This window comes from Xanthomonas sp. NCPPB 3570, from assembly GCF_056725115.1.
Window position 1 is genome coordinate 3,299,544 of record NZ_CM161513.1, and the last position, 461,373, is coordinate 3,760,916.

Annotated in this window: 360 protein-coding genes, 2 tRNA genes, 1 other RNA gene, 3 pseudogenes and 1 riboswitch (2 of these 367 running past the window's edge); of the genes and pseudogenes, 170 read left to right on the top strand and 196 right to left on the bottom strand. The window is 69.3% G+C overall.

The window, feature by feature from the left end:
• On the bottom strand, window positions 1–524 hold the 5' portion of the coding sequence (mtgA, locus tag AC1PLR_RS14390) for a monofunctional biosynthetic peptidoglycan transglycosylase (RefSeq protein WP_481101417.1). The gene continues 220 nt to the left of window position 1, outside the view; 524 of the gene's 744 nt are visible here — the first part of the coding sequence; it begins with the start codon at window positions 522–524; its stop codon lies beyond the left edge, outside the window.
• Between the two features lie 81 nt (window positions 525–605).
• Here mtgA and hslO point away from each other — a divergent pair, with 81 nt between their 5' ends.
• The 3 genes from hslO to AC1PLR_RS14405 all read left to right on the top strand — a co-directional run bounded on the left by hslO (window position 606) and on the right by AC1PLR_RS14405 (window position 5,577).
• Window positions 606–1,499, top strand: coding sequence for an Hsp33 family molecular chaperone HslO (gene hslO, locus AC1PLR_RS14395; protein ID WP_420009339.1), 894 nt, complete (start codon window positions 606–608; stop codon window positions 1,497–1,499).
• Between the two features lie 115 nt (window positions 1,500–1,614).
• Entirely contained in the window at window positions 1,615–2,475 is an 861-nt protein-coding gene (locus AC1PLR_RS14400) for an XOO1806 family protein (RefSeq protein ID WP_371182839.1), read from the top strand.
• A gap of 222 nt (window positions 2,476–2,697) precedes the next feature.
• Window positions 2,698–5,577, top strand: coding sequence for a TonB-dependent receptor domain-containing protein (locus AC1PLR_RS14405; RefSeq protein ID WP_019801554.1), 2,880 nt, complete (start codon window positions 2,698–2,700; stop codon window positions 5,575–5,577).
• Between the two features lie 127 nt (window positions 5,578–5,704).
• Here AC1PLR_RS14405 and AC1PLR_RS14410 read toward each other — a convergent pair whose 3' ends face one another.
• Window positions 5,705–6,316 (bottom strand): TetR/AcrR family transcriptional regulator, encoded by a 612-nt coding sequence (locus tag AC1PLR_RS14410; protein WP_209029670.1) that lies wholly within the window; start codon window positions 6,314–6,316, stop codon window positions 5,705–5,707.
• Between the two features lie 139 nt (window positions 6,317–6,455).
• Between AC1PLR_RS14410 and AC1PLR_RS14415 the strand changes: the two genes are divergently transcribed.
• From AC1PLR_RS14415 to AC1PLR_RS14425, 3 genes are all read left to right on the top strand, one after another.
• A complete protein-coding gene (locus AC1PLR_RS14415) occupies window positions 6,456–7,376 on the top strand; it encodes an alpha/beta fold hydrolase (protein WP_481101418.1) in 921 nt (306 codons plus the stop codon).
• Window positions 7,373–9,859, top strand: coding sequence for an acyl-CoA dehydrogenase (locus AC1PLR_RS14420; protein ID WP_481101419.1), 2,487 nt, complete (start codon window positions 7,373–7,375; stop codon window positions 9,857–9,859). Before AC1PLR_RS14415 ends, AC1PLR_RS14420 begins: the two co-directional genes overlap by 4 nt.
• 68 nt (window positions 9,860–9,927) lie before the next feature.
• On the top strand, window positions 9,928–10,404 hold the full coding sequence (locus AC1PLR_RS14425) for a hotdog fold domain-containing protein (RefSeq protein WP_481101420.1): 477 nt from the start codon (window positions 9,928–9,930) through the stop codon (window positions 10,402–10,404).
• Window positions 10,405–10,437: 33 nt separating this feature from the next.
• Here AC1PLR_RS14425 and AC1PLR_RS14430 read toward each other — a convergent pair whose 3' ends face one another.
• Window positions 10,438–10,791: a DUF1304 domain-containing protein gene (locus AC1PLR_RS14430; RefSeq protein WP_010344196.1), complete on the bottom strand. Its 354-nt coding sequence runs from the start codon at window positions 10,789–10,791 to the stop codon at window positions 10,438–10,440.
• A gap of 82 nt (window positions 10,792–10,873) precedes the next feature.
• The gene (locus AC1PLR_RS14435; protein ID WP_420009330.1) at window positions 10,874–12,220 is read right to left on the bottom strand and encodes an NTP/NDP exchange transporter; all 1,347 of its coding nucleotides are present in this window, start codon (window positions 12,218–12,220) and stop codon (window positions 10,874–10,876) included.
• A 208-nt stretch (window positions 12,221–12,428) separates the two neighbouring features.
• On the opposite strand from AC1PLR_RS14435, the gene AC1PLR_RS14440 reads away from it, so the two are divergent.
• On the top strand, window positions 12,429–14,027 hold the full coding sequence (locus AC1PLR_RS14440; RefSeq protein ID WP_481101421.1) for a GMC family oxidoreductase: 1,599 nt from the start codon (window positions 12,429–12,431) through the stop codon (window positions 14,025–14,027).
• 336 nt (window positions 14,028–14,363) lie between these two features.
• On the top strand, window positions 14,364–15,752 hold the full coding sequence (locus AC1PLR_RS14445; protein ID WP_010344199.1) for a serine hydrolase domain-containing protein: 1,389 nt from the start codon (window positions 14,364–14,366) through the stop codon (window positions 15,750–15,752).
• 1,089 nt (window positions 15,753–16,841) lie between these two features.
• Here the strand turns inward: AC1PLR_RS14445 and AC1PLR_RS14450 are convergent.
• The 11 genes from AC1PLR_RS14450 to nudE form a co-directional block, all read right to left on the bottom strand.
• Complete coding sequence (locus AC1PLR_RS14450; RefSeq protein WP_010344200.1) at window positions 16,842–17,297, bottom strand: hypothetical protein; 456 nt, start codon at window positions 17,295–17,297, stop codon at window positions 16,842–16,844.
• 314 nt (window positions 17,298–17,611) lie between these two features.
• A complete protein-coding gene (locus tag AC1PLR_RS14455; RefSeq protein WP_481101422.1) occupies window positions 17,612–17,995 on the bottom strand; it encodes a hypothetical protein in 384 nt (127 codons plus the stop codon).
• A 510-nt stretch (window positions 17,996–18,505) separates the two neighbouring features.
• Complete coding sequence (gcvH, locus tag AC1PLR_RS14460; protein WP_010344201.1) at window positions 18,506–18,901, bottom strand: glycine cleavage system protein GcvH; 396 nt, start codon at window positions 18,899–18,901, stop codon at window positions 18,506–18,508.
• Between the two features lie 94 nt (window positions 18,902–18,995).
• A complete protein-coding gene (gene gcvT / locus AC1PLR_RS14465) occupies window positions 18,996–20,102 on the bottom strand; it encodes a glycine cleavage system aminomethyltransferase GcvT (protein WP_481100263.1) in 1,107 nt (368 codons plus the stop codon).
• 286 nt (window positions 20,103–20,388) lie between these two features.
• The gene (locus tag AC1PLR_RS14470; protein ID WP_481101423.1) at window positions 20,389–20,820 is read right to left on the bottom strand and encodes an NfeD family protein; all 432 of its coding nucleotides are present in this window, start codon (window positions 20,818–20,820) and stop codon (window positions 20,389–20,391) included.
• Between the two features lie 3 nt (window positions 20,821–20,823).
• Window positions 20,824–21,786 (bottom strand): SPFH domain-containing protein, encoded by a 963-nt coding sequence (locus tag AC1PLR_RS14475; RefSeq protein WP_010343188.1) that lies wholly within the window; start codon window positions 21,784–21,786, stop codon window positions 20,824–20,826.
• A gap of 66 nt (window positions 21,787–21,852) precedes the next feature.
• Window positions 21,853–22,155: an Mpo1-like protein gene (locus AC1PLR_RS14480; protein WP_481101424.1), complete on the bottom strand. Its 303-nt coding sequence runs from the start codon at window positions 22,153–22,155 to the stop codon at window positions 21,853–21,855.
• A gap of 202 nt (window positions 22,156–22,357) precedes the next feature.
• Window positions 22,358–22,681, bottom strand: a complete 324-nt coding sequence (locus AC1PLR_RS14485; RefSeq protein ID WP_481101425.1) for a YnfA family protein — start codon at window positions 22,679–22,681, stop codon at window positions 22,358–22,360.
• Complete coding sequence (gene mazG / locus AC1PLR_RS14490; RefSeq protein ID WP_481103605.1) at window positions 22,678–23,454, bottom strand: nucleoside triphosphate pyrophosphohydrolase; 777 nt, start codon at window positions 23,452–23,454, stop codon at window positions 22,678–22,680. Before mazG ends, AC1PLR_RS14485 begins: the two co-directional genes overlap by 4 nt.
• Window positions 23,455–23,582: 128 nt before the next feature.
• Window positions 23,583–24,383, bottom strand: coding sequence for a 3'(2'),5'-bisphosphate nucleotidase CysQ (gene cysQ / locus AC1PLR_RS14495; RefSeq protein WP_010343192.1), 801 nt, complete (start codon window positions 24,381–24,383; stop codon window positions 23,583–23,585).
• Window positions 24,380–24,934: an ADP compounds hydrolase NudE gene (gene nudE, locus AC1PLR_RS14500; protein ID WP_481101426.1), complete on the bottom strand. Its 555-nt coding sequence runs from the start codon at window positions 24,932–24,934 to the stop codon at window positions 24,380–24,382. The genes cysQ and nudE overlap by 4 nt, the downstream gene beginning before the upstream one ends.
• Before the next feature lie 74 nt (window positions 24,935–25,008).
• Between nudE and bioA the strand changes: the two genes are divergently transcribed.
• Window positions 25,009–26,400, top strand: a complete 1,392-nt coding sequence (bioA, locus tag AC1PLR_RS14505) for an adenosylmethionine--8-amino-7-oxononanoate transaminase (protein WP_481101427.1) — start codon at window positions 25,009–25,011, stop codon at window positions 26,398–26,400.
• Window positions 26,391–27,122 carry a 16S rRNA (uracil(1498)-N(3))-methyltransferase gene (locus AC1PLR_RS14510; RefSeq protein ID WP_481101428.1) on the top strand — a complete coding sequence of 244 codons (732 nt, stop codon included), beginning with the start codon at window positions 26,391–26,393 and terminating at the stop codon, window positions 27,120–27,122. Before bioA ends, AC1PLR_RS14510 begins: the two co-directional genes overlap by 10 nt.
• 158 nt (window positions 27,123–27,280) lie before the next feature.
• Here AC1PLR_RS14510 and AC1PLR_RS14515 read toward each other — a convergent pair whose 3' ends face one another.
• Window positions 27,281–28,303, bottom strand: coding sequence for a glucokinase family protein (locus AC1PLR_RS14515; RefSeq protein WP_481103606.1), 1,023 nt, complete (start codon window positions 28,301–28,303; stop codon window positions 27,281–27,283).
• An 876-nt stretch (window positions 28,304–29,179) separates the two neighbouring features.
• Between AC1PLR_RS14515 and AC1PLR_RS14520 the strand changes: the two genes are divergently transcribed.
• The 19 genes from AC1PLR_RS14520 (at window position 29,180) to AC1PLR_RS14610 (ending at window position 64,017) form a co-directional block, all read left to right on the top strand.
• The gene (locus AC1PLR_RS14520; RefSeq protein WP_481101429.1) at window positions 29,180–31,840 is read left to right on the top strand and encodes a TonB-dependent receptor; all 2,661 of its coding nucleotides are present in this window, start codon (window positions 29,180–29,182) and stop codon (window positions 31,838–31,840) included.
• Between the two features lie 100 nt (window positions 31,841–31,940).
• Window positions 31,941–33,635, top strand: a complete 1,695-nt coding sequence (locus AC1PLR_RS14525) for an alpha-L-fucosidase (protein ID WP_481101430.1) — start codon at window positions 31,941–31,943, stop codon at window positions 33,633–33,635.
• A complete protein-coding gene (locus tag AC1PLR_RS14530) occupies window positions 33,632–34,687 on the top strand; it encodes a glycosyl hydrolase family 18 protein (RefSeq protein ID WP_481101431.1) in 1,056 nt (351 codons plus the stop codon). The genes AC1PLR_RS14525 and AC1PLR_RS14530 overlap by 4 nt, the downstream gene beginning before the upstream one ends.
• Before the next feature lie 119 nt (window positions 34,688–34,806).
• Window positions 34,807–37,299 carry a family 20 glycosylhydrolase gene (locus AC1PLR_RS14535; protein WP_481101432.1) on the top strand — a complete coding sequence of 831 codons (2,493 nt, stop codon included), beginning with the start codon at window positions 34,807–34,809 and terminating at the stop codon, window positions 37,297–37,299.
• A 16-nt stretch (window positions 37,300–37,315) separates the two neighbouring features.
• Window positions 37,316–40,021 carry a beta-mannosidase gene (locus tag AC1PLR_RS14540; protein WP_481101433.1) on the top strand — a complete coding sequence of 902 codons (2,706 nt, stop codon included), beginning with the start codon at window positions 37,316–37,318 and terminating at the stop codon, window positions 40,019–40,021.
• The gene (locus tag AC1PLR_RS14545; RefSeq protein WP_481101434.1) at window positions 40,021–42,750 is read left to right on the top strand and encodes a glycoside hydrolase family 3 C-terminal domain-containing protein; all 2,730 of its coding nucleotides are present in this window, start codon (window positions 40,021–40,023) and stop codon (window positions 42,748–42,750) included. Before AC1PLR_RS14540 ends, AC1PLR_RS14545 begins: the two co-directional genes overlap by 1 nt.
• A gap of 637 nt (window positions 42,751–43,387) precedes the next feature.
• Window positions 43,388–46,360 (top strand): TonB-dependent receptor, encoded by a 2,973-nt coding sequence (locus AC1PLR_RS14550; RefSeq protein ID WP_481101435.1) that lies wholly within the window; start codon window positions 43,388–43,390, stop codon window positions 46,358–46,360.
• Between the two features lie 897 nt (window positions 46,361–47,257).
• On the top strand, window positions 47,258–49,177 hold the full coding sequence (locus AC1PLR_RS14555; protein WP_481101436.1) for a beta-galactosidase: 1,920 nt from the start codon (window positions 47,258–47,260) through the stop codon (window positions 49,175–49,177).
• Complete coding sequence (locus tag AC1PLR_RS14560) at window positions 49,174–50,550, top strand: APC family permease (RefSeq protein ID WP_481103607.1); 1,377 nt, start codon at window positions 49,174–49,176, stop codon at window positions 50,548–50,550. The genes AC1PLR_RS14555 and AC1PLR_RS14560 overlap by 4 nt, the downstream gene beginning before the upstream one ends.
• On the top strand, window positions 50,547–51,482 hold the full coding sequence (locus AC1PLR_RS14565) for a carbohydrate kinase family protein (RefSeq protein WP_481101437.1): 936 nt from the start codon (window positions 50,547–50,549) through the stop codon (window positions 51,480–51,482). Before AC1PLR_RS14560 ends, AC1PLR_RS14565 begins: the two co-directional genes overlap by 4 nt.
• On the top strand, window positions 51,457–52,899 hold the full coding sequence (locus AC1PLR_RS14570; protein ID WP_481101438.1) for a 6-phospho-beta-glucosidase: 1,443 nt from the start codon (window positions 51,457–51,459) through the stop codon (window positions 52,897–52,899). Before AC1PLR_RS14565 ends, AC1PLR_RS14570 begins: the two co-directional genes overlap by 26 nt.
• A 170-nt stretch (window positions 52,900–53,069) precedes the next feature.
• Complete coding sequence (locus AC1PLR_RS14575; protein WP_481101439.1) at window positions 53,070–54,512, top strand: glycoside hydrolase family 125 protein; 1,443 nt, start codon at window positions 53,070–53,072, stop codon at window positions 54,510–54,512.
• A 130-nt stretch (window positions 54,513–54,642) separates the two neighbouring features.
• The gene (locus AC1PLR_RS14580) at window positions 54,643–56,985 is read left to right on the top strand and encodes a GH92 family glycosyl hydrolase (RefSeq protein ID WP_481101440.1); all 2,343 of its coding nucleotides are present in this window, start codon (window positions 54,643–54,645) and stop codon (window positions 56,983–56,985) included.
• A 117-nt stretch (window positions 56,986–57,102) separates the two neighbouring features.
• On the top strand, window positions 57,103–58,947 hold the full coding sequence (locus tag AC1PLR_RS14585; protein ID WP_481101441.1) for a glycoside hydrolase family 35 protein: 1,845 nt from the start codon (window positions 57,103–57,105) through the stop codon (window positions 58,945–58,947).
• 961 nt (window positions 58,948–59,908) lie between these two features.
• Window positions 59,909–61,561 carry a DUF6119 family protein gene (locus AC1PLR_RS14590; protein ID WP_481101442.1) on the top strand — a complete coding sequence of 551 codons (1,653 nt, stop codon included), beginning with the start codon at window positions 59,909–59,911 and terminating at the stop codon, window positions 61,559–61,561.
• A 321-nt stretch (window positions 61,562–61,882) separates the two neighbouring features.
• Window positions 61,883–62,233, top strand: a complete 351-nt coding sequence (locus tag AC1PLR_RS14595) for a SymE family type I addiction module toxin (RefSeq protein ID WP_481101443.1) — start codon at window positions 61,883–61,885, stop codon at window positions 62,231–62,233.
• Between the two features lie 361 nt (window positions 62,234–62,594).
• The gene (locus AC1PLR_RS14600; RefSeq protein ID WP_481101444.1) at window positions 62,595–63,125 is read left to right on the top strand and encodes a hypothetical protein; all 531 of its coding nucleotides are present in this window, start codon (window positions 62,595–62,597) and stop codon (window positions 63,123–63,125) included.
• Window positions 63,126–63,244: 119 nt separating this feature from the next.
• Entirely contained in the window at window positions 63,245–63,601 is a 357-nt protein-coding gene (locus AC1PLR_RS14605; RefSeq protein ID WP_481101445.1) for a hypothetical protein, read from the top strand.
• A 20-nt stretch (window positions 63,602–63,621) separates the two neighbouring features.
• Window positions 63,622–64,017, top strand: a complete 396-nt coding sequence (locus AC1PLR_RS14610; RefSeq protein WP_481101446.1) for a hypothetical protein — start codon at window positions 63,622–63,624, stop codon at window positions 64,015–64,017.
• A gap of 114 nt (window positions 64,018–64,131) precedes the next feature.
• On the opposite strand, the gene AC1PLR_RS14615 is transcribed toward AC1PLR_RS14610, so the two are convergent.
• Entirely contained in the window at window positions 64,132–65,007 is an 876-nt protein-coding gene (locus tag AC1PLR_RS14615; protein ID WP_481101447.1) for a hypothetical protein, read from the bottom strand.
• A 1,010-nt stretch (window positions 65,008–66,017) separates the two neighbouring features.
• Between AC1PLR_RS14615 and AC1PLR_RS14620 the strand changes: the two genes are divergently transcribed.
• A complete protein-coding gene (locus AC1PLR_RS14620) occupies window positions 66,018–66,674 on the top strand; it encodes a tetratricopeptide repeat protein (RefSeq protein WP_481101448.1) in 657 nt (218 codons plus the stop codon).
• A 73-nt stretch (window positions 66,675–66,747) separates the two neighbouring features.
• Here the strand turns inward: AC1PLR_RS14620 and AC1PLR_RS14625 are convergent, their stop codons facing one another.
• Window positions 66,748–67,755, bottom strand: coding sequence for a zinc-dependent alcohol dehydrogenase family protein (locus AC1PLR_RS14625; RefSeq protein ID WP_481101449.1), 1,008 nt, complete (start codon window positions 67,753–67,755; stop codon window positions 66,748–66,750).
• Between the two features lie 149 nt (window positions 67,756–67,904).
• On the opposite strand from AC1PLR_RS14625, the gene AC1PLR_RS14630 reads away from it, so the two are divergent.
• Window positions 67,905–68,291, top strand: a complete 387-nt coding sequence (locus tag AC1PLR_RS14630) for a winged helix-turn-helix transcriptional regulator (RefSeq protein ID WP_481101450.1) — start codon at window positions 67,905–67,907, stop codon at window positions 68,289–68,291.
• A 164-nt stretch (window positions 68,292–68,455) separates the two neighbouring features.
• Here AC1PLR_RS14630 and AC1PLR_RS14635 read toward each other — a convergent pair whose 3' ends face one another.
• The 5 genes from AC1PLR_RS14635 to AC1PLR_RS14655 form a co-directional block, all read right to left on the bottom strand.
• Window positions 68,456–69,313 carry a Crp/Fnr family transcriptional regulator gene (locus AC1PLR_RS14635; protein ID WP_481101451.1) on the bottom strand — a complete coding sequence of 286 codons (858 nt, stop codon included), beginning with the start codon at window positions 69,311–69,313 and terminating at the stop codon, window positions 68,456–68,458.
• A gap of 216 nt (window positions 69,314–69,529) precedes the next feature.
• Entirely contained in the window at window positions 69,530–69,871 is a 342-nt protein-coding gene (locus AC1PLR_RS14640) for a RebB family R body protein (RefSeq protein WP_010343221.1), read from the bottom strand.
• Between the two features lie 69 nt (window positions 69,872–69,940).
• Entirely contained in the window at window positions 69,941–70,267 is a 327-nt protein-coding gene (locus AC1PLR_RS14645; RefSeq protein ID WP_010343222.1) for a RebB family R body protein, read from the bottom strand.
• Between the two features lie 463 nt (window positions 70,268–70,730).
• Window positions 70,731–71,303 (bottom strand): hypothetical protein, encoded by a 573-nt coding sequence (locus AC1PLR_RS14650; protein ID WP_481101452.1) that lies wholly within the window; start codon window positions 71,301–71,303, stop codon window positions 70,731–70,733.
• A gap of 43 nt (window positions 71,304–71,346) precedes the next feature.
• Window positions 71,347–71,796 carry a hypothetical protein gene (locus AC1PLR_RS14655; RefSeq protein ID WP_244663461.1) on the bottom strand — a complete coding sequence of 150 codons (450 nt, stop codon included), beginning with the start codon at window positions 71,794–71,796 and terminating at the stop codon, window positions 71,347–71,349.
• 7 nt (window positions 71,797–71,803) lie between these two features.
• Between AC1PLR_RS14655 and AC1PLR_RS14660 the strand changes: the two genes are divergently transcribed.
• Entirely contained in the window at window positions 71,804–72,226 is a 423-nt protein-coding gene (locus AC1PLR_RS14660) for a hypothetical protein (RefSeq protein WP_481101453.1), read from the top strand.
• Window positions 72,227–72,278: 52 nt separating this feature from the next.
• On the opposite strand, the gene AC1PLR_RS14665 is transcribed toward AC1PLR_RS14660, so the two are convergent.
• The 5 genes from AC1PLR_RS14665 to AC1PLR_RS14685 all read right to left on the bottom strand — a co-directional run bounded on the left by AC1PLR_RS14665 (window position 72,279) and on the right by AC1PLR_RS14685 (window position 75,401).
• Window positions 72,279–72,512, bottom strand: a complete 234-nt coding sequence (locus AC1PLR_RS14665) for a RebB family R body protein (RefSeq protein WP_010343225.1) — start codon at window positions 72,510–72,512, stop codon at window positions 72,279–72,281.
• Between the two features lie 159 nt (window positions 72,513–72,671).
• The gene (locus tag AC1PLR_RS14670) at window positions 72,672–73,211 is read right to left on the bottom strand and encodes a sigma-70 family RNA polymerase sigma factor (protein ID WP_420009293.1); all 540 of its coding nucleotides are present in this window, start codon (window positions 73,209–73,211) and stop codon (window positions 72,672–72,674) included.
• Between the two features lie 756 nt (window positions 73,212–73,967).
• Window positions 73,968–74,339: a hypothetical protein gene (locus tag AC1PLR_RS14675; RefSeq protein WP_010343227.1), complete on the bottom strand. Its 372-nt coding sequence runs from the start codon at window positions 74,337–74,339 to the stop codon at window positions 73,968–73,970.
• Between the two features lie 46 nt (window positions 74,340–74,385).
• Entirely contained in the window at window positions 74,386–74,709 is a 324-nt protein-coding gene (locus AC1PLR_RS14680) for a hypothetical protein (protein ID WP_420009291.1), read from the bottom strand.
• A gap of 233 nt (window positions 74,710–74,942) precedes the next feature.
• Window positions 74,943–75,401 (bottom strand): hypothetical protein, encoded by a 459-nt coding sequence (locus tag AC1PLR_RS14685; protein ID WP_481101454.1) that lies wholly within the window; start codon window positions 75,399–75,401, stop codon window positions 74,943–74,945.
• Window positions 75,402–75,636: 235 nt separating this feature from the next.
• Between AC1PLR_RS14685 and AC1PLR_RS14690 the strand changes: the two genes are divergently transcribed.
• Entirely contained in the window at window positions 75,637–76,725 is a 1,089-nt protein-coding gene (locus AC1PLR_RS14690; protein ID WP_481101455.1) for a sialidase family protein, read from the top strand.
• A gap of 167 nt (window positions 76,726–76,892) precedes the next feature.
• On the opposite strand, the gene AC1PLR_RS14695 is transcribed toward AC1PLR_RS14690, so the two are convergent.
• From AC1PLR_RS14695 to AC1PLR_RS14730, 8 genes and pseudogenes are all read right to left on the bottom strand, one after another.
• On the bottom strand, window positions 76,893–77,612 hold the full coding sequence (locus AC1PLR_RS14695) for a copper homeostasis protein CutC (protein WP_481103608.1): 720 nt from the start codon (window positions 77,610–77,612) through the stop codon (window positions 76,893–76,895).
• Between the two features lie 14 nt (window positions 77,613–77,626).
• Window positions 77,627–78,691, bottom strand: coding sequence for a glycosylasparaginase (locus tag AC1PLR_RS14700; protein WP_481101456.1), 1,065 nt, complete (start codon window positions 78,689–78,691; stop codon window positions 77,627–77,629).
• A gap of 92 nt (window positions 78,692–78,783) precedes the next feature.
• A complete protein-coding gene (locus AC1PLR_RS14705; protein WP_481101457.1) occupies window positions 78,784–79,167 on the bottom strand; it encodes an ankyrin repeat domain-containing protein in 384 nt (127 codons plus the stop codon).
• A gap of 58 nt (window positions 79,168–79,225) precedes the next feature.
• On the bottom strand, window positions 79,226–79,594 hold the full coding sequence (locus AC1PLR_RS14710) for a hypothetical protein (protein ID WP_481101458.1): 369 nt from the start codon (window positions 79,592–79,594) through the stop codon (window positions 79,226–79,228).
• 78 nt (window positions 79,595–79,672) lie between these two features.
• Window positions 79,673–80,209 (bottom strand): tetratricopeptide repeat protein, encoded by a 537-nt coding sequence (locus AC1PLR_RS14715; protein ID WP_481101459.1) that lies wholly within the window; start codon window positions 80,207–80,209, stop codon window positions 79,673–79,675.
• Window positions 80,210–80,265: 56 nt separating this feature from the next.
• Window positions 80,266–80,517, bottom strand: a pseudogene (locus tag AC1PLR_RS14720) (N(4)-(beta-N-acetylglucosaminyl)-L-asparaginase); the annotation flags it as partial.
• A 157-nt stretch (window positions 80,518–80,674) separates the two neighbouring features.
• Window positions 80,675–81,253 carry a HEAT repeat domain-containing protein gene (locus tag AC1PLR_RS14725; RefSeq protein ID WP_481101460.1) on the bottom strand — a complete coding sequence of 193 codons (579 nt, stop codon included), beginning with the start codon at window positions 81,251–81,253 and terminating at the stop codon, window positions 80,675–80,677.
• Complete coding sequence (locus AC1PLR_RS14730; protein WP_481101461.1) at window positions 81,250–85,512, bottom strand: RHS repeat-associated core domain-containing protein; 4,263 nt, start codon at window positions 85,510–85,512, stop codon at window positions 81,250–81,252. Before AC1PLR_RS14730 ends, AC1PLR_RS14725 begins: the two co-directional genes overlap by 4 nt.
• 226 nt (window positions 85,513–85,738) lie before the next feature.
• On the opposite strand from AC1PLR_RS14730, the gene AC1PLR_RS14735 reads away from it, so the two are divergent.
• Window positions 85,739–85,948 carry a hypothetical protein gene (locus AC1PLR_RS14735; RefSeq protein WP_420009283.1) on the top strand — a complete coding sequence of 70 codons (210 nt, stop codon included), beginning with the start codon at window positions 85,739–85,741 and terminating at the stop codon, window positions 85,946–85,948.
• Window positions 85,949–86,031: 83 nt separating this feature from the next.
• Here AC1PLR_RS14735 and AC1PLR_RS14740 read toward each other — a convergent pair whose 3' ends face one another.
• From AC1PLR_RS14740 to pilG, 7 genes are all read right to left on the bottom strand, one after another.
• Complete coding sequence (locus tag AC1PLR_RS14740; protein WP_420009282.1) at window positions 86,032–86,511, bottom strand: chemotaxis protein CheW; 480 nt, start codon at window positions 86,509–86,511, stop codon at window positions 86,032–86,034.
• A gap of 73 nt (window positions 86,512–86,584) precedes the next feature.
• Window positions 86,585–87,922, bottom strand: a complete 1,338-nt coding sequence (locus tag AC1PLR_RS14745; protein ID WP_481101462.1) for a chemotaxis protein CheB — start codon at window positions 87,920–87,922, stop codon at window positions 86,585–86,587.
• Window positions 87,909–95,114 (bottom strand): Hpt domain-containing protein, encoded by a 7,206-nt coding sequence (locus tag AC1PLR_RS14750; protein ID WP_481101463.1) that lies wholly within the window; start codon window positions 95,112–95,114, stop codon window positions 87,909–87,911. Before AC1PLR_RS14750 ends, AC1PLR_RS14745 begins: the two co-directional genes overlap by 14 nt.
• 111 nt (window positions 95,115–95,225) lie before the next feature.
• Complete coding sequence (locus AC1PLR_RS14755) at window positions 95,226–97,262, bottom strand: methyl-accepting chemotaxis protein (protein ID WP_481101464.1); 2,037 nt, start codon at window positions 97,260–97,262, stop codon at window positions 95,226–95,228.
• Between the two features lie 40 nt (window positions 97,263–97,302).
• Entirely contained in the window at window positions 97,303–97,833 is a 531-nt protein-coding gene (locus AC1PLR_RS14760) for a chemotaxis protein CheW (RefSeq protein ID WP_010343241.1), read from the bottom strand.
• Between the two features lies 1 nt (window position 97,834).
• Window positions 97,835–98,197 (bottom strand): response regulator, encoded by a 363-nt coding sequence (locus AC1PLR_RS14765; RefSeq protein ID WP_010343242.1) that lies wholly within the window; start codon window positions 98,195–98,197, stop codon window positions 97,835–97,837.
• A 17-nt stretch (window positions 98,198–98,214) separates the two neighbouring features.
• The gene (gene pilG / locus AC1PLR_RS14770) at window positions 98,215–98,616 is read right to left on the bottom strand and encodes a twitching motility response regulator PilG (protein ID WP_003472648.1); all 402 of its coding nucleotides are present in this window, start codon (window positions 98,614–98,616) and stop codon (window positions 98,215–98,217) included.
• Between the two features lie 242 nt (window positions 98,617–98,858).
• Between pilG and gshB the strand changes: the two genes are divergently transcribed.
• From gshB to AC1PLR_RS14785, 3 genes are all read left to right on the top strand, one after another.
• Window positions 98,859–99,809: a glutathione synthase gene (gene gshB / locus AC1PLR_RS14775; RefSeq protein WP_267114500.1), complete on the top strand. Its 951-nt coding sequence runs from the start codon at window positions 98,859–98,861 to the stop codon at window positions 99,807–99,809.
• Window positions 99,806–100,687: an energy transducer TonB family protein gene (locus tag AC1PLR_RS14780; RefSeq protein WP_481101465.1), complete on the top strand. Its 882-nt coding sequence runs from the start codon at window positions 99,806–99,808 to the stop codon at window positions 100,685–100,687. The genes gshB and AC1PLR_RS14780 overlap by 4 nt, the downstream gene beginning before the upstream one ends.
• A gap of 389 nt (window positions 100,688–101,076) precedes the next feature.
• On the top strand, window positions 101,077–104,079 hold the full coding sequence (locus AC1PLR_RS14785; protein WP_420009277.1) for a TonB-dependent receptor: 3,003 nt from the start codon (window positions 101,077–101,079) through the stop codon (window positions 104,077–104,079).
• A gap of 58 nt (window positions 104,080–104,137) precedes the next feature.
• On the opposite strand, the gene AC1PLR_RS14790 is transcribed toward AC1PLR_RS14785, so the two are convergent.
• The 5 genes from AC1PLR_RS14790 to mrcB form a co-directional block, all read right to left on the bottom strand.
• On the bottom strand, window positions 104,138–105,058 hold the full coding sequence (locus tag AC1PLR_RS14790) for an ADP-ribosylglycohydrolase family protein (RefSeq protein ID WP_420009276.1): 921 nt from the start codon (window positions 105,056–105,058) through the stop codon (window positions 104,138–104,140).
• On the bottom strand, window positions 105,055–105,759 hold the full coding sequence (gene tsaB / locus AC1PLR_RS14795) for a tRNA (adenosine(37)-N6)-threonylcarbamoyltransferase complex dimerization subunit type 1 TsaB (protein ID WP_420009275.1): 705 nt from the start codon (window positions 105,757–105,759) through the stop codon (window positions 105,055–105,057). The genes AC1PLR_RS14790 and tsaB overlap by 4 nt, the downstream gene beginning before the upstream one ends.
• A 61-nt stretch (window positions 105,760–105,820) precedes the next feature.
• Window positions 105,821–107,824 carry a DNA repair helicase YoaA gene (gene yoaA / locus AC1PLR_RS14800; protein ID WP_420009274.1) on the bottom strand — a complete coding sequence of 668 codons (2,004 nt, stop codon included), beginning with the start codon at window positions 107,822–107,824 and terminating at the stop codon, window positions 105,821–105,823.
• Between the two features lie 179 nt (window positions 107,825–108,003).
• Entirely contained in the window at window positions 108,004–108,525 is a 522-nt protein-coding gene (locus tag AC1PLR_RS14805) for a tetratricopeptide repeat protein (RefSeq protein WP_481101466.1), read from the bottom strand.
• 23 nt (window positions 108,526–108,548) lie between these two features.
• Window positions 108,549–110,981 (bottom strand): penicillin-binding protein 1B, encoded by a 2,433-nt coding sequence (gene mrcB / locus AC1PLR_RS14810; protein WP_481101467.1) that lies wholly within the window; start codon window positions 110,979–110,981, stop codon window positions 108,549–108,551.
• A 93-nt stretch (window positions 110,982–111,074) separates the two neighbouring features.
• Here mrcB and AC1PLR_RS14815 point away from each other — a divergent pair, with 93 nt between their 5' ends.
• The gene (locus tag AC1PLR_RS14815) at window positions 111,075–113,171 is read left to right on the top strand and encodes a glycosyltransferase (protein ID WP_481101468.1); all 2,097 of its coding nucleotides are present in this window, start codon (window positions 111,075–111,077) and stop codon (window positions 113,169–113,171) included.
• A gap of 219 nt (window positions 113,172–113,390) precedes the next feature.
• Here AC1PLR_RS14815 and AC1PLR_RS14820 read toward each other — a convergent pair whose 3' ends face one another.
• Window positions 113,391–114,803 (bottom strand): hypothetical protein, encoded by a 1,413-nt coding sequence (locus AC1PLR_RS14820; RefSeq protein WP_481103609.1) that lies wholly within the window; start codon window positions 114,801–114,803, stop codon window positions 113,391–113,393.
• 203 nt (window positions 114,804–115,006) lie between these two features.
• A complete protein-coding gene (locus tag AC1PLR_RS14825) occupies window positions 115,007–117,169 on the bottom strand; it encodes a RelA/SpoT family protein (protein ID WP_481101469.1) in 2,163 nt (720 codons plus the stop codon).
• 180 nt (window positions 117,170–117,349) lie between these two features.
• Between AC1PLR_RS14825 and pqqA the strand changes: the two genes are divergently transcribed.
• The 7 genes from pqqA (at window position 117,350) to AC1PLR_RS14860 (ending at window position 123,045) form a co-directional block, all read left to right on the top strand.
• A complete protein-coding gene (pqqA, locus tag AC1PLR_RS14830) occupies window positions 117,350–117,511 on the top strand; it encodes a pyrroloquinoline quinone precursor peptide PqqA (RefSeq protein ID WP_481101470.1) in 162 nt (53 codons plus the stop codon).
• 64 nt (window positions 117,512–117,575) lie between these two features.
• Window positions 117,576–118,475, top strand: a complete 900-nt coding sequence (pqqB, locus tag AC1PLR_RS14835; protein WP_481101471.1) for a pyrroloquinoline quinone biosynthesis protein PqqB — start codon at window positions 117,576–117,578, stop codon at window positions 118,473–118,475.
• A 34-nt stretch (window positions 118,476–118,509) separates the two neighbouring features.
• Window positions 118,510–119,256, top strand: coding sequence for a pyrroloquinoline-quinone synthase PqqC (gene pqqC / locus AC1PLR_RS14840; RefSeq protein ID WP_481101472.1), 747 nt, complete (start codon window positions 118,510–118,512; stop codon window positions 119,254–119,256).
• Window positions 119,253–119,531: a pyrroloquinoline quinone biosynthesis peptide chaperone PqqD gene (gene pqqD / locus AC1PLR_RS14845; protein WP_481101473.1), complete on the top strand. Its 279-nt coding sequence runs from the start codon at window positions 119,253–119,255 to the stop codon at window positions 119,529–119,531. Before pqqC ends, pqqD begins: the two co-directional genes overlap by 4 nt.
• Window positions 119,528–120,649, top strand: a complete 1,122-nt coding sequence (gene pqqE, locus AC1PLR_RS14850; RefSeq protein ID WP_481101474.1) for a pyrroloquinoline quinone biosynthesis protein PqqE — start codon at window positions 119,528–119,530, stop codon at window positions 120,647–120,649. Before pqqD ends, pqqE begins: the two co-directional genes overlap by 4 nt.
• Before the next feature lie 96 nt (window positions 120,650–120,745).
• Window positions 120,746–121,258 carry a hypothetical protein gene (locus AC1PLR_RS14855; protein ID WP_481101475.1) on the top strand — a complete coding sequence of 171 codons (513 nt, stop codon included), beginning with the start codon at window positions 120,746–120,748 and terminating at the stop codon, window positions 121,256–121,258.
• 17 nt (window positions 121,259–121,275) lie between these two features.
• The gene (locus AC1PLR_RS14860; protein ID WP_481071042.1) at window positions 121,276–123,045 is read left to right on the top strand and encodes a chloride channel protein; all 1,770 of its coding nucleotides are present in this window, start codon (window positions 121,276–121,278) and stop codon (window positions 123,043–123,045) included.
• A gap of 646 nt (window positions 123,046–123,691) precedes the next feature.
• Here the strand turns inward: AC1PLR_RS14860 and hrpA are convergent.
• A complete protein-coding gene (hrpA, locus tag AC1PLR_RS14865) occupies window positions 123,692–127,828 on the bottom strand; it encodes an ATP-dependent RNA helicase HrpA (RefSeq protein WP_481101476.1) in 4,137 nt (1,378 codons plus the stop codon).
• Between the two features lie 93 nt (window positions 127,829–127,921).
• On the opposite strand from hrpA, the gene AC1PLR_RS14870 reads away from it, so the two are divergent.
• The 4 genes from AC1PLR_RS14870 to AC1PLR_RS14885 all read left to right on the top strand — a co-directional run bounded on the left by AC1PLR_RS14870 (window position 127,922) and on the right by AC1PLR_RS14885 (window position 132,490).
• Window positions 127,922–128,488, top strand: a complete 567-nt coding sequence (locus AC1PLR_RS14870) for a Dps family protein (protein WP_019799906.1) — start codon at window positions 127,922–127,924, stop codon at window positions 128,486–128,488.
• 304 nt (window positions 128,489–128,792) lie between these two features.
• Window positions 128,793–130,601, top strand: coding sequence for a DNA helicase RecQ (recQ, locus tag AC1PLR_RS14875; RefSeq protein WP_481101477.1), 1,809 nt, complete (start codon window positions 128,793–128,795; stop codon window positions 130,599–130,601).
• A 173-nt stretch (window positions 130,602–130,774) separates the two neighbouring features.
• The gene (locus tag AC1PLR_RS14880) at window positions 130,775–131,269 is read left to right on the top strand and encodes a hypothetical protein (protein WP_019799904.1); all 495 of its coding nucleotides are present in this window, start codon (window positions 130,775–130,777) and stop codon (window positions 131,267–131,269) included.
• A gap of 594 nt (window positions 131,270–131,863) precedes the next feature.
• Window positions 131,864–132,490 carry a TetR/AcrR family transcriptional regulator gene (locus AC1PLR_RS14885; protein WP_209245948.1) on the top strand — a complete coding sequence of 209 codons (627 nt, stop codon included), beginning with the start codon at window positions 131,864–131,866 and terminating at the stop codon, window positions 132,488–132,490.
• Window positions 132,491–132,682: 192 nt separating this feature from the next.
• On the opposite strand, the gene AC1PLR_RS14890 is transcribed toward AC1PLR_RS14885, so the two are convergent.
• A complete protein-coding gene (locus AC1PLR_RS14890; RefSeq protein WP_481101478.1) occupies window positions 132,683–133,591 on the bottom strand; it encodes a LysR family transcriptional regulator ArgP in 909 nt (302 codons plus the stop codon).
• Between the two features lie 104 nt (window positions 133,592–133,695).
• Between AC1PLR_RS14890 and AC1PLR_RS14895 the strand changes: the two genes are divergently transcribed.
• The gene (locus AC1PLR_RS14895; RefSeq protein WP_481101479.1) at window positions 133,696–134,313 is read left to right on the top strand and encodes a LysE/ArgO family amino acid transporter; all 618 of its coding nucleotides are present in this window, start codon (window positions 133,696–133,698) and stop codon (window positions 134,311–134,313) included.
• 257 nt (window positions 134,314–134,570) lie between these two features.
• On the opposite strand, the gene AC1PLR_RS14900 is transcribed toward AC1PLR_RS14895, so the two are convergent.
• The 16 genes from AC1PLR_RS14900 to AC1PLR_RS14975 form a co-directional block, all read right to left on the bottom strand.
• Entirely contained in the window at window positions 134,571–134,951 is a 381-nt protein-coding gene (locus tag AC1PLR_RS14900; protein WP_481101480.1) for a hypothetical protein, read from the bottom strand.
• Window positions 134,952–135,270: 319 nt separating this feature from the next.
• Window positions 135,271–135,346, bottom strand: a tRNA-Lys gene (locus AC1PLR_RS14905).
• A 64-nt stretch (window positions 135,347–135,410) separates the two neighbouring features.
• Window positions 135,411–136,076, bottom strand: coding sequence for a 7-cyano-7-deazaguanine synthase QueC (gene queC / locus AC1PLR_RS14910; protein WP_481101481.1), 666 nt, complete (start codon window positions 136,074–136,076; stop codon window positions 135,411–135,413).
• Window positions 136,077–136,262: 186 nt separating this feature from the next.
• Window positions 136,263–136,940, bottom strand: coding sequence for a 7-carboxy-7-deazaguanine synthase QueE (gene queE / locus AC1PLR_RS14915; RefSeq protein WP_481101482.1), 678 nt, complete (start codon window positions 136,938–136,940; stop codon window positions 136,263–136,265).
• A 46-nt stretch (window positions 136,941–136,986) separates the two neighbouring features.
• Complete coding sequence (gene ybgF / locus AC1PLR_RS14920; protein ID WP_481101483.1) at window positions 136,987–137,814, bottom strand: tol-pal system protein YbgF; 828 nt, start codon at window positions 137,812–137,814, stop codon at window positions 136,987–136,989.
• Between the two features lie 6 nt (window positions 137,815–137,820).
• The gene (gene pal, locus AC1PLR_RS14925; RefSeq protein WP_010344309.1) at window positions 137,821–138,339 is read right to left on the bottom strand and encodes a peptidoglycan-associated lipoprotein Pal; all 519 of its coding nucleotides are present in this window, start codon (window positions 138,337–138,339) and stop codon (window positions 137,821–137,823) included.
• Between the two features lie 68 nt (window positions 138,340–138,407).
• On the bottom strand, window positions 138,408–139,727 hold the full coding sequence (gene tolB / locus AC1PLR_RS14930; protein ID WP_010344310.1) for a Tol-Pal system beta propeller repeat protein TolB: 1,320 nt from the start codon (window positions 139,725–139,727) through the stop codon (window positions 138,408–138,410).
• Window positions 139,728–139,898: 171 nt separating this feature from the next.
• Window positions 139,899–140,900 (bottom strand): cell envelope integrity protein TolA, encoded by a 1,002-nt coding sequence (gene tolA / locus AC1PLR_RS14935; protein ID WP_019800775.1) that lies wholly within the window; start codon window positions 140,898–140,900, stop codon window positions 139,899–139,901.
• A complete protein-coding gene (gene tolR, locus AC1PLR_RS14940) occupies window positions 140,890–141,327 on the bottom strand; it encodes a protein TolR (RefSeq protein WP_010344312.1) in 438 nt (145 codons plus the stop codon). The genes tolA and tolR overlap by 11 nt, the downstream gene beginning before the upstream one ends.
• A 37-nt stretch (window positions 141,328–141,364) precedes the next feature.
• The gene (gene tolQ, locus AC1PLR_RS14945) at window positions 141,365–142,141 is read right to left on the bottom strand and encodes a protein TolQ (protein ID WP_010344313.1); all 777 of its coding nucleotides are present in this window, start codon (window positions 142,139–142,141) and stop codon (window positions 141,365–141,367) included.
• The gene (ybgC, locus tag AC1PLR_RS14950) at window positions 142,138–142,611 is read right to left on the bottom strand and encodes a tol-pal system-associated acyl-CoA thioesterase (RefSeq protein WP_209029588.1); all 474 of its coding nucleotides are present in this window, start codon (window positions 142,609–142,611) and stop codon (window positions 142,138–142,140) included. Before ybgC ends, tolQ begins: the two co-directional genes overlap by 4 nt.
• 39 nt (window positions 142,612–142,650) lie before the next feature.
• Window positions 142,651–143,685, bottom strand: a complete 1,035-nt coding sequence (gene ruvB / locus AC1PLR_RS14955) for a Holliday junction branch migration DNA helicase RuvB (RefSeq protein ID WP_481101484.1) — start codon at window positions 143,683–143,685, stop codon at window positions 142,651–142,653.
• Window positions 143,686–143,867: 182 nt separating this feature from the next.
• On the bottom strand, window positions 143,868–145,781 hold the full coding sequence (locus tag AC1PLR_RS14960; RefSeq protein ID WP_481101485.1) for a potassium transporter Kup: 1,914 nt from the start codon (window positions 145,779–145,781) through the stop codon (window positions 143,868–143,870).
• Between the two features lie 62 nt (window positions 145,782–145,843).
• Window positions 145,844–146,428, bottom strand: coding sequence for a Holliday junction branch migration protein RuvA (ruvA, locus tag AC1PLR_RS14965; protein ID WP_017907444.1), 585 nt, complete (start codon window positions 146,426–146,428; stop codon window positions 145,844–145,846).
• Between the two features lie 235 nt (window positions 146,429–146,663).
• Entirely contained in the window at window positions 146,664–147,266 is a 603-nt protein-coding gene (gene ruvC, locus AC1PLR_RS14970) for a crossover junction endodeoxyribonuclease RuvC (RefSeq protein ID WP_481101486.1), read from the bottom strand.
• A gap of 82 nt (window positions 147,267–147,348) precedes the next feature.
• A complete protein-coding gene (locus AC1PLR_RS14975) occupies window positions 147,349–148,083 on the bottom strand; it encodes a YebC/PmpR family DNA-binding transcriptional regulator (protein ID WP_010344319.1) in 735 nt (244 codons plus the stop codon).
• Between the two features lie 282 nt (window positions 148,084–148,365).
• Between AC1PLR_RS14975 and AC1PLR_RS14980 the strand changes: the two genes are divergently transcribed.
• The gene (locus AC1PLR_RS14980) at window positions 148,366–149,268 is read left to right on the top strand and encodes a hypothetical protein (RefSeq protein ID WP_481101487.1); all 903 of its coding nucleotides are present in this window, start codon (window positions 148,366–148,368) and stop codon (window positions 149,266–149,268) included.
• A gap of 97 nt (window positions 149,269–149,365) precedes the next feature.
• Here the strand turns inward: AC1PLR_RS14980 and AC1PLR_RS14985 are convergent, their stop codons facing one another.
• The 5 genes from AC1PLR_RS14985 to aspS form a co-directional block, all read right to left on the bottom strand.
• Window positions 149,366–149,992: an esterase/lipase family protein gene (locus tag AC1PLR_RS14985; protein ID WP_481101488.1), complete on the bottom strand. Its 627-nt coding sequence runs from the start codon at window positions 149,990–149,992 to the stop codon at window positions 149,366–149,368.
• A gap of 7 nt (window positions 149,993–149,999) precedes the next feature.
• Window positions 150,000–150,311, bottom strand: coding sequence for an I78 family peptidase inhibitor (locus tag AC1PLR_RS14990; protein WP_481101489.1), 312 nt, complete (start codon window positions 150,309–150,311; stop codon window positions 150,000–150,002).
• A 97-nt stretch (window positions 150,312–150,408) separates the two neighbouring features.
• A complete protein-coding gene (locus tag AC1PLR_RS14995; protein WP_481101490.1) occupies window positions 150,409–150,927 on the bottom strand; it encodes an N-acetyltransferase family protein in 519 nt (172 codons plus the stop codon).
• Window positions 150,928–150,930: 3 nt separating this feature from the next.
• Window positions 150,931–151,233: a DNA primase gene (locus AC1PLR_RS15000; RefSeq protein ID WP_481101491.1), complete on the bottom strand. Its 303-nt coding sequence runs from the start codon at window positions 151,231–151,233 to the stop codon at window positions 150,931–150,933.
• Between the two features lie 33 nt (window positions 151,234–151,266).
• A complete protein-coding gene (gene aspS / locus AC1PLR_RS15005) occupies window positions 151,267–153,018 on the bottom strand; it encodes an aspartate--tRNA ligase (protein WP_481101492.1) in 1,752 nt (583 codons plus the stop codon).
• Window positions 153,019–153,175: 157 nt separating this feature from the next.
• Here aspS and AC1PLR_RS15010 point away from each other — a divergent pair, with 157 nt between their 5' ends.
• Window positions 153,176–154,123 carry a DUF3011 domain-containing protein gene (locus tag AC1PLR_RS15010; RefSeq protein WP_481101493.1) on the top strand — a complete coding sequence of 316 codons (948 nt, stop codon included), beginning with the start codon at window positions 153,176–153,178 and terminating at the stop codon, window positions 154,121–154,123.
• Window positions 154,124–154,298: 175 nt separating this feature from the next.
• Here AC1PLR_RS15010 and AC1PLR_RS15015 read toward each other — a convergent pair whose 3' ends face one another.
• Both AC1PLR_RS15015 and AC1PLR_RS15020 read right to left on the bottom strand, forming a co-directional pair.
• Complete coding sequence (locus AC1PLR_RS15015) at window positions 154,299–154,637, bottom strand: FmdB family zinc ribbon protein (protein WP_481101494.1); 339 nt, start codon at window positions 154,635–154,637, stop codon at window positions 154,299–154,301.
• Between the two features lie 71 nt (window positions 154,638–154,708).
• Window positions 154,709–155,983 carry a cation:proton antiporter gene (locus AC1PLR_RS15020; RefSeq protein ID WP_481101495.1) on the bottom strand — a complete coding sequence of 425 codons (1,275 nt, stop codon included), beginning with the start codon at window positions 155,981–155,983 and terminating at the stop codon, window positions 154,709–154,711.
• Window positions 155,984–156,415: 432 nt separating this feature from the next.
• Between AC1PLR_RS15020 and AC1PLR_RS15025 the strand changes: the two genes are divergently transcribed.
• Both AC1PLR_RS15025 and AC1PLR_RS15030 read left to right on the top strand, forming a co-directional pair.
• The gene (locus AC1PLR_RS15025; RefSeq protein WP_481103610.1) at window positions 156,416–158,818 is read left to right on the top strand and encodes a TonB-dependent receptor; all 2,403 of its coding nucleotides are present in this window, start codon (window positions 156,416–156,418) and stop codon (window positions 158,816–158,818) included.
• Window positions 158,819–158,888: 70 nt separating this feature from the next.
• Window positions 158,889–161,058, top strand: a pseudogene (locus AC1PLR_RS15030) (phosphocholine-specific phospholipase C); the annotation flags it as partial.
• A 131-nt stretch (window positions 161,059–161,189) separates the two neighbouring features.
• On the opposite strand, the gene AC1PLR_RS15035 reads toward AC1PLR_RS15030, so the two are convergent.
• Entirely contained in the window at window positions 161,190–162,113 is a 924-nt protein-coding gene (locus AC1PLR_RS15035; protein ID WP_481103611.1) for an alpha/beta hydrolase, read from the bottom strand.
• A 306-nt stretch (window positions 162,114–162,419) separates the two neighbouring features.
• The gene (gene bla / locus AC1PLR_RS15040; protein WP_481101496.1) at window positions 162,420–163,328 is read right to left on the bottom strand and encodes a class A beta-lactamase; all 909 of its coding nucleotides are present in this window, start codon (window positions 163,326–163,328) and stop codon (window positions 162,420–162,422) included.
• A 98-nt stretch (window positions 163,329–163,426) separates the two neighbouring features.
• On the opposite strand from bla, the gene AC1PLR_RS15045 reads away from it, so the two are divergent.
• Together AC1PLR_RS15045 and AC1PLR_RS15050 are read left to right on the top strand one after the other, a co-directional pair.
• The gene (locus AC1PLR_RS15045) at window positions 163,427–164,305 is read left to right on the top strand and encodes a LysR substrate-binding domain-containing protein (protein ID WP_481101497.1); all 879 of its coding nucleotides are present in this window, start codon (window positions 163,427–163,429) and stop codon (window positions 164,303–164,305) included.
• A gap of 225 nt (window positions 164,306–164,530) precedes the next feature.
• Window positions 164,531–164,821 (top strand): hypothetical protein, encoded by a 291-nt coding sequence (locus AC1PLR_RS15050; protein WP_019799624.1) that lies wholly within the window; start codon window positions 164,531–164,533, stop codon window positions 164,819–164,821.
• A 279-nt stretch (window positions 164,822–165,100) separates the two neighbouring features.
• On the opposite strand, the gene AC1PLR_RS15055 is transcribed toward AC1PLR_RS15050, so the two are convergent.
• Window positions 165,101–165,622 (bottom strand): YcxB family protein, encoded by a 522-nt coding sequence (locus AC1PLR_RS15055; protein ID WP_481101498.1) that lies wholly within the window; start codon window positions 165,620–165,622, stop codon window positions 165,101–165,103.
• Between the two features lie 145 nt (window positions 165,623–165,767).
• Entirely contained in the window at window positions 165,768–167,624 is a 1,857-nt protein-coding gene (locus AC1PLR_RS15060) for an ABC-F family ATP-binding cassette domain-containing protein (protein ID WP_481101499.1), read from the bottom strand.
• A 254-nt stretch (window positions 167,625–167,878) separates the two neighbouring features.
• Between AC1PLR_RS15060 and AC1PLR_RS15065 the strand changes: the two genes are divergently transcribed.
• From AC1PLR_RS15065 to AC1PLR_RS15080, 4 genes are all read left to right on the top strand, one after another.
• Entirely contained in the window at window positions 167,879–170,269 is a 2,391-nt protein-coding gene (locus tag AC1PLR_RS15065) for a TonB-dependent receptor plug domain-containing protein (RefSeq protein ID WP_481101500.1), read from the top strand.
• A gap of 206 nt (window positions 170,270–170,475) precedes the next feature.
• The gene (locus AC1PLR_RS15070; RefSeq protein ID WP_481101501.1) at window positions 170,476–172,866 is read left to right on the top strand and encodes a TonB-dependent receptor plug domain-containing protein; all 2,391 of its coding nucleotides are present in this window, start codon (window positions 170,476–170,478) and stop codon (window positions 172,864–172,866) included.
• 729 nt (window positions 172,867–173,595) lie between these two features.
• Window positions 173,596–175,980, top strand: a complete 2,385-nt coding sequence (locus AC1PLR_RS15075) for a TonB-dependent receptor plug domain-containing protein (RefSeq protein WP_481101502.1) — start codon at window positions 173,596–173,598, stop codon at window positions 175,978–175,980.
• A gap of 720 nt (window positions 175,981–176,700) precedes the next feature.
• Entirely contained in the window at window positions 176,701–177,132 is a 432-nt protein-coding gene (locus tag AC1PLR_RS15080) for a hypothetical protein (RefSeq protein WP_420009236.1), read from the top strand.
• Here the strand turns inward: AC1PLR_RS15080 and AC1PLR_RS15085 are convergent.
• On the bottom strand, window positions 177,122–178,636 hold the full coding sequence (locus AC1PLR_RS15085) for an MASE1 domain-containing protein (protein WP_481101503.1): 1,515 nt from the start codon (window positions 178,634–178,636) through the stop codon (window positions 177,122–177,124). The genes AC1PLR_RS15080 and AC1PLR_RS15085 overlap by 11 nt on opposite strands.
• Before the next feature lie 400 nt (window positions 178,637–179,036).
• Between AC1PLR_RS15085 and ybaL the strand changes: the two genes are divergently transcribed.
• The 9 genes from ybaL to AC1PLR_RS15130 all read left to right on the top strand — a co-directional run bounded on the left by ybaL (window position 179,037) and on the right by AC1PLR_RS15130 (window position 191,600).
• Window positions 179,037–180,716 carry a YbaL family putative K(+) efflux transporter gene (ybaL, locus tag AC1PLR_RS15090; RefSeq protein WP_481101504.1) on the top strand — a complete coding sequence of 560 codons (1,680 nt, stop codon included), beginning with the start codon at window positions 179,037–179,039 and terminating at the stop codon, window positions 180,714–180,716.
• Between the two features lie 203 nt (window positions 180,717–180,919).
• On the top strand, window positions 180,920–181,651 hold the full coding sequence (locus AC1PLR_RS15095) for an HpcH/HpaI aldolase family protein (RefSeq protein WP_481101505.1): 732 nt from the start codon (window positions 180,920–180,922) through the stop codon (window positions 181,649–181,651).
• Between the two features lie 79 nt (window positions 181,652–181,730).
• Entirely contained in the window at window positions 181,731–183,809 is a 2,079-nt protein-coding gene (locus tag AC1PLR_RS15100) for a TonB-dependent receptor family protein (RefSeq protein ID WP_481103612.1), read from the top strand.
• A 249-nt stretch (window positions 183,810–184,058) separates the two neighbouring features.
• The gene (locus AC1PLR_RS15105) at window positions 184,059–185,285 is read left to right on the top strand and encodes an ATP-grasp domain-containing protein (protein ID WP_481101506.1); all 1,227 of its coding nucleotides are present in this window, start codon (window positions 184,059–184,061) and stop codon (window positions 185,283–185,285) included.
• Complete coding sequence (locus AC1PLR_RS15110) at window positions 185,282–187,078, top strand: IucA/IucC family protein (RefSeq protein WP_481101507.1); 1,797 nt, start codon at window positions 185,282–185,284, stop codon at window positions 187,076–187,078. The genes AC1PLR_RS15105 and AC1PLR_RS15110 overlap by 4 nt, the downstream gene beginning before the upstream one ends.
• Window positions 187,075–188,247 carry an MFS transporter gene (locus AC1PLR_RS15115; protein ID WP_481101508.1) on the top strand — a complete coding sequence of 391 codons (1,173 nt, stop codon included), beginning with the start codon at window positions 187,075–187,077 and terminating at the stop codon, window positions 188,245–188,247. Before AC1PLR_RS15110 ends, AC1PLR_RS15115 begins: the two co-directional genes overlap by 4 nt.
• The gene (locus AC1PLR_RS15120) at window positions 188,225–189,982 is read left to right on the top strand and encodes an IucA/IucC family protein (RefSeq protein WP_481101509.1); all 1,758 of its coding nucleotides are present in this window, start codon (window positions 188,225–188,227) and stop codon (window positions 189,980–189,982) included. Before AC1PLR_RS15115 ends, AC1PLR_RS15120 begins: the two co-directional genes overlap by 23 nt.
• Entirely contained in the window at window positions 189,979–191,232 is a 1,254-nt protein-coding gene (locus tag AC1PLR_RS15125) for a type III PLP-dependent enzyme (protein WP_371181356.1), read from the top strand. Before AC1PLR_RS15120 ends, AC1PLR_RS15125 begins: the two co-directional genes overlap by 4 nt.
• Before the next feature lie 53 nt (window positions 191,233–191,285).
• Window positions 191,286–191,600, top strand: a complete 315-nt coding sequence (locus tag AC1PLR_RS15130; protein ID WP_371181355.1) for a PsiF family protein — start codon at window positions 191,286–191,288, stop codon at window positions 191,598–191,600.
• 274 nt (window positions 191,601–191,874) lie between these two features.
• On the opposite strand, the gene AC1PLR_RS15135 is transcribed toward AC1PLR_RS15130, so the two are convergent.
• The 3 genes from AC1PLR_RS15135 to AC1PLR_RS15145 form a co-directional block, all read right to left on the bottom strand.
• Entirely contained in the window at window positions 191,875–192,972 is a 1,098-nt protein-coding gene (locus AC1PLR_RS15135) for a sterol desaturase family protein (protein ID WP_481101510.1), read from the bottom strand.
• A 128-nt stretch (window positions 192,973–193,100) separates the two neighbouring features.
• Window positions 193,101–193,985 carry an AraC family transcriptional regulator gene (locus AC1PLR_RS15140; protein ID WP_481101511.1) on the bottom strand — a complete coding sequence of 295 codons (885 nt, stop codon included), beginning with the start codon at window positions 193,983–193,985 and terminating at the stop codon, window positions 193,101–193,103.
• A gap of 73 nt (window positions 193,986–194,058) precedes the next feature.
• A complete protein-coding gene (locus AC1PLR_RS15145; protein WP_481101512.1) occupies window positions 194,059–195,285 on the bottom strand; it encodes an MFS transporter in 1,227 nt (408 codons plus the stop codon).
• A gap of 30 nt (window positions 195,286–195,315) precedes the next feature.
• On the opposite strand from AC1PLR_RS15145, the gene AC1PLR_RS15150 reads away from it, so the two are divergent.
• Window positions 195,316–196,146: an AraC family transcriptional regulator gene (locus AC1PLR_RS15150; RefSeq protein WP_371181352.1), complete on the top strand. Its 831-nt coding sequence runs from the start codon at window positions 195,316–195,318 to the stop codon at window positions 196,144–196,146.
• A 278-nt stretch (window positions 196,147–196,424) separates the two neighbouring features.
• On the opposite strand, the gene AC1PLR_RS15155 is transcribed toward AC1PLR_RS15150, so the two are convergent.
• Window positions 196,425–196,814 (bottom strand): winged helix-turn-helix transcriptional regulator, encoded by a 390-nt coding sequence (locus AC1PLR_RS15155; RefSeq protein WP_481101513.1) that lies wholly within the window; start codon window positions 196,812–196,814, stop codon window positions 196,425–196,427.
• 97 nt (window positions 196,815–196,911) lie between these two features.
• Between AC1PLR_RS15155 and AC1PLR_RS15160 the strand changes: the two genes are divergently transcribed.
• Window positions 196,912–197,661, top strand: a complete 750-nt coding sequence (locus AC1PLR_RS15160) for an SDR family NAD(P)-dependent oxidoreductase (protein ID WP_481101514.1) — start codon at window positions 196,912–196,914, stop codon at window positions 197,659–197,661.
• 63 nt (window positions 197,662–197,724) lie between these two features.
• On the opposite strand, the gene AC1PLR_RS15165 is transcribed toward AC1PLR_RS15160, so the two are convergent.
• Entirely contained in the window at window positions 197,725–199,761 is a 2,037-nt protein-coding gene (locus tag AC1PLR_RS15165) for an FUSC family protein (RefSeq protein ID WP_481101515.1), read from the bottom strand.
• A gap of 59 nt (window positions 199,762–199,820) precedes the next feature.
• Between AC1PLR_RS15165 and AC1PLR_RS15170 the strand changes: the two genes are divergently transcribed.
• The gene (locus tag AC1PLR_RS15170; protein WP_481101516.1) at window positions 199,821–200,759 is read left to right on the top strand and encodes a LysR family transcriptional regulator; all 939 of its coding nucleotides are present in this window, start codon (window positions 199,821–199,823) and stop codon (window positions 200,757–200,759) included.
• Between the two features lie 192 nt (window positions 200,760–200,951).
• On the opposite strand, the gene AC1PLR_RS15175 is transcribed toward AC1PLR_RS15170, so the two are convergent.
• Together AC1PLR_RS15175 and clpB are read right to left on the bottom strand one after the other, a co-directional pair.
• Entirely contained in the window at window positions 200,952–202,238 is a 1,287-nt protein-coding gene (locus tag AC1PLR_RS15175; RefSeq protein ID WP_481101517.1) for an O-acetylhomoserine aminocarboxypropyltransferase/cysteine synthase family protein, read from the bottom strand.
• Window positions 202,239–202,558: 320 nt separating this feature from the next.
• Entirely contained in the window at window positions 202,559–205,144 is a 2,586-nt protein-coding gene (gene clpB, locus AC1PLR_RS15180; protein WP_481101518.1) for an ATP-dependent chaperone ClpB, read from the bottom strand.
• Window positions 205,145–205,360: 216 nt separating this feature from the next.
• On the opposite strand from clpB, the gene AC1PLR_RS15185 reads away from it, so the two are divergent.
• Window positions 205,361–206,065: a glutathione S-transferase gene (locus tag AC1PLR_RS15185; protein WP_481101519.1), complete on the top strand. Its 705-nt coding sequence runs from the start codon at window positions 205,361–205,363 to the stop codon at window positions 206,063–206,065.
• Window positions 206,066–206,256: 191 nt separating this feature from the next.
• Here the strand turns inward: AC1PLR_RS15185 and AC1PLR_RS15190 are convergent, their stop codons facing one another.
• The 5 genes from AC1PLR_RS15190 to AC1PLR_RS15210 all read right to left on the bottom strand — a co-directional run bounded on the left by AC1PLR_RS15190 (window position 206,257) and on the right by AC1PLR_RS15210 (window position 211,197).
• Window positions 206,257–207,090 carry a DUF3014 domain-containing protein gene (locus AC1PLR_RS15190; RefSeq protein WP_481101520.1) on the bottom strand — a complete coding sequence of 278 codons (834 nt, stop codon included), beginning with the start codon at window positions 207,088–207,090 and terminating at the stop codon, window positions 206,257–206,259.
• A gap of 139 nt (window positions 207,091–207,229) precedes the next feature.
• Window positions 207,230–208,411, bottom strand: a complete 1,182-nt coding sequence (locus tag AC1PLR_RS15195; protein ID WP_481103613.1) for a lysozyme inhibitor LprI family protein — start codon at window positions 208,409–208,411, stop codon at window positions 207,230–207,232.
• A 78-nt stretch (window positions 208,412–208,489) separates the two neighbouring features.
• Complete coding sequence (locus AC1PLR_RS15200; RefSeq protein WP_481101521.1) at window positions 208,490–210,088, bottom strand: hypothetical protein; 1,599 nt, start codon at window positions 210,086–210,088, stop codon at window positions 208,490–208,492.
• Window positions 210,089–210,188: 100 nt separating this feature from the next.
• Entirely contained in the window at window positions 210,189–210,647 is a 459-nt protein-coding gene (locus AC1PLR_RS15205) for a GNAT family N-acetyltransferase (RefSeq protein WP_481101522.1), read from the bottom strand.
• Between the two features lie 70 nt (window positions 210,648–210,717).
• The gene (locus AC1PLR_RS15210; protein ID WP_481100161.1) at window positions 210,718–211,197 is read right to left on the bottom strand and encodes a DUF3574 domain-containing protein; all 480 of its coding nucleotides are present in this window, start codon (window positions 211,195–211,197) and stop codon (window positions 210,718–210,720) included.
• A 243-nt stretch (window positions 211,198–211,440) separates the two neighbouring features.
• Between AC1PLR_RS15210 and AC1PLR_RS15215 the strand changes: the two genes are divergently transcribed.
• From AC1PLR_RS15215 to AC1PLR_RS15240, 6 genes are all read left to right on the top strand, one after another.
• Window positions 211,441–213,879, top strand: coding sequence for a TonB-dependent receptor plug domain-containing protein (locus AC1PLR_RS15215; RefSeq protein WP_481101523.1), 2,439 nt, complete (start codon window positions 211,441–211,443; stop codon window positions 213,877–213,879).
• Window positions 213,880–214,422: 543 nt separating this feature from the next.
• On the top strand, window positions 214,423–215,175 hold the full coding sequence (gene otsB, locus AC1PLR_RS15220; RefSeq protein WP_481101524.1) for a trehalose-phosphatase: 753 nt from the start codon (window positions 214,423–214,425) through the stop codon (window positions 215,173–215,175).
• Window positions 215,176–215,251: 76 nt separating this feature from the next.
• A complete protein-coding gene (locus AC1PLR_RS15225; protein WP_481101525.1) occupies window positions 215,252–217,033 on the top strand; it encodes a glycoside hydrolase family 15 protein in 1,782 nt (593 codons plus the stop codon).
• Window positions 217,030–218,400: an alpha,alpha-trehalose-phosphate synthase (UDP-forming) gene (otsA, locus tag AC1PLR_RS15230; RefSeq protein ID WP_019802024.1), complete on the top strand. Its 1,371-nt coding sequence runs from the start codon at window positions 217,030–217,032 to the stop codon at window positions 218,398–218,400. The genes AC1PLR_RS15225 and otsA overlap by 4 nt, the downstream gene beginning before the upstream one ends.
• Before the next feature lie 360 nt (window positions 218,401–218,760).
• A complete protein-coding gene (locus AC1PLR_RS15235; RefSeq protein ID WP_481103614.1) occupies window positions 218,761–221,190 on the top strand; it encodes a membrane-bound PQQ-dependent dehydrogenase, glucose/quinate/shikimate family in 2,430 nt (809 codons plus the stop codon).
• A 288-nt stretch (window positions 221,191–221,478) separates the two neighbouring features.
• The gene (locus tag AC1PLR_RS15240) at window positions 221,479–223,365 is read left to right on the top strand and encodes a methyl-accepting chemotaxis protein (RefSeq protein WP_481101526.1); all 1,887 of its coding nucleotides are present in this window, start codon (window positions 221,479–221,481) and stop codon (window positions 223,363–223,365) included.
• A gap of 19 nt (window positions 223,366–223,384) precedes the next feature.
• Here the strand turns inward: AC1PLR_RS15240 and AC1PLR_RS15245 are convergent, their stop codons facing one another.
• The 4 genes from AC1PLR_RS15245 to rluD all read right to left on the bottom strand — a co-directional run bounded on the left by AC1PLR_RS15245 (window position 223,385) and on the right by rluD (window position 226,235).
• On the bottom strand, window positions 223,385–223,828 hold the full coding sequence (locus AC1PLR_RS15245; RefSeq protein WP_481101527.1) for a thiol-disulfide oxidoreductase DCC family protein: 444 nt from the start codon (window positions 223,826–223,828) through the stop codon (window positions 223,385–223,387).
• Window positions 223,815–224,357: a DUF4166 domain-containing protein gene (locus tag AC1PLR_RS15250; RefSeq protein WP_481101528.1), complete on the bottom strand. Its 543-nt coding sequence runs from the start codon at window positions 224,355–224,357 to the stop codon at window positions 223,815–223,817. Before AC1PLR_RS15250 ends, AC1PLR_RS15245 begins: the two co-directional genes overlap by 14 nt.
• On the bottom strand, window positions 224,342–225,115 hold the full coding sequence (gene pgeF, locus AC1PLR_RS15255; protein WP_481101529.1) for a peptidoglycan editing factor PgeF: 774 nt from the start codon (window positions 225,113–225,115) through the stop codon (window positions 224,342–224,344). The genes AC1PLR_RS15250 and pgeF overlap by 16 nt, the downstream gene beginning before the upstream one ends.
• A gap of 112 nt (window positions 225,116–225,227) precedes the next feature.
• Window positions 225,228–226,235: a 23S rRNA pseudouridine(1911/1915/1917) synthase RluD gene (gene rluD / locus AC1PLR_RS15260; protein WP_481101530.1), complete on the bottom strand. Its 1,008-nt coding sequence runs from the start codon at window positions 226,233–226,235 to the stop codon at window positions 225,228–225,230.
• Window positions 226,236–226,351: 116 nt separating this feature from the next.
• Between rluD and AC1PLR_RS15265 the strand changes: the two genes are divergently transcribed.
• From AC1PLR_RS15265 to AC1PLR_RS15280, 4 genes are all read left to right on the top strand, one after another.
• Window positions 226,352–227,227, top strand: a complete 876-nt coding sequence (locus AC1PLR_RS15265) for an outer membrane protein assembly factor BamD (protein ID WP_010344377.1) — start codon at window positions 226,352–226,354, stop codon at window positions 227,225–227,227.
• Between the two features lie 269 nt (window positions 227,228–227,496).
• The gene (locus AC1PLR_RS15270) at window positions 227,497–228,441 is read left to right on the top strand and encodes a hypothetical protein (protein WP_481101531.1); all 945 of its coding nucleotides are present in this window, start codon (window positions 227,497–227,499) and stop codon (window positions 228,439–228,441) included.
• A gap of 52 nt (window positions 228,442–228,493) precedes the next feature.
• A complete protein-coding gene (locus AC1PLR_RS15275; protein WP_481101532.1) occupies window positions 228,494–229,231 on the top strand; it encodes an ATP-binding cassette domain-containing protein in 738 nt (245 codons plus the stop codon).
• A 41-nt stretch (window positions 229,232–229,272) separates the two neighbouring features.
• Window positions 229,273–230,730 (top strand): ABC transporter permease/substrate-binding protein, encoded by a 1,458-nt coding sequence (locus tag AC1PLR_RS15280; RefSeq protein WP_481103615.1) that lies wholly within the window; start codon window positions 229,273–229,275, stop codon window positions 230,728–230,730.
• A gap of 224 nt (window positions 230,731–230,954) precedes the next feature.
• Here AC1PLR_RS15280 and AC1PLR_RS15285 read toward each other — a convergent pair whose 3' ends face one another.
• Window positions 230,955–232,163 carry an aminotransferase class V-fold PLP-dependent enzyme gene (locus AC1PLR_RS15285; RefSeq protein WP_481101533.1) on the bottom strand — a complete coding sequence of 403 codons (1,209 nt, stop codon included), beginning with the start codon at window positions 232,161–232,163 and terminating at the stop codon, window positions 230,955–230,957.
• 70 nt (window positions 232,164–232,233) lie between these two features.
• On the opposite strand from AC1PLR_RS15285, the gene egtB reads away from it, so the two are divergent.
• Together egtB and egtD are read left to right on the top strand one after the other, a co-directional pair.
• A complete protein-coding gene (gene egtB / locus AC1PLR_RS15290; protein ID WP_481101534.1) occupies window positions 232,234–233,523 on the top strand; it encodes an ergothioneine biosynthesis protein EgtB in 1,290 nt (429 codons plus the stop codon).
• Window positions 233,520–234,503, top strand: coding sequence for an L-histidine N(alpha)-methyltransferase (gene egtD, locus AC1PLR_RS15295; RefSeq protein WP_481101535.1), 984 nt, complete (start codon window positions 233,520–233,522; stop codon window positions 234,501–234,503). The genes egtB and egtD overlap by 4 nt, the downstream gene beginning before the upstream one ends.
• Window positions 234,504–234,699: 196 nt before the next feature.
• Here egtD and AC1PLR_RS15300 read toward each other — a convergent pair whose 3' ends face one another.
• The 4 genes from AC1PLR_RS15300 to sucC all read right to left on the bottom strand — a co-directional run bounded on the left by AC1PLR_RS15300 (window position 234,700) and on the right by sucC (window position 241,297).
• Entirely contained in the window at window positions 234,700–236,337 is a 1,638-nt protein-coding gene (locus tag AC1PLR_RS15300; protein WP_481101536.1) for an NAD+ synthase, read from the bottom strand.
• A 456-nt stretch (window positions 236,338–236,793) separates the two neighbouring features.
• A complete protein-coding gene (locus AC1PLR_RS15305; RefSeq protein WP_481101537.1) occupies window positions 236,794–238,851 on the bottom strand; it encodes a pyrroloquinoline quinone-dependent dehydrogenase in 2,058 nt (685 codons plus the stop codon).
• Between the two features lie 378 nt (window positions 238,852–239,229).
• Complete coding sequence (gene sucD, locus AC1PLR_RS15310) at window positions 239,230–240,105, bottom strand: succinate--CoA ligase subunit alpha (protein WP_010342226.1); 876 nt, start codon at window positions 240,103–240,105, stop codon at window positions 239,230–239,232.
• Window positions 240,106–240,127: 22 nt separating this feature from the next.
• Entirely contained in the window at window positions 240,128–241,297 is a 1,170-nt protein-coding gene (sucC, locus tag AC1PLR_RS15315) for an ADP-forming succinate--CoA ligase subunit beta (RefSeq protein ID WP_010342227.1), read from the bottom strand.
• Window positions 241,298–241,630: 333 nt separating this feature from the next.
• On the opposite strand from sucC, the gene AC1PLR_RS15320 reads away from it, so the two are divergent.
• Together AC1PLR_RS15320 and AC1PLR_RS15325 are read left to right on the top strand one after the other, a co-directional pair.
• Entirely contained in the window at window positions 241,631–243,244 is a 1,614-nt protein-coding gene (locus AC1PLR_RS15320) for a sensor histidine kinase (RefSeq protein WP_010342228.1), read from the top strand.
• An 82-nt stretch (window positions 243,245–243,326) separates the two neighbouring features.
• Window positions 243,327–244,715: a sigma-54-dependent transcriptional regulator gene (locus AC1PLR_RS15325; protein WP_209245885.1), complete on the top strand. Its 1,389-nt coding sequence runs from the start codon at window positions 243,327–243,329 to the stop codon at window positions 244,713–244,715.
• A gap of 164 nt (window positions 244,716–244,879) precedes the next feature.
• Here the strand turns inward: AC1PLR_RS15325 and pilB are convergent, their stop codons facing one another.
• Both pilB and AC1PLR_RS15335 read right to left on the bottom strand, forming a co-directional pair.
• On the bottom strand, window positions 244,880–246,610 hold the full coding sequence (gene pilB / locus AC1PLR_RS15330) for a type IV-A pilus assembly ATPase PilB (protein WP_481101538.1): 1,731 nt from the start codon (window positions 246,608–246,610) through the stop codon (window positions 244,880–244,882).
• A 200-nt stretch (window positions 246,611–246,810) separates the two neighbouring features.
• On the bottom strand, window positions 246,811–247,218 hold the full coding sequence (locus tag AC1PLR_RS15335) for a pilin (RefSeq protein WP_481101539.1): 408 nt from the start codon (window positions 247,216–247,218) through the stop codon (window positions 246,811–246,813).
• A 356-nt stretch (window positions 247,219–247,574) separates the two neighbouring features.
• Between AC1PLR_RS15335 and AC1PLR_RS15340 the strand changes: the two genes are divergently transcribed.
• Genes AC1PLR_RS15340 through coaE form a run of 3 tightly spaced genes read left to right on the top strand, consistent with a single transcriptional unit; the run spans window position 247,575 to window position 250,341 of the window.
• Window positions 247,575–248,834 (top strand): type II secretion system F family protein, encoded by a 1,260-nt coding sequence (locus tag AC1PLR_RS15340; RefSeq protein ID WP_010342232.1) that lies wholly within the window; start codon window positions 247,575–247,577, stop codon window positions 248,832–248,834.
• A 6-nt stretch (window positions 248,835–248,840) separates the two neighbouring features.
• Window positions 248,841–249,704: a prepilin peptidase gene (locus tag AC1PLR_RS15345; RefSeq protein ID WP_010342233.1), complete on the top strand. Its 864-nt coding sequence runs from the start codon at window positions 248,841–248,843 to the stop codon at window positions 249,702–249,704.
• Window positions 249,705–249,717: 13 nt separating this feature from the next.
• Window positions 249,718–250,341 (top strand): dephospho-CoA kinase, encoded by a 624-nt coding sequence (coaE, locus tag AC1PLR_RS15350; protein WP_481101540.1) that lies wholly within the window; start codon window positions 249,718–249,720, stop codon window positions 250,339–250,341.
• An 89-nt stretch (window positions 250,342–250,430) separates the two neighbouring features.
• Here coaE and AC1PLR_RS15355 read toward each other — a convergent pair whose 3' ends face one another.
• The 3 genes from AC1PLR_RS15355 to rimK all read right to left on the bottom strand — a co-directional run bounded on the left by AC1PLR_RS15355 (window position 250,431) and on the right by rimK (window position 254,023).
• The gene (locus AC1PLR_RS15355) at window positions 250,431–251,765 is read right to left on the bottom strand and encodes a sensor histidine kinase (protein WP_029561762.1); all 1,335 of its coding nucleotides are present in this window, start codon (window positions 251,763–251,765) and stop codon (window positions 250,431–250,433) included.
• Window positions 251,758–252,435: a response regulator transcription factor gene (locus AC1PLR_RS15360; RefSeq protein WP_010340533.1), complete on the bottom strand. Its 678-nt coding sequence runs from the start codon at window positions 252,433–252,435 to the stop codon at window positions 251,758–251,760. The genes AC1PLR_RS15355 and AC1PLR_RS15360 overlap by 8 nt, the downstream gene beginning before the upstream one ends.
• Window positions 252,436–253,129: 694 nt before the next feature.
• Window positions 253,130–254,023 (bottom strand): 30S ribosomal protein S6--L-glutamate ligase, encoded by an 894-nt coding sequence (gene rimK, locus AC1PLR_RS15365; RefSeq protein WP_481101541.1) that lies wholly within the window; start codon window positions 254,021–254,023, stop codon window positions 253,130–253,132.
• A 280-nt stretch (window positions 254,024–254,303) separates the two neighbouring features.
• Here rimK and AC1PLR_RS15370 point away from each other — a divergent pair, with 280 nt between their 5' ends.
• On the top strand, window positions 254,304–256,613 hold the full coding sequence (locus AC1PLR_RS15370; protein ID WP_481101542.1) for a TonB-dependent receptor family protein: 2,310 nt from the start codon (window positions 254,304–254,306) through the stop codon (window positions 256,611–256,613).
• A gap of 257 nt (window positions 256,614–256,870) precedes the next feature.
• On the opposite strand, the gene AC1PLR_RS15375 is transcribed toward AC1PLR_RS15370, so the two are convergent.
• A complete protein-coding gene (locus tag AC1PLR_RS15375; protein WP_481101543.1) occupies window positions 256,871–258,961 on the bottom strand; it encodes a phosphocholine-specific phospholipase C in 2,091 nt (696 codons plus the stop codon).
• Between the two features lie 589 nt (window positions 258,962–259,550).
• On the opposite strand from AC1PLR_RS15375, the gene AC1PLR_RS15380 reads away from it, so the two are divergent.
• Window positions 259,551–261,440, top strand: a complete 1,890-nt coding sequence (locus AC1PLR_RS15380; protein ID WP_481101544.1) for a putative bifunctional diguanylate cyclase/phosphodiesterase — start codon at window positions 259,551–259,553, stop codon at window positions 261,438–261,440.
• A gap of 493 nt (window positions 261,441–261,933) precedes the next feature.
• Here the strand turns inward: AC1PLR_RS15380 and AC1PLR_RS15385 are convergent.
• Both AC1PLR_RS15385 and AC1PLR_RS15390 read right to left on the bottom strand, forming a co-directional pair.
• A tRNA-Gly gene (locus AC1PLR_RS15385) sits at window positions 261,934–262,007 on the bottom strand.
• Window positions 262,008–262,265: 258 nt separating this feature from the next.
• Window positions 262,266–264,089 carry an autotransporter outer membrane beta-barrel domain-containing protein gene (locus AC1PLR_RS15390; RefSeq protein ID WP_481101545.1) on the bottom strand — a complete coding sequence of 608 codons (1,824 nt, stop codon included), beginning with the start codon at window positions 264,087–264,089 and terminating at the stop codon, window positions 262,266–262,268.
• Between the two features lie 171 nt (window positions 264,090–264,260).
• Between AC1PLR_RS15390 and thiS the strand changes: the two genes are divergently transcribed.
• The 4 genes from thiS (at window position 264,261) to AC1PLR_RS15410 (ending at window position 268,075) form a co-directional block, all read left to right on the top strand.
• Complete coding sequence (gene thiS / locus AC1PLR_RS15395) at window positions 264,261–264,461, top strand: sulfur carrier protein ThiS (protein WP_010341814.1); 201 nt, start codon at window positions 264,261–264,263, stop codon at window positions 264,459–264,461.
• Window positions 264,462–264,525: 64 nt separating this feature from the next.
• Window positions 264,526–265,320, top strand: coding sequence for a thiazole synthase (locus tag AC1PLR_RS15400; RefSeq protein WP_481101546.1), 795 nt, complete (start codon window positions 264,526–264,528; stop codon window positions 265,318–265,320).
• 10 nt (window positions 265,321–265,330) lie between these two features.
• A complete protein-coding gene (trmB, locus tag AC1PLR_RS15405; protein WP_481101547.1) occupies window positions 265,331–266,083 on the top strand; it encodes a tRNA (guanosine(46)-N7)-methyltransferase TrmB in 753 nt (250 codons plus the stop codon).
• 123 nt (window positions 266,084–266,206) lie between these two features.
• A complete protein-coding gene (locus AC1PLR_RS15410; protein ID WP_010341810.1) occupies window positions 266,207–268,075 on the top strand; it encodes an SLC13 family permease in 1,869 nt (622 codons plus the stop codon).
• 31 nt (window positions 268,076–268,106) lie between these two features.
• Here AC1PLR_RS15410 and AC1PLR_RS15415 read toward each other — a convergent pair whose 3' ends face one another.
• Window positions 268,107–268,445 carry a Rieske (2Fe-2S) protein gene (locus AC1PLR_RS15415; protein WP_481101548.1) on the bottom strand — a complete coding sequence of 113 codons (339 nt, stop codon included), beginning with the start codon at window positions 268,443–268,445 and terminating at the stop codon, window positions 268,107–268,109.
• 203 nt (window positions 268,446–268,648) lie between these two features.
• Between AC1PLR_RS15415 and AC1PLR_RS15420 the strand changes: the two genes are divergently transcribed.
• The 5 genes from AC1PLR_RS15420 (at window position 268,649) to AC1PLR_RS15440 (ending at window position 272,919) form a co-directional block, all read left to right on the top strand.
• A complete protein-coding gene (locus tag AC1PLR_RS15420) occupies window positions 268,649–268,921 on the top strand; it encodes a hypothetical protein (RefSeq protein WP_481101549.1) in 273 nt (90 codons plus the stop codon).
• A 119-nt stretch (window positions 268,922–269,040) separates the two neighbouring features.
• The gene (locus tag AC1PLR_RS15425; RefSeq protein WP_481101550.1) at window positions 269,041–269,748 is read left to right on the top strand and encodes a fumarylacetoacetate hydrolase family protein; all 708 of its coding nucleotides are present in this window, start codon (window positions 269,041–269,043) and stop codon (window positions 269,746–269,748) included.
• Between the two features lie 124 nt (window positions 269,749–269,872).
• Complete coding sequence (gene mscL / locus AC1PLR_RS15430; protein WP_019802352.1) at window positions 269,873–270,292, top strand: large-conductance mechanosensitive channel protein MscL; 420 nt, start codon at window positions 269,873–269,875, stop codon at window positions 270,290–270,292.
• A gap of 96 nt (window positions 270,293–270,388) precedes the next feature.
• Window positions 270,389–271,804, top strand: coding sequence for a M28 family peptidase (locus AC1PLR_RS15435; protein WP_481101551.1), 1,416 nt, complete (start codon window positions 270,389–270,391; stop codon window positions 271,802–271,804).
• A 65-nt stretch (window positions 271,805–271,869) separates the two neighbouring features.
• The gene (locus tag AC1PLR_RS15440; protein WP_481101552.1) at window positions 271,870–272,919 is read left to right on the top strand and encodes a LacI family DNA-binding transcriptional regulator; all 1,050 of its coding nucleotides are present in this window, start codon (window positions 271,870–271,872) and stop codon (window positions 272,917–272,919) included.
• Window positions 272,920–273,157: 238 nt separating this feature from the next.
• On the opposite strand, the pseudogene AC1PLR_RS15445 reads toward AC1PLR_RS15440, so the two are convergent.
• From AC1PLR_RS15445 to AC1PLR_RS15455, 3 genes and pseudogenes are all read right to left on the bottom strand, one after another.
• Window positions 273,158–274,003 (bottom strand): annotated as a pseudogene (locus AC1PLR_RS15445) (cytochrome P450); the annotation flags it as partial.
• A gap of 91 nt (window positions 274,004–274,094) precedes the next feature.
• Entirely contained in the window at window positions 274,095–274,175 is an 81-nt protein-coding gene (locus AC1PLR_RS15450; protein ID WP_234006660.1) for a tryptorubin family RiPP precursor, read from the bottom strand.
• A 207-nt stretch (window positions 274,176–274,382) separates the two neighbouring features.
• Window positions 274,383–275,222, bottom strand: a complete 840-nt coding sequence (locus AC1PLR_RS15455; protein ID WP_481101553.1) for a TrmH family RNA methyltransferase — start codon at window positions 275,220–275,222, stop codon at window positions 274,383–274,385.
• Window positions 275,223–275,693: 471 nt separating this feature from the next.
• On the opposite strand from AC1PLR_RS15455, the gene AC1PLR_RS15460 reads away from it, so the two are divergent.
• On the top strand, window positions 275,694–276,755 hold the full coding sequence (locus AC1PLR_RS15460; RefSeq protein ID WP_481101554.1) for a hypothetical protein: 1,062 nt from the start codon (window positions 275,694–275,696) through the stop codon (window positions 276,753–276,755).
• Window positions 276,756–276,810: 55 nt separating this feature from the next.
• On the opposite strand, the gene AC1PLR_RS15465 is transcribed toward AC1PLR_RS15460, so the two are convergent.
• Window positions 276,811–277,371 (bottom strand): GNAT family N-acetyltransferase, encoded by a 561-nt coding sequence (locus tag AC1PLR_RS15465; protein ID WP_481101555.1) that lies wholly within the window; start codon window positions 277,369–277,371, stop codon window positions 276,811–276,813.
• A gap of 166 nt (window positions 277,372–277,537) precedes the next feature.
• On the opposite strand from AC1PLR_RS15465, the gene AC1PLR_RS15470 reads away from it, so the two are divergent.
• Window positions 277,538–278,281 carry a polysaccharide deacetylase family protein gene (locus AC1PLR_RS15470; protein ID WP_148828492.1) on the top strand — a complete coding sequence of 248 codons (744 nt, stop codon included), beginning with the start codon at window positions 277,538–277,540 and terminating at the stop codon, window positions 278,279–278,281.
• Complete coding sequence (locus AC1PLR_RS15475) at window positions 278,278–279,399, top strand: glycosyltransferase family 4 protein (protein ID WP_481101556.1); 1,122 nt, start codon at window positions 278,278–278,280, stop codon at window positions 279,397–279,399. Before AC1PLR_RS15470 ends, AC1PLR_RS15475 begins: the two co-directional genes overlap by 4 nt.
• Window positions 279,400–279,424: 25 nt before the next feature.
• Here the strand turns inward: AC1PLR_RS15475 and AC1PLR_RS15480 are convergent, their stop codons facing one another.
• The 6 genes from AC1PLR_RS15480 to cysD all read right to left on the bottom strand — a co-directional run bounded on the left by AC1PLR_RS15480 (window position 279,425) and on the right by cysD (window position 290,705).
• Window positions 279,425–282,550, bottom strand: a complete 3,126-nt coding sequence (locus AC1PLR_RS15480) for an efflux RND transporter permease subunit (RefSeq protein WP_481101557.1) — start codon at window positions 282,548–282,550, stop codon at window positions 279,425–279,427.
• Window positions 282,547–283,644, bottom strand: a complete 1,098-nt coding sequence (locus AC1PLR_RS15485) for an efflux RND transporter periplasmic adaptor subunit (protein ID WP_481101558.1) — start codon at window positions 283,642–283,644, stop codon at window positions 282,547–282,549. Before AC1PLR_RS15485 ends, AC1PLR_RS15480 begins: the two co-directional genes overlap by 4 nt.
• Before the next feature lie 152 nt (window positions 283,645–283,796).
• Entirely contained in the window at window positions 283,797–284,219 is a 423-nt protein-coding gene (locus AC1PLR_RS15490; RefSeq protein ID WP_481101559.1) for a hypothetical protein, read from the bottom strand.
• A 119-nt stretch (window positions 284,220–284,338) separates the two neighbouring features.
• The gene (locus AC1PLR_RS15495) at window positions 284,339–287,017 is read right to left on the bottom strand and encodes a M1 family metallopeptidase (protein WP_481101560.1); all 2,679 of its coding nucleotides are present in this window, start codon (window positions 287,015–287,017) and stop codon (window positions 284,339–284,341) included.
• A 791-nt stretch (window positions 287,018–287,808) separates the two neighbouring features.
• A complete protein-coding gene (gene cysN / locus AC1PLR_RS15500; RefSeq protein ID WP_481101561.1) occupies window positions 287,809–289,797 on the bottom strand; it encodes a sulfate adenylyltransferase subunit CysN in 1,989 nt (662 codons plus the stop codon).
• Window positions 289,797–290,705 carry a sulfate adenylyltransferase subunit CysD gene (cysD, locus tag AC1PLR_RS15505; protein WP_019799632.1) on the bottom strand — a complete coding sequence of 303 codons (909 nt, stop codon included), beginning with the start codon at window positions 290,703–290,705 and terminating at the stop codon, window positions 289,797–289,799. Before cysD ends, cysN begins: the two co-directional genes overlap by 1 nt.
• Before the next feature lie 195 nt (window positions 290,706–290,900).
• Between cysD and AC1PLR_RS15510 the strand changes: the two genes are divergently transcribed.
• The 3 genes from AC1PLR_RS15510 (at window position 290,901) to AC1PLR_RS15520 (ending at window position 295,371) form a co-directional block, all read left to right on the top strand.
• Entirely contained in the window at window positions 290,901–292,775 is a 1,875-nt protein-coding gene (locus AC1PLR_RS15510) for an assimilatory sulfite reductase (NADPH) flavoprotein subunit (RefSeq protein ID WP_481101562.1), read from the top strand.
• Window positions 292,776–292,909: 134 nt separating this feature from the next.
• Window positions 292,910–294,634 carry an assimilatory sulfite reductase (NADPH) hemoprotein subunit gene (cysI, locus tag AC1PLR_RS15515; protein ID WP_481101563.1) on the top strand — a complete coding sequence of 575 codons (1,725 nt, stop codon included), beginning with the start codon at window positions 292,910–292,912 and terminating at the stop codon, window positions 294,632–294,634.
• A complete protein-coding gene (locus AC1PLR_RS15520) occupies window positions 294,631–295,371 on the top strand; it encodes a phosphoadenylyl-sulfate reductase (RefSeq protein WP_010341781.1) in 741 nt (246 codons plus the stop codon). The genes cysI and AC1PLR_RS15520 overlap by 4 nt, the downstream gene beginning before the upstream one ends.
• A gap of 303 nt (window positions 295,372–295,674) precedes the next feature.
• On the opposite strand, the gene AC1PLR_RS15525 is transcribed toward AC1PLR_RS15520, so the two are convergent.
• The 3 genes from AC1PLR_RS15525 to AC1PLR_RS15535 form a co-directional block, all read right to left on the bottom strand.
• Window positions 295,675–297,126 (bottom strand): PepSY-associated TM helix domain-containing protein, encoded by a 1,452-nt coding sequence (locus AC1PLR_RS15525; protein WP_481101564.1) that lies wholly within the window; start codon window positions 297,124–297,126, stop codon window positions 295,675–295,677.
• A complete protein-coding gene (locus AC1PLR_RS15530; RefSeq protein WP_481101565.1) occupies window positions 297,126–299,114 on the bottom strand; it encodes a TonB-dependent receptor in 1,989 nt (662 codons plus the stop codon). The genes AC1PLR_RS15525 and AC1PLR_RS15530 overlap by 1 nt, the downstream gene beginning before the upstream one ends.
• Before the next feature lie 130 nt (window positions 299,115–299,244).
• Window positions 299,245–299,649 carry a DUF2946 family protein gene (locus AC1PLR_RS15535; RefSeq protein WP_481101566.1) on the bottom strand — a complete coding sequence of 135 codons (405 nt, stop codon included), beginning with the start codon at window positions 299,647–299,649 and terminating at the stop codon, window positions 299,245–299,247.
• 368 nt (window positions 299,650–300,017) lie between these two features.
• On the opposite strand from AC1PLR_RS15535, the gene arsC reads away from it, so the two are divergent.
• Window positions 300,018–300,443: an arsenate reductase (glutaredoxin) gene (arsC, locus tag AC1PLR_RS15540; RefSeq protein ID WP_481101567.1), complete on the top strand. Its 426-nt coding sequence runs from the start codon at window positions 300,018–300,020 to the stop codon at window positions 300,441–300,443.
• 134 nt (window positions 300,444–300,577) lie between these two features.
• Window positions 300,578–301,777, top strand: a complete 1,200-nt coding sequence (locus AC1PLR_RS15545) for a GAF domain-containing sensor histidine kinase (RefSeq protein ID WP_481101568.1) — start codon at window positions 300,578–300,580, stop codon at window positions 301,775–301,777.
• A 298-nt stretch (window positions 301,778–302,075) separates the two neighbouring features.
• Here AC1PLR_RS15545 and AC1PLR_RS15550 read toward each other — a convergent pair whose 3' ends face one another.
• Both AC1PLR_RS15550 and AC1PLR_RS15555 read right to left on the bottom strand, forming a co-directional pair.
• A complete protein-coding gene (locus AC1PLR_RS15550) occupies window positions 302,076–302,663 on the bottom strand; it encodes an LURP-one-related family protein (protein WP_481101569.1) in 588 nt (195 codons plus the stop codon).
• A 315-nt stretch (window positions 302,664–302,978) separates the two neighbouring features.
• Window positions 302,979–303,962, bottom strand: a complete 984-nt coding sequence (locus tag AC1PLR_RS15555; RefSeq protein WP_209030980.1) for a LysR family transcriptional regulator — start codon at window positions 303,960–303,962, stop codon at window positions 302,979–302,981.
• A gap of 166 nt (window positions 303,963–304,128) precedes the next feature.
• Here AC1PLR_RS15555 and cobA point away from each other — a divergent pair, with 166 nt between their 5' ends.
• Both cobA and cysK read left to right on the top strand, forming a co-directional pair.
• Complete coding sequence (gene cobA, locus AC1PLR_RS15560) at window positions 304,129–305,322, top strand: uroporphyrinogen-III C-methyltransferase (RefSeq protein WP_481101570.1); 1,194 nt, start codon at window positions 304,129–304,131, stop codon at window positions 305,320–305,322.
• Window positions 305,323–305,347: 25 nt separating this feature from the next.
• Complete coding sequence (gene cysK, locus AC1PLR_RS15565; protein ID WP_019801348.1) at window positions 305,348–306,307, top strand: cysteine synthase A; 960 nt, start codon at window positions 305,348–305,350, stop codon at window positions 306,305–306,307.
• Window positions 306,308–306,699: 392 nt separating this feature from the next.
• Here cysK and xdhC read toward each other — a convergent pair whose 3' ends face one another.
• From xdhC to AC1PLR_RS15640, 15 genes are all read right to left on the bottom strand, one after another.
• A complete protein-coding gene (gene xdhC / locus AC1PLR_RS15570) occupies window positions 306,700–307,764 on the bottom strand; it encodes a xanthine dehydrogenase accessory protein XdhC (RefSeq protein WP_481101571.1) in 1,065 nt (354 codons plus the stop codon).
• Entirely contained in the window at window positions 307,754–310,084 is a 2,331-nt protein-coding gene (gene xdhB, locus AC1PLR_RS15575; RefSeq protein WP_481101572.1) for a xanthine dehydrogenase molybdopterin binding subunit, read from the bottom strand. Before xdhB ends, xdhC begins: the two co-directional genes overlap by 11 nt.
• Complete coding sequence (gene xdhA / locus AC1PLR_RS15580; protein WP_481101573.1) at window positions 310,077–311,549, bottom strand: xanthine dehydrogenase small subunit; 1,473 nt, start codon at window positions 311,547–311,549, stop codon at window positions 310,077–310,079. Before xdhA ends, xdhB begins: the two co-directional genes overlap by 8 nt.
• A 1-nt stretch (window position 311,550) precedes the next feature.
• Window positions 311,551–311,916: a hydroxyisourate hydrolase gene (gene uraH / locus AC1PLR_RS15585; protein ID WP_481101574.1), complete on the bottom strand. Its 366-nt coding sequence runs from the start codon at window positions 311,914–311,916 to the stop codon at window positions 311,551–311,553.
• Window positions 311,880–313,301, bottom strand: a complete 1,422-nt coding sequence (locus AC1PLR_RS15590) for an FAD-dependent oxidoreductase (RefSeq protein ID WP_481103616.1) — start codon at window positions 313,299–313,301, stop codon at window positions 311,880–311,882. The genes uraH and AC1PLR_RS15590 overlap by 37 nt, the downstream gene beginning before the upstream one ends.
• Before the next feature lie 17 nt (window positions 313,302–313,318).
• Entirely contained in the window at window positions 313,319–313,810 is a 492-nt protein-coding gene (gene uraD / locus AC1PLR_RS15595) for a 2-oxo-4-hydroxy-4-carboxy-5-ureidoimidazoline decarboxylase (protein WP_481101575.1), read from the bottom strand.
• Window positions 313,807–314,187: an oxalurate catabolism protein HpxZ gene (hpxZ, locus tag AC1PLR_RS15600; RefSeq protein ID WP_010341517.1), complete on the bottom strand. Its 381-nt coding sequence runs from the start codon at window positions 314,185–314,187 to the stop codon at window positions 313,807–313,809. The genes uraD and hpxZ overlap by 4 nt, the downstream gene beginning before the upstream one ends.
• Entirely contained in the window at window positions 314,184–315,074 is an 891-nt protein-coding gene (gene puuE / locus AC1PLR_RS15605; RefSeq protein WP_481101576.1) for an allantoinase PuuE, read from the bottom strand. Before puuE ends, hpxZ begins: the two co-directional genes overlap by 4 nt.
• Window positions 315,071–316,267 carry a pyridoxal-phosphate-dependent aminotransferase family protein gene (locus AC1PLR_RS15610; protein WP_481103617.1) on the bottom strand — a complete coding sequence of 399 codons (1,197 nt, stop codon included), beginning with the start codon at window positions 316,265–316,267 and terminating at the stop codon, window positions 315,071–315,073. The genes puuE and AC1PLR_RS15610 overlap by 4 nt, the downstream gene beginning before the upstream one ends.
• 52 nt (window positions 316,268–316,319) lie before the next feature.
• Complete coding sequence (locus tag AC1PLR_RS15615; RefSeq protein WP_481103618.1) at window positions 316,320–317,564, bottom strand: allantoate amidohydrolase; 1,245 nt, start codon at window positions 317,562–317,564, stop codon at window positions 316,320–316,322.
• Window positions 317,565–318,318: 754 nt separating this feature from the next.
• On the bottom strand, window positions 318,319–319,242 hold the full coding sequence (locus tag AC1PLR_RS15620) for a LysR family transcriptional regulator (protein WP_481101577.1): 924 nt from the start codon (window positions 319,240–319,242) through the stop codon (window positions 318,319–318,321).
• Window positions 319,243–319,387: 145 nt separating this feature from the next.
• Window positions 319,388–319,789, bottom strand: a complete 402-nt coding sequence (locus tag AC1PLR_RS15625; protein ID WP_481101578.1) for a tetratricopeptide repeat protein — start codon at window positions 319,787–319,789, stop codon at window positions 319,388–319,390.
• A gap of 5 nt (window positions 319,790–319,794) precedes the next feature.
• Window positions 319,795–321,375, bottom strand: coding sequence for a gamma-glutamyltransferase family protein (locus tag AC1PLR_RS15630; RefSeq protein ID WP_481101579.1), 1,581 nt, complete (start codon window positions 321,373–321,375; stop codon window positions 319,795–319,797).
• Entirely contained in the window at window positions 321,375–322,832 is a 1,458-nt protein-coding gene (locus tag AC1PLR_RS15635) for an AtzE family amidohydrolase (protein ID WP_481101580.1), read from the bottom strand. The genes AC1PLR_RS15630 and AC1PLR_RS15635 overlap by 1 nt, the downstream gene beginning before the upstream one ends.
• A 197-nt stretch (window positions 322,833–323,029) precedes the next feature.
• Window positions 323,030–324,130, bottom strand: a complete 1,101-nt coding sequence (locus tag AC1PLR_RS15640) for a nucleoside hydrolase (protein ID WP_481101581.1) — start codon at window positions 324,128–324,130, stop codon at window positions 323,030–323,032.
• A gap of 263 nt (window positions 324,131–324,393) precedes the next feature.
• Between AC1PLR_RS15640 and AC1PLR_RS15645 the strand changes: the two genes are divergently transcribed.
• Window positions 324,394–324,909 (top strand): methyltransferase family protein, encoded by a 516-nt coding sequence (locus AC1PLR_RS15645; protein WP_481101582.1) that lies wholly within the window; start codon window positions 324,394–324,396, stop codon window positions 324,907–324,909.
• 22 nt (window positions 324,910–324,931) lie between these two features.
• Here AC1PLR_RS15645 and AC1PLR_RS15650 read toward each other — a convergent pair whose 3' ends face one another.
• Window positions 324,932–325,429, bottom strand: coding sequence for a hypothetical protein (locus AC1PLR_RS15650; protein ID WP_481101583.1), 498 nt, complete (start codon window positions 325,427–325,429; stop codon window positions 324,932–324,934).
• A 125-nt stretch (window positions 325,430–325,554) separates the two neighbouring features.
• On the opposite strand from AC1PLR_RS15650, the gene AC1PLR_RS15655 reads away from it, so the two are divergent.
• From AC1PLR_RS15655 to AC1PLR_RS15665, 3 genes are all read left to right on the top strand, one after another.
• Window positions 325,555–326,097, top strand: a complete 543-nt coding sequence (locus tag AC1PLR_RS15655; protein ID WP_481101584.1) for an O-acetyl-ADP-ribose deacetylase — start codon at window positions 325,555–325,557, stop codon at window positions 326,095–326,097.
• Between the two features lie 245 nt (window positions 326,098–326,342).
• Entirely contained in the window at window positions 326,343–328,040 is a 1,698-nt protein-coding gene (locus AC1PLR_RS15660) for a ShlB/FhaC/HecB family hemolysin secretion/activation protein (protein WP_481101585.1), read from the top strand.
• A 13-nt stretch (window positions 328,041–328,053) separates the two neighbouring features.
• Complete coding sequence (locus AC1PLR_RS15665; protein ID WP_481101586.1) at window positions 328,054–334,053, top strand: MBG domain-containing protein; 6,000 nt, start codon at window positions 328,054–328,056, stop codon at window positions 334,051–334,053.
• Window positions 334,054–334,228: 175 nt separating this feature from the next.
• Here AC1PLR_RS15665 and AC1PLR_RS15670 read toward each other — a convergent pair whose 3' ends face one another.
• Window positions 334,229–336,274, bottom strand: coding sequence for a sensor histidine kinase (locus tag AC1PLR_RS15670; RefSeq protein WP_420007635.1), 2,046 nt, complete (start codon window positions 336,272–336,274; stop codon window positions 334,229–334,231).
• Window positions 336,275–336,368: 94 nt separating this feature from the next.
• Here AC1PLR_RS15670 and AC1PLR_RS15675 point away from each other — a divergent pair, with 94 nt between their 5' ends.
• Window positions 336,369–337,052, top strand: a complete 684-nt coding sequence (locus tag AC1PLR_RS15675) for a response regulator transcription factor (protein WP_420007636.1) — start codon at window positions 336,369–336,371, stop codon at window positions 337,050–337,052.
• Window positions 337,053–337,208: 156 nt separating this feature from the next.
• Here the strand turns inward: AC1PLR_RS15675 and AC1PLR_RS15680 are convergent, their stop codons facing one another.
• The 7 genes from AC1PLR_RS15680 to AC1PLR_RS15710 all read right to left on the bottom strand — a co-directional run bounded on the left by AC1PLR_RS15680 (window position 337,209) and on the right by AC1PLR_RS15710 (window position 347,700).
• Window positions 337,209–338,213, bottom strand: coding sequence for a class I fructose-bisphosphate aldolase (locus AC1PLR_RS15680; RefSeq protein WP_010341500.1), 1,005 nt, complete (start codon window positions 338,211–338,213; stop codon window positions 337,209–337,211).
• A gap of 118 nt (window positions 338,214–338,331) precedes the next feature.
• Window positions 338,332–339,741 carry an HD-GYP domain-containing protein gene (locus tag AC1PLR_RS15685; RefSeq protein WP_481101587.1) on the bottom strand — a complete coding sequence of 470 codons (1,410 nt, stop codon included), beginning with the start codon at window positions 339,739–339,741 and terminating at the stop codon, window positions 338,332–338,334.
• A 103-nt stretch (window positions 339,742–339,844) separates the two neighbouring features.
• Window positions 339,845–341,311: a pyruvate kinase gene (pyk, locus tag AC1PLR_RS15690; RefSeq protein WP_010341498.1), complete on the bottom strand. Its 1,467-nt coding sequence runs from the start codon at window positions 341,309–341,311 to the stop codon at window positions 339,845–339,847.
• Window positions 341,312–341,555: 244 nt separating this feature from the next.
• A complete protein-coding gene (locus tag AC1PLR_RS15695) occupies window positions 341,556–342,206 on the bottom strand; it encodes an HAD-IA family hydrolase (RefSeq protein ID WP_481101588.1) in 651 nt (216 codons plus the stop codon).
• Window positions 342,203–343,378 (bottom strand): phosphoglycerate kinase, encoded by a 1,176-nt coding sequence (locus tag AC1PLR_RS15700; RefSeq protein WP_481101589.1) that lies wholly within the window; start codon window positions 343,376–343,378, stop codon window positions 342,203–342,205. The genes AC1PLR_RS15695 and AC1PLR_RS15700 overlap by 4 nt, the downstream gene beginning before the upstream one ends.
• Window positions 343,379–343,582: 204 nt before the next feature.
• Window positions 343,583–344,947, bottom strand: a complete 1,365-nt coding sequence (locus AC1PLR_RS15705) for a DUF3999 domain-containing protein (RefSeq protein ID WP_481101590.1) — start codon at window positions 344,945–344,947, stop codon at window positions 343,583–343,585.
• Window positions 344,944–347,700, bottom strand: a complete 2,757-nt coding sequence (locus AC1PLR_RS15710) for a DUF2339 domain-containing protein (protein WP_481101591.1) — start codon at window positions 347,698–347,700, stop codon at window positions 344,944–344,946. Before AC1PLR_RS15710 ends, AC1PLR_RS15705 begins: the two co-directional genes overlap by 4 nt.
• Window positions 347,701–347,956: 256 nt before the next feature.
• Between AC1PLR_RS15710 and AC1PLR_RS15715 the strand changes: the two genes are divergently transcribed.
• Together AC1PLR_RS15715 and AC1PLR_RS15720 are read left to right on the top strand one after the other, a co-directional pair.
• On the top strand, window positions 347,957–349,033 hold the full coding sequence (locus tag AC1PLR_RS15715; protein ID WP_481070472.1) for a methyl-accepting chemotaxis protein: 1,077 nt from the start codon (window positions 347,957–347,959) through the stop codon (window positions 349,031–349,033).
• A gap of 295 nt (window positions 349,034–349,328) precedes the next feature.
• Window positions 349,329–349,784, top strand: a complete 456-nt coding sequence (locus AC1PLR_RS15720) for a hypothetical protein (protein WP_481101592.1) — start codon at window positions 349,329–349,331, stop codon at window positions 349,782–349,784.
• Between the two features lie 235 nt (window positions 349,785–350,019).
• Here AC1PLR_RS15720 and gap read toward each other — a convergent pair whose 3' ends face one another.
• Entirely contained in the window at window positions 350,020–351,021 is a 1,002-nt protein-coding gene (gap, locus tag AC1PLR_RS15725) for a type I glyceraldehyde-3-phosphate dehydrogenase (protein ID WP_371184736.1), read from the bottom strand.
• Window positions 351,022–351,180: 159 nt separating this feature from the next.
• Here gap and AC1PLR_RS15730 point away from each other — a divergent pair, with 159 nt between their 5' ends.
• The 3 genes from AC1PLR_RS15730 to AC1PLR_RS15740 all read left to right on the top strand — a co-directional run bounded on the left by AC1PLR_RS15730 (window position 351,181) and on the right by AC1PLR_RS15740 (window position 353,630).
• Window positions 351,181–351,810: an OmpW/AlkL family protein gene (locus AC1PLR_RS15730; protein ID WP_481098773.1), complete on the top strand. Its 630-nt coding sequence runs from the start codon at window positions 351,181–351,183 to the stop codon at window positions 351,808–351,810.
• 243 nt (window positions 351,811–352,053) lie between these two features.
• Window positions 352,054–352,674, top strand: a complete 621-nt coding sequence (locus tag AC1PLR_RS15735; RefSeq protein ID WP_481101593.1) for an OmpW/AlkL family protein — start codon at window positions 352,054–352,056, stop codon at window positions 352,672–352,674.
• 143 nt (window positions 352,675–352,817) lie between these two features.
• Window positions 352,818–353,630 (top strand): S1/P1 nuclease, encoded by an 813-nt coding sequence (locus tag AC1PLR_RS15740; protein WP_481101594.1) that lies wholly within the window; start codon window positions 352,818–352,820, stop codon window positions 353,628–353,630.
• Window positions 353,631–353,717: 87 nt separating this feature from the next.
• Here AC1PLR_RS15740 and trxC read toward each other — a convergent pair whose 3' ends face one another.
• From trxC to AC1PLR_RS15760, 4 genes are all read right to left on the bottom strand, one after another.
• Complete coding sequence (gene trxC / locus AC1PLR_RS15745) at window positions 353,718–354,161, bottom strand: thioredoxin TrxC (protein WP_481101595.1); 444 nt, start codon at window positions 354,159–354,161, stop codon at window positions 353,718–353,720.
• The gene (locus AC1PLR_RS15750) at window positions 354,158–354,637 is read right to left on the bottom strand and encodes an OsmC family protein (protein WP_019801935.1); all 480 of its coding nucleotides are present in this window, start codon (window positions 354,635–354,637) and stop codon (window positions 354,158–354,160) included. Before AC1PLR_RS15750 ends, trxC begins: the two co-directional genes overlap by 4 nt.
• Before the next feature lie 78 nt (window positions 354,638–354,715).
• On the bottom strand, window positions 354,716–357,931 hold the full coding sequence (locus AC1PLR_RS15755) for an efflux RND transporter permease subunit (RefSeq protein ID WP_481101596.1): 3,216 nt from the start codon (window positions 357,929–357,931) through the stop codon (window positions 354,716–354,718).
• A 1-nt stretch (window position 357,932) separates the two neighbouring features.
• Window positions 357,933–359,108 (bottom strand): efflux RND transporter periplasmic adaptor subunit, encoded by a 1,176-nt coding sequence (locus AC1PLR_RS15760; RefSeq protein WP_481101597.1) that lies wholly within the window; start codon window positions 359,106–359,108, stop codon window positions 357,933–357,935.
• Window positions 359,109–359,268: 160 nt separating this feature from the next.
• On the opposite strand from AC1PLR_RS15760, the gene AC1PLR_RS15765 reads away from it, so the two are divergent.
• From AC1PLR_RS15765 to AC1PLR_RS15835, 15 genes are all read left to right on the top strand, one after another.
• A complete protein-coding gene (locus AC1PLR_RS15765; RefSeq protein ID WP_019800082.1) occupies window positions 359,269–359,637 on the top strand; it encodes a rhodanese-like domain-containing protein in 369 nt (122 codons plus the stop codon).
• 4 nt (window positions 359,638–359,641) lie between these two features.
• A complete protein-coding gene (locus AC1PLR_RS15770; RefSeq protein ID WP_481101598.1) occupies window positions 359,642–359,992 on the top strand; it encodes an ArsR/SmtB family transcription factor in 351 nt (116 codons plus the stop codon).
• Window positions 359,989–360,819, top strand: a complete 831-nt coding sequence (locus AC1PLR_RS15775) for an MBL fold metallo-hydrolase (RefSeq protein ID WP_481101599.1) — start codon at window positions 359,989–359,991, stop codon at window positions 360,817–360,819. Before AC1PLR_RS15770 ends, AC1PLR_RS15775 begins: the two co-directional genes overlap by 4 nt.
• A gap of 118 nt (window positions 360,820–360,937) precedes the next feature.
• On the top strand, window positions 360,938–361,717 hold the full coding sequence (gene modA, locus AC1PLR_RS15780) for a molybdate ABC transporter substrate-binding protein (RefSeq protein ID WP_481101600.1): 780 nt from the start codon (window positions 360,938–360,940) through the stop codon (window positions 361,715–361,717).
• A gap of 9 nt (window positions 361,718–361,726) precedes the next feature.
• Window positions 361,727–362,422: a molybdate ABC transporter permease subunit gene (modB, locus tag AC1PLR_RS15785; RefSeq protein ID WP_267105593.1), complete on the top strand. Its 696-nt coding sequence runs from the start codon at window positions 361,727–361,729 to the stop codon at window positions 362,420–362,422.
• 28 nt (window positions 362,423–362,450) lie between these two features.
• On the top strand, window positions 362,451–363,068 hold the full coding sequence (locus AC1PLR_RS15790) for a molybdenum ABC transporter ATP-binding protein (RefSeq protein WP_152236143.1): 618 nt from the start codon (window positions 362,451–362,453) through the stop codon (window positions 363,066–363,068).
• A gap of 60 nt (window positions 363,069–363,128) precedes the next feature.
• Entirely contained in the window at window positions 363,129–363,686 is a 558-nt protein-coding gene (locus AC1PLR_RS15795) for a flavin reductase family protein (protein ID WP_481101601.1), read from the top strand.
• 129 nt (window positions 363,687–363,815) lie between these two features.
• Window positions 363,816–365,771, top strand: a complete 1,956-nt coding sequence (locus AC1PLR_RS15800; RefSeq protein ID WP_481101602.1) for an acetyl-CoA hydrolase/transferase C-terminal domain-containing protein — start codon at window positions 363,816–363,818, stop codon at window positions 365,769–365,771.
• 229 nt (window positions 365,772–366,000) lie between these two features.
• The gene (locus AC1PLR_RS15805; protein ID WP_481101603.1) at window positions 366,001–367,119 is read left to right on the top strand and encodes a phosphatidylinositol-specific phospholipase C1-like protein; all 1,119 of its coding nucleotides are present in this window, start codon (window positions 366,001–366,003) and stop codon (window positions 367,117–367,119) included.
• A gap of 131 nt (window positions 367,120–367,250) precedes the next feature.
• Complete coding sequence (locus AC1PLR_RS15810) at window positions 367,251–369,998, top strand: TonB-dependent receptor (RefSeq protein ID WP_481101604.1); 2,748 nt, start codon at window positions 367,251–367,253, stop codon at window positions 369,996–369,998.
• 274 nt (window positions 369,999–370,272) lie between these two features.
• On the top strand, window positions 370,273–371,004 hold the full coding sequence (locus tag AC1PLR_RS15815) for a DUF3348 domain-containing protein (RefSeq protein ID WP_481101605.1): 732 nt from the start codon (window positions 370,273–370,275) through the stop codon (window positions 371,002–371,004).
• 10 nt (window positions 371,005–371,014) lie between these two features.
• Window positions 371,015–373,471 (top strand): DUF802 domain-containing protein, encoded by a 2,457-nt coding sequence (locus tag AC1PLR_RS15820; protein WP_481101606.1) that lies wholly within the window; start codon window positions 371,015–371,017, stop codon window positions 373,469–373,471.
• Window positions 373,468–374,118: an OmpA family protein gene (locus tag AC1PLR_RS15825; protein ID WP_481101607.1), complete on the top strand. Its 651-nt coding sequence runs from the start codon at window positions 373,468–373,470 to the stop codon at window positions 374,116–374,118. The genes AC1PLR_RS15820 and AC1PLR_RS15825 overlap by 4 nt, the downstream gene beginning before the upstream one ends.
• Entirely contained in the window at window positions 374,108–374,857 is a 750-nt protein-coding gene (locus AC1PLR_RS15830; protein WP_481101608.1) for a DUF2894 domain-containing protein, read from the top strand. The genes AC1PLR_RS15825 and AC1PLR_RS15830 overlap by 11 nt, the downstream gene beginning before the upstream one ends.
• Window positions 374,858–375,188: 331 nt before the next feature.
• Entirely contained in the window at window positions 375,189–376,112 is a 924-nt protein-coding gene (locus tag AC1PLR_RS15835; RefSeq protein WP_481101609.1) for an IS110 family transposase, read from the top strand.
• Window positions 376,113–376,218: 106 nt separating this feature from the next.
• Here the strand turns inward: AC1PLR_RS15835 and tkt are convergent, their stop codons facing one another.
• From tkt to AC1PLR_RS15900, 13 genes are all read right to left on the bottom strand, one after another.
• Window positions 376,219–378,219 carry a transketolase gene (tkt, locus tag AC1PLR_RS15840; RefSeq protein WP_481101610.1) on the bottom strand — a complete coding sequence of 667 codons (2,001 nt, stop codon included), beginning with the start codon at window positions 378,217–378,219 and terminating at the stop codon, window positions 376,219–376,221.
• A 237-nt stretch (window positions 378,220–378,456) separates the two neighbouring features.
• Window positions 378,457–379,746 carry a dicarboxylate/amino acid:cation symporter gene (locus tag AC1PLR_RS15845; protein ID WP_481101611.1) on the bottom strand — a complete coding sequence of 430 codons (1,290 nt, stop codon included), beginning with the start codon at window positions 379,744–379,746 and terminating at the stop codon, window positions 378,457–378,459.
• Window positions 379,747–379,952: 206 nt separating this feature from the next.
• Window positions 379,953–381,713 carry a BatD family protein gene (locus tag AC1PLR_RS15850; RefSeq protein ID WP_481101612.1) on the bottom strand — a complete coding sequence of 587 codons (1,761 nt, stop codon included), beginning with the start codon at window positions 381,711–381,713 and terminating at the stop codon, window positions 379,953–379,955.
• Window positions 381,710–383,575 carry a VWA domain-containing protein gene (locus tag AC1PLR_RS15855; RefSeq protein ID WP_481101613.1) on the bottom strand — a complete coding sequence of 622 codons (1,866 nt, stop codon included), beginning with the start codon at window positions 383,573–383,575 and terminating at the stop codon, window positions 381,710–381,712. The genes AC1PLR_RS15850 and AC1PLR_RS15855 overlap by 4 nt, the downstream gene beginning before the upstream one ends.
• Window positions 383,572–384,594: a vWA domain-containing protein gene (locus AC1PLR_RS15860; RefSeq protein WP_209248813.1), complete on the bottom strand. Its 1,023-nt coding sequence runs from the start codon at window positions 384,592–384,594 to the stop codon at window positions 383,572–383,574. Before AC1PLR_RS15860 ends, AC1PLR_RS15855 begins: the two co-directional genes overlap by 4 nt.
• Complete coding sequence (locus tag AC1PLR_RS15865; protein ID WP_481101614.1) at window positions 384,591–385,061, bottom strand: DUF4381 domain-containing protein; 471 nt, start codon at window positions 385,059–385,061, stop codon at window positions 384,591–384,593. The genes AC1PLR_RS15860 and AC1PLR_RS15865 overlap by 4 nt, the downstream gene beginning before the upstream one ends.
• Window positions 385,058–385,996 (bottom strand): DUF58 domain-containing protein, encoded by a 939-nt coding sequence (locus AC1PLR_RS15870; protein WP_481101615.1) that lies wholly within the window; start codon window positions 385,994–385,996, stop codon window positions 385,058–385,060. Before AC1PLR_RS15870 ends, AC1PLR_RS15865 begins: the two co-directional genes overlap by 4 nt.
• Before the next feature lie 58 nt (window positions 385,997–386,054).
• Window positions 386,055–387,074 carry an AAA family ATPase gene (locus AC1PLR_RS15875; RefSeq protein ID WP_209248807.1) on the bottom strand — a complete coding sequence of 340 codons (1,020 nt, stop codon included), beginning with the start codon at window positions 387,072–387,074 and terminating at the stop codon, window positions 386,055–386,057.
• Between the two features lie 151 nt (window positions 387,075–387,225).
• Entirely contained in the window at window positions 387,226–389,124 is a 1,899-nt protein-coding gene (locus tag AC1PLR_RS15880; protein WP_481101616.1) for a type IV pilus secretin PilQ, read from the bottom strand.
• A 20-nt stretch (window positions 389,125–389,144) separates the two neighbouring features.
• Window positions 389,145–389,666, bottom strand: coding sequence for a pilus assembly protein PilP (locus AC1PLR_RS15885; protein WP_481103619.1), 522 nt, complete (start codon window positions 389,664–389,666; stop codon window positions 389,145–389,147).
• A 14-nt stretch (window positions 389,667–389,680) separates the two neighbouring features.
• On the bottom strand, window positions 389,681–390,355 hold the full coding sequence (locus AC1PLR_RS15890) for a type IV pilus inner membrane component PilO (protein ID WP_010340866.1): 675 nt from the start codon (window positions 390,353–390,355) through the stop codon (window positions 389,681–389,683).
• Complete coding sequence (locus tag AC1PLR_RS15895) at window positions 390,352–391,125, bottom strand: PilN domain-containing protein (RefSeq protein ID WP_481101617.1); 774 nt, start codon at window positions 391,123–391,125, stop codon at window positions 390,352–390,354. The genes AC1PLR_RS15890 and AC1PLR_RS15895 overlap by 4 nt, the downstream gene beginning before the upstream one ends.
• A complete protein-coding gene (locus tag AC1PLR_RS15900; RefSeq protein ID WP_010341533.1) occupies window positions 391,125–392,183 on the bottom strand; it encodes a pilus assembly protein PilM in 1,059 nt (352 codons plus the stop codon). Before AC1PLR_RS15900 ends, AC1PLR_RS15895 begins: the two co-directional genes overlap by 1 nt.
• Before the next feature lie 218 nt (window positions 392,184–392,401).
• On the opposite strand from AC1PLR_RS15900, the gene AC1PLR_RS15905 reads away from it, so the two are divergent.
• Window positions 392,402–394,828, top strand: coding sequence for a penicillin-binding protein 1A (locus AC1PLR_RS15905; protein WP_010341534.1), 2,427 nt, complete (start codon window positions 392,402–392,404; stop codon window positions 394,826–394,828).
• Window positions 394,829–394,981: 153 nt separating this feature from the next.
• Window positions 394,982–395,626, top strand: coding sequence for a hypothetical protein (locus tag AC1PLR_RS15910; protein ID WP_010341535.1), 645 nt, complete (start codon window positions 394,982–394,984; stop codon window positions 395,624–395,626).
• 157 nt (window positions 395,627–395,783) lie between these two features.
• On the opposite strand, the gene AC1PLR_RS15915 is transcribed toward AC1PLR_RS15910, so the two are convergent.
• The 9 genes from AC1PLR_RS15915 to AC1PLR_RS15955 all read right to left on the bottom strand — a co-directional run bounded on the left by AC1PLR_RS15915 (window position 395,784) and on the right by AC1PLR_RS15955 (window position 406,146).
• Window positions 395,784–397,073, bottom strand: a complete 1,290-nt coding sequence (locus AC1PLR_RS15915; RefSeq protein WP_152236123.1) for a citrate synthase — start codon at window positions 397,071–397,073, stop codon at window positions 395,784–395,786.
• Window positions 397,074–397,363: 290 nt separating this feature from the next.
• The gene (locus tag AC1PLR_RS15920; RefSeq protein ID WP_010341537.1) at window positions 397,364–397,606 is read right to left on the bottom strand and encodes a type B 50S ribosomal protein L31; all 243 of its coding nucleotides are present in this window, start codon (window positions 397,604–397,606) and stop codon (window positions 397,364–397,366) included.
• A gap of 153 nt (window positions 397,607–397,759) precedes the next feature.
• A complete protein-coding gene (locus tag AC1PLR_RS15925) occupies window positions 397,760–398,698 on the bottom strand; it encodes a nucleoside hydrolase (protein ID WP_481101618.1) in 939 nt (312 codons plus the stop codon).
• 253 nt (window positions 398,699–398,951) lie between these two features.
• Complete coding sequence (gene recG / locus AC1PLR_RS15930) at window positions 398,952–401,102, bottom strand: ATP-dependent DNA helicase RecG (RefSeq protein ID WP_481101619.1); 2,151 nt, start codon at window positions 401,100–401,102, stop codon at window positions 398,952–398,954.
• Between the two features lie 9 nt (window positions 401,103–401,111).
• Window positions 401,112–401,495 (bottom strand): RidA family protein, encoded by a 384-nt coding sequence (locus AC1PLR_RS15935; protein WP_010341827.1) that lies wholly within the window; start codon window positions 401,493–401,495, stop codon window positions 401,112–401,114.
• A gap of 326 nt (window positions 401,496–401,821) precedes the next feature.
• Window positions 401,822–403,993 carry a RelA/SpoT family protein gene (locus tag AC1PLR_RS15940; protein WP_017909851.1) on the bottom strand — a complete coding sequence of 724 codons (2,172 nt, stop codon included), beginning with the start codon at window positions 403,991–403,993 and terminating at the stop codon, window positions 401,822–401,824.
• Window positions 403,994–404,093: 100 nt separating this feature from the next.
• Window positions 404,094–404,393: a DNA-directed RNA polymerase subunit omega gene (gene rpoZ / locus AC1PLR_RS15945; protein WP_010343101.1), complete on the bottom strand. Its 300-nt coding sequence runs from the start codon at window positions 404,391–404,393 to the stop codon at window positions 404,094–404,096.
• A 112-nt stretch (window positions 404,394–404,505) separates the two neighbouring features.
• Complete coding sequence (gene gmk, locus AC1PLR_RS15950) at window positions 404,506–405,132, bottom strand: guanylate kinase (protein WP_481101620.1); 627 nt, start codon at window positions 405,130–405,132, stop codon at window positions 404,506–404,508.
• Between the two features lie 153 nt (window positions 405,133–405,285).
• On the bottom strand, window positions 405,286–406,146 hold the full coding sequence (locus AC1PLR_RS15955) for a YicC/YloC family endoribonuclease (protein WP_267082940.1): 861 nt from the start codon (window positions 406,144–406,146) through the stop codon (window positions 405,286–405,288).
• A 107-nt stretch (window positions 406,147–406,253) separates the two neighbouring features.
• On the opposite strand from AC1PLR_RS15955, the gene rph reads away from it, so the two are divergent.
• From rph to pepQ, 7 genes are all read left to right on the top strand, one after another.
• Entirely contained in the window at window positions 406,254–406,979 is a 726-nt protein-coding gene (gene rph / locus AC1PLR_RS15960) for a ribonuclease PH (protein WP_010343098.1), read from the top strand.
• Window positions 406,976–407,365: a VOC family protein gene (locus tag AC1PLR_RS15965; RefSeq protein WP_481101621.1), complete on the top strand. Its 390-nt coding sequence runs from the start codon at window positions 406,976–406,978 to the stop codon at window positions 407,363–407,365. Before rph ends, AC1PLR_RS15965 begins: the two co-directional genes overlap by 4 nt.
• A complete protein-coding gene (gene rdgB / locus AC1PLR_RS15970; protein WP_481101622.1) occupies window positions 407,362–407,973 on the top strand; it encodes an RdgB/HAM1 family non-canonical purine NTP pyrophosphatase in 612 nt (203 codons plus the stop codon). The genes AC1PLR_RS15965 and rdgB overlap by 4 nt, the downstream gene beginning before the upstream one ends.
• 125 nt (window positions 407,974–408,098) lie before the next feature.
• Window positions 408,099–409,328 (top strand): radical SAM family heme chaperone HemW, encoded by a 1,230-nt coding sequence (gene hemW, locus AC1PLR_RS15975; RefSeq protein ID WP_481101623.1) that lies wholly within the window; start codon window positions 408,099–408,101, stop codon window positions 409,326–409,328.
• Between the two features lie 75 nt (window positions 409,329–409,403).
• Entirely contained in the window at window positions 409,404–411,782 is a 2,379-nt protein-coding gene (locus tag AC1PLR_RS15980; RefSeq protein WP_481101624.1) for a DUF1631 domain-containing protein, read from the top strand.
• On the top strand, window positions 411,779–412,120 hold the full coding sequence (locus AC1PLR_RS15985; protein ID WP_481101625.1) for a PilZ domain-containing protein: 342 nt from the start codon (window positions 411,779–411,781) through the stop codon (window positions 412,118–412,120). Before AC1PLR_RS15980 ends, AC1PLR_RS15985 begins: the two co-directional genes overlap by 4 nt.
• A gap of 271 nt (window positions 412,121–412,391) precedes the next feature.
• Window positions 412,392–413,717, top strand: coding sequence for a Xaa-Pro dipeptidase (gene pepQ, locus AC1PLR_RS15990; protein ID WP_481101626.1), 1,326 nt, complete (start codon window positions 412,392–412,394; stop codon window positions 413,715–413,717).
• Window positions 413,718–413,853: 136 nt separating this feature from the next.
• On the opposite strand, the gene AC1PLR_RS15995 is transcribed toward pepQ, so the two are convergent.
• On the bottom strand, window positions 413,854–415,206 hold the full coding sequence (locus AC1PLR_RS15995; RefSeq protein ID WP_481101627.1) for an aminopeptidase P N-terminal domain-containing protein: 1,353 nt from the start codon (window positions 415,204–415,206) through the stop codon (window positions 413,854–413,856).
• On the bottom strand, window positions 415,206–415,751 hold the full coding sequence (locus AC1PLR_RS16000; protein WP_371184800.1) for a YecA/YgfB family protein: 546 nt from the start codon (window positions 415,749–415,751) through the stop codon (window positions 415,206–415,208). Before AC1PLR_RS16000 ends, AC1PLR_RS15995 begins: the two co-directional genes overlap by 1 nt.
• Before the next feature lie 210 nt (window positions 415,752–415,961).
• Here AC1PLR_RS16000 and AC1PLR_RS16005 point away from each other — a divergent pair, with 210 nt between their 5' ends.
• From AC1PLR_RS16005 to AC1PLR_RS16050, 10 genes are all read left to right on the top strand, one after another.
• A complete protein-coding gene (locus tag AC1PLR_RS16005; protein WP_010342808.1) occupies window positions 415,962–418,145 on the top strand; it encodes a putative bifunctional diguanylate cyclase/phosphodiesterase in 2,184 nt (727 codons plus the stop codon).
• Between the two features lie 67 nt (window positions 418,146–418,212).
• The gene (locus tag AC1PLR_RS16010; protein WP_019800452.1) at window positions 418,213–418,434 is read left to right on the top strand and encodes a TIGR02449 family protein; all 222 of its coding nucleotides are present in this window, start codon (window positions 418,213–418,215) and stop codon (window positions 418,432–418,434) included.
• Window positions 418,431–418,724 carry a cell division protein ZapA gene (locus AC1PLR_RS16015; RefSeq protein ID WP_010342806.1) on the top strand — a complete coding sequence of 98 codons (294 nt, stop codon included), beginning with the start codon at window positions 418,431–418,433 and terminating at the stop codon, window positions 418,722–418,724. Before AC1PLR_RS16010 ends, AC1PLR_RS16015 begins: the two co-directional genes overlap by 4 nt.
• 98 nt (window positions 418,725–418,822) lie before the next feature.
• Window positions 418,823–419,007: non-coding RNA, 6S RNA (gene ssrS / locus AC1PLR_RS16020), on the top strand.
• Window positions 419,008–419,167: 160 nt separating this feature from the next.
• On the top strand, window positions 419,168–419,947 hold the full coding sequence (locus AC1PLR_RS16025; RefSeq protein WP_481101628.1) for an acyl-CoA thioesterase: 780 nt from the start codon (window positions 419,168–419,170) through the stop codon (window positions 419,945–419,947).
• A 73-nt stretch (window positions 419,948–420,020) separates the two neighbouring features.
• A complete protein-coding gene (locus AC1PLR_RS16030; protein ID WP_152240004.1) occupies window positions 420,021–420,614 on the top strand; it encodes a 5-formyltetrahydrofolate cyclo-ligase in 594 nt (197 codons plus the stop codon).
• Window positions 420,611–421,081 (top strand): EVE domain-containing protein, encoded by a 471-nt coding sequence (locus AC1PLR_RS16035; RefSeq protein WP_019800670.1) that lies wholly within the window; start codon window positions 420,611–420,613, stop codon window positions 421,079–421,081. Before AC1PLR_RS16030 ends, AC1PLR_RS16035 begins: the two co-directional genes overlap by 4 nt.
• Before the next feature lie 99 nt (window positions 421,082–421,180).
• Entirely contained in the window at window positions 421,181–421,828 is a 648-nt protein-coding gene (rpiA, locus tag AC1PLR_RS16040; RefSeq protein WP_481101629.1) for a ribose-5-phosphate isomerase RpiA, read from the top strand.
• Window positions 421,829–421,996: 168 nt separating this feature from the next.
• Complete coding sequence (locus tag AC1PLR_RS16045) at window positions 421,997–422,449, top strand: DUF192 domain-containing protein (protein ID WP_019800669.1); 453 nt, start codon at window positions 421,997–421,999, stop codon at window positions 422,447–422,449.
• A gap of 49 nt (window positions 422,450–422,498) precedes the next feature.
• Complete coding sequence (locus AC1PLR_RS16050; protein ID WP_371184883.1) at window positions 422,499–423,413, top strand: SirB1 family protein; 915 nt, start codon at window positions 422,499–422,501, stop codon at window positions 423,411–423,413.
• A gap of 188 nt (window positions 423,414–423,601) precedes the next feature.
• Here AC1PLR_RS16050 and AC1PLR_RS16055 read toward each other — a convergent pair whose 3' ends face one another.
• Window positions 423,602–423,793, bottom strand: a complete 192-nt coding sequence (locus AC1PLR_RS16055; RefSeq protein WP_048491769.1) for a rubredoxin — start codon at window positions 423,791–423,793, stop codon at window positions 423,602–423,604.
• A 72-nt stretch (window positions 423,794–423,865) separates the two neighbouring features.
• Here AC1PLR_RS16055 and thiE point away from each other — a divergent pair, with 72 nt between their 5' ends.
• Together thiE and hemL are read left to right on the top strand one after the other, a co-directional pair.
• Window positions 423,866–424,489 (top strand): thiamine phosphate synthase, encoded by a 624-nt coding sequence (gene thiE, locus AC1PLR_RS16060; RefSeq protein ID WP_481101630.1) that lies wholly within the window; start codon window positions 423,866–423,868, stop codon window positions 424,487–424,489.
• Between the two features lie 489 nt (window positions 424,490–424,978).
• Window positions 424,979–426,271, top strand: coding sequence for a glutamate-1-semialdehyde 2,1-aminomutase (gene hemL, locus AC1PLR_RS16065; protein WP_420007686.1), 1,293 nt, complete (start codon window positions 424,979–424,981; stop codon window positions 426,269–426,271).
• A gap of 52 nt (window positions 426,272–426,323) precedes the next feature.
• Here hemL and azu read toward each other — a convergent pair whose 3' ends face one another.
• The gene (gene azu / locus AC1PLR_RS16070; RefSeq protein WP_420010243.1) at window positions 426,324–426,755 is read right to left on the bottom strand and encodes an azurin; all 432 of its coding nucleotides are present in this window, start codon (window positions 426,753–426,755) and stop codon (window positions 426,324–426,326) included.
• A gap of 248 nt (window positions 426,756–427,003) precedes the next feature.
• Between azu and AC1PLR_RS16075 the strand changes: the two genes are divergently transcribed.
• The gene (locus AC1PLR_RS16075) at window positions 427,004–427,621 is read left to right on the top strand and encodes an HAD-IA family hydrolase (protein ID WP_481100913.1); all 618 of its coding nucleotides are present in this window, start codon (window positions 427,004–427,006) and stop codon (window positions 427,619–427,621) included.
• A 387-nt stretch (window positions 427,622–428,008) separates the two neighbouring features.
• Here the strand turns inward: AC1PLR_RS16075 and AC1PLR_RS16080 are convergent, their stop codons facing one another.
• Entirely contained in the window at window positions 428,009–429,241 is a 1,233-nt protein-coding gene (locus AC1PLR_RS16080; RefSeq protein ID WP_481101631.1) for an acetylornithine transaminase, read from the bottom strand.
• Between the two features lie 151 nt (window positions 429,242–429,392).
• On the opposite strand from AC1PLR_RS16080, the gene AC1PLR_RS16085 reads away from it, so the two are divergent.
• Window positions 429,393–430,262, top strand: coding sequence for an ion transporter (locus AC1PLR_RS16085; RefSeq protein WP_481101632.1), 870 nt, complete (start codon window positions 429,393–429,395; stop codon window positions 430,260–430,262).
• Window positions 430,263–430,266: 4 nt separating this feature from the next.
• On the opposite strand, the gene AC1PLR_RS16090 is transcribed toward AC1PLR_RS16085, so the two are convergent.
• From AC1PLR_RS16090 to AC1PLR_RS16105, 4 genes are all read right to left on the bottom strand, one after another.
• Entirely contained in the window at window positions 430,267–430,689 is a 423-nt protein-coding gene (locus AC1PLR_RS16090; protein WP_010343362.1) for a VOC family protein, read from the bottom strand.
• A 114-nt stretch (window positions 430,690–430,803) separates the two neighbouring features.
• Entirely contained in the window at window positions 430,804–431,964 is a 1,161-nt protein-coding gene (locus tag AC1PLR_RS16095; RefSeq protein ID WP_209246032.1) for an ROK family transcriptional regulator, read from the bottom strand.
• A gap of 187 nt (window positions 431,965–432,151) precedes the next feature.
• Window positions 432,152–432,967 carry an SDR family oxidoreductase gene (locus AC1PLR_RS16100; protein WP_481101633.1) on the bottom strand — a complete coding sequence of 272 codons (816 nt, stop codon included), beginning with the start codon at window positions 432,965–432,967 and terminating at the stop codon, window positions 432,152–432,154.
• A gap of 132 nt (window positions 432,968–433,099) precedes the next feature.
• Complete coding sequence (locus tag AC1PLR_RS16105; protein ID WP_481101634.1) at window positions 433,100–433,762, bottom strand: serine/threonine-protein kinase; 663 nt, start codon at window positions 433,760–433,762, stop codon at window positions 433,100–433,102.
• A 332-nt stretch (window positions 433,763–434,094) separates the two neighbouring features.
• On the opposite strand from AC1PLR_RS16105, the gene AC1PLR_RS16110 reads away from it, so the two are divergent.
• Complete coding sequence (locus AC1PLR_RS16110; protein ID WP_481101635.1) at window positions 434,095–436,107, top strand: bifunctional DedA family/phosphatase PAP2 family protein; 2,013 nt, start codon at window positions 434,095–434,097, stop codon at window positions 436,105–436,107.
• A gap of 59 nt (window positions 436,108–436,166) precedes the next feature.
• Here the strand turns inward: AC1PLR_RS16110 and AC1PLR_RS16115 are convergent, their stop codons facing one another.
• The 4 genes from AC1PLR_RS16115 to AC1PLR_RS16130 all read right to left on the bottom strand — a co-directional run bounded on the left by AC1PLR_RS16115 (window position 436,167) and on the right by AC1PLR_RS16130 (window position 440,071).
• A complete protein-coding gene (locus AC1PLR_RS16115) occupies window positions 436,167–436,643 on the bottom strand; it encodes a protease inhibitor I42 family protein (protein WP_481101636.1) in 477 nt (158 codons plus the stop codon).
• Between the two features lie 275 nt (window positions 436,644–436,918).
• A complete protein-coding gene (locus AC1PLR_RS16120; protein ID WP_481101637.1) occupies window positions 436,919–437,500 on the bottom strand; it encodes an LON peptidase substrate-binding domain-containing protein in 582 nt (193 codons plus the stop codon).
• A 28-nt stretch (window positions 437,501–437,528) separates the two neighbouring features.
• Window positions 437,529–438,968, bottom strand: coding sequence for a UDP-N-acetylmuramate:L-alanyl-gamma-D-glutamyl-meso-diaminopimelate ligase (mpl, locus tag AC1PLR_RS16125; RefSeq protein ID WP_481101638.1), 1,440 nt, complete (start codon window positions 438,966–438,968; stop codon window positions 437,529–437,531).
• Window positions 438,969–439,507: 539 nt separating this feature from the next.
• Window positions 439,508–440,071 carry an adenylate kinase gene (locus AC1PLR_RS16130; RefSeq protein ID WP_209230549.1) on the bottom strand — a complete coding sequence of 188 codons (564 nt, stop codon included), beginning with the start codon at window positions 440,069–440,071 and terminating at the stop codon, window positions 439,508–439,510.
• 145 nt (window positions 440,072–440,216) lie between these two features.
• Here AC1PLR_RS16130 and AC1PLR_RS16135 point away from each other — a divergent pair, with 145 nt between their 5' ends.
• Window positions 440,217–441,473: a 6-phosphofructokinase gene (locus tag AC1PLR_RS16135; RefSeq protein ID WP_481101639.1), complete on the top strand. Its 1,257-nt coding sequence runs from the start codon at window positions 440,217–440,219 to the stop codon at window positions 441,471–441,473.
• A gap of 190 nt (window positions 441,474–441,663) precedes the next feature.
• Entirely contained in the window at window positions 441,664–441,981 is a 318-nt protein-coding gene (locus tag AC1PLR_RS16140) for a DUF6434 domain-containing protein (RefSeq protein WP_481101640.1), read from the top strand.
• Window positions 441,982–442,148: 167 nt separating this feature from the next.
• Here the strand turns inward: AC1PLR_RS16140 and AC1PLR_RS16145 are convergent, their stop codons facing one another.
• On the bottom strand, window positions 442,149–442,688 hold the full coding sequence (locus AC1PLR_RS16145) for a hypothetical protein (RefSeq protein ID WP_481101641.1): 540 nt from the start codon (window positions 442,686–442,688) through the stop codon (window positions 442,149–442,151).
• 258 nt (window positions 442,689–442,946) lie between these two features.
• On the opposite strand from AC1PLR_RS16145, the gene AC1PLR_RS16150 reads away from it, so the two are divergent.
• On the top strand, window positions 442,947–444,974 hold the full coding sequence (locus AC1PLR_RS16150; RefSeq protein WP_017910504.1) for a sodium-translocating pyrophosphatase: 2,028 nt from the start codon (window positions 442,947–442,949) through the stop codon (window positions 444,972–444,974).
• Window positions 444,975–445,032: 58 nt separating this feature from the next.
• Here the strand turns inward: AC1PLR_RS16150 and AC1PLR_RS16155 are convergent, their stop codons facing one another.
• Window positions 445,033–445,521, bottom strand: a complete 489-nt coding sequence (locus tag AC1PLR_RS16155; RefSeq protein WP_481101642.1) for a hypothetical protein — start codon at window positions 445,519–445,521, stop codon at window positions 445,033–445,035.
• Window positions 445,522–445,719: 198 nt separating this feature from the next.
• On the opposite strand from AC1PLR_RS16155, the gene ppa reads away from it, so the two are divergent.
• Complete coding sequence (gene ppa / locus AC1PLR_RS16160) at window positions 445,720–446,253, top strand: inorganic diphosphatase (protein ID WP_010343376.1); 534 nt, start codon at window positions 445,720–445,722, stop codon at window positions 446,251–446,253.
• Window positions 446,254–446,411: 158 nt separating this feature from the next.
• A complete protein-coding gene (locus AC1PLR_RS16165) occupies window positions 446,412–447,527 on the top strand; it encodes an HDOD domain-containing protein (protein WP_010343377.1) in 1,116 nt (371 codons plus the stop codon).
• 345 nt (window positions 447,528–447,872) lie between these two features.
• On the opposite strand, the gene AC1PLR_RS16170 is transcribed toward AC1PLR_RS16165, so the two are convergent.
• The 5 genes from AC1PLR_RS16170 to ggt all read right to left on the bottom strand — a co-directional run bounded on the left by AC1PLR_RS16170 (window position 447,873) and on the right by ggt (window position 455,277).
• Window positions 447,873–448,121, bottom strand: a complete 249-nt coding sequence (locus AC1PLR_RS16170; RefSeq protein WP_481101643.1) for a hypothetical protein — start codon at window positions 448,119–448,121, stop codon at window positions 447,873–447,875.
• Window positions 448,122–448,367: 246 nt separating this feature from the next.
• Complete coding sequence (locus AC1PLR_RS16175; RefSeq protein WP_481101644.1) at window positions 448,368–449,027, bottom strand: ion channel; 660 nt, start codon at window positions 449,025–449,027, stop codon at window positions 448,368–448,370.
• 112 nt (window positions 449,028–449,139) lie between these two features.
• Window positions 449,140–451,017 carry a phosphomethylpyrimidine synthase ThiC gene (gene thiC, locus AC1PLR_RS16180; RefSeq protein WP_481101645.1) on the bottom strand — a complete coding sequence of 626 codons (1,878 nt, stop codon included), beginning with the start codon at window positions 451,015–451,017 and terminating at the stop codon, window positions 449,140–449,142.
• Window positions 451,018–451,128: 111 nt separating this feature from the next.
• Window positions 451,129–451,228, bottom strand: a riboswitch (TPP riboswitch).
• A gap of 217 nt (window positions 451,229–451,445) precedes the next feature.
• Window positions 451,446–453,302 carry a methyl-accepting chemotaxis protein gene (locus AC1PLR_RS16185; protein ID WP_481101646.1) on the bottom strand — a complete coding sequence of 619 codons (1,857 nt, stop codon included), beginning with the start codon at window positions 453,300–453,302 and terminating at the stop codon, window positions 451,446–451,448.
• Between the two features lie 253 nt (window positions 453,303–453,555).
• Window positions 453,556–455,277: a gamma-glutamyltransferase gene (ggt, locus tag AC1PLR_RS16190; protein ID WP_481101647.1), complete on the bottom strand. Its 1,722-nt coding sequence runs from the start codon at window positions 455,275–455,277 to the stop codon at window positions 453,556–453,558.
• 489 nt (window positions 455,278–455,766) lie between these two features.
• On the opposite strand from ggt, the gene ilvC reads away from it, so the two are divergent.
• The 5 genes from ilvC to AC1PLR_RS16215 all read left to right on the top strand — a co-directional run.
• Complete coding sequence (gene ilvC / locus AC1PLR_RS16195) at window positions 455,767–456,774, top strand: ketol-acid reductoisomerase (protein WP_010343386.1); 1,008 nt, start codon at window positions 455,767–455,769, stop codon at window positions 456,772–456,774.
• Between the two features lie 43 nt (window positions 456,775–456,817).
• On the top strand, window positions 456,818–458,539 hold the full coding sequence (gene ilvG / locus AC1PLR_RS16200; RefSeq protein ID WP_010343387.1) for an acetolactate synthase 2 catalytic subunit: 1,722 nt from the start codon (window positions 456,818–456,820) through the stop codon (window positions 458,537–458,539).
• Window positions 458,523–458,771, top strand: coding sequence for an ACT domain-containing protein (locus AC1PLR_RS16205; protein ID WP_010343388.1), 249 nt, complete (start codon window positions 458,523–458,525; stop codon window positions 458,769–458,771). The genes ilvG and AC1PLR_RS16205 overlap by 17 nt, the downstream gene beginning before the upstream one ends.
• A 195-nt stretch (window positions 458,772–458,966) precedes the next feature.
• Entirely contained in the window at window positions 458,967–460,070 is a 1,104-nt protein-coding gene (locus AC1PLR_RS16210; RefSeq protein WP_041499993.1) for a threonine dehydratase, read from the top strand.
• Window positions 460,067–461,373 carry the 5' portion of a 2-isopropylmalate synthase gene (locus AC1PLR_RS16215; protein WP_481101648.1) on the top strand. 250 nt of this gene lie beyond the right edge of the window, so 1,307 of the gene's 1,557 nt are visible here — the first part of the coding sequence; the start codon lies at window positions 460,067–460,069; its stop codon lies off the right edge, out of view. The genes AC1PLR_RS16210 and AC1PLR_RS16215 overlap by 4 nt, the downstream gene beginning before the upstream one ends.

Genomic DNA, 461,373 nt, shown 5'->3' on the forward strand with positions numbered 1-461,373 from the left:
AACTCGGCGACGTTGGCGTACACCTCGAGAATGCGCTGCTTCGACCACAGCGCCTCGATCAACACCGTGTACCAGGCCTCCAGCCCCTTGCGCAGCCAGCTGCGGCCCTGCCACAGGAACAGATTCTTGGCGACCTGCTGGCTGATCGTGCTGGCGCCGCGCAGGCGTCCGCCGCGGGCGTTATGGTCGCGCGCCTTCTCGATCGCATCCAGGTCGAAGCCATGGTGGCTGGGGAAGCGCTGGTCTTCCGCAGCGACCAGCGAGATCGGCAGGCTCGGCGCGATCTGCGCGGCATCGCGCCAGTCGTAGGCGATGCGGTAGGACCAGTCGCCGCCGGCCCAGGCACCGAGCTGGCGCTCCAGCATCATCGCCGAGAACGGCGGATCGACGAAGCGCAGCAGCAGCACCTGCGACACGCTCGCCAGCACGAACAGCAACGGCACCAGCAGCAGCCAGCGGCGCCAGCGCCTGGTCCGTGGACGCGGCGACGCCGCACCACTTGCATCGCGGCGCCCCGCCCCCATTCCTATGCTTTCTTCGATCTGGTCCACCATGACGATCCACGTTCGTGCGGTCGCCATCTTCCCATGCGCAGCGAGGCCGCAATGCATTCTTCCGACGATCGTCTGACCCGCTTCCTGCTCCCCGGCGCCGGGGTGCGCGGCGTGCACGTGCGCCTGCACGACACCTGGCGCGAGATCCTGGCGCCGGCCAGCTACCCCGCCGCGGCCACCGAACTGCTGGGCGAGGCCTGCGTCGCCGCGGCCCTGTTCACCGGCCACACCAAGGTCGACGGGCGCCTGTCGGTGCAGTTGCGCAGCCATGGCGCGCTGCGCACCCTGTTCGCCGAATGCACCGCCGCCGGCACGCTGCGCGGCATCGTCCAGCTGAGCGAAGGCCAGGACGCGCCGCGCGACCTGCGCGCGCTCGGCGACGACGCCCTGCTGGCGATCACCATCGAGAACCCCGGTCTGGATCCGCGCGAACCGCAGCGCTACCAGAGCCTGGTGGCGATGTCTTCGGCCGAACTGGACGAGGCCTTCGAGGACTACTTCCGCCAGTCCGAGCAGTTGCCGACGCGGCTGATCCTGGCCGCCGACGGCAGTCACGCCGCCGGCCTGCTGCTGCAGAAGCTGCCCGGCGACGCCGGCGACGAGGATGGCTGGAACCGCGCCGGGGCGCTGTTCGAGACCGTCGGCGAGGCCGAATTGCTGGCCACGCCGGCCGAAACCCTGCTGCACCGGCTGTTCCACGAGGAGACCCCGGAGTTGCTCGGCGACCGCCCGCTGCGCTTCGGCTGCTCGTGCTCGCGCGAGCGGGTGGCGGCGATGCTGCGCTCGCTCGGCGAGGAAGAAGCGCGGGCCGCCGCCGAGGCCACCGGCCAAGTTGAGATCCGTTGCGAGTTCTGCGGCCGGCACTATGACTTCCCCTTGACGGAATTCGGAGTATTGTTTGCCGTAACGCAGGCTGAACCGACATCCTCGGAGCGCTTGCACTAGCTGAAATGCGCGTCGCGACCGGGGAGTCCGACTTGTTAAAGAAACATAAACCCACTAGCATCGACCACCCTGTCCGGCGGGAACTTTCGTGCCCGCCCCAAGTCTCAGACTGCTGATGCGACCCTTCCTGCGCCTACCGCTCGCCCTGCTGATCGCCCTTGCGGCGAGCACGGGCGCGCACGCGCAGAGCAAGCCGGCCAGCGGCCAGGACCGCACCGTGCTGCCGGTCTGGAACAAGGGCAGCGGCAAGGTCGAGGCGCTGCTGTACCTGGAGCCCACCGGCGAACAGGCGGTCGGCGCGCGCTGGCATTTCGGCCGCAACTCGCTGGATGCCGCGTTCGGCCTGTCCTCCGGCGACTCGCTGGGCCTGCTGTGCAACAGCGCCAGCGGCAGCAGCATCAGCGGGCTGGCCAGCCACTGCATGTTGGCCAGCCTGGGCGACGACGACGGCACCACCGGCCACCACGTCGCCGCCACCACCACCTTCAACCGCCCCGGCGGGCGCCTGTCGCTGTCGGCCGGCACCGGCCGCGAGAACCTCCCCGCCTGGCTGGCCGGCGCCAACAAGACGCCGTCGATGCGGATGGAGCAGAACGACCTGACCGTCTTCGCGCAGCAGAACATCGGCCGCGAAGGCTTCGTCTCGATCGGCGGCACCTACGCCAAGGCGCGTCTGGTGCCGATCGCCGATGCCACCCCGGCCATGCTCGACCGTTGGGACAGCAAGAGCCTGAGCATCGGCGGCGGCTACGGCTCGTTCAGCGCCAACGTCATCGGCCGCGTCGTCGACGCCCCCGGCCAGCCCGGCAAGTGGACCGGCCTGGGCGTAGGCCTGACCTGGCGCACGCCGTGGAGCGGCCAGCTGACCGTAGGCGCCGAGAACGTCATCACCCGTGGCAAGAACCCGTTTTCGCCGAACAACATCAGCACCGAAGAGGGGACCATCCCTTACGTGCGGTACGAGCAGGACCTGTAGCGAGCAGCCGGCGGCGCATGCCGCCCCATCACAATGCATTTTGTGATGGATACGTGATTTTTAATCGAATTCACGTCAAAACACTCCCTTGTTAACGGGACTTTAATTCTTCCTCCGACCGGGCTAACATCCAGGCACCCTGAAGGGATTTGGAATCGCGCTTTCGATTCCGCCCACAGGCAAACCTTGGGCTTTACCCAATCTCATTCGGAGAGATAGCTAATGAATTGCAAGACCAACAAACTGCGCGACGCAGTGGTGCTCGCGCTGGTCGTGGGCGCTGGCGGCAGCACTGGCGCAGCCTTCGCTCAGGACGCGAGCACCAGTGGCGCCACCAACCTGGATCGCATCGAAGTCACCGGTTCGCGCATCCGTTCGGTGGACGTCGAGACCGCCCAGCCGGTCTTCACCGTATCCTCTGAGGAGATCAAGAAGTCCGGCCTGGTGAGCGTCGGCGACATCCTGCAGAACCTCACCGTCTCCGGCACCCAGACGTTCAGCAAGGCAGCGGTGCTGACCTCGAACGCGGAACAGGGCGGCCAGTACGTCAACCTGTACAACCTGGGCGAGCAGCGCACCCTGGTGCTGGTGAACGGCAAGCGCTGGACCTCCAGCCTGGCCGGCTACACCGACCTGTCGACCATCCCCAGCGCCCTGATCGATCGCATCGAAGTGCTGAAGGACGGCGCCTCGGCGATCTACGGCTCCGACGCCGTTGCCGGCGTGGTCAACATCATCCTGCGCAAGAATTTCGAAGGTGCCGAAGCCTCGGCGCTGTTCGGCCAGAACGGCCGCGGCGACGGCCAGAAGCAGTCGTACTCGATCACCCTGGGCGCCAGCGGCGACCACTCCTCGCTCGTGTTCGGCGCCAGCTACACCAAGGAAGATCCGGTGTTCGCCAAGGACCGCGAATTGACCCGCACCACCTTTGGGCCGAACCACCCGCTGGACGGCCTGAGCGCCACCGGCCCGTGGGGCCGCTTCAACTACAACGGCAGCACCTACGTCCTCAACCACACCGGTTCGTGGGACGGCAACGGCGTTGGCGCCGATTCGCGCAACCTCGCCAACTACCACAACGGCCTGACCACCGACGATCGCTTCAACGTCACCCAGCAGATGATGCTGGCGCAAGGCAATGAGACCAAGTCGGTATTCACCTCGGGCAGCTTCGATCTCAACGAGAACATCACCTTCAAGTCGACGGCGATGTACTCCGAGCGCGATTCCACGCGCCAGGTCGGCGGCTATCCGCTGAGCGCGACCTCGCAGCGCACGTTCCCGGTCTCCATCAGCGGCCAGAGCTACTACAACCCGGTCGGCCAGGACATCACCTCCTGGTTCCGTCGCATCACGGAAGTTCCGCGCGTGTCGGAAAACGACGTCAAGAGCTTCCACTTCGACGCCGCTCTGGAAGGCGCGTTCAATGTCGGCACCCATGGCTGGAACTGGGACGTCGGCATGAACTACAACAAGTACGACGTCACCCAGATCAGCACCGGCAACGTCAACTTGCTGGCGCTGCAGAAGGCCCTGGGGCCGTCCTTCCTGAATGCACAGGGCGTGGTCCAGTGCGGTACCGCGGCCAACCCGATCGCGCTGGGCACCAACCTGGCTGCCGGACAGTGCACGCCGTTCAACATCCTCGGCGGCCCGTCCGCGTCCACCGCCGACGCGTTGAAGTACATCAGCACCCTGGGCCAGGCCACCCAGCAGAGCGTAAGCAAGCAGTACTTCGCCAACATCACCGGCGGCCTGTTCGACATGCCGGGTTCGGCAGGCGAATTCGCGTTCGCGGCAGGTGTCGAGCACCGCGAAGTCAGCGGCTACGACTACCCGGACCAGCTCTCCAGCGCCGGTTACACCACCGACCTGGCCGCCGCGCCGACCACGGGCAAGTACAAGACCAACGAAGCGTACCTGGAACTGATGATTCCGGTCCTGAAGGACGTGCCGTTCGCCAAGGAACTCTCGTTCGACGTGGCGAGCCGCTACTCGGACTACGACCGGTTCGGCAACACCACCAACAGCAAGTTCAGCCTGACCTGGAAGCCGGTCGAGGATCTGCTGGTGCGTGGCACGTACGGCAAGGGCTTCCGCGCCCCGACCCTGGACGACACCTTCGGCGGCGGCTCGCAGTCCTTCGATCCGTTCACCGATCCGTGCGATGCACGCTTTGGCCAGCTGTCCACGCCGGCCGTGGCAGCGCGCTGCGCGTCGGAAGGCCTCTCGACGAACTTCCGCCAGACCGACAACGCCGGCCAGCCGGTCAGCGCCCGCGAAACGCAGAGCAACACCGCGTTCCAGGCCGGCGTGGGCAACGCCGAGCTGCAGCCGGAGTACAGCAAGACCCGCACGGTCGGCTTGGTCTTCAGCCCGCACTGGGTGCAGGGCCTGGACTTCTCGCTCGACTGGTACAAGATCAGCATCTCCAACGTGATCACCGCGGTCAGCGCGACCTATGTGCTGAACCAGTGCTACAACGGCGTCACCTCGTTCTGTAACTACACCCGCGATGCGGCCACCGGCCAGGTGGTCAGCCTGAGCCGCGGCAACACCAACCTGGGTGCGCTGGAAACCGAAGGCTACAACTTCGTCGCGAACTATCGCCTGCCGGAATTCGCGGTCGGCCAGTTCTCGCTGCGACTGGACAGCAACTACCTGGTTGCGTTCCGGCAGCAGAGCGACAACGGCAGCCCGTGGAACGACTACGCGGGCTACTGGAACTACCCGCGCGTTCGGGCCACGCTCGGCGTGAACTGGGTCAAGGGCGACCTGTCGGCCAGCTGGAACCTGCGCTACTACGGCGGCTACCGCGATTACTGCCAGTACGCCGAAGAGTGCAACGAGCCCGACTACCAGACGCCCAACGCCGGCTGGGGCGGTGGCGTGGGCGCCAACAAGAAGGGCGCCATCACCTATCAGGACGTCTCGATGACCTGGTCGGCCCCTTGGAACGGCGCGGTCACCGTGGGTGCTCGCAACGTGTGGAACAAGCAACCGCCGATCACCTACTCGCTGACCAACAACAGCTCCTCGTCCATCGATCCGATGCTGGACTACGACCGTTACCTGTTCATGCAATACACCCAGCGGTTCTGATACAGCAGATGTAGCGACAACAAAAACGGCCCCGAAAGGGGCCGTTTTCTTATGCAGCCAGCTTTTTCAATACAAACAAATCGGCCAGCTAGCGTCGCATTCAATACGAATGCAAATGCTGCAGGAATCAGCCGGGAATCAAGGTCACGATGACGTGTTCGACGTAGGCCTCGAAGTCCTCGCGCGCCTGCTTGGGCTGGTGCAGTTGCAACGACAGCTGCAGGAAGCCGACGTAGGCGGCATAGGCCAGGCGTGCGCGATGTTGGGCGTCGGTGCGACTGAGCCCGGCCTGGCGGAACGAGGCGATCAGGTACTCCATGCGCCGCTGCGAGACCCGGTCGATCACCGGGCGCACCGCGGGATGGTCGAGCGCCTTCAGCAGCTCGCTGTAGATGACGTGCGGCTTGACCTCATGCGCGACCAGTTGAAACAGCGCGCGCAGCCGCGTGCGCGGATCCGGCACTTCTTCCAGGCTGCCGAACACCTGTTGCTGCTCGACCAGTTCCCAGCGTTCCAGCGCAGCCTGCAGCAGCGCATCACGCGAGGGGAAATGCCAATAGAAGCTGCCCTTGGTGACGCCCAGGCGCCGCGCCAGCGGCTCCACCGCCACCGCGCTCACGCCCTGTTCGGCGATCAGGTCGAGGGCGGCCTGCGCCCAGTCTTCGGCACTGAGCCGGTTGTTGCGGCCACCGCCGGAAGCGGCGCCGTCGTCGGAGGAAGGAGCGGGCGCGGTATTCATCCGTGGATTTAACCATACGGGGACGTCGGTTGCAGTATGTGGCCTTCGCGCGGTGAGCGCAAACGCCCGACAGCATTGGCTTTTCGCACCCATACTGCATCGTATTGACATGCCGCTTCGAGCGACCATACTATCTCGTATGGTTTCTGCTTCCGCCACTGTCGCGCAGTCCGTCCCGGCCACCCTCTCGGGTGCCGGCGAGCTGGCGCTGGCTGCGACCGTCACCGGTCCCGGTGAGGCCGGCTCGGTGCTGTTCGCGCATGGCTTCGGCCAGACCCGGCACGCGTGGTCGGCAACCGCCGCGGCGCTGCAGGCGCACGGCTACCGCAGCGTCGCCTATGACGCGCGCGGCCATGGCGACTCCGCACGCAACCCGGCGGACCTGCCCTATCGCGGCGAGCAGTTCACCGACGACCTGATCGTGGTCGCCGGCGAGATGTCGCCACCGCCGGTGCTGGTCGCCGCGTCGATGGGCGGACTGTTCGGGCTGATCGCCGAGTCGCGCTGGCCGGGCCTGTTCCGCGCGATGGTGCTGGTGGACATCACCCCGCGCTGGCAGCCGGCCGGGGTCGAGCGCATCCTCGTCTTCATGACCGCCCACCCGCAGGGCTTCGCCAGCCTGGACGACGCCGGCGACGCGATCGCCGCGTATCTGCCGCAGCGTGCGCGCAAGTCGCCCGAGGCCTTGCGCAGCGTCCTGCGCCAGCACGCCGATGGCCGCTGGTACTGGCACTGGGATCCGCGCCTGGTCGAAGAGCTGGCGCGCGACAGCGACCAGCACCAGGGCGCGATCGCGCAGGCCGCCGCGCACGTGCAGTGTCCGCTGCTGCTGATCAGCGGCGGCCGCAGCGACCTGGTCACGCCGCAGACCATCGCAGAATTCCTGTCGCTGGTGCCGCATGCGCAGCACGCGCATCTGCCCGAGGCCACGCATATGCTGGCCGGCGACGACAACGCCGCATTTACCGCCACTGTGTTGCACTACCTGGACGCCCTGCCACCGGCCTGCGCCGGCGCATCGTCCGCCGTCACCGAGTACCTCCCCGGAGCACGCCCATGAGCATCATTGCCCCCTTCCTCGTGTTGTTGCTGGCCGGCGCGTTCGCCGCCTATCACCGCATGCGGCTCGCCGTCTGGGCCGCGTTGAGCGCCACGCTGCTGGTCGCGTGCTGGCTGCTCGGCGCCAACCACGTCGCCACCATCGTCGCGGCCGTTGTGCTGGCGGTGGTCGCGGTGCCGCTGCTGTTGCCGTTCGTGCGCAAGCCGCTGCTCACCGCGCCGATGCTGAAGGTGTTCCGCAAGGTGCTGCCGCCGCTGTCGCAGACCGAGCGCATCGCCCTGGAAACCGGCTCGGTCGGCTTCGAAGGCGAACTGTTCACCGGCGATCCGGACTGGCAGAAGCTGCTGAACTATCCCAAGCCGCAGCTGACAGCCGAAGAGCAGGCCTTCCTCGATGGCCCGGTGGAAGAACTGTGCCGGATGACCAACGACTGGGACATCACCCACGTCCACGCCGACCTGCCGCCGGAACTGTGGAGCTTCATCAAGAAGAACAAGTTCTTCGGCATGATCATTCCGAAGGAATACGGCGGCCTCGGCTTCTCCGCGCTGGCCCACCACAAGGTGATCCAGAAGATCGCTTCGGTGTCGAGCGTGGTCAGCTCCACCGTCGGCGTGCCCAACTCGCTGGGCCCGGGCGAACTGCTGCTGCACTACGGCTCCAAGGAGCAGAAGGACTACTACCTGCCGCGCCTGGCGGTGGGCCAGGAAGTGCCCTGCTTCGGCCTGACCGGTCCGTTCGCCGGCTCCGATGCCACCTCGATCCCCGACTACGGCATCGTCTGCAAGGGCGAGTGGAACGGCGCCAACGTGCTCGGCGTCAAGCTGACCTTCGACAAGCGCTACATCACCCTGGCCCCGGTGGCGACCCTGGTCGGCCTGGCGTTCCGCATGTACGACCCGGACGGCCTGATCGGCGACACCAAGGACATCGGCATCACCCTGGCGCTGTTGCCGCGCGAGACCCCGGGGGTCGAGATCGGTCGCCGCCACTTCCCGCTGAACTCGCCGTTCCAGAACGGCCCGATCCATGGCCGCGAGGTGTTCATCCCGCTGAGCCAGCTGATCGGCGGCGTGGAGATGGTCGGCAAGGGCTGGAACATGCTCAACGAGTGCCTGGCCGTGGGCCGTTCGATCACCCTGCCCTCCACCGCCAGCGGCGGCGCCAAGTTCGGCGCGGTCGTCACCGGCGCGTATGCGCGCATCCGCAAGCAGTTCGGCCTGTCGGTCGGCCGCTTCGAAGGCGTGGAAGAGGCGCTAGCGCGCATCGGCGGCAAGGCCTATGCGATCAGTGCGCTGTCGCAGGCCACCGCTGCGGCGGTGGACCGTGGCGACGTGCCGTCGGTGCCGTCGGCGATCGCCAAGTACCACTGCACCACGATGAGCCGCGAGGTCATCAGCGACGTGATGGACGTGGTCGGCGGCAAGGGCATCATCCTCGGCCCGCGCAACTTCGCCGGCCGCAGCTGGCAGGCCGCGCCGATCGCGATCACCGTGGAAGGCGCCAACATCATGACCCGCAGCCTGCTGATCTTCGGCCAGGGCGCGATCCTGTGCCATCCGTGGGTGATGAAGGAGATGAAGGCCGCCGGCAATCCGGACCACAAGGCCGGCGTCGACGAGTTCGACCGCAACCTGTTCGGCCATATCGGCTTCGCCATCTCCAACGCGGTGCGTTCGCTGTGGTTCGGCCTGACCGCCGCACGCATCGGCGCCGCGCCGGGCGATGCCTACACCCGCCGCTACTTCCGCAAGCTGGATCGCTACTCGGCGAACCTAGCGCTGATGGCCGACGTGTCGATGCTGATGCTCGGCGGCAAGCTGAAGTTCAAGGAGTCGCTGTCCGGGCGCCTGGGCGACGTGCTGAGCCACATCTACATGACCAGCGCGATGCTCAAGCGCTACCACGACGACGGCGCGCCGGCCACCGATCAGCCGCTGCTGGCCTGGGCCTTCCACGACAGCGTGCACAAGATCGAGCTGGCGCTGTCGGCGGCGCTGCGCAACTTCCCGATCCGTCCGGTCGGCTGGTTGATGTGGGCACTGATCTTCCCGTGGGGCCGCCGTGCCGAGGCGCCGGGCGACCGCCTGGGCCATCGCGTCGCCGCACTGCTGATGACCCCCAACGAAGCCCGTGATCGCCTGGGCCAGGGCGTGTTCCTGACCCCGTGCGAAAACAACCCCGGCGGCCGCATCGCCAGCTATCTGACCAAGGCGGTGCTCGCCGAGCCGGTGGAGCGCAAGTTCCTGAAGGCGCTCAAGAGCAAGGGCATCGAGGCGCTGGACTTCGCCTCGCAGCTGGACGAGGCGGTGCGCCAAGGCGTGCTGTCGGCCGACGAGCGCCGTCAGCTGGAGGAGCTGCGCGAGATCACCATGGACACGATCAGCGTCGACGACTTCGATACCGACGAACTGCGTTCGGCGAGCTATTACCAGCGCGCCGCTGCAGCGGCCGATGACGGGCATTCGCGCGAAGCGGCCTGATCCTTCTGGTCATGCGACACCCACGACGGCGGACTTCGGTCCGCCGTCGTGCGTTTGAGGAGACAGCCATGAGCCACCTGCTTTCGCTCTATCGCCGCATGCAACGCTGGCCGGCTGGCTCATGGCTGTTCGCGCGCGCGGTGTGTTTCAAGGCGCCCTACTTCGCCAGCATCGCCCCGCGCATCACCGTCCTGGAACCGGGCCGTTGCGAGGCGCGCATCGCGCACCGGCGGCGCGTCAGCAACCACATCGGCACCGTGCATGCGATCGCCCTGTGCAACCTGGCGGAACTGGCCGGCGGTCTCATGGTCGACGCCAGCCTGCCGCCATCGATGCGCTGGATTCCCAAGGGCATGCAGGTGGAATACCGCAGCAAGGCGGTGGGTCCGATGCATGCGGTGGCCACGCCGGACGTGGCGATCGTCGCCGCCGAGCGCGGCTACGACCTGCCGGTCAGCGTGGAGATCCGCGATACGCGCGAGCAGGTGGTGTGCGTCGCGCGCATCGCCATGTGGGTGTCGCCACGCACGCCGAGCACCGCCTGATCGCCGCGCTGCGTGTCTGCAGCGCGGGCGCGGTCAGTACGCCAGCAGCACCGCCGCGATCGCCAGCGCCGCCGGCAGCGCCTGCACGAACACGATGCGGCGGCTGACGCTCCAGCCGCCATACAGGCCGGCCACGACCACGCAGCCGAGGAAGAACAGCATCACGTCGACCCGCTGCGCGACCAGGCCCCAGGCCAGGCCGGCGGCGAGGAAGCCGTTGTACAGCCCCTGGTTGGCCGCCAGCACGCGCGTGGCCTGGGCCTTCTCCGGGCTGTTGCGGAACACCTTCATGCCCAGCGGACGCGTCCACAGGACCATTTCCAGCACCAGGATGTACAGGTGCAGCAGCGCGACCGCGCCGACCAGGATCGAAGCCAACAGGATCATCGTGCTATCCGGCACAGGAGACAGGGCGCCAGCATAGCCAGCGTCCCGATGGGCGGCCAGTGCTCGGCCGCGCGGCGACGGCTCAGCGCGGCGGCGGCGTGCGTTCCGGCGGCAGCTTGGCCGCCTCGCGCAGCAGCCGCCACGCGCCCAGGGTCATGCCGGAGGCGGCCAACAGGCCCGCGACGAACACCACCTGCGAGCCGAACCCCGACAGCAGCTTGTACAGCCAGGCGAAGCTGAGGTCGCTGCCACGGTAGATCACCGTATCGATCGCCGCGCCGGCCTTGTAGCGCCATTCGCGGCCGACCCGGGTGTACAGGGTCTCGCGCGCCGGCTTGGCCAGGGAGAACTCGCCGGCGCGGGTCACCACCTGCACCACGGCCACCAGCATCGGCAGCGGCGACACCGCCAGCACCGAATAGCCGAGCAGGATCGCGCAGCCGGGGATCAGCAGCGCCGGTCCGATGCCGAAGCGCGACAGCAGCGCGCGGGTGACCAGCAACTGCATCACCAGGGTCACCGCGTTCACCGCCAGGTCGATGTTGGCGTAGAAGGCGGTACTGGCCGCCGCATCGGTGTACAGGCGGCGCACGATCGCCGCCTGTTCGTTGTACAGCAGGGTGCCCACGCCCACGCCGAACACCGACATCAGCGCCAGCCAGCGCAACAGCGGTTCGCGCGCGATCAGCTTCAGCCCGGCCAGCACGTCGCCGCCCATCGGCGCCTCGCCGCCGACCACGCCGCGCTCGCGTTCGCGGGCGACCGCCCACAGCCGCAGGCGCAGCAGGCACACCACGCTGACCACCAGGAAGCCGGCCGACACCAGCATCAGGTTGGCGATGCCGACGCGCTCGACCAGGCTGCCGGCGATCACCGGCCCCAGGAACGCGCCGAGCGTGCCGGCGGCGCCGATGTAGCCGTAGCAGGCGCGCGCTTCGGCATTGCTGAAGACATCGGCCATGAAGCTCCAGAACACCGCCACCGCGAACAGGTTGAACACCGAGATCCACAGGAAGAAGGCCATGCCGCGCCCGGGCACGCCGCTGTCGAACAGCACGTAGAACAGCAACAGCGTGGCGATGAAGAAGCCGTACACCACCGGCAGGAACACCCGCCGCGGATAGCGGCTGACCAGCGCGCCGTAGATCGGCTGCAGCAACAGCATGATCAGGAAGGTGCAGGTGAACAGCACCTGCAGCGCGAACTCCTTCAGCGGCATGCCGTGCGCCGCGAAGAACGCGATCATCGCTGGCGGGAACACCGCGGCCACGTCGGCGGAGGCGCCCATCGCCTCGCGCACCGGCCGCAGCACGTAGTAGCCGCTGAGCAGCGAGAAGAAGTACAGGAACGCCCACGCCAGCGGCGGCGAATCGCGCAGGGCGCCGCGCAGCCGCGCCAGCGCGCCGGGGGCATGCGGGGTGGCGCTCATTGGCGGCGGACCCTGGCGCAAAAACGGGACATGGCGATTTTCGGGGGGCGGAAAACGCGCACGGTAGCTGATGCACCGCAACACCGCCAGCGCGTGCGCGATCCGCAGCCCGCGCCATACGCGCCTCGTGTCCGGCGGCGGCCGCGCCGAGCATATGCTCTATCCTCGGCGACTAGCGTCGGCGCCAGGAACTCAGGGGACACCGCGGGTGTACGACTACATCATCATCGGCGCAGGCTCGGCCGGCTGCGTGCTCGCCAACCGCCTGAGCGAGGACCGCGACTGCAAGGTGCTGCTGATCGAGGCCGGGCCACGCGACCGCAATCCCTTCATCCACATGCCCGCGGGCCTGGCGCGCCTGGCCACCAACCGCCGCATCAACTGGAACTACCTGACCGAGGCCGAGCCGGCCTTGAACGACCGCCGCCTATGGTGGCCGCGCGGCAAGGTGCTGGGCGGCTCCAGCTCGATCAACGCGATGTGCTACGTGCGCGGCGTGCCCGCCGACTACGACGATTGGTCGGCCGATGGCGCCGACGGCTGGGACTGGCGCGGCGTGCTGCCCTACTTCCGCCGCAGCGAATGCAACAGCCGCGGCGGCGATGCGCTGCACGGCGGCGACGGCCCGCTGCACGTCTCCGACCTGCGCTACCACAACCCGCTCTCGGACGTGTTCGTCGCGGCCGCGCAGGAAGCGGGCTTCCCGCACAACCCCGATTTCAACGGCCCGCAGCAACAAGGCGTGGGGCTGTACCAGGTCACCCAGAAGGACGGTGCACGCTGTTCGGCCGCAGTCGCCTACCTGGCGCCGGCGCGCGCGCGGGAGAACCTGCAGGTGGTCACCGACGCGCTGGTGCTGCGCCTGTTGATCGAGGGCGGACGCGTGGTCGGCGTCGCCTATGCGCAGGACGGCCGCGAGGTAAAGGCGCGCGCCGCGCGCGAGGTGCTGCTCAGCGCCGGCGCGGTGAACTCGCCGCAGCTGCTGATGCTCTCGGGCATCGGCCCGGCCGATGCGCTGCGCCGCCACGGCATCGCGGTGCAGCTCGACCAGCCGCAGGTCGGCGCCAACCTGCAGGATCACCTGGACGTGTGCACGCTGTACCGCACCCGCCCCGGCATCAGCTACGACCGCCGCAACCAGGCCAAGATCGCCTTCGATTATTTCCTGCGCGGGCACCGCGGCGCCGGCAGCAGCAACATCGCCGAGGCCGGCGGCTTCATCCGCTCGCCGCTGGCACCGGACGCGCGTGCCGACATCCAGTTGCACTTCGTACCGGCCATGCTCGACGACCACGGCCGCAATCGCCTGCCCGGCGACGGTTTCACCCTGCACGCCTGCCACCTGCAGCCGCGCAGCCGTGGCCGCATCGCGCTCAACGACGCCGACCCGCGCACGCCGGCGCGGATCCAGGCCAACTACCTCAGCGATCCCGACGGCTTCGACCTGCGCATGCTGGTGGAATGCGCGCGACTGGCGCGGCACATCCTGCGGCAGCCGGCGTTCGATGCATGGCGCGGCGCGCCGCTGCTGCCGGCACGCGAGGACCTGGACGAGGCCGGGCTGATCGCCTTCATCCGCGCCAAGGCCGAAACCATCTATCACCCGATCGGCACCTGCCGGATGGGCAGCGACGCGCAGGCGGTGGTCGACCCGCAACTGCGCCTGCGCGGCCTCGACGGCCTGCGCGTGGTCGACGCTTCGGTGATGCCGCGCCTGGTCAGCGGCAATACCAACGGGCCGACGATGATGATCGCCGAGCGTGCTGCGGATCTGATCCGTGGGCGGGCTGTGCTGCGGGAGGGGTGAGGCGGCGGTTGCGGGGATGCGCGACGCTGCGCGGTGGGGGCGAGCGCCCGGGTATCGCGAAGGGGCGATGCGCTGCTGGGCGACCGACCCTCACCCCAACCCCTCTCCCGGGGGGAGAGGGGCTGAGCGGGCCGTGCGCGGCACGGCGATTGCATGTCCGTGGGCATCCGCCGCAGTCCCCGCCACCGCTCCGCCGGCAGGCCTGCACACCCCCGCTCGACGCGGGAAATCCCCAGCAGGATCAAGGCGATGCCTATTCATCTTCTCCCAGTTTGTGCATTCGAGAAATCCGGCGCTAGAATCGTTGCCGGCAGCACCTCACAGGCCTCAGGCGCAATGACACAGAACAGCAGGCACCGGCTCCTTCGACCGGTGGCAACCGGGTTGCTCGGGGCATTGTTGCCCTTTGCGATGTCCTCCACCGCACAGACGCCGGCGCCCGCACAACCGCTGCCGCCGCCGCTGCACACCGAAGCCACGCGCTACACCTCGCCGACCCAGCCGCTGCCCTACCGCGCCTCGCTGACCCAGAGCCAGGTGCTGCCGCTGGCCAGGGACTTCGACGTGGCCGCGCTGGAATCGGCCGCCGAACAGCTGACCTACGGCGAGCGCGTGCCGGGCCTGGCCATGGCCATCGTGCACAACGGCCAGGTGCTCAGCGCGCGCGGCTACGGCGTCACCGACGTCAACCGCCCCGAGCCGGTCGATGCGCACACCGTGTTCCGCCTGGCCTCGCTGTCCAAGGCCTTCGCCGGCACCATGGCCGGCCTGCTGGTCACCGACGGCACCCTGCGCTGGGACAGCAAGGTCGTCGACTACGTGCCGGGCTTCCAGCTCAGCGATCCGGTGGCCACCCGCCAGTTGAATGTCGCCGACCTGCTCAGCCACCGCGTCGGCCTGACCTACAACGCCTACGACCGCGACGTCGAATCCAACCTCGACTACTACACGCTCAGCCACAAGCTGGCCTATGCGCCGCTGAAGTGCGCGCCGGGCGAGTGCTACGCCTACCAGAACGTCGCCTTCAGCCTGATCGGCGATGTGGTGTTCGCCGCGTCCGGCAGCTTCTACGAGCAGTCGGTGGAACGGCGCATCTTCAAGCCGCTGGGCATGAACGACGCCAGCATGGGCCTGGCCGGCATCCAGGCCAGCCCGCGCTGGGCGCGCCCGCACGTGCGCAGCCGCAACGGCTGGGTCTCGCTGACGCCCAAGCCGACCTACTACCGCCTGGCGCCCGCCGCCGGCGTCAATGCCAGCATCAGCGACATGGCGCAGTGGCTGATCGCGCAGACCGGGCATCGCCCGGACGTGCTGCCGGAGCCGTTGCTGGCGACCCTGCACGCGCCGCTGATCCTCACCCCGGGCGAGATGCGCTCGGGCTGGCGCCGCGCCCGCGTCAACTCGGCCAGCTACGCGCTGGGCTGGCGCGTGTTCGACTACTCCGGCCACCAGGTGATCTTCCACGCCGGCGCGGTGCAGGGCTACCGCGGCCTGATTGCGCTGGTGCCGGAACGCGACTTCGCCGTGGCGATCCTGTGGAACGGCGAAAGCGGCCTGCCCTCTGGCCTGCTGCCGACCGTGCTCGACCGCGCCATCGGCCTGCCGGCGCAGCGCTGGCTGGACGTGGACACCGACTTCGGCAGCGACAACCTGATGGCCGAACGTCCGGACCCGAAGGACAAGAAGGGCGCGTCCTCGTCCAAGTCGGTGGCCTCGCCGCACTGAGCGCGGTCTCCGAGCAGCACCCTCGCAGAAGGCGGCGCAAGCCGCCTTTCTGCTGTCTGCGGCGCTGACTTGCGTTGCGTGTGCGGTCCCGCTACCCCGTCGCGGCGATGCAGCCTTGTCGCGGTTGTGACCGCGTAGCGATGCGACGACGCGATTGCCTCGCCCGAGTGCCGCCGCAACGGCCGAGTTGACGCCACAAGGAAATTCAGCGCCCACCTCGCCCCGACGGCAGCGCGCGCTCGGAGCGCCCGCTGATGGCGCTCACCGTCGCGTCCATGGATCGCGCACAAGGCACGCAGCGCACGCTCTCGCCGCCGTCCACGATCTCCCCGTGGACATGTCACGCCACATCGCCACATCACCGCACGCCGCACGCCGGGGCCGGCATGCTGGCGATTCGACGCGCTGTCGCACAAGAGCGCTGGGCGGCGCGCAGCCGCACCCGCAGGGCAAGACACATCCTGTAGGAGCGGCTCTTGTCCCCTTTTCGGGGATCAGCCGCGACGGGCGGTCCGGGTAAAGCCCGTCGCGGCTGAAGCCGCTCCTACGGCGCATGCGGCATTCGGCCTGAGCGGGGCCAAGCAGGTGATCCGATATTCCCTACGGCCCACGCAATGCGCGGAAACAGCGATGCGCTGTGGATCGTCGGGCAAGGCGTGCTGCGCGCGTGATCGGCAGGGCGACAAACGCAGTCGGGAAGACCGGATGGATGCGCAGCCATCGCCGCAGGTAGCCGATCGCAGAGCGGTGGTCCCGCCATGCAAGCTGCTCCAATGCGAGACACACAGGCAGATCCCTGGGTGCCGGCCTGACGGCCGGGGCAAAGAGGATAGTCGACGTGGGTTGGAAACAGGCGAGCGCGGCGGGCGGCCGCGAGTCAGTGGGGCGAGACGCACCGGCACGATGTGCACGTCGCGGCCTGGCACGCTGGGCGCAGAGTGCAGTCTTCGATGGTCGAGAAGACGAACGCCACCGGCATCGTCAGGCAGAGAGGCGCGCTGCGTTCGCGCGCGGCAGGATGCCGCACATAAAAAACTCCCTCCCCGCTGGGCACCGGGGAGAGAGTCTAGGAACAGCGATCGGGATGGATCAGATCAGCGGCGCGGGCGTGGCCGGCAGCGCGACCGGAGCGGCCTTCTTCTTGCGAGCGGCCGGCTTCTTCTTCGCCACGGTCTTCTTGGCGGTGGCCTTCTTCGCAGTTGCCTTCTTCGCGGCCGGCTTCTTGGCAGCCGACTTCTTCACCGTCTTCTTGGCAGCGGTCTTCTTGGTCGCAGCCTTCTTCGCGGTCTTCTTTACGGCCTTCTTGGCGACGGCCTTCTTCGCGGTCTTCTTGGTGGCGGCCTTCTTCGCCGTCTTCTTCACTGCCTTCTTGGCAACGGCCTTCTTGACCGCCTTCTTCACCTTGGCGACCTTCTTGGCCACCTTCTTGGCGACCTTCTTGACCGCCTTCTTTACCGAAACCTTCTTCGCTGCCGGCTTCTTGGCGGCAGTCTTCTTGACCGCCTTCTTAGCGGCCGGCTTTTTCGCAGCTTTTTTCGTGGCCATGGGATGGCTCCTCGTCAGTGAACTATGGATTGAAAATGCCCAGTTAAAGCAACCTCGCGGCGATGCTCCGCCTGCGGGAACCGCCGGCGCGCGCTGCGGGCCGGATCGGATACAGAAACACCCGTACCGGATAGCGATACGGGTGCGATGCCAGGGGAGACGTTGCATTTCTCGGAGGGAAGCGACTCCAACTCCACCATCTTCGGGTTCCTGGCGGATGTCCAAGTTGTGCTTCGCGTTTTGATGTCGATCCGATTCACTCGCTTGCGCAGCAACGTCTGCTGGGCGAAACCTAATCACGGTTTTTTTTACTGTCAACACTTCCGCGCAATTTTTTTTTCGCTGGCGCGCACTCCACGACCGCCGCATGCCGCGCCAGCCGCCTTGCCGACGCCACCGATCGCCGATGCCGGCACCACAAGGAAAACGGCGCGCGCAAAAAAAGCAGGGAAATTTCCGTGTTTTCTGTAACGACACGACGCGGCCATCGCGTTGCGGACGGGCAGCGACGACGCGTCGGCAGCAATCGCGGGAGCACACGCCAGGCTGTCCGCTAGCTGAAAAAAAGTTTCGCGACCGCGTGCGGTTCCGGCATCGCACAAGTGCAAATGCGCAAAAGTGCGCAAACTTTTTTGCGTCGTGCGCCGGTCGCGACGCACGCGATGCATCGCGCTGGGCGTCGCCGAGACGAGCCGCATCGCGCCACTGCGACGCGACCTGCACTCACGTCGTCGCCACGCTACAACGCAGGCGACCACCTCGCCCACCTCCACGCCATGCCGCTACCGACAGCTTCGCGCGGGTGCGTCGACCGACACGGATCGCACAGGTCGCCGGCTGGCGCCGGCACGCACCGCTCCGGCGCGCTGCGATGACGTGCGCGACGCACGTCGCGTCGCCGCTGCCTGTTCCTCGCGCCCCACTCCGCACCGCGCCTGCGCCGCGTCGGAAAACCGGCGCCGCCCGGCGTGCGGGCGCATCGGATACCGCCACGCACGGCAACCACGCTGCGCTCGCGGTGCAGCCCGACGACAACCTCACGCCGTCTTCGCATCGACGCGTGCCACGACGCTCGCGACACGAGTTGCCGCAACGGCCATGCCGAGGACCGCGACGCCGATGCGGACGAAGGTGGCCGCTACGTGGCGCCCAAAAAGAAACCGGCCGCACGAGGCGGCCGGTTCGGGTGTCGCGACGGGGCGGTCGGCTCAGTGGCCGTCTTCCTCGAGCAGTTCGGCGTACTCGTCCGGCGAGAGCAGTTCGTTCAACTGCTCGGCGTCGTCCGCTTCCAGCACCAGGATCCAGCCTTCGCCGTAGGCATCTTCGTTGATCGTTTCCGGCTTGTCGCTCAGCGCGGTGTTGACCTCGACCACCTTGCCGCTGAGCGGGCTGTACACGTCGGAGGCGGCCTTGACCGACTCGACCACCGCCACGCCGTTGCCGGCCTCGACGTGATCGCCGACGTTCGGCAGTTCGACGTAGACCAGGTCGCCGAGCAGGCCCTGGGCATGATCGGAGATGCCGATGGTCACGCGACCGTTGCCCTCGACGCGGGCCCACTCGTGGGACTTGAGGAATTTGAGGTCGCCAGGGATCTCGCTCATGGGGCTGCTCCGGAAGAAGACGGTATCGAGGATGGGAGGCTAGTGTAGCGAACCGCGCGCGTGGGGAAGAAGTCGCGCGCGCGGCGAATGGAACTCAGCCGAGCACGCCGGGCTGGACCTGGCCTTCGCGCACGAACGGGAACTTGACCACGCGCACCGGCACTTCCTTGCCGCGGATGTCCACGCGCACCGCGCCCGGTTCGCCGGCCGGCACCCGCGCGAAGGCGATCGCCTTGCCCAGCGTCGGCGAGAAGGTACCGGACAGGATCTCGCCATCGCCGTTCGCGGTCAGCACCTTCTGCCCGTGGCGCAGCACGCCCTTCTCGTCCATGACCAGGCCGATCATCTGCCGCGGCGCGCCGCCGGATTTCTGCGCTTCCAGCACGGCGCGGCCGATGAAGTCGCGGCCCTCGTCGAGGGTGACGGTCCAGGCCAGCGCGGCCTCGTAGGGCGAGACGCTGTCGTCCATGTCCTGGCCATACAGGTTCATGCCCGCCTCCAGGCGCAGCGTGTCGCGCGCGCCCAGGCCGGCCGGCTTGACTCCGGCGCCGATCAACGCCTCCCAGAACGCCGGCGCCTGCTGCTGCGGCAGCACGATCTCGAAGCCGTCCTCGCCGGTGTAGCCGGTGCGCGCGACGAACAGCGGCACGCCGTCGATCGAGGTCGCCTCGATCGCGGCGAAGCGGCCGAGCTTCTGGGCGGCGGCGCGGTCTTCCTCGCGCAGCAGGCCGATCGCCTTGGTGCGCGCGTTCGGTCCCTGCACCGCGATCATCGCGAAGTCGTCGCGCTCGCGCACCTGCACGCCGAAGGCCTGCGCCTGCTCGCCGATCCAGGCCAGGTCCTTGGCGCGGGTGGCGGCGTTGACCACCAGGCGGAAGAAGGTCTCGGACATGTAATAGACGATGAGATCGTCGATCACCCCACCCTGCGGGTTGAGCATGCAGGTGTACAGCGCCTTGCCCGGCGCCTTCAGCTTGTCCACCGAATTGGCCAGCAGGTGGCGCAGGAACGCGCGGACCTGCTCGCCGTGCAGATCGACCACGGTCATGTGGCTGACGTCGAACATGCCGGCGTCGCGACGCACCTGGTGGTGCTCATCGATCTGCGAGCCGTAGTGGATCGGCATGTCCCAGCCGCCGAAGTCGACCATCTTGGCGCCGAGGGCGCGGTGGCTGTCGTTGAGGATGGTCTTCTGGGTCATGGCGCGGGTCCGTGAGAAAAGTCCCCCATTATCGCTGGCTGGGGGCCGGGATTGGGGAGTCGGGATTGAGGAGCCGGGATTAGGAAATCGGGATTGGGGATTCGCAGGAGCGGCCGTCCTGAGCCGAAGGGCACCGCTTGATCACGCGGTGTCGTAGGAGCGGCTTCAGCCGCGACCCGTCATCGGTCCCAGGTCGCGGCTGAAGCCGCTCCTACGCGGGGAGATCGGGAAAGTCGAGGTGCTGCGCACTCGCGACACCAATCCCCAATCCCCAATCCCGGCTCTTTCAAGCCGCCTGGACCAGCAGCGTCATCCCGTCCACGCCAACGATGCGCACCGTGCTGCCGACCGGCAGGTCGGGGCCGCCGACCACCCAGAAGGCGTCGTCGACCTTGGCGCGGCCGCGGCCGCCGTGGATCGGCTGGTCGAGCGTCACCACGCGGCCGATCAGTTGCTCGGCGCGACGGTTCAACAGCGGCTGGTCGCTGGCGCGGCCGCGGTTGCGGAACCAGGTGCGGTACACCTGGATCGAGACGAAGCTCAACACCACGAACGCGCCGACCTGCAACAGCAATGGCATGCCCGGAACCACCAGCACGGCCAGGAAGACCACCGCGGCAGCGAAGCCCATCCACAGCATGAAGGCGCCCGGCGCCAGCGCTTCGGCCGCGAACAGCAACAAGGTCAGGGCACCCCAGGCCATCACCTCGATGCGCATGGCTCAGACTCCGCTGCGCGGCGGGACGCGCGGCACTGCCGGCGGCGTGCCCTGCTTGTTCAGCGCCTCGCGCGCCAGTTCGGCGATGCCGGCGATCGAGCCGATGATGCCGCTGGACTCCATCGGCATCAGCACGAACTTCTGGTTCGGCGCCGTGGCCAGTTCCTTGAACGCCTCCACGTACTTCTGCGCAATGAAGTAGTTGATCGCCTGCACGTCGCCTTCGGCGATGGCCTTGGACACCATCGCCGTCGCCCGCGCTTCGGCCTCGGCCAGGCGCTCGCGCGCCTCGGCGTCGCGGAACGCGGCCTCCTTGCGGCCTTCGGCCTCCAGCACCGCGGCCTGCTTCTCGCCATCGGCGCGCAGGATCTCCGACTGTCGCGAGCCCTCCGCCTCGAGGATCTGCGCGCGCTTCTCGCGCTCGGCCTTCATCTGCCGGGCCATCGCATCGACCAGGTCGCGCGGCGGCTGGATGTCGCGGATCTCGATGCGGGTGACCTTGATGCCCCACGGATTGGTGGCATGGTCGACCACGTTCAGCAGCTGCGCATTGATGGTCTCGCGTTGGCTCAGCGACTCGTCCAGGTCCATCGAGCCGATCACGGTACGGATGTTGGTCTGCACCAAGGCGATGGTGGCGATCTCCAGATTCGACACCTCGTACGCCGCCTTGGCGGCGTCCAGGACCTGGAAGAACACGACACCGTCCACGCGCACCACCGCGTTGTCCTTGGTAATGACGTCCTGGCTGGGCACGTCCAGCACCTGCTCCATCATGTTGACCTTGCGGCCTACCCCGTACACCACTGGAATCAGGAAATGCAGGCCGGGCGACAGGGTGTGGGTGTAGCGGCCGAAGCGCTCCACCGTCCACTGGAATCCCTGCGGCACCATGCGCACAGTCTTGAACAGAATGATCACGCCGGCGGCCAGCAGCACCACCGCGAAGAAGAACGTGGACGGCATCAGGTTGCTCCATTAACCAGAAAGAAATCGAATCCGCAGTATAGCCAGCGCACACGCACGTGCCGGTTACCAGCGGATGCGTCCGAGCAGCATGTCCTTGAACATCACCCAGTCGCCGGCAAGCGAGTACAGCGGGTGCTTGAAGGTGGCGGGACGGTTCTTCTCGAACACGAGATGGCCGATCCAGGCGCAGCCGTAGCCGCAGACCGGCGCGGCCCACAGCCAACGCGGCTGGCCGGTGCCCAGCGCCAGCAGCAGGCTCGCCAGCACGCCGAGGCTGCCGACGAAATGCAGCCGCCGCGACAGCGGATGGCGGTGCTCGCTCAGATAGAACGGATAGAACTCGCGGAAATTGGCGAAGCGGCGCATGCGATGGCCCTCCCGAGGCGACGCAGGCGTCCAGCATACGCCGGGAGCGCGGGCATGGCGCGCTGCGCACGGACGCGACACGCAGGGGGCATGCGGCCAAAACACACAACGTGGCGCGGCTCCGATGGTGCAATGCGTCGGGACTGAAGTCCCTCCCACAGTACACCTGCCGAGTTCGCCGCAAGCGCCTGTGGGAGCGGCATCAGCTCTGCCGCGGCGCGAACATGATCACCGCCATGCCGGCCAGGCACAGGCCGGCGCCGAGCAGGTCCCAGCGCGTGGGGCGCATGCCCTGCACCGTCCACAGCCACAGCAACGCGACCGCGACATAGACGCCGCCGTAGGCGGCATAGACGCGGCCGCTCGCGGCGGGATGCACGGTCAGCAGCCAGACGAAGGCCGCCAGGCTGCCCGCGGCGGGCACCAGCAACCAAGCGCTGCGCTGTTCGCGCAGCCACAGATAAGGCAGGTAGCAGCCGACGATTTCCGCGACGGCGGTCAGCACGAACAGCAGCAGGGTCTTCATCCGGCTGCGGCGCGCTCTTCGTCCTTGGCGCGCTGCCAGTACGCCTCCTGCTGCACCAGCGACAGGCCGTCGAACGCGCCGCCGTCCTGCTGCGCCAGCCGTTCCATCGCGCGGAAGCGACGCTCGAACTTGAGGTTGGCGTGGCGCAGCGCCGCACCGACATCGACCTTGGCATGCCGCGCCAGGTTGGCGCAGACGAACAGCAGGTCGCCGATCTCGTCCTGCAGGCGTGCCGGATCGACTGCGGCGCCATGCGCCAGTTCCGCGCGCACTTCCTCGAGCTCTTCCTGCACCTTGTCCAGCACCGGCGCAGGGCCGGGCCAGTCGAAGCCGACCCGCGCCGCGCGCGACTGCAGCTTCAGCGCGCGCTGCCATTCCGGCAGCCCGCGGGCGATGCCGGCCAGCGCCGAGGCATCGCGCTCGCCGGCGGCGGCACGCTCGGCGCGCTTGATCTCTTCCCACTTCAGCGTCTGCTGCTCGGCATCGGCGACCTGGCTGTCGCCGAACACGTGCGGATGGCGGCGCACCATCTTGTCGCAGATCGCCGCGACCACGTCGTCGAAGCCGAACGCGCCCTGCTCGCGGGCCATCTGCGCATGGAACACCACCTGCAGCAGCAGATCGCCGAGCTCGTCCTTCAACCCGGCCAGGTCCTGGCGGTCGATCGCATCGGCCACTTCGTAGGCCTCCTCGATCGTGTACGCGGCGATGCTGGCGAAATCCTGCTCCAGGTCCCAGGGACACCCCTGCGCGGGATCGCGCAGGCGCGCCATGATGTCGAGCAGGGCGGGAAGATCGTAGCGAGTGGGGGTCACGGGCGGGTTCCGGTGCGACGGCACCGCTGCCGCCACCGCCTAGTGTGGCAGAGCGCGCGCCGCGCGGCGCGCGCGCGCGGCGCGGCTCAGCCCAGCCAGTCGCGCCAGGGCAGCGCCGGATCGCCCAGCGCCACGAAGTCGCCGTTGAGCAGCGATTCGCGGCGGTTGTAGCGGAACGGTTTGCCGGTCGCGGCGGCCAGCAGCGCGCCGCCGGCGGCCTGCAGCACGCACTGCCCGGCGGCGGTGTCCCACTCGGAGGTCGGGCCGAAGCGCGGGTAGACGTCCAGGTCGCCGTCGGCGATGCGGCAGAACTTCAGCGAGGAGCCCTGCGCGACCAGCTCGATCTCGCCCATGCGTTGCAGCAGCGCGTCGGTGCGCGCATCGCGGTGCGAGCGGCTCGCCGCCACCCGCAACGGCGCGGTGGCCGGCCGCCGGGTGTTCAACGCGGTATCGCGAAAGCCTTCGCGGCGGTATGCCTGCTCGCCACGCACCGCGTGCCAGACGCGGCCGTCCACCGGCGCCTGGACCACGCCGAACACCGGCGCGCCCTGATGGATCAGCGCGATGTTGACGCTGAATTCGCCGTTGCGCTTGACGAACTCGCGGGTGCCGTCGAGCGGGTCGACCAGCCAATAGGTGGTCCAGTGCTCGCGCACCTCCCACGGAATCTGCGCCGATTCCTCGGACAGCACCGGCAGGTCCGGGGTCAGCCGTTCCAGGCCTTCGACGATGATCTGGTGCGCCGCCAGGTCGGCCTGGGTCAACGGACTGGTATCGGCCTTGTGCTCCACCTCGAAGCCGGTGGCGTAGACGGACATGATCGCCGCGGCGGCATCGATGGCGATGGCGATCACGGTTTCGCGCAAATCACTGGTGAGACGGATCATTCGGCGCGACCCAGCCACTCGCGGGCGATGAACAGCGCCGCCAGCGAACGCCCCTCGGAAAAATCTTCACGCAACATCAGTTGATCCAGTTCAGCCAGTTTCCAGGGCACCACTTCCAATTCCTCCGGCTCGTCGCCGGCTAGTCGTTCGGGATAGAGATCTTGCGCCAGCACCAGCCACGACTGGTGGCTCATGTAGGTCGGCGCCAGGGTCATCGCGCGCAGCACGCGCAATTGCCGCGCACCGTAACCGGCCTCTTCCTTGAGTTCGCGATCGGCCGCCTGCAGCGGGGTCTCGCCGGCATCGATGCGGCCCTTGACCAGGCCCAGCTCGTAGCGGTGCACGCCGGCGGCGTATTCGCGCACCAGCAGCACGGTCTGCGCATCCAGCATCGGCACCACCACCACCGCGCCGTGGCCGGGGGCCTTGAGCCGGTGGAACACGCGGCGTTCGCCGTTGCTGAACTCCAGGTCCAGTTCCTCGACCCGGCGCTCGGCGGCCGATTCGCTGCGCTCGCGCACGGCGTGGATGATCGGCAACGGACGGTTCACGCCGGCACCCTGCGGCGCCGGGCGGCGTCGGTCGATAGAATGCGCGGAGCGAAGAACCTGTTCATGAGCGCGAAATGCTATCAGACCTGACCGCAGCACAGATGGCCGACGCGTGGCGCCAGCGCGACCTCGCCGTGCTCTGGCACCCGTGCACGCAGATGCGCGAGCACCCCGACACCCTGCCCCTGGTCCCGATCGCCCGCGGCGAAGGCGCCTGGCTGATCGACCACGGCGGCCGCCGCTACCTGGATGCGGTGAGCAGTTGGTGGACCAACCTGTTCGGCCACGGCGAACCGCGCATCGCCGCGGCCATCGCCGCCCAGGCCACGCAACTGGAGCAGGTGATGCTGGCCGGCTTCAGCCACGAACCGGCGGTGCTGCTGGCCGAGCAGTTGCTGGCGCTGGCGCCGCGCCAGGACGGCCGCGCGCCGCTGGCCAAGGTGTTCTATGCCGACAACGGATCGGCCGGCGTGGAAGTGGCGCTGAAAATGGCCTTCCATTATTTCCAGAACCGCGGCGAACCCGGGCGCACCCGTTTCGTCGCGCTGGAGAACGGCTACCACGGCGAGACCATCGGCGCGCTGGCGGTCGGCGACATTCCGCTGTATCGACGGGTGTACGCGCCGCTGCTGGCCGAGGCGCTGTTCGCACCTTCGCCCGACGCCTACCAGGCCGCGCCGGGACAAAGCGCGCGCGAACGTGCCGATGCCGCCGCCGATGCGCTGGCCGACCTGTTCGACCGCCATCCCGGCGAGATCTGCGCGGTGATCCTGGAGCCGCGCCTGCAATGCGCCGGCGGCATGCGCATGCACGATCCGGCCTATCTGCGCCGGGCGCGCGAACTGTGCGACGCCAACGGCGCGTTCCTGATCGCCGACGAGATCGCCACCGGCTTCGGCCGCACCGGCACGCTGTTCGCCTGCGAACAGGCCGGGGTGATGCCGGACCTGCTGTGCCTGTCCAAGGGCCTGACCGGCGGCTTCCTGCCGCTGTCGGCGGTGCTGGCCACCCAGCATCTGTACGACGCCTTCCTCGACGACAGCCGCGAGCGCGCCTTCCTGCATTCGCACAGCTACACCGGCAACCCGCTGGCCTGCGCGGCGGCACTGGCGTCGCTGCGGATCCTGCAGGAGGACGACGTGATCGCGCGCAACCGCAGCACCGCCGAAACCATGCGCGCGCTGTCGGCGCCGTTCGCCGAGCATGCGCACGTGGCCGACGTGCGCCAGGCCGGCATGGTGGTCGCGTTCGAATTGACCCGCAACGGCGACAAGCGCACACCCTTCCCTGCGTCCGCGCGCGTCGGCCTGCATGCCTATCGTGCCGCGCTGCAACGCGGGGTGGTGCTGCGTCCGCTGGGCGACGTGCTGTACTGGATGCCGCCGTACTGCGTGGACGCCGCGCAGTTGGCGCTGCTGGCCGAGACCACGCTGGCGGCGATCGACGAGGCCGTGGCATGCGCCTGACCCGCTGCCACGTGGAGCTGCCGCTGCATGCCGGTGCCGAAGTGGCGCTACCGGACGATGTGGCCAACCACCTGCTGCGCGTGCTGCGGCTGCGCGAAGGCGACCCGTGCGTGCTGTTCAACGGCGACGGCTGCGATTACGACGCCGAACTGCTGCAGGCCGGCAAGCGCAACGCCAGCGTGCGCATCGGTGCGGCGCGGCCAGCGGCCAACGAATCGCCGCTGGCGATCACCCTGCTGCAGGGCGTGGCGCGCGGCGAGAAGATGGACCTGATCCTGCAGAAGGCCACCGAGCTCGGCGTCGCCGCGATCGTGCCGGTGTGGGCCGAGCGCACCGAAGTGAAGCTGGATGCGGCGCGGGTGGACAAACGCGTGGCGCATTGGCGCAGCGTGGTGATCGCGGCCTGCGAACAGTCCGGTCGCGCGCGCGTGCCGCAACTGAGCGCGCCGCTGGCGCTGGCCGATGCGGCAGGCGCCGCGGCGGACAACCCCTGCCGGCTGATCCTCGATCCGCAGGGCGAACAGCGCCTGCGTTCGCTGGCCATCGGCGGCGATGCGGCGACGATCGCGATCGGCCCGGAAGGCGGCTGGTCGCCGCGCGACCGCGCCACGCTGGAGGCGGCCGGCTTCGTCGGCCTGCGCCTGGGGCCGCGCATCCTGCGCACCGAAACCGCCGGCCTGGCCGCGATCGCGGCGCTGCAGGCGCATCACGGCGACCTGTGAGCTCTCGCGCACGCGATGACGCTGCAGACAGCGGCGTCACCACGCAGGCGCTGATGGCATAGACATATATATGTATCGACGCGTTCGGCACGCCAGGCGCGCGGCGTCCGCGTCGCAGGACGCCGCCCATCGGCGCGGCCATCGCCGCGCCGTGCCGCTCAGTGGCGCTGCTGCAGGAACCAGTTCGCCGCGCCGATCACCCCGAGCTGGCCGTGCTCGACCAGCTTCACCGGGATCTGCTCCAGCGCCGGACGCATCGCGCCTTTGTTCAAGTAGCGCTCGACGAAACTGCTGGCGGACAGGAACGCGCCGATCTGCGGCAGGAAGCCGCCGGCCAGATAGACGCCGCCCTGCACGCCGTACAACAGCGCCATGTCGCCAATCACGCTGCCGAGCAGGCCGCAGAAGGCGGACAGCGCCTCGTGCGCCAGCGGATCGCTGCCGGCCAGCGCGGCCGCGGTGATGTCGCTCGGCGCGGCGAGCGCGGGCGTGGCGCCGCGCAGGTCGCACAACGCGCGATAGAGATTGAGCAGCCCCGGGCCGGACAGGAAATGCTCCATCGGCACATACGGACGGTCGCGCAACAGGCGCTGCGCCAGCGCCAGCTCCAGGTCGTTGCCGACTGGCAAGGCGGCATGGCCGGCTTCGGTCGCCAACACCACCGCGCCGCCATGGGTCGGAATCCACACCGCCGCACCCAGGCCGGTGCCGGGACCGATCACCAGCGCCGGCCCGCGCTGCGCCTTGCGCGGCCCGGTCAGATGCAGCACTTCGCTGGCGTCCATCGACGCGGCCGCATATGCCACCGCTTCGAAATCGTTGACCAGATGCAGCGCCTTCAGACCCAGACGCTCGCGAATCTCCGGCGGCGACAGCGTCCACGGCAGATTGGTGGTGATGACGCGGCCATCCTCGAGCGCGTAACCGGCGCTGGCGATCACCCCGCGGGTCGGCTTCGGCCCCTGCACCTGCTCAAGGAATTCGCCAATGATCTCGGCCAGGCCGGGATAGTCGGCGCAGCGATACTTGCGATAGTCCAGCACGTCGACCGACAGCGCCGGGCCGACATCGGCAGCGCGCGCGACCAGGCCGATCCGGACATGGGTTCCGCCGACATCGGCAGCAATGAAGGGCTCGGCGCGCGGCACGGCCGCTGCCACTGATGAACTGCTTGCGGACACATCTTCTCCCGTTGCGCCAGAGCAGGCGCACGCCGATTCGGCAGATTGATCGATCGAGTGTCGGACCACCTTGACAACGTTGTCAAGATGAATTTCATCCGTTTGTCGTTTTGGCTTCACCACCCTGACCTCATCGAGCCGATCGCAGAGCGGGACGTAGGCCGGGCCGCACGAGGTGGTTGCACAGGTGAACATCCGTCGCAAAATTTCGCCGCAGCGCACAAATTTTTCTCGCTCGCGCCTCCCCCTGGCAGCGCCTGCCGCACCGGGGCTTGCCGGCCAACTCGCCCGTGCCGTCGCCAACCTGGGCCATGTTTTCTTTTGTAGACAAGCACCTAGCGCAGGCCTCCGGCGGGCCGGGGAAGGCTCCGGAAAGATGCCCAGGCAAGGCTTGACGGCAATCGTCAAAAGTGTGTGAAACGGGTGTTGACAACGCTGTCAGCGCTACGACAGACTCGGCTCACACAAGTTTTACAACTTCAAGACATGCCACGTTCAGGGGATTCAGACACAGCGACGCATTGCCGCTCCTCCCGCGCCAAGTGGCAGGACGCACGCTGACGCTGCGACCGGCATCCCCGAACCGACGAGACCACGCCCCAAGCCGGGCCCGAACGCAGCGGCGTGCGGATCAGGCCACAAGGCGCACTGCTGTATTGCTGGACTTGGTTGTTACCTGCAGGAACACAGGAAGGACCGGCGCCCTCGATGCCGCCGGTTGGCTAACTTCCGCGTCAGCGACCGGACGACGCGCATCGAGATGCGATCCGCGCAGCGCCACCAGGCGCGGCGCCATCCACAAGGCCGGGCAGCGGCCAGCACACCGGAACATCGGTTGGCACCTCATGCCCAAGTACTCACCCAGAGGTTTAGCCAATGAATAGCCGCACCACTACCCTAGCCATCAGCATCATGGCCGCGCTGTACCTGTCCGGTAACGCCGCAGCGCAGGAAGCGCCCGCTTCCGCCAGCGCGGATTCCAAGAACGTCCAGCAGCTGGATGCCATCACCGTCACCGGCTACCGCGCCTCGCTGGAGAAGAGCCAGTCGGTGAAGCGCTCGGCCAACTCCATCGTCGATGCGATCAGCGCCGAGGACATCGGCAAGTTCCCGGACACCAACGCCGCCGAGTCGCTGGCGCACCTGCCGGGCATCAGCGTGGACCGCCAGTTCGGCGAGGGCGAGAAGGTCAGCATCAACGGCACCGACCCGGCGCTGAACCGCGTGCTGCTCAATGGCCAGACCATCGCCTCGGGCGACTGGGGCGGCAACCCGACCGACACCAGCGGCCGCACCTTCAACTACACCCTGCTGTCGCCGGAAATCATCGGCCTGATGGAGGTCTACAAGACTCCGGAAGCGCGCATCGACGAAGGCTCGATCGGCGGCACCGTGATCGTGCACACCCGCAAGCCGCTGGACCTGCCGAAGAACACCATCCGCGGCTCGATCGGCTACAACTACAACGACCGTTCGGAAGAAGGCAATCCGCGCGGCTCGGCGCTGTGGAGCTGGAAGAACGACGACGAGACCTTCGGTGCGTTGATCTCCGCTACCCACGACAAGCAGGACCTGTCGCGCGCCGGCATCGAGTTCTTCGGCTACAACACCGGCTCGGGCATCTCGCCGACCGCCAACATCTCCGGCGACGGTGGTAACGTCGCGACCGCCAAGATCCCGGTGGGCATCAACAGTTCCTTCTTCCAGCAGACCCGCGAGCGCAACGGCCTGCAGGGCGCGCTGCAGTGGAAGCCGAACGATCAGAACGAGTTCAACCTGACCGGCATCTACATCAAGGGCAAGTACAACAACTTCAGCGAATCGCGCTACGTCTGCCCGGGCTGCGGCGACCAGGACAAGATCACCAGCGCCACGGTGCAGAACGGCTACATCACCCAGGCCACGGTCACCGACGGCGCCGGCAACGGCAAGCAGCCGTATGCGCAGCTGGACACCAACTACCGCGAGAGCACCGTCACCACCAAGAGCCTGAACCTGCGCCACGACTTCTATGGCGACAAGTGGGTGTTCACCACCCAGGCCGGCACCACCGAGGCCACCGGCGGCAAGAACCCCGAGTACCTGATGAAGTTCCTGCTGAAGGACGGCGGCTACAACTTCGGTTACGACGGCAGCCACACCGACGTCAACTACGACAATGGCAGCGCCGCCAACTGGGGCCTGGTCGGTTCGCCGGCCGGCCTGGCCGCCGGCTCCACCGATGCGTCGGCGATGCAGGCCGGCGGCATCTACTACGCCAAGAGCACGGACAAGGAGAAGTACTTCCAGTTCGATGCCGCGCGCGATCTGGACTGGGGTCCGCTGAACAAGCTGCAGGTCGGCTACAAGTACATCAACCACGACAACGGCGTCGACGCCCGCGGCAACCGCATCAACACCACCGATGCGATCTCGCTGACCGACTTCAGCCCCGGCACCACCCCGAGCGGCCTGTACGACGGCCTGGGCGCCAGCGGCGACCTGACCAACTGGTCGACCGCCAACCTCAACTCGGTGATCAGCTACCTGCGCGGCCAGCCGCAGGGTCCGTACAAGATCGACTACGGCTCCTCGTTCGACGTCAAGGAAATCACCAGCGACCTGTACGCGCAGTTGAACTTCGAGTCCGGCCCGTGGCGCGGCAACCTGGGTGTGCGCTACGTGGACACCAAGGACAAGTCGCTGTACTGGCAGAGCAATGACGGCGGCGCCACCTACAACCAGACCCAGGTGACCAAGCAGTACTACAAGCCGCTGCCGAGCTTCAACCTGGCCTACGATCTGGACACCGACAAGGTGCTGCGCTTCTCTGTGGCCAAGGTGATGGCACGTCCGCGCTACGGCGACCTGGCCGGTTCGTTCACCATCAACAGCAGCAACGGCAACCTGACCGCCAGCGGCGGCAACCCGGACCTGAAGCCCTACGAGTCGACCAACTACGATCTGGCCGCCGAGTGGTACTTCGCGCCGTCCAGCATGCTGTCGGCGGAACTGTTCTACCGCGACATCAGCTCGTACATCGTCACCACCACCACGCAGCAGCAGCTGACCGACGCGGTGTCCGGGGTGAGCGGCCTGTACTCGGTGAGCTCGCCGATCAACGCTTCCGACGCCAAGGTCAAGGGCGCCTCGCTGAACTACCAGCAGGCCTTCGGCTACGGCTTCGGTCTGCAGGCGAACTACACCTACGCCACCGCCGACGCCAGCACCGGCCTGAACCTGCCGTACCTGTCGAAGAACACCTACAACGTGATCCCCTACTGGGAAAACGGCCCGTGGATGGTGCGCCTGAACTACAGCTACCGTTCCAAGTACTTCACCCAGGTCGGCCGCCTGAACTCGCAGGTGTTCACCGACGAGTACAAGCAGTTGGACCTGACCGCCTCGTACGAGGTCAACGACTGGATGAGCGTGAGCTTCAGCGCGACCAACCTGCTCGACTCGACCTACTACTGGTACAACGAGGTCAAGTACGCGCCGATCGGCATGTACAAGAACGGCCGCGGCTACCAGGCGCAGCTGAACTTCAAGTTCTGATGTAGCACCGGCGCGCCACCGTCCCTCCACGGTGGCGCGCTTTTTCGTGTCCGGCGCGGCGGCGCCGGCATCGTTTCCTGCAACAAAGGAGTGCCGTTCCATGACGACCGAGACCCGCCCCCGTGCGGACCGATCCCGCCACGCCGGAGCCGCACGCCAGACCCTGGCCAGCGCGCTGGCCCTCATGCTCGCGCTGACGGCCCTGCCCGCCGGCGCCGCGGATGCGCCGTCGCCGACCGCGCCCACCGCCACCACCCTCAGTCCGGAACAGATCGACCAGCAGTGGCTGCAGGCCACCGCCAAGTACGCGCCCGAACGCGCGCGGCTGGTGCGCGAAGCCAACGACGGCGCGCGCGGCGGTCCGTTCCGACCCGACTGGACCTCGCTCAAGCAATACCGCTCGCCGTCCTGGTACGACAACGCCAAGTTCGGCATCTTCATCCATTGGGGCGTGTTCTCGGTGCCGGCCTTCGGCAACGAGTGGTATTCGCGCAACATGTACCAGCAGGGCAGCAAGGATTACCTGCACCACCGCGAGACCTACGGCCCGCAGTCGCGCTTCGGCTACAAGGACCTGATCCCGCTGTTCACCGCGCCCAAGTTCGATCCGCAGGCCTGGGCCGCGCTGTTCCGCGACGCCGGCGCCCGCTACGTGGTGCCGGTGGCCGAGCACCACGACGGCTTCGCGATGTACGACTCGCAGCTGTCGGACTGGACCGCGGTGAAGATGGGTCCCAGGCGCGACGTGATCGGCGAGCTGTCCAAGGCCATCCGCGCGCAGGGCCTGCATTTCGGCCTGTCCTCGCACCGCGCCGAGCACGACTGGTTCTTCGACGGCGGCCGCCAGTTCGACTCGGACGTCAACGACCCGCGCTACGCCGGCCTGTACGGCCCGGCGCAGGTGCGCCTGCCGGGCAAGGACGACGCCGACGTCACCAACGACTGGACCCCCGTGTCGCAGGCCTGGCTGGACGACTGGCTGGCGCGCACCACCGAACTGATCGACCGCTACGACCCGGACCTGATCTATTTCGACTGGTGGATCGCGCACCCGACCTTCCGCGGCACGCTGCCGACCATGCTCTCGTACTACTACAACCACGGCGCGGCCAAGGGCGGCGTGGTGGTGAACTACAAGCTCGGCGCCTTCCCCGAAGGTGCCGGCACGCTCGATATCGAGCGTGGCCAGCTCACCGGCATCCATCCCACGCACTGGCAGACCGACACCTCGGTCAGCAACGCCTCGTGGGGCTATGTCGAGAACGACACCTACAAGACCCCGACCTTCATCATCCACATGCTGGTGGACGTGGTCAGCAAGAACGGCAACCTGATGCTCAACATCGGCCCGCGCGCCGACGGTTCGATCCCGGACACCGAACGCGCGATCCTGCTGTCGATCGGCAAGTGGCTCAAGACCAACGGCGAGGCGATCTACGACAGCACGCCGTGGCGCACCTACGGCGAAGGCCCGACCGAAGTGGTCGGCGGCACCTTCCAGGACACCAAGACCAAGCCGTACACGCCCGAGGATTTCCGCTTCACCACCGGCCACGGCGCGCTGTATGCGATCGAGCTGGGCTGGCCGGCCGATGGCCAGGCGCTGATCCGCTCGCTGAAACCGGCCGATGGCGTGCGCGGCGTCACCCTGCTCGCCAACGGCAAGCCGGTGCCGTTCGAGCAGCGCGCTGACGGCCTGCACCTGCGCTTGCCGGCCAAGCCGGCAGGCGATCACGCCTACGTGTTCCGCATCGACCTGACCTCCCCCACTCCGCCAACGGATCCCTCCCGATGATGAAGCGTTTCGCAGGGCTGCTGTTCGCCCTCGCCCTGGCCTGCGGGCCGGCCATGGCCAAGAACCCGACCGCGCTGTTCTATCTGATGAACACGCAGAAATCGACCAATTCGTTCCTGGCGCACGTCGACAAGATCGACGTGGTGGTGCCGACCTGGTACGGCGTGGACCAGAGCGGCCTGGTCAACGGCACCCCGAACCTGTATCTGTACGAGATCGCCAAGCAGCACAAGCTGCGGGTGATGCCGATCCTGTCGATGACCGCCGGGCGCGAAGGCTTCCACAAGCTGCTGCACGACGAGGACGCCAAGCAGCGCATGATCCAGGCGCTGCTGATCCACGGCCGCAAGCACGGCTACTACGGCTTCCAGTTCGATTTCGAGAGCATCGCCTGGACCGACCGCGACGCCTACTCGCTGATGGTCAAGCAGACCGCCGAGGCGCTGCACAAGGCCGGCTTCAAGCTGTCGGTGGCGGTGGTGCCGAACGCGCCCGGCTATGCCGAAGGCGGCGCGTTCGCCAAGTGGATGTGGGAGTATTGGCGCGGCGCCTACGACCTCAAGGCGCTGAGCGCCTCGGCCGACCTGATCAGCCTGATGACCTACGACCAGCACACCCGCTGGACCACGCCCGGCCCGGTGGACGGCATGGTGTGGATGAAGAAGCACCTGGACTACGCGCTGACCCAGGTGCCGAAGGACAAGCTGTCGCTGGGCATCGCCACCTACGGCTACCGCTGGTACACCGGCAATCCGGTCAAGCCCGACGGCACCGAAGCCTCCAACATCACCGCCGACTACATCGACGCCGACGAGTCGTTCCCGCTGGCAGTGGAGCAGAACGCCACCGTGCAATGGGACCCGGTGGAGCAGGAATCGTGGTTCTACTTCTATCGCGACGACATGCGCGAATGGGTGTTCCGTCCGGATGCGCGCAGCTTCCGCGCCCGCTACGACCTGACCAAGCAGTACGGCCTGGAAGGCTTCAGCTGCTGGGTGCTGGGCGCCGAAGATCCCAAGGTCTGGGACGAACTGCCGACCGCGACGCGCTGAGCGGTCGCACGATCGCGATGCGATACAGGAGGCGCGCGGCGCGCAGCGAACGCGCCGCGCTCACCCCAGGCTACCTCACAGCCTCTACGATATGCATCTCGATCGCTTGAGGTAGACCGATGACTGCAGTGGGTGCACACCCCCGATTGCCGCACCGCCCGATGCCCGCCGCCGCGCGCATCGCGGCGGCCTCCCGCAACGCCTGGCTGGGGTTGTCCCTGCTCGCCTGTGGCAGCCTGCTCGGCGGCTGCGACCGCGCTCCGCCGCCGGCACCGACGCCCGCGGCCAAGCCTGCCGCAGCGCCGCCGCCGGCCCCGAAACACGATGACGACGACGACAAGACGCCGCTGCCGCTGATCCCGGCGCCAGCCAAGGCCGAGCGCGACGGCGGCACCCTGACCATCGGCACCGGCGCCGTGCTGTCGGTGCCTCTCGACGACGCCGGCGCGCAGCGCGTGGCGCAGCAACTGTCGCAATTGCTGAGCAAGACCCGCGGCCTGTCGCTGGAGGTGCGAGCGGAGACCATCCCCGCCGACGGCAGCATCCGCCTGCAGCTCAATCCCAATACCGAGGTCGCGCAGGCCGAGGGCTACACGCTGGACGTGGACCCGCGCACCATGCTGATCCAGGCGCGCGAGGAGCGCGGCCTGTTCTACGGCGCGATCAGCGCCTGGCAGTTGATGACCCCCGACGCCGGCAAGGGCGAGGTGGACGTGCCGCAGGTGCACATCCGCGACTGGCCGCGCTTCGGCTGGCGCGGCGTGCTGCTCGACGTGGCGCGGCACTTCCATGGCCCGGACACGGTCAAGCGCCTGCTCGACGCGATGGCCCAGCACAAGCTCAACGTGCTGCATCTGCACCTGACCGACGATCAGGGCTGGCGCATCGAGATCAAGCGCTATCCCAAGCTCACCGAGATCGGCGCCTGGCGCACCCCGCCCGGCGCGGGCACCCACGGCCTGCCCGATCGCTACGGCGGCTTCTACACCCAGGACCAGATCCGCGACCTGGTGGCCTACGCCGCCGAACGCCACATCACCATCGTGCCGGAACTGGACATGCCCGGGCACGCGCAGGCGGCGGTGGCGGCGTATCCGGAGCTGGTCGGGGTGACCCGGCAGCGGCCCAAGGTGTCGGTGGACTGGGGCGTCAATCCCTACCTGTTCAACACCAACGACAAGAGCATGACCTTCATCCGCGGCGTGCTGGATGAAGTGCTGCAGTTGTTCCCCTCGCCGTACATCCACATCGGCGGCGACGAAGCGGTCAAGGACCAGTGGGAACGCTCGCCGGCGGTGCGCGCGCAGATGCGCAAGCTCGGCATCAAGGATGCGCACGCGCTGCAGGGCTGGTTCAACCAGCAGCTGGCCGACTACCTGACCCAGCACCAGCGGCGCCTGATCGGCTGGGACGAGATCCTGGAAGGCGGACTGCCCGCGAGTGCCTCGGTGATGTCCTGGCGGGGCGTGGACGGCGCGGTCGCCGCCGCCAAGCAAGGCCACGACGTGGTGCTGGCACCGGCCGGCTGGATGTACCTGGACAACCTGCAGAGTGCGCGCAACGACGAGCCCAACGGCCGCCTGGCGACGCTGCCGCTGCAGAAGGTCTACGGCTTCGACCCGGTGCCGGCCGCACTCAGCCCCGAGGAGAGCAAGCACGTGCTCGGCGTGCAGGCAGCGCTGTGGAGCGAGTACATCCCCTCCGCCTGGCATATCGACCATGCGCTGTTCCCGCGGCTGAGCGCGGTGGCCGAGGCCGGCTGGTCGCCGATGGCCGCGCGCGACTGGAACGGCTTCCTGCAGCGCATGCCGGCGCAGCTGGACCGCTACCGCCTGCAGGGCATCGCCTACGGCGACGGCGCCTTCGCCCCGGACATCGCCGTGCAGGGCGGCGACAACGCCGCGCTGGACAGCGGCCAGGCCACGGTGGTGCTGGGCAACCAGGCCAAGTTCGGCAGCTTCCGCTACACCACCGACGGCAGCGAGCCCAAGGCCGATTCGCCGCGCTACACCGCGCCGTTCGCGGTGACCCTGCCGGTGACCGTGCGCGCGGCCACCTACGCCGACGACGGCCGCCTGCTGGCCGCGCCGCGCAGCCGCATCCTCGACCGCGCCAACCTGCTCAGCCGCGACACCCAGGGCCTGGCCTCGTGCGAAGGCGGCGAGCTGGGCCTGCGCGTGCCGCTGCTGCCGGACCTGGCCGACCAGGACACGCCGGTGTTCAACATCGACCTGTTCACTAGTTGCTGGCGCTACGCCGACGCGCGCCTGGACGGCATCGACCGCATCCGCATCGACGCCGCCCGCCTGGCGCGCAACTACGGGCTGGCGCACGACCAGGCCAAGGTCAAGCGCTACCCGGCGCACAGCCCGCGCGGCGAGTTCGAAGTGCGGCTGGGCGACTGCAAGGGCAAGTTGCTGGCGCGGCTGCCGCTGCCGGCCGGCAAGACCCTGGGCGACCAGTTCGCGCTGGAAGCGCGGCTGCCCAAGCAGACCGGCGTGCACGACCTGTGCCTACGCTCCACCGCGCCCATCGCCGGGCCGTACTACGCCATCGGCGCCGTCCATCTGATCGACACCGCAGCGCAGGCGCCCCCCGCCGCCGCGCACTGACCACGGAGACCCTCGCATGACCCAGCCGCCCCGCCGCCCCCGTTCCGCGTCGCGCACGCGCCTTCCTGCCCGCCTCGGGCTGCTGCTGGCGCTGGCCTTGCCGGCGCTGGGCCAGGCGGCGGCGCCGACGACGCTGTCGCTGCAACAGGGCTGGCAGGTGCGGCTGGCGCCGGGCGATGCCAGTGCCAAGGCGCATCCGAAGGCGGCGCAGTGGCTGCCGGCGCAGGTGCCGGGCACGGTGCAGACCGACCTGATCGCCGCCGGGGTGGTGCCCGATCCGTTCTATCGCGACAACGAAGCGCAGATCCAGTGGGCGGGTCTGAGCGACTGGCAGTACCAGACCCGATTCCAGGTCGACGCGGCCCTGCTGGCGCGCCCGCACCTGGAACTGGTGTTCGACGGGCTGGACACCTTCGCCGAGGTCTACCTCAACGGCAAGAAGCTGCTCGCCGCCGACAACATGTTCCGGCAGTGGCGGGTCGACGCCAAACCGCTGCTCAAGCGCGGCGACAACGTGCTGGAAGTGCGCATCGCCTCGCCGATCAAGAAGATCCAGCCGTGGCTGGCCAAGCAGCCATACGCGCTGCCCGGCGCCTACGACTCGGCGTTCGGCGACGAACCGGAGGCGCGGCACAGCTCCACCTACGTGCGCAAGGCGCCTTACAACTTCGGCTGGGATTGGGGCCCGCGCATCGTCACCGCCGGCATCTGGCAGGGCGTGCGCCTGGAAGCCTGGGACGACCTGCGCGTGGACGGCCTGCGCATCGCCCAGCAGCGCGTCGACGCCGACGCGGCGCAGTTGCTGGCGCAACTGCAGGTGCAGGTGCAGGCCGGCCGCAGCGGCGAAGTCCAGCTGGACCTGGACGTGCTCGGTCCCGACGGCCAGCGCGTGGGCCAGTTCAGCCAGCGCGCGGTCGTCGACCCGGGTGCCAACACCCTGACCGTGCCGGTGCGCATCGCCAAGCCGCAGCGCTGGTTCCCGGCCGGCTACGGCCGCCAGGATCTGTACACGTTCAAGGCGCACCTGCGCGATGCCGCGGGCGAGCGCTTCGAGGCGCAGCGCGTCACCGGCCTGCGCAGCGTCGAGCTACGCCGCGAGAAGGACCAGTGGGGCAAGAGCTTCGCCCTGGTGGTCAACGGCATCCCGGTGTTCGCCAAGGGCGCCAACCTGATTCCGTTCGACAGTTTCCCCACCCGCGTCGACGCCGCGCGCATGCGCGGCTTCCTGCAGTCCGCGCGCGAGGCCAACATGAACATGCTGCGCATGTGGGGCGGCGGCCACTACCAGCCGGACAGCTTCTACGAGGACGCCGACCGCCTGGGCATCATGATCTGGCAGGACTTCATGTTCGGCGGCGCGATCCCGCCCTACGACGTCGCCTTCCGCGAGAACACCCGCGCCGAGGCCGAGGAGCAGGTGCGGCGCCTGGGCGATCACCCCAGCATCGTCATCTGGTGCGGCAACAACGAAGTGCAGACCGGCTGGGAGAACTGGGGCGACCGGGTCAAGTTCAAGCAGTCGATCGACCCGGAAGAGCGCGAGCGCATCGTCCGCGGCATGACCACGCTGTTCGGCACGGTGCTGCGCGAGGCGGTGCAGAAGTACGACAGCGACACCCCGTACTGGGCGACCTCGCCGGGCACCGATTTCGACGGCGCCGCCGACCAGCCCGACGACGGCGACATGCACTACTGGAAGGTCTGGGGCGGCCCGGCGCTGCCGGTCACCGAGTACCTCAACGTGACCCCTCGCTTCATGTCCGAATACGGCCTGCAGTCGTTCCCCGAGATGCGCACCATCCGCGCCTTCGCCGAACCCGGCGACCTGAAGCCGGAATCGCCGGTGATGCGCGCGCACCAGAAGTTCGACAAGGGCAACGGCAACAAGCGCCTGCTGCTGTACATCCGCCGTGCGTTCGGCGAGCCCAAGGACTTCGCCAGCTTCGTCTACCTGAGCCAGATCATGCAGGCCGAGGGCATCACCCTGGCCGCCGAACACCTGCGCGCGTCGCGGCCGCAGGCGATGGGCTCGCTGTACTGGCAGCTCAACGACGTGTGGCCCGGCGCCTCGTGGTCGAGCGTGGACTACTTCGGCCGCTGGAAGGCGCTGCAGTACCACGCGCGCCGCTTTTATGCGCCGGAACTGATCGCCGCACTGCGCGACGACAAGGGCCAGACCACGGTGTCGCTGGTTTCCGACCGCACCACGCCGCTGGCCGCGCGCTGGCGCATGCGGGTGATGGACCTGTCCGGCAAGGTGCTGAGCAAGACCGAGAAGCCGGTGACCCTGGCGCCGCTGTCCAGCGTGCGCGTGGGCAGCTTCAGCGATGCGCAGTTGCTGCGCCGCGCCGATCCGCGCCGCAGCGTGGCGGTGTTCGAGCTGCTCGACGGCGAGCGCGTGCTGTCGCGCACCCTGGTGTACTTCGACGCGGCCAAGCGCCTGCAGTGGCCGCAGGCCGACATCCGCAGCGACCTGCGCGCCGACGGCGACGGCTACGCGCTGACCCTGAGCAGCACCACCCTCGCCGCGCAGGTGTGGCTGAGCTTCGGCGACCTCGACGTGACCCTGTCCGACAACGCCTTCGACCTGCTGCCGGGCGAGCCGCTGACCGTGCGCGTGCACAGCAGCGCCACCCTGGAGCAGTTGCGCGCGGCGCTGCAGGTGCGCGACCTGGGCGGGACCCTGGCCGGTGCGCCGGCCGAGCCGGCGGAGGCGAAGTGATGGGCGTGCCGATGTCGCGGGCGGGCGTCACCTTGTGGGAGGGACTTCAGTCCCGACGGGGCGTTACCGGTAAAGCGTCGGGACTAAAGTCCCTCCCACAAAGGCGCATCTACCTGGTGCTGTGCGCGATCGGCCTGCTCGCCGCCCCGCTCGCCCATGCCGACGACGCGGAAGACCGCGCCGCCGCGCTGGTGGCGAAGATGACCCGCGCCGAGAAGATCGCGCAGGCGATGAACGCTGCGCCGGCGATCCCACGCCTGGGCGTGCCCGCCTACGAATGGTGGAGCGAGGGCCTGCACGGCATCGCCCGCAACGGCGAAGCCACGGTGTTCCCACAGGCGATCGGCCTGGCCGCGACCTGGAACACCGAACTACTGCACGACGTCGGCACCGTCACCTCCACCGAGGCGCGGGCCAAGTTCAACCTCGCCGGCGGCCCCGGCAAGGATCACCCGCGCTACGCCGGGCTGACCATCTGGTCGCCCAACATCAATATCTTCCGCGACCCGCGCTGGGGCCGTGGCATGGAAACCTACGGCGAGGATCCCTACCTCACCGGGCGGCTCGCGGTCGGCTTCATCCGCGGCCTGCAGGGCGACGATTTGGCGCATCCGCGCACCATCGCCACGCCCAAGCACCTGGCCGTGCACAGCGGGCCGGAACCGGGCCGCCACGGTTTCGACGTGGACGTGTCGCCGCACGATTTCGAGGCGACCTACTCGCCGGCGTTCCGCGCCGCCATCGTCGACGGCCAAGCCGGCTCGGTGATGTGCGCGTATAACTCGCTACACGGCACACCCGCCTGCGCCGCCGACTGGCTGATCAACGGCCGCGTGCGCGGCGACTGGGGCTTCAAGGGCTTCGTCGTGTCCGATTGCGATGCGATCGACGACATGACCCAGTTCCACTACTACCGCCCCGACAACGCCGGCTCGTCTGCGGCCGCGCTCAAGGCCGGGCACGATCTGAACTGCGGCACCGCCTACCGCGACCTCGGCATCGCCTTCGACCGCGGCGAAGCCGACGAAGCCTTGCTCGACCGCTCGCTGGTGCGCCTGTTCGCCGCGCGCTACCGGCTCGGCGAACTGCAGCCGCGGCGCAACGATCCGTATGCGCGGCTGAGCGCCAAGGACATCGACAGCGCCGCGCACCGCGCGCTGGCGCTGCAGGCCGCGCAGCAATCGCTGGTGCTGCTGAAGAACGCCAACGCCACCCTGCCGCTGCGCCCGGGCCTGCGCCTGGCGGTGCTCGGCCCCAACGCCGATGCGCTGGCCGCGCTGGAAGCCAACTACCAGGGCACCTCGGTGCAACCGGTGACGCCGTTGCAGGGCCTGCGCACGCGCTTCGGAGTCGCCCAGGTCGCCTATGCGCAGGGCGCGCCGCTGGCCGCCGGCGTGCCCGGCATGATCCCCGAGACCGCGCTGCGCAGCGACGGCAAGCCCGGGCTGCGCGGCGAGTACTTCGACAACCTGGACCTGGCCGGCACGCCGCGCGTGCAGCGCCAGGACCGCGTGGTCGGCTTCAACTGGGACCACGTGGCCCCGGCCAAGGGCGTGGACAAGGACCGCTACTCGGTGCGCTGGAGCGGCGAACTGCTGCCGCCCGGCCCTGGCGACTACACCCTGGCGGTGCGGGTGGCGCGCTGCTTCGACTGCACCGGCCACGACCCGGTGCGCCTGTACGTCGACGACCAGTTGGTGATCGCCGGCAACGCCGAGGACAAGCACCTGCCGGCCGGCATGCACAACGCCGACGGCCGCAACGTCGAGGCGGTGCTGCATTTCGACGACGCGCAACCGCGCCGCATCCGCCTGGAGCTGGAACACCGCGGCCAGGACCAGGGCCTGCGCCTGGAGTGGCTGGCGCCGCCGGCGCTGCAGCTGGCCGAGGCCGAACGCGCGGTGGCGCAGGCCGACGCGGTGGTGGCCTTCGTCGGCCTGTCGCCGGACGTGGAAGGCGAGGAACTGCGCATCGACGTGCCCGGCTTCGACGGCGGCGACCGCAACGACCTGGCCCTGCCGGCGGCGCAGCAGGCGTTGCTGGAACGGGCCAAGGCCAGCGGCAAGCCGTTGGTCGTGGTGCTGATGAGCGGCAGCGCGGTGGCGTTGAACTGGGCCAAGCAGCATGCCGACGCGATCATCGCCGCGTGGTATCCGGGCCAGTCCGGCGGTACCGCCATCGCCCAGGCGCTGGCCGGCGACATCAACCCCGGCGGCCGCCTGCCGGTGACCTTCTACCGCTCGACCAAGGACCTGCCGCCCTACGTCAGCTACGACATGAAGGGCCGCACCTACCGCTACTTCAAGGGCGAGCCGCTGTTCCCGTTCGGCTACGGGCTGAGCTACACCCAGTTCGCCTACGACGCCCCGCAGCTGTCGGCAACGACGCTGCAGGCCGGCCAGCCGCTGCAGGTGAGCACCACCGTGCGCAACACCGGCGCGCGCGCCGGCGACGAGGTGGTGCAGGTCTACCTGCAGTACCCGCAACGTGCGCAATCGCCGCTGCGCAGCCTGGTCGGCTTCCAGCGCGTGCACCTGCAACCGGGCGAGGCGCGCACGCTGACCTTCGCGCTGGACGCGCGCCAGCTCAGCGACGTCGACCGCAGCGGCCAGCGCGCGGTCGAGGCTGGCGACTACCGCCTGTTCGTCGGCGGCGGCCAGCCCGGCACCGGTGCGCCCGGCGAGGACGCCGCGTTCTCGATCAGCGGACGCATGGCCCTGCCGAAGTGAGCGACGGGGGCTGCCGCCCGCGGCCCCTGTCTACGAAATGCGCCAGCGCATGCGGCGGTGCAGCGTAACGGCCCGGCGCGCTCCCACCGCCGGGCTCCAACTCCCTGCGTTTCAGCGCCCAGCTAATTTATTTTTCACGACCTATTGACAGTCTTCCGGGACAGCGGTATCGATAACACGTCGGTGCCACGCGCCGACGATGCCAGACGCGCCGAACGCCGCAGCACTTGCGGCGTTTTCCAGGGCAGTTCCAGGGGTGATGTGCCATGTCATGCAGTCGTCGCAGCCAGGATCGATGCCTCGCCGGAGTTCCGGCGCCCTGCCTGTCGTCCGCGTTCCGCGCGGGCACGCACGGGGGCCGCTGCGCATGACCCGTCGCTACAAGCTGAGCGCGCTGCGTTCGCGCTCCAAGTGCATCGCCGGCTACTCGCCGCCACGCCACTGATCGCCATCTAACGGTCCGCCCCAGCCGGCAGACGCCTCGCGTCGGTCGCCGTTCGCTCTGTCCTGTTCGCACGCCGTCCGGCGTGCGGTTCGAGCGCGCGCGCCTTCCGTCCATCGTGTCTGCCATCCAGGAACGCAGCGGCGCGTCGCCTTCGGCGCGTGCCCGCACCGATCACGATCAGCGAGGTGTCACGTGGCAACCCATCCCCATTGCAAGCGCAAGGCGCTGTGCGCCGCCATTCTGGCCATCACCGGCCTCGCCGCCACCGCACCTGCGCTGGCCGGCACCGTGCAGGGCGAACTCAAGGAGCGCAGCAGCGGCAAGCCCGCCGCGCACGCCAAGGTCGCCATCGCCGGTACCGCACTCAGCGCCGTCACCGACGCGCAGGGCCGCTTCGTCATCGCCGACGTGCCGGCCGGGCAGTACGCGCTGCAACTGGACTACCCCGGCTTCAGCGCACCGGAAACCACCGTGCAGGTCGCCGACAGCGGCGCCGCCACGGTGTCGATCGCGCTGGACGAGGCCAAGCAGTTGCAGACGATCAGCGTGGCGGCCAACCGCTACGACGCCAGCACGCTGAAGATGAACTCCTCGAACACGGTGGACGTGCTCTCGGCCAACGACCTCGAACACACCGCCGTGCACAATGTCGCCGAGGCGCTGGGCCTGATCGCCGGCATCAACATCACCTACAGCGGCTCGGGCTACTTCGGCGGCGTCGACGGCGCCGCGCGCGGCGAAGGCATGTTCGCCTCGGTGCGCGGCCTGCCCTCCGAATACAACGTCAACCTGATCGACGGCGTCACCGTCGCCCAGGGCATGCCGTACAGCCGCAGCGTGCAGTTGAGCCTGCTGCCGCCCTCGGGCCTGCAGACCATCGTCGCCAACAAGACCTCCACCGCCGACATGGACGGTGACGCGATCGGCGGCACCCTGGATTTCCGCACGCCCACCGCCTACGACTACAAGGACACCACCAGCGGCAGCGTCACCGTCAGCGGCCGCGTCGAGAGCCGCGCCCGCGACTACGGCGGCGACGGCCTGGGCGGCGGCCTGGCCGGCGAGTTCCAGCACAAGTTCGGCGACGAGCAGCAGTTCGGCTTCTACGCCAGCGCCTACTACGACTACCGCACCTCCACCAACAGCGAGGTGGCCGCGGCCACCAGCGCGCTCAACGACGGCTCCTGGAAATTCCTGCAAGCCAACGCCGACGGCAGCAACGCCGCCGGCTACGCGCCGCAGGACAACCTGACCAGCACCGGCATGAACGTCGGCGTGGTCGCCGGCTGGGAGCGCCGCTACGGCGGCAATGCCGCCTTCGACTGGAACGTGGACGAGACCCTGTCGCTGTACGCGCGCGCCACCTACGCCTACGCCAAGACCGACCAGGGCACCACCTTCGTGCAGTTGCTGCCGCAGGACGTCAGCTTCGTGCCGACCGCCACGCCCGGCGTGTATTCGCCCAACATCAACCGCATCGCCGCACGTTTCTGGTACGAGACCAACCCGGAAATCGCCGACCTGGCCACCTTCCAGGTGGGCGCACGCAAGACCGCCGGCAACTGGACGCTGTCGCCGAACCTGTTCTACAGCTTCGGCGACAACGACCGCCCCGACCACATCGAGATCGACGGGCGCGAGGACAAGTTCAGCCAGGCCAACTTCGCCTACTCCGGCAGCAGCCTGATGCAATACGGCAGCGGCGCCTTCCCCTATCCGCAGCTGACCCCGGCGCTGCTGGCGCAGGTCAACAACATCCCCTCGCTGTACGCCAGCAGCTACGGCGAGTCGACCAAGATCTACTCCGGGCAGAAGAAGGGCGGCGCCAAGTTCGACGCGCGCTACGACTTCGCCGACGGCGCGCTGACCGCGCTGCAGTTCGGCGTGAAGTACAGCAAGAGCAGCCGCCACTACAGCAACCGCGACTGGTGGACCGGCCCGGTGCCCGACACCAGCACCCTGGGCGACCTGGGCATCTTCAACGGCGGCTATGCGGCGATCTTCCCCGGCAAGTACCACTGGGCCACGCCGCGGGTCAGCGAAGGCGCGGTGGCGCAGGTCATCGCCAACCACCTCACCGACGACGACCTGGACACCTGCGGCAGCGCGTTCTACGTCAACAACTACAACTGCAACACGATGCGTGGCACCGAGGCGGTCAGCGCCGCCTACGCGATGGCGACCTTCTCCTTCGGCAGCCTGGAAGTGGTGCCGGGCGTGCGCTTCGAGCACACCAGCATCCACAACACCTTCTGGACCACGCCGACCGACAGCGACGGCAACCAGCAGGTCGGTTACTTCGCCGCCAACAGCACGCACTATGACCAGCCGCTGCCGAGCGTGTTCCTGACCTGGCGCCCGGACAGCGCCACCACCTACCGCGCGGCGCTGTGGACCAGCTATACGCGGCCGGCGTTCGTGCAGTTGGGCGGCGGCAGCCAGATCAACATCTCCAACGGCATCACCACCATCACCCAGGGCAATCCGGACCTGAAGGCGATCACCTCGACCAACCTGGATCTGTCCGGCGAGTGGGCGACCGACCACGGTGGGTTCTTCTCGGTGGCCGGCTTCTACAAGCGGCTGCATCACTACATCTACGACGCCGGTTCCGGCCAGGCCAATTCGGGCACCAGCGGCAGCGGCACGGTGTTCTACCAGATGCCGACCAACGGCGGCGACGGCCGCGTCTACGGCGTGGAAGTCAGCGCGCGGCAGCGCTTCCAGGATCTGCCGGCGCCGTTCGACGGGCTGGGCGTGAGCGCCAACGCCACGCGCCAGCATGCGCACGCCGATCTGGGCATGGTCGGCTTCGAAGACGAGCAGATGCAGTCGGCGCCGAATGCGATGGCCAATCTGGAGCTGTTCTACGAGCGCTCGAAGTTCTCGGTGAACCTGAGCTATCACTTCAGCAGTTCGTACCTGCTGAACTACGACTTCCTGCACCAGAACGCGCCGTGGGACGACCTGTGGGCGCGGCCGACGCGGCGGGTGGATCTGCATGCGGGCTATCGTTTCGACAACGGGGTGAATGTGGATCTGTCGATCTCCAATCTCACCAAGGAATACAGTTACTGGGGGCATGTGGGCCGGCACAATCTGGCGGTGTCGGACATCGTGGATGCCGGCATGATGACGCTGTTGACCGTCAAGTACGCGTTCTAGGCCGCGCGGCGTGCGCACTGGGATGCCATCGCGGAGCGTTGCCACGCTTTGTGTGGGAGGGACTTCGGTCCCGGCGGACCTTACCGACTCCGCGTGGACAAGTCCTTTTGTGGGAGGGACTTCAGTCCCGACGGGCGTTACCGATGCGGCCTGGATCAGGCTGCATCGGCAGCCCGATCGCGCAGCGCGCGCCCCGCTTGTCGTAGGAGCGGCTTCAGCCGCGACAGGCTTTCCGGACTCGCCTGGAACAACGCTTTTTGTGGGAGGGACTTCAGTCCCGACGGGCTTTCCCGATGCGGCATGGATCAGGCTGCATCGGGAGTCCACTCAAGCAGCGCGTGCTTCGGTTGTCGTAGGAGCGGCTTCAGCCGCGACAGGCTTTCCCGACAAAGCCTGGACTATGGCTCTTGTGGGAGAAACTTCAGTCCCGACGGGCTTGACCGACGCTGCTTGGATCATGCGATCTCAGCAGCTCACACTAGCGGCACACACCGCCGCTCTTGTAGGAGCGGCTTCAGCCGCGACAGGCTTTCCCGAATCGGCTGGAACAACGCTTTTTGTGGGAGGGACTTCAGTCCCGACGGGCTTTACCGGTATCGCCTGGGTTAGCCATCAAAAGCAAAAGCTTTCGCCTGGCGGCGAGTCACTTTTCTTTGCTTGTGCAAAGAAAAGTAACCAAAAGAAAGCACACCCCGCCTTCGCGCCCGCTACGCGGGTCCGCTCCGCTGACGGGATTTTCGGACGGGGCATCCTGCCCCGGCCGAAAACGGCGCACGTCCCTGTGCGCCGCCCCCCTGCGGGGGGTTTAACCCGCCAGCTCCGCCGCTACGGAGGGGACCCGGGAAAAGCAAAAGCTGAAGAGCAACAGCAACAGCAACGCTCCGGCTGGAGCCCGCAATGAAGCGCCGGGCGTTCTGCCGGTTCGGTTTGCTGGCGCCGTTGGGGTTGGCGGCAGTGCCGGTGTTGCGGGCGGCTGCTCCAACACCAGCACCAGTGCCAGACGGGCGAACGCACGCGTTCGGCTTCGCGCAGGGGCGCTTCACGCTGGATGGGCAGCCATGGCAGATCCGCAGCGGGGAACTGCATCCGCTGCGGATCGCGAAGGCGGATTGGTTGCATCGGATTCGCATGGCCAAGGCGATGGGGTTGAACACCATCGCGCTGTACCTGATGTGGAATGCGCTGGAAACGGCACCGGGGCAGTTCGATCTGGACAGCGGCGAGCGCGATTTCGTCGGGTTCATCCGGCTGTGCCAGCAGGAGGGGCTGTGGGTGTATCTGCGCCCGGGTCCGTACGTGTGCGCGGAGTGGACGCTGGGCGGGTTGCCGCCGTATCTGCTGCGCGACGCGAACATCCGTCTGCGCGATCGCCACGATGCGCGCTACATGGCGGCAGTGGAGCGCTACATCGGGGCGATCGCGCCACGCATCGCGCCGTTGATGGCCAGTGCCGGTGGGCCGGTGCTGATGCTGCAGATCGAGAACGAATACTCGATGCACGGCAGCGACGTCGGCTATCTGCAGGCGCTGGCCGCGCTGTGGCGGTCCCATGGGGTCGACGGGCCGTTCTCGCTGGCCGAAGGGCTCAAAGATCTGCGTCGGCGCCAGGCGATGCTGCCCGGCGCTGCGCTGGGGCTCGATGGTCCCGATCTGCACGATCTGCAGGCGGCCACCGCCTTCGCCGGGCAGGCGCCGGTGTGGGTGTCCGAGGGCTATCCGGGCTGGCTCACGCATTGGGGCGAGCCGCAGTTCGCGCGCCGCGACTATGCGCCGCTGCTGCGCCGTATCGCCGCCGCCGGCTATTCGTTCAATCTGTACGTGGTGCACGGCGGCACCAACTTCGGCCTCAGCGCCGGGGCCAATGCCGAGGACGACGGCTCGCAGTTCCAGCCGGCGTTGACCAGCTACGACTACGGCGCGCCGATCGACGAAGCCGGCCGTGCCACACCGGCGTACTTCGCGCTGCGCAAGATCATCGCCACGCAGGCCGACACGCCCGCGCCACCGGTGCCCGCCGCACCGCGCCGCGCACACTTCGACGCGATCGAGGCCAAGCCCGTGGCCGCGCTGTGGGACAACCTCGGCCCCGCGCTGCAGACCGACACCCCGATCGACAACCAGCGCCTGCTCGGCCAGGACCAGGGCCTGGTGCTGTATCGGCGGCGGATCGCAGCGGGCCGGGCGTTGCACCTGGGACAGGTTCACGACTACGCGGTGGTGCATCTGGACGGGCGCGAACTCGACCACGTGTCGCGGGTGCGGCATCCGCGCCTGCGCAGCGCGCTGCACCTGCGCCTGCCCGATGCAGCGCAGGACACGCGCGATCTGGACGTGCTGGTCGACAGCTTCGGCCACATCAACTTCGGCCCGGCGCTGGGCGATCGCAAGGGCCTGCTCGGCCCGGTGCGGCTCGATGGGCAGGAGCTGCATGGCTGGGAGGTGCGCGGGCTGGCGCTGGACGCGGACCCCACACCGTCGCTGCGCCCGCTGCAGGCGCCGCCGCAGCGCCCGGGCCTGTTTTTCGCCACCGAATTCACCCTCGACCAGCCCGGCGACGTGCACCTGGACATGCGCGACTGGCGCAAGGGCTATCTGTGGGTCAACGGGCGCCTGCTTGGGCGCTATTGGGACATCGGCCCGCAGCAATGCCTGTACTGCCCTGGCGCCTGGCTGCGCGCCGGTGCCAACCAGGTGCTGATCCTCGATCTGCACCGCCTGCAGCCGGGCCTGGTGCGTTGCGCCGACGGTCTCGTCCCCACGCCTGCCACGCAGCCCGTCGCATCCCTCCCCTCCCCACAGGATCGCGCATGCACATGACGTCGCTCGCCGCACCCGTCGCGTCCTCCCCGTCCACCGCGGACCAGGGCGCGCCGCCGCGCACGCTGGGGTTCTGGAGTGCGCTGTCGGCCAACCTGCTCAACATGATCGGGATCGGCCCGTTCATCACCATCCCGCTGGCGCTGTCGGCGCTGGCCGGGCCGGCGGTGCTGCTGGGCTGGGTGGTCGGCGCGCTGCTGTGCCTGTGCGATGGCCTGGTGTGGGCCGAACTCGGCTCGGCGATCCCGCGCTCGGGCGGGCCGTATCACTACCTGCGCGAGGCCTATGGCCGCGACCGCGCCGGCCGCCTGTTCGGCTTCCTGTACCTGTGGCAGACGCTGCTGACCGCGCCGCTGTCGGTGGCCGCGGCCGCGGTCGGCTGCGCGCAATACCTGGCCTACCTGATGCCCGGGCTGAGCCACACCGCGCTCACCGGCATCGCCATGGCGCTGTGCCTGTTCAACACCGCGCTGCTGTACCGCCAGGTACGCTCGGTGCAACTGCTGTCGCTGCTGGTCAGTGCGGTGGTGATCGCCGCCTGCGTGTGGATCGTGCTCAGCGGCGCGCTGCATTTCGACATGGCGCTGGCGCGCGAGTTCCTGCAGGCGCGGCCGACGTCGCCGCACGGCTTCTGGCTGGGCTTCGGCGCGGTGGCGCTGATCGCGGTGTACGACTACGGCGGCTACAACAACGTGTGCATGCTCGGCGGCGAGATCCGCAAGCCGCGCCGCACGATTCCGCGCGCGGTGCTGTGGTCGATCCCGATCGTGGCGGTGCTGTACCTGGGCTTGAACGTGACCCTGCTCGGCGTGCTGCCGTGGCGGCAGGCCGCGCAGTCCAAGGCGGTGGTGGCCGACTTCATGCAGGCCATCTATGGCCCGGTGGGCAGCACCGTGGCGGTGGCGCTGATCGTGCTCGCCAGTTGGGGCTCGGCGCTGGTGGTGCTGCTGGGGTATTCGCGGGTGCCGTATGCCGCGGCCGCGTCCGGCCAGTTCTTCGGCGTGTTCGCGCGGCTGCACCCGCGCGGGCGTTTTCCTACCGTGTCGCTGCTGTTCGTCGGCATCACTTCGGCGCTGGCCTGCCCGCTGTCGCTGGACGACCTGATCGCCACGCTGATGATCATCCAGATCCTGTTCCAGTTCCTGGCGCAATGCCTGGCGGTGGTGCTGCTGCGGCGGCAACCGCGGCGCCGCGCGCGTTTCGCCATGCCGCTGTACCCGTGGCCGCTGCTGATCAGCGTCTGCGGCTGGCTGGCGCTGCTGGCCACCAGTCCGCTGCCGCGGTTGCTGGCGGCAGTGCTGGCGCTGTGCGCGGGCACCGCGCTCTATCTCATCCAGGCCAAACGCGAGGCAGCATGGCCCTTCCAGCAATGAAAACCCACGACGTCGCGGTGGTCGGCGAGGTCTACCTCGACCACATCTTCAGCGGCTTCACTGCCTGGCCCGGGCCGGGCGAGGAAGCGATGGCGCGGCACTACCACCGCGACCTCGGCGGCGGCACCGTCAACACCGCCTGCGGGCTGGCGCGGCTCGGACGCACGGTCACGCTGATCGGCGCGATCGGCGCCGGCGACCGCGACTGGTTCGCGCAGCGCCTTGGCGCGTTCGGCGTCGGCACAGAAGGCCTGGTCGACCATCCCGCCGGCACCGGCGTCACCGCCAGCGTGTCGCTGCACGACGACCGTTCGTTCTTCACCTATCCCGGCGCCAACGCCGCGCTGGAGCCGCTGTTGGGCAGCGCGGCCGTGCTGCAGGCGATGTGCGCCGCGCGCCATGTGCACTTCGCCCTGCCGCTGCCGGCGGCGCTGGCGCGCACGCTGCTGCCGGCGTTGCGCGCGGCCGGTTGCAGCACCTCGCTGGACGTGGGCTTCAACCCGGCCTGGCTGGCCGATCCGGACAACCACGCCACCTGCCGCACGGTCGATCACTTCCTGCCCAACCAGAAGGAGGCGGCGCTGGCCGGTTGCGTCGGCGACGATGCCGCGTCCTGCGCCGCCTGGGCGCAGGCGCTGGGGCTGGCGCAGGTGACGATCAAGCTCGGCGGCGCCGGCGCCTGCGTGGTGGATGCGGCCGGCGCGCGGCGGGTCGCCGCGCCCACGGTCGCCGTGCAGGACACCACCGGCGCCGGCGACGCCTTCGATGCCGGCTTCATCGACGCGCTGCTGGACCACCTTTCCCTCGATGCCTGCGCGCAGCGCGGCTGCCTGTGCGGCGCCGCCTGCTGTACCGCGCTCGGCGCGCTCGACGGCCTTCCCGATCCCCCACGTCTCAGGAGTCTCCATGAGCAGTTCCTTTCCCAACCGTAAGCTCGCCCTGATCGGCGGCGGCGGCGTGCGCGCGCCGCTGGTGGTGTACGGCGTCAACGATGCCGCCGAAGCGCTCGGCGCGCGCGAGATCGTGCTCTACGATCCGGACCAGGAGCGGCTGGCGCTGATGGTCGCGCTGGGCCGCGCCGTGGTCGCCGAGTTCGGCGGCGACCTGCAGGTCAACGCGGCCAGTTCGGCGGAAGCGGCGATCGACGGCGCGCACTTCGTGCTCAACAGCATCCGCATCGGCGGCATCCGCCAGCGCGCCACCGACGAGCACACCATCATCCGCCACGGCTACGCCGGGCAGGAGACCACCGGCCCCGGCGGCGTCGCCAAGGCACTGCGCACGGTGCCGGTGGCGATCGAGCAGGCGCGGATGGTGGAGCGGCTCAGCCCCGACGCCTGGCTGGTCAGCTTCACCAACCCGGCCGGGCTGATCACCCAGGCCATCAGCCGCCACACCCGCGCGCGCGTGGTCGGCATCTGCGACACGCCCGTGGAGCTGTTCCACAACATCGCCCGCGCGCTCGGCGAGCCGCCGGCGGACGTGGACTGCGAGTACGTCGGCCTCAACCACCTGGGCTGGATCCGCGCGGTGCACGTGCGCGGCGAGGACGTGCTCGACCGCATCCTGGCCGACGACGCGATCCTGCGCCAGCTGTACTTGGCGCCGCTGTTCGACTTCGACATGCTGCGCACGCTGCGGCTGATCCCCACCGAATACCTGTACTTCTACTACGAGCGCAGCCGCGCCCTGGAGAATCAGCGCGCCAGCGGCGCCAGCCGCGGCAGCGAGATCGAACGGCTCAACCACACCCTGATCGCCGACCTGCGCAGCCGCCTCAACGCCGGCGACGGCAGCGGCGCGGTGCAGACCTACGCCGCCTACCTGCAGCAGCGCTCCGGCTCGTACATGCGGCTGGAGGCCGAAGCCGGCTCGGCCTTCGCCGACGACCTCGCGCCGCAGCCGGACCCGTTCCGCGCCAGCACCGGCTACCACCGCATCGCCGTGGACGTGATGAGCGCGCTGACCGGCGCGCTGCCGGGGCGGCACGTGGTCAACGTGCGCAACCAGGGCTGCATGCCGGAACTGGCCGACGACGACATCGTGGAGATCTCCTCCACCATCGAGCGCGACCGCATCACCCCGCTGCCGGCGCGGCCCATGCCCGAGGCGATCCAGGGCCTGGTGCGCACGGTCAAGGCCTACGAGCACGCCGCCATCGACGCCGCGCTCAGCGGCAGCCACCTGGACGCCTGCAAGGCGATGCTGATCCACCCGGCCATCGGCGAGTGGAGTCCGTCGCGGCGGCTGCTGGAGGCCTTGTTCGGGCATGCCGGCAACGGCGACGACGACGGCGAGTGCGTGTGCTCGGGACCGATGCACTGGCACGGCGCGCATCACCATCCGTGAGCGGGCCGGTTGTGCAGTCGCAGGATGCATCGGACCGCCACACGTTGTAAGGTCGTCGCAAATTGGTCCGTTATAGGTACCATCAACCTGCCCTCCCGGCCGCGGCCGGCACCTCCCCGGTGCCAGCCCGCGCCGGGAGTGTTCGTCGATTCCACGGAGCGTTCCAGGCCATGCCCACCCGCCGCGACATCCTCCACTTCCTCGGCGCCAGCGCCGGCGCCGCGCTGCTGAGCGGGGCACTGCCGGCCGCCGCCGCGGCCTCGGCGTCCGCCGCGCTGCCCAGCAAGCGGCCGCCGCCGGGCAAGCGCCGCTTCGTCAGCGCCGCGGTCGAGCGCCAGTTGCGCACGGTCAAGGCCGGCATCGCCGATCCGCGCCTGGCTTGGCTGTTCGAGAACTGCTACCCCAACACCCTCGACACCACCGTCGAAACCGGCACCCGCAACGGCAAGCCGGACACCTTCGTCATCACCGGCGATATCGAGGCGATGTGGCTGCGCGACTCCTCCGCGCAGGTGCATCCCTACGTGCCGCTGGCCAAGCGCGACCCGGCGCTGCGGCGCATGTTCCATGGGCTGATCCAGCGCCAGGCCGCCTGCATCCGCCTGGATCCCTACGCCAACGCCTTCCTGCCCGACGGCACCAGCCAGCGCCTGAAGTGGTCGGTGGCCGACATCACCGAGATGAAGCCCGGCGTCGGCGAGCGCAAATGGGAAGTGGATTCGCTGTGCTACCCGATCCGCCTGGCGCACGAATACTGGCGCGCCAGCGGCGATGCCGCGCCGTTCGACGACGACTGGCGCGCCGCCATGCACGTGGTGGTGCGCACCTTCCGCGAACAGCAGCGCCTGCACGGCCGCGGCCCGTACAGTTTCCAGCGGCCCTCGCCGCTGGCCACCGAGACCCTGGTGCTGGACGGCTACGGGCAGCCGACCCGGCCCAACGGCATGATCCACTCGATGTTCCGCCCGTCCGACGACGCCTGCCTGTACCCGCTGTTCGTCCCCGCCAACCTGTTCGCGGTGACCTCGCTGCGGCAACTGGCGACGATGAGCGAGGCGCTGCATCACGACGCCGCGTTCGCCGGCGAGTGCCGCGCCCTGGCCGACCAGGTCGAGACCGCTACTCGTCAGTTCGGGCAGATGCGCGACGCCGACGGCCAGCCGTTCTGGGCCTACGAGGTGGACGGCTACGGCAACCAGTTGTTCATCGACGACGCCAACGCGCCCGGCCTGCTGAGCCTGGCCTACCTGGGCTGCTGCGATCGCCGCGATCCCGTGTTCCTGCGCACCCGGCAACTGGCCTGGAGCGAGCGCAACCCCTACTTCTATCGCGGCCGCGCGGCCGACGGCGTGGGCAGCCCGCACAGCGGCCTGGGCACGATCTGGCCGATGTCGCTGATGCAGTACGCCCTGGCCAGCGACGACGACGCGCAGATCCGCCAGTGCCTGCAGTGGCTCAAGACCACCGACGCCGACAGCGGCTTCATGCACGAAGCCTTCGACAAGGACAACCCGAGCACCTTCACCCGCGACTGGTTCGCCTGGGCCAACACCTTGTTCGGCGAGCTGATCATCGATCTGCATCAGCGCAAGCCGCAGTTGCTGAAGGCCTGACGCGATCACTGCATCTGTGGGAGGGACTTCAGTCCCGACGGGCCTGACCGACAACGCGTCGGGACGGAAGTGCCTCCCACAACAGCAAACACACCCCCACCGCACCGCCGCACACCCCGAGGACAGCACCATGGCCACACGACGCGGTTTCCTGCAGGGCGCCATCGCCCTGGCCCTGTTCGGCAGCAGCGGCATCGCGCGCCTGGCGCAGGCACGCGCCGGCAGCTACGCGCTGCCGGCCGATGCGCGCGCCAAGGCCGAGCTCACCCGCAACGTCGACGTGTTCATCGGCACCGGCGGCCACGGCCACACCTTCCCCGGCGCCACGCTGCCGTTCGGCATGGTGCAACTGAGCCCGGACACCTACAACGCCGACTGGGACGCCTGCTCCGGCTACCACGCCGACGACGGCTCGATCATGGGCTTCTCGCACACCCACCTGTCCGGCACCGGCATCGGCGACATGCTCGATTTCCTGGTGGTGCCGGCCACGGGCCCGGTGAAGCTGCAGCCCGGCACGCGCGAACATCCCGAGGCCGGCTACCGCTCGCGCTACGACCACGCAGACGAAGCCGCCTCGCCCGGCTATTACCGCGTGCGCCTGAAGGACAGCGGCGTGCATGCCGAACTCACCGCCACCGCGCGCGCCGGCCTGCACCGCTACCACTTCCCCAAGGGCAAGCCGGCACATCTGCTGCTGGACCTGTGCCACGGCATGCAGGACAAGCCGGAGATTCCCGCCCGCGTCGAAGACGCCAGCCTGCGCCTGGTCGATGCGCAGACCGTCACCGGCGGCCGCCGCGTCTACCAGTGGGCCAAGGGCCGCTACATCTATTTCGCCATGCGCCTGTCGCGGCCGTTCGCCAGCGCGCAGTTGTACGCCGACGACCAGCCGCTGGCCGCGAGCGCGCGCAGAGCCGACGGCAACCGCCTGAAACTGGCCCTGCACTACCCCGATGCCGCCGACGCGCCGCTGCTGGTCAAGGTCGGCATCTCCGCGGTCAGCGCCGAGAACGCCCTGGCCAACCTCGACGCGGAACTGCCCGACTTCGACTTCGCCCGCGTGCACGCCGCCGCCGTGGCCGAATGGGAGAAGGAACTGGGGCGGGTGCGCATCGACAGCGACGACGAAGCGCAGCGCCGCATCTTCTACACCGCGCTGTACCACAGCCTGATCGCGCCGACCCTGTTCAGCGACACCGACGGCCGCTACCGCGGCATGGACCTGCAGGTGCACCAGGCACCGACCGGCTACCACAACTACAGCACCTACTCGCTGTGGGACACCTACCGCGCCCTGCATCCCTTGCTGACCCTGGTGCAGCCCGAGCGCGTGCCCGACCTGGTGCAGTGCCTGGTGCGCGGCGCCCACGAATCCCCGCAAGGCGTCGCCATCTGGCCGCTGCAGGGCGTGGAGACCGACTGCATGATCGGCTACCACTCCGCCGTGGTGCTGGCCGAGGCGCACGCCAAGGGCTTCACCGGCATCGACTGGAAAGCCGCCTACCCGGCCTGGCGCAAGCGCGCGATGGACGACGACGTGCACGGCCTGGCGCTGTACCGGACGATGGGCTACATCCCCTGCGACAAGGTCGACGAATCGGTCAGCCGCACACTGGAGTTCGCCTACGACGACTGGGCGGTGGCGCACCTGGCGCAGGCGGTCGGCGCCGACGACGATGCCAAGCACCTGCGCGAACGCTCGCGCCAGTACCGCAACGTGTTCAACCGCGAAAGCCGCTTTGTGCAGCCGCGGCTGAGCGATGGCCAGTGGGCCACCCCGTTCGATCCGCGCGCGATGGGCCACAGCGCGCAGTGGCGCGACTTCACCGAGTCCAATGCCTGGCAGGCCACCTTCCTCAACCAGCACAACCTGTACGGCTACATGGACCTGTTCGGCGGCCGCGACCACTTCGTCGCCAAGCTCGACGAACTGTTCACCACCAGCTCGGAACTGCCGGCGGATGCGCCGCCGGACATCGACGGCATGGTCGGCCAGTACGCGCACGGCAACGAACCCAGCCACCACGTCGCCTATCTCTACGCCTACGCCGGGCAGCCGTACAAGACCCAGGCGATGGTGCGCCGGCTGCTGCGCGAGCAGTACCACGACGCGCGCAACGGCCTGTCCGGCAACGAGGACTGCGGGCAGATGAGCGCCTGGTTCGTGCTCAGCGCGCTGGGCCTGTACGCGGTGGACCCGGTCAGCGCCAACTACGTGCTGGGCAGCCCGCTGTTCAAGCGCGCCGAACTGGACGTGGGCAACGGCCGCACCCTGCGCATCGTCGCCCACGGCAACAGCCCGGCCAACGTCTACATCCAGAGCGCCCGCTGGAACGGCAAGCCCTACACCCGCAGCTGGCTGCGCCACGCCGACCTCGCCGCCGGCGGCACGCTGGAACTGGAGATGGGGCCCAAGCCCAACACCGCGTTCGGTGCGGGCAAGGACGATCTGCCGCCATCGTTTAGCTGATCCTCGCGTCTCGTAAGAGCGGCTTCAGCCGCGACCGGGCCTTCCCCGGAACGCCCGGTCGCGGCTGAAGCCGCTCCTACAGGTAAAGCCCGAACTCGCTACCGGAAGAAACCCCACATGCTGCGCCGCTCCCTGTCCGCCCTTGCCCTGTCGCTCCTGCTGTCGCTCCCGGCAGCCGCGCAGCCGACTCCAACCACCGCCTGGCCCGCCTTCGCCACCCAGGGCGATCACTTCATCCGCGACGGCAAGCCGTACCAGGTCATTTCCGGCGCCATCCACTTCCAGCGCATCCCGCGCGCCTACTGGAAGGACCGCCTGCAGAAAGCGCGTGCGATGGGCCTGAACACGGTGGAGACCTACGTGTTCTGGAACCTGGTGGAACCGCACCAGGGCCAGTTCGACTTCAGCGGCAACAACGACATCGCCGCCTTCGTCGACGAAGCCGCCGCGCAAGGTCTCAACGTGATCCTGCGCCCCGGCCCGTACGTGTGCGCCGAGTGGGAAGCCGGCGGCTACCCCGCGTGGCTGTTCGCCGAACCCGGCATGCGCGTACGCAGCCAGGACCCGCGCTTCCTCGCCGCCAGCCAGGCCTACCTCGACGCGCTCGCCGCCCAGGTCAAGCCGCGGCTCAACGGCAACGGCGGCCCGATCGTCGCCGTGCAGGTGGAAAACGAATACGGCTCCTACGGCGACGACCACGCCTACATGCGCCGCAACCGCGCCATGTTCGTCCAGGCCGGCTTCGACAAGGCCCTGCTGTTCACCGCCGACGGCCCCGACGTGCTCGCCAACGGCACCCTGCCCGACACCCTGGCCGTGGTGAACTTCGCCCCCGGCGATGCCAAGAACGCCTTCGAGACCCTGGCCAAGTTCCGCCCCGGGCAACCGCAGATGGTCGGCGAATACTGGGCCGGCTGGTTCGACCAATGGGGCGAGAAGCACGCGGCCACCGATGCCACCAAGCAGGCCAGCGAATTCGAATGGATCCTGCGCCAGGGCCACTCCGCCAACCTCTACATGTTCGTCGGCGGCACCAGTTTCGGCTTCATGAATGGCGCCAACTTCCAGAAGAACCCCAGCGACCACTACGCCCCGCAGACCACCAGCTACGACTACGACGCCGTGCTCGACGAAGCCGGCCGCCCCACGCCCAAGTTCACCCTGTTCCGCGACGCCATCCAGCGCGTCACCGGCGTCGCCCCGCCGGCGCTACCCACGCCGATCCGCTTCGCCGAACTGCCCGCGACGCCGCTACGCGAATCCGCCTCGCTGTGGGACAACCTGCCCGCCCCGGCCGCCACCACCGACACCCCGCAGCCGATGGAGCGCTACGGCCAGGCCTACGGCTACATCCTCTACCGCACCACCGTCACCGGCCCGCGCAAGGGCAGCCTGTACCTGGGCGAGGTACGCGACTACGCCCGCGTCTACGTCGACCGCACACTGGCCGGCAGCGCCGAGCGCCGCCTGCAGCAAGTGGCCGTGGACGTGGACATCCCCGCCGGCCCCCACACCCTCGACGTGCTGGTGGAGAACACCGGCCGCATCAACTACGGCGCCCACCTCCCTGACGGCCACGCCGGCCTGGTCGACCCCGTGCTGCTCGACGGCAAGCAACTCACCGGCTGGCAGACCTTCCCCCTGCCGATGGACGACCCGAGCAAGCTCACCGGCTGGACCACCGCCAAGGTCGACGGCCCCGCTTTCCACCGCGGCACGGTGAAGATCGGCACGCCTGCCGATACCTTCCTGGACATGCGTGCCTTCGGCAAAGGGTTTGCCTGGGCCAATGGCCACAACTTGGGAAGGCACTGGAAGATTGGGCCGCAGCGGGCGTTGTATTTTCCGGCGCCTTGGCAGCGGAAGGGCGGGAATAGTGTGATTGTGTTTGATCTGGATAGCTCGGCGGATGCCAGCGTGCGCGGGGTTAAGGGGCAGGTTTGGAGTACGCCCAGTAACTGACTTCTCCACGAAGCGCGCCTTCCGGTAAATCCGGATGGCGCGGGATCAAACGACTTGTCTACAAATTGAGGCCGCCGGCGGTTACGCCGAGCGGCCTTTAACTTGTGACGGTCGTCAACAAGTGATAGCGTCGGTCTGGTGCGGGGATGCACTGGGAATGGCCGTGGGGTTAGACACGGGGATCAAGCGGCTTGGGGACTGGCGAAAGATCGAATTTGGCATGCATGCTACTTCGAGAGGTAGCGGTATTGGCTCGCCACACGTAGGTTTTACACGCTACTTTGTAGCCAAATGGTGCTGGACCAGAGGAGAGTGTGCATGGCAATTAAAAAGATCCATCCACCCAAGCCCCCGAAGCCGCCCGATCGGCTACAGAACATGAAAACGCTCAAGCCTCTGGGCAAGAACAAGTGGGTTCGTGCTCACTGGCGCTGGGACTACTCGACCTACAAGTGGGAATGGGTCCTTGGCCACTGGAGCAAATAAGACGAGCGACCCATCATGATACGAGAGCATACGGTTCAAGTGTGGAATCAACCGCAGCTTGTCACTGTGCATCAAAAAACAAAGTCCGTCTGGATTGCCGTCGGCAAATACATGGGCGGTCAGGTAGAAGTAAAAGGTCGCACCGAAAGTCAGGCCATTAGCAACTGGCGTGAAGCGGCTAAGTACAGAGGCGGCTAGCTCAAACTGAGACATCAGCGGCAGCAGGAAAGGGGTTACGCATCAGGTCCGCATATTGCCCGCGCAAGGCACCCAAATCGACTGATAAGTGAACCTGACCCCGATAGTCATGGACCCTGATAGTCATGTCGATGACATAAAGTAGTTTGCGCACTCGGCAACTGGGGCAATCGCTATATGACTCCTATACGCAGGAATGGCTCGACCAACGATGGTTCGCCGGATCGGCAACCATTCCAATCTGCGCCTAGTTGAAAGCAGTTTCCAAAGGAAGGATATGAACAACTATACGGCATACTTGTTACGCGAGAACATAAAAAACGACAAGGACGCAATCGCCGCCGATGTTGCCGGCATTCCGGTGGTCGATGGTGAATCTCATTACGGAACCCTCTTCGTTAAGCCCACTGCACCCCGAGAACCGAAGTGGTCGCACCTTTTTATACCTTTTGTCGATAGAAAAAAACTCGGGCATGTACAGTCATCGGCGGCGGTGCTCATTGTACCGGTAGACAAACGCCTTTTTGCCGTAACGTTTGGACAAGGAAGGCACCTACTTAAACCTGAGGCCTTCGAAGAGCGCTTCGGCTTGCTCGTTACGTTGAATTCTGTAAAGCAAGATGCTCTTCGGAGCGTAGATAAGCGCACCTTCGTCGATGACCAGAACAGCCGTGTTCAAACCAGCCAGGCCTCTGCCGCACTGGAGTTTGGCATTGACATTGAACGGGACCTAATCCGGGGCATCGTGGGATATCCCGATGTACCTGAACTTGGGCGCCGTCTATCCGGGTCAGATGCCCTTAACTTCACCTGCAAGGCGGAAGTTCCAGAGTTGAGAAAGCAGCTGCGCCGCTATTTCCGGGCTTATTCCTCTACCGACTATAAAGAAAAGTTCCCTTGGGTCGATCAGGTCCGCCAGCTTAGATCCAAAGGGCAGCGCGCAGTCGAGTTGGATGGACTCTTGGTAGACAAGCTCAGGCTTGCCTGGAAGCAAGGTGGGCTGGTGGATGGCTGCTGGCTCGCTATTCCCGATGTAGTGGACTGGGGGCGCATTGCAGGATTCAAATTCACCCGTAAGAAGAACGAGGGCATGTCCTCGGATCTTAACTTGCCTAGTCTTGTGCATGCATTCCCCAACGAGGAGCCAAGCATTGATTTTCTGCGAGCCCATCAAGCCTTCGCGGTGGATGAAGAGCAGTGGCCTTTGGAGAACTGGCAGATCTACCGATGCATCCACTGCGAACTGGAGTATGACGGGAAATGCTATGTGCTCTCGGCAGGTAACTGGTTCGAGGTCCATGACGATTTTGCTACCAGCATTGAAGAGTTCTATAAGGACATCGCCCAGTTTCCCATCGCACTGCCCGTCTACAATCATGATAACGAGGGGGCTTACAACCAAGCCTTGGTAGCTGAAAGCAATGGAGCGTGGTGTTTGATGGATCGCAAGCTCCTAAATGTTGGCGGAGTGCACGACAAGGTCGAATTTTGCGATGTATATGGGAACAACACGCTCTTGCATATCAAGCATTATGGCAGCTCCAGTGTGCTAGGACATCTGTTCAACCAGGGGCTGGTGTCTGCGGAGCTGCTCAAATCAGAAAAAGCCTTTGTGCAACTGGCCAATGAGAAGCTGGAGCCGGCGCATGCGTTGGATCTTTCGGATGAGGTTCCACGTAACGTGGCCGCCTACAGGGTGGTATTTGGCGTGATAAGCCAATCGAAGGCACCAGGGTTGCACCTGCCTTTCTTTGCCAAGGTCGTGCTCAAAACCGTATGCACACGCATTCTGGAGCGGGGATTTGGCGAAGTCATGCTCGCCAAAATCGACGTAGATCAGGACAAGGTGAAGGTTAAGAAGTTGCCGCCTGCCAAGAAGCCAGTCAAGCGTGGGCAAAGGATGTTTCAGACTAGACCTCGATCACTCTAGTTAACGATCGATACGGGATCAGATTCACTTACAAAGCGCATCTTCGCGCCACAGTCCATATCAGTTGACATCCCCAAAAACCAGTAGCACCATCCCCTCTAAGGAGCGTAGAAACTCCTCTCATAGCGGCACCCACCTCCGTCAAACCGGTGGGTTTTTTGTGCCTGTTCGCAGGCACACTCCGACGCGCTGTCTGCGTCGGGAGGGCGGCGAATACAACACCCTTCGGGGAAATAAGCCCGCCGTCTATGAGCGGTTTCTAACCTCCCGACATCCCGTCGCCGTTCGGCGCGGGTTCCTGTCTGCCAAGGAGGCTGTGCCATGCGTCAACCGTCACCCCGCCCCGCCGCTCCCTGCAAGCGCAAGTCGCACAAGCATCGCCACTGCCCGCAGTGGACGATCGTCGAGTCGTCGCCCATCCCCATGCTGACGCCCGAACAGGTCGCTGCCGCCAACGCCGCCGATCTTGCCCGCGCCTCGCGCCCGCCTCGCCGCCCACGCCCGCCACAGCAGTGCACCGTCGGCTGCGGCCACTCCGCCAACGGCAAGCGCACGCCCGCGCTGCGCCTGGGCGGCCGCTGGATGGAAGAACTGGGCTTCACCATCGGCAGTACGCTGCGCGTGCAGGTGCGCGACGGCGAACTGGTGGTGAGCGTGGCAGGCAAGGACTGACACGGCGGTCGCCCACGGAAAACGGGGGCAGAGTGCACCTGCCCTCTTCTACTTCGATCTGACTTTCCATGGCCGGCCCATGCGTGCAGCGCCAGCTCGACGGCCAAGCTAGCGTTCAATCGCCTCTCGAAAACGGTCGTTGCCCAGCGCGTGTTGCCGCTGCAAGTTGAGGCGGATGGCCGCTGTCTCGTCCGGGTCGATCGCATCCAGCACGAAGCGCCAATGGTCTGCGCGCTGGCCGGTCGGCGACGGCAGGGTTCAAGCTGGACCTCCCTCTGTAAACTTGTGGACAGCCCGGCCATTCACGTGACCGTCCTAGGGCCGCCGCCCTAAAGCACCACACTCACATCGCAGCCACCACATGATCGCGCTCCTGCTTCCCCTGATGGTGCTCGCCGCCCTCGGCTTCGTCCTCAGCCTCATCGTCCACGTGATGGCGCTTGCCGGGTATGTGCCGCCAGGCGGCGAGGCCGTGTTCGCCATGCACTTCGGCGTCTTCATCGTCTGGTTGCCGACCGTGCTGCTTTCCCTGCGGCTCAACCACACCCTGAAATCCCGTCATAGCTGGAAGCGCTCGCTGGCGGGATCTCCACGCTGGATGCGCTACGCCACCTACGGCCTGTTCGCCTACGCCGTCGTGAACTTCTTGATCGTCGCCCACCTCACGGGCAACCAACCGAAAGCGCCAGGCGTGACACCCACCCTGCTGCGCGGGTTCTCCGGGCACTGGATGTTTTTCTATGGCATGGCCTTCTCGATGCTGTATTCCGTGCACCGCAAGCCGTGGCTGCTCAGCGTCGCCAAGTGCCCGTCGGGCCACCACGTGAACCACGCGGATCGCTTCTGCTCGTCCTGCGGTGCCACACTTCCACAGCGCGATGCAGGGGTCTGATTGCGCGCCCGGGCCAGCAGCCTCCACGCGATGACACCAGGGCATTGCAGGCTGTCGCGCGCCTGATGTCGCCAGGCCCTAGACTTCGACCAGCACATCTGCATCCGGACAGGACATCCATGCACCTCACGCCCCAACAGTTGAACGAACTCTATCCCTATCTCTTCGGCTTCTGGGCCGCGATCGGGCTTGTGGCGCTGGCGTTCTTCACCTTCAACAAGAATGCGCCGCTGAAGCGACGTGTGTTCATTGTTGGCAGCATCGCCACCGATGTGATGCTGCTGGTCTTCTTCTGGGTGGCTGACGCGCCGCCTCTTTTCCTCGCCGCTGCCGTCTGCTTCATGGCATACGGGCTCTGGCAGACCATTCACTTGATACGCTTCTGCGACGCCTGTGCCGCGCTCAACGCCCCACAAGGCCATCGGCAGGCGCGCACGGAATGCCGGAAGTGTGGCGCCGCACTGGCGAAACCATGACGACACACGGCGCGACTCCCATGACGATCCTGAAAGCCGTCATCTGCTTCGCCCTGCTGTCGCCGATCGGCGCTCAGGCCGGCACGCCGCATCCCAAGCTCCCGAAGAACGCGAGCGCGGCCATCGCCGCCGTCCATCGGGCAGCGGCGCACCGCGATCTGCAGTCCCTTCGCGAGCTGATGGTGCAGGAGTTCGTCTGGAGCTTCGGTGGGGACGGCGATGCCGACCAGGCCATCCAGAGCTGGCGCACATTGCCATCCGAGTTGCGCACGCTTGCCCGGCTCACGGCGCACGCATGCGGGTATGTCGACAAGAACCTGATTCAATGCCCGACGCACTCCGGTATCGACTACCGCGCAGGCTTCTCCAAGACGGACCAGGGCTGGCGCATGGTCTACTTCGTGGCGGGCGACTAGCCCGTCAGGCCGCGCCGGCGCGGCTCCGTGGCGGAACTTACGCAACCACCAGGTACGCACAATACCGCCATCCCCGCTTTGCGAAGGCGGAATCCCATCACTTGGATGGGGCGGTCATTTCCGACCAAGCAGAGAATCTATGCGCGCTATGTTCCTATCCAAGCGCTCCCCCTCTCCCTTGGGCAACAGGTCATTGCGAACCAACTGCTCGTAGTTCGAGGCACAGGCACCATTCAAGCAAGCCCCTTCAATGACCGCCGATCCAGCACCACACTCCGCGCCCATCCGACACGCGACGATTCCCCAGGCATATGCGGATGTCTCATCCCCAGCGAGGGCCTCAAACGGACCCAGTTCTGCGTCGGACGACTGAGTCGACAGCAGATCCGCAAGTTCGAACATCGCTTCGGCATCTCGCCTCTCGACCGTCGCCTGCACCAGATCCGCGACACTCTCCCTTGCCTCGCCCGCATATCTCACATGAAATCTTATTTTTGCAGCCAGATTTCCTGAAGCCGCAGATGCCTTCAACCATTCCTTTTGCGCATCAAGCGGAATGGGAGAACCACCTTCAACCAACGCGCAGTCGTCTGCAATGCGCCTGGCAGTTGCCTTCATGGCGGCTGCAGCCTTGGCTGCCTGAAGTGCCATGGCATCCACGCTGGAGAGATACTGCTGCCGAGACATGCTGACGGAGAAGCAGCGATCGTACATCCGGGACAGCTCCAATTGAGCCGCTGCATCCCCACGCAACGCCTTATCCTTTACTGCTTCAAACCTGGACAGATATTCCGCCGATCGCGATCTTGCGACACCGGATTCGACATGGACACTGTCGCTTGGCGTTCCCCTGGGTTGGACTTCAGAGGGAATTGGCACCTCATCACCGCTGAGATCGCCAACCCGTTTCTCGCCTCCGACAACACCACGCACCATCAGCCCTGCGATGAGGGCGACAATGACCAGAGAAACGGGAAGGTACTTTTTCACGCCACCCCCAGATATAGCGCGTAACGGCAGGAACACTGAGGATGGCGCTAAGCGCTGCCGTCACCAGACATCCGTGACGCCCAAGCCCCGTTGCGCGTGAAGCCTACCCCCCCCGAGCAGCGTTCTCGGCACCCACGGGATCGGCTCCGGCCTGCAGTCCTCACCGCTGCCGGTATCGGATAGGCCGCCAGGCCGCCGTCCAGAACCTTCCAGCGCTGCGCTCCCTGGCCCGGGCTTGGATGCCATGCCGCCGCCGAGCATGCCGGCGCAAGTTTCGTTCTGCGAACTGTGGCAAACTCGGCGCAGGTGGCAGTGCTGGGGAGCACGGTCGCATCATCCACCAACGGTTCGTCCGCTCACGGCCAACAATTCATTCAAACCGACGTCGCTTTGCAACGCGGCTTCATTCAAGCCTTAGCCAACAAGGGGGAATTATGGCTACTTGCGGTACGTGTCGCGCAACAATCCTGTTTGGCGGCCAGGAACACGCCGGCATGCGCTTTTGCAATGCAAAGTGTGCATCGCAAGGCCGTGTGGCCATGGTGGCAAAGCACGTTCCGAGCGAAGCAGCGCACAGCTTGGCGTCCGAGATCCACAAGGGTTCCTGCCCCAAGTGTTCCGGCGCCGGGCCAGTGGATATCCGTGCGGCGCACAGCATCTGGTCCGCTGTATATCTAACCCAATGGCGCAGTACCAATCACATCGTGTGCCGCCGCTGCGGAGTGAAGCAGCAAGCGCTCGCCGCTTTGACGAGCGCTGTGTTTGGCTGGTGGGGTTTCCCATGGGGCCTGATAATGACCCCTGTCCAGATCGGCAAGAACATCGCTGGCATGGCGGGCTCCCATGATCCGTCCAGGCCATCGCTTGAGCTGATCCATCACGCGCGCTTGATGCTTGCAAGCCGGGCGCTCGCGACCGGCGAGTTAGTCGGCTAACACTTCCTCCAAGCCGACGCCGCGTCGCGGCGCGGCCTCACTCCGGTGCTGGGCCGAACTCGGATACGAGCCTATATGATCAAGAAATCTCAAATCCATAGCGCAATTCTCACCTTTGCGCTTCTTCTGGCATTCCCTATCCAAGCTATAGCAAGCGACCTCCTGGATGGAATTCGCGCCTATGACAGTGGAAGCTACAAAGCTGCTCTAGGGATACTCAAGCCCCTCGCAGATGCTGGCGACCCATCGGCGCAATACACGCTGGGGCTGATTTATCACCATGGCATCGAAGTCGAACAAGATTACCCTCAATCCTTCAGATGGCTTTTACTTGCCGCAAAAAAGGATGTCCCTCAAGCGGCGTACTTAATTGCGGTCATGTACGCACATGGCCAAGGCGTTGGTTCAGACCCAAAAACCGCGATACAATGGTATGAGCGCGCAGGAAAGCATGGCTATGCGGCCGCTTTCCATAACCTTGGCGTTCAATATGCTCAAGGCCGTGGGACCGGTGTCGATTACGTCACGTCACTCGCCTACCTGATCGTTGCCGCAGAGTTAGGGTCATCTTCAGCCGTCCCAAAACGAGACACACTTCTCGATGCACTGAGTTCTGGTGAAATTGCCGCTGCAAAAGCCAAAGCACAGTTGATTTCTTCATCGATAGTGCCTGCCGTGGCGATACCACTCCCGAGAGAACGGCAGCTTTCAACAATCAAAGCAGGGGACTGAACGGTTCGTCCTAACACCTCGTTCAAGCCCCGGCCGTTTCGCAGCCACGACTGACCGCCCAAGCAACTACGTTCTAGATCGACAAGCACAGCTTCCCAAAATGCTTCCCCGCCGCCTGGTGCGCAAACGCATCGGCGATGTCTTTCAGCGCGAAGGTCTGGTCGACCACCGGCTTGATGCCGGTTACGTCGAGGGCGCGGACCATGTCGCGCTGATGGCTGCGGCTGCCGACGATCAGGCCCTGCAGGGTCTGGTGGCGTTGCATCAGCGCCACGGTCGGCACCTGGCCGGCAATGCCGGTCAGCACGCCGATCAGGGCGATATGGCCGCCGATGCGGCAGGCGCGGATGGACTGGCCCAGCGTGTCCGGTCCGCCCACTTCGATCACCACATCGACGCCGCGGCCGTTGGTGTAGTCGAGCACCTTGGCCGCCCAGTCGGTGTCGCGGCGATAGTTGATGGTGAAATCGGCACCCAACGCCTGCGCACGTGCGAGCTTTTCGTCGGAGGACGAGGTGGCGATCACGCTGGCGCCCATGTGCTTGGCGAACTGCAGGGCGAAGATCGACACGCCGCCGGTGCCGAGCACCAGCACGGTGTCGCCGGCCTTCAGGTGCGTGTCCACCACCAGTGCGCGCCAGGCGGTGAGCCCCGCGGTCGTCAACGTTGCCGCTTCGGCGTGGCTGTAGCCGCGCGGGGCGTGCGTGAACCAGTGCGCAGGACGAACAACGTATTCGCGTGCATAGCCGTCGACGCCATCGCCGGGCACGGTGGCGAAATCGGCGATGGTCGGGCCGCCATCCAGCCAGGTCGGGAAGAAGGTCGAGACGACCGCGTCGCCCACGGCGAACTCGTCCACGCCCTCGCCCACCGCCTCGACCACGCCGGCGCCATCGGACATCGGGATGCGGCCGTCGGCGCTGGGCATGCGCCCGGTCACCACGCCCAGGTCGTGGAAGTTGAGCGAGCTGGCATGCACGCGCACGCGGAGTTCGCCGGCGCCCGGCTGGCCGGGATCGGGCAGATCGACGAGGCGGAGGTTCTCGAGGCCAGCGGGCTGGCGCAGGGTGATGGCTTTCATGGGCACGACATCCTTGGGGGAAAGTGGCGAGAGGCAGCGCCGCATCGGTTGCAGCGAAGCCCCGTTGCAGGCATTGTCGGGACGCACTTCCTGCATCGCAAGAACGTACAATTTTCGCAGGTACTATCAATTTTGTAGGTACAACGACCATGCGTCTGAAACGTCTGGATGGCAAGAGCGGCTGCGCGGTCGAAGTCACGCTTTCGGTGATTGGCGGGGTGTGGAAGCCGGTGATCCTGTTCCACCTGCTCTCCGGCAAGAAGCGCTTCATGGAACTGACGCGCCTGATTCCCAATGCCACGCAGCGCATGCTGACCCTGCAGTTGCGCGAACTCGAGGAGGACGGCGTCATCGTGCGCCACGTCTATCCGCAGGTGCCGCCCAAGGTCGAATATGCGCTGACGCCACTGGGCCACTCCCTCGCGCCGGTGCTGATCAGCCTGCGCGAATGGGGCGAGGCGTATCGCAGCAGCGAACTGTCGCGCGCACCGGCCGCAGCACCGGACTGCGTTGGTCGCGAGACAGTGGCGAGTTGATGGTCGCGTAAGCGCTTCCCTGGAACGGGTCGAGCACTGGTGTCGGTGCCTTTGGTATCGCATCACCCGACGCCGCTCGGGTCTGCACCGCATTGCGATCTCAGGCGTCGCGTACGGCGAACGCGCGGCAGGCATTCGATCCCGCCATCGGTTGAGTGGTGGCCTCAGTCGGCGCGGCGATCGGTCCACGGCGGACAGGCGGCACGCGCCGGCGTGTCCTCGCCGTCCGACACCGACATCGCTGCCGCGCCCTGCAGGCTGGCCTTGGCATACAGCGCGCCGAGGTCGTGGACGCGCAACAGGTGGCGGCGTCGGCTGACCAGGCCGCTGCGGACCCAGCGCTGCAGTTGCGCATTGAGTTTGGAGCGGCTGGCGTTGAGCATCGCCGCCAGGATGCTCTGGTTCGGCGGGAGCGCGACCGTGTCGCCGCCGCCCGCATGCGGCGCCTGCAGTTCGAGTTGATGCAGCACGTAGCGCGCCAGGCGCACTTCCAGGCGGTGCAGGCAGATGCTTTCCAGGCTGTCCAGGGTCTGCCGCAGGCGCAGACGCAGCAGCGCATCGATCCGCTGCTGGAACAGCGGCACCGTCATCAGCGCGGCGAAATGGCGGCGCGCGAGTTTCAGCACGCAACTCGGGCCGAAGGCGATGGCGGTGAAGCTTCGCCCATGCTGTTCCAGCAAGGCCTGCTCGTCGACCAGCCCGCCCGGCTCGATGGTGCCGACGATCAACTCCTGCCCATCGGGTCCGTACAGCACCTTGTACAGGCGCCCCTGCACCACCACCGCGATGAAACTGCTGGGATCGTGCTTGAAGAACAGCACGCTTCCCGCGTCCAGGGCGCATTCGCTGGCGTGCGCGAGCAGGTAATCGAGCGCCGACGCGGGCATGCCCTGGAACACGGCCGAGCGCTCCAGCAACGGGCGATGGCGGGCACCGGCCGCATCCGCGGGCGGGGCGTCGCTGGCGTCGGCCGGCAGGATGCGGTCGGCGCGCTGCAAATCGGCGATTGCAGGAAGGTCCATAGTTCCCCTTCCCTGGGCGCAGGGGGCGTGGCGCCAGGGCCTCGAACGCACCCTGTCGCGGCAGGCAGCCAAGGCGCGTGCCGTTCGAGTGCAGTGGGTCATCAAAGGGCGGCAATGGCCGCGTGGTGATGGCGTCGCTCCGGCCCGTGTCGGGACCGGAGCGACGCGTCCAGCCGGACGGCGCCGCGCAGCCGCGTGACGTCGTGCCTTGCGGGCTTAGCCCTTGCTGTAGGGAGAACCCTGGAACGCCTGCAGCACGGTCAGCAGGCTGGTCAGGTTGTCCGACACGCCGGTCTGGGCGATCTTCTCCGACGCGCCCGCGGCCGCGGTGGTGTCCAGGCTGTACACCTGCATGACGCCCTGGTTGTTCGCCGCCTGCGCCAGCGTGTTCTGCTGCTGCTGCGCGGCGACCGCGTTCTCGTACAGGATGCCGCTGGAGTGCGCCAGGCTCTGGTAGATCGAGCCCATCGCGAAGGCCGGCGCTTCGCCGATGACCTTGACGTTGGACTGGGTGACGGCGTCGGTGATCTGGTTGTTGACTGCGGTGGGATAGGCCATGGAACGGTCCTCGTTAGGAAGGGAGTTGCATGGCTAGCGCCGCCTCGCGGCGGCGTTAGCGCGCGTGGCTTACGACTGCTTGAACGCGTTGAGCACGGTCAGCAGGCTGGTGAGGTTGTCGGACACGCCGGTCTGCGCGACCTTCTCGGTGGCGCCGGCGGCGGCGGTGGAGTCGAGGCTGTAGATCTGCATGACGCCCTGGTTGGCCGCAGCCTGCGCCAGGGTGTTCTGCTGCTGCTGCGCGGAGACGGCGTTCTCGAACAGGATGCCGGTCGAGTGCGCCATGCTCTGGTAGATCGACGCCATCGCAAAGGCCGGCGCCTCGCCGATGACCTTCACGTTGGACTGGGTGACCGCATCGGTGATCTGGTCGTTGACCGCGGTGGGAAATGCCATGTGTTCGCTCCTGGTTGGGGTACGGCCCACGCCGTACGATCTCTGAAAACGGGACAGTGCAGAACCTGTGAAACCCGGTGCGGCGTTTGTCTCGCCGGCGTCGTCGCGATGTGCGCGCGACGCAGGAACATCGACCGCGATACGCCGCGACCTCGACCGATGCGTGTTGCAATCACTGCGGTGCAGGCCACCTTGCTGCCTCCGCCACCGTGCAGTGCGATTCACCCGTACCGCAGTCGAACGGACGATGGCCGAGCGACCTGACACCGACTGCGTCACCGATGGTGCGCAGCTGCGTGCGCTGCCGGGACGTGGCGCCAGGGCCTGGCGAAGCCCGCACGGTGCAGCCGACGCCTGCCACACGCGCCACACGCCATGCCTACGTTCGTGCGCAGCAGACACGCGCACACGGCGCACGCCTCCGCGTGGAATACGCGAAGGCGCCGCCGTGCAGCGGAACGGCTCAGCCAGCCGGCGGCGGCGATGGCGCGTGCGGCTCCGCAGCCGGCGCGGCCGGCGTGGCCGCGATGAGCCCCTGCGCACGCGCCGCCTCCACCACCGCCTGCATCTGCTGGGCCAGGCTGCCGAACTCACGCTCGAAGCACGCGCGCACTTCGGCCTGCACGAGATTGGCCAGGCGATCGGCGATCTGCGACATCACCAATTGATTGCTGCCGCCCTCGCCGCTCTGCGGCGGCCGCAACTGGCCCGGCCGCAGCTGATCCAGCGAATTGGCCGACTGGACCGCCCTGAGCACCGCCGCTTCGCTGGCTGCGGTGGCGCCGTTCAGGTCGCCGCGGGTGTTCTGCATCTTCTGCATCATCTGCTGGATCAGGCCCTGCACCCGCTGGCGCTCGGCATCGATCAGCGACGGCGAAGTGCCGACTGTTTCGGCGGCAGGCACTGCCGGCGGTGCGGACGTTTCCGACGCGAAGCGCCGCAGTTGCTCTTCCTCGGCGCCGACCAGTGGACGGCCCAGCCATTTCTCGGCGAACTGGCGCAGCGTGGCGAAATCGGATGCTTGGTTGTCTTGCATGGTGCTCCCCTGTGCGTGTGGTGAAACCGGTGGTGCGAACGCCCTAGGTAGACGCGGACTTGCGGCCGCGCATCAGGTCCGCGTACTTGGCGATGCTCTGGTCGATCTTGTCGATGGCGAAGCCGGCGGACTCGGCCTCCAACGCGCCGGCAGCGGCCGCCACCGCTGCGGCGGCCCCGACCAGCACATCGGTGGCCAGCACGCCCAGCGCATCCTCGGCGGCCTGCTCCATCTTGTTCTCGGCCAGGTTCTCGGTCATCTGCTTGAGCAGCACGCCCTGGCTGGCCAAGGCCATCTTGCTGACGCCGTCGAAGTACACCGCCGCCGATTGCGCGATCAGGCCCGAGGCCTGGCTGATCAGCATGTTCGAGCCGACCACGATCTGCGACGGCGCGTAGGCCATGGTCTCGGCATTGCTGAGCTGCACGGCCTGCACGATCTTGCTGTTGAGCGCATCGCTGGCCGGGCTGGCCGCCGAGGCCTGCGCGAGCATGTGCGTATTGAGCGTCCTCAACATGGACGGCGCTGGTGGTGGCGGTGGCGGCGGCGAGACCGCGGCCGCAGGCGATGCCGTGGGCGGCGCGGCGCCATCGCCACCTGCCGCTGGTGCGGCGTCGGCGCTGGACTCGGCTGTGCTGCTGGGCGCGGCGGCGTCTGCGCCAGCAGCGGCCGGCGCGCTGTCGCTCGCCGGCGCTGTGGCGGACGGGTCGCTCGCCGCGGTCGCAGTGGGTGCTGCCGTGTCACGCACCGCAGCCGAGGGCGCTGCCGATGCGTCGGTCGTCGCCGGTACCGCCGCAGGCGCGTCCGGCGTCTGCGCCGCAGCCGCGGCCGATGCCGGCGCCGTTGCCGCGCTGGCCGGCGCCGCGGCCGTCGGGGATCCCGGGGGTTTCTTGCTTGCGAAAGGCCACATGCCACTCTCCTGATGGATGGATCGGTGCCCGCCTCAGCCGCCGCGGCGCGGGCCACGGCGCTGCATCACTTCTCGCCGATCGCCATGATCAGCGCCACCGCCTTGGACACCACGGCGTTGGAGACCTGGTTCAGCGCCTGCTGGCTGTGCACCGCGTTCTGCAACGCCAGCCCGGTGGAGTGGCTGGAGACCTGGTACAGCGAGGCGATCGCCTGGGCGGGCGCCTCGGCCACCACCTTGACGTTGGTCTGGGTGACCGCGTCGGTGATCTGCGAATTGACGAGCGTGTTGTCTGCCATGAGCCTGGTTCCTTGGTGAGTCGCCTGCCGGGGAGGCGCCGCGACGGGGATGGCCGGTGCCACGCCCCGCCGCGGCGCCCGCGATGCCGCGGCCCTGGACGGCCCGGCGTGGAGGGAAAACGCCGCCGTGGGCGGCTTGTGAAACAGCAGCCGACGCGCTCATTCGGCCACCATCGCCAGCCGCAGCCGCTTGCGCAGCAGTTCCACGCGCTTGCGCGCCAGCGGCTGGTTGATGCTCAACAGGTTGGCGATGGCCGGATACGGCAGTTCCTCGACGAAGCGATAGGCGAACAGGCGGCGCTGCTCCCGACTCAGCGCCGCCACCGCCGCCACCACGCGCTCCATCTGCTCCTCCAGCTCGGCGCGTTGCAGGGCGGTCATTGCTTGATCGGCCACGGCGTCCACTTCCTTAGCCTCGGATGGGCGGTCCAGCGGTTCGCCGCCGCCGCGGCGCCGCCGCACCAGGTCCAGGAACACGTGGCGCAGCACCACGAACAGGAATCCCTGCGGGTCGGTCATCGCCTCCGGCGAGCGGCGCATGAACAGCAGCGCCTTCACCGCGGTATCCGACAGCAGATCCTCGGCCGCGTCCGCACGCCCGTTGGCCAGCCGCAGCGCGCGCCGCCGCAGGTCCGGCAGCGTCGCGCGCCAGGCGCGGGTGAACATCTCGTCGGCCTCCACGAATCGCTTGGCGGTCACGCCTGCCTTTTCCTTTTCCTTTGCCATCTCCATCGCATGCTCCGAAATCCGGTTGTGCGACGAGTCTCTGTGGCGGTCGGCGGCAATAGCTGTTCCCTGGGTGACAACCGCGGGCGCGATGTACGCGCAGCCGCACGGCGTGTGGCGTGCGCACGCGCTTTGTCTACGCCTGCATACGGCTGAAGCGACGGCGCTGCGGTTATGTGGGCCAGTCGCGCAAAAAAATGGGCCCGCTTCACGGACAGCGGGCCCAAATCGTGTCTTGCGAGCGGCTCAGCGCAGCAGCTTGATCAGCGCCTCCAGCACCTTCTGGTCGCTCAGCCCAGCCGAGCGTGCAGGCGCGCCTGCGACTGCGGCGGCGCGGCGCGTGCGTCCCACGACGGCGCCAAGGCCACCGCGACGCAGGCCAGGGTCACGCACACACCCTGGCGCAGGCGCGCCCGCCACCGCAGTCGCCTGCGCAGCCCGATCGATGCAGAACGCAATCTCGATCCAACCTCACCGTTAGACATGGCGTTACTCCACGATGGATGAAGCCCTGGTTCCGCACCGCCACAGTGGCGCAGCGGGCAGATCGCGATGCCTGGCGGTCTTCGCGAGCGCCGACACGGCACGCAATGAACAGCACAAGGGAAACCGAGTTGGGCGCGGCGAAGACCAGCTCTCCGCCGATACGCGGCCTAGCGCGGACCTGGCGAATGCGACAAACGTGACATCCCAGCAGGCACCGACGCATTCGCTCAACGCGCCGAGGCGCTATTTCGGCTTCCGATCCGGGAATCTGGCGATCGCGGCGGCCAATGCGTCCATCGCCGGATCGCCTTCGTGCACCTGGATAAACGGATTCCGGCTTCTGTGGCGAATATCGCCCTGATAGAACTCGGCCGCATACTCCTGGTTATCCGACTGGAGATTGTAGATGGCGTAATCGCGCGCATAGCGGACCTTGTTGCGCCCGATATTGTCGCGGTGCGGATGATCCTGGGTGATCCGCCCGAACTCGAACATCTTCTTCCCCAACAGCGCGTCGGAAAATACCTTGGCGAAATACACAGTCGGCGCATTGTTCAGCGCGCCGGTGTAGCCGATGATGTTGCCGCGGATGTAGAAATCGTCTTCGTAAGCCATGGTCATGCTCCCGTGAATGGAACGGAGTGGATACAACCCGCCGACCTCATCTGCCGCGGGGCAGCCGCGATAGCCAGATCAACGCCAGCAGGCGTGGGTCGTTCAGTACGCCGCGCAGCGCAGCGTCGCTATCGCCCCGGCGTGGCGACAGCATTTCCATCGTGAGTCCTTCTTCATTCCGCAGACCCCCGTTGCCACTCGGCGTCGTCTGCGTCCGAAACAGCGTGATGACGCATGGGCCGCTGCCGTCGGCCACGGGTTCATCGCTCCAGCCATTGCCATCGTCCCAAAGCGGATCGCCTTCGCCCGTCCCGAAACGGCCGCCCTCCTGGCAGGCGGTGCCTGCCGAAAACATCCCATCGCCGTTCATTTGCTTACGCTCCTGTTAGATGACAGCGCCCGCACTGCACGGGCACCGCTGCTGCGCCGTCAATGCGCCGGCAGCCTTCACGCCCGGACAGCGGCATCCGCTACGTCGCCGCTGCCGGTTGCCGATGGCGATGTTGCGTACGCCAGAAACGCCATCGGCCGCTCCCGTCAAGAACGGTGCAGCCGATGGCGTGTGAACTGCGATGGGCGCCGCCGTGGGCAGCGGCGTGCGGATCAAGGCGTCACGGAAGCGCCCACGTTGAACAACTGGAACGCGCGGATATGCGCCGCATCCACGCTGGACAGGATGTTCAGGCGCACGCGCGAGGCGGTGACCGCGGGGAAGTGATCGATCTTCATATGGCCGCTCGCCTGCGCCTGCGCTCGGCGCCGTAGCGCGCCAGCGCCTGGCCCATTCCTCCGGCCACTTCTCATCGGCCTCAGGCAGCAGGCCGCGCTTGTCCGGGACGACGCCCAGCCAGCTGGCCTCCGCGGCCGACGCTGTCTTCCCAGATCTGCACCAGGCTCGTCGACGCTCTTCAGCGTCTGATCGCTGTTCGGGTGCCAGAACCACTGCAGCCTGCGCAGCGGCGTGTCCACCTCGACCGAGCGCCAGCGCAGGTCGCCGTGGCGATCGATGGTGTTCCAGTTCTCGCCCTCGATCACCCCCGCCGCGTTGCCGACCCAGCGCACGTCGCCGTACTCGAACAGCGTGGTGTCGGCGAAGACTCGGCGAGCAGCGGCGGTGCGGCCAGCACGGTCAGGCCGAATGCGGCCAGCGGGCGGAGCGGAGAGAGTGGAGTGTCCGGAATTGCGATTCCGCGCAATCGTCGGTCGGGCAGACAGGCGGCGCTACCGGTGGTGTCAGCACATGGTATTTAATTGATGATAAATAGGTATCCTCATTTGCAGGCCAGGACCGTACCACATGATGTCGCCTTCGCTGTTCCCGTTGCTGTCGCTGTTCGCGGTGCGCGCCATCGCTGGTCCGGCCGCCGTCGCCCCACCGCAGGTGCCGCCCTCGCCCATCGTCTACAGCGAATTCGTCAACGCGCAGGCGCCGACCGCGCAGTGCCACGCCTCCACCCTGGTGGAAACCCGCGACGGCCTGCTCGCGGCCTGGTTCGGCGGCCGCCACGAGGGTGCCGACGACGTCGCCATCTGGGTCGCGCGTCGCGACGCGCGCGGCTGGCAACCGGCGCAGCGGGTGGCCGACGGCGCGCAGCCGCAGGGCAAGCCGTTGCCGACCTGGAATCCGGTGCTGTTCCAGCCTGCGCAAGGGCCGCTGCGGCTGTTCTACAAGGTGGGTCCGGACCCGAAGCGCTGGTGGGGCATGCAGACCACGTCCAGCGACGGCGGCAACCACTGGTCCACCCCCGAGCGCCTGCCCGACGGCATCCTCGGCCCGATCAAGAACAAGCCGGTGCAGCTCCCCGACGGCCGCATCCTCAGCCCCAGCAGCAGCGAAGACGCCGGCTGGGTGGCGCACATGGAATGGTCCGACGACAACGGCGCGCACTGGACCCGCGGCCCGGCGATGAACGACCCGGCCAGGATCGGCGCGATCCAGCCCAGCGTGCTGCTGCACAAGGACGGCCGCCTGCAGGCGGTGGGCCGCAGCCAGCAGAACCACGTGTTCAGCACCTGGTCGCGCGACAACGGCCGCACCTGGGAACCGATGACCCTGCTCGACCTGGCCAATCCCAATTCCGGCACCGACGCCGTGGTGCTGGCCGACGGCCGCTCGCTGCTGGTCTACAACCCGACCGAGGCCGGCAAGGACTGGTGGGACGGCCGCGGCGTGCTCGCCGTTGCGCTGTCCGACGACGGTCAGCACTGGACCCGCGTGCTGACCCTGGAAGACAGCCCCAAGGACGAGTTCTCCTATCCCGCGGTGATCCAGACCCGCGACGGCCAGGTGCACATCAGCTACACCTGGAAGCGCACGCGCATCAAGCACGTGGTGCTGGATCCGAAGCGCTTGACCAGCAAGCTCGCAGCGGGCGCGTCACGTTGACCGCGCTACGGTCGCGCGCCGCGCACCACCCATCAGCGGTGGTCTGCGCGGTGGAGCCTCCCCCAAACCGCCGCCCCGCGTAGGAGCGGCTTCAGCCGCGACACGCGAATCTCGTCACCATCCGCCGCACCGCTGCGATCCGATGCTCGCCACGCATCGGCGACGCCCTACTCCGCCAGCAAGGCCACCATCCGCCGCACCCGCGCCACATCGGTCTGCATGCGGTCGCCGCCGAGGCTGCGCACATGCGGATGCGGCGACGTCGCCCGCGACGCCAGCGGCCCACGCGCCGAGCCATGGAACTCGCGCGCCCCGGTGCGCGCACGCAGCTGCGCCAGGTTGGCTTCGGTGACGCCAGATCCCGGCATCACGCTCAGGCGCGCACCGGCCTGCTGCACCAGCTCGGCGATCAGGTCGGCACCCTCTTCCGCGGTCTCGCGCGCACCGGAGGTCAGCACCCGCTCGCAGCCCAGCGCGATCACGTCTTCCAACGCGCGCCGGGGATCGGCACTGACATCGAAGGCGCGATGGAAGGTGACGCCGAGCGGCCCGGCCGCGGCGATCAGCTCGCGCATCGTCGCCGTGTCCACCTCGCCGTCCGCGGTCAGCGCGCCGAGCACCACGCCGTCGCAGCCCAGGCGCACGCACTGCTCCACGTCGCGACGCATCGCCTCCACTTCCGCCAGGTCGAACACGAAATCGCCGACCCGCGGACGGATCAACACATACAGCGGGATGCGCAACCGATCGCGCACCGCCGCCAGCGTGCCGAATGACGGCGTCAGCCCACCGCCATCCAGGCCGCCGCACAATTCCACCCGCATCGCCCCGCCATCCTGCGCGGCCAGCGCCGAGCCGATCGCATCGGCCGCCACTTCCAGGCCCATCGGCACGCTCGCGCTCATGCCGCCGGCGCCGCGAAATGGCTCTGCCCGGGCAGCAGCAGATCCTGCCGCTGCGCATCGCAGACCGCATAGCTGAAACCGGGCTGGATCGCGAACGCACCGACCTCGCCGCGCTTGTTCATCGCCAGGAACCCCACCTGCAGATCGCGGGTGAGTTCCGGCTTGCGTCGCACGATGCGCATCACCACCTCGCGGCAGGCCTCGGCCGGACTCTTGCCCTGCCGCATCATCTCCACCACCGCGAAACTGCCGACGTTGCGGATCACCTCCTCGCCGACGCCGGTGGAGGTCGCCCCGCCCACCTCGTTGTCGACGTAAAGACCGGCACCGATGATCGGACTGTCGCCGACCCGCCCGTGCATCTTCCAGGCCATGCCGCTGGTGGTGCAGGCCCCGGACAGATTGCCGTGCGCATCCAGCGCCAGCATGCCGATGGTGTCGTGATTGTCCTTGCCGCCGGGCAGCGTGCCGCGGCGATAGGCACGGTTCTCGATATTGGCCTCGGGCGCGTAGTGGGAGGTCTTCAGCCACTCCTTCCACGCCTGTTCCGACTCAGGGGTGAGCAGCTTGGTGCGCTCGAACCCCTGCGCCAGCGCGAACTGCAGCGCGCCATCGCCGACCAGCATCACATGTGGCGTCTTCTCCATCACCCTCCGCGCCACCGAGATCGCATGCACGATGTCCTCCAGCGCCGCGACCGACCCGCAGCCGCCGGTGTGATCCATGATGCAGGCATCCAGCGTGACCCGCCCATCGCGGTCGGGATAGCCGCCCAACCCCACCGTGTGATTGTCCGGATCCGCCTCCGGCACCCGCACCCCGGCCTCCACCGCATCCAGCGCCGCGCCTCCGCGCGACAGCACCTGCCATGCCGCCTGGTTCGCGGCGACGCCGAAGTCCCAGGTGGAGATCACCCGTGCTGCGCCGTGTGGCAAGGGGCCGACGCCGGCCTTGGCTTGCGCCTTGGCCACGGCGGCGTGTGCGCCAGGAAGCACACCGCCCAACCCGGCGGCCAGGGCGCCGAAGGCGGCGGTTTTCAGGAAGTGGCGGCGTTGCGGCATGGGAGGCTCCGGTGTTGGGAGGGCGAGCGTGAGGGGGCGCGTGGCCTTACATCATGCGGCAGAGCGGGATGGGATTGAATGGGCTGCTGGTGTCAGGGAGTAGCTTGGCCCGCTCGCTCCTGCAGGATTGCGTGGAAGCAGGCTTGGCCTTTCATCAGACGCAAGGGCGTGTCCCCATAGTCGTCCTGTAAGTTGATATCGGCGCCATGCCTCAAAAGAAGCTTCGCAACCTCAGGATGGCCCCATCTGACAGCATAGTGAAGAGGCGAAGAACCAATACCGCCTTTGATGTCGATGTTTTTTACGAACGGGATAAAAAGCTCTACCACCTTAAGATCACCATCCATTGCCGCGATGTGCAACGGCGTATCGCCATCCATCCCGGGACTCTCAGGCCCGCTTACCTCGCAATCCTCGAACATTGCCAGTTGCCTGAAAGCGGAAAGCGCAGCCTCCAAATCATACGAGCCATTCATTTACTACACCCACATTCATAACTAAAAGGTTTCCATTGCTCAATGTAGCGCCCGATGATCAGTACTCATCCATCGAAACGATGATGGTCCGCGCATAGCCCTCAAAATCAAGATAGAGATGCGCTGGCCGTGGATGCCTGGAGAGTTGGCCGATGAGGCCGGCAAGCTGACGGGCAGCATCCTCGCCGATGCGCCAGATGACCCCAGCAGGAGAATCGCTCGCTGTTGACGCGCACGATGAGTCGTGTGCCTGCAACGTAATCTTGACCCCCTCACATTCGGGCACCATTGAGGACACAAGCGTATCGTCTGGACATGCGCCCCATGCGTCCACGGCTTCACTCAGCGCCTGCATATCACCGGATTTCCCCGTGATAATCAGCACATCTTCACCCCTAAAATCGTCACGAAATTCAATACGCAGCACAAGGATTCCCGCGAGCCATTCGCATCAAAATATTCAGCATGAAACTAGAAAAAACACTCTGGCGCCACCCCACCAAAATCACTGAATTTCCCGAGATGCCGCACCACCCAAGCTCCTTCTTATTAGCAACCCAGGAAAACGATCGCTAATTTCAGGAAAAATTCCTTCTGCCTCTACATTTCCAGCATCTAGAAGCTCCTGCATTAACCTCAAGCCAGCAGCAGTATCCTTAGCCACACCGACACCACCCAAGAGGGCAATTGCATAATGAAGCCTCGCAGAGTCACTACCGTTCTCGGCAGCCGCCTTATACCAATATGCAGCCTGGCTATCGGACTGACCAACCAAATCACCATTGGCATAACACACAGCAAAAGCATACATGGCAGGAGCGAAGCCCAGTTCTGCCGACCTCGCCAAAAATTTTAGACTTCTTACTTCAAAATCATTATCGCTTTCATCAGCAGAGGAGCTAAAGGTTGAACATAAAAATAGAGCCTCTGGACTCTCCTTTACCTCGAGCTTAGCGAGCTTTTCATAAGCGCCAGCATAGTCGCCACGCTCAATAAGGCACTTGGCGTCCGCCAGCAGTAATTGTTCAGAATCCTTATCCATGCGAAATAATCCTAGCCCCTTTGGGTACAGTACAACGACATTGAGGATTCCAAGCTTACGCACACCCCAGACTCCACCGCATCCAGCGCCTCGCCGCCGCGCGACAGCACCTGCCATGCCGCCTAGTTCGCGGCGACGCCGAAGTCCCAAGTCGAGATCACCCTTGCCGCGCACTTTGGCAGGGGGCCGACGCCGGCCTTGGCTTGCGCCTTGGCCACGGCGGCGCACGCGCCCGGCAACACACCGCCCAACCCGGCGGCCAGGGCGCCGAAGGCGGCGGTTTTCAGGAAGTGGCGGCGTTGCGGCATGGGAGGCTCCGGCGTTGGGAAGAAGCGCGGGACGGTGCGCGCTAGCCTTACATCATGCGGCAGAGTGGGATGGGGATTGAATGGCCTTCTTGGCGTTAAAGAAAGCTTCGTCCGCTTAATTGGATACGCTGTATCCGATGCACATCAGGCAACCCACCTAATGAAAAGAGTCCAACAATGCTTTAGCAGCAAGCCTTACGTTGGCATCTGAATCATCGAGATAAGGCTCTATCAAGTGAGCTTCATCAACCGAGATAATCCCATCCATTTCATCGATTGCGCCCTCTCTAACAATCGAATCCTTGTCATGCAGGAACGACATCAAAATCGGTAATGCTTCCTTACCTAGTGCCGCCTTCGCATAGCGGAGAGCGGCCCCCCGAACATAGGGCGACGCATGCCGCGACTGCAAAGAAATGACTGGCCATTCAACTGGACTAATTCGCCTTAACGCATCAATCGCAGCAGCAACAATTAGATCATCCTCGTGATTAAGGAACTGCTTAATTGTCGACTGACTCTCGATCGAAGATACCATCCCCAAGCCACAGATACCTGCTCTCAGCCGTTTATTAGAAAGGCATGGCAGCATGACCTCTAATGCGCATCGATGATCCCTCGCTAACTCACCAGCAATAACATCATAAAAATCATCATCCTCAATAACTTCGCAAAAAAAAAGCCCCATCAATTCATCAAATGACTTGCCCGCTAAATTTATCACAGAAATCATCATCGCCCCCCACAAATACGGCGAATTTCATTCAAACTTTTCCCGCGAAACGCAGGCGGAAATTCACGTTGAATATCACCCGGCAGATCGTTACTAGTAATCGTACCGTCATTTATTTTTCGCCGCAGCTCTTCCATTCTCTTCGGAGGGAGCTTCTTGCCCAGCTTCTGCGCCAACCTGTCGACCTGAGCCAACAACTTCATCGCTTTAGAACAATCAGCCTTACTAGCCTCACAATCAGAATTGACAGAGTTAACGAGGATCACATTTGAAATAACCATACCTCTAATCAAGGTATGAGGGCTAGTCAAAATTATGGAATAAGCAGCGATTTTAAACATCGAATCGACGCCTTCCAAATCAACTTTGGGACCTATTTCAAATCTTTCATCATAGTCACCGCCATAAGCACCTGCAGCACCTGCAGCACCTGCAGCACCTGATCCATAGATAGCCGACGACTGTAGACCCATAGGGTCTATAGCACTACCTGGATCGCCAGATGCATAAGCATACGTACTGACTGCGGCCTCCAACCCAATCGGATCACTCTGCACATACCGTCCCGTGCCCGGCTCGTAGTCACGGAAGTAGTTTTGGTTGAGTCCGCTCAGCGCGTCATAGCGCTGCCCCGGGAAACGCATGTCGAACACGAAGGCGGTGCCATCCTTGTCCGGGTCCTGATCCGGCGCGGTGGCGCCAAAGGCTTCGCCCTTCAGATCCCAACGCCAGATCGCCACGTCGCGGACCGGGTCGATCACCGCGCGCGGCGTACCCAGGTGGTCCGGCTGCACGTAGCGCAGCGTGGTCTTGGCCAGCACGCCGACCGGTAAGTCGTCCAGCCAGATCGCCTGCTGCACGACCGCACCGTTGTTGTCGTAGTCGCCCAGCCAGTGGCCGCTCTCGTCGTACAGCGTGTAGGTATTGGTCTTGCCCACCCGCCGCACCTGCTCGCCACGGCCGTTGTAGGCGTAGTTCGCCACGGTGGTGCCGCTGCGCTTGACCTGTGTCAGTCGGCCGTTGGCGCCATACACAAACTGCAGCGCCGTACCGCCGATGGCCGTGGTGTTACCAGCCGCATCGTAGCTGCGTGACGTACCAGCCACGCTGCTCAGGCGATGGCTGGTGGTCGGATAGCTGTAGGTCTGGGTAGTGGTATTGACCTTGGCACTGAGGCGGTTGCCGGTGGCGTCGTAGGTATAGCCGTCGATCACCGTGTCGGTCGGGCCGTCCTTGAACGCGGTCAGCCGGCCCAGCGGGTCGTAGTCCAGTTTGATGACCGGTGCGGTGTTGCCTGGTGCGGTCAGCGCACTGAGGTTGCCGACCGGGTCGAAGGCAAAGCCCACCGCCAGGCCATCGCTGCGGGTGTCATTGACCGCCAGCGGGCGGTAGTCCTGATCCAGCACACGCTGCATCGGACGGCCGTTGCCGTAGGTCCAGCCGGCCACCGGGCCGAACGGATAGTAGGTGGCCTGGTTCAGCAGCACCTGCCGGGTGCCGCCGGGTGTGGTCACCCCGACCTCAGTCGTCTGGCCCTGCGCGTTGCGCACGTAGTCCACCACCGCCCCATCCGGGTAGGTCAGCCGGCTCAGCTGCCCGGCCTTGGTGTAGGCATAGCGGACCACGAACACCTTGCCGTTGGCGGTCTGCACCTTGCGCACCAGATCGCCGAAGCGGTCGTAGCAGTAGTCGGTGTTGCCGCTGCCGTCCTGCATCCGGGTCAGGCGGCCGATGCCGTAGGTCTCGCCACTGGCGCAGGTGCTCTGGCTGACGTCGTAGGTGTAGCTGACGTTGAGGCTGGTGGTCGGATAGGTGACCTGGGTCAGCCGGTTCAGCGCGTCGTAACCGTAGCTGGTCTTGATGTTGCGCGCATCGGTCTGGGTGGCGCGGTTGCCGGCGCTGTCGTAGGTATAGGTCGTGCTGCCGGTGTCCGGGCTGGTGAGCTTGGTCAGGTCGCCCAGGCCGTTGTACGCATAGGTGGTGTCCAGCCCCTTGGGATCGGCGACCTTGGTCAGGTTGTCCAATGCGTCGTAGCTGAACTTGGTTTCGGCGGCGATGCCGCCCACGTCCTGCAGCGTGCGCGCCAGGCGGTTGAGCGGGTCGTAGTCGTTCTGGGTGGCATGACCGAGCGCGTCGGTGACGGTCTTGGTGTTGCCGTTGCCGTCGTAGCCGAAGTCGGTCGGATCGCCCTGCGCGGTGGCCTGGGTGGCCAGTTGGCCGAGCTGGTTGTAGATCCGAGAAAGCGTGCGCTTGAGCGTGCCCGAGGCGTCTTTGGTGTCTTCCTTGAGGCGGTTGCCGGCATTGTCCAGGGTGTAGTGAATGGTATTGCCGGCGTTGTCGGCGATATCGGTCAGCCGATGCGCCGCATCGTAGGTGAAGCGGGTGAACGCGCCATCGGGCTGGGTCACCTGCTTGACCAGGCCGGTCGGCCAGTAGTCGATCGCGGTGATACGGTCATCGCTTTCGCTGCTGTCGTCGGACCCCCGCACCTTGCTGGCGGTCAGCCAGCCGCGCGGGTGGTACGTGTAGTCGGTGACCACGCCGTTGGCGTCTTTCACCGACAGCACGCGACCGGCGCCGTCATAGGCCAGGTACTCGGTGATCTGGCCGAGCGCATTGGTCACCTTCCACAGGTCGCCCTTGCGGTGTGGGCAGGTGGTCGGGGAGCTGGCGCAGGTGCTGTCGTCGGTGGGGTAATAGGTAAAGCTGGTGGTGTCGCTGACGTCGGTGCGCGCGCCATCAACCGAGGTCACTAGCCCCAACAACGGGCAATCACCCGCGTCGATATCAGACTGTTCGCAATAGCTTGAAGTAGAGGTTCGTGTAGCACCAGTGGTCGGATCAGTGCCCGACGCCGTGATCACTTGACCGCGTGCGTTGTAAGTCCAATTTTTTGTCAGAAGCAGCTTTCCGCGCTCCATGAGTTGATAGGTGAACGGCAAACCAAGATTGGCATCGATCTGGTAGATCGAGGTTCGCAATTCTTCGCCAGTGGTGGCCGAGCCTTCAGTCTTGTTAGTCAAAACTCCGCGGGAGTCGTAATCATAATCGATAAAATTTCCACCAACACGCGAGACCTTGTCAAGGTTACCGAGATCATCGTACGTATATGTCTCACTACGCTGTGAACAGCCCGTGCAATCCACAGTCAAAGACGTTACTTTTTTCACGCCATTTAGAGAGGCAACACTTCTTTTCTCCGAGGCGCCCAGCACTGTTTGTACCGATACAACCCCATCACTTCCATATTGGACAGAGAATTTATCGGCGCCAGCGGCGTGCTGAGTAGAAACAGCCCTACCCGCCCCATCGTAGGAGTAAGTAGCAAACCTGGCTCCAGACGCGTCAAAGATGCCAGTCAATGCACCTGGAAGATCGACTCCGCCGGTATAGTCAGGATTATTGTATTCGTAGCCGATCACACCTTCAGATCTGGCAACGGACGCAAGAAAATTTGAACTGTCATAAGAGTAAAGGGCAGATTCCCCGGATGCGTCGCTGATGCTCAGGATCAACCCACGCGTATCGTACTGAAACGAAAGCTGCCTTCCATTGTCAGACCTAACTTGCAATATCCTCTTTCCAAGTTGATCGCCACCTGGAAATGCGTAATCAACCGCCAAATGACGGCCACTTTTTTTGGAAATCTCGACCAATCTACCGAATTCGTCGTATTTCTCGACATCAGCATTCACCGACGCCGCATATGTCCAACCAGTTATGCTCCCGGCTGAATCGACATTAGAAACGAGCGTACTCAAAACACCCGGAACAGGCAGCCACTTCTCCGCAGAAAGAGAAAATTCTTCAACTTTGCCGTCAGGCCGATAAACCCTAGCCTTGGACAGACCATCCTCATTGAAAGTTTCAATGCTCCGGCTATAAGTATGCGTCCAGAAAGCGCCCAGGTCGCTATTTGCCGAACCGGCCCGGTCACTGTTGTAGTAACGCACGAACTCTGGCTGATTGCCTCCGAACCAATCAGTCTCCACCTGATATTTATTTCCGGTACTCACATTGATCGGGTTACCACAGCTCACTTTAGGGGATTGACATGATGGTGGCCCCTGATTCAACAAAGGATCATAATCCGAATCAATTTTTGAAAAAAAGGCAAGATAAAAGCACCCACTTGGATTACTCCATTGCGAGCAATACCCTACAACTTCGCCATTCTCCTTGTATTCCTTAAAGTACGCACCTACCTGAGGCATTCTCTGTTGATGATAGTCAACTGCCCTTCTGGCAAACGCCATAGCCATTGCGCGAGTGCACTTTGCCGCAGGACTAGTGCAAACATCACCAGGATATGGAGGAAACGTCCTAGCCCTGTAATAAGAAATCCACCAGCAACTATCTCCGTAATTTTTCCATCGCACGCATTGCGAGGCGAATTCATCGCCGGGAGGCGCAGGAATTTCCACAACATAAGGTTGGTTGCTAGCCGGATAGCGGTCCGGATCACTATAATATTTCACCCAACCGTCCGTGACCGCACTCGCTCGAGCATATGAACAGTCATCCGTTCTGCTGGCGCAGCTTGCATCAGGGCCATCAGCCTTTGCGATGCCGCTGAATGCAAATACAGCAAAGAGGGAAAAAGCAAATTTCACCACCCAGCTGTTCTTGCGTTCGAGACAACGAAATCGCTCAATAAAAACCAAAAAGCTCGACATGAAGCACCCTGGCATAAAATAAATAAATATTAACTTCACCAAATTTAAGCATTCAATTTTTTTCTTTCAAAACTTGACTGCTTTTCGAGGCAAAGCGGAATCTTCTTACACGCCCGCAACAGCAAACCGCTCCACCACCATCCCCTCGATCGCCTCCAGATCCGGCAGCAAGGCGCTCTGCTCGCCCAGCAGCACGCGCATGTGCACGCCGGGCGGGAGGGTTTCTTCGGAGGCGTCGGCGAGCAGGCCGTCGCGGGGGACGGAGATCAGTTGCGGGAAGGATTGGGTGAGCAGCGCCACGTACGGCAAGCCGGGGTTGCCGCCGAGGGCCTTGAGCACGACGATCTTGTTGTTGGCGGCCACGATCTCGGCGCCCAGGCCGGTCAGGCGGGCGAAGGAGACCAGCGGCACTTTCCAGCCGTACCAGGCGATCTGGCCGAGCAGCCAGTGCGGGGCGTCGGGCAGCGGTTCGACCGGCACGCGCGACATCACTTCGGCGATGGTGGCGTTGGGCAGCAGCACGCGCTCGCTGCCGGCCAGGATGAGGACACCACGGATTTCGTCGTTGCTGGCGTAGCTGCTCATGGAGTGACTTCGTCCTGAAAGCGGAAAAAACGCGCGATGCGGGCGCAGCGGCGAATGGCGTGTGCCGCCTCGCTCAGCCGCTCCACCGCGCGGTCAAGGCCTGGGCCAGTTGCGCCGGATCGCCGCCGGGATGACCCTGCAGGATCAGGTGCGCGCCGGCGGCGGGGTCGTAGCAGCCATCGCCAGACTGCCCGGCCACCCAGGCGCCCTGCGCGGCCAGCGCCAGCACGGCCTCCACCTGTTGTGGGTCGCTGCCGCTGAGCAGCAGCACCGCGCTGTGCGCGGCCGGCAGGCCGGCGACCACGGAGGCGCCGGCGTCCTGGGCGACGAAGCGCAGGCCGGCGGTGCCGTGCACGCCGACGTCGTCGGGCAAGATGTAGACGTTGCCGGGAACGACCGGCTCGCCGGCCTCGGCCAACAGCACCGGCAGCGCGGACACGCGCGCAATCTGCTTGACCAGGTTGCCGTAGCGGCCGCCGTCCAGGCGCAACTGCACCAGCAGCGGCAGCGGGAAACTCTCCGGCAGCGCGGCGAGCAGGCGGCGGATCGCGTCGGGGCCGCCGATGCCGGCCATCACCAGCACCGCACCGCGCGCGGCGGCGCCTGCACCGGCGCCGCTCGTGGCCGCGGGTTCTTCGGACTCCAGCGCGACCAGCGACAGGCCCTCGGTGGAGAACTGCGGGATGTGCTGCGGCGCGCGCGGCGCGGCGGCGAGCAAGGGCGCGTCGTCGTCGACCAGCGACCAGGCACTGGCCGGCAGCGCGGCGGGTATGGCGGCGGGCGCAGCCGGTGTCGCATCGACGTGCGGCGCAGCCGGCTGCGCAGACGCTTCGCTGGCGGCGGCTTCGGCGCGTGCGAACTGCAGCTCCTCGAAGCCGGGCGCGACGTCCGCCGGCGGCTGCCAGGCATACATGCCGTCTTCCGGCGCGGCCTCGGCGAAGTCGGCGGCTTCGTCGACGTGCAGGCCGATCGGCGCGTCGTCGTGCAGTTGCGCCGGTGTCGCCGGCAGGCCCGGCTCCGGCTGCAGGCCGGTCTCGGTCTCGCGGCCGGGAGGCAGCACGTCCTGGTGTCCTTGCAGCTTGGCCGCCAGGTGCCGCGCCCAGCGTTGCGCCTCCCAGCCTTCGCGGCGCGCGGCCAGTTCGGCCTCGTCGAAGATCACGGTGACGCCGGGCAGCGCCAGCGCCGTATCCAGCCGCTCCAGCGCGTCCTCGATGGCCGGCTCCAGCGCGATCAGCACCGCCGTGGGCGCAGCGTCGGACAGCGTCTGTGCGTCGATCGCACCCGGGTCGTCCTCCAGCACGATCGCCGCGCCGACCAGGTGCAGCGCTTCGCGCAGGCGCTCGCGCGCCTTGCCGGGACGGGCCAGCAACGCGACCGGCGTGGAGGTGGCGTCGCCGTCATTCGCGAACACGGGCGATCCCCAGCAGGTCGTAGACGTTGCGCATCAGATCCAACTCTTGGTAAGGCTTGCCGAGATAGCGCTGCACGCCCAGTTCGAAGGCGCGCTGGCGGTGCTTTTCGCCGCTGCGCGAGGTGATCATCACGATCGGCACGGCGGCGTAGCGCGGATCGGCGCGCATCGCCGTCGCCAGTTCGTAGCCATCCATGCGCGGCATCTCGATGTCCAGCAGCATCAGGTCGGGCACGCGCTCTTCCAGGCGCTCCAGCGCCTCGACGCCGTCGCGCGCGGACACCACGTCGAAGTTGTGCCGTTCCAGCACGCGGCCGGTGACCTTGCGCATGGTCAGCGAGTCGTCGACCACCATCACCAGCGGCACGCGCCGCTGCTCGGTCGGCGCGGCCTCCACCACCGGCCGCTGCGGCTGCGCCAGGAAGCGACGCACCAGCGGGGCGATGTCGAGGATCACCACCACGCGGCCGTCGCCGGTGATGGTGGCGCCGTAGATGCCAGGCACCGAGGCGATCTGCAGGCCGACCGGCTTGACCACGATTTCGCGGTTGCCGAGCACCTGGTCGATCGCCACCGCCGCACGCAGATCGCCCGCGCGCACCAGCAGCAGCGGCACCTGCGCCTGGCCTTCGGCGCGCGCCGGCGCCTGCCCGACCAGCGAACCGAGGTCGTGCAGCGCGTATTCCTCGCCGCTGTAGCGGTAGCCGCCGGTGCCGGCCTCGAAGCGCTCGCGGCCGATGCGGCCGATGCCGCTGACCGAGGCCACCGGCACCGCGAAGGTGGTGTCGCCGATCTGCACGAACACCGCCTGGGTCACCGCCAGGGTCTGCGGCAGGCGCAGGGTGAAGGTGACGCCCTGGCCGCGCACCGAGTGGATGTCCACCGAGCCGCCGAGCTGGCGCACTTCGTTGCGCACCACGTCCATGCCGACGCCGCGGCCGGCCAGCTGGCTGACCTGGTCGTAGGTGCTGAACCCGGGCGCGAAGATCAGCGCATCCAGCTCGTCGTCGGACAGCACCGCGTCGGCGGCGACCAGCCCGCGCTGCTCGGCGCGGCGGCGGATCGCCTCGCGGTCGAGCCCGGCGCCGTCGTCGGCCACTTCCAGCACGATTTCCGAGCCTTCGCGGCGCAGGCGGATGGCGATGTTGCCCTCCTCCGCCTTGCCTGCGGCGCGGCGCTGTTCGGGCGTTTCCAGGCCGTGCGCGACCGAGTTGCGCAGCATGTGCTCCAGCGGCGCGACCATGCGGTCGAGCACGTTGCGGTCGAGTTCGCCGTGGGTGCCTTCCAGGCTCAGGTGCACCTGCTTGCCGGTCTCGCTGGCGGCCTGGCGCACCACGCGCCGCAGCCGCGGCACCAGGCCATCGAACGGCACCATGCGCGCGCGCATCAGCCCGTCCTGCAACTCGGAACTGACGCGCGACTGCTGCTGCAGCAGGCCGTCGTACTGCCGCGCCAGGTCGTCGAGCACGCCCTGCAGGCCGCCGAGGTCGGCCGCGGACTCGTTGAGCGCGCGGCTGAGCTGCTGCAGCGTGGAGAAGCGGTCCAGTTCCAGCGGGTCGAAGCTCTGCTCGGCCTGATCCTGTTCGCGCTGGTAGCGGGCGACGATCTGCGCCTCGGTTTCCAGGTCCAGGCGCCGCAACTGGTCGCGCAGACGCGCATTGGTGCGGTCCAGTTCGGCCATCGCACCGCGGAACGCACCCAGCTGCTGCTCCAGCCGCGAGCGGTAGATCGCCACTTCGCCGGCATGGTTGACCAGGCGGTCGAGCAGGTCGGCGCGCACGCGTACCTGTTCCTGCATCGGCCGGGCGATCGTCGACTCTTCGTCGAGCGTGCCCTCCACCGGCAGCGGTGCCGACAACGGCGCCGCCACGGCCGCCAGGGCGGCGGCAGCCTGCGTGTCCTCGGTCGCCGCGACCGGCGCCGCGGCGGCGGTGTCGGCATCGCCGATGGCGGCAGGTGCCTGCCCATGTGTGCGCGCGTCGAACGCGCCGATCAGGTCCTGCGGCATCGCCACCGCGCGGTGGTTGCCGGTCAGGGTCAGCAACTGGTGCAGGCGGTCGAAGCCACGCTCCAGCAACTGCACGTCCTGGCGGTCGAGTTCGGTGCGATGCGCGGCCACCACCTCCAGCAAGGACTCGATGCCATGGCCGAGATCGCCGATGGCGTTGATGCCGGCCATGCGCGCGCCGCCCTTGAGCGTGTGCAGATCGCGCTGCAGGCCGCCGAGCACTTCGCGGTCCTGCGGCGCGGCGCGCAACTCGGCGATCAGGCGGTCGCAGTGGTCGAGCAGGTCCTTGCCTTCGTCGACGAAGATATCGACCAGTTCGCGATCGAGGTCGGCGAAGTCCAGCGGGCCGAGATCGACGGCCGACAGATCGGTCCGCGCGGGATCGGCCGCGGCCTGCGCTGTGTCGGTGTCGTCCGGCGCGGATGCGGTGGCCTCCGGCGCGTGCTGGTGGTGTTCTTCGTGGATATCGCCAACGGACGCCGTGTCGGTATCGGCCGCCGTGGCCGTGTCGTTCTGCTCGACGGCGTCCTCGGGCGCGTGGTGCGCTTCGTCGGATGGATGTGCGTCCGACGCCGCTTCGCCGTCGGACGGCGTCGCGTGTGCGGCGTGCTCCGCTTCGGCGGCGGCGTCGTGCGGCGCGCCATCCCCCGCACCACCGGTCGGCGCGACGTGTTCCGCATCCGCTTCGGCGTCGGTGTGTTCGCCCACCGTTTCCGTGGCGAGAGACGCCGCATCGCCCTCGTGCGTTGCGTCCTCCGGATGCGCTGCGGCATCCGGTGTCGCGTCGCCGTGCTCGGCGGCGGACTCGGTATCGTCGTTGGCCGAGGCCACGCCGTCGTGGCGCCAGCCGCTCGACGGCGCCAACGGCTGCTGGTGCAAGCCGATCGCAGGGGCGTCCTCGTTGAGCTGTTGCTCGTGCGCTTCAGAGGCATCGTCGGCGGGCGCGTCTGCGGCGTCGTGCGCGACCTCGTCATCCGCTGCCTGCGGTTCCTGCGCATGTGCATCGTGGATATCGTCGGCCGGCGTTTCGGTCGCCTGGTCCGCGGCATCGCCGTCGACTGCCATGTGATCTGGCGCCTGCGCATCGTGCGCATGCTCGGCGTCATCCTGGGTGTCGTCCGCGTGCGCGCCGGCCGCGTGGCCTTCGGCAGCGCCGTCGGCTGCCGCATGATCGGATGCCTGGACATCCTGCGCATGGACGGACACGTCCTGCGTCGCGTCGGCGTGTCCCTCGACCTGGCGATCCTCGGAATCGTGCGCTTCGCTCTCGTGCGACGGTGCCTGGACGTCCTGCGCGTCCGCCGTCGTGTCGGCCGCGGCATCGACGGCGATCGCGTCGCCGATTGCGTCCTGATGCGTCTCCGTCTCCAACGCAGCCGGTGCCGGATCGTCCGACAGCTGCTCGGCGCTCAGCGGCGCATCCACGGTCAGCTCGTCGAGCTGGCCGTCCTGCGCCAAGGCCGCTTGTTCCTCGACATGGCTTGCATCCTGCGATGCGGCCAACGCTTCGACCGCGGTCGCGTCCTGCGCCGACGCCAAGGCCTCTTCCGAAGACGGCGCAGATGCCGCGTCCGCGTGGACGTCGGCGGCCTGCCGATCGACGTCGCCCTCGCCTGCCTGGCCAGTCGCCTCGTCCGCTGGCAGCGTCTCGTGCAGATGCGCGGCATCGCCGAGGAACGCCGACAGATCGTCGGCCGCGGTGAGTTCCACCGCCTGCACGGCCTGCTCATCCAGGCCAGCCTCGGCCGGTGCCGACGCGGACAGGTCTTCGTCGTCCTCGTCGTGCGCGATCGGCGGCCACTGCACTTCCGGCAGGGTCTCCACCAGCGCGCGCAGGCGCTGCGACAGCTCGGTGAACGGCGGGATCACCGGCGACGGCGCCTGCAGTTCCGCGATGGTGTCGGCAACGGCGCGCGCCGACTCCTCGAGCGCACGCACGCCTTCAGCGGTCGGAACGCTGCCGGACGCCAAGGCGCGCTTGACGTAGCTCTCGGCCGGGCCGGTGACCGCGGTGATCTCCGGCACGTCGGTCATCGCGAACGCGCCGCTCATGGTGTGCACCGCGCGCAGCAGCGCTTCGGTCGCCGGCTGCGGTGCGTCCTGCAGCCAGGCGTGCACGGTCTCCAGATGGGTGGCGACTTCGGCTTCGAGGATCTCGCGCAGCACGCTGTCCACCGACGCCGGCGTCCCCGCGCGCGGTGCGGCGCTCGCCTGCGGCGTGGCGAAATAGAACGCGTCCTCGCCGGCGGCGATGCGCTCGGCCACGGCCTGGATCGCGTCCAGGTCGGCCTGCACCGTGCCGTTGCCGCGCAGCGCGGCATTGAGTTGCGGCAGCACCGCGTAGGCCTGCTCGACCATCGCCACCACCGCCGGACTGGCCGGGCGCGAGCCGTCGAGCACGCGGTTGAGCATGCTCTCGATCTTCCAGCTGAACTCGCCCAGCACGCGCGCGCCGACCAGGCGGCCGCTGCCCTTCAAGGTGTGGAACACGCGGCGGATCGGCCGCAGGCTTTCGGTATGGGCAGGCGCGGCGCGCCAGGCCGGCAGCAGCGTGCCGAGATTGACCAGTTCCTCGTCGAATTCCTCGAGGAACACGGCGCGGATCTCGTCGTCGATCTCGCCATCGCCGTCGATGAAACCGGCCTCGGCGGCGGGCGGCGCGGCGGCAGGCGCGGCGCTCGCCTCCGGGCTGGCGGGCGTTGCGGCCGCGGGCTCGCCGCTGCGCGCGGCCGAGGTGACATCGAACTGCGCGGCGGCAGCCTCCAGGTCGGCGAGGAACGCGGCTTCGGCATCCGACACCGGCGCAGCGGTGGCCGCGTGTTCCGGCGCCGGTTCGGGCGTCGCAGGTTCCTCGGACTCCAGCGCGGCATGCTCCGGCGCCGATGGCGCGTTGGCCACAACATCGATGTGCGTGTCCTCGCCGATGGCGGCAAGGTCGGCATCGACATGCGCCTGGTCATCGAGGGAAGCGTGAGGCGCGGTCTCGTGTTCGGCGTCGCTGGCGGCAACCTCCGCGGTCTCGGTCGGACTCGCGTGCGCGGCGTCTTCGGCGTCGGCAGCGGAGTCCTCGAAAGGCTCAGCCTCTCCTGCCGCGTCGAGGCGCTCGCCGTGCGCGATGTGGGCGCCCGCGTCGGCCAGCGCATCCGCATCCCACGGCAGCGCGGACGCGGCTTCCTCGTCATGCGCGGCGGTGGTGGCGTGCCAGTCGAGCGTGTGTACCTCGTCGGCCGCCGTGTTCGGCGCGTCGGCGAATGCCGGCGCGTCTTCCAGTTCGATGACCAGCGGCGGCGTGGCGGCGGCGGTGTCTTCTGCAGCGGCGGGCGTGTCGACGATGATCAGGTTGGGATCGTCGTGTTCGCCAAGCTCGGCGAACGCAGCCGGGCCATCGGCCTGCGCCTCGTCGTGGTACTCGGCGGCCACCGGATCGAAGCCGGTGACCTCGGCGGCGGGCGCGGCTGCCGCATCGTCGTCCCGCGCGAACGTCGGAGGCGTCTCCGGCCGCAGCGCGTCCTGTTCCAGCACCAGGGAATCGAGGCTGATGTGCAGCGGCTCGGCGGTGCCGGTCCAGCTGTCCTGTTCGGCCGCGACCGGATCGAAGCTGAGCGCCTGCGATGGGGCGACACGTTCCTGCTCGTGCTCGTGCTCGTGCTCGTGGCCAGCGTCGGCGGGCGCGGAGGCGTGTTCGGCGGCGGTGTCGGGCTCGTCCGTCGCCAGGCTCCACTGCGGCGCCTGCGGTGCGGACGGCGTGTCCTCCGTGCGCGACGTCGTCTCCGGCGCGGTCTCGGCCGGCGCCAGATCCCAGGCCGGCACGGCCGGCGGGGCGATGGACGGTGGCGACGCAGGTTCGGCCATGCGATCGGCAACCACCGGCGGCACGGCCTCGGCCGACTCGGCAGAGTCGCTTGCGCTCGGCAACACGCCCGGCGCCGCCGGCGCGGTGTCGGGCAGCGGCCAGTAACGCAGCGCTTCCAGGCTGCTGCGGGTGATGTCGAGGATCTCCTCGCGCCCGGGGCGGCGCTCGCGCAAGGCTTCCAGGTAGTACTCGAGGCTGGCCATCGCGTCGGCCAGGGTGTCGAGCTGGCGGCCGCTGGGCACGCGGCGCTTGCCGATCAGTTCGGTGGCGACGTAGCGGCGCACGCCCTCCAGGTAGTCGGCCGGCTGCGGCAGTTCCAGCATGCGCAGGGCACCGGCGACCTCGCCGAGCAGGCGCGGCACTTCGTCCAGGCGCGCGTGGTCCCAGTTGGTCTCGATGAAGGCGACGAAGTGCTCGCGGGCGCTGCCGAAGTTGGCGATGGCCTCGTGCGCCAGCACTTCCACCGTGCGCCGCGCCTCGGCGGCGCTGGCATCGTCGTGCACGTCGCCGCCGGCGCCCAGGTAGGCGACTTGGTCGTCGAGCGAGGCGTCCACGTACAGCAGCGCGCCGGCGATATCCAGCAGCAGGCCTTCGTCGGCCGCACGCGCGCCGTCGACGATGCTGCGCAGCGCATCGCGCTGCTGCACCACCACGCTGCGCGCCACGCCCAGGCCCATCACGCCCAGGGTGTCGGCGACGCTGCCCAGCTCGTCGACCTGGGTCTGCAGCGCGGCGACGTCGCCGCCGGTGCGCAGGTGCAGGTCCAGCGCGTCCTTGACCCGCAGCAGTTCCTCCTTGATCGCGGTGCCGACGGTGTCGAGCAGTTCGCGGTTGCGCCCGGCGAGACTGCCGCGCGCATGGTCCAGTTCGGCTTCGGTGGCAGCGGCGGTGTCCGGGGCCAGCGCGAACAGCGCGCCCTCGCTGAGGCCGGCTTCGCCGCGCGCGGCGCGGATCTCGTTGAGCAAGGGCAGCAGCACGATCGGAATGTCGCGGTGGCCGTCCTGCAGGCGCTCCAGGTAGTCCGGCAGCAGCACGGTGCCGCGCATCAGCGTGGCGCAGGCCTCGTCGCGGTCGGCCGCCTGGCCGTTCTGCACCGCCGTGGCCAGCAGTTCCAGTTCCTCGGCTACCATCGCCGGCGCGTACAGCTCGACCATGCGCAAGGTGCCCTGCACCTGGTGCAGGTAGCCGGCGCAGAAGCGCATGCGGCCGGTGTCGGCCGGTTCCTCGACGAAGGCTTCGATCTCGCCGCGGACCTGGCGCAGGGTCTCGTCCAGTTCCGGCTTGACCCAGCCCAGCGCGGCATGGCTCATCGCATCGCGCAACGCGCTCATCGCCGCGTCCCCGCGGCCGGGCACGCGCCGTGTCGCGCGAGCGCGGCGACGGAGTGCGGGAATTGTTCACGGTACGTCATGTGCGCTTCCTTCCACCCGGTTCCGGCCTGCTTACGCCGGCAGCTTGAAGTCGGCGACCGAGCGCCGCAGGTCCGCCGCCAGTTGCGCCAGGCGGCCGATCGATTCGGCGGTCTGTCCCGCGCCTTGCGAGGTCTGTCCGGTGATCTGCCGGATCACGTCCATCGTCTGGGTGATGTCGATCGCCGCCGCCGACTGCTGGTGCGCGGCGATGGAGATGTTCTTGATGAGGGTGTTGAGCGCGTTGGACACGCGCTCGATTTCGGTCAGCGCGGTGCCGGCGTCCTCGGCCAGGCGCGCGCCGGACACCACTTCGGAGGTGGTCTGCTCCATCGAGCTGACCGCTTCGTTGGTGTCGGCCTGAATGGTCTGCACCAGGCCTTCGATGCGGCGGGTGGCGCCGGAGGTGCGTTCGGCCAGGCGCTGCACTTCGTCGGCGACCAGGGCGAAACCGCGACCGGCCTCGCCGGCCGAGGCGGCCTGCACCGCGGCGTTGAGCGCCAGGATGTTGGTCTGCTCGGAAATGTCGTTGATCAGTTCCACGATCGAGCCGATTTCCTGGGTCGACTCGCCCAGGCGCTTGATGCGCTTGGAGGTCTCCTGGATCTGGTCGCGGATCTGGTCCATGCCCTGGATGGTCTCGCGGACCACGCCGGCACCCTCGGCCGCGATCACCACCGAGCGCTGCGCCACTTCCGCCGATTCGGTGGAGTTGCGCGAGACCTGCTCGATGCTGGCGGCGATTTCGTTGATGCGCACCGAGGCCGAACCGATCTGCTCGGCCTGGTGGCCGGCCGCCTCGGCCAGTTGCCGCGCGGTGGCCTGGGTTTCCTCGGTGGACACGGCGACCTTGGCCGAGGTGTCGTTGATGGTGGTCACCAGGTGGCGCAGTTCGTCGACGGCGTAGTTGATCGCGTCGGCGATCGCGCCGGTCATGTCCTCGGTGACCGATGCCTTGACCGTCAGGTCGCCTTCGCCGAGCGAGCTGATTTCGTCGAGCAGGCGCATGATCGCCTGCTGGTTGCGGCTGTTGTATTCCACCTGGGTCTGCAGGCGGATTTCCTGCTCACGGCTGCGGCTGCGCACCGTGGTCCAGACGAAACCGACGATCGACAGCAGCGACAGCAGGCCGGACACCACGCCCAGCCAGAAGTTCGGGAACGGGCGGGTGTCGCGGGCGGAGCCGAACGCGGAGAACGCATCGAACAGCCTCTTGCTGTCCTCCAGCATCTTGCCCGAGCCGGCGGTCAGCGCCGCGGCGGCGGACTGGGCGGCGAACAGGCTGCGCGAGCTGGCCTGCAGCGCGTCCAGGTCCTTCTTCATTTCCGCCCACTGCGCCTGCGACTGCTCCAGCGCGGCCAGCGCGGCGGCGTTGCGCACCGGGACGATGCCCAGTTCCTCGTTGCCGTTGCGCAGGCCCTCGAGCATCTGCCCGAACACCACCGCGTCGCGCGCCAGCGCGTCGCCGGCGCTGGCCGCGCCGCGGCCGCCGGCACGCATTTCGGTGACGCGGCGGGCCATCGTGCCCGCCACCACCACCTGCTGCAGGGTGTTGTAGATCTGCGCGGCGGGGGCGCCGCCGACGGTCATCGCGCGCACCACCTCGTTCAACTGCGCCTGCAGCTGCGGCACGCCGCCGACGAAGCGGTCGGCGTTGCCGGCCAGCGCCAGCACCGCCGGTTCGCTGTCCACCACCTGCTGCGCGTTCTTGGCCAGCGGCGCCCAGGTGGCGTCGAGGGCCTGCAGGGGGCCGGACACGTTGGTCTCGTTGGCATAGCGCGCGTTGAGCTCGGCGACGGTGCTCTCCACCTTCGCCTTGGTCTGCTTGAACTGCTTGAAGGTCTCGGCGTTGCCGGACACCGCGTCGCGGGCCTGGTTGGCCAGCTGTTGCGACAGCACCTGCAGGTCGGCCGCGCCGGTGCTGGCGCCGGCCAGGCGGTTGCCCTGCCAGGTGGCCACGCCGGTGTTGGCGCCGAACACGACCAGCGACAATGCCAGCAGGCCCAGCCAGAAACTCGTGCCCACGCTGCCGAGCTTGCTGGCCTTGCGGGCGTCCGGAGCAGTACTCATGATGCGACCTCGGTCTTCGATGCGGAGGCAGCGCGCGCGCTCAGGCGGCGGCTTGCCGGAATTCGGGAGTGCGCGACAGCAGCGACAGCGAGAACACGCCCCAGTCCTGGGCGTCGCCGCGGAAGGCGCGGTCGATGAAGTGCGCGTAGCGGCCCTGGGCCAGATCGCCCGGCTCCACCGCCTGCGCCTCGGTGAAGCTGCGCTGGCCGAACAGTTCGTCGATGGTCAGGGCCACGTCGCCGCCGCTCTGGCGCATGATCAGCACGCGCTGGCCTTCCTGCAGCGCGGTGCGCTCGCCTTCCAGGAATTGCTTCAGGTCGACCACCGGGAACAGGTTGCCGCGCAGGTTGCCCACGCCCAGCAGCCACGGCTGCGCGCCCGGCACCGGGGTGACCGGCGGCATGCGCACGATCTCCACCACTTCGCGGAAGTCCGAGACCAGGTGGCGCGTGCCGACGCGGTAGCCGACGCCGCGCCAGACGTCGTCGTCGAAGGCGCGTTCGGGCATCTGCACGGCGTGCGCCAGGCTGCGCCGCTCGTAGGCCTCGAGAATGTCGAAGGGCGAACGCATGTCAGCCCACCAGCTGGTTGATGCGGGCGATCAGCTCGTCCTCGCGCGGCGGCTTGACGATGTAGTCGGTGGCGCCCTGGCGCATGCCCCAGACCTTGTCGGTCTCCATGCTCTTGGTGCTGATGATCAGCACCGGGATGTGGCGGGTGGCCTCGTCGCGCGACAGCGCGCGGGTGGCCTGGAAGCCGCTCATGCCCGGCAGCACCACGTCCATCAGCACCAGGCTCGGCGCCTGCTCGCGCACCAGCTTGATCCCGTCCTCCGCATTGTCGGTGGACAGGACCTGGTGCCCGGCTTTTTCCAGCCATTGCGTGAACACCGCCCGGTCGGTCGGTGAGTCCTCGATCAACAAGATACGGGCCATGCTGCCTTTCCCCCTGGTCAGGCGTTGACGTATGTACGGATCGCGCCCAGCAGCTCTTCGCGTGTAAAGGGTTTGGTGAGGTACTGCTCGGACCCGACGATGCGCCCGCGCGCCTTGTCGAACAGGCCGTCCTTGGAGGACAGCATGATCACCGGCGTGGCCTTGAACAGCTGGTTGCCCTTGATCAGCGCGCAGGTCTGATAGCCGTCCAGCCGCGGCATCATGATGTCCACGAAAATGATCTGCGGCTGCTGATCGGCGATCTTGGCCAGGGCCTCGAAGCCGTCGGTCGCCGTCACCACTTCGCACCCTTCGCGCTTCAGCAACGTTTCGGCGGTACGACGGATTGTTTTCGAATCGTCGATCACCATCACCCGCAAGCCTGCGAGTTCCCCACCCGCAGTCGTGTTTTCACTCATCACTTGCCCCCAAGCGCGCGACGCTTCATCGGATCCGGCTTCGCTGCGAAACGACATGTATCCCAAGACCCGCTGCGACTGTCAAGGCCGCCGCGACGGGTCCGCGTTGAACCGCGTAACAGCACAAACTATGTCACAGTTTGGCCGATCACGTGCGACACCGTGCGACCGCGCCGGACGCCCGGTGCGCGGCGCCCCCGCCGACCCGCTACCATCTTCCGCTCAGCCCCACAGGTGCCCCCATGCCGTTCGATGTCATCGTGGTGATGGATCCCATCGCCAGCATCAAGATCGCCAAAGACACGACCTTCGCGATGCTGCTGGAAGCGCAGCGCCGCGGGCATCGCCTGCACTACGTGCGCCCCGGCGGGCTGACCCTGCGCGACGGCCGCGCGCTGGCCCAGGCCGCGCCGCTGCGGGTGCGCGACGACAAGGCCGGCTGGTTCGAGCTGGACGCCTTCGCCGAACTGACCTTCGGCCCCGGGCAGGTGGTGCTGATGCGCAAGGATCCGCCGTTCGATTCGGAATTCCTGTACGACACCCACGTGCTCAGCGTGGCCCAGCGCGCCGGCGCGCAGGTGGTCAACGACCCGCAGGGCCTGCGCGACTTCAACGAGAAGCTGGCCGCCCTGCTGTTCCCGCAATGCTGCCCGCCGACCCTGGTCAGCCGCGACGCCGCCACGCTCAAGGCTTTCGTGCTGGAACACGGCCAGGCGGTGCTGAAGCCGCTGGACGGCATGGGCGGGCGCTCGATCTTCCGCAGCGGCACCGGCGACCCCAACCTCAACGTGATCCTGGAGACGCTGACCGACGGCGGCCGCAAGCTGGCCCTGGCGCAGCGCTTCATCCCGGACATCAGCGCCGGCGACAAGCGCATCCTGCTGGTCGACGGGGTGGCGGTGGACTACTGCCTGGCGCGGATTCCGCAGGGCGACGAGTTCCGCGGCAACCTGGCCGCCGGCGGCCGCGGCGAAGGCCGCCCGCTGAGCGAGCGCGACCGCTGGATCGCTTCCCAGGTCGGCCCGGAGATGAAGCGGCGCGGCATGCGCTTCGTCGGCCTGGACGTGATCGGCGACTACCTCACCGAGGTCAATGTCACCAGCCCCACCTGCGTGCGCGAACTGGACGCGCAGTTCGGGCTCAACATCGCCGGGCTGCTGTTCGACGCCATCGAGGCCTACCCGGCGCGATGAGCGCGGCCGCCGCGACGCCCGCGCCGCGCATCGGCGAGCGCGAACGGCTCAGCGCCACCCTGGTGCTGTCGCTGATCGTGCACGGGCTGCTGATCCTCGGCGTGGGCTTTGCGATCGACGACGACGCACCGCTGGTGCCGACCCTGGACGTGATCTTCAGCCAGACCAGCACGCCGCTGACGCCGAAGCAGGCCGACTTCCTGGCCCAGGCCAACCAGCAGGGCGGCGGCGACCACGACAAGCCCCAGCGCCCGCGCGACAGCCAGCCGGGCGTGGTACCGCAGCGCCAGGACGGCCTGGCCCCGCAGGCGCTGCGCGCGCAGACCGCGGCCGCCGCGCCGGAACCGACCCCGCGCGTGGTCAGCAGCGCGCGCGGCGAGCAACCGCTGCCGGTGGCGCAGACCCAGCCGCGCACCGACGATCCGCAGCGGCCGGTGGACGCGCAGCGCGAACAGCGCGATGCCGAGATGGCGCGGCTGGCCGCGGAAGTGCACCTGCGCTCGGAGCAGTACGCCAAGCGCCCCAACCGCAAGTTTGTCTCCGCCAGCACCCGCGAGTACGCCTACGCCAACTACCTGCGCGCCTGGGTCGACCGCGCCGAGCGCGTCGGCAACCTCAACTATCCCGACGAAGCGCGGCGGCGCCGGCTCGGCGGCCAGGTGGTGATCAGCGTCGGCGTGCGCCGCGACGGCAGCCTGGAAAGCAGCCGCATCCTGCGCTCCAGCGGCGTGCCGATGCTCGACGCCGCCGCGCTGCGGATCGTGCAACTGGCGCAGCCGTTCCCGCCGCTGCCGCGCACCGACGACAACGTCGATATCCTGCAGGTGACCCGCACCTGGGTGTTCCTGCCCGGCGGTAGCCTGGTCGACGATCGCTGAGCGGCGAGCAGATCGCCCCTCTCCCCCCGGGAGAGGGGTTGGGGTGAGGGTCGGCGCGCAGCGTCTCGCGATGTTTGTGGGGTACGAGGCTTCGCCCGGACCCTCATCCGCCCCTGCGGGGCACCTTCTCCCGAGGGGAGAAGGAAGCGCACTAGCCCCTCTCCCACCGGGAGAGGGGTTGGGGTGAGGGTACGGCCGCCATGAAGCCCGACAGCGAACGACATAACCATTGGTGCCGCCGACATGACGACGCGGCATTTCTGTGATGGCGGCCCATTAAGGTTAATGGAGCGGGGGAACGTTACCGCGCACACCGCATCATCCAGGACGGGCGGATTCGAGTCGGCGCGGCGTGCCCCCGCCCCACCACCACCCGAGCCGCCCCCTACATGCACAACCATCGTTCTCTTCGCAGGCCCGCCCTGCTCGCCCTGGCACTGAGTGCCGCACTCGCCCTGCCGCCGGCCCAGGCCCAGTCCACCACCGGTGCCGTCGCCGGCCAGGCGCCGGCCGATGCCCAGCGCATCCTGGTCCGCAGCGACAGCGGCCTCAGCCGCGAGGTCACTGTCGACGCGCGCGGCCGCTACAGCGTCGGCCAGTTGCCGCTGGGTACCTACACCATCATCGCCAAGGGCGCCGACGGCAGCGTGCTGGGCAGCCGCGACGGCGTCGGCCTCACCGTCGGCGGCGTCACCGAAGTCTCCTTCAGCCCCGCCACCACCAGCCTGGCCGGTGTCCAGGTCAGCGCCGACCGCGCCGCCGCCGCGATCGACGTGAGCAGCGTGGACTCGCGCACCGTGATCAATGCCGAACAGCTGCAACGGCTGCCACTGGGCCGCTCGGCCGAGGCGATCGCGCAACTGGCGCCCGGCGTGGCCGGCAACAGCGGCAGCGGTACCTACATCGGCCCGACCGGCGCGCAGCTGCTCAGCTTCGGCGGCTCTTCGGCCGCGGAGAACGCCTATTACATCAACGGCTTCAATACCACCGATCCGCTGCGCGGACTGGGCGGACTGACCCTGCCCTACGGCAGCATCGACCAGTTGGAGGTCTACACCGGCGGCTACAGCGCCAAGTACGGGCGTTCCGACGGCGGCGTGATCAACGCGGTCGGCAAGCGCGGCAGCAACGAATGGCATTTCGGTGGCCAGGCGACCTGGGAGCCGGACGGGCTGCGCTCCTCGCAGAAGGACGTATACGCGCCCGGCAACGGCGCGCTGTACCGCCCGGACAGCAAGAGCGGCTACACGCTCAGCACCCAGAGCATCTACGCGGGCGGCCCGCTGATCCAGGACAAGCTGTTCTTCTTCGGCGCCTACGAATTGCAGCGCCAGGACGGCGACAGGTTCTACGGCACCCGCGAAACCACCCCTGGCAACTACTATTACGACTACCAGTACCGCCGGCCGAGCTGGTACGCCAAGCTCGACTGGAACATCAGCGACAGCCAGTTGCTGGAAATCACCGGCGCCTCCAGCCGCTACATCACTCGCGGTAAGTACTATCTTTACAGCGGGCGCGAGATCGGCATCCTGCGCGGCGATGCCGACACCACCAAGACCGGCGGCGACCTGTGGAGCGCCAAGTACACCGGCTACCTCACCGACCGCCTGACCTTCAGCGCGCTGTACGGCCAGCAACGCACCGACGACTACAGCCGCAATCCCAGCTACAACGGCGCGCTGACCTATCTTTCCAGCACCAACTTCCAGAACCCGGCCTACACCGGCGGCACCCCGATCACCAACGCGCAGACCACCTCGCTGCTGGTCGATCCCGCGCGCGGCAACCGCACCGACAACCTGCGCCTGGATCTCAACTACGCCATCGGCGCGCACAGCATCACCATCGGCATCGACAACCAGAACGCGCGCGCGCTCAACCGCGGTTCGGTGGCCTCGGGCGACGGCTACTACTGGATCTATGGCCAGGCCAAGCCCAACGTACCGATCAATGCCGACCTCGTACCGGCCACCGGCAACTACCCCAATGGCCAGGACGGCTACTACGTGCGCAAGTACATCTACAGCGCGCTGGCCTCGGTGCGCTCGGCGCAGCGTGCGCAGTACGTGGAGGACAACTGGCAGGTCACCGACCGGTTGCTGCTCAACCTCGGCCTGCGCCTGGACCAGTTCACCAACTACAACCGCGACGGCGCGCCGTACATCAAGCAGACCAGCGGGCAATGGGCGCCGCGGCTGGGTTTCAGCTGGGACGTGGACGGCGATGCGCGCTTCAAGGTCTACGGCAACGCCGGCCGCTACTACCTGGCGCTGCCGCTGAACCCGGCGTTCAACGCCGCCGGTGCCACCCTGGCCACTTCCACCTACTACACCTACGGCGGCATCGACGCCAACGGCTATCCCACCGGCCTGACCCAGATCTCCGGCGCGGTCTCGGCCAACAACAACTACGGCATCCTGCCCGATCCCAAGACCGTCGCCACGCAGGGCATCAAGCCCTCGTTCCAGGACGAGTTCATCCTCGGCTTCACCAAGGCCTGGGGCGACAGCTGGGTCTATGGCGCCAAGGGCACCTACCGCGTCCTGCGCAGCGGCGTGGACGACTACTGCGACAGCGATACCGTGTTCGCTGCCGCAGCGGCGCAAGGGCATACGGTGACCCTGGCCAGCAACCCGGTCAGTTGCTGGCTGATCAACCCGGGCCGGGCCAACACCTTCACCTTGGTCGACACCTCGGGCAACTACGTCAAGGTGCCGCTGAGCAACGCGCAGTTCGGCTTCCCGGAATTCAAGCGCAATTACTACGGGCTCAACCTGTCGCTGGAGCATCCGTTCGACCAGCGCTGGTACGGCCGCCTCGACTACACCTGGTCGCGCAGCTACGGCACCACCGAGGGCCAGTTGCTGTCGGGCATCGGCCAGACCGCGGTGTCCACCACCCAGGCCTGGGACTTCGCGCAGTTGATGGAGCACACCAACGGCCCGCAGAGCAACGACCACACTCATCAGTTCAAGTTCTACGGCTACTACCAGATCAACCCCGCATGGCTGGTGTCGGCGAACTTCAAGCTGATCTCCGGGTCTCCGTTCAGTGCGCTGGGTTCCTACGGCCCAGACCACAGCGACCCTACCTTGTACGGCATCGCCTACCACTACTACCAGGGCCAGCCGGCGCCTCCCGGCAGCCAGGGGCGCCTGCCGTGGCTGCAGCAGCTCGATCTCGGGGTCACGTGGCGCCCGTCCTATGCAGACCGCAAACTGGCTTTCAGCCTGGACGTGTTCAACGTCTTCAACGGCCAAGCCACGCTATGGAAGTATCCGTATTCAGAGATAGGCCCGGGTAACTCGAACCTGGACCCGGTGTACGGCGCGGCACTCTTGCGCCAGGCGCCGCGCTCGCTGCGGTTGAGCGTCAGCTACGACTACTGATCCGCTGCACGGCACCCCAAGGACGCCGGCCACGCACGGCCGGCGTCCGCGGCGGCCTTCAGCCGGCGCCGCTGGCGGCGTACAGCCGATCGGCCAGCGCCACGATCTCCGCGGCATCCTGCACCCGCGCGCGCCAGGCCGCGGGAATGCCTTCGACGCCATAGAAAGCACCGGCTAACTGCCCGCAGATCGCGGCCGTGGTGTCGGCGTCGTCGCCGAGATTGGCTGCGCGCAGCACCGCATCGGCGAAATTGTCGGTGGTCGCGAAACACCACAACGCCGCCGACAGCGCATCGACCACGTAACCGGTGCCGCGGATCTGCGCCGCCGGCACCGCCGCATGGTCGCGGTCGACCAGCGCACACAGGGCCGGGGTCTGCATCGGCGGCGCACCGGTCGGCTGCAGCACCTGCGCACGGTCCTCGCCCAGCAAGGCGGCACGCAGTTGGAACGCGAACAGCCGGCTGGCGTCCAGCACCTCGGCCGCGGCATGGGTGGTGCGCGAACTGTCGGCGGCACGCGCGGCCAGTTCGTTAGGGTGCTGCGCGTAGAACATCGCCACCGGCGCCAGCCGCATCAGCGCGCCGTTGCCGGCCGCGCGCGGATCGTCGCTGCCGCTGAACGCCGGCCCGCCCTGCAGGTAGCGCTCCAGCGCCGCGCGCACGGTGTTGCCGATGTCGAAGCACGTGCCAGTGCTGCTCAAGTAACCGTGCTGGTACCAGTTGCAGTAGCGGTTCATCTGGTCGGCGGCGTCGAAGCCCTGCCGGTACAGCAGGCTGTGCGCCAGGCACAGCGCCATCGAGGTGTCGTCGGTCCACTGCCCCGGCTGCAGCTCGAACGGGCCGCCGCCGACCATGTCGTCGATCGGCGCGAAGCTGCCGGGCCCCTTGAATTCCAGCGTCGTCCCCAGCGCGTCGCCTACCGCCAACCCGAGCAGACAACCGCGGAAGCGGTCGCCGGGCGTCACCGCGACGCTCATCGTGCGGCCCGCTGCGCCTGCTGTTCGGCCAGGGTCAGGGCGACGTTGTCGCGCAAATAGGCAGGTTCGGCGCGCTCCGGCGCGACGCCTTCGCCGCGCGCGTACGCGGCCGCGGCCAGGGTCAGCACGTCGGCGGCATGCGGCAGCGCCTGCGCGTCGGCGCTGCGCCAGTGCGCGCCGAAACGGCGCTGCAGGGTGCCATCGACCGCCGCCAAGCCGGTGCCCACCGCGGCCCATGCCGCCTCCGGCTCCGGCAACGCAAAGGCCTCCGGACTCAGCACCTGCTCCGCAGTCAGCGCCTGCAGGCCGCCATCGGCCTGGCGCGCGTAGGCCGCGGTGTAGACCTCGCCCATGCGCGCGTCGATCGCCGCCAGCACCCGCGGCGCATCGGCCGGCGCGCGCAGCGCCAGCACCTGCAGCGTGGACACCGGCAGCACCGGCAGGTCCAGGGCCAGGGCGATGCCCTGGGCCACGGCGATCGCGAGGCGTACGCCGGTGAACGCGCCGGGGCCACGGCTGAAGGCCACCGCATCGAGCTGGCGGCGGCCGATGCCGGCCTCGGCGAGCAATTGCTCGGCCCAGGGCAGCGCCAGTTCGGCATGCCGCCGCGGCGCCAGATCGAAGCGCTCCAGCACGCGGTCGCCGACCATGACGGCGACGGAGCAGGCTTCGGTGGAGGTTTCGAAGGCGAGCAGATTCATTGGGGAGCCGGGATTGGGGATTCGGGATTGGGGATTCGCAAAAGCAGGAGCGGCGCGGCGGCTAGTCGGGTGGCGACATGCCGGCCTCAGGATTATCGCCCAGCGCCGGGGCCTCGACGGCGAAGAACTGTCGGACATCCTCCACGTCGCGGGTGCGGGCGAACGGTGGCAGCGACTCCAGGAAGGTGCGGCCGTAGGACTTGCTCAGCAGGCGCGGGTCGCACAGCACCAGCACGCCGCGGTCGCGCTCGCTGCGGATCAGCCGGCCCACGCCCTGCTTCAGCGCGATCACCGCCTGCGGCAACTGCTCGTCGCGGAACGGGTTGCCGCCGTCGCGGCGGATCGCCTCCAGGCGCGCCTCGAACACCGGATCGTCGGGGGCGGCGAACGGCAGCTTGTCGATCACCACCACGCTCAGCGCATCGCCGACCACGTCCACGCCCTCGCGAAAGCTGGCCGAGCCGAGCAGCACGCCGTTGCCGGAGGCGCGGAAGCGCTCGAGCAAGGTCGCGCGCGGCGCCTCGCCCTGCACGAACAGCGGCCAGGGCCCGTCGCGCAGCGCCTCGGCCGCCTCGCGCAGCGCGCGGTGCGAGGCGAACAGCAGGAACGCGCGGCCCTGCGAGGCCTCCAGCACCGGCTGCAGCGCCGCGATCAGCGCCGTGCCGAAGCCGCGCGCCGCCGGATCGGGCAGCGCCGGCAGGTAGCACAGCGCCTGCCGCGTCCAGTCGAACGGGCTGGGCTGCAGCAAGGTCATCGGATCGCGCAGCCCCAGGCGGGTGGCGATGTGCTCGAACTCGCCCTTCACCGCCAGCGTCGCCGAGGTGAATACCCAGGCCGCGTGCGAGGCCTCGCGGTGGGCGCGCAGCGGCCCGGATACGTCCAGCGGCGTGCGCTGGCAGCGAAAGCCGCGCGGCGTCAGCTCGTACCACAGCACGTCGTTGCTCGGCGCGTCCGCTTCCGGCTCGGCTTCGAAATCCGGGATCGGCGCATCCTCGCCGAGCCAGCGGCCCAGCCGCGTGCGCAGTTCGCGCGCGCGCGCCGCGCAGGCGTCGAAACCTGGCGAAGCCTCGCGCAGCACCGCCAGCGGTTCCTGCAGCCGCGCCAGATCGGCCAGCAGCGCATCGAAACCGTCGCGCACCTGCGGCTTGGCCAGCAGCCGCCACTGCGTGCCGCGCGCCGGCAGCCCTTCCATCGCCGCACGCAGTTCGCGCAGGGTCTGTTCCAGCGCCTGCGCCGGCGCCTGCAGGCTGGCCAGCGCGCCGGCGACATTGCGGCTCTCGGCCAGGCAGTCGCGCGCCAGTTCCTGCAGCGGGCGCATGCCGAAGCCTTCGCCGAAGAAGTTCGCCGCCAGCTCCGGCAACTGGTGCGCCTCGTCGATCACGAAGGCCTGCGCGCCGGGCAGGATCTCGCCGAAGCCTTCCTGCTTCAGCGCCAGGTCGGCCAGCAGCAGATGGTGATTGACCACCACCAGGTCGGCCGCCTGCGCGCGCTGCCGGGCCTGCACCACGAAGCACTCGCCCCAGAACGGGCATTCGGTGCCCAGGCAGTTGTCCACGGTGGAGGTGACCAGCGGCAGCAGTGGCGAGTCGTCGGCCAGCGCATCCAGTTCGGCGATGTCGCCGAAACGGGTGCGCCCGCTCCAGGCGACGATGCGCTGGAACTGCGCCACCTGCTCGCGCGCGGTGAACCGCGGCTCGCCGCGGGCCTGCTGCAGCCGGTACTTGCACAGGTAGTTGGCGCGCCCCTTCAGCAGCGCGCTGCTCAGGCCCACGCCCAGCGCCGCGCGCACCCGCGGCAGATCGCGGTGGTAGAGCTGGTCCTGCAGCGCGCGGGTGCCGGTGGAGACGATGGTCTTCAGCCCCGACAGCAGCGCCGGCACCAGATACGCATAGGTCTTGCCGGTGCCGGTGCCGGCCTCGGCCAGCAGCACGTCGCGCTGCTCGAACGCCTCGGCGATCGCCGCGGTCAACCGCAACTGCGCCGGCCGCGGCACGAACGCATCGAGCTGACGCGCAAGCGCCCCGCCTTCGCTGAGGGCTTCCGTGCTTGCGTGGGCTAAAGACATTGGGGTGGTGCCGGGATTGGGGAGTCGGGATTGGGGATTGGTAAAAGCACAAGGCGTGCACGTCGCGGGTCAGTGCGCTCGGCCAAGCAGGCGCAGGACACGCCAACCAGCGACTTCAGCCTGCAACGCGCGGAATGCGCTCTTGCCAATCCCCAATCCCGACTCCCCAATCCCCGCCCTCAGTACCTCTTGATCCCCGGCACCGTGCACCCGGCGATCTGGGCGTGCGCCGAGGCGGCGTTTTCCTTTTGCCCGCGGGCCAGGCGCGCCTGTTCGATGGTCGCCCAATGGCGGCGGCACAGCGGGCCGGTCTGCGAGCCGAGGTCGATGGCGCGCTTGGCGAAGGCTTCGGCCTGGGCGTCGTCCTTCTGCAGCAGCGCCACTTCGGCGCGGTCCTGCAGCAGCGCCGGGTCGTCCGGCACCAGCTTCAGCGCCTGGTCCAGCGCCGCGGCGGCGCCGGCCAGGTCGCCGGCGCTGCGCTTGCGCTTGGCACTCTCGCGCAGGTCCTCCACTTCCGGATCGCGCAGCGGCTGCACGCTCAGTTCGGTGTCGTCGGCACCGCCGCTGGCGTCGATCGCGGCGAGGCGCTGCGCCGGCGTGGTGGTGTCCACCGGCGCAGCCGGGGGCGGCGGCGGCGGTGCGCTGACGCAGGAGGCGAGCAGCAGGCTGAGGGCGGCGATGGCGGGAAGACGTGGGGTCATGAGCGGTATCCGGAATCCGGGGATCAGTGCGCCGGCGGCGGCGCGGCCGCGTCGGCAGGCGGGTCTTTCTTCTTGTCCAGGCCGAACCAGCTGCGCCAGCCGCCGCCCTGGTGTTCGCCCTCGGCGGGCGCGGCCTCCTCCGGCAGCGCCTGCGGCGGCGTGCATGCGGCATACGCCGGCACGAAGCCGACCACGAACGGGAACTGGCGCGCGCCGGGGCAGCTCGGGTCGGTGCTGTTGTACCCCACCGGGTCCATCCACTGCCAGTCGATGCCCTTGCCCTGCACCTGCAGCGGCGCGCTCGGCAGCCGCGAGAAGATGCCCGACCACACCCGCATCGCGCCGGTAGCGCCGTACAGGCCGGTCTGCTTGTTCTGGTCGTTGCCGATCCAGATCACCGCCAGGTGATCGCCGGTATAGCCGGCGTACCAGCTGTCCACGCCGTCGTTGCTGGTGCCGGTCTTGCCGGCCGGCGACAACTTGCCCAGGCCATCGCTGAGCAACTGCCGCGCGGTGCCGTTGCTGACCACCTGCTGCAGCGCCATGCCGACCAGGTTGGCGGCGATGGAATCGCCCTCCTGCGCCGGCGCGGGGGTCTTGTCGTAGCGCTTGAGCAGCTTGCCCTGCGGATCGAGCACGCCGCGCACCGCATGCAGCGGCTGGATCTCGCCACCGGAGGCCAGGAACTGGTACAGCTGCGCCATCGCGTACGGGCTCTGGTCGGTGGCGCCGAGGATCAGCGAGGGATTGACCTCGGCCTCGATGCCGGCCAGCACCTTCACCAGTTGCGCCACCCGCTCCGGCCCGACCTGCATGCCGACGCGCACCGTGGCCTGGTTGTAGGAATGCGCCAGCGCATCGACCACGCGCACCGTGCCGTGACTGCGCCCATCGGAATTGCCCGGGCTCCAGGTGCGACCGCGGCCCAGTTGCACGGTGACCGGCGTGTCGTCGACCCAACTGGCCAGCGAAAAACGGTCCGGCTGCGCCAGCGCCAGCAGGTACACGAACGGCTTGAGCAGCGATCCGACCTGGCGCTGCGCCTCGATCGCGCGATTGAAGCCGGGCTGGGCCACATCGCGGCTGCCGACCACCGCCAGCACCTCACCGTTGTGGGTGTCGGTGAGCACCAGCCCGGCCTGCAGCGGCGGGCGCTTCTTGTTGGTCTCCAGCGCGGTAATGGTGCGGGTCACCGCGCCCTCGGCGTACGCCTGCGCCGACGGCGACATGCCGGTGAGCACGCTCAGGCCGGCGCCCTGCAGCGCGCTTTCGGGGTAATCGCGCGCCAGCTGGCGCCGCACCAGGTCAACATAGGCGGGGAAGCGGTTGGCCGCGACCAGGCCGGGTTCGGCCGGCACGCCCAGCGGCGCGGCCAGCGCCTTGCGGTAGGTGGGTTCGTCGATCAGCTCGCTCTCGCGCAGCTTGCCCAGCACGAAGTTGCGCCGGTCCAGCGCGCGCTCGGGGTAGCGCCGCGGGTCGTAGTAGGACGGCCCCTTAACCAGGCCGATCAGCAGCGCCACCTGCTCCGGCGCCAGCGCATCGAGTTCGCGGCCGAACCAGAACTCCGCACCAGACGCGACACCATGCACCGCCTGGCTGCCGCGCTGGCCCAGGTACACCTGGTTCAGATACGCCTCGAGGATGGTGCGCTTGTCGTAGCGCGCCTCCATGATCAGCGCGTACAGGATCTCGTTGAACTTGCGGGTGACCGTCTGTTCCTTGCCGATGCCGAGCAGGCCGCTGCGCGCCAGCTGCTGGGTCAGGGTGCTGGCGCCCTGCCGGCTCTTGCCGCCCGAGCGCACCATCACCCAGGCCGCGCGGACCATGCCGCTGAGGTCGATGCCGTGGTGCGAATTGAAGTCGCGGTCCTCGACCGCCTGCAAGCCGGTGACCAGCAGTTCCGGCACCTCGTCCACGCGCACCAGGCGCCGCTCTTCCTGCTTCTGCCCGTACAGCGTGGCGATGCGCGCCGGATCCAGCCGCGCGGCCTTGAGCGCCTTGCGCGTCTGCGCATCGCGCAGTGCCACCACGCGCCCGCCGGCCAGGCCCACCTCGATGCGCCGCGGCGCGACCCGCCCGTCGACGTCGACGTAGCCGCGGCTAGCGATGGTGAAGCGGCTGCCGTCCTGCTGGTAGCTGCCGGGCCGTTCGGCGCCGACGTCGGCGCGGTAGCTGGCCGCATCCAGTTCGGTCTTCAGCGTCTGCGGATCCATCGCCGTGTCCGGCGCCAGCACCAGCGGCCGCGCGTACACGCGGGTGGGAATCTGCCAGCGCAGTTCGCCGAAACGCTGGGTGACCTGCTTGTTCAGATAGACCGTGTACGGAATCAGGAAGCCCAGGCCGAGTGCGGCGGCGGCCAGGCCCCAGGTGAGCAGGCGCCTGCGCCATACGGCGGCGGGGCTTTCCAGGGCGTCGTCCTGATCGTCGGTGTCGTGATCGTCGTAGCGTCGGGGCACGGGAATGCGAGAATGTAAATTCCGCCGAGTCTAGCGCAGCCCAGCGGGCAGCGCGGCGCGACGGCCTCTTCGTTTAAGTTGGAGTGGTACCGGATGTCGATGTCGTGGGCGAATGCGCGCTACGCCCTGAACCGCCTGGCCGGCCTGGTCCGGCGCGGCCTGACCAGCCTGCGCACGCGCGGCTGGCGCAGCACCTGGGAGCGGTTGCGCGTGCATGCGCAACCGCTGCCGCCGCCGCAGCGCGCGCTGTTCGCGGTGGAAGCGGCGCCGTTCGCGCCGTTCGCGGTGCCGAACAGTCCCGCGCCGCTGGTCAGCATCGTGATCCCGGTCTACAACCACGTCGCGCATACCCTCGCCTGCCTGCGCGCGCTGGCCGCGCATCCGCCGGCCGCACCGTGCGAAATCCTGGTGATCGACGACGGCAGCAACGACGCCACGGCGCAGTGGCTGCCGCAGGTGGTCGGCCTGCACTACCACGTGCGCGAGCGCAACGGCGGCTTCATCGCCACCTGCAACGACGGCGCCGCGCGCGCGCAGGGCCGCTACCTGGTGTTCCTCAACAACGACACGGTGCCGCAGCCGGGCTGGCTGGACGCGTTGCTGGACACGTTCGCGCAGCTGCCGCAGGCCGGCCTGGTCAGCGCGCAACTGCTGTATCCCGACGGCCGCCTGCAGGATGCCGGCGGCGTGGTCTTCGCCGACGGCAGCGCCTGGAGCTACGGCCGCTTCGAGTCGCCCGACGATCCGCGCTATGCCTACCTGCGCGACGTCGACTACGGCAGCGGCGCGGCGCTGGCGATCGAACGCGCGCGCTTCCTGGCGCTGGGCGGCTTCGACACGCGCTACATGCCGGCCTACTACGAGGACACCGACCTGGCTTTCGCGGTACGCGCCGCCGGCTTGCGCACGCTGGTGCAGCCGGCCAGCCGCGTGGTGCACGACGAGGGCACCAGCAACGGCACCGACACCGGCAGCGGGATCAAGGCCTACCAGGTGCGCAATCGTGCGGTCTTCGCCGCCAAGTGGGCCGAGGTATTGCCGCAACACCTCGCTCCCGGCGAGGTACCGACGCCAGCGCTGCTGCATCGCCGGCAGCGCCAGGTACTGATCCTGGACGAAGCGCTGCCGCAGCCGGACCGCGATTCCGCCTCGCTGCGCCAGCTCAACCTGATCCGCCTGCTGCTCGAGGAAGGTGCGCACGTGGTGTTCGTGCCCAGCGAGCGCAGCTATGCCAGCCGCCATAGCGAGACCCTGCAACGGCTCGGCGTGGAGGTGTGGTACGCGCCGTACCTGAAAAACCTGACCTGGTTCCTGCAGCAGCACGGCACGCGCTTCCACAGCGTGCTGCTGGTGCGCCACCACGTCGCCCATGCCTGCCTGCCGCTGCTGCGCCGGTTCGCGCCGCAGGCACGGCGCCTGTTCGACACCGTGGACCTGCACTACCTGCGCGAGCGCCGCGGTGCCGAACTCGCCGGCGACGCGCGCCTGCTGCGCGAGGCCGAGCGCACCCGCGCGCGCGAACTGGAGGTGATGGCACAGGTGGACGTGACCGTGCTGGTCAGCGCGGTCGAACGCGAACAGTTGCAGCGCGAGGCGCCGCAGGTGCGCACGGCGCTGATCTCGAACCTGCACGAGGTCGCCGGCCCCGGCCTGCCGTGGGTGCAGCGCCGCGACCTGGTGTTCGTCGGCGGCTTCCGCCATGCGCCCAACGTGGACACGGTGCGCTGGTTCCTGCAGGAGGTGTTCCCGGCGGTGCGCCTGCGCCTGCCGGAGGTGCGCTTCCACTGCATCGGCGCGGACATGCCGGAGGACATCCGCCGCCTCGGCGAGGCCACCGCCGGCGTCGAGCTGCTCGGCCACGTCCCCGAGATCGCCGCCTACATGGACGGCATGCGCATCGCCGTGGCGCCGCTGCGCTTCGGCGCGGGGGTCAAGGGCAAGGTCAACCTCAGCATGGCCCATGGCCAACCGGTGGTGGCCACCGCCTGCGCGGTGGAAGGCATGCACCTGCGCGACGGCGAGGACGTGCTGATCGCCGACGACCCCGCCGCGTTCGCCGACGCCATCGCGCAGCTGTACGCCGATCCGGCGCTGTGGCAGCGGCTGGCCGACAACGGCCTGCGCAACATCGAAACCCACTTCTCCCTGGACGCCGCCCGCGCCACGGTGCGCGAGGCGTTCCTGGCCTGAGCGGCGGTAGCGCGCCGTTTTCTATCGCGTCGGGACTGAAGTCCCTCCCACAACGATACTGCGAGCATCGCCACTGCCTGGGGCCGTGCTGAGCAGATAACGCCCGCGCCGTAAAAAGTTCACGACACATGAGCTGTCCGAGTGCACCTGTGGGAGGGGCTTCAGCCCCGACGCATTGCAGCCTCAGCCAGCAGAAAAGCCTAACCCGTACTGCAGGCACTAACGCCCAGGACTGAGGCTACGCAAGCGACGCTCGAAAGCGGCCAGTTCCGGGGTGGCCGGGTCGATCGCGCGGGCGCGCTGCAGCGCCTGCCGTGCGAAGGCGGCATCGCCGCCGCTCAGGCGCTCGTCGCCGACCGCCAGCCAGCGCTGCGCCAGGCGCCGCCGGGCGGTGGCCAGCCCGTTGCCGCCCGGCGCCAATGCACGCCAGGCGTCGTAGCAGGCGCTGGCCGCCAGCACCCGATTGCCGCGCATGGCATCGTCGAAACAGCGTCGCAGCGCCGCCAGCACGCGCTGCTCAGCCGCGCGCACCCGCGCATCGCGCGGCGCCAGGGTCTGCGCCGCCAGCAAGGTGTCGTAGGCGCTGGCGCCGGGCGGGGTCAGCCAGTCGCCGCGCGCCTCGGCGGCCTGCAGATCGGCCAGCAGACGCTGCAGGCGCCGCTCGCGCTCGGCCGGCGACATCCGCGAAGGCGGCGTGGCCTGGCTTTGCCGGGCGCGCTGCAACGCCTGCTTCGCGTCGGCCAGCGCGCGGCTGTCCGGTGCCAGGGCCTGGCCCTTGCGCAAGGCGCGCTCGGCCTCGCCGAAACGGAAATCGGCGGCGGCACGGCTCGCCTGCAGCGCATAGGCCGCCGCCACCCGCTCCAGGCCGTCGCTGGCGCCGGGGGCATCCGGCACCGCCGCGTGCCACTGCGCAAACGCGTGTGCCGCCGCGTCCAGGCGCTGGCGGCGCAGGGCCTGCTCGGCCTCGCGCTGCAGGCGCTCCAGCGCCCGGTTCAGTTCCGCCTGGGTCTCGGGTAGGTCGACATGGCCGGGGTCATAGCCACGCGCGCGCTCCACCAGCGCCGCGGCGGCGGCCAGGTTGCCGCGCGCCAGATCGCCGCGTGCGTGCTGCAGCAGTTCCGACAATGCATCCTCGCGGCCTTCCAGCGCCGTGGTGCGTTCCGGCGCGTACTCCAGCACGCGCTGATACAGCGGCAGGGCCGCGTCCGGGCCATCGTCCAGACGCCCGTCGCGGCGCGCCTGCGCCGCCCGCTGCAGCAATTGATCGATGCCGGCGTGCGCGGCCTCGCGCGCGCGCAGTGCCGCCTCGATGCGGTCGGCATCGGCGCGCGGCACCTGCAGCGCGCGCGCCAGCGCCAGCGCCTCGCGCGCCTGCGGATAGCGCCCGGCGGCCAGCGCCGCACGCGCCTGCCCCAGTGCCGCACGCCCGGTCGCGGCCAAGCCGATGCGCGCCTGCATGCGGTCGCTGTCCAGCGCCAGCGCGGCTTCGAAGCGCTCGCGCGCGCCGCTGCCGTCGGTGGCGCTGAGCTTGCCCGCGCGCAGTGCCGCATGGCCCTGGTCGAGCAATTGCTGGATGCGCGTCTCCGGCCAGATCAGGTCGGCCAGCGGGCGGCGGAACACCACCACGGCCATCCCCAGCACCAGCAGCACCGCCAGCGCCCAGCGCCAGACACGCCGATCGCGCCACAGCGGCACCGGCCGCTGCCTGCGCGTGGGTTCGTCCCTGACCTGATCCGGCGGCATGCTCACCGGGCAAGCTTAGCGTCGGCCCGATGACGAACAGCTGTGCATGACACCGGCCATCGCCACGGCGGGCGACCCGCCGCCGGCGCGCCTCAGCCCAGCCGCCGCGCCTCGTGCACGCCCGGCAGCGCATCGAGCTTACCGAGCAAGGTGGACAGTTGCCCGTAATCGCCGACTTTCAATCGCAGCCGCAGTTGCGCCAGGCCGCTGTCGCGCACGTTCTCACTGTTGATCTCCAGCACATGCGCCTCTTCCTGGGCGATCAGGTTGGTGATGTCCTTCAGCAGCCAACGCCGGTCCACCGCGCGCACCAGCACGTCGACCTCGTAGCCGCCGCCGGCCTGGCCCCACTCCACCGGCAGCACCCGCTGCGGATGGCTGGCGGCCAGCCGCGCGAACGCGGCGCAGTCGCTGCGGTGCACGGTGACGCCGCGGGTGCGGGTGAGATACCCGGCGATCGGCTCGCCGGCCACCGGCTGGCAGCAGCGCGCCAGTTGCACCAGCAGATTGCCCACGCCCTGCACGGTGAACTTGGACTTGCCCAGGCCGGTGCGCCGCGCAGTCGGCCGCGGCATGGCCGGCGCCGCCGGCTGCGCCGCGGCGCGCTCGGCCTCGTGCAGCGCGCGTCCGACCTGGCTGGGGCCGACATCGCCCAGCGCGACCTGGATGTACAGCTCCTCCACCCCGTCGGCATGAAACTTCTTCGCCGCCGGCAGCAGGTCGGCCTGCTGCAGCCCCAGGCGCTTGAGCTCGCGCTCCAGCAGTTCCTTGCCGGCCTGCACGTTGCGCGCGCGGTCCAGCTTGTGGAACCAGGCGCGCACCTTGTCGCGCGAGCGTCCGCTGGCCAGGTAGCCGTTGGCGGGCAGCAGCCAGTCGCGGCGCGGCTCGGCCTCCTTGCCGGTGAGGATCTCCACCCGGTCGCCGCTGCGCAGCTTGTGGGTCAGCGGCACGATGCGGTTGTTGACCTTGGCGCCGCGGCAGCGGTGCCCGACCATGGTGTGCACGTGGTAGGCGAAATCCAGCGGCGTGGCGCCCTGCGGCAGGTCGATCACCTCGCCCATCGGGGTCAGCGCATAGACCCGATCCTCGACCAGCTCGGCGTCCAGCGCCCCGGCCAGCCCGCCCTGCTCGCCGTCCTGCGACTGTTCCAGCAGTTGCCGCATCCAGGTGATCTTGCGGTCGAAGGCCTTCTCCGCGCCCTTGCCGCCTTCCTTGTATTTCCAGTGCGCGGCCACGCCCAGCTCGGCCTGCGCATGCATGTCGTGGGTGCGGATCTGCACCTCGATCGTGCGCCCTTCCGGGCCGACCACCGCGGTGTGCAGCGAGCGGTAGTCGTTGGCCTTGGGCCGGGCGATGTAGTCGTCGAACTCGCTGGGCACCGGCGCCCACAGCGCATGCACCACGCCCAGCGCGGCATAGCAGGCGGCGACGTCGTCGACCATCACCCGCACCGCGCGCAGGTCGTACAGCTGGTCGAAGGCCAGTCGCTTCTTCTGCATCTTCCGCCAGATGCTGTAGATGTGCTTGGGCCGCCCGCTGATCTCCGCGCGCAGGCCCTGCTCGGCCAGCGCCTTGGACAGGATCTTCTTGACCGCCTCGATGTAGCGCTCGCGCGCCACCCGGCTCTCGTCGACCTCGCGGGCGATGCGCCGGTAGGTGTCCGGCTCCAGGTGCCGGAACGCCAGGTCCTCCAGCTCCCATTTCAGCTGCCAGATGCCCAGGCGGTTGGCCAGCGGCGCGTGAATGTCGCGGGTCAACTGCGCCAGCGCGCGGCGCTGCGCCTCCGGCGCCTTGTCGGCCACGCGCATCTGCGCCAGTTGCCGCGCCAGCAGGATCGGCACCACCCGCAGATCCTGCACGATCGACAGCAGCAGCCGGCGCAGGCCTTCGCTGTTGCGCCCGGCCTCACGCCCGGCATGCAGCGCCCACACCGGGTCGGCGGCGTCCTGCGCCTCCAGCAGACCGGCCACCGCCTGCGCCCGTGCCGGTGCCGGTGGCGCCACCGGCAACTGCGGCAACTGTGCGCGCAAGGCCGGCAGGTCGAACAGCAACGCCGCCAGCAGCGCCGCCTCGTCGGCCGACAGCAGCGCCAGCGCGTCCAGGGTGTCGGCCAGCACCGGCCACGGCAGCCGCGGCAGCGGCTCGGCCTGTGCCTGCCAGGCCTGCAGCAGCGCCGCGCGCAGGGCGGGCGCCAGGGTCGCGGCCGACGGGCGCTGCAGCAACGCCTCCAGGCCGGAGTGGACGGTGTGGTTCAAGGACGGACGCAGTCGACGAAACGGTGCCGCCTACACTAACGCGCTTGTGCGCGTTCTCACAATTGCGCCGGCCACGCGCCGGGAGGCGCTTGGCGGATACGCACCGCCGCGTCACTGTGATCCGGTTGCGACTTGCGGCGGTTTTACCGGAATTTCACAACCGCCCAAATCCCCGCGCCTATGCTCGAACGCGACGGCAACCCGCTGCTGTCCGCATGCGCCGCTGCCGTCGTCCCTGGACCGACTCGAAGAGGAACGCACATGAAAAAGTGGAACAAGCCTGTGATCCGCGAAATCTGCGTCGGCGCGGAAATCAACTGCTACGCCTCCGGCGAGCTCTGACCCGCGCACTCCTCCCTTCCCGCGACCGAAGCGCGACCGGCCAGGCGCCATCAACGGAGACCGGATGCACCTCATCGTTTTGGGATCGGCGGCAGGCGGAGGGCATCCGCAGTGGAACTGCCACACGCCCGCGAGCCAACGCGCGTGGCAGCAACACCCGGGTGCCCAACGCCGTACCCAGGCCAGCATCGCGGTCAGCGTCGACCGCCAGCGCTGGCTGCTGATCAACGCGTCACCCGATTTTCGCCAGCAAGTGCTGGCCACGCCGGCGCTGTGGCCGCAACGCGACCAGCGCCATTCGCCGATCGAGGCGGTGTTGCTGACCAGCGGCGAGATCGACCATATCGCCGGGTTGCTGTCGATGCGCGAAAGCCAGCGCTTCGACCTGTACGCGAGCAGCCGCGTGCTCGACCTGCTGGCGCAGAACCCGGTGTTCGACGCGCTGCACCCGGCCTACGTGCACCGCCATCCGTTCGCCCTGGACACACCGCTGTCGCTGCTCGGCCTGCAGGTCACGCCGTTCGCGGTGCCGGGCAAGGTGCCGCTGTTCATGGAATCCCGCCACAGCGGCGACCTGGCCGGCTCGGCCGAGGAGACGCTGGGCCTGACCATCGACGACGGCACGCACCGCCTGCACTACATCCCCGGCTGCGCAGCGCTGACCGACGCGTTGCGCGAGCGCCTGCACGGCGCCGAACTGGCGTTCTTCGACGGCACCCTGTGGCGCGACGACGAGCTGGTGCAGTTGGGCATCAGCGCCAAGACCGGCCAGCGCATGGGCCACATGAGCATCGACGGCGAGGCCGGCGCCCTGCGCGCCTTCGCCGACCTGGGCGTGGCCCGCAAGGTCTTCATCCACATCAACACCACCAACCCCATCCTCGACGCCGGCTCCGCCGAGCGCGCCACCGTCGCCGCGCATGGCTGGGACGTGGCCCACGACGGCATGGAGATCGCGCTGTGACCCCTGCTGCCCCATCGCCTGCGAGACCGACCCCGTGAGCGCACTGCTGAGCCCGGAACAACTGGAAACCGCGCTGCGCGGGATCGGCGCACGGCTGTACCACGACCAGCACCCCTTCCACGCGCTGCTGCACAGCGGCCGCCTGAACCGCGGCCAGGTCCAGGCCTGGGCGCTGAACCGCTACGAGTACCAACGCTGCATCCCGCTCAAGGATGCGGCGATCCTGGCGCGGATGGACGACCCAGCGCTGCGCCGGATCTGGCGCCAGCGCATCGTCGACCACGACGGCAGCGCCGAGGGCGAAGGCGGCATCGCCCGCTGGCTGCACCTGACCGACGCGCTGGGACTGGATCGCGACCTGGTGCAGTCCGGGCGCGGCCTGCTGCCCGGCACCCGCTTCGCGGTGCAGGCCTACCTGCACTTCGTGCGCGAGAAGAGCCTGCTGGAAGCGATCGCCTCGTCGCTGACCGAACTGTTCGCGCCCGGCATCATCGGCCACCGCGTCGCCGGCATGCTGCAGCACTACGACTTCGTCTCGCGCGAGGCGCTGACGTATTTCGAGCATCGCCTGCACGAAGCGCCGCGCGATTCGGACTTCGCCCTGGACTACGTCAAGCGCCACGCCGACACCGTGGAGAAGCAGCAACTGGTGCAGGACGCGCTGCGCTTCAAGTGCGGCGTGCTGTGGTCGCAACTGGATGCGCTGCACTTCGCGTACGTGCAACCGGGCGTGGCCTGGCCGGACGCGTTCGTCCCGGACGCGGCGCAGGCCGCGGCATGAGCGCGCTGGACGCCAGCAGCCAACCGCGGCTCGCCACCGGCGTGCGCCTGCAGCACGACCGCGCGCGCGACCAATGGGTGCTGCTGGCGCCGGAGCGGGTGATCGAACTGGACGAGATCGCCCACGCCATCGTCTCGCGCTGCGACGGCGCGCGCAGCCTGGCGGCGATCGCGGCGGAACTGGCGGCCGAGTTCGAGGCCGACCCGGCCGAGGTCGAACGCGACGTGTGCGAGCTGGCGCAGCAGTTGCACGCCAAGCGGCTGCTGCGCGCATGAACGCCCCGGTGCCGCCGCCGCTGTCGATCCTGCTGGAGCTGACCCATCGCTGCCCGCTGGCCTGCCCGTATTGCTCCAACCCCATCGCACTGGCCGGCCTGCGCGAGGAACTGGACACGGCCGGCTGGCGCTCGGCGCTGGACCAGGCCGCGGCGATGGGCGTGCTGCAGGCGCATTTCTCCGGCGGCGAACCGATGCTGCGCAAGGACCTGCCCGCGCTGGTCGCGCATGCGCGCGCGCTGGGCCTGTACAGCAACCTGATCACCTCGGGCGTGGCCGGTGGCGCACCGATGTTGGCGGACCTGGCCACGGCCGGGTTGGAACACGTGCAGTTGAGCGTCCAGGACGCCGACGCCGCCGGTGCCGACCGCATCGCCGGCTACCGCCACAGCCTGGCCAAGAAGCGCGCCTTCGCCGCGGCGGTGCGCGCGCTCGACCTGCCGCTGACGATCAATGCGGTGATCCACCGCCACAATGCCGAACGCGTGCCGGCGATGATCGACCTGGCGCTGGAGCTCGGCGCCGAACGTCTGGAAGTGGCGCACACCCAATACTACGGCTGGGGCCTGCGCAATCGCGCCGCGCTGATGCCCAGCCGCGCGCAGATCGACGCGACCGTGGCCGCGGTGGACGCCGCCCGACTGCGCCTGCAGGACCGGCTGCACATCGACTTCGTCACCCCCGACTACTACGCGCACCGGCCCAAGGCCTGCATGGGCGGCTGGGGCCAGCGCTTCGTCAACATCTCCCCGCGCGGCGACGTGCTGCCCTGCCATGCCGCCGAGACCCTGCCGGACATGCGCTTCGAGAACCTGCGCACGCGCCCGCTGGCGGCGATCTGGGAAGACGGCGAGGCCTTCGTGCGCTTCCGCGGCAGCGCCTGGATGCCCGAGGTGTGCCAGGGCTGCCCGAAACGCGAGGTCGACTGGGGCGGCTGCCGCTGCCAGGCGCTGGCGCTGAGCGGCGATGCCGCGACCCTGGACCCGGTCTGCGAACGCGCCCCGGCGCACGCGGCGCTGCAGGCGCTGGCACAGCGCGAAGCCGCCGCGCCGGCCCCGGACTTCGTGTACCGGCGGCCGCCACGCGCCACCGCCATGCCCGCCTCCGCCGACGACTGAATCGGACGCCGACGCGGTCTCGGGCCCACCCGGCGTCCCGTGCGCGGTCACCGCTTGCGACTACACTACGGCGCACCCACTGCCCGGATTCCCGCCATGTCCCTTGCGCGTCTCGCTCCCCTGGTCCTGTGCGCGGCGCTCGCCGTGTCCGCCGCCCCGGCGCTCGCCCAGCGCACCGTCTCCGGCGATCTGCAGACGCAGATGTCGCCGCAGGAATTCAAGGCGGCCGGCCTGGACAAGCTCTCGCCACAGGAGCTGGCCGCGCTGAACGACTGGCTGCAGGGCAAGGTCGCCAAGGAAACCGCGGTGGCGCTGGAAAAGGCCAAGGAAGAGGGCCGCCGCGAGGTGATCACCAAGAACCGCGGCTTCTTCGACTTCGGCAGCGCCGAGCCGATCGAGAGCACCCTGATCGGCGAGTTCTCCGGCTTCGCCAAGGGACGCCACTACGTGCTGGCCAACGGCCAGGAGTGGGAACAGACCGAAGCGGCGAGCCTGCCCGGCGTGCACCTCGCCGCACCCAAGGTGAAGATCACCCCCGGCATCATGGGCGTCTGGTACATGCAGGTCGGCACCTACAACACCCGCGCCAAGGTCCGCCGCGTCAAATAGGGTCGCGCGTCGTGAACATGCGCCCGCGGCCGGGACTGGCCGACGCCTCGCACAGCCTCGCCGACGCGCTGCGCCGGCGCCTGCGCGCCAGCGATGTCTGGTTCATCGCCCTGGCCCTGCTGGTCGGCGTGATCGCCGGCCTGCTGACCCTGTTGCAGAGCAGCCTGGCGCACGGCGCGCAGGCCCTGCTGTACGGCCTGGAGGCCGACGAGCGGCTCAGCGCCATGTCCGAACTGAGCGTGCACCAGTTGCTGGTGCTGCCGCTGGGCGGGCTGCTGGTCGGCCTGCTGGGCATGGCCGCACGCGCGCGCAAGCGGCAACTGGTCGACGCCGTCGAAGCCAACGCGCTGTACGGCGGGCGCATGTCGATGCGCGACAACCTGATCGTCTCCGTGCAGACCCTGTTCTCCAACGGCGTCGGCGCCTCGGTCGGCCTGGAGGCGGCGTATACGCAGATGGGCGCCGGCAGCGGCTCGCACCTGGGCCGGGTGCTGCGCCTGCGCCGCGCCGACATCCGCACCCTGGTCGGCGCCGGCGCCGGCGCGGCCATCGCCGCCGCGTTCGGCGCGCCGCTGGCCGGGGCGTTCTACGCCTTCGAGATCGTGATCGGCGCCTACTCGCCGTCGGCGCTGGCACCGGTGGCGGTGGCCTCGCTGGGCGCGGTGTTCGTGTCGCAGTTGGCCGGGGTGCAGCCGTACCTGCTGCCGGCCTCGGCGGCTTCGGCGCTGGAGGCGCGCGACTACGTGCTGTACGCGCTGCTGGGCGTGCTCTGCGCGCTGCTGGCGGTGGCGGTGATGCGTCTGATCGGCGCGATCGAACAGGCCATCAACCGCAGCCCGCTGCCGCGCTGGGCACGCCCGGTCGCCGGCGGCCTGCTGCTGATCCCGCTGGCGCTGATCACCCCGCAGGTGCTGTCCTCCGGGCACGGCGCGCTGCACCTGGACCTGACCAGCCCGACCTCGCTGCGCTGGCTGGGCATCCTGTTGCTGCTCAAGTGCCTGGGCTCGGCCATCTCGCTGGGCTTCGGCTTTCGCGGCGGCCTGTTCTTCGCCTCGCTGTTCATGGGCTCGCTGGTCGGCGGGCTGTTCGCCGGCGTGCTGAATCTCGGCAGCGGCATGGCCCTGGTCGACGGCACCGCCGCGTCGCTGGCCGGCATGGCGGCGATGGCCGCCGCGGTGATCGGCGCGCCGATGACGATGGCGATGCTGGTGCTGGAAGGCACCCACGACTTCGTGCTGGCCAGTGCGGTGATGGTGGCGGTGCTGGTGGCCAACACCATCGTGCGGCAGATCTTCGGCTACTCGTTCTCGACCTGGCGCCTGCACCTGCGCGGCGAGACCATCAAGAGCGCGCGCGACGTCGGCTGGGTCAAGCACCTCAGCGCCGGGCGGATGATGCAGAAGGACGTGCATCCGCTGGCCGCCACCACCAGCGTGGCCGAATTCCGCCGCCGCTTCCCGCTCGGCTCGGGCACGCGCGTGGTGCTGGAGGACGAGAGCGGCCATTACGCCGGCCTGGTCACCCTGGCCGCCGCCTACGCCGACGGCGTCAACGCCGACGCGGCCATCGTCGACTACGCCGGCAACCGCGACGTGGCCCTGCCCGCCGACACCGACGTGGTCACCGCCATGCGCCAGTTCGACCTGACCCAGAGCGACGAACTGGCGGTGGTCGACGAGCACGGCAAGGTGCTGGGCGTGCTGAGCGAAAGCTTCGTGCGCAAGCGCTATGCCGAGGAACTGGACAAGCGCCAGCGCGAGCTGATGGGCGAGCGGGTGGATGACTGAGAGGCCGGGATTGGGGATTGGGGGATTCACAGGACTGCTGGCCCCTGAGAGGTTGAGGGCCGTGCTCGCATGTCGTAGGAGCGGCTTCAGCCGCGACGCGTTGGCGCAAAAAGGTCGCGGCTGAAGCCGCTCCTACCCCGCACCGGCAAGATGCTGCTGCGTCGGCGCTTGGCTCCCCCAAAGACGTGCCATTACCGCGCAACTCGCTTGCCCTCCACACGGCGCAACTCTCTCGTGGGAGGGACTTCAGTCCCGACGCTTTTGGCGGCAACGCGTCGGGACTGAAGCCCCTCCCACAACGGTCGCCGTGACCACTGCACGCGGGGCATCGCCCTTTGTGGGAGGGGCTTCGGCCCCGACGCATTACCGCCAGAGCATCGGGAATGCAGGGCACCTCCAATATTCTCTGGGGTGCAGGCGTAGGAGCGGCTTCAGCCGCGACGAGGCCTTGCCGGGAGCGCCGTCGCGGCTGAAGCCGCTCCTACAGATGCAATGACGCGTATGACGAACGCGGGTGATGAGACCTGCCCTGAAATCCCTTCCACAGAACGCTGCAAACGCGAACACCTCGGCCACGGGCAGCAGGAACCGCACGGGAATCCCGCCACCAATCCCCAATCCCCAATCCCCAATCTCGAATCCCGAATCACCGCAGCAGAGCCACCCGCTGCGCCAGCTTCTTGGCCGAGATACCGGCACGGGCACCCAGTTCCTGGGCGAACAGCGACACGCGCAGCTCTTCCAGGTCCCAGCGCAGCGCCTGCCATTCCGGCGTGTCGCCGCGGCCGGCCACGGCCGCGTCGGCCAGCGCGTCGACGAACGGCTTCAGTTCCAGCATCCGTGCCTGGTCGCGGGCGGGATCGCGCTTGGCGCGTTCGGCGCGCAAGATCATCGCGCGCAGATAGCGCGGGAACTGCGCCAGGGCCGTGCCCGGGGTCTCGCGCAGGAAGCCCGGATGCAGCAAGGCCGCCAGTTGCGCGCGCAGGTCGTCGAGGTTGCCGCTGGCCCAGCCCATCAGCGGCGATTCCAGTTGCGGCTTCAGCTCCGCCGCCGCGCCCATGATCGCCTCGGCCAGCTTCAGCCGCTCCATCGCCTCGCCGAACAGCTGCTTGGCGGCGGCGTCGCGGCGCTGGGCGAAGCTGTCGGCGTCGCGGATCGCCTCCAGCCCCTGCTCCAGCAGCGCGTTCAACGCCGCCTCCACCAGGTCGCCGCGCAGGCGTTCCTGCGACTCGATCGCCGCGTACAGCAGCCCGGTCTTGGGCGACACCGGCAACTGCTTGCGCGCCTGCTTGACCTTGTCGGCCAGGGCGATCTCCAGCAACCGGCGCACGCCGCGCGGATGTGCGACCTCGGCCTGCGCACGGTCGGCGAAGATGCGCAGCGCGGCGCTGTCGCCCTCGTCCACCAGCGCCGGATACGCCGGCACGCTGGCTTCGCCCGGCACCTGCAACGGGATAGGCGTGGCCGGGAATTCGCGCAGCCCTGTCGCGGCCATGGCGCGGCCGGCCCGCGCGGCGAAGGCCTGCCCGGCACGCTCGCCGAAGCGCGCGCGCAGCGCGTCCAGGTCGCGCGATTCGGCCAGCACCTTGCCGGCCTCGTCGCGCAGGCGCAGGTTCATGCGCAGATGCGGCTCCAGCGTGCCCTCGTCGAACTCCAGCGCGCTCAATGGCGCGCCGGTGGCGCGCTGCAGGAAGCGCGCCAGCTCGCCGCGGATGTCGTCGGCACTGGGCTGCGGGAACGCCTCGTAGAACGCACGGGCGAAGTCCGGTGCCGGCACGTAGTTGCGGCGCAGCGCCTTGGGCAGGCTGCGGATCAGCGCCGCCGCCTTGTCGGCGACGAAGCCCGGCGCCAGCCACGACAGCCGCGTCGGGTCCAGCGCGTTGAGCAGGTGCACCGGCACCTCCAGGGTCACGCCGTCGTCGGCCGCGCCCGGTTCGAACCGGTAGTGCAGCGGCAGCCGCGCATCGCCCAGCGGGAAGTACGTGGGATAGCGCTCGGCCGCGCTGCCTTCGCCCGGCAGCAGATCGGCCAGCGACCAGTGCAGCGCGCGTCGCTGTTCCGGCGCCAGCGCCTTCCACCAGGCGTCCAGGCCGGAGGCGGAATGGATCTCGCCGGGAATCCGGTCCAGGTACCAGCGCGCCTGCCAGTCCTCGTCGGCGACGATGCCGGCGCGGCGCAGCTTGGCCTCTTCCTCGTGCGCCTGCGCCAGCACCTTCTGGTTGTCGGCGACGAAGCTGGCGCGGGTGTTGATCTCGCCCGGCACCAGGCCCTGGCGCACGAACAGCTCGTGCGCACCGGGCGGATCGATGCGGCCGTAGTGCACCGGCTTCTTCGGCGCCAGCACCAGCCCGAACAGGCTGATCTGCTCGGAGGCCAGCACCTGCCCCTGCGCGCGCGACCAGTGCGGATCGAAATGCTTGCGCGCCAGCAGGTGCGGCAACTCGGCGATCACCCAATCCGGCTCGATCGCCGCGTTGGTCAGGCCCCACACCTTCTGCGTGTCCAGCAGCGTCGCCGGCAGCACCCACGGCGGCGGCTTGCGGGCAAGCACCGAACCGGGAAACAGCAGGAAGCGGCGCTGCCGCGGCGCCAGGAAATCGCCCTTCTCGGTGCGGTGGCCGACCTGGGTCGGCAGCCCGGCCAGCAAGGCACGGTGCAGCGCCTGGTAGGCGGCGGCACGCTCGCGTTCGCTGGCACGCGGCGCCTCGCCTGCCTCGGCGGGCGCCGGTGGTGCGGCCTGGGCCACCGGTGCGGGCGTGGCCGGCGTGCCGGTACCGCGGCCTTCACGAGCCAGGCGTGCGGCGCGGTGCAGCTGCCCACGGGTCGCGCGCGCCGCGGTATCGGCATCGCGCGCCGGCGCGGGCGCGGAAGCGCCGGCCAGCAGGGGTCGCAGGGAGGCTTCCGCCGGCTCCTCGGTCCAGCCCAGCTCCGCGCACAGCAGATGCAGCTGGCGGTGCAGTTCGCGCCACTCGCGCATGCGCAGGAAGCCGAGAAAATGCCGTCCGCACCAATCGCGCAGCTTGGACTGGGTCAGGTCCTCGTGCGCCTGCCGGTAGCCGTCCCACAGGCGCAGGATGCCGACGAACTCCGAACGCGCATCGGCGAACTTGGCATGCGCATTGTCGGCGGCCTCGCGCGCCTCCGGCGGGCGCTCGCGCGGGTCCTGGATGCCCAGGAACGCGGCGATCACCAGCATCGGCCGCAGGCAGCCGTGCTGCTGCGCGGCCACCAGCATGCGCGCCAGCTTCACGTCCACCGGCAGTCGCGCCATCTTGCGGCCGATCTCGGTGAGCTTGCGCAGGCCATGCCGGTCCGGCTCGCCGACCGCGCCCAGTTCCACCAGCTGCTGCCAGCCATCGGCCACCGCGCGCTCGTCCGGCGGCTCCAGGAACGGAAAATCCTCGATCCGCCCCAGCCCCAGCTGCAGCATGCGCAGGATCACCCCGGCCAGGCTAGAGCGGCGGATCTCCGGATCGGTGAACTCCGGCCGCGCCTGGAAATCGGCCTCGGCGTACAGCCGGTAGCAGATGCCCTCGGCGATGCGACCGCAGCGGCCCTTGCGCTGGTTGGCGCTGGCCTGCGAGATCGGCTCGATGTGCAGGCGGTCGAGCTTCTGCCGCGGGCTGTAGCGCTTGACCCGCGCATAGCCGGGATCGACCACGTAGCGGATCCGCGGCACCGTCAGCGAGGTTTCGGCGACGTTGGTGGCCAGCACCAGCCGCCGCCGCGGACCGGGGTTGAACACCCGATCCTGATCGGCATTGGAAAGCCGCGCGTACAGCGGCAGCACCTCGGTCTCGCGGTACTTGCGCCGTTCCAGCGCATGGTGCGCATCGCGGATCTCGCGTTCGCCGGGCAGGAACACCAACACGTCGCCGCGCGGATCCAGCCGGGTGATTTCGTCGATCGCCGCCACGATCGCCTGGTTGACCGTGCGGTCGCCGGCGTTGTCACCACTCTCGGCGTCGGCCTCCTCGCCGCCCGCCTCCTCCAGCGGCCGGTAGCGCACTTCCACCGGATAGGTGCGGCCTTCCACGCTGATCACCGGCGCATCGTCGAAATGCGCGGCGAAGCGCGCGGTGTCGATCGTTGCGGAGGTCACGATGACCTTCAGGTCAGGACGCTTGCGCAGCAACTGCTTCAGGTAGCCCAGCAGGAAATCGATGTTGAGGCTGCGCTCGTGCGCCTCGTCGACGATGATCGTGTCGTAGCTGGACAGCCAGCGGTCGCTGGCGATCTCGGCCAGCAGGATGCCGTCGGTCATGAACTTGATGCGGGTCTGCTCGCCGACGCGGTCGTTGAAGCGCACCTGGAAGCCCACGGTCTCGCCCACCGGCGTGCGCAGCTCCTCGGCCACGCGGCTGGCCACCGCGCGCGCGGCGATGCGCCGCGGCTGGGTGCAGCCGATCATGCCGGCGGCGCCGCGTCCGGCGGCCAGGCACAGCTTCGGCAACTGCGTGGTCTTGCCCGAGCCGGTCTCGCCGGCGATCACCACCACCTGGTGCTCACGGATCAGCGCAACGATGCGCTCGGCCTCTCGCGCGATCGGCAGCTGCGGATCCAACGTGATCGCCGGCTGCTGCGCCGCGCGCGCGGCGCAACGCGCCTGCGACGCCTGCAGCGCCTGTTCGAACGCCGTCTCCAGCGCGGCATTGCCGGGCGCGGCCTGCCAGCGCGACCATAGGCCCAGCAGGCGGCCACGGTCGCGGGTCAGCGCGCCGTCGATCGCGGCGCGGCGTTCGCGCAGGCGTGCCGGCACGGTAGGTTTTTCGATAGCGTTCATCAATCGGATGCCATTGAACGTTGAATCACAGCACATGCTTTAGTCTGTCTATTGTGACGCCATCTCGTCTGTAACCCCCAAAGAGGAATTCCCATGGCCAAGAACAAGACCCCCGGCAAGACCAAGAACGCCGCCAGCAAGGCCGTCGCCGGCCAGCCGCTGGCCGGCCTGGCGCCGTCCGCGCCCAACATCGATATCGGGATCGGCGGCGGCGATCGCAAGAAGATCGCCGACGGCCTGTCGCACTACATGGCCGACGCCTTCACCCTGTACCTGAAGACCCACAACTTCCACTGGAACGTGACCGGGTCGATGTTCAACTCGCTGCACCTGATGTTCGAGACCCAGTACACCGAGCAGTGGGCGGCGCTGGACGATGTCGCCGAGCGCATCCGCGCTTTGGGCTTCAACGCCCCCGGTTCGTACAAGGAATACGCCGCGCTGACCTCGATCCCGGAAGAGGAAGGCCTCGGCGACAGCGCCGACTGGCGCGAGATGGTGCGCCAGCTGGTGGTCGGCAACGAGGCGGTGTGCCGCACCGCGCGCAAGGTGCTCAAGACCGCCGACGACGCCGGCGACGACCCATCGGTGGACCTGCTGACCCAGCGCCTGCAGACCCACGAGAAGTACGCCTGGATGCTGCGCTCGCTGCTGCAGTGAGTGCTGCCGCCCTGCCTGCATCGGCAGGCAGGGCTTGATTCAACCGCGGCCAGCATTGACGAAAAGCCCGTCGCGGCTGGCCCTAAACAGGACAAGCGCCGCTCACACCGGCACATGCGATGCGTTGGCTGGGTGCATTGTGGGAGGGACTTCAGTCCCGACGCCTGCAAGGCCGGGCCGGCCTGGCTTCGTTCAGCCCGGCAGTTAGACGGTTGATTCCTACGCAAAGGCCCGCGTTCGCCTGACACGCGCTTGCGCACGCCAGGAAGGCAAGCGCTCTTGCGCGGCGCGGTATCCTACACAGATGTCTTCCCCCGCCCACGCCTTGCTCAGCCGCGTCTTCGGCTACGACCAGTTCCGCGGCCTGCAGCAGGACATCGTCGAACACGTCGCCGCCGGCCACGACGCGCTGGTGCTGATGCCCACCGGCGGCGGCAAGTCGCTGTGCTACCAGATCCCCTCGCTGCTGCGCGACGGCACCGGCATCGTCATCTCGCCGCTGATCGCGCTGATGCAGGACCAGGTCGAGGCACTGCGCCAGCTCGGTGTGCGCGCCGAATACCTCAATTCCACCCTGGACGGCGAGACCGCGCAGCGGGTCGAGCGCGCCCTGCTGGCCGGCGAACTGGACCTGCTGTACGTCGCCCCGGAACGGCTGCTGACCCCGCGCTTCCTGTCGCTGATCGAGCGCAGCCGCATCGCCCTGTTCGCCATCGACGAGGCGCACTGCGTGTCGCAGTGGGGCCACGACTTCCGCCCGGAGTATCGCCAGCTCACCGTGCTGCACGAGCGCTGGCCGCAGACCCCGCGCATCGCCCTCACCGCCACCGCCGACCCGCCGACCCAGCGCGAGATCGCCGAGCGCCTGGACCTGGCGCAGGCCCGCCATTTCGTCAGTTCCTTCGACCGTCCCAACATCCGCTACACCGTGGTGCAGAAGGACAATGCGCGGCGCCAGCTGCTGGACTTCCTGCGCGCGCACCGCGGCAGCGCCGGCATCGTCTACTGCATGTCGCGGCGCAAGGTCGAGGAGACCGCCGACTTCCTGGCCCGCGAGGGCCTGAACGCCCTGCCCTACCACGCCGGCCTGCCGGCCGAAGTGCGCGCCGACAACCAGCGCCGCTTCCTGCGCGAGGACGGCATCGTGATGTGCGCCACCATCGCCTTCGGCATGGGCATCGACAAGCCCGACGTGCGCTTCGTCGCCCACACCGACCTGCCCAAGTCGCTGGAGGGCTACTACCAGGAGACCGGCCGCGCCGGGCGCGACGGCGAGGCCGCCGAGGCCTGGCTGTGCTACGGCCTGGGCGACGTGGTGCTGCTCAAGCAGATGATCGAGCAGGGCGAGGCCGGCGAAGAACGCAAGCGCGTGGAACGGCGCAAGCTCGACCAGTTGCTGGGCTACTGCGAATCGATGCAGTGCCGCCGCCAGGTGCTGCTGGCCGGCTTCGGCGAGACCTATCCGCAGCCCTGCGGCAACTGCGACAACTGCCTGCAGCCGGCCGACGCCTGGGACGCCACGGTCGCAGTGCAGAAGGCGCTGAGCTGCGTGTACCGCAGCGGCCAGCGCTTCGGCGTCGGCCACCTGATCGACATCCTGCGCGGCAACGAGGGCGAGAAGATCAAGCAGTTCGGCCACGACCAGCTCAGCACCTACGGCATCGGCAAGGACCTGGACGCGCGCGCCTGGCGCGGCGTGTTCCGGCAACTGGTCGCCACCGGCCTGCTGGAAGTGGACAGCGACGCCTACGGCGGCCTGCGCCTCACCGACGCCAGCCGCCAGGTGCTCAAGGGCGAACGCAAGATCATGATGCGCCGCGAACTGCCCAGCCGTGGCCGCGAACGCGGCGATCGCAGCGGCAGCCCGCGCACCGGCGTGCCGGTGCAGGCGCAGGACCTGCCCCTGTTCAATGCGCTGCGCGACCTGCGCGCCGGCCTGGCCAAGGAGCAGAACGTGCCGGCCTTCGTGATCTTCCACGACAGCACCTTGCGCAACATCGCCGAGCAGCGCCCAACCAGCCTGGACGAACTGGCGCGGGTCGGCGGCATCGGCGGCAGCAAGCTGGCCCGCTACGGCCAGCAACTGATCGATATCGTCCTGCAGCAAGGCTAGCGGCGACAGGTGCGAGGCGCCGCTTGCCGGCGCATCGCGAAAGATCGCCGGCGCCGGCAAGAAAATTTCCCGGCGCCGACAGGCCGGGTTCAACGTGGTATTGATAGCGTCAGCGTCATGGCGGGCCATTTCACCGACCCCGCCCGGCCCCTCTCTCTCCTGGCGGATGCCCGATGAACCGCAGCCTCCTTTTTCTCGTCTGCACCCTGCTCGCCGGCCCCGCCCTGGCCCAGACCGCCGATGCCACCAGCGACAGCGAGGCCGCCAAGCGCAAGCTCGACCTGAGCGTGCCGCAGCAGCCGATCACCTATGCCGATCCCGGCACCAAGGCCGATCCGCCGGGCACCTACTACGGCGACACCAGCGGCACCTCCGCCTCGGCGCAGAAGGCCGCCGCCGCGCAGGCGCGCGCCGAGGCCCTGCAGGCACAGGCGGACCGTTGCAACGGCGACGTGCACGGCAGCGTCGCCACCGGCATCGGCTATTCCACGCATGGCGGCAACAGCAACTACCAGGCCGCCAATCTGAACATGTGCAAGACCTCCTACACCGACGACGGCAAGCCGCGGCAGATGGGCATCAGCATCAGCGTCGGCCGCGGCGACGGCCCGGCATTCGGCCGCGGCTACTATCCCGGCGCCTACGGCCCGCCGCCGTTCGGCTGGTAAACACGGTGCGACGCGAGGGCAGCGCCAACGTGCCGCTCCCGCCAAGGTCGAACCGATGCACGGTACCTCGTAGGAGCGGCTTCAGCCGCGACGGGCTTTCCCGGTAACGCCTCATCGCGGCTGAAGCCGCTCCTACCGCGCACTTCCCGAAGTGATTGCCAGCGCCCGCCGTCTCTCAGGCGGGTGCGCAAGCGGCCTTGGAACTCTCGGACAGTCCGCATCGACCCTGATCACGTCCGTCGCTGCGGCATCCGCGGTGCGGCATGCCGTGTCGGCACCAGTGAAACCGCCAGAGCCCCGCCCGCACTCCTCTGTACGCAGACGCCCCCAATCATGCAGTCACACCTGTCGTGCTCATTGCGAGCACGAAGCGTGCACCTGTGCCCCCATCCAAGAGTGGCGGCCGTCACGCGCGTGGCGACGGGATCGACCAACGTGCCGCGGCACGCGCCGCAGCAACGCATCGCGTCTACAATCGCGCTGCACCGGCATCTGTACATGCGGCGGCGGCACGCGCTACAGCGTGCGCGCCGCGGACAGGTGCCAGGCGGATATCCCCCTCCATGTGGCACCGCTTCCCCCCGAGCCCACGCCATGTCCAACGTAGTCCGGCTGCACAGCGCGCGCGAACGCGAGCAGCGCCTGCACGATGACGTCCTCGATGCGGCCGAGCGCTGCATCGTCGAAAACGGCCTCGGCGCCACCACCTTCGAACTGATCGCCGGGACCGCAGACGTCTCCTGCAGCGCGGTGCGCCGACAGTTCGACGACAAGCGCGGCCTGGTCCAGGCGCTGATGGAACGCGACTACGAGCGCGCGATCCGCACGATGTGGCTACTGCAGCCACCGCCGCACCAGGACGCCACCGCCTTCATCGCCGGTGCGCTGGAAGAATGGCTGGTGGCCGATGCCAACCAGCGCCGGCGACGCCTGGACCTGGAGATGGACCTGGCCGCCGCGCGCGATCCAGAACTGGCGCAGTACGCGCGCCGGCTCAACGTCTCCCTGGTGCAGAACCTGGGCGACCTGCTGCGACGCATGCTGCGCGACCACGGCTGGAGCGGCGGCGAGGCAGAGTTCCAGGCCCGCGTCTATGCGGTCGCCGCGATGTGCGGCGGCCTGCACATGATGATGACCACGGGCGTGGAGCTCAACCGCATGCACCTGCAGTTGATCCTCAGCGAAAGCCTGGCGGGGATCTTCAGTACGGCACGTACCTGATGCTGTCCTGCGCCATCCCTTGTTTACCGCAGATCGTCCATCTGCATCGCAGAAGCATCGACGCGGCGCCTTGTGGCATGCCGACGCCGCCGTAGCGCGCGGCGGGCGCCACGTTCCAGCCCGCAGCGGCACGCGAGCGGCGCCATGTCCGGAACGTCCATCGCCGAAGCGAGCAACCGTCGCGAGAATCGCTCAGGCGAGCGATGTCGGCGCGCGCATCTGCCCCGCCGCGTTGCGCAACGCCTGGCCGATCTGCTGCAGGGTCCTGGAACGGACTGCCACGTGCTGCCAGTACAACGGCACGTCGAGCCAGCGCTGCCGGTCGACGACGACGATCTGCTGCTGCCGCAGCGCGGCCACCAGCATCTGCTCAGGCGCCAGACACCAGCCCAAGCCGCGCGCGGCGGCTTCGACGAAACCGATGGAGGTCGGCAGGTAGTGGATCGGCGGGTGCAACCGCGCACGGGTGATGCGACGCACGAAGCGCGCCTGCAGCGCGTCCTTGCGGTTGTAGACGATCATCGGGGCGCGGGCCAGCGCTGCCGCATCCAGGCCATCGGCGAAGTAGCGGTCGAAAAAGACCGGCGAGGCGATCGCGCGGTAGCGCATCGCCCCCAGCGCCAGCACATTGCAGCCCTGCAAGGCCTTGCCGACGGAGGTGACGGCACCGAGCACCGCGCCACTGCGCAGCAGCTCCAACGTGTGGTCCTGGTCGTCCACGTGGATGTCGAACAGGAACCCGTGTGCATCGTGCAGGGCCGCCAGCGCATCCAGGAACCAGGTCTGGAGCGAATCGTCGTTGACGGCGATGGCGATGCTGCGGGCCGCTGCGCTGCTGGCAGGCGCCGGCAGCAGATCGGCCACCGCCTCAGCCTCCAGCACCTGCATCGGCCGCACGCTGCGCAGCAGGCGCTCGCCGGCGGGCGTCGGCCGGCAGGGAGACTGGCGCACGATCAGCACCTGGCCGAGCCGGTCTTCCAGCGCCTTGATCCGCTGCGAGACCGCCGACGGCGTCAGCGCCAGGCGGCACGCGGCGGCCTCGAAGCTGCCTTCTTCCAGCACGGCGGCGAAGGCGGACAGTTGGGGATGAAGCAGATCCATGGCAGCAAGGCAGATTAGGAACGCTTCACAGCCTACAGAAAAATGAGTTTGGCTAATCCTGCTGGCACGTGCAGCATGCTTGCCCACGCCACCGGGCACTCCCCATGTTGCTGCACGCACTGTTGGCCGGCCTCGCCGCCGGCGCCAGCCTGATCGTCGCCATCGGCGCACAGAACGCCTTCGTACTGCGCCAGGGACTGCAGCGTCGGCATGTCGGCCTGGTCGTGGCCGTGTGCGCCGCCAGCGATATCGCGCTGATCGTCCTCGGCGTCTCCGGCATCGGTGCCGTCGTGGATGCCTGGCCGGGCGTGCTGCAGGCATTGCGTTTCGGCGGCGCGGCCTTCCTCGGCGCCTACGCGCTGCTGGCGGCGCGACGCGCCTGGCGCGGCACTGGCGGCCTGCAGGCGCAAGGCCAGGATCCGCAGCGCTGGCAGCGCGTCCTGCTGACCTGCCTGGCCTTCACCTTCCTCAATCCACATGTCTACCTGGACACCATGGTGCTGCTGGGCAGCCTCTCCACGCGCTACCCGGGACAGCTGCGCTGGGCGTTCGCACTCGGCGCCTGCCTGGCCAGCGCGACCTGGTTCAGCAGCCTGGGCTACGGCGCGCGGTTGCTGCAGCCGGTATTCCGTAAACCCTCCTCGTGGCGGCTGCTGGATGCGGCGGTCGCGCTGTTCATGCTGGGGTTGTGCCTCGCGTTGCTCCTGCAGCCCCTTGGATGAACGCTCGGAAGCGTTGAACGCCGACCCAGTACGACTGCGCCGATGCAGCGACGCCGACATCCGAGACGCCGAGCACGTGCCAGCACCGTCCACTCCGGATCACCCCTCAGCGGGCGCAGACTTTCAACACGGCAGAGATGGCGCGGGTGTGTGCGCTTTAGCTGTCCCCCGCGACGCGAATGAAGCGAGCAACAAAAACCCCGGCGCGTGGCCGGGGCTCGGAAGGTGCTGATGTTGGCGCGCGCCGCGGAGTCGGATCAGTCCCAGAAGTTGTTGTAGTCGCGCGCCTTCTTGTCTGGTGCCTGGGAGCTGACCAGTTCGCAGTCGGTGGAGACCGGCGGGTTGCCCGAGTCGATCGACGCACAGACGAAGCGCGCCAGGTCGCCGACCTTGGCACCGGTCGCTGGGACATGAGCGCCACCTTTCAGGGTGGTGCTTCCGGCGCTGACGTCGACGACGGTCCCGACGATCTCTGGGCGCATGTCGTCGTCCGGCATGCTGGCAATCGTGAGTGGTTTGCGCGAGACCATATAGCGGCCAGATTGGGCGGCGTGTAGGGACACGGAAAAAAGCGCCAGGACGGCGGTGAAAATAAAAGCCTTCGATCGCATAGCGAGTCCCCTGTAGACAAAATTCATGATAGCAGCTTGAACTGAGTGTTCAGATGCAGGGAAGGGACATGCGTGCAGCTTCGGCAGCCTCTGAGAGCGCTTCGCCATGCGCGGCCAAGAAAGGCATCGTCGCCGCAGGTCATCGCGTTGCGTCGCACGGCCACGACGCACCGAGGCCACCACGGATTCGGATGACGAGGGCACAAGCGGCCGCAAAACGAAGTCAATGCGGCAATGCTGCGAACACGCACTGCCGAGCATGGATGCAGCAACCGTCGTTTTCAGGAGAGCTTTCAGGAGCCGGCGAAAGAACCAGCAAAGGCGACGCCTAACTCTTTGAGACTCGTGGTGGGCCGTGATGGATTCGAACCATCGACCAAAAGATTAAAAGTCTTCTGCTCTACCAACTGAGCTAACGGCCCAAAACAAGACCCCGGCGTTGCACCGGGGCGCGTAGTCTACCCCAGCACGGGGCGTTTCGCGAAATCAGGCGTAGCGGGTCGGGTCGGCGACGCCGGCGTCGGCGAAGCCGGCCGCGCGCAGGCGGCAGGCGTCGCAGTGGCCGCAGGCGCGGCCGGCGTCGTCGGCGCGGTAGCAGGACACGGTCAGGCCGAAGTCCACGCCCAGGCGCACGCCTTCGCGCACGATGTCGGCCTTGCTCATGTGCTGCAGCGGCGCGTGCACGCGCAGCCCGGCACCCTCCACCCCGGCCTTGGTCGCCAGGTTGGCCAGGGTCTGGAAGGCGTCGATGAACTCGGGGCGGCAATCGGGATAGCCGGAATAGTCCACCGCGTTGACCCCGCAGAAGATGTCGGCCGCGCCCAGCACCTCGGCCCAGCCCAGCGCCACCGACAGCATGATGGTGTTGCGCGCCGGCACGTAGGTGACCGGAATGCCCTCGCCGCCGGCATCCGGCACCTCGATGTCGTCGGTCAGCGCGGAGCCGCCGATGCTGCGCAGGTCGACATTGACGGTCTTGTGCGCCACCGCGCCCAGCGCCGCAGCAACACGCGCGGCGGCGTCCAGTTCGGAGGTGTGGCGCTGACCGTAGCGCACGCTCAGGGCATGCACCGCGAAACCCTGCGCACGGGCGATCGCGACGACGACGGCGGAGTCCATGCCACCTGAGAGAAGGACGACGGCGTTTTTCATGAGGGTGGGGATTCGGGAGTGGGGTTTGGGGATTCGCAAAAGCGGGCGCACGTGGGCGAATGGGATCCACATGGTCCATTTGACCATGGAGGAGCGGCTTCAGCCGCAATGAACGTTCGGACAAGATCCGTCGCGGCTGCAGCCGCTCCTACGAATCCCTAATCCCGAATTCCTAATCCCGGCCGCTCAACGGCCAGGCTCGTCGTTCCACAGCAGCTTGTGCAACTGCATCTGGAACCGCACCGGCAGGCGGTCGGCGACGATCCAGTCGGCCAGGTCGCGCGCGGTCAATTCGCTCTTGCTCGGCGAGAACCAGACGGTGCAGCGGGTCTCCAGCCGGTGTTCGGCGACCACGCTGCGCGCCCACTCGTAGTCGGCGCGGCCGCACAGGACGAACTTGATCTGGTCGCGCGCGGTCAGCAGCGGCAGGTTCTCCCAGCGGTTGCGATGCGCTTCCTGCGACGCCGGGGTCTTGATATCGAGCACCCGCGACACCCGCGGGTCGACTTCGGCGATGTCCAGCGCGCCGGAGGTCTCCAGCGACACGTCGTAGCCGGCGTCGCACAGGCGCCGCAGCAGCTGCAGGCAGCGTTTCTGCGCCAGCGGTTCGCCGCCGGTGACGCACACATGACGCACGCCGTGGCGCGCCACCTCGTCGAGGATCGCGTCGATGTCCCACCACTGCCCGCCATGGAAGGCGTAGGCGGTGTCGCAGTAGCTGCAGCGCAGCGGGCAGCCGGTGAGACGTACGAACACGGTCGGCCAGCCGGCGCTCTCGGCCTCGCCCTGCAGCGACAGGAAGATCTCCGTCAGCTTCAGGCGGGGCAGCGGGCTTTGGACGATATCGCTGGGAACGGCGGCCATGGCGGGAGAAGAGTGCTCCCGCGACGGCGGCGGCAGCGTTAGGGGCTCAGCGCAGCTGCTGGCCGAGACGGATCGACTGCAGGCGGTCCTGCGCGGTCCGCGCGGCATCGGAGCCAGGATACTTCGCGCCGACCTGTTGCAGGGTCTGCTCGGCGTCCTGGACGCGGCCTTCGCCGTACTGGGACAGACCGAGCTTGAGCAGCGCACCGGGCGCCTTGTCGTGGGTCGGGTAGCGGCCGATCAGGTCCTGGAACTGGGCCTCGGCCAACTGGAAGTTCTTGGTGGCGTAGTAGCTTTCGCCGAGCCAGTACAGCGCGTTCGGCGCATACACGCCGTTCGGGTAGGCCTGCAGGAAGTTCTGGAACAGGTTCGCCGAGTCGGCGTACTTGCCCGCCTTCAGGGCGTCGAAGGCGACGTTGTAGGCGGCACGCTCGTCGCCGGCGGCAGCCAGGGTGCCGGCGTCGCCGTGCACCGACGGCGGCGGCTCGGCGACGGCGGACGGCTTGCCTGCGGGCGCGGCCGGCGCAGCAGCCGGTGCGGCGCCATTGGCCGGCGGCAACGACGGCGTCGCCCCTGCCCCTGCACCATTCTCGAGCCGACCCACGCGGCCATCCAGGTCCAGGTACTGGTCCTTGATCTGCTGCTTGAGCTGGTCGTTGCTGTGCTGCAGTTGTTCGATCGTGGCCTCCATCGACTGCATCTGGGTCCGCAGCTGGTTGAGCTGGTTCAGCATGTCGGTGTTGGCCTGGGTATTCATGGCCTGCTGCTCGAGCGCGGAAACGCGGTCGGCCAGGCTTGCGCGCTGCGCATGAGCCGGCGCGGCGGCCACGAGGGCCGCCGCGACGATCATCGATGTAAGGACACCGATACGCATCTTTTCTTACTGCGCCGTGTAGACGATCTCGACGCGACGGTTCTGCGACCAGCAGGACTCGTTCGACTCGGTGCAGACCGGACGCTCTTCGCCGTAGCTGACGACGGTCAGCTGCGCAGCCGAGCCACCGTTGGCCTGCAGCGCCGAGGACACGGCGTTGGCACGACGCTCGCCCAGGCCCATGTTGTACTCGCGCGAACCGCGCTCGTCGGTGTTGCCCTGCAGGGTGATGCGCGAGGACGGACGGTCACGCAGGTACTTGGCGTGGCAGGCCATGATCGCCTGGAACTCCGGCTTCACGGTGTCCTTGTCCAGGTCGAAGTAGACCACGCGCTGACGCAGGCAGGAATCGGTGTCCAGGTCGCCCGGGCCATACAGACCGGAGGTCGACGGGCCGGTCGGGGCGGTGGTACCGGTGGTGCCGGTGGTGTCGGTCTGGGGCTGTTCCTTGACCTTCTTGGCGCAGCCGGCCAGAGCTGCAACGGACAACAGCGAAACAAGCAGAACGCGGGTGGTCTTGTTCATGGGGATACCTTGTGGCTCCTGGGCCGATGAGGGGTTCAACAGCGAAATATTAACACCAAACTTACATGTCAACGTGCGGTGCGATACGGCGACCAGGACGGCTCGCGCACGTCGCCATCGGCGAGCACCAGACGCTGCCGCACGCGGGCATCGGCCGAGACCGCGTACAGCACGCCACGGCCGCCTTCACGCGCCGCATACAGCACCATGCTGGCGTTGGGGGCGAAGCTCGGCGATTCGTCCAGCGAGCCGGTCGACAGCGTGCTCCAGCGCGGCGAGCCCAGGCTGCGGTCCATCATCGCGATCTTGTAGGTGTTGCCGCTGCCCTGGGCCACGACCAGCTTGTTGCCGTCGAAGGACACGCTCGGGGTCGCGTTGTAGTTGCCCTGGAAGGTGATGCGGGTGGCGCTGCCGCCGGTGGCCGGCACCTGGTAGATCTGCGGGCGGCCGCTGCGGTCGGAGGTGAAGTAGATGCTGTTGCCGTCCGGCGCCCAGGTCGGCTCGGTGTCGATGCCGAAGTGGTTGGTCAGCTGGGTCAGCTGCTTGCTGCCCAGATCCATCACGTAGATCTCCGGGTTGCCGCTGCGCGACAGCGCCAGCGCCAGCTTCTTGCCGTCCGGCGAGAACGACGGGGCGCCGTTGATGCCGCGGAAGCTGGAGACCAGCTGGCGCGCACCGGTGGCGATGTCCTGGATGTAGATCGACGAGTTGCCGCGCTCGAAGCTCACGTAGGCCAGCTTCTTGCCGTCCGGGCTCCAGTTCGGCGACAGCAGCGGCTCGGCCGAACGGACGATGGTCTGCGGGTTGTAGCCGTCGGAGTCGGCGACCATCAGCGCATAGCGCATCGCCCCGCCCTTGCCGCTGGCGGTGACGTAGGCGATGCGGGTCCAGAACGCGCCGCGCACGCCGGTGATCTTCTCGTAGATGGCGTCGGCCATCTGGTGGGCGACATCGCGCATGGCGTTGGCGCGGGCGGTCATGGCCAGGCCGAGCATGCGCTCGCCCTTGCCCACGTCGAACAGCTCGTACTCGACGCGGTAGGCGCCTTCGCCCGCATCCATCACCCGGCCGACGACCAGGTAGCTCTGCTTCAGCGCACGCCAGGTGGCGAACTGCACCTCGCTGCCGCGGGTCGGACGTTCGACGATCTGCGACTCGGGCAGGTTGCGGAACTGGCCGGAGCGATCCAGGTCGGCGCGGACCACGGCGGCGACATCGGTGCTCGGCGGGGTCGCCGAGCCCTGGTACGGCATCGGCACGACGGTGATCGGGGTCGCCGAGGCATTGCCGCCGACGATGTCGATTTCCAGGCCCTTGTCCTGCGCGGACGCGGCGAGAGGCAGCAACAGGGCGGTGAGAACGGCAAGCCAGCGCGGCAGTTTCTTCATGGGTCGCTCAGCAGGATCGGAAAGGCGCAAGAGATAGCAATGCGCGGGTGAACGTATTCGCAATCATGAACCATCGCCATGTGAAGCCGATGGCAGGACGCTCTCCATTATCGCCCATCGCCTGTCCGGTGGATGGCCTGCCGTGCGCGAACGCGGCGGTGCCCGCCGGGCTCATTGGTCCTGGGCGGTGAAATTGAAGGTCAGATTGCGCGCGAACACGGTCTCGAAGCCGCGGTAGGGCAACGGCTGGGCACGCAGTACCGCGGCCTCGATCGAGCGGCGCCCGGCCTCGTCGTAGGGGCAGTCAGGACTGACCTTGGCCTGCATGACCTGACCACCGGGAATCTGCGTGATCGAGATCTTGCACTTCTGCCCCAGCGGCACCGAGTCCGGGCGCACCCACTGGCTCAGCACGGCCTGCTGGATCGCCGCGGCGTACTTGGCCTGCAGGTCGGTATTGGTGCCGTTCTGGCCCGGCGCCTGCTGCGGCGTGGTGGCCGCGGCCGCGGATGCCTTCTTCGCGTTCAAGTCGGCGATCTGCTGCAGCTTCTGCTGGGCCAGTTGCGCCTCGCGCTCCAGCTTCTCGCGCTGCTTGCGGATGTCGGCGATCTTCTTCTGCCGCTCTTCTTCCTGCTGCGCGGCCAGGCGCTGCTTCTGCTCGGCCTCCTGCTGGCGCTTCTGCTCGGTCAGGTCGATCTGTTCCTGGCGGCGCTTGGCCTCCTGCTCCTGCTTCTCCTTTTCCTGGGAGATCGCGGTGCGGGTGGCGCGGTCCTGGTCGACCTTGTCGGGCACCGGGACGAAGTCCTGCGCCTTCTGCTGCTGCGGGGTCGGCGCCTGCTGCGGCTTGGGCGTGGGCAGCGGCTGCGGCGGCGGAACCGTGTCTTCTTCGGCGACGTCCTTGACCGGTTCGGGCAGCGGCTCGGGCAAGGGCTTGGGCGCATCCTTCACCGCCTTCTGCGCCGAGCGCACGTCGGCGGCCGAGACCACCAACGAGGCCTCGACCATCGGCGAACCGGCGGCCGGTTCGACCTGGCGTACCGGCGACCACCACCAGGCCAGGAAGAACAGCAGCGCGATCAGCACATGCACCAGCAACGCCAGGGCGACCCCGAGGATCAGACCCTTGTCGTCGCCGCGCGGCTGCGGCGGGCGGAAATCGGCTTCAGCGTGCATTGTTTCCGGGCTGACTCATCAGGCCGACCTTGGGCACGCCGGCCTGCTGCAGCATGACCATGGTGTCCATGACCAATTGATAGTTCGAGCTGCCGGGCGCGGCGACGAACACCGGCACGTCCTTGTTCTGGCCGACGAAGGCCTGGATCTTGGCCTTCAGTTCCGGCGCGGCGATCTTCTCCGGCTTGCCGTCCTGCAGGGTCAGGGTGTAGCGGCCTTCGGCATCGACGGTGACGATCACCGGATCCTTCTTGCTCTCCACCGAGCGCGCGGTGGAATCGGGCAGGTCCACGTCCACGCTCAGGCTGAGCAAGGGCGCGGTGACCATGAAGATGATCAGCAGCACCAGCATCACGTCGATGTACGGCACGACGTTGATCTCGGACTTGAGCTTGCGGCGCTTGCGGCGGGAAATGGCGGCAGTCATGCGGGAATCCTGGGAGTCGTGGGCAGGCGGGCGACGCTCAGTCGCCGCTGGCCTGGCGCTGCAGGATGGAGCTGAACTCTTCGGAGAAGGTCTCGAAGCGCACGGCCAGGCGCTCGACCCGGGTGGTGAAGCGGTTGTAGGCCCACACCGCCGGGATCGCCACGAACAGGCCGATGGCGGTGGCGAACAGCGCCTCGGAGATGCCCGGCGCGACCGCGGCGATGCCCGCCTGCTGGCCGCTGTTGATCATGTCGTGCATGGTCACCATGATGCCGAACACGGTACCGACCAGGCCCACGTAGGGCGCGGTGGAGCCGATGTTGGCGAGCAGTTCCAGGTTGCGCTCCAGGCGGTCCACTTCGCGCGCATAGGTGGCGCGCATCGCCCGCTGCGCGCCTTCCAGCTGGATGCGCGCATCGAGCCGGCGCTTGTCGCGCAGACGGGTGAATTCGCGGAACCCGGCCTCGAAGATCGCCTCCAGCCCGCCGACCACGCGGTTACGGTCGGTGGCGCCGGCGTAGAGCTTGCTCAGGTCGGTGCCGGACCAGAAGCGGTTCTCGAAGTCGTCGGCCTCGCGGTTGGCGTTCTTGAACACCTTGCCCTTGCGGAAGATGATGACCCAGCTGATCAGCGAGCCGAGCAGCAGCAGCAGCACGATCACCTTGACCGGCAGGCTGGCCTTGACCATCAGGTCCAGGTAGTTGATGCCGCCGTGGGCGGCGGTGCTGGCGACGGCCTGGGTGGCGGTCTGGGTCACGTCCTGCGGCAGCGCCTCCACCACCGTGTCCTGCAGGGCCAGGAGCAATGCGATCATCCGTCGTTCCTCAGTAATTCGGCTTCAGTGATTTCAAGAACTTTCAATGCATCGTGCAGCGCGTCGTCCATGCCGCGCGGGCGGAAGCTGCCGGCGCTGAGCGCCGCCACCCGCACCTGCGCGCGCAACAGCAGCTCCCCGTCGTCGCGGCGGATCGACTGCGCGAACACCAGGCTGGCGCGCTTGCAGTGCGACAGCGCGACGCCGACCTGCAGGGAATCGTCCAGGCGTGCCGGGCGCAGGAAGTCGAGCTGCATCGCGCGCACCGCGAACACCAGATCGTGTTGCAGGCGCAGACGCTCCTGACCATACCCCAGTGCCCGCAACCACTCCGTGCGCGCCCGCTCCAGGAAGGCCACGTAGCGCGCGTGGTAGACCACGCCACCGGCGTCGGTATCTTCCCAGTAGACGCGTGTCGGCCAACTGAATAGCCGGGAATCGGGAACAGGGAATGGGGAATCGGCAGTCAAGAGCGGCGCTCCTGTCGGTAGCTGGATAACCAGAACATCCTAGAACAGCGCCCCCGATTCCCCATTCCCGATTCCCGATTCCCGGTTGGGCTGCAAGCCCAAGTGCAGATAGGCCTTGTTGGTCGCCATGCGCCCGCGGGCGGTGCGGATCAGATAGCCCTGCTGGATCAGGTAGGGCTCGATCACGTCCTCCAGGGTGCCGCGTTCCTCCGACAGGGAGGCGGCCAGCGACTCGACGCCGACCGGGCCGCCGTCGAAGTACTCGATGATGGTGCGCAGCATGCGCCGGTCCAGTTCGTCGAAGCCTTCGGCGTCGACCTTGAGCATCTGCGTGGCGGCCTGCGCCACCGCCAGGTCGATCTGCCCGCCGGCGCGGACCTGGGCGAAGTCGCGGACCCGCCGCAGCAGGCGGTTGGCGATGCGCGGGGTGCCTCGCGCGCGGCGTGCGATCTCGGCGCAGCCATCGGCGTTGCAGGCGATGCCGAGGATGCTGGCGGAGCGGCGCACGATCTGCGCCAGCTCGTCCGGGGTGTAGAAGGCCAGGCGCTGGACGATGCCGAAGCGGTCGCGCAAGGGCGCGGTCAGCAGGCCGGCGCGGGTGGTGGCGCCGATCAGGGTGAACGGCGGCAGGTCGATCTTGATCGAGCGCGCGGCCGGGCCCTCGCCGATCATGATGTCGATCTGGAAGTCTTCCATCGCCGGGTACAGCACTTCCTCGACCACCGGCGACAGGCGGTGGATCTCGTCGATGAACAGCACGTCGTGCGGCTGCAGGTTGGTCAGCAGCGCGGCCAGGTCGCCGGCCTTCTCGATCACCGGGCCGGAGGTGACCCGCAGGTTGACCCCCAGCTCATTGGCGATGACGTGGCTGAGCGTGGTCTTGCCCAGGCCCGGCGGCCCGAAGATCAGCACATGGTCCATCGCCTCCCCGCGCGCCTTGGCCGCCTCGATGTAGATCGACAGTTGCTCGCGCACCGGCTGCTGGCCGAGGTAGTCGTCCAGCCGCTTGGGGCGGATGCTGGCCTCGGCGACCTCATCCTCGCGGGTGGCGCTGCTGGCGATGATGCGGTCCATGGAAAGCCGGGATTGGGGAATCGGGAATGGGGAATCGAGCGGACAATAGTAGCGGTTGGCGGCACGGCTGGCGCCTACTTTGATGGTCGCCGCCTGGTTTCAGGCCGAACGCCGTTGCCGTTGCCTTTCCCTATTCCCCATTCCCGCTTCCCCATTCCCAAGGCCGCGACACCGTCGCGGCCTCAGATCTCCACCTGCGCGCCCAGTTCCACCAGGCGGTTGCCGGGGATGCGGAAGAAGCCGGTGGCGGGGGCGGCGTTGCGGTGCATGACCGCGAACAGCTTGTCGCGCCAGATCGGCATGCCGCGGTTGGCGCTGGCCACGATGGTCTCGCGGCTGGCGAAATAGGTGGTGTCCATGGGGTCGAAGTAGATCCCGCCCTGGTCGCAGGAGCGCATCAGCGCCAGCGGCACGTCCGGGGTCTCCATGAAGCCGAAGCGCACGTAGACGCGGTAGAACTCGTCGCCGATCGCGTCGATCTTCAACCGCTGCCCGGCCGCCGCGTACGGCACCTGCAGGGTTTCCACGGTCAGGAACACGTTGCGCTCGTGCAGCACCTTGTTGTGCTTGAGGTTGTGCATCAGCGCGTGCGGCACCACCATCGGATCGGCGGTCAGGAACACTGCGGTGCCTGGCACGCGCACCGGCGGCGCCAGCATCAGCCCGGGCAGGAAGGTGTCGAGCTTGATGCCGTCCTTGCGGATCTCGTCGTGCAGCAGCTTGCGGCCGCGGCGCCAGGTACGCATCAGGGTGAACAGGATCAGGCCCAGCAGCAGCGGGAACCAGGCGCCGTCCAGGAACTTGATGATGTTGGCGTAGAAGAACGCGCAATCGACCGCCAGGAACACCAGCGCGAACAGCCACAGCAGCGGCGCCGGCACGCGCGGGTTGGCGCGCGCGTAGATCACCATCAGCACGGTGGTGATCAGCATGGTGCCGGTGACCGAGACGCCGTAGGCGGTGGCCAGCGAGGTGGAGTCGCCGAACCCGATCACCGCCACCACCACCAGCGCCAGCAGGCACCAGTTCACCGCCGGCACGTAGATCTGGCCGATGGTGGAGTGCGAGGTGTGGCGGATGTGCATGCGCGGGATATAGCCCAATTGCATGGCCTGGCTGGCCACCGAGTAGGCGCCGGTGATCAGCGCCTGCGAGGCGATCACCGTGGCCGCGGTGGCCAGCACGATCATCGGGTACAGCGCCCACTCCGGTACCGCCTCGTAGAACGGGTTGCTGACCGCAGCCGGGTCGCGCAGCACCAGCGCGCCCTGCCCCAGGTAGGTCAGGGTCAGCATCGGCAGCACCACGCACTGCCAGGAGCGGCGGATCGCCTTGGCGCCGAAATGGCCCATGTCCGCGTACAGCGCCTCGCCGCCGGTCACCGCCAGCACCACCGCGCCGAGCACGAACACCGCGTGCCAGTTGTGTTCGGCGAAGAAGCGCACGCCCCACCAGGGGTTCAGCGCATGCAGCACTTCCGGCGCGCGCGCCATGTTGTAGACGCCGATCGCGCCCAGTGCGACGAACCAGACCAGGGTGATCGGCCCGAACGCCTTGCCGACCCGCTCGGTGCCGTAGCGCTGGGCCATGAACAGCATCCCCAGCACCACCAGGGTGATCGGTACCACGAACGGCTCCAGCTTGGGCGCGGCCACCTCCAGGCCTTCCACCGCCGAGAGGACCGAGATGGCCGGGGTAATGACGCCGTCGCCGAAGAACAGCGAGGCGCCGAAGATGCCGAGGATGCCGACCACGTACATCGAGCGCGAGCCGCCCGGCAGGGTCCGCTGCGCCAGCGCGGTCAGCGCCATGATGCCGCCCTCGCCGTCGTTGTCGGCGCGCATGATCACCGTGACGTACTTGACCGTGACCACCAGCATCAGCGCCCAGAACACCAGCGACAGGATGCCCAGCACGGTGTCGTGGTCCGGGGTCAACCCGTAGTGCGGCGAGAACGCTTCCTTGAGCGTGTACAGCGGACTGGTGCCGATGTCGCCGAAGACCACGCCGATGGCGGTCAGCATCACCCCAAAGCCCGTCTTGGCGTGCGGATCGTGGCTGCCCGGGCGGGCGGCGGAACTGGAGGAGCTGGACATGGTGGGAAGAGTAGCGCCAGAACGTGAAGAAAGAGCGGGGGGAAGCCGGGCCGACCGGGCGGTCAGCGCAGCGCCGCCTGCAGGGCCTTGCGGATCACCGTGGCAACCTCGTCGCCGTCGGCGGCGGCGTCGCGCGCCATCTTCGCCGCCTCGGCCGGCTTGTAGCCGAGCTGCTGCAGCGCCACCGTGGCCTCGGACACCGCGTCGGTGCCCAGTTGCCCGGTGATCGGCGCGCCGCCGCTGAAGTCGGCCGCGCGGTCGCGCAGCTCCACCACCATGCGCTCGGCGGTCTTCTTGCCGATGCCGGGGATGCGGGTCAGCGCGGTGACGTCGGCGGCGGTGATCAGCCGCGCGAACTCGTCCACGCTGACCCCGGACAGCACCGCCAGCGCGATCTTCGCGCCGATGCCGCTGACCCGCTGCACGTCGCGGAACAGACGCCGCTCGCCCTCGCGCAGGAAGCCGTACAGCGAGACGCTGTCCTCCTTCTGCGCATAGTGGGTGAACAGAATGACGTCGCGGCCGACGTCGGGCAGGTCGTAGAAGGTGCTCATCGGCGCCTCCAGCTCATACCCCACCCCACCCACGTCGATCACCAGCCACGGCGGCTGCTTGTAGGCCAGGATCCCGCGCAGACGGCCGATCATTGGGCGCCTCGTGCGAGGTGCCGGGAATAGGGAAACGGGAATGGGGAATGGGCAAAGCGGGTACCCGCTTCGCCGCTTCTGCTGTTCCGATTCCCGATTCCCGACTCCCGATTCCCGGCACCCGCGAGGCGCGGGAAACTGGGAATAAGCAGGGGGGAATGGGCAAAGCGGGTGCCCGCTTCACCGCTTCTGCTGTTCCGATTCCCGATTCCCGACTCCCGATTCCCGGCCTTTGTCATTTTCTACTCCACGCCTGCTGCGTGCTGACGCCCAGGCGCTGCGCGGTGGCGCGCACGTGGGCATGGGTGATGGCGACGGCCAGTGCGTCGGCGGCGTCGGCCTGAAGTTTTCCGGTCAGGCTCAGCATGAGACCGACCATGTGTTGCACCTGTTGCTTCTCTGCCGCGCCCTTGCCGACCACGGCGAGCTTGATCTCCTTGGCCGCGTACTCGTGCACCGGCAGTTCGCGCAGCACCGCCGCGCAGATCGCCGCGCCGCGGGCATGGCCGAGCTTCAGCGCCGCGTCGGCGCTCTTGCCCATGAACACGCGCTCGATCGCCACTTCCTGCGGCCGGTACTCCTCGATCAGCGCGTCCAGTCCGTGCAGCAGGCGCTTGAGCCGCAGGGCGAAGTCGCCCTCGCCCAGCAACACCAGCGGCGCATGGTGCACATGCCGGGTACGGCCGGCCGCGTCCACGTCGATGATGCCCACGCCGGTGCGCTGCGAGCCGGGGTCGATGCCGAGGATGCGCGTGGTGGTGGAGCGGGGATTGGGGATTCGGGAATCGGGAATCGGGAAAGCAGCGCCCGCGCGGGCAGAGATGCCCGTGGCAGCCATCGACGTCTGCGATGCCTCCGGTGCCGGCACGGCGTTCTTCCGGGTTCCGGGTGTTGGGCCCCGGGCCCCGGCGGTCATGGTGTCAGCCCCCGTCACTCAGCGCGGCCTGGTCGACGTTGGAATAGACGTTCTGCACGTCGTCCAGGTCTTCCAGCATGTCCAGCAGCTTGCGCACCTGCACCGCGGTGTCGCCGTCCACGGCGATGTCGTTGTCGGCACGGAAGGTGATTTCGGCGTGGTCGGCAGCCAGGCCGGCCGCGTCCATGGCGTCCTTGACCGCCTGGAACGCCTCCGGTGCGGTCAGCACGTCGATCGCGCCGTCCTCGGGGTAGACCACGATGTCGTCGGCGCCGGCCTCGATCGCCGCCTCGGTGATCTTCTCCTCGTCGGCGCCGGCGGCGAAGCTGAGCACGCCCAGGCGCTTGAACATGAAGGCCACCGAGCCGTCGGTGCCCATGTTGCCGCCGCACTTGCTGAAGGCGTGGCGCACGTCGGCCACGGTGCGCACGCGATTGTCGGTCAGGCAGTCGACGATCACCGCCACGCCGCCCGGGGCGTAGCCCTCGTAGCGCACTTCCTCGTACTCCACGCCTTCCAGTTCGCCGGTGGCCTTCTTGATCGCGCGCTCGATCACGTCCTTGGACATGTTGGAGGCCAGCCCCTTGTCCATCGCCACGCGCAGCCGCGGGTTGTTGGACGGATCGCCGCCGCCGGCGCGCGCGGCGACGCCGATCTCGCGGATGATCTTGGTGAAAATCTTGCCGCGCTTCGCATCGGATGCGTTCTTGCGGGCTTCGATCGAGGGGCCTCTACCCATGGGGCGTTCCGGACAGTTGTAAGGACAAGGCGCGGATTTTACCTGATGCAGCGCACATCCCGCGGCCCAGGCGGGCCGACGACCGGCCGGGGCACGTGTCGCGCATGCGTGCCGCGTTCCGCTGGCGCCTCCCGCCCGGGTGCGCGCCGGCCCGTGGTGGCCGTCAAGTCTTGGCGGGCTGTCTACCCCGGCGCGCGGACTGCCGCCAAGACTGTAGCGCCCCACTGGGAGGCTGAACGCGCCGGTCGCGCCAGCGTTCCATCGCATCGAAGGAGATCCCCCATGGCCTGCAGCACGTCCCTCGCCCACCCGTTCCTGTCGCTGGCCCTGCGCTGCCTGGGCCTGGCCGCCCTCGCCGCCCCGGGCCTTGCCAGCGCCCAGACCGATGCCTTCCGGGGGCGCTACAGCGCCGGCGTCACCACCTATGCGATCAGCGGCCAGGAGCCCCGCGCGGCCGGCAAGTACCCGGTGTACGTGCATATCGGCGGCACCGGCGAGAACTACCAGAGCAATTGGGCGATGGCCGCGGTGAACGCCGCCGCGGCCAAGGGCTTCGTGGCCGCCTCGGTGGAGTACGACAACGCCAGCTTCGGCAGCTGCGGCGTCATCGGCAACCGCGCCAAGGCCATCTTCGATGCGCAGAATCTCAACAGCGCCATCGCCCAGCTCTGCGCCCGCGACAAGGCCGACTGCTCCAAGGGCGTGGTGACCGGCGGGCTCAGCCAGGGCTCGATCATCTCGGTGCTGGCGCACGACTACGATCCCCGGGTGGCCGCCTCGTTCGGCCAGGGCACCGGCGCGACCTACACCGCCTACTACAACCTGGCGTCGTGCATCGCCGACGGCAACCACTCGCTGCCGTCCGATCGCCTGCGCATCATCAACGGCGAGCGCGACATGTTCGTCGGCGGCACCGAGAACATCGCCCGCACGCAGGCGCAACTGGTCACCGGCCTGCGCTGCGACGGGCAGCAGTCGTGCTTCCGCAGCAACGGCAGCGGCTGGTACGTCGTCAAGGACCGCGAGGTGCAGGACCTCTACGCCGACCACTGCTTCATGGGCTTCGGCGGCTATCCGGGCACCCAGTGCGCGGGCGTGCTGGTCGACGGCAACTACCGCAGCGGCACCGCCGCCTGGGCGCTCAACCCCACGCTGGACTGGTTGAAGACCTTCGTGACGCCGTAAGCGGCGGCATCGCCCTACGCCGGCGCCAAGCGGTCGCGATGGATCGCAGTGCGGCGCGACCGGCGCCGCAGCGCATTGGGTTCTGGCAGACGCCAGCTCAGGCGGCGAAGCGGCCGTCGCGCAGGAACGCGGCGGTCTGCCGCGCGGCCTCCACCGAGAACAGCAGGCCGCTGTGGCTGGCGCGGACCTGGCAGTGATCGCCCAGGCCAGGCACGCGGGTCTCGGCCAGCGCCACGCTGCCGTCGGACGCCGGCCCGAGCGCGGCAAAGCGCGCGCCAAGGCCGCGGGCCACAGTGCCGGCGATCATGCCGACCTCGGCCGCCCCGTCCCAACGCGCCACGCCCCGCTGCAACAGCGCCGCACTGCGGCCCAGCGCCCGCCCGAGCCGCCGTTGTGCCAGGGCGCGCGCGGCGGCACTGCCGGCCAAGGGGCTGCCCAGGCACACCACCCGGGTCACCGGCAGTGTTGGCGCCTGCTGCAATGCCTGCAAGGCGATCAGGCCGCCGAGGCTATGCCCGACCAACGCCACCGGACCGGCGTCGGCCATACGTTCGATGCGCGTGTGCAGCCGTGGAAGCGCGGCCTCGGCACCGCCGAACGCGGTCGAATAGCCGAAGCTGGCGATGCGCCAGCCCTCGCGGCGCAGGCGCAGCGCCAGCGGCAGCAGCCACGGCCGCGCGTTCCAGATGCCATGCAGCAACAGCACCTGCGGCGCGGCGGCCATGCGCGGCTCAACCGCAGGTGGTGCGGACGATGTGGTTGCTGCCATCCAGGAACACGTTGAGCCGATCCAGACGCAGGTCCTTGGTCACCGCCTGGCCCGGCGCGATCGGCCGCACCACACCGGCTCCGCTCTCCTTCCACACCCGGCTCATGGTTGCCTGGGTGGCCTCCTGGCCCACCGCCCAGGCCACGGCCTCGACGTTGCAGCGGCCATCGCCCTGCACGCTCGGCCCGCCACTGGCCGGCTGCAACTTGGCCGGCGGCGCGCACGCGGCCAGCAGCGGCAACACGGCGGCGACTCCCATCCACGGTCGGAACATGGCGCGTTCTCCTCAAGCTGGACAGGCCAGCACTGTAGCGCGCGCTCGTTGCCGCTGTGTCGACGCGGCATGCCCGGACGACGTCCGGCGGCAGTCGTCAGCCCGCGCGCGGCGGCCGGCGCAGGATGAATTCGAGATCGCGCACCTGCCCCACCGGGAACTCGTAAGTGCCGACCTTCTCGAAGCCGTAGCGTGCGTAGAAGCGCTGCGCGCCCAAGTTTTCCGACCACACGCCGACCCACAGCGTGCGCAGGCCGTCGCGCTCCAGCCAAGCCAGGGCGGTCTCGAACAGCCGCGCGCCCCACCCGCCGTTCTGGTGGGCGCGCAGCAGGTACAGGCGCTTCAGTTCGCCATCGCCGGGACGCACCTCGGCATGCGGCAGGCCGCAGGGGCCGGCGGCGGCGTGCCCGACCACCGCGCCGTCGTGCTCGACCAGCCAGATCGCGTAGTCCGGATGCGCCAGCACCACCTGCGCGCGCTCGATCGAATAGGCTTCGTCGAGGAAGGCCTGCAGATCCTGCGCAGGGTAAAGATGGCCGAAGGTTTCGCAGAAGGTGGCCGTGGCGATGCGGGTCACCGCCGCGGCATCGTCCGACGTGGCGCGACGAATCAGCACGGCTCAGCGCGCCGGGTGCGCGGCGTCGGCGTCGGCCTCTTCGCCGTCGTCCTCGTCGTCGCCTTCTTCCTCGTCCTCGTCCTCTTCTTCCCCGTCGTCTTCCTCGTACTCGTAGTCGTCCTCGCCGAAGTCCTCTCCGTCCCAACGGCCCTCCGGATCCGGCACGAACGCCAGCGGCGCGTTGGCACCGCTGCCGGCACGCACCAGCCAGCCGCCGAACACGCGCGCGCGCTGGGTGACGATGGCCTCCACTGCACCCTCGTTGCCGAGGGTTTCCCACTCCAGATTGAATGCGGTCTCGCTCATGTGTCGGCCTGCGCTACGGTTGGAAGAAAGGGATCACTGCGCCTGCGGGCGCACCTGCACGTGCACTTCGGCCAATTGCGCGTCGGCGATCGGCGACGGCGCGTCGGTCATCAGGTCCTGCGCGCCGGTGGTCTTGGGGAACGGGATCACGTCGCGGATCGACTCGGTGCCGGCCATCAGCGCGGCGATGCGATCGATGCCGAAGGCGATGCCGCCGTGCGGCGGCGCGCCGTAGTTCAGCGCGTCCAGCAGGAAGCCGAACTTGGCGCGCGCTTCCTCGGCGCCGATGCCGAGCAGCTCGAACACCGCGCTCTGCATGTCCGGGCGGTGGATACGGATCGAACCACCGCCGATCTCGTTGCCGTTGAGCACCATGTCGTAGCCACGCGACACCGCGGTCTTGGCGTGGGTGCGCAACTCGGCGATGTCGTCCACGGCCGGCGCAGTGAACGGGTGATGCAGGGCGACGTAGCGCTGCGCCTCCTCGTCCCACTCAAACATCGGGAAATCGGTGACCCACAACGGACGCCAGCCGTCGGCGACCAGATTGAAATCCTTGCCGGCCTTCAGGCGCAGCGCGCCCATGAAGTCGGAGACCTTGCCGTAGGCGCCGGCGCCGAAGAACACGATGTCGCCGTTGCCGGCACCGACATGGGCGAGCAACGCGGAGAAGGCGGCCTCGCCGAAGAACTTCTGGATCGGCGAGCTGATCTCGCCGCTGTCGGCGATCTTGACGTAGGCCAGGCCCTTGGCGCCGTACTTGGCGGCGTGCGCGGCGTATTCGTCGATCTGCTTGCGCGAGAGGCTGGCGCCGCCGGGGATGCGCAGCGCGGCGACGCGGCCGTCGGGGTCGGCGGCCGCCGCACTGAACACCGCGAAGTCGCTGTCCTTGACCAGCTCGGCGACGTCGGTCAGTTCCAGCGCGATGCGCAGATCCGGCTTGTCCGAACCGTAGCGGCGCATGGCCTCGGCCCAGGTCATGCGCGGGAATTCGGCAGCCAGTTCGACGTCGACCACTTCCTTGAAGATGGCGCGGACCATCGCCTCGACGAAGTCCTGCACGTCGCGCTCGCGCACGAAGGCGAACTCCATGTCGAGCTGGGTGAACTCGAGCTGGCGGTCGGCGCGCAGCGCCTCGTCGCGGAAGCAGCGCGCGATCTGGTAGTAGCGGTCGAAGCCGGCCACCATCAGGATCTGCTTGAACAGCTGCGGCGACTGCGGCAGCGCGTAGAACTCGCCCGGGTGCATGCGCGCCGGCACCAGGAAGTCGCGCGCGCCTTCCGGGGTGGCCTTGGTCAGGATCGGGGTCTCGATGTCCTGGAAGCCGCGCTCGTCCAGGTAGCGGCGCAGCGCCTGCACCAGCTTGATGCGGGTGCGCTGCATGCGCTGCATCTCCGGGCGGCGCAGGTCCAGATACCGGTACTTCAGGCGGGTTTCCTCGCCCGGGTTCTCGTGCGCGTGGAACGGCAGCGGCGCGGCCTTGTTGAGCACGGTGATGGCAGTGGCGATCACCTCGACCTTGCCGCTGCGCAGCTTGTCGTTGACCGCATGCCGCGCGCGCACCACGCCCTCGACCTGCAGCACGTCCTCGTAGCCGAGGCTGGCGGCGACCTTGAATACCTCCGCGTTCTCCGGCTCCACCATCACCTGCACGATGCCTTCGTGGTCGCGCAGGTCGATGAAGCACACGCCGCCGAGGTTGCGGGCCACGTCGGTCCAGCCGGCCAGGGTGACGGTTTGGCCGATCAGGGTCTCGTCGACCAGGCCGCAGAAGTGGGTACGCATCGCTAGCTCCAAACAGGGGGCGGCCGGCGCAGAAGGCGCCGGCAAGCCCGGTATTCTGCGGCGGCGCGTCGGCCCGGGCAAATCGCGCATGACTCATCCTGGCTTAAGTTGGCCTGCGGCTATAGTCCGCGCACCATTCACGGGGAGGAGAGAACCCATGTTGAAGCCCCTTGGCACCTGGCTGGTGATCGCCGCGCTGGCCCTGGCCAGCGCCCCGGCCGCGGCCCAGAGCGCCCGCGCCTATGCGCCGCAGGACCTGCGGCAACTGTCGGTCCCCGGCCGGGTCCGGGTGATCGAGCGCGAATACGCCGACCAGTCGCGCGGCCGGCAGATCCCCGACGACCAGCTCGAGTTCTATCTGGACCAGATCGACCGCGGCTGGAGTTTCGGCAACATCCAGCAGGACATCGCCACCTCGCTGCGCGGCAGCGGCGGCGGCTGGCGGCAGGAACCGGGATTCGACGGCCGCACCGTCGCCTGCTCCAGCAACGACCGCCGCCGCCAGCAATGCGCAACGCCGTTCCGCGGGCCTGCGCGACTGGTCGGCACCCTGTCCGATTCGCCCTGCATCGAAGGCCGCACCTGGGGCTCGGCGCCCGGCGTGGTGTGGGTGGACCAGGGCTGCCGTGGTCGCTTCGTCGAAGGCCGCGGCGCTCCGGGCGGCAACTGGGGCGGCGGCGGTGGCGGCGTGGCCGGCACCGTGCGCTGCGAAAGCCAGGACCAGCGCCAGCGCATCTGCCCGACCGGCTGGCGCAACGCCATGCTGGTGCGGCAGTTGTCGGACACCCGCTGCATCGAGGGCCGCACCTGGGGCTCGCGCGATGGCGCGGTGTGGGTCGACGACGGCTGCCGCGGCGAGTTCGCCGAGGGCCGCGGCGGTGGCGGCTGGGGACCGGGCCGGCCGCCGCTGGACAACGGCTACACGGTGACCTGCAGCAGCGACGACAAGCGCCTACGCACCTGCGCCTGGGACCGCCGCCAGGGCCGCCCAGTACTGATCGAGCAACTGTCCGGTACCACCTGCGCCGAAGGCCGCAGCTGGGGCTACGAAGGCAATACGGTGTGGGTCAACGGCGGCTGCCGGGCGCGCTTCGGGGCGCGCTGAGCCAGCCGAATGCGGGCCGCGCGCGATGTCGGGCGGCCCGATGCTCGGCGTGAGACGTCGATTTTGAGGACGGCTCGTGCCCTTTTTGGATTACCGCGACCGGGTGATGCCCGGTCGCGGCTGAAGCCGCTCCTACGAGGAGCGCGTGCCTGGCGCGACTTGGCCAGGCCGGAACTCAGGTCGCCGCAGGCTTGGCCGCGGCGGGCGCCGGCGCCGGCGTGGCGGCGGCGGCCGGCTTGGCCGGTGCATCGGCAGCTGGCGCAGCGGCGGGCTTGCTGTCCCCGCTGCCACCCGTGCTGCCCGACTCGGCGAGGTTGCGCTTCTTGTCGCCGTCCTTCTTGAAGTCGGTCTCGTACCAGCCGCTGCCGGACAGGCGAAACGCCGGCGCGGTGAGCTGGCGCTTGACCGCCGGGGCGGAACAGGCCGGACAGGTCTCCGGATCGGGATCGGACAGTTTCTGCAGGCGGTCGAAGCTGTGACCGCATGCGGCACATTGGAAAGCGTAGATCGGCATGGCGGCAAAAACGCGAGAGCAACGGAGGCGGCCAGTATGGGGGCCGCACGCCGGCTTTCAAGCGCTCTCGCTCACGCCGGCCCGGGCTGGGGGCGCGGCGCGGTCTCCGGCGCGCCCGCCGACGGCGTCGGTGCGTCCACCAGCGGCGCCTCGGCGACCGTCTCATCCGGTGGCGTCGGCACCTGCGCCGACGCAGGATCTGCCGGCGCCGTCTCCAGCGGGCTGACGTCGAACGGCATGCGCAGCAGCAGCGCCGGCAGCAGCGTGGTCAGCGCCGCGTACAGCAGCAGGGCGCCGAACAGCGCATCGGCGATGGCGAAGCGGTCGCGCAGGATCCCGGCCAGCACCAGGGTGAAGATCAGCGTCGGCGACAGCGCCAGCGACACCCGCAGGCTGCTGCGCGCGCCCTCGCCGAACAGCACCCGCCGTTGCAGCCAGAGGATGCCGATGCGCAGCGGCAGCACGCAGGCGGTCAGGGCCAGGCCCAGGCCCAGCGCCTGCAGGCTCAGCGCCCCGCTCGGCACCTTGGTGCCGGCATTGAAGAAGTAGAACGGCACGAAGAACGAGGCGAACAGGCGCACCGCCTGCAGGTTCTCGTCGGAGGCCAGCAGCGGCATGCGCTGGCGCAGCAGCCGCGCCACCAGCCCGGCGATGAACGCACCGACCAGGTAGTACACGCCCAGCGAATAGGTGATGTAGGCGGCGATCAGGCCGACCATCACCAGCAGCGAGAACTCCGACCCCGGCGCCTGCGGCGCCACCCAGCGCCCCAGGGCCACGAATAGCAGCGGCAGGCCGACCAGCATCGCCACCAGCGCCAGGCTGGACAGGCCCATCTGCCAGGGATCGCCGGCCTGCAGGATCACGAACAGCGCCGCCAGCGCCAGCAGTTCGCCGGCGATGGCCTTGCTGGTGACCCAGAAGCGTTCTTCCTCGTCCAGCCCCAGTCGCCCCAGCGACTCGATGATGAAGCCGGTGGACGGGGTCAGCAGGGCCAGCGCCAGCAACCCGGCCGCCTGCCACGGCAGCGCGGCATAGCGCCAGGCCAGCCAGCCGACGCCGAACAGGGTGGCGCCACGCACCACCAGGTGCAGCAGCAGCGGCCACAAGCCGCGGCGCAACGCCTTCGGGTCCACCTCCAGGCCGGCGAACAGGAACAGCGAGGAGATGCCGAGCGTCGCCAGCAAGGTCACCACCGGATCGTGCGCACGCGGCCCCATCGCCAGCATCGCGATGATGCCGAACAGCAGACAGGTCAGCGGCGCCGGCATCTTGAAGCGTTGCAGCGCGCGCGGGATCACCAGCAGGGCGAAGATCAGCAGCAGGTAGATCAGTTCGTGGCTCATCGGGCAGGAGATTCCGGTGGGGACCCGCCAGCGGCGGCAGCGGCGATGATGCCGGGTCGGCCGTGTGCTGCGCCATCACGACCGAGCGCCGGCTGCGGTCGCGCCACCGCGCGGCGCCTGCGTGCGCCCCGCGAAGGACACGTCCACGTCCTCGCTGTGGCGAATGCGCGTCGCCCGCGGGCATCCGTGCCCGACACGCACCGTCCAACGGCGCACACGCAGCGCACTCCAACGCCGTGCCGAACAGCCGCACACACGCAGTGGCCCCGCCGCAACCGCCAGCCATCCGTTGCCATTGCGCGTGGCGCCGGGTGCCGCCCCGCACGCGATTCATGCCGATTTGCGCATGGTGCACGGATTCGCAAGATCCCGGTCACACGCACGAAACCGCCCGGTACGACCATGAGCGCCCCTCACGCAACTGCGCAACCGATGACCGTTTCGGCGTATTTCCGCACCACTTCTCCGACCCTGCTGGCGCTGGCGCTGGCGCTCGCCGCCAGCCTCGCCTGCGCCCACGCCGCCGAGGCCACCGACGCAGCAGAGACCGCCGCGCCTGCCGACAGCAGCGACCAGGTTTCCACCCTCGACCAGGTGCAGGTGCTCGGCCAGGCCACCACCTACGCCAAGATCAACGTCAGCAAGGAAGCGCTGGACCGCCAGTTCGCGATGAGCAGCGTCAACGACGCGCTCAACGAACTGCCTGGCGTGATCGCCACCGAGGCCGATGCGTTCGGCTCCTCCGACTGGGGCACGCAGATCAGCATGCGCGGCTTCGTCACCAACCGCGACGACCAGCAGATCGGCACCACCATCGACGGCGTGCCCAACGGCGGCTCGGCCTACGGCGGCGGCTCCAAGGCCAACCGCTTCATCGACACCCTGGACCTGGAGACCGTGGAGGTCAGCCAGGGCACCGCCGACATCGCCTCGCGCTCCAACGAAGCGCTGGGCGGCACCCTCAACTTCCTCACCAGCGAGCCGCTGGACCAGCAGCGCGTCCGCCTGGCCTTCGGCATCGGCGACAACCAGGCGCGCAAGTACTACGCGCGCTACGACAGCGGCGACCTCGGCGGCACCCGCGCCTGGGTCAGCGGCTCGCACGCCAGCAACGACGACTGGATCGACGGCAGCGGCCACACCACCCGCGATCATCTTGCAGGCAAGTTCGTCAGCGACCTCGGCGCGTGGACGCTCAGCGGCTACCTGTCCTACGACGACGCCAACGAATCCGAATACAGCAGCGTCACCCCGGCGCAGTTCGCCACCGATCCGGACCACGACCTGCTCACCGGCACGCTCACCGGCATCCCCTACTACGACCAGAACTATCGCTCCGGCTCGCGCGCGCTGCGCAAGAACACCTTCGGCTACCTGCGCGGTCTGTTCGACGGCGGCAACGGCTTCAAGGCCACCCTGACCGGCTACGCGCACCGCATGAAGGGCCGTGGCGACTGGATTCCGCCGTATCTGGTCGACGTCACCAACGATGGCGCCGGCCAGCCCGAATCCGAATACACCGGTGGCCATACCGTGTACGGCGGCAGCGCGCTGGACAAGCTCTACTTCGTCACCCCGAGCGGCGCGGCGGCGAGCATGCTGCCCGGCTGCGCCGACACCGCGACGCTGCCGGCCGAGTCCAACCCGGCCTGCTACCCGGCCGGCTCGCTGCCGGTGCAGTCCTACCGCCACAGCCACTACGACAACCAGCGTGGCGGCGTCACCGCCGACGTGGAATGGGCGCAGGATTTCGGCGGGCTGCACAACACCGTGCGCGGCGGGCTGTGGCTGGAACGCTACGACCGCAGCGTCACCCGCGACTGGCACCGCCTGCTCAACGTCGGCACCAACATCGCCTTCGACCACGTGCCGTACTGGGTGCAGTTCAAGGACGACTACCGCACCGACGAGCAGATGTACTACGTCGAGGACGTGATGCGCTATGGCGACTTCGCCTGGCGCGTGGGCGTCAAGCAGTTCTTCGTCGACCAGACCCGCGACCGCCGCATCGGCGACGCCGCGCACATCGAATCGGATTCGCACTCCGATCCGCTGTTCTCCGCCGGCCTGACCTGGACCACGCCGATCAAGGGCGTGGAAGCCTTTGCCGGCTTCTCGCAGAACTTCGCCGCGATCCCCTCCGGCGTGCTCGGCGAGACCGATCCGCTGGTGCTGAGCAAGGTCAAGCCGGAAACCGCCGACAACATCGAGGTGGGCCTGCGCATGAGCCGCTGGCCGCTGACCGGCAGCATCACCCTGTACGACATCCGCTTCGACAACCGCATCGTCTACGTGCCGGCCAACTTCGTCACCGGCATCGACTACCTGGGCGAGACCGACGGCGTCTACGAGAACTTCGGCGGCGTGCACGCGCGCGGCGTGGAGCTGGCGCTGGGCTACGCCTGGGACAACGGCTGGCGGCTCAATGGCGCCTACACCTACAACAAGGCCACCTACCTGGGCAGCGGCAACGCCGCGCGCGACCAGGCCCTGGAGATCGCACCGGGCTCGCAGGTGATCGGCCAGCCGCGCCAGACCCTGGTGCTGTCGGCCGACTGGCAGGGCCAGCGCTGGCACGGCGGCCTGTCCGGCCGCTACCTGGGCCGACGCTACCTGGACGCGGCCAACAGCGCGGCGCTGGATGCGGTGACCACCTTCGACGCCAACCTCGGCATCGCCCTGGGCGCATTGAGCCCGCAACTGCAGCAGGCCAAGCTGGACCTGGTGATCAGCAACCTCACCGACAAGCGCTACCTCAACGGCGTGGACGGCAGCGACAGCGCCTTCATCGCGCCGCCGCGCACCGTCGGCCTGACCTTCATGGTCGACCTGTAACCGGCGCCGTGGCAGTCTCGCGGCGGCGGCCACTCCTGGCCGCCGCCGTATTGCGTTTCCCCGGACCACCATGACCGACCAGACCCGCCGCCGGCTGCTCCGCGCCGGCCTCACCGCCAGCGCCGCCGCCCTGCTGCCGCCGAGCATCGCCCGCGCCGCGGCGATCGCCCCGGACGTGCGCAGCGGCACCCTGGACGACCTGCAGCACGTGGTGATCCTGATGCAGGAGAACCGCGCCTTCGACCATTACTTCGGCAGCCTGCCCGGCGTGCGCGGCTTCGGCGACCGTTTCCCGATCCCCGCCCCGCCGCTGCCCGACACCGCACCGCGCACGGTGTGGCTGCAGCCCAGCGCCGACGGCAGCCGCCAGCTCGCGCCGTTCCCGCTGCGCACCGCGCGCGACTTCGCCACCATGCGCGTGCAGGGCACCCCGCACACCTGGCCGAACGCGCAGCAGGCCTGGGACCACGGCCGCATGGGCCAATGGCCGGCGGCCAAGCGTGACCACGCACTGGCCTACTACGAACGCGACGACCTGCCGTTCCAGTTCGCCCTGGCCGACGCCTTCACCCTCTGCGATGCCTACCACTGCGCGATCCAGGCCGGCACCAATCCCAACCGCGTGTTCCTGTGGACCGGGCAGAACGATCCGCATGCGCGCGCCGGCGGCCCAGTCATCGCCAACTCGCACGACAACTTCCCGGAACTGGGCGGCGACCCGGACGACTATCGCTGGCCCAGCTATGTCGAGGCGCTGCAGCAGGCCGGCGTGTCCTGGCAGATCTACCAGGACATGGCCGACAACTTCACCGACAACCCGCTGGCCGGCTTCGCGCCGTTCCGCGCGGCCTGGCGCGGTGCGCCCGGGCACGATCCGCAACTGCGCGCGCGCGGCGTCAGCAGCCGCAGCCTCGCCCAGTTGCGCGAGGACGTGCTGGCCGCGCGGCTGCCGTCGGTGAGCTTCATCATCGCCGACGCCGCCGGCAGCGAGCATCCGGATCCGTCCAGCCCGGCGCAGGGCGCGGCCTACACCGCGCGCGTGCTCGATGCGCTGACCGCCGATCCCAAGGTGTGGGCGCGCACCGCGCTGCTACTGATGTTCGACGAGAACGACGGCTTCTTCGACCACGTGCCGCCACCGGCGCCGCCCTCGCCCTCGCCGTCGCACGATCCGGCCGTGACCGCGGCCGGCGGCTGGGCCGGCGCCTCCAGCGTCGCCACCGATGGCGAATACCACCTGCATCCGGCACCGGGCGATGCCAAGGCGGATCCACCGGAACTGCACGGCCGTCCCTACGGGCTCGGCCCGCGCGTGCCGATGTACGTGATCTCGCCATGGAGCCGCGGCGGCTGGGTGGATTCGCAGGTCTACGACCACACCTCGGTGCTGCGCCTGCTGGAACGCCGCTTCGGCGTCGCCGCCAGCGGCGTGAGCGCCTGGCGCCGCGCGGTCTGCGGCGACTTGCTCGACGCCTTCGATTTCCGCCAGGCCGATACCCGCCCGTTCGTCGCCGATCTGCCGGATGTGCGCGAGGCAGCGGCACGCGCCGCCGCATTGCGCGACCACGCGCTGCCGCCGTTGCCGGCGCAACTGCAGGCGCCACGACAGGCCTTCGGCGTGCGCCGTTCGCGCGCCCTGCCGTATCGGCCAACGGTGCAGTTGCAGTACGCGCTCGAGCGCGGCGAAGTGCAATTACGCATGACCAACACCGGGGCCGCGACAGTGCTGCACGTCTACGACCGCTACGACCTGGCCGCACTCCCGCGCCGCTACACGGTCGGCGCCGGCACGACCCTGGACGGCACCTGGACCACCTACGACGGCAGCTACGACCTGTGGCTGCTCGGCCCCAACGGCTTCCACCGCCACTACTGTGGCGACCTCAGCGCCCCGCTGCTGCAGGCCGAGATCGTCCAGGAGCCGACCGACACGCAGGCGCTGTGCCTGGTCCTGCGCAATCCGGGTGCCGCGCCACTCAGCGTGTCACTTGAACCGGCCGCCTACGCCCAGGCACAACCGCGCCAACGGGTGACGCTGGCGCCTGGTGCCGAGCAGCGCATTCGCTGGAATGCCAAACCAAGCGGCGGCTGGTACGACCTGTGGCTGGTCCAGGACAACGCGCGTCAGCGCCTGGCCGGCCGCATGGAAACCGGCAAGCCCGGCATCAGCGACCCGGCGATGGGCGGACCGGCGCGGCTGTATCAGGAGCCCGCCGGAGGCGGGCGGGATTGGGGAGTCGGGATTGGGGATTCGTGACAACGTCCGGGATTTGGGATTGGGGATTCGTGAAAGCGCAATCCGCGCGCCGACACGCTTTTGCCAATCCCGAATCCCCAATCCCCAATCCCGGCTGTTACGAATCCCGAATCCCTAATCCCGGCTCTCAAGCACCCCGATCGTCCGCAGCCAGGTCTCCACCAGCTGCGGCCACTGTGCAATCGGCAGGTTCTTCGCGCGCAGGCCGAAGGCATGACCGCCCTTGGCATAAATGTGCATTTCCGTCGGCACGTCGGCATGGTTGAGCGCGACGAAGTACGCCAGCACCTGCGAGACGCCGTCGACATAGTCGTCCTGAGCCTGCAGCAGGAAGGTCGGCGGGGTGTCGGCGGCGACGCGGATGTCCGGACGCAGGGCCAGATCGGTGAAATCGCGGGTGTCGGCGTCCTCGTCCTCGTGCACCCACAGATGGCCGGGATACACGGCGATGGCGAAATCCGGGCGGCAGCTCACGCGGTCGGCGGCATCCACCAACGGATAGGTACGCTGGGCGAAATGCGTACTGGTCGCGGCGACCAGGTGGCCGCCGGCGGAAAAGCCCATCACCCCGATCTTGTGCGGGTCCACGCCCCAGGTGGCGGCCCGCTGGCGCACCAGGCCCAGCGTGCGCTGCGCGTCCTGCAGCGCGGTCTGTACCTTGGGGTAGTAGCGCCGGTCATCGACCCAGGTCGGCCCGGAGTTCGGCACGCGGTACTTCAGCAGGACGCAGGTGATGCCGCGCGAGATCAGCCAGTCGCAAATGTCCGTGCCCTCCAGGTCCATGGCCAGCATCTGGTAGCCGCCGCCGGGAAATACCACCACCGCGGCGCCGGTGTTGTGGCCCTGCGCCGGGTACACGGTCATGGTCGGCCGGCTGACATTGTCGATCCTGGCCCCGGGCCCAGCCGTTTCCGGCTTCGGATGCGGCAACGCATCCGGCACCGCGCCGGGCCAGATCGGCACCTGCACGTGGCCCGGCGTGGGCTCCCAGACCCGCGCCTGCGCGGCGTGGGCAGACAGACCGAGGGCAATGGCCAACGAACAGCACACGAATCGACGCATGGGACGCTCCGAACAGGATGGGAGATGGAAGGGACCACAGGACGGCCGCGACGGCTGTGGCCGTTGGGTGCAACGCAAGCGATCGCGCGCGGCATCGGCACGATGGCGCCGCCGATGATCGCGAGCAGCGTCTCCTACGAATGGCTGTTGTCCCGTTTGTGGAATCAGCCACGACGGACCTTCGCGATAAAGCCTGTCGCGGCCGAAGCCACGCCTACAGGAGGTCGACCTGCATCCGGCACGATTGCGGCGAGCGCAGTCGATACAGCGCGCGCAACGCACCTAGCCGGTACGCAGTGCCTGCGCAGGCAGCGACGCCACCACCGCCTGCGCCACCGCTTTCAGCGCCGCATCGCGCGCGGCGCTGTCGACCGTGGCGCCGTTGAGATAGGCGGTGAGCAGCAGCGGCGTGGGCCGCCCCGGCGCCCACACGATGGCGATGTCGTTGCGGGTATCGGTGCCGTTGCTGCCGGTCTTGTCGCCGATCCGCCAGCCCGCCGGCAGGCCGGCACGCAAGCAGTCGTTGCCGGTGCGGTTGTCGCGCATCCAGTCGATCAGGCGCTGCCGCGAAACCGCCTGCAGCACCTCCCCGAGCAACAAGGCACGCATCGTCGCGGCCATCGCCGCCGGCGTGGTGGTGTCGCGCGGATCGCCGGCGACGAAGTCGTTCATGCCCGGCTCGTTGCGGTCCAGTTGGGTCTGCGCATCGCCCAGCGCACGCAGGAAGCGGTTCACCCCGGGCGGGTCGCCGACCAGCGGCAACAGCAGGTTGGCCGCGGTGTTGTCGCTGTAGATCATCGCCGCACGGCACAGTTCGACCACGCTGAGGGTGCCGCCGACATGGCGCTCGGACACCGGCGCATTCGCCAGCAGATCCGCCTTGCGCACCGGCAGGCGCCGCTCCAGGGACAGCTCACCGCGGTCGACCCGCTGCAGTACGGCCCCTGCCAATAGAAATTTGAAGGTACTGCACAGCGGGAAGCGCTCGTCCTGGCGCTGTCCGCCCAGCGTTGCGCCGCCGCCATCGAGCAGGCTCACGCCGAGCCGGCCGCCGCTGCGACGCTCGATCTCGGCCAAGCGCTTTTGCAGCGTCTGCGCAGGCTGTTGCGCGGTTTTTGCCTGTGCTGCGGCCACCGCCAGCAGGCTCGCGCCCATGCCCACGCCCTGCAGGAACCGTCGTCTCGTCAGCATCGTCCACCTCCGTCGGGAGCCAGGATGATGGCCACATTGACCCACCCCCACCAGCGAGGTTATTCAATCGCACCCATGAGGCGAATTGATACCTGGCGATGATCCGTCCGCACCTGCCGCTGAACGCCCTGCGCGCCTTCGAGGCCGCGGCGCGGCACCAGAACCTGACCCGTGCCGCGGCCGAGTTGTGCGTGACCCAGGCCGCGCTGAGCCACCAGATCAAGCATCTGGAGGCGCGCCTGGGCGTGGTGCTGTTCCAGCGACTGCCGCGCGGCGTCGCCCTGACCGACGAGGGCCTGCGCCTGCATCCGGTGCTGACCGAGGCCTTCGACCGCATCGCCGGGACGCTGCAGCGCTTCGCCGGCGGCCGCTACCGCGAGACGCTGAGCGTGGGCGTGGTCGGCACCTTCGCGGTGGGCTGGCTGCTGCCGCGGCTGGACGCCTTCCACGCCGCGCACCCGGATATCGAATTGCGCGTGTACACCCACAACAACCGGGTCGACCTGGCTGGCGAAGGCCTGGACCTGGCGATCCGGTTCGGCGACGGCGACTGGCAGGGGCAGCACGCCACACCGATCCTGGACGCCCCGTTCGCACCAGTGTGCGCGCCGGCGCTGGCGCCGCTGCTGCGCACGCCCGCAGACCTTGCCAGGACCGCGCTGCTGCGCTCCTATCGACTGGACGAATGGCCGCGCTGGCTGCAGGCCGCCGGCGCGCCCGAGGTGCAGGCCGGCGGCCCGATCTGCGATGCCTCGCTGACCCTGGCCAGCATCGCCGCAGCCGGCCACGGCGTGGCCCTGCTGCCGCTGCGCCTGTTCGCCCAGGACCTGGATGCCGGGCGCCTGGTCTGTCCGTTCAGCACCCGCATCGACCTGGGCCGCTATTGGCTGACCCGGCTGCGCTCGCGCGTGGAAAACGACGCCGCCCGGCGCCTGCGCACGTGGTTGCTGGCCGAGCAGGCGGCGTCGGCCGAGTGAACCGGGATGGCGGCGGCGCAGGCAAGTGCCTGGATGCACGGCTTGTCGGGCACTCTGCCGGTGTGAACTGCATCGCCAAACTAGCGCGCGAAGCTGGTAACGATACCCGCGTGAAGATTTTGTGCAGTGCCGCTTGGCGACCGGTTTGGGGCGAACTATGATCCCGGTCGCAGTCGCAATGTGCGCCTGGGGAAGGCGCCCACAGTTTCTGGGGGAAACTTGCTGATGAACCGTATTGCCTTGACCGCCCGTCCGGGACTGGTCTCGCGTGACGTCGTGCTCGCGGCCGCGCTGGCCTGCCTGTGTGTGCTGCACCTCGCCTACTTTCTGCGCAGCGGCGCCAGCGAATGGCATTGGGCGCTCAGCGCCGCCGGTCTGGCGCTGATGGCGCTGAAGGCCGGCCTGCGACCGACGCCGACCGCCCGCCCCTCGCTGCAGGGCCTGCGCTCGCGCACGCCGCTGGACTGGGCGGCGATCGCCGGCGGCCTGCTGGTCGTGGCCAGCGCCGCGGCCTGAGCCGCGTCGAGAAGCGATTGAAGCCCCTCTCCCACCGGGAGAGGGGTTGGGGTGAGGGTACGCCGGCACGCACGGCCGGCTGCTGCGACTCCGCAGGCGCCCGCACCCTCATCCGCCCCTTCGGGGCACCTTCTCCCGCAGGGAGAAGGAATTGCTGGCTCGGCGGGAATCATCCGTGCCTTGGCGGCGACACCATCGCCGAGCCGCATTCGCGGGAACAGAAACAGCCCGGACATCCATATCTCACGTCTCCAGCGCACGCCCTGCCGGCGGCGCCCGCTACACGGCGCGCTTGCCGCCGTCGGTGCCCACCTGCGCCGCCACCAGGTGCCGGAACGCGTCGCGCTGCGCGGCATCGGTGAACCAGGACGTCGGCACCAGGTCGAACAGGATGTCGTTCTGGTACAGCATCAGCACCTGCGGATTCTCGCGATAGCGCACGTAGTCGCCCCAGGGACGCTGCACGCGCCCGTCCGCCCAGGTGATCTCCAGGCCGGCCGCGTCCCAGCGGAGGGTAAGGCGATGCCGCAATGCCGCCTGTTGCGCATACAGGCGGCGGACCTTGCGCGGCATCGTCCATGCCGACTGGATGGTCTGGCCGATCAAGCCACCGCCACCGGCGGCGGCCAGCACGACGCCGAGCATGGCCATGCCCGAGCCATGCCGGGCGAAGGCGAACAGCATCAATCCGCCCAGCAGCAACGCCGCCATCGCCAGCAGCACGCGCCGCACTGCGCGCCGTTGATGCAGGCGCTGGGCGATCAGATAGTCCTGCAGCGTGATGTTGCCGCTGATCGTCATGCTGCTCCTCCCGCTGTCCTGCACCGGCCAGAGCAGGAGCGTGCCACGCGCGGCAGGGCCGGCGCAAAGTCGCCGGCAGGCACGCTACGCCGCCTTCCACCGCGGCGTCGGTCTACCTGCCAGCAAGGCAGGCCCACGGCGCGCCTCAGCCGTCGATCAACTCCATCCACGCCTGCTCGGCCTGCGCCAGCTCGCGCGCGGCGGCCTCGCGCTCGCGGCCCAGCACCGCCATCTTCTCCGCATCGGCGTAGTGCTTGGGATCGGCGAGCTGGCGATCGAGCTCGGCCAGTGCCGCTTCCAGCTCGCCCACGCGCTTCTCGGCGGCGGCCAGCTTGTGCGGGTTCGGCGGCTTCTTCGCCGGCAGCGGCTTGACCGGCGGCGACGGGGTCGGCGCGGCTTCGGCCAGTTTATGCTTGGTGCCCTGCGCGGCCGGGCGGGTGCGCAGCCACGCGGCATAGGCGTCGAGGTCGCCGTCGAACGGCTCCACCACGCCGTCGGCCACGCGCCAGAAGGTGTCGCAGACCAGGCCGATCAGGTGGCGGTCGTGCGAGACCATCACGATCGCACCCTCGAAATCGCTCAACGCCTCGGCCAGCGCCTCGCGCATCTCCAGGTCGAGGTGGTTGGTCGGTTCGTCGAGCAGCAGTACGTTGGGTTGCTGCCAGGCGATCAGCGCCAGCGCCAGGCGCGCGCGCTCGCCGCCGGAGAAGCCGTCGACCGGCTCGAACGCGCGGTCGCCGGGGAAATTCCACTTGCCGAGGAAATCGCGGAACGCCTGGTTGCTGGCGTCCTTGTCGATCTCGCGCATGTGGTCCATCGGCGACTGCCCTTCGTGCAGCGACTCCACCGTGTGCTGGGCGAAGTAGCCGATGCGCAGGTCCGGATGCGCCATGCGCTCGCCGGCGATCGGCGGCAGTTCGCCGACCAGGGTCTTGACCAGGGTGGTCTTGCCGGCGCCGTTGGGGCCGAGCAGGCCGATACGCTGGCCAGCCTCCAGGCCGAAACCGACGTTGTGCAGGATCACCGCGTCGGCGCCGTAACCGGCCTCGGCGTGGTTGAGGCGGATCAGCGAGAACGGCAGCTTGGCCGGCGGCGCCAGTTCGATGCGGAACTCGCGTTCGGCGCGCACCGCCTCGGTGCCGGCCAGCTTCTCCAGGCGCTTCATCCGGCTCTGCGCCTGCGCCGCCTTGGACGCCTTGGCCTTGAAGCGGTCGATGAAGCTCTGCAGGTGGGCGCGCTCGGCCTGTTCCTTCTCGTGCGCGATCTGCTGCTGGCGCAGCTGCTCGGCGCGCTGGCGCTCGAAATCGGTGTAGCCGCCGGTGTACAGCTTGGCGCCGCCGTTGTGCAGATGCAGGGTGTGGGTGGCGACGTTGTCGAGGAACTCGCGGTCGTGCGAGATCAGCAGCAGCGTGCCCGGATACTTCAGCAGCCACTGCTCCAGCCAGTACACCGCGTCCAGGTCGAGGTGGTTGGTCGGTTCGTCGAGCAGCAGCAGGTCGCTGGGCATCATCAGCGCGCGCGCGAGGTTCAGGCGCACGCGCCAGCCGCCGGAGAACGAGGACACCGCGCGGTGATGGGTCTCGGCCGGGAAGCCGAGGCCGTGCAGCAGCTTGCCGGCACGCGCATCGGCGTCGTAGGCGCCCATCTCGGCCATCTTGGTGTGCGCGGCGGCCACCGCCTCCCAGTCCTCGCGCGCGGTCGCCTCGGCCTCTTCGGCCAGCACCGCGGCCACCGCGGTGTCGCCGCCGAGCACGAAGCTCAGCGCCGGATCCGGCAGCGACGGGGTTTCCTGGGCGACGCTGGCGATGCGCACCTTGCCGGGCAGGTCGACGTCGCCCTTGTCGGCCTCCAGTTCGCCCTTCACCGCCGCGAACAGGCTGGACTTGCCGGCCCCGTTGCGGCCGACCACGCCCACCCGGTAGCCGGCATGCAGGGTGAGGTCGACATTGGACAGCAACAGCCGCTCGCCGCGGCGCAAGGCGAAATTACGTAGGGAAATCAAGGCAGGGCACTCGGCTAGCGAGGCGGAAGTGTAGCCGCTTCGCCCGCCCCGGCCCACCCGGGGCGGCGACGTGGCGCGGTCCGGGGCTCCCCCCTGGGCACCGCAAAAACCGGACCCAGGTCCGGATTTGTATACGCGCCGGCGTGAAAAACGGATTTCAATCCGATGGCACCCGCTGCACTGCAGCATTCGCCCGTCCCAACGGAAATCGCCAGACCCACGCCACTCCCACCAGCCACTGGAGTCTCCGCCCGATGACGCAACGCCGCCTCCCCCTCGTCAGTGCCGTCCTGCTCGCGCTCGCCTCCGCCAACAGCCTCGCCCAGTCCCAGCAGGCACCGACCACGCTGGACAACGTCATCGTCACCGGCACCCGCATCGCCGACCGCACGGTGGCCGAATCGCAATCGCCGATCGACATCATCGCGCCCGAGGCGCTGCAGGCCACCGGCGCCAGCGACCTCGCCAGCGCGCTGGGCAAGCTGCTGCCGTCGCTGAACTTCCCGCGCCCGGCGATCAACGACGGCAACGACGCACTGCGCCCGGCGACCCTGCGCGGCCTGTCGCCGGACGCGGTGCTGGTGCTGCTGGACGGCAAGCGCTACCACACCACCTCGCTGGTCAACTACAACCCCTCGGTCGGGCGCGGCTCGGCGCCGGCCGACCTCAACTCGATTCCGATGTCGGCGATCGCGCGCATCGAGGTGCTGCGCGACGGCGCGTCGGCGCAATACGGCTCCGACGCCATCGCTGGGGTCATCAACATCGTGCTCAAGCACGGCGCCAAGGCCGGCAGCAACAGCGTTTCCGTCAGCGGCGGCATCATGGACAAGGGCGACGGCGCGCAGAACGGGATCGACGGCTCCTACGGCCTGGCCTTCGGCGGCGCGCCGGGCGGCGAGGCGCCGGGCTGGGTGCGGGTGTCGTGGAACTACCTCAACGCGATGAATACCAACCGCGCAGAGAACACCGACAAGGCCACCACCCTGGCCGGGGCCGCCAACCCCAGCGGCGTTCCCTACGAGCGCTACGGCGACCCGGCGCTGAAGACCTATCAGGGGCTGGTCAATTTCGGCTACGCGCTCACCCCGCACGTCGACCTGTACGGCTACGCCAACTTCAGCCGCCGCGAGGTGCTGTCCAACGGCTACTACCGCGCCTGGGACAACAGCGACCGCAACGTGCAGGCGGTCTACCCCAACGGCTTCCTGCCGCAGATCTACAACCCGTCCAACGACCGCGCCGCGGTGCTCGGCGTCAAGGGCAGCACCGACAACGGCTGGACCTGGGACGTCTCCGCCGACTACGGCAAGAACGACGTCACCTTCGACCTGCGCAACACCATCAACACCAACCTGTACTGGAGCACCGGCGCCTCGCCGACCCGCTTCAACGCCGGCGGCTTCCGCAACGAGCAGAACGCGCTCAACGCCGACTTCAGCAAGTCCCTGGACTGGGGCCTGGCCTATCCGGTCAACCTCGCCTTCGGCGCCGAGTACCGGCAGGACAAGTATGCCGTGGTGGCCGGCTCGCCCACCTCGATCTATTTCGATCCGAACGCCATCAACCCCGAGACCGGCGCGCCCTACCCGGGCGGCTCGCAGGTGTTTCCCGGCCTGTCGCCCTCGGTGGCCGGGCAATTCCAGCGCCACAGCAAGGCGGTGTACGCGGACCTGGAAGCGGACCTGAGCGAGCGCCTGTCCGGCGGCGTGGCCGCACGCTACGAGGACTACAGCGATGCCGGCACCACCCGCTCGGGCAAGCTGTCGGCGCGCTACCAGCTCAACGACGCCTTCGCCGTGCGCGGCACGATCTCCAACGGCTTCCGCGCGCCCTCGCTGGCGCAACAGAACTACGCCTCGGTGGTGACCCTGCCGGTGGGCGGCGTCCTCAGCCAGATCGGCACCTACCGCACCTCCGACCCGGTGGCGATCGCGCTCGGCGCCAAGCCGCTGGCGCCGGAGAAATCCACCAACTACAGCATCGGCGCGGTCTGGCAGCCCGGCGGCGGCTTCAATTCCACCCTCGACCTGTACCAGATCCGCATCTGGGACCAGATCCTGTATTCGGACCAGATCTCGTTGGCCGTGCCGATCGGCCAGGTCAGCGCCGCGCAGTTCTTCGTCAACGGCGCCACCACCCGCACCCGCGGCGTGGACTGGGTGAGCAACTACCTGCTCGACCTCGACCGCGCCGGCACGCTCAACCTCAGCTTCAGCGCCAACTACAACAAGATCGAGATCCTGGAGATCTCCGATCCGAACTTCGGCCGCGCCAGCCAGGGCCTGCTGACCGACGCCACGCCGCGCACCAAGTACGTGCTCAGCGGCGACTGGACCCTGGCCGGCTGGACCCTGCACGGCGACGCGACCCGCTACGGCGCCATCACCCGCCGCGGCGACGAGGCCGACGGCAGCCAGGACCAGGCGTTCGCGGCGCGCTGGCTGCTCAACCTGTCCACCAGCTACGCCTGGCGCGACCTCACCTTCACTGTCGGCGTCGACAACGTCACCAACCAGTACCCGACCCGGACCGCGCTCAACAACATCTACGACGACCGCCCCAACGGCCTGCAGTACTCGCCGCTGTCGCCGTTCGGCTTCAACGGGCGCTACTGGTACGGGCGGGTGAGCTACCGCTTCTGAGAAGGCCAGGGACCGTGGCGTGGCCGCAGGGGCGCGGCCACGCAACGGCGCGGGCGGCTTAGAACGTAAAAGAATAAGAACATGCGCTTGCATCCTGCGACGCAGCACGCATGTTAAAAAATAATAAGCCGCCCCTGGGACGCGGCCTGCTTGGCCATGCCAGCCGCCGCGCCCCGCCTGCCATTTCGGCACCTGCTGGAGTTTTCATGAACCGTCCGTTGTCGCTGCTGGCGAGCGCCGTGCTCGCCGCCCTCGCCGCCCCCTCCTTCGCCCAGACCGCGTCCGACGCACCCAGCACGCCCAGCACGCTGGACACGGTCATCGTCACCGGCACCCGCGTCAGCGACCGCACCGTCGCCGAGTCGCAATCGCCGATCGACATCATCACCCCCGAGGCGCTGCAGGCCACCGGCACCTCGGAACTGGCCACCGCGCTGTCGCGCGCGCTGCCCTCGCTGAATTTCCCGCGCCCGGCATTGACCGACGGCACCAGCGGCATCCGCCCGGCGCAGTTGCGCGGGCTCTCGCCCGACCAGGTGCTGGTGCTGGTCAACGGCAAGCGCCGCCACACCTCGGCGATGATCAACGTCAACGGCACCATCGGCCGCGGTTCCTCGGCGGTGGATCTCAACGCGATCCCGATCGCCGCGATCGAGCGGGTGGAAGTGCTGCGCGACGGCGCCTCGGCGCAGTACGGCTCCGACGCCATCGCCGGCGTGGTCAACATCGTGCTCAAGGGCGCCGGCGAAGGCGGCAGCCTGGCCGTGGAGCACGGCAAGTACTCGGCCGGCGACGGCGCCAAGTCGCAGCTCTCCGGCGACGCCGGAGTCGGCTTCGGCGATGGCCGCGGCAGCCTGCACGTGGCCGGGCAGATCAGCCAGCAGGACGCCACCAACCGCGCCGGCCCCTACCAGGGCACCGCGCCGAACACCGGCAACTACCCCGGCATCGGCCAGACCACCTTCGTCTACGGCGACCCCAAGGTCGACGCCACCGCGGTCTCGGCCAACGGCGAGTTCCGCTTCAGCGACAACCTCACCGGTTACGCCACCGCGATCGCCAGCAACCGCGACATCACCTCGTTCGCGTTCTACCGCTCGCCCAACCACAACGGCCAGACCGCGCTGCTGGCGCAGGTCTACCCGGACGGCTACGTGCCGCAGATCGAGCAGTACTCCAAGGACCGCTCGCTGGTCGCCGGCCTGAAGGGCAGCACCGCCGGCGGCTTCGCCTGGGACATCAGCTACAACTACGGCTACAACAAGGTCGACTTCCACACCGCCAACAGCATCAACTACAGCCTCGGCGTCGACAGCCCGCGTCGCTTCTACGACGGCGCGCTGGAGTACACCCAGAACGCGGTCAACGCCGACTTCACCCAGCCGCTGGAGTGGGGCCTGGCCTATCCGGTGACGCTGTCCTTCGGTGCCGAGTACCGCCAGGAGAAGTGGAACCAGTCGCCGGGCGAGCTGGCTTCCTATACCGGCACCACCGGCGGCGCGCAGGGCTTCGCCGGTTTCGCGCCGCTCAACGCGGTGCATTCGGACCGCCACAACTACGCGGTGTACGCGGGCCTGGAAGCCGACCTCACCGACAAGTTCTCCGCCGGCCTCACCGGCCGCTACGAGGACTACTCGGATTTCGGCAGCAAAACCTCCGGCAAGCTGTCGGCGCGCTACGCGTTCACCGACAAGGTCGCGCTGCGCGGCACCGTCGCCAGCGGCTTCCGTGCGCCGTCGCTGGCGCAGCAGCAGTACCAGGCGGTGACCAGCAGCTACATCAACGGCAGCTTCTTCGAATCCGGCACCTTCCCGGTGAACAGCGCGGTGGCCCAGGCGCTGGGCGCCGCGCCGCTGAAGGCCGAGACCTCGCTGTCCTACAGCCTGGGCCTGGTGCTGCAGCCGGTCGAGCGCCTGTACCTGACCGTGGACGCCTACCAGATCGAGATCGACGACCGCATCCTGCTCTCGTCCAACCTCAACGACGCGGCGGTGCTGGCCAAGCTGCGCCAGCTCGGCTACAGCAACGTCACCAGCGTGCGCTACTTCAGCAACGCCGCCGACACCCGCACCCGCGGCGTCGACGTGGTCGGCACCTACAGCATCCCGTTCGCGGCCAGCACGCTGGACCTCACCGCCAGCTACGGCTACAGCAAGACCGACATCACCCATGCCGTCACCCAGCCGCAGGCGCTGGCCGCCATCGGCTCGACCCAGACCACCCTGGGCCGCGACGAGATCGGCCGTCTGGAAGACAGCTATCCGAAGGACAAGCTGATCCTCAGCGGCACCTGGAAGCTGCCGAAGTGGGACCTGAGCCTGGCCGCGACCCGCTACGGCGAGTTCACCGTGCGCAATTCGGCCACCGCCGCGCGCGACCAGACCTACGGCGCGGACTGGGTGGTCGACGCCTCGGCCAGCTTCAAGCCGAGCACCAACTGGACGCTGACGCTGGGCGCGGACAACGTGTTCGACCAGTACCCGGACAAGACCGCCAACCTGATCAACTCCACCTACGGCATGCTGCCGTACAGCAACTACTCGCCGTACGGTTTCAACGGCGCCTACGTGTACGGGCGGATCAATTACCGCTGGTGATCGCGAGACCAGGCGCGCTGATTGCGCCTGCGCCGAGCACGACGACGGCCCGGGTTTCCCGGGCCGTTGTTTTTTTGGGGCGGGGATTGGGGATTGGGGATTGGGGATTGGGGAATCGAGATTCGGGATTCGGGATTCGAACTTCACCAGCCTGCGACGTTTTCGCGGATCTAGACTTTTTTGTAGGAGCGGCTTCAGCCGCGACGCTTTACCGGTGGCGCGTCGCGGCTGAAGCCGCTCCTAAGGCGCATGGATCGGGCGTCCTTGTGGGAGGGACTTCAGTCCCGACGCATGAAGGTGCCAGGTGGCGTTGGGCTTCACTCGTCGCGGCTGAAGCCGCTCCCACAGAAGCTATATGCATGCTCGCGTCATGCTGCGCTCGTGCACCCGCGACGCGCCCGACACCGTGCTGTGCCCCCGTGCCGCGCAGCCAGCATCTTGCACTTCGCGCTGCGAAAACGCCGCAGCGGCCACGCGCAGGCACGGCCACGTGCACCACGTCCGCGCGCATCGTCGGCATTTTGTCTACGAGGCCGGAAAATCCGGGGATGCGCGCTGCCGCAACGCCTGCAGCGGTGGTTGCAACTGCAACCTCCGCCTTGCGCTTAACGGAACATTGACACTCCTGACATCCGCCGGTAATCCCTAGGGAGCGTCGCTGCATCCGCCAGGGGACAGGGGAGCGCGCATGCAGCGACGCCTTCCCCCACTACTGGAGCCGCCTCCCTCATGACGCGCACGCTCACTCCGCTCGCCCACGCCGTCGCCCTGTGCCTGGCGACGTCCGCCGTTTCCGTCCATGCGCAGAACGCCGGCAACGCGCAAACCCTGGACACCGTCATCGTCACCGGCACGCGCGTGGCCGACCGCACCGTGGCCGAATCGGCGTCGCCGATCGACATCATCTCGCCGGAAACCTTGCAGTCCACCGGCACCACCGAACTGGCCACCGCGCTGTCGCGCGCGGTGCCCTCGCTGAACTTCCCACGCCCGGCGATCACCGACGGGTCCGATGCGGTGCGCCCGGCGCAGTTGCGCGGGCTCTCGCCGGACCAGGTGCTGGTGCTGGTCAACGGCAAGCGCTACCACACCACCGCCCTGGTCAACCTCAACGGTGCGCAGGGCCGCGGCTCGTCGCCGGCCGATCTCAACACCATTCCGATCGCCGCGGTCGAACGCATCGAAGTGCTGCGCGATGGCGCCTCGGCGCAATACGGCTCCGACGCCATCGCCGGCGTCATCAATATCGTGCTCAAGGGCAGCGGCAGCGGCGGCAGCCTGGCCGGGCGCTACGGCAAGTACAGCGCCGGCGACGGCGAGCAGTACCAACTCTCCGGCGATGCCGGGCTCACCTTCGCCGAGACCGGCAGCGTGCATTTCGCCGCACAGGCCGGCCACCAGGACCAGACCGACCGCGCCACGCCCTACCAGGGCCAGGTGCAACAGCGCTACGGCGACCCCGACGTGGACCAGGGCGCGTTCTCCTACAACGGCCAGTACAGCCCGGCCGACTACATCACCTTCTATTCCTACGCGATGCTCAGCCGCCGCGAAGTGCTGTCCAACGGCTACTTCCGCTGGTCCGGCGACAACCGCAACCGTCCGGAGATCTACCCGGACGGCTTCCTGCCGCAGATCTACAACGTCAGCAAGGACGTGTCCTGGGTCGGCGGGGTCAAGTCCAGCACCGCCGGCGGCCTGGCCATCGACCTCAGCTACAACTACGGCCGCAACGACCTGAGCTTCGACGTGCGCCACAGCCTCAACAACAGCCTGGGCCTGGCCAGCCCCACCGAGTTCTACGCCGGCGCGCTGCAGGTCACCCAGAACGTGCTCAACGCCGACTTCAGCAAATCGCTGGAGGTCGGCCTGGCCTACCCGCTCACCCTGGCCTTCGGCGCCGAGTGGCGCGGCGAGAAGTTCAACGAATCGCCGGGCGAGCCGGCGTCCTACGTCAACGGCGGCATTCCCTCGGCCAACGGCACCCTGCTGCCGGGCGCGCAGGTGTTCGCCGGCTTCAAGCCCAGCGACTCCGGCCACTACGACCGCAACAGCTACTCGGCCTATCTGGACCTGGAAGGCGACATCACCGACAAGTTCTCCGCCGGCCTGGCCGGACGCTACGAGAACTACAGCGACTTCGGCGACACCGCCACCGGCAAGCTGTCGCTGCGCTATGCCTTCAGCCCGAAGGTCGCGTTGCGCGCCACCGTCTCCACCGGCTTCCGTGCGCCCTCGCTGCAGCAGCAGTATTTCCAGTCGGTCGCCACCAACTTCATCAACGTCGCCCAGCCCGACGGCAGAATCGCCGCCACGCCGTTCGAGATCGGCACCTTCCGCACCGACAACCCGGCGGCGATCGCGCTCGGCGCCGAACCGCTGAAGGCCGAAAAATCCAAGAACTACGGCCTGGGCCTGGTGCTGCAGCCGGTGGACGCGCTGTACATCACCCTCGACGCCTATCGCATCGACATCGACGACCGCATCGTGCTCTCGGAGAATCTCACCTCCACGGCGGTACGCAACTACCTGCAGGGCAACGGCTACGCCGGCATCGGCGGCGGCCGCTACTTTACCAACGCCATCGACACCAAGACCCAGGGCGTGGACGCGATCGGCACCTACAAGATCGCGCTGCCAGCCAGCAGCCTCGATCTCACCGCCGGCTACAACTACAACAAGACCGACATCGAGAAGATCGCCGGCAATCCTGCGGTGCTGGAAGCGATCGACCCGACCGCGGTGCGCATCGGCCGTGCCGAGATCGGCCGCATCACCCGCGGTTCGCCGCGCGACAAGTTCTTCCTGAGCAGCGTGTGGTCGCCCGGCGCCTGGGCCTTCACCGCCACCGCCACGCGCTGGGGCGAATTCACCGACTTCGGCACCACGCCCGCCGCCGATCAGACCTATGCGGCCAAGTGGACGCTGGATCTGTCGGCCGCCTACACGCTGGGTCGGTGGCGCGTCACTATCGGCGGCGACAACGTGCTCAACGAGTACCCCGACCGCTCACGCGCCGGTGCCGGCACCCGCACCTACCTGCCGTACAGCACGTCCTCGCCGTTCGGCTTCAATGGCGCGTTTGCCTACGCCAACGTCAACTACAGCTGGTGATGCGTGTGCGGTGGCGGTGTCACTGGCACCGCCGCCGCATTCTCTACCGGCAGTCTCGATACCGCACCTCGCCGCCGTCCGTATCGATGACGCGCAGCATCACGACGCTGCAGGAATCGGATGCGTGCCCGCGCAGCAGCGACGGGGTGTCGACAAGGCCTGCGCGTGCCGGCCTTGTCGATGTCGCAGGGCACCGCAGCGCACTGCGGCAGTCGCCCGCTCTCCGCACACGGCCGCCGCGAGGCGCCATCCCAGTGCCATCGGCAGCGATGCAGACGCGTCAAGCACTCGTCGCGCAATCCAAGCGCGTTGGGCTGCCGCATAAGCGCAATAGATTTACTCGCGCTGCAACTCGCGCCCGATAGACAGAGCATTCGACACTCCACGTCCGTGCGCTATCGGCGCAATGTCGCGCAGTGAAAAACGCTGCCACTGTGTCGCGATGGTGTGCCTGCAATAAATGGCATGGAAACTGCAGTGCAGTCCACGCCCGACGTCCCGGCATTGCCGGAGGGTCGACGCGAAGTCGCGCGACCTGGGGCCATACCTGAGCAAGCCGATGCGGCGCATTTTGTGGAAATCATTCCACATAGATAAGCGTGATACGCATCACAAGTATGAATCGATTGATTATTTGTCAACAGTGGCCTGTTGCGATTCGCGTAATGTGGAATCGCCTGAACGGCAGGCAAAAAATCCCTTATGGGGAAGGATCTGATTATGTGGAAAACTTCCAAATTCGCGACGCTCTCGGGCATCGCGCTTTGCTCTGCGCTGGCGTTCAATGCCTCGGCGCAGAGTTGCTGTCCGGGCGGTGGTGTCGGCACGCCGATCGCCATCCGCGGCCTGGGCGAAAGCGCCCCGGCGGCGACCAACCTGTCCACCAATTCGTCTGCACGCATCTACCAGTTCGAGCGTAATGGCGTGACCTACCTGCAGATCAACGACGCCACCGGCCAGGTGCGCGGCGCGATCGGTCGTGTCGGCGACACCGCCTGGGTGACGCCGATGGGTCAGGACGTGGATCGGGTGAGCACCGTCGACACCTTCGACAGCAGCCGCGGCACCGTGGTCTACGATGCGCGCTACTTCACCGTGCAGCTGGCCAGCAGCGCCAACGGCGACGTCTGGACCGTGACCATCAAGAAGTAACCGGCTTTTGCAGGGGCTCTGAGATCAGGAAACTGATCTTTCGCTCATGACGGCGCCGGCAGGTGCCGTCATGAGCCTTCAACCGGCTCGCCAGCTCCCAGTCCATCTCGTCGGCGCTGTGCTGCTTGCGGCCGCTGCCCGGCATGGTCGTATCGGCTTCCAGCGTCACCACCACGCCGCGCTTGCCGCGCGCCGACCAGACCCGCGCCGTGATGATGTGCCGGCCCGCGTTGGGCAGGATTTCCATGGCGTTGAGGACGCACCGGTACGCCGCCAGTTGCAGGCCAATCGACAGCCGCCGCGTATCGCCGTGCAGGCGCGCCTCGACCTCGGTCTCGCAGGCATTGGCGAAGGCGATGGAATTCAGCGCGCCGTACAGGCCGTGGGTTTCGATATCCAGCGGATACAGTGCGGCGACGTAATCGTCCAGCAATTGCGCCTGGATCACCCCGGTGCGGTTCATTTCCATCGCCGCGGCGTAGTGGCCGTGCTCCTTCAGCGTGGTGGCGATATCGCGGCGCAGCTTGTTGATATGCACGTGGATGTCGGTGTACTCGATCACCCGGTTGCGCAGGGTGCGTTCGGCCGACATGTAGCTGGCTTGGGCGACCTGCAGCGCCTCCCTTTCGGCAAAGCCGAAGCGTTGCACTTGATCGAAGGCAACGGACAACTTGGCGCCGAGGGAAGCGAGTGCGGTCACCGCAAAGGCGACCAACAATTGCACCTGCAATGAGTCCGCGTCGTAGGCACCGGCATAATTGGTCTTCGGCATGGACATGGCCACCGCGAAGTTGGCCATCACCACGCCGATCGCGGCGCCTCGCCAGGCATGCTTGAAGGTCAGCCAGACGGCCGGCGCAATCATGAGAACCAGGAGGAACTGGCGCAGGACGCCCTCCACCTGCATCGCGACACCGAACAGGACGCCCATCAGCAGCGCGGCGACGCCTGCGCTGTGCAGAACCGTCCTTCGCGCAGCCGCATCGCCCTCTGCTCGCCTGACCCACAGCAGCGCGGGGAAGACGAACATAACGATACCCAGATAGAAACCGATCCAGAACTTCAGCGTGTTTTCCAGATTGATGTAGGCCGCGGGCCCACCCAGCAGCCAGTTGACGCCCTTGTTGACGAGCACCGCCCACAACGCCGCGCACAGGCAGATCAGCGGAAGCCAGCTCTGCTCGACCCGGAAATCCGGAAGATTGCGCCGGACCATCCAGGGAAGCAGCGCGAACGCGGGCATCAGCAGGAACGAACTGCCGTACACCCATACCGGATTTGCGCCGCCCTCCTCGATCATCGGCACGCGCATGCTCAACAGCGCCGCCGCATCTCCCAGGAACACGTAGGGCCAGAGCCGATACGGGAGAAACAGCAGTGCTGCCGTGCGCAGTCCGATCGGCAGGAACCACTGATCCAGAGAGCAGTGCCACACGGCCAGATAAGCCGCGCAGTACAAGGCGCTCAGGAGGATTCCTTTAGCGAAAGTCTTCAGTCTAGCCATGCCCCTGTCCCGGCAGGACACCAATGGGCGCAAACATACACCACGGAATGGGCCGAAACAGTAGACAGATAACGTCCACCATGCGCTGTAATGTCTTTCCCGACAGGGAGTTGCGTGCGGGACCGGTTCGCTGCGACCTCCATCCCATTCGTGCTGTCGGGGAGCGACATTCCGGACCGTGTCGCGGCACCGCCGACGTGGCCGATTGCGCGATGATCGTCGCCCGCCACGCCGGTCCCCCAGGCCGGCGCGGCCGGGTTCCGCCGCTCCCGCCAGACGCGCCTGGGGTGGATTCTGGCAGCGCCGAGCCGAGCGCCGTGTCCACGCTGCCAGCCACACCGATTTGCCGACAAAAGCCCCGATCGGCGACACTCCAGGCTTCCTTGTTCTGCGATCCTGAATGCATCACGACACCAGTCTCATCGACATCATCGCGGTCGGGCTCGCGCTCGCCTTCGTCCTCGGCACGCTCGCCCATCGCCTCAAGCTCTCGCCGCTGGTCGGCTACCTGGTGGCGGGCATCTGCGTGGGGCCGTTCACGCCGGGCTTCGTCGCCGACCAGGCCCTGGCCACCCAGTTGTCGGAACTGGGGGTGATGCTGCTGATGTTCGGGGTGGGGCTGCACTTCTCGCTCGAAGACCTGATGGAAGTGAAGTGGATCGCGATCCCCGGCGCGCTGGCGCAGATCGCGGTCGCCACCCTGCTCGGCTGGGGGCTGGCCTTGAGCATGGGCTGGCCGACCCTGCACGGCCTGGTGTTCGGCCTGGCGCTGTCGGTGGCCAGCACCGTGGTGCTGCTGCGGGCGATGGAGGAACGGCGCCTGCTGGAAACCCAGCGCGGGCGCATCGCGGTCGGCTGGCTGATCGTGGAGGACCTGGTGATGGTGCTGGCGCTGGTGCTGCTGCCGGCGCTGGCCGACGCGCTTGGCGGCAAGGGCGCCGACACCGGGGCGATCCTCGGCGCGCTCGGCGTCACCCTGCTGAAGATGGCCGCGTTCGTGGCGGTGATGCTGGTGGTCGGCCGCCGCGCCATCCCGTGGGCGCTGGAGAAGGTCGCCGCGACCGGCTCGCGCGAACTGTTCACCCTGTCGGTGCTGGCGATCGCGCTGGGCGTGGCGTTCGGCTCGGCCACCCTGTTCGGCGTGTCGTTCGCGCTGGGCGCGTTCTTCGCCGGCATGCTGCTGAAGGAGTCCGAGCTCAGCCACAAGGCCGCCAACGACTCGCTGCCGCTGCGCGACGCCTTCGCGGTGCTGTTCTTCGTCTCGGTGGGCATGCTGTTCGACCCGCACATCCTGGTCGAGCATCCCTGGCAGGTGCTGGCCACCTTCCTGACCATCACCGTCGGCAAGTCGCTGGCCGCGTTCGTGATCGTGCGGGCGTTCGGCCACCCCACCGGCATCGCCCTCACCATCTCCACCAGCCTGGCGCAGATCGGCGAGTTCTCCTTCATCCTCGCCGGCCTCGGCGTGAGCCTGGCGATCCTGCCCGAGACCGGCCGCGACCTGATCCTGGCCGGCGCGCTGCTGTCGATCATCGCCAACCCGTTGCTGTTCAGCTGGCTGGACCGCTGGCAGGCGCGCCAGGCGGTGGAGGCGCCGGTGACGGTGGAACCGGAGCTGCCGCCGGGTCCGTCGCTGGATCTGGTCGACCACGCCATCGTGATCGGCTATGGCCGGGTCGGCAGCGCGCTGGCGGCGGTGCTGCGCGAGCGCGGCGTGCCGGTGCTGGTGATCGACGACAACCGCGACCATGTCGAACGCGCCCACGCCGACGGCATCCCCGGCATCCGCGGCAGTGCCGCCGCCGACCGCGTGCTGGCCGAGGCGCATCCGGAGAAGGCCAAGATCGCGATCCTGGCGATCCCGCAGCCGCTGGAGGCCGGCGAGGCCCTGGCCAAGCTGCGTGCGCTGAATCCGGCGTTGACCCTGCTGGCGCGGGCGCACAGCGATGCCGAGGTCAAGCACCTGCTCGACCACGGCGCCGACGGCACGGTGATGGCCGAGCGCGAACTGGCCTATTCGCTGGCGGAAATGGTGATGGCGACGCCGCCGTACCGGGGGATGCGCGCCGCCGCGCGCTGAGGCCTTGACTGCAGGGATTGGGGATTAGGGATTGGGGATTCGCAAAAGCGGCTCCTCTTCGGCGAGTGAGTCGCAGCGAAAAGCGCGGTAGCGCACAGAAAGCGTCTACAGCAGCCGTGAAGCCTTGCAGCGAATCTTCTTGATAAGCATTCTCGTTTGCGGCAGGATTGCGCTCCCTTCCCCAGTTCCGCTCGCCCTCCCCCATGGCCTGCAAGATCGGGTTGCTCAACTCCGTGCCCAGTGCCCTGCTGTGCGAGATGTTCGGGCATGTCGGCTACGACTTCGCGGTGCTGGATCTGGAACACGTGCTGCGCTCGCCGGCCGAGCTGGAACACGCCATCCGCGCCTGCGAGCTGGGCGGCTGCGAAGCCTGGGTGCGGGTGCCCGAGGTCGACGCCAAGCTGATCGGCCGGGTGCTCGACGCCGGCGCCCGCGGCGTGGTGCTGGCCGGGCTGGACAGCGCCGAGCAGGCCGAGCGCGCGGTTGCCGCCGCGCACTTCCCGCCGCACGGCCGCCGCGGCATCACCGGTGGCCGCGTCACCGGCTTCGGCAGCGTGGCCCTGGCCGACTACATCGCCCGCAGCCGTGAGCGCCTGCGCGTGATCCCGATGATCGAAAGCGCCGCCGGCGTGCGCGCGCTGCCGCAGATCCTGCAGGTCCCCGGCGTGTCGCTGGTAATGGAAGGCGCATTGGACCTGGCGCTGGACCTGGGCGTTGGCCCGCAGCCCACCCACCCGCAGGTCTGGGAGCAGTTGCTGGCGATCGACGCGGCCTGTCGCGCCGCCGGCGTCCCGTTCTGCCCCAATCCGCGCGACGCTGCGCAACGCGCGCACTGGCTGGCGCAGGCGGATCTGCAGTGGCTGTTCGCCGGCGAGGACCGCGCGCTGCTGCAGGCCGCATTGCGCCAGCGCGCGGCCGACCTGCGCAGCCCCTGACCGTTTCGTTCCTGTTGGAGTCGTCGTCTTGATCGCTTCGCTTTCCCCTTCGCTGCTGGCCGTCGCCCTCGCCGCCGCCATGCTCGCTCCCACCAGCGTGCGCGCCGAGGACACCCCGCCCGACGCCGACGCGCAGGCGCGGATCCGCCAGCTCGACGCGGTGCAGGTGCAGGGCAGCCTGCTCGGCCGCTCCACCGTCGAGGACGTGCAGCACTACGCCGGCAGCCGCCAGGTGATCGACAACGCGCAGCTGCGCACCGGCGCCAACCGCTCGCTGGACGACGCGCTGCAGAAGGTGCCGGGCATCAAGGTGTTCGACGAGACCGGCACCGGCGCGCTGCCGCAGATCATGCTGCGCGGCCTGTACGAGAGCCGCAGCGGCCGCGTGCAGGTGCTGGAGGACGGCATTCCGCTGGCGCTGGCGCCGTACGGGCAGACCAGCCTGTCGCTGTTCCCGGTCGGCCTGAACCAGATCGACCGCATCGACATCGTGCGCGGCGGCGCGGCGGTGCAGTACGGCCCCAACAACGTCGGCGGCGTGATCAACCTGATCAGCCCGGACATCCCCACCACCTGGACCACGACGCTGGGCCAAAAGGTCACCGCCGGCGGCGCCGGGCATTACCTGGGCGACACCGCGATCAGCACCGGCGGCTACGCCAGCGACACGTTCGGCGTGCAACTGGACGCCAACTGGACCAAGGGCGACTACTGGCGCGAACACAGCGCCACCGACATCAAGAACCTGCGCCTGCGCGCGGAATGGTGGCTGGCGCCGGACAAGCTGCTCAAGGCCAGCGTGCAGCGCTACGTCGCCGACATGGACATGGCCGGCGCCTTGTCCGTCGCCGACTACCTGCGCGATCCGCGCCAGTCGACGCGGCCGCTGGACGAATTCACCGGCCGCACCACCCGCGCCTCGCTGGTCTACGAGCAGGACTTCGGCGATGTAGGGCCGTTCCAGGACCTGCGCCTGGACTGGAGCAATTTCAGCGCGCGCAGCAGCCGCAACTTCATCGTCGGCATGCGCTCGGCGGCCAGCGAGACCTGGCGCCCCGACCTGCCGCCGCAACTGCGGCAGAGCGCGCCACGCGATTTCCGCGTCTATGGCAGCGAGCCGCGGCTGAGCTGGACGATGGGCGACGGCGCGGTGCGCCAGCAGTGGACGCTGGGCGCGCGCGCGATCAACGAGGACATCGACTTCCTGGTCGGCAACACCCGCCTCAGCGATGGCCTGTACACCCTGGTGCGCGACTGGCGCTTCAAGGACCGTGGCGCGGCGGCCTACGTGAGCGACGCGATTTCCCTGGCCGACGGCCGCGTCACCGTCACCCCCGGCCTGCGCTACGAACAGGTCGATTCGCGCTACTACAACCTGGCCAGCGGCGTGCGCACGCGCAACAAGACCGACGACGTGCTGCCCGGCCTGACCCTGGGATTCCAGGCCACTCCACAGTGGTACCTGTACGCCGACGGGCAGCGCTCGCTGCGCGCGCCGCAGGTCACCCAGATCATCTTCGGCGACAACCTCGACGCCGAACTGGCCTGGAACTACGAGGCCGGCGCGCGCTACCAGCCCAACGAACGCACTCGTGTGCAGTTCGGCGGCTACCTGATCGACTTCGACCAGCAGATCCAGCTCGACAACACCACGCGCACCTATCGCAACCTCGGCAAGACCCGCCACCAGGGCGCCGAAGTGGAAGTGCAGTGGAGCCCGACGCAACTGCGCGCGCTGACCCTCAACGCCGGCTACGCCTACCTGGACGCGCGGCAGGAATCGGGCGTGTACGACGGCAATCGCGTGCCCTACACCTCGCGCAACCAGCTCACCCTCGGTGCGTCGTACCGGCCCGACTCCGGTCATACCACCGTCGCCGTTTCCAGCTATTACTTCAGCCGCGCCTTCAGCGATGCGGCCAACACCGTGCAGGAGAACGCGATCGCATCGGTCGGCGAACTGCCTTCCTACTGGGTGTGGAACGCGCAGCTGAGCCAGGTGCTCAGCGAAGGTGCCAGCGGCAAGCTCAGCGCGTCGCTGGCGGTCAACAACCTGTTCGATCGCAAGTACTGGTACCGCGGCATCGACACCAGCCCCTGGGGCCGGCAGCCGGCGCCGGGCCGCAGCGTCACCGTCGGCCTCGAGTACACGTTCTGATCCATCCCGGCGTCGGACGACGACGCCGGACGCCGCACCACCGCGCGCCACCACGGCGCGCCGCCGCCCGCGGGAGACGCGGACCAGTGCAACGGACGCAGCCGCGTCCTTTCCCACCCAGCGCGCGCCCGATGCGATGCGCCAGGCAACCACGCGACCCTGCCGCAGCCGCGGCGCATGCCTCCCGTGTCCGCCTCCGCGCGGCCGCGCCGGCGGCGTGCATGCGCCTGCGCCCGACGAGACCCGCACATGACCCCGCACGACGCTCCCCTGCTGATCCTCAGCCACGTCTGCCACCCGGCGGTGACCGATGGCTTCCTCCCCGCCGCGCAGCGCCTGGGCGTGCCGGTGCTGCTGCTGACCGACCACCGCCACGCCCACCTCGAGCACTTCCGCCGCCATCCGCCGGCCGCACCGGTGCAGGTGCTGGAGTGCGACGTGTTCAATCCGCTGGGCGTGCTCGACCTGCTCGGCAGCCTGCCGCAGCCGCCGCGCGCAGTGTTCAGCAACAGCGATCACCTGCAGACCAGCGCCGCCGTGGTCGCCGCCGCGCTCGGCGTGCCCGGCAAGGACTGGCAGGTCTGCTACGCGGCCAAGAACAAGGCGGCGATGCGCCAGCGGCTGCGCGCGCTCGGCCTGCCGGCGCCCTGGTTCTGCAGCCTGGCGCCGGGCACGCAACCGCCGGCGCAGGCGCCGTGGCCGCTGATCGCCAAGCCGCGCGAAGGCGTGGCGAGCATGGACGTGCGCCACTGCGCCGACACAGCGGCGCTGCAGACCTACCTCGATGATTTCTGGCAGCGCCACCCACAGCGCAGCGTGCTGCTGGAAAGCGTGCTGGACGGCCCGCTGTTCACCCTGGAAACGCTCGGCGACGGGCACCACCTGCAGCCGATCGGCGGCTTCGACGTGCAGCTCTCGGAGCCGCCACATTTCGTCGAGTGCGAGGCGCGCTGGCGCGGTGCCACCGACACCGCGGTCGTGCAGCAGGCGCTGGCGCAACTGCAGGCGTTCGGCATCGGCTTCGGCGTGTGCCACAGCGAGTTCATCCTCACCGCCGACGGCCCGGTGCTGGTGGAGATCAACTATCGCAGCATCGGCGACGGCCGCGAATTCCTGCTCGACCGCCTGTTCGGCGGGCACTGGTTCGACAGCGTCCTCGGCCTGCACCTGGGTCGGCCACTGCCTACGCTGCAGGCGCGCCGCGCGCACGCCCTGGTGCGCTACTACGTGGCCGAGCACGACGGCACACTGGCCGTGGCCAGTGCCGACCACGCCAGCAGCGACGCGCACTGGGAAGCGCGCTACCGGCGCCTGCGGCAACCCGGCGACGCCATCCGCCTGAGCCATTCCAACAAGGATTACCTGGGCGTGCTGGACGTGCTCGCCGACACCGAGGCGGACCTGCAGCAGGCGCTGGCCAGCACCGAGGCGTCGCTGCACTGGCGCACCGACAGCAGCATCGGAGCGGCCGCATGAGCCAGGACGCCGACCGCCGCTACATCGACCTGCGCGTCATCGATGCCTGCCTGCGCGAAGACCTGCGCGGCATCGTCAGCCGCGGCGCTGCCGCCACCCCGCCGCCGGCGGTGCTCGCCGCCTGGGCGCAGGCACCGCTGCCCGCGGACGCCATCTGGTGGCGCATCGCGCACCTGCCCGACGGCGAACTGTGGCTGCCGCTGCGCCGCGCCGGCTACCTGCAGACGGTGAGCGCCTGCAGCGACGACTGGGTGCTGCACACCGGGCAGCACAGCGCCTGCGAATCCGGCGCGGCGCAATGGCTGGCGCGGCTCGGCGCCGGGCTCGATGCGGAGACGCAGGCGTTGCATCGCGCCTATGTCGAAGAAGCCGAGTGCGCGGTGCGCCAGCGTGCGCTGGCGCGGCAGGCCTATGCGCAGCAACGTCCGCTGCTGGCCACCGCGCTGGACGCCGCCGACGCGCACGAACGCGCCTACCGCTGCGAACAACTGGCCAGCCACCGCGACCATCCGTTCTATCCCAGCGCGCGTGCCAAGCTCGGCCTGGACGACGCCGACCTGCCGCGCTACGCGCCGGAGTTCGGCCCCAGCTTCGCGCTGCGCTGGCTGGCGCTGCCGGCCGCGCAGGTCACCCAGACCACACCGCCGCCGGCGTTCTGGCCGCGCCCGAGCATGCTCGGCCTGGACCCGGCGCTGGACGCCGACCATGTCGCCTGGCCGCTGCATCCGCTGATCTTCGAACGCCTGGGCGAGGACGGCTTTGCCCTGCCGGCGGGCGCCATCGCCGCGCCGCAGCCGTGGCTGCAGGTGCGGCCCTCGCTGTCGTTGCGCACGGTGATTCCGCTGGCGTTTCCCGATCATCATCTGAAGCTGCCGGTGCCGATGCGCACACTGGGCGCACTCAACCTGCGCCTGATCAAGCCGTCCACGCTGTACGACGGGCAATGGTTCGAGCGCGTGCTGCGCGACCTCGCCGCGCACGATCCGTCCCTGGGCGAACGCTACCTGCACGTGGACGAGGCGCATGCCGGCCATGTCGGCGAGACCCGGCACCTGTCCTACCTACTGCGCCGCTATCCGGCGATGCCGGACGCGACCCTGGTCCCCGTGGCCGGCCTGTGCGCGCTGCTGCCCGATGGCCGCCCATTGGCTATGCACTTGGCCGAGCGCTTCCATGGCGGCGACCTCACCGCCTGGTGGGACAGCTACCTGGCACTGATGTGCGAGGTACACCTGCGGCTGTGGCTGCGCTACGGCATCGCGCTGGAGGCGAACCAGCAGAACAGCGTGTTGATCTACGCCGCCGGCCGCGCGCCGCGGCTGCTGATGAAGGACAACGATGCGGCGCGGGTGCTGCTGTCGCGGCTGCACACGCAACGGCCGGCGCTGGCCGCGTTGGGCACGCCGCGCGACACACGCATCCCGGTGCAGGACGACGCCGCGTTGGCGCGGATGTTCTGCACCATCATCCTGCAGCTGGACCTGCAGGCGGTGCTGGAAGGGCTGGCGGAATGGCAGCCAGGGCTGCGCACGGCCCTGTACGCGCTGCTGCGCGCGCGCCTGCACGGCACCCTGCGTAGCTTGCGCGAAGAAGGCATCGACACCGCGCCGGCGCAGGCGCTGCTGGACGCGCCCACGCTGCCGGTGAAGTACCTGCTCAGCGCCGGCAGCCTGCTCGGCAAGCAGATCACCGGCGCGGCGGACATCAACAAGTTCTACGGCGACAGCGCGCCCAACCTGCTGCGCGAAGATACGCTGGCTACGCGCGCGGCCGCAGCCGGGACGGCACGATGAAGCGCATCCTCGGCCCGGTGCTGGCCGCGCACTACCTGGCGGCCTTCACCGCGCTGGGCATGCCGCTGTTCCTGCCGCAGGTGCTGCAGCAGCTGGCGCCCGGTGCGGCGATCGGCTGGAGCGGCGTGCTCTACGTGCTGCCGACGCTGTGCACCGCGCTCACCGCCAGCGCCTGGGGCCGGCTGGCGGATCGCTACGGACGCAAGCGCTCGCTGCTGCGCGCGCAGCTCGGCCTGGCGCTGGGCTTCGTCATGGCTGGCTTCGCGCCGAACCTCGGCTGGCTGGTCGCCGGCCTGGTCGTGCAGGGCGCGTGCGGCGGCTCGCTGGCCGCGACCAACGCTTATCTCAGCAGCCAGGCGCAGCACGGCTCGCTGGCGCGGGCGCTGGACTGGACCCAGTTCTCGGCGCGGCTGGCGATGGTCACCGCCCCCGCCCTGCTCGGCCTGGCCACCACGCTGGGCCCGGCGCAGTCGCTGTACCGCTACCTGGCGCTGCTGCCGCTGCTCGCCTTCGCGCTGAGCTGGCGCTTGCCGGACGATCCGCCACGCGCGCCGGCGACAACCACGTCCACGCCTTCCCTGCCGCACACCGATGCCGCGCAGCGCCGCCAGCGCTGGGCGCTGTGGACCACGCAGTTCCTGTTCTGCTTCGCGATGGTGGTGACCTTCCCGTACTTCCTGCCGTATGCGCAGGCGCACGGCATCGGCAGCAGCGCGGTCGCCGGCCTGCTGTACAGCCTGCCGCACCTGGTCTACCTGGTGCTGATGCCGTGCTGGCGCGGCCGCGACCACCGCGCATCGCCGCTGCCGGCGGGTCTGGCGCTGTTCGCCCTGGCCTGCCTGCTGCAGATGGCGCCGCCCGCGCCGGGCTGGCTGATCGCCGCGCGGCTGCTGTTCGGCCTGAGCATGTGGATGGCCCTGCGCGGCCTCAACCGCAGCCTAGCCGAGATCGCCGGCGGGCGCGGCGCTGGCCAGCTATTCGGCCGCTTCGATGCTGCCGGCAAGTACGCCGGCGTCGCCGGCGGCGCCCTCGCCGGCGCCCTGGTGCAAGGCCATGGTCTGGCCGTGCCGTTCCTCGCCGCCGCAGCGGCCGCCCTGCTGGCGCTGCTGCCGGCCCTGATGCTCACGTCCGTTCGGAGAACCGTCCATGTCCCCGTTGCCGATGCATGACCCGTGGCACGACAGCCTGGCGCAAGCGCAGGCGATCACCTGCTGGCTCAACTGCTACCTGCGCGAAGTCGCGCTCGGTCGCGGCCAGGCCGACTTCGACTACCGCGGCCTGGACCGTCCCGGCGTGGCCGCCGCCGGCGAACGCTGGCTACGCCTGCAACTGCCCTCGGGCGCGACGCTGTGCGTGCGCCTGGCGCATGCAGACCGCCTGGGCCGCTGCCGCTTCGCCTCGGCGCCCTACCTGAAGGCCGACGGCCGTCCGTGGCACTGCCTGGACGCTGAGGCGCTGGTGCGCCTGCTGCTGCAGGAACTCAGCGAAGGCGAGCACGCGCCCAACCTGGAACTGCTGGCGCAGAGCGCCAACAGCGTCGCCATCACCGCGCAACTGCTGCGCCAGGCCGACGCCGCCCAGCCCACCGGCGAGGCGCTGATCGATGCCGAGCAATCGATGCTGTGGGGCCACGCCTTCCATCCCACGCCCAAGAGCCGCGAGGGCGTGCCGCTGGACCAGGTGCTGGCGTGCGCGCCGGAAGCGCGCAGCGCCTTCCCGCTGTTCTGGTTCCGCATCGACCCGCGCCTGTACCGTGCGCAAGGCCATGACGTGCGCGCGACGCTGGCGCAGGCTGGCGGCGGCGCCGACCTGTATCCGTGCCACCCGTGGGAAGCCGAGCGCGTGCTGGCACATCCGCTGCTGCGCCAGGCGCAGGCGCGCGGCTGGATCGAACCGCTGGGCGAACGCGGCCTGGCGCTGCGCCCGACCTCGTCGGTGCGCACGCTGTATCACGCCGACCTCGATCATTTCCTCAAGCTGTCGGTGCACGTGCGCCTGACCAACTGCGTGCGCAAGAACGCCTGGTACGAACTGGAAAGCGCAGTGGCGCTGACCCGCCTGCTGGCGCCGGACTGGCAGGCGCTGGCGCAGCGCGTGCCCGGCTTCCACGTGCTGCTGGAGCCGGCCGCCACCGACCTGGACTTCTCCGCGCTGGAGGCCGATGCGCAGGCCTGCCGCGAACTCGGCGAGAGCTTCGGCGTGCTGTACCGGCAGGCGATCCCCGCGGCGCAGCGGGCGCGCTATCGCCCGCAGGTGGCCGGTGCGCTGTTCACCAACGACGCGCGCGGCGAGCCGGCCTGCACCGCCGCGCTGCAGGCGCTGGCGCAACGCAGCGGCAGCAGCCTGGAGGCGGCCACCGCAGCCTGGTTCCGCGCTTACGCACAGTTACTGCTGGACGGTGTGTGGAGCGCCTGGTTCGGCTACGGCATCGTGCTGGAGCCGCACCTGCAGAACACCGTGATCGGTTGCGAAGACGGCCTGCCGACGCAGGTGTGGATCCGCGACCTCGAAGGCACAAAGCTGCTGCCTTCGCGCTGGCCGGCCGCGCGCCTGCCCGGCATGTCCGAGACCGCACGGCAGTCGCTGTACTACAGCGCCGAACGCGGCTGGAACCGCATCGCCTACTGCGCACTGGTCAACAACCTGGCCGAAGCGATCTTCCACCTCGCCGACGGCCACGACCGCCGCGAACGCCAGCTGTGGCAGATCGTCGGCGACATCGCGCGCGCATGGCAGCAGCGACACGGCACGCAACCGGCACTGCAGGCCCTGCTCGACGGCGCGCCACTGCCGGCCAAGAACAACCTGCGCCTGCGCCTGCTGCAGCGTGCCGACCGCCATGCCGACTACAGCTTCCTGCCCAACCCGATCGGCAGCGCCGCGCTGCAGCAGGCGGCGGCATGAGCCTGCGCATCGATCCCGCCCCCCTGCACGCGGCGCTGGCGCAATTGCGCGCGCAGGCCGACGGCCCGGTCTGCGCGTATGTCTACGACCTGGCGGCGCTGCAGGCGCATGCGGCGATGCTGCGCGCACACCTGCCTGCCGAGTGCGAGCTGTTCTATGCGGCCAAGGCCAATGCCGAACCGCCGGTACTGCGCACGCTGGCGCCGTGGGTGGACGGCTTCGAAGCGGCCTCCGGCGGCGAACTGCAATGGCTGCACACGCATCAGCCGAGCCGCCGGCTGCTGTTCGGTGGCCCCGGCAAGCTCGACAGCGAACTGCAGCTGGCCGCCAGCCTCCCCGACTGCAGCGTGCATGTGGAAAGCCTGGGCGAGCTGCAGCGGCTGGCGCGCATCGCCGCATCGAGGGAGCGGCCGCTGTCGGTGTTCCTGCGCCTGAACATCGTGGTGCCGGGCATGCAGGACACGCGCCTGGTGATGGGCGGGCGGCCCTCGCCGTTCGGCCTGGACGTGGACGACCTGGACGCGGCCATGCAGGTGCTGCGTTGCGCGCGCGGACTGCGCCTGGATGGCTTCCACTTCCACCTGCTGTCGCACCAGCGCGATGCGCACCTGCAATTGCGCCTGATCGCGCACTACCTGCAGACCGTGCAGGGCTGGCGCCAGGCCTACGCGCTTGGGCCGCTGACGGTGAATGCCGGTGGCGGCTTCGGCGTGGACTACGCCGATCCGGCGGCCTCGTTCGACTGGGCCGCGTTCTGCGCGGGCCTGCCGACGCTGCTGCGCACGCATGGCGAAGGCCTGCGCCTGCGTCTGGAGCCGGGCCGCTACGTCAGCGCCGCCTGCGGCTGGTACCTGATGGAGGTGCTGGACATCAAGCGCAGCCATGGCGCGCAGTTCGCCATCAGCCGCGGCGGCACCCATCATTTCCGCACGCCGGCCGCGCAAGGCCACGACCATCCGTTCCTGGTGCTGCGCGGCACGCAGCCACCGGTGCTGCGCGATGCGCGGGTGACACTGGTCGGCCAGTTGTGCACGCCCAAGGACGTGCTGGCACGCGACCAGCCGGTCGCCGCGCTGGCACCGGGCGACTGCCTGGCGTTCCCGCTGGCCGGCGCCTACGCCTGGAACATCTCGCACCAGCAGTTCCTGATGCATCCACCACCGCAGATGCTGTTCCTTGAAGGCCCGGCGCAGGCCGCCGACGCCGTGCCGCAGCGCCGCATTGCCGACCCGGCCACCGCCGCGTCATGATCCGCTCGCCCGTGCCGGCGCACCCTGCCGGCACACCATCCGGAGCTGCCGCCATGACCCGTTCCGCTCGCTTCGCCGCCACCTGTTTGCTGCTGAGCTTCACCGCCGCCCCGCTGCTGGCCACCGCCGCGACCAAGCCACCGACCGCACAACAGACCCTGATGGCCAAGTGTTCGGCCCAGAACAAGGGCAAGAAAGGCGACGAGTACAAGAGCGCGCAGAAGGCCTGCCTCAGCGGCGGCACCGCGCCGGCGGCCGGCAACGCCTCGCAGCAACGCATGAAGGACTGCAACGCGCAAGCCGCGACGCAGAAACTGCAGGGCGACGCCCGCAAGACCTTCATGAGCGGTTGTCTCAAAAAGCAGTGAGCCCAGTAAGCCCCTCTCCCCCCGGGAGAGGGGTTGGGGTGAGGGTCCGGCGCGAAGCGTCTCGCGATGTTTGGGTGCACGAGGCTGCGCCCGTACCCTCATCCGCCCCTTCGGGGCACCTTCTCCCGAGGGGAGAAGGAAAAAGCTAAGCCCCTCTCCCCTCGGGAGAGGGGCTGGGGTGAGGGTACGACAGCCAGCGAGACCGGTAACAACCGCATTGCCAACCGCCACCGCTCTTACGAATCCCCAATCCCGACTCCCCAATCCCGGCCCTTCAACCATTCGACGCCGGCGTAGAAGCCGCAGCCGCAGGCGGCTCGACATGCAGTGGCAAACCAGCATGATCCACCGGGATCGGCGCATAGTCCTCGCCGAACGCGACCTCGCCCGGCGTCCATCCGGAACGCCGCCGCACCGCGCCCCAGAAGCGCTTGAGTCCTTCCACCTGCAGCGCCACCAGGCCCAGCTCGTTGTCGCGGTCCACCATCGGGTCGCCCACCCCGGTCGGCCGCACCGGCTCGCCGTATAGCGCGGTGCCGAACAGCACGTCCCAGAACGCGAACACCTGGCCGAAGTTGCAGTTGTGCAGGCCCGGCCGCTCCGGGTCCACGCGCATGTGGTGCAGGCGATGGAACGGCGGATCGACCAGGATCTTGTCGAGCACCGGGCCGAAGCCGAAACGGGTGTTGGCATGCGACAGGTTCTGCACCAGCTCGCCGAGCAGCATCAGCCAGGCGAACTCGTCGGCCTCGATGCCGAAGGCGATGCCCACCGCCGCCAGCACGAACGACTGCAGCATGCCGTCCAGATAGTTGCTGCGGTCGTTGGCCCAGCAGCTGAGCTGGCGCTGGCTGTGGTGCATGCTGTGCATCGCCCACCACCACGGCATCCAGTGCTGCACCCGGTGCATCCAGTAGTAGGTGAAGTCGTAGGCCAGGTAGTACAGCGCGAACAGCACCAGCGGATGCTGGTCCAGCCACGGCCACAGATGGCGCAGGCCGGTCTCCGGCGCCGCCGCGGCGTTGGGGTCGGCGCCGCCCAGCGCGTTCACCACCGGGGTCAGGATCAGGAACGAGAACAGCGGGAACACCCCGATCAGCATCAACCAGGTGTAGTGGAAGTCGATCCGCGCCAGCCGCCGATGGTCCCAGCGCTCGGCCGGCCACAGGCTCTCCAGCGGCCGGAACAGCACACCGATGATGGACAGTTGCAGCGCGGCCACCAGCAGCGAGGCGGCGATGTCGTGCGGATCGTCGCTGAGCCCGGTCAGGTGCAGCGCCGCCAGCAGCGGCACCACCGCATGGCTGGCGACCAGGTCGACCAGCGTGGACCAGGCGTGGGCAACGGACGAGACCAGGGCGATGACAGGCATGCGGAGACGGCGATGGGGGCACGACGGCCGGCGCGACAGCATGCGGCCGCTGGCTTTCGCCAAGCTGTCCACGTCGCCGCGCTGTCGCCCCGGCACCGCCCCCCATGCAGGCCGTTGCGGGTGTGCCTTCAGCCGCGCAGGCGGCGGACCGGCACGCACAGGTCCGCACGCAGGTCGGCCTCGTCCACTGCTTCCGGGTCGTCCAGATAGATGTGATGCACCGGCGCCTCGCGCAGCGCATGGCCGCTGTGCGGCAGCCAGTCGCGCAACACCCGGTCCAGCGCCGATTCCAGGCCCGCGTACGCGCCGACCTGGCGCAGCACCGCGTAGTCGCCGCCGCCGAGCGTGCGCCGCACGAACGGTCGCGTCGGCGCCACCACCGCATCGAATCCCATCGCGCACTCGAACACATGCGCAGCGGCAGGCACATCGCGGTGGTCGCTGAGCGGAATCCCGGCCAGCGTCTGCAGGCGCTCGGCCACGCCGGCGCGCTGCGCCCAGGCGAACAGGCGACCGAAGCCGGCATCGAGCGCGTCGAAGGCGCCGCGCCGGCGCAACACCACCACCTCGAATGGTGTCAGGGTCTGTACCGTCACCTGCAACGGCGCCGCATCCTGCGCCGGCACCGGCGGCTGCAGCAGCGCCTGGATACTTGCCGCCAGCGCCGCGGGATCTGCGCGCAGCCCGCTCGGACTGAGCCCGAGCAGGCTGCGCACACCACGCGCGAACGCCTGCGGCGTCTCGTAGCCCACCGCCAGCGCGATCTCGCCGACCGTCCTGGGACCGGCCAGGAAATGCAAGGCGCGCACCAGCCGCAAGCGCTGCACGCTGCTGCCGACGGTCTCGCCGGTCATGGCGCGGTAGACGCGATGGAAATGGAACGGCGACTGGTGCGCCACTGCCGCCAGTTCGGCGAGGTCGGGCAGCGCGTCGCCGGCCTGCAAGCGCTGCTGCAGCAATGCCAGCGCCCGTTCGATGCCGCGCTGCTGCGAGGAAGTCCGTGTCGAAGGCATGGCCGATCTCCGTGAGGTCGACCTCAGTGTGCCGTAGCGGCAGGCGCCGCGCGGTTCCGATCTTGCGCGATCGTCAGGCCGTCGGCCGCCGGCTCGGCAGCAGTGCGGCGACGATGCCCAGCAGCGGCAGGAACGACATCACCTGGTACACGAAGACGATGCCGTGGTGGTCGGCGAGCAGGCCCAGCACCGCCGCGCCCAGGCCGCCCATGCCGAAGGCGAAACCGAAGAACAGCCCGGAGATGGTGCCGATGCGCCCGGGCATCATCTCCTGCGCGTAGACCAGGATCGCCGAGAACGCCGAGGACAGCACGAAGCCGATCAGCACGGTCAACGCGGTGGCCGCATGCAGGCCCACGTGCGGCAGCGCCAGCGCGAACGGCGCCACGCCCAGGATCGACACCCAGATCACCGGCTTGCGGCCGATGCGGTCGCCGACCGGGCCGCCGATCAGCGTGCCCAGCGCCGAGGCCAGCAGGAACGCGAACAGGTGCAACTGCGCGCTCTGCACCGAGACGCCGAAGCGCTGGATCAGGTAGAACGTGTAGTAGCTGCTGAGCCCGGCGATGTAGAAATATTTGGAGAAGATCAGCAGCAGCAGGATGCCGACGATGCGCACCACCATGGCCCGCGGCAGTGCCGGTACCGCGGCGACCGGCCGCGGCGCCGCGCGCGCGGCCTGCAGGTGCAGCGCGTACCAGCGCCCGACGTAGGACAGCAGGGCGATGCCGAGCAACGCCGCGCCGCCGAACCAGGCCACGCTGTGGCGGCCGTTGGGCACGATCACCGCCGCGGCGATCAGCGGCCCCAGCGCGGTGCCGGTATTGCCGCCGACCTGGAACACCGATTGCGCCAGGCCATGGCGGCCGCCCGAGGCCAGCCGCGCGATGCGCGAGGATTCGGGATGGAAGATCGCCGAGCCGATCCCGACCAGCGCCGCTGCCAGCAGCACCATGGCGAAGCTGGGCGCATAGGCCAGCAGCAACAGGCCGCACAACGTGGAACTCATGCCCAGCGGCAGCGAGTACGGCGCCGGCCGGCGATCGGTGCGCAGCCCGATCAGCGGCTGGAACAGCGAGGCGGTGATCTGGTACGTGAGGGTGATCAGGCCGACCTGGGCGAAGCTGAGTTGGAACTGGCCCTTGAGCACCGGGTACAGCGCCAGGATCAGCGACTGCATCATGTCGTTGATCAGGTGCGAGGAGGTGATCGCGGCCAGGACGCCGGACGCGACCTTGCGGGGGGCGGCGGGAGCGGCGGGGGAGGAAACGACGGGCGCGGCAGGACGCAAAGTGGACATGGCGGGACGGGCATTGCCGGGAGTGCGTGCATGGTAGGCTTCCCTGTCTCGACCTTCTTGCGCGACATGCCCAGCAACCATCGCAAAAAGGGCGCATTGGTGCCGCGCTCCACGCGCAACGCGGACGACGCGCCCGCCGACGTGGTGTGCAAGGCCGTCGACTACGCACCCGACAGCGCCATCGCCCCGCACCGCCATGCGCGTCACCAGTTGATCTACGCAGTGTCCGGACTGATGGTGGTGCGTTCGGGCCAGGGCCACTGGGTGGTCCCGAGCACGCGCGCGCTGTGGATCCCCGCCGGCACCGAGCACAGCGTGCGCTGGATCGGCAGCTTGCACATGCGCAGCCTGTACATCCGCCCCGCCGCGATCGCCGGCATGCCTGACACGCCGGCGGTGATGGCGGTGGAGCCGCTGCTGGAAGCGCTGATCCGCAGCGCCGCGGAGATCCCCTGGGACCACGCCGCCGACTCGCGCGACGGGCGGCTGATGCGGCTGATCCTGGACGAACTGCACGCGCTGCCGGCGCTGCCGCTGTACCTGCCGCAGCCGCGCGATCCGCGCCTGCTGCGCATCGGCGCCGCGCTCGATGCCGACCCGGCCGACCCCACCACCCTGCACGCCTGGGCCGCGACGCTGGGCGTGGACGTCAAGACCATCCAGCGCCTGTGCCAGCGTGAGCTGCGGATGCGCTTCGGCCAGTGGCGCCAGCAACTGCGCCTGCTGCGCGGGCTGGAGCGGCTGGCCGCCGGCGACCGCATCATCGACGTGGCCGTGGAATTGGGCTACGACAGCCCCAGCGCGTTCACTGCCATGTTCAAGCGCCAGTTCGGGCAGCCGCCGAGCCAGTTCTTCCGTTAGCCGCCGCGGCCGTCCACACGCTGCCGTGGCCACGGCAGTCAACACCGCATCGCGCGGCGCTGCACGCAAGCGCTGCATGTGTGGCTGGCCGACGCCGCCGCCCGCGGCACCGCGGCGCGCGTCGGCCCCCCCGGCGCGGGAATCGGGACACGCGCCGCGTTGCGTGGGGAACGACGTCGGCACCGGGGCGACAGGCCCAGCGCACCGGTCCCGCGGCGCTGCACAACGACGTGCGTGCGGCATGGCAGGGCCGGGCCAGCTTGTGCGACGGGCGACCGCTAGCCGTGGTCGACCTCGGCGGCACGCCGCGCGGCGTCGGCGACGGACGCCGCGCGGCGCACACTGATGCGCTCGATCTCCTGCATGTGCTGCGTGCCCCACTCGCACAGCCCTGCCAGCGCCGCCGCGAGGGACTGCCCGAAGGGCGTCAGCGCGTACTCGACCCTGGGCGGAATCTCCTGGAAGTCGATGCGCGCCACGACCTGATCGCGTTCCAGTTCCTTGAGCTGCTGGATCAGCACCTTGTCGGTCACCCCGCCGATGGCGCGCCGCAACTCGCCGTAGCGGTGCACGTGCTTCGCCAGGTTGTAGAGGATCAGCGGCTTCCACTTGCCGCCAAGCACGGACAGCGCGGCCTCGAGACCGCAGCTGAAAGTGGGATTCGCCATGGTCCGCTCGCTCCGAAGGTACTTACCAAATGGTGCATACTATTCAAAAGAATAGCTCGGTTCTACAGTGCCGCCTCCCCATTCCCTGGAGCGCAGCATGAGCAGGCTCGACGGCAAGATTGCAGTGGTGACCGGCGGCAACAGCGGCATCGGCCTGGCGAGCGCGATCCGCTTCGCCGCCGAAGGTGCGCAGGTCGTCATCGTCGGACGTCGGCAGGAGGAACTGGACAAGGCGTTGCGCCTGATCGGTGCCGACGCCATCGCCATCCCGGGCGACATTTCCAGGCTGGACGATCTGGACCGCGTCTTCGCCCAGGTCCAGGCCGAAAAGGGCCGCATCGATGTGCTGTTCGCCAACGCCGGGCTGGGCGACTTCCAGCCGCTGGGCTCGATCACCGAGGAGTCCTTCGATCGCACCTTCGGCGTCAACGTCAAAGGCACGCTGTTCACCGTGCAAAAGGCGCTGCCGCTGATGCGCGCCGGCGGCTCGGTGATCCTCACCGGCTCCACCACCGGCAGCATGGGCACCGCGGCATTCAGCGTCTACAGCGCGACCAAGGCGGCCCTGCGCAACTTCGCGCGCAGTTGGGCGCTGGACCTGAAAGGCACCGGCATCCGCGTCAACGTGCTCTCGCCCGGGCCGATCGCAACGCCGGGGCTGGACGCGGTGCTGTCCGGCACCGGCCAGCAGGACGCGATCGTCGCGGGCATGACGGCGCAGGTGCCGCTGGGCCGCATCGGGCGCGCGGAAGAAGTCGCGGCGACGGCGCTGTTCCTGGCCTCGGACGAAAGCAGCTTCATGACCGGCAGCGAGGTGTTCGTGGACGGCGGATTCGCGCAGGTCTGACCGACGCGACGCCGGTTACAGCCTGCCGGCACGGCCCGGCTGACCGGTCGAATCGCGCGCCGATCAGGACGGCAGCGTCACCGACGGCGTCAGCGGCACCTGCGCTTGCACGCTGTCCTCAGAGCCGGCCTGGAGGTACTCGCGCGCGCAAAGCGCCATGTCCCACAGCACCATCGCCGTGCGCCAGTGCGCCTGGGCCTGCGCGTCGAGACGGTCGCCCGCCAGAACCGCATGGTGGCGCGCCGCGCGCATGGCCTGCTGGGCCACGCCCGGCAGGTCGCCGCGCGCGAGCCGGCGCAGCACCGCACGCACCCGTGGCCCTGGCGCGTCATCGGTCCGCGCCAGATCGAGCGCGTCGCTGCCCATGCCCAGCGCGCCGAGCAAGGCGGCCAGGTCGCGCTGCAGCGTCGCCTCCGGCAGCGCGGCGGCCAGGCCCAGGCGCGCGCGCATGCGATCGGCCATCAGGCCGAACCATGCGCGTCGTTGCATGCGCCGCGGATGCAGCGCGATCGCCGCGAGATCGGCATCGACCGAACGCCGCAGCCGGCGCAGGTAGCGCTCGGCCCCACTGGGCAGCAGCACGGTGAACATCAGCACGCCGATGCCGATGCCCAGCAACAGCGTCAGCGCGCCATTGAACAGTTGCACCACGCCGGTCGTGGTGCCGTTGAGCGGCCCCACCAGATCGAGGAAGAAGATCGAGCCGCTGGCGCCCAGCGCGGCCGTCGACGGCCGTCGCATCGCCAGCCCAGCCAGGATCAGGAACGGCGCCAGCACCGCCGCCAGCCCGGCGAAATCCTCCACCCACGGCAGCAGCCAGACGATGCACACGAAGGCGGCCAGCGCCGCCAACCCGGCGCCCTTGAGGAAGCCGATGCTCCCGGACACCGGATCGGGCCGGGTCGCATACAGCGCGCACACCACGCCGACGATGGTCACCATGCCGGCACCGGCGCTCCAGCCGCTGTAGACCCAGAACAGCGACGCCGCCCCCATCGCCAGGAAGGCGCGCACTCCGTTGTACGCCGCTTCGTACAGGTCCCGATGGCGGCGCGTGGCGAAGCGACGGCGCGACGGCTGGCCCTGTTCGAACGCCGTCTGTTCCTGCTGGCTGGCCTGCAAGTCGCGCACGATGGTACGCGCGTGTTCCAGCGCGAAGGCGCGGTCGAAGGCGTCGCGCCGCTGCATGCACAGCCGGCGCAGGCGGCGATGGCGCCGATCGAGCCGCCCCAGCGTGGCGGCCAATGCTTCCTCGCCGGGCGAGCGGCCCTCGGCACGCTGGACCAACAGGTCGTGCACGCCGCGCAGCGCGCGCGAAGGCGCGCGTCCATCCAGGCCGACCCGGCACGATTGCGCCGCCAACAGTTGCGCCAGCATCAGGTAACTGATGTGACGCAGGCGCCCGCCCAGCCGCGCGATCTCGCGCGAGCGCGCGGCGGCATAGTCGACCGCGTCGTTGAGCGCCAAGGCGCTGGCGAAGAAGCCGTGGATCTGCGTGCCGGTCGCCTCGCCGCGCAGCAGCCGCGCAGCCAGCGCACTGCCCTGGCGCAGATACGCCTCCAGCCGCGCCTCCAGTGCCGGGCGCGGCGACGCCGGCGAGAAGATCGACGCCATCGCGCCTTCGACCGCAATGCCGAGCAGGATCTCGGTCGCGCGCGCCACGGCGATGTCGAACACCTGCTGCGGATGGGCGGTGGAAGACATGCCCACGATCACCGCCGTGTAGCCGGCCAGCACCACGCCATAGCTGCGGAAGGCCGAGACCACGCTGGCCATGCCGGTGCAGGCACCCAGCCACAGCGCCAGCGCGATCATGAACAACGGCGGCGCCTGGCCGAACAGGCCCATCAACACCACGGCCATGCTCGCCCCCACCAGTGTCCCCACGATGCGGTTGCGCGCCTTGACCACGCTCATGCCGCGGTCGGCCTGGGCCACGATGAAGACCGTCATCGCCGCCCACTTGGGGTCCTCCATCGAACAGAGCAGCGCGATGGCCAGCGCCAGCAGCGCGGCGGCCGTGGTCCGCAGCGCAAACCACACCTCGGGAGAAGGACGGAGACGGACCATCGACATCGCGTCGAAGCTGTGCAGGCGCATGGCCCTCATCGTAGGGCCAGACGGTTTTCAGCATAATGCGGCCAGAGATGGATAGACTCTTGCCAGAAACGGAAGAAAGCGCGCGCGCCGCCCGCGTGGACTTCGACAACGTACGGCTGTTCCTGCGCGTGGTCGAACACGGCAGCCTCACCGCCGCCGCCCGCCAGGCGCGCGTGCCGCTGACCAGCGTCAGCCGTCGCATCAAGGCACTGGAACAGGCATTGGGCGTGCAACTGCTCCATCGCAGCACCCGTCGGCTGGCGGTGTCCGAGGCCGGGCGCGCCTTCTATGCCCGGTGCGTGGAGGCCGAGCAGACCCTGCAGGATGCCGTGCAGGACGCGCGCGACCTGCGCGCGCAGGCGCGCGGCACCCTGCGTGTGCTGGCTCCCTATGCGCTGGGCCTGCTGGTGCTGGAACCGCAGCTGGCGCGATTCCGCCAGCGCCATCCAGGCGTGCAACTGGCGCTGACCTACGACGATCAGCCGCTGGACCTGCTCAGCCATGGCCTGGACGTTACCGTCCACGTCGGGCCACCGCCCCACTCCAGCTACGTTGCGCGGCCGTTGGGCGCCTCGCGCGCCATCCTGGTGAGCAGTCCCGATTATCTGGCCCGTGCCGGTACGCCTGCGCATCCCAAGGACCTGCTCGGCCACGCGGTGCTCGCGGTCGGCGTGGATGCCCCGCTCGTGGTCTGGGCGTTGCGGCACGGCACCGGCGAATCGATCGAGCTGACCCTGCGGCCGCTGCTGATTTCGAACGAATCGACCACGGTGATCCGCCAGGTGGCGCAAGGGGCCGGCATCGCCCTGCTCTCCCAGCCGCTGGTGCAGGCGCGACTGGACCAGGGCCAACTGGTGCGCCTGCTGCCAGACTGGCAACGCTGGCCGGATCTGGAGATCACCGCGCTCTATCCGCGTCGCGCCACCCAGGAACGCAAGGTGCGCGCGTTCGTCGATTTCCTGCTGGAGATCTTCGCCGATTGGCGTGTGTCCGATTGAAAGGCGCCTCTCGTCAGCTGCCTCCGGCCCAGCGAGCCGGAGTCTAGTTGCCCGGTAGGAGCGGCTTCAGCCGCGATGGGCTGCCGGGAACGCCCCCGTCGGGCTGAAGCCGCTCCTACAGGGCACTTCAGTGCCCTAAAGCCCCACAAGCAGTGCTGCAGAAGCCTCCATCGCGGCGATGCTGCCGCGCGCTCAGGCCTGCGCCAGCGCCTGCTGCAGGTCGGCGAGCAGATCGTCGATGTGTTCGATGCCCACCGACAGCCGCACCGTGTCCTCGCTGACGCCGCTGCGCTGCAGCTCCTCGGGCGAGAGCTGGCGATGCGTGGTGGACGCCGGATGCGTGGCCAGCGACTTGGCGTCGCCGATGTTGACCAGGCGGGTGAACAACTGCAGCGCGTCGAGGAAGCGCGCGCCGGCGGCGCGGCCGCCGCGCAGGCCGAAGGTCAGCACGCCGGAGCCGTGCCCGCGCAGGTACTTCTGCGCCAACGCGTGCTCGGGATGGTCCGGCAGGCCAGCGTAATTGACCCACTCCACCTTGGCCTCGCCCTGCAGGTGCCGCGCCAGTGCCAGCGCGTTCTGATTGATCCGGTCCATGCGCAGCGGCAGCGTCTCGATGCCCTGCAGGATCTGGAAGGCGTTGAACGGCGACAGCGCCGCGCCAGTGTTGCGCAGCGGCACCACCCGCGCACGGCCGATGTAGGCGGCCTCGCCCAGCGCGTCGGTGTAGACCACGCCGTGGTAGCTCACGTCCGGCTCGTTGAGGCGGCGGAAGCGCTGTGCGTGCGCCGCCCACGGGAAGCGCCCGGAATCGACGATCGCACCGCCCAGGCTGGTGCCATGGCCGCCCAGGTACTTGGTCAGCGAATGCACCACGATGTCGGCGCCGAACTCGAACGGCCGCAGCAGGTACGGCGTGGGCACGGTGTTGTCGACGATCAGCGGCACGCCATGGGCGTGGGCGATGGCGGCCACCGCTTCCAGGTCGGTGACGTTGCCGCGCGGGTTGCCGATCGACTCGACGAAGATAGCCTTGGTGCGCTCGTCGATCAGCCCGGCGAAGGCGCCCGGATCGCGGTAGTCGGCGAAGCGGGTCTGGATGCCGGACAGCGGCAGCGTATGCGCGAACAGGTTGTAGGTGCCGCCGTACAGCGCGCTGGAGGAGACGATGTTGTCGCCGGCCTCGGCGATGGTCTGGATGGCGTAGGTCACCGCCGCCTGCCCGGAGGCCACCGCCAGCGCACCGATGCCGCCTTCCAGCGCGGCGATGCGCTGCTCCAGCACGTCGGTGGTGGGGTTCATGATGCGGCTGTAGATGTTGCCCTGCACTTTCAGGTCGAACAGGTCGGCGCCGTGCTGGGTATCGTCGAAGGCATAGGCCACGGTCTGGTAGATCGGCACCGCTACCGCGCGGGTGGTCGGATCGGGGCGATAACCGCCGTGCACGGCGATGGTTTCCAGCTTCCAGTTCGGGTCGGACATGCGCGCATCTCGGCAACGAGGGAGCGCAGACGATAGCGCCGCGCGCAACCGCAGATGCAAACCTGCGGTTATGAGGCCATGCCGTTGAGTTGTCAGCGCTATGGCCGGCAGCGTGGGGGCCTGCCGGACTCAGTCGTCGCCGAGCGCGCCCTGTGCGAGCAGCCAGGCACGCAAGGTTTCTGCGTCCACATAACGCCGTGCGCGCGCTCGAGTTCGGCGTCGTCAGCGGGCCACAGCCGCAGCACGCCGTCCATGTCGATCGACAGCGCGCGCCGCAGACGCGGCGGTGCGCGCCTGCGGCGCCTGCGCGACGGAATCCATCACGCCTTCTCGAACACCAGCTTGCCGCCCTCGGCCTCGACCTTGATGGTGTCGCCGCTGAGGAACTGGCCGGACAGGATCTGCTGCGCCAGCGGGTTCTCCAGTTGCGCCTGGATCGCGCGCTTCAGCGGGCGCGCACCGTACACCGGGTCGAAACCGACGTTGCCCAGCAGCTCCAGCGCGCGGTCGCTCAGTTCGATCTTCAGCCCGCGCTCGGCCAGGCGCTTCTCCAGGCCGTGCAGCTGGATGCGCGCGATCGACTTGATCTGCGCCTTGTCCAGCGGATGGAACACCACGATGTCGTCCAGGCGGTTGATGAACTCCGGGCGGAAGTGCGCCTGCACCACGCCCATCACCGCCGCCTTCATCTGCGTATAGGCCTCGGCGCTGCCGTCGCCGCTCAGCTCCTGGATTTGGTGCGAACCGAGGTTGGAGGTCATCACGATGACGGTGTTGCGGAAGTCCACGGTGCGGCCCTGGCCATCGGTGAGGCGACCGTCGTCGAGCACCTGCAGCAGGATGTTGAACACGTCGCTGTGCGCCTTCTCGACCTCGTCGAGCAGGATCAGCGAATACGGCCGACGCCGCACCGCCTCGGTCAGGTAGCCGCCTTCCTCATAGCCGACATAGCCCGGAGGCGCGCCGATCAGCCGCGCCACCGAGTGCTTCTCCATGAACTCGCTCATGTCGATGCGGATCATCGCGTCGCTGCTGTCGAACAGGAACTCGGCCAGCGCCTTGCACAGCTCGGTCTTGCCGACGCCGGTGGGGCCCAGGAACAGGAACGAGCCGCTGGGCCGGTTCGGATCGGACAGGCCGGCGCGCGAGCGGCGCACCGCGTCGGACACCACCTTGATCGCCTCTTCCTGGCCGACCACGCGCTGGTGCAGTTCGTCCTCCATGCGCAGCAGCTTGTCGCGCTCGCCCTCGAGCATCTTGTTGACCGGGATACCGGTCCAGCGCGACACCACCTCGGCGATCTCCTCGGCGGTGACGCGGTCCTGCACCAGCTTGAAGTCGTGCTGCTCGGCCTCGTTGGCCGCGGCCAGCTGCTTCTCCAGGTTCGGCAGCAGGCCGTACTGGATCTCGCTCATCTTGGCGTAGTCCTGGCGCCGCTGCGCGGCCTCCAGTTCCACGCGGGCCTGCTCGATCTGCTCCTTGATCTTGGTCGCACCCTGCAGCGCCGCCTTCTCCGACTTCCACACCTCGTCCAGGTCGGAGAACTCGCGCTCGAGCTTGTCGATGTCGCTCTCCAGGTCGGCCAGGCGCTGCCGCGAGGCCTCGTCCTTCTCCTTCTTCAGCATCTCGCGCTGGATCTTGAGCTGGATCAGGCGCCGTTCCAGGCGATCGAGTTCCTCCGGCTTGGAGTCGATCTCCATGCGGATACGGCTGGCTGCCTCGTCCATCAGGTCGATGGCCTTGTCCGGCAACTGGCGGTCGGTGATGTAGCGGTTGGACAGCGTGGCCGCGGCGACGATCGCCGGGTCGGTGATCTCCACGCCATGGTGCACCGCATAGCGCTCTTTGAGTCCGCGCAGGATGGCGATGGTGTCCTCCACCGTCGGTTCGCCGACGAACACCTTCTGGAAGCGCCGCTCCAGCGCCGCGTCCTTCTCGATGTACTTGCGGTACTCGTCCAGGGTGGTGGCGCCGATGCAGTGCAACTCGCCGCGCGCCAGCGCCGGCTTGAGCATGTTGCCCGCGTCCATGGCGCCATCGGCCTTGCCGGCACCGACCATGGTGTGCAGTTCGTCGATGAACAGGATGATCTGGCCTTCGTTCTTGGCCAGGTCGTTGAGCACGCCCTTGAGCCGCTCCTCGAACTCGCCGCGGAACTTGGCACCGGCGATCAGCGCGCCCATGTCCAGCGACAGCACGCGCTTGCCGCGCAGGCCTTCGGGCACTTCGCCGTTGACGATGCGCTGGGCCAGGCCCTCGACGATGGCGGTCTTGCCGACGCCGGGCTCGCCGATCAGCACCGGGTTGTTCTTGGTACGCCGCTGCAGCACCTGCACGGTGCGGCGAATTTCCTCGTCGCGGCCGATCACCGGATCGAGCTTGCCGCTCTCGGCGCGCGCGGTGAGGTCGATGGTGTACTTCTCCAGCGCCTGGCGCTGTTCCTCGGCGTTCTCCGACTGTACGGTCTCGCCGCCGCGCAGCTTGTCGATGGCGGCTTCGAGCTTCTTCTTGTCGGCGCCGGCCGCGCGCAGCGCCAGGCCCAACGGGCCGCCGTCGTCGGCCGCGGCCAGCACGAACCACTCGCTGGCGATGAACTGGTCGTTGTGCTGCTGCGCCAGCTTGTCGGTCTGGTTGAGCAGGCGGCTGAGGTCGTTGCCCATCGACACGTTGCCGGGCTGGCCGCTGACCTTGGGCAGCTTGTCCAGCGCCTCGCCCAGGCGCTCGCGCAGCACCGGCACGTTGACGCCGGCCTGCGCCAGCAACGGCCGGGTGCTGCCACCGGCCTGGTCGAGCAGCGCCACGAACACGTGCACCGGTTCGATGATGGTGTGATCGCGGCCCACGGCCAGCGACTGCGCATCGGCCAGGGCCTGCTGGAAGCGCGAGGTGAGCTTGTCCATCCGCATCGGGAAGTCCTCTGAAAGAAAGGGCCGGCCGTGCCGGCATGCCAGCAAAATGCGGCTGTCCGCTTCTGTTTCAAGGCCGTCGGCGGCGTCTGTATACGCTACGCAGGAGCACCGCGACGCGGTGTGCCGTTGGCCGCACTTTGGTACCTGCCAGTCACACGCCACTACCGCAAGGGCGCTACCCTCGGCGCTTCGTCCCCACGCGCAGGACCTGCCATGCACTACGAGCTCTACTACTGGACCGGCATCCAGGGCCGCGGCGAGTTCGTGCGGCTGGCGCTGGAGGATGCCGGCGCCGGCTACCGCGACGTGGCCCGCGAGCAGAGCGATGCGGCGATGCAGCCCTTCCTCGACGGCGCCCATGCCGGCGCGCGGCCGTTCGCACCGCCGTTCCTCAAGGCCGGCCGGCTGGTGATCGCCCAGGTCGCCAACATCCTGCACTACCTCGGCCCGCCGCTGGGCCTGGTGCCGGACAGCGACTCGCGGCGGCTGCAGGCGCTGCAGTTGCAGTTGACCATCGCCGACCTGGTCGCCGAGGTTCACGACAGCCACCATCCCATCGCCAGCGGGTTGTACTACGAGGACCAGAAGGCCGAGGCACAGCGCCGCGCCGAAGACCTGCGCAAGCAGCGGTTGCCGAAGTTCCTGGGCTATTTCGAACAGGTGCTGGACCAGGGCGGCGGGCGCCACGTCCTGCGCGAGCATTCCTATGTGGATCTGTCGCTGTTCCAGCTGATGAGCGGACTGGACTACGCGTTTCCGCAGGCGATGAAGAAACTGTCGCCGAAGCTGCCGCGGCTGCGCGCGCTGCAGCAGCGCGTGTGCGAGCGCCCGGGCATCGCCGCCTACCTGGCCTCGCCACGGCGCCTGCCGTTCAACGAGAACGGCATCTTCCGGCATTACCCGGAGCTGGATGGGTGAGTGGGCCGACGGCCTTGTCATTTACCGGAAGACCGCTGTCACCCGGCGGGCTGGCAGATGACGGCATCGCGGTTGTAGGAGCGGCTTCAGCCGCGATGGGCATTTCCCGGTAAGGCCCGTCGCGGCTGAAGCCGCTCCTGCGAGAACAAAAGCCCGCGACCGCATGACGCGGCACGCGCCTCGCGTCCGGCTCAGGTCCGCGTCAATTCCACGCGCACCGCACGCAATTGCGCCTTCACCGCAGCGGCCTGGGTCGGGCCCATGCGCAGCAGCGCCTTCTGGCCGATCGACAGCGATTCCAGCGCCGGATCCACGAAGCGGTACTTGCCGCGCACCGGATCCATCTCCACCGCGAGCGGCGCGGTTGGTGTCGGGGTCTGCAACAGGTGGTCGATCACCTGCACCAGCCGATCGTTGAAGTAGCCCTGCGGATAGCCCAGCTCCACGTAGGCCTGCTGGAACAGCGGATAGAAGCGCCGGTAGGTCGCCACCGCCGTGCCCGGATCGGCGCGGGTGAACGCCTCCACGTAGGGCGCATAGCGCTGCGCATTTGCGTCGGCGATGACGCTGGCGCCGCTGGCATCGGTGCTCACCTGCAGGTCGCCCGGCACCTGCTTGAGCGCCAGGGAGCGGGCAGTGACGCGGCGCTGGGTCAGGTTGTCGACCATGGTCACCAGACGCTGGATCAGGTGGTCGCGCAGCAGCAGCGCCAGCGGTGCGTCGCCGCCGGCCAGCGCGCTCAGTGCCGACCAGGCTGCGTCGTCGCTGGCGGCCAGCGCCGGAATCGCCGCATCGGCAGCGGCCGCGGCATCGATCGGGTGCTGGATCGGCGGAGGTGTTGCCGCCGGCGCGGGCGCGGTCGGCGCGACAGGTGGAGCCGCGGCGGGTGCCGGTGCGACTGCGGCAGGCGCCGGCGCGGCGGCCGGCCATAACGCTGCGATGTTGTCGCGGAACAACCATGCCGCAGCGGCGGCCACCAGCACGGCGACCAGGATCCACGGCCAGAACGAAGGACGCGACTGCATGGGATGCACATCTCCATCGGACAATGGAGGTGTGACCGTCGCGATGCGCACCAGTTCCAGCGTGCGACGGCTGGCGTTCAGCCTGGATGCACGGCTTGCGCGAGGCGCCAGCGCCCCACCAGCGCCGCGTACGCGACCATTACCCCTGCGGGCCTTCGGCAAAGGCGATGCGCGCACCGACCCAGGCTGCGACCAGCGCCGCCGCGACGCGGTCGGCCTGCGCCGCCGGCATCGCCTTGTGCGCGATCATCCATTGCGCCGCGGCAGCGCGCGCCGGCTGCAAGGCCGCCAGTGCCGCCTTGCGATCGGCCTGCGGCCACACGCTCGCGTCGTGCCACGCGGCGATGGCGGCGGCCGGATCGCCGGGCGGCTCGGCGCCCTTGGGTTGTTTCAGCAATAGCAGCGGCGACACCGTGGCCTGCAGCGACAGCACCCGCCATGCGGCGAAATCCGCGTAGCGCATGGTGCCCGCGTCGTCGGACACGCGATCCACCAGGCTGCCGAATGCCTGCTGCAAGCGCATCCATGCGGGTTGATCGAACAGGCCGGGCAACGGCCGGCAGATCGGTGCGGAAAGATCGCGGCTGGAGCCATACAGCGGGCCCATGGCGTCGTAGGCGGCCTCGCCCTGCGCGGCGAACACGAAACAATGCACGTAGGGACGCGGATTCGGCTGCGTGGCCGCATCCGGCGTATAGCCGCTGCGTTCGATCCACAGCCGCAACAGGGTCAGGTCGCGCGCTTCCCCGGCCTGTCGGCTGCTCGGCTCGGACGTGTCGAGCAGCCCGGCGGACACCCCGTCCTGCTGCCGCAGCGCGGTGCTAGCGGACGCGAACCGGGCACGCGCTTCGGCCGCCGCCACCCCGGCCGCCGGCACGAAGCGATGCAGGTACACCAGCCAGGCCGAGGCCAGACCGCCATCGTAGGCGCGCAGCTGCGCCGCCGCCGCGGCCGGCGTGGTGGGAATGCTGGCGACGATGCGGTCGAAGCGCGCCGCCTGCGGCGCGAACTCGGCGTCCAGCGCGCGTACCCGCGCCTCCATCCGCTGTTTCAGGCAGGCCCCCGGATCGGTCTCGGCCAGGCAGCTCTGGCGCTGCGCCAGCCAGTCGCGCTGCGTGTTGCGCACGCCAGGCCGCTGCGCCGCGGGGACCACGTCGCGCAGCGCCGCATAGCGCAGGGCCAGCCATTCCTCCGTGGCGTCCAATCGCTTGTCGGTGCACAACAGTCGCTCCACCGCCGTGGTTGCCTTGCTGCAGTCGAACGACACCGCGCCGGCCTCGGGCATCCAGCCCAGTGCCAGCAGCAGTGCCAGCACACGCATGCGCAGGCCAGGGCAAGCATTCATGCCATCCTCCTCTCGTGCATCGTTGCGATTCCGGCACCGCTTGTCGCGCCGCCGTCAGTCCACCAGCACCGCGCGCGGCTTCTGCAACGACAGCAGGCCGAGCAAGGCGGCCAGCACCAGGTAGCCGCCGACGAACTGCCAGGCGATCAGCTTGGGCACGCCGCTCAGCGTCCACGGCAGGTACAGGCCGCCGCGCGGGTCCACCGAGTGGATCAGCCCGAACAGGGTCAGCCCGGCCGCCACCAGCAGGAACACGGCGGCACGGCGCAGGCGGCCGTCCACCATCGCCGCCACTGCGGCGATCCACAGCATCGCGGTGATGATGAAGCCGTTGCCCAGGGTCAGGATCACCGCCAGCTCGGGCAGGCCGTGGCCGTCGAGGGTGGTGGTGAGTTTGGCCAGTTGCTCCGGGGCGATCCAGCCGGGCGCCTTGATCGCCAGCAGGTAGGCCACCGACGGCAGGAAGCCCAACACCATCGCCCCGGCGTGGCGCTTGGGCGTGGCCTGGAAGGCCTGGGTGGTGATGTCGATGGCGACGTAGACGATGATCGGCGCCAGCACCGCCATCGGCAGCCACTGCACCAGGCCGGCGACCAGCCCGAACATGCCGCCCAGGCCGATGAACAGGCCGGTGAGCAAGGTGTAGCCGCTGCGCGCGCCCATGTGCTTGTAGGCCGGCTGGCCGATGTAGGGCGTGGTCTGGGCGACGCCGCCGCAGACGCCGGCGATCAGGGTCGCGCCGGCCTCGACCAGCAGGATGTCGCGGGTGCGGTAGTCGTCGCCGGCGGCACGCGCACTCTCGCTGACGTTGATGCCGCCGACCACCATCAGCAGGCCGAACGGCAGCAACAGCGGCAGCAGCGGCACCGTGTCGGCCAGGCCGGCGACGAACCCCAGGCTCGGCCACGGCAACACCAACTGCGGCGCGCTCCATTGCGGCGCCTGGTGGCCGGGAATGCCGAGGCCGGCCGCGTTGGCCCAGTAGTACAGGCCGGTACCCAACGCCAGCGCCAGCGGCACCCCCGGCAGGCGCCACGGCAACCGCCCCTTGGCGATCAGCACGTACAGCAGCAGGCCCAGCACCACCAGCCCGACCAGCGGCGTGCGCAGCGTCTCCAGCAGCGGCAGGAAGCCCATCAGCACGATGGCGATGCCGGCGATGGAGCCGAGCAGCGCGGCGCGGGGCAAGGCGCGGGTCACCGCGTCGCCGAAGAACGACAGCACGGTCTTCAGCGCGCCCATCACCACCAGCGACGCCATGCCCAGGTGCCAGGTGGCCAGCGCCGCGGCCTGCGGGTCCAGGCCCTGCTGCTTGTAGCGCACGAACGCCGGGCCGAGCACCAGCAGCGCCATGCCGATGCTGGTCGGCGCGTCCAGGCCCAGCGGCATCGCGGTGACGTCGCTGCGCCCGCTGCGCGCGGCCAGCCGCCGCGCCATCCAGGTGTAGAGCAGGTTGCCAACCAGCACGCCGAAGGCGGTGCCGGGAATCATCCGGGTGTAGATGACCTCGGCGGGGAACTGGAACAGGCCGACCAGCGCCAGGGTGATGAAGCCGAGGATCGACAGGTTGTCGACCACCAGGCCGAAGAAGCCGTTGAGGTCGCCGGCGACGAACCAGCGCAGGCGCGGCGAAACGGGAGCAGGACTGGACATGCGGGCAGTGGCGGCGTGGGGAGTCGAGGGATGGTAAGGGGAAGCGGCACCGAGGGATCGGTGCACGCGCAGGATGCCGTTTTCCGGCGGCGGCGCGCCGCTACGGCGACAGCGGCAGATGCAGGAACTGGTTGAACGCGCTGGGCACGTAGTCGCCGAACGCCGGCCCGTTGCGGAAGCCGCGCCGGCGATACAACGCCAGCGCCGGCTCGAATGCCGCGCCGCTGCCGGTCTCCAGGCTCAGCCGTGGCAGGCCTTCGGCACGGGCGAGCGCGACCAGGTGGTCGAGCAGCGCCGCGGCCGCGCCCTGGCGCAGGAACGCCGGATGCGTGCGCATCGACTTCAGCTCGCCACCGCCATCGTCCAGCGTCCGCAACGCGCCGACCGCGGCCAGCGCATCGTCGCGCCACACGCTCCACACCCGCACCTGCGGCTGCCGCAGACCCGACAGATCCAGCGCATACACGCTGCCCGGCGGCGACTGCGCATGCATCTGCTGCACGTGGTACTCCAGCAACCCGCGCACCGCCGGATCGTCCAACTTCCCCGGCCGGATCACGAACGCCCCCACCGTCACCGCAGCACCCCGCCTTTGCGAATCCCGAATCCCCACTCCCGAATCCCGGCCGTCAAAACGACACCTCCACCGCCTGCCGCGCCCACAGCACCGACTGGTGCCCGGTGGCCTGCTTCCACGCCAGCCGGATCGCCTCGATGTCGGCGCGGCGCTGCGGGGTGTCCTCGTGCAGGATCACCAGCACCTTGGTGTTGAGCCGGTTCGGCTCCTTGGCGCCGCGGAACAGCCACTGGCCGTAGGCATCGAACACGGTCAGGCCGTCGGGAAAGCGCGGCGTCACTTCCTTGTCCAGGAACGCGCGCCAGCGCGCCTCGCTGATCGGCTCGGCCTGCGGACGGTCGGCCGGGCCGCTCTCCTCGCCCACACCGAAGTACAGCTCGCTGCGCACCCAGCCGCTGGCCTGCGCCGGCCGCGCCGCATCGCCCTGCATGGTCGCGCTGACCTTGCTCGGCGCGGTGGGCGCAGACGGAGCGACGCTGGCGCAGGCGCTCAGGGCCAGGAGGACGGCGATCAACGGGGCACGCAGCAGCATCGGCAAGGTCTCGGTCGGAAGGGGCAGGCAACACACGATCGTAGGCCAGGTGCGGACCGGGCCGGATAACCGCCGGGCATGAGCTCATGCCCGAGCGCACCGAACACACGGCTCGCACATCGCCTTAACGTCGGGCTAATATATCGCTTCATCCGGATGGATGCAGCAACCTTTGCCGACCCCAGTCGCCGCCATGGCCGGCGCGGCCGGTCTCGATGGTCATCGTTTCAGGAGAGAACCCCCATGTCGTCCCCGTTCGTCAGGCCGCTGAGCCTGGCCATCGCCCTGGCCCTGGCGGCCCCCGCCTTCGCCCAGGACGCCACCCCGGCCACCGCGACCAACCTCGATACGGTGATCGTCACCGGCACCCGCGCCAGCGGCCGCACCGTGCTCGAATCCACCGCCCCGGTGGACGTGCTCAGCGCCGAGGACATCCGCAAGGCCGGCGTGGTCAACGGCGAACTCGGCAGCGCGCTGCAGGCGCTGCTGCCCTCCTTCAACTTCCCGCGCCAGTCCAACTCCGGCGGCGCCGACCACGTGCGCGCCGCGCAGCTGCGCGGGCTCTCGCCCGACCAGGTGCTGGTGCTGGTCAACGGCAAGCGCCGCCACACCTCGGCGCTGGTCAACACCGACAGCAAGATCGGCAAGGGCACCACGCCGGTGGACTTCAACGCGATCCCGATCAGCGCGATCAAGCGCATCGAGGTGCTGCGCGACGGCGCCGGCGCGCAGTACGGCTCCGACGCGGTGGCCGGGGTGATCAACGTGATCCTGGACGACGACCCGGACAGCGGCGCGCTGGAGGCCAGCTATGGCGCCAACCACACCGACGTCAAGCCGATCCACCGTACCCTCACCGACGGCCAGACCGGCTATGCCAGCGGCAAGGTCGGCACGCGCCTGGGCGAGGACGGCGGCTTCTTCAAGGTCGGCCTGGAACTGAAGAACCACGAGGCCACCAACCGCGCCGGCTTCGACCAGATCCCCTCGTTCGAGGAACAGACCCCGGCCAACCTGGCCCTGGCCGGCAAGCGCAACTACGCGCTCGGCGACGGCGCCAGCAAGGATCTCAACGCCTGGCTCAACGGCAAGCTGCCGTTCGGCCAGGGCAGCGAGGTCTACGCCTTCGGCACCTACAACCAGCGCGACACCCAGGGCGACAACTACTTCCGCTACCCCGACGGCGCCGCCAACTGGACCCAGGTGTATCCGCAGGGCTACCGCCCGGTGTCGCTGGGCGAGAACCGCGACCTGCAGGCGGTGGTCGGCGCGCGCGGGCAATGGGGCGAATGGGCCTACGACGCCAGCCTCGACTACGGCCGCAACGACTTCACCTACCGGCTCAAGCACTCGCTCAACGCCTCGCTGGGCCCGGGCAGCCCGACCCGCTTCAAGACCGGCGACTACGCGTTCGAGCAAGGCGTGGCCAACCTCGACCTGAGCCGCAGCTTCGACGCCGCCGGCGCCACCCACACCGTAGGCACCGGCGTGGAACTGCGCCGCGAGCACTACCGCACCCGTCCGGGCGACCCGGCCAGCTACGCCGCCGGCCCCTACACCGACCGGCCCACCGGCGCCCAGGCCGGCGGCGGCCTGACCCCGCAGGACGCGGCCGACCTGTCGCGCAACGTCGCCAGCCTCTACGCCAGCGTGTCCAGCCAGTTCGGCGACAAGCTCTCCACCGACCTGGCCGCGCGCTACGAGCACTACCAGGACTTCGGCGGCGAACTGACCGGCAAGCTGGCCGCGCGCTACGAGTTCGTCCCGGCGTTCGCCCTGCGCGGCGCGATCTCCAACAACTTCCGCGCGCCGTCGCTGAGCCAGATCGGCTACGAGGCCAGTTCCACCGGCTACAACGCCAACGGCCAGCTGCTGCAGGGCCGCCTGCTCTCGGTCGACAACCCGATCGCGCAGGCGCTGGGCGCGCGCACGCTGCAGCCGGAGAAGTCGCGCAACTACAGCCTGGGCTTCACCAGCCGCGTGGGCAGCCACTTCGACCTGTCGCTGGACCTGTTCCAGATCGACATCGACAAGCGCATCGCGCTGTCGGAAAGCATCGACGGCGACGCCCTGACCGACTTCGTCGCGCAGCGCTTCGGCATCACCGGCCTGCAGAGCGCCAGCTTCTTCGTCAACGCCGCCGACACCCGTACCCGCGGCGCCGAACTGGTCAGCAACTGGCGGCAGGCGCTGGGCCAGGGCCAACTGCAGCTGACCGGCACCTGGAGCTACGCCAAGACCGAGCTGGAGAACGTGGTGGCCACGCCGGCGCAGCTGCTGGCGCTGAATCCGGACTACGTGCTGTTCGGCGTGGAGGAGCGCAACACCCTGACCGAGGCGACCCCGCGTACCCGCGCGCAGCTGGCGGCGAACTGGAGCGACGCGCGCTGGTCGCTGCAGACCCGTGTCACCCGCTACGGCAGCGCCACCCGCGTGTTCGACTTCGGCGGCGGCTTCGCCCCGGAGCAGACCTACAGCGCCAAGTGGCAACTCGACGTCGAGGTCGAATACCACCTCACCCCGCAGTGGAGCGTGGCGGTAGGCGGCCAGAACCTCACCGACGCCTACGCCGACCGCTCCAAGCCGGACATCGCCTACTTCGGCAACCTGCCCTACGACGTGCTGTCGCCGATCGGCAGCAATGGCGCTTACTACTATGGGCGGGTGCGGTACACCTTCTGACGAAGGTGTAGGGAATGGGGAAACGGGAATCGGGAATGGGTAAAAGCAACAGCAGCGCGCGCAGGCCCGCCTTTGCTCCTCCCATTCCCGTTTCCCCATTCCCGTTTCCCGGCCCAGACACCTTCTGACGAAGGTGTAGGGAATGGGGAAACGGGAATCGGGAATGGGTAAAAGCAACAGCAGCGCGCGCAGGCCCGCCTTTGCTCCTCCCATTCCCGTTTCCCCATTCCCGTTTCCCGGCCCAGACACCTTCTGACGAAGGTGTGGGGAATGGGGAGACGGGTATCGGGAGTGGGTAAAAGCAACAGCAGCGCGCGCAGGCCCGCCTTTGCTCTTCCCATTCCCGTTTCCCCATTCCCGATTCCCGGCCCAGACACTTTCTGACGAAGGTGTGGGGAATGGGGAGACGGGAATCGGGAATGGGTAAAAGCAACAGCAGCGCGCGCAGGCACCGCTTTTGCTCTTCCCATTCCCGTTTCCCCATTCCCGATTCCCGGCCCCCAATCCACCTGACGCTAACGCCATCCCGTTCATCATGGGGGAATGGCAGACGCGCTCCCCCTCCGACCGCCGCCGCCGCGTCTGGACGATGCCTGCGCATTGTTCCTGGACGTGGACGGCACCCTCATCGCCTTTGCCGAACGTCCCGACCAGGTGCAGTTGCTGCCCGAGGTGCGTGAGGCGATCGGCCGCCTGCATCAGCGCCTGGGTGGCGCGGTGGCGCTGGTCAGCGGACGTCCGCTGACGCAGCTGGACGCCTTGTTCGCGCCACTGCGGCTGCCCGCCGCCGGGCTGCACGGCCACGAGCTGCGCAGCGACGCCGACGCGCATGCGGCGATGCCCGCCGAGACCTCCGACTTTCTTCATGCACTGCATGCGCGCGCCGCGCATCTGCGCCAGGCGCATCCGGGCGTGCTGGTCGAAGACAAGGGCGCCAGCATGGCCCTGCACTGGCGGGCCGCGCCGAGCGCCGCGGAGGCAGTCCTGGCGTTCGCCAGCGAACAGATCGGCGAGCTGCCCGGCTACCGCCTGCAGCCCGGCGACCACGTGGTCGAGTTCGTGCCCGAAGGCAGCGACAAGGGCGTGGCGCTGACCACGCTGCTGCAGCAACCGCCGTTCCGCGGGCGCCGCCCGGTGTTCGTCGGCGACGATCTCACCGACGAATTCGGCTTCGCCGCGGCCAACCAGGCCGGTGGCTGGAGCGTGCTGGTCGGCACCCGCGCCGACAGTGTCGCCACCTATGCGCTGCCCGATCCACGCGGCGTACACGCCTGGCTGCGCGATAACGCCGGATGAGGCCGCCGCCGCCCCCGCCCGCCTGCGTCCCGTGGCCGCTTTCCCTACTGCTTCCGCACAAGGACTCGTCCGCTCCATGAGTTCCCCCAATCTCGACCTCGGCGTCATCGGCAACGGCAGCTTCGGCGCCCTGATCGACAAACGGGCCAGCGTCGTGTGGAGCTGCCTGCCGGCCTTCGACGGCGACCCGGCGTTCTGCGCGCTGCTGTCCCCGCGGGCGCATCCCGGCGGCGATTTCAGCATCGAGCTGGAAGACTTCGTCGACAGCGACCAGCACTACCTGGCCAACACCGCGATCCTGCGCACGGTGTTGCGCGACGCCCACGGCGGCGCGGTGGAGGTGATCGACTTCGCGCCGCGCTGGCGCAACCACGGCCGCTTCTACCGGCCGGTGAGCATCATCCGCCAGGTACGGCCGCTGGCCGGCAACCCGCGCATCCGCGTGCGTGCGCGGCCGCTGGCCGACTGGGGCGCGCGACAGCCGGAAAGCACCTGGGGCAGCAACCACGTGCGCTGGCTGCTGCCGGATTTCACCCTGCGCCTGACCACCGACGTGCCGGTGCGCTTCATCCGCGAAGAACTGCCGTTCGTGCTCAACCACCCGGTCAACCTGATGCTGGGCGTGGACGAGTCGCTGACCCGTTCGCTGACCGGCTACATCCAGGAAGCGCAGGAACGCACCGAGGAATACTGGCGCGAGTGGGTGCGCTATCTGTCGGTGCCGCTGGACTGGCAGGAGGCGGTGATCCGCAGCGCGATCACCCTGAAGCTGTGCCAGTACGAGGACAGCGGCGCGATCATCGCGGCGATGACCACCTCCATTCCGGAGGCGCCGGACACCCCGCGCAACTGGGATTACCGCTACTGCTGGCTGCGCGACGCCGCCTTCGTGGTGCGCGCGCTGAACCGGCTCGGCGCCACCCGCACCATGGAGCAGTTCCTCGGCTACATCTTCAACATCGCCACCACCGACGGCAGCCTGCAGCCGCTGTACGGCATCGGCTTCGAGGCGGCGCTGGAGGAACACGAGGTCGAGTCGCTGGCCGGCTACCGCGGCATGGGCCCGGTGCGGCGCGGCAACCTGGCCTGGATCCAGAAGCAGCACGACGTGTACGGCAGCGTGGTGCTCGCCTCCACCCAGTTGTTCTTCGATCTGCGCCTGAAGGACCCCGGCGACACCCACACCTTCCTGCGCCTGGAACCACTGGGCGAGCGCGCGTTCGAACTGCACGACGTGCCCGACGCCGGCCTGTGGGAGTTCCGCGGCCGCGCCGAAGTGCACACCTACACCAGCGCGATGTGCTGGGCCGCCTGCGACCGGCTGGCCAAGATCGCCACGCGGCTGGGTCTGGAAGACCGCGTGCTGTACTGGCGCGAGCGTGCCGACCGCATCCACGCACGCGTGCTGGCCGAGGCCTGGAGCGCCGAGTTGGGGCACTTCACCGACACCTTCAACGGCCACCGGCTGGACGCCTCGCTGCTGTTGCTGGCCGACATCGGGTTCATCGCCCCGGACGATCCGCGTTTCATCGCCACCGTCGAGGCGATCGGCCGCGATCTCAAGCATGGCGATGCGCTGTACCGCTACGTGGCGCCGGACGATTTCGGCGAACCGGAGACCAGCTTCACCATCTGCACGTTCTGGTACATCGACGCGCTGGCCGCGATCGGCCGCAAGGAGGAGGCGCGCGAGCTGTTCGAGCGCATCCTCGCCCGGCGCAATCACCTGGGCCTGCTGTCGGAGGATCTGGCCTTCGACAACGGCGAAGCCTGGGGCAATTTCCCGCAGACCTATTCGCATGTCGGCCTGATCATCGCCGCCATGCGCTTGTCGCGCAGTTGGCAGGAGGCATCATGAGCAGATTGGTAGTGGTATCCAACCGTGTGGCCTTGCCCGGCGAGAACCGCGCCGGCGGCCTGGCGGTGGGCCTGCTGGCGGCGCTGAAGGAGCGCGGCGGCGTCTGGTTCGGCTGGAGCGGCAAGACCGTGCGCGGCGACAGCGGCGCGATGCACGAACAGACCCAGGGCGACATCCGCTTCGTCACCATGGACCTGAATCGCGCCGACCTGGACGCGTACTACAACGGCTTCGCCAATCGCACGCTGTGGCCGCTGCTGCACTTCCGCCTGGACCTGGTCGACTACGACCGCGCCACCCGCGAAGGCTACCGCCGGGTCAACGCCATGTTCGCCGACAAGCTCGCGCCGATGCTGCGCGAGGACGACACGGTGTGGATCCACGACTATCACCTGATTCCGCTGGCCTCGCTGCTGCGCGAGCGTGGCATCGGCTGCCGCATCGGCTTCTTCCTGCACGTGCCGTTCCCCTCGGCCGACCTGATCCAGGCGCTGCCGGACCACGCGCGGCTGTTCTCCGGCTTCTACGCCTACGACCTGATCGGCTTCCAGACCCGCCGCGACGTCGACCGCTTCCAGGCCTATGTGCGCCTGTTCGGCGGCGGCAAGGTGATCAAGGACGGCGTGCTGGAAGCGCCGGGCGGGCGCCGGTTCCGCGCGGCCATGTTCCCGATCGGCATCGACACCGAACTGATCGCGCAGCAGGCGCGCGCGGCGATGTCCAAGCCGGCGGTGCGCGATCTGCGCAGCAGCCTGCGCGATCGCCAACTGGCGATCGGCGTGGACCGCCTGGACTACTCCAAGGGCCTGCCGGAACGCTTCCTCGGCTTCGAACGCTACCTGGAACGGCATGCGGACCAGCGCGGCAGCCTTACCTATCTGCAGATCGCGCCGGTCTCGCGCGGCGATGTCACCGAGTACAAGCAACTGCGCAACCAGCTCGAGCAGATCGCCGGACACATCAACGGCGGCCATGCCGAGCCGGACTGGACCCCGCTGCGCTACGTCAACCGCAACTTCACCCACGCCACGCTCACCGGTTTCTACCGCGCCGCGCAGGTCGGCCTGGTGACGCCGTTGCGCGACGGCATGAACCTGGTGGCCAAGGAATACGTGGCCGCGCAGGACCCGGAGAATCCCGGCGTGCTGGTGCTGTCGCTGCTGGCCGGCGCCGCCGACGAACTGAAGGAAGCGCTGCTGGTCAATCCGCACGACCTGGACGGCGTGGCCGATGCCATCGCCACCGGCGCGTCGCTGCCCAAGCCCAAGCGCATCGAACGCTGGCAGGCGATGATGGATCACCTGCGCAAGCACGACATCAATGCGTGGCGCCAGCGCTATCTGCAGGCGCTGGAGAGCGTGCGCTAGCGGCAGCGCGCGCGTCGCGCGACGTGACGCGGCGCGCATCGCCTGCGCGCCGCGCGATCCGACCTTGCACGCCATGCGGCGCCAGCGATGGCGCCGCATGACGCAGTGTTCCGTGTTCCGTCACGGCCGGACCACCTGCGTCGCCTAAAATAGCCGTCACGCGCCGCGCCGGTTCTTCTGCTTTGCCAGACCACCGCAGCGCGGTCGCTGCTTCGCGATGCACGCCGCGCTTGCGGCCCCGCTCCCGCCTCTCCCCCCCCCCCGATCCGCCTGCACCGCCGCCGTTCGCGCCACGCGCAGGGATCCTCGTCGGATGTTTCGCTCATGACCGTTTCTTCCCCACCGAATGCCGGCCGCTGGCTGTTCGCCGGCTATGCCGTCCTCATCGCCGCGATCGGCGTCGCGCTCGCCGTCATGGGCGGGCAACTCGTCGCCGTCGGCGGCTCCTGGTACTACCTGCTCGCCGGCGTGGCGCTGGCTGTGTCCGGCGGGCTGCTCGCGCTCGGCCGTCGCACCGGCCTGTGGCTGTTCGGCGTCACCCTGGCCGCGACCATCGCCTGGGCGCTGGCCGAGGTCGGCCTGGACGGCTGGGCACTGATCCCGCGCCTGGCGATGATCTCGGTGCTCGGCCTGCTGCTGTTGCCGTTCTGGAAGGTCGCACGTTGGCGTTTGGCGCCCGTCTCCGGCATCGGCTACCTGCTGGTCGCCGGCGTGCTGCCGGTGCTCGGCGCGGCGCTGGTGTTCGTGCCGCTGCTGTTCCCGCGCACGGTGGAACTGGCCGACCCCAGCCTGGCCGCGCAGCGCCCGCAGGCCGCCTTCAGCCGCGCCACGGTGGACAGCCCCGACGGCAACGTCGCCGGCAACCACGACGCCAGTAACTGGACCGCGTACGCCGGCTCCAACCTGTCCAACCACTACAGCCCGGGTGCGCAGATCACCCCGGACAACGTCAAGGACCTGAAGATCGCCTGGGAATTCCATACCGGCGACCTCAAGCCGGCCGGCTCCAAGCTCGGCTACGCGTTCCAGAACACCCCGCTCAAGGTTGGCGACCTGGTCTACATCTGCACGCCCACGCAGAAGGTGATCGCGGTGGAGGCCACCACCGGCAAGGAGCGCTGGCGCTTCGATCCGCACACCGATCCGAAGGCCATGGCCGGCGTCGCCGCCACCACCTGCCGCGGTGTGTCCTACTTCGAGGCGACCACGCCGGTTGCCGAATGCGCCAAGCGCATCTTCTGGCCGATGGTGGACGGCCGCCTGGGCGCGCTCGACGCCCTCACCGGCAAGCTGTGCGAGAGCTTCGGCACGCACGGCTATGTCGACCTCAACAAGGACACCGGCAACACCAAGCCCGGCTACGTCGGCCCGACCTCGCCGCCGGTGGTGATGCGCGGCGTGGTGATCCAGCCCACCGGCCAGGTCCGCGACGGCCAGGAGCGCGACGCGCCGTCCGGCGTGGTGCGCGCCTTCGACGCGGTCAGCGGGCAACTGCGCTGGGCCTGGGATCTGGGCAATCCGGCGATCAACGCGACGCCGCGGGCCGGCCAGACCTACACCCGCTCCACCCCGAACGTGTGGTCGCTGATGGCGGCCGACGACCAGTTGGGCCTGGTCTACCTGCCCACCGGCAACGCCTCCGGCGACTTCTTCGGCAAGCAGCGCACGCCGCAGGAAGAGGAGTACACCGCCTCGCTGGTCGCGCTGGATGCGGCCACCGGCAAGGAACGCTGGCATTTCCGCACGGTCAATCACGACCTGTGGGACTACGACATCGGCCCGCAGCCGAACCTGGTGGATTTCCCGGTGCCCGGCGGCGGCACCCGCCCGGCGGTGATCCAGGCCACCAAGTCCGGCCAGGTGTTCGTGCTCGACCGCGAAACCGGCGCACCGATCATGCCGGTGGAGCAGAAGCCGGTGCCGCAGGGCACCGACCACGGCGACTGGACCGCCAGGACCCAACCGGTGTCCCCGGGCATGCCCAACACCGTCGGCGCGCCCAGCCACGAGTACGAGACCCTGGTCGAATCCGACGCCTGGGGCATCACCCCGTTCGACCAGTTGGTGTGCCGCATCCAGTTCAAGCGGCTGCGCTACGAAGGCATGTTCACCCCGCCCAGCCTGGGCGGCTCGCTGGCCTTCACCGGCAACCACGGCGGCATCAACTGGGGCGGCGTATCGGTGGACCTGCAGCGCGGCATCATGGTGATGAACAGCAATCGCCTGCCCTACACCGAACACGTGTACCCGCGGCAGGAAATGCAGTCGCTGGGGGTGGTGTCGGTGTTCAACGGCAAGAGCAGGACGCCCGGCTACATGGCCCAGGAAGGACTGCCCTACGGCGCGCGCAAGGAACCGTGGATGTCGCCGCTCAACACGCCGTGCGTGGCGCCGCCGTGGGGCTACATCTCCGGCGTGGACCTGCGCACCCAGCAGGTGATCTGGCGGCGTCCGCTGGGCACCGGCTACGACCAGGGCCCGATGGGCATCCCGTCGAAGATGAAGTTCGAACTGGGTACGCCCAACAACAGCGGTTCGCTGGCCACCGCCGGCGGCGTGACCTTCATTGGTGCGGCGCTGGACAACTTCCTGCGCGGCTACGACACCCAGACCGGCAAGCTGCTGTGGGAAGTGCGCGTGCCGGCCGGCCCGCAGGCCGCGCCGCTGAGCTACACCGTCGGCGGCAAGCAGTACATCGTCGCTGCGATCGGCGGCCACGACCGCATGGACACCAAGGCCGGCGACAGCGTGATCGCCTGGACCTTGCCGGACGCGGCGCCGGCGAAGTAACCGCCCACCGCGCGCCACCCGCCACCGGGCCGCCTGCGGCCATGGCGGGTGGCCGACAGCGGCGTTGAGCGACCCTGCAGCGGGCGGCGGAATATCCAAGCGCCCGCCACAGGCGCCTCCGCCGCTCACCCTGCTGCGATGCAGCACGCCAGAACACCCCATGCAGACGCCCATGGACGTTCAGGCCACGTAAAGTTTCCGACGAACGGCAGGTGCAGGCGATCAAGCCAGCGTGGTGATGCGCCGATACTGGATAAGCCCCCGCGCGACCGCCTCGCCCTCGCGGCGATGCCCGTTGTTTCCCAGCCGGTGCAGACCATGCCCTCGCCATCCGCCGTTCCCCGCTCCACCACAGCCTCGTGGCTGCGCTCCCGTTCGGCGCTGCTTGCCCTTTTCCATGTGCTGCTCCTGCTGGCGCTGGCCGGCTATGCGCTGCACGTCGGCCGCACGGTCGGTGCAACCGGATCGGCGCTGCCGCGCTTGCTGCCGGCCCTGCTGATCGCCGTGGCGGTAGCCGCGGCGCTGGCTTGGTTCGGCAGGCGCAGCGCACCGCGCGCCCTGGAGCAGGCCACGCAGGCGCTGCAGGCGCTGGGCGAAGGCCGCTTCGCGCAACGGGTGGAACTGGCCGGCGACGCGTCCGAAGTCGCCCTGCTGCGCGCACTGCAGAACGCACAACAGGCGCTGGCCGCGCGCCAGGCGCAGACCGAGGCAGAGCTGCAGCATGGCCGCTTCGTGATCCAGGCGCTGGACGACCTGGACACCATGGTGCGCATCGCCGACGACGATGGCCGCGTGCATTTCGCCAACCGCAAGCTGCTGCAGATGTTGAAGACCATCGAACCGGACGTGCAGCGCTTCCGTCCGGAATTCCGCGCCGAGCAGTTCGTCGGCGGCAGCATCGGCGACATCTATCCGGACAGCCAGGCGGCGATCGACCGCATGCGCGCACTGACCGGCTCCAAGCGCGTGCGCGCGCCGTTCTTCGGCCGCCAGATCGATTTCGTGTACAGCCCGATCGACGGCGCCGACGGCCGCCGCCTGGGCACCATCGCGCAATGGGAGGAAGTGACCGCGCAGGTCAACGCAGAACAAGCGCTGGCCACGGTGATCGAAGCCGCCGCGCACGGCGATTTCAGCCAGCGCATCGAGACCGCGGCGATGGACGGCGTCCTCAAGTCGCTGGCCGAGGGCGTCAACCGCATCGCCGATGGAGTGGAGAGCAACCTGGCGCAACTGGCCGGGGCGCTGGCGGCACTGGCCGAAGGCGACCTCACCCACCGCGTCGACGGCCAGGCGCAGGGCGTGTTCGCGCGGTTGCGCGAGGACACCAACCGCACCGTTGCCAAGCTCACCGAGATCATCGTCGGCATCCAGGACTCGGCCGAAACGATCCGCCGCGCCGCCTCGGAGATCGCCGCGGGCAACACCGACCTGTCCGACCGCACCGAGCAGCAGGCCGCGAGCCTGGAGGAAACCGCCAGCTCGATGGAAGAGTTGACCTCGGCGGTGAAGCAGAACGCCGACAACGCGCAGCAGGCCAACGGCCTGGTGCAGAACACCGGCGAGGTCGCCCGTTCCGGCGGCAAGGTGATGGACGAGGTGGTGGCGACGATGCGCGCGATCAGCACGTCTTCGCAGCGCATCGGCGAGATCATCGGGGTGATCGACGGCATCGCCTTCCAGACCAACATCCTGGCGCTCAACGCGGCGGTCGAAGCCGCTCGCGCCGGCGAACAGGGCCGCGGCTTCGCCGTGGTCGCCTCGGAAGTGCGCTCGCTGGCGCAGCGCTCGGCCGATGCGGCCAAGGAGATCAAGGAGTTGATCGAGGCCTCCACACGCACCGTCGGCGAAGGCGCCGAACTGGTCAACCGCGCCGGCGCCACCATGCACGAGATCGTCGGTTCGGTGCAGCGGGTCACCGGCCTGATCGGCGAGATCAGCGCCGCCAGCGGCGAGCAGTCCAGCGGCATCGAACAGGTCAACCGCACCGTGGCGCAACTGGACGAGGTGACCCAGCGCAACGCCGCCCTGGTCGAGGAAGCCACTGCCGCCGCACGCAGCATGGAGGAACAGGCCGGCGGGCTGGCTGCGGCGGTTGCGGTGTTCCGGATCGACAGCGGCCGCGCCGGTGGCAGCGACGGCAAAGTGGTGCCGTTCGCGCGCGGCGCCGGCTGAGCCGGCCCGCGCGAGGCGCTCAGTCCAGAAAGCGCGCGCGCTGCTGCGGCTCCGGCAGGAAACACTCTGCAGTGGTGCCGAACCAGCGATGGCGGTTGCGCGCCAGCACGCGGTAGCCGGCATCGCGCCAGCGCCGCGGCAGCAGGCGCAGCAGCGCGATGCTGCGCCACACCCCGCCAAGCCCGGCGATCACCGCGATCGCCGCGTCCGAATCGGTCAATGGACCGCGCCGTGTCAGCAGCAGGAACGACAGCGGATCGGCCGGATCCAGGCCGTGCTCGCGCAACAGCGCGCTGCCGCGCGGCGACTGCATCGCTGCGAAGCGGTAGCGGCCGCGGCGATCGAAGCGCAGCAGGAACCGTACCCAGCGGCTGCACAGCGCACATACCCCGTCGAACACGACGATGGCCGCGTCCTCCGACGCCGCGGGCGCCGCACCCGGTGGCGGCTCAGGCCGGCGCAAGCCAGCCCTCGTAGCGGATGAACGGGCCGATCCACGGCAGCGTCACCGCAATCACGAACGCATAGCGGCCGTCGCGCTGGTCTTCGCGGCAGTGCACGCCGGCCAGCCAACGTCGCGGCAGCGGCAGCACGCCGAAGGCCCAGGCCCGTGCCGCACGCCATTCGATGCCGGCACCGTCGACCCGCAAGGCGAATTCGAATACCACCGCGCCCAGGCGCTCGCGCAGCCGGCCGCGGTGCAGCCATAGCCGGGACGGCATGGCATGCGTGCCGAACCGGCGCTCCCAGCGCTCGCCGCGGGCATCGGCGCGGAACACCACTTCCACCGGCGTCGCCGGCCCGGTGCGCGGCAGCCGCACCAGCCACGCGCACAGCGGCAACAGCGGATGGCGACCGCGCTGCACCATCGCCTGGCCGACATAGCGCGACTGCGACGAGGGCGTGTGCAGTTCGCGCAGTACCGGCGGCAATTGCGCGAACGCCAGCCCCAGCACCTGCGCGAACAGCGGCGGTGTCAGGGCGCGATCCACGCCAGGGTCGCCATGCGTCCGCTGCGGCGGTCGCGCCGATAGGAGTAGAAGCGCTGCGCATCGGCGATGGTGCACAGGCCGCCGCCATGGATCTGCTCCGGCGCCAGGCCGGCCGCGACCAGGCGTTGCCGCGCCAGCGCGTACAGATCCACCAACCAATGACCGGGCCGGGTGGCGACGAACGCGGCCGCGGCGGCCGGATCGTGGCGCATGAACGCCTCGCGCACCTCGACGCCGATCTCGTAGTGCTGCGGTCCGGCCGCCGGTCCCAGCCAGGCCTGCAATTGCGCTGGCGCCGTGCGCAGCGCGGCGATGGTGGCCTCGAGCATGCCGCCGGCCAGCCCCTGCCAGCCGGCATGCGCGGCGCCGACCTCGCTGCCGTCGCGGGCGGCGAACACCACCGGCAGGCAGTCGGCAGTCAGGATCGCCAGCACCACCCCCGGCTCGGCGGTGACCGCGGCATCGGCGGTCGGCTCGGCGTCGATGCCGGTCCCGCGGGGCGGCGCGTCGAAACGCAGCACCTGCACGCCGTGCACCTGCCGCAGCCAATGCGGCGGCGTCGGCAGCGCCAGGCGCGCGGCCAACTCATCGCGGTTGCGCTGCACCGTGGCCGGGTCGTCGCCGTCGGCGGCGCTGCGGTTGCCCAAGTTGAAGCGGTCGAATGGAGGCAACGAGGCGCCGGCGCCATGGCGCAGCGTGGTCAGGGCATGGACGCGGGGCGGGGCTGGCCAGTCGGCCTGCAAGGCGACGTCGCTCATCGGCAACGCCCGCGGCCGACACCGGGCGCCATGCCGGCAGTCTGGCGTCCCAGGGCAGGTCCCAGGTGGGAGCCGCGCGCCATAGCGCGGGAGAGCGGCGCCGCGGCCATGTTCAGCGCCGCGCCCGCTCGGCGGCCGCCTGCGCATCCGCACGCAGGACGGCCATCAGTTGCTGCAGATCGGCGGGCACCGCCGCGGTGGCGCGGACCGGCTCGCCGCTCAGCGGGTGCTTGAACTCCAGGGTCTCGGCATGCAGCGCCTGGCGCTTGAAGCCGCGTAGTTCGGCGATCAGTTCCTCGCTGGCACCTTTGGGCAGCTTCAGCGGGCCGCCGTACAGCGGGTCGCCGACGATGGGGTGCTTGAGGTACGCCATGTGCACGCGGATCTGGTGGGTGCGGCCGGTCTCCAGGCGGCATTCCAGGGCCGTGTGGGCGCGGAAGCGTTCGCGCAGCCGGTAGTGGGTGACCGCGTCGCGCCCGTCCTCGCGCACCGCCATGCGCAGGCGGTCGCGCGGGTGGCGGTCGATCGGCGCGTTGGCGGTGCCGCCGGAGACCAGGGCCCCGACCACCACCGCCAGGTACTGCCGGTGCACGTCGCGCGCCGACAGCTGCGCCACCAGCGAGGTATGCGCCTGCAGGGTCCGCGCCACCACCATGGCGCCGCTGGTGTCCTTGTCCAGGCGGTGCACGATGCCGGCGCGCGGCAGCGCCGACAGCCCCGGGTCGCGGTACAGCAAGGCGTTGACCAGGGTGCCGCTGGGGTTGCCGGCGCCCGGGTGCACCACCAGCCCGGCCGGCTTGTTCAGCACGATGACCTGGTCGTCCTCGTACAGCACCTCCAGCGGGATGTCCTCGGGCAGGGCGTGGGTCTGGGTGTCCAGCACCGCGTGCAGGCTGGCGATCTCGCCGCCGCGCAACGCATCGCGCGGCCGTGCCGGGGCGCCGTCGAGCAGAGCGTCGCCGGATTTGATCCATTCGGCCAGGCGCGAGCGCGAGTATTCGGGGAACAGTTCGGCCAGCACCGCATCGAAGCGGCGGCCGGCGGCGTGATCGGGGACGCGCGCCTGGCGCGGGCCGTCGCTGACGGCGTCCTCGGGCAGATCCGGGGGGGTATGGGGCATGGCAGGGGCACGGCTTGGGTCGGAAAAGGAGGGTCGCGGCGGCCGTAGTCAGTCGCAGGACAGGCCACTAGGCTATCATCGCCCCTTCGTATTCCTGCCCTGCCGCGCCCGAACCCATGATCCGACGCTCCGTCCCGCTGTCCGCGCACGTCCGTTTCATCGCCCTGCTGCTGGTCACGCTGGTCGTGGCGACGGGTTGCCACCGTCAAAAGAAGAACCCCGAAGAAGGCATGCCGGTGGAGCAGCTCTACCAGAAGGCGCACGGGCAGATGGAGACCGGCAACTGGGCCGGCGCCGAGAGCAGCTTCAAGCGGCTGATCGCGCAGTACCCGTACGGCAACTACACCGAGCAGGCGATGATCGAGAGCGCCTACGCCCAGTACAAGGCCGGCAAGCACGACGACGCTGTGTCGACCATCGACCGCTTCATCCGTACCTACCCGACCCAGCGCAACATCGCCTACATGTACTACCTGCGTGGGCTGTCCAACTCCAACCGCGACACGGTGTTCCTGCGCCGGGTGTGGTCGCTGGATCCCAGCCGCCGCGACCTGTCCACCCCGCAGCAGGCCTACGCCGATTTCAACACCGTCGCCGAGCGCTACCCGAACAGCCGCTACGCCGCCGACGCGCGCGCGCGCATGATCGCCCTGCGCAACGTGTTCGCCCAGCACGAGCTGGACAACGCGCTGTACTACCTGCGCCGCGACGCCTGGGTGTCGGCCGCCTCGCGCGCCACCTACCTGCTCGAGACCTACCCGCAGAGCGCCTACCAGAACGACGCGGTGGCGGTGCTGGCCGATGCCTACACCCACCTGGGCAACAAGACCCTGGCCGCCGACGCGCGTCGCGTGCTCGAACTCAACGATCCGCAGCATCCGTGGCTGACCGGCAACTGGCCGAAGTACCCGTGGATGATCCGCAAGCTCAACCCGTTCGCCGGCGAGAAGTCCGCCGCCACCGGACAGTCGAATTCGCAGATGCAGCGCTGATCCACCGCGCCGGCACGATGCACACCGACAGGGGCCGCAAGGCCCCTGTCGCGTTCTGGAGGGCGATCGCTGCGGCCTCCCTGCAAGGCGAGCAGATCCGAACCGGTACACGCCACGAACGCCGCGCAGCAGCGCAACGACGCCGGGCCAGCCTGGCGCTGCGGACTGCGACGCATGCCCCAATCCGGACGATTGTCGGCCAGGCCACTGCGCAGGCTTGCTAGGCTGCCCGCACACCTCCTCCGTGCCGATCCGCTGGGACCATGCCCATGCCCATCCTGCGCCCGCTGCTGTGGTTGTTCGCCGCCGTCCTCGCCGCCGCCGCCCTCCCGGCCGCCGCGACACCGGCCATCGTGTACGGGGTCAATGGCCACGACGGCCGCCAGGCCTACCCGCTCAGCCAGAGCGAGGCGGTGTTCCGCCTGCTCGATCAGCGCAACCTGCGCAGCTACCGGTTCGACGTGGACCCGCGCAACTTCACCGTGCTCGACCGGCTGGTGCAGCTCTCGCGCCAGTACAACATCGCGCTGCGGCCGATGGTGTACCCGATGTCGCGCGAGATCGGCTACGCACTGGCGCGCCGCTATGCCAACGACATCAAGGTCTGGGAGATCGGCAACGAGCAGGACCTGGACCGTGCCGCCGCGCCGGCGCGGATCGCGGCGATGACCAAGATGTACCGCGGCATGAAGCAGGCCTCCGACGAACTGGGCGCCGGCCTGCAGTTCACCATCAACATCACCGCCTGCAACAGCGACGATCATTCGGCCACCGCGCGCTGCCCGGGCGACCGCAACGGCTCGCTGTGGTTCCTGGACCAGGCCAAGGCCGCCGGCTTCGACTTCGACCGGATCAGCTTCCACTACTACGCCTTCCACGGCGAGCGCGGCTACTGGATGGACCTGTATCTCGGACAACTGCGCGCCGCCGCGCAGAAATACGGCACCAAGGTCTACGTCAACGAGCTCAACTGCGCCGAGATCTACACCGGCAACACCGATGGCGGCCATCCCGGCGACGGCGCCTGCTACGACAGCGTGGCGGAGCTGCTGCAGACCCTGCGCAGCGACTACGCCGACGTGGTCGCCGAGATCAATCTCTACGAACTGCTCGACCAGCCTGACCAGCAGGGCGCGGAAGCGCATTTCGGCCTGATGTACGACCTGAGCCGGCCGAAACCGACGCTGGACCTGCTGACCGACGCCGTGCGCTGAGCCGGCCGCGTCTTCGCGCGGCGTGGTCGCCGCCTGCGGCTATGCTGCGGCGATGTTCGAACTGCATCGGGTCACCCGCCGCTATGGCGACATGCTGGCGCTGGACCGGGTCGATCTCTGCATCGCCACCGGCCGCACCACCGCCTTGATCGGCCCCAGCGGCGCCGGCAAGTCCAGCGTGCTGCGCCTGCTGTTGGGGCTGGAATGGCCGGATGGCGGCGAGGTGCGCTTCCAGGGCGAACCGCTGCGCCGCGCCACCCTGCTGGCGCAGCGCCGGCGCATCGGCTACGTGATCCAGGAAGGCGGGCTGTTCCCGCACCTGACCGCACGCGACAACGCCGCCTTGCTGGCGCGCACACTGGGCTGGACGCGGCCGCGCATCGCCGCGCGCCTGCACGAGCTGGCCGAGTTGTGCCGGCTGCCGGAAGCGCTGCTGGCCCGCTACCCGGCCGAGCTGTCCGGCGGCCAGCGCCAACGCGTGGGGCTGATCCGCGCGCTGTTGCTGGACCCGCCGGTATTGCTGCTGGACGAACCGCTGGGCGCACTCGACCCGATCGTGCGCCACGAACTGCAGACGCAGATGCGCGAGCTGTTCGCGCTGCTCGGCAAGACCGTGGTGCTGGTGACCCACGACGTCGCCGAAGCCGCCTACCTGGGCGACACCCTGGTGCTGATGCGTGGCGGCCGCGTGCTGCAGGAAGGCAGCGCGCGCCAGTTGCTGGAGGCGCCGGCCGATCCGTTCGTCGGCCAGTTCCTGCAGGCGCAGCGCACCCTGGAGGATGCGCGGTGACGTCGCCCGGCGTGCGCTGGCGCGCGATCGCGTTGGTCGCCTTGGGCGGCCTGGCCAACCTGCTGGGACTGCCCGCCGCTGCCGCCGACGCCAAGGTGGTGGTCGGCTCGAAGAACTTCACCGAAGCGGTGGTGCTGGGCGAGATCGCCGCCGGCGCCGGGCGCCAGGCCGGGGTGGAGGTCGAGCACCGGCGCCAGCTCGGCGGCACCCGCATCCTGTGGCGCGCGCTAGAGCAAGGCTCGATCGACGCCTATGCCGAGTACACCGGCACCCTGGCCGCCGAACTGCTGCAGATGCCCGGTGCCGACGACGCCGCGCTGCGGCAGGCGCTGGCGCAACGCGGCCTGGCGATGAGCGCACCGCTGGGTTTCGACAACACCTATGCGTTCGGCATGCGCCGGCAGCGCGCGCAGGCGCTGGGCATCGTGCGCCTGTCCGACCTCGCCGCGCATCCGGCGCTGAAGTTCGGACTGAGCAACGAATTCGTCTCGCGCGCCGACGGCTGGCCCGGCGTGCGCGATGCCTACGGCCTGCCGCAGGTGCCCACCGGCCTGGACCACGACCTCGCCTACCGCGCGCTGGACAGCGGCGCGATCGACCTCACCGACCTGTACAGCACCGACGCCGAGATCCCCGCGCACGACCTGCTGGTGCTGCAGGACGACAGGCATTACTTCCCGCGCTACGCCGCGGTGTTCCTGTACCGCGCCGACCTGGCGCAGCGCGCGCCGCGCTTCGTGCAGGCGCTGCAGGGACTGGGCGGACGCATCGACGCGGCGACCATGCAGCGGCTCAACGCCGAGGCCAAGCTCGACAAGCGCGCCGAGAGCGCCATCGCCGCGCATTGGCTGGGCATCGCCGCGCCGGCCGAAGACGGCCGCCTGCCAAGGCTGCTGCAACGCACCCGCGAGCACCTGGCGCTGGTCGGGCTGTCGCTGGGCCTGGCCCTGCTGGTGGCGCTGCCGCTGGGCATCCTGGCCGCGCATCGGCCACGGCTCGGCCAGGCGGTGCTGGCCCTGACCGGCGTGCTGCAGACGCTGCCGTCGCTGGCGGTGTTCGTGTTCATGATCCCGCTGTTCGGCATCGGCGCCAAACCGGCGATCGCCGCGCTGTTCCTGTACAGCCTGCTGCCGATCGTGCGCAACACGCACGCCGGCATCACCGGCATTGCGCGCGAACTGCGCGAGACCGCCGCCGCGCTGGGCCTGCCGCCGGGCACCCGACTGTGGCGGATCGAACTGCCGCTGGCGCTGCGCACCATCCTCGCCGGCATCAAGACCGCGGCGGTGATCAATGTCGGCACCGCGACCCTGGGCGCGCTGATCGGCGCCGGCGGCTACGGCCAGCCGATCCTCACCGGCATCCGCCTGGACGATCTCGGCCTGATCCTGGAAGGCGCGGTGCCGGCCGCGCTGCTGGCGTTGCTGGTACAAGGCCTGTTCGAGCTGCTGGAGCGCGTGCTGACGCCGCGTGGGTTGCGCCTGGCGGCGCGGCGGTAAAGCGGGCGCCGCACCTGGAGAGTTGAGTGTGTGCCGGCCCGTCGGCAGCACAACACGCATCACACCGACATGGAGGTCGCGGCTGAAGCCGCTTCTACGGCATGCGTGCCGCGTCTGTCGTAGGAGCGGCTTCAGCCGCGACGAACGAAGGCATGCATCTCAACTCGATCGACGATCCGGATCGGTCGTCGGCCGCCGACAGACGACGCTCGCACACGCGTGCTTCAGGCACGCACCACCGCCACCATCTCGCGCGCCAGCCCGCGCATCGCCTCCGGCGTCAGTTGCAGGTACGGCGCGATGCGCAGCGCGCTATGCCGATGGGTGCAGATGACCTGCGCGTGCTGCAGCCATGGCAGCAACACCGGCATCGTCGAGGCCGGCGGACGCAGCGCGTACAGATGCGGCGCGTGCCCCGACGCGATCCAGTCGCCTGCGCCCAGCGTCTGCAGTTCCGCATCGAACGCCGCGCCAAGCGCGCCGAGTCGCTGCGCGATGCGTGCCGGCTGCCATTGCTGCACCTGCTGCAGCGCCGCGCTGGCCATCGCCAGCCGCAGCGGATCGGCTACGCCGCCGGCATCGAAGCGGCGCGCGCCGCTGCGGTAAGATGGCGGCGCCTCGGCCGGGAATTGCCAATCCGCGCCTGGATCGCGCGCCTGCCAGTGCTGCTCGAACGGGACGCCGTGCGCGCGCCAGTGCGGCGAGGCCCACAGCCATGCCAGCCCCATCGGCCCGAGCAGCCATTTGTGCCCGACCGAGACCACGAAATCCGGCCGCCAGGCGTCCAGCCGGACCGGCAGCACGCCCAGGCTCTGGCTCAGGTCCAGCACCAGCATCGCGCCGGCCGCATGCACGCGCGGCGCGATCCGATCCAGATCCAGCAGACCGCCGTCGCGCCAATACGCATTCGGCAATGTCGCCACACGCACGCGCGGCTGCGCGTCGAGCGTGGCCAGCACCGCGTCGGTCCAGTCCTGCGCGGGTGCCCGCCGCACCACCGCGAGGTGTGCGCCGCTCTCGGCGCAGCGTTGCTGCCACGCCAGCAGGTTGGACGGAAACTGGCCATCGAGCAGCAGCACCGCATCGCCGGGCGCCAGCGGCACCTGCTGCGCCGCGATGGCCAAGCCGTAGGCCGCCGACGGCACCATCGCCAGGCCTTCGCTGTCGCCCGCGAACACGGTGTCTGCCGCCAGCGCACGCAGGTCTTCGATCTGCGCGCGCCAGGCATCGAAGGAAAGCGTCCACGGCGCGATCGACTCGGCCAACGCCGCCTGTCCGGCGGCCAGCGCACGGTGCAGGCGCGGCCCCTTGCTGGCGGTGTCGAGGTAGCGCACTCCGGCCGGCAAGGCGAACGCATCCGCCGCGGCATCTAGGTCGACCAGTTCGCCGGCGCAAGCCGGACCGGCAGCATGGGGCGAGGCGATCGTAGACATCTGCCTAGGGTAACGCCACGGACCGCGACGCGTGACGGTCCGTTCACGCCCCAGCGCTAAGACTGCATCGATGCAAGCGATCTCTCCGGCGTCACCGCCCTCGCCCATCGCGTCCCCCGCGACGCTGGCCGAGCGCCTGCGCCGCGTGCGCGCCCGCAGCCGTCATCTCGCCGCACCATTGAGCGAAGAAGACGCGATGGTGCAGAGCATGGACGACGCCAGCCCGGCCAAATGGCATCTGGCGCATACCACCTGGTTCTTCGAGCGTTTCGTGCTCGGCGCCGATCCGGCATACCGTGCCCGCGACCCGCAGTGGGACTACCTGTTCAACAGCTACTACCAGAGCATCGGTCCGGCGCATGCGCGGCCGCATCGCGGCCTGCTGTCGCGGCCATCGCTGGCGCAGGTGCTGGATTACCGCGCGGAGATCGAAAGCCGCGTGCTGGCGCAGTTGCAGGCCGGCACGCTGGAGCCGCAGACGCTGCAGATCCTGGAGCTGGGCCTGCAGCACGAGCAGCAGCACCAGGAGTTGCTGCTCACCGACATCAAGCACGCGTTCTGGCGCAATCCACTGGGCCCGGCCTATCGCGCCGACCTGGCGACGCAGCACGCACCGGCGTCCCCGCTGCGCTGGCTGCAGCGCGACGAACAGATCAGCGAGATCGGTGCCGCGCCGTGGCCGGCGCATGCCGACTTCGCCTACGACAACGAATCGCCGCGGCATCGCGTACTGGTGCCGGCGCATGCGCTGGCCAGCCGCCCGGTGAGCAATGCCGAATACGCCGAGTTCATCGCCGATGGCGGCTACCGCACGGTCGGGCTGTGGCTCAGCGACGGCTGGGCCAAGCGTTGTGCTAAGGACTGGCAGCGCCCGCTGTACTGGCATGCCGACGGCGCGCGCGAATTCACCCTCGGCGGCTGGCGCGAGCGCGATCCGCACGCACCGGTGTGCCATCTCAGCCTGTTTGAGGCCGATGCGTTCGCGCGCTGGGCCGGCGCACGCCTGCCGACCGAGGCGGAGTGGGAACAGGCGGCCGCCGGCGTCGCCATCGCCGGCAACTTCGTCGAGACCGACGCGCTGCACCCGCGATCGGCGGCGCCGACAGACACCGGTCTGCAGCAGCTGTTCGGCGATGTCTGGGAATGGACCGGCAGTGCCTACCTGCCCTATCCCGGCTTCCGTCCGTGGTCGGGCACCCTGGGCGAATACAACGGCAAGTTCATGAACGCGCAGTGGGTGTTGCGCGGCGGCAGTTGTGCCACGCCGCACGATCACATCCGCGCCAGCTACCGCAATTTCTTCCCCTCCGATGCGCGGTGGCAGTTCGCCGGCGTGCGCCTGGCCAAGGATCCCGCATGAATGCCGCAACCGCCCGTGCCCTCACCGAAGCCGCCCTGACCGACCTGCATCCGCAGCCGGACGACATCACCGCCGATGCGATCGCTGGCCTGTCGTGCAGCCCCAAGCAGTTGCCGTCCAAGTATTTCTACGACGCCGAGGGCTCGCGCCTGTTCGAGGCGATCACCCGCCAGCCCGAGTACTACCTGACCCGCACCGAGCTGGACCTGCTGGAAGCGCGGATGCCGTCGATCGCGCAGGCGGTGGGCACCGGCGCGCACGTGGTGGAACTGGGCAGCGGCAGCGGCCGCAAGACCCAATTGCTGCTGGATGGCCTGCGCATGCCGGTGGCCTACACCCCCATCGAAATTTCCCGCGACATGCTGATGTCCAGCACCGCGCGGCTGGCCGAGCGCTTCCCGCACATCCAGATGCTGCCGGTGTGCGCCGACTTCACCACGCCGGTGGCGCTGCCGGCGCCGCAGCGCGGCGCGCGCCGCACCCTGGTGTTCTTCCCCGGCTCGACCCTGGGCAACTTCACTCGCGAGGACGGCATCGCCCTGCTGCGCTCGATGCGCCAGACCATGGGCGCGGACGGCTGCGCGCTGATCGGCATCGATCTGGTCAAGGACACGGCGCTGCTGGAGGCCGCCTACAACGACGCCGCCGGGGTCACCGCCGAATTCACCCTGAACCTGCTGCGCCGGCTCAACCGCGAGATCGGCAGCGATTTCGATCTGGCGCAGTTTCGCCATCATGCGGTGTACTCGGAGGCGCGCGAGCGGATCGAGACCTTCCTGGTCAGCCAGTGCGCGCAGCAGGTGACCGTGGCCGGGCGCCGCTTCGATTTCGCCGGAGGCGAAGCGATGCAGGTCGAATACAGCCACAAGTACACCGACCAGAGCTTCGCAGCGATGGCCGCCGAAGCCGGCCTGCGCGTCAGCCATGGCTGGAATGCGCAGGACGACGCGTTCGGGCTGCGGTTGTTGCAGACGGTCTGAAGGGCGGGGATTGGGGATTTGGGATTGGGGATTCGCAAAAGCAACTACAGCGCGCGATGCCGTAGCTTGCTGTCAACAACCCACCTCGTAACATTTCTCGTAGGAGAGGCTTCAGCCGCGACGCGCTTTACCAGCAAGGTCCGTCGCGGCTGAAGCCGCTCCTACAGATGAGACAGATGCCAGGTCGACGACCGCGTCAGGCCTGGTACCCGTTGCTGATCGGATAGCGTCGCTCGCGTCCAAAGGCGCGGCGCGACACCTTCGGGCCCGGCGCGGCCTGGTGGCGCTTCCATTCGCTGATGCGCACCAGCCGCACCACCCGGTCGACCACCTCGGCGGCATAGCCGGCGGCGACGATCTCGTCGCGCGATTCTTCCTGGTCGACATAGCGGTACAAGATGCCGTCGAGCACGTCGTATGGCGGCAGCGAGTCCTGGTCGGTCTGGTTGGCGCGCAGTTCCGCCGAGGGCGGCCGCGCGATCACCGCCGGCGGGATCACCGGCGTGCCGCCGACCGTGTTGCGCCACTTCGCCAGGCCGAACACCTCGGTCTTGTACAGGTCCTTCAGCGGCGCATAGCCGCCGCACATGTCGCCGTAGATGGTGGCGTAGCCCACCGCGTACTCGCTCTTGTTGCCGGTGGTCAGCAGCAGGCCGCCGAACTTGTTGGCCAGCGCCATCAGGATCACGCCGCGGCTGCGCGACTGCAGGTTCTCCTCGGTGACGTCGGCCTCGGTGCCGGCGAACAGCGGGCCGAGCGCGCTCAACAAGCCCTCGAACGCCGGCTCGATCGCCACCGTCTCCAGCTTCACGCCGAGGACGCGGCACTGGTCCGCGGCCAGGTCGTTGGACAGGTCGGCGGTGTAGCGCGACGGCAGGCGCACCGCGGTGACGTTGTCAGCGCCCAGCGCGTCCACTGCCATCGCCAGCACCAGCGCCGAATCGATGCCGCCGGACAGGCCCAACCACACCTTGGAAAAGCGGTTCTTGGCGCAGTAGTCCTGCAGCCCGCGCACCACCGCGCGCCAGGCCAGAGCATCCATGCTCTCGTCGCCGTCGTCGGTCCAGCGCAGCGGCGCGAAGCGGCGCGCGGCGGTGTCGTACTCCACCACCAGCCATTGGTCGGTGAAGGCCGCCGCCGCCGGATGCACGGTGCCGTCGCCGTCGGCCACCACCGAGGCGCCGTCGAACACCAGCGCGTCCTGGCCGCCGACCACGTTGAGATAGGCCAGCGCCGCGCCGCTCTCGCGGCTGCGCTCGGCCAGCAGCGCGTCGCGCTGCGCATGCTTGCCGCGTTCGTAGGGCGAAGCATTGGGCACCAGCACCAGTTCCGCGCCCGCCCGCACGGTCGCCGCCAGTGGCTCCGGGAACCACAGGTCCTCGCAGATCACCAGGCCGACCGGTGTGCCCTTGACCTCGAACACGCAGTTCTCGCCGTCCGGGTCCACGTCGAAATAGCGGCGCTCGTCGAACACCGCGTAGTTGGGCAGTTCGCGCTTGCGGTAGGTGCGTTCGATGCGGCCGCCGCGCAGCACGCTGGCGGCGTTGTAGACCACGCTGCCGGCGCTCTGCGGCCAGCCGACCACCGCGACGATGCCGCGCACCTGCTCGGCGATGCGCTGCACCGCGCGCTCGCAGTCGGCCAGGAAGCCCGGCCGCAGCAGCAGGTCCTCCGGCGGATAGCCGCTGACCGCCAGCTCCGGGAACAGCACCACGTCGGCGCCGTACTCGTCGCGCGCCTCCTCGATCAAGGCGATGATGCGGTCGGTGTTCTGGGCCACGGCGCCGACCGGGAAATCGAATTGGGCCATGGCGAGGCGGAGGGAGGCGGACATAGGCAACCTTGCAGGAACGGATGGAAGACCGTCAGGCGCCACGCGAGCGCATCGCACCTGCCGCGGCGCCGTTGCATCGCGCGGCGCCATGCGCAGTGTAGCGCTGTGCCGGGTTGCGGCCGATGATGCGCATGCCGCCACGCTGGAATGCGGCGTGCGGCCCGGGCAAGCCGCATCTTGGATGCGCACATGGCGACAGCCGCAGCGATGCCGCAGGACGCTCCCTCCGCTGCGTGCGCCCGAGAAAGCCGATTGGCCAGTCACCCGCGTCGCGACTGAAGTCGCTCCCACGATCGAGCAACATGCACGACCATAGACATCGCTGGCGCACGCACCGCGCGTCGTCGCCGAAGCCGCGCTCACGCCAGGGACAGCACGTGCCGAGGCGTCACTGTGGGAAGGACTTCAGTCCCGACTGCATCGCTCCGAAGCGCTGACCCGCCACCGCCATGTGCTTCAGCGGACGCCAGCACCAGCCCGCGCACGCCGCCGCCGGCGCCAACGCCGCACCAGCATCACCATTCCCACGCACAAACTCAGCGCGGCGAGGCCCAGCACCGCCATGCGCACGCCGACGCCATGCTGGAACACCACGTCCTTGCCTTCGCCGTCGAGCGTATAGGCGACCACGTAGTCGCCCATCGTGCCCATGCCCTCGCGCCCGCCGGCCGCGATCACCACGTATTGCTTGCCGCCCACCGCATAGACCGAGGGCGTGGCCTGGCCGCCGGCTGGCAGCTTTGCCTCCCACAGGGTCTTGCCGGTGGCGCTGTCTAGCGCGCGCAGGCGTGCGTCGGCGGCCGCGGCAATGAAGGTCAGACCACTGGCCGTGGTCACCGCGCCGCCGAGCAGCGGCGTGCCTACGTCCAGCGGCAGCCACGGCAGCTTCTCTTCCAGGGTGCCGAGCGGGCGTTCCCAGGCGATCTTGCGCGTGCGCAGATCCACCGCCACCAGGCGCCCCCACGGCGGCTTGACGCAGGGAATGCCGCCGGAGGAGCTCAGCATGCCGCGACGCATGTAGTACGGCGTGCCTTCCATGTCGTTGAACTGCTGGTCCGGATGGCGCGCGTGCTCGGCCTTGCTGAACTGCTCGCGCGGGATCAGCGCCACCTGCATCGGCAGGTCCGACACCGGCAGGATGGCCAACTGCCGTTGCGGATCCACCGCGATGCCGCCCCAGTTCACGCCGCCGGCCCAGCCCGGCAGCGCGATCGTGCCGCGCACGCTGGGCGGGGTGAACAGGCCTTCCGAGCGCAGCCCGGCGATCAGCGCGGCGCATTCGCGGCGCGCGCTCGGCGTCGCCCCCCAGGCATCGGCAGCGGTCAGCGGCGTATGCCGTGCCAGCCGCAACCCCGGCTCGGGCATCGGCTGGGTCGGCGAGGTGCGCTCGCCCGGCACGTCGGACGCCGGCACCGGCACCTCGCTGATCGGGAACAGCGGCGTGCCGTCGCGACGATCGAAGGCGAACAGGAAGCCGGTCTTGGTCGCCTGCAACACGGCCGCGCGCGGCCCCTGCGCGGTGTGCACCGTGGTCAGCACCGGCTGCGAGGCCAGGTCATAGTCCCACAGGTCGTGGTGCACCAGTTGCTGCGCCCACACCCGGCGGCCGCTGTGCAGGTCCAGCGCCACCAGCGAGTCGGCGTCGCGGTTGTCGCCCAGGCGCTCGCCGCCGTAGTAGTCGGGGCTGGCCGAGCCGGTCGGTACGTAGACCAGACCCAGCGCCGGATCCACCGACAGCGGCGCCCAGGCATTGCCGCCGCCGACCGTGGCCGCCTGCTCCGGCTGCCAGCCGGCCGCAGCCGCCTTGGCCGGATCGCGCGGCACCGGATCCCAGCGCCACAGCTCGCGGCCGCTGCGCGCGTCGTAGCCACGCACCACGCCCTGCTCCAGCGCATGCCCGCGGTTGTCGCCGATCGAGCTGCCGACCACCAGCACGTCGCCGGCCACCACTGGTGGCGAGGTCACCGCATAGTTGGCCCAGGCATCGCTGGCGTTGTCGTGCACGTCGATGCCGGCATGCAGGTCGATCGTGCCGTCCTTGCCGAACCCGGCGCAGGGTTTGCCGTCGGCGGCATCCAGCGCGATCAGCCGCGCATCCAGGGTGCCGTACACGATGCGCTCGCGGCACGCGCCCGCCGTCGCCTGGGTATCGCGCCAGAAACTCACACCGCGCGAGGCCGGGTCGCTGTAGTGCTTGTTGCGCGCGACCTTGGCATCGAACGACCACAGTGCGCGGCCGCTGGTCGCATCCAGGGCGAAGGCGATGCCGGTCCCGGTGGTGAGGTACATGCGCCCGCCCAGCACCAGCGGATTGGCCTCGAAGCGGCGCCGTTCCGGATCGGGCAGGCCCGCGCCGAGTTCGCCGGTGCGGAACGCCCAGGCGATGCGCAGCCGGCCGATGTTGTCCGGGGTGATCTGGGTCAGCGGCGAATACTGCCCGCCGCCGGGCGCGCCGGCATAACTGGCCCAGTCGCCTGGCGCCGCCGCGCAGATGCCACCGATACCCATCGCCATGCCCGCCCCGCATACCGCTGCCCGCCATCGCCTGATCACGCATCCGCTCCTGTCGCTGCCGAAGAAAGTGGCGCCAGTGTCGGAGTCGTGCCGGGCCCTGTCAGCGCAGCAGGGACGGCAACCCCAGGCCTGGGGACCAATGGCAGGTCGGCAGGGACGAATGGTGACCGCAGGGATGGCGCAAACGCTTGATTGCGCAGGGGGTGGTCGGCTGCAGCGCGTGGCCGTCCGCACCCGGCCCGCCACACCAGGCACGCCGCAACGATGCCGTACACCGGCCAACCGAAACGAAAAAGGCCCCGCTTGCGCGAGGCCTTTCCGGACAGCGGCGGCGACAGCGACAACCCGAAGGCGGGTCGCTGCCGCGGCGCTGACGCCTTACTTCACCAGCGAGGCGATCGCCGCGCCCAGGTCGCCCGGCGAGCGGACGGTCTTGACGCCAGCGGCTTCCATCGCCGCGAACTTGCCTTCGGCCGTGCCCTTGCCGCCCGAGGCGATCGCACCGGCGTGGCCCATGCGCTTACCGGCCGGGGCCGAGGCACCGGCGATGAAGCCGACCACCGGCTTCTTGACGTGCTTGGCGATGTACTCGGCACCGGCTTCCTCGGCGTCGCCGCCGATTTCGCCGACCATGATGATGCCTTCGGTCTGCGGATCCTCGTTGAACAGCTTGAGGCAGTCGACGAAGTTCAGGCCGTTGATCGGGTCGCCGCCGATGCCGATGCAGGTGGACTGGCCCAGGCCGACTTCGGTGGTCTGCTTGACCGCTTCATAGGTCAGCGTGCCCGAACGCGACACGATGCCGATCTTGCCCGGCTTGTGGATGTGGCCCGGCATGATGCCGATCTTGCACTCGCCCGGGGTGATCACGCCGGGGCAGTTCGGCCCGATCAGCACGGTGTCCGGATGCGAGCGGGTCAGCACGTTCTTGACGCGCAGCATGTCCAGCACCGGGATGCCTTCGGTGATGCAGACGATGACCTTGATGCCGGCCGCAGCCGCTTCCAGGATCGCGTCGGCCGCGAACGGCGGCGGCACGTAGATCACCGAGGCGTCGGCGCCGGTGCTCTGCACGGCATCGGCCACGGTGTTGAACACCGGCAGGTCGATGTGGGTGGTGCCGCCCTTGCCCGGCGTGACACCGCCGACGACCTGGGTGCCGTACTCGATCATCTGGGTGGCGTGGAAGGTGCCCTGCTGGCCGGTGAAGCCCTGCACGATCACCTTGGTGTTCTTGTTGATCAAAACAGACATTGGAGTTCCTTGGTGGCGTGGATCAGGCGGCGTTCTTGACAGCTTCAACGACCTTCTTGGCGCCGTCGTTGATGTTGTCGGCCGGGATGATGGCCATGCCGCTGTCGCGCAGCAGCTGCTTGCCCTCTTCCACGTTGGTGCCTTCCAGGCGCACCACGACCGGCACCTTGACGCCCACTTCCTTGACCGCCGCGATGATGCCCTCGGCGATCATGTCGCAGCGGACGATGCCGCCGAAGATGTTGACGAAGATGCCCTCGACCTTGTCCGAGGACAGGATCAGCTTGAACGCCTCGATCACGCGCTGCTTGTTGGCGCCGCCGCCCACGTCCAGGAAGTTCGCCGGCTCGCCGCCGTTGAGCTTGATCACGTCCATCGTGGCCATGGCCAGACCGGCGCCATTGACCATGCAGCCGATGTTGCCGTCCATGGTGACGTAGTTGATGTCCAGCTCCGAAGCGGTCACTTCGGTCTCGTCTTCCTGGGACTTGTCGCGCATGGCGACCAGTTCCTTGTGGCGGAAGTTGGCGTTGTCGTCGCTGTTGAACTTGCCGTCCAGCGCGTAGAGGTTGCCGTCGTCCAGGATGGCCAGCGGATTGATCTCCACCAGGGCCAGGTCCTTCTCGTTGAAGATGCGGTACAGGTTGACCATGATGCTGGCGAACTGGCCGGCCTGCTTGGCGGTCAGGCCCATCTTGAAGCCGATGTCGCGACCGTGGTAACCCTGCACGCCCTCGACGAAGTCGACGTTGAGCGTGTGGATCTTGTCCGGGGTCTCGGCGGCGACCTGTTCGATCTCCATGCCGCCCTCGGAGGAGGCGATGTAGCTGATGGTGCGGGTGCCGCGGTCGACCAGCACCGACAGGTACAGCTCCTTGACGATCTCGCCGGCGGTGGTCACCAGCACCAGGTTGATCGGCAGCTCGACGCCGGCGGTCTGGTAGGTGGCCATCTTGGTGCCGAGCAGCTTCTCGGCAACGGCCTTCACGTCGTCGGTGGTCTTGCAGAACTTGACGCCGCCGGCCTTGCCGCGGCCACCTGCGTGGATCTGCGCCTTGACCATCCAGGGGCCAGCGCCCAGCGACTTGGCGGCTTCAACCGCTTCTTCCGGAGTCGCCGCGACCTTGCCGGCCGGGACCGGGATGCCGTACTCGGCAAGCAGTTGTTTTGCCTGATATTCGTGGAAATTCATGCGTCACCGTGGGAAAAGGAACGGCCGTCCCGCAGCGATCCGGGCCCTGAGTGGCGGCCGGGAGCGGTACGGACGGGACGCCTATTGTCGCCGACCCAGGGCGGCGGCGCAAAAGCGCCGGCGCCCTGGGTCGGCGAAGACGCCTGGGAGGTCCGCGGCGGCAGCATCGACTGGAGCAGGCACCGGGCCGTCCCCGCCCTGCCGCACTCGCCCGTCCCTCCTCTTGCCACGACCGGGCACCGCCCCCGGCGGCGACGGCCCGACCAGGCCGCCATCCGCGCAGACGGCACCGCCCCTATACTCGCGCCGTCCGCTGCCCGCCCGGAGTCCGGCTTGCCCACCAGCGCCTCGCTCATCGATCGCATCGAGTCCATCCCGCGCCGCGAGCTGTACTTCTTCGCGCTGTACCGTGTGCTGGTGGCCGGACTGATCGCCGCCCTGGTATTCAGCCCGCTCGGCATCCTGGTCGGCGAGCCGCGCTACCCGCAACTGGCCACCACCCTGTCCACCGCCTACCTGGCGGTGGCGCTGGCGCTGCTGGTGTGGGGCCGCAACGAGGCGCACCTGGCGCCGATCGTCGGCTTCAGCGCCATCGCCGACATCGTCGCCGCGACCCTGGCCGCGCACGCCCTGCCCGCGGCCAGCGCCGGCATCGCGATGATGCTGCTGTTCAACGTCGCCGCCGCGGCGATGCTGCTGCGCCTGCGCGGCGGCCTCGCCGTCGCCCTGACCGCCTCGGCGGCGACGCTGGCCGAATACATCTGGAGCGTCCTGGACGGCGCCGACAACACCCGCAGCCTGGCCGAACTGGCGATGTTCGCCACCAGCTATCTGGCGGTGGCCTACATCTGCAACCGCCTCGGCCAGCGTGCGCGCGCCAGCCAGAGCCTGGCCGAACGCCGCGGCGCCGAGGTGGCCAATCTCTACGAAATCAACGAACTGATCATCCGCCGCATGCGCACCGGGGTACTGGTGGTGGACGCGCAGAACCGGGTGACGCTGGCCAACGAGGCCGCATCGGCCCTGCTCGGCGACACCGACGGCAACAGCGAAAGCGGCCGGCTCGACCTGCTCAGCGCCGCACCGGAACTGGCCCGGCGCCTGCAGCGCTGGCGCAACGGCTGGAACCAGGACGAAAGCCCGCTGCAGCTGTCGCCGGACCAGCCGGAGGTGCAGCCGCGTTTCGCCCGGCTGCTGGCCGAGGGCGACCTGACCCTGGTGTTCCTGGACGACGCCACGGTGGTGTCGCGGCGCGCCGAGTCGCTGACGCTGTCGGCGCTGGGCCGCTTCTCGGCCAGCCTGGCCCACGAGATCCGCAACCCGCTGGCCGCGATCAACTATGCCTCGCAGTTGCTGGAGGAATCGCCGGCGATCGGCGATGCCGACCGCCGCCTGCTGCAGATCATCCACCAGCAGTGCCAGCGCACCAACGGCATCGTCGAGAGCGTGCTCGGCCTGGCCCGGCGCGAACGCTCCAATCCGGAAAACCTGGACCTGGGCGCGTTCGTGCGCCGCTTCGTCCTGGAGTACCGGCAAACCCTGTCGATCGAGACCGACAGCCTCGAAGCGATCCTCGCCCCGCAGCCGGTGCACGCGCTGGTCGATCCCAAGCACCTGCACCAGATCCTCAGCGCCCTGGTGCACAACGCGCTCAAGTACGGGCGGGTGATGGAGGAGCCGGCGCGGGTGCGCCTGCGCGTGGCGCTGCAGGAACGCAACGCCATCGTCGACGTGATGGACCGCGGCCCCGGCATTCCCGAGGCAGTGGCGGCACAGCTGTTCCGGCCGTTCTTCACCACCTCCGAGCACGGCACCGGGCTGGGCCTGTACATCGCCCGCGAGCTGTGCCGGGCGAATCAGGCGCGTCTGGAATACGTGCCGGTACCGGCCGGCGGCGCCTGTTTCCGCGTCGCCCTGCCCGGCCCACACGCCATGCTCAGCGGCTGACAGGTGAGAATCGCTCCGCCAGCGCGCGGCCGGCGCCGGTAAATTGGCGCATGCCCCGGTTCCTACGCTATCTTCCCTGCACATGAACGAAACCCGAAGCGCCCTGGTCGTCGACGACGAGCGCGACATCCGCGAGTTGCTGGTCCTGACCCTGGGCCGGATGGGGCTGCGCATCAGCACCGCCGCCAACCTCGCCGAAGCGCGCGAACTGCTGGCGAGCAATCCCTACGACCTGTGCATCACCGACATGCGCCTGCCCGACGGCAACGGCATCGAACTGGTCAGCGAGATCGCCAAGCACTACCCGCGCACGCCGGTGGCGATGATCACCGCCTTCGGCAGCATGGACCTGGCGGTGGAGGCGCTGAAGGCCGGCGCCTTCGACTTCGTCAGCAAGCCGGTGGACATCCAGGTGCTGCGCGGGCTGGTCAAGCATGCGCTGGAACTCAACAACGAGAGCCGCGCCGCACCGCCGCCGCCGGCCCCGGAACAGGCCAGCCGCCTGCTGGGCGCCTCGGCGGCGATGGACGCGCTGCGCAGCACCATCGCCAAGGTCGCGCGCAACCAGGCGCCGGTCTACATCCTCGGCGAGTCCGGCGTGGGCAAGGAGCTGGTCGCGCGCACCATCCACGAACAGGGCGCCCGCGCGGCCGGCCCGTTCGTGCCGGTGAACTGCGGCGCGATCCCCGCCGAACTGATGGAAAGCGAGTTCTTCGGGCACAAGAAGGGCAGCTTCACCGGCGCCCACGCCGACCAGGCCGGCCTGTTCCAGGCCGCGCACGGCGGTACGTTGTTTCTCGACGAGGTCGCCGAACTGCCGCTGCCGATGCAGGTCAAGCTGCTGCGCGCGATCCAGGAGAAATCGGTGCGCCCGGTCGGCGCCGCCAGCGAGGTGCCGGTGGACGTGCGGATCCTCTCGGCCACGCACAAGGACCTGGCCGACCTCGTCGCCGAGGGCCGCTTCCGCCACGACCTGTACTACCGCATCAACGTGATCGAACTGCGCGTGCCGCCGCTGCGCGAGCGCGGCGGCGACCTGCCGCAACTGGCCGCGGCGATCCTGGCGCGGCTGGCCAAGAGCCACGGCCGCCCCACCCCGCTGCTGTCGCCCTCGGCGCTGGACGCGCTGAGCAGCTACGCCTTCCCCGGCAACGTGCGCGAACTGGAAAACATCCTCGAACGCGCCCTGGCGATGGCCGAGGACGACCAGATCAGCGCCACCGACCTGCGCCTGCCGCAACCCGGCAATCACGCCCGCAGCGCCGCCGAGGCCGCCCCGGCGCTGCCGCGCGGCGTGGTCGACATCGACCCCAGCTCCTCCGCCCTGCCGTCCTACATCGAACAACTCGAACGCGCCGCGATCCAGAAGGCGCTGGAAGAGAACCGCTGGAACAAGACCCGCACCGCCGCGCAACTGGGCATCACCTTTCGGGCGTTGCGCTACAAGCTGAAGAAGCTGGGGATGGAGTAGGAGGGCCGGGATTAGGGAGTCGGGATTGGGGATTCGCAAGAGCAAAGAGCGGATTCCGCGCCGTCGGATCTCAAGCAGGTGAGGCGGCTAGGCAGGTATGGTGACGCAAGCCGCTGCTCTGCTGTTGCCAATCCCCAATCCCGACTCCCCAATCCCCGCTCCCATCAATCCTTCGTCACCCGATTGATCTCGGCCAGACTGGTGATGCCGTTGCGGGCCTTCAGCAGGGCCGACTGGCGCAGGTCCTTGACCCCGATCTTCTGCGCGGCGCTGGCGATGTCCATGGCGTTGCCGCCCTGCAGCACGATCGCCGCGATCTCGTCGTTCATCGGCATCACCTGGTAGATGCCGGTGCGGCCCTTGTAGCCCTCGGTGCACTCGTCGCAGCCGACCGCCTCGTATAGCTGGACGCCGGCGGCGATCTCCGCCTCGGTGAAGCCTTCGGCCAGCAAGGCCTTCTCCGGCAGCTGGACCGGACGCTTGCAGTTGTTGCACAGGCGCCGCGCCAGGCGCTGGGCGATGACCAGGGTCACCGAACTGGTGATGTTGTAGGGCGCGATGCCCATGTTCATCAGGCGCGCGATGGTCTGCGGCGCGTCGTTGGTGTGCAGGGTGGACAGCACCATGTGGCCGGTCTGCGCGGCCTTGATCGCGATTTCGGCGGTCTCCAGGTCGCGGATTTCGCCGACCATGATGATGTCCGGATCCTGGCGCAGGAACGAGCGCAGCGCCGCGGCGAAGGTCATGCCGCGCTTGTTGTTCTGCTGCACCTGGTTGACCCCGGGCAGGCGGATTTCGACCGGATCCTCGGCGGTGGAGATGTTGCGGGTATCGTCGTTGAGGATGCCCAGCGCGGTGTACAGCGACACCGTCTTGCCCGAGCCGGTAGGGCCGGTGACCAGGACCATGCCATACGGCTTGTGGATCGCGTCCAGGAACAGCTTCTGCTGCTCCGGCTCGTAGCCGAGCTTGTCGATGCCCAGCTTGGCCGCGCTGCCATCGAGGATACGCAGCACGATCTTCTCGCCGAACAGCGTCGGCAGCGTACTGACACGGAAGTCGATCTGCTTGTTCTTGGACAGGTTGAGCTTGATGCGGCCGTCCTGCGGGACCCGCTTCTCGGCGATGTCCAGCTGCGCCATCACCTTCAGGCGCGCGGCGATGCGCTGGTTCAGCTTGACCGGGGCCTTGGCCACGCTCTTGAGCAGACCGTCGATGCGCAGGCGCACCCGATAGTCGTCCTCGTAGGGCTCGAAGTGGATGTCGGACGCGCCACGGCGGATCGCATCGACCAGCACCTTGTTCACGAACTTGACGACCGGGGTGTCCTCGCCCTTGGCGTCGATACCGGTGTCGCCACCGCCGCCCATGTCCTCGTCGCCGCCGCCGACATCGAGGTTGTCCATGCCCTCGTCGTCGCCCAGCGCGCTGCCGAGGGAATCGTTGCTGGCCTGCCACTGCTCCAGGGTCCGGCGGATCTGGTCCTCGTCGACCAGGATCGGCTCCACCGTCAGATTGGTGTGGAACTTGATGTCGTCCAGCGCCCGGGTCTGGGTGGGGTTGCTGATGCCGACGAACAGGCGGGTGCCGCGCTTGAACAAGGGCAGCACCTGATACTTCTGCAGCAGCTCCTCGCTGACCAGCTTCATCGCGTTCTGGCTGGCGTCGAAAACCGAGACATCCATCAACGGCATGCCGAACTCAACCGCATTCGCGGCGGCCAGCTGTGCGGCAGTGACCAGCTTCTTCTCGGAAAACCACTGCGGCAGCGGCACCTTCGCCTCGGCCGCCTGGGCCATGGCGGTCCGCGCCGCGGCTTCCTCCAGCGCCCCGTCCTGGACGAGGCGACGGGCGATACCGGTGATGCCGACTAGGTTGCTCGTCATTGCGTTCATGAATACCTGCTCGGAAATTTCAAATCGAATATTCAGACAGGCCGTTCGAACTTCGTCAGCGCGGCTGAAACGATCGTGGTCAAAGCCGAGACCGACTTCAATCCGACCTGACCGCCACTATACCGCCGCCCCCCAGCCGAGGGGGGCAAAAAAGAAAAGGCCCGATAGGGCCTTTTCTTTTTGAAACCGCGAGCAATCTCTTAGGTGCAGTTGCTCGGCTTGTGCTTGGCAAGCACCGCACCGCCAGTGATCGCACAGGTCCAGACACCGGTAGCGGAGCGGGTCAGCGTCAAGGTCGCGTTGGCGACGATGTCGTTGCCCTTAATGCCAGTGCAAGCAAGAGTACTGGAAGTCGCGGTGAAACCACCGCAGCGCGGCGAAGAGTTCTGCAAACCGACGTCTGCTGCGGAAGTAGGAGCGTAGTTGCTGTCTTCCTGCAGCTTGGATTCCAGCATAGTCTTGGCCGGGCTCACTTCGGCGAGCGCGGCGGCAAGCTGCGACTTCGCGACGTAGTCACGGTACATCGGCAGCGCGATGGCCGCCAGGATGGCGATGATCGCGATCACGATCATCAGTTCGATCAGGGTAAAGCCCTGCTGCTTCTTCATAACAAACCCCTAGAGATGGAATGTGAGTGATGGGCACTCGCCCGCGGATCCTACTCCCCGAGCGCCGCGGCGGAGCGCCACGTGGGGTAAGTGAAGCAGACTGCGTGCCAACTTCGCGCGCACGTCCAATCCCCTACCGAAGTGCATCATGCCTCAGCCGCAGGTCCAAGTTGCAGGCAAATCAGGAATTTGCGACAGGATGGACCATCCGCCCATACAGGACAGAAAGTGACGTGCTGCGTCACCTCCGGGGCGCGATCCGGTTGATGATGGCCGCTGCGGATGCCAGACGTCCAGGAAACCGATACCATGCTGGATATGTCCGCCCGGGGATGGCCGGACGGGGAGACAACCTGATGTCCGCAACGCGCAGCGCAGTCAAGAAAGAGCCGGTCGCACGCAGCACCAGTCAGCAGGTGCCCTTCGTCTGGGAGGGTACGGATAAGCGCGGCGTCAAAATGAAGGGGGAACAGGTCGCCAAGAGCGCCAACTTGCTGCGCGCCGAATTACGCCGGCAAGGCATCACGCCCTCGGTGGTCAAACCCAAGCCGAAACCGTTGTTCGGGGCGAGCGGCAGCAAGATCGGTACGAAGGACATCGCTTTCTTCAGCCGCCAGATGGCGACGATGATGAAATCGGGCGTCCCCATCGTGGGTTCACTGGAAATCATCGCCAGTGGGCACAAGAACCCGCGCATGAAAAAAATGGTCGACCAGATCCGTACCGATATCGAGGGCGGCTCGTCGCTATACGAAGCCATCAGCAAGCACCCGGTGCAGTTCGACGAGTTGTACCGTAATCTGGTCAAGGCTGGCGAAGGTGCAGGTGTGCTCGAGACCGTGTTGGAGACGGTCGCGACCTACAAGGAAAACATCGAAGCACTGAAGGGCAAGATCAAGAAGGCCCTGTTCTACCCGGCCATGGTCATGGCCGTCGCCTTGATCGTCAGCTCGATCCTGCTGGTCTTCGTGGTTCCGCAGTTCGAAGACGTGTTCAAGGGCTTCGGTGCGGAACTCCCAGCCTTCACCCAGATGATCGTGGCAGCCTCGCGCTTCATGGTGGCCTACTGGTGGTTGTTGCTGGTTGCGCTGGTCGGATCTATCGTCGGCTTCACCTTCGCCTACAAGCGGTCGCCAGCCATGCAACACGGCATGGACCGGCTGATCCTGAAGGTGCCGATCATCGGCCAGATCATGCACAACAGTTCGGTGGCGCGGTTCTCGCGCACCCTGGCGGTCACATTCCGCGCCGGTGTACCGCTGGTGGAGGCGCTGGACATCGTCGCCGGCGCCACCGGCAACAGCGTCTACGAAAAGTCGGTGCTGCGCATGCGCGACGACGTAGCGGTGGGCTACCCGGTCAACATGGCGATGAAGCAGACCAATCTGTTCCCGCACATGGTGATCCAGATGACGGCGATCGGCGAAGAGGCCGGCGCACTGGATGCCATGCTGTTCAAGGTGGCCGAATATTTCGAGCAGGAAGTGAACAACGCAGTCGATGCATTGAGCAGCTTGCTGGAACCGTTGATCATGGTGTTCATCGGCACCATCGTCGGCGGCATGGTCATCGGCATGTACCTGCCGATCTTCAAGCTGGCCTCCGTCGTTGGATAAGCATTAATGGCATTTCTCGATCAACATCCCGGCCTCGGCTTTCCGGCCGCGGCCGGGCTTGGCTTGCTGGTGGGCAGCTTCCTCAATGTGGTGATCCTGCGCATGCCCAAGCGCATGGAGTGGCAGTGGAAGCGCGATTCGCGCGAGATCCTGGAGCTGCCGGACATTTACGATCCGCCGCCGCCCGGCATCGTGGTGGAGCCGTCGCACTGCCCGCACTGCAAGCACAAGCTGGCTTGGTTCGAGAACATTCCGCTGTTCAGTTGGCTGGCGCTGCGCGGCAAGTGCCGCTACTGCCATGCACCGATCTCGCCGCAGTACCCGCTGGTGGAACTGCTCACCAGCCTGCTGGTGGTCGCGAGCGTGTGGCGCTTCGGCTTCGGCTGGCAGGGCTTCGGCGCGATCGTGTTCAGCTGCTTCCTGGTGGCGCTGTCCGGCATCGACCTGCGTACCCGCCTGCTGCCGGACCAGTTGACCCTGCCACTGATGTGGCTGGGCTTGATCGGCAGCATGGACAACCTGTACATGCCGGCCAAACCGGCCCTGCTCGGCGCGGCGGTCGGCTATTTCTCGCTGTGGTCGGTGTGGTGGCTGTTCAAGCAGATCACCGGCAAGGAAGGCATGGGCCATGGCGATTTCAAGCTACTGGCTGCGATCGGCGCCTGGTGCGGCCTGAAGGGCATCCTGCCGACCATCCTGATCTCCTCGCTGGTCGGCGCGATCCTGGGTTCGTTGTGGCTGGCGGCCAAGGGCCGAGACCGCGCCACGCCGATCCCGTTCGGCCCCTATCTGGCGATTGCCGGCTGGATCACCTTCTTCTGGGGCACGGAGATCGTCGAGACCTACATGCGCTGGTCGGGACTACGCTGACGGAGCCCGCGGCTTGACTGATTTCGTCGTCGGCCTGACCGGAGGCGTGGCCTCCGGCAAGAGCGAACTGAGTCGCCGCTTCGAGGCCAGGGGCATCGTCGTCGCCGATGCCGACCTCGCCGCACGTGCGGTGGTCGCCCCCGGGCATCCGGCGCTGGCGCAGATCGTGGCGCGGTTCGGGCCGCAGATCCTGCAGGACGATGGGCAGCTCGATCGTGCCGCCTTGCGTCAGCGCATCTTCGAGGACGCGACGGCACGCCGCGACCTGGAAGCGATCACCCATCCCGCCATCCGCCAGTTGCTGCAGCAAAAGTGCCGAAAAGCCGCAGGACCGTACGCAATCGCGGCCATTCCCCTGCTCACCGAGGTCGGCGCACGCACCGCCTATCCCTGGCTCGACCGGATCCTGGTGATCGACGCACCCGAGGCAATGCAGCACGCCCGCCTGATGCAGCGCGATGGCATCACCGCCGACCTGGCGCAGCGCATGCTGGCGGCGCAGGCCACCCGCGCCGCACGCTTGGCCATTGCCGACGACGTGGTGGTCAACGACTGTGCCACGACGGCACTGCAGGAAGCGGTGGAGAGACTGGACCGGGAGTACCGTGCGTTGGCGGCGGCCAAGGCGTCCTCGTAGGAGCAGTTTCAACCGCGACCAGGCTCTCACGATGAGGCTGGGTCGCGGCTGAAGCCGCTCCTACGACGGTCGACATTTCGTCGCTAGCCTCAGGCCGGCTTGAACCACAGCGTCGCCACGACGCCCTTGGTGGCGCCCGGGCGCACGTTGACCTGCCAGCCGTACAGATCGCACAGACGGCTGACGATCGACAGGCCGATACCGCCGCCCTGCGAATGGCCGGCATGGGTGCCGCGATAGCCGCGCTGGAACAGCTTGGCCGCATCCTCCTCGCTCAGGCCGGGGCCGGAATCGATCACCTGCACCGCATCGCTCAGGACGCGCACCACGACCTGCCCTTCCTGGGTGTACTTGACCGCGTTGCCGATCAGATTGCCCAGCGCCACCGACAGCGCCGCTTCCGGCGCATCGATGGTGAGGTTGCGCTCGCCTTCCAGCAGCAACTGCAGGGGCTTGCCGCCCAGCTGCGCGCGATGCGACTCGATCAACTGCTCGGCGACCTTGGCGACGTTGCTGTGGCCCTGCCCGCGCTCGTTGCGCGACAGCAGCAGCAGCGATCCGATCAGGTCGCTGCACTGCTGTTCGGCACGCTGGATGCGCTGCAGGCGCTGCAGCACCTTGTCGTCGAGATTGGGCCGGGTCAGCAGCAGCTCGGTGGCGCCACGGATCACCGCCAGCGGCGTGCGCAACTCGTGGCTGACGTCGGCATTGAACTCGCGGTCGCGCTGCACCACTTCCGTCAGGCGCGCCGAGTAGTCGTCCAGCGCCTCGGCCAGCTGGCCGACCTCATCGTCGGGAAAGTGCGGCGCCAGCGGCTTGGGATCGCTGCTGCCGCGATAGGCGCGCAAGCGTGCCGCCAGGTCCGACACCGGCCGCATCACCCGCGACGCCGACCACCAGCCGATCACCAGCGACAACGCGCTGAACACCAGCACAGACAGGATCAGGGTGCGCTTGAGCTGCACCTCGCCCTGCATGGTCTGGGTCATGTCGTAGGCGAGGAAGAACCAGACATTCGGGGTCTTGCGCACCGCCACCTTGTAGGAGAACGGTTTGCCGGTTTCGTCGCGACCGGACACGTTGTGGATGCCGTCAGAGAAGTTGTACCACTCCGGCTGCTCACGTCGCAGCGCTTCAAAGCGGTCGCTCTTCACCACCCGCCCGACCATCTGCTGCACCGGCAGATCCGGATTCTTCGACGGATCGGAGAAGAACCGGTGCGAGTATTCGTCGATGTTGCGGTTCAGCACCACCTCGACCAGCTGGTTCTCCACGCGCGCGCGCGCCCAGTTGGTGGCGAACGCGAACAGCGCGGTCAGGCCGAAGCCCAACAGCACGAACGAGAGGATGATGCGGCTGCGGAGGCGGCGGCGGTAGCGCCCGCGCCGCCGCACGACCCGCGGCAACGCCGGCGTTTCAGGCATCGGGCGCGGCGATGCGGTAGCCGATGCCGTGGCGGGTCTGGATCATCGGCACGTCGAACGGCTTGTCCACCACCGCGCGCAGGCCGTGGATGTGCACGCGCAGGGAATCGGAGTCGGGCAATTCCTCGCCCCACACGCGGGTCTCCAGTTCCTGCCGGGTCACCACCGCCGGGGCGGCTTCCATCAGCGCCTGCAGGATCTTCAGCGCGGTGGGATTGAGCTGCAGCAGCTTGCCCTGGCGGCGCACCTCCAGCGTGTCCAGGTTGTATTCCAGGTCGCCGGTCTCCAGCACCCGGGTGTGCACGCCCTTGCCGCGGCGCGACAGCGCGTTGAGCCGCACTTCCACTTCCTGCAGCGCGAACGGCTTGATCAGGTAGTCGTCGGCGCCGGAATCGAAGCCGGCGAGCTTGTTGTCCAGCGAATCGCGCGCGGTGAGCATCAGCACCGGGGTCTGCTTGCGCGCTTCGTTGCGCAACTTGCGACACACCTCGATGCCGTCCATGCCCGGCAGGTTGAGATCGAGCACGATCGCATCGAACTCGTGCACCACCGCCAGGTGCAGGCCAGTGACGCCGTCGGCGGCGAAATCGACGGTGTGGCCGCGATCCTCGAGGTAGTCGCCCAGATTGGCAGCGATGTCGCTGTTGTCTTCGATCACTAGAATTCGCACCAACATTTACCCCGTCAGTCGTACTACGTGTCAGTGGAGCGCCGCACCGATGCCGCGCCTCCCGGTCGTCCGCGGCGGCACGCCGCCATGGTCCTTGCAATGCATTTCAATGGTGGATCGAGCAATGTTTCGCCCTTGCAACCCATCTGACGATCGCTGCCTTGGACAGCGCATCGCCGCCATCAGTTCTAGTTCCAACCATTACGCTCGCGACCTACAGAGATCACAAACGACATAGCCTCTGCCAATCGTGCTCGGCGAAGTCTGCGTCAAGCCACAGCCGCGGACTTCTTGAACACGTTCACTCGAGCCGGATCGCTGCCGAATTGTACTGAGTTGCTGTGCGAACACTTTCTTCACGTTCATGGGCGCCTCACGTTTGGGCGCCGCCACCGCCGCGCTCGCCAGGAGCATGCCCAGCACCAAGGCCATCGAGCGTTTCATCCCCTTCCCCTTGCAGACTGGACCCAGCCGGCAATGTAGCCCCCGCCCAAACGCCGCGGCAAGCAGCACGCGGGGCGCGGCGCGGTAAGCGATCGCCAACAAAAAGACCCAGGCAGCAGGGCTGCCTGGGCCGAAAGTTTTCTATCCCGATTACCGTTCCTGCTGAGGAGGGCAGAGCTGCGGTCCGATGAAGCTTACGCAGGGCGGAATTAAACCGGTGTTAAGCCAGAACCCGTGGCCACAGAGTCGGCTAAGCCACTGATTTCTTTCGCTTCAGGCAGACTTCGAGGTGTTCGATGACCTTGCCCGCGATATCCAGCCCGCAGACCGTCTCGATCCCTTCCAGGCCCGGCGTGGAATTGACCTCCAGGACCAGCGGGCCGCGTCGCGAGCGGATCAGGTCGACGCCGGCCACGCCCAGGCCCAGCGCCTTGGCCGAGCGTACCGCCACCTCCTGCTCGCCACGGCTGGCCGCGGTCTTCTCGGCGGTGCCGCCCAGATGCAGGTTGGAGCGGAAGTCGCCCTCCGGCGCGGTGCGGCGCATCGCCGCCACCACCTGGTTGCCGACCACGAAGCAGCGCAGGTCGGCGCCCTCGGCCTCGCCGATGAATTCCTGTACCAGGAAATTGGCGTACAGCCCGCGCAGCGCCTCGACCACGCCGCGCGAGGCGCTGGCCTTCTCGGTCAGGATCACCCCGGTGCCCTGGGTGCCCTCGTTCAACTTCACCACGTGCGGCGGCGGGCCGAGCATGGACAGCAGATCGCCGGTGTCGTCCGGGTTGTCGCCGAACACGGTCATCGGCATGTCGATGCCCTTGGCCGCCAATAGCTGGTGCGCACGCAGCTTGTCGCGCGCGCGCAGGATCGCGTCGGACGGGTTGGGGGTGCAGACGCCCATCATCTCCAGTTGCCGCAGCACCGCGGTGCCGTAGCGGGTCACCGAGTTGCCGATGCGCGGGATCACGGCGTCGTAGCCGGTGATCGGCTTGCCCTTGTAATGCATGGTGAAGGCGCCGGCGGCGATGCGCATGTAGCAGCGCAGCGGGTCCAGCACGCGCACGGTATGCCCGCGTTCGCGGCCGGCCTCGACCAGGCGCCGCGTCGAGTACAGCTTGGTGTTGCGGGACAGGATGGCGAGCTTCATCGAAGGCGGCGGCGGTGGCAGGCCCGGCATCATACGTCGCGCCACCGGCACTGCGATGCCGCGCGTCGCCGCCGCCGTCGCCCGCGCGGCAGGCCGGTATCGGCGGTGATCGCCATCACCCACGTTCCGCGCGCTGTCCCACAGCCGACATCGGACCGCCCCGAAACGTTCACAAAACCGTTGCATCGTGGCGGGCGGGCCGCGTACCGGCCCGGTGCCGGCTGCCCGCGCTCCGCGCGGCAGGACCGGAACGTCTCCCCCTCATGATTGGTGACTTTCGATGACCCCCACTTCCAGATCCTTGCGCCCGCACGCGCTGGTGCTCGCCGTCGTGTCCGCCCTGCCGGCCTTCGCCGCGCTGGCCGAGACCGCGCCGGCCGCCGCCACCGCAACCGCCGATGCGGCGGCCAGTGCGAGCGGCAACGATGCCACCATGCTCGACGCGATCACCGTCGTGTCCAGCGGCACCACCCGCCAGGTGCAGCGCATCACCCGTGAGGACATCGGAATCGCCGCCCCCGGCACCAGCGCGCTGAAGGTCCTGGACAAGCTGCCCGGCGTGCAGTTCCAGTCGGCCGACCCGTTCGGCGCCTACGAATGGTCCACCGCGATCAGCCTGCACGGCTTCGACCAGAGCCGCCTCGGCTTCACCCTGGACGGCGTGCCGCTGGGCAACATGAGCTACGGCGTCACCGACGGCCTGCAGGTGACCCGCGCGATCATTTCCGAGAACGTGGCCTCGGTGGAACTGGCGCAGGGCGCCGGCGGCCTGGGCACGCCGTCGAGCAGCAACCTCGGCGGCACCGTGCGCTACTACTCGGCCGATCCGGATGCCGACGCCGGCTTCCGCTTCAGCCAGACCCTCGGCTCGGACAGCACCCGCCGCACCTACCTGCGCGGCGACACCGGCGACATCCACGGCTTCTCGCTGTACACCTCGCTGGTGCACGGCGAAATGGACAAGTGGAAGGGCTACGGCAACAACGAGTACAACCAGGCCAATGCCAAGGCGCTGTACCAGTGGGGCGACGGCAACCGGGTCAGCCTGTACCTGGACAGCTCGCACCGCAAGGAATACGACATCATGGACCTGTCGCTGACCTCGCAGCGGGTCCTCGGCTGGGATTGGGACTACCTGATGCCGGACTGGAACAGCGCGGTGCAGATCGCCAACGCGCTCAACGGCAAGGGCAGCTACCCGGCCAGCCTCAACGGCCTGCCGGCCGACTACGACAAGGCCGACGCGTCCTACTACTCCGGCGCCGGCCTGCGCCGCGACAACCTGGCCGCGCTCAGCGGCACGTTCAACCTCGGCGGCAGCGCCACGCTGAACCTGACCGGCTACTACCACGACAACAACGGCGAAGGGCAGTGGACCACGCCGTACGTCGCGTCCTCGGCCAGCGTGCCGCTGTCGATGCGCACCACCGACTACCGCCTCAACCGCCATGGCGTCACCGGCTCGCTGAACTTCACCGTGGCCGGCAACGAGATCGAGGTCGGCGGCTGGTACCAGAACGCCAAGACCGTGCAGGAGCGCAACTACTTCCGGCTCGATGGCCCGTTCACCGATCTGTACTACTTCAACAAGAACGGCACCCTGTTCGCGCGCGGCTTCGCCCAGCACTACGACACCGACACCACCATGGTCTACGCGCAGGACACGCTGCGCCTGATGGACGAGCGTCTGACCCTGAACTTCGGCGCCAAGAAGCTGATCGTCGACACCACCGCGCAGTCGCAGGTGCCGTCCGCGTCCAACGCCGCCGGCGAGATCAAGGCCGACTCGGACTTGCTGCCGCAGGTGGGCGTGAACTTCAAGATCGACGAGCACCAGGAGGTCTACGCCTCCTACAACAAGAACATGGCCGGCTTCGGCTTCACCCCGTTCCAGGAATCGCAGACCGCGTTCAACGCGATCAAGGGCTCGCTGGAGCCGGAGACCGCGCAGACCTACGAACTGGGTTACCGCGTGCGCGGCGCCGGCGTGGAAGCGTCGCTGGCGCTGTACCACACCACCTTCGACGACCGCCTGCTGGTGACCTCGCCGTGCAGCGCGATCCAGACCTGCTCGGCCACGCTCAACAACGTCGGTTCGGTGCGTAGCCAGGGTGCCGACCTGGCGGTGATCTGGCGTCCGATCGAACAGCTGCGCTGGCTGAACTCGCTGTCCTACGACGACTCGACCTACCAGGACGACTACCTCAACGGCGGCGTGGTAGCGACCTCCGGCAAGCGCGTGGTCGGCATCCCCGAGTGGATGTTCTCCAGCAGCCTGGCCTACGAGAACGCCGGCTGGCACGCCTCGCTGGACGGCAAGTACACCGGCCGCCGCTACATCAGCTACCTCAACGATTCGTCGGTACCCAGCTACTGGCGCTTCGACCTGAGCGCCGGCTACGACTTCGGCCAGGTCGGCATGTTCCAGAACCTGGGCCTGAGCGCGAACGTCACCAACCTGTTCGACAAGCGCTACTTCGCCACCGTCGGCACCAACGGCTATGTCGTCTCCGACCCCAACGGCTACAACCAGACGCTGATGGCCGGCGCGCCGCGCCAGTTCTTCGTCACCTTCAGCGGCAAGTTCTGAGCCGACGCGACACTGCCAGGGAAGGCATCACGCGCCGCCGCTGCTCATGCAGCGGCGGCGTTTGCGTTTTGGGGCCAGGCAACCATGTGTCGTGCGATAGGCGGTCAAGCAGGATGGACCGGCGTTGCGGATCGCATGCGTTCGGAGCCGTCGCGGCTGAAGCCGCTCCTACGACAGCCGCATGGCCCGTAGGAGCGGCTTCAGCCGCGACCGGATACAGCTAGAAATCGCGCGCCCGTGCTGGAACGCCGCGCGTGCTACGCGTCGACCGCGCGGCCGATCGCCGGGTCGCTCATGCTCGGACGGCCGGTTTCGATATGCCCGGCCAGGCGCCGCCGCCATTGCGGAAACGCGGCGCTGTCGATGGCCAGGTCGTACCAGTGGTGCTGCGCCTGCAACGGCAGACGCAGCACGGTGCGATCGCCGGCGGCCAGCGTGAGCGTCTGCTCAGCGCCATCGCCGCGATACCCGTCGCGCACGCGCAGCGTGCACGGCTGCATGCCGGCATTGCCGAGCGTCAGCAGCAGGCACTGCGCAGCGGCATCGTAGTCGGCCTCCGCCTGCAGCCCGGCATCGCCGATCCCGTCGCCATGGAACTCGCGCAGGAACCCATTGGGCCCGTGCACGCGCAACGCGTAGCCGGTATCGGCGGCATCGCCGCGCCACGCGCGCGCATCCTGCAGCTCGCTGCCGGCGGCGAGCGTGTAGAACCACGGCCCGGCCATGCCATCGTCGGCGTAGGCATTGAGCGCCACGCCAGCGTCGCCGCGGTTGCGCATGCACAGCACCCGCGCATCCGCCTGCACCTGCAGCCGCACGTCGAAGTCGTAAGGCAACGCGCGCGCCGGGCGTTGGCCGGGTTCCTGCATCGGCAGCGCCTGCTGCGCGGGACGCTGCGGCGGCGGTAGCGTCGCGGTGGCGTCGATGCGGGCGATGTAGTCGCGGGTGTCCGGCAACGCCACCGGCGCCGGATCGTGGCCGACGAAATCCAGCGTGGAGGTCAGATCGCCGGCGACGGCGCGGCGCCAGGGATTGATGTTCGGCTCCATCACGCCGAAACGGCGTTCGAGGAAGCGCAGTACCGAAGTGTGGTCGAACACCTGCGAGTTCACCCAGCCACCGCGGCTCCACGGCGATACCACCAGCATCGGCACCCGCGGCCCCAGGCCGACCGGCACGCCGTGATAGTCCTCGCCATGCAGGTCCACGTTGCTGGCGCCCAGTTCCGGCCGGATCGCCGGCAACGCCGGCGGCACGTGGTCGAAGAAGCCGTCGTTCTCGTCGTAGTTGATCAGGAACACGGTCTTCGACCAGACCTCCGGCGAGGCCGCCAGCACGTCCAGCAAGCGCGCGCTCAAGGATTCGCCGTAGGCCGGCGTGGCCTCGGGATGCTCGCTGAGCAGGTATGGCGCGACGATCCACGACACCTGCGGCAGCGTGCCAGCGCGCACGTCGCGTGCGAACGCCGCGACCAGGTGCTCGCCCCGCGAGGCCTTGGCGTTGTCGGCGGTGGAACCGGGCACGATCGCACGGCCGCGGCGGTACAACGGCGAGGCGCGGTCCAGCTTGCGAAAGTTGGCGAAGTACGGATGGCTGTTGTCGCCGTAGTTGTCGAACTCCTGATACACCTGCCAACTGATGCCGGCGGCCTGCAGGCGCTCGGAATAGGTGCTCCAGGTGTAGCCGGGAAAGCGCGGATTGTCTCGCGCCATGTCCGCGGTCCAGTTGCCGTCGTCGCGGTTGTTCACCGCCTGCTCGCCATCGTTGCCGACGCTCAGGCCGCTGGTGCCGGTGAACATGTACATGCGGTTGGGATTGGTCGGGCCGAACAGCGAGGCGTGGTAGCCATCGCAGAGGGTGAAGGCGTCGGCCAGCGCGTAGTAGAACGGCAGATCCTCGCGCTGGAAGTGGCCCATGCTCATCGCGCTCTTCTGCGCGATCCAGGCGTCATGATGCTTCCATGTCTCGTGCGAGCCCTTCCAGTCGTGGTTGAGATCCTTCATCCACTGCGCGCTGCTGGTCTGGCTGTTGAGCCGGAACGGCAGCACATAGCGATCGCCGCCCTTGCGCTCGGGCTGGTACCAGACCGGCTTGCCGCCGGGCAACCGCAGCGGCCGCGGATCGCCATAACCGCGTACGCCGCGCAGGCAGCCGAAGTAATGATCGAAGGAGCGGTTCTCCTGCATCAGGATCACCACGTGCTGCACGTCCTGCAGCGTGCCGGTGACCCGCGCCGGCGGCACCGCCAACGCGCTGCGGATGACGCCCGGCAGCAGCGGCATGGCCGCACCGGCCCCGAGGGCCACGGACGTGCGGGCGAGAAAACGGCGACGGCTGTGATCGACCACGGGGAGAGACCGGCGACGAGCTTGCGCTCACTGACCGCTCAGCGTAGACGCCGCGGATGAAGCGGGTTTGACAGGCACTCGTCGCCGCGCGGAACCGCCGAGCTATTTGAACAAGGAGATGGATGCCCGGAAGTGCTTGCGTCACCCACGCCGCGCCGGCCAGGCAATGGCTGCCGTCGGCAGTGCCGTGCGCGCAGATATCCTGCTACCGATTCAAGATTGGGCGAAGGCGGCCGATCTATGAGCAAATGAACACTGCCGGACGCGCGATGGGCGCGGATCGAGCACCATCATCAAGCGCGCATATCGGAGCCAGGCCGACCGCAGCAAAAGCCGCCGTTCGATTGGACGCTCCATCAGGAGCATCGCAAGATCGCATACTCCTTCACACCGCATCGCCCTGTGCTGCAAGAGGACGCTCACCGCCCCATGAAATCTGCCCATCTCGCACGCGCCGTCCTCCCGATGCCGAATGCAACGTCTCCCAAGCAGGCACGATCGGGATATCACGCAAAGGTGCATGCGTCGCCATTGACCAGCGTAGCGCACGGCTAAAATGTCTTTCCTAGACTGGCACTCGGGTGCCTCCATGACGTCTGCGCAAGACCATCACTTCCGCATCGCGCAATACCGCTCTTTTGCCGCGAAAATGCCGATGCTGCTGGCTTGCCTGGTCGGATCGAGCTTGATCGAGTTCTTCATGCTGGACGATCTGGACCCGGTCTCAGCGTCAGGAGCGATCGAAATCGGCATCTGCCTGATCGCCCTGGTCACCGCAATCTGGTGGGTCAGGCACGGGGAAGACGAGATCGACCGCGATGGGGCCATGCGCCGGATGATGTACAGCATGATGATCTGCGTTGTCGGCGGCTTCATCAGCATCGTCAACGACATCCTGATCTACCTCGCGTCAGATCAGGGCATGCGGCTGTATCTGGCATTCAGCATCTTCGGCGTAGGCATCTGCTGTTTCGTCTGCACCATGCACATCCGCGTGATGTCGCTGATCGTCATCTGCCTGACGACGCTCCCATGCACCTGGATGTTCGTCGAATTGGGCCTGCCCGGCGCGACGGCGGCGGGATTCCTGGCGCTGATCATGGCCTGCACGATGGTCGTCTCGATGTTCAGCTACCAGCACGATTTCAAGAAGCTGATCGCGACGCGGGTCGAGGCCGAGTTCCTCGCGGCCGAAAACATCCGGCTGGCCAGCGTCGATGAGCTGACCGGGCTGCCCAACAGGCGGTATTTCATCCAGCAGTGCCGCTTGCGTACCGCCAATGGCGCGACGGACAGTACCTCCCTGGCGATCGGCATCATCGACATAGACGGCTTCCGCTCGATCAACGAGCATCACGGTCATCAGATCGGCGATATCGTGTTGAAGGAGGCGGTCAAGCGGATCGAAAGTGCGGTTCCGGCCAATTCCACCGTCTGCCGCATCGGAGGCGATGAATTTGCCGTCCTGATCTTCGATCCGATCGTCCCGAAGGCGCTGCTGCAGATCGGCACACGTCTCAAGGCTGCATTCGAACAGCCCGTTGCAGCCAGGGATATCCGCGCGACCATCGGCTGTTCGGTGGGCTTTGCCTGTTATCCCCAAAATTCCCGTGATGTCGAGACGGTCTTCGAGCTTGCCGAATACGCCCTTCGCCACGGCGATGGCGAGGGAAGCAGCAGATGCACCGTTTTCAATGAGGATCTGGAACGGCTTCGCGCCTCGGAAGCGTCTTTGGAGCAGGCCCTGCGGCACGCCATTTCGCTGGGCCGGCTGTTTCCCGTCTACCAACCGATCACCCGCTCCGCCACAGGCGACATCATCGCCTTCGAATGCCTCTGCCGCTGGACCGACCCGCAACTGGGCGCTGTGCCGCCCGACATCTTCATCAGACTGGCGGAGAAGCTTGGACTCATTCAGACCGTGACCAAACAGATCCTGGCGTGCACGTTGGTCAACATGCAGCACTGGCCGCAGGAGATGAAGGTCTCCATCAACATCTCGGCCACAGATGTGGCGGACCGCGCTTTCATGGAGGAGATTCTCTGCCTGATTGGGGGGTCTTCGATCTCGCCAAGCCGCCTGATCTTCGAGATCACGGAAACCGCCATCCTCTCCGATTTCGCAGGATCGCGGCGTCAGTTGGATCTTGCGCGGCGGTCCGGCATCGAGATCGCACTCGACGATTTCGGCACCGGCTTTTCCAGCATGAGCCACCTGCACCAGCTCCCGCTGGACAAGGTGAAAATCGACAGGCGCTTCATCACCGACCTGTGCGAGAACGTGGCAAGCCGCAATATCGTCTCCGGCATCGTTTCGCTCTGCGACAATCTCGGCATCGCCTGCGTGGCCGAGGGCGTGGAACATGCGGCACAGCTGCAAATCCTGACGGATCTCGGCTGCACCTACAGCCAGGGTTATCACATCTCCCGGCCTGTGCCGGCCGACGAGGTTCCGAAGCTGATCGCCGCGCTGGCTTGACCTATTCTGCTCTGGCTCTGGCACGCACTACCGCAGCGGATCGCTGATGCCGGGTAACCACGAGGCCAGCAAGACCGCCTGCTTTCATCTGCACGGTCGGACTGCAAACAATCGCATCGCCGGCCTCTTAGCACGACCGGCACGGCAGCCGTTCGGTCCAACGTTGTGAATGAACAGACCGGCCCGGCTATGCAGAGCGAAGAGGTGCCAACATGGCGGACGCCGAACAGCAACGCACCGCCCGGTTCGCCTGGCGGCGACATTTTAGAATGTCGTGATCCAGCACCTGGTTGCGGCCGAAATGGATGGGTCATGAAACCCGCTCGCCGCCAACAACAGTTCGGTGCCGCGCGTATCCGTAAACGATGGCATCGAGTATGGCCTCGCCCGCGTGGGTCGCAGCTTCCCACAGCGGCGCTGGGACAGAGGGCGCTCAATCCCCTTTTGTTCTCATGTCCCTGTCCAGATGACTGGATGCAAGCAGCACACGATCTGGAGCGGGCGATGGGAATCGAACCCACGTCAGTAGCTTGGGAAGCTACAGCTCTACCATTGAGCTACGCCCGCGTTGCCGGTGCAGTCTATGCGCTGGGCCGGGGGTTGCGCAAGAAATCGGGGCGATGCGGCTGCAGCGCGCCGTGTTCCCTAAGCGGCCGGCGATGATGGCACGGCAAATGCGAAAGGGGCTTCAGTCCCGGCGGCTCGAACTTCGAACCGTCGGGGCTGAAGCCCCTCCCACAACAGGCATGGCTGCCCTTGCACGGTACGTCGCTCGCCCTACCCTGCCTGGCGCGCAGCCGGGCAAGGCGGCGAACTCGGCGTTGCTTAGAAGCTGCCGCCGAAGTTCACGAACAGCGAGGTGTCGTGCGCACGCGACTGGCCGGTGGTGGCGGCGATGCCGACGTTGCTCTCCAGGCCCCACATCTTGGTCCGCGCGCCCAGCACCACCGAGGCGTAGTTGCGGTCGAAGTTGATGCCCGGCACCGCGTACTCGCCCAGGTCGGACATGGTCTGCAGGTACGCGGTGGCTTCCTGGTTCTTCTTGAACTCGTGGTCGTAGGTGGCCTGCAGGTACGGCTTCACCATGCCGGCGTCGATGCTGGCCTTCCAGCCGATGCGGCCGACCATCGACTCGACGTCGCGGTCGCTGTAGCCCAGCGCGCTGGAGTTCGGGTTGCTCTCGGCGTAGCCGTCGAGCTTGACCTTCTGCCAGATCGCCGCGGCCACCGGGCCGTGCCTGAAGCTGCTTTCGCCGAACTCGTAACCGCCCTGCAGCGCCGCGGTCAGGTTGCTGCCGTCCGGCGAGCCCTTGTGCTCGATGGTGGCCGGGCCGAGGTTGACCTTGCGGGTGACGTCGTAGCTCAGCCAGGTGTAGCTGACCTGGGCGTTGACCCAGGCATGCTCGCCGTACCAGCCGGCGAAGCCGCCGAGGGTGCTGTCGTCCTGGGTGTAGTCGCCGCCGCGGTTGCCGAAGTCGGCATCGGTGCGACCGAAGCCGCCGAAGCCGCCGAACACCCACTCGCCACGCGACCAGTCCACGCCGAACAGGCCGGCCGGGGCCAGACCGTCGTACAGGTCGCCGTGCTGGTAGCGCTGCATGTCGCCGCGCAGGTTGCCCCACCAGCGCACGCCATCCGCTTCCGGGCGGCCGTCGACGTGCCAGGCAACCTGGTCGGCGCGCGAGCGGCCGACCATCTGCGCCGAGTGGGTCAGGATCTGCTGGGTGCGCGGGCCTTCCAGGATCGACAGCGCGTACTGCGCCAGCAGTTCGTGGGTGCGGCCGGTCGGGTGCACGCCATCGGCGAACACATAGGTATCGGCGGCATCGGCGCTGACGTAGCTGGTTGGGTTGCAGGTCAGCGACTGCGCGGTGATCTGCGGCTGGCAGGCGGTGCCGGTGACGTTGGTGAAGCCGTAGGTGCCCGGGTTGGCCACCACTTCCTGCAGCAGGTGGAAGGTGTCGACCGGGATCACCCGCAGCCCGGCGCTCTTGAGGCCGGAGAACAGGGCGGTGTTGTACGCGGTGGCCAGGGCGGTGCCCTGCGCCATCGCCGCGGCGCCGCCGGCGCGGAAGCGCGGGGTGATGCCGACGTCGGGCAGGTTGTTGACCATGACGTAGCGCGCGCCGGCGTTCTGCAGGCTGGCGACGATGCCGACTTCGGCGGTCACGGCGTTGCCGATGGTGGTCTGCACCGGCGCTCCGCCGGCGATGGCGAACAGGTCGTTGGCACCGCCCCACACCGAATACAGCGCATTCGGATCGGCCTTGCCGCCGTTGGCGGCCAGGTAGTTGCTGGCCTGCGTCGCCAGCGACGGCGCCACGCCCAGCGCGCTCGGGTTGGCCACGCCGACGCGGGCATTGCCGGCGGCATAGTCGTCGCCGATCTGGCCATTGCCGTTGGCGGCAGCGTTGGTGCCGTAGTACTCGGCCACGTACTGCGCCCACACGAAATCCGGGTTGGTGGTGAACTGGCCGGTCACCGCACGCACCGAGGCCGGCAGCAGCGGACGGTAGTAGCCGGCGTCGGTCAGGCTGTCGCCGAAGAACACGGTGCGGCTGTATGTGGTGGACTGCGCGAACGCAGGCGCGGCGGCGAGCACGATCGCGGCGGCGAGCAGCGAGCGGAGCGGACGGATAGACGACGTCATGGAAGCCCTCCCGGGCAAAAATGGAACACGAAGTGGAGCGAAACTGGGGTGCGGCCGCACCATACGTTGCCGCATGGCCGACATCATTCCACCTCTGCCGGACACGCTCACGTTGCACTGCCGCAAATGACACGACTCGCGCGCCAATGGCACGCATTGCACAATGATGGCATGAACATCGAATTGAACGGCAGACAATGCACGCTGGCGCCGGCCACCACGGTGGCCGCGCTGCTGCAGGCCGAAGGGTTGGGGCAGCGTCGGGTCGCGGTCGAGGTCAACGGCGAGATCGTGCCGCGCGGCGCGCACGCCACGCACGAACTGCACGCCGGCGACCGGGTCGAGATCGTGCACGCGCTCGGCGGGGGCTGAATCGGGCGGCTGCGCGCCGCGGCGCGGACTCGGCAGGGCCGGTGCGATGGGCGATAATCCGCCGATGAACGCTCCCGCCCCCCACGATGCGCTGGTGATCGCCGGCAAACCCTACCGTTCGCGCCTGCTCACCGGCACCGGCAAGTTCGCCGATCTGGAACAGACCCGTCTGGCCACCGAGGCCGCCGCCGCGCAGATCGTCACCGTGGCGATCCGCCGCAGCAACATCGGCCAGAACCCGGGCGAGCCCAACCTGCTCGACGTGCTGCCGCCGGAGCAGTACACCATCCTGCCCAACACCGCCGGCTGCTACACCGCCGAGGACGCGGTGCGCACCTGCCGGCTGGCGCGCGAACTGCTCGACGGCCACAACCTGACCAAGCTGGAAGTGCTGGGCGACCAGCGCACCCTGTTCCCGGACGTGGTGCAGACCCTCAAGGCCGCGGAAATCCTGGTGGCCGATGGCTTCGAGGTGATGGTCTATACCAGCGACGACCCGATCCTGGCCAAGCGCCTGGAAGAGATCGGTTGTGTGGCGGTGATGCCGCTGGCCGCGCCGATCGGCTCCGGCCTGGGCATCCAGAACCGCTACAACCTGCTGGAGATCATCGACAACGCCAAGGTGCCGATCATCGTCGACGCCGGCGTCGGCACCGCCTCGGACGCGGCGATCGCGATGGAACTGGGCTGCGACGGCGTGCTGATGAATACCGCCATCGCCGGCGCGCGCAACCCCGTGCTGATGGCCGGCGCCATGCGCAAGGCGGTGGAGGCCGGCCGCGAGGCGTTCCTGGCCGGGCGCATCCCGCGCAAGCGCTACGCCAGCGCCTCCTCGCCGGTCGACGGGCTGATCGGGTGAGGCCGCAGGCATGACCGATCCGTTCTCCAGCGCCGGCGCCAAGACCCCGCCGAAACCCTTCACCGTCGAGGAAGGCCATCGCCAGGTGCGCAGCTTCGTGCTGCGCCAGGGCCGCTTCACCCCGGCCCAGCAGCGCGCGTTCGACGCGCTGTGGCCGCGCTTCGGCCTGGACTACCGCGGCCAGCCGCGCGACCTGGACGCCACCTTCGGCCGCAGCGCGCCCAAGGTGCTGGAGATCGGCTTCGGCAACGGCGCGGCCTTGCGCCACGCCGCGCAGCACGACCCCAGCCGCGACTACATCGGCATCGAGGTGCATGCGCCGGGCGTCGGCCGCCTGCTCAACGCCCTGGCCGAGGACGGCGCCGACCACGTGCGCCTGTACCACCACGATGCGGTGGAGGTGCTGCAGCACGAGATCGCCGACGGCAGCCTGGACGAGGTGCGCATCTACTTCCCCGACCCCTGGCACAAGAAGCGTCACAACAAGCGGCGCCTGCTGCAGCCGGCGTTCGCCGCGCTGCTGGTGCGCAAGCTGCGCGCCGGCGGCCGCCTGCACTGCGCCACCGACTGGGCCGACTACGCCGAACAGATGTGGGACGTGCTCGACGCCACCCCCGGCCTGGTCAACCGCGCCGGCCCGCGCGGCCACGTCCCGCGCCCGGACTGGCGCCCGCAGACCCACTTCGAGACCCGCGGCCAGAATCTGGGGCATGGGGTGTGGGATTTGTTGTATGACAAGCCGGGATTGGGGAGTGGGGATTAGGGATTGGACAACCAATCTGCCACCATCCGGACGGGATGCGTCCGCCATGCGCCACCGCCGCGGACGGCTCCGCTAGACGCCGTCGGCTAATCCCCAATCCCGAATCCCCAATCCCGGCCCCCAATGGATACCGCGCTGACGCTGACCACCGATATGAAGCTCGTGCTCGGGCTGGTCGGCTTCACCATGGCGATGTTCGTGTTCGAGCGGATCCGCGCCGACGTGGTGGCGCTGGTGGTGCTGGTGGTGCTCGGGGTGACCGGGCTGATCGCGCCGGAGGAGCTGTTCAGCGGCTTCTCCGGTAACGCGGTGATGAGCATCATCGCCACCACCATCCTCGGCGCCGGGCTGGAGCGCACCGGCGCGCTGAACCGGCTGGCGTCCTGGCTGCTGCGCCGGGCGCGCGGGGTCGAGGAACGGCTGATGCTGCTGACCACCGCCATCGCCGGGCTCAATTCCTCGTTCATGCAGAACCCCTCGGTGATGGCGCTGTACCTGCCGGTGGCCTCGCGCCTGGCCGGGCGCACCGGGCTGACCCTGCAGCGGCTGCTGCTGCCGATCGCCGCGGCCATCGTGATGGGCGGTGCGCTGACCATGGTCGGCAACTCGCCGCTGATCCTGCTCAACGACCTGCTGCAGTCGGCCAACAACAACCTGCCCTCGGGCATGGCCACCATCGAGCCGCTGCGCATGTTCGCGCCGCTGCCGATCGGCGTGGCGCTGCTGGCGGCGTCGCTGATCTATTTCCGCGTGCGCGGCGACAAGGCGCTGGCCGAAGAGGAGCGGCTGATCAACGACGGCGTCACCCCGGCGCGCACCGAGAGCTATTTCGCCCGCACCTACGGCATCGAAGGCGACGTGTTCGAGCTGATCGTCAGCGCCGACAGCCCGCTGGTCGGCATGACCCTGGGCGAGGCCGAGACCGTGCACAACGCGCCGCTGCTGCTGGCGCTGAAGACCGGCAACGACACCCGCCTGGCGCCACCGGCGGACATGCGCATCTGGGTCGGCAGCGTGCTCGGGGTGATGGGCGCGCGCCAGCAGGTCGCCGATTTCGCGCAGAACCAGTTCCTGCGCCTGTCCTCGCGCCTGCGCAACCTCGGCGACCTGTTCAACCCCAGCCGCGCCGGCATCTCCGAGGCGGTGATCCCGCCGACCTCGCGCTTCATCGGCAAGAGCGCGGCCGAGCTGCGCCTGCGCAAGCAGGCCGGGATCAGCCTGCTGGCGATCAACCGCGACAAGCAGGTGATCCGCGAGGACGTGCGCAAGGTGCCGCTGCGCGCCGGCGACATGCTGGTGTTCCACAGCATCTGGCAGGACCTGGCCCAGGCCTCGGAAAGCCGCGATTTCGTGGTGGTCACCGACTACCCCAAGGGCGAGCACCGCCCGCACAAGTTCAAGATCGCGATGACGATCTTCGCGCTGACCATCCTGATCGCGCTGACCTCCAGGCTGCCGGTGGCGCTGACCCTGATGACCGGCGTGGCCGGCATGCTGCTGACCGGCGTGCTGCGCATGGACGAGGCCTACGCGGCGATCAACTGGAAGACCGTGTTCCTGATGGCCGGGCTGATCCCGCTGGGCTGGGCGATGGACAGCAGCGGCGCGGCGGCCTGGGTCGCCGGCCACACCATCGCGCGGCTGCCCGAGGGCATGCCGGTGTGGGCGCTGGAGATCGCGCTGGGCCTGCTGACCACCGCGTTCTCGCTGGTGATCAGCCACGTCGGCGCGACCATCGTGATGGTGCCGATCGCGGTCAACCTGGCGCTGGCGGCCGGCGGCAATCCCACCGCGTTCGCGCTGATCGTGGCGCTGTCGGCCTCCAACAACCTGATGACCGCGTCCAATCCGGTGATCTCGATGATCACCGGCCCGGCCAACTACCAGCCGCGCGAACTGTGGCGCGTCGGCGGCCCGCTGTCGCTGGTCTACACCCTGGTGGTGGTGCTGATGGTCAACCTGATGTCGATGGGCTGGTGGCACGCGCTGTAGCGCGGCTCGTCGCAAGCACCTGCGCTGCGCGCTAAACCAGCACCACCTGCCCGTCGCGCACGCCCACCGGCACCGCGTGCAGGCCCTGGCCGCGGCAGGGGCCGGACACGCACTCGCCGCCCTGCAGTTCGAACGCGGCGCCATGCGCGGCGCACACCACATGGCCCTCGCGGCTCTTGAGGAACTGGCCCGGCGCCCAGTCCAGGCGGCGCCCGGCATGTGGGCACACGTTCAACCACGCGCGCACGCTGTCGCCCTCGCGGTACAGCAGCAGCGACTCGGATTCGCCGCCGATCAGCGCCTCGGCCTCGGCCAGTTCGCCGGAAACGAGGGCGTGCAGCGACGCCAGCACGGCGGAAGATTCGGTCATGGCTCACGGGTACGCACAGCGATGGGGCCGCAATTCTGGCACGGACGCGCGTAGCCCGCGCCGGCGCGCGACTTCACTTCACGAGGACATGCAAGCGGTTGAACGCAAAGTGTTAATTTTTCGCTTAACGAAGTTTTCACTCCGTCACATAAAACAGCGCCGATACTGCGCGCCTTCGGTTCAAACTGAAACAGAGTTCTGCCATGCGCGCTCGCCTCTTCAATTTCGACCAATTCCGGCACGTCTTCGCGCCGCGCAAGCCGCGCCATCCGCTGGTGAAGGTGGCCGTGGGCCTGCTCGGCCTGGCGATCCTGGCCGGGCTGGTGTTTGTCAGCGTGTTCGTGGGCGCGGCGATGATCCTGGGCGGCATCGCCATGAAGCTGCTGAGCCAGCGCGGCAAGCGCCCGGCCACCGCGCGCCGGCATGTCGTGGATGGCGAGTACCGGGTGGTGCGCAAGCCGGCCTTGCCGTTGTAAGGCGGGGATTGGGGAATCGGGATTGGGGATTCGCGAAAGCGGATTCCGCGTGCCTGTTGGATTTGGGTTGAACCCATCGCGGTAGACTGCGGCATCCCCTTCTCGTTGGATGCACGCTCATGAAAGACCTGTTCGCTGCTGCCGAGGCTCCTCGCGTTCCCGTGCGTGGGCAGGGCCTGTTTCCGGTGCATCGCATCTACTGCGTGGGCCGCAACTTCGCCGACCATGCGCGGGAGATGGGCGCCAGTGCGCCGGCCTCCAAGGCCGAGCGCGGCCAGCCGACCTTCTTCATGAAACCGGCCGATGCGCTGGTGATCGGCGACGAGGCCATTCCCTACCCGTCCGCGACCCAGGACCTGCACCACGAGGTGGAACTGGTGGTGGCGCTGGGCCAGGATGCGCCGGCCGGCGTGCTGCCGGTGGAAGGCGCCGAGGCGCTGATCCTGGCCTACGGCGTGGGCCTGGACCTGACCCGACGCGACCTGCAGGCCGCGGCCAAGGCCAAGGGCCTGCCGTGGGACATCGCCAAGGGCTTCGACGCGTCCGCGCCGATCAGCGAGTTGATCCCGGCCGGCGAGGTCGGTGCGCTGGAGGCGCTGAACCTGTCGCTGGAAGTCAACGGCGAGGTGCGCCAGCAGTCGCTGCTGGAGCAGATGATCTGGAACGTGCCGGAGATCCTGCACGAGCTGTCCAAGCTGTTCGCGTTGCGCGCCGGCGACCTGGTGTTCATGGGCACGCCGGCCGGCGTGGCCGCGCTGCGTCCGGGCGACCGCTTCAGCGCGCGCCTGGAGAACGTGGCCGAGCGGCATGGGCGCATCGTCGGCTGAGTTCGTCGGCCGAGGACACGCGTGCGGTCGCGCGGCGGACGCAGGCCTGTGATCCGACGACCACAATCGCTGCGCTAGGCTAGCGCCGCGGCGACAGGCCCGCACAGACAAGAGAGGAGTTCCGATGAGCATGATCCGCGAATTCAAGGAATTCGCCATGCGCGGCAACGTGCTGGACCTGGCGGTCGGCGTGGTGCTCGGCGCCGCGTTCGGCAAAATCGTCACCGCGCTGGTGGAGAAGATCATCATGCCGCCGATCGGACTGCTCGTCGGCGGCGTGGACTTCTCGCGCTGGGCGTGGACGCTGAAGGCGGCCACGGTGGACGCGGCGGGCAAGCCGGTGCCGGCGGTGGTGATCGGCATCGGCGATTTCCTCAACACCATCATCCAGTTCGTGATCGTGGCCTTCGCCATCTTCATGCTGGTCAAGGCGATCAACCGCATCGCGCGCAAGGAGCCGCCGGCACCGAAGGCGCCGACCGAGGAAGTGCTGCTGCTGCGCGAGATCCGCGATTCGCTCAAGCACGAGCCGCGCGCGGAGTAAGCGCGACGGTGCGCGCGGCCTCTTCCATGGAGGCCGCGCCGTGCACGGCGGCGAGGCACTGTTAAGCTCCCCGTTCCTGTGTTCGCGGAGTTCTCCATGCGCCGTCTCGCTGTCCTCATCGCTTCCGTCCTGAGCCTGTCCTCCACCGCCAACGCGGCCGAGGCCACGCGCATTCCAGAGGCGGCGCTGCGCGATGCAGCGACCCTGCGCGAACGCGCGCTGGCCGACGACACCGGCTGGAAGGTGGTCGAATCGCTGACCACCGAGATCGGCCCGCGCCTGGCCGGCAGCGAGGCCGATGCACGCGCGGTGGCCTGGGCCACGGCGAAATTCAAGGCGCTGGGCTTCGACAAGGTGTGGACCGAGCCGGTGACGTTCCCGAAGTGGGAGCGGCGCAGCGAACACGCGCAGGTGCTCGGCGCGCACGCGCAACCGCTGACCGTCACCGCGCTGGGCGGCAGCCCCGGCGGCACGGTCGAGGCCGAGGTGGTGCGCTTCGCCGACTTGGCCGCGTTGCAGGCGGCGCCGGCCGATGCGCTGCGCGGCAAGATCGCCTTCGTCGACTACCAGATGCTGCGCACCCGCGACGGCAAGGACTACGGCAATGGCGGCGCGGTGCGCAGCAAGGGGCCGTCCGAAGCGATCCGCAAGGGCGCCATCGGCTTCGTGATGCGCTCGGCCGGCACCGATTCGCACCGCGTGCCGCATACCGGCATCACCCGCTTCGACGACGGACTGACCCCGGTGCCGTCGGCGGCGCTGTCGGTGCCCGATGCCAACCAGCTGGCGCGCCTGCTCGCGCGCGGCCCGGTGCGCCTGCGCCTGGCGCTGGACTGCGGCTGGGACGGCACCGCCACCTCCTACAACGTGATCGGGCAGATCACCGGGCGCACGCTGCCCAACGAGGTGGTGCTGATCGGCGGTCACCTGGATTCGTGGGACCTGGGCACCGGCGCGATCGACGACGGCGCCGGCGTGGCGATCAGCATGGCCGCCGGGCATCTGATCGGCCAGCTCAAGCAGGCGCCCAAGCGCAGCATCCGGGTGGTCGCCTTCGCCAACGAGGAGCAGGGTCTGTACGGCGGCAAGGCCTACGCGCAGGCGCATGCCAAGGACGTGGCGCGGCACCAGATCGCCGCCGAGAGCGACTTCGGCGCCGGCCGCATCTACGCCTTCAACACCGGCTCCGGCGACGCCGCCGGCTCGCGCGAGGCGACCCGGCAGATCGCCGAGGTGCTGGCGCCGCTCGGCATCGCCTACGCGCCGGACACCGGCGGCCCCGGCCCGGATGTCGGCCCGCTGGCGGCCAAGGGCGGCGCCTGGGCGTGGCTGGCGCAGGACGGCAGCGATTACTTCGATCTGCATCACACCGCCGACGACACCCTGGACAAGATCGACCCGAAGGCGCTGGCGCAGAACGTGGCCGCGTATGCGGTGTTCGCGTATCTGGCGGCGCAGGCCGACGGCGGGTTCGGCAGCCAGGCCAAGACAGTGGAACCGCCCAGGGAGTAAAGTGCACCGGACCTGCGCAGGACGCGCGCAGGGGCTTCCCTTCCGCAGCTGCGCCAGGACCTTTGATGGGCATACGGCAACGTCGCGCGGGCTCAGCGGTGACGTTGCTGGATGTGGCCCGCCATGCGGGCGTGTCGCCGATGACCGCTTCGCGCGTGATCAACCGCCACCCGCGCGTGAGCGCGACCATGCGCGAGCGCGTCGAGGCGTCGATCCAGGCGCTCGGCTACCGCCCCAACCTCGCCGGCCGTTCGCTGCGCACCGCAGGACTGGCCCGCATCGGCGTGCTGTACAGCAACCCCAGCGCGGCCTATCTCAACCAGTTCATGCTCGGCGTGCTCGAACGCAGCAGCCTGGAAGGCTGCCAGGTGCTGGTGGAGAAGAGCGAGGACAGCGACAGCCAGCGCGCCGCCACCGAGCGCCTGCTCGATGCCGGCGCCGATGGCCTGATCCTGCCGCCGCCGCTGTGCGATGCGCGGCAGACCATCGCCGAGTTGGAAGCGCGCGGCATCCCGCTGGTGGCGGTGGCCACCGGCGCGCCGCTGCCCGGGGTCAGCTCGGTGCGCATCGACGACTACGCGGCCGCATGCGCGCTCACCCAGCACCTGCTCGATCTGGGCCACCGCGACATCGGCTTCGTCAGCGGCGATCCCGGCCATACCCCCAGCGCGCTGCGCAGCCGCGGGTTCTTCGACACCATGGCGCGGGCCGGGCTGACGGTGGCGCCGGAACGCGTGGCCGAAGGCCTGTTCACCTACCGCTCCGGCCTGCTCGCGGCCACCGCGCTGCTGCAGGCCGCGCCGCGCCCCAGCGCGATCCTGTGCAGCAACGACGACATGGCCGCGGCGGCGCTGGCGATCGCCCACGGCCTGCGCCTGCGCGTACCCGAGGATCTGTCGATCGCCGGCTTCGACGACACCCCGGTGGCAACGACGATCTGGCCGGAGCTGACCACCATCCACCAGCCGGTCACGGCGATGGGCGGGGCGGCGGTGACGCTGCTGCTCGGCGAGATCCGCCAGCGCCGCGACGCCCTGCCCAGCCGCGGCACCCACCAGGTGCTGGACTACACCCTGGTCACCCGCGCCTCCACCGCGCCGCCTGCAGCGGGCTGATCGTTAAGGCGTCGCGTGCGGCGTGCGCTGCCGCTCAGGCGCGCGCGTGCCGGACCACGTCGACCTGGGCGACGCCCAGCAGGCCGGTCAACGGCACGTCGGCGCGGCGTTGCCGCGGGTCGGCGACCAGCCCCTGGGTGCGCAGCAGGTCCAGCAACCGTTCCGCCAGCGGCATCACCATGTGCCGTCCCCAGCAGCGCTCGGAGGCATGGCCGAACGGCAGGTAGCCAGGCAGCGCATCCGGGTCCAGACCGTCCCAGCGCTCGGGCCGGAACGCCTCCGGTTCCTCCCACAGCGCCGGATCGCGATGGCTGAGCAAGGGCAGGACCAGCACGTCGTCGCCGGCGCCGATGCGCGGATCCAGCGCGCCGTACTCGGGCGAGGCGTTGCGCAGGATGTTCCAGGACGGCGGCAGCAGGCGCAGGGTTTCGTAGAGGATGTTGCGATTGGAAACATGCGGGTCGAACGGCGAGCCCAGCCACAGCGCGTTGGCGACCAGCGTGGAAATGGTGAAGCACACCGGCGCGGCGGTGCGCCGGTACAGCCCCATCGCATCGCGACGTTCGCGGTAGTTGCCGGCCGCGGACAGCAGCGTGGCCAGTGCCGAGGCGTCCGCGCGCGGCGCCAGCGGTGCAAGCGCGCCGGCGGCGATCACCGCCCAGGTCAGGCGCGGCGTCAGTTCCAGGGTGCGGTCCATCAGCAGGCGCAGCCGCCACGGATCGCCGCCGAGCAGCAGGTCGCGCAGATAGACATGGCCCACATGCGGCCAGGGGCCAGACAGGTCGAGCGTCGCGGGGACCGGGCGCTTCAGCGCCTCGCGTACGTCGCGGCCGATCGCCTGCATCAGCTTGGCCGCTTCGCTGCGCGCGATCGAGCGGCCGTGCAACGGTTTGAAGGTCGGGCGTTCGTGTTCGGTCGCGGGCCGGGCCGCGAGCAGGCGGTCGGTCAACGTCGGCCCGGCGACGCCGACCGTGTCGGCATCCAGGCGGAACGCCTCCTGCCCCACATGCGTGCGCAACAAGTCCTGCAGCCGCGGCGCGAAGACCGTGGCGCGCGCGTGGCGATCGACCAGGGTGGCGGACATCGCGAGTCTCCTGAAGGAACGGCGCCCGGCGCAGCGTCGCCGCCGCCGGGCACCGGCCGCACGCGACAGCGCGCGGCAACGCACAGGGCGCTCAGTACCAGATGTACCAGGCGTACGACTTCAGCGGCTTCTTCGACGACAGCAGGTGCTTGATGGAGAACAGCAGCTTCATAGCGACATCTCCGCAGGAGTGACGATGGCCCTTTCGGGAGGGGGAACTGCGCGGTCTCGCTGGCACGCATCGCGCGGGGCGCGATCGCATCGACGAGGCGCGCCTGCACGCTACGCCGCGGACAGGCGCCCCGCAAACCCGAAACCGGCAGACGCGCACACTATTTCGTAGCCAAATGCAGCCGGCCCCTGACGCCGGCCGCGGTGTTCAGCGCGCAGCGTGTTGGTGCGGATGCCGGCTGCGCCAGGTGCCCAGCAACACCGCGGTGGCGGCGGCGACATTGAGGCTTTCCACCGCGCCACTGCCCGGGATCGACAGGCGCAGGTCGCAGGCCTGCGCGAAGTCGCGATCCATGCCGTCGCTCTCGGCGCCCATGACGTAGACCAGGCGTGGCGGCAAGGCGCCGGCGAACAGATCGTCGCCGCCGGCCACCAGCGTCGCCGCCAGGGCGAAGCCCGCGCCCCGCAACTGCGCCACTGCCTGCGCCGACGGCGGAAGCCGCACCAGCGGCACCGCCTCGGCGCCGCCCTCGGCCACGCGCGCGGCCGCACCGGACAGCGCCAGTGCGGCCTGCTCCGGCAACAGGATCGCGCCCACGCCGAAATGCGCCGCCGAGCGCAGGATCGCGCCGAAGTTGTGCGGATTGCCCACGCCGTCCAGCCACAGCGCCACCACCGGTCCCGGCGCCAGCGTCTGCAGCCAGTCGGCCAAGGCCAGCGGCGCGACGCGCAGCACGTCGGCGACCACACCCTCGTGGTGGCTGCTGGCGGCGAGCTTGTGCAGGTCGGCCTCGTCCACCACGCGGTAGCCGACCCGATTGGCCACGCACCACTTCAGCAGCGGCTGCAGCGCCGGGATCCGCGCCTCGCTCAGGTACAGCTTGCGGATCGCCTCCGGCCGCCGCGCGTACACCGCGCGCACTGCGTTGAGGCCGTAGAGGCGCAGTTCGTTGCGGGTACTGGCCGGCGCACCCTCACCCCCGGCCCCTCTCGCGGGGGGAGAGGGGGGATTTCCACCGCGCGGGCGGTTGCCCCAGGGCGAGGTCATCGGCGCACGCCCGTGGCGCAGCGGGAACGAAGGGCATGACGCATGGCAATCTCCTGAAAAAAAGCGCGGGCCGCGCGTCGGGAACGGCGGGCTGCGGACATTTTCGCTCATCCGCGCGCCGCCGGCTGCCCCGGCGTGGTCCAGCGCGGCGCCGGCACTTGTCTACATCGCGCGACACGAAGCGCAAACCAGATCGCGGCGACGACCGAGAAGCAGTTCACCCTCGCCCGCACCATGCGGGATTCGCGTGGAGACATGCGGAAATCCGACAAGCGCGCACTGCACATTGGGTCCATCGTCGCCGCTCCTTCGGCCACCACGCAGGTCTCTATCGAAAACAGCCACACCCCGTCCCACTCGCTTCGCAGACGGGAGGCACGCCGCGACCGTCGGCGCCACAACGCGCCGCGCCGCTGCACCGGATGGCCTCCCGAGAACGCATTCCGCATTCTCACGACAAGGCGAACTCCCATGCACTCCGATTTCCGCACTTCTTCCTGGACCGCACGCCACCGTGCCTGCAGCGCATTGCTGCTGATGCTTGCGCTGTTAGGCCTCAGCGCCAGCGCGCTGGCGCAGACCGCCGCGCCCGATGCACGCCTGGCCCGGGCCGGCGCCCTGCGCGCCGCACACAAACCCGCCGAGGTTCCCGACGACTACATCCAGACGCCCTTCGGCTACTTCGCGCCGGCCTGCGTGCGCCAGGTGCATCGCAACGAGCGCGTGCTCGGCGACGGCGGCCTGCAGCGCGCCAACGGCGTGCGCGAACAGGCGCAGGCCTGCACCCAGGACAACTTCACGCCCAGCGGCATCCGGGTACGGCCTGACGGACGCGGCCTGGATGGCAGGCAAGTCCGCGGCAACGCCGCACTGGCGGCCTCCAGCGCGCGCCGCGCGGTGCCGCCGCCGATCACCCACGACTGGGTGCAGTCGGCCATCGACGTGACCGGCAACAAGATGGGCCGCATCGTGGCCAGTTGGACGGTGCCGCAGAACCCGACCAACGTGGCGCAGCAGACGGTGTATTTCTTCCCCGGCATGCAGAGCGACGATCCGACCATCCTGCAACCGGTGCTGGGCTACCGTGGCGACAGCAATACCTGGGATCTGAGCAGTTGGAATTGCTGCCAGGACGGCATGGTCTGGTACAGCGATTTCATCCCGGCCAAGGCCGGCGACCGGATCGTCGGCGACACCTATGCCACCTGCAACAACGGCAGCCCCTGCGCCAACTGGAACGTCGATACGCGCAACGTCACCACCGGCCAGAGCGTGCGGCTCAGTACCACCTACGACATCAATTCCCGGACGCACCTGGTGGTGGGCGGCGCGCTGGAAGTGTATGCGGTGGACAGCTGCGATCAGTATCCGCCCGACCGCCGCATCACCTTCGACGCGATCGGCGTGTACGACTACCGCATGCAGCGGGTCGCATCGCCGGCGTGGGTGTCGTACAGCGACAGCTCTGGCCTGGACGTGCAGTGCGACTACGCCGTGGACACCACCGCCACCTCGGCGACCATTTCCTACTGACGCCGCATGATCGTCTGAGCCCCGCGTCGCCGTCCGACGGCGGCGGCGACGCGGCTCAGGCGCCGGGCCAGATGCGCGCGAACAGCCGCAGCGCGCGCCGTTGCCCGTCGCGCACCGACACCTCGGGGCGCACGCCGATCTCGGCGAAACCGTTCTTCTGCAGTACCCGCGCCGAGCCGTGATTGTCCGGCAGCGTCAACGCCTCGATCCGATACAGGCCTAGCGTCGGCACCGCCCAGTCCAGGTAGGCGGCGACGATGCGGGTCATCCGCCCCTGGCCCCAATGCGCACTGCCGAGCCAGTAGCCGAGCTCGGCCAGGCCAGGCGCCGGCTGCGCCGCGGCATGCAGGCCGATGCCGCCGCAGGCCTCGCCGCCGATCTCGATCGCCAGCACCGGATGCAGCGGATCGTTCAGGTCGATCACCCGCCCGCCCAGAAAGGCCTCGCCGTCGGCCCGCGTGTAGGGGTGCGGAAAGCGCCGGCTCAGCCCGCGCGCCACCTGGGCATCGTTGGCGTGGCGTAGCAGCGCGTCCAGATCGCTGGCGCGCCAGCGACGCAGCACGATGCCGTCCCACTGCACATCCGGCTCTGGCCAACGGTCGGCAACGGCGGACATCGGTAGCTCCTGCGGCAACGGGACACCCAGCATAGCCGCCGGCCGGTCCGTCCGCCGGGGCGCGCGATCGTCTACGGCTGAGGGTTTTCCCCGACAGACCAGCGAAAGCCAGCGCCGCTAGACTCCCGCGCCGCACCTCGCCCTTCCGTCCCAAGAGCCGTTCCCGATGCCCTCCGACACCGCCGCCACGGCCCGCATTCCGATCTTCATGTACCACAACGTGGCCGAGGCGCCGCGGCATCTGCAGGTGTACCGCAGCCTGTACGTCAGCCCGGGCCGCTTCGCCCGGCAGATGCGCCTGCTGCAGCGGCTGGGCTACCGCGGCGTGTCCATGTCCGACGCCATGCCCTACCTGCGCGGCGAGCGCCAGGGCAAGGTCGCGGTGGTCACCCTGGACGACGGCTACCTGGACAATCTGCACGCGGCGCTGCCGGTGCTGCAGCGGCTGGGCTTCACCGCCACCGTGTACATGGTCAGCGGCTGCATCGGCCGCCACAACGTGTGGGATGCGCAGAAGCTGGGCATCGAAAAGCCGCTGATGAACCTTGCCGAGCTGCGCCAGTGGCGCGCCGGCGGCATGGAGGTCGGCGCGCACACCCGCTCGCACCCGCACCTGACCGGCTGCAGCGATGCCGCCCTGCGCGAGGAGATCGGCGGCTGCAAGCGCGAACTGGAGGACCTGCTCGGCGAGGCGGTGCCGCAGTTCTGCTACCCCTACGGCGATGTCGACGACCGCGTCGCCGACGTGGTGCGCGAGGCCGGCTACACCGCCGCCACCAGCACCCGCCGCGGCCGCGCCCCGGCCGGCTCGGACCCGATGCGCTACCCGCGCATCCAGGTCGCGCGCCACCACCTGCTGCCGCAGTTCGCGCTGCGCGCCTTCACCGCCTACGAGGACCGGCGCGGATGAAATTCCTGTTCGTCGGCACCAATCCCGAAAACACCGGCGCGGCCACCCATTTCGTGGCGCTGGCGCAGGCGCTGGCCGGCGTCGGCCACCAGGTCGAGGTCATCGCCTGCGAAGGCGGCCTGATCGCCGACGAGTTGCGCCGCAGCGGCATCACCGTGCACGTCGGGCATTTCCGCAACGTGCTGGACCCCGATGGCTATGGACCACTGCTGCGGGTGGCGCGGCGCAGCCGGCCGGACTGGCTGGTCGGCAACTTCGGCAAGGAATACTGGCCGCTGCTGTTGGCCGGACGCGGCCTGGGCATCCGCGTGGCGCTGTTCCGCCACCGCACCCCGGCGATGAGCGCGCTGTCCGGCTATGCGATACCACGCCTTGCCGCGCGCTTCTTCGCGGTGTCGCACTACGCGCGCCAGGCCTACCTGGAGCGCGGCGTGCCCGAGGCGCTGGTGCAGGTGCTGTACAACCCGGTGACCATGGAGCGGCTGCGCCCGGATCCGGAACGTGGCCGTGCCATCCGCGCCGCGCAGGGCTTGCCCGAGGATGCGATCGTGCTCGGCTACAGCGGACGCATGCATGCCGGCAAGGGCATTTTCCCATTGCTGGAAGCCGCAGGAGCGGCGATGGCGCAGGAACCGCGCCTGCACTGCCTGTGGCTGGGCGACGGCCCGGACGCGCCGCAACTGCAGGCGCAGGCCGCGGCGCAGCCGCACGGCGAACGCCACCGCTTCGTCGGCTGGGTCAACGACACCACCCCGTACTACAACGCGATGTCGATGCTGGCGTTTCCGTCGCTGGCGCCGGAAACCTTCGGCCGGGTCTCGGTGGAAGCGCAGGCCAGCGGCGTGCCGGTCCTGGCCAGCCACGTCGGCGGTACCGCCGAGACGCTGGACCCCGGCGTCAGCGGCGAACTGCTCACGCCCGGGGACATCGCTAGCTGGCGCGACGCGATCCTGCGTCTGTGCGACAGCGAACGGCGCCAGCGCATGGGCCAGGCCGGGCGCGACTTCGTGCAACGCCATTTCGGCGGCGCGGTGATCGCCGCGCAGTTCGTGCACCTGCTGCAGCAGCCGCGCTGCGCGCCGCGGCCGCTGGCGTCGTCGCGGGTCGATCCGGCCTGAAGCAAGCCGGTCCGAGCGATCCCGCTCAGGCGTGGCCGCCGACCGAGGGCGTCTGCGCTTCCAGTTCCTGCAGGCGCTGCTGCACTGCGTCCGGTGAGCGCGTGTACGGCGCCAGCAGCGCGTAGAACGCCGGCACCACGAACAGCGACAGCAGCGTGGATACCGACACGCCGAAGATCACCACGATGCCGATGGTGGCGCGGCTGGCCGACCCGGGGCCGCCGGCGACCACCAGGGGGATGGCGCCGACCACGGTGGCCAGCGAGGTCATCAGGATCGGGCGCAGACGCACCGCCGCCGCTTCGACGATGGCCTCGCGCACGCTGCGCCCGGCATCGCGCAACTGGTTGGCGAACTCGACGATCAGGATGCCGTTCTTGGCCGCCAGCCCGACCAGCATGACGATGCCGATCTGGCTGAACAGGTTGAGGGTGCCGCCGCTGATCGCCAGGCCAATCAGCGCGCCGAACACGCCCAGCGGCACGGTCAGCATGATCACCAGCGGGTGGATGAAGCTCTCGAACTGCGCTGCCAGCACCAGGTACACGATCAGCAGCGCCAGGGCGAAGGTCAGCAGCACCGCACCGCCGGCCTTCTGGTACTCGCGCGATTCGCCCTTCCAGTCGAGCTGCGCGTAGTCGGGCAGTTCCTCGCGCGCCACCTGCTGCGCCCAGGCGATCGCCTCGCCGAGCGGATAGCCCGGGGCCAGGCCGGCGTTGATGGTGATTGCGCGCAGGCGATTGAAGCGATGCAGGTTGCCCGGCTCGGCGACTTCGCGCAGGGTCACCAGGTTCGACAGCGGGATCAGCTGGCCGTTGTCGGCGCGCACCCGGATCGCTGCCAGATCGTCGGGGTCGGCGCGGCCGTCGCGGCTGGCCTGCAGCATCACGTCGTACTCCTCGCCGTTGTCGACGAAGGTGGTGACCTGGCGCGAGCCCATCAGCGTCTCCAGCGCGCGGCCGATCTCGGTCACCGGCACGCCGAGGTCGGCCGCACGCTGGCGGTCGATCTCCACGCGCATCTGCGGTCGGGTTTCCTTGTAGTCCGAATCGGCGCCGACCAGGCCGGGATTGTCGGCGATGCGCGCGAGCAGGCGGTCGCGCCATTGCGCGATCTCGGCGTAGTCGGGGCCGCCGAGCACGATCTGGAACGGCTGCCCGCGGCTGTTGACCAGGCCGCCGCCGACCTGGGTGCGCGCGCGCACGCCAGGCAGCGCGCGCAGTTCGTCCTGCAACTGGGCGGCGACGTCGGCGGTGGCCACGTCGCGCTGGCTCCAGTCGCGCAGGAACACGCTGACCCGGCCGGTGTGCATCTCCTCGCTGGCGCCGAAACTGCCGGGCACGCGCGGATTGGCGCGCGCGATCGGCTGGCCGTCGCCGCGGTGGCGGTCGAGGATGGCCTCGACCTGGTGCATCTGCCCCACGGTGTAGTCGAAGCCGGCGCCTTCCGGCGCATCGATCATCACCTGGAACGAGCCGCGGTCCTCGGCCGGTGCCAGTTCCGAGGGAATCACCCGCGCCAGCAGCGCGCTGGCCGCCAGCGCGGCCAGCATCAGCGCGCCGAACAGCCAGGCGCGGCCGACGTGGCGCTCGAGCACGCGCCGGTAGCGCGCGCTCAGCCCCTGCAGCCGCGCCTCGACCCAGCCATGCACGCGGTTGGGTTGCTCGCGCGCGTGCGCCTTGAGCAGCTTGGACGACATCATCGGGGTCAGGGTCAGCGCGACGAAGGCGGAAATCGCCACCGCCGCGGCCAGCGCCACCGCCAGTTCGCGGAACAGGCGCCCGGTGTTGCCTTCGAGGAAGCCGACCGGCAGGAACACCGCCACCAGCACCGCGGTGGTGGCGATGACCGCGAAGGCGACCTGCGCGGTGCCGCGCCGCGCCGCCACCAGCGCCGGTTCGCCCAGATCGACGCGGCGCTGGATGTTCTCCACCACCACGATCGCATCGTCCACCACCAGGCCGATGCACAGCACCAAGGCGAGCAGGGTCAGCAGGTTGATCGAGAAGCCGAACGCATACAGCGCGATGAACGCCGCCACCAGGCACACCGGTACCGTCACCGCCGGAATCAGCGCCGCGCGCACGCTGCCCAGGAACAGCCAGATCACCACCAGCACCAGCACCACCGCCTCGATCAGGGTGTGGTAGACGCGCTCCACCGAAGCATCGATGAACACGGTGGAATCGAAGGCCACGAAGATCTGCGTGCCCTTGGGCAGGGTCTGCTGGATCTGCTGCGCCGCCGCGCGCGCGGCGCGGGCCACGTCCAGGCTATTGGCGGTGGAGGTCTTGACGATGCCCAGGCCGACGTTGGGCACGCCGTTGCTGCGGAAGTAGGCGCGGCGCTCGGCCGAGGCCAGTTCCACCTTGGCCACGTCGCCCAGCCGCACCACGTAGCCGTCGCGGCCCTTGCCCAGCGGGATCGCGGCGAAGTCCGCGGGAGTGCGGTAGTTGCGCTCCACGCGCAGGGTGAAGTCGCGATCGGCCGATTCCAGGCGGCCGGCCGGCAGTTCCACGTTCTCGCGGGCCAGGGCGTTCTCGACGTCGGCCACGGTGAGCTCACGCGCGGCCAACTGGTCGCGGTCCAGCCAGATCCGCATCGCGTAGCGCTGCCGCCCGCCCAGCATCACCTGCGCCACGCCGTCGATGCTGGACAGGCGGTCCACCACGTAGCGCTCGGCGTAATCGGACAGTTGCAGCGCGTCCATCGTGCTGGAGCTCATGTTGAGCCACAGGATGGCGTCGGCATCGGACTCGACCTTGGCGATCTCCGGCGCGTCGGCCTCGTCGGGCAGGCGGTCGAGCACGCGGCTGACCGCGTCGCGCACGTCGTTGGCGGCGGCCTCGATGTCGCGGGTGGCGCGGAACTCCAGGCTGATGTCGGCCACGCCGTTGGAACTGCGCGCCTGGATCGTCTCGATGCCTTCGATGCCGGCCAGCGCGTCTTCCAGCACCTGGGTGATGCGGCTTTCCACCACCGCCGCCGAGGCGCCGGGATAGCGCACATCCACCGACACGATCGGCGGATCGATCGCCGGCAGCTCGCGCAGGGTCAGCCGGCTGTACGCCATCACCCCCAGCACCACCAGCAACAGGCTCATCACCGCGGCGAACACCGGCCGGGTGATGGAGACGTCGGACAGCTTCATCGCGCCAGGTCCGCCGCGGCGCTGCCGCTGCGCGCGCCACCGCCATCGACGCCGGCGGCGGCATCGACCACGGCCACGCCCGGGCGTAGCTTGCCGGTGCCCTCGACCACGATGCGCTGGCCAGGCTGCAGGCCCTCCACGATCTCGACCAGGCCGTCGCGGCGCGTGCCGGTGCGCACGTCGGCACGGGCCACGGTGGCATCGGCACCGACCCGGTACACGAACGCATCGCGTCCCACCTGCACCACCGCGATCTCCGGGATCACCAGCGCCTGCCGCGCGGGTCGGTACAGGCGCACATCCATCAGCATGCCCGGGCGCAGCGCGCGGTCGGCGTTGTCGAACGCGGCGCGCACGGTGACCGCACGGGTGGCGCTGTCCACGCGCGCATCCACCGTGGCGACCTTGCCTTCGAAGGCGCGCCCTGGGTAGGCCACACTGCGGCCGCCGACCACGTCGCCAGGCTTCACCGTCGACAGCGCCGCCTCAGGCACCTGGAAATCCACGTAGACCTGGGCCACGTCGTCGAGCGTGGCGATGGTCGCGTCCGGCGTCAGCAGCGCGCCGGGGCTGACCTGGCGCAGGCCGAGCACGCCGGCGAACGGCGCGCGCACGCTGCGGTCGCCGATCTCCGCACGCATCTGCAGCACCCGCGCCTGCGCGGCGTCGCGCAGGGCGCGTTGCGTGTCCAGTTGCGCGCGCGACACCAGTTGCCGGCCGACCAGCTCGCTCTGCCGCCGGTACAGTTGCTCGGCCTCGGTGTAGGTGGCCTCGGCCTCGCGCAGCGCCGCTTGCTGGCCCTGTCCGCGCAGCGTCACCAGCGGCGCGCCGGCCGCCACTTCCTGGCCGCTCTCGAAGTGCACGCGCTCGACGATCTCGCTGACCTTGGCGGTCAGCGTCACCGACTCGCGCGCCTTGACCGTGCCCAGCGAGGACAGGCTGTCGTTCCAGTCGCGCAGCTGCACCGTCTGCAGCGTCACCGGAACCGCGGCATTGGCCTTGGCCGGCGCCGCGGGCTTGCCGCACCCGACAAGCGTGATCGACGACAACAGGAGATACACCAGGCGGACGCCGGCGCGTGGTCGGTGCGGCATGGGAATCCCGGACGCGTGGAGTTCGGCCCAGTCTAACGGCCCGGCGTGACCGGCGTTGAGACAGTTCGGGCATGACCGACGACCCTTGCCGGCCCGCCGAGGCGCTGCGCGATGAGACGCAGCGCACGCGTGGCGCGGCCTGCGGCGCTCACTCACTCCTTGGCGGTACGACGCCGGGTGAAGTACGGATAGGCCACCACGAAGGCGAGCGCCGATGCAGTCCCCAGCAGCATGCGCACCGCCTGCCCCAGGGTGTGCGGCACATACAGGGCATGCGCCGAGGCGTCATACCAGATCGCGTGCAGCATCAGCAATCCGAACGTGGCCATCGGCAGTCCGAACACCAGCCAGCCGAAAAAGCGCAGCGCCGGCGACGTGCGCCCCTCGGCCAACTTGCCGACGATCTCGGTGCTGGCCAGGTGGTACTGGAACGGATCGGAGGTGGCGTACCTGGGCGGCGGTGGCGGCGCTGGCTCCGGTTGCACCGGCTGATGCGTCACCTGTTCGGCGCACGCCGGTTGGACCAGTTCGGCCACATTGGTTCTGGCCAGCACGTCATGCAGCTTCGGATCCATGCGTTTCCCCTGAACGTTGCCCGGCAGCGTCGTCCGCCACCGGATCCGCCATCCCTGCGCCTGCCGCGGGAGTGCATACCGCATCGCATGCGGGCGGCGCAGGGGCCTGGCAACTGCGATCAGCGCGGCGGGAACGCGGCACGCTGCCGCGCCTGCAGCGCACTGCACAGGCGAATGGTTTCGGCGGTCTGCGCCAGGCCGCGGTCGGCGCCGCTGAGCGCCCTCAGGCGCGGGGTGAAGAACGCCTCCAGCCGGTCCGCTTCGGCGGCGTCGCAGCCACCGCTGGCGGCCAGCGCCGGCAGGCGACCGCCGTCGAAGGACCCGGAGCGTGCCACGATGCGATCGAAATTGGCGGTGTACCAGGTCCACATCGAGGCATGCGTGGCCGGCTCGGCATGCGCGCCCATCAGCAGGCTGTTCATCTCGCCGACCTTGATCGCATCGGTCAACGCGAAATCGCGCACCTTCTGCACCTGCTGCGGGTCGCGCACGGCGCCGAGCGCCTCGATCATCGCGTTGCGCTGGGCCGGTTCGCCATGGCCGCGCAGGGCGGCGATCAACGCGTCCACGGCCGGCGCGCCACGCGTCTGCACCGCCACGGTCAGTGCCGTGCCGAGCAGGTCCGGGTTGGCGGCGGCGAAGTCCAGCGCGCCGCCCTTGCCGGCCAGCACCGCATCGCCCTGGGCCAGCAGCGCCTGCCGCACCGCCGGCACGCCCATGGTCACGCCGAGCAGGTCGGCCAGGTGCGAGCGCAGCGCCACGTCGTCGTCGCTGTCGCCGGCACGGCGCTGATAACCCAGCGCCTGCAGGCGTGCGCCGAACGCGGCCTCGGTCGCCTGGCGCAGCCTGGCGCGCTGTGCGTCGTCGCTCGCCAGCACCCGCCAGATCCAGCCGATGCGGTCGTTCAACGCGGTGGCCACGGCCGTGGCCTTGGCCGGCGCCAGCTGCTGCATGGCCGCGATCACGTTCGCGGTGTCGGCCTCGCCGGTGCGGAACGCGCTGTCGATGGCGTCGGCATAGGCCAGCTTCTCGGCATCGTCGAGCGCATCGAGATGGCGGCCGAGCGCGGTCAGCTGCGGCTTGGGCAGGGCGAAGCGGTAGTAGCCGGTGCCGCCGGCGTTGGGCATCACCCAACTGTTCGCATCGGCGCCGGCGAGCGTGAAGCGGCCGTCGCTGGAAGACAGCATCTGGCAGGCACGGCGCACGCCCTGGCGCGTGCCGTACTTGACGCACACCGGCACGCCCCACGTCTGTGCGGCGTTGCCGCGCGAGCCCAGCGGCAGGAAGCGCTGCTGGTGCAATTGCAGCACCGCGCCGCCAGCCTCGCGCTGCAGCTGCGCTTGCAGATAGGGCACGCCAGGCTGGTCGAGGAAGCTGCGGAACGCGGCCTTGAACTCCTCGTCCTTGCCGGCCGCGGCGGCGATCGCATCGACCAGGTCGTCGGCGGTGGCGTTGCCGAAACGGTGCGCACGGATGTAGGCGCGCATGCCGCTGCGGAAGGTGTCCTCGCCGACGAACTGCTCGAACATGCCCAGCACCGCGGCGCCCTTGCGGTAGGTGATGCTGTCGAAGGCGGTCTCGATGTCGCCGTTGCCGGTGATCGGCTGGCGGATCTTGCGCGCGCTGACCAGGCTGTCGTTGTCCATTGCGTCCTGCGCGGCACTGATGCGGTCCAGGTCGGCGCGGTACTGCGGACGCAGGCGCATGGTGATCTTCTGCTGCATCCAGGTGGCGAAGGCCTCGTTGAGCCACAGGTCGTCCCACCAGGCCATGGTCACCGTATCGCCGGTCCACTGGTGCGCCAACTCGTGCGCGGTGACGTTGAACGAGCCCTCGACATTGTGCCGCGGCGAATCGTCGTCCAGCAGCAACAGCCAGTCGCGGAAGGTGACGAAGCCGGGATTCTCCATCGCACCGGCGGAGAAATCCGGCGCGGCCACCAGGTCCAGCTTGTCGAACGGATAGCCGAAGTCGTAATAGTCCTCCAGCGCGGCGATGATCTCCGGCGTCTGCTGCAGCGCGCGCTGAATGCGCGGCCCCTGCCCCTGTGCGGCCACGCCGCGCAGCGGGATGGCCTGCGGGCGCTGCGGCGTGGCCGGCAGCGCCGGCCCGTCGACCACGTCCCATGGCCCGACCGCGTAGGCCACCAGGTAGGTCGGCAGCGGCACGGTCTCGGCGAAGCGCGCGGTCTTCCAGCCCTTGCCGGCCGGCTCGGTGGACACGGCGCGGGTATTGGCCAGCGCCTGCTCGCCCTCGGGCACGGTCAGGCGCAGCGCGAACGGCGTCTTCAGCGCCGGCTCGTCGAAGCCGGGGAAGGCGTAGCGCGCGCTGATCGGCTCCATCTGCGTCAAGGCATAGGCATGCCCCTGCGCCTTGACTTGGTAGAGGCCCTGCAACTGCTGGTTGAACGGCGCGCTGTAGACGATGGTCAGGGTCAGTTCCTGCGGCTGCAGCGTTCGCCCGAAGGCGATGCGGGCCACGCCGGCCTGCGCGTCGGCTTGGGTGTAGCGCACCGGGAACGACGCACCATCGGCGGTGCGCAGCGTGGCCTTGCTCACCCGCAACTCCTTGCCGTGCAGCCACAGATGGTCGGACGCGCGCTCCAGGCGCACGCGGACGGTGGCGGTGCCGTCGAAGCTGGTGCGCTCCGGATCGATCTTCAGGTCCAGGGCGTAGTGCTCGGGCACCGCCCACTCCGGCAGGCGCCCGCTCGGCACCGCGTCGGGCGCCTGCGCGCAGGCCGCGCCGCAGCACAGCGCGAGGACGGAAAACAGCACGCGACGGGACAGAACGGGCATGGAGAGGCCTTCGCCGATGAGGAGGGCGACGACTTAAGCACGCGCGGCGGCGGCTGTCACGTGATGAAGGTCAGGGTGGCAACACAGGCGCTAGCGCGGCGGGAGCAGTTCGTCTTAGGAATCAACTGGCATGCAGCCGCGACGAACGATTCCTGCTGTGCCCCAACCTTGAAAGGCGTCGGGACTGAAGTCCCTCCCACAGTGCACTCAGCCAACGTATCTCAGGGTGCCCGGTAGAAGTCGGCCCGCCACGCGCAACGGCGCCTGCGGCTGCTGCGGAAACCAGCTTTTTTGTGTACCACCACGATCAACGGGCGACGTGGTCACCAAATGCAGCGCATTCGCTCTGCTATCGCCGTTGCTTCGGCTTTTGACTTGCCGGGTTCCCTTCCGAAGTGGCGGCCAGCGCGGGGAAACACCCGAAGGGCGGCGTACATGGATATACGCCGTCCGCGGCAGGGGCAGGATGCCCCTTCCGCGGATCCCCGTGATGGGCGCGGACCCGGAGCGCAAAGCACGGAGGGCGCAAGGCAGGGCGCGCTTGACCAGCCTTCGGCTGTGGTAAAGCGCTTCTTTTGGTTACCTTTTCTTTGCGCGAGCAAAGAAAAGTAACTCGCCCGACAGGGCGAAAGCCTTTGCTGTTGCATCAGGTTTGCGCGTCAGGCCAGAAGATCTATAGGAGCGGCTTCAGCCGCGACAGGCACGGCTGATTGCCCAGGTCGCGGCTGAAGCCGCTCCTACAAAGGTGCGTTATAGGGGCACGGCGACGTGATCGGCGCCGCGCACCAACATCAGTCCTGCAGCCCCAGCGCCGCCAGCACCTGCGCGGCCAGCGCTTCGACGTTGTCGCCGTCGGCGTGCAGGTGCAGTTCCGGGCGCTCCGGCGCCTCGTACGGCGAATCGATGCCGGTGAAGTTGGGAATCAGGCCGGCACGCGCCTTGGCGTACAGGCCCTTGACGTCGCGCGCCTCGGCCACCGGCAACGGCACGTCGACGAACACCTCGAGGAATTCGCCCTCGCCGAAGCGCTCGCGCGCCAGTTGCCGCTCGGCGCGGAACGGCGAGATGAAGCTGACCAGCACGATCAGGCCGGCATCGGTCATCAGCCTGGCCACTTCGGCGACGCGGCGGATGTTCTCCACGCGGTCCTCGTCGGTGAAGCCCAGGTCGCGGTTGAGGCCATGGCGGACGTTGTCGCCGTCGAGGATGAAGGTGTGGTAGCCCAGCGCATGCAGGCGCTTGTCGACCAGGTTGGCGATGGTCGACTTGCCGGCGCCGGACAGGCCGGTGAACCACAGCACCTTCGGCGTCTGGCCCTTGATCCGCGCGCGCGCGACCCTGTCCACGTCCAGGTGCTGCCAGTGCACATTGCCGGCGCGGCGCAGCGCGAAATCCAGGGTGCCGGCGGCGACGGTGGCGTTGCTGTGGCGGTCGATCAGGATGAAGCCGCCGAGCGTGCGGTCCTGCGCGTACGGGGCGAAGGCGATCGGCTGGTCCAGCGCCAGGTTGCAATAGCCGACCTCGTTGAGCTCCAGCCGCTTGGCCGCCAAGCGCTCCTGCGTATTGACGTCGATGCGGTGCTTGATCTCGGTGACGCTGGCGGCCACGGTGCGCGCGCCGATCTTCAGCCAGTACGGGCGGCCGGGCAGCAGCGCGGCATCGTCCATCCACAGCACATGCGCGGCGAACTGGTCGGCCACCTCCGGCGGATCGCCAGCGGCGGCGATCACGTCGCCGCGGCTGACGTCGATCTCCTCGGTCAGGGTCAGCGTCACTGCCTGCCCGGCCACCGCACGCGGCACCGGCTCGGCGCCGACCAGCACCTGCGCGACCTGCGCGCGCCGCGCCGACGGCAACACCACCACCGCATCGCCGGGCTGCACCGCGCCCGCCGCCACGGTGCCGGCGAAGCCGCGGAACTGCGCATGCGGGCGGTTGACCCACTGCACCGGCAGGCGCAGGCCGCTGTCGCCGCTGCGCGCGTCCAGTTGCACGCCTTCCAGGTGTTCGAGCAGCGCCGGGCCGGCGTACCAGGGCGTGCGCGCCGAGCGCTGCGACAGGTTGTCGCCCTCCAGCGCCGACAGCGGAATGCACTGCACGTCGGCGATGCCCAGTTGCGCGGCGAGCGCGCGGTACTCGGCGGCGATGGTCTCGAACGTCTCCTGCGCGAAATCGACCAGATCCATCTTGTTGACCGCCAGCACCACGTGGCGGATGCCCAGCAGCGCGACGATGTAGCTGTGCCGGCGGGTCTGGGTCAGCACGCCCTTGGCGGCGTCGACCAGCACCACCGCCACGTCGGCGGTGGACGCGCCAGTGGCCATGTTGCGGGTGTACTGCGCATGCCCGGGGCAGTCGGCGACGATGAACTTGCGCCGGTCGGTGTCGAAGTAGCGGTAGGCCACGTCGATGGTGATGCCCTGCTCGCGCTCGGCGGCCAGGCCGTCCAGCAGCAACGCATAGTCGATCGCCCCGCCGCGGGTGCCGTGGCGCTTGCTGTCGGCACCGAGCGCCGCCAGCTGGTCGTCGAACAGCCGCTTGCTGTCGTACAGCAAGCGCCCGATCAAGGTGCTCTTGCCATCGTCGACGCTGCCGCAGGTGATGAAGCGCAGCAACGGCTTGTGTTCGTGTTGCTGCAGGTAGGCGGCGACGGCGTCGCCGCCTATGGGATTGGGGATTGGGGATTGGGGATTCGTCACAGCGCTCCCTCCCGACACCGCATCCGCCGCCGAACTCCGCTCTTGCGAATCCCCAATCCCCAATCCCGAATCCCGGCTCATCAGAAATACCCCTCCACCTTCTTCTGCTCCATCGAGGCGCCCGGGTCCTGGTCGATGATCCGGCCCTGGCGTTCGGAGGTGGTGGCCTGCAGCATCTCGGCGATGATCTTCTCCAGGGTGTCGGCCTGCGACTCGATCGCGCCGGTCAGCGGGTAGCAGCCGAGGGTGCGGAAGCGCACGCGCCGCAGCTGCGGGGTTTCGCCGGGACGCAGCGGCAGGCGTGCGTCGTCGACCATGATCAGCGCGCCGTCGCGCTCCACCACCGGACGCTCGGCGGCGAAGTACAGCGGCACCACCGGAATCGCCTCGCGGTAGATGTACAGCCAGATGTCCAGTTCGGTCCAGTTGGACAGCGGGAACACGCGCACGCTCTCGCCAGGATGGATCCGCGGGTTGTACAGATTCCACAGCTCCGGACGCTGCTGCTTGGGATCCCAGCGGTGGTGCGCGTTGCGGAACGAGAACACCCGCTCCTTGGCCCGCGCCTTCTCTTCGTCGCGGCGCGCGCCGCCGATGGCGGCGTCGAACTTCCACAGGTCCAGCGCCTGCTTCAGCGCCTGGGTCTTCATCACGTCGGTGTGCACGCTGGCGCCGTGGCTGAACGGGCCGACGTCCTGGGCGACGCCGTCGGGATTGATGTGCACGCGCAGCTCCACCCCGGTCTCGGCGGCGCGGCGGTCGCGGAAGGCGATCATCTCGCGGAACTTCCAGCGCGTGTCCACGTGCAGCAGCGGGATCGGCGGCGGCGCCGGCGCGAACGCCTTGAGCAGCAGATGCAGCAGCACCGAACTGTCCTTGCCGACCGAATACAGCAGCACCGGGTTGCGGAACTCGGCAGCGACCTCGCGCAGGATGTGGATGCTCTCGGCCTCGAGGCGGTCGAGGTGGGACAGGGAAAACGCACTCATCGAGACGGCGGCGGCAGGCAGTGGAGGGACGGACCCGAAGCGTAACAGCGGGCGTGACGATCGGGGCGGCAGTGTGCGCGGCGTCTACGGGGAGCAGAAATAAGCCACGGGCATGAGCCGATAACCCCTGTTCCTTTCTGTCGCGCGCAACGAATCCCTAACATCGGTCATCCCTTCCTCATCTCCGGACCGGCCATGACCGCCGCCTCGCCCGCGCTGCCACCCAGCCCCTTGCCCGAGGAGCGCAAGGCGCTGTTGGCGCGGACCGTGGAGGGCCTGGACGCGGCCGGCCTGTGGTGGCTATCCGGCTACGCCGCCGGCCTGGCCCAGGCGCAGGGGCCGGCGACCCCGGCGCTGGCCGTGGTCGCCGGCGCCGCCGCGGCGCCCACGCCCGCGCCGCAGCTGAGCATCGTCTACGGCAGCCAGACCGGCAACGCACGCCGCGCTGCCGAACAGGTGGCCGCCGAGGCCGAAGCGGCCGGGCTGGCGGTACGCCTGCTGCGCGCCGACGCCTATCCCACCCGCGAGCTGGGCAACGAACGCCTGCTGTACGTGGTCATCAGCACCCAGGGCGAGGGCGACCCGCCGGACGATGCGATCGGCTTCGTCGAGTTCCTGCAGGGCCGGCGCGCGCCGAAGCTGCCGCAGCTGCAGTACGCCGTGCTCGGCCTGGGCGATTCCAGCTACGCCGATTTCTGCGGCATCGCCCGGCGCCTGGACGCGCGCCTGGCCGAACTCGGCGCGCAGCGGCTGCTGCCGCTGGGCGAGGCCGACCTGGAGATCGAGACGGTGGCGGCACCGTGGCGCGCGCAGGCGCTGGCGCAGGCGCGCGACATCCTGGGCCGCACGCCCGCGACGCCGTCGGCCACGGTGACGCCGCTGCGCGGCGCCGCCGCCGCGACCTGGAGCCGCACGCAACCGTTCGCCGCCGAGGTCCTGGCGAACCAGCCGATCAGCGGCCGCGACTTCAAGGGACCGCGCTACGCCGCGCATGGCCAGGCCGACAAGGACGTGCGCCACCTGGAACTGTCGCTGGCCGGCAGCGGCCTGCACTACGAACCCGGCGACGCCCTGGGCGTGCGCCATCGCAATCCGCCCGCACTGGTCGAGGCGGTCCTGGCCGCGACGCGCCTGGACGGCGACGTCGCATTCACTGTCGATGGGCAGACACTGCCCCTGCACGCGTGGCTCGCCAGCCATCGCGAACTGACCCGGGCCTCGCGCCCGTTGCTCGCCGCAGTGGCCGAACGCGCCGGCGCCAACGCGCTGGCCGAGCTGCTCGCCCCCACCCAGACCGCCGGCCTGGCGGCGTTGCTCGCCGATCACCAAGTGATCGACGTGCTGCGTCGCTGGCCGGCGGATTGGGACCACGCCGCGCTGCTGCAGGCGCTGCGGCCGATGGTCCCGCGCCTGTACTCGATCGCCTCCAGCCGCAAGCGGGTCGGCGACGAAGCCCACCTCACCGTCGACGTGCTGGCCTACGACGCGCACGGCCATGCGCACGGCGGCGCCGCCAGCGGCTATCTGGCCGCCCTGGCCGAAGGCGACAGCGCCCCGATCTACATCGAGCCCAACGAACGCTTCCGGGTGCCGGCAGACGGCAGCCGCGACATCCTGATGATCGGCCCCGGCACCGGCGTGGCGCCGTTCCGCGGCTTCGTGCAGGAGCGCGCCGAAAGCGGCGCCAGCGGCCGCAACTGGCTGTTCTTCGGCGCCCGCCACTTCAACCGCGACTTCCTCTACCAGGCCGAATGGCAGCAGGCGCTGCGCAGCGGCGAACTGCACCGGCTGGACCTGGCGTTCTCGCGCGACGTGCAGCCGCTGCGCGGCAATGCCGCCCCGGCCAAGGTGTACGTACAGCAGCGCCTGCGCGAACACGGCCGCGCGGTCTACGACTGGCTGCAGAACGGCGCGCACCTGTACGTGTGCGGCGCCATCGCCATGGGCAAGGACGTGCACGCCACCCTGCTGGACATCGTCGCCGAACACGGCGCCCGCAGCCCCGAGGACGCCGCCGCCTACCTCAGCCAACTGCAGCAGGAGGGGCGGTATGCGCGTGATGTCTATTGAGTCGGGGATTGGGGATTCGGGATTGGGGATTCGCAAGAGCCGCTCTCCCTGCACTGAGAACTGTCGAAGGTCCTGATCCTTCAGCACACGTCTGCTCGCTTCACCAATCCCGAATCCCCAATCCCGGCCCCTCAATGTCCCACTCCGTCGAAGACATCAAGCACCACAGCCAGCGCTTGCGCGGGTCGCTGCTGCAGAGCCTGGCCGATCCGGTCACCGGGGCGCTGCGCGAGGACGATCAGACCCTGATCAAGTACCACGGCAGCTACCAGCAGGACGACCGCGACCTGCGCGAGGAGCGGCGCCGGCAGAAGCTGGAGCCGGCCTACCAGTTCATGATCCGCACGCGTACCCCGGGCGGGGTGGTGGATCCGGCGCAGTGGCTCAAGCTCGACGCCATCGCCACCACCTACGGCAACCACTCGCTGCGCATCACCACGCGCCAGGCGTTCCAGTTCCATGGGGTGATCAAGCGCGAACTGAAGGCGACCATGCAGGCGATCAACGCCGCGCTGATCGATACCCTGGCCGCCTGCGGCGACGTCAACCGCAACGTGCAGGTCGCCGCCAATCCGCTGGCCTCGCAGGCGCACGCCACGCTCTACGCCGACGCCGCGCGCGTGTCCGAACACCTGCTGCCCAACACCCGCGCCTACTACGAGATCTGGCTGGACGAGGAGCAGGTCGCCGGCAGCGGCCAGGAGGACGAGCCGATCTACGGCAATGCCTACCTGCCGCGCAAGTTCAAGATCGGCTTCGCGCTGCCGCCGATCAACGACGTCGACGTGTTCGCCAACGACCTCGGCTTCATCGGCGTGCTCGACGCTGATGGCACGTTGGTCGGCTACAACGTCAGCCTCGGCGGCGGCATGGGTGCCAGCCATGGCGATGCCGAGACCTACCCGCGCGTGGCCAACGTGGTCGGCTTCATCGACCGCGCGCAGTTGCTCGACGTCGCCACCGCGGTGGTGACCACCCAGCGCGACCTGGGCAACCGCACGGTGCGCAAGCGCGCACGCTTCAAGTACACCATCGACGACCACGGCCTGGACACGGTGCTGGCGGAGATCGAGCGCCGCGCCGGCGTGCGCCTGCAGGCCACGCGCGACTTCGCCTTCGAGCACAACGGCGATCGCGAGGGCTGGCAGGCCGGCGAGGACGGCCGCTGGCATCTGACCCTGTCGCTGCCGGCCGGGCGCATCGCCGACCATGCCGACGGCGCGCAGCACCTCAGCGGCCTGCGCGCGATCGCCGCGCAGCTGCGCGATGCCGGCGACGGCGCGCACTTCCGCATGACCTCGAACCAGAATCTGGTCATCGCCGGCATCCCCGCCGCGCAGCGCGAGGCGATCGACGCGCTGGTGCGCGCGCATGCGCTGGACGCCGGCAACCGCGCGCCCACCGCGCTGGCGCGCGCGGCCATGGCCTGCGTGGCGCTGCCCACCTGCGGCCTGGCGATGGCCGAGGCCGAACGCTACCTGCCGGCCTTCGCCGCGCAGTTGCAGCCGCTGCTGGCCCGCCACGGCCTGGAGGACGCGCCGATCCTGCTGCGCATCTCCGGTTGCCCGAACGGCTGCTCGCGTCCGTACCTGGCCGAGATCGCCCTGGTCGGCAAGGCGCCGGGCCGCTACAACCTGATGCTCGGCGGCGACCACCGCGGCCAGCGCCTCAACACCCTGTACCGCGAGAACATCGCCGAGCCGGAGATCCTCGCCGCGCTGGAACCGCTGTTCGCGCGCTATGCCAGCGAGCGGGACGCGGGCGAGCGCTTCGGCGACTTCCTGCACCGCAGCGGCGTGGTCGCCCTGCCCGCCTATCCCACCCACCGTCACCTGATTCCGTCGGAACTGCACGCATGAGCGCTCTGCCCGCCGCCTCCCAAGACGCCTCCGCCAACGCACCGGTGCCGGCCCTGGATCTCGATGCCGCCAATGCGCTGCTGGCGACGCTGTCCGCGCCGGAGCGCGTGGCCTGGGCGTTGCAGCACGGCCCGGCCGAAGCGGCGCTGTCGTCCAGCTTCGGCGCGCAATCGGCGGCCACCTTGCACCTGCTGACCCGGCAGCGTCCGGACATCCCGGTGATCCTGATCGACACCGGCTACCTGTTCGCCGAGACCTACCGTTTCGCCGACGCGCTGACCGAGCGGCTCAAGCTCAACCTCAAGATCTACCGCCCGCTGGTCAGCCGCGCCTGGATGGAAGCGCGCCACGGCCGCCTGTGGGAACAGGGCATGGTCGGCATCGAGCAGTACAACAACCTGCGCAAGGTCGAGCCGATGCGCCGCGCCCTGGACGAGCTGAAGGTCGGCACCTGGTTCACCGGCCTGCGCCGCAGCCAGTCCGACAGCCGCGCGCAGACCCCGTTCGTGCAGAAGCGCGGCGAACGCTACAAGATCAACCCGATCGCCGACTGGAGCGATCGCGACCTGTGGCAATACATGCAGCAGCACGACCTGCCCTATCACCCGCTGTGGGAACAGGGCTACGTCTCCATCGGCGACTTCCACACCACCCGCCGCTGGGAACCGGGCATGCGCGAGGAAGACACCCGCTTCTTCGGCCTCAAGCGCGAGTGCGGGATCCACGAGGATCTGTGAGGCGCGCCAGCACGCGTTCGGCCTTTCTGTAGCCGCGCCGTCAGCCGCGGCAGACCTTACCGACCACACCGCGTCTTTTCCGTAGGAGCGGCTTCAGCCGCGACCTGGTATTCCATGGGAACGCCCGGTCGCGACTGAAGCCGCTCCTACAGCGCACAATCTCTGTCTCCTGTGCGGGTGAAAGCAGCGCTGAATGCTGACCCGCCCCTTGTGGGAGGGACTTCAGTCCCGACTGCACAACATCGGATGCGCCGATGGCGTCGCTTGTCGCAACGGAATCACCTTAGCTTCCGACCTCGCCCGCTAAGCCCCCACCACCGGCTCGCGCCGCAGCACCAGCGCCCAGTCCAGCGCCAACATCAGCAGCAACGACACTCCGACCAGCGGGAACAGCAGCCCGCCCAGCACCAGCAACGCGACCACGCCGTGCAGCGTGCGCCGGTCCGCCGGCAGCGGCGGCACCCCAAGCCCACCCTGCGGGCGCCGCTTCCACCACATCACCGCGGCGCTCACGCACAGCAGCACGATGCCCAGGCACGCGCCGATCAACACGAGTTGGTTGAGCACCCCGTACTCCTGACCGAGGTGCACGTTGATGCCCCACTCCAGCGCCTTGGCCAGCGGCCCGTAATCGGCATAGCGCATGTCCAGCAGCACCTGGCCGCTGTACTGATCCAGGTGGATCACCCGCTGCTGCGCCAGGTCCGGCGGATACACCGACGCGGTATAGACACCGCGCACGCCGCGCGGCAGCGCGACGCTGTAGCCCGGCGCGATGCCGCGCGCCTGGAACCGCGCCACCGCCGCATCCAGGCCGATCGCGCCGGCCACCGGAGCGGCATCCGCCATGCCGGCCATGCCGTCGTGGTCGCCGTGGTCTACGTGGTCTACGTGGCCATCATGCGCGCCATGCGCCGCATGCGGATCCACGGACGGCGGCGACGACTGCGGCAGGCGCGCCTGCCGCAGCGACCACGCCGGCACCTCGCTGTCGCTCAGCCGCTGCGTGGACATCGGCAGGTCCACGCGCAGCCCGGACGGGTAGCCGTAGTGGTGGCCATTGGCCAGGCGATTGACCTGCGCGCCCCAGAACCACGACCACGGCATCCCGGTCAGCGCCAGGAACAGCAGCGCCACGCCGACCACACTGCCGGTGAGCGCGTGCAGGTCGCGCCAGAACACGCGCTGCGGTGGCCGTCCGCGCACCGTGGTCACCCCGCCGCGGCGCCCGCGCGGCCACCACAGGTACACGCCGGTCAGCACCAGCAGGATCGCCCAGCCGGCCGCCACCTCGATCAGCGCGTTGGCGAACCAGCCGACGTAGTCGAGGCTGTGCAGGCGGCGGATGGTCCAGGCCACGGTGCCGTGTTCGGGCAACTGCCCCAGCACCCGCACCCGGTACGGATCGACGTACACGACCTCGTGACGGCCATCGGCGGTGGCGATGGTCACTTCCGCCGCGGCATCGCGCCGCGGCGGCGTGGTGTAGCGCAGCGCCTGGCCCGGTTGCGCGGCCAGCGCCGCGTCCAGCAGCCGCTGCGGTGCCAGTGTCTGCGCGTGGTCGGGCACCGGCACGGTCTTCAGCGCGCGGTGGAAGTAGCCGTCGATCGGCTGCTGATAGACGAAGGCCGCGCCCGTCAACGCCAGCCAGACCAGCAGCGGCAGCACCAGCAGGCCGGCATAGAAATGCCAGCGCCACACGGCGCGGTAGAAGCGTGCCGGCGCCACAGCGGACGCGGGAGAGTGCGTCGCCATCACCAGCCCCAACTCAGCGTGGCGTACAGCGCGCGGCCATCGCCAGGCGAGTAGCCGGACGACCCGCTGTCGTACCAGGCGTAGACGTAGTGCCGATCGGTCAGGTTCTTCAGTTGCAGCGAGACCTCGCGCTGCGCGCGCCAGCGCCAGGTCGCGCCGAGATTGGCCAGCGCGTAGCCACCGTAGCGGCCCAGGGTGTTGCTGCGCTCCACGTAGTAGTCGCCCTGCGCATTGCCCCAGGCCGACAGCGTCAGCCGTGGCGTGGCCTGCCAGTCGATCCCCGCCGTCGCAAGGTAATGCGGCACGTTCTCGATCTCCTTGCCACGGGTGTCAGGCGCACTCGGGTCGGGCGTGACGATCAGCGCGCGTTGCCGGGAATAGGCCAGCCACAGCGTCCAGCGCTCGTCCGGACGCAGGTTCAGTTGCGCATCCCAGCCGCGGCGCAAGGTCTTGCCGACGTTGCCGACCTCGCCGGTGCCGACGCTGCCGTTCACGCCGAGGATGGTGGCCACTTCGTCGGAGGCGCGCTGCTCCCAGTAGGCCACGCGTGCGTCCCAGCGCTGCTGCGCGCCGGCGAACTTGAGGCCGCTCTCCCAGCCGTCGTTGTAGGACGGCGCCAGGTTGCGCGCCTGGGTGCGGTAGGCGCCGTTGCCGCTGCCGATCTGGAAGGTGCGGCCGATGTTGGCGTACAGGCTGGCCTGCCCAGTGAGCGCGTACACCGCGCTCAACTTGGGTTGACGAATCGTGCCGTAGGCGTAGCTCGGATAGCGCGCACCGCTGGCGAGGTCGCGGAACTGCCCGCCGACCCGATCCACCCGGTAGCCCGGCACCAGCTGCAGGCGCGCGGTCGGGCGCAGCACCGCCTGCACGTAGGCGCCTTCGGTGTGCAGATCGAAATCCCAGTCGCGCAGCGGCGCGGTGCGCACGCGCGCCACCGTGCGATAGCGTTGCGAGATGTTGTCCTGCCACTGCGCATCGACCCCGCCCTCCAGCGCGAAGGCGTCAGCACGGGCCAGCGCCGGGCGCCAGCTGAGCTTGGCCAGCACGCCGCGCTGGCGCTCGTCGGTGTCGCGCTCCTGCTGCGCACCGGCCGCGGTGAAGCGCACCCAGCGCTGATTGTCGTAGCGGTTCCAGTACGCCTTGGCGCTGCCCTGCACGGTCTCGGCCAGGCGTGCGTCCAGATGCAGCGACACCTGCGTGGTGTGGCGCTGGCTGCGGTCGTCGCGCGCGTAGTCGGGGGAACTGCGCGGCGCACGCTGCGCGGTCGCGTAGTCCAGATACCCCGCCTCCAGCGCCGTGTTGCGGTAGTCGCGCGCGCTGAGTCCGGCACGCCAGCGCCCGTCCGGATCGGTGTAGAACCACTTGCCGGAGAACGCATGCTTGCGCGCGTCGGCGTGGTCGCGGTAGCCATCGCTGTCGCGCCAGGCGGCGAAATAGTTCTGGCTCCAGGCCCCGCGCTCGATGCCCTGCGTCACCTGCACCTCGCGGGTGCCGAAGCTGCCGACGGTGACGCTGGCGCGGCCGTCGTTGCCGCCGCTGCGGGTCAGCACGTCGACGCTGCCGGCGATCGCGTTCAGGCCGTAGCGTGGGTCGTTGGTGCCGCGCACGATCTCGATCGCGGCGATGTCCAGCGGAAACACCGCATCCAGATACGGCATGGCGCCGGCATTGTCGTTGCTGGGCACGCCGTCGATCAGCAGCTTGACCGCATTGACCCGGCCCTCGCCGTTGAAGCCGCGGAAGGAAAAGCGCCCGGCGTCGGTGCCCATCTTGAACTGGGTCACCTGCACGCCGGGCGCGCGCATCAGCAGTTCCCAGCTGTAGTCGACGTGCTGGTCCTGCAGCAGGTCGCCGCCGAGGATGTCGACGGAACTGAACACGCTGCGCGCGCTGGAACCGGCGGCGAGCGGCGAAGTGGCCTGGACCTTGCCCAGGGTCAGCACGGAATCGCCGGCGCCTGGCGGCGCATCGGCGGCCAGGGCAGGCATGGCCGCTGCGAGATACACGCAGCAGCATGCCGCCACGGGCGGCATGGAAGAAAAGCGGAACATGGCGAAACTCCATCGGCACGAGGACATGCCGCAGCGATGCCGCGGCACGGAAACGGCAACCCGTGGATCAGGAGAACAGCGGTGGCCCGCGTGGCGGGTGTGCGCGGCGTGCGATGGCCGTGACGACACGGCGGCGCAGCGCCGCCCTCGGCGCCGGCGGGCAGCACCAGGGCAGCAGCGCCAGCAACAGCGCCACCCACGGCAACAGACGCGCGGCGAGCAGGCAGTAATCGCAGGCCGACGCGTGCGCCAGGCCGGCATCGTCGTGGTGGCCGCCATGCGCCGCCGAGACGGCTCCCGCCAGCGCCGCCAGGCGCAGGCCGCCGCTGGTGCACAGCGCCTGGTCCTGCTGTGCGGCCGCTTCGGTCCGTGCCTGGCGCCACTGGCTGATCGGCGGCGCCAGCAGCAACAGGCCGAGCGCCAGCCCGGCGAGCGCGGCCCAACACGACGGCAACTGGCGGAGACGGACCATCGGCGCATTCTAGAGGGTGCGCCGGCCATTGAAACGCGTGCGACACCGTGTGCGGCGAAGTGACGCATGGTGCAGGACCGGCCGCGTCCTCGGTCGGCAGGCCGCAGGCCGCCATCGCGGCCGCTGCGTCGGTGCGACCATGGCCGCAGCGTTGTCGTCTTGCCGGCTGCCAGGCGCTCGGCAAGGTGTGGTCCATCCGTTGCCCGGCCGCACCATGCCGTCTCCGCAGATCGAAGACAGACCGGCCGCTCCCACCCCGCGACGATCGCTGCCCTTGCATGCCGCCGCGATTGCGGCACCATCGGCCGCGGCCGCGTGGAGGATCCGCAATGGCCACCCTTGTTCCGTCCCACTCAGCGAGCCGCCCCATGCCCACGATCACGATTTACCACAACCCCGCCTGCGGCACCTCGCGCAATGTGCTCGGGCTGATCCGCAACAGCGGCGTCGAGCCGACCGTGATCGAATACCTGAAGACCCCGCCCGACCGCGCCACCCTGCAGGCGCTGGCGACGGCCAGCGGGCTGCCGCTGCGGGAGCTGATCCGGCAGAAGGGCACGCCCTACGCCGAACTGGGGCTGGACGACCCGACGCTGGACGATGACGCGCTGCTGGAGGCCATGCTGCAGCACCCGATCCTGCTCAACCGGCCGATCGTGGTCAGCCCACTGGGCACGCGCCTGTGCCGGCCGTCGGAGACGGTGCTGGAGATCCTGCCGACGCCGCAGCGCGGCGCCTTCGCCAAGGAAGACGGCACGCCGCTGGTCGACGCGCAGGGCCGCTGGATGGGCTGACCGGGCCACGCCGCCGGCGCCCGCCGATTGGCTAAGCGCAGGTGCACCCCATGCGAGCGCCATGTGAACGCCGCGTCGGCACAAACCGTGACAGGTACCCTAGACTGCGCGTCTTCCTGACCGAGCCGCGCCGCATGTCCACCGTCGAACCCGCCGCCGACCCGGTCTACTGCGCGGTCAAGCCACGCAACGAGGCGCTGCGCCTGGACGCGTTGCACAGCTACGCGATCCTGGACACCCCACGCGAGCCGGCGTTCGACGACATCACCCGGCTGGCGGCGCTGATCTGCCAGGCGCCGATCGCGGTGGTCAACCTGATCGACAGCGAGCGGCAGTGGTTCAAGAGCGAAATCGGGCTGGGCACGCGCGAGACCCCGCTGGCGACCTCGCTGTGCGCGCACGCCCTGCTCGAGGACGACTTGCTGCTGGTGCCGGACACCCGCGAGGACCCGCGCTTCGCCTGCAATCCGCTGGTGACCGGCGAGATGCGCCTGCACTTCTACGCCGGCGCGCTGCTGAAGACCTCCGACGGCCTGGCCCTGGGCACGGTGTGCGTGCTGGACCGGCGCCCGCGCCAGCTCAGCTACGAGCAGATCGAAGCGCTGCGCGCGCTGGCGCGGCAGGCCATGGGCCAACTGGAACTGCGCAAGGCGCTACACCTGGCGCAGGAGTCCAACCACTACCGCAGCCGCCTGATGGCCATCGCCGGCCACGATCTGAAGACCCCGCTGCGCACCGCGTCCTACGCGCTGAGCAAGCTGCAGCGCCAGCACGACGCCGCGCAGGATGGTTCGCTGGAGACCGCACGCGCGGCCCTGAACCAGGTCGCCGTGGGTCTGGACCAGCTCGCCACCAACGCCGCCGCCGGCGAGCTGCGCCTGCCGGCCCTGCACGACCTGGCGCTGGCCGACGTGCTGGCGCCGATCCTGGCCACCTGGCAGCCGCAGGCCGCGGCCAAGGGCGTACAGCTGCGCAGCGTGCCGACCTCGCTGCGCGTGCGCAGCAGCGCTGCCCTGTTGTCCACCTTGCTGGGCAACCTGCTGGGCAACGCGGTCAAGTACACCGCGCAAGGCAAGGTGCTGATCGGCTGCCGGCGCCGTGGCGATCGCGTGGCGGTGGAAATCATCGACCGCGGCATCGGCATGGACGAAGCCGGCCTGCGCACGATGTTCCAGGCCTTCCAACAGGCCGACCCGCGCAGCGACGGCCTCGGCCTGGGCCTGTGGATCGTCCGCCGCGCCGCCGAGACCCTGGGCTGCACCGTGGAAGTGCGCAGCCAGCCCGGCCACGGCAGCCGCTTCACCGTGCTGCTGCCGGCGGCCGCGGACGCCTGACAACTGAGCTGCGCTGGCGCAGGTGCACTTGTGCTGGCGCCCGTCCCCTCATCCGCCCCTTCGGGGCACCTTCTCCCGAAGGGAGAAGGAAGATGTCAAGCGCAGCCGCGCAGCGTTGAGCAGCCAAGGCTCGGCAGGGACCAGTGAGCGACCAAGGTCTTCCGGCAGCCTGCAGTCGGGACTGAAGTCCCTCCCACAAGGGGCTCTCACACTCAGTGCGAGGGGCCAGGGTGCAGCAGCCGCGGGAATCCAGCTTTTGCGATTCCCCACTCCCGATTCCCCATTCCCGGCGTCAAAGTCACTCCTTCAACACCATATCGATACACAACACCGCCGCCATGATCAGGATCCGCCGCGAATCCTCGGCCGGCACGCTGTCGGCGATCGACAGCATGTAGTTGTCGGCGCTGGTGAACAGCTCCTTGCCGAGCCCGGCCCACTTCTTGGACACCTGCGCCAGTTCGCGCTCGCCCTGCACGAAGCGGAAATCCCAACTGGTCCACTTGCCGCGCAGCGTGCACACCGGCGCGCCCTGGGCATCGAGCACATCGAACTTGCCGCCGATGGAGAAGAACTTCTGGCTGAAGGAACCGACCAGCCGATCGTGCTCGTCCAGCACCTCGACCTTGGACAGGAACAACGAGAAGCCGCGCTTCACCGTCAGCACCTTCTGCCCTTCGGGAGTCCGCACTTCCACCTGGAACGGGGTCATGCGCTTGTAGTCGGAGAACCGGAAGATCTTGGTGAACAGGCCCAGGTTCGGCTCGCGGCATTCCAGCAGCTTGCGGTTGCTGTGCGGATCGAACACGTCGTAGTTGTTGGCGGCCTTGAACATGCCGACCTGTTCCTTGACGAAGAACAGGTTGTGCTGAAGAACAGGATGCATCGGGCGTCCTTGCGTTGGGAAAGTCGACGCGCCCTGGGCGGCGGCCGCACAGCGGCGGCGTGGTGCCGGCAGGCGCCGGCACGCCCAGGGTCGCGGTCTGCCGGGTGGCAGAAGGGGCCGCATGATAGGCGGCGACTCGCGCTGCGGCAACGCGCACGGCAGGCAATCACGCCGGTGCGGGGTCTTCATTCCAGTGCAGGCCGCGACGCCGTTGCCCTTACTTCTTTTGCCCGGAAATCTGCATAAGCCAATCGACGCATCGAGCACGGGGCACCGCTGTCGCCATTCCCCAATCCCGATTCCCCATTCCCGGCTTCAACTGGTAATGGTCTGGGTCAGATCTTCCCAGCTCGGCGGCGCCGGCCAGTCCGGCTGCTGGTTGCCTTCCATCACCCGGCGCAGGTCGCGGGTGTCGATCTGCGGCGCTAGCACGTGCACCAGCTCCAGCGCGTAGTCGCGCAGCACGCGATCGCGCGGCAGCACTGCCCAGGCGATGCACTCGGGAATCTCCGGCGGCGCCGGCCACGCGCGCAGGTCCGTGTCGTTGGCACTCACCGCCATTTCCGCCAGCAGGCCGACGCCCAGCCCGGTGCGCACATAGGTCTTGATCAGGTCCGCGTCGAGCGCGGTCAGCGCGATCCGCGGCTCCAGCCCGAGGCGGCCGAAGGCGCGCTGCAGCGAGGAGCCGGCACGCGTGGAGGATTCGTAGCTGATCAACGGCTGCGCCGCCAGCGCGGCCATGTCCGGCACCCGCTTGGGTACGTCCAGCGCATGCCCGCGCGGCACCAGCACCAGCCGCCGCCAGCGGTACAGCGGGACGGCGATGCCGGCGGCCGGGGCGGTGCCGGCGGTGCTGACGATGGCGATGTCGGCATCGCCCTGGCTGAGCAGATCCAGCGCCGCGCTCTCGGCCGCCTGCTGCAGGTGCACGCTGACCTGCGGATAGGCCTGCTTGATCTGCGCCACCGCCGGCGGCAGCACGAAGCGCGCCTGGGTGTGGGTGGTGGTGAGGGTCAGCTGGCCCTGGCTCTCGCGGCGCTGGTTGGCCGCGTAGGTGCGGATGTTGTTGGCTTCGGCCAGCACCGCACGGGCGCGTTCGATCACCTCGCGCCCGGCCGGGGTCACCGTCTCCAGGCTGCGGCCCTTGCGCACGAACAGCAGGAAGCCCAGTTCGTCCTCCAGTTGCTTGAGCTGCTTGGACAGCCCCGGCTGGGTGGCGTGCACGCGCGCCGCCGCCAGGGTGATGTTCAGATCGGCATCGGCAATGGCGACGAGGTAGCGGAGTTGGGTCAGCGTCATCGGGACGAGGGCGAGGCGCCGCCTGGCGGGACGCTCGACTGTAGTGGAATTCGGCCTTTCACCTTATAACCGAAAGCTATCTGCGTTGGGCATGAAGTCATTTCCTGGGGCTATGAGCCGGCGCTACGGTCGTCGCTCCCGCCTGCCCCGCGTTGCGAGCCATCCTGTGAGCCCTGCCCCGATTGCCCTGTATCCGGACCTGCACGACCGGGCCGTGCTGGTGATCGGCGGCGGTACGGCCGCCGAACGCCAGGTACAGGCGCTGCTGGGCGCCGGCGCCCTGCCACGGGTGGCCGCGCCGACCCTGACCCCGGCATTGCAGGCGCTGTCCGCGCAGGGCCGGCTGACCTGGCTACGCGGCGCCTTCGACAACACCTGGCTGGAGAGCGTGTGGTTCGTGATCGCCGCCAGCGAGGATCCGGCGCGCAACCGGCAGGCGCTGCAGGCCGCCGCGGCCCGGCGGGTGCTGGCGCAAGCCGTACCGGCCACGCCGGCGTCCGCCGCAGATGCCGCAGATGCCGCCGAAACCGCCGCGCACCAGGCGCTGCCGCTGCGCCCAGGCAGCGTGACCCTGGTCGGCGCCGGTCCCGGCGATCCCGGCCTGCTCACCGGCAACGCGCTGCATGCCCTGCGCCAGGCCGACGTGGTCCTGCACGACCGCCTGGTCAGCGCCGCGATCCTGCAGCTGATACCGGCGGGTACCCAACGCATCGCCGTCGGCAAGTCGGCCGACGGCCACAGCGTCGCCCAGGAGCAGATCCACGCGCTGCTGCTGGAACACGCGCGGCGCGGACGCCGGGTGGTGCGACTGAAGGGCGGCGACCCGTTCGTGTTCGGTCGCGGCGGCGAGGAACTGGAATACCTGCGCGCGCATGGCGTGCCCTACGCGGTGGTGCCCGGCATCACCGCTGCGCTGGCCTGCGCCGCCTACGCCGGCATCCCGCTGACCCATCGCGACCATGCGCAGTCGCTGCGCCTGGTCACCGCGCACTGCAAGGCTTCGCTGGACACCCTGGACTGGGCCGCGCTGGCGCAGGAGCGGCAGACCCTGGCGGTGTATATGGGCGTGGCCGGCCTGGACACGGTGCGCACGCGCCTGCTCGCCGCCGGCCGCGCCGCCAGCACGCCGTTCGCGCTGGTGGAGAACGGCTCGCGCGCCGAGCAGCGGGTGGTGCGCGGCACCCTCGCCGACCTGCCCGACACTGCCCGCGCGCATGCGGTGCGCGCACCGGCGCTGCTGATCCTGGGCGAAGTGGCCGCGCTGGCCGACACCCTGCACTGGTTCGGCGCCGCGCCGCTGGGCACAGTGCCCTCACCTTCCCCGACGCCGGCCGTGCCTACCCTGGCCCACGCCGCCTGACCCGCACTTTCCGGAGACCCCACGCATGGCCATCTACGACAACATCCTCGACACCATCGGCCACACCCCGATCGTCAAGCTGCAACGCCTGGCGCCGGCGCACGTGGAGCTATACGTCAAGGTCGAGGCGTTCAACCCCGGCGGTTCGGTCAAGGACCGCCTGGCGCTGGCGATCGTGCTCGATGCCGAAGCGCGCGGCCTGCTCAAGCCCGGCGACACCATCGTCGAGGCGACCTCCGGCAACACCGGCGTGGCCCTGGCGATGGTGGCCGCCGCGCGCGGCTACAAGTTCGTGGCGACGATGGTGGAGACCTTCTCGATCGAGCGCCGCAAGCTGATGCGCGCCTACGGCGCCAAGGTGATCCTGACACCGGCCGCCGAGCGCGGCAGCGGCATGGTGCGCAAGGCCGAGGAACTGGCAAAGCAGCACGGCTGGTTCCTGGCCCGGCAGTTCGCCAACCCGGCCAATCCCGCCTATCACCGCAGCACCACCGCCGCGGAGATCCTGCGCGATTTCGCCGGCCGCCGGCTCGACCATTTCGTCAGCGGCTGGGGCACCGGCGGCACCCTCACCGGCGTCGGCGAAGTGCTGCGGCTGGCCCGCCCGGACGTGCACATCACCGCCACCGAGCCGGCCGGCGCCGCCCTGCTGCAGGGCCAGGAGTGGAAGCCGCACAAGATCCAGGGCTGGACCCCGGACTTCGTGCCCGAGGTGCTCAACCGCGAGGTCTACGACGAGGTGCTGAGCGTGGAGGACACCGACGCCATCACGGTGTCGCGCCGCCTTGCCGCCGAGGAAGGCATCTTCACCGGCATTTCCGGCGGCGGCACGGTGGCCACGGCGCTACGCGTGGCCGAGACCGCGGCGCCCGGCGCAGTGATCCTGGCGATGCTGCCGGACACCGGCGAGCGCTACTTCTCCACGCCGCTGTTCGCCGACATCAACGAAGGCAGCGACGACGACTGGCTGGCCGGCCTGCCGTAAGCGTCGTGGCGACGCGGGGATGCCGCCGCGTCGCCATGCCGTTGCGGCATGTCAGCCAGAGGCACGGCAGGGTCGACTTCGGTCACGACGCAGTGCGCCATAGGAACGCGCACCGCTTGATTCGTCGCGGCTGAAGCCGCTCCTACGGGGTGGCGTGCGGCGCGCTCGCCGGGTGCATTGACGGAGGCTTGCGACAAGCTGGCTGGGACATTGTGGGAGGGACTTCAGTCCCGACGCACTACGCCATCCGAAAGTGCACCGCTTCGCTCGTCGCGGCTGAAGCCGCTCCTACGGGGTGGCGTGCGGCGCGCTCGCCGCGTGCATTGTGGGAGGGACTTCAGTCCCGACGCACTGCGCCATCCGAAAGCGCACCGCTTCGCTCGATTGCGCCGTCATCGCGCAGCGAGCGCGGACTGCAATGGAAGCGACGCGGCGTCCCCCACGGGCGGACGACGCTGCGCGTCCAGCGCCGACACGCACTGCAGCAATTGCGCGGCGACCGCGATCGCGATCACCGCCGGCGCCTTGCCGTCGATCCCGGGCAGGCCGATCGGACAGGTCAGCCGCGTCTGCGCGGCCGCGCCCAGGCCGTCGTGGCGCAGCCGCGACAGGAACCGCGCGCGCTTGGACGCCGAGCCGATCAGGCCGACGAAGCCGGCACGGCCGGCCAGCGCCGCGGCGGTGAGCCGGTAGTCCAGGGCATGGTCGTGGGTCAGGATCAGCAGCATCGCGTCGGTCGGCGCGTTGCGGGCACGCGCGAGCAATGCGGCTTCATCCAGATGCGCGGCACCATCGGCAGCGGCAGCCAGGTCCGCGCGCGGATCGGCCCAGTCCAGGGCGAACGGCAGCTCGCGCAGCGCACGCGCGATGGCGATGCCGACATGGCCTGCGCCGAACAAGAGCAGCGGCGTGCGCGGTGGGCCGATCGCCTGCTGCAACAGCGCCCCGGCCGCGGGCGCCGGCGCACGCAGCGACAGCGACTGCGGCGGCGCGTCGTCGATGGCGTGCGCGATGCCGTCCACCTGCAGCCGGGTCGACAGCGTGCGCCCCAGCGTCGCCTGCCGCAGCCAGTCGCTGCGCGCCGGATCCAGCCGCTCCAGCAACAGGCGCACGCGCCCGCCGCAGCACTGCCCGAGCAGATTGTCGGCCCGCGCTTGCGCTGCGCAGTCCGCGCACTGGCCGCCGCAGGCCGCCGCGCGCGCCGGCGCCGCCGCGCCCAGCGTGTAGTCCTGCACCTGCCAGCTGCCCGGCGGCTGCGCCAGCAGGTCGCGCGCCAGCGCACAGGCGCGCCACTCGAGCACGCCGCCGCCGATGGTGCCGATGCTGCCGTCGGCGCTCACCAGCATGCGCGTACCGGCCTCGCGCGGGGTCGAGCCGGCCGTGGCCAGCACCGTGATCAGCGCGGTCGCGCCGCGCGCCAGCGCCGCTTCGGCGTGCAGGCTCCAGTCAGCGCGCATCGGCACGCCGTGCCGCGATCGCGGCCAGGATGCGTTCCGGGGTGGCCGGCGCGTCCAATGCGGGCACGCCGCTGCCTGGCGCCGCCGCGGCCACCGCCTGGGTCAGCGCCGAGAACACCGAGATCGCCAGCATCAACGGTGGCTCGCCGACCGCCTTGGAACGGTGGATGGTCGGCTCGTCGTTGCGTCCGCCGTCCCACAGGTCGATGCGCATGCGCGCCGGGCGATCCCCCGCGGTGGGAATCTTGTAGGTGGACGGTGCGTGGGTCAGCAGCCGGCCGTGCGCGTCGTAGACCAGTTCCTCGGTGGTCAGCCAGCCCATGCCCTGGACGAAGCCGCCCTCGATCTGGCCCAGGTCGATCGCCGGGTTCAGCGAGCGGCCGACGTCGTGCAGCACGTCCACTGCCAGCACCTTGTGTTCGCCGGTCAGGGTGTCGATCACCACTTCGCTCAGTGCCGCGCCGTAGGCGAAGTAGTAGAACGGGCGGCCGCGGTGGCTGGCGCGGTCGTAGTGGATCTTCGGCGTGGCGTAGTAGCCGCTGGCCGCCAGCGAGATGCGCGCCATGTGCGCCTGCCGGCACAGCGCGCCGAAGTCCAGTTCGACGCTGCCGGCCACGACCTTGCCGTCGGCGAAGCGCACCTGCGCCGGCGTCACGCCGCCGCGCTCGGCGGCCAGCACGGCCAGGCGCGCGCGGATCTCGCTGGCCGCGTTGTAGGCCGCCATGCCGTTGAGGTCGGTGCCCGAGGACGCTGCGGTGGCCGAGGTGTTGGGCACCTTGTCGGTGCGCGTGGCGGTGATGCGCACGCGCGCGGTGTCGATGCCGAACACGTCGGCGACGATCTGCGCGACCTTGATCATCAGCCCCTGACCCATCTCGGTGCCGCCGTGGTTGAGCTGCACCGAGCCGTCGGCATAGACCAGCACCAGTGCGCCGGCCTGGTTGAGATGGGTGGTGGTGAAGCTGATGCCGAATTTCACCGGGGTCAGCGCCAGGCCCTTCTTCAGCACCCGGTGGCGCGCGTTGAACGCCGCCACCGCCGCCTGCCGCGCGGGATAGTCGGCGCGCGCGGCCAGTTCCTCGATCAGCGCCGGCGCGACGTTGTCCTGCACGGCCATGCCGTACGGGGTGACGTTGCGGTGCGGCGCCGCGTACAGGTTGGCCTGGCGCACCGCCAGCGCATCGCGGCCCAGCGCGGCAGCCACAGCGTCCAGCACGCGTTCGATCGCCAGCATGCCCTGCGGTCCGCCGAAGCCGCGGAACGCGGTGTTGGACACGGTGTGCGTGCGCAAGCGGTGCGAGACGATCTCCACCACCGGCAGCCAATAGCAGTTGTCGGCATGGAACATCGCGCGGTCGTTGATCGCCAGCGACAGGTCGGTGGTGGCGCCGCAGCGCGAGGCCAGCTCCAGGCGCAGCGCCAGGATGCGGCCGTCGTCGTCGAAGCCGACCTGGTAGTCGACCTGGAAGTCGTGGCGCTTGCCGGTGATGCGCATGTCGTCGTCGCGGTCGTAGCGCAGCTTGGCCGGGCGGCCGGTCAGCGCGGCGACCAGTGCGCAGGCCGCCGCCGGCGCCGCCGCCTGGGTCTCCTTGCCGCCGAACGCACCGCCCATGCGCCGCACTTCCACGGTCACGTCGGCGCTGTCCAGGCCGAGCAGCGCCGCGATCAGGTGCTGCACCTCGCTCGGATGCTGGGTCGAGGACAGCACGTGCACCTGGCCCTGCTCGCCGGGCAGGGCCACGGCGATCTGTCCTTCCAGGTAGAAATGCTCCTGCCCGCCGATCTCCAGCGCACCGCTGCAGCGGCGCGGCGCCGCCGCCAGGGCGGCATCGACATCGCCGCCGCGTGCCATGCGCTGCGCCGGCTCCAGCACCGCGCCAGCGGCGCGCGCCTCGGCGATGGTCAGCAGCGCCGGCAACGGCGCGTACTCGACCCGCGCCAGGCGCGCCGCGCGCCGCGCCGCGGCATGGCTGTCGGCGGCCACCACGAACAACGGCTGGCCGTGATAGAGCACCGTGTCGCCGGCGAACAGCGGATCGTCGTGCGCGACCGGGGCGACATTGTTCTCGCCGGGAATATCGGCGGCGGCGAACACCGCCACCACGCCGGGTGCCGCGCGCACCGGCGCCAGGTCCAGGCGCAGCACGCGTGCATGCGGATGTTCGCTCAGGCCGAACGCAAGGTGCAGCAGGCCGGGTGGCTCGGGCAGGTCGTCGATGTAGCGCGCCTGGCCGCTGACATGCGCCGGCGCGCTGTCATGGCGCAGCGCGCGGTGCACCTGCGAGGATGCGGCGGAGGCGGAGTTCGGACCGTCAGCCATCGGCCAGCTCCAGCACCGACAGCGGCTCGTGCGGATGCGCGTGCCCGATCCACACCCGCCGCAGCAGGTTCGCCGCGACCGCCAGGCGGTACCCGGCCGAGCCGCGCACATCGCTGAGCGGGCGGAAGTCCTGCGCCAGCGCCGCGGCGGCGGCCTCGATCGTGGCCGCGCTCCACGGCTGCCCGAGCAGGGCCTGCTCGGCGCCGCGCGCGCGTTGCGGCGTGCCGGCCATGCCGCCGAAGGCGATGCGCGCCTGGCGCACCGTGCCATCGCCGATGCGCAGCGCGAACGCGCCGCAGACCGCGGAGATGTCGCTGTCGAAGCGCTTGCTCAGTTTGTCGACGCGGTACAGCAGGTCCGCGGGCGGCCGCGGCACGTCCACGTGTTCGACGAACTCGCCCGGCTGCAGGGCCTGGCGGCCGTAGGCCAGGAAGAAGTCCTCCAGCGGCAGCGTGCGCCGCACGTCGCCGCGGCGCAGGGTCAGGCTGGCGCCGAGCGCGATCAGCGCCGGCGGCATGTCGCCGATCGGCGAGCCGTTGGCGATGTTGCCGCCGATGGTGCCGGCATTGCGTACCTGGGTCCCGCCGATGCGCCGCAACAGCTCGCCCAGCGCCGGGTGCAACGCCGCCAGCGCGGCCTGCGCCTCGCTGTAGCGCACGCAGGCGCCGATGCGCAGCCCGTCCGCGGTGTCCTGCAGCAGGCGCAACTCGGGGATGTCGCCGATGAACACCACGTCGTCGAGCACACGCTGCTGCTTGGTCACCCACAGGCCGACATCGGTCGCGCCGGCGACCAGGCGCGCCTCGGGCCGCTGCAGCAGCAAGGCGGCAAGCGCGTCGGCGCTGCGCGGCGCGGTGGCACGGCGCGCGCGCCCGGTGGCGGCGTCGGCATGGGGCTGGGCCAGCGCGGCGGTGCGGCGCAGCGCGCGCAGGCCGGCCAGGGTGGGCGCATCGTCGCGCGGCGCCGGCGGCACCGCCGCGCCGGCGTCCAGGATCGGTCCATAACCGGTGCAGCGGCACAGGTTGCCGGCGAGCACGTCGGCCAGGGCCGCCTGGCCGGTGCCGAGCGCGCCGATGCTGCGCGCGTACAGCGACATCACGAAGCCGGGCGTGCAGAAGCCGCACTGCGAGCCATGACGCTGCACCAGTTCCTGCTGCACGGCATGCAGCGCGCCACCGACGGCCAGGCTTTCCACCGTCAGCAGCGCCTTGCCGTCGAGCATCGGCACGAACAGGATGCAGGCATTGAGCGCACGCCAGCGCACCTGCTCGTCGCCCTCGGCACCCTCGCCAGCGGCCAGTTCGCCGACCAGAACCGTGCACGCGCCGCAATCGCCTTCGGCGCAGCCTTCCTTGCTGCCTGTGCGGCCAAGCCGGTAGCGCAACAGGTCGAGCACGCTGGCGGTCGGGTCCGCCGCGTCCAGTTCCATCACCTGTCCGTCGAGCAGGAAGCGCACCGTGTCCATCTCAGCTGCCCCGGTAGGTGGAGTAGCCGAATGGCGAGACCAGCAGCGGCACGTGGCAATGCCCAGCCTCGGCCAGGCCAAACGCGATCGGCACCACGTCCAGGAACGGCGGTTCGGGCAAGGCGACGCCGCCGCTGCGGAAGTAGTCGGCCACGGCAAATTCCAGCCGATAACGTCCCGCTGCCAGAGTCAGCGCGCGCAGCGCCGGACAGCGCCCGTCGGCATCGGTGACGTCCGCATGCAGCAACGTCTCGCCGGCGAACAGGCGCAGCGCCACGCCGGCGGCGGGCAGCCCGCGACTCAGGTCCAGCACATGGGTCGACAGGCTACTCATCCGACAGCTTCCTCCAGGTGCGGCATCGGCCATTGGCCGACGAATTCGGGTTCGGCGTAGTCCATGTACGCGGCAAGCATCGCCTCGCGCTCGTCCAGGAACAGTTGGTCGGCGACCGCCTTCACCAGCCGCGGCAACGCGTGCTTCAGCCCGGACAGCGCCGCTGCCGACAGGCCCAGGCTCAGCAGCGCCGAATAGTTGAACGCGAACAGGCCGTGCAGCGCCGCCGCGTGCGCCGGGGTGCGCGGCAGCAACTCGAAGCCGGGGCCCAGGTAGGGATGCGCATCCAGCAGCGGCAGTTCCTGTCCCGGCGGCGGGCGGTAACGGTCGCGCCAACGCGCGATGCCGTCGGCCACCGCCGCCAGTTCCGGGCGCAGCGCCGGGTCGGTGACCAGGCCGGTGGACAGCACCACGAAGTCGAACGGCAGGCGCCCGTGCGGCGTGGTGACCAGCACGCCGTCGGCGGTCTCGGCCACGTCCTGCCACGGGCTGCCCAGGTGCAGGTGGAAATTGGGCCAGGCCGCGGCGCGTTCGAAGGTGTCGTTGGTCGGCGGCTGATTGCGGCGGAAGAAGCTGGCCATCATCGCGTACTTGTCGGCATCGGGCAGTGCGGCAAAGCGCGGAATGATGCCGCTGCGTTCCATGTGCCGGATCGGATTGACCCGCGGCAGCGCGTTGCGGCGCACGAACACGTGCACCTCGCCGACGCCGGCGGCCAGCGCGTGCTGGGCGTTGTCGAAAGCCGAGGCGCCACCGCCGAGGATGCCGATGCGGCGCCCGGCCAGCGCCGCGTAGTCGATCGCCTCGGAGGTGTGCGCGTAACGCGCGCGGGCCAGCTTGCCGGCCACCAGCGACGGCACGTGCCATTGCCCACCACCCTGGATGCCGGTGGCCAGCACCACCTTGCGCGCCAGCAACGTGTCGCCGCCGTCCAGGTGCAGGCGGTGCAGGCGCCGGGTCGGCAGCGGCTCGATGCGCAGCAGCCGCGCCTGGTTACGCACCGGCAGGCCAAGCACCTCGCGGTACCAGCGCAGATAGTCCATCCAGTCCGCGCGCGGAATCTTGCCCAGCGCGTCCCAGGCCGCGACGCCATGCCGGGCTTCCCAGTAGGCGCGGAAGGTCAGCGACGGCATGCCGAAGTCCAGCGCGCTCAGCTCCTTGGGCGTGCGCAGGGTGACCATGCGCGCGTAGGTGACCCATGGCCCTTCCTGGCCGGCCGGGTTCTCGTCGATCACCAGCAGGTTGGAGATGCGCTCGCGCAGCAGGCCGAAGGCCGCACCCAGCCCGCTCTGGCCGCCGCCGACCACGACCACGTCGTAGACATGCTCGCCGTCGTGCTGCTGCGCGCGGGTCCAGTCGGGCCCGCCGTGGCCGAGCCACTGCAGTTCGCGCGCGACCTGCGCCGACAGCGCCTGCAGCCCGCCTGCTGCGGCGCTCACGACAGCGCCTCCAGGCGCAGCCGCGCGATCTTGCCGATCTCGTCGAGGGCGGTGGCGATCTCGGCCTCGCGCGTGTTCGCCAGCCGCGCCTGCATCGCGGCGAGAATGCCGGCCTTGTCGGTCAGCCGCACGCAGACCACGAACGGAAAATCGAAACGCGCGCGGTAGGCGGCATTGAGCGCGTGGAAGCGGGCGAACTCCTCGGCGCTGAGGCGATCCAGCCCGGCCTGCGCCTGCTCGGCAGCCGAGGCGGCGGTCAGATCGCCGTCGATCGCGGCCTTGCCGGCCAGTTCCGGATGCGCGCGGATCAGCGCCAGTTGCTCCTCGGCGCTGGCCGCGTGCAGCACCTGCAGCAGGCCGGCATGCAGGTCGGCGAACGGGCGCCGCGCCGCGGCGCGCTGCACCACCCACGGCGAATGCTCGAACAGCGCATGCAGGCGCGCGACGAACGCGGCCTCGGGCAACGCATTCCAGTCGACGTCGCTCATGCGTGGTCCCCCTGCAGCGACACATGCGCCGACACCACCTTCCAGCCGTCGGCGAAGCGCACCCAGCTCTGGCTCTGGCGGCCGCGGCGCGGGCTGCCGTGGCGCTGGAACTCGGCATCGGCGGTGGCGAAGTCGCGCCCGTAAGCGACGATCTGCACGCGCAGCAGCCGCCGTTGCGGCGAGCCGCCGCGGCCGCGCCGGAACGCACGGATGGCGTCGGCGCCGTACAAGGCCTCGCCGACGCCGTAGCGCACCGTGGTCGGCGCATCGTGGAACAGCCGGTCCAGCGCGGCGACGTCGTCGTCCATCAACGCGCGCTCGTAGGCGGCGAACGCCGCCTGCACTTCGGCCAGCACCTCTGGCGCGTTGAGGATCATGCCGGATGCACCCGCTGCCAGTGGCGGGCGATGTCGATGCGCCGCGCGATCCAGGCCTGGCCGCTGGCAAGCACGTGATCCAGGAAGCGGGCCAGCGCCAGGGCGCGCGCCGGGCGCCCGGCGATGCGCCCGTGCAGGCCGACCGACATCATCCGCCCGCCCTCGGTGCACAACTGTTCGAAGCCGTCGCGCAGGTAGCGGAAGAACGGTTCGCCGTCGGCGAAGCCGTTGTAGGCGACGAACTTCATGTCGTTGGCGTCCAGCGTGTACGGCACCACCAGTTGCGCGCGGCCGTGGCGGCGGTCGTAGTACGGCAGGTCGTCGGCGTAGCTGTCGGCGTCGTAGACGAAGCCGCCTTCCTCGGCCACCAGCCGCGCCGTGTTGGGGCTGGTGCGCCCTTGGTACCAGCCCAGCGGGCGCGCACCGGTCACCTGCGTGTGCAAGGCGATCGCCGCGGCGATGTGCGCGCGCTCGGTCGCCTCCGGCACCTGCTGGTAGTCGATCCAGCGCAGGCCGTGGCTGGCGATCTCCCAGTCGGCCTCGCGCATCGCCTGCACCGCCGCGGGATTGGCCGCCAGCGCCTGCGCCACGCCGAACACGGTCACCGGTACGCCGCGCGCGGCGAACAGCCGCTGCAGCCGCCAGAAGCCGGCGCGACTGCCGTATTCGTACAGGCTCTCCATGGCCATCGCGCGTGCGCCCGCGTGGCTGTGCGCACCGACCATCTCTGACAGGAACGCTTCCGAGCCGGCATCGCCGTTGAGCACGCAGTTCTCGGCGCCCTCCTCGTAATTGAGCACGAACTGCAGCGCCACCCGCGCGCCACCCGGCCACTGCGGATCCGGCGGCTGCGCGCCATAGCCGACCAGGTCGCGCGCCGCGTTCATCGCGGCGCTCCGTCGGCGTGCCAGGCGGCCAGCGCCGCGTCCACCGCGGCGCCGGACGCGCCAGCATGGCCTTCGGCGCGCAGCACCGCCTCCAGCGCGCCCAGGGTGATCAGCACCTTGTGCTTCATCGCGTTGTAGCCCATCGCGCCGATCCGCCACAGCTTGCCCTGCAACGGCCCGAACGCGGTGCCGATCTCGATCTCGAAATCCTCGCGCAGGCGCCGCCGCACCGCCTCGCCGTCGATGCCAGGGGGAATCACCACGCCGGTGACGTTGGCCATGCGGTGGCGGTCGTCGCCGAACACCTGCAGCCCCAGCGCGCGCACGCCGGCGGCCACCGCGCGGCCGGCCGCCGCGTGCCGCGCGAAGCGCGCCGGCAGGCCTTCCTGCAGCGCCACGCGCGCGCATTCGCGCGCCGCGTACAGCATGCTGGTGGCCTCGGTATGGTGGTTCAGGCGCTTGTCGGACCAGTAGTCCATCACCATCGCCAGGTCGAAGTAGTTCGAGCCGATGCGCACGCCGCGGCCGTTGGCGATGTCATCGCGGACGATGCCGCGCTCGACGTGGCGGCGCGCGAAGATCGCCTCGGCTGCTTGTGCGGAGACGGTGATCGGCGCCGAGCCGGACGGCCCGCCCAGGCACTTCTGCAGACCGCCGGTGACCACGTCCACGCCCCAGGCGTCGCTGGCGATCGGCATGCCGCCGATGGTCGCGGTGGCATCGACGTAGGACAGCGCGCCGGCGGCACGGCACAGCGCGCCAAGGCCGTCCAGCGGCTGCGCCATCGTGGTCGAAGTGTCGCCGTGCACGCAGGCGACCAACTTCGGCGCGAAGCGTTCGATCGCGTCGGCCACCGCCGTCATCGGCACCACCTCGCCCCACGGCGCCTCCACGTTCTCGACCACCGCGCCGATGCGGCCGAGGATCTCGCCCAGCAGCAGGCCGAAGCGGCCGAAGTTCAGCACCAGCACGCGCTCGCCCGGCGCCACCAGCGACACCAGCGCCGCCTCGATGCCGGCGCGCGCGGTGCCGTCGACCAGGAAGGTCCAGTGGTTCTCGGTGCCGAACAGCGGCCGGTACAGGGCCATCACCTGGTTCATGTAGCCGGTCATTTCCGGATCGAACTGGCCGAGCAGGTCCGCGGACATCGCACGCAGCACGCGCGGATGCGCATTGACCGGGCCCGGCCCCATCAGCAGGCGTTGCGGCGGATCGATCTCGCCGAACAGGTCGGCGGGCAGCGGCTCAACGGACAAGGGTGTCTCCCAGGGAATCGAGGAAGTGCAGCATCGCCGCCACCGCCAGGTCGGCGTCGGCGGGATCCACGCGTTCGGCAGGGTGGTGGCTGACGCCGCCGGCGCAGCGCAGGAACAGCATCGCGGTCGGGCACAGCGCGGCCATCACCATCGCGTCGTGGCCGGCACCGGACACCAGCCGCCGCGGCGCGATGCCCTGCGCGGCGATGGCAGTTTCCAGCGCTGCGACCAGGCGCGGCGCGCAGGGACTGGCCGGCAGGTCCTGTACGCACTGCAACTCCAACTGCACGCCGCGCGCGGCGGCGATCGCATGCAGGCGCTGCGCGATCGCCTCGGCCGCGGCATCGCGAACGGCATCGGTGCCGGCGCGCACGTCGATCGAGAACTCGACCCGCCCCGGCACCACGTTGACCGCGCCCGGCGCCGCCTGCAGGCGCCCGACCGTGGCCACCAGGTCCGCCGGGCCGCTGCGCGCCACCTGCTCCACCGCCAGCACGCACTCGGCGGCGGCGGCCAGCGCATCGGCACGCAGGTCCATCCGCGTGGTGCCGGCGTGGCCGGCGCGGCCCAGCAGCAGTGCGCGGTAACGGCGCTGCGCAGCGATACCGCTGACCGCCCCCAGCGCCAGCCCCTCGGCCTCCAGCACTGGCCCTTGTTCGATATGCGCTTCCAGATACGCCAGCACCTCCTGCGGCGCGCGCGCCGCACGCGGCAGCAGCGCGATGTCCAGGCCCCAGGCGGCCAGCGCCTCGGCCAGGGCGATGCCGTCGCCGTCGTGCACCTGCAGGGCCGCCGGATCCAGCGTGCCGGCCACCGCGCGGCTGCTCAGCATCGATGCCGGGAAGCGCGAGCCTTCCTCGTCGCCGAAGGCGATCACCTCGATGGCAAACGGCAGCCGCCGGCCCTGCGCGTGCAGCGCCGCCACGCATTCGATGCCGAGCATGATCCCGAGCGGGCCATCGTAGCGGCCGGCGTCGCGCACGCTGTCCAGGTGGCTGCCGATCAGCAGCGCCGGCGCCTGCGCGACGACGCCTTCGTAGCGACCGAGCAGATTACCGGCCGGGTCGATGCGGGTGTGCAGGCCGGCCTCGGCCATCCACCCCGCCACCGCCGCCACAGCGGCGCGATGGGCCGGACTCAGCCAGCCGCGGAACAGGCCATGCGCGGTGTCGCTGTAGGGCGCCACGCCGAGCGCGTCGCAGCGCGCGACCGCGCGCAGGCCCGCGCTGGCCATCGGCGGCGTCAAGGCCGTGGCCGGTGCAGGCGCCGTGGCGGCGGGAGGGACGTGGCTGGCGAACATGGCACGGTCACGAAGGAAGAAAGAAGCGAGCGCTGGCGGGCACCAACCGCCAGAAATCCATTTAAATTCAATGGATTGGCGAGTTAAAAATGACGATTCGCAGCGTTCGTAGGGACTATACGAAGCGTTACAAATGCAGGCAAACGCCGTTTTCGCGTGGATGCATTGCAAAAAATGCAACGGGTGCAGATGCCACCGCGGCGCCTCATTGCCGGCACCGCTGGGCCGGACCCTCACCCCAACCCCTCTCCCGGTGGGAGAGGGGCTAGGCGCCTCCCTTCTCCCCCCGGGGAGAAGGTGCCCCGCAGGGGCGGATGAGGGTACGGGCGGCAGCCTCGTGCACCCGGGCTCCACGAGTCGCTTTCGCGCCGGACCCTCACCCCAACCCCTCTCCCGGTGGGAGAGGGACTCGCTCTTCCTTCTCCCCCGGGAAAAGGTGCCCCGAAGGGGCGGATGAGGGTACGGGCGGCAGCCTCGTGCACCCGGCTCCACGAGTCGCTTTCGCTCCGGACCCTCACCCCAACCCCTCTCCCGGTGGGAGAGGGGCTAGGCGCTTCCCTTCTCCCATCGGGAGAAGGTGCCCCGAAGGGGCGGATGAGGGTACGGGCGCAGCCTCGTGCACCCAGGGTGCGCGCGTCAGTGACGCGCAAGACGCACCCTGTCGCCCCGATGGGAGAGGGGCTAGGCGCTACGCGCCCGTGCGCGGCTCCAGGATCGCTTCCACCCGCGGCGCCAACACCTTGAGCATGGCCTGCGCCGCCCTGGACAGTTGTCGCTGCGGCGCTACGCACAGCGCCAGCGTCATCGGCCTGGCCAGGCCCTCGCGCAAGGGCACGAACGCCAGCCGCCCGTCGGCCAGGTCGGCGAGCACGTCCAATTGCGACAGCAGGCCCACGCCGACGCCCTGGCGCACCAGCGCGCGCAGCGTGCGCACGTCGTTGCAGCGAATGCAGCGGCGCGTGTCGATGTGCTGGCGCTGATACACCGCCTTGGCGTGTTCGTTGACGATCAGCGGCGCCGCCGGCAGCAGCAGGCGATGCTCGCCGAGCAGGTCGTTCAACTGCAGGCTCGCCCTGCCGCTGAGCGGATGCCCCACTGGCATGCACAGGCCCAGCGGGATCTCGGCGAAGGCGACTACCTCCAGGTCGATGCCGCTGACCGGATCCAGCAACAGCCCGACATCCACTTCCGCCGCGACCACCTTGTCGGCCACCTTCTGGTTGTCCTCGGTCTGCAGGTTGAAGGTCAGGCCCGGGTGCGCGTCGATCAGGTGCGCCAGGGCATCGACCACGATGCCCTCGCTCAAGGCGTCGATCATCGCGATCTCGACGTGGCCGCGGCGTAGCCCCTTCAGTTCGTCGAACAGTTCCAGCGTGCGCTGGTAGCTCTTCTCCCAGCGCCGCATGTCCACCAGCAGCAATTCGCCGGCGCTGGTCAGGCGCAGGCCGCCCGGCAAGCGTTCGAACAACTGCACGCCCAGTTCCTGCTCGGCCTTGAGGATCTGCCGGTCGATCGCCGACGCCGACACGTGCAGCGCCTCGGAGGCGCGGCGGATGCTGCGCCAGTGCGCCACTTCCATGAAATAACGGGTGAAGCGGGAAAAGGTCAGCATGGCGGCTCGAAGTCCCTGGGTACCCAACACACTGCGCGGATGCGGCGAGAGCGGCGCGCCAGGGCCATGGTACGGAAGCGCTGCCGCCGGCGTGGCGTGCGCGGCGTTGCACCGCAGACGTGGATGGCATGGCGCGCGCCGCGCCTCATTGCGCCTGCGGATCGAAATAGGCCTCCCAGGTCGCCGCCAATCCCACCAGTGTGGCTGCCTGCCCGAACCGCTGCATCGCCTGCGCGCCGTCGCCGCTGTTGAGCAGCGCCACGCCGAGATTGAAATAGGTGTGGCGGTCGTCCGACTGCAGCCGCACGGCGCGCTGCAACGCGTCGACCGCATCGGCGTAGCGCCCCAGGTCGCACTGCAGCGCCCCCAGGCCGGTGAGCAGTGCGGCATCGTCCGGCGCCGCCGCCAGCGCGGCCAGCAGCAGCGACTCGGCCTGCATCAACGCCGCGGTCCCGCCCTGCGGATCGGTCATCGCCGCATGCACCAGCGCCCTGGCACGCAACAGGGCGTCGCGGCCGGCGTGCGTGCCGGCATCGGCAGCAGGCAACGCGCCTACCACCCTGCCACCGCCCCATCGCTGCGCGGGTCGCTGGCACCACTCAAGGTGCCGTCGGCCTCGCGCACCAGCGCGCCGGCGTGACCCATCACCGCGGTGAACGGCGGCAGCAGTTCGACCGCGTGCCCGGCCGCGCGCAAGGCCTGCACCACGGCGGGGTCGAAGCGGTCCTCCAGTTTCAGCGTGGTGCTGTCCTCGCCCCAGGTGCGGCCGAGCAGCCACCGTGGCGCGCTGACCGCCTGCTGCAGCGGCACGCCGAACCGGGCGTAGCGGCTGAACAGTGCCGCCTGGGTCTGCGGCTGGCCTTCGCCGCCCATGGTGCCGTAGGCCATCAGCCGGCCGTCGTCGAAGCGTGCAAGCGCCGGATTGAGCGTATGGAAGGGTTTGCGCCCGGGCGCCAGCGCGTTCCAGCCGTCGGCCGCAAGACGGAAGCTGCAGCCGCGGTTCTGCCAGACGATGCCGCTGCGCGGCAGCACCAGCCCGGAACCGAATTCGAAATAGGTGGACTGGATGCAGCTGACCGCACGGCCGGCGCCGTCGATCGCACCGAACCAGACGGTGTCGCCGGCCTGCGACGGCTGCGGCCACGGCAGCGCGCGCGCAGGATCGATGCGCGCGGCCATCGCGTCGAGCGCGCCGGCATCGTCGAGCAGCGCCTGCGCGTCCAGGGTCATCCAGGCCGGGTCGCCGACGTGCGCATCGCGGATCAGGAACGCCTGCTTGGTCGCTTCGACCAGGCCGTGCAGGTGCGCGTAGCCATCGGCCCGGTCCACGGCCAGGCGGTCGAACAGCGCCAGGATCAGCAGCGAGGCCAGGCCCTGGGTCGGCGGCGCGTGGTTGTACAGGCGCGCGCCGGCGACCGCCACCGACAGCGGCACGCTGGCCTCGGCCTGGTGCGCGGCCAGATCGGCGGCGCGCAGCGGGCTGCCCAGCGCCTGCAGGTCGGCGGCGAGGTCGGCGGCGAGCGCGCCGCGGTAGAAATCGTCCAGGCCGGCCGCGGCCAGGCGCTGCAGGGTGGCGGCCAGTTGCGGCTGGCGCAGCAGTTCGCCCTCGCGCAGCGGCCGCCCGGCGGCCTCGAAGATCGCCGCGTAGGCGCCGGGCTGGGCGCGCAGTTCGGCGCCCTTGGCCGCGGCGACGGCACTGCCGCCCAGGGTGACCGGCACGCCGGCCGCGGCATGCTGGATGGCGTCGTCGAGCAGGCGCGCCAGTGGCAGCCGCGCCTCGCTCTGGCGCAAGGCCAGCGCCCAGCCGGACACGGTGCCGGCGACGGTGTTGGCCGCGCCCGGACCGCGCCATGGAATCGCCGCCTGCCCGGCATAGTGCTGCAGCGTGGCGCCCTGCGCGGCACGGCCGCAGGCGTCGATCGCATGCACGCGGCCGTCCGGTTCGGCGATCAGCCAGAAGCCGTCGCCGCCGATGCCGGTCATGTGCGGATAGACCACCGCCAGGCAGGCCGCGGTCGCCACCGCCGCCTCCACCGCGCTGCCGCCGTCGCGCAGCACGTCGCGCCCGGCCTGCGCGGCGAGATGATGCGGGGCGACCACCATGCCGCGCCGCGACCGCAGGGTGTGCAGCATCAGCGCGGCTCCAGCGACGGCGGGGTCGCGCCGATCAGGCCGGCGCGTTCCAGTTGCGCAGCGAGCGCGAACAGGCGGTCCTCGCGCCCTGGCGCAGCGATCAGTTGCACGCCCAGCGGCAACTGCCCCGGGCGGTACAGCGGTGCGGCCAGCACCGGGCAACGCGCCAGGCCCAGCGGCTGGGTGAACACGCCGAGATTGGCGCGCGCCGACACCGCCGCCCCGTCGATCTGAATCGTCTCCTGGTCGATGCGCGGCGCCGCGCACGGCGTGGCCGGCGCCAGCAGCACGTCGACCTCGTCCCACAGGCGCTGCATCGCCTCGGCGAACCAGGCGCCGAACCGCTGCGCATCGGCGATGGCCGCGGCCGGCAGTTGCAGCCCGGCGAGCAGGCGATCGCGCGTGGCCGGATCGAAGCGGTCGCCATGCGCGGCCAGCGCCTGGCGATGGCGATAGCCGCCCTCGGCCGCGGTCATCACGAACGCCGCCGCGCGGGCGCGTTCGGCCTGCGGCAGTTCGCGCCAGGCGTTGCCGCCCAACGCGGCGTGCAGCGCGGCCAGGCCGGCGTCCAGTTCCGGATCGAGATTGCGTCGGAACCAGCCGTCCAGGCGCGCCACGCGCAAGCCCGCGGGATCCGGCGACGGCAGCCGCTGCCCGCGCATGGCCTCGTACACCACGCGCAGGTCGGCGACCGTGGTCGCGAACGGCCCGACCACGTCGAAGGCCTCGACGAACGGGAACACGCCGTCCATCGCCAGGCTGCCATGGCTCGGGCGCAGGCCGTAGATGCCGCACAGCGCCGCCGGCACACGGATCGAGCCGTTGGTGTCCGAGCCCAGCGCGAACGGCACCCAGCGCGCCGCCACCGCCGCCGCCGAGCCGCCGGAGGAACCGCCGGCCAGGCGCTGCGGATCGTGCGGATTGGCGGTGGTGCCGTAGTGCGCGTTGACCGTGGCGAAGCCGTAGGCGAACTCGTCCATGTTGGCGGTGCCGACCAGCACTGCGCCGGCCTCGGTCAGGCGCCGCAGCACCGCCGCATCGCACGTGGCCGGCTCAGCGTCGGCGCGCAGCGCGGCGCCGGCGGTGGTCGCCAGGCCGGCGACATCGAACAGGTCCTTGACCACGAACGGCACCCCGGCCAGCGCACCGCCGTCGCCGCCACCGGCCAATGCCGCCTGCACGCGCGCCGCATCGGCCTCGGCGCGCGCCGGCAGCGGCCGCGTCACCGCGCACAACTGCGGATTGCCGCGGTCGATCTGCGCCAGCGCCTGCTGCGCGTGTCGCCGTGCGGCGCTGCCGTCGGCGCGCGTGGCCGCCACCAGCGGCGCGACGACCCCGCCCTCCTGCGGCGCTGGCGGTGGCGGCGGCGCCGCGAAGTCCTGCAGCAGGTCCGCGTAGCCGCGCAGCAGCTCGGCGTTGCGCTGGATACCGGCCTGCCAGGTCGCTGGGATCTGCATGAGCTCGTCTCGATGGAGGGGGAACGGTGCACGCTGTCGATCGCCAGCGTCGCCTGCAACGCGCAGTTCGCGCAACCCGCCCGAGCAGCGGGCATGTCCTCCAGCGACGCGTCCGTCACCCTTCGGCCTGGCGCGGACGGCGCCAGCGTCACGCAGCGCAGCGCAGCGCCCGACCGGCCGTGGGCCGATGGCCCGCCCTACGCCGGCAGCGGCGCGCCCAGCGCCGGCGGCTGCGGCGCGGTCAGGCGCTCCACCAGCAACTGCTCGATCGCGTCCACGTCGACCTCGCGCACCACCTGCTGCGCCTGTTCGCCCAGGCCCGGCTGGTAGCCCGGCGCCCACGACAGGATGTCGCCGTAGCCGGCGCCGAACTCGGTGTTGGTGTCCACGTACAGGGTCTCGCTGACCGTGGCCAGTTCCGGACGCAGCCACACCGCGGTGGCCAGTTCGTCCCACATCGGGAAGCCGGGTTCGCGCCGGCGCAGCGCATGGCCGATCGGCGTGTCGGCCGCGCTCATCCGCGCCAGCAGCTGCGGGGTCAGTTCGGTAGCGGTGGACGGATCCACCGGCACCATCACCATGCGCCGCCAGGGCGAACGCATCACGATGCTGGCCGCCTCCGGATCCCAGCGGATGTTGAACTCGCGCCGCGGCGAATTGACGAACTCGCGCGCGAACTGCGCCGCCGACACGCTGTCGCGGCGCTGTCGCGGATTGAGGCTGCCGCCCATGTAGACCAGTTCCTTGGCCAGCGAGGCGAACTCCGGATCCAGCCGCTGCGCGAGGGCCAGGTTGGTCAACGGCCCGGTGGCGACGATGCTGACCTCGCCGGGGAACTCACGCACCTTGCGGATCATGAACAGCGCCGCCGGCTCGCTGGCCGCCTGCACCACCGTGGGATTGCCCAGCGGCAGGTCCGGGACCACGTCGTGGGCGTGGTAGCGCGGTGCGCTCTGCACGGTGTCGTGCTCGACCCATTGCCGGGTCCACGCGCCCTTCCACAGCAACTTGCCGTACAGCGCCTCCCAGCGCTCGGTGGCCAGTTCGCTGTTGAGCAGCGGGAACACCGGGCCGGGCAGCACCGGCACCTCGCCGCGCCCGGCGATTTCCAGCAACCGGCGCGTATGCGCCAGCGCCTCGTCGCGCCAGATGTTGCCGCTGACCACCGAGATGCCGAGCACCTCGACCTCCGGCGATTGCAGCAACAGCAGCTGCGCAGGGGTGAAGCCGTCGATGTCGTCCTCGAGGATGACCCGGCGACGCGGGATGGTGGCGGTGCTGGCGGAAGCGATTGGCATGAGGCGGGACAGTGGGTGGCGGAACGGGAAACGGGAAACGACCGGCGCATCGGGCGCGATCGACGTGGAACGACGCGACACGTCGAAACGCGAGCGCCGGCGACGTGCCGCGCGGGCGCTAGGGTAATCCGGTTTGCGCGCACTGCCACGCACGACGAGGCGCTGCCGGGTCGCGCCCGTGCCATTCGTGACGCGCTCGCGCGCGTCCGCCGGGGGCAGCCGCGTAAACTTGCGTGGCCGCAACCGAACCAGGGAAGGACCGCATGCACGAACGAACCGACCGAACCGAGCAAGCGCCTGCGCGCGCACAGGCGCGCGTGCCGTTGCTGGTCCGCACGACCTCTCCGGCGCACTTCCTGCTGGCGCTGCTGCTCGGCGCCAGCCTGCAGCACGCGCTACCACTCCCGCTGCCGCAGGGCGCCGCGCTGGCCTGGCTGCAACTGGGCGGCGGCGTGGTCGCGCTCGCCGGCCTGCTGCTGGCGTGCTGGTGCTTCGTGCTGTTCGCGCGCGACCGCACCACCCTGCTGCCCGAGCGCGCGCCCTCGCACCTGGTCTGCCACGGCCCCTACCGGCTGACCCGCAACCCGATGTACGTCAGCCTGACCCTGAGCTACCTCGGCTTGAGCGTGCAGATCGGCTGGCCGTGGTCGGCGCTGTTGCTGCCCTTGCCGTTGCTGGCCTTGCAGTGGGTGGTGATCCCCTACGAGGAAGCGCGCCTGCGCGAGCGCTTCGGCAGCGCCTATGCGCGCTACTGCGCGCAGGTCGCGCGCTGGCTGTAGCCACCGGCCGGGCCGGCACGCCTCAGCGTGTCAGCCACCAGGCCGCCGCCGCGGCCAGCAGCAGCGCCAGCAGCACCCAACGCCAGGCCCCGCCGCGGTCGCCGGCGGCCACGGTCGAGGCGGCACCCAGCGTCGGCGCCGAGCGCAGATGCCGCTGCACCATCTCCAGCGCCTCGCGCAGCGACATGTCCGGATACTGCTCGAACACCAGCTTGGCGGCCTTGCGCCGCTCGCCGCGACGCAGCGCCAGTTCCGCCGCCGGTGGCAGGCGCCGTTCCTCGGTCGGCGTTTGCGCCGGGGCCGACGTTGCCGGTATCGCGCCTGCCGCGGCAGCGGACGCGTGGCGGTCGAGCAACTCCGTCACCGAGCGCGCCGCACCGGCCAGCAGCCAGGCATCGACCTGCTCCTTCGCGCTGCGCAGGTCCATGCCGCTGTGCGCGCGCAGCAGCTTGATCGCCTTGATGATCTGGCCCTGGGCGAGGGCCTCGGCGACCTGTGGCGGCGGCGGGTTCGGGTTCATGTCGCAGGTGCTGAGATGGAGGCGCGTCAGTCTTGCCGCTGGCCGGTTAAGCGGCCGTGGCAACGCGCGGCGGCGGTGGAAACACCCTCACGCATCCATCATTCGGCTCCCCTAAAGATCGGCGCATGAAGATCGAAATCTGGCAAGGCGACATCACCCAGCTCGACGTGGACGCGATCGTCAACGCCGCCAATGAGTCCCTGCTCGGCGGCGGCGGTGTGGACGGCGCCATCCACCGTGCCGCCGGCCCGGACCTGCTGGAAGAATGCCGGCGCCTGCCCGAACTCAAGCCGGGCGTGCGCTGCCCGGTCGGCGAGGTGCGCGCCACCGCGGGCCATCGGCTCAAGGCGCTGCATGTGCTGCATACCGTCGGGCCAGTGTGGCGCGACGGCGCCCACAACGAACCGGCCCTGCTCGCCAACTGCTACTGGCGCACCCTGCGCCTGGCCGAACAGATGGGCCTGCACTCGGTGGCGTTCCCGGCGATCAGCTGCGGCGTCTACGGCTACCCGCTGCACCAGGCCGCGCGCATTGCGGTCGCCGAAACCGACGCCTGGCAGCGCGCGCACGCGGTGCCGAAGCGGATCATCCTGGTGGCCTACAACGACGCCACCGCCAAGGCGTATCGGCAGGCGCTGCGCGACGCGCAGTGCGCCACCGCCGCCTGAGCGCCCGTTCGCTGGCAGCACCGCGCCAGACATGGGCACCTGGCCTGCGACGGGCGTAGGCTGCCTCGGATTCCAGGCATCTGCTCACTGATTGACGTTGCGGGGCGTCGCGGGGTGTCGGTGTTTCCCCGACACCGTGTCGGGGGACGCCGCAAAGAGTGATTGCGCGCTCAGATTTGCTCAGATTGGTCTGCGGCGGGAAGGCTACAGTGCGCGAGCCTCAATCCTAACGCCGCCTTAACATCATGACGATCTCCTGCCGCCCGCGCCCAAGCACGCTGGCGAATGCGCTGTTTGCGCTCCCGTGGGCCGCCGGCCTGGCCTTGACCCTGACCTGCGCGACGGCACTTGCCCAGGAGGCCGCCGCGGCCGCCGGCACCACCACCGACGCGGCGGCGCCGATCGCAGTGCAGGCGATCCGGGTGACCGGGGTCGGCGCGCATCCGCGCGAGCGGATCGACCCGGCGCGCCTGCAGGCCCTGGCCGACGCCCGCCTGCGCGCGCTCGGCGGCGGCACGCTGCCGGCCCGGCTCAGCTTCGCGCAGCTGCAGCAGATCGCCGACACGCTGACCCAGGCCTATCGCGACGCCGGCTTCCTGGTCGCCCGCGCGTATCTGCCGGTGCAGACCCTGGGGCCGGACCAGGTGGTCGAGATCCGCGTGGTCGAGGGCCGGGTCGGCAAGATCACCGTCGAGGGCGCGCGCCGCTACGACGACCGCCTGATCGCCAGCCCTGCCCTGGCCCTGCAGGGCCAGATCCTGCGTCAGCAGGATCTGCAGTCGGCGCTGCTGTATGCCCGCGACCTGCCCGGCGTTTCCGCCACCTCCGTGCTCAAGCCCGGCGCCAACCCCGGCGAGACCGACGTGGTGATCCAGGCGCGCGAGGAGCGGCCGCTGCAGGTCAGCGTCGGCGCCAGCAACTACGGCACCCCGAGCATCGGCCGCTACCGCGCCCAGGTGGGTGTGGACTGGAACAACCCGCTGGGCCTGGGCGACCACCTGTCCGCCAGCTACGCCTATGCGCTGGATCCGGCCAATACCTGGCAGGGCAGCCTCGCCTACCAGGTGCCGATCGCCGGCGTCGACGGCCTCAGCGCCAGCGCGTCGTACACGCGCAGCGTGGTCAACCTCGAAAACGGCGCGTTCGCCGCGCTCGACATCCAGGGCCCGACCCAGCAGAGCGCGCTGGGCCTGGACTGGAAGTTCGTCAATTCCGATGCCTGGCGCGTGCAGAGCTGGCTGCACCTGGTCAAGGAAAGCTCGCGCCTGCAGGGCCTGGGCGTGCTGTTGTCCAAGCAGAAATTCGACGTGGCCGAACTCGGCACCAGCGTGCGCCACGACGACCGCCGGCTCCACGCCATCGACCTGCTGCAGCTCAGCGTGCGCGGCGCGCTCGACGACGATTCGCCGCAGACCGACTACCTGTACGCCCGCCACGACCGCCACTTCACCGTCGCGCGCCTGAGCTACACCCGGCTGCAGGGGCTGACCGCCACGCAGCGGCTGCAGCTGCGCGTCAACGGCCAGTACAGCGACGACACCCTGACCCCGCTGGAACAGTTCTCGCTGGGCGGACCGACCAGCGTGCGCGCCTTCCCGCTCGGCGCCGCGCTCGGCGACCGCGGCTTCGATTCCGGCCTGGAGTACCAGGTGGACGCACCGGGCTTCGCCAGCGCCGCCTCGCCGTTCGGCGGCCGCGCCTGGGGCCAGCTGCTGACCGCCAGCGTGTTCTACGACTACGGCCGGGTCTACCCGAACGGCGCCAACCGCGCGGTGTACGACAGCGTCACCACCTTCGAGGGAGCCGGCGTCGGCCTCAGCTTCCGGCTGCCCGACTGGTACGGGCTCTCGTTCGATGTGGCCGCGGCCAAGCCCACCGGCACCACCAAGCCGGGCGACGGCAAGGATGTGCGCTACTGGGCCCGCTTCGGCCTGACCTTCTGACCTGGGGATCCCAATGAACCGCATCTACCGCCTCGTCTTCAATCGCCACCTCGGCGTGCTCCAGGTCGCTTCCGAAGTCGCCGCCGGCCACGTCGGCGCGACCGGCTCCGGCGTGGCGCGCCTGGCCGCGCCGCTGCTGCCCTTCGCCCTGGCCTGTGCACTGGCTGCACCGGCCTACGCCAGCGGCGTGCCGTCGCTGTCCAGCGCCACCGGCGCCACCGTGTCGCAGAACGGCGGCACGCTGCAGATCGACCAGAACGCCGCCAAGGCGGTGCTGAACTGGAACAGCTTCAACGTCGGCAAGGACGCCAGCGTGGTGTTCGTGCAGCCGTCCAGCTCGGCGGTGGCGCTCAACCTGATCGACGCCAGCCGCGGCGCCAGCGTCATCGACGGCAGCCTGCGCGCCAACGGCAACGTGTTCCTGATCAACTCCGCCGGCATCCTGTTCGGCAACCACGCGCAGGTGAACGTCGGCGGCCTGGTCGCCAGTTCGCTGGGCCTGGCCGGCGACGACGCGCACGGCTACCTGCTCGCACGCGGCGACCATGGCGCTGCCAGCGTGGTCAACCAGGGCAGCATCAACGCCGGCAACGGCGGCTCGGTGAACCTGGTCGGCAACCATGTCGACAACCGCGGCAGCATCACCGCCGACGGCGGCGCCATCCGCCTGCTGTCCGCTGACCAGGTCAAGGTGACCATGGACGCGGCCGGCGCGATCGGCATGCAGGTGGTCGCGGCCGCCAGCCAGTCGGTGGACGGCGCCGCGGCAACGGTGGAGAACAGCGGCACCCTGCGCGCCAATGGCGGGCAGATCCTGCTGCAGGCCGGCAGCACCGGGTTGTCGCAGTTGCTGGTCAACAATACCGGCACGCTCGAAGCCACCGGCATCGACACCTCCGGCGGCAGCGTGCGCCTGATCGGCAGCGGCGGCGACGTGGCCAGCAGCGGCCGCATCGATGTCTCCGGTACGCAGGGCGGTAGCGTGCAACTGCTGTCCGATGGCGCGGTGAACGTCGCTGGCCGCATCGATGCCCGCGGCAGCGCGGCCGGCGGCAGCATCCGCATCGGCGGCGGCTACCAGGGCGGCGAACAGTTGCAACACGCCAGCGCGGCCACCGTCGCCAGCGGCGCGACGCTCGACGCCAGCGCGACCGGCCAGGGCAACGGCGGCTCGATCGTGGTCTGGTCCGACGGCCACACCGCGGTGCACGGTGCGCTGCATGCCGACGCCGCCGGCAGCGGCAACGGCGGCCTGCTCGAAACCAGCGGCCACACCGTCGATTTTTCCGGCATCGCCGTCGGCGCCAAGGGCGCCGGCCCCGGCAGCGCCGGCACCTGGCTGGTCGACCCGGAAGACCTGACCGTGGACAGCGCGGCCGCCAGCACCATCAGCGGCGCGTTGAACGGCGGCACCAACGTCAGCCTGATCGCCTCCATCACCAACGCCAGCGGTCCGGGCAACGTGAGCAACGGCAGCGGCGACATCAACGTCAATGCGGCGATCGGCTGGAGCGGCAACTCCACGCTGACCCTGGACGCGTACCACAGCATCCACCTCAATGCGGCCGTCACCGCGACCGGCGACACGGCCGGCCTGGTCCTGAACTACGGCGGCTACACCGACAACGGCACCGTCGGCGGCACGGGCGACTACTACGTCAACACCCCCGTCTCGCTCGGAGGCGCGCATGCCAGCCTGAGCATCAACGGACAGGCGTACCGGCTGATCCACTCGCTGGCCGACGCGGCCACCTATTTCAGCACCCCTGGCTCCTACGCACTGGCCCAGGACATCGACCTGAGCGGCGTCACCCGCAGCAGCGCCCTGGTCTCCTCCTTCCAAAGCAAGCTGGCCGGCCTGGGCCACAGCATCAACAACCTGACCATCTCCGGCGCCAGCGGCTACGTCGGCCTGTTCGGCACCACCAGCAGCAACAGCGTCATCCGCGACCTGCACCTGGGCAATGTGTCCATCTCCGGCGGCTATTACGTCGGCGGCCTGGTCGGCTACGGCCAGGGCGCGATCAAGAACGTCACCGTCGACGGCAGCGTGACCGGAACCTCGGGCGGCGTTGGCGGAGTGACCGGCTACAACCTGGGCTTGATCGACGGCAGCGCGTTCGCCGGCAGCGTCAACGGCCAAAGCGCGGTCGGCGGCTTGGTGGGCAACAACGTCAGCGGCACGATCCGCAACAGCCACAGCACAGGCAGCGTGCTCGGCAGTTCCTCCAACACCGGCGGCCTGGTCGGCTACAACGACGGCGGCAGCCTCACCAACACGTACTCCACCAGCAACGTGAGCGGCACCAGCTATGTCGGCGGGCTGGCCGGAACCAACCAGAACGCCGGCACGATCAAGAACAGCTATGCCAGCGGCAGCGTCATCGGTACCAGTTCCATGGTCGGCGGGCTGGTCGGCATGAACTACCAGAGCACCATCGCCAATACCTACGCCACCGGCAGCGTCACCGCGCCGACCTCGGTCGGCGGACTGGTGGGCGTCAACAATCCGGGGGGCGCGGCCGTCACCTCCGCCAGCGTCAGCAACAGCTACGCCACTGGCGCGGTCAGCGGCACCAACAATGTCGGTGGGTTGATCGGCTCCAATGCGGGCAGCGTCAGCAATGCGTCGTGGGACGTCGGCAGTACCGGCCAGGCCAATGCCATCAGCAGCGGCGGCGGCGGCAGCGCCACCAACCTGACCAGCTTCGGCAGCGGCAACCGCTACAACCACGCCACGTACGGCAATCTCGGCACCTGGGCGCTGCTCGCCGGCACCAGCAATGTCTATGTCGCCAGCGACGGCAACGGCAACCCGGCCTGGATCATGATCGAAGGGCAGACGCGCCCGTTCCTGGCCAGCGAGTACAGCACCATCATCGGCAACGCGCACCAGTTGCAGCTGATGGCGTACAACATGGCGGCCAACTACAGCCTGTCCGCCGACATCGATGCCAGCCAGACCGCCGGCAGCAACGCCAGCGGCATGTGGAGCAGCGCCGGCTTCAGCCCGGTCGGCGACAGCAACAACGCCTTCACCGGCAGCCTCAACGGCGCGAACCGCACGATCTCCGGGCTCACCATCGCCCGCAGCGGCGCGTCCTACGTCGGCCTGTTCGGCAATACCGGCGCCGCCAGCCAGATCGGCAATCTCGCCCTGACCGGCGCCACTGTCACCGGTACCGCATACGTGGGCGGCATCGCCGGCTTCAATGCCGGCACCCTCAGCGGCATCCGCGTCAACGGCAGCATGAGCGGCACCGGCAACTTCATCGGCGGCCTGGCCGGCTACAACAACGCCGGGACGATCGCCGGCGTGCAGACCAGCGGCAGCGTGGTCGGCAGCGGCGGCCCCTACAGCGGCAACTATGTCGGCGGGCTGATCGGCAGCAATGCCAACGGCACGATCAGCGCCTCGTCCTCGTCGAGCACGGTGTCCGGCGGCAGCAGCGTCGGCGGCCTGGTCGGCAACGACTACCAGGGCAGCTATACCAACGCCTTCGCCACCGGCAACGTCAGCAGCACCAGCACCACCACCGGCAACAACGTCGGCGGACTGATCGGCAACGCTATCCAGAGCACCCTGCAGAACGTCCACGCCACCGGCAATGTCACCGCGACCACCTCGAGCGCTGGCGGCCTGGTCGGCATGGCCGGCGCCGGCAGCATCCAGAACGCGTATGCCAGCGGCAACGTATCGGGAACCCAGAGCATCGGCGGCCTGGTCGGACGCAGTTCCGCCGCGATCGACACGGCCTATGCGACCGGCGGGGTGATCGGCACCTCGTCCGAGATCGGCGGCCTGGTGGGGACCCTGGACCACGGCAGCCTCGCGTCGACCCATGCCACCGGCACCGTCTCCGGCGGCAGCTTCGTCGGCGGACTGGTCGGCTACAGCGACACCGGCAGCGTGAGCGCGTCCTACGCCACCGGCGCCGTGTCCGGGACCAACTACCTCGGCGGGCTGATCGGCTACAACGACGGCGGCGCCATCGGCAATGCCTACGCCACCGGCAACGTATCCGGCAGCATGTATGTCGCCGGGCTGGCCGGCTACAACGACAACGGCACCATCGCCAACACCTACGCCAGCGGCGATGCCACCGGCACGGCGTATGTCGGCGGACTGGTCGGCGTCAACTACAACAACACCGTGCGCAACTCCTACGCCACCGGCAACGTTTCCGGCACTGGCGCGGTCGGCGGCCTGGTCGGCTCCAATTCCAACGGCAGCATCGTCGCCAGCTTCTTCGCCACCGACATGGGCGGCAATCCGCGGAACGTGGGTCTGAACACGGCAGGCAACAGCGTCGGCACCATCGACGCGATCAGCGGCGGCAGGTCGTGGAGCGCGCTGAACACGCTCTCCACCTTCACCGATGCCGGCTGGGCGATCGACGATCGCGGCGGTACCGGCCTGACCTGGCGCCTGTACGAACACATGGGCACGCCGCTGCTGCGCAGCTTCCTGACCCCGCTGACGATCAGCAGCAGCGTCTCCGGCCTCGACAAGACCTACGACGGCAACGGCGTCAGCGGTACGCTCGCGTCCTACACGGTCGGCGGCGCCTTCGACCCCAGCCTGCTGTTCGGATCGTCGCTGCGCTACGCGACCGCCGGCAATGGCGTCGGCAGCTACACCACCGGCAACGGCACGCTGCAGATCGGTGGCCTGGCGTCCTCGCAGCAGGGCTACGACATCGGCTACGTGGTCTCCGGCGGCATCGCCATCACCCCGGCGACGCTGACGGTGACGGCGACCTCCGGCTCCAAGACCTACGGCGGCACCGCCAACCTCAGCGGCTACAACGTCGCGGGCCTGTTCGGCAACGACACGGTGTCCGGCGTCGCGCTGAGCAGCGCGGGCGCGGGCAGCGGCGCCGCGGTGGGCAACTACGCCATCACCGCCTCCGGCGCCACCGGCGCAGGGCTGTCCAACTACGTCATCACCTATGTCGACGGCAGCCTGCGCGTCGATCCGGCCACGCTGCGCATCGTCGCCAGCGACGCCAGCAAGACCTACGGCGGCACCGCCACCCTCAGCGGCTACAGCGTCGCCGGTCTGCTCAACGGCGACACCGTCTCCGGCGTGGCTCTGGGCAGTGCGGGCGCCGGCGCCGGTGCCGCAGTGGGCAACTACGCCATCACCGCGTCCGGCGCCAGCGGCGCAGGGCTGTCCAACTACGTCATCACCTACGTCGATGGCAGCCTGCGCGTCGATCCGGCCACCCTGCGCATCGTCGCCAGCGACGCCAGCAAGACCTACGGCGGCACCGCCACCCTCAGCGGCTACAGCGTCGCCGGTCTGCGCAACGGCGACACCGTCTCCGGCGTAGCGCTGGGCAGTGCGGGCGCCGGCGCCGGTGCCGCGGTGGGCAACTACGCCATCACCGCCTCCGGCGCCAGCGGCGCAGGGCTGTCCAACTACGTCATCAGCTACGTCGATGGCAGCCTGCGCGTTGATCCGGCCAACCTACGCATCGTCGCCAGCGACGCCAGCAAGACCGTCGGCAGTACCGCCACCCTGACCGGCTACCGCGTCTCCGGCCTGCTCAACAGCGACACCGTTTCCGGCGTCGCCCTGAATAGCGACGGCGCCGGCAGCGGCGCGGCGGTCGGTAACTACGCCATCACCGCCTCCGGCGCCACCGGTGCAGGGCTGTCCAACTACGCCATCACCTATGTCGATGGTCTGTTGAACGTGGTCGCCGGCAGCGGCGATGGCGGCGGTAGCGGCATCCAGTTGCCCACCACGACCGTGCAGGCGATCAATACCTCGGTCGCCGCCGCCACCGTGACCAGCGATGCAGGCAGCACGCCCGAGGCGAGTCCGCAACAGGCCGACGAAACGGCGCGGGAGCTGGCCGCCGCGGCACGCACCGGCAGCAGCGGTACGGTGACGGCCGCCACCGACTCGATCCTGATCGTCGACGGCGGCATTCGCGCCCCGGCCGTCGCCTGCAGCCCGGGCGCGTCGGACGCCTCCGCGGACAGCTGCATCATCCGGCAGTAACCGGGAACCACCTGACGGCACCGCGCGGCGGTGTCGTCAGGTCACCGCGCTGCCTTCCTCGCCGGCCAAGGCGGCCGCGCCAGGCGCTCTACGATCGTGAGACCGGGCGCAGCCGCGCCCGGTCGTTTTTGCTGCGGGCGCAGGCCGCGCATCGAGAGACGCGCGTGCGCATAGATCAGCCATCGCTTGGCGGCGGCAACCGCGGCAACGCGCGCTGTCCATCCGGCCGACGCGGCAGCAGCAACACGAAGCAGACCGATTCGTCCGGCGCCTGCGTGGCCAGCTGCACCGAGCCGCCAAGCCGCTCCGCGATCCGCCGGACCAGATACAGGCCGAGCCCCGCGCCCGGCGCATCCTGCGCGTTCTCGCCGCGGTAGTACTTCTGGAACAGCCGCGCCTGTTCGGCGGGCGCAATGCCTTGGCCGGGGTTGGCGACCTCCAGCCGCAGGCCTTCGCCAGTGCTGCGCACGCGCACGCGGATGGCCATGTCCTCTGGGCAATGGCGGTCGGCATTGGCGATCAGATTGCGCAATGCCACGCGCAACAGCCCGGCATCGGTGAGCAGGCCGTCGTCGTCGGTGAGGATCTCGCAGACCACGCGCTGCGGCGGAAAATCCCGGCACAACTCCTCCAGCAGCGTGCGCAGCGCACACGGCCGCAGCCGCAGTTCCGATGCCGCCTCGCCCATGCGGTCGTCGGCGAGATACTCGTCCACCAGCGCCAGCAGCCGTTGCGCGGCATCGCGGATGTTGCCGCACCGCGCGCGGTTGCGTTCCGGCGGCGCATCCAGCTTGCGCGCCAGCTGCTGCGCCGACGTCATGATCACCGCCAGGGGCGTGCGGAACTCGTGCGACACCATCGCGACGAAATCGCGTTGGTCCTGCGCGACCTGGCGTTCGGTCTGCAGCAAGGCGCGCAAGTCGTCCTCCAGCGCCTGCCGCCGGTTGATCTCGTTGCGCAACTCGGCGGTGCGCAGCGTCACTTCGTGCTCCAGCGCCTGGCCGTGCCTGCGCGCCAGCTTCACCGCGGCATCGGCGTGCCGCCGTTCGCGCAGCCGGCGCTGCCGCTCGTAACGGCCGATGAGGGCCACGCTCAGCAGCGTCATGTGCAGCATGGTGCCGAACGTGGTGGCGTACTGGGTCCAGGCATTGACCGGGACGAAGCCGAGGTTGCGCAGGAACCCCAGCATCACCCCGAGGTAGAACGGAAAGAACGCGAGCACGAAGAACCGCGCCGGCCGATAGCGGCGCCACAGCAGGTGCAGCCCCAGCCCCGCCAGCAGCAGGATCTCCAGCAGGCCCAGCGCCTGCACCGGTTGCATGCCCCAGGCGTAGTGGCCGGCGAGCACGGCCACCGCGCCGGCAAGCGCGACCGACCACAGCGCGCGCGTGCCCCAGCGCACCAGTTGCGGATGAAAGGCGCGCAGGTTCAGTTGCCGGCAGGCGACCTGGAATCCCACCGGCAGGCTGCAGGCGATGCTGATGCCCAGCAGCGTGTCGCTCCACGCCATCGGCATGCCGGTGACCTGCTGTACCAGGCCGATCGACAATGCCTCGTTGAGCACGCAGCCGCCAAGGTAGGCCACGAACAGGCCACTCATGCGCGCGCGCGTGGCGAGCCAGAACAGCACGTGCAGGCATAGCAGCAGCAGGTAGAAGCCGAAATACAGGCCGAACTGCAGTCCTTCGCGCCGCGACTGGTTGTCGAACGGCAGCCGTTGCCACACGTCCAGACGGGTGACCATCGCGTTCTTGCTGCGCAACCGCAGCAGCACCTCGTAATCGCCCGCATGCGTTGGCGCAAACTGGAAGACCGGGCTGCGGTAATCCACCGGCCATTCGCGTCGCGGCAGGCGCTCGCCGCTCTCCCCGAGCGCCTGCCAGGCGCCACCGGTGGGACGCACATAGGCCTGCACGTCATCGAGCAAGGCATTGCTCAATCGCAGCATCCAACCGCCCGGCGGTACACTTTCGACATGAACAGGCAGACGCAGCCACACGGCACCGTCGGCGAATCCCGCGTTGAGGCCGGCGGGCAGCCGCGTCCAGCCGCCCGCAGCGGCGGCCTGCGTGGCGTCGAGTCGGCCGTGCGGATCGTCCAGGCGCTGCAAGTATCCGCTCGCATCGTGGTGCGCGGAACTCAGCGGCAGCGCCGCGGCCGGGGATGGCGCCGGCTCGGCGGCCACGCACACGCCCATTGCCGCCACGAGCCATGCGCTCACCAGCCAGCGCCACCATTGCGCCATCATTCGCCATACCGCACCGTTGCCAGCCGATGACGTTACAGCAAACCGCCCTGCGCGAGGACGCGACTCCATGTCCGAAGTGATCCTGCTCGAGGACGAGCCGGTGCTGTGCGAGGAACTCGGCGAGTTCCTGCAGGATCTGGGCTATATCGCCGTCTGCGTGGACAGCATCGCCGGCTTCCGGCAACGATTCGATCCGGCGCGCCACACCATGGCCGTCATCGACGTGGGCCTTCCCGATGGCAGCGGCCTGGAGTTGATCCGCGAGCTGCGCCGCGCCGGTCATCGGCTGGGCATCGTGGTGTTCAGCGCGCGCAATACCGCCAGCGATCGCATCGCCGGGCTGGAGTTCGGCGCGGATCACTATCTGGGCAAGGGCATCGACCTGGACGAGCTGGCCGCGACCCTGGCCGCGCTCGGCCGCCGCCTGGCGCTGCCGCCACCGGCGGCGCGCTGGGTGCTGGAATTGGCCGCCGCCCGCCTGAACGTGCCCAACGCACCGCCGGTGCCGCTGTCGCGCCAGGATCTGCTGGTGCTGGCGTGCCTGATGCGCCATGCCGGCGAGAGCGTGGGCCACCGCGAGATCGCCGACGCGCTGGGGGTGAACTTCCTCGAGTACGACCGGCGCCGGCTGGACACGCAGATGTACCGCTTGCGGCGCCGCGTGGAGGAGATCAGTGGGCGCCCGCTGCCGGTGAAGACCTTGCGCAACAGTGGCTATCGCTTCCACGCGCCGGCGGCGTTGGCACCCTGAGCACAATGCTGCGCGGCGCGTGGCCTATGTTTTATGCGCCCCCCGGAGACTGCATCCGCGATGCGGCAATGCCTATGCGGGCATCCGCAAGACGATGGACCCCAAAACGAAAAACGCCGGCAATGCCGGCGTTCTTCGTAAGCGGTGTCAGGGCACTCAGCCCTGCCACTTGCCCAGCGCGGCCAGGCCGTTTTCCTTGGCGCGCTCGTACACCACCTGCTGCGCCTTGGCGAAATTGCCCTTCATGTCCTGCGCCCACAGCTTCAGCGCGGCCTGCTGCATGGCGCGGCCGTAGGAGAAGCTCAGCGGCCACGGCAGGTTGCCGAGCTGGTTCATCGCGTTGAGGTGCGCGGTGGACTGCTCGTCGGTCTGGCCGCCGGACAGGAACACGATGCCCGGCAGGATCGCCGGCACGGTGCTCTTGAGGCACATCACGGTGGACTCGGCCACTTCCTCGACGCTGGCCTGCTCGTCGCAGTCCTTGCCGGCGATGACCATCGAGGCCTTGAGGATGGTGCCTTCCAAGACCACGTTCTGCTCGTACAGCGCGCCGAACAGCGAACGCAGGGTGGCTTCGGTCACTTCGTAGCAGGTCTCGATGTCGTGGTCGCCGTCCATCAGCACTTCCGGCTCGACCATCGGCACCAGGCCCTGCTCCTGGCACAGCGCGGCATAGCGGGCCAGCGCATGCGCGTTGGTCTCGATGCACACGCCGGACGGGATGTCCTCGCCGATGGTGATGACCGCACGCCACTTGGCGAAGCGTGCGCCGAGCTTGTAGTACTCCTCCAGGCGCGCGCGCAGGCCGTCCAGGCCTTCGGTGATCAGTTCGCCCGGCATGCCGGCCAGCGGATGCGTGCCCTTGTCGACCTTGATGCCGGGGATGATGCCGTGCTCGGCCATGTACTTGGCGAACGGCACGCCATCCTTGGTCTTCTGGCGGATGGTCTCGTCGTACAGGATCGCGCCGGAAATGTGGTCGCTCAGCTTCGGCGTGGTCAGCAGCAGCTCGCGGTAGGCACGGCGGTTCTCTTCGACATTCTCGATGCCCACGCCGGCGAAGCGCTTGGCGATGGTGCTGGTGGATTCGTCGATCGCGATGATGCCCTTGCCCGGGGCGACCATTGCCTGTGCGGTTTCGGCAAGCTGTTCGATGCTCATACGGTTCCTGATGGCTGCAACGGGGGAACCCCCAGTATACCGGGCCGGCCTGCATGCATTCCGTTACCGCCGGCATTGCAAGCGGTTACAGGCGTAGACCGCGCAGGTTCCCGGCACTTCAGGCAAGCGCATCCGTCATCGCGTCGCACTGCACATGCGCATCGCCTTGCGCTGTCTTGAGCGGTGCTGCGTCCGCGGACGGCGCCTGCGCGGGCGCGTCCTGCGCGGCCGGCAACGCGATGTCGAGCGCATCGAGCAACGGCTGCCAGTCCTCGGCGCTGCGCGCGCGGCGGTGCGCCAGCAACGCGGCATGGCGGCGCAACCCCGGCAACTGCCAGCGCAGTTCGCAACAGACGCGATCGACTTCCTCGGCCGCCTCCGGCGCGGCGATCAGCCACGGCAGTTGCTCGACCATCTTGCCGGCGCCGGAGTCGTGGATGGCCATGATGTAGCCGACGATCAACAGCAGCAGATGCTGCAGGGCCGCGCGTTCGTCCTCGCGCAGGTCGCCGCCGCGCTGCAGGCGCAGGGCTTCGTCGCGCGCCCGCTCCAGGCCGTCGAGCAAGGCCGCCACCCCTTCGCGCAGATGCTGCGGATCGTGCGTCGACGCCGGCTCCGGCGCGCAGTCGCGCAGGCGCTCGCTCAGCAGGTCGACCACCTCGCGCGGGAACTGTCCGGGCACCACGCGCAGCGCGATGCGCATCCGCGCCAGCGCCTGCGCATGGCCCCGCTCGCGCTCGAACAAGCCATCCAGCGCTTCGGCGCAGGAGATCAATCGGCCCAGGGGCGAGAGTACCGACGCACCGACCGGGTAGCCGGAACCATCGATGCGCTCATGATGCTCGCGCGCGGCGGCGGCCTGCTGCGCCGAATACACGCCGGATTCGCCGAGCAGCGCGGCGCTGATCACCGGATGCACGCAATGCATGCGCCACTGCGCGAAATCCTGCTGCGCCTCCGGCAATTCCAGCACCGCCGGATCCACGTACATCTCGCCGAGATCGTGCAGCAGGCCGACCTCAGCGGCCTCGCGCATGGCCGCGTCCGAGCGCGACAGCAGCGCCGCCAGCCAGGCCACCAGCATCGCCACCCGCACCGCGTGCGAGAACGCAGCCGGCCGGGTCTGGCCGAGGGTGGTCAGCAAGGTGCCGGGCGCGCCCAGCGTGCGGGCGCGGGCCAGCGTGGCCAGCACCGGCGACACCTGGTCGCCCAGCAACTGGCGCAGGTGCGGGTGTTCGTCCAGTTCGCGCTGCGCGGCCAGTTGCACTTCGCTCGGGCGCAGCTCCTCGCAGAACGCCAGCGAGGATTCGAGCGGACGCAGCAGGCGCCGCGCGATCAGGCGCTCGCGCAGCCCGGCGTTGATGCGCTGGCCCTTGGCGACCAGCAGAATGCCGCGGCGGTCGCGGATGTCTTCGGTGACCACCAGCTCGCGCGTGGCCGAGGCCTGGATCAGGTGTTCAAGGCAATGCGTGCCGGGGCGTTCGGGCAGGTCCAGCCCGAGTTCGGCGTGCGCGCTTGGGGACGTCATGGGGGTGTCGCACGATCAGGGAACGGGGGCGCCGCGCCGTTCCATGCGCGATCGAACAGGTGTTGCCGACGGCGCGGCGGCCGAAACCGCCGCGCCGCGTCCTTCAGAGCTCGCCCAGGCCGCTGGCGCGGCCGTCCGGGCCGACCTCGAGCAGGCGCAGGGTGTTGGTCGCGCCGTGGGTTTCCATGTGCTCGCCGCTGGTGAACACCACGCGGTCGCCCGGCGCCAGCAGGCCGGCCTCGACCAGCACGCGGATCGCGCCGCGCGCGGCCTCGCGCGGGGTCAGGCCGCGGCTGTCGAAGTTGATCGGGAACACGTCGCGCATCATCGCCATGTGCCGGCGCGCGCCGTCGTGGCGGGTCACCGCGAAGATCGGCGCCTTGGCGCGGAAACGCGACAGGTAGCGCGGGGTGCCGCCGGATTCGGTCATCGCCACGATCGCGCGCACGCCCACGTGCTGGGACAGGAACATCGTGGCCATGGCGATGGCCTGGTCGGCGCGCTCGAGGTTGCGCGGGGCCATGCCGAAGTCGGTCTCGGTCTCGAACTGGCGCTCGGCGCCCAGGCAGATGCGCGCCATCGCCTCGACCGCGCGGATCGGATAGGCGCCGGCGGCGCTCTCGGCCGACAGCATCACCGCGTCGGTGCCGTCGATCACCGAATTGGCCACGTCCAGCACTTCGGCGCGGGTCGGGATCGGGCTCTCCACCATCGACTGCAGCATCTGCGTGGCGGTGATCACCACTTTGTTCTGCGCCAGCGATTCCTTGATGATCTTCTTCTGCAGGCCCGGCAGCTCGGCGTCGCCGATCTCCACGCCCAGGTCGCCGCGCGCGACCATCACCACGTCCGAGGCCTCGACGATCTCGCTGAGGTTCTCGATCGCCTCGGTGCGCTCGATCTTGGACACCAGCGCCGCGTCGCAGCCGTGCGCGCGGGCGATGCGCCGCGCCTCGTTCATGTCCTCGGCGTTGCGGCAGAACGACACCGCGATGAAGTCGACGCCGATCTTGGCGACGATGCCGATCAGTTCCTTGTCACGCTCGGTCAGCGCGCCCAGCGACAGGCCGCCGCCCTGCTTGTTGAGCCCCTTGCGATCGGACAGCACGCCGTCGTTGAGCACGCTGGTGACGATGCGCTCGCCCTGCACTTCGACGACCTTCAACTGCATCAGGCCGTCGTCCAGCAGCAGCACGTCGCCCGGGGCCACGTCCTGCGGCAGGCCCAGGTAGCTGACGCCGACCTGGCTGGCGTCGCCCGGCGCGGCATTGGGGTCGGCGATCAGGTCGAAGCGGTCGCCGAGCTTGAGCGAGACCTTGCCCTGGGCGAAGCGCTCGATGCGGATCTTCGGGCCCGGCAGGTCGGCGAGGATGCCGATCTCGGCACCGACGCGGGCCGCGGCGGCGCGCACTTCGGCGGCGCGCTTGGCCTGGCCCGACGGATCGCCGTGGCTGAAGTTCAACCGCACCACGTTGACGCCGGCGCGGAACAGATCCTCGAGCACGCCCGGCGGGTCGGTGGCAGGACCGAGGGTGGCGAGAATCTTGGTGCGGCGCTGACGTTCGATCATGATGGCATCCTTGGAAAAAGCGCTCAAAGCTAGCACACGCGCCCCTCACACAGCATGGCATTTCGGCATAGACGCACGCGCGGCCCGGCATAGGAAGCGGACAATGCGGGACAGTATGTGGTCATGTCGCGCCAACCAGCGCCGGCCCGCGGGCGCCACAGATGAGATGACATCAGGCCACGCGCCGTGCGTGGCCAAGGCCATGTGCGCCGGACGCACCGGCGCACGTGCCCATTCAGGCGACTCAGGCCGCAACCAGCGCCGGCAGCTGCGTCGGCGTCTGCGCCAGCACATCGGCGCCGGCCTGGCGCAGTTCCTCGGCATCGCCGAAGCCCCACAGCACGCCGATGCTGCGCATGCCGTGGTGGCGCGCACCGTCGATGTCCATGCGCCGGTCGCCGATCATGCGGCATTGCGCCGGCACGACCGCGAGCCGCCGCAGCGCCTCGGCGATCAGGTCCGGCTTGGCCCGGCGCGCGCCGTCGTCGCTGGCGCCGACGATCTCCTCGAAGCGAGCGCCGAACGGCAACTGCTCGACGATGCGCCGCGCGAAGCGCTCGTTCTTCGAGGTCACCACCGCCAGGCGGTGGCCGGCCGCGGCGATCGTCTCCACCGCCGCGCCGATGTCCGGGAACACCGTGTGCTCGCGCCAGCCGTGGCTGTCGTAGCGGCTGCGGTACAGCGTCAAGGCCTGCTCCACCAGTGCCGCATCGCCGCCGAAGTGCTGCTGGAAGCTGTCGCGCAGCGGCGGGCCGATCCAGGCGCGCAACTGCGCCGGGGTCGGCAGCGGCTGGCCCAGTTCGGCGAAGGCATGGCGCAGGCTGCCGACGATGCCGGCCTCCGAATCGACCAGGGTGCCGTCTAGGTCGAAGAACAGGACGTCGGCGGCGCTCACGCGCCGCGCGCCTGCAGCGCGGCCACCGCCGGCAGGGTCTTGCCTTCCAGGAACTCCAGGAATGCGCCGCCGCCGGTGGAGATGTAGCTGACCTGCTCGGCGATGCCGTACTTGTCGACCGCGGCCAGGGTGTCGCCACCGCCGGCGATGGAGAACGCCGACGAGGCGGCGATCGCCCGCGCCAGGGTCTCGGTGCCCTTGCCGAAGGCGTCGAACTCGAACACGCCGACCGGGCCGTTCCAGACCACGGTGCCGGCCTTGGCGATCAGCTCGGCGTAGTGCGCGGCGGTCTGCGGGCCGATGTCCAGGATCAGGTCGTCGTCGGCGACGTCGGTGACCGCCTTCACCGTGGCCTCGGCGTCGGGCATGAACTGCTTTGCCACCACCACGTCGCTGGGCAGCGGGATCGCCGCGCCGCGCGCGTTGGCGTCGGCGACGATCTTGCGCGCGGTGTCCAGCAGGTCCGGTTCGCACAGCGACTTGCCCACCGCGTGCCCGGCGGCGGCGATGAAAGTGTTGGCGATGCCGCCGCCGACGATCAGCTGATCGACCTTGTCCACCAGGTTGGACAGCAGCTCCAGCTTGGTCGAGACCTTGCTGCCGGCGACGATCGCCAGCAGCGGCTTGGCCGGCTGTTCCAGCGCCTTGGCCAGCGCGTCCAGCTCCGCCATCAGCAGCGGGCCGCCGGCGGCGACCGGCGCGAACTTGATCACGCCATGGGTGGAGGCCTGCGCGCGGTGCGCGGTGCCGAAGGCGTCCATCACGAACACGTCGCACAGCGCCGCGTACTTCTTCGCCAGCGCCTCGTCGTCCTTGCCCTCGCCGACGTTCATGCGGCAGTTCTCCAGCAGCACGATCTGCCCCGGCTGCACCTCCACGCCATCGACCCAGTCGCGGATCAGCGGCACGTCCACGCCGAGCAGCGCGGCCAGGCGGATCGCCACCGGCTCCAGCGAGTCCTCCTGGGTCCACACGCCTTCCTTGGGCCGGCCCAGGTGCGAGGTCACCATCACCGCCGCGCCCTGTTCCAGCGCGTGCTTGAGCGTCGGCACCGAGGCCAGGATGCGCTGCTCGGAGGTGATCAGGCCATTGTCGATCGGCACATTCAGGTCTTGCCGGATCAGCACGCGCTTGCCGGACAGGTCGAGATCGGTCATTCGCAGGATGGACATGTAAGTGCTCGCTTTCGTGGGGTTGCAAAGGGAAAACCGCGCCATCGGTGCAGTGTCGGCGTCGGCATCGTAACGTCGGGTGCAGGAGCGCCGGCCGATCGCCGCAGCGGCGAAACCCCCATTGTCCGGCGTCGGCCGCACAGCGGCAAATCGGTGCATTGACGCGCGCACGGCGCAGCGTGCGCGCGATCGCCGTCCTGCGGGTCAGCCCGCGCCGTCGGCGGCGGCGGGTTTGCGCAGCAGGCTCAGCGCGAAACCGAGCACCAGCAGCGCGCCGCCGATCAGCAGCGCCCACAGCAGCCAGGTCTTCCAGTCGCGCGGCGGTGACGGTGCCTGCAGCGCCGCGGCTCCCGCCAAGGGTTGCGCCGCGCCGAGGCTGGCGGTGGCCGGCGTCCATTGCGGCCCGCGCTGGGTATGCAGGGCCTGCAATGCGGCGGCCAGCGGCGCCGGCGCACGCTGGGTGCGCGCACTGCCGGCGGCCAGCGCATAGGGCGGCGCGCCCTGCGCCAGGAACACCAGCGTTTCCGGCTGGTAGCCCAGGCGCAGCGCCGGCCGCTGCCGGCCCGGATCCTGCGCCGCCAGCAGCCGCCAGTAGCGGTCGCGCACCGGCGCGGTCAGCGCCTGCGGCGGCGAACGACTGCCGCCACCGACCTGGTAGGCCAGCCACGGACCGGCGCGATCCTGCCAAGGCGCCTCGGCGCTGTCGCGGCTCTGCACGCGCCATTCGATCGCGTTGTTGCCGGGCAAGGCGATATCGATGCGCGTCACCGGATAGCGCCCGGGCGACACGAACGCATAGCTGTGCTGCGCAGGATCGCTGCTCGCCGCGTCCAGTTGCTGCCAATGCCAATCGGCGGCGACCGGTGCCGGCGCCAGTTCGGCCTCCACCCCGGTCAACGGCGGCGCGCCGGCACCGGCCAACGGCAGCAGGCGCAGATAGCGCACTTCGCGGCCGATGGGGATGCGCAGCTGCTGCAGGCGGTGCCCCTGATTGCTGAGGTCGACCAGGGTCGCCTCGTCCACCACCACCTCCCAGTCGCGCAGATCGTCGCTGCCCTCGACGCGGTAGCGGGCCTGCTGCGGCTGCGCGGCGGCGGCCCATTGCAGCGACAGCGCGCGCAGTGGCGCGTGCAGTGCGCTGGCATCGACCAGCCAGCCGGCAGCCGCTGCGTCGCTGGCGCCGCCCGCCACGCGGGTCTGGATGCGGCGCACGCTGCCGTCGCGGTCACGCTCAGCGATCAGTTCCAGGTCCGCTGCGCGCCCGTCGCGCGCGGCCGGCAACGGAAACCACGGCAATGGCTGCCGGCGCGGCGCGGTCTCGGCCTGCTCGGCGGCGAACAGCGCGGACGGCAGCGGATCGCCCGCGGCATTGAACACCTCCACATCGCCCAGCGAGGCACGCTGCGCGCTGCGGTAGACCGCATCGTCGAGTTGCACGCGATAGGCGCCGGCATCGGCGTCCTGCAGGGTCAGCGGCCACTGCTGGGCGTAGTCGTCGCGCTGGCTGGCGGCGAACGCGCACAGCGGCAACCCGGCCAGCAACAACGGAAACAGCGCACGTCGGATCATGGGATGGCCTCCTCGGCCGGTTCGGCGGCGCGCGGCGGTGCCGGCGCCAGATAGCCGACCACCGTACACAACAGCCCGTACGCGATGAACGAGGCGATGCCGGCGACGTTGCCGAGATTGCCGCGATCCACCAGCAACAGCTTGCCCAGCACCACCGCCATCAACACCGCGCCGGCCAGCCACAGGCCGCGCTGGCCGCGGCGCGAGCCCAGCACCCAGCCGAGCACGCCCAGCACGCTCCAGACCACGGTCAGGCTGGTCTGCGCCACGCCATCGCCGAGCACGCCAGGCCACGGCACCGCCGCCCAATAGTGCACCGCATGCAAGGTGACGCTGGTGATCCACAGGAAGCCGGCAGTGGCCAGCAGATGGGTGCGCCACGGGCGCAGCAGGGCCGGCAGTTCGGGGCTGCGGGTCCAGCGTACGCCCAGGACCAGCAGCGCCAACTGGCTCAGTTCCAGCGGATTGAGCAACGGCACCCAGGGCAACGGCGCGCTGCTGCCGGTCAGGCCCAGGCTGTACAGCCAGGCCACCGTGAGCAGCCCGAAGTAGGTGCTCTGCAGCGCGCTGCGGCACGGCGCGAAGGCCGTGCCCAGCGGCGCCGCCAGCCAGTTCCAGCGCCACAGCGACAGCGCCGTCGCCAGCAACCAGGGCGCCAGCAACAGCATCCAGCGCCAGCCGGCGGCGAGGTCGCTGTGCAGCGCGATCCAGGTGCACAGCAGCCCGACCACGGTGGGCCACACCAACCACCACACGAACTGCGCCGCGCGCGCCACGCCGCCCCCGCTGTCGCGCAGGCACAGCAGGCTGCGCACGCCGAGCACCGCGAACAGCGCCCAGGCCCAGGCGCCATGTCCGGCGAACGGCTGCCCGTGCGCATCGGCCTGCCAGGCCGCCAGCGGCAACGCCAGCGCCAGGCCGCCCAGCGTGGTCGCGGCCAGCGCCGGCGCCGGCCAGCGCCGCTGCGCTTCGGCCGCGAGCCAGCCGCTGACCGCCGCCCAGGCCAGCAACACGTCCGGCCGCGCGTCGGCGGCGGCGAAGCGCAGGATCTCGGCGACGCCGATCCCGCACCACCAAGCCAGCCCCCACAGGTAGTAGCCCAGCGCCGGCATGGCGGCGCGCGCGCGGCGATAGCACCAGGCGCTGGCGAAGCCGGCCAGGGCCAGCAGCAGCGCGCTCATGCAGGTGGCATTGGCCACGGCCTGGCTGTCCTGCACCGCCGCATCCAGGCCCAGGGTGAAGCCCAACGCGGCCGCCATCTGTAATCCGGCGCCGCTGAGCTGCGGCAGCCAGCGCCGCTGGCGCAGGCCCAGCCACACCAGCGCCGCCCCCTCCAGCGCGAACACGCTCGCGGTGGCCCGCGCCGACAGCGCCAGCGGCACCGCCAACGTGGCGAAGCCCACCGCCAGCACCGCATACGCCTGCCCCAGCAGGGCGAAGCGCGCGCGCCGGATCAGCGCCGCGGCCAGCAGCGCATAGAGCGCCGCCAGAGCCAACGCGCACAAGGCCAGCGGCAGGCGCTCGCCACGCAACAGGCCGGCCTGCAGCGAGAACGCGATCAGCGGCGTGCCGAACAGCAGGCTGCCGTCGACCAGCGCGCTGCGCGCGGCCTGCTGCCGCCGCGCGTACAGGATCGGGATCAGCAGGTAGAAGGCGAAGAACAGCAGCAGGAACGGCTCGGTGCTGACGAACTTCTCCGGCCGGTACTGCAGCACGCCCCACAGCGTGCCGATGCCGAAGGTAAAGCCGAACCCGAGCAGGTTCAGCACCCGCCACGGCCGGTACCAGGCGATCGCGAACACCGCCGCGTTGAGCAGCGCGTAGTAGGAGAACAGCGCCACATGGTTGCCGCTGCCGGTGGACAGCCACAGCGGCGCGAGGAAGCCGGCCAGCGTGCCCAGCACCGCCAGGGTGCGCGATTCCTGCGCCACCGCCAGCACGCACATGCCCGCGACCAGGGCGATGCTCAGCGCCAGCGCCGCCCCGGCCGGGATCAGCCCGGACAGCTTGAACGCGGCGAACACGGTCAGCAGCAACACGCCGATCGCCCCGCCCTGCAGGGCCAGCGCGAAGCTGCGCTTGCGCGTGCGCTGGCGCCAGCCGAACGCCAGGCCCGCCAGCGACGCGGCGGCGATGCCGGCGTAGCGCAGCTCGATCGGCATGCGCAGCCAACCCTGGTCGCCGGCGTACTTGAGCAGCGCGGCGACGCCGGCCAGCAGCACCAGCATGCCGATCTTCACCGGCACGTTGCCCTCGGTGAACCAGCGCTTGACCCCGCTCACCAACCGCTCGATCGGGTCAGGCCGGTGCGGGGCGGCGATCGCGGCCGCGGCGCTGGCGCGCGCCTGCGCTTGCGCTTGCGCTTGCGCCTGTTGTTGCTCGGCGCGCTCGACCGCGGCGGCCAGCGTCGCGAAATCGTTGGTGTGCTGCGGCGTCGGCAAGGGCGGCGGCAGTGGCGGCGGCGCGCTAGCCTCCTCCACGACAAGGGGCGGACGTGCGGGCTCGGACGACACTTCGTTCGGCGCATCCTCGGCCTGCGTCTCGGCATCGACGGCGGATTCCGTGTCCCCGTCCGCGGCCGCAGGACCGGCCCAGGCCGTCGCAGGCGCCACCGGGGCGGCCGCCATCCGCGCGACCTGCGCCTCCAGCGCGGCAAGCCGCTGGCGCAGGCGCGACTGCCCGACCAGGGCCACGATCAACAGCACCGGCATCGCCAGCACCGCCAACACCACCAGCACGACCAACATCTCCATTCGACTCGCATCTCCACGGCGGTGGCGCGGCGCCTGTGACGCGCACCAGGTGTCCGGCGGCGCCGGACCTGGCGCAGATGGTAGACGAGTTCGGTACCGGCATCGGCCAACAGGCGAGGCCGCAGCCCAGGCAGGGCAAGCCTCGGCGTTCCGACGAACGGTCTTCACACCGCCCTCAAGTCGATGAATGGACGGCCGCTACACCCCTTACCGCGTCGTCCGTCTGCTGTTCCCTCCCACCCCACCGGCAGCATGAATGAACCTACCCGCTCACCCCGCCGAAACGGGGATCGATGACCATATCCGCGCCGTCGTCGGCCTCTCCGACCAATTGCTCGGCCAACTGCGCCGCTCCTTGCAGGGCATCGACGCGATCAACCGCACCACCCACATGATCTCGATGAACGCGCGCATCGAATCGGCGCGCATCGGTGCCGCCGGACGCGGCTTCAGCGTCATCGCGCAGGAAATGGACGGGCTGTCGCGGCGCGTGGCCGAGGCCACCCAGGACCTGGACAAGGTCGCCGCGCGCACCAGCGCGGAGATGCGGCAGACGCTGAGCCGGCTGCAGGACGACGTGCGCCGCACGCGGCTCAGCGAACTGGCCCTGAGCAACATCGACCTGATCGACCGCAACCTCTACGAGCGTAGTTGCGACGTGCGCTGGTGGGCCACCGACGCCGCGGTGGTGGCGGCAGCGCGCACCGACAGCGACGCCGAGGCGCTGGCCTACGCGTCGCGGCGCATGGGCCAGATCCTGGATTCGTACACGGTCTACTTCGATTTGATCCTGGCCGGCAGCGATGGCCGCATCCGCGCCAACGGGCGGCCGCGGCAGTTCGCCTCGGTCGGCAGCGACGTCTCCACGCAACCGTGGTTCGAGCAGGCCATGCGCACCCGCAGCGGCGAGGACTTCAGCTTCCAGGGCGTGCACGCCAGTGCGCTGGCCGATGGCGAGCGGGTCCTGGTGTACGCGTGCACGGTCCGCGAGGGCGGCCGCATCGATGGCCGCGTGCTGGGCGTGCTGGGCATCGTGTTCCGCTGGGACGCGCTGGCGCAGACGATCGTGCAGCGCACGCCGCTGTCCGAATCCGAATGGGGCCGCAGCCGGGTCTGCATCGTCGACGCGCAGGGCCAGGTGCTGGCCGACTCGGCCGGGCGCATGCTGCAGGACCGGATCGACTTCGACGGCCGCGACGCCTTGTTCAAGCAGCCCCGCGGCGCCGTGCTGATCGACCTGGACGGCCGGCCGCACTGCATCGGGCATGCCGCCTCGCCCGGCTACGAAACCTACCGCACCGGCTGGCACTCGCTGATCCTGCAGGCCCTGTAGCGCGCCCACGCCGCACTGGCGCCATGCCCAAAAAGCGGCAGCGGATCACGGGGCAACACCTGCCCCGTCGACCCGCTGCGTGCGCAGCGGCATGCCGCATGGCGGTCGCGATCCCGCCATCGGCCCTGCCGACAGGAGCGTCGTCGTTGCCTGAATGCCGCTGCGCGCTGTATTGACGACGTCATTTGGCCATGCCTAAGCTCGTTGCGCCGCGCTGAAGCCGTACCGACGCGTCTCGACGCGACCGGTGCCCTCTGGATTGCAGACGCCACTTCCCAGGTAAACGGACATGACCATGAAACCCTTTCGCACCCTGCTGATCTCGGCCATGCTGGCCGCGTCCTTCGCCGCTCCCGCCCTGGCCGAAAAGGTCGACAATCCGGAGCTCTACACCCCCGATGCGGTGAAGAAGAACATCGTCATCGGCAAGACCACCAAGGAGCAGGTGCGCGCGATCTATGGCGAGCCCAAGCACGTTTACAGGACATCCGGAAAGGAAGGCGGTTATGAAAAGTCGTGGACCTACCGGCCGGGCGAGTCGCACGGCGAAAAGATCCGCGGGACGGCAACCACCGTACTGAAGCGCATGCTGCCCGGTTACTACACCGGTCAGGCGGTCAACGAAGCCCAGGATCACGGCGTCGGCGCGCGCAACGTCAAATCCTACGACCTGGAAGTGGAATTCGACGCCAATGGCGTCGTCACCGATTACAAGCAGAGCGAAAGCAACGTCTCCAAGGACGCGCTGTAACGGCGAGCGGATGGCGGCGGCGCGGATCGCGCCACTTCCATCCCGTTGCATCCACGCCGACGTCGCGGCGGGCAAGTCCCTCGCAGCACAGCCACAAAAAAGGAGCGCCGAAGCGCTCCTTTTTTGTTTGCATGCGTTCGCGATGGCGTGTGCAGCGTGCCAACGGCGGCGGACTGCAGCGGTCGCTGCCGCACAAGACCGCGCCGCCCGCCACCGGCGGACGACGCGCGGCAGCTTACTTCGCCACCACCTTGACCATTTCCAGGCACTTGTTGGAGTAGCCCCACTCGTTGTCGTACCAGGACACCAGCTTGACGAAGGTGCCGTCCAGGGCGATGCCGGCATCGGCGTCGAAGATGGAGGTGCGCGCGTCGCCGCGGAAATCGGTGGCGACCACCTTGTCCTCGGTGTAGCCGAGGATGCCCTTCAGCGCGCCTTCGCTCTGCGCCTTCACCTCGGCACAGATCTCGGCGTAGGTGGCCGGCTTCTCCAGTTCCACGGTCAGGTCGACCACCGACACGTCCGAGGTCGGCACGCGGAAGCTCATGCCGGTGAGCTTCTTGTTCAACTCCGGGATCACCACGCCGACCGCCTTGGCCGCGCCGGTGCTGGACGGAATGATGTTCTCCAGGATGCCGCGGCCACCGCGCCAATCCTTGTTGCTCGGGCCGTCCACGGTCTTCTGCGTGGCGGTGGCCGCGTGCACGGTGGTCATCAGGCCGCGCTTGATGCCCCACTTGTCGTTGATCACCTTGGCCAGCGGCGCCAGGCAGTTGGTGGTGCAGCTGGCGTTGGAGACGATGGCCTGGCCGGCGTAGGTGCTGTCGTTGACGCCGTACACGAACATCGGCGTGTCGTCCTTCGACGGCGCCGACAGGATCACCTTCTTGGCGCCGGCGTCCAGGTGCTTCTGCGCGGTTTCCTTGGTCAGGAACAGGCCGGTGGACTCGATCACCACGTCCACGCCGACCTCGCCCCACTTCAGCGCCGCCGGATCGCGTTCCTGGGTCAGGCGGATCTTCTTGCCGTTGACCAGCAGATGATTGCCCTCGACCGACACCTCCGCCTGGAAGCGGCCGTGCACGGAGTCGTACTGCAGCATGTAGGCCAGATAATCCGGCTCGAGCAGGTCGTTGATGGCGACGATCTCGATGTCGCTGCCGAAATTCTGCACCGCCGAGCGCAGCACGTTGCGCCCGATGCGACCGAAACCGTTGATGCCGACCTTGATTGCCATTTCAGTAGCTCCTGCGGCCGCGCCTGGCGCGGCGGATGGAAGGGGAACCGCATTCTAGCAGGCCGGCCGCGCCACGCCGGATACGCCGGTTTGATCAGGATCAAGGCGGCGTATGGCCGCGCGCCGGACACTGCGCCCACACCCAACCGAGACTCCACCATGCGCACCACCTCCCCCCTCCTGCTCACCGGCCTGGCCGCCGCCCTGACCCTGTGCGCCCTGCCGGCGCTGGCGCAGTCGCAAGGCGACTGGACCGTCGGCATCGGCGCCCACCAGGTCAATCCGAAGTCCGACAACGGCACGCTGGCCGGCGGCACCCTGCCGCTGCGCATCGACAGCAACATCCGCCCGACGGTGACCTTCGAGTACTTCGTGCACCAGGACCTGGGCGTGGAAGTGCTGGCCGCGCTGCCGTTCGAGCACGACATCAGCGTCAAGGGCGTGGGCAAGGTCGGCAGCACCAAGCACCTGCCGCCGGTGGTGTCGCTGCAGTACCACTTCAACAGCGCCGGCAAGGTCTCGCCGTTCGTTGGCGCCGGCATCAACTACACCACCTTCTTCAGCGAGAAGACCACCGGCGCGCTCGCCGGCAGCAAGCTCAAGCTGGACGACTCCTGGGGCCTGGCCGCGCACGCCGGCGTGGATTTCGCACTCACCGAGAAGTCGGCGCTGCGCGTGGACCTGCGCTGGATCGACATCGACAGCAAGGTCAAGGTCAACGGCAGCGACCTGGGCACCGCGCACATCGATCCGCTGGCGTACGGCCTGGCCTACGTGATGAAGTTCTGAAACGGGCGCCGGCGCCGCTGCCAACTGCGGCGCCGGTGGCCACACGGTCGGCGCCGCGCGTCGCAGCGGCGCCATCGCGCGCGGCGGCCCAGGCCGACGCGGCATGCCGCAAGCGGCAGCCCCGGCGCGCAGCGCGTCCGCGGCGCTTCTCTGGCAGACTACGCGCCACACGGATGTGGATCGGCGCCCGCTGGGCCGACACGGGGTTCGCATCCGCCCACTCGTCGTCCACCGGGGTCCCCCATGCCGCCACGCCTGTTCCGTCGCCTCGCCGTCGCCGCCCTCGCCAGCATTGCCCTGCCCGCCGCGGCGCAATCGGCCGGCCATTTCACCACCAGCTACGGCCTGCACGGCATGGTGCCGGGGTCGTCCAACGGCACGCTGCGCGGCAGCGATCAGCGCTTCGACGCCGACGTCGCGCCGGCCGTGTCGTTCACCTACGAATACTTTTTCCGCGGCAATCTGGGCCTGGAGATGCAGGGCCTGGTCGGTCAGCAGAAGATCGGCGTGGACCGCGGCGGCGATATCGGCAGCGCCTGGATGCTGTCGCCGACCATCTCGCTGCAGTACCACTTCAACGGCAACGGCGACATCTCCCCGTTCGTCGGCGCCGGCCTCAACTACACCGCCTTCCTCGGCAGCGACGGCAAGGGCGCGTTCGCGTCCAACGACGTGAAGTTCAAGGACAGCATTGGTCCGGCGCTGCATGCCGGCGTGGATTTCGCGGTCGGCGAACGCAGCGCGATCCGCGTGGATGCGCGCTGGACCGGCATGCGCAGCGACGTGGAGGTGGACGGCAGCACGCTCGGCAAGGCCAAGCTCGATCCGGTCACCTACGGCGTCGCGTATCTGATGTATTTCTGAGCCTGCGGCCGGGTCGTGTCCTCGGACGCGGCTCGGCGCGGTCGGCGACGCCGTCTGGTACCGGCGTCCGCCGTGCTGAGCGGCAACGCAACAGACCTGACGCGCGTCATGGCCGCGTCGTCGGCGCCGGCTAGAATCGGCGCATGAAAATCTCTCCCTTCGTTTGCACCGCGCTCGCCGCAGCCCTCGCCGCTGCGCCGTCCGCCGCCTTCGCCTGGGGCCCGCTGGGCCACCGCCTGGTCGCCGATCTCGCCGACACCCAGCTCACCCCGCAAGCCCGCGCGCAGGTCCGCACCCTGCTGCAGGGCGAACCCGACCCGACCCTGGCCGGCGTCGCCAACTGGGCCGACCAGCTCCGCGAACACGATCCCGACCTGGGCAAACGCAGCGCGCGCTGGCATTACGTCAACCTGGCCGAGAACGACTGCCACTACGAGCAGACCCGCGACTGCCCGGACGGCAACTGCGCGGTCGAGGCGCTGCGCCGCCAGGCCGCGATCCTCGCCGACCGCAGCCAGCCGCAGGCCGCGCGTGCGCAGGCGCTGAAGTTCGTCGTGCATTTCGCCGGCGACGTGCAGCAGCCGCTGCATGCCGGCTACGCCCGCGACAAGGGCGCCAACACCGTGCAGATCCAGTTCGAGGGCAAGGGCAGCAATCTGCACTCGCTGTGGGACAGCGGCCTGCTGCGCAGCCGCGGGCTGGATGAACAGGCGTACCTGGCCGAACTGGAAAAGCAGCCGTTGCCTGTGCCCTCGCCGGCAGGCAGCGCACTGCCACCGCCGGCCGCGGCGTGGGCCGAGGCCTCCTGCAAGATCATGATGCGTCCGGGCTTCTATCCGCCCGGCGCCACGCTGCCGGCCGATTACGTGACGACCTGGCGCCCGGTCGCCGAGGCGCAGTTGCGCCAGGCCGGTGCCGACCTGGCGGCAACCTTGAACGCGGCGCTGGGCAAGTAAGCTCGGCGCAGAGCGCAGGAGCGGTTTCGGCCGCGATGGGCTTTCCTGGGCAAGCCCATCGCGGCTGAAGCCGCTGCTACGAGAGCGTTACGCAGAATTCAACTGCGCGCGCGTCCAGCGCACGATCTCGGCGGTGCCGATGGCGCCGCTGTGTCGGCCGAGTTCGCGGCCCTGGCGCAGCAGGATCAGCGTCGGGATGCTGCGAATGCCGAAGCGCCCGGCCAGCGCCGGCTGCGCGTCGCTGTCGAGCTTGCCCAGGCGCAGCCGCGGCTCGAGGTGCGCGGCCGCGGCGGCGAAGTGCGGGGCCATGGTCCGGCACGGACCGCACCACGGCGCCCACACATCCACCAGCAACGGCAGCTCGCTGCGCTCGGCGTGCGCGGCAAACGTCTCGGCGGTCAGCGTGACCGGTGTGGCGTCGAACAAGCCGCGATGGCAGCGCCCGCATTGCGGCGCGTCCGCCAGTTTCGCCTCCGGCACCCGGTTGAGCGCGGCGCAGTGCGGGCAGGCGACATGCAGCGGCGTGGTCATGCGCCGGCCTCGATGCTCTTGTCGCCGAGCAGCACGGTGCCTTGCGCATCCTTGACCGTGACCTGCACGTCGATGCCCTGGCGCACGCTCTGGGTGACCACGCAGAACTGCTCGAACTGGGCCAGGATCCGCTCCAGCTGCGCATAGTCCTGGTTGGCGCCGGGCAGTTGCAGTTCCACCGAGGCCTGCGGAATGCGCCAGAACCCCTCCGGATTGCGCATCGGCGTGGCGGTGATGTGCGCGACAACGCCGGCCGGATCGTTCTTGTACTTGCGCATCGCGAACAGCAGGCTGGCGGCCAGGCAATTGGCGATGCCGGCCAGCAGGATGCGCGTGGGATTGGGGCCGCGCTCCTGCCCCAGCGGCGCGGTTTCGTCGCTCAGCCAGGGCTCCAGCGCGGTTTCGTCGAAGCGAATGCGGAACGCGAAGTCCGTGTCCTGCTCCAGGGTGACGCGGATCGGATCGCCGATGGGCATGGTGGAAACTCCACTTCGCAGAAAGGGATTTCGACTCTACGCCGGCACCGGTAACGGCGTGTGGACGCAGCGTCGTGCTCACGCAGCCGCTTCGCGCCGTGCCAGCGGGTAGTACAGCAACGGGATGACCAGCAGGGTCAGCGCCGTGCTGACCAGGATGCCGAACAACAGCGCCACCGCCAGGCCATTGAAGATCGGATCGTCGAGGATGAACAGCGCACCCAGCATCGCCGCCAGGCCGGTCAGCACGATCGGCGGTGCGCGCACCGCACAGGCCTCGATCACCGCCTGTTCGGCGCTGCGCCCCTGCGCCAGGGCATGACGGATGAAGTCCACCAGCAGGATCGAATTGCGCACGATGATGCCGGCCAGGGCGATCATGCCGATCATGCTGGTCGCGGTGAATTGCGCGCCGAGCAGGGCATGGCCCGGCATCACTCCGATCACCGTCAGCGGAATCGGCGCCATGATCACCAGCGGCAGCAGATAGCTGCGGAACTGCGCCACCACCAGCAGATAGATCAGCAACAGGCCCACCGCGTAGGCGATGCCCATGTCGCGGAAGGTCTCGTAGGTGATCTGCCATTCGCCGTCCCATTTCACTGCGAAGTCGGCGGTGTCGGTCGGCGGTGCGATGAAATGCTGCTGCAGCGCCTGCCCATCGAGCCGGTGGCTGCGCAGTTGCCCGACCAGGTCGAACATGCCGTACAGCGGGCTGTCCAGGCGCCCGGCTTCGTCGCCGGTGACGTACACCACCGGCCGCAGGTCCTTGTGCGCGATGCTGTCGTCCCAGGGCAGGCGTTGCACCGCGACCAGTTCCGACAGCGGCACCAGTTGCCCATCGCCGCCGCGCACGCGCAGCGCCAGCAGGCGTGCGCTGGCGGCCTGCGCTGCGCCCGGCAGGCGCAGCCGCACCGGCTGTGCCACCTTGGACGTGCCATCGTGCAGCCAGGTGACGTCCAGACCCTGCACCGCCGTGGCCAGGGCATCGGCGATGGAAGCCTGGCTCACGCCCAGGCGCGCGGCGCGCACGCGGTCGACCACCAGCGTTTCGCGGGTGGCCGCACTCTCCACGCTGGTGTCGACATCGACCACGTTCGGCGTGCGCAGGAAGCGTCGCTCCAGCGCCAGGGCGAGCTGGCGGCTGCGCGGATAGTCCGGCCCGTACACCTCGGCCACCAACGGTGACAGCACCGGCGGCCCCGGCGGCACCTCCACCACCTTCAGCGACGCGCCATGCCGGCGTGCGATCGCCGCCAGCGGCGGCCGCAGCGCGCGGGCGATGGCATGGCTGTGGCGCGTGCGCTGGTGTTTGTCGACCAGGTTCACCTGCAGGTCGCCGACGTTGTTGCCGCTGCGCAGGAAGTACTGCCGGACCAGGCCATTGAAGTTGACCGGCGCCGAAGTACCGGCATAGCCCTGGTAGTCGTGCACCTCGGGCGTGCGGTCGAGCACGCCGGCCAACTCCACCAGCAACGCATCGGTCTCCTGCACGGTACTGCCTTCGGGCAGGTCGACCACGATCTGCAGTTCGGACTTGTCGTCGAACGGCAGCATCTTCAGCACCACCCATTGCAGCCCGACCAGGCCCACCGCAGCCAGCAGCAGTGCCGCGATGCCGGCGAACAGCCAGCCGCGCCGGCGCGCGCCGCGGCCCGGATCCAGGAACGGGTGCAGCAAGCGCCCGAACAGGCGCTGCAGGCGCGGCGGAGCGTCGCGCTCCGCCCCTGCCTGCGCGGCATGCGCCGGCACATGCCGCTTCAACAGCTTCAACGCCAGCCAGGGCGTCATTACCAGCGCGATCGCCAGCGACAGCAGCATGCCGACCGAGGCGTTGATCGGAATCGGCCGCATGTACGGCCCCATCAGGCCGCTGACGAAGGCCATCGGCATCAGCGCCGCGATCACGGTGAAGGTGGCGAGGATGGTCGGGCCGCCGACCTCGTCCACCGCCGGCGGAATCGCCTCGCGCAAGGTCTTGCCGCCGCCGCGCAGATGGCGGTGGATGTTCTCCACCACCACGATGGCGTCGTCGACCAGGATGCCGATGGAGAAGATCAGCGCGAACAGCGACACGCGATTGAGGGTGAAGCCCATCGCCCACGAGGCGAACAGCGTCAGCGCCAGGGTCAGTACCACCGCGCTGCCGACCACGATGGCCTCGCGCCAGCCCAGCGCAAACAGCACCAGCAGCACCACCGAGGCGGTGGCGAACACCAGCTTGTGGATCAGCTTGGCGGCCTTGGCCGCCGCGCTGGCGCCGTAGTCGCGGGTGACCTCGGCATGCACGCCCTGCGGCAGCAGTTCGCCGCGCAAGGCCTGCAGACGCGCGCTCACCGCGCGGGTGAGCGCCGAGGCGTCGCTGCCCGGCTTCTTGGCGATGGCCAGGGTCACCGCCGGCGCGCGCCCCTGCGCCGGGCCGCCGCGCGTGGGTGGCGTGCCGTACCACACGTAGGCCGTGGGCAGGTCGGCACCGGCCTGGATCTGTGCCACATCGCGCAACTGCAGCGGCCGGCCGTCGTGCACGCCGATCACCAGCTCGCGCACGGCATCGGCATCGGCCAGGAACCGCCCGGCACTGAGCGGCACCGCACGGCCGCCGCCGATGCGGTCGCCGAGCGGGCGCACCACGTTCGCCCCCTGCAGCGCCTGGCCGAGGTCGGCCACGGTGAGGTCGTAGGCGGCCAGCCGCGCCGGATCCAGCGTCACCGTGACCACCCGCGGCGGCGCGCCGATGCTGTAGATGTCGCGCGTGCCCGGCAGGCGCTTGAGGTCGGTCTCCAGGGTGCGCGCGATCGCGCCCAGGTCGGCGGCGCTGCGCTGCGGATCGTCGCTCCACAGGGTCACGCTCATCACCGGCACGTCGTCGATGCCCTTGGGCTTGACCAGCGGCGCGCTGGCGCCCATCTGCGTGGGCAGCACGTCCAGATTGGAATACACCTGGTTGTACAGGCGCACCAGCGCGGTCTGCCGCGGCACCCCGACCTGGAATTCGACGGTCAACACCGCCTGCCCGGGGCGGCTCACCGAGTACACGTGCTTGATGCCCTCGATCTCGTCGAGCTTCTGTTCCAGCGGCGTGCTCAACAGCTGTTCGACCTCGCGCGCATCGGCGCCCGGCAGCGACACGAACACGTTGGCCATGGTCACGTCGATCTGCGGCTCTTCCTCGCGCGGTGTGATCGCCACCACCGCCAGGCCGAGCAACAGGCCGAGCAGGGCCAGTACCGGCGTCAGCGGCTTGGCCTGAAAGAATGCCGCCAGGCGGCCGGACATCCCGAAACCGGTGGCCATCTCAACGCTCCACCAGCGCGCGCCGCTGCGCGGCCAGCGCCTGTCCCGCAGCGACCGGATCGCGCGCCACCCGCTCGCCTGCGCGCAGCCCGGCCAGCACTTCCACCCGCTGCGCATCGCGCTGCCCGATCCGCAGCTGCCGCAGGCTGAGCCGGCCGTCGGCCAGCACATAGGCCGCGCTGAGTTCGCCCCGCTGCAACAGCGCCGACAGTGGAATGCGCAACGGCGCCGCCTCCGCGGCATCGCCGGCAGCCAGCGGAAAACCGACCTTGGCCGTGGTGCCGGGCGCCGGAGCCGGCTGCAGCGCCGGCAACGGTACCCGCACCGTCACGCTGTGGCTGCGCGGATCGGCGGTGGGGAACACCGTCACCTGCGGAATCTGCAGGATGCGCCCATCGTCCAGCCGCACCTGCGCGCGCGGCGCGGCACGGATGGCGTCGGCATCGGACTGCGGTACCTGCACCTCGATGCGCTGCGCGCCGGGCACGTACAGCGACAGCAAGGCCTGCCCGGCCGCCACCGCCTCGCCCGGCTGCACCTGGCGCGCGCTGATGACACCCGCGAACGGCGCGCGCACCACGGTGTAGTCGGCCGGCTGCTGCGCCTGCGCCAGTTGCGCGGCGGCGGCAGCGCGTGCGGCATTGGCCGCATCGCGGGTGGCGCGGGCCTGGTCCAGTTGCGCGCGCGACACGTATTGCGCCCCGGCCAGGGACGCATAGCGGCGATAGCTGGCCTCGGCCTCGTCGGCGCTGGCCGTCGCGGCACGCACTTGCGCCTGCGCACCGGCCACGCCGGCGCGCTGTTCCACTGCGCTGAGTTGCAGCAGCACCTGGCCGGCGGCGACCCGGTCGCCCACGTCCACCGCGACGCTGCGCACGCGCCCGCCGGTCTGCGCGCTCAGATCGGCGTACTCCACCGGAGCCACGACGCCGTCCCAGGAGCGCACCGCCAGCGCCGCGGGCTCCGCCGGCGCGGTCGCCAGCGCCGGCAACGGCGGCGGCGCGACCGTGGCGGCGTCATGCCGACAGCCTGCGAACGCCAGCACCGCCAGCGCCGCGAATGCGCCCGCCAGGGTCGCACGGCCGCTGCCGCGGGCCAGCGCAGCGGCAGGCGCAAGCGTCCTGCGCCGCCGTCCGGCACGCCAGACACCCCGGATCGGCCAACGAAGCACACGCATGCTCGAACTCCAGAAGAAAGGGCGCATCCGCGCCGTCGGTGGGTATTCCGCCGCGGCAGGCCGGGCGCGGCCGCCCGAGGCTGGCCGCGAGATAAATTAGAATTTTCTTATATTAGAGTCAACTGATATGATGGCCGCACTTTCCCGCCGAGCACCCCCAATGCCCGCCTCCTCCGCCCAAGCCCTGGTCGACCGCGCACGCGCGCAGATCCACGAAACCCCTGTCCACACCGATGCCGCCGCCACGCCACTGCCCGGCGAATGGATCATCGACGTGCGCGAACCCGGCGAGTTCGCCATGGGCCACCTGCCCAACGCGATCAACATCCCGCGCGGCATCCTCGAATTCCGCCTCGATGCCGATCCGGCACTGGCCCGACGCGACCAGCCGATCCTGCTGTACTGCGCCAGCGGCGGCCGCTCCACCCTGGCGGCGCTGAGCCTGCAGCACCTGGGCTACACCGCGGTGCGCTCGCTGACCGGCGGCTTCCTGGGCTGGACCGCGGCCGGTGGCCCGGTCGATTTCTGAGCCCATGCCGCGCCGCGCCGCAACCGCCCTGGACCCTGCCGCGATGCGCGCGCACGCCAGCGAGGCGGCGCGCCTGCTGAAGGCGCTCGGCAACGAGAAGCGGCTGCTGCTGCTGTGCCTGCTGGTGGACCGCGAGCAATCGGTCGGCGAGCTCAACGCGCGCGTGGAGCTGAGCCAGTCGGCGCTGTCGCAACACCTGGCGCTGCTGCGCGAGGATGGACTGGTGCAGACCCGCCGCGAGGGTCAGACCATCTATTATTCGCTGGTGCCCGGCCCGGTGCAGCGCATCCTCGAGGTGTTGCACGGCATCTACTGCAGCGCCGCGCCACCTGCCGCCACCCGGAGCGATCGATGAGCCAGCATCCGCACGTCCACGCCTTCCACCATGCTGGTTCCGGCACCTGGAGCTACGTGGTCGAGGATGGCCACGACGCCGCGGTGATCGACCCGGTGGTGGGCTACGACCCGCAGACCGGCGCACTGGACGACGCGCCGGCGCAGGCGCTTGCGTCGTGCCTGGACGCGCGCGGGCTGCACCTGCGCTGGATCCTCGAGACCCACGCCCACGCCGATCATGTCTCCGCCGCGCAATGGTTCAAGCGACGCTGGCCACAGGCGACGCTGGCGATCGGCGACGGCATCCGCGAGGTACGCGCCCGTTTCGCGCCGCAGTTCGGCCTGGACGCGGACGCGCAGGCGCGCTGCGGCTTCGATCACCTGTTCGCCGATGGCGAGCGTTTCGCGATCGGCAGTGTGCAGGCACAGGTGATCGCCGTGCCAGGCCACACCGGCGACAGCGTCGCCTACCTGATCGGCGATGCGCTGTTTCCGGGCGATTCGCTGTTCATGCCCGACAGCGGCACCGCGCGCTGCGACTTCCCCGGCGGCGACGCGGCCACGCTGTACCGGTCGATCCAGCGGCTATACGCGCTGCCGGAGGCGACGCGCGTGTTCGTGTGCCACGACTACGGCGCAGGCGGCCGCGCGGTGGCCTGCCAGACCAGCATCGGCGAACAACGCCGCAGCAACATCCATGTGCGCGATGGCATCGACGAAGCGGCCTTCGTGGCCCTGCGCCAGGCGCGCGATGCGACGCTGGCCGAGCCGCGGCTGATGCAGCCGTCGGTGCGCGCCAACATCCAGGCCGGCCGCACCGACGACCTGGCGCCGCCGCCGGCGTGAGCAGGCAGCGCGCCGCCGGCGCGCTAGGATGCTGATCTGCGACAGCGCTGCGCGACTGCGGTCGCGCGCGCCGCCGCGCACTGCCGCATCGCCTTCCCCGCCCCCGCTGGAGTGACCCATGACCCGACCGCTGCGCCGCCTGCTGTGCCTGTGCACCTTGATCGTCGCCACCGCGATCGCGCCGGTCTCGGCGCAGACGCCGCTGACCGTGTTTGCCGCCGCCAGCCTCAAGGAATCGCTGGACGAGGCCGCCAGCGCCTACCAGCGCGCCAGCGGCACCCCCGTACAGGTGTCCTACGCCGCCAGCTCCACGCTGGCCCGCCAGGTGGAACAAGGCGCGCCGGCGGACGTGTTCGTGTCCGCCGACCAGGAATGGATGGACTACCTGCAGCAGCGCAAGCTGATCGATCCGGCGATGCGCCGCGACCTGCTCGGCAACACCCTGGTGCTGGTGGCGCCGGCCGCCAGCACGGCGCAGGTCGACCTGCGCAAACACGGCGCGCTGCTCGCCGCGCTCGGCGCGCAGGGGCGCCTGGCGGTCGGCCAGACCGCCAGCGTGCCGGCCGGCAAGTACGCGCGCGCCGCACTGCAGGCGCTGGGTCAGTGGGACGCGGTGCAGCCGCGCCTGGCCGAAAGCGAGAGCGTGCGCAGCGCGCTGATGCTGGTGGCGCGCGGCGAGACACCGCTGGGCATCGTCTATGGGTCCGACGCCCAGGCCGAACCGAAGGTGCGGGTGGTGGCGACCTTCCCCGCCGACAGCCACGCGCCGATCGTGTATCCGGTGGCGCCGCTGCGGGCGAGTGCGCACGCCAAGGCCGCCGCCGAGTTCGTGCGCTGGCTGCGCACACCACCGGCACAGGCGATCTTCCGTCGCCATGGCTTCTCGCTCACCCGCTGAGGCCTGGCATTGTTCGACTTCACCGCGCAGGAACTGACCGCGATCGCGCTGAGCGTCAAGGTCGCGCTGGTCGCGGCGCTGGCCAGCCTGCCGTTCGCGGTGGCCTGCGGCTGGCTGCTGGCGCGGCGCCGCTTCTTCGGCAAATCGTTGCTGGACGCGCTGCTGCACCTGCCGCTGGTGATGCCGCCGATCGTCACCGGCTACGCGCTGCTGCAGCTGTTCGGCCTGCAGGGGCCGATCGGCGGCTGGCTGTTCGAGCATCTCGGCGTGCAGTTCGCGTTCCGCTGGACCGGCGCGGCGCTGGCCAGCGCGGTGATGGGCTTCCCGCTGATGGTGCGGGCGATCCGCCTGGCCCTGGAGTCCACCGACCGTCGCCTGGAAGCGGCGGCCGCCACGCTGGGCGCCGGCCCATGGCGGGTGTTCTTCACCATCACCCTGCCGCTGGCGTGGCCGGGCGTGGTCGCCGGCGGTGTGCTCGGCTTCGCCAAGGCGCTGGGCGAGTTCGGCGCCACCATCACCTTCGTTTCCAACATCCCCGGACAGACCCAGACGCTGGCCTCGGCGATCTACAGCCTGCTGCAGGTGCCCGGCGCCGAGGCCGGCATCTGGCGGCTGGCGGCGGTGGCGCTGGCGATCTCGCTGGGCGCCTTGCTGGCCTCCGAGTGGCTGGTCCGGCGCCAGCGCGGCGCGGAGGCGGATGCATGAGCCGCGCAAGCACTCGGAGCCTGCACCGATGCTGAGCATCGACCTGCACCTGCAGCGCGGCCGTTTCGCCCGCCACGTGCGCATCGAGGAACAGGCGCGCGTGGTCGCGCTGGTCGGTCCGTCCGGTGCGGGCAAGACCAGCCTGCTCAACGCCATCGCCGGCGTGCTGCCGCCGCGCAGCGGGCGCATCGCCATCGATGGCCGGGTGCTGTACGACAGCGCGGCCGGCATCGACCTGCCGGCGCATCGCCGCGGCATCGGCTACGTGTTCCAGGACGCGCGCCTGTTCCCGCACATGGACGTGCGCCGCAACCTCGGCTACGGCCGCCATGGCCGTGGCCAGCCGGCGCGCTTCGCACTGGACGCGGTGGTCGAGCTGCTCGGCATCGGCGCGCTGCTGGAGCGGCGCCCCGACACGCTCTCCGGCGGCGAAGCGCAGCGCGTGGCGATCGGCCGCGCGCTGCTGTCGCAGCCGTCGCTGCTGCTGTTCGACGAACCGCTGTCGGCGCTGGATGCGGACCGCCGCAGCGAACTGATCCCCTACCTGCAGCGGGTGCGCGACGAAGTGCGCCTGCCGATGCTCTACGTCAGCCACCAGGCCGAGGAAGTGGCGCGCATCGCCGATGCGGTGCATCGGCTGGACTGACGCCGACATCGCGTTCACCGGAGCCGGCGAGACTGAAGGCCCCACCACGGCAGACTGCGCATGCGCCGCTACCGCAAGCTCGACTTCCCCACCCAGGACGTGCGCCGCTTCCTCGAGCCGGGCCCGGTGGTGCTGGTCAGTTCGGCGTGGAAGCAGCAGCGCGACGTGATGACCCTGGGCTGGCACATGGTGCTGGAGTTCTCGCCCTCGCTGCTGGCCTGCTGCATTTCCAGCGCCAACCACAGCTTCGCGCTGATCCGGCGCAGCAAGCAATGCGTGATCAACCTGCCCACCGCCGACCTGGTCGACACCGTGGTCGGCATCGGCAATACCAGTGGTGCGGACCTGGACAAGTTCGCGCACTTCGGCCTCACCGCGGTGCCCGCCACGCACGTGGCGGCGCCGCTGATCGCCGAGTGCTACGCCAGCTTCGAATGCCGCCTGCACGACGGCAGCCAGATCGGCAAACACGGCCTGTTCGTATGGGAGGTGGTCAAGGCGCACGTCGCCGCCTCGCCCAAGCGGCCGCGCACCCTGCACTACCGGGGCGACGGCCGCTTCATGCTGTCGGGCGCGGAGATCTCGCGGCGGCGCCTGTTCAAGCCGGAGATGCTGTAGATCTAGGTGGCTGGCTGCAGAACGGGAAACGGCCGATGGCTTCGGTCGCAGGCCGGCGATCCACGCATGCGCGCCAGGCGGGCCAAAGCGGCAGCATCCGTGCATGGAAGGGCCGTACCCCTCTAAGCTATGCCGATGACCGATCACCTCGACGACCTCGACGCCGCTGCCGACCTGATCCTGCAGCGCATCGCCGGCCCGCTGCGCGTGGGCGCTCCGCTGGGCCTGGGCAAACCGCATCGCCTGCTCAATGCGCTGTACGAGCGCATCGAACACGATCCGACGCGGCCGCTGCAGATCTACACCGCGCTATCGCTCAATCCGCCGGCGCCCGGTGGCGGAATGCAGGGCCGTTTCGCGCGGCCGTTCGTGCAGCGCCATTTCGGCGAGGACTTCCCGCGCCTGCGCTATGTGCAGGCGATGCAGCGCGATGCGCTGCCGGCGCACATCCAGGTCGAGGAGTTCTACATGCAGTCCGGCGCGCTGCTGCGCTCGACCCAGGCCCAGCGCAGCTACACCAGCCTCAACTACACCCATGCCGCCGACGCGGTGGCGCAGCGCGCGCCGAACCTGATCGTGCAGAAGGTGGCGCGCGAACCCGACGGCACCCGGCTGTCGTTCTCGTGCAACAACGACATCACCCAGGACACCCTGGCGGCGGTGCAGCGGCGCGGGCTGACGCGGCCGCTGCTGGTGGCCGAAGTCGATCCGCAGTTGCCGTGGATCGGCGGCTGCGCGGCGGTGGAGCCGAGCTTCTTCGACGTGGTGGTGACGCCGCCGGGGCCGTATCCGCGCCTGTTCGGGCTGCCGCGGCAGCCGGTCGCCGATGCCGATTACGCCATCGGCCTGTACGCCAGCACCCTGGTGCGCGACGGCGGCACCCTGCAGATCGGCATCGGCACCCTGGCCGATGCGCTATGCCATGCGCTGGTGCTGCGGCATACCGACAACGCGCGCTACCGGCAGGTGCTGGCGGCGCTGGATCCGGAACTGGAGCGGCATCCGGCGGTGCGCGAATGCGGCGGCCTGGAGCCGTTCGCGGTCGGCCTGTTCGGCTGCAGCGAGATGCTCAACGAAGGCTTTCGGCAACTGGTCCAGTGCGGGGTGATCCGGCGCAAGGTGCTCGACGACGCGCCGCTGCTGCAGCGTGTGGCCGACGGCAGCGCCGATGCGCAGGACCTGCAGCGCCTGGAGCGCGAGGGCGAGTACCTGCAGGGCGCGTTCTACCTGGGTTCGCCGGAGTTCTACGCCTGGCTGCGCGACATGGACCCGCAGGCGCGCTCGGCGATCGGCATGCGCCGCATCAGCGAGATCAACCAGCTCTATGGCGGCGAGACGCTGCGCCGGGTGCAGCGGCGCGAAGCGCGTTTCTTCAACTCGTGCATGATGGCCACTGCGCTCGGCGCGGCGGTGTCCGATGCGCTGGACGACGGCCGCGTGGTCTCCGGCGTCGGCGGCCAGTACAACTTCGTGTCCATGGCGCACGCGCTGGACGACGCGCGCAGCGTGCTGATGTTCCGTGCCGTGCGCAGCGACGGCGACGCAGCGCAGTCCAACGTGCGCTGGAACTACGGCCACACCACCATTCCGCGGCACCTACGCGACCTCTACGTCAACGAGTACGGCATCGCCGACCTGCGCGGCCTGACCGACGAAGACTGCATCGCGGCGATGGTCGGGATCGCCGACGTGCAGGCCCAACCTGCGTTGCTGGAGACGGCGAAGACCAACGGCAAGCTGGCCACCGGCTTCGCCGCGCCGGCGCACTGGCAGCGCAACCACGCCGCGCGGGTGCGCGACGCACTGGCGCCGTTCCGCCGCGACGGCACCCTGCCCGATTACCCGCTGGGCAGCGATTTCACCGAGGTCGAGCAGCGCCTGCTGCGCGCCCTGGCCTGGCTGCAGCGACACACCGCCAGTACCGGCGCCAAACTCAAGACGGTAGCCAGCGCGGTGCTGGCGCGTCCCGCAGCGGATGCCGCCTGCATGCAACGCATGGGGCTGGACGCACCGCGCAATGTCGGCGAACGCCTGGAAGCGATGTTGCTGGCGTTCGCCCTGCATCGCACGCGCACGCCGCAGTGACTCACCGCCGCGACTGACGCGGCAACGCGCAGCGCGCGCCGATCACGACCGCGTGCGAGAAAGTGACCCCGGTCGCGCGCGAAGACGACGTGTCGCACGATCGCCGCACATCGATGGCGATGACACGATTCGGCAACACGCTGGCAGGAAACACGTCAACTCCGCTGGCGATGCTGTCGGGATATCGTTACCAAACGTGGCCGCGATGCCTTCTCACCGTTCTGCCCCGATGTCGTCGTCGCTCTCCCATCGCACCACGCTGCGCGTGCTGCTGGCGATGCTGGCGCTGCTGCCGTCGGCGCTGTTCGCCGACCCCAGACTCAACGACCTGCAGTACATCGGCAGCCACAACAGCTACCACGCCGGCTTCTCCCCCAGCGAAGCAGCACTATGGAAACGCCTGGACCCGGCGACGTTCGCGGTGCTGGATTACCGGCACCCGCCGCTGACGCAGCAACTGGACGACGGCGTGCGCCAGATCGAACTGGACATCTACGCCGACGCCAAGGGCGGGCGCTACGCGCACCCGGCGATGATCGACCAGCTCGCCAAGGCCGGGCTGCCGCCGGCACCGCCGATCGCCGCGCCGGGGGTGATGCAGCGACCGGGCTTCAAGGTCATGCACATCCAGGACCTCGACCAACGCAGCACCTGCCAACCGCTGCTGGCCTGCCTGCGCGAGGTGCGGGCGTGGTCGCAACAGCATCCTGGGCATCTGCCGATCTTCATCCTGCTGGAAACCAAGCAATCGACCGTGCCGGCGCCGTTTCCCACGGTGCAGCCGGAACCGTTCGACGGCAAGGCGTTGGATGCACTGGATGCCGAACTGCGCTCGGTGTTCGCCGCCAACGACTACATCAGCCCCGACCAGGTGCGCGGCACTGCGCCGACGCTCAATGCCGCCGTGCTCGCGCAGGGCTGGCCTGCACTCTCCGCGGCGCGCGGCAAGGTGGTGTTCCTGCTCGACCAGCGTTCGGTCGGCCCGGCCTACCTGGCCGGCCATCCGTCCTTGCGCGGCCGCGTGTGCTTCACCAACGCCGACCCCGGCACCGACGATGCCGCCTTCGTCGAGCGCAACGACGGCAGCGCCGGGGACATCGCGCGCTTGGTGAAGGCCGGCTACCTGGTGCGCACCCGCACCGATGCCGACCTGAAGGAAGCCAAGGGCAACGACACCGCGCGGCGCGACGCCATGTTCGCCAGCGGCGCGCAACTGCTCAGCACCGACTTCCCCGATCACGAACCGGCCGCCTCCGGCTACGTGGTGCGCTTTCCCGGCGACGCCGTCGCCCGCTGCAATCCGCAACGTCCGCACGCCGACTGCCAAGGCGTCGACCTGCGCCACTGATCGCCCGCGGCCGCGCCGGGTCGCGGCACCCCCTGGACGCACGCAATGGAAGGCCTTGGCGATCCGCGCGCCGGCATCGGCGCGCCTGGACCTCGGATCGCAACCGCTGTTTCCCCCAACGAGCCACCCCCATGCTCCCGTTCCATCGCCCCCGCCCCTTGTGCTGTGCCATCGCCCTCGCGCTTGCGCTCTCGCCGGCCGCCCACGCCAGCGACGCCAACGACGCCAACGACCCCGCTGACGCCAGCGCGCGCACCACCACCCTGGACTCGGTCAACGTGCAGGCCGCCCAAGCCACCGTGCCGGGTTCATTGGACGAACAGCGCCTGTCCAACGGCGTCAACAGCGTGATGAGCAAGCAGCAGATCGACGCGATTCCCTCCGCCGGCATCGCCGACGTGGTCGCGCACCTGCCCGGGCTGTCGGCCTACAGCGACATGCACCTGGGCCAGGCCACCACTGGCGAGAACGCCTACGTCAGCATCCGCGGCCTGGACGCCAGCTACAACAGCTACCGCCTCAACGGCTTCGGCATGCCCGAGACCGATTCGTCCACGCGTGCGATCTCGCTGAACATGCTGGCGCCGTTCGGCATCCAGTCGGTCAAGGTCTCCAAGTCGCCGACCCCGGACCTGCCGGGCGACGCGATCGGCGGCGCGATCGACATGCGCACGCCCAGCGCGTTCGACTTCGATGGCGACTTCTACGGCAAGACCACCGCGCAGGGCCAGTTCAACGCGCTCGCTTCCGACCTCGGCGGCAAGCACACCGGCGGCACGCTGCAACAGGAGCTGGCCTGGAAGTTCGGCGACGACCACGCGTTCGGCGTCTATGCCTCGGCCTACTACGGCAAGAACAACAACATGGCGCAGGCGCCGGCGCCCAACAGCGCGTACTTCCCGGCGGACCCGGCGCAGGCCAAGGCGGTGGACCTGCGCGATGTCGGCCCGCTGCTCAGCGCGCGCTACAAGTACAGCGTCTACACCAGCCAGATCGAGCGCTACGGCGGCAATCTCGCCTTCGACTGGCAGGGCGACCACACCTCCCTCTTCGCCCGTGCCATCTACGGCAGCTACAACGTCACCGGCCAGCAGGACCAGTCCAGCGCACGCCTGGAAACCGTCAACAATCAGCCGACCGCGGTGCGTGGCGGCTACTTCAACACCCACGACATCAAGGAAACCCTGGCCACGCTGCAGCTGGGCGGACAGACCACGCTGGATCGCCTGCGCTTCGACTACGGCGGCTCGTTCGGCCGCGGCACGCGCAGCCGCCCGGACTACGTCGCCGCGAGCCTGTACGGCTTCACCCCGGGCAGCTTCGCGTTCGACCTGAGCGATCCCACCTATCCCAGCATCGAACCCAGTTCGCCGGCCCTGAAGAACTTCTTCTACAGCCTGGATTCGGCGCTGTTCTGGAAAACCCAGGGCCACGATGCCGGCAGCCACGACAACCGCGCCAGCGCCCATGCCGACATCAGCTACCGCGTGGACGGCGACGTGCTCGACGAGGTCAAGACCGGCCTGTCGCTCGACCACGCCGACCGCGGTTCCTACGATCATCCGTTCTTCCACAAGGACGGCAACTTCGTCTACAACGGCCCCTACTTCGGCGGCAGCAACTACGTGTTCCCCAACGCCGGCGGCCCGCCGCTGAGCGCGCTGCCCGGCCGCCTCACCTACGCGGCGTTCGATGGCCACTACGCCGGCCCGTTCAAGATCCTCGACCGCGACTGGGTGCGCGCGCAGGCGGTGCCCTACAAGTACGTCAACGATCCCAATGGCGCGGGCATCTATACCGCCAACGACTACAACGCCAACACCACCTCCAGCACCGAGGCGATCTACGCCGGCTACGCGATGGCCACGCTGCATGTCGGCGCGGTGACCATCCTGCCCGGCGTACGCTACGAACTGACTCGTTATTCCGCCGACGCGTGGCAATCGAACGGCGACGGCATCAATGGCCGCTTCGTCGGCAGCGGCCGCAGCTACGGCGAGGTGTTGCCGGGCATCAGCCTCAACTATCGCCCGGACGAGCTGACCGTCTACCGCGCCTCGCTGCGGCGCAGCTTCAGCCGTCCGGCGTTCGGGCTGATCTCCGGCGAGACGGTGTACACCGTCGACCCCACCCAGAAGGTCATCGGCATCTCCAAACCCAATCCCGACCTGCAGCCGAGCAAGGCCGACAACGCGGACCTGTCCGCGGAGTTCTACGACCGCAATGGCGGCGTGCTCAGCGCTTCGACCTACTACAAGCGCATCACCGGCTTCATCTACACCTCGCAGTCGGCGACCAGCAACGACAACACGCTGGGTGGCCTGGTGCCGACCGGTACCACCTTCGAGGACGGCGTGCCGGTGACCATGCCGCAGAACGGCGGCACCGCGACGCTGTACGGCGTGGAACTGGCCGGCAGCAAGCGCCTGCAGGATTTGCCTGGGTTCTGGGGCAACTTCGGTATCGCCGCAAACCTGACCCTGCAGCACAGTTCCGCCGACAGCAAGCGCGCCGACCAGCCCGAAAAGACCTGGCTGCCGCGTGCGCCCGAGCGCATCTACAACCTGGACCTGTTCTACGACGACAGCCGCCTGCGTGCCGACCTGAGCTACAACTACACCGGCCTGCAATTGCTCGGCCTGACCAGCGACCGGCTCAACTACTACCTGCAGCCGGTCAAGTCGCTGGACTTCACCGCCACCTACCACCTGCCGCACGGCATCGACGTCGGCATCGCCGCCAAGAACCTGCTGAATTCGGCCACGTTTTACGAGACCCAGGGCAAGTCCACCCGCTACATGGCCTACGACCCCGGTGCCGACGGCGCCTACCTGGAAACCGGGCGCGTGTACATGCTGACGCTGAGCTACACCTACTGACGCCCCCTGTGCCTCCGGCGCGCCGCGTCGGAGGCCTTGCGACGCATCGCCCCCATCGACGCGCCACTGGCGCTAGGCGAACGCTGGGGGCAGTGATCGATCCTGCGCACCGTTCCAGCGTCATCCCGCCCCCCCGGGGCCTCTGCGCCATCGATCCACCCGCACGCCGCCGACACCGGGCGGCGCCCGCCACGCAAGGGTTTCCGCCCTTCAGGGGCGGGTACCGGCGGGGGATGTCATTCGCGTGTAAAATTGCGGGTTTTTGACCCCTCACATGGCGAAAGCCCTTCCGCGGGCGCCCGTCCCGGGCCCGGCCTTCATTCGCCTGCTGGCGCGCCTGAGCGATGCGCCGATGCCCGCGTCCAGCCCCGCGCTGGCCGACCGGCTCGGCCAATGGATCGACTGGAACCGCGCAGTGGCGGTGTCGCGGGCGCTGGACGGCAAACTGCCCGAGCCTGCCGAGGACGCCCCCGAGGCGCCGGAACCGTCGGCGCTGGAGGCCGAATGCGGCCGCGTGCGCGCCGCGCTGGAAGAGAGCATCGCCCTGGACATCGCCAAGGAAACCGGCAAGCCCGTGGGCAAGCGCCAGCACGATCCCGACGCACCGATCGACTACGCGCCATTCCGCCAGCGCTACCTGGCGCTGCAGCGCGCGATGCTCACCGCCACCGGGCGCCTGCGCGGCCTGCTGCGCGATGCGCTGGTCCCGCTCTCGCCGGAGATGGCGCGGCTGGCCGAGGTCGATGCGGTGATGGAACTGACCCTCAGCCCACGCGAGCAGACCCTGCTGGCGACGGTGCCGAACCTGCTGGAATTGCATTTCCAGCGCCTGCGCGCCGCCGCTGCGCCCGCCCCCGATCCTTCCCTCACCGACGTTCCGCCGGCGCCTGCCGACACGGCCTGGCTGGACCTGTTCCGCCAGGACCTGCACAGCGTGTTGCGCGCCGAACTGGACGTCCGCTTCCATCCCATCGAAGCGCTGCTCGCCGCGCTTCGCAGCCGTTGATTCGACCCTCATGCCCAAGACCCTGCTCCATTCCGTCCTGTTCCTTGCCGGCCTCGCCGTGGTTTGCTGGATCGGCGTCGGCTATCTCGGCTCCAACCCGCTGGGCGCCAGCTTCGCCGCGCTGATCGGCCTGTGCTACCTGGCCGGCATCGCCGAGTTGTACCGCTACCGTCAGGCCACAGCGACGTTGCAGACCGCGCTGAGCGAGGCCGAGTCCGCGCGCGACGACCTGGGCGGCTGGCTGCAACGGCTGCATCCGAGCCTGCGCAACGCGGTGCGCCTGCGCATCGAAGGCGAGCGCGCGGCCCTGCCGGTGCCGGCGCTGACCCCGTACCTGGTCGGCCTGCTGGTGCTGCTGGGCATGCTCGGCACCTTCCTGGGCATGATGGCGACGCTGCGCGGCACCGGCCTGGCGCTGGACAGCGCCACCGATCTGAATGCCATCCGCGCCTCGCTGGCGGCGCCGCTGAAGGGCCTGGGCTTCGCCTTCGGCACCTCCATCGCCGGCGTGGCCGCCTCGGCGATGCTCGGCCTGCTCGCCGCGCTGTGCCGGCGCGAGCGCCTGCAGGCGGTGCAGCACCTGGATCTGCATGCGGCCACCGCGCTGCGCACGCATTCGCTGGCCTACCAGCGCAACGAGGCGTTCAAGCTGCTGCAGGCGCAGGCCACGCTGATGCCCGGCCTGATCGAGCGCATGCAGACGATGATGGCGGCGTTGGAACAGCACAGCGCGGTCAGCGGCGAACGCCTGGCCAGCAGCCAGGACGCCTTCCACAGCCGCACCGAGGCCGCCTACACGCGCCTGGCCGGCGCGGTCGAACACGCCCTGCAGGCCGGCGTGGCCGCGCATGCGCGTGCGTTCGGCGATGCGCTGGAGCCGGTGGTGCAACGCACCCTCGACGGCGTGGCACGCGAAACCGCCGCGCTGCAGGACAGCGTCGGCCAGGCGGTGCAGCGGCAACTGGACGGCCTGGCCAAAGGCTTCGCCCAGGCCGCCGAACAGGCCACGCAGCGCTGGGACAGCGCGCTGGCCGAGCAGCAACGCGTCAACGGCGCGCTGCTGCAGGAACTCGGCAGCGCGTTGCAACGCGCCGGCGACGGCCTGGAGCAACGTGCCACCACGCTGGTGGAGGCGACCGCGGCACGCCTGCAGGGCGCCAGCGACGGCGCCAGGCAGGCCTGGAACGAAGCCCTGACGCAACAACGCGAGGTCAATGACAGCCTCGCCGCGCGCCATGCGCAGGCACTGGACACGGTGACGAGCCGGCTGGATGCCACCGCCGAAGCCGCACAGCAAGCCTGGAGCGCAGCGCTGGCGCAGCAGCGCGAGGTCAACGACGCGCTCGCCGCGCGTCATGCGCAGGCACTGGACACCGTGGCGACGCGCCTGGACGCCACTGCCGAAGCCGCACAACAAGCCTGGGGCGCGGCGCTGACGCAGCAGCGCGAGGTCAACGACACGCTCGCCACGCGCCATGCGCAGGCGCTGGAGACGGTGGTCACCCGCCTGGATGCCACCGTCGAGGCCGCGCAACAGGCCTGGAGCGCGGCGCTGGCGCAGCAGCGCGAGATCAGCGCGACGTTGGCCACGCACAACGCGCAGGCACTGGACGCTGCCGCTGCCAGCCTGGAGCAACGCGCCGCCGCGCTGGCCGAGACGCTGCGGCAGGCGCACGCCGACCTGCAGGAGGCGCTGGCAGCGCGCGACCAGGCGCGCCTGCGTGCCTGGACCGACAGCTTCGCCAGCATGGCCGCGACCCTCGGCGGGCAGTGGGAACAGCATGGCGAGCGCATCGCGCAGCGCCAGCAGGAGATCTGCAGCACCCTGCAGGAAACCGCGGCGGCGATGTCCGAACAGAGCCAGGCGCAGGCGCGCGACACCATTGCCGAGATCGAGCGGCTGGTGCAGGTCGCCTCGGAAGCGCCGAAGGCCGCGGCCGACGTGGTCGCGGAACTGCGCCAGAAACTCTCCGACAGCATGGTCCGCGACACCGCCATGCTCGACGAGCGCAACCGTCTGCTGGCCACGCTGCAGACCCTGCTGGAGGCGGTCAACCACGCGTCCACCGAACAGCGCAGCGCGGTGGACGCGTTGGTGGCGACCTCGGCCGACCTGCTGGAGCGCGTCGGCAGCCGCTTCACCGACCGGATCGAGGCCGAGACCGGCAAGCTCGGCGACGCCGCCGCGCAGGTCGTCGCCGGCGCCACCGAAGTGGCCAGCCTGGGCGATGCGTTCTCCGGCGCGGTACAGGCCTTCGGCGAATCGAACATGGCCTTGCTGGAACGCCTGCAGGGCATCGAGCAGGCCCTGGACAAGTCGCTGGCGCGCAGCGACGAGCAACTGGCCTACTACGTGGCGCAGGCGCGTGAGGTGATCGACCTGAGCATGCTCTCGCAGCAGCAGATCACCGAGGAATTGCGCCAGCTCGCCGCGCGCCAGGCGCCCGACCAGGCCGACGCAGCATGAGCGACGAACTGGAACTGGACGCCGACAACGGCGCCCCGGTCTGGGCGGTGTTCGGCGACCTGATGTCGGTACTGCTCGGCGCCTTCGTGCTGATCCTGATCGGCGTGATCGGCGTGCAACTGCAGCTGTCGAACAAGCTGGAGGCGGAGATGCGCCAGCGCCAGCTCGAAGCGCAGCAGCGCAAGACCCTGGAACAGGCGCTGGCGGCACCGCTGGCAGCCGGCCGGGTGACCTTGGTCGACGGCCGCATCGGCATCCGCGGCAACGTGCTGTTCGCACTGAACTCCGATCAGTTGCAGCCGGAGGGCCGCGACCTGCTGAAGAGCCTGGCCGCGCCGCTGGCCGGCTACCTCAAGGCGCGCGACGAGATCCTGATGGTCAGCGGCTTCACCGATGATCGCCAGGTGCGCGAGAGCAATCGCCAGTTCGCCGACAACTGGGAACTGTCGGCCGAACGCGCGTTGACCGTGACCCGTGCCCTGATCGAGGCAGGCGTCCCCGCCGATGCGGTCTTCGCCGCCGCCTTCGGCGCGCAGCAGCCAGTGGCGCCGAACGTGGACGAGGCCGGACGCGCCAGCAACCGCCGCGTGGAAATGGCACCGCTGCCGCGCATGCGCAAGCGTGCCGCGACACCGCATGCACCCTGATCGGATCCCGGCTGCCGACCGCCTCGCCGCCTTGCGTGCACAGCATGCCGAGCGGCTCGACCCGCTGCGCTTCCGTTTCCTCGAAGCGCTGGCGCGCCGCACCGAGGCGCAGCAGGGCAAGGCGCGGGAACTGCTGGAGCAGAAGCTGTCCGCGTTGCTCGACGCTTACGCCGCGACATGGGCCATGGCGCCGCAGAATGCCGCTGATGCCGCGATGCGAGCGCATCACCCAGGCCCGCTCGGCGCCTTGCTGGCGCAGTACCGGCCTGCGACTGCGGCGGCCACTGCCTGCAGCGGCCAGGACACCGACGTCGGCGCCCATGAGGATGCCGACACCGAGACGTCCAAGGCGACCGACGCAATCGACGCAGACGCCGCTGCGCCGTCGCACGCGCCGGCAGCAAGCGCCGCAGCGCGCCTCGCCGCACCACAGTTGCCCGCGGTCGAAGACGCACGCCGGCTGTGGACAGAATTGCGCAGCCGCAGCCAATTGCGGCAGTCGCTGCAACCGGCTCCCGCCGACGCCGGCCCGCTCAACTCCGGCGTGCTGGTGCATCGCGCATTGGCGTTGATGCGCACTCTTTCGCCCGGCTACCTGCAGCACTTCCTGTCCTACGTCGACGCACTGTCCTGGTTGCAGCAACTGCAGGAGACTGGCGCACTGGCGACGCCGCAGAAATCCGGCAGCGCTGCCGGCAAGCCTTCGACGCCGCGCAGCAAGCCGCGCAAGCGCGGTTGACCGCATCGCCGACGCGCATTGCGCCGATTGCGTGGTCGTAGGAGCGGCTCTTGTCCCTTTTAGGGGATCAGCCGCGACGGGCGTTACATAGAACTGCGGTCGCGGCTGAAGCCGCTTGTGTCAAATAAGGGTCTATCGTTGTAGGTGAGAGCGGAGTGCGGCAGGCCGTTTAGCCGCAGTGCCAGCAAGCACGAGTAGGAGTCAGCGCCGCCGCACTCCGGTTCTCCTGCCTGACAAGCCCGAACAGTTGCCCGAGTGACGAGCTCGAACTCCACAAGCATGGGCATCGGCAGGAGCGCTCTCGTCCATGAGTCTACTGCGGAGAACGTCTATGCGACGCCATGTCGGGATCGATGTATCCAAGGCCGAACTGGTCATTCATGCCCTGCCGGACGAGCAGGCCTGGACCCAGCCCAATACGCCACAGGGGCAGCGTGCGCTGGCCCAACGTCTGGCTGGGATGGACTGCGAGCGGATCGTGCTGGAAGCCAGCGGTGGGTACGAACGTGCCGTGCTGCAAGTGTTGCGGCAGGCCGATCTGCCCGTGGTGCGGATGCCCGCCGATCGTCCGCGCAAGCTCGCCCAGGCCTTGGGCCTGCATGCCAAGACCGATGCCCTGGACGCGCGCCTGCTGGCCATCGCCGCCCAGCACATCCCGACCACCCCCACGCCCGTGGTGCCCGGGCACCAGCAGTCTCTTCGCGAACTGCTGGACCTGCGTGCCACGCTGGTGGGCCAGCGCGATGCCCATCGGCGGCGCTTGGAACACATTACCAGCGCCAAGGCGCAACACCGCTGCCGAGAGGTGATCGCCCTGCTGAACCAGCAGATCCAGACGTTGATGCAGGAGATCGAGCAGCAGGGCAAGACCTGCTCGAGCCTACCCAAGGTGCCTGGGCTCGGCACGATCCTGCGCGCGGTTCTGGCCGCGCGGCTGCCAGAGCTGGGCACGCTGCCGCCACGCAAGCTCGCTGCCCTGATCGGGCTGGCCCCGTTCAATCACGACAGCGGTTGCTGGAAAGGCCAGCGCCGCATCAAAGGCGGACGTGCCGACGTGCGGCGCGTGCTGTACATGGCCACCTGGGCCAGCATCCGCGCCAAATCCCCCTTGGCCAACACCTACGCACGTCTGCGCGCAGCGGGCAAGCCGGCCAAGGTCGCCATCGTCGCCTGCATGCACAAGTTCTTGCGCTGGCTCAATGCCATCGCGCGCGATCAGGCCCCGTACGCTCCTCCTGTCATCGCAGGTGCATGACAGTTGACTCCTACAAGATCCAGTTTCTCTCCATGCGATACATTCGCACAGGCAAGAAAAAGGCCGGCATGCGCCGGCCTTTTTCGTCACCACCGTGGCTCTCGGCTTACAGCGCCTTTGCCGCCGCCACCACGTGCTCGGCGGTGATCTGGAAGTGCTTGTACAGCACGTTCGCCGGCGCCGAGGCGCCGAAGCTGTCGATGCCGACCACGGCGCCGTCCAGGCCCACGTAGGCCCGCCAGAACGCGGTGACGCCCGCTTCCACCGCCACGCGCTTGCGCACCGCCGCCGGCAGCACCGACTCGCGGTAGGCGGCGTCCTGGCGATCGAACACGTCGGTGCACGGCATCGACACCACGCGGGTCTTCAGGCCCGCGGCATCCAGCGCCTGCTTGGCTTCCACCGCCAGGCCCACTTCCGAGCCGGTGCCGATCAGGATCACGTCGGGCGTGCCGCCTTCGGCATCGGCCAGCACGTAACCGCCGCGCTCGATCAGCTTGATCTGCTCGGCGCTGCGCGGCTGGTGCGGCAGGTTCTGGCGGCTGAACACCAGGCAGCTCGGGCCGTCCTTGCGGGTGATCGCGGCCTTCCAGCTCACCGCCGACTCCACCGCGTCGCAGGGGCGCCACACGTCGTTGTTGGGGATGTAGCGCAGCGACGCCAGATGCTCCACCGGCTGGTGAGTCGGGCCGTCCTCGCCCAGGCCGATCGAGTCGTGGGTATAGACGTGGATCGCATGCGCCGGGATCAGCGCGCTCATGCGCACGCCGTTGCGCGCGTAGTCGCTGAACACCAGGAAGGTGGCGTCGAACGGAATGAAACCGCCGTGCAGCGCCAGGCCGTTGGCGATGGCGGTCATGCCGAACTCGCGCACGCCGTAGTACACGTAGTTGGCGTTCGGGTCGTCGCTGGCCACCGACTTGCTGGCCTTCCACAGGGTCAGGTTGGAATGCGCCAGGTCGGCCGAACCTCCGACCAGTTCCGGCAGCAGCGGCGCGAACGCCTCGATCGCCATCTGCGAGGCCTTGCGCGAGGCGATGGTCTGGCCTTCGGCGGCCTGCTTGGCGATATAGGCGTCGGCCTGGGCGAGGAAGTCCTCCGGCAGCTCGCCGTGCGAGCGGCGGGTCAGTTCCGCGGCTTCGGCCGGGTACTGCTTGGCGTACTTGTCGAAGGCCTGCTCCCACTCGGCCTGGCGCAGCGTGCCGGCACCACCGGCGCGCCAGCCGTCGTAGATCGCCTGCGGGATCTCGAACGGCGCATACGGCCAGTTCAGCGCCTTGCGCGCGCCCTCCAGCTCTTCCTTGCCCAGCGCGGCGCCGTGCGAGGATTCCTTGCCGGCCTTGGTCGGCGCACCGAAGCCGATGGTGGTGCGGCAGCAGATCAGGGTCGGCTTCTCGCTCTCGGCGATCGCCGCCTCGATCGCGGCCTTGACCGCATCGGCATCCTGGCCGTCGACATCGCGGATCACGTGCCAGTGATAGGCCTCGAACCGGGCCGGGGTGTTGTCGCTGAACCAGCCGGCGGTATTGCCGTCGATGGAGATATGGTTGTTGTCCCAGAACGCCACCAGCTTGCCCAGGCCCCAGGTGCCGGCCAGCGAGGCGGCTTCGTGGGACACGCCCTCCATCATGCAGCCGTCGCCCATGAACACCCAGGTGCGGTGGTCGACGATCTGGTGCTCGGGGCGGTTGTAGCGCTGCGCCAGCAGCTTCTCGGCCAGCGCGAAACCGACCGCGTTGGCAAAGCCCTGGCCCAGCGGACCGGTGGTGGTCTCCACCCCGGGGGTCTCGCTGCGCTCGGGGTGGCCGGCGGTCTTGCTGTGCAGTTGGCGGAAGCGCTTGAGCTCCTCGATCGGCAGGTCGTAGCCGGACAGGTGCAGCAGCGCGTACTGCAGCATCGAGCCGTGGCCGTTGGACAGCACGAAGCGGTCGCGGTTGAACCAGTGCGGATTGTTCGGGTTGTGGCTGAGGAAATCGTTCCACAGCACTTCGGCGATGTCGGCCATGCCCATCGGCATGCCGGGATGGCCGGAATTGGCGGCCTCGACCGCATCGGCGGCAAGGAAACGGATCGCGTTGGCGAGTTCGCGGCGGGTAGGCGTCGTCATGAGGGATCTGTCGGAAGCGGGCGCGTGGCGTCGGGCCCACTATTGTCCCACAGGCGGGGATTGGGGATTGGGGATTGGGGATTGGTAGCGTCACCGGCTGGACGCCCGAGATGACGTAGGAGCGGCTTCAGCCGCGACAGGCGTTCACCGGGAGGCCCATCGCGGCTGAGGCCGCTCTCACGCGCCGCCGGTCAGGCGGCGACGCTGCCGCCTTTACCAATCCCCAATCCCGACTCCCTAATCCCGGCCATCCTCGCCCTTGGCCACCATCGTGGTCAGGGCCAAGTCGCCGGTCACGTTCAGCGCGGTGCGGCACATGTCCAGGAAATGGTTGACGCCCAGGATCATGCCGATGCCGACCGGGTCCACCCCGACCATCGCGCAGATCAGCGCCACCACCGGCAGCGAGCCGGACGGCACGCCCGCGGTGCCGATGCCGCCGAGGATGCACACCAGCATCACCATGCACTGCTGCGCGATGCTCAGCTCCACGCCGAAGAACTGGGCCAGGAAGATCACCGTCACGCCCTCGAACAGCGCAGTGCCGTTCTGGTTGGCGGTGGCGCCGACGGTGAGCACGAACCGCGACACCTTGTGCGGCAGCCCCATTTGGTCGGCCACGCGCAGCGCGGTCGGCAGGGTGGCGTTGCTGGACGCGGTGGAAAACGCCATCACCGTCGCCTCGCGAGTGGCGCGGAAGAACCACAGCGGCGAGCGCCCGGCCAGGCGCACCGCCACGCCGTAACTCACCACCATGTGCAGGCCCAGCGCCAGCACCACCACGCCCACGTAGGCGCCCAGCCGCACCAGCAGCTCGAAGCCGAACAGCGCCGCCAGGTTGAACATGAAGCAGGCCACTGCATACGGCGCCAGGCGGATCACCAACCCGATCAGGGTCATCGAGATCTCGAACACGCCCTCGATGCCGCGGCGCAGCGTCGCCACCTTGGCGTCTTCGCTGAGCACCATGCCCACGCCGAACATCACCGCGAAGAACATCAGCGACAGGATCGCGCCATTGCTGGAGGCGGCTGCGACCACGTTGTCGGGCACGATCGACAGCAGCATGTCCATGCCGTGCGGCTGGTGCTTGCTCTGGTCGACGATCTGCGCGGTGCGCTCCACGTTCTGCTGCAGCAACTGCTGCGCCAGTTCGCGATCCACGCCGATGCCGGGCTTGAGCACGTTGACCAGCACCAGGCCCAGCAGCACCGCCACACCCGACAGCACCACCGTGTAGCCCAGCGTCTTCCAGCCGATGCGCCCGAGCGCGCGGATGTCGCCCATCTCCGAAATGCCCATCACCAGCGCCGAGAACAGCAGCGGCACGATCAGCATGAAGATCAGGCTGAGGAACAGCTTGGAGAACGGCGTGGTGAGGTACTTGGTCAGCGCCTGCACCCAGGCCGCATCGCCGCCCACGCTCATGTGCACCGCCAGGCCCAGCACCAGCCCGAGGACGAAGCCGATCGCCATTTTCCAGTGCAACGGCATGCCGGTTTCGGCCTTCACGGGGGTGTCGGTCATGAGTGCGCCTTGCGAGGAGAAGCACTCAGCTTAACAAACCATGAGCAGACATCGACCAACACATGCTGACATAGGCTGCGCTGCGAGCGCCTCGGCTGGCCAAGGGGCGCCGACAACGTGATGTCAGGTCGCAGGCTTGCCGAGGCTGGCGAGCCGCACCGCGCGCCATCCCGTCATCGGACAGCAGGCTGGCGAGCCCCGCCGACTCAGGCGTTGCGCCTCGGATACAGCGGCGGCAGATCGTCTGCGGCCGCGCCGCGCGTTGCGACGCGCCAGCGTGGACCGGACGCGAACGCCGTACGCAACGCAGCACGCGCGCCGGCCACATCGCCACCACCGCCCCAGCGCGCGTGCTGCATGCGCAGGACGGCGTCGCGCTGCGCCGGATCGTCCAGACGCTGCACCACGGTATCCAGGTCGGCGACACCGGCCTGCGCGCACAGGATCGCCGCCACCTCGTCCAGCCCGCCGCTGTCCAGCGCCTTGCGCAGTTCCGGCAGTGCGGCGCGTGCAAGCGCAGGCGTCGATGTCGCGCTTGGCACCGCGTTGCCCGTCGTGGCCGGTAGTGCCGCGACGGCGCGCGAGCGGCGCGCGCGGCGCCAGGCCCAGACCAGGGTCAGCAGCCACAGCACCGCGAAGCCCACGGCCAATCCCATCCACAGCGGCAAGGAGGCAAGCCGTCCCTGCAGTGTGTGCGTCGGCGTCACCGCAGTGTCGGCAGGAACCACGCTCAGCGTCGGCGCCGCCGGGCTGACCGGAGCCGGGGCCGGCGCGGGCACGCCCTGTCCGGGCTGCACCTGCAGGGTCAGGTCCGGCAGGCTGGCCTCGCGCGCGGCGCCGGCGCCGACGTCCCACCAGGGCATGCGCAGGCCACGCACCAGCAGCGGGCCCGCTGCCTGCGGCACGATCGAGTAACGGCGGGTGACGGTCACCTGCGGGCCGCCGTCGACGAAGCGTTCCTGTACCTGCGGCGGCTCCGCGAACACCTGCGCGCCATCGACGCTGGGCGTGGGCAGTTCGGGGAACTGCGCCTGCGTCGCGCCGCGTGCGGTGGCCTCGACCACGATGTCGGCGGCCTCGCCGGCCTTGGCGCGTTGCGGCGTCGCGGTGTAGCGCAGGCGCAGTTCGTGCAGCGGCAGCCAGGGCTGCGGCGCATTGGCCGGCTGCGCGCGTACCTGCAGGGTCTGCGCAGTGCCGCGCGCATTGAGTTCGCCGCCGCGGCCGAAGTAGTCGTCGAAGAAGCCGGTGGGGCCGCGGCCGTTGAAACGCGCCCCCGGCAACAGCAGCGCGCCGCTGCGTTCGGGGACCAGCAGGTAGTGCCGCTCGATCACCGTATACATGCGTCCGTCGATCTGGCGACGGTTCTGGATGTCGTCGCCGACGCGCTGCAGCGACGCGCCGGCCGGCGCGTCCAGGTCGAGCTCGCCCGAACTCAGCGGCACGCCGAGATACAACCGCACCACCACGCCCACGCTCTGCTGCACGTAAGGCTTTGCATCGTCGACGACGGTCTGCACGAACACATCGGCATTGGCCACCTGCGCCGGCACATCGGCATTGGTGCTGGCCGGCACCGCGGCACTGGCCGCGGCGACTTCCAGCCGCAATGGCGCCGTGCGCTCGTTGCCGACCTGCAGCGACGGGATCTCCAGAGTGCCGGTGCTGCGCGGTGTCAGCATCACGCCGAACAAGGACTTCGCCGAGACCGCGCCATTGACGATCTGCATCTGCCGGCTCTTGACCTCGTTGCTGAGCGCGAAATCCGCGCGCAACGGTGTGTAGTCCGGTGTGGCCGCGGCCTGGTCGGTCTCGATGTTGAGGGTCACGCCCTCGCCGGCGCCGACGTTGTCGCGGTCCAGCCACGCGCGCGTGGCCGCGCCCGCCGGCAACGCCAGCAGCAGCGCGGCCGCTACCATCAGCACCGCGCACAGCCGTGTCCCCTGGCCGAGTCGCCTGAAGTGGATCATGGTTCTTGTTCCCGCTGCCTGCGTTCGTGTTCCAGCCTGAATTTGGCGCGCAGCAGATTGCCCGGATCGTCCGGCACCCGCCGCAACCATGCCTCCACCGCCTGGCGCTGCTCGCGCTGCTGCGGCGTCTCGTTGGCGGCGGCAGCGGCGCGTTCGGCGGCCTGCTTGTCGGCACCGCCCTGCTGCGCCATCGCCTGCTGCATCTGCTGGCGTTGCGCCGCATCGGCCTGTTGTTGCGCCTGCGCATCGCCGGGCTTCGGCGGCGCCTGCTGCGCGTCCTTGGCGCCATTGCGTCCCTGCTGGCCGTCCCGCTGCTGGCCGTTCTGTTGCTGGCCGTTCTGTTGCTGCCCGTCCTTCTGCTGCTGGTCCTTCTGCGCACCGTTCTGCTGTTGACCCGACTGCTGCTGGCCGTTTTGCTGCTGGCCGCTCTGTTGCTGACCGTTCTGCGACTGCCCGCCCTTCTGCTGCTGGCCGTCCTTGCCCTGCTGGCCGGATTTGGAGTTCTGCGACGACTGGCGCTTGCGCGCCGCCTCCACCGCCGCGCGGTTGGCGATCGCATCGGCCATCTGCGGATGCAGCTTCAGCGCCTTGTCGTAGGCGTCGATCGCCTCGTCGTAGCGGCCCTGGCGCGCCAGCGCATTGCCGAGGTTGTACCAGCCGGCGTCGCTGTCGATGCCTTCGAACTGCTGCTGCGCGGCGGCGAAATCGCCCTTGCGATAGGCCTGCACGCCCGCGTCCAGCCGTTGCTGGCGGACCTGGTCGGCACGTTCCCACAATCCGCCTGCGACAGGACCGGGTGGCGGCATCTGTGCCTGTGGCGGCGCCGGTGCCTGCGCATGCACCGGGAGCGGCGCCGCCAGCGGCACCAACACCAGCAGCAGCACCGCGGCGCCACCGCGACGGCGGAACGCCAGCAATGCCAGCAGCATCAGCGGCGGCAACAACCAGTAGCCCTGGTCCAGCCAGACCCGGCCATGGCTTTCGTCGGCGGCCGTCGCATCCTCTTCCTGCGGCCGCAGCACGCCAAGCGCGCGCAAATCCGTATCGTCGGGCGTCAGCCCGGCGTAGCGACCGGCGCCGGCCGCCGCCAGCGCGCGCAACGCGCCCGCATCCAGTTGCGCGTGCGCGAGCCGGCCCTGGTCGTCGCGGTAGGCGGCGCCCTGCGCGGTCCCCAATCCCAGCGCGGACACGTGATAGCCCTGCCCGGCCGCACGCGCCGCCGCCTGTTGCGCCTGCGCGTCGGCCTGGTCACTGAGCACCAGGATGTCGCCGCGGGAGAAGCCGGCCTGGCGCAGCAACTGCGCCGCCCAGTCGATCGCCAGGTCGGTGCGCTGCCCCGCCACCGGCATCACCTGCGGCGACAGCGCATCCAGGAACAGACCCACGTTCGCCGCATCGTCGGTCAGCGGCGCCACCGTGTACGGCTCGCCAGCGTAGGCCACCAGCGCCACTTCGCCACCGGCGCGCTCGTGCAGCAGCCGCGCCAGCTTGGCCCGTGCCTGCAGCAGCCGCGACGGCGGCAGGTCGCGCGCGTCGATCTGCGCGGACAGATCCAGCGCGATCACCAACGGCGTACGCGCCTGCCACAGCGGCTGCTGTTCCTGCCGCCAGCTCGGCCCGGCCAGCGCCAACACGGCCAGCGCATACCCCAGCGCGCCCAGCAACAGGCCGGCGCTGCCCTTGGCATCGCCGCGCGCCAGCAGGTGCGGCAGCAGATGCGGGTCCACCGTGCGCCGCCAGATGTCCCGGCGCCGACGCCGCCGCCACCAGCTCCACGCCAGCAGCGGCAGCAACAGCAGCGCCCACAACCACTCCGGGCGCAGCAGGTGCAGGGCCTGGAGGAACTCCGCCACGCGGGTCATTGCCGCCTCCAGGGCCAGATGAAGGACAGCAATGCCAGGACCAGCGCCGCGGCCAACGGCCAGGCGTAGCGTTCGATCCGCGGCCGCACCGCCGGACCGGCCGAACGCACCGGCTCGAGCCGGTCCAGTTCGGCGTAGATCGACGCCAGCTCGGCGGTGTCGCGGGCGCGGAAGAAGCGCCCGCCGGTGTCCTGCGCGATCTTGCGCAGCGTGTCCTCGTCGACCTGGTCGTCGCCGCCGCTGCCGGGGATGGGCAGGCCGAACAGGGACATGCCGCCATCGCCACCGAAGGCGATGGTGTACACGCGCACGTGTTCGGCCTTGGCCAGTTCCGCGGCCTTCAGCGGGTCGAGCACGCCGGCGGTGTTGACGCCGTCGGTGAGCACGATCAGCACGCGCTCGCCCTGCTTCTGCTCGCGCAGGCGCTTGACCGCCAGCGCGATCGCATCACCCAACGCGGTCTCGCGCCCGGCCAGGCCGACCACGCTGTCGCGCAACTGGTCGCGCACCGTGGCCAGATCGGCGGTCAACGGGGTCAGCGCATAGGCCTGCTGGCCGAACACCAGCAGGCCGATGCGGTCGCCGTCGCGGCGGTCGAGGAAGTCGGCCAGCACCGCCTTGGCCGCGGTGAGGCGATCGACCACACGTCCGCCCAGGGTCATGTCCGGCTCGCTCATGCTGCCGGACAGATCCACCGCCAGCATCAACTGGCGTGCCTGCTGCGGCGGCATGATGGGTTCGCCCAGTTGCAGCGGACGCGCCGCCGCTGCGCACAGGCAGAACCAGGCCAGCCATGCCAGCCACACGCTGGCACGCCACAATCCGCCGCGCGCCGGCGCGGCGGCCACGGCCTGCAGGCGTTCGCCATAGGGCACGCGCAAGGCCGGCGCATTGCCGCGCCGCGCCGGCAGCAGCAGGTTGGCCAGCAACGGCAGCGGCATCGCCAGCCACATCCAGGGCCAGGCGAAACCGGCCAGCAGGTCGCTGAGGCTCTGCCACGACGACGGCAACAGGCTCATCGCCGTCCTCCGCGCCGCGTCGCCGCCATCAACGCCAGGAACCGGCGCCGCGCCAGCGGCAGCAATGCCTGCACCTGTGCCGGGTCGAGGCTGGGACGATAGCCACCGTCGAGCAACACGCGGCCGGGGCCGGCGGAGAACGCCTGGTGTTTGTCGCCGCCATCCAGGAACCGCAACCACTCTTCGCCCTGCAGCGCCGCAGCGGCCGGATCGCGGCGTTGCGCCGCGCGCCGCAGCAGCTCCGAGACCGCGGCCACCTGCGCCGGCGGTTCGCCCGTACGCGTTGCCGCGTCGAACTGGCGCTGCCAGCGCTGCACGCGCTGGCGCCGACGCAACCACACGAACAGCGCCGCGCCGATCGCCAGCAGCAACACGGCCGCCAGCATCCACCAGCCCGGTGCGGGCGGCCACCAGGCCGGTGCCGGCGGCAGGTGCACATCGCGCAGGGGAAGTTGCTGCGGGCTCATGGCGTCGCGCCCCGCTGCACCGGCAGCAACCACGACTCGCTGGGCGCGTCGCTCAGCAGCACCCGCACCTGCACGCCGCGGCCCGGCAGTTCCGCGGCCAGGGTTTCCAGCGGCTGCACGAACTGCGCGCGCCAGCGCTGTTGCGCGGCGCTCGCCAGCAGATCGACTTCCACGCGGCGGCCGCTCGCCCAAAACGGCAGGGCCGCGCGCGGCGGCTGCACTTCCAGCGGGTCGGCGAGCAGCAGCAGCTCCACTTCGTTGTGCAGCGCCAACGCGGCCCAGCGCGCGGCGGGCACCGCCTGTGCGCTGGCAGGATCGGCCAGCACGGTCAGGCGCGATCCCGGTCGCAGCAGCTTGGCCGCGTGATCCAGCGCCATGCCCAGGCCCGCGTCTTCCTGCGGCGGCTGTGCGTACCAGCGTGCCAGCGCATCGAGCACACGCAGCACGCCGCGCGGTCCGGACGCGGGCGGCACCGGCGCTTCGCTGCGGCTGCCGCGCAAGGCGGCCAGCCGATCGCCCTGGCGCTGCGCCGCCCACGCCGCCACCGCGCCGGCACGTGCGGCCTGCACCGACTTGAAGCGGATGCGGGTGCCGAAGTACAGCGACGGCGCGGTATCGGCGACGATCAGGCTGAGCCGTTCGCGCTCGGCCTGGAACAATTTGGTGTGGGTGCGGCCGCTGCGCGCAGTCAGCCGCCAATCGATGTGCCGCACGTCATCGCCCACCACGTACTCGCGCGATTCGGCGTACTCCATGCCGCGCCCGCGCATCGGCGACGGGGCGGCCCCACTGAGGCCATGACGGCCGCGGCGCGGCGGTGGAATGCGCGCGACCGCAGCGCGCAGGGCCACCAGCTCGGCCAGGCTGGGGCGGATCCCCGCCTCGGCCGGCGCGGCGGCGTGCGGCATGCCCGGCGCGGTCGGCTGCGGTGCCATCGTCGTTACTCCGCGCGCAGGCGGGCGGCGGACAGCAGCCGTGCTTGGCGGCGCCCGCTCACGGCGGCGGCACCTTGTCCAGCAGGGCGGCGACCAAGCGATCGCCGTCCCAGCCTTCGGCGGTGGCTTCGTAGCTGGGCAGCACGCGATGGCGCAGCACATCGGCGGCGACCGCGCGCACGTCGTCGGGCGTGACGAAGTCGCGTCCGGCCAGCCACGCCCGGGCGCGGGCGCAACGCTCCAGCGCGATCGAGCCGCGCGGGCTTGCCCCCCAGGCAATACGGCGTGCCAATGCGGCGTCGTAGCCGCTGGCATCGCGCGAGGCCAGCACCAGTTCGATCAGATAGCGCTCCAGCGGCGGCGCCATGTGCAACGCCAGCACCGCGCGGCGCGCCGCGAACACGTCTTCCAGCGGCATGCGCGGCGGCGGTGCCTCGCCCGCCTCCAATGTCTCGCGAGCGCGCTCGCGCGCCAGGCGCAGGATCTCCGCTTCTGCGGCCGCCTCCGGATAGCCGATCCGCACATGCATCAGGAAGCGGTCCAACTGCGCCTCCGGCAGCGGAAAGGTGCCTTCCTGCTCGATCGGATTCTGCGTCGCCATCACCAGGAACAGCTTCGGCAGCGCGTAGGTATGCCGGCCGACGGTGACCTGGCGCTCGCCCATCGCTTCGAGCAGCGCCGATTGCACCTTGGCCGGTGCGCGGTTGATCTCGTCGGCGAGCAGGATCGGATGGAAGATCGGCCCGGGCAGGAACTCGAAGCGGCTTTCCTGCGGACGCCACACCTCGGTGCCGGTAAGGTCGGCCGGGAGCAGGTCGGGCGTGAACTGCACGCGGGCGAAGTCCGCTTCCAGGCGTGAGGCCAGGGCGCGGATCGCCGTGGTCTTGGCCAGGCCGGGCGCGCCTTCGACCAGCAGATGGCCGTCGGCGAGCAGCGCGATCAGCAGGCGTTCCACCAGCGCCGACTGGCCGACGATGGTCTGGGACAGGCCGTCGCGCAGGGCGACGAACGCGGCGTGCAGGCGCTGCTGCTCGGGCGCGGCCGGCGGGGAATCGAGGGGTGAGGAGGACGTGTTCATTTGCGCAGTCTGACCGATCACCGGTGAAAATGGTTCCGCGCGCGGCCGACGCCGCGTGCGCCGAATTCAGGATTTCCTCATCCACGCAGCATAAACGCCGACGGGAGAGGCTTGCGCCTCTCCCGTCGGAGGATCCCGCCTTGTCCGCCGATCAGCCGGCGCGCTTGGCCACGCGCATCACCTTCGGTGTCACGAAGATCAACAGTTCGGCCTTGTCCTTGCTACGGCCGCGCTTCTTGAACAGGTTGCCCAGGAACGGCACATCGCCCAGGAACGGCACCTTGGAGATGCTGCTGCGATCGTTGAACTCGTAGACCCCACCGATCACCACGGTCTGTCCATCGTCCACCAGCACCGCGGTATTGATTTCGCGACGATTGATGATGGGCACCGTACCGTAACCGCTGAGCGTCACGTAGCTGTCGACCTCATCCTTCTTCACGTTCATGTTCAAGAAGATGCGGTTGTCGTCGGTAATGGTCGGCGTCACCTTGAGTTCCAGCAGCACTTCCTTGAATTGCACATTCGGGGTAGCGGCAGTACCGGCGGTACCGCCGGTGATGGTGACGTAACCGATTTCCTTGCCTTGGCGGATCACCGCCTCGCGCTGGTTGGACGTCACGATGCGAGGATTGGAAATCACTTCGCCGCGCCCTTCTTCCTGCAAGGCAGACAGCTCGAGATCCAGATTGAAGTTGGCGCCAAGCAGTGTGTACGCGAGGCTTGGCAACGTGGCAGGCGTAGTGAAGGTTTTCCCGCTCAGATCGACATTGAGCCCGCGCGTGGCCGACGTATTCCCGCCGGTAGCGGTGCTACCGATCGTCGCGACATTTCCTCCACTGTAGGTGTGGGTGCCACCAATACCAAATTTAGCGCCCAAGTCACGCGCGAAAGTATCGGTCGCAATGACGATGCGGCCTTCGATCAGCACCTGGTCGACCGGGCGGTCGATCACGTTGATCAGCTCGCGCATCTGCGCGACCTTCTTCGGGATGTCGCTGATCATCAGCGTGTTGGTGCGCTCGTCGGCGACGATGCGCCCGCGCGGCGACAGGAAGCCGTTGTCGTTCTGGCTGTTGCCGCTGCCACCACCACTTCCGCCACCACCACTGCTGCCACCGCCTATGCCCTTGGCCTCGGTCAGCGCCTTGAAGATCGCGGTGGCGCTGTGATAGTTGATCTGCACGTAGTCGGTGATCAGGTCCTCGCGGTTCTCGATCGCGATGCGCGCGTCTTCCTTGTCCTGCTCGAACTTGGCCAGTTCCTGCTGCGGCGCGACCCAGATCACCTTGCCGTCGCGGCGCTTGTCCAGGCCCTTGGCGCGCAGCACGATATCCAGCGCCTGGTCCCACGGCACGTTGACCAGGCGCAGAGTGACGCTGCCCTGGACGGTGTCGGAGGCGACGATGTTGAGATTGGACTCCTCGGCAATCAACTGCAGCACCGTGCGCACCGGCACGTCCTGGAAGTTGAAGGTCACCGGCTTGCCGCTGTAGCCGCGGGCAGCGACCTGCGCGGCGGCCTGGCTCACCGTGGTGGCGGTGACCGCGCCCACCGCCGGCGCGGCGGCGCGCGGGGTGATCTCGACCACATACTCGTTCCCGGACTGATAGGCCAGGGATTCGAAGCCGCCATTGGTGTTCAGCACCAGCTCGGCACCGCCGGCATAGGGCTTGGCATCGATGCGCTGCACCGGGGTCGCGAAGTCGGTGACGTTGAGCGGACGCTGCAGTTCCGGCGGCAGCACGGCATTACCGACGTCGACCACGACGTTGTTGCCCTGGGTGCGCAGGTCCGGGCTGGCGCCGCTGCCGTTGAACGAAAGGATCAGCCGCCCCGCGCCGCCGTCGCCGCGCTTGAAGTCGATCTTCGACACCGTGAGCTTGGCCGGCGCCGCCGCGGGCGCGGCAGGTGCGGCAGCAGGCGCGGCAGGCGTTGCCGCAATGGCGACGACCGCGTTCCCGAGCATCGCCGCCAACCCCAAGGCGCATAGCCGCATCGTCGCGTGGCGCCGGATGGGGCGCAGGCTCAGGGCTTTGGAAAAAGTCATCGTGCTATCCCCATAATCAATCATTGATCGTCCAGCGCGACGGAGGCGGGACGTTCCAGCCAGCCGCCGGCGCCATCCGGCACCAGTTCAATCAAATCGATGCGATCCTCGTGCACCCCGGTCACGCGGCCATCGCTCTGCCCCATGTACACGCCCGGACGCACGCGGTAGGTCACCTTGTCCGGCGCCATCACCAGCGCCACCTGGCCGGCACCGCTGCCCAGCGTGCCGACCATGTTGAGGCTGTCCAGCGGGAACTGTTCCAGCGGCTCCTTGCGGCGGTTCGGATCCGGGCGCAGGCCGCTGCTGCCATCGGGGTTCGCCCAGGCATCGCTGAACGGATCGCGCAGGCCCTGCGCCGCATATTCGAAGGTCTCGAACTGCTGCATCACCGGCAACGGCTCCAGCGGCTGCGCCGGTCGTGCGCGCACTTCCTTCACCCAGTTCTCCAGGTTCGGCGCATCGCCCGGCGTGCTGGGAATGGTGCGACCGCAGGCGCCAAGCACCAGCGCCAGCGCGGCCGCGGCGAGAATCCTGACCATGCGTTGCTGCCGGCTCATGCGCCACCGCCTTGCTTGCCGGCCTTCTTGGCGGCCGCCGCAGCCTGTTCCTGGTCGGCCATTTCCTTGTCGTCCAGATAGCGATAGGTCTTGACCGTGCCGGACAGTTCCAGCTCGCCGCGCGCGGTGATGCCGTTGCTCTTGTCGCGTGGTTTCAGGTTGATGTCGTGCATGGTCAGGATCACCACCCGCGGTAGCGAGGCCACACCGCTGACGAAGGCGCCGAACTGGTGGTAGCTGCCGACCATGCGCAGGGCGATCGGCTTCTCCGCGTAGAACTCCTTCGGCGACTCCGGACCCGGCTGGAACAACTCGTTGGTCAGGCCGCTGGACAGCGCGGTCTGCGAGATGTCGATGATCAGGTCGGGCATCTCGGTCTTGCTGGGCAGCTGCCGCAGCATCTGCTGCAGCACCTGCTCCATCTGCACCAGTTGCTGCTTCAGCGGCTGCAGGTTCACCGCACGGCTCTGCTCCTTCTCGAAGGAGGCGCGCAGCTCGGTTTCCTTCTGCTCCAGCGTCTGCAACTCGTCGCTCTTGCTGCTGATCAGCAGGAACCAGGAAATGGCCAGGATGAACAGGGTCACCAGCACGCAAAACACGATCTTGGCCTGCTGCGGCCAATTGCCGAGATTGTTGAAATCCAGCTCTTTGATGTTGAATTTCTTGCTCATGACGCCGGTCCCTGTTGCACTGGCTTGGCGGCGGGAGCCGGCGCGGTGGCCGGCGCCGGTGCGGCGGCGCTACCCGTGGCAGGTGCGGGGGCTGCCGGTGCCTGCGCCGGCGTGCCTGGCGCGCCGCCGGCAGGTGCTGCGGCCGGCGTCGCCGCACCGCCGGGTGCCGTCGCGTCGGCCGCCGGATCGGTGCTCTCGCCGGGCACCGGCAGCTTGACCCGCAGCGTGAACACGTACGGCAGCGCCTTGGTGTCGACGATCGGGCCCTTGGCTTCCTTCTCCTGGGCCTTGGCCTCGATCACCGTCAGCTCCGGATTGGTCATCCAGCCCGAGCCTTCGAGATTGCGCATGTAGGTACTGACCCGCGCATTGGACTGCGAGCGGCCTTCCAGGGTCAGCATGTCGCCCTCCTGCTTCACCGAGGTCAGCACCACGCCGTCGGGAATGGTCCGCACCAGCGAGTCGAACAGGTGCACCATCTGCGAGCGCTTGGCTTGCAGTTCCTCGATGACCTGCTTGCGCGCCAGCAGCCGGCGCTTCTTCTCGTCGAGGGTGTCGATTTCCTTGTTCTGCGCCTGGACCTTCTCGATCTCGGTCTGCAGATACGCGTTGCGCTCGTTCTGGCCGCTGATCTGCAGGTCGTAGTAGAACCAGATCAGCCCCGCCAGCAGCACCCCGGCGAACGCGGCCAGGCCAAGCATCGAGTAGAACTCGCGTTCGCGCTGCTTGCGCCGTTCCGCCCGCCAGGGCAGCAGATTGATCTTCGCCATCAGTCGAAGCTCCTCAGCGCCAGGCCGGTGGCGATCATCAGCGCCGGCGCGTCCTGGGCCAGCGCATGCGCCTGCACCTTCGGCCCCAGGGTCATCTGCGCCAACGGGTTGGCGACCACCGTGGCCACGCCCAGTTGCTCCTCCACCATCTCCGGCAGCCCGGCCAGGGCCGCGCAGCCGCCGGCCAGGACGATGTGGTCGACCCGGTTGAATTCGCTGCCGGCGTAGAAGAACTGCAGCAGGCGGCTGATCTGCTGCACCGTGGCTTCCTTGAACGGTTCCAGCACCTCGACCTCGTAGCTCTCCGGCAGCCCGCCCTGGCGCTTGGCCATGCCGGCTTCCTCGTAGGTCAGGCCATAGCGGCGCATCACTTCGTCGGTCAGCTGCTTGCCGCCGAACACCTGTTCGCGGCTGTACAGGCTGCGCCCGCCGCGCAGGACATTGAGCGTGGTCATGGTGGCGCCGATGTCGACCAGGGCGACGATGCCGTCGGCGGCCACCGGCAGCTCGCTGGCCACCAGCGCGAAGGCGTTCTCGACCGCGAAGGCCTCCACGTCCATCACCTTGGCCACCAGGCCGCCCAGTTCCAGGGCCGACTGGCGCAGTTCCACGTTCTCCGAGCGCGAGGCCGCCAGCAGCACCTGCACCATCTCGGGATTGTTGGGGATGACGCCCAGCACCTCGAAATCCAGGTTCACTTCGTCGATCGGGTACGGGATGTAATTCACCGCCTCCAGCTCGACCTGGGCTTCCAGCTCGTTCTCGTCCAGTTCGGCCGGCATCGGGATCACCTTGGTGATCACCGCCGAACCGGCCACGGCAGCCGCGGCATGCTTGGCACGGGTGCCCGACCGGGTCACGGCGCGGCGGATCGCCTCGCCCACCGCCTCGACCTCGACGATGTTCTTTTCGACCACGGCGTTGGGCGGCAAGGGTTCGACGGCGTAATGCTCGACGCGGAACCGGTTGCCGTTACGCGAAAGCTGCAGCAGCTTGACCGCGGTCGAGCTGATGTCGATGCCGATCAGCGGCTGCTGACTCTTTGGGATAAGCCCCACGGATTTTCCCCTGCCGGCGGGCACTTGGACGCCAATGTTGCGCCAGCGCATTAATAACAAATTTTTTGCAATTGGCAACCGCCCGGTTGCATACCGCGATCCGTGTCACGGCATGACCTGCGGCAGCAAACCCGTCGCATCCCCGGAACCGGCCCCAGCCGTTCCCCGGCGTACTCTATACTCTGCGCCCAAGAAATCTGCAATCGGAATCTCTCGCGATGCCCCGTTTTCGTCGTTGGCTGCGCTGGGCGCTGGTCTTGTTCGTCCTCCTCGGCCTGGTCGGCGCCGCCGTGGCAGGCGGGCTGTACTACGTCGTCTCCTCCAAGCTCCCGGACGTGCAGACCCTGCGCAAGGTCGAACTGCAGGAGCCCATGTACGTCTACTCCAGCGACGGCAAGCTGATGGCGCTGTTCGGCGAGACCCGGCGCTACCCCATCACCATGAAGGACGTGCCGGAGCGGCTGAAGCAGGCCTTCCTGGCCACCGAGGACGCCCGCTTCTACGAGCATGGCGGGGTCGACTACAAGGGCATCGCCCGCGCGGTGTGGCTGCTGGCCACCACCAACGACAAGCGCGTGCCGGGCGGCTCCACCATCACCCAGCAGGTCGCCCGTCAGTTCTTCCTGAGCTCGGAATACAGCTACACGCGCAAGCTGGCGGAGATCCTGCTGGCGCGCAAGATCGAGGCCGAGCTGACCAAGGACGAGATCTTCGAGCTGTATCTGAACAAGAGCTTCTTCGGCAACCGCGCCTACGGCATCGCCGCCGCCGCCGAGTACTACTACGGCAAGAAGCTCAACGAGCTGAGCCTGGACGAGATGGCCTCGCTGGCCGGCATCCCCAAGTTCCCCTCCAGCGGCAACCCGATCAGCAACCCCGAGCGCGCCAAGCAGCGCCGCGACAACTACGTGCTCAGCCGCATGGCCGCACTGGGCTTCATCACCCCGGCCGAGGCGGAGGCGGCCAAGGCGGTGCCGATGCACGCCGCCCCGCACGAACGCCCGGTCGAGGTCGAGGCGCCCTACGTGGCCGAACTGGTGCGCCAGGAGATGATCGCGCGCTTCGGCGGCGACGTGCTGGACAAGGGCTACCACGTCTACACCAGCATCGATTCGACCCTGCAGACCGCGGCCAACCATGCGGTGCGCGAGGGCCTGGTCGTCTACGATCGTCGCCATGGCTGGCATGGCGTCGAGAAGCACTTCGACGTCCCCGCCAATGCCGATGCGGCGGCGCTGGCCAGCCACCTGAGCGGCGTCTACGTGCAGGGCGGGATGCTGCCGAGCATCGTCGCCAGCACCGGCAGCGACGGCAGCGCCACCGTGGTGCTCGCCAACAAGACCGAACTGGTGCTGCCGGTGGCCGCCAGCCGCTGGACCGGGCGCAGCCCGGCCACCCTGCTCAAGCGTGGCGACCTGGTGCGCATCCAGGCCGGCGACAAGCCGGGCGAGTGGGAGATCACCCAGATCCCGCGCGGCCAGGCCGCCCTGGTCTCGCTGGACGCCAACAACGGCGCGCTGCGTGCCATGGTCGGCGGCTTCAGCTACGCCGGCAACAAGTTCAACCGCGCCACCCAGGCGCGCCGCCAGCCCGGCTCCAGCTTCAAGCCGTTCCTGTACGCGGCCTCATTCGAGAAGGGCTTCAACCCGGCGTCGATCGTGCTCGACGCGCCGGTGGTGTTCCGCGACCGCCGCGGCAAGACCTGGTCGCCGCAGAACGACGGCGGCGGCTTCCGTGGCCCGATGCGCCTGCGCGAAGCGCTGGTGCAGTCGCGCAACCTGGTCTCGGTGCGCCTGCTGGACGCCATCGGCGTGGACTTCGCGCGCAAGTACATCAGCCAGTTCGGCTTTCAGGAAGCCGAGCTGCCGCCGAACCTGTCGATGTCGCTGGGCACCGCCTCGCTGACCCCGCTGTCGGTGGCGCGCGGCTATACCGTGTTCGCCAACGGCGGCTCGCTGGTCAACACCTGGATCATCGACAAGGTCACCGACCGCGACGGCAAGGTGCTGTTCCAGGAGCATCCGCTGACCGCCTGCCGCAGCTGCGGCAGCGTCGGCGGCAATGCCGCGCCGGTCAGCCAGGTGGTGGATGGCTTCAACTTCGGCGCGGCCACGCCGCCGCCGGCGGCCAAGCCGGCAGAGACCGCGGCCACGGCGGCTGCAGCGGAGAAGCCGACCGACCCCGAGGCCAAGGTGGCGCCGCGCGCCATCGACGAGCGCACCGCCTATCAGTTGGTGTCGATGATGCGCGACGTGGTCCAGCGCGGCACCGGCACCCCGGCCAAGGTGCTCGGCCGCGAGGACGTCGGCGGCAAGACCGGCTCCACCAACGACCACCGCGACGCCTGGTTCTCCGGCTTCGGCGGCCCGTACGTGACCACCGTCTGGGTCGGCCGCGACGACTACCGTTCGCTGGGTTACCGCGAGTACGGCGGCAAGGCGGCGCTGCCGATCTGGATTGACTACATGCGGGTCGCGCTGAAGGACCAGCCGATCGCCCGCAACGACCCGCCTGGCGGCATGGTCCAGGTCAGCCTCAACGGCGCCACCGAGTGGGTCAAGACCGAGGACATGGACCGCATCCAGCAGTTCGACGAAAGCCTGCAGGACCAGAAGACCGACGACGCGGCTTTCGACATCTTCTGATCGCGTCGCGCTGCCCCGCCCCGGCGCTGGCCGGGGCAGTTGCCGCCGAGCGCGCCTCGCCCGGCGGACGCCGCCTCAGGCAGCGGCGCCGGCTACACCCGAATTTCGCAAGGCTGCGGTACAGTCGGGGCAGGCTTTGAGGGGAGGCGCTCCATGCACCACGCTCGGCAACATGCCCGGACCCGCACGCACGAACGCCGCCGCCGGCTGGCGCACGAAGCCGCCCGCCTGATGGCCGAAGGCGGCATCCGCGACTTCCACCAGGCCAAGCTCAAGGCCGCCGACCGGCTGGGCATCCACGACGATGCCTCGCTGCCGCGCAACAGCGAGATCGAGGACGCCCTGCGCGAATACCAGCGGCTGTTCGCCGGCCCCGACCATGCCGGCGAACTGCGCCGGCGGCGCGAGGCGGCGCTGCGCGCGATGGACTTCCTGCACGCGTTCGCGCCGCGCCTGGCCGGACCGGTGCACGACGGCACCGCCGACGCCAACAGTCCGGTGCAGTTGCACCTGCACAGCGACGATGCCGAGGCGGTGGCGCGCTTCCTCGAAGAGCACCGCATCCCGGCCGAGTTGCGCAGCCGCCGGCTGCGCCTGGACCGCGAGCGCAGCGAGGACTTCCCGGTGTGGCTGTTCACCGCCGAGGAGCTGACCTTCGACCTGACCGTGCTGCCCTACGACGCGCTGCGCCAGGCGCCGCTGTCGCAGGTGGACGAGAAGCCGATGCGCCGCGCTTCGATGCCGCAACTGCGGCAACTGCTGACCGAGCAGGACATCGCCGACTACCAGTACGGCTGAGCGCAGCAGCACGCCACGCATTGGCTGCGGCGGGCGCCGTGCCATGGCGCATGCGCGCGCGGCGAGGCGAGGCGGACGCCAGCCCTTCCCCGCTTCGACCGCGCAAACAAAAACGCCCCGCGGAGCGGGGCGTTCCTGACAGCGACGAGGCGATCGATCAGCGCTTGTCGGCGCTGGTGTAGTCGCGCTTGTCGTAGCCGGTGTAGATCTGGCGCGGACGGCCGATCTTCATTTCCGGGTCGACCTGCTGCTCCAGCCAGTGCGAGACCCAGCCGGCGGTACGGGCGATGGCGAACATGACGGTGAACATCTCCACCGGAATGTTCAGCGCCTTGTAGATGATGCCCGAGTAGAAGTCGACGTTCGGGTACAGCTTGCGCTGCACGAAGTAGTCGTCCTTCAGCGCGGCCTCTTCCAGCTTCAGCGCCACTTCCAGCAGCGGGTCGTTGACGCCCAGCTCGCCCAGCACCTTGTGGGTCATCTCGCGGATGATCTTCGCGCGCGGGTCGAAGTTCTTGTACACGCGGTGGCCGAAGCCCATCAGGCGGAAGCTCGAGTTCTTGTCCTTGGCCTTGGCCACGGCGCTCTCGACGTTGTCGGCGGTACCGATCTCTTCCAGCATCTTCAGCACGGCTTCGTTGGCGCCGCCATGTGCCGGACCCCACAGCGCGGTGATGCCGGCGGCGACCGAGGCGTACGGGTTGGCGCCGGTGGAACCGACCAGACGCACGGTCGAGGTCGAGGCGTTCTGCTCGTGGTCGGCGTGCAGGATGAACAGCAGGTCCAGGGCCTTGGCCACGACCGGGTTCATCTGCAGCTGCTCGCTCGGCACCTCGAACATCATGTGCAGGAAGCGCTCGACGTAGCCGAGGTTGTTGCGCGGGTAGCGGATCGGCCAGCCGATGGAGTAGCGGTAGGCGGCGGCGGCGATGGTCGGCACCTTGGCAATCAGACGGATCGCGGCCAGGCGGCGCTGCTCCGGATCGTTGAGATCGAGGGTGTCGTGGTAGAACGCCGACAGCGAGGCCACGCTACCGGCCAGCATCGCCATCGGGTGCGCATCGTGGCGGAAACCGCCGAGGAAGTTCTTCAGCGACTCGTGCATCATCGTGTGATGCGTCACTTCGTGGTCGAACTTCTTGAATTCGTCGGCGGTGGGCAGCTCGCCGTTCATCAGCAGGTAGGCCACTTCGAGGAAGTTGGACTTCTCGGCCAGCTGCTCGATCGGGTAGCCGCGGTACAGCAGCACGCCGTTGTCGCCGTCGATGTAGGTGATCGCCGACTTGCAGCTGGCGGTCGCGGTGAAGCCCGAGTCGTAGGTGAAGAGACCGGTCTCCTTGGTCAACTTGGAGATGTCGACGCAATCGTTGCCCAGGGTGGGCTTGAGTACCGGAAGAACGACCGACTTGTCGCCGGCGTTCAACGTGACCTGATCAAGATCGGACACAGTGTGCGCTCCTCGATGGAAGGCGCCTGTCCGATTACGTTGCGAACAGACGCGTGAAGGAAGTCCACGGCAATCGCCACGGATCGCGCCATTATCGCACAGCAGCATTTGCGTCGTCGCTCACCCCTCATGCTGCACGATGGCGGCAGGAAAGCGACACAGCGTTGCATCCTCGCCGCACTTTCACGGGAGGATGACACCGGCGCGTCAACGCCGGGAAGACAGGATGTGGCGGATAGCAAAACGGCCGCGCAGGCGGCCGTCGCTTTACATCCGTTCGACGGTTCCGATCAGCGCGCGTAGCGCTTCTGGAACTTGTCGATGCGGCCGCTGGTGTCGATGACCTTGTGCTTGCCCGTGTAGAACGGGTGCGAAGCCGAGGAAATTTCGACCTTGATCAGCGGATACTCTTCGCCGTCCTCCCACTTGACCGTCTCTTTCGAGGACATGGTCGAACGGGTCAGGATCTTGAAATCGGAGGTGACATCGTGGAACACGACGTCGCGGTACTGGGGATGGATGTCGGCCTTCATGGGCTCGCACCGTAGGTGGCTGCTGGACAAGAGGGAAACTATAACAGCCCTGCCGCCCTCCACGCAACGTTTACGTAGCGACTGCTGCGGTGACATCGCTGGCGGCGCCCTGCCCCGCCAGATCCCGCCCGAATCTGGGCGGGATCGGCAGGCTCAGCCGGCGCCGACCGCCGCGCGGGCCAGGTCCAGGAAGCGGGCGTGGTCGTAGCGGATGAGCATGGTCGCATTGTCCGGCAGGCCCAGCTGGCGGTTCCAGTCGACCAGGGTGGCGCCGCGGGTGTGCACCCCGGACAGTTCGATCTGCATCGGCCGCGACTGCACCTCCTGGGCGCCCTCGGGCTGCAGCGCCCAGGCCATCGCCAGTGCGTCGGCGGCATACCAGTGCTCGCCGCGCGCGTCTTCCGACCACAGCCGGGTCTTGCGCGAGATCAGTTCGTAGAAGCGCGCCTTGGGCGCATCCACCGCCAGCCACTGCTCGACCTCGCGGTGCGGCAGGCCGTGCGCCACGGTCGCCTCCCAGTCGGCGACCTCAATGTGCGGGAACGCCTTGAACACGATGTGTGCCGCCTCCGGGTCGAAGGCGATGTTGAACTCGGCGGCCGGAGTGATGTTGCCGTGGCAGGTGATCGCCCCGCCCATCACCAGGAAGCGGCCGATGCGCTGCGGCAGGGTCGGGTCCAGCTTCAGCGCCAGCGCGATGTTGGTCAGCGGCCCCAGCGCGACCAGCAGCAGGCGCCCGGCGTACTGGTGCGACAGGCGCAGGATCGCCAGCGCGGCGTGCTCGGCCTCGGCGCCACGCGCGGCCGGCGGCAGGTCGACGTCGCCGAAGCCGTCCTGGCCATGCACGTGTCCGGCGTCCACCGACGGGTGCAGCAGCGGATCGGCGCAGCCGGCGAACACCGGCACATCCTCGCGCCCGGCCACTTCGCACAGCTTCAGCGCGTTGCGCACGGTGTGGCGCAGCCCGACGTTGCCGGCGGCGATGGTCAGCCCGACCACCTCGTGACGCGGATCGGCGAACGCCATCAACAGCGCCAGCGCGTCGTCCACGCCAGGGTCGGTATCGATCAACAGGGGAATCTTGTCGCTCATGCGTCGTTTCGCTCGTCCATTCGGCCGCCGAGTCTGGCACTGCCGGGCAGGCATGGGAAGAAGACGGGATTGGGGATTCGGGATTGGGGATTCGTTAGAAGCGGCCGGTCCGCCTGCTGTTGCAGGAAGCGGCTTCAGCCGCGACCGGGCTTTCCCGGTAACGCTCGGTCGCGGCTAAAGCCGCTCCTACGAGGAAGACGCGGCGATGCCGCTTTTGCGAATCCCAAATCCCAAATGCCGAATCCCCGCCCCATCACGCCCCGGCGAACCGCACCGCGCCGCCAACCCAGCGCGCGACGATGCGGTCGGCCAGCACCGGCGCCTCGTCGAGCAGCCGGTCGGCCAGGGCGTGCACGCGCGGCAGCAGGCCGGCGTCGCGGGCCAGGTCGGCCACGCGGAACGCGGCCAGGCCGGTCTGCCGGGTGCCGAGCAGTTCGCCGGGGCCGCGCAGTTCCAGGTCCTTCTCGGCGATGACGAAGCCGTCGTTGGTCTGGCGCATGGTTTCCAGGCGCTGCCGCGCCATCGCCGACAGCGGCGCCTGGTACATCAGCACGCAGCTCGACGCCGCCGCGCCGCGCCCGACCCGCCCGCGCAGCTGGTGCAACTGCGCCAGACCCAGGCGCTCGGCGTTCTCGATGATCATCAGCGAGGCATTGGGCACGTCCACGCCGACCTCGATGACGGTGGTGGCGACCAGCAGGTCGATCTCGCCCTGCTTGAACGCGCGCATCGCCGCCTGTTTCTCCGCCGGCTTCATACGGCCGTGCACCAGGCCCACGCGCAGTTCCGGCAACTGCGCCGACAGCGCCTCGAAGGTGGCCTGCGCAGCGCTGGCCTCGAGCCGGTTGCCGGCGCCGCCGCCCTGCGCGGACTTCTCGTTGTCCTCGGCCTCTTCGATCAGGGTGCAGACCCAATAGGCCTGGCGGCCCTCGGCGCAGGCCACGCGGATGCGCTGCACCAGTTCCGGACGGCGCTCGGCATTGAGCACGATGGTTTGCACCGGGGTGCGTCCCGGCGGCAGTTCGTCGATCGAGGAAACGTCCAGGTCGGCATAGGCGGCCATCGCCAGCGTGCGCGGGATCGGCGTGGCGGTCATCACCAGTTGGTGCGGCACGCCCGCGCCGGAAGCGCCCTTGTCGCGCAGCGCCAGCCGCTGGTGCACCCCGAAGCGATGCTGCTCGTCGACGATGGCCAGGGCCAGGTCGTGGAAGCGCACCGCCTCCTGCATCAGTGCGTGCGTGCCGACCACCACCTGCGCCTCGCCGGAGGCGATCTGCGCCAGGGTCGCGCTGCGCGCCTTGCCGGTGACCTTGCCGGCCAGCCAGGCCACGCGCACGCCCAGCGGCTCCAGCCAGCCGCGCAGGTTGGCCAGATGCTGTTCGGCGAGCAGTTCGGTGGGTGCCGCCAGCGCCGCCTGCTTGCGCTTGTCCACCGCCAGCATCGCCGCCAGGGCAGCGACCACGGTCTTGCCGCTGCCGACGTCGCCCTGCACCAGCCGCAGCATCGGCGCCGGCCGCTCCAGGTCGGCACGGATCTGCGCGAACACGCGCTGCTGCGCCCCGGTCAGTTGGAACGGCAGCGACTGCTGCAGGCGCTTGGCCAGCAGCCCGCGGCCGCGCAGCGATGGCGCCGGCTGGCACTGCATGGCGATGCGCTGGCGCCGCAGGCTCAGGTGATGCGCGAGCAGTTCCTCCAGCGCCAGGCGCTGCTGCGCCGGATGCAGACCGGCGGCGAGCGCGGCCAGGTCGGCCTGCGGCGGCGGCCGGTGCGCGACCAGCAGCGCGCTGCGCAGCGACGGCAGGCCGAGTTCGGCCAGCAGCGCCGCCGGCAGCAGTTCCAGCGCTGCTTCCTCGGGCAGCCGGTCCAGCGCCTGGCCGATCAGCCGGCGCACGGTCGCCGGGCCGACGCCTTCCACCGCCGGGTACACCGGATCCAGGCGATCGCCCAGCGCCGCGTCGTCGTCCTCGCCGAGGATCTGATAGCTGGGATGCACGAACTCCAGCCCGTGCTGGCCTGGCTTGGGCGTGCCGAAGGCGCGCAAGCGCGCGCCGACCGCGAACTGCGCCGCCTGCGCGGCGCGGAACTGGAAGAAGCGCAGCACCAGGGTGCAGCGCGAATCGTCGGCCACCGCCACGCGCAGCATCGGCCGGTAGCGGAAGCCGCGGTCCACCGCCTGCACCCGCCCCTCGACCTGCGCCGGCACGCCCGGCTGCAACGCCGCGACCGTGGTCAGCCGGGTGCGGTCCTCATAGCGCAGCGGCAGGTGCAGCCACAGATCCTGCAGGGTGGACAGGCCGCGCGCGGCGAATTTCTCCGCCAGTTTGGGACCGACGCCGGGCAGCGTGGTCAGCGGCGCCTCGCCTGCCGCCGACAGCGCCGGCGCCGGAACCTGCACGCGCGGCACGGCGGGGGATCAGTCCAGCACCATCACCGCGTCCACTTCGAATCCCGCGCCCTTGGGCAGCGCCGAGACTTCGATGGTGGAACGCGCGGGGAACGGCGCCTGGAAGTAGTCCTGCATCACCGCATTGACCTGCGCGAACTGCGCCAAGTCGGTGAGGTACAGCCCCAGGCGCACGATGCGGTCCAGCGACCCGCCGGCCGCCTCGGCCACCGCCTGCAGGTTGTCGAAGGCGCGGCGCGCCTGCGCGGCGATGTCGCCGGCGACGATCTCGCCGGTGGCCGGATCCAGCGGGATCTGCCCGGAGAAGTACACGGTGTTGCCGGCGCGCACGGCCTGCGAATACGGACCGATCGCGGCCGGTGCACGGTCGGTATGGATGATCTGGCGGGACATGGCGACTCCGTTGGAAGAATGTCCGCCTAGTTTAGCTGGCGTGCGCGGTTGGGGATTGGGGATTGGGGATTGGGGATTGGGGATTGGGGATTGGGGAATCGGGAATCGGGAATCGGGAATCGGGAATCGGGAATCGGGAATCGGGAATCGGGAATCGGAACAGCATGCCGGCAAGGCATGCCACACAATCCGCACGCACGCTTTCGTAGAAGCGGCTTTAGCCGCGACGCTCTATCGGTAAGGCGTCGCGGCTGAAGCCGCTCCTACGACGCCAGGACCCGACCCGCTCCGAATCCCCAATCCCGAATCCCCAATCCCGGCACCACCTACTGGCGGCGCACGCTCTGCACCGCATTCAAGCGCCGCAGCCGGCGCATCACCTCGGCCAGGTGGTTACGGTCGCGGACCTGGATGTTGAAGCGCAGCACCGCGGCGTTGAAGTCGCGGTCCAGGTAGTCGACGCGCTCGATGTTGGACTGGCTCTGCGCGATTGCCGCGGCCAGTTGCGCCAGCACGCCGGTGCGGTTCTCCACGTCCACCACCAGCGCGGTGTCGTAGTCGCCGATGACGCTGGTATCCCAGCCGATCGGTACCCAGCGCTCGGGCGACTTGCGCAGTTCGGCCAGGTTCGGACAGTCCAGGCGATGCACCACGATGCCCTTGCCGGCGGTGTGGTAGCCCATGATCTCGTCGCCGGGAATCGGCTGACAACAGTTGGCGAAGCTGACCACGCCGCGCTCGGTGCCGTTGATCAGGATCTTTTCCTGCGAATGCTTGGAATGGCCGCCGCCGCGCAGTTCGGCATACGCCATCAGCGCCTGCGCGGCCTGGTTGGGCATCCAGTTGCCCAGCGCCACGTCGGCCAGCAGCGCCTCCAGGCGGGGGTAGCGGTGCTCGCTGAGGAACGAATCCAGGCGCCCCTTGGGCAGCCGTTCCAGCGAACTGTCCATCGCCTCCAGCGCGCGGTCGAGCATGCGGTGGCCGAGCTGCACCGCGTCCTCGTGCTCGAGCTGCTTGAGCTGGTGGCGGATCGCGGTGCGCGCCTTGCTGCTGACCACGAACTCCAGCCACTGCGGCTTGGGCGTGGCCGAGCGCGCGGTGATCACTTCCACCGTCTGTCCGCTGACCAGCTTGGTGCGCAGCGGCACCAGCTTCTTGTCCACGCGCGAGGCCACCGCGCGGTTGCCGACGTCGGTGTGCACCGCATAGGCGAAGTCCAACGCCGTGGAGTTGCGCGGCAGCGCCAGGATCTTGCCCTTGGGCGTGAACAGGTAGACCTCGTCCGGAAACAGGTCGACCTTGACGTTGTCCAGGAACTCCAGCGACGAGCCGGCGGCGCGCTGCGATTCGATCAGCTCGACGATCCACGCATGCGCGCGGCTCTGCGCGCTGTTGGGCGAGTCGCCGCCGAACTTGTAGGTCCAGTGCGCGGCGACGCCGCGCTCGGCGATGAGGTCCATTTCCTCGGTGCGGATCTGCACTTCGATCGGCGAGCCGTAGGGCCCGAACAGCACCGTGTGCAGCGACTGGTAGCCGTTGGCCTTGGGTATGGCGATGAAATCGCGGAAGCGCGCATCCAGCGGCTTGAAGGTGGCGTGCACCGCGCCCAGCGCGTGGTAGCAGTCGGGCACGCCGCGCACCACCAGGCGGAAGCCGAACACGTCCATCACCTGGTCGAAGGATTTGTTCTCGTCGCGCATCTTGTTGTAGATGCTCCACGGCGTCTTGATCCGGCTCACCAGCCGGTGCTCCAGTCCTTCCTTGGCCAGACGCTGCGACAACTGCACTTCCACCTGCGCCATCGATTCGCGGCGCACCACCGGCTGGCTGCGAATGTGCTTTTCGATGATCGCGTGGCGCCACGGATGCAGGGCGCGAAAGCCGAGGTTCTGCAGCTCGGACTTCATCAGGCTCATGCCCAGGCGCTGGGCGATCGGCGCGTAGATCTCCAGGGTCTCGCGGGCGATGCGGCTGCGCGCCTCGGCGCTCTGCGCGCCCAGCGTGCGCATGTTGTGCAGGCGGTCGGCGAGCTTGATCATGATCACGCGCAGGTCGCGCGACATCGCCAGCAGCATCTTGCGGAAGCTCTCGGCGGCCGCTTCCTGACGGTCGCGGAACTTGAGCTTGTCCAGCTTGGTGACGCCGTCGACCAGTTCGGCCACCGCCTCGCCGAACTCGGCGGCCAGTTCGGCGCGGGTCAGCGGGGTGTCCTCGATGGTGTCGTGCAGGATCGCCGCGATCAGCGCCTCCACGTCCAGGCCGAGCTCGGCCAGCACGCCGGCCACCGCCACCGGGTGGGTGATGTAGGGCTCGCCGGACTTGCGGGTCTGCCCCGCGTGCGCAGCCGCACCGACCTCCCACGCGCGCCGCAGCAGCGGGATCTGCTCGGGCGGCAGATAGCTGGCGCTGCGTTCGAGCTGCAGGACGTAGTCGGGGACCGCCTCGTCGGCCGACGACGGCGCGGCGTGGGCGACCTGGGCAGAAGGGCCTGGGTTCATGCGGAAAGACTATGCCAGCGGCGCGTGGACGGCAAACCCGCAAAACGAAACAGCCCGCGGATGCGGGCTGTTCGCAGGACGATCGCGACGCGGGACGCGATCAGTCGTCGTTCTTGGACATGTCCTCGTCGGCCACCACTTCGGCCGCGGCCCATTCCAGGGCTTCGCGCTCGGCGCGCTCGCGCTCGGCCTTCTCGACCTCGTCGATCAGCGCGTTGTCGATCTTGCGCGCGGCGATCTCGCGCAGCGCCAGCACGGTCGGCTTGTCGGCCGACTCGGTGTTGTCGAGGGTGGCCTGCACGCCGTTGGCGAGCTGGCGGGCGCGCTTGGACGCCATCATGACCAGTTCGAAACGGTTATTAACGACTTCCAGGCAATCTTCTACGGTGATGCGGGCCATGCGGGCTCCCGGCGGGCCGGCGGCGGCCACGCGTTCGAATGAGGGAAAGGGCGGGGATTGTAGGGCGGCAACCGCCCAAGATCAACCCCACCCCATTCAGTTCCCTTTGGAATCAGCCAGTTGGCTGTTCCCGCAGGAGAGTGGCGATCAGCCCGGCGTGGCGCTGCTGCTGCGGCAGCCGGCGCAGGCGGCTGGCGACGAAGATCGCGCACATCTCGTCCACCGCGGTGTCGAAGTGCTCGTTGACGATCACGTAGTCGAAGTCGGCGTAGTGCGACATCTCCTCGCGCGCGGCGGCCAGCCGCTGCGCGATCACCGCCTCGCTGTCCTGGCCGCGCTTGCGCATGCGCTGCTCCAGCGCCTCGCGCGACGGCGGCAGGATGAACACGCTGACCGCGTCCGGCACCTTGGCCCGGACCTGACGCGCGCCCTGCCAGTCGATCTCCAGCAGCACGTCGTGGCCGGCGGCCAGCTGCGGCTCGACCGACTGCCGCGCGGTGCCTTTCCAGTCGCCGTGCACGCGGGCGTACTCGAAGAAGTCGCCGGCATCGATCATCCGCTGGAACTCGTCGGCGGAGACGAAATGGTAGTGCTCGGCGTGGCGTTCGCCCGGCCGCGGCGCGCGCGAGGTGAACGAGATCGACAGCGCGATCTGCGGGTCGCGCGCCAGGGTCGCGTTGACGATGCTGCTCTTGCCGGCGCCGGAGGGGGCCGCCACGATGTAGAGAGTGCCGCGCATAGGGTCAGGGATTCGGGATTGGGGAGTCGGGATTCGCGAACGGGGCCGCGGGCCGATACCCACGGGGTCGATATGCTACCCGGTATGGACGTGACCCGCCCGGCACCCGGAATCCGCCTTCCCAATCCCCAATCTCGACTCCCGCCATCCCGGCTATTCCAGGTTCTGCACCTGCTCGCGGATCTGGTCGATCAGCACCTTCAGTTCCACCGCGGCGTTGGAGGTGCGGCTGTCCACCGACTTCGAGCCCAGCGTATTGGCCTCGCGGTTGAACTCCTGCAGCAGGAAATCCAGGCGCCGGCCCGCCGGTTCCGGCTGACGCAGCACCCGGCGCAGTTCCTTGATGTGGCTGCCGAGCCGGTCCAGTTCCTCGTCCACGTCCAGCTTCTGCAGCCACAGCACCAGTTCCTGTTCGGCGCGGCCGGGGTCGACCGGATGCGGCAGGTCGGCCAGGCGTGCCGCCAGCTTGGCGCGCTGGCCGTCGCGGATGGCCGGGATCAGCGTGCGCACCTCGCCGGCGATGCGTTCCACCGCATCGACCCGCTCGACGATGGCCGCGGCCAGCTTGCCGCCCTCGCGCTCGCGCGCGGCGACGAACTCGGCCAGCACCTCATCCAGCAGTTCCAGCGCCTGCGCCTGCAGCGCCGCCGGATCGGCGGCCTGCCCCTGCAGCACGCCGGGCAGTTGCAGCAGGTCGACGAACTGCACCTGCATCTGCGGGAAACGCACGCCCAGCCGCTGCGCGAGCACGCCCAACTGTTCGACCAGCGCCTCGTTCACCGCCAACGTCTGCGCCGCATCCGGCGCGCGCAGGCGCAGCATCAGGTCGAGCTTGCCGCGGCTGATCCGCGCGGCGACGCGTTCGCGCAGTTGCGGCTCCAGCGCGCGCAGTTCCTCCGGCAGGCGCACGCCTACTTCCAGGAAACGGTGGTTCACCGAGCGCAGCTCGCACCCCAGCGTGCCCCAGGGAGTGATGCGCTCGGCGCCGGCGTAGGCGGTCATGCTGCGGATCATGCGGTGTTCCAATGCGGGCAAGGGGCGGATGTTAACCTAGCGCCCTTTCCTGCCTTGCCGAACGCGGTCACATGCCGCGCACGGCCCCGCCCTTCCCGGAATCCTGCATGTCCTTCTCCCGTCCCAGCGGCCGCACGGCCGATCAGTTGCGCCCGGTCCGCATCGAACGCGCCTTCACCCGCCATGCCGAAGGCTCGGTCCTGGTCAGCTTCGGCGACACCCGCGTGCTGTGCAACGCCAGCGTCGAGAACCGCGTGCCGGGCTTCTTGCGCGGCAAGGGCGAAGGCTGGGTCACCGCCGAATACGGTATGCTGCCGCGCGCCACCCACTCGCGCTCCGATCGCGAAGCCGCACGCGGCAAGCAGGGCGGACGCACGCTGGAGATCCAGCGCCTGATCGGCCGCGCGCTGCGCGCCTGTGTCGACCGTACCGCGCTGGGCGAGCGCACCATCACCCTGGACTGCGACGTGCTGCAGGCCGACGGCGGCACCCGCACCGCGGCCATTACCGGCGCCTACGTGGCGCTTGTAGATGCGGTGAACTGGCTGCAGAAGCGCGGCGACCTGAAGAAGCCGGTGGTGCTGGGCGCGGTCGCGGCGGTCTCGGTGGGCGTGTACCGCGGCGTGCCGGTGCTGGACCTGGACTATGCCGAGGACAGCGACTGCGATACCGACATGAACGTGGTGATGAACGACGGCGGCGGCTTCATCGAGCTGCAGGGCACCGCCGAGGGCCATGCCTTCCGCCGCGACGAACTGGACGCGCTGCTCGGCCTGGCCGAGCGCGGCATCGGCGAGTTGCTGGCGGCGCAGCGCGCGGCCCTGGCGCAATGACGCGGCGTCTGGCCCTGGTCACCCTGGTGGTGGCCGACTACGACGAGGCCATCGCCTGGTACACCGGCAAGCTGGGATTCCAGTTGCTGGAAGACGTGGACCAGGGCCACAAGCGCTGGGTCGTGGTCGGGCCTGGCGATGCGCGCGGCGCGGCGCTGCTGCTGGCGCGCGCCAGCGACGACGCGCAGCGCAGCCGCATCGGCAATCAGACCGGCGGCCGCGTCGGCTTCTTCCTGCACACCGACGACTTCCAGCGCGACCATGCGGCGATGCGCGCCGCTGGCGTGGAATTCCTGGAAGCCCCGCGTCACGAACCCTACGCCACGGTCGCGGTGTTCCGCGATCTGTACGGCAACACCTGGGATCTGCTGGAGCCCACCGCATGAAACTGGTCCTGGCCAGCAGCAACGCCGGCAAACTCGAAGAACTGCATGCCCTGCTCGACGACGTCGGGGTCGAACTGATCGCGCAATCCACTCTCGGCGTCAGCGATGCCGACGAAACCGGCCTGACCTTCGTGGAGAACGCGCTGCTCAAGGCGCGCCACGCCGCCCGCGTCACCGGCCTGCCGGCGCTGGCCGACGACTCCGGCATCTGCGTGGATGCGCTGCACGGCGCGCCGGGCCTGTATTCGGCGCGCTACGCCGGCGAGCACGGCAATGCGCAGGCCAATATCGACAAGCTGCTGGACGCCCTGCGCGATGTCCCCGACGCGCAGCGCGGCGCGCACTTCTACTGCGTGCTGGTGCTGCTGCGGCATGCCGAGGATCCGCAACCGCTGCTGGTGGAAGGGCGCTGGCGCGGCCGCATCGCGCAGGCCCGTGCCGGTACTGGCGGACATGGCTACGATCCGGTATTCCTGGACCCGGAGCACGGCCAGACCGCGGCCGAGATGCCGCTGGCGCTGAAGAACCGCATCAGCCACCGCGCCCTCGCCCTGCAGCAGCTCAAGCAGCGCCTGGCCGCGCTGCTGGCGGCGCAGCCGGCCGGGTGACCGCGCCGCGCGCAGGCGCCGGGCCGATACAGGCCCCGAGGTGCGCGCAGCCTGCACTGCACCGCGCCTGCGGCCCCTGAGCCACCCCGCCCCACTCGCCGACCGCACTCCGCTTTCCTGTCGCCATGCCGCACGCCCACGACCATTGCCAGCATCCGCCCGGCGCCGCCTGCCCGGACCCGTCCGCGCACGCCGACACCCCGGCGCTGGTGCCGCCACCGCTGTCGCTCTACGTGCACCTGCCGTGGTGCGTGCGCAAATGCCCGTACTGCGACTTCAACTCGCACGCGGCCAAGGGCGCGCTGCCGTTCGACGCCTACGTGGATGCATTGATTCGCGACCTGGACCAGGACCTGCCGCTGGTCTGGGGGCGGGTGGTCAACAGCGTGTTCTTCGGCGGCGGCACGCCCAGCCTGTTCCCGCCCGAGGCGATCGACCGCTTCCTGCAGGCCGCCAGCGCCCGGCTGCGCTTCGCGCCAGGCCTGGAGATCACGCTGGAGACCAATCCCGGCACCGCCGAGCACGGCCGCTTCGACCGTTACCTGGCGGCCGGGGTGAATCGCCTCAGCTTCGGCATCCAGAGCTTCGACGACGCAGCCCTGCAGCGGCTGGGCCGCATCCACGACGGCGCTGAGGCCGAGCGCGCGGTGAAGCTGGCGCAGGACGCCGGCTACGCCAATTTCAACCTAGACCTGATGTACGCGCTGCCGCAGCAGACCCTGGCCGAGGCCGAGCGCGACATCGCGCAGGCGCTGGCGCTGCAGCCTACCCACCTCAGCCACTACCAGCTCACCCTGGAGCCGAACACCGTGTTCGCCGCGCGGCCGCCGCAGGGCATCCCCGAGGACGACGACGCCTGGGACATGCAAGAGCGCTGCCAGGCGCTGCTGGCCGAGGCCGGCTACGCGCAGTACGAGGTCAGCGCCTACGCGCGCGCCGGCTACCGCTGCGCGCACAACCTCAACTACTGGACCTTCGGCGACTATCTCGGCATCGGTGCCGGCGCCCACGGCAAGATCAGCTCCGGCGCCGAGCAGAACATCCTGCGGCGCTGGAAGCACAAGCATCCGCAGGCGTTCCTGGACGCGGCGGGGACGCCGGCGGCGATCGGCGGCGACGAGTGGATCGCGCCGGAGCGGCGCCCGTTCGAGTACATGCTCAACGCCCTGCGCCTCAACGACGGCTTCGCGCTGCGCGACTTCAGCGCCCGCACCGGCCTGCCGCTGCAGGCGATCGCCCCGGCCCTGGCCACCGCGCAGGCCCGCGACTGGCTGCGGGTGGACGCCGGGCACGCCGTCCCGACCGAGCTGGGGCGGCGTTTCACCAACGACGTCATCGCCCTGTTCCTGCCCTGAGCCGCGTCGTCCGCCTTGGTTGCGGCGGCGGATCGTGCTACATACCGCGCAGAAAAATACAACGGCGATCACAGGATGCCCGTGTCTGCGACCCTTCAGGCCCCGACGGCGACGCTTGCCAGCGCCGCCCTGCCGGCGCGCGTGCGCGACATCCTGCAGGCCCTGAACAGCCTGCTGTGGCAGGCCCTGGACATGCCGCTGCAGGCGACCCTGGACGAACTGGAGCAGGACCTGCTCGAGCAGGCCGGGCGCGCCCGCAACGGCCAGGTGCAGCAGGACCTGTTCCAGGAAGCGCAGCGCCTGCGCGCGCAGCGCGGGCACTTTGCGCCGCACTACCAGGCGCACCTGGAAGCCGGGCTGGCCGGCATCCGCAGCCCGGCCGCCGCGGCCGCCACGCCGCGCACGGCCAGGCCGGTCGCGGCGGCGCAGATGCTGACCCTGGTCGCCGACGTGGATATCGACCGCGACATCGTGCTGCACGAGATCGCCCGCCGCGAGGCGACCCGCTGCAACATCCCGCTGCAGTTGCTCGGCCAGCGCTTCGGCGTGCTGGCGGCACGGCCTGCCTTCGAGATCGAGCAGTTGCCGCTGGGGCCGCACGCGCTGTGCCGGCTGCTGCGCGCTGCCGGCGAAACGCTGGGCCTGGGGCTGGACACGCAGTTGTCGCTGTACCGCGCCTTCGAACGCCAGGCGCTGGCGCGCTATGGCGAGATCGTGGAACGGGCCAATGTGCTGCTGACCCACGCCGGGGTACTCCCGGGCCTGATCTACCTGCCCTACGTGGCGCGCAGCACCAACGTGGAGCCGGGCGCGCGCCGCACCGCGCGCATGGCCGCGGGCACCGCGCCGGGGCCTGCCGACAGCGCCCCCCGCGGCGGCGGCGCTGCCCCCGTCCAGGCCGCACCCGCCATGGGCATGCCGCCGGGGCCTGCCGCCACGGCCCCGCTGCCGCCAGCGGGTGCAACAGCGGCGGCCGCGGACCCGGCCGCCAGCGGCCCCGACCTGGCCACCCTGCGCCAGTTGCTGACCGCAGCGCGCGCCAAGGCCACGCCCGCCGCGGCGGCGCCCGCGACCGCCGGTGCCGCCACGCTCCCGGCGCGGCCGGCGAGCGCCACCGGTGCGACCCCGGTCCCGACCGCCAGCCTGCTGCAGGCCCTGGGCGAACTGCAGGCGCAACCGCCGGCCCACAGCACCCTGGGCGGGCTGCGCGGACGCCGCCACCTGCGCGACGTGCAGACCGCTCTGCTGCAGGCGCTGCGCGCCAGCCACGGCGCGCAGGCGACCCTGGCGGCGCAACAGGCCGACACCTTCGACCTGCTCGGCCTGCTGTACGGCGAGATCGAGCGCGAGGTGCGCCCCGATGCGCCGGCCGCGGCGCTGCTGGAACGCCTGCAGGTGCCACTGGTGCGCGCCGCGCTGCAGGACCCGGCGTTCTTCGCGCGCAGCCGCCACCCGGCGCGGGAGCTGCTCAACGCCGTCGCCGAATCGGGCGCGACCTGGCTGGGCGAAGACGACAGCGATCCGACCCTGCTGCTCAAGCTCAACCAGGCCGTGGACCGCGTGGTCGAGGAATACGAAGGCGACGAGACCGTCTTCGAACAGGCCCACCAGGACATCCAGGCGCAGCAGCGCAGCCTGGCGCACAAGGCCGAGATCGCCGAGCGCCGGCACGTGGAGGCCGCGCGCGGCAAGGAACGGCTGGAACTGGCCAAGCAGACCGCCACCGCCACGCTGGAAGCGCTGTGCAACGTCCGGCAACCGCCCGGTTTCGTGCAGACCCTGTTGCAGCAGGCCTGGTCCGACGTGCTGGTGCTGACCCTGCTGCGCCAGGGCGAGGATTCGGAGACCTGGCGCGAACGCATCGGCCTGGCCGAGCGCATCGCCGAGGTCACCTGCCGCAGCGAGGGCGCCTCCGACGCCGGCCTGGCCGAGCGCGTGGGCCAGGCGTTGCTGCAGGTGGGCTACCACCAGCAGGAGGCCGAGGCCATCGCCCGCCGCCTGTCCACGCCCGGCGGCGCCGACGCCACCACCTCGCGCACCGAACTCAGCGTCCGGCTGAAGGCACGCACCCGGCTGGGCGAGCAGGGCGAGGACGGCGAGCGCCCCTCGCTGCCGCCGCGCAACGAGGCCGAACAGGCCGCGTATGCGCGGCTGCGCACGCTGCCGTTCGGCACCTGGTTCGAATTCGTGGTCAACCAGCAAGGCGACCTGAAACGGCAGCGCCTGTCCTGGTACAGCCCGATCACCGAACGCGCGCTGTTCGTCAACCAGCGCGGACAGAAGACCGCCGAACACACGCTCGACGGATTGGCGCGGCTGCTGGCGCAAGGCCAGGCCCGCATCGTCAGCGAAGACCGCGCACGCCTGATCGACCGCGCCTGGCAGGCCGCGGTGCGCGCGTTGCGGACCCTGGCCGGCGTCCCCGCCGCCGACGACGCCATGGAGGGTGCATGAGCAGCGACGCCCGCCGTTCGCCGCGCCGCCAGGTCCCGGACATGGTGCCGGTGCTGGACCTGATGGAAGACGCCGTGGTCGGCCGCCTCGGCAACGTCTCCGAACACGGCATGCTGCTGCTGGCCTCGGCGCCGCTGCACGAGGATGCGCTGTACCAACTGCGCTTCGCGATGCCGCAGGCCGACCGCGAAGTGCAGATCGATGTCGGCGCGCATCTGCTGTGGAGCGAACCCTCGCACGCACCGGGCCAGGCCTGGGCCGGCTTCCGTTTCCTGACCATTTCCCCCGCGCATCGCGACCTGCTGCGGCAGTGGATCAACGCAGCCCCCGGCGGCTAGGGCCGCCAATCTTGTAGGAGCGGCTTCAGCCGCGACCGGCCTCCCAGGGAACGCCTCGTTCGCGGCTGAAGCCGCTCCTACGACGGCCATCCAAGTCCGGTTCGCGCTTCGACGCAAAGAAGATCCGGCGGATCGACAACGCCACGCGTCGCTGACGCAGCTTCGGCAACGTACGCCATGCGCACGCCGCCCCCCCCCCACGTCCGCACGCCCGCAACGTTTCCGGCACACTGGCGCCCCTGTTTCCGCATCGCCGAACGAGTCCGCCGCCATGCCCCAGCACGACCCAAGCGCCCTGTATCCCGACCACCTGCGCACGCTGACCCGACGCGCCGACGAGGCGCTGGCGCGCGGTGGCTTCGACCATCTGGTGGTCCCCAGCGGCACCCTGCACTACCAGGTGTTCGACGATCGCGACTATCCGTTCGCGGTGAACCCGCAGTTCAAGGCCTGGCTGCCGCTGACGCGGGTGCCGAACAGCTGGCTGGTGTACACGCCCGGGTGCCGCCCGCAGGTGATCTTCCACCAGCCGCGCGACTACTGGCACGTGGTGCCGGACGCGCCCAGTGGCTGGTGGGTGGAGCACTGCGACATCCACCTGATCCGCACCCCGGACGAGGCGCTGGCGCTGCTGCCGGATGCCGCGCGCAGCGCGATCCTCGGCGAGCCGCAGAGCGCGCTGGGCGCCTACGTGCCGAACAACCCGGCGGAGGTGCTGCACTACCTGGAATACCACCGCGCCTACAAGACGCCCTACGAGCTGGCGCTGATGCGCCAGGCGCAGCAGGCGGCAGTGCGCGGCCATCGCGCCGCCGAGGCCGCGTTCCGCGACGGCCGCAGCGAGTTCGAGATCCACATGGCCTACTGCGCCGCGGTCGGCCAGGACGCGAACGAACTGCCGTACGGCAACATCGTGGCCTTGAACGAACACGGCGCCGTGCTGCACTACACCGAACTGCAGCGGCAGGCGCCGACGCCGCTGCGCAGCTTCCTGATCGACGCCGGCGCCTCCGCGCACGGCTATGCCAGCGACATCACCCGCACCTACGCCGCCGATCGCGGCAGCGACTTCCAGGCGCTGATCGACGCGGTGGACGCCGCGCAGCAGCGCATGGGTCAGCACGTGCGCGCCGGCGTCGACTACCGGCAACTGCACCTGGATGCGCATCTGGCGCTGATGGGCGTGCTCCGGGATGCCGGGGTGCTGAAGGTGTCGCCGGAAACCGCGGTGGCCACCGGCGTCAGCGCCGCGTTCTTCCCGCACGGCCTGGGTCATCCGATCGGCCTGCAGGTGCACGACGTCGCCGGCTTCGCCGCCAGCGACCGCGGTGGCCGCATCGAACGCCCCGACGGCCACCCCTACCTGCGCATGACCCGCACCCTGGAGCCGGGCATGGTGGTGACGATCGAGCCGGGCCTGTACTTCATCGACATGCTGCTCGACGACCTCAAGCAGGCCGGCCACGGCGATAGCGTCGACTGGGCGCGGGTGGCGCAGTTCAAGCCCTACGGCGGCATCCGCATCGAGGACGAAGTGGTGTGCACCGAAGACGCGCCCGAGAACCTGACGCGTCCGGTGTTCGCTGCGGCGGCCTGAGCCGCCGCCGCGGGATTGGGGATTCGGGATTGGGGATTGGCTAAAGCGGGCGGCGCCACGCCGGCAAGAAACGCCAGGGATCCGGCCCGCTCTGCGTCCAGGATGATAGGTCCGCGCTCTGGCCGCCGCGGTTACCTCATCCCGAATCCCGAATCCCCAATCCCGGCTCCCCAGCCATCAACCCCTCGATCTCCTCGGCGCTGCGCGCCAGGGCATCGGTGAGCACGCGGTGGCTGTCGTCGGTGATCAGCACGTCGTCCTCGGTGCGGATGCCGATGCCGCGCCACTTCGGGTCCACGTCCTTGTCGTCCGGCGACACGTACAGGCCGGGTTCGATGGTGAACACCATGCCCGGCTCGAGCAGGCGCGATTCGCCGGCCAGCCGGTAGTCGCCGACATCGTGCACGTCCAGGCCCAGCCAGTGCCCGGTCTTGTGCCGATAGAAGCGCCGGTAATCGCCGCTGGCCAGGTTCTGCTCGACGCTGCCCTTGAGCAGGCCCAGCCGCAGCAGGCCTTCGGTCAGGGTCTGCACCGCGGCCAGGTGTCCGGCCTCGTAGGCCACGCCCGGGCGCGCCTGCGCCAGCGCGGCGGCGTGCGCGGCGCCGACCAGGTCGTGCAGCGCGCGCTGTTCGGCGCTGAAGCGGCCATTGGCGGGGAAGGTGCGGGTGATGTCGGCGGCATAACCGCGGTACTCGGCACCGGCATCGACCAGCACCAGATCGCCGTCGCGCAGGCGCGCGGTGTTGGCACGGTAGTGCAGCACGCAGGCGTTGTGGCCGCTGCCGACGATGCTGCCGTAGGCCGGCCAGGCGTCGCCGGCGCGGAATTCGCGCTCGATCTCGGCCTGCACCTGGTATTCGTGCACGCCCGGCTTGGCCAGCCGCATCGCGGCGCGGTGCCCGGCCACGCTCAGGTCCGCGGCGACCTGCATCAGCGCGATCTCGTCGCGCGACTTGAACAGGCGCTGTTCGTGCAGCAGATGCCCAAGCTCCAGGAATTCGTGCGGCGGCTGCGCGCCGTGCCGCACCTGCTCGCGCACGCGCTTGACCCAGCCGATCAGCTTCAGGTCGAAATCGACGTCGCGGCCGAAGTGGTAGTACACCCGCGAACGGCCTTCCAGCAGCCCGGGCAGGATCTCGTCGAGGTCGTCGATCGGATAGGCATCGTCCATGCCGTAGCGTTCGACCGCGCCTTCCTGGCCCGCCCGCGGACCGTCCCAGGCTTCGCGTTCGGGGTCGCGTTCGCGGCAGAACAGCAGGGCCTCGCCGTGGCGGCGCCCGGGCACCAGCACCAGCACCGCGTCCGGCTCGGGAAAGCCGCACAGGTACCAGAAGTCCGAATCCTGCCGGTACGGGTAATGGGTGTCGTGGCTGCGCACCCGCTCCGGCGCGCTGGGCAGCACCAGAATGGCCTGCTCGCCGGCCATGTCCATCAGTTGCCGACGGCGGCGCGCGTACTCGCCGGAGGAAATCCCGGTGAGCCGCTTCATCAGTTCAGGCGCTGCCGGTGGCGCGGGCCGAGCACGCAGTCGCTGTGCAGCAGCAGCACCGCCACGCGCACGAACTCCTCGATCTCGGCCAGCGCGTCCTCGTCCTCGTCGCCGCTGTCGAAATCGTCGGCGCTGGCCTGGGCCAGGCGCGCCAGGTCCTGCAGCGCCTCCTGCCCTTCCTCGGACAGCGGCGGTGCGGCGCCCGCGGCCAGGCCGAAGCCGCCGAGGAAACCGCGGCACCAGTCGAACAGCGCGTCGGCGCGCTCGGGCAGCGACGCGCCGGCATCGGCCAGCACCAGGTCGAAACCGAAATCGCGGTCGTTCAGTTGCGCAGCGGTGGCCTCGCGCAGGCGGTCCAGCGCGTCGCCGCTGCGCGGCGCGGCGATGCTGGCGTCGGCCAGCACCGCGGCCGGCCAGGCCGGCAACTCGGCGCCGCCGCCGGCCAGCCAGCCGCACAGGGCGCCGTGCAGTTCGGCCGCCGACGCAGCCAGGCCAAGCGTCCGGCTGGCATCGGCGATCTGGTCGGCAGTGGGAAGTTCGGTCATGGAGCGAAGCCTGTCGGGCGCTGGCCACGGGCCTGTGGCGGCCTGCAGCGGAATCGGGACTGCGCAGTGTAGCAATCGCGTGTGCGCCGCCGCTTGTGGTGGCTTCCGGCACGCGCCTACACTCCACCACCCGTTCTTTGACAGAAGTCACTTTCCGCCATGCCATTGGAGCACGTCGCTGCAGGAGCTGCGGAAAGGACCGGCCTGGCCTTGTTCGGCCAGACCCTGCTGGCCGCGTGGCCGCTGGTGGCGCTCGCGGCGCTGGCCGCCGGCGGGCTGGCGGCGCTGTTCGCGCTGCGCTCGCGTCGGCGCCTGCGCGAGCAGTTGCAACGGCATGCGCAGCTGCAGCAGCGCGACCAGCACCTGAAGCTGGCGCTGTGGGCCTCGGGCGAACACTTCTGGGATTACGACCTGCAAGCGCGCACGCTGCGGCTGATGCGCGCCGACGAGGCCACGCCGCACGCGCAGGACATCGGCCTGGTGATCCGCGAGAACGAGCCGCTGCGCATCCATCCCGACGACATGGCGCAGGCGCGGCAGGTGCTGCAGGAACACCTGCAAGGCCTCACCGCGATCTACACCGCCGAGTACCGGGTGGACCTGACCGGCGATGGGATCTGGCACTGGGCGCGGGTGCGCGGCCGCGTGGTCGACTACGACGCCAGCGGCGCACCGCGCCGGCTCGCCGGCACCGCCCGCGACATCACCTCGCACCGCCAGGCCGACCTGGAACGGCGCATCGCCGCCGAAGTGCTGCGCAGCATGGGCGAAGCGGTCGCCGTGCTCGACGAGGACCGCCGCTTCATCTCGGTCAATCCGGCCTTCACCCGCATCACCGGCTACAGCGAGCGCGAGGTGCTGGGCCAGCCGATGGCGCTGATCGACCACACCCCGGAAACGCCGGCCGCGCCGGCGGCCGACCACGGCCGGCACTGGCGTGGCGAGGCCTGGAAGCGGCGCAAGGACGGCCAGGAGATCCTCTGCCACCTGCGCCGCAACACCGTGGTCGACGCCGACGGCCGCCAGAGCTTCCAGGTGGTGGTGCTGGAAGACATCACCGAACAGAAGCGCGCCGAGCAGGAACTGCGATACCTGGCCAACTACGACACGCTGACCAGCCTGCCCAATCGCGCCCTGCTGTCCGAGCGCCTGGCGCGGGCGATCGTGCGGGCGCGGCGCCAGGCCGGCTCGGTCGCGGTGCTGTTCCTGGACCTGGACCGCTTCAAGGACATCAACGACTCGCTCGGCCACGCCGTCGGCGACCGCGTGCTGCGCGCGGTCGCCGAACGCCTGCAGCAGGCGGTGGGGCCGCAGCACACGGTGGCGCGCCTGGCCGGCGACGAATTCACCGTGGTGGTCGAGGACATCGTCAGCCAGGGCGAGGCCGAGGCGGTGGCCGCCCGCGTGCTGGCCGCGTTCGAGGCGCCGCTGCGGCTGGACGAACGCCGCGAGGTCGCGGTGTCCACCTCCATCGGCATCTCCCTGTTCCCGCAGCACGCGCTGCTGCCGAGCGAACTGCTCAAGCACGCCGACACCGCGATGTACCAGGCCAAGGCCGCCGGGCGCCGCAACGCCCAGGTGTACTCGGCGCGCATGGACGAGGCCACCCGCCACCGCGCCACCCTGGCCAGCACGCTGCGCAAGATCCCGCTGGACCAGGAACTGAAGCTGGTCTACCAGCCGCGCTACTCGCTGCGCACGCAGCGGGTGGTGGGCGTGGAAGCGCTGCTGCGCTGGCACAGCGCCGATTTCGGCCCGGTCTCGCCCAGCCAGTTCATCCCGCTGGCCGAGGAGACCGGGTTGATCCTGGAGATCGGCGAGTGGGTGCTGCGCCAGGCCTGCAGCGCGTTGCGCGACTGGCGGCGGATGGGGCTGACCGATCTGTGCATGTCGGTGAACGTCTCGGCGATCCAGCTCGAGCGCGGCAACCTGCCGGAACTGATGGCCGGGATCCTCGCCGAAACCGGCGTGCCGGCGGCCAACATCGAACTGGAACTGACCGAGAGCGTGGTGATGTCGCAGGTCGGCAAGAACGCCGCGCTGCTGCGCGCCTGCCGCGAGCTGGGGCTGACCCTGGCCATCGACGATTTCGGCACCGGCTATTCGTCGCTGGCGTATCTGAAGCGGCTGCCGATCAACACCCTGAAGATCGACCAGGAATTCATCGGCGATCTCACCCGCGACCCGGACGACGAGGCGATCACCAGCACCATCATCGCGATGGGCCACTCGCTGGCGCTGAAGGTGGTGGCCGAGGGGGTCGAGGACGCCGGGCAACTGGCGTTCCTGCGCGCCCACGGCTGCGACGAGATCCAGGGCCACCTGGTGGCGCCGGCGCTGGAACCGGACGCCTGCCTGCGCCTGTTGCAGCAACCGCTGCGGCTGCCTGCCTGAGCGCCGGCCATGGCGCCGCCGCGCGGCGTCTTGACCGCCCCTTGGGCGCATGCCTATCGTGAGCGCCATGGACAGCCTTGACGCCCTCGCCGAGCTTCGCGCCCTTGCCGCACGCGTGGAAACGCTGGTCGAGCGCTGCCAGCGCCTGTCCGACGAGAACCGCAGCCTGCGCCAGCAGCAGGAACACCTGATCGGCGAGCGCTCGCAGTTGCTGACCAAGAACGAACAGGCGCGTTCGCGCGTGGAAGCGATGATCGCCCGCTTGAAGTCCCTGGAGCAGCACACGTGAGCGAGCCGGTCAGCGTCCGCATCCTCGACCGCGAATACACCGTCGGCGTCGAGGCCGAGGAGCGCGACGGCCTGCTCGCCGCCGCGCGCCTGCTGGATGCGAAGATGCGCGAAGTGCGCGGCAGCAACCGCATGGCCGCGGTGGATCGCGTCGCCGTCCTGGCGGCATTGAACCTGGCGCACGAACTGCAGCAACTGCGCGACGAACAGGCGCAGCGCGAGCGCGAGATGGCGCGCACACTCGCCGATCTCAATCGGCGTCTGGACAGCGTGGTCGATACGACGCGCTGATCCGCTCGTGGCGCAGCGATCATCAACGTGAATTGCAACGCACCGAAGCACCGACGAACGGACTAGCCAAGCGCGACGACGGCGCTATACTCCACTTGCGTTCTCTGCTGTGAACGACAGCGTGTGCAAACATTCGCCTTGTCCCTTAATGACGACCACGGGGTGGCGACGGAATCGGGAGTGCAGGTCCGCCTCGTAGCGGGAAGCCCGATGATTCTCCAGCCATCCCACTTGAACCCCGGGTTCAAGGTCGTTTCGCACGCATCGTCACGGCGGAGAATGCAATTCTTCTAGGAAGCGGCGCCGCAAGGCGCCGTTTCCTTTTTGTGCGTCCGCAACCTGCGTGTCCACGTCGTCGTCGTCGCCGCTGCAGCGCATGTGCGACGCGTTCTCGCGCCGACCGAAACCCGGGATACTGGTGACCCCACCACGGAGATCCCGGATTGCCGACGCTCGCCCAGATCCTCGACCGCTTCGACCCCGCCGCGGGATGCGATGTCCCCGCCAGCTGGCGACAAGGCCGCACCGCCTTCGGCGGCCTGTCCGCGGCGCTGGCGCTGCAGGCCGCGCTGCGCACCGCACCGTTCGCGTTGCCGCCGCTGAAGTCGGCGCACATCGGCTTCGTCGGCCCGGCCGACGGCCGCTTGCGCTTCGATGCGCAGGTGTTGCGCCAGGGCAAGTCCGCCACCTCCGTGGGCGTCGATTGTCTGGCAGACGGGCAGGTCGCGCTGCGTGCGGCCTTGCTGTTCGCACAGCCGCGGCCCAGCCGCATCGCCCACGACTTCCTGCCGGCACGGCCGGCGGTGGTCGGTCCCGATGACGCGACGCCGATCGCCGACAGCGAGGTGACGCCGGCTTTCGTGGCCAACTTCGACATGCGCCTGGCCGGCGGCGCGCTGCCGATCTCCGGCGCCGCCACGCCGGAGTTGCTGGTCTGGGCGCGCCATCGCGACGCCGCCGGCGTGGACCCGGGCGTGGCCCTGGTGGCACTGGGCGACTGCCTGCCGCCAGCCGCGATGACCTGCTTCACCGCACCCGCACCGGTCAGCTCGATGACCTGGACCCTGGACTTCCCGCAGCCGGCCAGCGCCGGCGATTGGTTCCTGCTGCGCTCGGCCAGCCTGCATGCCGAGGACGGCTACTCGCTGCAGGACATGCAGATCTGGGACAGCGCCGGGCGGCTGGTGCTGTGGGGCCGGCAGACGGTGGCGCTCTACGCGTGATCGGCGCGGCGGCGCCCTGGTCAGTGCACGCGCCGGCACCGACAATAGCGCCCTCCCTCGCCACGCCTACCCGATGACCGCCGACGACCGCGACTCCCTGCGCCAGGACCTGCGCGCGCGCCGCCGCGCGCTCACCGCGCCCGTGCGCCTGGCCGCCGCCGACGCCTTGGCGCAGCGACTGCTGGACCTGCCGTTCGCGCCGCAGCACGGCCATGTCGGCGGCTACTGGGCGATGGACGGGGAGATCGCCCTGCACCGCTGGCAACTGTCGCTGCCGGAGGCGGTGCAGTACTGCCTGCCGGTGCTCAGCGGCGACACCCTGCGCTTTGCGCCGTGGCGCCCCGGGCAGCCGCTGCGCGCCAACCGCTATGGCATCCCCGAGCCCGACGTCGACCCGGCCACGACCCTGGCGCCGGCGCAGATGGCGCTGGTGGTGACGCCGCTGGTCGGCTTCGACACCGCCGGCGGCCGCCTGGGCATGGGAGGCGGCTGGTATGATCGCAGCTTCGCTTTCCGCCAGCGGCAGGCCCCGCCGCCCTGGCTGGTCGGGGCCGCCTTCGACGCGCAACAGGTCGCGGCCTTGCCGCTGGCGGCCTGGGACGTGGCGCTGGACGCGGTCTGCACCGAATCCCTCACTCTGTCGACCGCGCCCGATCTGCCCGCATGACCGCACGCACCCGCTATTGGCTGATGAAGTCCGAACCGGACGCCTTCTCGATCGACGACCTGCAGCGGGTCGGCACCGAACCCTGGAACGGCGTGCGCAACTACCAGGCGCGCAACTTCATGCGCGACGGCATGAAGGTCGGCGACGGCATCCTGTTCTACCACTCCAACTGCAAGGTGCCGGGCATCGTCGGCGTGGCGCGCGTAGCCAGCCAGGCCTATCCCGACGCCACCCAGTTCGACCCGTCCTCCGACTACCACGACCCCAAGGCCACCCCGGAGCAGCCGCGCTGGTACCTGGTAGACGTGGCGTTCGAGCGCAAACTTGCGCGCACCATCGCCCTGGACGAGATCAAGCAGCACGCCGACACGCTGGGCGAGGGCTTCCCGCTGGTCGCCCGCGGCAACCGCCTGTCGGTGTTCCCGGTCAGCGCCGCGCAGTGGAAGTTGCTGCTTTCGCTCGAGTAGCCGGGATTCGGGAGTGGGGATTGGGATTTGTCTCCGTTCCCACCCGTCTGCCGCTTCAACGAATCCCCAATCCCGAATCCCCACTCCCGAGCCCCTCAAATGTCAGAAGCCAAACGCCTTGCCGCCGAGAAAGCCATCGACTACGTCCAGGACGGGATGATCGTCGGCGTCGGCACCGGCTCCACCGTCGCCTATTTCATCGACGCGCTCGGCCGCATCAGCCACCGCATCAAGGGTGCGGTGTCCAGTTCCGAGCAGAGCACCGCGCGCCTGCGCCAGCACGGCATCGAGGTGCTGGACCTGAACCACACCGGCAACCTGTCGCTGTACGTGGACGGCGCCGACGAGTGCGATCCAAACAAGTACCTGATCAAGGGCGGCGGCGCCGCGCTGACCCGCGAGAAGATCATCGCCGAGGCCAGCGAGCGCTTCATCTGCATCGTCGACCCGAGCAAGCAGGTGCAGACCCTGGGCAAGTTCCCGCTGCCGATCGAGGTGATCCCGATGGCGCGCAGCCTGGTCGCCCGCGAGATCCTGGCGCGCACCGGCGGCCAGCCGGTGTGGCGTGACGGCGTGGTCACCGACAACGGCAACGTGGTGCTGGACGTGCACCACCTGTCGATCATCGACCCGGTGGCGCTGGAGCGCGAACTGAACCAGATCCCGGGCGTGGTCTGCGTCGGCCTGTTCGCCCGCCGCCCGGCCGACGTGGTGATCGTCGGTGGCGAGCCGCCGCGCGTCTTTTGACGCGCGCTGGCGCGCGTGCGGGATTGGGGATTCGGGATTGGGGATTCGTGAAAGCCGAGATCCTTGCCTTTGCGAATCCCCAATCCCGAATCCCCAATCCCCGCTCTTGACGCCACACGCACCATGCAACAAGGTGCGCGCTGTCCTCCTCTTGCCCTGGCCCCGCCCATGTCCCTTTTCCGCGCGCTTGGCGTCCTTCTCCTGCTTGCCCTCAGCGGTTGCGCCAGCGCCGGTGGCGACCATTGGGTGGAATTGGGCGGACATCGCTACGACGTGGAACTGGCGCAGAACGATGCGACGCGCGCGCGCGGGCTGATGTTCCGCGACCAGATGGAGGCGGACCACGGCATGCTGTTCATCCACGACCGCGAGGAACCGCAGGCGTACTGGATGAAGAACACCAAGATCCCGCTGGACATCCTGTACTTCGACAACCAGCGCAAGCTGGTGGCGCAGCAGCGCGACGTGCCGCCGTGCTCGGCCGGCGACGCCTGCCCGCCCTACCCGAGCAACGCGCCGGCGCGCTATGTGCTCGAACTCAACGCCGGCCAGGCCGAACAGTTGAAGCTGCAGGACGGCACCGAACTGCGTTTCGGCCCGGGAATTCCGCAGGGCCACTGACCCGTCAACGATGCCGGCGGGGTCGGGAAAAGGCCCCGCGACCACGGCGCTGAACCCGACACCGCTGTCGGGAACCGCCGGACTTGATCGGGCCCGGCTTTGCCGCCAGTCTTGGGCCATGGCCGCCCCATTGACATTGCCGAGCTGGAATACCCTGGCCGCTCTGGATGACGATGCCCTGCCGCTGCTGGCGACCGCACTGCTGATCGCCCGCGACGAGTATCCGGAGCTGGATGCCGCCCATTACGACACCCTGGCGCAGAGCCACGCCGACCACCTGCGGCACGAGGTGGCGACGATCGAGCAGTGGCCGCTGAAGATGGCGGCGATCAATCGCCACCTGTTCGAAGAGCTGGGCTATACCGGCAACCACGACGAGTATTACGACCCGCGCAACAGCTACATGAACCAGGTGTTCGAGCGGCGCCTGGGCAACCCGATCTCGCTGGCGCTGGTGCAGATGGAAGTGGCGCGGCGCCTGGACATCCCGCTCGACGGCGTGTCCTTCCCCGGGCATTTCCTGGTGCGCCTGCCGGTGGACGACGGCCTGCTGGTGATGGACCCGTTCAACGGCGGTCGCCCGCTGGCGGTGGAGGAACTGCGCGAGCGCGCGCGGCCGCACATGGGCGGCGAAAGCCCGGACGATCGCGCCCTGCTGCAGATCCTGGACCCGGCGCCGCACCGCGCGATCCTCGCCCGGGTCCTGCGCAACCTGCACGGCCTGTATGCCGAACGCGACGAGTGGGACCGCGCCGCACGCAGCGCCGACCGCGTCCTCAAGCTGATGCCGGACCAGCCGGAGGCCCTGCGCGACCGCGGCATGGCCTACCTGCAGATGGATTACGTGCCCGGCGCGCGCCGCGACCTGGGCCGCTATCTGCAACTGAACCCCGAGGCCTCCGACGCCCTGCCGATCCGCGAGCGCCTGGTGGAACTGAGCGCGCGCGCGCAGCGGATGCATTGACGGCGGGGATTCGGGATTGGGGATTGGGGATTGGGGATTCGCAAGGGCGACTAGCCGCGATGCGCAAGATCTCCTGAGCGGCTTCAGCCCGGAAGCCCTCAAGAGAAAGCAGTGTTGCTCAGCGACACGTCAGGTCAAGCCGCAGCCGCTCTTGCGAATCCCCAATCCCGACTCCCCAATCCCAGCCCTCACTCCATCTCCACCATCTCGAAATCGTCCTTGGTCACGCCGCAGTCCGGGCAGGTCCAGGTGTCGGGCACGTCGTCCCAGCGGGTGCCGGGGGCGATGCCTTCTTCCGGCAGGCCGTCGGCCTCGTTGTAGATGAACCCGCAGACGACGCACATCCAGGTGCGATAAGTGGTGGCGGTGGCGTCGCTCATTGGATAATCGCAGGTCACAGTCGGACGGAACGGCATTGTCCCATCGCCGTCGACGCATCGGAAGGCTTGGCCATGAACGCATCCCCGGCGCCGCGCGGCGTGTACCTGATCACTCCCGACGACGCCGACGGCGCGCGTCTGCTGGCGCGGGTGGCGCCGCTGCTGGACCAGGGCGTGACCTGGCTGCAGTACCGCAACAAGCGCGCCGACGCGGCGCAGCGGCGCGACCAGGCCGCGGCGCTGCAGACGCTGTGCGCCCAGGCCGGCGTGCCGCTGATCGTCAACGACGACGTCGCCCTGGCGCAGGCCGTGGGCGCCGCCGGCGTGCATCTGGGCGAGGACGACGGCGACCTCGCTGCCGCGCGCGCCATGCTCGGACCGCAGGCGCTGATCGGCGCCTCCTGTTACGACGACCTGGCCCTGGCCCGCAGCGCCGCGGCGGCCGGCGCCAGCTACGTCGCCTTCGGCGCGTTCTTCCCCACCCGCAGCAAGGTCACCACGCGCCGCGCCACACCCGGACTGTTGCACGAGGCTGCAGCGCTGGGCCTGCCGCGCGTGGCGATCGGCGGCCTCACCCCGGACAACGCACGCCCACTGGTCGCGGCCGGCGCCGACCTGCTGGCGGTGATCAGCGGCGTGTTCGATGCGCCCGATCCATGCGCGGCGCTGGCTGCGTACTGCGCTTGTTTCGACTGAGGGGCGGGGAGGCGTCACGAGTCGCTACGCGCCGGACCCTCACCCCAACCCCTCTCCCGAGGGGAGAGGGGGCTAGCCGCTCCCTTCTCCCATCGGGAGAAGGTGCCCCGCAGGGGCGGATGAGGGTACGGGCGAAGCCTCGCACACCCAAACATCGCGCGTCGCTGCGCGCCGGACCCTCACCCCAACCCCTCTCCCGAGGGGAGAGGGGCCAGCGCCTTCCCTTCTCCCACCGGGAGAAGGTGCCCCTAAGGGGCGGATGAGGGTACGAGCGAAGCCTCATGCACCCGAACATCCCGCGTCGCTTCGCGCCGGACCCTCACCCCAACCTCCTCCCGGTGGGAGAGGGGCTTGAAGCAAATCCACAGCGCAGCGCCGGCTGCGGCAAGATCGACGACATGGCGCACATCGGCGGCAGCCGCGACAATAGACGGCCTCGCTCCGCGCCCGGCCGGTCGGCCCGGCCAGCATCGCCAAGGATTTCCGCTCATGACCCATTCCCGCTCGCACGCCCTGTTCGCCCAAGCGCAATCGCTGATTCCCGGCGGCGTCAATTCGCCGGTGCGCGCCTTCAAGTCGGTGGGCGGCGAGCCGTTCTTCGTGCAGCGCGCCGATGGGCCGTACCTGTACGACGTCGACGGCAACCGCTACATCGACTACGTCGGCTCGTGGGGGCCGATGATCGCCGGGCACAACCACCCGGCGGTGCGCGAGGCGGTGCAGCGCGCGATCGGCGATGGGCTGTCGTTCGGCGCGCCCTGCCCGGCCGAGGTGACGATGGCGCAGACCATCACCCGGCTGGTGCCGTCCTGCGAGATGGTGCGCATGGTCAACTCCGGCACCGAGGCCACGCTGTCGGCAGTGCGGCTGGCGCGCGGTGCCACCGGGCGCAACCGCATCGTCAAGTTCGAAGGCTGCTACCACGGCCACGGCGACTCGTTCCTGGTCAAGGCCGGCAGCGGCATGCTGACCCTGGGCGTGCCGACCTCGCCGGGCGTACCGGCAGGCCTGAGCGAACTCACCGCCACCCTGGCCTACAACGACGCCGAGGGCGCCACTGCGCTGTTCGAGGAGATCGGCCATGAGATCGCCGCGGTCATCATCGAGCCCGTGGTCGGCAACGCCAACTGCATCCCGCCGCGCCCGGGCTATCTGCAGCACCTGCGCGACCTGTGCACCCGGCACGGCGCGCTGCTGATCTTCGACGAGGTGATGACCGGCTTCCGCGTCGCCCTGGGCGGCGCGCAGGCGCACTACGGGGTGACCCCGGACCTGACCACCTTCGGCAAGATCATCGGCGGCGGCATGCCGGTGGGCGCCTATGGCGGGCGCGCCGAGCTGATGCGGCAGGTGGCGCCGTCCGGGCCGATCTATCAGGCCGGCACGCTCAGCGGCAATCCGGTGGCGATGGCCGCGGGGCTGGCGATGCTGGAGCTGATCCAGGCGCCGGGCTTCCACCAGCGCCTGGACGCGACCACCGCGCAGCTGTGCGCCGGCCTGGAAGCCGCTGCGGCGGCGGCCGGCGTGGCGGTCACCACCAACCAGGTCGGGGCGATGTTCGGGCTGTTCTTCACCACCGAGAAGGTGGAGACCTATGCGCAGGCCACCGCCTGCGACACCGCCGCGTTCAACCGTTTCTTCCACGCCATGCTCGATCGCGGTGTGTTCCTGGCGCCCTCGGCGTACGAGGCCGGTTTCGTGTCCAGCGCCCACGACGATGCCGTGCTGGAGACTACGCTGGCCGCGGCGCGCGAGGCGTTCGCCGTGGTCGCTGCCGGCTGAGATGCCAAGACAGCGACCATGGCGTCACGGCAGCGCGCCATGCTGCGCGGGATCAGCCGAACACGAACTTGCCCTTCATCACCGCCCAGTGACCCGGGAACGAACAGAAGAACGTGTAGTCGCCGCCCTTGCTCAGCTTGGCGGTGGAGAACTTGACCGTGTCCGACTGCCCCGCGCCGATCACCTTGGTGTGGGCGATGATCCGCGGATCGTTCTTGGGCAGATAGTTGTCGGCCAGGCTGGAACTGGTGCCGGCATTGGCCACCGCCTGGAAATCCGCGGTCTTGGTCAGCACCCAGTTGTGGCCCATCACCGCAGCGGCGAGCTTGCCGCTGTGCTTGAGCGTCACCGCCACCTCGGTGCAATCGGCCGCGACCTTGATCTGGGTCTGGTCGAAGGACATCTGGTCGGTGCCGGTGATGGTCACCGCGCAGGTCTTGGCCCAGGCCGCCGGCGCGAGCGCGAGGCCGGCGAGCACAAGCAGGAGGGATGGAAACTTGGTGTTCAAGGCGGATTCCTCGGCAAGAGAGATGGCATAGCGCCACGGCAGATCGCGCGTGCGGCGCGCCCCGACTGTCCGCTCGCGCGCAACGGCTTGTCAACGACAAGCGATGGCGCATTGCATCATCGGCACGCATCGTGGCGCACGGCGGTGCCCTCGAAACCCGGTTTGATCGGCGCGGCTCCTGCGCTACACCAAGCGCGACCCACACAGGACCTCTCGTGTCCGCAATGATCCGCGCGCGGCCGGCGCTGCTGCTGCTCGACTTCGACGGCGTGCTGGCCAACTACACGCGCACCGTGCGCATCGCCGCGCTGGCCGCGCACTGCCGCTGCGAGGCCGCGCAGGTCCGCGAGGCCCTGTTCGGCTCCGGACTGGAAACCGCCTACGACGGCGGCGAACTGGATACCGACGCCTATCTGCAGCGGCTGAGCGCAGGCCTCGGCGCCCAGGTGGATGCGACTGCATGGATCGCCGCACGGGTGGCCGCCAGCCGCGCCGATGCCGGAGTGGTCGCGCAGGTGCTGGCACTGGCCGACCGCGTCGACATCGGCGTGCTGACCAACAACGGCGCGCTGATGGCCCAGGCGATCGCGCAGATCGTGCCGACGCTGTTCCCGTTACTGCAGGGCCGCGTGCTGTGCAGCGGCACGCTGGGCGGGCGCAAGCCGCAGGCCGAGGTCTATCGGCGTGCGCTCGACCACTTCGGCGTCGCCCCGCGGCACGCCCTGTTTCTCGACGACCTGTTCGTCAACGTGCGCGGCGCCCGTGCCATCGGCATGCGCGCGGAAACCGCCAGCGGCGCGCGTGCGGTGCGCCGCGCCCTGGCACGGCACGGCCTGGCGTAGGCATCACGCCTACGCACGCGGCAGACGCGCCCTGCCGCAGCGACAAGGATGGAGTAAAGCGGCTCCAGCCGCGACGCGCGATGCGATGGCCTCGCGGGCCCCAGAGGCCATCGCCCCCGTATGCGGCAGCCACCGGTCATCGCGTCGGGACTGAAGTCCCTCCCACAGGCGCTTGCCTGCACGTCACGTGACCGCTGGCGCGATGCCCACCTGTGGGAGCGGCTTCAGCCGCGACGCGCGATGCGATGGCCTCGCGGGCCCTAGAGGCCATCGCCACCCGCATTGCGGCGGTCACCGGTCATCGCGTCGGGACTGAAGTCCCTCCCACAGGCGCTTGCCTGCACGTGACGCGTCCGCTGGCGCGATGCCTACCTGTCGGGGTAACTGTCAACGCGTGCCGACGTACTCCCGCAGCGCCGTGCGCAACCGCTGCAGGCCCTCGGCCAGCTCCTGGTCGGTGATGTTCAACGCAGGCACGAAGCGCAACACGTCCGGCCCGGCCTGCAAGGTCAGCACCCCGTGTGCGGCGGCGTGGTCGAGGATCGTCCCGGCCTGCCCGGCATGCGCCGGGTTCAACACCGCACCGAGCATCAGCCCGCGTCCGCGCACCTGCGAGAACAGCCTGAATTCCTCGTCGAGCGCCACCAGGCCCTTGCACAGCGCGGCCGACTGCCGCGACACGTTGGCGGCGATCGCCGTCGAGGCCAGCTTGCGCAGCGCCACCCGTGCCACCGCCGCGGCCAGCGGGTTGCCGCCGAAGGTGGTGCCGTGCGCACCGAACTGCATAGTCTCGGCCACCTTCGGCCCGGCCAGCAGCGCGCCGATCGGGAAGCCGCCGCCCAGCGCCTTGGCCAGGGTCACGATGTCGGGGACGACCTGGTCCTGCCAGTGCGCGAACAGGGTGCCGGTGCGGCCCATGCCGCACTGGATCTCGTCCAGCACCAGCAGCGCGCCGTGGTGGTCGCACAGCGCCCGCACCTGCGCCAGGAAGCCCGGCGCCGCCGGCATCACCCCGCCCTCGCCCTGCACCGGCTCCAGCATCACCGCGGCCACGTCGCCGGCGGCCATCGCCGTTTCCAGCTGCACGATGTCGTTGAAGTCGACGTAGCGGAAGCCGCCGGGCAGCGGCTCGTAGCCTTCCTGGTACTTGGGCTGCGCGGTGGCGGTCACCGCGGCCAGGGTGCGGCCATGGAAGCTGCCGCGGAAGGTGACGATCACCCGCCGCTGCGGCGGACGGCCCTGGGCGGTGGCCCACTTGCGCACCAGCTTGATCGCCGCCTCGTTGGCCTCGGCGCCGGAATTGCACAGGTAGGCCTTCTCCGCGAAGCGCGAGGCCACCACCAGTTCCTCGATCAGCCGCAGCGGCGGCTCGCTGTAGAACACGTTGCTGGTGTGCCACAGCTTGCCGGCCTGCTCGAGCAGCGCCGCCTGCAGGTCCGGATCGTTGTGGCCGAGCCCGCACACGGCGATGCCGGCCGACAGGTCGATGTAGTCGCGTCCCTCGCTGTCCCAGACCCGGGCGCCCTGGCCGCGCTCCAGCACCAGCTGGCGCGGGCGGTAGATCGGCAGGCTGTAGCGTTGACCGAGGGCGATCAGCTCCGCGGCGGAAGAAGCGGTCATCGAGGCAGTCCTGCGGGGAAAGCGCCGATTATAGAGACCACCGGCAGCGCGTGCCCGGGGTCGCCGGCGGGCGCCTGGCACCATGGGCCGGCACACCGTCCGCTGCGGCAGCGCACGCTGGGCAGCACTGCCGCTCGGGTAGCATGGGCGCATGCGATTTTTCCTCGATTCCCCGCTCGCCCCGGCGACCGAGCACGGCTGGCGGCGCCGCTGGTTCGACATCATCTATCGGCACGACACCACGCCGTCGCGCAACTTCGACCTGTTGCTGGTGGCGGCGATCGTGGCCAGCGTCGCGGTGATCCTGGTCGACAGCGTGCCGGCGCTGCACAGCCGTCACGCCGGCGCCCTGTACGTGCTGGAGTGGGGCTTCACCGTGCTGTTCACCGCCGAGTACGCCTTGCGTCTGGCCACGGTGCAGCGGCCGCTGCGCTACGCGCTGAGCTTCTGGGGCGTGATCGACCTGTTGTCGATCCTGCCCACCTACATCTCGTTTCTGCTGCCCGGCGCGCAGACGCTGCTGGTGGTGCGTGTACTGCGGGTGCTGCGGCTGTTCCGCATCCTCAAGCTGACCCGCTACGTCGAGGAAAGCAGCCTGCTGGTCGATGCGTTGTGGCGCAGCCGGCGCAAGGTGTTCGTGTTCCTGTTCACGGTGATCACCCTGGTGGTGATCTTCGGCGCGTTGATGTATGTGGTCGAAGGCCCGGCCAACGGCTTCACCAGCATCCCCACCGCGATGTACTGGGCGGTGGTGACGATGGCCACGGTCGGCTTCGGCGACATCGCCCCGCTCACTCCGCTGGGCCGCGCCATCACCTCGGTGCTGATCCTGATCGGCTACAGCATCATCGCCGTACCCACCGGCATCTACACCGCCGAACTGGCCAACAGCCTGCGCGACGCCGACCGCCTTCGCGCGCCGGATCGACGCACCTGCGCACGCTGCGGCCTGCACGGCCACGACCGCAACGCCGGCTATTGCCGGGGCTGCGGCCAGGCGTTGCCCGAGACCGCGCCCTGAGCCCTCACCACACGCCGGTATTGGGCATCGATGCCCACGGCTCGGCCGGGGCCAGCGCATCGCCCTTCTGCAGCAGTTCGATCGAGATCAGGTCGGGCGTGCGCACGAAGGCCATGCGCCCGTCGCGCGGCGGCCGGTTGATGGTCACGCCGAGCGACTGCAGGTGCGCGCAGAGCGCGTAGATGTCGTCGACTTCGAAGGCCAGGTGGCCGAAGTTGCGGGCGCTGCCGTAGTCCTCGTCCGAGCCCCAGTTGTAGGTCAGCTCGACCTCGGCCTCCGGGTTCTCCGGCGCGCCGAAGTACACCAAGGTGAACTTGCCGGCCTCGTTCTCGATGCGGCGGGTTTCGTGCAGGCCCAGGCCTTCGGTGAAGAACTTGCTGGTCTTCTCCAGGTCGTGGACGCGGATCATGGCGTGCAGGTATTTCATCGTGACAGCTCCGAGGGTGGGGAATGGGGCGCGCCGTACCGCGATGGCGCGCGGAAACGGCACATAGGGTAGCGCCGGCGGCGTGCAGGCATGGAGACGCCGTGGGGAATGGGTTCAGCGGAAATAGCAGGCTTTCAGCGGCAGCGCCGCCGCACCCACAGCGCTGGCGTCGGCGGTGGCGGCGGCCGGCAGCAGCCGCGGCAACGGCCGCGCCTGGCCGCGCCGCGGCTGGTTGTCGATGCGCACGTGCGGAATCAGCCGCGTGGCCAGTTCGCGCGGCATGCGCCCACCGAACACCACCGCCTGCGGATCGAAGATCGCCACGATCGCCGAGACGATCAGCGACAGGCCCGGCGCCACCCGCGCGATCCAGCGCTCGATCGCCGGCCACGCCGGGTCGTAGGCGGCCAGCAGCGCGCGGATGTCGGGCAGCGCGATGCCGTCCTCGGCCAGCAACTGCCGCAACAGCTCCAGCGTGCCGCGCTCCAGCCCCTGCTGCGGCAGCATGCCGGCGAACTCGCCGGCGTTCCCGTGCGCGCCGCGCAGGCAGGTGCCGTCGATCACCACGCCGCCGCCCAGGCCGTAGTTGAAGTGCAGATAGGCGAAATCGCGGTACTGGCGGCCGATGCCGAGCAGGCTCTCGCCCGCCGCCGCCACCGTGCCGTCGTTGTCCACCCACACCGGCAGGCCCAGCGCCTCGGCCAACCAGTCGCCGATCGACAGCTCGCCCAGCGCGCGCAGCGGCTCGGGCGGATTCATGTGCACGCCGTCTTCGACGAAGAAGCCGGTCATCGCCACCCCCGCGCCGAGGCGCGGGCCGAGCCCGGCGCCAGCGGCCGCGGTCAGCGCCGCGTCGGCCTCGCGCAATTGCGCCAGCAGCGCGGCCGGCTCGGTCGAGCGCAGCGCGTGTTCGGCGGTGGCGCGGATCTGCCCGCTGAAATCCAGCAGCGCCAGCGACAGCGCATCGGTGGCGATCGCGTAGCCGACGGTATGGCCGTAACCGGGATTGAGCGCGATGCCCGCGCCCGGCTTGCCGCGGCCGGCATGCGCCAGCGAGGCGCCGATCGCGACCAGGCCGCGCTCGGCCAGCGCATCGACCAGGCGCACCGCCGACTGCACGGTCAGCCCGGTGCTGCGGCTGAGATCGGCGCGGGTGGCGGTGCCGGCCAAACGCAGGCGGTCGAGCATGTGCCGCTCGTTGTCGCTGAGATCGGCATGGATGGCGTGGCGGGACTCGGGAAGGCGCGGCAGGGCGACGGCGACTGGAGCGGGCATGGGCGGCGGTGGCATCAAGACCCCGGCAGCATAGCCGCGCCGGGTCGTTGCGGCACCGGCCGCGCTCGGATGGAACAGAGCGTTTGTGCAGCGCGCCGCCGCCCGCACGCCGTGCGCTGCGGTCGCGGCATCCTGTTGCCCAAAACTCGGCGCCGCGTCGCTTCCTGTGCGCCGGCGCCTCGGGGCCTCAGTCCAGGAACAGATCCGGCAGCAGCGGCTGCGACGGATCCAGCGCGTAGCCGGACAGGTCGTGCACGCCCGCCTCGGCCAGCACCGCGTCGTCGATCAGGAACTGGCCGTAGAAACCGGCCGCCGGCCGGGTCAGCACGGCATGCGCGGCGTCGGCCATGATCTCCGGGCGGCGGCCGTTGCCGGCCTCGACGCCAGGGATCATGTTCAGCGCCTCGGTGGCGATCAACGTGCGCGGCCACAGCGCATTGACGGCAACGCCCTGCGGGCCGAACTCGCCGGCCAGGCCCAGGGTGACGAAGCTCATGCCCATCTTCGCCAGGGTGTAGCCGGTATGCGGCGCCCACCACTTGGGATCCAGCGATGGGGGCGGCGCCAGGGTCAGGATGTGCGGGTTGGCGCTGCGCAGCAGATGCGGCAGGCAGGCCTGCGCGCACAGGAAGCTGCCGCGCGCATTGACCTGCTGCATCAGGTCGAAGCGCTTCATCGGCGTCTCCAGCGTCCCGCGCAGCCAGATCGCGCTGGCGTTGTTGACCAGGATGTCGATGCCGCCGAACGCCTCCACCGTCGCCGCCACCGCCGCACGCACCTGCGCCTCTTCGCGGATGTCGCATTTCAGTGCCAGCGCACGTCCACCGGCCGCCTCCACCGCCGCCGCGGCGCTATGGATGGTGCCGGGCAGCTTGGGATTGGGCACCGCCGACTTCGCCGCGATCGCCACATTGGCGCCGTCGCGCGCCGCCCGCAGCGCGATCGCCAGCCCGATACCGCGCGAAGCGCCGGTGATTAAGAGGGTTTTACCTTTGAGGGTCATTGGAGTGGGAATGGAGAATGGGGAATCGGGAATGGGAAAAGCTTAGCGCCTTCTCGTCGCGTGCCCGCCAGACCAGAGGCGCGCGCGGTCCGCTTTTCCATTCCCCATTCTCCATTCCCCACTCCCGGCCTTTCAGGGCTTCGGCCCCTGCCCCTCGTTGTCTTCCCACTTGAGCAGGCGCCGGGTGACGAAGCGATAGACCGGCTTACCGCTGGCGAACCACAGTTCGCGCACCCAGGAATGGCGCTTGAGCAGGCGCCGCTCGATCGGAGTGAGCGCGTGCGCGCAGTACATGCGCTTGTGCTTGAGCAAGTGGCGCAAATCCTCGCGCGCCAGCAGGCGCATCCAGCGCGAGCGCGGCGCGCCGCGCACGGCGAGCTGGAAGTCGATCAGTGCCGGGCTGCCGTCTGCCAGCACCAGCCAGTTCGCTTCCTTGGCCAGGTCGTTGTGCGCCACGCCGCGCCGATGCACCTGCTGCAGCAGGCGCCGCGCGGCGCGGAAATACGCCAGGTCGCCGCGCGGCGGCCGCTGGTACATCGCCGCGCCGTCCAGGTAACTGCGGTCCAGGAAGGTGCCGTCCCAGCCGCGCAATTGCGGCGTTGCCGCCATGCCGTCCAGTTGCCGCAGGGCGAGCGCCTCGCGCCGCGCCAGCCACCACGCCGGCAGCCGCAGCCACCACGGCGAGGCAGTGAGGTCGCGGCGGACGAAACGCGCGTCGCCCTCGCCCAGCAGCAGGATGCGGCCGAAGCTGTCGGCCTTGAGGATCTGGACGGTGCGGGGAGCGGGGGCAGGCATCCGGCCAGTGTAGAGCGTGCGACGCGGTTTGGCCGGTCCGCACACACCGCCCCCGCCAGGCAGGCGCCTGCTCCGGCGCTGGTCAGCTGCGCGTCGCGCTCCACCCGACGGCAGGCCGCACCGCTGGATCGGCGCGTCGCGCTGGACTGCGGCGGATCCACGCACGGCCCCGCGCTCCTCGGCGCGGATTGGACCGGCGCAGTCTGGGATCGCGCCCACAATGCGCCCGCACCAAACCAGGCGCCGGGCAGCCCGGTGCTGCAAGGGCGCTCGCCCGACTCGGCATCGCCAGCGCTAACGGACCGTCATCACGCTCCCTCTATACTTGCCCGATGAATGCCTCATGGACCGATGCCACGCTGGAGTGGATCGCAGCACACCCCATCCTGGCCGGCGCGGTCATCTTCGCCATCGCGTTCTGCGATGCGGTCATCATCCTCGGCACGCTGGTGCCGGCGCTGCCGCTGCTGTTCGCGATCGGCGTGCTGATCGGCCTGGGCCAGATCTCCGGCCCGTATGCGGTGATCAGCGCCGCGCTCGGCGCACTGATCGGCGATGCGGTCAGCTACTGGGTCGGCTACCGCTGGGGCCATCAGTTGCGCAACTACTGGCCGTTCAAGCGCTACCCGCAGCTGCTCGACCGCGGCGAGGCGATGTTCCGTCGCAACGCTTTCAAGAGCATCCTGGTGGCGCGCTACGTCGGCGCCATCCGGCCGTTCGTGCCGGCGGTGGCGGGCATGATGAAGATGCCGCTGCGGCGCTACCTGCTGCCCAGCAGCGTGGCCGCGGTGACCTGGGCACTGCTGTTCCTCGGGCCGGGCTGGCTGTTGGGCCAGGCCTACGACGCGGTGGCCGCGGTCGCCGGGCGCCTGTTCCTGGTGGTGGGCCTGCTGGCGCTGGCGCTGGGCCTGGTGTGGGCGATCGTGCTGTATGGCTACCGCTGGTCGGCCGGGCACATGGACGCACTGCTGGCGCGCGGCCTGGACTGGTCGCGCCGGCATCCGGTGCTGGGCCGCTATTCGATCGCGGTGTTCGATCCGCAGCGGCGCGAGTCGGTGCCGCTGGCGATGCTGGCGGTGATGCTGCTGGCGCTGGGCTGGGGCTGGTTCGCGCTGCTGATGGTGGTGGTGGCGCACGGCGAGCCGCTGCGCCTGGACCTGGCGGTGCACGACCTGATGCTGGCCTTGCGCAACCCGCTGGCCGACTACCCGATGACCGCGCTGGCCTCGCTGGGCGACTGGCAGGTGCTGCTGCCGCCGACCGCATTGGGCCTGCTGTACCTGGCCTGGCGCCGGCGCTGGATGGCCGCGGCGCACTGGCTGGCGGCACTGGCGTTCGGCCTGGCCCTGACCAAGCTGCTCGGCACCACGGTGCACGTGGTGCGGCCGCCTGCGGCCAGCAGCGGTTTCGGCTTTCCGTCGGTGGCGGTGACCATGGCCACGATCAGTTTCGGTTTCTTCGCGGTGCTGATCGCGCGCGAACTGCCGGGGCGCTCGCGGGTGTGGCCGTATCTGCTGTCCGGCGCGGTGGTGACCCTGATCGGCTTCGCCCGCCTGTACCTGGGCGCGCACTGGCTCAGCGACGTGGTCGGCGGCATGCTGTTCGGCATCTTCTGGCTGCTGGTGCTGGGCATCGCCTACCGCCGCCGCTTCAACCGCGGGTTCTGGATGAAGCCGCTGGCCTGGCTGTTCTATGGCGGCTTCGCGATCGCCGCGCTGTGGTACGCGCCGCGCCAGCTGGAACGCAAGCTGGCCAAGTTCGAACCGCCGCCGCCGCAGGTGACGCAGCTGGCGGATGCGGCCTGGTGGCAGCACGACTGGCGGCAATTGCCATCGCGGCGCAACGAGTTCGACGACGACCAGCGCTGGCCGCTGGACATCCAGGTGGCCGGATCGCTGGCGCCGCTGCAGCGCCAGCTCGAAGCGGCCGGCTGGCGCGTGCAGCCGCAGGCCGGCTGGCAACAGGCGCTGCAGTTGCTCGACTACAAGGCCACGCCGGCGCAGGTGCCGGTGCTGCCGGCGACGCTGGACACGCGCGTCGAGTCGCTGCTGATGCTGCGCCCCGGTCCGAATCCGGACGAGCTGTACGCGCTGCGCCTGTGGCCGGCGCCGGCGCGCCTGCAGCCGGGCAACGTGCCGCTGTGGCTGGGCAGCGCGCAGAGCCTGCGCTACGAGCGTCACTTCAATCTGATCGGGCTGTGGCGACCGCTGCGCGGTGCCGATCCGGCGCTCAACGCCGTGACCGAGGCGTTGCACGCGCTGCCCACGCGCAAGGACATGCACCGTCGCAGCCAGATCCCGGTGTTGCTGGTGCGCAGCGACGGCGAGGCGCCGCCGTCGCCCTGAGTGGCGGCGGCGCGCCGGCGCAGCGCCGTCCTGCCTGCGACTGCAGGCAGTGGTGGCGGCTACTTCACCTCGACCAGGATCGAACGCGAGTCGGTGGCGCGATCTTCCCAGTGCCGGGAGTAGATGAGATCGATCGTGCCGCCACCGTGATCGGTGGCCTTGAAGGTGTAGGTGACGGTGCTGGGGCAGCCCATGCGGCCCGTGGCGCAGGCCGTGCCCGGTGCATGCTCGATGTCGAGCAGCGACAGCGGCGCGGGCAGGCTGCGCAAGGCCCAGGCGCTACCGGTCGAGCCGTTCTCGGTGAGGGTGATGGCGAACAGTTGCCCGCGCTGCAGCGCGAACGGCTTCATCGACGGCGTCAGGCAGGTCGTCGGCGACACCTGATCGGCATTGCCGGTGACCAGGGCGATGGAGCCGCGCGCGCAATCGGCCTGGCCCGCAGCGCCAGGGGCCTTGGCCGCCGGCTCGGCGGCGATGGCCGGCAGGCTCAGACAGCCGCCAGCGGACAGCAACAACAGCAGGAAGGAACGCTTCATACGAAGTCCTCGATCGTGCGTGGACAGGACGTCAGGCCGCCAGGGCGGGATGCCGTTGCCGGCAGCCGGGCGCGGCCGCCGATCGCTGCCAAGCGTGGCCTGCGCCTGCTAGCGGCGCGCTGAATGCCATATGCAGGGCGCGGGTCGGAGCCCTGGCCGCCGCGCGAGTGCAGCGCGCGGCGATCGTGGTTGCTGGGGGCACTCGGCCGCGCCGATGCCGGCCGCCGTGTTCCGCATGCCGACCAGGACGGCGCGGCCGCCCTCGCCTGCCTCGCTCAAGGAATCCAGGCCAGCAACTGATCCAGCCGCGCGTGCGGGTCGTCTTCCTGCAGCAGCGACAGGCGCTGGCGTTCGTCCAGCGGCAGCAGTTCGGCCATGCGCCAGCCGACCCAGGCGGCCTGGTCGAGCTGGCGCGGACCGGCCAGCGGATACACCGCGGCGGCCTGATCGAGAATGCTGTCGAGTACCGTCGCCAACAGCGCGTGCTGCGGGCGCAGTTCGTCGTCGCCATCGGCCTCGCGCCATTCCACGTCGCCGACCACCAGGCCGTTGTCGCGGACCCGGCTGCGCAGCACGTGGAAGCGCCGCGCGCCGCGCAGGCTCAGCACCAGCACGCCATCGGCGCCGACATCGAAATCGACGATGCGCGCTTCGGTGCCGAACGCCGCCGGCACCGCCGGGGCACCGGTCTCGCTGCCGTCCAGGATCAGGCATACGCCGAAGCCGCTGTCGGTGCGCCCGCATTCGCGGACCAGGTCCAGGTAGCGGCGCTCGAACACCCGCAGCTTGATCGAGGCGCCGGGCAGCAGCACCGCGTGCAGCGGGAACAGCGGCAGCGTGGTCCGCTGCCCGCTCATGCGCCGGCTCCGCCGTGCCCGGCAGCGCTCATTGCAGCGCGGCCAGGAAGCGGCGCGGCGCGCCGTCGAAGCCGCCGTTGGACATGAACACCACATGGTCGCCGGCGCGCGCCTGCGCCTGCAGCGCGGCCAGCAAGCCGTCCACGTCGGCCGCCGCGCAGGCCTCGCCGCGCACCGCGGCGATCACCTTGCCCGCATCCCAGACCAGCTCCGGCCGCTGCAGGAACACCACCGCGTCGGCGGCCTCCAAAGACGGCGCCAGCGCCTCAGCATGCGCGCCCAGCCGCATCGAATTGCTGCGCGGCTCCATCGCCACCACGATGCGCGCCGCGCCGACCTTGGCGCGCAGGCCCTCCAGGGTGGTGCGGATGGCGGTGGGATGATGGGCGAAGTCGTCATACACGGTGATGCCCTGCGCCTGGCCGAGCACTTCCAGGCGCCGCTTGACGCTGCGGAAGCGCGCCAGCGCCGGCATCACCTGCGCCGGCGCCACGCCCACCGCATGGGCGGCGGCCAGCGCGGCCAGCGCGTTCATCACGTTGTGGCGGCCGAGCAGCGGCCAGTCCACCTCGCCCAGTTCGCGGCCCTGATGCAGCACCGCGAAACGGCTGCCGTCGGCGGCGAGCAGGCGTGCGCTCCACTCGAAGGCCGGATCGAAGCCGAAGCGTTCCACCGGGGTCCAGCAGCCCATCGCCAGCACCTCGCGCAGGTGCGCGTCCTCGCCGTTGACGATCAGCCGGCCGCGGTGCGGCACCGTCCGCACCAAGTGGTGGAACTGGCGCTGGATCGCGGCGACGTCAGGGAAGATGTCGGCGTGGTCGTACTCGAGGTTGTTGAGGATCGCCACCAGCGGCCGGTAATGCACGAACTTGCTGCGCTTGTCGAAGAACGCGGTGTCGTACTCGTCGGCCTCGACCACAAACAGCGGCCGGCCCGCCAGGGCCGGCCCCTGACGTCCTTCTCCCTCCGGGAGAAGCTGGCGCGCAGCGCCGGCTGCGGGTGCGGCAGCCGCACGCCCCAGCCGCGCGGACACGCCGAAATCCTCGGCCACGCCGCCGATCAGAAAGCCCGGCTCGCGCCCGGCCGCCTGCAGCAGCCAGGTCAGGATGCTGGTGGTGGTGGTCTTGCCGTGGGTGCCGGCCACCGCCAGGGTGTCGCGCCCCGGCAGCACCTGCTCGCTCAGCCATTGCGCGCCGGAGGTGTAGGCGCGCCCGGCGTCGAGCACCGCCTCCACCGCCGCGTTGCCGCGCGACAGCGCGTTGCCGACGATCACCTGATCGCAATCCGCGGCGATGTGCTCGGGCAGGTAGCCCTGCTTCAGCGCGATGCCCAGGTGTTCCAGCTGCGTGGACATCGGCGGGTAGATCGCCTGGTCGCTGCCCTCGACCGCATGGCCGAGTTCGCGCGCCAGCGCGGCGACACCGCCCATGAACGTACCGGCGATGCCGAGAATATGGATCTTGCTCATGGCCCGATTGTCGCCGATCCCCCGACGCACGCAAACCGGCGCAGGCGCGGCCGTTGGCCGCAGCAGGCGGGCCGCGGGGCCGATCCGGGGCAATCGAGGCGCGATGCCGTCAAGTAGGGAATCCCCCACATCCGCTGAGGAAAGTCCCCGATAGGCAAGTCGGGAGCCGACGCCGAGAATGAACGGGCCAGCCTCGACACCCTGTGGTTCTACTCCCCAAGAGACCATCCCCAAGGGAGCTCATGTCGTGGGGCCCTGAGCAAGCCCGTTCGCTGGCACTTTTTTTATCGACCCCGGCCCCATGGCGAGCGGCATGCGCGCCCACGGCCGGTCACTCGCTGCGCCGCGGCGCCGCGGGACATGTCCTTATCGTCGTAGGAGCGGCTTCAGACGCGATGCGCATTTCCGGTAAAGCCCGTCGCGGCTGAAGCCGCTCCTACGGGTGCTGCGCGTCGTGACTGGGAGACGCGCAACTGTCCGGGATCCCGCGCCATCTGCACGACCGGCGCCCGCTGCGGGCGCCGGCGTGCCGGGCTGCCTCAGCGGCCGATCGCCGCCAGGATGCGGGCGAGCACCTCGTCCAGCGAGCCGACGCCATCGACCCGCGCCAGCGTGCCGCGCTTGTCGTAGAAGCCGATCACCGGCGCGGTCGAATCGGTGTAGACCTGCAGGCGCTTGCGCACCGACTCGGGGTTGTCGTCCTCGCGGCCTTCGGCCTTGGCGCGGCCGGCGATGCGCTCGACCAGCAGCTCGTTGGCCACGTCCAGCTGCACCACCGCGTCCAGCGGCTGGCCGATCTTGGCCAGCAGGTCGTCCAGCGCCGAGGCCTGCGCCAGGTTGCGCGGGTAACCGTCCAGGATGAAACCGTTGGCGACGTCGTCGCGGCCAAGGCGCGATTCGAGCATGCCCAGCAGGATGTCGTCGGAGACCAGGTCGCCACGCGCCATCACTTCCTTGGCCTGCACACCCAGCGGGGTGCCGGCGGCGACTTCGGCGCGCAGCAGATCGCCGGTGGAAATGTGCGGGATCTGCAGCTTGTCCTTCAGGCGGGCCGCCTGCGTGCCCTTGCCCGATCCGGGCGGTCCCAACAGAACCAATCGCATCAACCTGACTCCTCGAGGAAAGTACCGTGCGCGGCCGGCGGCGTTAGACTCGGGGGCCACGCCTGCGCTGCACCGCTAGATCCCCAGCTTACCGCATCCGGGCAATGTCCCGGCAATGTCCCCACCCCAGGAGCGAACCCCGACCATGGCCCAAGGCACCCTGCTGTACGCCCAGTCCGGCGGCGTCACCGCCGTCATCAACGCCAGCGCCGCCGCCGTCATCGGCGAAGCGCGGGCGCGCAAGGTCAAGGTGCTGGCCGCGCGCAACGGCATCCTCGGCGCGCTGCGCGAGGACCTGATCGACACCTCCAAGGAGTCGACGGCGGCCATCGCCGCGCTGGCCCACACCCCCGGCGGCGCGTTCGGCTCGTGCCGCTACAAGCTCAAGTCGCTGGAGGCCGACCGCGCCAAGTACGAGCGCCTGCTGCAGGTGCTGCAGGCGCACGACGTGCGCTACTTCCTCTACAACGGCGGCAACGATTCGGCCGACACCGCGTGGAAGGTGTCGCAGCTGGCGCAGGCATTCGGCTACCCGCTGCACTGCATCGGCGTGCCCAAGACCATCGACAACGACCTGGCGGTCACCGACACCTGCCCGGGCTTCGGCTCGGCGGCCAAGTACACCGCGGTGTCGGTGCGCGAGGCGGCGCTGGACGTGGCGGCGATGGCCGAGACCTCGACCAAGGTATTTGTCTACGAAGCCATGGGCCGCCATGCCGGCTGGCTGGCCGCCGCCGCCGGGCTGGCCGCGCAATCGCCGGACGACGCGCCGCAGATCATCCTGTTCCCCGAGCGTGCCTACGACGAAGCCGCCTTCCTGGCGCAGGTGCGCAAGGTGGTGGACAAGGTTGGCTGGTGCGTGGTCGTGGCCAGCGAGGGCATCCAGACCGCCGACGGGCGCTTCGTCGCCGATGCCGGCGGCGGCACCGATGCGTTCGGGCACAGCCAGCTCGGCGGCGTGGCGTCCTACCTGGCCGGCAAGGTCAAGGCCGAACTCGGCTACAAGGTGCATTGGACCCTGCCCGACTACCTGCAGCGTTCGGCCCGCCACCTCGCCTCGCGTACCGATTGGGAGCAGGCGCAGGCCGTCGGCAAGGCCGCGGTGCAGTTCGCGCTGAAGGGCATGAACGCGGTGATGCCGGCGATCGTGCGCAGCAGCGATGCGCCCTACCGCTGGAAGATCGAGGCGGCGCCACTGGCCAAGGTCGCCAACCACGAGAAGAAGATGCCCGCCGGCTTCCTGCGCAAGGACGGCTTCGGCATCACCGAGAAGGCGCGCCGTTACCTGCAGCCGCTGATCCGCGGCGAGGCGCCGCTGCCCTACGGCACGGATGGCCTGCCCAAGTACGTGGCGTTGAAGAACGTGGCGGTGAAGAAGAAGCTGCCGGCCTGGGAGGGCTGACAGCGCGGCGCAGGATCGTCATGGCGTCATCTCGGCGCATGCCGTCGCGCGCGGCATGGCGCCATGCGCGCCGGCGTCCGCAGGCGCTGCGCGTGACGCTCGAGGGACACGACAAGAGGGTGCACAGCGCCGGCGCCTCCGGCGCCGATGCCGGAGTGTCCGGAGCTTCCGAGAAGACGGGACAACCAGGATGCGCGACACGCACGAAGATACGACCAGCGCGTCCAACCACATGCACTTCGATTGGCACAGCGACACGATCACGCGCGCGACGCCGGTGGATGGAGGCTACCGCAACACGCAGAACGTGCGTCGTTTTCTCGTTGCGGCATGCGGCGACGGCTTCACCTTCGATCGCGCGTTCATGGCATGGATCCGCAATGGCGTCGCCAAGACCATGGGCGATGTCGCCGACGAATGGCGACGGCGGCATACCAGCACATCTGCGCCTGATATGGCGTCGCCTGTCGCGCACGCCGCAGGCGATGGGTCGGCGACAGTCAAGTAGCGCGAGACAGCCGCGCGCATGTCCCAGGGCACCGGTTTACGCAGGCGCCGATGGCGCGCATGTGCCATGTGTGCGCGTGACACGACAGGTCCGCCACCGTCATGCAAACCTGCGGCCCGTGCCGCGCGGCAGGCGACACGGGCGAGGCTGTCATCCAAGCCGCACACTCAGCGGCAGGCCTTGCCCTCCACGGTCATCTGCGCGGTGAACTGCGGCACCTGCGCGACCTTGCCGGCGGCCGCCTGCTGCTTGGCCTCCTCCAGATAGATCCGCGACTGGCCCTGGCCATCGCGCTCGGTGTTCAGCGCGACCGGCTTGCGCCACACCCGCACCACCGCCTGCTGCGAGGGACAGGCCGCGCTGGGCACGCGGATCAGGTCGTTGAACTTCCAGCCGGTGGCCTCGCCGGGCTTGGCCTGGTCGAACTCGACCAGCCTGGCGCGCGGCTGGCAGGTGGGGCTGCTGCGCACCGCGGAGAACCGGTAGGGCTGCGCCGCATCGCCGGTGTATTCGCCCTCGAAGCGCACGCAGGCCTCGGGGATCTGGCGAATGGTGTGCACCACCCCGACCGCCTGCGGCGCGCTGGCCGGGCGCTGCAATTCGGGGGTCGGATCGGCAGCCGCCGCGGCCAACGGCGCCAGCGCGCACAGGGCGATGGCCAGGATCGAAGCGCGTGCGCGCAGCCTTGGGGAAAGCGTCGTGTGCATCGGAGGGCATCCTGGGAAGCGATGCGCCACGCTGCCATGCGCAGACTGAACCGGACGCCAAAACTGCGATGCCCTGCCGGGTCGCTGGCGGCGTCACCGAGCCAGGCGCATACTCGCCCACGTCCAGGCCAGATGACATTGCGATACGCACCAGCGGCGCGCGTTGTGGCCGCGGAGTCGTTGCATGCTTCAGCTCCTACGGTGTGATCCCTCGGTATGTCCAGCGCTTGGGCGCCATCCACATCCTTGGGAGGGGTCATGCTGGAACGATATGCGGTCACCGTGGCACTGGCGTGCGCGGCCCTGGCGGTGCTCTACGGCATCGTCTCCACGCGCTGGATCCTGGCGCAACCCGCCGGCAACGAACGCATGCGGCAGATCGCCGATGCGATCCAGGAAGGCGCCCGCGCCTACCTCAACCGCCAATACCTGACCATCGCCATCGCCGGCGCGGTGCTGCTGGTGCTGGTCGGCGTGTTCCTGAGTTGGTACACCGCCGGGGGCTTTGCGATCGGCGCGGTGCTGTCCGGGGTCGCCGGCTACATCGGCATGAACCTGTCGGTGCGGGCCAACGTGCGCACCGCCGAGGCGGCGCGGCGCGGGCTGGCGCCAGCCATGGCGGTGGCGTTCCGCGGCGGCGCGATCACCGGCATGCTGGTGGTGGGGCTGGGCCTGATCGGCGTGGCCGGCTACTACGGCCTGCTGCAGTGGCTGGGCCACAGCGTCGGCGATAGCCTGCATGCGCTGGTCGGCTTGGCCTTCGGCAGTTCGCTGATCTCGATCTTCGCGCGCCTGGGCGGCGGCATCTTCACCAAGGGCGCCGACGTCGGCGCGGACCTGGTCGGCAAGGTCGAGGCCGGCATTCCCGAGGACGACCCGCGCAACCCGGCGGTGATCGCCGACAACGTCGGCGACAACGTCGGCGACTGCGCCGGCATGGCCGCCGACCTGTTCGAGACCTACGCGGTCACGGTGATCGCGACGATGCTGCTGGGCGGGCTGATGGCCGCCGAGGCCGGGCGCAACGCGGTGCTGTATCCGCTGGTGCTGGGCGGAGTGTCGATCGTCGCCTCGATCGTCGGTACCTTCTTCGTGCGCGTGCGCCCCGGCGGCTCGATCATGGGCGCGCTGTACAAGGGCGTGGTGGTCTCGGCGGTGCTGGCGGCGCTGGCGTTCTGGCCGGTGACCCAGCAACTGATGGGCGACACCGCCGCCGGTGCCGGCAAGCTCTACGGCTGCGCGCTGATCGGCCTGGCGCTGACCGGGCTGATCGTGTGGATCACCGAGTACTACACCGGCACACAGTACAAGCCGGTGCAGCATGTGGCGCAGGCCTCGACCACCGGCCACGGCACCAACATCATCGCCGGGCTCGGCATCTCGATGAAATCCACTGCGCTGCCGGTGATCGCGGTGTGCGCGGCGATCTGGGGCGCGTTCGCGCTGTCGGGTCTGTACGGCATCGCCATCGCCGCCACCGCGATGCTGTCGATGGCCGGCATGATCGTGGCGCTGGACGCCTACGGCCCGATCACCGACAACGCCGGCGGCATCGCCGAGATGGCGGAACTGCCGCCGGAGGTGCGCGCGGTCACCGACCCGCTGGATGCGGTCGGCAACACCACCAAGGCGGTGACCAAGGGCTATGCGATCGGCTCGGCGGCCCTGGCGGCGCTGGTGCTGTTCGCCGACTACACCCACAACCTGCGCGCCGCGCATCCCACCGAGACCTTCGCCTTCGACCTGTCCGACCACACGGTGATCATCGGCCTGCTGATCGGCGGCCTGATCCCCTACCTGTTCGGCGCGATGGCGATGGAAGCGGTGGGCCGCGCCGCCGGCGCCGTGGTGGAGGAAGTGCGGCGGCAGTTCCGCGAGATCGCCGGCATCATGCAGGGCACCGGCAAGCCGCAATACGACCGCGCGGTGGACATGCTGACCCGCTCGGCGATCCGCGAAATGATCGTGCCGTCGCTACTGCCGGTGGCGGTGCCGATCGTGGTCGGCCTGCTGCTGGGCCCACGCGCGCTCGGCGGCCTGCTGATCGGCACCATCGTCACCGGCCTGTTCGTGGCGATCTCGATGACCACCGGCGGCGGCGCCTGGGACAACGCCAAAAAGTACATCGAGGACGGCCATTTCGGCGGCAAGGGCAGCGAGGCGCACAAGGCCGCGGTGACCGGCGACACCGTCGGCGATCCGTACAAGGACACGGCCGGGCCGGCGATCAATCCGCTGATCAAGATCATCAACATCGTGGCGCTGCTGCTGGTGCCGCTGCTGTAGCTGCAGGGACAGCGGGCGCCGGCGACATGCCTGCGCCCGCTGCGCATGCGCGTCGTGGCTACAGGCAGTCGATCAGGCCGTCGTTGATGCTGCGCTCGCTGTGCGGCAGCGGCGCGAACAGCGGCCGTTCGCCCGTCAGCGCCGCGTACAGCGCGTGCAACCGGGTCTGCGGTTGCAACGGCGTGCGGCAGTGCCACAGCCGCGCATCGACCACCACCTGGCCGGTGTCCGGGTCGACGCTGGCCTCGCTGGCGGCGAAGCTCCAGAGGCACTCGCCGATCACACCGTCGCGCTGGCGCACCGAGCAGCGATAGCGCAGCGGCCGGTAGTCGCTGTAGTCGCCTTCGCAGAAGGTGTCGCCGCACAACTGGTCGAAGTCGTATGCCAGCCGTCGCTCCAGGTCGGCGAACGCCTCCCAGCCTTCGCCGGGCGCTGGGTAGTCCATCGCATCCACATACGCAGGCGCCGCCTGCTGCGCCTGCGCAGCGCCGCAGGCCAGGATCAGCACCGCCAGTAGCGGCCATATCGATCGCCGGATTCCGTTCATCGTCTTGCTCCTTGATGGGGGACAGTGACCACAGGGTCGCCGCCCCCGAGGACCCGCACCATCGGAATGCGCCCCATGCGGGCCGGTATGGAGTCCGAAACCGCTGTAGGAATCCTCCGATTCGCCGTGCGCTGCATTGCAACAGCCAACCGACTAGAATGCCTGCCTCTTTAGAAGCCACTCCACTGGAGCTAGCGCATGGGTCTGGAACTGGTCACCTCCGGCAAGAACCTGCCGGAAGAAATCAACGTCGTCATCGAAATCCCCAAGGATTCCGAGCCGGTCAAGTACGAAGTGGACAAGGCCAGCGGCGCCATCTTCGTCGACCGCATCCTCTCCACCCCGATGCGTTACCCCTGCAACTACGGCTACGTGCCCAACACCCTGTGCGGCGACGGCGACCCGGCCGACGTGCTGGTGGTGCTGCCGCTGCCGCTGGTGCCGGGCTGCGTGGTGCGCTGCCGCCCGGTCGGCGTGCTGAAGATGAGCGACGAGGCCGGCAGCGACGAGAAGATCCTGGCGGTGCCGGTGGCCAAGGTGTTCCAGGGCTACGCGCACATTGAGGACATCACCCAGGTGTCCGGCCACTGGATGGAGCGCATCGGCCACTTCTTCGAGCACTACAAGGACCTGGAGAAGGGCAAGTGGGTCAAGCTCGACGGCTGGGGCAACGCCGAGGAAGCCAAGCGCATCCTGCGCGAGTCCGTGACCCGTTACGAAGCCGGCGCCTGAGCCGCGCGGCCGTGGCGGGGCGGCTGCCCCGCCGTGGCTGACCCGTTTCACGTTTTGCCGTTGCCGGGGCGCCGCGCTCCGGGGTTTGCGGTACATTGCGTCATGGCATCACCGAGCCCGGTCCGTCCGCGATCCGGCTCTTCTTGGGGGACAGTCTCTTGCGCATCCTGTTCGTCGGCGACGAAGCCAGCCTTCCGTCCGAAGTCACTGAATACATTCGCGATCTGGGCGACGATTGGCAGGTCCAGAGCGTCGCCGACGGCAATGCCGCGATCGCCGCGGCAGCCACCGTGCGCCTGGATGCGGTGATCGCCGCGCCGACGCTGCCGGACCTGACCACTGCCACCCTGCTCGGCCAGATCCGCACGCTGAGCCCGGAAACCATCCGCATCGCGCTGATCGAGGCCGAACAGAGCAACCGCGCGCCGCCGGCGCGGATCATCGGCGTGGCGCATCGGTTCCTGCCGCTGCCGCTGTCGCCGGAGATGCTGCTGGAGGCGGTCACCAGCCTGGAAGAACTGCAGGAACTGCTGGGCAACCCGCGCCTGCGCTCCAGCATCGGCCGCATCGAGAAGCTGCCCTCGCCCCCGCATCTGTACCTGAGCCTGATGCACGCGCTGGAGCAGGACGAAGGCAGCAACGCCGCCGACCTGGCCAAGCTGGTCTCGGCCGACCCGGCGATTGCGGCCAAGGTGCTGCAGCTGTGCAATTCGGCGTTCTTCTCCAACGGCCGCACCATTTCCGACCTGCGCACCGCCGTCACCCGGCTGGGCACCGCCACCCTGCGCGACCTGGTCCTGGCCAGCGAAGTGTTCTCAGTGCAGGCGCTGTCCAACGCCGAGCGCAACGCGCTGCAGCAGCGCTCGCTGCTGGCGTCCAAGCTGGCCGCGAAGATGCTGCCGGCGTCCAGCGTCGAGCTGGGCTCGACCGCGGCGCTGCTGGCCGACATCGGCCTGTTGCTGCCGGGCGTGCGCGACGAGCGCGAGCCGCCCGTCGATGCCGACGACGCCCGGCCGGGTCACGCCGAGGCCGGTGCCTACCTGCTCGGCCTGTGGGGCCTGCCGATGCCGATCATCGAGGCGGTGGCCTTCCATCGCCAGCCGCAGCGCTCCAGCACCCGCAGCTTCTGGGTCACCGGCGCGGTACACGTGGCGATGGCCCTGGCCAGCGGCTCGGAGGTGGACGAGGAGTACCTGTCCAAGACCGGCATGCTGAGCAAGCTGCCGACCTGGCGCGAACACGCCGAAAACCTGATGGGGCTGACTTCGGCCTGAGCCCGACCGTGGCGCGCGCGGCCTGCTGCCGCGTGCGCCGACCGAAGGCTCCATGCACCGTCAGACGTTCAACAGCGCGGTAGATGCGCCCTGCGTAGCTCCTGCACAGCGCGTCGGCTGCGCCACTGCCGGGATGGCGCGGCGCATAATCGAAATCGCCAACGACGACCGCATAGTCCAAGGTTGTTCAGCTTTCGCTGCCCAGATCCAACACATGACGCCACCCTGCCACGCGCCGGTTCCTGCTAGCGAATACCATCGGCACACCAGCCTAAAAATGAACGATGCACTCTCGTCGAAGCGTGACCTCGCTTGCAGGCGTGCGTTCTTCGGACTGCACCAGCATCACCCGTATTGCCGGTTCATGCCGAGCCGGGCGAAGGCGATGCATGCGCCATCGGGCAGGCGGTCGGACTCGCCGCGGGCACGGACGCCCAGCGAGCACCGCGCGGTACTGCCGGCGGCCGCGCCGCGCGGCGGCACCAGCAACGGCGTGCGATCGCTGCCGTCAATGCGTGCGACATACGCGACTTGCGTGCCGTTCGGAGACAGTGCCTGCTCCAACTTGAACACGGACAGGGCGGTGATCGCCAATACACGCGCTTGAGGGTCGTCCAGCACACACTCCTGTTCGGCGCTATCGACAGGCGCCACCGGGCCGCGCGCGGACCACCACCACACGACCAGCACCAGCCAGCAACAGCCCGCATCAAAACTGCATCGGAGCCACCAAGCGGTGGCCGGTCTTGGCCAGGATCGGATGTACACCGACGCATCGCAGCGCGCCAGCCGCAAAGGCCTCGCGCAAAGGGAATGGCCTAGTTCACCACATTGAGCGCTTCACAACTTGCGCGTGACGCTCAGCCCAATCAGCCGCGATACCACCAGGGCGATGTACATCACCCCTGCGAACTGCTCGAGCATCACCAGCGCCCGCGCGAACGGTTGCACCGGCACCACGTCGCTCAGGCCCACGCCGGAGAGCACGCTGAAGCTCAAGTACAGCAACTCCATCCAGCTCCGTGGCGAGGACGCGTCCACGGCCGCGGTGAAGCTGCCCGGCCACCATTGCTGGCACACCGCGAAGACGAACGCGAAGGCCCAGGCCAGCAAGGTGAAGGTGGCACCTGCGGCATACAGTTCGTCGCGGGTGACCACATGGTCCTGCAGCATGTAGGCGATCAGGCTGCCGGCGGTATAGAAGTACAACAGGCTTTCCAGCAATTGCGCCCACGCGGTCATCGCCGGATTGCCGAGCAGGGCCGCGGCGATCGACAGCGCCACCGACGGCAGCGCCAGGCAACAGGCGATCCACAGCGCCGTGGGTCCGCGGTTGACCACCCAGAGCGCCAGCGACAGCACCACGATGCCGAACGCACCGAACAGCGCGCGCCCGGCGGCCGTGTCCTCCATCCAGGGATACAGCAGCACGCCCAGCAACTGCACGCCAAGCAGCAGCGCGGACGGATGGCGACGCAGCGCGAACGCATAGCGCAGCATGGGACATTCCCTGTGGCGACCAGCGCGCATGATAGACGGGCGTGTGCATGGCGCCGTCGTCACGACCGAAGATGCCGGCCGGCGCGTGCGGACACGTGCCGACCGCCACAGGTCACTCGGCGCGGTACACCTGCGCGCCGGCCTCTAGGAACTGCGCCGATTTTTCCGCCATGCCGGCCTGCAGCGCGGTCTCCGCGTCGACCCCGTGTTCGGCGGCGTAGTCGCGCACGTCCTGGGTGATCTTCATCGAGCAGAAGTGCGGCCCGCACATCGAACAGAAGTGCGCCAGCTTGTGCGCGTCCTTGGGCAAGGTCTCGTCGTGGAACTCGCGCGCCCTCTCCGGATCCAGGCCGAGATGGAACTGATCGTCCCAGCGGAACTCGAAGCGCGCCTTGGACAAGGCGTTGTCGCGCACCTGCGCGCCCGGATGGCCCTTGGCCAGGTCCGCGGCGTGCGCGGCGATCTTGTAGGCCATGATGCCGTCGCGCACGTCGGCGCGGTTGGGCAGGCCCAGATGCTCCTTCGGCGTGACGTAGCACAGCATCGCGGTACCGAACCAGCCGATCATCGCCGCGCCGATCGCCGAGGTGATGTGGTCGTAACCCGGGGCGATGTCGGTGGTCAGCGGCCCCAGCGTGTAGAACGGCGCCTCGCCGCACTCACGCAGCTGCTTGTCCATGTTCTGCTTGATCAACTGCATCGGCACGTGGCCGGGGCCTTCGATCATGGTCTGCACGTCGTGCTTCCAGGCGATCTTGGTCAACTCGCCCAGCGTCTCCAGTTCGCCGAACTGGGCGGCGTCGTTGGCGTCGGCGATGCAGCCCGGGCGCAGCCCGTCGCCGAGCGAGAAGGCCACGTCGTAGGCCTTCATGATCTCGCAGATCTCTTCGAAGTGGGTGTAGAGGAAGTTCTCGCGATGATGCGCCAGGCACCACTTGGCCAGGATCGAGCCGCCGCGCGAGACGATGCCGGTGACGCGTTTTGCGGTCAGCGGCACGTAGCGCAGCAGCACGCCGGCATGGATGGTGAAGTAGTCCACGCCTTGTTCGGCCTGCTCGATCAGGATGTCGCGAAAGATCTCCCAGGTCAGTTCCTCGGCGCGGCCGTCCACCTTCTCCAGCGCCTGGTAGATCGGCACGGTGCCGATCGGTACCGGCGAATTGCGCACGATCCATTCGCGGGTCTCGTGGATGTGCTTGCCGGTGGACAGGTCCATCACCGTGTCCCCGCCCCAGCGGATCGCCCACACCAGTTTCTCCACTTCCTCGGCGATGCCGGAACTGACCGCGCTGTTGCCGATGTTGGCGTTGATCTTGGTCAGGAAGTTGCGGCCGATGATCATCGGCTCGCTTTCCGGATGGTTGATGTTGCACGGCAGGATGGCGCGGCCGCGGGCGATCTCGTCGCGCACGAACTCGGGCGTGATCTGCTGTGGGATCGCGGCGCCGAACGCCTCGCCGTGATGCTGCATTCGCAGTTGCGCATCGTGCAGGTCCTGCAGGCGCTGGTTCTCGCGGATCGCCACGAATTCCATTTCCGGGGTGACGATGCCGCGCCGCGCGTAATGCATCTGGGTGACGTTGGCGCCATCGCGGGCGCGCCGCGGCAGGCGCCGTGCGGGGAAGCGCACCGCCTGCAGGCGCGCATCGTCCTCGCGCGCGCGGCCGAACTGCGAACTGAGCCCGGCCAGCGCCACGCTGTCGCCGCGCTCGGCGATCCAGGCCGCGCGCAGCGGCGCCAGGCCGGCGCCGAGATCGATCCGCGCCTGCGGGTCGGTGTAGGGCCCGGAGGTGTCGTAGACGGTGATGGGGGCGTTCTCCTCGCCGCCGAACACGGTGGGCGTGCGGGTCAGCGCGATCTCGCGCATCGGCACCTGCAGGTCGGCGCGCGAGCCCTGCACGAAGATCTTGCGCGAACCGGGGATCGGGCGGGTCACCGCCGCGGACAAGGTGTCGGTCTGCTGCTGCAGCGGGTTGGGTACGGCGTTCATCGGCGTTCGTCCTGGTTGGGTGACCCGCGGGGGAACGCGGGACGGGTGCGAGCGGACTCGCATCTCGGACGAAGCGGCGGCGCGGGCCCGCCACGGACGCGCACGCGCCGACAGCGGACTTGCGAAGCTTCCCTACGCCGGTATCAGCCGGATCAGGTTCGAAGGGACTGTCTCAACCGCGGCCTGCGCCGCGGTACCCCCGCTTCTGCGGCTATTAGACCCGTTTCCGCCGCCGGCCGCCAACCGGCGCGGGCTGAACGCCAGCACAGCCGCGGCGCCAATGTGCCAGCGCCGCCACGCAGATTGCCGCCAGCGACAAACCGCGACCACGCGGCCGGCCTAGGCTGGACGGACAAGAATCCACGCTCTCTCTCCTATTGCCGCCGGCACCGCTGGCGGTATTTTTTTGCCGACGCGCGGGCGATGGCTCATTCCAGCATGTAGGCCACACGCAGGCCGCCCCAGTGGCGTCCGCGCACATGCACCGGCACCGACAGGTCGAACAGGATCTGCCCGGTATCGCGCCGGTACACCTGCAGCAGATAGGGCGCGGTGTGGCGGCCGACGTTGCGGCCGACCCGGTCGGCGAAGATGCGCTTGGTGCGGTTGCCGACCAGGTCGCGCGCGCGGTCGCCGCTGAGCGGCTGGCTGAAGCGCAGATTGTGGGTCGGCACATAGCCGTCGACGTTGGCGCAGATCGCGAACACGATCCATGGATGCGCGGCCAGCAACGGCTCCTGCAGCGGCGGCAACAGCTCGTCGCACAACGCATCGAACGCGGTGCGGTACTTGGGCGGGTCGATGCCGGGGATCGGCACGTATTCGGTGGAGAACAGCGCATCCTCGCCGATCCGCCCGCGCGCCAGTGCGGCCTCCAGGGCCAGGCCGACGCTGACCGCGGCCGCCTGGGCCAGATCGCGCACGCGCGCATGCCGTGGCTGCCGCATCGGATCGGCGGGCAGCCGGAACAGGTTCACGCAATCGTGCAGGGTCTCGCTGCCGGCGGCCAGGTCGGCGCTGCGCTGGAGCACCTGCGCGGCGTGCTGCAGATTGCTGCGACTGAGCCCGACCACGTGCTCCACGGCGCGGCCGATGCCGCCGATCTCCCCGCTCTGCGTGGCGATGCGGCCGGCCACTGCCTCCATCGCCGTACTGGCGCGGCCGAGCAACTCGCCGATGCCACCCAGCACCTGTTCGGTGCGCTGCGCCGAGGCGGCGCTGTCCTGCAGCGCCGCACCGGTCTCGCCGATGATGCTGCGCACGTCGCGCGCCGCGGTGGCGGCGCGGTCGGCCAGTTGCCGGATCTCGGTGGCAACCACCGCGAACCCGCGCCCGGCCGGACCGGCATGCACCGCTTCGATGCTGGCGTTGATCGAGAGGATATTGGTCTGGAACGCGACCGCATCGATCACCTCGATGACCTGGTTGGCGCGCGCCGAACGCCGCGCCAGCTCCTGCATCGCCTGGCCGAGGCTGTGCGCCGCCTCCACGCCCTGGCGGGCGCTGTCGTCGGCGCTGGCCGCCACCGCGATCACCGCGCGCAGATCGCGGTCCGTCTCCTGCAGGCTCTGCAGCAACTGCCGGGTGGTGCCCAGCACCGTCTGCAGCGCATCCAGCTGGGTCTGGGACTGCCGCGCCAGTTCGTCGTTCTCGGCGACCACGTGCGGCACGTCGGCGGCGATCTGCAGCGACAACGCCACCGCCTGGCGGATCGCCTCGGCCAGGTTGCCGAAGCCGGCCGACAGGCGCCGCCCCGGCATCGCCTCGGTCTCCTGCGCCGACAGCGGCGTCTGCAGCCCCAGATCCAGATCGCAGCCGGTCAGCCGCTCGCCGACCCGATCCAGCAGCGCCTGCGCCACCGCCCCCTCCTGGATCCGCTGCGCCAGCGCCTGCAGCGCCGGGCTGGTCGCCCCCTGCGGCTGGCCCTCGCCGAGCAGCGCGACGTCGCGCAACAGTGCCGCGGTTTCCGGATGCGGCAGCGACAGCAGCCAGCCCTGGCCGCCACGATCGCGGTCGCGCTGGTAGCGCACGCGGCGCGCGGGATCGCCCCCCGGCGCCTGCCAACTGCCTTCGCTGTCGACCAGGGCGGACAGCGGCAAGCCCCAGACCGCCTCGCTGGCGGCGCCGAGCAGCGTTTCGGCCGGGACGCCCAGCAGGTCCAGGGCGGCACGGTTGGCGGCACTCACCCGACCGTCGGGCTCCAGCCGCAACAGCGCGATCGGGGCATCCGGCAAACCGGCAACGGGCGCGGCGTCGGCATCGGGACTGCGTGAGAACAAGGCCATCGGCGTCTTCCTCAGTGCTGCGGCCATGGTATCGGGTCGCCCACCTGGCGTTGCAGCCGTCGCACGCGCAAACGGGATCGCCATCATGGGTCGGTCGGCCAGGACGCCCGCCGCGGCATCACGCCGAGGCGGCGGCCGCGCGGCGCACGATCGCCGCCTGGCGCCGCGAACCGGACGTAGCGGCCGGATCGCGTCGTGTCTGCCGCCCTCGCTTTTGCGGGCCCCGCGTCCCGGGCCCAGTTGCGGCGTTTCCTCAATAACCGGCGGCCTGCCCGTCCTTGCGGCTCTCCGAGGCGCCGTAGTACACGCCGCTGTCCGGGTCGCGCGCGATCGCCTGGTAGCCGCCATACGGGCCGTCGGCGAAGATCACCCGGTGGCCCTTGCGCATCAGCGCGCGGATCGTCTCGTAGGAAAAGCCGGTCTCCAGGTTCAGCTCGCCACCGTCGCGCATCGCGGTGGCCTGCCCGGTCGGCTCGGTGGAGCCGTCGTGCTGGATCCGCGGCGCGTCGCCGGCCTCCTGCAGGTTCATGTGGAAGTCGATCAGGTTCATCAGGATCTGCACGTGGCCCTGCGGCTGCATCGCGCCGCCCATCACGCCGAAGCTCAGCCACGGCTTGCCGTTCTTGGTCACGAACGCGGGGATGATGGTCTGGAACGGACGCTTGCCCGGCGCGTAGCCGTTGGGATGGTCCTTCTGCAGCACGAACATCTCGCCGCGATCCTGCAGGATGAAGCCCAGCCCCGGCGGCGCCATGCCGCTGCCCATGCCGCGGTAGTTGGACTGGATCAGCGACACCATCATGCCGTCGGCATCGGCGACGGTCAGGTAGATGGTGTCGCCCTCCTCCAGTTGCTTCGGCGTGCCCGGCTGCACCTCCTTCAGCGCGCGGTCCATCGAGATCAGCGCGCGCCGCTGCGCGGCATAGTCCTTGGAGATCAGCCGCGCCAGCGGCGCCGGCTGGAACGCAGGGTCGGCATAGAAGCGCGCGCGGTCGGCGAAGGCCAGCTTCTTGGCCTCGGTGAACAGGTGCACGTGCTCGGCCGAGCCGAACGGAATCCTGGAGAAGTCGTAGCCTTCCAGGATGTTGAGCATCTGCAGCGCGGCGATGCCCTGGCTGTTGGGCGGCAGCTCCCACACATCGTAGCCGCGGTAGTTGGTGGACACCGGCTCGACCCATTCGCCGTGGTGGCTGGCCAGGTCCTCGTAGCGCAGGAAACCGCCATTGGCCTTGAAGTAGGCATCGATGGTGCGCGCGATCGGCCCCTTGTAGAACGCGTCGCGGCCGCCGTCGGCGATCTGCTGCAGGGTGTTGGCCAGGTTCGGGTTCTTCCACAGCTCGCCCTTGCGCGGGGCGCGGCCGTCGACGGTGAACTGCTCCTTGAAGCCGGGGTATTGCGACAGCCGCGGTACCGAAAGGTTCCAGTAGTAGGCGATGGTCTCGGCCACCGGATGGCCGTCGCGGGCGTAGCGGATCGCCGGCGCCAGGTTCTGCGCCATCGTCCTGCGCCCGAAGCGCTCGTGCAGCGCGAACCAGCCGTCGACCGCGCCGGGCACCGACACCGGCAGCGGGCCGGTGGCCGGGATTTCCTTCAGCCCGCGGCGCTGGAACTCGGCCAGGGTCAGTGCCTTCGGCGAGCGGCCGGAGCCGTTGTAGCCGTACAGCTTCTGCGTCTTCGGATCCCAGACGATGGCGAACAGGTCGCCGCCGACGCCGTTGCCGGTCGGCTCCATCAGCCCCAGCGCGGCGTTGGCGGCGATCGCCGCATCGACCGCCGAGCCGCCCTCACGCATGGTCTCCAGCGCGATCTGTGTGGCCAGCGGCTGCGAGGTGGCGGCCATGGCGTGCGGGGCGATCACTTCCGAGCGGGTCGCGAACGGCTGGCCGGTGATGCGGTCGGCGGCCTGCGCCGGCACCGAGGTGGCCAGCGCCAGGGCCAGCGCCAGGCGCGCCAGGGAAGGAAGCGAGACGGACATGCGCGGCTCTCCGGAAACAGGGACGCCCACCGTACCCGAGTGCGGCGGGCGGCGCCGCGCACGCGTGCACATCGCGCCCTTGGCAATCGCCGCATTTCCGCGCAGTCGGCGCCATTCGCCGCCCGCGCCGCCTCCGTTTCATGCGTAACCATGCAGTGCTGGCGCGGCTTTCGGCACATTCGTGCAGAAGGGCCCGCGACACAGTTGACAGTCGCGCAAAGCCCATGTTTATCTCGCTGCATGTTGCAGCGCCACACCCGCCCGAAGCCGACCCACCAGCCCGCCGCATTGCGCGCGGACGCTGCCGCGTCGCTCCTCGTACTCGTGCTTATTACCTCGCCCACAAGTGCGGGACGAACCGGCGTGTAAGCGACAAGCAGCCAGGATTCGATCAGACCCCGCACCGGCAACGGCGCGGGGTTTTTCGTTTCAGTGACCACGAATGCAAGACCCCTCTCCACTCCAACACCGTTCAAGGACATCCGCCCCATGACCAGTTCCGCCCAGCCCACCACCAAGATCGCCATCGTCGGTTACGGCAGCCAGGGCCGCGCGCACGCGCTGAACCTGCGCGAGTCCGGCTTCGACGTCACCATCGGCCTGCGTGCCGGCGGCCCGACCGAAGCCAAGGCGCAGGCCGACGGCTTCGTGGTGAAGAGCCCCGCCGAGGCGGTGAAGGACGCCGACCTGGTCGCGGTGCTGACCCCGGACATGGTGCAGAAGAAGCTGTACGAAGAGGTGCTGGCGCCGAACATGAAGCAGGGCGCCTGCCTGCTGTTCGCGCATGGCCTGAACGTGCACTTCGACATGATCAAGCCGCGCGCCGACCTGGACGTGGTGCTGGTCGCGCCGAAGGGCCCGGGCGCGCTGGTGCGCCGCGAGTACGAGATCGGCCGCGGCGTGCCGTGCATCTGGGCGGTGTACCAGGACAAGAGCGGCAAGGCCGAGCAGTTCGCGCTGGAATACGCCGCCGGCCTGGGCGGCGCGCGCGCCAACCTGATCAAGACGACCTTCAAGGAAGAGACCGAGACCGACCTGTTCGGCGAGCAGGCGGTGCTGTGCGGCGGCGCCTCGTCGCTGGTGCAGGCCGGCTTCGAAGTACTGGTGGAAGCCGGCTACCAGCCGGAAATCGCCTATTACGAAGTGCTGCACGAACTGAAGCTGATCGTCGACCTGTTCTACGAAGGCGGCATCACCCGCATGCTCGAGTTCGTCTCCGAGACCGCGCAGTACGGCGACTACGTCAGCGGCCCGCGGGTGATCGACGCGGCCACCAAGGAGCGCATGCGCGACGTGCTGACCGACATCCAGAACGGCACCTTCACCAAGAACTGGGTGGCCGAGTACGACGCCGGCCTGCCGAACTACAAGAAGTTCAAGCAGGCCGACCTGGACCACCCGATCGAAACGGTCGGCAAGCAGCTGCGCGCCAAGATGGTGTGGCTCAACGGCGACGCCGCTGCCGCGCCGGCCGCCGGCGGCACCAAGGCCGCGTAACCCGCGGCTCCCCCACCCGCTTCCACCGAAAGGTCGCCACCGTATGAACTCCTCCGCTCACGGCACGCCCCGCAACGGCGCGCGCTGGCTGACGCAGGCCCTGGAAGCCGAAGGCGTGGACACGCTGTTCGGCTATCCGGGCGGCACCATCATGCCGTTCTACGACGCGCTGGTAGACAGCCAGCTCAAGCACATCCTGGTCCGCCACGAACAGGGCGCGGCGCTGGCCGCCAACGGCTACGCCCGCGCCAGCGGACGGGTCGGCGTGTGCGTCGCCACGTCCGGCCCGGGCGCGTCCAACCTGGTCACCGGCATCGCCGATGCGATGCTCGACTCGGTGCCGATGATCTGCCTGACCGGGCAGGTCGCCACGCCGCTGCTGGGCACCGACGCGTTCCAGGAACTGGACGTGTTCGGGCTGACCCTGCCGATCGTCAAGCACAGCTTCCTGGTGCGGCACGTGGACGACCTGCCGCAGGTGCTGCGCGACGCGTTCCGCATCGCCCGCGAGGGGCGGCCGGGGCCGGTGCTGATCGACCTGCCCAAGGACGTGCAGCTGGCCGATGCCGCGCATCTGCCGGCGCACGTGCCGGCGGCGGTGCCGACCCCGCCGGCGCCGCAGGACGCGGTGCTGGCCGAGGCGCTGGCGGCGATCGCCGGCGCCGAGAAGCCGGTGATCTACGGCGGCGGCGGCATCGCCCTGGGCGATGCGGTGGACGCGTTCCGCCAGTTCGTCGAGGCCACCCGCATCCCCACCGTGCTGACCCTGCGCGGCCTGGGCGCATTGCCGCACGCGCACCCGCATTACCTGGGCATGCTCGGCATGCACGGCACCCGCGCCGCCAACATGGCGGTGCAGGAGTCGGACCTACTGATCGTGGTCGGCGCGCGCTTCGACGACCGCGCCACCGGCAAGCTGGCCGAGTTCGCGCCGTTCGCCCGGGTCATCCACCTGGACGCCGACGCCTGCGAGATCTCCAAGCTGCGCCAGGCCGATATCGCCGTGCCCGGCGACGTGGCGCAATCGCTGCGCGCGCTGGCCGCGGCCACCAGCACCTGCGAGCCGTGGCACGCACGCTGCGTCGCCCACCGCGAGAAGTTCGGCGCGCGCTACGACGCACCCGGGCAGGACATCTACGCGCCCGGCCTGCTGAAGAGGCTGAGCGAACTGGCCCCGGCCGACACCGTGATCGCCTGCGACGTCGGCCAGCACCAGATGTGGGTCGCCCAGCACTGCCGCTTCAACCACCCGCGCAATCACCTGACCAGCGGCGCGCTGGGCACCATGGGCTTCGGCCTGCCGGCGGCGATGGGCGCGCAGTTCGCCTGCCCCGACCGCACCGTGGTGCTGGTCAGCGGCGACGGCAGTTTCATGATGAACGTGCAGGAGCTGGTCACCATCGCCCGCTGCAAGCTGCCGGTGAAGATCGTGCTGCTGGACAACAGTTCGCTGGGCATGGTGCGGCAGTGGCAGGAACTGTTCTTCGCCGAGCGCTACAGCGAGATCGACCTGTCCGACAACCCGGATTTCGCCGCGCTGGCGCAGGTGTTCGGCATCCCGGCCAAGCGCATCACCGCGCGCGGGCAGGTGGACGACGCGCTGGCCGAGCTGCTGGCGCAGCCGGGCCCGGCGCTGCTGCACGTGGCCATCGACGCACGCGCCAACGTGTGGCCGCTGGTGCCGCCGAACACCGCCAACAGCACCATGCTGGAAAGCAATCCCGCGACCCAGCGCCAGGAGACGACACATGCGTTACCAGCTTGACCTGGTGCTGAAACCGATCGACGGCGCCCTGCTGCGCGCGATCGGCATGGCCGAACGCCGCGGCTTCGCGCCGATCTCGATCAGCGGCGCGCCGGTGGCCGAGGACGCCGGCCGCTGGCACCTGCAACTGGTGGTGGACGGCAACCGTCCCGGCGAGACCCTGCGCCTGCAGATGGAGAAGGTCTACGACTGCGAATCGGTGCGCGTGACCGCGCTGGACGGCGTAGCGTGATGGCGCCGGGATTCGGGAGTCGGGAGTCGGGATTGGGCACGCATCCCAACGTCCCGGCGTGCATGGCGGTCCTGCCGCGCCAGCGCCGCGCTGCCATGCGGAGGCATCTTCTTCAACGGAGGTCGCTTCTTCGCGCCCGCGCCCGGGATTCCCGCTGCGAATCCCCAATCCCGAATCCCCACTCCCGGCTCCACCATGTCTGACGCCGGTCGCCCTGCGCAGGAGCCGGATGTAGGCCACGTCGCCGTCAGCGTGGCCGACGTGCTGGCCGCGCAGGCGCGGTTGCGCCGCTACCTGTCGCCGACGCCGGTGCATTACGCCGAGCGCTTCGGCGTCTGGCTGAAACTGGAAAACCTGCAGCGCACCGGTTCCTACAAGGTCCGCGGCGCGCTCAATGCGCTGCTGGCCGGGCTGGAGCGCGGCGACGAGCGCGCAGTGATCTGCGCCTCCGCCGGCAACCACGCGCAGGGCGTGGCCTGGGCCGCGCACCGGCTGGGCGTGCAGGCGATCACGGTGATGCCGCACGGCGCACCGCAGACCAAGATTGCCGGCGTCGCGCACTGGGGCGCCACGGTGCGCCAGCACGGCAACAGCTACGACGAGGCCTTCGCCTTCGCCCGCGAGCTGGCCGAGCAGAACGGCTACCGCTTCCTGTCCGCCTTCGACGACCCGGACGTGATCGCCGGCCAGGGCACCGTCGGCATCGAACTGGCCGCGCATGCCCCGGACGTGGTGATCGTGCCGATCGGCGGCGGCGGCCTGGCCTCCGGCGTGGCCCTGGCGCTGCGCTCGCAGGGCGTGCGCGTGGTCGGCGCCCAGGTCGAAGGCGTGGACTCGATGGCGCGGGCGATCCGCGGCGACGTCCGCGCCGTGGATCCGGTGCCCACCCTGGCCGACGGCGTCAAGGTTAAAATCCCCGGGTTCATCACCCGCCGGCTGTGCGCCAGCCTGCTCGACGATGTGGTGATCGTGCGCGAGGCGGAACTGCGCGAAACGCTGGTCCGCCTGGCGCTGGAGGAGCACGTCATCGCCGAGGGCGCCGGCGCGCTGGCCCTGGCGGCCGGGCGCCGCGTCGCCGGCAAGCGCAAGTGCGCGGTGGTGTCCGGTGGCAACATCGACGCCGGCGTGCTGGCGACGCTGCTGTCGGAGGTGCGCCCGCGCCCGCCGCGCAAGCCGCGCCGCCGCAGCGCCGAGCGACTTCGCAGCCAACGTCCCGCCCCACCCGCTCCTGCCCGCATCGCGCCGTCCCCGCATCCCCATCCGCAAGCCACCGCCGCCGTAGAGGAACCCATCTGGTGAACACTTCCGTTTCTTCCCAGACCCCCCGCATCCGCATTTTCGACACCACCCTGCGCGACGGCGAGCAATCCCCCGGCTGCAGCATGACCCCGCCGCAGAAGCTGGTGATGGCGCGCGCCCTGGCCGAGCTGGGCGTGGACATCATCGAGACCGGCTTCCCGGCCAGCTCGCAGTCCGACCGCGAGGCGATGGCGCTGATCGGCCGCGAGCTGCGCACGCCGACCCTGGCGGTGCTGTCGCGCTGCCTGGCCGCCGACATCGAGACCTCGGCACGGGCACTGGAAGCGGCAGCCAATCCGCGCCTGCACGTGTTCCTGTCGACCAGCCCGCTGCACCGCGAGCACAAGCTGCGCATGACCCGCGAGCAGGTGCTGGAGTCGGTGCGCAAGCACGTATCGCTGGCGCGCCAGTACGTGGACGACGTGGAATTCTCGGCCGAGGACGCCACCCGCACCGAGGAGGATTTCCTGGCCGAGGTCGCCAGCGTGGCGATCGCCGCCGGCGCCACCACCATCAACCTGCCCGACACCGTCGGCTTCACCACCCCGGAAGAGATCCGCGGCATGTTCGCGCGGATCATCGCCAACGTGCCCGGCGCCGACCGCGTGGTGTTCAGCACCCACTGCCACAACGACCTGGGCCTGGCCGTGGCCAACTCGCTGGCCGCGGTGGAAGGCGGCGCGCGGCAGGTGGAATGCACCATCAACGGCATCGGCGAGCGCGCCGGCAACTGCGCGCTGGAAGAGATCGCGATGGCGCTGAAGGTGCGCAACGCGTTCTACGAGCTGGATACCGCGATCAACACGCCGCGCATCGTCGCCACCTCGCAGCTGCTGCAGCGCCTGGTCGGCATGCCGGTCCAGCGCAACAAGGCGATCGTCGGCGGCAACGCCTTCGCCCACGAGTCGGGCATCCACCAGCACGGCATGCTGCGCCACCGCGGCACCTACGAGATCATGCGCCCGGAAGACGTGGGCTGGGAGTCCTCGCAGATGGTGCTGGGCCGCCACAGCGGCCGCGCCGCGGTCGAGCAGCGCCTGCGTGCGCTGGGCTACGTGCTGGACGAGGCCGAACTGAACATCGCCTTCGATGCGTTCAAGGCGCTGTGCGAACAGCAGCGCGTGGTCAACGACGCCGACCTGCAGGCGATGATGCAGGACGCACCGGAGAGCCAGGGCTACCGGCTGTCGTCGATGACGGTCAGCGACCGCGGCCAGCGCGCCAGCGCGCAGGTCGAGCTGTCCGACCCGGACGGCCAGCGGGTCAGCGAGCGCGCCGAGGGCGACGGCCCGGTGGACGCGCT

Excerpts from the sequence above, each read along its gene's own strand:
- hslO (WP_420009339.1), top strand. The coding sequence starts at position 606 with ATGCATTCTTCCGACGATCGTCTGACCCGCTTCCTGCTCCCCGGCGCC.
- AC1PLR_RS14400 (WP_371182839.1), top strand. The coding sequence starts at position 1,615 with ATGCGACCCTTCCTGCGCCTACCGCTCGCCCTGCTGATCGCCCTTGCG.
- AC1PLR_RS14405 (WP_019801554.1), top strand. The coding sequence starts at position 2,698 with ATGAATTGCAAGACCAACAAACTGCGCGACGCAGTGGTGCTCGCGCTG.
- AC1PLR_RS14410 (WP_209029670.1), bottom strand. The coding sequence starts at position 6,316 with ATGAATACCGCGCCCGCTCCTTCCTCCGACGACGGCGCCGCTTCCGGC.
- AC1PLR_RS14415 (WP_481101418.1), top strand. The coding sequence starts at position 6,456 with ATGGTTTCTGCTTCCGCCACTGTCGCGCAGTCCGTCCCGGCCACCCTC.
- AC1PLR_RS14420 (WP_481101419.1), top strand. The coding sequence starts at position 7,373 with ATGAGCATCATTGCCCCCTTCCTCGTGTTGTTGCTGGCCGGCGCGTTC.
- AC1PLR_RS14425 (WP_481101420.1), top strand. The coding sequence starts at position 9,928 with ATGAGCCACCTGCTTTCGCTCTATCGCCGCATGCAACGCTGGCCGGCT.
- AC1PLR_RS14430 (WP_010344196.1), bottom strand. The coding sequence starts at position 10,791 with ATGATCCTGTTGGCTTCGATCCTGGTCGGCGCGGTCGCGCTGCTGCAC.
- AC1PLR_RS14435 (WP_420009330.1), bottom strand. The coding sequence starts at position 12,220 with ATGAGCGCCACCCCGCATGCCCCCGGCGCGCTGGCGCGGCTGCGCGGC.
- AC1PLR_RS14445 (WP_010344199.1), top strand. The coding sequence starts at position 14,364 with ATGACACAGAACAGCAGGCACCGGCTCCTTCGACCGGTGGCAACCGGG.
- AC1PLR_RS14450 (WP_010344200.1), bottom strand. The coding sequence starts at position 17,297 with ATGGCCACGAAAAAAGCTGCGAAAAAGCCGGCCGCTAAGAAGGCGGTC.
- AC1PLR_RS14455 (WP_481101422.1), bottom strand. The coding sequence starts at position 17,995 with ATGCGGCTCGTCTCGGCGACGCCCAGCGCGATGCATCGCGTGCGTCGC.
- gcvH (WP_010344201.1), bottom strand. The coding sequence starts at position 18,901 with ATGAGCGAGATCCCTGGCGACCTCAAATTCCTCAAGTCCCACGAGTGG.
- gcvT (WP_481100263.1), bottom strand. The coding sequence starts at position 20,102 with ATGACCCAGAAGACCATCCTCAACGACAGCCACCGCGCCCTCGGCGCC.
- AC1PLR_RS14470 (WP_481101423.1), bottom strand. The coding sequence starts at position 20,820 with ATGCGCATCGAGGTGATGGCCTGGGGTGCCCTGACCTTGTTGCTGTTC.
- AC1PLR_RS14475 (WP_010343188.1), bottom strand. The coding sequence starts at position 21,786 with ATGCCGTCCACGTTCTTCTTCGCGGTGGTGCTGCTGGCCGCCGGCGTG.
- AC1PLR_RS14480 (WP_481101424.1), bottom strand. The coding sequence starts at position 22,155 with ATGCGCCGCTTCGCCAATTTCCGCGAGTTCTATCCGTTCTATCTGAGC.
- AC1PLR_RS14485 (WP_481101425.1), bottom strand. The coding sequence starts at position 22,681 with ATGAAGACCCTGCTGCTGTTCGTGCTGACCGCCGTCGCGGAAATCGTC.
- mazG (WP_481103605.1), bottom strand. The coding sequence starts at position 23,454 with ATGGCGCGCCTGCGCGATCCCGCGCAGGGGTGTCCCTGGGACCTGGAG.
- cysQ (WP_010343192.1), bottom strand. The coding sequence starts at position 24,383 with ATGATCCGTCTCACCAGTGATTTGCGCGAAACCGTGATCGCCATCGCC.
- bioA (WP_481101427.1), top strand. The coding sequence starts at position 25,009 with ATGCTATCAGACCTGACCGCAGCACAGATGGCCGACGCGTGGCGCCAG.
- AC1PLR_RS14510 (WP_481101428.1), top strand. The coding sequence starts at position 26,391 with ATGCGCCTGACCCGCTGCCACGTGGAGCTGCCGCTGCATGCCGGTGCC.
- AC1PLR_RS14520 (WP_481101429.1), top strand. The coding sequence starts at position 29,180 with ATGAATAGCCGCACCACTACCCTAGCCATCAGCATCATGGCCGCGCTG.
- AC1PLR_RS14525 (WP_481101430.1), top strand. The coding sequence starts at position 31,941 with ATGACGACCGAGACCCGCCCCCGTGCGGACCGATCCCGCCACGCCGGA.
- AC1PLR_RS14530 (WP_481101431.1), top strand. The coding sequence starts at position 33,632 with ATGATGAAGCGTTTCGCAGGGCTGCTGTTCGCCCTCGCCCTGGCCTGC.
- AC1PLR_RS14535 (WP_481101432.1), top strand. The coding sequence starts at position 34,807 with ATGACTGCAGTGGGTGCACACCCCCGATTGCCGCACCGCCCGATGCCC.
- AC1PLR_RS14540 (WP_481101433.1), top strand. The coding sequence starts at position 37,316 with ATGACCCAGCCGCCCCGCCGCCCCCGTTCCGCGTCGCGCACGCGCCTT.
- AC1PLR_RS14545 (WP_481101434.1), top strand. The coding sequence starts at position 40,021 with ATGGGCGTGCCGATGTCGCGGGCGGGCGTCACCTTGTGGGAGGGACTT.
- AC1PLR_RS14555 (WP_481101436.1), top strand. The coding sequence starts at position 47,258 with ATGAAGCGCCGGGCGTTCTGCCGGTTCGGTTTGCTGGCGCCGTTGGGG.
- AC1PLR_RS14560 (WP_481103607.1), top strand. The coding sequence starts at position 49,174 with ATGACGTCGCTCGCCGCACCCGTCGCGTCCTCCCCGTCCACCGCGGAC.
- AC1PLR_RS14565 (WP_481101437.1), top strand. The coding sequence starts at position 50,547 with ATGAAAACCCACGACGTCGCGGTGGTCGGCGAGGTCTACCTCGACCAC.
- AC1PLR_RS14570 (WP_481101438.1), top strand. The coding sequence starts at position 51,457 with ATGAGCAGTTCCTTTCCCAACCGTAAGCTCGCCCTGATCGGCGGCGGC.
- AC1PLR_RS14575 (WP_481101439.1), top strand. The coding sequence starts at position 53,070 with ATGCCCACCCGCCGCGACATCCTCCACTTCCTCGGCGCCAGCGCCGGC.
- AC1PLR_RS14580 (WP_481101440.1), top strand. The coding sequence starts at position 54,643 with ATGGCCACACGACGCGGTTTCCTGCAGGGCGCCATCGCCCTGGCCCTG.
- AC1PLR_RS14585 (WP_481101441.1), top strand. The coding sequence starts at position 57,103 with ATGCTGCGCCGCTCCCTGTCCGCCCTTGCCCTGTCGCTCCTGCTGTCG.
- AC1PLR_RS14590 (WP_481101442.1), top strand. The coding sequence starts at position 59,909 with ATGAACAACTATACGGCATACTTGTTACGCGAGAACATAAAAAACGAC.
- AC1PLR_RS14595 (WP_481101443.1), top strand. The coding sequence starts at position 61,883 with ATGCGTCAACCGTCACCCCGCCCCGCCGCTCCCTGCAAGCGCAAGTCG.
- AC1PLR_RS14600 (WP_481101444.1), top strand. The coding sequence starts at position 62,595 with ATGATCGCGCTCCTGCTTCCCCTGATGGTGCTCGCCGCCCTCGGCTTC.
- AC1PLR_RS14605 (WP_481101445.1), top strand. The coding sequence starts at position 63,245 with ATGCACCTCACGCCCCAACAGTTGAACGAACTCTATCCCTATCTCTTC.
- AC1PLR_RS14610 (WP_481101446.1), top strand. The coding sequence starts at position 63,622 with ATGACGATCCTGAAAGCCGTCATCTGCTTCGCCCTGCTGTCGCCGATC.
- AC1PLR_RS14620 (WP_481101448.1), top strand. The coding sequence starts at position 66,018 with ATGATCAAGAAATCTCAAATCCATAGCGCAATTCTCACCTTTGCGCTT.
- AC1PLR_RS14625 (WP_481101449.1), bottom strand. The coding sequence starts at position 67,755 with ATGAAAGCCATCACCCTGCGCCAGCCCGCTGGCCTCGAGAACCTCCGC.
- AC1PLR_RS14630 (WP_481101450.1), top strand. The coding sequence starts at position 67,905 with ATGCGTCTGAAACGTCTGGATGGCAAGAGCGGCTGCGCGGTCGAAGTC.
- AC1PLR_RS14635 (WP_481101451.1), bottom strand. The coding sequence starts at position 69,313 with ATGGACCTTCCTGCAATCGCCGATTTGCAGCGCGCCGACCGCATCCTG.
- AC1PLR_RS14640 (WP_010343221.1), bottom strand. The coding sequence starts at position 69,871 with ATGGCCTATCCCACCGCAGTCAACAACCAGATCACCGACGCCGTCACC.
- AC1PLR_RS14645 (WP_010343222.1), bottom strand. The coding sequence starts at position 70,267 with ATGGCATTTCCCACCGCGGTCAACGACCAGATCACCGATGCGGTCACC.
- AC1PLR_RS14650 (WP_481101452.1), bottom strand. The coding sequence starts at position 71,303 with ATGCAAGACAACCAAGCATCCGATTTCGCCACGCTGCGCCAGTTCGCC.
- AC1PLR_RS14655 (WP_244663461.1), bottom strand. The coding sequence starts at position 71,796 with ATGCTCGCGCAGGCCTCGGCGGCCAGCCCGGCCAGCGATGCGCTCAAC.
- AC1PLR_RS14665 (WP_010343225.1), bottom strand. The coding sequence starts at position 72,512 with ATGGCAGACAACACGCTCGTCAATTCGCAGATCACCGACGCGGTCACC.
- AC1PLR_RS14675 (WP_010343227.1), bottom strand. The coding sequence starts at position 74,339 with ATGGCTTACGAAGACGATTTCTACATCCGCGGCAACATCATCGGCTAC.
- AC1PLR_RS14680 (WP_420009291.1), bottom strand. The coding sequence starts at position 74,709 with ATGAACGGCGATGGGATGTTTTCGGCAGGCACCGCCTGCCAGGAGGGC.
- AC1PLR_RS14690 (WP_481101455.1), top strand. The coding sequence starts at position 75,637 with ATGATGTCGCCTTCGCTGTTCCCGTTGCTGTCGCTGTTCGCGGTGCGC.
- AC1PLR_RS14695 (WP_481103608.1), bottom strand. The coding sequence starts at position 77,612 with ATGGGCCTGGAAGTGGCGGCCGATGCGATCGGCTCGGCGCTGGCCGCG.
- AC1PLR_RS14700 (WP_481101456.1), bottom strand. The coding sequence starts at position 78,691 with ATGCCGCAACGCCGCCACTTCCTGAAAACCGCCGCCTTCGGCGCCCTG.
- AC1PLR_RS14705 (WP_481101457.1), bottom strand. The coding sequence starts at position 79,167 with ATGAATGGCTCGTATGATTTGGAGGCTGCGCTTTCCGCTTTCAGGCAA.
- AC1PLR_RS14715 (WP_481101459.1), bottom strand. The coding sequence starts at position 80,209 with ATGGATAAGGATTCTGAACAATTACTGCTGGCGGACGCCAAGTGCCTT.
- AC1PLR_RS14725 (WP_481101460.1), bottom strand. The coding sequence starts at position 81,253 with ATGATGATTTCTGTGATAAATTTAGCGGGCAAGTCATTTGATGAATTG.
- AC1PLR_RS14730 (WP_481101461.1), bottom strand. The coding sequence starts at position 85,512 with ATGGCTATGGCGTTTGCCAGAAGGGCAGTTGACTATCATCAACAGAGA.
- AC1PLR_RS14740 (WP_420009282.1), bottom strand. The coding sequence starts at position 86,511 with ATGAGCAGCTACGCCAGCAACGACGAAATCCGTGGTGTCCTCATCCTG.
- AC1PLR_RS14750 (WP_481101463.1), bottom strand. The coding sequence starts at position 95,114 with ATGAGCGCGTTGCGCGATGCGATGAGCCATGCCGCGCTGGGCTGGGTC.
- AC1PLR_RS14755 (WP_481101464.1), bottom strand. The coding sequence starts at position 97,262 with ATGAGTACTGCTCCGGACGCCCGCAAGGCCAGCAAGCTCGGCAGCGTG.
- AC1PLR_RS14760 (WP_010343241.1), bottom strand. The coding sequence starts at position 97,833 with ATGCGTTCGCCCTTCGACATTCTCGAGGCCTACGAGCGGCGCAGCCTG.
- AC1PLR_RS14765 (WP_010343242.1), bottom strand. The coding sequence starts at position 98,197 with ATGGCCCGTATCTTGTTGATCGAGGACTCACCGACCGACCGGGCGGTG.
- pilG (WP_003472648.1), bottom strand. The coding sequence starts at position 98,616 with ATGAGTGAAAACACGACTGCGGGTGGGGAACTCGCAGGCTTGCGGGTG.
- gshB (WP_267114500.1), top strand. The coding sequence starts at position 98,859 with ATGCCGTTCGATGTCATCGTGGTGATGGATCCCATCGCCAGCATCAAG.
- AC1PLR_RS14780 (WP_481101465.1), top strand. The coding sequence starts at position 99,806 with ATGAGCGCGGCCGCCGCGACGCCCGCGCCGCGCATCGGCGAGCGCGAA.
- AC1PLR_RS14785 (WP_420009277.1), top strand. The coding sequence starts at position 101,077 with ATGCACAACCATCGTTCTCTTCGCAGGCCCGCCCTGCTCGCCCTGGCA.
- AC1PLR_RS14790 (WP_420009276.1), bottom strand. The coding sequence starts at position 105,058 with ATGAGCGTCGCGGTGACGCCCGGCGACCGCTTCCGCGGTTGTCTGCTC.
- tsaB (WP_420009275.1), bottom strand. The coding sequence starts at position 105,759 with ATGAATCTGCTCGCCTTCGAAACCTCCACCGAAGCCTGCTCCGTCGCC.
- yoaA (WP_420009274.1), bottom strand. The coding sequence starts at position 107,824 with ATGTCTTTAGCCCACGCAAGCACGGAAGCCCTCAGCGAAGGCGGGGCG.
- AC1PLR_RS14805 (WP_481101466.1), bottom strand. The coding sequence starts at position 108,525 with ATGACCCCACGTCTTCCCGCCATCGCCGCCCTCAGCCTGCTGCTCGCC.
- AC1PLR_RS14815 (WP_481101468.1), top strand. The coding sequence starts at position 111,075 with ATGTCGATGTCGTGGGCGAATGCGCGCTACGCCCTGAACCGCCTGGCC.
- AC1PLR_RS14820 (WP_481103609.1), bottom strand. The coding sequence starts at position 114,803 with ATGGCCGTGGTGGTGTTCCGCCGCCCGCTGGCCGACCTGATCTGGCCG.
- pqqA (WP_481101470.1), top strand. The coding sequence starts at position 117,350 with ATGCTCGAACGCGACGGCAACCCGCTGCTGTCCGCATGCGCCGCTGCC.
- pqqB (WP_481101471.1), top strand. The coding sequence starts at position 117,576 with ATGCACCTCATCGTTTTGGGATCGGCGGCAGGCGGAGGGCATCCGCAG.
- pqqD (WP_481101473.1), top strand. The coding sequence starts at position 119,253 with ATGAGCGCGCTGGACGCCAGCAGCCAACCGCGGCTCGCCACCGGCGTG.
- pqqE (WP_481101474.1), top strand. The coding sequence starts at position 119,528 with ATGAACGCCCCGGTGCCGCCGCCGCTGTCGATCCTGCTGGAGCTGACC.
- AC1PLR_RS14855 (WP_481101475.1), top strand. The coding sequence starts at position 120,746 with ATGTCCCTTGCGCGTCTCGCTCCCCTGGTCCTGTGCGCGGCGCTCGCC.
- AC1PLR_RS14860 (WP_481071042.1), top strand. The coding sequence starts at position 121,276 with ATGCGCCCGCGGCCGGGACTGGCCGACGCCTCGCACAGCCTCGCCGAC.
- hrpA (WP_481101476.1), bottom strand. The coding sequence starts at position 127,828 with ATGAACGCTATCGAAAAACCTACCGTGCCGGCACGCCTGCGCGAACGC.
- AC1PLR_RS14870 (WP_019799906.1), top strand. The coding sequence starts at position 127,922 with ATGGCCAAGAACAAGACCCCCGGCAAGACCAAGAACGCCGCCAGCAAG.
- recQ (WP_481101477.1), top strand. The coding sequence starts at position 128,793 with ATGTCTTCCCCCGCCCACGCCTTGCTCAGCCGCGTCTTCGGCTACGAC.
- AC1PLR_RS14880 (WP_019799904.1), top strand. The coding sequence starts at position 130,775 with ATGAACCGCAGCCTCCTTTTTCTCGTCTGCACCCTGCTCGCCGGCCCC.
- AC1PLR_RS14885 (WP_209245948.1), top strand. The coding sequence starts at position 131,864 with ATGTCCAACGTAGTCCGGCTGCACAGCGCGCGCGAACGCGAGCAGCGC.
- AC1PLR_RS14890 (WP_481101478.1), bottom strand. The coding sequence starts at position 133,591 with ATGGATCTGCTTCATCCCCAACTGTCCGCCTTCGCCGCCGTGCTGGAA.
- AC1PLR_RS14895 (WP_481101479.1), top strand. The coding sequence starts at position 133,696 with ATGTTGCTGCACGCACTGTTGGCCGGCCTCGCCGCCGGCGCCAGCCTG.
- AC1PLR_RS14900 (WP_481101480.1), bottom strand. The coding sequence starts at position 134,951 with ATGAATTTTGTCTACAGGGGACTCGCTATGCGATCGAAGGCTTTTATT.
- queC (WP_481101481.1), bottom strand. The coding sequence starts at position 136,076 with ATGAAAAACGCCGTCGTCCTTCTCTCAGGTGGCATGGACTCCGCCGTC.
- queE (WP_481101482.1), bottom strand. The coding sequence starts at position 136,940 with ATGGCCGCCGTTCCCAGCGATATCGTCCAAAGCCCGCTGCCCCGCCTG.
- ybgF (WP_481101483.1), bottom strand. The coding sequence starts at position 137,814 with ATGCGTATCGGTGTCCTTACATCGATGATCGTCGCGGCGGCCCTCGTG.
- pal (WP_010344309.1), bottom strand. The coding sequence starts at position 138,339 with ATGAACAAGACCACCCGCGTTCTGCTTGTTTCGCTGTTGTCCGTTGCA.
- tolB (WP_010344310.1), bottom strand. The coding sequence starts at position 139,727 with ATGAAGAAACTGCCGCGCTGGCTTGCCGTTCTCACCGCCCTGTTGCTG.
- tolA (WP_019800775.1), bottom strand. The coding sequence starts at position 140,900 with ATGCACGCTGAAGCCGATTTCCGCCCGCCGCAGCCGCGCGGCGACGAC.
- tolR (WP_010344312.1), bottom strand. The coding sequence starts at position 141,327 with ATGACTGCCGCCATTTCCCGCCGCAAGCGCCGCAAGCTCAAGTCCGAG.
- tolQ (WP_010344313.1), bottom strand. The coding sequence starts at position 142,141 with ATGATCGCATTGCTCCTGGCCCTGCAGGACACGGTGGTGGAGGCGCTG.
- ruvB (WP_481101484.1), bottom strand. The coding sequence starts at position 143,685 with ATGGACCGCATCATCGCCAGCAGCGCCACCCGCGAGGATGAGGTCGCC.
- AC1PLR_RS14960 (WP_481101485.1), bottom strand. The coding sequence starts at position 145,781 with ATGTCCAGCTCCTCCAGTTCCGCCGCCCGCCCGGGCAGCCACGATCCG.
- ruvA (WP_017907444.1), bottom strand. The coding sequence starts at position 146,428 with ATGATCGGCCGTCTGCGCGGGATCCTGGCCTACAAGCAGCCGCCGTGG.
- ruvC (WP_481101486.1), bottom strand. The coding sequence starts at position 147,266 with ATGGCTGCCACGGGCATCTCTGCCCGCGCGGGCGCTGCTTTCCCGATT.
- AC1PLR_RS14975 (WP_010344319.1), bottom strand. The coding sequence starts at position 148,083 with ATGGGTAGAGGCCCCTCGATCGAAGCCCGCAAGAACGCATCCGATGCG.
- AC1PLR_RS14980 (WP_481101487.1), top strand. The coding sequence starts at position 148,366 with ATGGCCTGCAGCACGTCCCTCGCCCACCCGTTCCTGTCGCTGGCCCTG.
- AC1PLR_RS14985 (WP_481101488.1), bottom strand. The coding sequence starts at position 149,992 with ATGGCCGCCGCGCCGCAGGTGCTGTTGCTGCATGGCATCTGGAACGCG.
- AC1PLR_RS14990 (WP_481101489.1), bottom strand. The coding sequence starts at position 150,311 with ATGTTCCGACCGTGGATGGGAGTCGCCGCCGTGTTGCCGCTGCTGGCC.
- AC1PLR_RS15000 (WP_481101491.1), bottom strand. The coding sequence starts at position 151,233 with ATGAGCGAGACCGCATTCAATCTGGAGTGGGAAACCCTCGGCAACGAG.
- aspS (WP_481101492.1), bottom strand. The coding sequence starts at position 153,018 with ATGCGTACCCACTTCTGCGGCCTGGTCGACGAGACCCTGATCGGCCAA.
- AC1PLR_RS15010 (WP_481101493.1), top strand. The coding sequence starts at position 153,176 with ATGTTGAAGCCCCTTGGCACCTGGCTGGTGATCGCCGCGCTGGCCCTG.
- AC1PLR_RS15015 (WP_481101494.1), bottom strand. The coding sequence starts at position 154,637 with ATGCCGATCTACGCTTTCCAATGTGCCGCATGCGGTCACAGCTTCGAC.
- AC1PLR_RS15020 (WP_481101495.1), bottom strand. The coding sequence starts at position 155,983 with ATGAGCCACGAACTGATCTACCTGCTGCTGATCTTCGCCCTGCTGGTG.
- AC1PLR_RS15025 (WP_481103610.1), top strand. The coding sequence starts at position 156,416 with ATGACCGTTTCGGCGTATTTCCGCACCACTTCTCCGACCCTGCTGGCG.
- bla (WP_481101496.1), bottom strand. The coding sequence starts at position 163,328 with ATGCTGACGAGACGACGGTTCCTGCAGGGCGTGGGCATGGGCGCGAGC.
- AC1PLR_RS15045 (WP_481101497.1), top strand. The coding sequence starts at position 163,427 with ATGATCCGTCCGCACCTGCCGCTGAACGCCCTGCGCGCCTTCGAGGCC.
- AC1PLR_RS15050 (WP_019799624.1), top strand. The coding sequence starts at position 164,531 with ATGAACCGTATTGCCTTGACCGCCCGTCCGGGACTGGTCTCGCGTGAC.
- AC1PLR_RS15055 (WP_481101498.1), bottom strand. The coding sequence starts at position 165,622 with ATGACGATCAGCGGCAACATCACGCTGCAGGACTATCTGATCGCCCAG.
- AC1PLR_RS15065 (WP_481101500.1), top strand. The coding sequence starts at position 167,879 with ATGACGCAACGCCGCCTCCCCCTCGTCAGTGCCGTCCTGCTCGCGCTC.
- AC1PLR_RS15070 (WP_481101501.1), top strand. The coding sequence starts at position 170,476 with ATGAACCGTCCGTTGTCGCTGCTGGCGAGCGCCGTGCTCGCCGCCCTC.
- AC1PLR_RS15075 (WP_481101502.1), top strand. The coding sequence starts at position 173,596 with ATGACGCGCACGCTCACTCCGCTCGCCCACGCCGTCGCCCTGTGCCTG.
- AC1PLR_RS15080 (WP_420009236.1), top strand. The coding sequence starts at position 176,701 with ATGTGGAAAACTTCCAAATTCGCGACGCTCTCGGGCATCGCGCTTTGC.
- AC1PLR_RS15085 (WP_481101503.1), bottom strand. The coding sequence starts at position 178,636 with ATGGCTAGACTGAAGACTTTCGCTAAAGGAATCCTCCTGAGCGCCTTG.
- ybaL (WP_481101504.1), top strand. The coding sequence starts at position 179,037 with ATGCATCACGACACCAGTCTCATCGACATCATCGCGGTCGGGCTCGCG.
- AC1PLR_RS15095 (WP_481101505.1), top strand. The coding sequence starts at position 180,920 with ATGGCCTGCAAGATCGGGTTGCTCAACTCCGTGCCCAGTGCCCTGCTG.
- AC1PLR_RS15100 (WP_481103612.1), top strand. The coding sequence starts at position 181,731 with ATGCTCGCTCCCACCAGCGTGCGCGCCGAGGACACCCCGCCCGACGCC.
- AC1PLR_RS15105 (WP_481101506.1), top strand. The coding sequence starts at position 184,059 with ATGACCCCGCACGACGCTCCCCTGCTGATCCTCAGCCACGTCTGCCAC.
- AC1PLR_RS15110 (WP_481101507.1), top strand. The coding sequence starts at position 185,282 with ATGAGCCAGGACGCCGACCGCCGCTACATCGACCTGCGCGTCATCGAT.
- AC1PLR_RS15115 (WP_481101508.1), top strand. The coding sequence starts at position 187,075 with ATGAAGCGCATCCTCGGCCCGGTGCTGGCCGCGCACTACCTGGCGGCC.
- AC1PLR_RS15120 (WP_481101509.1), top strand. The coding sequence starts at position 188,225 with ATGTCCCCGTTGCCGATGCATGACCCGTGGCACGACAGCCTGGCGCAA.
- AC1PLR_RS15125 (WP_371181356.1), top strand. The coding sequence starts at position 189,979 with ATGAGCCTGCGCATCGATCCCGCCCCCCTGCACGCGGCGCTGGCGCAA.
- AC1PLR_RS15130 (WP_371181355.1), top strand. The coding sequence starts at position 191,286 with ATGACCCGTTCCGCTCGCTTCGCCGCCACCTGTTTGCTGCTGAGCTTC.
- AC1PLR_RS15135 (WP_481101510.1), bottom strand. The coding sequence starts at position 192,972 with ATGCCTGTCATCGCCCTGGTCTCGTCCGTTGCCCACGCCTGGTCCACG.
- AC1PLR_RS15140 (WP_481101511.1), bottom strand. The coding sequence starts at position 193,985 with ATGCCTTCGACACGGACTTCCTCGCAGCAGCGCGGCATCGAACGGGCG.
- AC1PLR_RS15145 (WP_481101512.1), bottom strand. The coding sequence starts at position 195,285 with ATGTCCACTTTGCGTCCTGCCGCGCCCGTCGTTTCCTCCCCCGCCGCT.
- AC1PLR_RS15150 (WP_371181352.1), top strand. The coding sequence starts at position 195,316 with ATGGTAGGCTTCCCTGTCTCGACCTTCTTGCGCGACATGCCCAGCAAC.
- AC1PLR_RS15155 (WP_481101513.1), bottom strand. The coding sequence starts at position 196,814 with ATGGCGAATCCCACTTTCAGCTGCGGTCTCGAGGCCGCGCTGTCCGTG.
- AC1PLR_RS15160 (WP_481101514.1), top strand. The coding sequence starts at position 196,912 with ATGAGCAGGCTCGACGGCAAGATTGCAGTGGTGACCGGCGGCAACAGC.
- AC1PLR_RS15165 (WP_481101515.1), bottom strand. The coding sequence starts at position 199,761 with ATGCGCCTGCACAGCTTCGACGCGATGTCGATGGTCCGTCTCCGTCCT.
- AC1PLR_RS15175 (WP_481101517.1), bottom strand. The coding sequence starts at position 202,238 with ATGTCCGACCCGAACTGGAAGCTGGAAACCATCGCCGTGCACGGCGGT.
- clpB (WP_481101518.1), bottom strand. The coding sequence starts at position 205,144 with ATGCGGATGGACAAGCTCACCTCGCGCTTCCAGCAGGCCCTGGCCGAT.
- AC1PLR_RS15185 (WP_481101519.1), top strand. The coding sequence starts at position 205,361 with ATGCACTACGAGCTCTACTACTGGACCGGCATCCAGGGCCGCGGCGAG.
- AC1PLR_RS15190 (WP_481101520.1), bottom strand. The coding sequence starts at position 207,090 with ATGCAGTCGCGTCCTTCGTTCTGGCCGTGGATCCTGGTCGCCGTGCTG.
- AC1PLR_RS15195 (WP_481103613.1), bottom strand. The coding sequence starts at position 208,411 with ATGCGTGTGCTGGCACTGCTGCTGGCACTGGGCTGGATGCCCGAGGCC.
- AC1PLR_RS15200 (WP_481101521.1), bottom strand. The coding sequence starts at position 210,088 with ATGTCCAGTCCTGCTCCCGTTTCGCCGCGCCTGCGCTGGTTCGTCGCC.
- AC1PLR_RS15210 (WP_481100161.1), bottom strand. The coding sequence starts at position 211,197 with ATGCTGCTGCGTGCCCCGTTGATCGCCGTCCTCCTGGCCCTGAGCGCC.
- AC1PLR_RS15215 (WP_481101523.1), top strand. The coding sequence starts at position 211,441 with ATGTCGTCCCCGTTCGTCAGGCCGCTGAGCCTGGCCATCGCCCTGGCC.
- otsB (WP_481101524.1), top strand. The coding sequence starts at position 214,423 with ATGGCAGACGCGCTCCCCCTCCGACCGCCGCCGCCGCGTCTGGACGAT.
- AC1PLR_RS15225 (WP_481101525.1), top strand. The coding sequence starts at position 215,252 with ATGAGTTCCCCCAATCTCGACCTCGGCGTCATCGGCAACGGCAGCTTC.
- otsA (WP_019802024.1), top strand. The coding sequence starts at position 217,030 with ATGAGCAGATTGGTAGTGGTATCCAACCGTGTGGCCTTGCCCGGCGAG.
- AC1PLR_RS15240 (WP_481101526.1), top strand. The coding sequence starts at position 221,479 with ATGCCCGTTGTTTCCCAGCCGGTGCAGACCATGCCCTCGCCATCCGCC.
- pgeF (WP_481101529.1), bottom strand. The coding sequence starts at position 225,115 with ATGAGCGACGTCGCCTTGCAGGCCGACTGGCCAGCCCCGCCCCGCGTC.
- rluD (WP_481101530.1), bottom strand. The coding sequence starts at position 226,235 with ATGCCCCATACCCCCCCGGATCTGCCCGAGGACGCCGTCAGCGACGGC.
- AC1PLR_RS15265 (WP_010344377.1), top strand. The coding sequence starts at position 226,352 with ATGATCCGACGCTCCGTCCCGCTGTCCGCGCACGTCCGTTTCATCGCC.
- AC1PLR_RS15270 (WP_481101531.1), top strand. The coding sequence starts at position 227,497 with ATGCCCATCCTGCGCCCGCTGCTGTGGTTGTTCGCCGCCGTCCTCGCC.
- AC1PLR_RS15275 (WP_481101532.1), top strand. The coding sequence starts at position 228,494 with ATGTTCGAACTGCATCGGGTCACCCGCCGCTATGGCGACATGCTGGCG.
- AC1PLR_RS15285 (WP_481101533.1), bottom strand. The coding sequence starts at position 232,163 with ATGTCTACGATCGCCTCGCCCCATGCTGCCGGTCCGGCTTGCGCCGGC.
- egtB (WP_481101534.1), top strand. The coding sequence starts at position 232,234 with ATGCAAGCGATCTCTCCGGCGTCACCGCCCTCGCCCATCGCGTCCCCC.
- egtD (WP_481101535.1), top strand. The coding sequence starts at position 233,520 with ATGAATGCCGCAACCGCCCGTGCCCTCACCGAAGCCGCCCTGACCGAC.
- AC1PLR_RS15300 (WP_481101536.1), bottom strand. The coding sequence starts at position 236,337 with ATGTCCGCCTCCCTCCGCCTCGCCATGGCCCAATTCGATTTCCCGGTC.
- AC1PLR_RS15305 (WP_481101537.1), bottom strand. The coding sequence starts at position 238,851 with ATGGCGATGGGTATCGGTGGCATCTGCGCGGCGGCGCCAGGCGACTGG.
- sucD (WP_010342226.1), bottom strand. The coding sequence starts at position 240,105 with ATGTCTGTTTTGATCAACAAGAACACCAAGGTGATCGTGCAGGGCTTC.
- sucC (WP_010342227.1), bottom strand. The coding sequence starts at position 241,297 with ATGAATTTCCACGAATATCAGGCAAAACAACTGCTTGCCGAGTACGGC.
- AC1PLR_RS15325 (WP_209245885.1), top strand. The coding sequence starts at position 243,327 with ATGAACGAAACCCGAAGCGCCCTGGTCGTCGACGACGAGCGCGACATC.
- pilB (WP_481101538.1), bottom strand. The coding sequence starts at position 246,610 with ATGAACGCAATGACGAGCAACCTAGTCGGCATCACCGGTATCGCCCGT.
- AC1PLR_RS15335 (WP_481101539.1), bottom strand. The coding sequence starts at position 247,218 with ATGAAGAAGCAGCAGGGCTTTACCCTGATCGAACTGATGATCGTGATC.
- AC1PLR_RS15340 (WP_010342232.1), top strand. The coding sequence starts at position 247,575 with ATGTCCGCAACGCGCAGCGCAGTCAAGAAAGAGCCGGTCGCACGCAGC.
- AC1PLR_RS15345 (WP_010342233.1), top strand. The coding sequence starts at position 248,841 with ATGGCATTTCTCGATCAACATCCCGGCCTCGGCTTTCCGGCCGCGGCC.
- AC1PLR_RS15355 (WP_029561762.1), bottom strand. The coding sequence starts at position 251,765 with ATGCCTGAAACGCCGGCGTTGCCGCGGGTCGTGCGGCGGCGCGGGCGC.
- rimK (WP_481101541.1), bottom strand. The coding sequence starts at position 254,023 with ATGAAGCTCGCCATCCTGTCCCGCAACACCAAGCTGTACTCGACGCGG.
- AC1PLR_RS15370 (WP_481101542.1), top strand. The coding sequence starts at position 254,304 with ATGACCCCCACTTCCAGATCCTTGCGCCCGCACGCGCTGGTGCTCGCC.
- AC1PLR_RS15380 (WP_481101544.1), top strand. The coding sequence starts at position 259,551 with ATGACGTCTGCGCAAGACCATCACTTCCGCATCGCGCAATACCGCTCT.
- AC1PLR_RS15390 (WP_481101545.1), bottom strand. The coding sequence starts at position 264,089 with ATGACGTCGTCTATCCGTCCGCTCCGCTCGCTGCTCGCCGCCGCGATC.
- thiS (WP_010341814.1), top strand. The coding sequence starts at position 264,261 with ATGAACATCGAATTGAACGGCAGACAATGCACGCTGGCGCCGGCCACC.
- AC1PLR_RS15400 (WP_481101546.1), top strand. The coding sequence starts at position 264,526 with ATGAACGCTCCCGCCCCCCACGATGCGCTGGTGATCGCCGGCAAACCC.
- trmB (WP_481101547.1), top strand. The coding sequence starts at position 265,331 with ATGACCGATCCGTTCTCCAGCGCCGGCGCCAAGACCCCGCCGAAACCC.
- AC1PLR_RS15410 (WP_010341810.1), top strand. The coding sequence starts at position 266,207 with ATGGATACCGCGCTGACGCTGACCACCGATATGAAGCTCGTGCTCGGG.
- AC1PLR_RS15415 (WP_481101548.1), bottom strand. The coding sequence starts at position 268,445 with ATGACCGAATCTTCCGCCGTGCTGGCGTCGCTGCACGCCCTCGTTTCC.
- AC1PLR_RS15420 (WP_481101549.1), top strand. The coding sequence starts at position 268,649 with ATGCGCGCTCGCCTCTTCAATTTCGACCAATTCCGGCACGTCTTCGCG.
- AC1PLR_RS15425 (WP_481101550.1), top strand. The coding sequence starts at position 269,041 with ATGAAAGACCTGTTCGCTGCTGCCGAGGCTCCTCGCGTTCCCGTGCGT.
- mscL (WP_019802352.1), top strand. The coding sequence starts at position 269,873 with ATGAGCATGATCCGCGAATTCAAGGAATTCGCCATGCGCGGCAACGTG.
- AC1PLR_RS15435 (WP_481101551.1), top strand. The coding sequence starts at position 270,389 with ATGCGCCGTCTCGCTGTCCTCATCGCTTCCGTCCTGAGCCTGTCCTCC.
- AC1PLR_RS15440 (WP_481101552.1), top strand. The coding sequence starts at position 271,870 with ATGGGCATACGGCAACGTCGCGCGGGCTCAGCGGTGACGTTGCTGGAT.
- AC1PLR_RS15450 (WP_234006660.1), bottom strand. The coding sequence starts at position 274,175 with ATGAAGCTGCTGTTCTCCATCAAGCACCTGCTGTCGTCGAAGAAGCCG.
- AC1PLR_RS15455 (WP_481101553.1), bottom strand. The coding sequence starts at position 275,222 with ATGACCTCGCCCTGGGGCAACCGCCCGCGCGGTGGAAATCCCCCCTCT.
- AC1PLR_RS15460 (WP_481101554.1), top strand. The coding sequence starts at position 275,694 with ATGCACTCCGATTTCCGCACTTCTTCCTGGACCGCACGCCACCGTGCC.
- AC1PLR_RS15465 (WP_481101555.1), bottom strand. The coding sequence starts at position 277,371 with ATGTCCGCCGTTGCCGACCGTTGGCCAGAGCCGGATGTGCAGTGGGAC.
- AC1PLR_RS15470 (WP_148828492.1), top strand. The coding sequence starts at position 277,538 with ATGCCCTCCGACACCGCCGCCACGGCCCGCATTCCGATCTTCATGTAC.
- AC1PLR_RS15475 (WP_481101556.1), top strand. The coding sequence starts at position 278,278 with ATGAAATTCCTGTTCGTCGGCACCAATCCCGAAAACACCGGCGCGGCC.
- AC1PLR_RS15480 (WP_481101557.1), bottom strand. The coding sequence starts at position 282,550 with ATGAAGCTGTCCGACGTCTCCATCACCCGGCCGGTGTTCGCCGCGGTG.
- AC1PLR_RS15485 (WP_481101558.1), bottom strand. The coding sequence starts at position 283,644 with ATGCCGCACCGACCACGCGCCGGCGTCCGCCTGGTGTATCTCCTGTTG.
- AC1PLR_RS15490 (WP_481101559.1), bottom strand. The coding sequence starts at position 284,219 with ATGGATCCGAAGCTGCATGACGTGCTGGCCAGAACCAATGTGGCCGAA.
- AC1PLR_RS15495 (WP_481101560.1), bottom strand. The coding sequence starts at position 287,017 with ATGCCCGTTCTGTCCCGTCGCGTGCTGTTTTCCGTCCTCGCGCTGTGC.
- cysN (WP_481101561.1), bottom strand. The coding sequence starts at position 289,797 with ATGAGCCGGGATTCGGGATTGGGGATTGGGGATTCGCAAGAGCGGAGT.
- cysD (WP_019799632.1), bottom strand. The coding sequence starts at position 290,705 with ATGAGTGCGTTTTCCCTGTCCCACCTCGACCGCCTCGAGGCCGAGAGC.
- AC1PLR_RS15510 (WP_481101562.1), top strand. The coding sequence starts at position 290,901 with ATGACCGCCGCCTCGCCCGCGCTGCCACCCAGCCCCTTGCCCGAGGAG.
- cysI (WP_481101563.1), top strand. The coding sequence starts at position 292,910 with ATGTCCCACTCCGTCGAAGACATCAAGCACCACAGCCAGCGCTTGCGC.
- AC1PLR_RS15520 (WP_010341781.1), top strand. The coding sequence starts at position 294,631 with ATGAGCGCTCTGCCCGCCGCCTCCCAAGACGCCTCCGCCAACGCACCG.
- AC1PLR_RS15525 (WP_481101564.1), bottom strand. The coding sequence starts at position 297,126 with ATGGCGACGCACTCTCCCGCGTCCGCTGTGGCGCCGGCACGCTTCTAC.
- AC1PLR_RS15530 (WP_481101565.1), bottom strand. The coding sequence starts at position 299,114 with ATGCCTGCCCTGGCCGCCGATGCGCCGCCAGGCGCCGGCGATTCCGTG.
- AC1PLR_RS15535 (WP_481101566.1), bottom strand. The coding sequence starts at position 299,649 with ATGGTCCGTCTCCGCCAGTTGCCGTCGTGTTGGGCCGCGCTCGCCGGG.
- arsC (WP_481101567.1), top strand. The coding sequence starts at position 300,018 with ATGCCCACGATCACGATTTACCACAACCCCGCCTGCGGCACCTCGCGC.
- AC1PLR_RS15545 (WP_481101568.1), top strand. The coding sequence starts at position 300,578 with ATGTCCACCGTCGAACCCGCCGCCGACCCGGTCTACTGCGCGGTCAAG.
- AC1PLR_RS15550 (WP_481101569.1), bottom strand. The coding sequence starts at position 302,663 with ATGCATCCTGTTCTTCAGCACAACCTGTTCTTCGTCAAGGAACAGGTC.
- AC1PLR_RS15555 (WP_209030980.1), bottom strand. The coding sequence starts at position 303,962 with ATGACGCTGACCCAACTCCGCTACCTCGTCGCCATTGCCGATGCCGAT.
- cysK (WP_019801348.1), top strand. The coding sequence starts at position 305,348 with ATGGCCATCTACGACAACATCCTCGACACCATCGGCCACACCCCGATC.
- xdhC (WP_481101571.1), bottom strand. The coding sequence starts at position 307,764 with ATGCGCGCTGACTGGAGCCTGCACGCCGAAGCGGCGCTGGCGCGCGGC.
- xdhB (WP_481101572.1), bottom strand. The coding sequence starts at position 310,084 with ATGGCTGACGGTCCGAACTCCGCCTCCGCCGCATCCTCGCAGGTGCAC.
- xdhA (WP_481101573.1), bottom strand. The coding sequence starts at position 311,549 with ATGGACACGGTGCGCTTCCTGCTCGACGGACAGGTGATGGAACTGGAC.
- uraH (WP_481101574.1), bottom strand. The coding sequence starts at position 311,916 with ATGGCCGATGCCGCACCTGGAGGAAGCTGTCGGATGAGTAGCCTGTCG.
- uraD (WP_481101575.1), bottom strand. The coding sequence starts at position 313,810 with ATGAGCGACGTCGACTGGAATGCGTTGCCCGAGGCCGCGTTCGTCGCG.
- hpxZ (WP_010341517.1), bottom strand. The coding sequence starts at position 314,187 with ATGATCCTCAACGCGCCAGAGGTGCTGGCCGAAGTGCAGGCGGCGTTC.
- puuE (WP_481101576.1), bottom strand. The coding sequence starts at position 315,074 with ATGAACGCGGCGCGCGACCTGGTCGGCTATGGCGCGCAGCCGCCGGAT.
- AC1PLR_RS15610 (WP_481103617.1), bottom strand. The coding sequence starts at position 316,267 with ATGGGGCCGGGCCCGGTCAATGCGCATCCGCGCGTGCTGCGTGCGATG.
- AC1PLR_RS15615 (WP_481103618.1), bottom strand. The coding sequence starts at position 317,564 with ATGGCCAGCGCGGGCCTGCGCGCGGTCGCGCGCTGCGACGCGCTCGGC.
- AC1PLR_RS15620 (WP_481101577.1), bottom strand. The coding sequence starts at position 319,242 with ATGCTGACCTTTTCCCGCTTCACCCGTTATTTCATGGAAGTGGCGCAC.
- AC1PLR_RS15630 (WP_481101579.1), bottom strand. The coding sequence starts at position 321,375 with ATGCTGCACACCCTGCGGTCGCGGCGCGGCATGGTGGTCGCCCCGCAT.
- AC1PLR_RS15635 (WP_481101580.1), bottom strand. The coding sequence starts at position 322,832 with ATGCAGATCCCAGCGACCTGGCAGGCCGGTATCCAGCGCAACGCCGAG.
- AC1PLR_RS15640 (WP_481101581.1), bottom strand. The coding sequence starts at position 324,130 with ATGCCAATCGCTTCCGCCAGCACCGCCACCATCCCGCGTCGCCGGGTC.
- AC1PLR_RS15645 (WP_481101582.1), top strand. The coding sequence starts at position 324,394 with ATGCACGAACGAACCGACCGAACCGAGCAAGCGCCTGCGCGCGCACAG.
- AC1PLR_RS15650 (WP_481101583.1), bottom strand. The coding sequence starts at position 325,429 with ATGAACCCGAACCCGCCGCCGCCACAGGTCGCCGAGGCCCTCGCCCAG.
- AC1PLR_RS15655 (WP_481101584.1), top strand. The coding sequence starts at position 325,555 with ATGAAGATCGAAATCTGGCAAGGCGACATCACCCAGCTCGACGTGGAC.
- AC1PLR_RS15660 (WP_481101585.1), top strand. The coding sequence starts at position 326,343 with ATGACGATCTCCTGCCGCCCGCGCCCAAGCACGCTGGCGAATGCGCTG.
- AC1PLR_RS15665 (WP_481101586.1), top strand. The coding sequence starts at position 328,054 with ATGAACCGCATCTACCGCCTCGTCTTCAATCGCCACCTCGGCGTGCTC.
- AC1PLR_RS15675 (WP_420007636.1), top strand. The coding sequence starts at position 336,369 with ATGTCCGAAGTGATCCTGCTCGAGGACGAGCCGGTGCTGTGCGAGGAA.
- AC1PLR_RS15680 (WP_010341500.1), bottom strand. The coding sequence starts at position 338,213 with ATGAGCATCGAACAGCTTGCCGAAACCGCACAGGCAATGGTCGCCCCG.
- AC1PLR_RS15685 (WP_481101587.1), bottom strand. The coding sequence starts at position 339,741 with ATGACGTCCCCAAGCGCGCACGCCGAACTCGGGCTGGACCTGCCCGAA.
- pyk (WP_010341498.1), bottom strand. The coding sequence starts at position 341,311 with ATGATCGAACGTCAGCGCCGCACCAAGATTCTCGCCACCCTCGGTCCT.
- AC1PLR_RS15700 (WP_481101589.1), bottom strand. The coding sequence starts at position 343,378 with ATGTCCATCCTGCGAATGACCGATCTCGACCTGTCCGGCAAGCGCGTG.
- AC1PLR_RS15705 (WP_481101590.1), bottom strand. The coding sequence starts at position 344,947 with ATGATCCGACGTGCGCTGTTTCCGTTGTTGCTGGCCGGGTTGCCGCTG.
- AC1PLR_RS15710 (WP_481101591.1), bottom strand. The coding sequence starts at position 347,700 with ATGGAGATGTTGGTCGTGCTGGTGGTGTTGGCGGTGCTGGCGATGCCG.
- AC1PLR_RS15715 (WP_481070472.1), top strand. The coding sequence starts at position 347,957 with ATGAACCTACCCGCTCACCCCGCCGAAACGGGGATCGATGACCATATC.
- AC1PLR_RS15720 (WP_481101592.1), top strand. The coding sequence starts at position 349,329 with ATGAAACCCTTTCGCACCCTGCTGATCTCGGCCATGCTGGCCGCGTCC.
- gap (WP_371184736.1), bottom strand. The coding sequence starts at position 351,021 with ATGGCAATCAAGGTCGGCATCAACGGTTTCGGTCGCATCGGGCGCAAC.
- AC1PLR_RS15730 (WP_481098773.1), top strand. The coding sequence starts at position 351,181 with ATGCGCACCACCTCCCCCCTCCTGCTCACCGGCCTGGCCGCCGCCCTG.
- AC1PLR_RS15735 (WP_481101593.1), top strand. The coding sequence starts at position 352,054 with ATGCCGCCACGCCTGTTCCGTCGCCTCGCCGTCGCCGCCCTCGCCAGC.
- AC1PLR_RS15740 (WP_481101594.1), top strand. The coding sequence starts at position 352,818 with ATGAAAATCTCTCCCTTCGTTTGCACCGCGCTCGCCGCAGCCCTCGCC.
- trxC (WP_481101595.1), bottom strand. The coding sequence starts at position 354,161 with ATGACCACGCCGCTGCATGTCGCCTGCCCGCACTGCGCCGCGCTCAAC.
- AC1PLR_RS15750 (WP_019801935.1), bottom strand. The coding sequence starts at position 354,637 with ATGCCCATCGGCGATCCGATCCGCGTCACCCTGGAGCAGGACACGGAC.
- AC1PLR_RS15755 (WP_481101596.1), bottom strand. The coding sequence starts at position 357,931 with ATGGCCACCGGTTTCGGGATGTCCGGCCGCCTGGCGGCATTCTTTCAG.
- AC1PLR_RS15760 (WP_481101597.1), bottom strand. The coding sequence starts at position 359,108 with ATGCGTGTGCTTCGTTGGCCGATCCGGGGTGTCTGGCGTGCCGGACGG.
- AC1PLR_RS15765 (WP_019800082.1), top strand. The coding sequence starts at position 359,269 with ATGCCCGCCTCCTCCGCCCAAGCCCTGGTCGACCGCGCACGCGCGCAG.
- AC1PLR_RS15770 (WP_481101598.1), top strand. The coding sequence starts at position 359,642 with ATGCCGCGCCGCGCCGCAACCGCCCTGGACCCTGCCGCGATGCGCGCG.
- AC1PLR_RS15775 (WP_481101599.1), top strand. The coding sequence starts at position 359,989 with ATGAGCCAGCATCCGCACGTCCACGCCTTCCACCATGCTGGTTCCGGC.
- modA (WP_481101600.1), top strand. The coding sequence starts at position 360,938 with ATGACCCGACCGCTGCGCCGCCTGCTGTGCCTGTGCACCTTGATCGTC.
- AC1PLR_RS15790 (WP_152236143.1), top strand. The coding sequence starts at position 362,451 with ATGCTGAGCATCGACCTGCACCTGCAGCGCGGCCGTTTCGCCCGCCAC.
- AC1PLR_RS15795 (WP_481101601.1), top strand. The coding sequence starts at position 363,129 with ATGCGCCGCTACCGCAAGCTCGACTTCCCCACCCAGGACGTGCGCCGC.
- AC1PLR_RS15800 (WP_481101602.1), top strand. The coding sequence starts at position 363,816 with ATGCCGATGACCGATCACCTCGACGACCTCGACGCCGCTGCCGACCTG.
- AC1PLR_RS15805 (WP_481101603.1), top strand. The coding sequence starts at position 366,001 with ATGTCGTCGTCGCTCTCCCATCGCACCACGCTGCGCGTGCTGCTGGCG.
- AC1PLR_RS15810 (WP_481101604.1), top strand. The coding sequence starts at position 367,251 with ATGCTCCCGTTCCATCGCCCCCGCCCCTTGTGCTGTGCCATCGCCCTC.
- AC1PLR_RS15815 (WP_481101605.1), top strand. The coding sequence starts at position 370,273 with ATGGCGAAAGCCCTTCCGCGGGCGCCCGTCCCGGGCCCGGCCTTCATT.
- AC1PLR_RS15820 (WP_481101606.1), top strand. The coding sequence starts at position 371,015 with ATGCCCAAGACCCTGCTCCATTCCGTCCTGTTCCTTGCCGGCCTCGCC.
- AC1PLR_RS15825 (WP_481101607.1), top strand. The coding sequence starts at position 373,468 with ATGAGCGACGAACTGGAACTGGACGCCGACAACGGCGCCCCGGTCTGG.
- AC1PLR_RS15830 (WP_481101608.1), top strand. The coding sequence starts at position 374,108 with ATGCACCCTGATCGGATCCCGGCTGCCGACCGCCTCGCCGCCTTGCGT.
- AC1PLR_RS15835 (WP_481101609.1), top strand. The coding sequence starts at position 375,189 with ATGCGACGCCATGTCGGGATCGATGTATCCAAGGCCGAACTGGTCATT.
- tkt (WP_481101610.1), bottom strand. The coding sequence starts at position 378,219 with ATGACGACGCCTACCCGCCGCGAACTCGCCAACGCGATCCGTTTCCTT.
- AC1PLR_RS15845 (WP_481101611.1), bottom strand. The coding sequence starts at position 379,746 with ATGACCGACACCCCCGTGAAGGCCGAAACCGGCATGCCGTTGCACTGG.
- AC1PLR_RS15850 (WP_481101612.1), bottom strand. The coding sequence starts at position 381,713 with ATGATCCACTTCAGGCGACTCGGCCAGGGGACACGGCTGTGCGCGGTG.
- AC1PLR_RS15855 (WP_481101613.1), bottom strand. The coding sequence starts at position 383,575 with ATGACCCGCGTGGCGGAGTTCCTCCAGGCCCTGCACCTGCTGCGCCCG.
- AC1PLR_RS15860 (WP_209248813.1), bottom strand. The coding sequence starts at position 384,594 with ATGAGCCTGTTGCCGTCGTCGTGGCAGAGCCTCAGCGACCTGCTGGCC.
- AC1PLR_RS15865 (WP_481101614.1), bottom strand. The coding sequence starts at position 385,061 with ATGAGCCCGCAGCAACTTCCCCTGCGCGATGTGCACCTGCCGCCGGCA.
- AC1PLR_RS15870 (WP_481101615.1), bottom strand. The coding sequence starts at position 385,996 with ATGGCACCGCAGCCGACCGCGCCGGGCATGCCGCACGCCGCCGCGCCG.
- AC1PLR_RS15875 (WP_209248807.1), bottom strand. The coding sequence starts at position 387,074 with ATGAACACGTCCTCCTCACCCCTCGATTCCCCGCCGGCCGCGCCCGAG.
- AC1PLR_RS15880 (WP_481101616.1), bottom strand. The coding sequence starts at position 389,124 with ATGACTTTTTCCAAAGCCCTGAGCCTGCGCCCCATCCGGCGCCACGCG.
- AC1PLR_RS15885 (WP_481103619.1), bottom strand. The coding sequence starts at position 389,666 with ATGGTCAGGATTCTCGCCGCGGCCGCGCTGGCGCTGGTGCTTGGCGCC.
- AC1PLR_RS15890 (WP_010340866.1), bottom strand. The coding sequence starts at position 390,355 with ATGAGCAAGAAATTCAACATCAAAGAGCTGGATTTCAACAATCTCGGC.
- AC1PLR_RS15895 (WP_481101617.1), bottom strand. The coding sequence starts at position 391,125 with ATGGCGAAGATCAATCTGCTGCCCTGGCGGGCGGAACGGCGCAAGCAG.
- AC1PLR_RS15905 (WP_010341534.1), top strand. The coding sequence starts at position 392,402 with ATGCCCCGTTTTCGTCGTTGGCTGCGCTGGGCGCTGGTCTTGTTCGTC.
- AC1PLR_RS15910 (WP_010341535.1), top strand. The coding sequence starts at position 394,982 with ATGCACCACGCTCGGCAACATGCCCGGACCCGCACGCACGAACGCCGC.
- AC1PLR_RS15920 (WP_010341537.1), bottom strand. The coding sequence starts at position 397,606 with ATGAAGGCCGACATCCATCCCCAGTACCGCGACGTCGTGTTCCACGAT.
- AC1PLR_RS15925 (WP_481101618.1), bottom strand. The coding sequence starts at position 398,698 with ATGAGCGACAAGATTCCCCTGTTGATCGATACCGACCCTGGCGTGGAC.
- AC1PLR_RS15935 (WP_010341827.1), bottom strand. The coding sequence starts at position 401,495 with ATGTCCCGCCAGATCATCCATACCGACCGTGCACCGGCCGCGATCGGT.
- AC1PLR_RS15940 (WP_017909851.1), bottom strand. The coding sequence starts at position 403,993 with ATGAACCCAGGCCCTTCTGCCCAGGTCGCCCACGCCGCGCCGTCGTCG.
- rpoZ (WP_010343101.1), bottom strand. The coding sequence starts at position 404,393 with ATGGCCCGCATCACCGTAGAAGATTGCCTGGAAGTCGTTAATAACCGT.
- gmk (WP_481101620.1), bottom strand. The coding sequence starts at position 405,132 with ATGCGCGGCACTCTCTACATCGTGGCGGCCCCCTCCGGCGCCGGCAAG.
- AC1PLR_RS15955 (WP_267082940.1), bottom strand. The coding sequence starts at position 406,146 with ATGATCCGCAGCATGACCGCCTACGCCGGCGCCGAGCGCATCACTCCC.
- rph (WP_010343098.1), top strand. The coding sequence starts at position 406,254 with ATGTCCTTCTCCCGTCCCAGCGGCCGCACGGCCGATCAGTTGCGCCCG.
- AC1PLR_RS15965 (WP_481101621.1), top strand. The coding sequence starts at position 406,976 with ATGACGCGGCGTCTGGCCCTGGTCACCCTGGTGGTGGCCGACTACGAC.
- rdgB (WP_481101622.1), top strand. The coding sequence starts at position 407,362 with ATGAAACTGGTCCTGGCCAGCAGCAACGCCGGCAAACTCGAAGAACTG.
- hemW (WP_481101623.1), top strand. The coding sequence starts at position 408,099 with ATGCCGCACGCCCACGACCATTGCCAGCATCCGCCCGGCGCCGCCTGC.
- AC1PLR_RS15980 (WP_481101624.1), top strand. The coding sequence starts at position 409,404 with ATGCCCGTGTCTGCGACCCTTCAGGCCCCGACGGCGACGCTTGCCAGC.
- AC1PLR_RS15985 (WP_481101625.1), top strand. The coding sequence starts at position 411,779 with ATGAGCAGCGACGCCCGCCGTTCGCCGCGCCGCCAGGTCCCGGACATG.
- pepQ (WP_481101626.1), top strand. The coding sequence starts at position 412,392 with ATGCCCCAGCACGACCCAAGCGCCCTGTATCCCGACCACCTGCGCACG.
- AC1PLR_RS15995 (WP_481101627.1), bottom strand. The coding sequence starts at position 415,206 with ATGAAGCGGCTCACCGGGATTTCCTCCGGCGAGTACGCGCGCCGCCGT.
- AC1PLR_RS16000 (WP_371184800.1), bottom strand. The coding sequence starts at position 415,751 with ATGACCGAACTTCCCACTGCCGACCAGATCGCCGATGCCAGCCGGACG.
- AC1PLR_RS16010 (WP_019800452.1), top strand. The coding sequence starts at position 418,213 with ATGGACAGCCTTGACGCCCTCGCCGAGCTTCGCGCCCTTGCCGCACGC.
- AC1PLR_RS16030 (WP_152240004.1), top strand. The coding sequence starts at position 420,021 with ATGACCGCCGACGACCGCGACTCCCTGCGCCAGGACCTGCGCGCGCGC.
- AC1PLR_RS16035 (WP_019800670.1), top strand. The coding sequence starts at position 420,611 with ATGACCGCACGCACCCGCTATTGGCTGATGAAGTCCGAACCGGACGCC.
- rpiA (WP_481101629.1), top strand. The coding sequence starts at position 421,181 with ATGTCAGAAGCCAAACGCCTTGCCGCCGAGAAAGCCATCGACTACGTC.
- AC1PLR_RS16045 (WP_019800669.1), top strand. The coding sequence starts at position 421,997 with ATGTCCCTTTTCCGCGCGCTTGGCGTCCTTCTCCTGCTTGCCCTCAGC.
- AC1PLR_RS16055 (WP_048491769.1), bottom strand. The coding sequence starts at position 423,793 with ATGAGCGACGCCACCGCCACCACTTATCGCACCTGGATGTGCGTCGTC.
- thiE (WP_481101630.1), top strand. The coding sequence starts at position 423,866 with ATGAACGCATCCCCGGCGCCGCGCGGCGTGTACCTGATCACTCCCGAC.
- hemL (WP_420007686.1), top strand. The coding sequence starts at position 424,979 with ATGACCCATTCCCGCTCGCACGCCCTGTTCGCCCAAGCGCAATCGCTG.
- AC1PLR_RS16075 (WP_481100913.1), top strand. The coding sequence starts at position 427,004 with ATGATCCGCGCGCGGCCGGCGCTGCTGCTGCTCGACTTCGACGGCGTG.
- AC1PLR_RS16080 (WP_481101631.1), bottom strand. The coding sequence starts at position 429,241 with ATGACCGCTTCTTCCGCCGCGGAGCTGATCGCCCTCGGTCAACGCTAC.
- AC1PLR_RS16085 (WP_481101632.1), top strand. The coding sequence starts at position 429,393 with ATGCGATTTTTCCTCGATTCCCCGCTCGCCCCGGCGACCGAGCACGGC.
- AC1PLR_RS16090 (WP_010343362.1), bottom strand. The coding sequence starts at position 430,689 with ATGAAATACCTGCACGCCATGATCCGCGTCCACGACCTGGAGAAGACC.
- AC1PLR_RS16095 (WP_209246032.1), bottom strand. The coding sequence starts at position 431,964 with ATGCCCGCTCCAGTCGCCGTCGCCCTGCCGCGCCTTCCCGAGTCCCGC.
- AC1PLR_RS16100 (WP_481101633.1), bottom strand. The coding sequence starts at position 432,967 with ATGACCCTCAAAGGTAAAACCCTCTTAATCACCGGCGCTTCGCGCGGT.
- AC1PLR_RS16105 (WP_481101634.1), bottom strand. The coding sequence starts at position 433,762 with ATGCCTGCCCCCGCTCCCCGCACCGTCCAGATCCTCAAGGCCGACAGC.
- AC1PLR_RS16110 (WP_481101635.1), top strand. The coding sequence starts at position 434,095 with ATGAATGCCTCATGGACCGATGCCACGCTGGAGTGGATCGCAGCACAC.
- AC1PLR_RS16115 (WP_481101636.1), bottom strand. The coding sequence starts at position 436,643 with ATGAAGCGTTCCTTCCTGCTGTTGTTGCTGTCCGCTGGCGGCTGTCTG.
- AC1PLR_RS16120 (WP_481101637.1), bottom strand. The coding sequence starts at position 437,500 with ATGAGCGGGCAGCGGACCACGCTGCCGCTGTTCCCGCTGCACGCGGTG.
- mpl (WP_481101638.1), bottom strand. The coding sequence starts at position 438,968 with ATGAGCAAGATCCATATTCTCGGCATCGCCGGTACGTTCATGGGCGGT.
- AC1PLR_RS16130 (WP_209230549.1), bottom strand. The coding sequence starts at position 440,071 with ATGCGATTGGTTCTGTTGGGACCGCCCGGATCGGGCAAGGGCACGCAG.
- AC1PLR_RS16135 (WP_481101639.1), top strand. The coding sequence starts at position 440,217 with ATGGCCCAAGGCACCCTGCTGTACGCCCAGTCCGGCGGCGTCACCGCC.
- AC1PLR_RS16140 (WP_481101640.1), top strand. The coding sequence starts at position 441,664 with ATGCGCGACACGCACGAAGATACGACCAGCGCGTCCAACCACATGCAC.
- AC1PLR_RS16145 (WP_481101641.1), bottom strand. The coding sequence starts at position 442,688 with ATGCACACGACGCTTTCCCCAAGGCTGCGCGCACGCGCTTCGATCCTG.
- AC1PLR_RS16150 (WP_017910504.1), top strand. The coding sequence starts at position 442,947 with ATGCTGGAACGATATGCGGTCACCGTGGCACTGGCGTGCGCGGCCCTG.
- AC1PLR_RS16155 (WP_481101642.1), bottom strand. The coding sequence starts at position 445,521 with ATGAACGGAATCCGGCGATCGATATGGCCGCTACTGGCGGTGCTGATC.
- ppa (WP_010343376.1), top strand. The coding sequence starts at position 445,720 with ATGGGTCTGGAACTGGTCACCTCCGGCAAGAACCTGCCGGAAGAAATC.
- AC1PLR_RS16175 (WP_481101644.1), bottom strand. The coding sequence starts at position 449,027 with ATGCTGCGCTATGCGTTCGCGCTGCGTCGCCATCCGTCCGCGCTGCTG.
- thiC (WP_481101645.1), bottom strand. The coding sequence starts at position 451,017 with ATGAACGCCGTACCCAACCCGCTGCAGCAGCAGACCGACACCTTGTCC.
- AC1PLR_RS16185 (WP_481101646.1), bottom strand. The coding sequence starts at position 453,302 with ATGGCCTTGTTCTCACGCAGTCCCGATGCCGACGCCGCGCCCGTTGCC.
- ggt (WP_481101647.1), bottom strand. The coding sequence starts at position 455,277 with ATGTCCGTCTCGCTTCCTTCCCTGGCGCGCCTGGCGCTGGCCCTGGCG.
- ilvC (WP_010343386.1), top strand. The coding sequence starts at position 455,767 with ATGACCAGTTCCGCCCAGCCCACCACCAAGATCGCCATCGTCGGTTAC.
- ilvG (WP_010343387.1), top strand. The coding sequence starts at position 456,818 with ATGAACTCCTCCGCTCACGGCACGCCCCGCAACGGCGCGCGCTGGCTG.
- AC1PLR_RS16205 (WP_010343388.1), top strand. The coding sequence starts at position 458,523 with ATGCGTTACCAGCTTGACCTGGTGCTGAAACCGATCGACGGCGCCCTG.
- AC1PLR_RS16210 (WP_041499993.1), top strand. The coding sequence starts at position 458,967 with ATGTCTGACGCCGGTCGCCCTGCGCAGGAGCCGGATGTAGGCCACGTC.